The following is a 461373-nucleotide window of genomic DNA, read 5'->3' on the forward strand; positions in this document are numbered from 1 at the left end:
CGTGTGCCTGGTCGACATTGGTGCCGGCACCACGGACATCTCCATCTATACGCAGGGTGCGATCCGTTACACCAAGTCGTTGCCGGTCGGCGGCGACCAGGTGACCAACGACATCGCCTATGGCGTGCATACGCCGACCGCGCATGCCGAGGAGATCAAGATCAAGTACGCCTGTGCCCTCGCGCAGCTGGCGCACGCGGAAGAGACCATCCAGGTGCCGAGCGTGGGCGATCGCCCGCCGCGTCGCCTGGCGCGTCAGTCGCTGGCCCAGTCGGTGCAGGCGCGCTACGAGGAAATCTTCGAGATGGTGCAGGACGAACTGCGCCGTTCGGGTTACGAAAGCCTGGTCGCGGCGGGCGTGGTGCTCACCGGTGGTGCCTCGCGCATGGAAGGTGCGCTGGAGCTGGCCGAGGAAATCTTCCACAAGATGGTGCGCATCGGCGTGCCTCAGCACGTGTCGGGCCTGGGCGAAGTGGTCGCCAATCCGCTGCATTCCACCGGCGTGGGCCTGCTGTTGCATGGCTCGCGTTCCAGTGGCATGCGCGTGAGCGGCCCCAGCGGCGGCAGCGTGGGCGGCCTGATCGACAAGTTGCGCGGCTGGGTGACCAAGAATTTCTGATTTTCGGGTGGGGCAGGAGGCCCCGCCCAGGACGAATGGAACTTCGTCCACCACCAAGGGGCGACTGGAACGTCGGCACCTGCGGTTACAACGACAACGATGCTCTACGGAGGACGGGAAATGTTTGAACTGATCGAAAAACTCGCACCAAATGCAGTCATCAAGGTCATCGGCGTGGGCGGCGGCGGCGGTAATGCCGTGGCACACATGCTCAATGCAAACATCGAAGGCGTCGATTTCGTCGTCGCCAACACCGACTCGCAGGCCATGAAGACCTGTGGTTCGCGTACGCACCTGCAGCTGGGTGCCAACGTGACCAAGGGCCTGGGTGCCGGCGCCAACCCTGAAGTGGGCCGTCAGGCCGCACTGGAAGACCGCGAGCGCATCGAAGAGATGCTCGAAGGCGCGGACATGGTGTTCATCACCGCCGGCATGGGTGGCGGTACCGGCACGGGCGCCGCCCCGGTGGTGGCCCAGCTCGCCAAGGAGAAGGGCATCCTCACGGTGGCCGTGGTCACCAAGCCGTTCCCGTTTGAAGGCCGTCGCCGCATGCAGGTGGCGATGAAGGGTATCGAAGACCTCTCGCAGCACGTCGATTCGCTGATCACCGTGCCCAACGAGAAGTTGCTGTCGGTGCTCGGTCGCGAAGTGACGCTTCTCAATGCGTTCAAGGCTGCCAACGACGTGCTGCTCGGCGCCGTGCAGGGTATTGCCGATCTGATCACCGCCCCGGGCCTGATCAACGTCGACTTTGCCGACGTGCGTACCGTGATGTCCGAAATGGGCATGGCGATGATGGGTTCGGGTACCGCCCGTGGCGATGATCGCGCCCAGGCTGCCGCCGAAGCCGCCATCAACAACCCGCTGCTGGAAGACGTCAACCTCAACGGTGCCTGCGGCATCCTGGTGAACGTCACCGCCGGTCCGAACCTGACCATGCGCGAATTCGACGAGATCGGTCGCGTGATCCATGACTTCGCCAGCGAAGATGCCACCGTGGTCATGGGTACCTCGCTCGACCCGGAAATGCAGGACGACGTGCGCGTCACCGTGGTGGCCACCGGTCTCAACCGTGCCGTTGCCCGCCAGCAGCAGGCTCGCCCGGTCGTGACCCAGCAGGTGGAAATGCGCCAGCGTCCCCGTCCGGTGGTGCTGCGTACCGGTACCGGCAACGAAGTGGTCGATTACGCCCAGCCCGAAGCCACCACGACCAGCCGCGTCGAGGCCAGCAGCCAGGCCAAGAGCGCCGATCCGAGCTTCGATTACCTGGACATCCCGGCCTTCCTGCGCCGTCAGGCCGACTGACAAGACCGATTGGGCAAATAATTTGAAGAAAAATTGAACAAATGCCCGGTTTCACTTGTCAGTAACGAATCGTGCATGGGATCCGCCCCGGCGGAACCCTTGCGCTAGCCCGTTTTACCGCCTTTCGGGGCGGTGGGCGGCTTGACTGACGCTGTGCCGGCGCTTGTTCTTGAGATGTAGGGCCATGCTTCACGGATGAGCATGACTGGCCAGGAAGTGAATCCAGGCCGGTCGAACGCCCCGAGACCGGATCCCGTCCCGGTCCGGGGCGTTGCGCTTCAGTCAAGTTATTGAAAATGCTGGGAAACTGCTGATCGCCCCACGAATGGATACCGTTCGTGAATGAAAGGAGCATGAAAGGGTGAACAGTGTGTGTGGCGCGGATCGCCTTTTCACAGGTTAAGACTGTGTTAGCATCCGTTCCCTAATTTGGCTGCTGCCCCTTACAGGTACCAAAAAAATGATCAAGCAGCGTACGCTCAAGAACATCATTCGCGCCACAGGCGTCGGTCTGCATACCGGCGACAAGGTGTACATGACGCTTCGCCCCGCTGCCCCGAATACGGGCATCGTGTTTCGTCGTACCGATCTGAATCCGCCGGTCGAAATCCATGCGCGCCCCGATAACGTCGGTGACACGCGCCTGTCGACCACCCTTGTCAATGGCGACGTGCGCGTTTCGACGGTGGAGCATTTGCTCTCCGCGATGGCCGGCCTCGGCATCGACAATGCCTATGTCGACCTGTCCGCGCCGGAAGTGCCGATCATGGACGGCAGCGCCGGTCCCTTCGTGTTCCTGCTGCAGTCCGCGGGCATCGAAGAGCAGAACGTCGCCAAGCGCTTCATCCGCATCAAGAAGCCGATCAAGGTGCAGGATGGCGACAAGTGGGCCAGCTTCGAGCCGTTCGAGGGCTTCAAGGTGGGCTTCTCGATCGAGTTCAACCACCCGATCATCAGCAAGCGCACGTCGCGCGCCGAGATCGACTTCTCCACGACCTCGTTCGTGAAGGAAGTGAGCCGCGCCCGTACCTTCGGTTTCATGCGTGACATCGAAATGCTGCGCGAACACAACCTGGCGCTGGGCGGTTCGATGGACAACGCCGTGGTGCTCGACGACTACCGCGTGCTCAACGAAGACGGCCTCCGCTACGAGGACGAGTTCGTGAAGCACAAGATCCTCGACGCCATCGGTGACCTCTACCTGCTGGGCCACAGCCTGGTCGGTGCGTACTACGCCCACAAGTCGGGCCATGAGCTCAACAACAAGCTCCTGCGCACCCTGATGGCCGACGCCTCGGCCTGGGAAGAAGTCAGCTTTGCGGACGATCCGGCGACCTCGCCGATCTCCTACGCCCACCCGGCGCAGGCGATCTGATCGCCCTGGCGATCGGCTAAGTCCTTCACAAAACTGAATAAACGGAACGGCCGCGTCCAAAAGACGCGGCCGTTTGTTTTGTGATATACCTCGCGCTCTCTTCTGGCAGCTGTTCACGTACTGATGACATCAGGGTCTATCAGGTCCGTGGGGGCGTGGTATAAACCCATGCACGCCGATCGAAAGGTCGGTGTCAGGGATGTATCGCCATGGAGGCAGTCGGAACCCAGGGTCAACGGGTTTCGTCGGATCCGGAATCAGAAACTTCGGCGATGGACGCCAGCTCGAGGAACAGTTCCCGCAATTCGGGGTCTGTGGTTGAGGCTGCGGCGACTCTCAGGTGAGAGGCTGCGGCTGGCGAAAGCGGTTTTGACCGATCCGGCACGATTTCTGTCGGTGGTTGGGGGGCCACTTTCACGGTGACTGAACTGGCGTACGTGCCTACGGCGCGTGCGGTCGAGAGGATTTGCGCCTGGAGAAGGCGCAGCCTGGCGGCCAGAGCCGACGAGGGAGCCAAAAAAACGAGGCGGCCGTCTTGCAGGTTGGCGAAACGAACCTGCTCGCGGAGTGGTGACGGTAACGTCTGGCGCAGTGCGCGATCCAATGCATCCAGCTGGCGGGCCTTGCGGGCCAGCGCGGCAATGGGGCCATACGCGGTGATGGGCTTGAGTCCAGAACCGGTGCGGCGAGAGGGTTTTGGATCATCGCGCTGCATGGATGCCGACATCTTCTGACGTAAGAACAACATGCAAATCATACTTGTGTCCCGCACCAAAAAGGTGCCGAAAACCTGGAATCTCGCGGACCGGCGATTGCGCTGGCGCCTTATGGGTGCTGCAGCAGCGGCGATCCTGGGATGCGCGGGCCTGGGCGGCGCGGTGGCCATGGTCGTGGCCAACCCGCACGACCGGGCGCTGGCCGAGATCCGCCGCCTGCGCCAGCAGGTGCAGCAGCAGAACGAACAGCTGGTCGGCGTGCGCAAGGATGCCCAGCGCGACGTGGATGCGCTGGCCGTGAAGCTGGGTCAGCTGCAGGCGCAGTCCACCCGTCTCAACGCGCTCGGTGACCGCCTGACCCGGGTCGGCAAGCTCGACGATGGCGAGTTCAACTTTGATGAACAGCCGGCCGTCGGCGGCGTGGAAGATGCCACCGACAGCGGCTATTCGCTGCCGCAGAACCTGGATACCAGCATCAACCAGCTGGCCGATCAGTTCGACAGCCAGCAGGCCCAGCTCCAGGCGCTGCAGAGTCTGCTGCTGGACGCCAAGATCGAATCCAATCTCAAGCCCACCGGGATGCCGGTTGACGGCTATATCTCCTCCTATTTCGGTGGCCGCCCGGACCCGTTCAGTGGTCACAGCGCCTACCACACCGGTCTGGACATCTCGACGCCCAAGGGCACGCCGGTCCACGCCGTGGCCGAAGGCATGGTCACCTATGCGGGCGATCGCACCGGCTACGGTGAGGTCATCGAGATCGACCATGGCAACGGCTACATGACCCGCTACGCCCACAACAGCAAGCTGGAGGTCCGTCCGGGCCAGCGCGTGCACGTGGGCGACGTGGTCTCCGAGGCCGGCTCCACGGGGCGCTCCACCGGCTCGCACGTCCATTTCGAGGTCTGGTACAAGGGCCGCGTGGTCAATCCGCTGGCTTTTGTGAAAAACCACCGCTGAGCGGGGCTTCGGGGCGGCTGGCGGCGCCCTTGAAAGCGTTTGGATACGCCGCCACTCCATGATCGGGACGATGATCGGGGGAGTCCGGGGTATGCGCCCCGGCACGGCGCGGAAGTCGCGGCGGCAGTCGAAGACTGCGACGGCGCGGCGTTTGGGATAGCCCGCCGACCCTAGTATCATCAATCCTTTCGTCCTGCCCGGGTCCGCCGGGGCAGGCGGTTCACGAATCCTGATCCGGAAGATCGATGCTCAACCGTGCCCTGACGAGCCTTTTCGGTAGCCGCAATGAACGCGTGCTGCGCCAGCTCTCCAAGAATGTCGCGCGCATCAACGCGCTTGAACCCGAATTCGAGAAGCTGAGCGACGACGCGCTGCGCGCCAAGACCGACGAGTTCAAGCAGCGTGTCGCTGCTGGCGAATCGCTGGACAAGATCCTGCCGGAAGCCTTTGCCGTGGTGCGCGAAGGCGCCAAGCGCGTGCTGGGCATGCGCCATTACGACGTGCAGATGATCGGCGGCATGGTGCTGCATTCCGGCCGCATCGCCGAAATGCGCACGGGCGAAGGCAAGACCCTGGTCGGTACGCTGCCGGTGTACCTCAATGCCCTGGAAGACAAGGGCGTGCACGTGGTCACCGTGAACGACTACCTGGCTCGCCGCGACTCGGCGCAGATGGGCAAGCTGTACAGCTTCCTCGGACTGACCACGGGCGTGGTGTGGCCGGGCATGGACCATGCCGACAAGCATGCCGCCTATGCCGCCGACATTACCTACGGCACCAACAACGAATTCGGTTTCGACTACCTGCGCGACAACATGGCGCTCAGCAAGGACCAGCGCTACCAGCGCGGCCTGCACTACGCCATCGTCGACGAAGTCGACTCCATCCTGATCGACGAAGCGCGCACGCCGCTGATCATTTCCGGCCCGGCGGAAGATTCCCCGCAGCTGTACATCGCGGTGAACAAGATCGTCCCGAAGATGATCCGCCAGGAGAAGGAAGACGGCAGCGGCGACTACTGGGTCGACGAGAAGCAGAAGCAGGTGCACCTGTCCGAAGAGGGCATGTCGCACGCTGACGAACTGCTGCGCCAGGCAGGTGTCATCGACGCAGACAGTGGCCTGTACGACTCCAAGAACCTGGCCGTGGTGCATCACCTCAATGCCGCGCTGCGCGCCAACGCCATCTACCATCGCGACGTCGACTACATCGTGCGCGACGGCGAAGTGGTGATCGTGGACGAATTCACCGGCCGTACGCTGCCGGGTCGTCGCTGGTCCGATGGCCTGCACCAGGCGGTGGAAGCGAAGGAAGGCGTGCCGATCCAGCGCGAGAACCAGACGCTGGCCACCGTTACCTTCCAGAACCTCTTCCGCATGTACAAGAAGCTGGCCGGCATGACCGGTACGGCTGATACGGAAGCCTACGAATTCCAGCAGATCTATGGCCTGGAAGTGGTGGTGATCCCCACCCACAAGCCGATGGTCCGCCAGGACAACCCCGACATGGTTTTCCTTGGCCAGCAAGCCAAGTACCGCGCTGTGATCGACGACATCAAGGACTGCAACAAGCGCGGCCAGCCGGTGCTGGTGGGCACCACGTCCATCGAAGTGTCCGAGCTGCTGTCGGACCTGCTGCGCAAGGACAAGATTCCGCACGAAGTGCTGAACGCCAAGCAGCACGAGCGCGAAGCGCAGATCGTGGCGCAGGCCGGTGCGCCGGGCTCGGTGACCATCGCCACCAACATGGCTGGTCGCGGTACCGACATCGTGCTGGGCGGCAGCCTGGAAGCGGCACTCGCCGCGTTGCCGGAAACGGCCACCGACGCTGATCGCGCCAAGGCCAAGGCCGAGTGGAAGAAGCTGCACGAAACCGTGCTGGCATCGGGTGGCCTGCACATCGTGGGCACCGAGCGCCATGAGTCGCGTCGTATCGACAACCAGCTGCGTGGTCGTTCGGGCCGCCAGGGCGACCCGGGTTCCTCGCGCTTCTACCTGTCGCTGGAAGACAACCTGCTGCGCATCTTCGCGGGCGACTGGGTCGGTCGCTGGATGCGCATGTTCGGCATGAAGGAAGAGGACGCGCTGGAAGACCGCATGGTCAGCCGCCAGATCGAAAAGGCGCAGCGCAAGGTCGAACAGCACAACTTCGACATCCGCAAGCACCTGCTCGAATTCGACGACGTGGCCAACGATCAGCGCAAGGTGATCTACGCCCAGCGCGACGAGCTGCTGGTGGTGGATGACGTATCCGACACCATTGCCGACATCCGCGACGATGTGGTCACCCAGCTGGTGCACCGCTACGTGCCGGCCGACAGCATCGACGAGCAGTGGGATCTTGCTGGACTCGACCGCGAGCTGGAAGGCGAGTTCGGCCTGTCGCTCAGCCTCAAGGCCTGGGTCGAGCAGCAGCACGAGATCGACGACAAGATGGTGCTCGAGCACGTGCGCGAGGCGGTGGATCAACTGTTCAAGACCAAGGAACAGCAGATCGGCACCGAAACCATGCGTCAGCTCGAGAAGCACATCATGCTGAGCGTGGTGGACAACGCGTGGAAGGAACACCTGGCGAGCATGGATTACCTGCGCCAGGGTATCTATCTGCGCGGTTACGCGCAGAAGCAGCCGAAGCAGGAGTTCAAGCGCGAGTCGTTCGAACTGTTCTCCAGCATGCTTGATCGCATCAAGGCCGAAGTGGTGCAGATGCTGGCACGCGTGCGCATTCGCAGCGAGGAAGAAGTCGCCGCGATGGAAGCCGAACAGCAGCGCCTTGCCGAGCGACTGCAGCGCCAGATGCTCGCCAGCGGTGGCGGTGCACCGGTGGCGGCACTGGGCGCCGATGCCGAGGCGGTGGCCGCCGGCAGCATGGCCGCGCCGGTGGGTTCACCGGAGCAGGATGGTCCTCGCGTGGGGCGCAATGATCCTTGTCCGTGTGGTTCGGGCAAGAAGTACAAGCATTGCCACGGTCAGTTGACCTGACGGTTAGGAGAAACCCCGCTTCGGCGGGGTTTTTTTTGGGGCGCATTTTGGTGCGTGGCTGGCGGCGAGCGGATGGCCATGGTTGTGCTCCTTCTTGCCTTCGGGGAGATGGCGAGAGGGGAGAGGGGCAATCTAGCCTCATCGTTTCATCGGCGCCGTCATTCAGGCGCAGGCCGGACAAGCGCGAAGCGCGCCCCACGGGACTAGCTTGGCGTCGCGGAACGCCCGGAGGGCGACCCCGTAGGGGCGAGCGCAGCGAGTCATCCAGTGCCTTGGTGGTCGGTTATCGCCCCACCGCTTCATTCTTTTGATCGTCATTCCTGCGAAGGCAGGAGGCGCCTTTCAACCGCCGAAGGGCGGGTCATCCAGTGACTTTGCTCTGGCCTTCGGTGTGTGGCGATTCCGCCAGGTTGCCGCTTACGCCGCGGAGGCGTTTCGACCTCCTGCCGGAGGCCGAGTCACTTTTCTTTGCTGGCCCAAAGAAAAGTAACCCAAAGAAATGGCCTTAAAGGCTGGCAGCATGCCGATGGGATAAGCCCGAACGGCTGAGGAACGTTGCTGCGTGGCAACCTCCGCCTCTACACAACGGGTACAACAAAGCGCCTCGCAACGCGCCAATGCGCTGAGGACTTAGCGCGGAGCGTCGTGCCGCCGCGCGGCACATCCTTCTGTGCCACTAGGGTGTTCACATTGAACATCCCCTGTCGCTCGTCCTCTCCCGTTCGGGAGAGGACTGGGGTGAGCACTGAGGTCAGAGAGAAACAGACTTCACACGGTGCGAGACACCCCTGTAGGAGCGCACCTTGTGCGCGACCGCAGCGCCATGTCGATACCGCTCCGTCAGGTGGTCGCGCACAGGGTGCGCTCCTACAGAAAAGCCCGTGCCGGATACGGCGTCGCGGCGAGCGACTCCACGTGCAGTGCAGTGGCACGAGTCGCGAACAGGGTTCGCTCCCACCGACAAGGCCAGCCTCCACGCAATACGCCACCGCGTCATGCGGCGCGATGTGCAGCGCAGCTGCACGAGCCTTCGGCTCTGGCTCTGGCTTTTGACCTACCCGACCCCTTGAGCGGCGGTGAGGGGCGGACGACAGGCCCGCAGGGGGATCGGCAGGGATGCCGATCCCTTTTCGACAGGACAGGGATGTCCTGTCGAAAAGCCCGGCCGACCCTCACGGACTGGCCGGCTCTATCGGCCAGCGCCGAGATGGGGGTGCCTTTCTCTTTGGTTACTTTCTCTTGGGCAAGCAAGAGAAAGTGACCCGGCCTCCGGCAGGAGGTCGGAACGCCCGCTGCGTAAGCGGCTAGGTCGCGGGAACGCCTGATGCGAGGACCCAACGCAAAGTCACTGGACCCCTGCCTACGCAGGGGTGACGCCGAAAGAATGAACCAGTACGGCAAGGTTCGCCCTTCTCCTCCAAAAGGAGCGGGAGACGAAGCCATCGCTGGAAGGGGCTCAGTCCCCTCCCGGTACCTTCTTCCGGTACGGCTCCGCATCCACCGTCACATACTGGGGCTCTTCCGTATCCAGTCGCAGCGCCGTGAGCTGCCCGCCCCACACGCAACCCGTATCGATCGCATGAACGCCGATACCCGCGAAACGCCCCAGCGCGGACCAATGACCGCACACGATGCGCGCGCCGCGTTGGCGCATGCCCGGCACTTCGAACCACGGGTACATGCCGGGCTTCTGCGTGCCGGGGACACCCTTGCTCTCGAAGTCGATGCGCCCCTGCACGTCGCAGTAGCGCATGCGCGTGAGCGTGTTGATCGAGGCGCGCAGGCGTTCGACGCCTTGCAGGCGGCTGCTCCATGCCGCGGGACGGTTGCCAAACAGGTTCTTCAGCAGGCGTGGATGGCGCGGGCTGCTGAGTTCGCGTTCGATTTCCTGCGCGGAGCGTTGCGCCTGGCGCAGCGTCCACATGGGGGCCAGGCCAGCGTGCACCATGGTCCAGTTGAGCTGTTCGTCGTGGTGCAGCAGTTTCTGCGAGCGCAGCCACTCCATCAGCACCGGTGCATCGTCGGCGAACAACACTTCACGCAGCTCGGGGTTCACCTTGGACTGGGCTTCGGGGCGTCGCTGCGCGATGGCCAGCAGGCTCAGGTCGTGGTTGCCGAGTGTGACGATGGATTGCTCGCGCAGGCTGTGGATCAGGCGCAGCGTCTGCAGGGACTGTCCACCACGATTGACCAGGTCGCCGCAGAACCACAGGCGATCGGCCGCGGGGTCGAAGCGGATCTTGTCGAGGAGGCGTTGGAGTTCGGGAAGGCAGCCCTGCACATCACCGATTGCGTACGTAGCCATCAGTGCAGGGTGCGCGGAATCGAAAGCGTGAACGGCGGGATCAGCGCCTCGAAATGGGTGCCGTCGTCAGCCACCATCTGATAGCTGCCCTGCATGACGCCCACCGATGTCTCCAGCACGGCGCCGGAGGTGTACTCGTATTCGTCGCCGGGACGGATCCACGGCTGCTCGCCGACGACGCCGTCGCCGTTGACCTCTTCGACCTTGCCATTGGAGTCGGTGATGATCCAGTGGCGGGTCAGCAGGCGCGCGGCGACATCGCCTGCGTTGTGCAGTGTGATCGTGTAGGCGAAAACGTAGCGGTTGTCGCCGGGACGGGATTGGTCGGGGACAAAGCGAGGTTCGACCTGCACGTCGATCGTGTAGGAAGATCGTTCATTCATGCCCTGATTGTAAGGGTTGTCGCGCCGCATGGGTGAAGCTTGCGGGCGACTCGCTGAATCGGGGAAGTCCACCGAACGGACCCGCCCGACTCAGGCGGCCGGAACGCGTGCGAGGCGGACGTAGTCCTGGGGGGAAAGCGTCTCGGCACGGGCCTTGGGGTCCACGTCCGCGCTCATGATGGCCTCGCTGTCCATGACATTCTTGAGCGCGTTGCCCAGCGTCTTGCGGCGCTGTGCGAAAGCCGCTTTCACGATGGCGTGGATGCGCTCCGGGTCGGCATCGGGCAGTTGGTCGGCGGCGAGCGGCACCAGTCGCACCACGGCCGAGTCCACCTTCGGCGGCGGCCGGAAGGCCCCCGGCGGCACGACAAAAAGCGGCTCGACGCGGCAGGCCAGCTGCAGCATCACCGACAGGCGTCCATAGACCTTGCTGCCGGGCTCGGCGGCCATGCGGTCCACCACTTCCTTCTGCAGCATGAAGCACATGTCCTGGATGGCCTGCGCGTGCTCCACGCAATGGAACAGGATGGGGCTGGAGATGTAATACGGCAGGTTACCGGCGATGCGCAGGCGTTCCACACCATGGCGATGGGCGAGCGCGGTGAAATCCACTTTCAGCACGTCGGAGTGGATGATGCTCAGCTCGCCCACGCTGGCGGCGCGCGCTTGCAGACCGGGAATCAGGTCGGTGTCGAGCTCGATGGCGGTGAGCTTGCCGGCGGCGGCCAGCAGCGGCAGCGTCAGCGCGCCTTCGCCGGGGCCGATCTCCACGACGAAATCGTCCGCGCGCGGCGAGATCGCACTGACGATGCGCTCGATATAGCGCTTCTCGTGCAGGAAGTGCTGGCCGAAGCTTTTCTTGGGGCGGGCGTTCATGGGTGTCCTTGCGAATGCGTGCGGCGTCGCGCCACGAGCTCGAGCGCCATGTTCGCGGCGGCGATCAGGCTGGCGGGGTCACCGCGACCCGTACCGGCAAGGTCAAGCGCGGTGCCGTGGTCGACGGAAGTGCGGATGAAAGGCAGGCCCAGCGTGAGATTCACCGTGCGGTCGAACGCTTCGCTCTTGAGCACCGGCAGCGCCTGGTCGTGATACATGGCCAGCACCGCGTCGTAGCGGTCGCGCTGCGATGGCACAAACGCGGTGTCGGCGGGCAGCGGGCCCAGCAGATGCATGCCTTCGGCGCGCAGCGTTTCCAGCGTGGGAATGATGGTGTCCAGTTCCTCGCGCCCGAGGTGGCCGCCTTCGCCTGCGTGCGGGTTGAGACCAAGCACAGCGACGCGCGGTTCGGGCAAGCCAAACTTCGCCTTCAGTTCGCGATGGACGATGCGCAGCACGCGCGTGAGTGTGTCGGCGGTAATCGCGGCAGGCACGGCGGCGAGAGGCAGGTGCGTGGTGGCCAGCGTCACACGCAGTTCGGGGCTCGCCAGCATCATCACCACGTCGGCACGGGCGCGTTCGGCGAAGAATTCGGTGTGGCCGCTGAAGCGGATGCCGGCTTCATTGATCGACGACTTCTGCAGCGGCGCCGTGACGATGGCGGCATAGCGGCCTTGCATGCAGCCGTCCGCTGCCTCGGCGAGGGTGGCGAGCACATGCTGGGCATTGGCCGGGTCGGGCGTGCCGGGTTGTTCGGGCGCACCGAGCGGAACGTGATGCACGCGCAGCTGGCCTGGCGGACGCTGGCTGATGTCGCCGCCGTCATCGTCGACGAGTTCGACGGTTAGCCCACAGCGTTCCGCGGCGCGCCGGAGCAGGTTGCGATCGGTGACTGCAACGAAATTGGCCGCCAGCGGAGTGGCGGCCAATCGGATTAGCAGCTCGGGACCGATCCCCGCCGGCTCACCTGCGGTGATGGCCAGACGGGGCAGGGTCTGCATGTTCAAAGCGGCCTCAGGACGACTTGTTGCCCTGCTGCTCGTTCGGATCGCGCAGCTCGGGAACCAGGATGTTCACGTAGGCACTGGAGCGCATTTCGCGCAGGTAGTCCTCGTACGCCTGCTCCGCCTTGCGGTTGCCGATGGCTTGGCGCGCCTGGTTGCGCGACAGCTCGTCCGTGCGGTCGCTCTGGCGGGTGCCGAGGCGCTGGATGATGTGCCAGCCCGCTTCGCTCTGGAACGGCTGGGAAACCTGGTCGTCCTTCAACTCACCCAGCTGCTGGGCAACGGTCGTGCCCCAGTCGTTCTGCATGAACCAGCCCATGTCGCCGCCGTTGTTGGCGGTGGTGTCGTCCTTGGAGTTTTCTTTCGCCAGCTTGCCGAAGTCTTCGTGCTTGGTGACGATGCGGTTGTACAGGTCCACTGCCTTCTGATGGGCCTGTTCCGGGGTCATCAGCTCGCTCGGACGGATCAGGATCTGGCGGGCGTGGAATTCCTGCACCACCTGGCGGCTGGGCTGGCGCTGTTCGATCAGCTTCAGGATATGGAAGCCGGTCGGGCCGCGCATGGCCGGCGAGACGTCGCCGGGCTTCATGGTGCCCACCGCGTCGGCAAAGGCCGGCGGAATTTCGTCCATGCGGCGCCAGCCGAGGTCGCCGCCTTCCAGCGCGTCCTGGGCATCCGAGTAACGGATGGCGGCGGCGTGGAAGTCCATGCCACCCTTGATGGCGTCCATGGCCTGGGTGGCCTTGTCCTGGGCGGTCTTGATGTCGGCGGCGGTGGCGCCGGCCGGCAGGCTGACCTGGATGTGGGCCAGGTGGATTTCGCCCGCCTTGTAAGAGGGGCTGGCCAGCATGTTGTTGATTTCGCTGTCGGTGATGGTCACCTGGTCGCGAACCACGCTGTCATGCAGGCGCTGGGCCACGAGCTGGTCGGACAACTGGCGACGGAACGCGGCGAAGCTGTTGCCGTCATGTTCCACGGCGGCGCGCAATTGTTCGGCCGTCATGTGGTTCTGCTGGGCCACGGCATTCACGGCCTGGTCCACGTCGGCATCGGACACGCGGATGCCCTGGTCGTCGGCGCGCTGCACCTGCAGCTTCATCAGGATCAGGCGATCCAGCACCTGGCGCTGCAGCACGTCCATCGGGGGCAGCTGACCGGGATTGCTGGCGTACTGCTGCTGGACCGAACGCACGGCCTCGTTGAGCTCGCTCTGCAGGATCACCCCTTCGTCCACCACCGCCACGATACGGTCAAGCGGCTGCTTGCCCTGCGCTGCCTGGGGCAGCAGCTGGGCATGGGCGGGCAGGGCGGTCGCGGTAGCGATCGCGAGCAGGAACAACGCGAGAGGTTGCTTCATCAGTCCGGGGCCTTCAATCGCCGTGGGCGACAGGGAAGTTATTGATAACCAAGAATACCATTGCGCAGGGCGTTTTCCGACTGACCGGTGAAGTTGCCCATGCCCTTGAACTCCACTTCCAGCATCACCGCGGTGTTCGCGGAACCCAGCTGGGTGGTGTAGTCGTAGGTATTCACGTAGTGGCGTCCCACCAGCCGCAGCGCCACGCAGCAGCTGTCGTACTCCACGCCGGCAAGGGCCTCCACGGTCTTCTTGTCGAGCACCGAGTAGGTCCAGTGGCCGATGAGGCGCCAGCGGTCGGAGACGGGGTAGACCACGGAAGCGTCATATTGTTCCAGCCACGGCAATTCGGTGCCCGGCTGGCGGCGGTAGCGGTACGAGAAATTCAGGATGCCATCGGTCTTGATGCGCATCTGCAGGCCGATGGCTCCGAGGTCGGTGAGACTGGTGTTCGGATTCCACTGGTACTGCGAGGTCAGCTTCCAGCGGTCATTGAGCTGGGTGGTGAGGTCGATGACATAGTCGGAGCCGGACCAGTTGGTCGGCGGCGTCACCGTGTTCACGCTGTTGGGCAATTGCACCCGCTGCTGGGTGAAGTAGCGGATCTGGCCGAAGTCGACCGACACGCGCTCCACGCCGTTGTCGTCCAGCAGTCGCGAAGTCAGCAGGGCGCTGAGGTTGTTTGCGTTGATCTGGCGATCTGCGCCCGAATAGGTGTTGGGCGTGAACAGCTCCCACGTGTCGAACGACATCAGCGTGGTGTCGAACAGCGGAATGTTGTCCTGATTGCGGTACGGCACGTACAGGTAATACAGGCGCGGTTCCAGCGTCTGCGTATAGCTGGTGCCAAACAGCGACATGCTGCGGTCGAATATCAGGCCGCTGTCCAAGCTCACGACGGGCAGTGAACGCGAGGGCGAGCCGCTGGTATAGGGTGACGTCGTGCCGGTCGGCAGCAATTCGGTGAGGCCGTTGCTGTAACCGTACTGCTGGTAGTTGCCGATCAGGTCGTACGCGGTATACCGATAGGCGATGCGCGGCTTCACGAACCAGGCCGCACCCTGGAAGTTGGCCTGGACATACGGGTAGAGGTCCAGTCGATTGCCTTCGACGAAATCATCCTTGCGGAACGCCACGGCCTCGGTATTGGCGCCGACGTCCAGCCAGCGGTTGATGGGGTAGTCGACATTGAACGTCGCGCGGGGCCAACGCTTGTACTGTACGGTGGCATCGGGAAGCGAGTAGTCGACGTTCTGGTAGTAGTCGGCGCCGAGGCTCGCGTTCCAGTAGGCCGGTCCCCATTTGCCGCCGCCATTGATGTACGTCGACGACGTCAGCTGGCCAATCGATGCGGTATACAGGTCGTTACCGAAGTCGCGCATGTAATTGCGGTCGGACGCGCGGTTGACGCTGACGTTGAGCGACCAGGGACCGTAAAGCTGCGTGTGGTCGTAGTACTTCAGCAGCCAGCGGTCCCTGCCCTCGGTATTGGCCGTGCCATCGGGGTCGCTTTCGCCACCGTCGTGCGGCATGTATTCGAAGTTCACCTGGCCCAGGCTGCCGGGCACCAGGTAGCGGAACTCGGTGGCCAGCATGGCGCCACGATCGGCATAGATGCGCGGATCGAGCGTGGCGTCGTAGTTCGGCGCCAGGTTGAGGTAGTACGGCGCACTGACCGTGAAGCCCGAACGGCTGGAGCTGCCGACGGAGGGCGTAAGGAAGCCCGACTTGCGCTCATCGTTGATCGGGAACGAGAAGCTCGGCAGCCAGAAGAACGGCACGTTGTAGAGATACATGGTGGCGTCTTTCGCCACGCCCTCGCCGGTTTCCTTGTCCATGCGGATGTCCTTCGCATGAATCTCCCACACGTGGTTGCCCACATCGCAGGTGGAATAGGTAGCGCCCAGGTAGCGGCTGCGCTGGTCGTCCAGCATCTGGCCCTGGGTCGCCACGCCGTTGCCGCGGTTGGTGAGCATCTGGTACGCGACGTTGTCCGCGATGGACGTGCTCGCGTCCTGGTTGCCGCGCATGTGGTCCGACGACACCAGCTGCGCCGATTCCTGGTAGCGCACGTTGCCGCGCGCATCGAAGTCGGTGGTGTCCTGGTTGTAGTCGGCGGTGTCGGCCTGGATGCGCTGGTCGGCGCGATCCAGCTTCACGTCACCCTCGAGGTGGTAGATGGTCTGGTTCGAGCCATCCACGCGCTGCGCCGTGACATAGGTGTTCGACGTATCGCGTACCGAACTGTCCTTGCTCATCGTCGGGTCGTAGAACGAGAGCATGGCGTTGGGACGGCACATGCTGTAGTTCAGCGGGCGCGGCGGGCAGCGGAAGGCGCCCAGCGGGCAGTTGGACACGGCCGGCGGCGGATTGTTGCTGGGTGGCGGCGTCGGACTGGGCTGGTCCGGCGTGACGGGCTGATCCGGCGCAGACTGGGCCTCGACCGGGCTGCCGAACAGGGCAAGGGCGGCGGCAACCGCCAGCAGGCGGCGCGGGGGCAGGTGGCGCGGAGGGAGCTTGGGCGTCACGTTGGCAGTCTGTCGGCTGGGAGGCTCGTAAAACTAGCAGAAAGGCCCCATCGGCGGCAGTTGGCCGAGGCCTCTCCGGCCGCCGGGTTCAGTGTGGCTGATCAGAAAATCAGCAGTTCAGCCTTCGAGCAGTTCGCCCACATGGGCAGCCACGCTGGTGGAAAGCGCCAGCAGGTTGTAGCCGCCTTCCAGGGTGGAGACCACGCGCCCCTGGGCATGGGCGTTGGCCACGTCCACCAGTCGCTGGGTGATCCATGCGTAGTCTTCGCTGCCCAGTCGCAGGTCGGCCAGCGGATCGTTGCGGTGGGCGTCGAAGCCGGCGGAGATCAACACCAGCTGCGGCCGGAAGGCATGCAGCCGGGGAATCAGTGCGCCCTCCCACAATTCCCTGAATTCGTAGGAACCATCGCCGGGCGACAGGGGGGCGTTGACGATGTTGCCCACGCCGTGTTCGTCCGCGCTGCCCGTGTCCGGGTACAGCGGCATCTGATGGCTGGAGATGAACAGCACGCGCGGTTCGCGGGCAAAGATGTCCTGCGTGCCGTTGCCGTGGTGCACGTCGAAATCGGCGATGGCCACGCGCTTGAGGCCATGCCCGGCCATGGCATGGGCAGCACCCACGGCCACGTTGTTGAACAGGCAGAAGCCCATCGCGCGGTCGGGGGTGGCGTGGTGCCCTGGCGGGCGCACCGCGCAGAACGCCTTGCCGCCCTGCGCGCCCATGACGGCATCCACCGCGGCAACCACCGCGCCGGCAGCCCGCAGGGCCGCCTCGGCCGAGCCGGGCGACATCAGGGTGTCTTCGTCCAGGCGAACGGTGCCTTCCTGCGGCATGGTGCCCAGGATGCGATCCACGTGTTCCGGCGTGTGCACGCGCAGCAACTGCTCACGCGTGGCACGCGGTGCCTCCACGCGATCGAGCGCGGCGAAGCGGTCATGGTCCAGCGCCTGCAGCGCAGCGCGCAGGCGGGCGGGGGATTCGGGCTGGTCCGGGCCGGGATCGTGCTGCAGGCAACTGGTATGGGTATAGAGCCGCAGCATCGATCGTCAGGCCTGGGGCTTGCGGCGGCGCTCGTGGTTCCAGAGCACTTCGCCGTGGCCGCTGGCGCGGGCCAGTACGCGGCAGAGGACGAACAGCAGGTCCGACAGGCGGTTGAGGTAACGCTGCGCCTGCGGCCGCACGTCCTCGACGCGGCCCAGCCCGATCACTTCGCGCTCGGCACGGCGGCATACGGTGCGGGCCAGGTGGCAGCAGGACGCGGCCATGCCACCGCCGGGAAGGATGAAATCCTTGAGCGGCGGAAGCGGGTCGTTGAACGCATCGAGCACCTTTTCAAGGCGCTCGATGTCCTCGTCATGGACCATCGCCATGCCCGGAATGCACAGCTCGCCACCGAGATCGAACAGGTCGTGCTGCACCTGCGTCAGCGCCTCGCGCACGTCATCGGCGACGCCGTCGGAGGCGAGCACCATGCCGATGGTGCTGTTGAGTTCGTCCACCGTGCCGTAGGCGCCTACACGCAGCGAATCCTTGGCGACGCGCGAGCCGTCGCCCAGTCCCGTGCTGCCGTCGTCGCCGGTGCGGGTGTAGATCTTCGAAAGACGATTGCCCATCGTGATCAGTGCGACAGCTTCGACGAATCGGCATGGCCCAGCAACTGCGACAGCTGCACCACCAGGCCGTGCACCATCAGGCCCAGCGCCACGTACAGCGCGGTGGTCTGCAGGAAGAAGCCGTACCAGTCGAGCATGTTGGAAACCCACGCGCCGATGCTGCGCGGCTGCGGCACCGTGTTGCTCAGCCAGTAGTAGCTGCCGTTGGAGATCACGTAGCAGGCCAGCCAGCTCACCAGCAGGGCGCCGGCGGCAAAGCCGAGGCTGCGTGCATTGAGGCCGGGCTTGCGGGCGGCCAGCCAGCTGCCACCCAGCCACAGGCTGAAATAGGAGGGGATCAGGAACCAGTAGCCCGCCGAGACGCAGTAGTGGTCCCAGAAACTGATGCCCTGGTTGCTGATGACCAGGTAGTCGACCAGCACGGCCTCGGCCATCAGCAGCGGGAAGGCCCAGCGCGCCGAACCGCGCAGCCAGAAACCGGCCAGGAAGAAGATGCCCCACGAGGCGTCCCAGATATCGTGCTGGAACAGCGAAAGATGAATGCGGGTGGCGGCCATCACCACGGCCAGGGCCATGAAAATGCCGAGGCGCTGGGTCTGCGTCTTAGCCATGTGCTGCTCCAGAAAAGGTTGCGTCGAATGCAAGCGCCAAGTCTATCCCAATTGAGCTGCCCCAACGGCGGCCCGGGGACGGTGTGGGGCTCGAACCGCTGCATAGCGCGTATCATCCGGCGTCATGACGAACCCACCCTCCCAGGCCGCCGCCCGGCAGCCGGTACTTATTGTTGGCGGCGGACTGGTCGGCGCCAGTCTGGCCATTGCCCTGGATGCCGCGGGCATCGATGCCGTGATGGTCGAAGCCGCCGCGCCGCGCATCGGCGAGCAGCCCAGCTATGACGAGCGCAACCTGGCGCTGGCCCGCGCCACGGTGAACGGCCTCACGGCCATTGGCGTGTGGAAGCACGCCCATGCGCAGGCCACGCCGATCCGGCATATCCATGTCACGCGCGCCGGTGAATTCGGCAGCGTGCAGATGGATGCCCAACGCCATGGCGTCGACGCCATGGGCTGGACCTTGCCTGCGCGGGAACTGGGTGCGGCCCTGTTGCGCCGGCTGGATGAATGCACCCGGCTGCGCCGCCTGGCACCTGCCCGCGTGGAGTCGCTCGAACCGACAGCCGATGGCTGGCGCGCCCGCGTCCACACCGGCGATGGCGTCGTGGAGATCGACACGCCCCTGCTGGTGGGCGCGGACGGCACGGCGTCCTTCGTGCGCGAGCGCCTGGGCATCGAGGTGGAGCGGCTGGACTATCGCCAGACCTTGTTTGTCTGCACGGTGACGCCGGAGCGTGACCACGCGCAGCGGGCGTACGAGCGCTTCGCCGACAACGGCCCAATCGCCCTGCTGCCGTTGGCGGCCCGTCGCTGCGGGCTGGTGCTCACCGTTCCGCAGCACGAGGCCAAGACGGTAGAGGCCATGGATGACGATGCGTTCATTGCGCTGGCGCAGGAGCGGTTCGGTTGGCGCCTGGGGCGCCTGAGCCGGCCGGGCAAGCGACACCCTTATGCCATCCAGCGCGTGGCGGCGCGTTCGCTGATATCGACTCGCGCCGTGCTGGTCGGCAATGCGGCGCAGACGGTGCATCCCATTGGCGCGCAGGGTTTCAACCTGGGCTTGCGCGATGCGCTGACGCTGGCCGAACTGCTGGCGGACGCGAACGATCCCGGTGCCGAAGAACTGCTGCTGGGTTATGCACAGCGACGCGCACCGGATCGCGAGGGCACCATGGCGATGAGTCACGGCCTGGTCCAGCTGGCCTGCCTGCCGCAACCGCTGCTGGCGCCGCTGCGTTCACTGGCCATGCTGGCGTTCGATCGCCTGCCACCATTGCAGCGCCTGATGGCGCGTCGCGGTATGGGTTTCCGTGGCGAACCGCCCAAGGCCGTGCTGGAGCGACTGCCATGAGCATGATGTCCTCTTCGCGCAGCGAATCGGCGCGCCGCCGTGGTCCGGCCCTCGATGTGGCCGTGGTCGGTGGCGGCATGGTCGGCGCCGCCGGTGCACTGGCGCTGGCGCGTGCCGGCTTTGCCACGGCGCTGGTCGAAGCGCGCGCACCGGCACCCTGGTCGCCGGGCGATGACGTGGACCTGCGCGTCGTGGGCCTGGCTCCTTCATCGGTTGGACTGCTGGATGAGCTGGGCGTGTGGCCGTCCATCCGTGCTTTGCGCGCAAGCCCTTACGCACATATGCATGTGTGGGATGCGGCCACCGGCGCGGCCATCCATTTTGACGCGGCCAGCGAAGGTCGTGACCTGCTCGGCTACATCGTCGAGAACAACCTGGTGCAGTGGCAGCTCTGGCAGGCGCTGGATGCGGCCGGTGTTCGTCGCATCTGCCCCGCGCAGGTCACCGGTTACGAGGTGCTCGATGATCGCGTGCAGCTGGCGTTGAACGGTGCCGATACGGACGCCGTGCCGGCGCGCCTGCTGGTGGCCGCCGACGGCGCCGCATCGCCGCTGCGAGCCATGGCCGGCATCGAAACCAAGGGTCGTGATTACGCCCAGCGCGGCATCGTCGCCCACGTGCAGACCGAGCGTCCGCACGAAGGCACGGCATGGCAGCGCTTCTTGCCTACCGGTCCGCTCGCCTTGCTGCCGCTGGCGGACGGACGCAGCTCCATCGTCTGGTCGCTGCCCGAGGATGAAGCCCAGCGCGTGCTGGCACTGGACGACGAAGCGTTCTTGCAGGAGCTCGGCGTGGCCAGCGATTTCCGCCTGGGTCGCATCGTCGGCGCCACGGCGCGGGCCGCGTTCCCGTTGCGCCTGCAACTGGCGGAAACCTATCAGGCCGATCGCTTCGTGCTGCTGGGCGACGCGGCGCATGCCGTGCATCCGCTGGCGGGGCAGGGCGTAAACCTTGGGTTGCGCGACGTGGCCGAACTACGCGACACCCTGGTCGGTGCGCGCGACGCCGGCAGCGACATCGCTGCAGCCCACGTGTTGCGCCGTTACGCGCGGCGCCGTCGCAGCGCCGACACGCTTGATGCGCTGGGCTTCGATGCGCTGGCGCGCATCTATGCCTGGCAGGCGTCGCCGCTGTTGGCGGCGCGCGGCCTGGGCGTGCGGCTGATCGACAAACTGTCACCCGTCAAACGCAGACTCGCGGAACACGCCGCCGGCCTGTAACCGGTTCTGAAAAGCGCAACAAGGAGAGCACGTCATGGGCATCGCCCGTCTTTGCAGTTTTCTGTTGTTGGCAGGGTTCGCCGTCACCGCACAGGCGAAGATGGTGGAAAAGCCGGTCGAGTGGACGCAGGACGGCACCACCTTCCACAGCGTGCTGGTGTACGACGATGCGGTGACCACCAAGCGCCCCGGCCTGGTGATGGTGCCCAACTGGTACGGCGTGAACGACCTGGCCATCAAGAAGGCGGAAATGGTTGCCGGCAAGGATTACGTGATCCTGCTGACCGACATGTACGGCGCCAAGATCCGCCCCACCAACGACGACGAAGCCAGGGCCGCCATCAAGCCGCTGTACGGCGACCGCGTGCTGATGCGCAAGCGCGCCAACATGGCACTCGAACAGCTCAAGGCACAGGCCAGGAACGCACCCATCGATCTGGGCAAGCTCGCGGCCATCGGCTTCTGCTTCGGCGGCACCGCCGTGCTTGACCTGGCCCGAAGCGGCGCGGACGTCGCCGCCGTGGTGTCGTTCCATGGCGGCCTGCAGACCGACGACGTGTCGCTGGCGAAGAACATCAAGGCGCGCGTGCTGGTGATGAACGGTGCCGACGACAAGGGCACCATGCCCGACGCCGACAAGTTCATGGACGAAATGCGCGCCACCAAGGCCGACTGGCAGTTCGTGGTGCTGGGCAATGCCGTGCATTGCTTCACCGAAACCGACCAGCACAGCGCCGGTTGCGCTTACGATGAGCGCGCCGCCAAGCGCAGCTACCGGATGATGCAGGACTGGCTGCATGGAGCGTTCACGGGCACGCCGTGACGCAGGTGCAGGCGGGGTGCGTCATGCGCCCCGCCGCTGGCCGGTCAGTCGAGTTCGCGCCAGTGCCTGCAGGCGCGCAGGCATGAGAACAGAAACATCAGCGCGGTGACGGTAAACAGCGTCAAGGACAGGTAGCTCGTCCAGAAGAACAGTGGATCAAACGTCATGGAGACGTGCCCGCCATTGTCGATGTAGCGATGCCCGGCAACGTCGGTAAAGTCCCCGACGGGGCAGCGTTTCATCATGCAGTGCATGGCGCCGGTCGACAGTGCACGGTACGAGACCCACGCCAGCGGGCCGAGGGTGACGACCGAGACGAGCAGGCCCATCAGCACACCGGCGCGGAATCCCGGGTACGGTTTTTTCCAGCCCTTGTGGACGCGCGATTCGAAGACCAGTCCGGCGATCACGGTGAGCACCGCGATGGCGATCATGTTCCAGGGCTCCAGCGCGTCGCCCTTCAGCGCGATGCGCCACGGGTGAAACGCGTCCACCATCCACTGCGGGTCGGGCCTGGGCATCGTGTCGTCCTTGAACACCGATCGGTCGTGAGGACGAGTATTGCCGGAGCCGGGCGCGCAGGCCATCCCGTCGGCAGATGCCGGGCAAGCGGGGGCTGGACAGCCCGGCCGTGAGCCGGGCGTCAACGATCAGAAGCTGCGCTGCACCGAATAATCCGCCAGCGTTGCCATGGCATCACGCCACGGCGAATCGGGCAGCACGTTCAGGGCGTCGCGCGCCGCATCGGCATGCATCACGGCACGCTCGTGGGTGCGCTCCAGCGCGCCCGAATCGCGGATGGCCGCAATGATGCGGTCCAGCGAATCCAGGCCGCCGTGTTCGATGGCATGGCGCAGCGACTGCTTCTGTTCGGCATCGGCGCGCTGCAGGGCGTAAATCAGTGGCAGCGTGGGCTTGCCCTCGGCCAGGTCGTCGCCGATGTTCTTGCCCAGCGTGCCCGCGTCGGACACGTAATCGAGCAGGTCATCGGCGATCTGGAACGCGTAACCCAGCTGCATGCCGTAACGGCGCAGCGCGGCGCACTGGTCCGCGGGCAAGCCGCCCAGCAGTCCGCCCAGTTCCGTGGCGGCGGCGAACAGCACCGCCGTCTTGCGCTCGATGACGTTGAGGTAGGACGCCTCGTCCACATCCGCGTTGCCGATGTTGAGCAACTGCAGCACCTCGCCCTCGGCGATGGTGTTGGTGGTGTTGGCCAGGATGCGCATGACGCGCATGTCGTCGAGCTCCACCATCATCTGGAACGAACGCGAGTACAGGAAGTCACCCACCAGCACGCTGGCTGCGTTGCCCCACAGCGCGTTGGCCGTCTTGCGGCCACGGCGCAGGTCCGACTCGTCCACCACGTCGTCGTGCAGCAGGGTGGAGGTGTGGATGAACTCGATGACGGCCGCCAGCTTGATGTGGTGCTCGCCACGGTAGCCGGCGGCGTTGGCTGCCAGCACGTGCAGCATCGGACGCAGCCGCTTGCCGCCACCCGCGATGATGTGGTCGGCGATCTGGTTGATCAGCACCACGTCGGACGACAGGCGTTGGCGGATCAGGGAGTCGACCCGGTGCATGTCTGCGGCGGCAAGCCCTCGGACGGCGGCGAAGTCGGCAGAGCGGCGGGTGTCGGCTTGGGTCGTGGTCATGAGGCGGTCGTAGCGTCGTATCGTGGGCATTATAGGGAGAGAACGCCGCAAGAAACCGCCGCGACACGGCACCACGGTTGGATTTTGGGGCTGAAACGTATAATTACTGACTACTGCGACCCTTTTAAGAAGCCCCGGTGAGCAAACTCTCCCCACTCGAGCGACGCAGCGCGCTGACCCTGGCCTGTGTGATCAGCCTGCGGTTGTTCGGCCTGTTCCTGATCATGCCGGTGTTTTCGCTGTATGCGCAGCGCATGCCCGATGCGACGCCCTGGCTGATCGGCATGGCGCTGGGCGTGTATGGGCTGGGGCAGGTGCTGCTGCAGATCCCGCTGGGCCTGTTGTCCGACCGCATCGGTCGCAAGCCCGCGATTACGCTGGGCTTGCTGGTATTTGCCGTGGGCGGACTGGTGGCGGCGATGGCGCACGACCTGACCGGCATCGTGATCGGGCGCGCCCTGCAGGGCATGGGTGCCGTAGCCGGTGCCGGCACCGCGCTGGCCGCCGACCTGACCCGCCAGGAAAACCGCGGCAAGGTCATGGGCATCATCGGCGTCTCGATCGGCATGGCCTTCCTGCTGGCGCTGATCCTGGGGCCGCCGCTGGAGGCCATCGGCGGGCTGTCGGGCTTGTTCGCCACCACCTCGGTGCTGGCCCTGGCCGCACTGGTGTTGCTGTGGCTGATCGTACCCACGCCCGAGCGCGCCACGGCGCCCGCATCGGCGACGTTCGCCGGCGTACTATCGATGTTGCGTGACGGCCGCCTGCTCGTGCTCAACGGCTCGGTGTTCTTTCTGCACCTGCTGTTGACGGCCAGTTTCGTGGGCCTGCCCCTGCTGCTGGCCGACCGGCTACACCTGCCTGCCAACCGCCACTGGGAGCTGTACCTGCCGGTGATGGTGATCGCGGCCTTCGTGATGGGCGGCAGCCTGCATCGCATGCGCGACCTGGCACAGAGCCTGCGCCTGATCGCCGTGTGTGTGGTGGCGACTGGGCTGGGCCTGCTGGGCCTGGGTTTGTCCGGCAACCACGTGGCCGCGTTGGGCGTGTCGGCGGCGGTGTTCTTTTCGGCCTTCAACCTGTTGGAGGCCGCCTTGCCCAGCCTGGTCACCCAGCTGGCGCCTGGCGCATTGCGGGGCGCGGCCATGGGTGCCTATTCCACCAGCCAGTTTCTGGGCGCCTTCGTGGGCGGTGCGGTGGGTGGCATTGCGCTTGGCCGGGTCGGTACGGAGGGCGTTTTCCTCTGCGCGGCGGCGCTGACCTTGCTGTGGCTGCCGCTGGTCCTGCTGGGCAGTCGGCGGATCGCCTTGCGCGCGGGTTCTACCGTCGCGCCGGCCGGGGCATCGAGCGGCGCCTGAGGGGCGAAAATGGTTGCGGGAACGCATTGCGTTTAAGCCCGGCAGCCCCAATGATCGTGCCGCTGGGCGGCATGTCGCCGCCCGCTCGGGCGGCGAGGCCGGCGTCCATGGCTCATCACATCATCGAACTCATCGCGCAGTACGGGTTGCTGCTCGTTTTCCTCAACGTGCTCGTCGAGCAGGCGGGTGTTCCCGTGCCTGCCGTACCGACCATGATCGTCGCCGGGGCGCTGGCGTCCATGGAGCGGCTGCCGTTGACCGGGGTGATCGCGGTGGCCTTGCTGGCCTGCCTGATGGCCGACTACGCCTGGTATGCGGCGGGCCGCTACTTCGGTGGTGGCGTCATGCGCACGTTGTGCCGCATTTCCCTTTCTCCCGACTCCTGCGTGAAGCAATCGGAGCTGCGCTTCCAGCGCTGGCGCGGTGGCGTGCTGTTGCTGGCGAAGTTCGTGCCCGGCCTGTCCACCGTGGCGCCGCCGCTGGTCGGCGCGATGGGCCTGCGCACCGCGCCCTTCATCCTGTTCGACGGCCTGGGCTCGCTCATGTGGGTGGGCATGGCGGTAAGCCTGGGCTACGTGTTCGCCAACCAGATCGATGCCGTACTGCTCGCGCTGGCCAACGCGGGCAGCGTGGCCCTCATGCTGATCGGCAGCCTGCTGGCGCTCTACATCTTGGTCAAATGGTGGCAGCGCCATCGCCTGCTGCGTGCGTTGCGCATGGCGCGCATCACCGTGCAGGAACTCAACGACGCCGTGACCCAAGGGCATAACCCGGCCATTGTCGACGTGCGTTCGGAAGCGGCCCGGCTGATGGACGCACGCATCATCCCGGGCGCGCTGCTGGCCGACGTGAACAGCGTGGACCGCATCGTTGAAGTCGTCCCGCTGGATACGGAACTGGTGGTGTACTGCACTTGCCCGAACGAAGCCTCCGCCGCAGTGGTGGCCAAGGCGCTGATGTCGCGCGGCTACAAGCGCGTGCGGCCGCTGCTGGGTGGCCTGGATGCATGGGATGCGGCGGGTTATCCCGTGCATCGCACGCCGGGGACGGAAGAGGACGTCGTTCCGCACGCAGCCTGATTGCCGGCATGTCCTTGTAGGGGCGCACTTGTGCGCGACCGCGGCGGTGCAGCCTGCGGCTCTCGGCCGGCTGTGGCGCACAAGTGCGTTCCTGCAGGGGTTCTGGCAAATCTTTACGGCTTCTATACGCGGTGGCGGGAATTCGCTACCCCTTTCTTATGCGCCGGTTCCGACAATTTCCACCGTTAACTGACACGGTGAGTCGGGTTTCCATGGACGTCATTTACCTCGTTTTTTCCATCGTTCTGTTCGCTGCGGCGCTCGGCTTTCTGCTGATCTGCGACCGCCTGGGCCGCCGTCCCTGACGAACGCCTGACGCCCTTGCGGGCGTTCCGGTCCCCGTCTTTCCTCCGGGAGATTCCACCCATGAACGCGTTGTATTTCGTGGCTGCCGTGATCGCGGTGGCCCTGACGGGCTACCTGTGCGTAGCGCTGCTGAAACCGGAGTGGTTCGAATGACCAGCTTCGACTTTTTCCAGGTTGTGCTCTTCCTCGCCGTGCTGCTGTTGCTGATCAAGCCCGTGGGCGCTTACATGGCGCTCGCCTTCGCTGATACGCCCAATGGCGTGAACCGCATCGGCGGCAGGCTGGAGCATCTGCTCTATCGCCTCGCCGGCGTGCGCACCGATGACCAGATGGGCTGGAAGCGCTACGCCGTCGCCATGCTGGTGTTCAACATGGCCGGCCTGTTCCTGCTGTATGCCTTGCAGCGCGTGCAACAGTGGCTGCCGCTGAACCCGCAGCACTTCGACGCGCTGTCGCCGGACCTGGCCATGAACACGGCCATCAGCTTCGTGAGCAACACCAACTGGCAGGCCTACGGTGGCGAAAGCACCATGAGCTACCTGACCCAGATGGTGGGCCTGGCCGTGCAGAACTTCCTTTCGGCGGCCACCGGCATCGCCGTGCTGCTGGCGGTGATTCGCGGCTTCACGCGCCGCAGCGCCAACAGCGTGGGCAACTTCTGGGTGGACATGACGCGCAGCACGCTTTACGTGCTGGTGCCGTTCTCCCTGGTGATCGCCTTGCTGCTTTCCTCGCAGGGCGTGGTGCAGAACTTCAAGGCTTACGTCGATGTGCCGCTGGTGCAGCACACCACCGCGGTGGAGACGATGAAGGATGCGGCCGGCAACACCGTGAAGGATGCCGCTGGCAAGGACGTCACCAGGACCAGCGTGGTCACCACGCAGACCCTGCCGATGGGCCCGGCCGCGTCGCAGATCGCGATCAAGCAGCTGGGCACCAACGGTGGCGGCTTCTTCAACGCGAACTCGGCACATCCGTACGAGAATCCCACGCCGCTCAGCAACTTCATCGAGATGCTGGCGATCTTCCTGATCCCCGGCGGCCTCTGCTACACGTTCGGCAGCATGGTGGGCGACCGGCGTCAGGGCTGGGCGATCCTCGCCACCATGCTGTTGATCTTCGTGCCGCTCGCCTTGGGCGCCATCGCCGCCGAGCAGGCGGGCAACCCGGCGCTGCATGGACTGGCGGTGGATCAGCAGGCATCCGCGCTGCAGGCCGGCGGCAACATGGAAGGCAAGGAAACGCGCTTCGGCATCGCTGCCAGCGGCCTGTTCACCACCATCACCACTGCCGCGTCGTGTGGTGCCGTCAACAACATGCACGACTCGCTCACGCCGCTGGGTGGCCTGGTGCCGATGTGGCTGATGCAGCTGGGCGAAGTGGTGTTCGGCGGCGTCGGTTGCGGCCTGTACGGCATGCTTGCGTTTGCCGTGGTCGCGGTGTTCATCGCGGGCCTGATGGTGGGCCGCACACCGGAGTACCTGGGCAAGAAGATCGAAGCGCACGAAATGAAGATGGCCAGTCTCGCCGTGCTGGTGCCGTGTGCGCTGGTGGTGATCTGTACCGCCATCGCCGTGATGACGCCTGCCGGTGCGGCAAGCGTGGGCAATCCCGGTGCGCACAGCTTCAGCGAGATCCTGTACGCGGTGTCGTCGGCGTCGAACAACAACGGCAGCGCTTTCGGTGGTCTCTCGGCCAACACGCCATTCTGGAACGTGCTGCTGGGCGTGTGCATGTACCTGTCTCGCTTCCTGCTGGCCATCGCCATGCTCGCCATGGCCGGTTCGCTGGCGGCCAAGCGCCAGGTGCCGCCGTCGGCCGGCACGCTGCCCACGCATACGCCGCTGTTCGTCACTTTGCTTGCCTGCGTGGTGATCGTGGTGGGTGCGCTTACCTTCCTGCCCGCGCTGGCACTTGGTCCGATCGCCGAATTCCTGATGTCGGTGCGCTGAGGAATACAGATCCATGACAACGACTCATACCCCTGTCCACGGCGTTCGCAGCTTCGACCGCGACCTGATCGTGAAGGCCGTCGCGGACTCGTTCCGCAAGCTCTCGCCGAAGCAGCAGTTCCGCAATCCCGTGATGTTCGTGGTGTTCGTGTGCAGCCTGCTCACCACGCTGCTGTGGGTGCAGGCGCTGGCCGGCCATGGCGAAGCGCCCACCGCTTTCATCTTCTGGGTGACGGTGTGGCTGTGGTTCACCCTGTTGTTCGCCAACTTCGCCGAAGCGCTGGCGGAAGGCCGTGGCAAGGCGCAGGCCGCTGCGCTGCGCAGTTCGCGCAAGGATGTCGTCGCCAAACGCCTGTCCGCACCTTACAAAGACGCCGACGTGACCTTCACGCCGTCGTCCGAGCTGCGCGTGGGTCACCACGTGCTGGTGGAGGCGGGCGAGCAGATGCCGGGCGACGGCGAAGTGGTGGTCGGTGCGGCCAGCGTGGATGAAAGCGCCATCACCGGTGAATCCGCGCCGGTGATCCGCGAATCCGGTGGCGATCGAAGCGCAGTGACCGGCGGTACGCGCGTGCTGTCCGACTGGCTGGTGGTACGCATCACGGCCAACCCGGGCGAAAGCTTCCTGGACCGCATGATCGCCATGGTGGAAGGCGCCGCGCGCCGCAAGACGCCGAACGAGATTGCGCTGACCATCCTGCTGGCCAAGTTCACCCTGATCTTCCTGCTGGCCTGCGCCACGCTGCTGCCGTACTCCATCTACAGCGTGCAGGTGGCCGGTTCGGGCAACCCGATCACACTCACCGTACTGATCGCGCTGCTGGTGTGCCTGATTCCCACCACCATCGGTGCACTGCTGTCGGCTATCGGTATTGCCGGCATGGATCGCATGATCCGCGCCAACGTCATTGCCACCTCCGGTCGTGCGGTGGAAGCGGCCGGTGACGTGGATGTGCTGCTGCTGGACAAGACCGGCACCATCACGCTGGGCAATCGCCAGGCGGTGGCCTTCGTGCCGGCGCCGGGCGTGGAAGAGGCACGCCTTGCCGATGCCGCGCAGCTCGCCTCGCTGGCTGACGAAACGCCAGAAGGCCGCAGCGTGGTCGTGCTGGCCAAGGAGCGCTTCGGCCTGCGCGAGCGCCAGTTGGAGGATGGCCACGCCGACTTCGTGCCCTTCACCGCACAGACCCGCATGAGCGGCGTGAACATCGGTGAACGCCAGATCCGCAAGGGCGCGCTGGATGCCGTGGAGCGCTATCTGGAATCCTGCGGCAGTCACCTGCCGCCGCTGGTGAAGCGCATGGCCGAGGACATCGCGCGTCGCGGCGCCACCCCGCTGATCGTTACCGAAGGCGCCACGGCGCTGGGCGTGATCGAGCTGAAGGACATCGTGAAGGGCGGCATCCGCGAACGCTTTGCCGAAATGCGCCGCATGGGCATCAAGACCATCATGATCACCGGCGACAACCCGCTGACCGCTGCAACCATTGCGGCAGAAGCGGGCGTCGATGACTTCCTCGCCGAAGCCACGCCGGAAGCCAAGCTCAAGCTGATCCGCAAGATCCAGGCCGAAAACCGCCTGGTGGCCATGTGCGGTGATGGCACCAACGACGCACCGGCGCTGGCCCAGGCGGACGTCGCGGTGGCGATGAACACCGGTACGCAGGCGGCCAAGGAAGCGGGCAACATGGTGGACCTCGATTCCAACCCCACCAAGCTCATCGAAGTGGTGGAGATCGGCAAGCAGATGCTGATCACGCGCGGTTCGCTCACGACCTTTTCCATCGCCAACGACGTCGCCAAGTACTTCGCCATCATCCCGGCGGCCTTCGCGACGACGTACCCGGCGTTGAACACGCTGAACGTGATGAAGCTGGCGACGCCGCAGAGCGCGATCCTGTCGGCCGTCATCTTCAACGCGCTGATCATCATCTTCCTTATTCCATTGGCGCTGAAGGGCGTGAAGTACCGCGCACTCGGTGCCGGCGCGCTGCTCCGTCGCAACCTGCTCGTCTACGGCCTTGGCGGCATGGTGGTGCCGTTCCTGGGCATCAAGCTGATCGACATGTTGCTGGTCCTGCTCGGGCTTGCCTGACGCTCATGCTCGTCATTCCTGCTTTTGCAGGGATGACGGATAGGAAGGGCACCGCTTTGTCATTCATCCCTGGAGTCTTTGCCATGCAAGTACTCAAGCTTTCCGTTTCGCTGCCCGACGACACCCATCCGGGCATGGAACTTCGACTCTCCTCGAACGATTCCGCTTGCGACGTGGTGATCGCGCTGCCGGTGCACGGTCCTGCGCGGGTACAGCCCCGCGACACCGATGCCCCGCACAGCGAACAGGACGACTACGTGCTCGGCGGCTACGCCGGCATCTGACAAGAGGCCGCAAGACAGCGGCCCATCACCCCTACCTCCCCAAGAAAAGGACGGCCCGCCCCGGGCCGGTTTCAGGAACACGCAATGATGTCCAAGAAGGTTCTTTCGTTTGCACTGTTGTTGGCGCTGGCCCCGGCGGGAGAAGCCGCGGCATCGGTCGCCCCGGTCGCCAGTTCGGACGTGGCGCCGGCCGCCAGCCTGGATGATGGCGTGGCAGCTGCGCCGACGGCTGCCAATGACGACTGCTCGCAGGGCTTCTTTTCCCGCCTCGGCTCGGCCTACCGTGAGGATGCGCAGCCAGCTGACCCCAATGCACCCGCCATGCCGCGCCGTGCCATGGATGCGCCGTTGGATTCCCCGCCGTTCCCCAATGGCGAATGGCAGATGGGTGGCGTGGCCGCTCCCATCGGCGTGCCGGTGGCGTATGGCCAGTACCCGCTGCAGAAGGCGCTTTCATGCACCAAGCTCGGTAACTGGATGAAGCGTAACCGCATCGAGGTCAATGGCTGGATCAACCCCTCGGCCAACGTCAGCTCGTCCAGCTTCTCCAACTATCCGCTGTCGTACGCCACGCGTCCCAACCGCGTGGAATTCGACCAGTTGGTGCTCAACATCACCCGCGTCGAAGACACGGTGCAAACCGATCATGTGGACTGGGGTTTCAACATCTCCACGCTGTACGGTTACGACTATCACTACACCGTGACCAAGGGCGTTTTCAGCAATCAGCTGTTGAATAACCCCAAATCGAACAGCGCCTTGAACGGCAAGATCTACGGCGTTGACCCGATGCTGTTCTACTACGACCTGTACCTTCCGTCGGTGGCGGAGGGCATGGTCATCCGCATCGGTCGCTATTTGTCGCTGCCCGACATTGAGGCCCAGTTCTCGCCGCAGAATTACCTGGTGACGCATTCGATCCTGTACACGGTCGATCCTTATACCCAGACCGGCGTCATGACCACGACGCGCCTCAGCCAGCAGTGGACGCTGCAGCTTGGCATCAACGCAAGCAACGACACCGCGCCGTGGAACCACTCGGCGCGTCCCACGCTGCAGGGCTGCGTGCGCTGGGTGTCCAAAGACAACAACGACATGCTTTACCCCTGCATCAACAGCTGGAACACCTCCGACTACAACTACAACAACGTGCAGATGTACGTGATGACCTGGGGCCACCGCTTCAGCTCGAAGGTACACATGCAGACTGAGGCCTACTACATGTATGGCCGCAACATTCCCGGATTCGGATCGGATGGCGAGCCGGGTGTGGTGGCATCGTCACCGTACCCGGGCAAGGCCGGTGAGTACGGCGTGGTCAATTACTTCAACGTCGAACTGAACTCGAACAACATGATTTCGTTCCGCAACGAGTTCTACAACGACCAGAAGGGCCAGCGCACCGGCTTCGCCACCAAGTACAGCAGCCACACGCTGGGCCTCACGCATTGGGTGTCGCCGGATCTGGAGATCCGTCCGGAGCTTCGCTACGAGCACTCGTACGACGTGAACGCTTACGACAGCGGCAAGAAGAACTACCAGGCCGTCGCCATCGTCGACGCCATTCTTCACTACTGAGGTAATGACCATGGGCAAGCTGATTCGCAGCGCCATCGTGATGCTGCTCCTGATGACCGTGATTACCGGCGTGGCCTACCCGCTGGCCGTCACGGGCGTGGCCCAGGTGCTGTTCCCGTCGCAGGCGAACGGCAGCCTGATCGTGAGGGATGGCCAGCCCATCGGATCGACCTTGATTGGCCAGTCGTTCGACGACCCCAAATATTTCTGGGGTCGTCCTTCGGCCACGACGCCGCAGGCGAACAACAGCGCGTCGTCGAATGGTTCGAACCAGGGGCCAACCAACCCGGCACTGACGGATGCCGTGAAGCAGCGCATCGATGCGTTGCGGGCGGCTGACCCAGGTAATACGGCGACGGTGCCGGTGGATCTGGTGACAGCGTCGGCCAGCGGACTGGATCCGGAAATTTCGCCAGCGGCGGCGGATTACCAGGTAGCCAGGGTGGCGAAGGCACGGGGTATGAGTGCGTCGCAAGTGAAGGCGATGGTGGCGATGGCGACCACCGGTCGGCAGTTCGGGATGCTGGGCGAGCCCCGCGTGAACGTGCTCAAGCTCAATCTGGCGCTGGATGGCCGGTGAGGTTGGGTGCTCCCTCTCCCTTTTGAGGAGAGGGTTGGGGTGAGGGGCGGGTGCTCGCGATAACGTAGCTACCGATTGATTTCACTTCCTGTCCCTCATTCCACGTCCTAACCTAACTCCACCCACCATCAAACACCTGCCCATGTCCGAACCTTCCCGCGAAGCACGTGCCGATGCCTTGCTCGATTCCGTGCAGGAGGAGCGCACGCGTCGCCTGAAGATCTTCCTGGGTGCTGCGCCGGGCGTGGGCAAGACCTACGCCATGCTCTCCGCCGCGCGAGAGCTGAAACGGCAGGGCGTGGATGTGGTGATCGGCCTGGTGGAGACGCATGGCCGGCAGGAAACCGCCGCGTTGCTGGACGGGCTGGAGCAGTTGCCTCGCCGCAAGGTGAATTACAAGGGCCGTGATTTCACCGAGTTCGACCTCGACGCAGCACTGGCGCGTCGGCCGGACACCATCCTGGTCGATGAGCTTGCCCATACCAACCTGCCGGGTGGACGTCACGAGCGGCGCTGGCAGGATATTGCCGAACTGCTGGAAGCGGGCATCGAGGTCTATACCGCGCTGAACGTGCAGCATCTGGAAAGTCTCAACGACCAGGTGCGTCGCATCACCAACGTTACCGTGCGCGAAACCGTGCCGGACGCGTTCCTGGATCGCGCACGCGATATCGTGCTGGTGGATCTGCCGCCGCGTGAACTGATCCAGCGCCTGAAACAGGGCAAGGTGTACGTACCCGAGACGGCGGCGGCGGCGCTCGATGCGTTCTTCTCGCCCACCAATCTTGTCGCCCTGCGCGAACTGGCCGTGGATACCGTTGCCGGCCACGTGGATAGTGACCTGCGCGAGCACATGCTGGCGCGCGGTGGGGCGATGCCGGTGCGTCGCCGGGTGCTCGCCGCCATCGATGGCCATTCGCAGAGCGAATACCTGGTGCGCATCGCTCGCCGCATCGCCGAGCGTCGTGGTGCACCGTGGAGCGTGGCCTATGTCGATACCGGTACGCCGCTGGACAAGTCCCGACGTGAACAGCTCGACGCCGCCATGCGGCTCGCGCGACGGCTGGGCGGCGATACCGTGGTGTTGCGCGGCCATGCCATTGCCGACGAACTGATCGCGCACGCGGATCGCGAAGGCATTGGCCAGATCATCCTTGGGCGCACGCGCGAACGCCCGCTCGCGCGCATGCTGGGTCGCTCGCTGACACAGTTGTTGCTGCGTCGTGGCGCGCACCTGGAACTCACCATCATCGCCACGCCGGCCGAGCAGGCGAAGTCGCGCCTGCGCCTGCGCATGCCCGGTGGCCCGGGGCGTCGTGGCGAATACATCTATGCGACGCTCGCCACGCTGGTGGCGTTCGGGCTGTCGTTCGTCGCGGATCGCTATCTGTCGGTGGCGAACCTCTCGCTGATATTCCTTACGGCCGTGCTGGTGGTGGCGGTGCGCACGCGCATGGCGGTGGCGGTGTACACGGCGGTGCTGTGTTTCCTCGGCTACAACTTCTTCTTCGCGCCACCGCGTTACACGCTGATGATCGCCAACTTCGACGATGTCCTGGCGGTGTGCCTGTTCCTTGTCGCGGCGCTGGTGGCGAGCCGGCTGGCCACCAAGCTGGCCAGTCAGGTGGAATCCCTGCGCATGGCGCATGCGCAGGCGCGTGCGCTGCTGGCACTGGGACAACGTTTGTCCACCAGCACAGATGCCGAAGGAATCCGGCGCGTGGGCGCGTCCGCACTGGCGGACGTCCTGCGCTGCGACGTGGCCGTGCTCGCCCGCGATGCCAGCCAGGTATTGCGCGTGGTGGCCTCGTCACCGCGCGATTTCGACCTGACCACGCAGGACATGGGTGCGGCGGCGTGGTGTGAACAGCATGCGGAACAGGCCGGTCGTTTCACCGATACGCTCAACGCCGCGCCATGCTGGGTGCTGCCGCTGGGCAGCGACGACAACCATCTGGGTGTTGCCGCGCTGCGTTTTCCGGCGGGGCAGGGCGAGCCTTCCACCGACGAGCGCAGCCTGGCGTTAACCATGGTGCAGGACATCGGCCAGGCCTTGCAGCGCGCCCGCCTGGCCGAAGAGCTGGAAGGTGCGCGCGTGCAGGGCGAAACCGAGCGCTTGCGCAACGCGTTGTTATCGTCGGTGTCGCACGACCTGCGTTCGCCGCTGGCCTCGATGATCGGTTCCGCCGGCACGCTGTCCAGTTACGGGGACCAGTTGCCTCCGCAGGAGCGGCAGGAACTGCTCGATGCCATTCTTGGCGAAGGGCAGCGACTGGATCGCTACATCCAGAACCTGCTGGACATGACCCGGCTGGGCCACGGCACGCTGAAGCTCAACCGCGACTGGACTGACGTGGCCGAGATCGTCGCTGCTGCCACCACGCGCCTGCGCAAGCTGTTTCCCGACCTGCGCGTGGATACGGTGCTGCCGGAGCAGACGCTGCTGCTCTACGTGCATCCGGCGCTGATCGAGCAGGCCTTGTTCAACATCCTGGAGAACGCCGCGCGTTTTTCCCCGCCGGGCGAGCCGGTGCGCGTAGTGGTACGGCCCAGGGGCGAGCAGGTGCAGATGGACGTGGTGGATCGTGGCCCGGGCATTCCCGAGGACGAGCGAGCACGCATCTTCGACATGTTCTATTCCGTCTCGCGTGGCGACCGTGCGCCGCAGGGCACCGGCCTGGGCCTGGCCATCTGCCGCGGCATGATCGGTGCGCATGGGGGCAGTGTGGAGGCCTTGCCGGGCGACGGCGTTGGCACCACCATTCGCATCACCCTGCCGTTGCCGGCGCAGCCCGCGAACCACGCATGACCTCAGCTCCGCGTGTCCTGGTCATCGATGACGAGGCGCAGATCCGCAAGTTTCTCGATATCGGCCTGCGCGCCGAGGGCTACGAGGTATTGCTGGCGCCGAACGCGGCCGAAGGTCTCGCACTGGCGGCCACGCGCTCGCCGGATCTGGTGATCCTGGACATTGGCCTGCCCGACAGGGAAGGCCACGACGTGCTGGCCGAGCTGCGCCAGTGGAGCCATGTGCCCGTGGTGATGCTGTCCGTGCGCGATGCGGAGAGCGAGAAGGTGAAGGCGCTGGACGCGGGCGCCAACGATTACGTCACCAAGCCCTTCGGCATCCAGGAACTGATGGCCCGCCTGCGTGCCCTGCTGCGCAACCGGCAGGGCGAGCCGGAGGCCACCCAGCGTTATGACGACGGCCACCTCGCCATCGATCTTTCCCGCCGCGAGGTCACCCTGGACGGCACGCTGCTGTCGCTGACCCGCAAGGAGTACGCCGTGTTGGCCCTGCTGCTGCGCCACGTCGGTCGCGTGGTGACCCAGCAGCAGCTGCTGCGCGACATCTGGGGCGCCACCCACACCCAGGACAGCCATTACCTGCGCATCGTGGTGGGCAAGCTGCGCCAGAAGCTGGGCGACGACCCGGCCGCCCCCCGCTGGCTCAAGACCGAGCCGGGCGTGGGCTACCGTTTCCTTGGGGGCGGCTGACCCGGCCGTTCGTGTCGCAGCCGGTGAGAGCCGGTAGTGGTCTGATTCCCGGACTTTTTTCGCCCGACCCGGACAGCGGGGCGGGGCGAGGGCTGGCCAGATTCACGGTTTCCCGGCACAGGTCAATCCTGTTTTCCTGCGCCGGGCCACAGGTATGATGGCCGCCGGATCAACCATCCCGGTGCTGACTGCCCCAGAACGCAGCGCCGGCTCACAGAGGACACCCATCCATGGCACGCGGTATCAACAAAGTCATCATCGTCGGCAATCTCGGCGCAGATCCGGAAACCCGTTACACCGGCAACGGCACGGCCATCACCAGCATCCGCATCGCGACGTCCGAAAACTGGACCGACAAGCAGAGCGGCGAAAAGCAGGAGCGCACCGAGTGGCACCGCGTGAAGCTGTTCGGTCGCCTGGCTGAAATCGCCGGCGAATACCTGAAGAAGGGTCGCCAGGTTTACATCGAAGGCTCGCTGCGCACCGACAAGTACACCGACAAGGACGGCATCGAGCGCTTCAGCACCGATATCATCGCGGCCGAAATGCAGATGCTCGGCGGCAACGAAGGTGGCGGCGGTGGTGGCGGTGGTGGCAACTTCCAGCGCGCGCAGAGCGGTGGTGGCGGTGGTCAGCGCCAGGGCGGTTACGGCGGCGGTGGCAACCAGTCCCGTGGCGGCGGCGACAACTACGGCGGCGGCAATGCGCGCGGCGGCGACAACTACGGTGGCCAGCAGCAGCAGCGTCAGTCCGCACCGCCGGTGCAGAACAACAGCTTCGACGACGACGATATTCCGTTCTGATCGTTGTCGGCGACGACATCATTGCGTGTGAAGAAGGCCATGGATTCCATGGCCTTTTTCATGTGTGGCGTTGCAGGCATCCGTGATGCGGGTTGAGGGCTGGGCTTCAGAGGCGCAGCGTTGCCGACAGCATCGCGACATCGCCGTGGAAGTGGTACACCGCGCCGAACTCGCGGTAGTAGCGCACACCGACGGTAATGGCGTGCGTGCCCAGGCGGGTGCCGTAGTTCACGGCAGGGCCTGCGCCGAACACGCGGCCCTGCAGGCCACCAAGGCGGTCGCCGGATCCATCGTCCGGACTGACCTGGCGATAGCCGTAGCCGGCGAGCCCCACCACCCAGTGCGGCGACAGCCGCTTGCCCACGGCAAGCTCGACATGGGCTTCGTTGCCGCTGCGATAGTGCGTGACGGGATTCACCCCGTTGACGCCGTATCCGATCGCGCCGGACAGTTCGAGGTGGGATGTGGGTGACACATAGGTCATCGACCACAGCAGGTCGAAGGCCCATCGGTTGTGCCCGATGGATGCGTTGAAGCCCTTGGTGTACTCGCCGGTCGGGGCCCAGGCGATGACAGCGACGGCGTGCGAGAACGAGTCGCTGAGTTTCCAGCCGAGACGGCCGGAGAAAGCGGTGTCGCCGACGTCGGTGTTGCTCACCGAATGCACGCCTTCGATCCTTCCGGTGGTTTCGCCGGTAAGGCGCAGATACGCGTAGGGCACGGTGACGGAGAATGCCGCCTGGGCGCCGAAGATACGCGTCTGTGGTGCATAGAGCAGATTGACGCCCATGCTGTCCACGCGCTTCTTCAGGTAGAGCAGGGTGACGCCACCGACGGAGGCCGAGCCGACCTTGCCGCTGTACTGGGCCATGGCGGTGGAGAGGTACCAGCCGGGCGGCGGTGCGTTGCCCGCGCCAAGCGCCTGGCTGCCCAGCAGATACATGCCGCCGGCGCCTTCGGTGGCGTGCACGCTGCTCATCGCGAAGGCGGCCATGCATGCCAGCAGGAAGTTGGTCAGCATGGCAAGGCGATGCATGGGCCCCTCAGGCAGTCCGGATGCTTGACTGCCGCCGCACGCCGCTTTCGTCACGCAAGTGTGCGACGCATGTCGTCGCGCGTGCCGTGCAGGGTGTGCCGCTGGGTCTGGCGGTGATGTTGGACTGGCGCATGTTGCCCCGGTGCTTATTCGGGGAACAGCAGGGTGAAGCCCATGCGCACAGCCCAGCCATGCGGGCCGCTGTCCGTGGCGTGATCCCAGTAACGTGCACCGAGCGAGAACTGTACGGGTTGCTTGCCGAACCGGACGAGCTTGGCCGCCAGCACGTTGATGGGAATCGACCACTGCGAGTGCTTCCAGTCGTAGGTCGATTCCGTTTGCAGCGTGAAGGTCCAGGCGGTGGGCGTGTTGTACGAGAAGAACGGCTGCACGAAGGTGGAACTGACACCCGTGCGGTTGCTCTGACCACCCACGGACCAGATATGGTTGGCCAGCATGCCGTAGGTCCACGCGCCTTGCTGGCGCAGCACGATGGCGGTGGGGCCTGCACCCCACTTGCCGCTGCCCAGCAACTTGTCCGTGGCGGTGGGCACAAGCACGGCCGGGCCGATGCCCCAGATCCACCCGCCCGATGTCGGCGCCTTCGGCGAAAAGAACAGGCTGGCGGTGACATCGCCAAGCCCGGTCTGGCTTCCCGCGCCGGGGGCAATGTCGTGCTGGCTGGCGATGGGCACGATGGTGCGGGAGATCATGTTCCAGTCGTCACTGATCGACACCGGAATCACCGGCTGGAAGTTGAGCAGGTACTTGTCGCCTTCGCGTTCGCTGCCGATGTTCTGGTCGTAATTGAACTGGAACGGCACGCTGATGAGCGACGCGACCGGGTTGGACAGTTTCTTGGCGAGTTCCTGGTTGTCGCCTGCGCTCTGGGCCTGCGACGGCGTGGCCATCGTCAGCGCGACGGCGGCGCCGGCGATCAGTGTGAGTAGCCTGTTCACGTCTTCTCCGTGTCGCCGCCATCCGTGGCGATGGGGCATGCGCTCTGATTGAGATCTATCCTATGGGCGGCCTCGATCAATAAGTAGCGTAGAACTACTTATGTGGCGGACCTTTCAGGGGTGTGGCAAGAGCAGCGGCGAACACTGCGTAAACGGCGGCCATTCAGGGAATGGAGCGCGGCAACGCCGCCTCAGTGATGCAAGGCGAGCTGTTCCCTGCCCAGCGCATTCAAGGCGGCGGCAGCATCGACCTGCTGCGCACCGCCGACCGCCTTGCCGTTGCCCAGCAACAGCTGTCGGAGGCTGTCTGCATCAAGCTCAGGCGACAGCGATAGCAGCAACGCCACGATGCCGCTGACATGCGCCGCGGCCATGGACGAACCGGAAGCGAAGTCGTATCCCCCGCCCGGCTGGGTCGTGAGGATGTCGCGGCCTGGTGCGCTCAGTACACCCGGTGGTGCGGGTGTGGTGTTGCCCGTGCGCACCACGAGTACGCCGGCGGCATCGTCGGGAAATCCGCTGCGGTTTCCGTCGGGCGGCAGCGCGGCAATCACGATGCGCTGTTGTGCGAGCAGTTGCTGCAGCAGCTTGTCCAGCAGCGGATCGGATGGACCCCCGAGGCTCAGGTTGATGATGCGCGCATCGGTATCGAGGATGGCTGCCATCGCCTTGGCCAGCGTGAACGAGTTGCAGCGCGCGCCCTGCTGGACCTCCGCGGGATACCAGCAAGCCTTGTAGACGCTGATGATCGCGCCCGGGGCCATGCCGACGATGCCGATATGGTTGTCGCCGGTGGCGCCGATGATGCCCGCCACTTCGGTGCCATGCGGGTCATGGTTGAAACGTTGTGCGTTGTCGTCGACCTCATTGACGCTGTCGTGGATGCGTCCCTGCAGATCCGGGTGCGTGAGGTCGACGCCAGTATCGACGATGGCGATGTGCACGCGATCGCCCCGGCTGATGCCATGGGCCAGCGCCGCATCGGTTTCGACAAAGCCACGCTGCAGATTGGCATAGGGGTCGTTGTACTGGTGCGGCCGGGCCGGTTTGCCTGAATACACCGCGTAATCCTGCAACGGCTGCGCCAGGGCGATGCGGACGTCCTTCGATAGCATCGCGAGCAGCGCATCGCGCGTCATGCCTGCCGGCGGTTCAAGCACGATGCAATAGAGCTTCAGGGACTTGATGGGCCAGCCCGTCACTTCGCGCCATCCGTACTGCTTGCGCAACGTCTCCAGTTCGGACAATGCACGCTGTCCTGCATCGTAGTTCGCCGCGGGCACATAGCCGAGCATGGTCGAGCCGGCGTGTGTGGAGGGGGCATCCTGCGGGTTGGCCACGGCCAGCACGATGTCGCGCGTGCCATCCATGGCTGCGGCGACACCGGGACGCGCCGCAGCCTCCATGGTCGGTGTGTTCCGGGGTGAATCAGGACGCAGCGGTGCGCATGCACCCAGCAGTGCAGCGACGAACAAGGTCAGCCATGCAGACTGCTTCATGGGGGCACGTTGACGGGCTCGGCAAGGCGTATGCCGTGCGTGGCGCGCAGCTGGCGCAAGGCCTCGGGTGAGGTCGATGTATCGGCCGGCACTACCGTGTAGGCGCCGACGGCATTGGGTCCATCCACCACGTCCAGATGCAGGGAGCGCAGCAGCGCGTTCCAGTCAGCCAGGTCCATGCTGGTGTCGGGAACCACGCGGATGGCACCGGGCAGCATGCGCTGCGAGGGATCGCCGAGGGTGCGGTAAGGCGCTGGCGTGGCATCCGGCCACCAGCGCCCTGCGCCAAGCATGCCGATGGCCATGGCCTGTATCAGCACCACGGCCACCAGTGCACGGGTGATCCAGCCGCCGCCGCGCGCGCGTGCCATCACTTCGCCGGCCTGCTCTGTGTCGATACGTGTCATCAATCGCCGGAGACCCGCTTCCGGGTCCAGCATCACGTTGGCAGGCATGGCCAGGGCGCGCTGCAGCTTTTGTTGCTGCGCAAACTCGTCGCGACAGGCCGGGCAATGCGCAAGGTGCTCGGCCAGCCAGCGGCGCTGATCCTGCGGGGCGTTGTCCTGCAAAACCCATGGCATCGCTTCCCATGCCCGGGTGCAGTCCTTGCCGGTGTCTCGGGTCGCTGTCATGGCACGCGCTTCTCCTGCTGCGTGAGCGGTTCGCCCGCAAGCACGGGCATCACGTTGCGCAACTTCACCCTGGCGTGGAACAGCCGCGCCTTCACCGTGCCGACCGGGCATTGCAGGATGGCCGCCACATCATCCAGCGTGTACCCCACGCCATAGACCAGCTCCACCACCACGCGCTGGTCGGCGGTGAGGTGCTGCATGGCCTTGCCCAGCCAGTCGTGCAGTTCGCGATCCTCACCCGGGTCAAAGGCGGGAACGCGGTCGTCGGGGAGGCTTTCGTCGTCCACCGGTTCGTCGCCGCGCTGGCGCAACGCTTTCAGTCCGCAACGGTAAGCAATGCCGATGATCCAGGTGGATACACGCGAATCGCCATGGAACGAACCGGCCTTCTGCCAGACGATCCAGAAGCAGTCGTTGATGACCTCCTCGATCAGGTCGGCCCGCTGCGTCAGGCGCGACAGGAACCGGCACAGGCGGCCGTGATAGTTGCGGTACAGCGTGGCCAGCGCCGCACGGTCGCCCGTCGCAACCTGCCGGAGCAGCAGGCGATCGCTTCCGTCAGCGGCGATATCGGCATCTTTCATGGCTGGGACAAGGACACGGTGTTACCCCGTGAGTGCCTGATACGACGGAAAAGGTTGCCATGGCTCAGAAGGACCAGGCTGCCGTCGCCACCCACGGCGATGCGGCCAGTCCGTCCTGGCGCAGGGTCGCGTCGACAAAGACGCGATCCACTTCCACCCGCCACGGTCCCTGGCGCCAGACCAGGCCCAGGTGCCCGTACCCGTAGGAGTCTACGCGTGTGCCGTCGCGATAGCGGTGGCTGCCGTATTCATCCGTGTCGGTGTAGTAGTCGGGCATCTGGTTGCGCGCATAGCCCGCGCCGGCGGCAAGCGACAGGTGCAAGGGCAGCGGCCAGCGGAAGTCCAGGTCGACGGCGCCAAGCAGCGGATGCGCGGCGCCGCTGGTGGGCGTCATGGCGGCCACGCCCAGCGTGAGCACGTCGCGATAGATCCAGCTGGCGCTGGCTTCCATGTGGTTGAAGGCGCTGCTTGCCGGCCCCGGGTAGTCCTCATAGGCGAGGGCTGCCACGAACTGCCAGTCCGGCGCGACGCGCCAGGTTCGCGAGGCCTGCGCCAGCACCTCGGCCAGCGGCGTCGCCTGCCGAACCTGTGTCCCGGCGGCAACACCGAACGCCCAGCCGGAGGGTAGCGTCCACGACGCCGTACCCTGCAGTATCGCCGTGGCAGGGGTGATCGCCAGCCCGCGATCGACCAGTTGCGAGCTCAGGGCGACGGTGCCGTTCACCGCGCCGGATTGCGCCATGACCGCGCCGGGCAGCGCGATGTCGGCAAGCAGGCCAGCCAGCGCCGCATGCAGCCACTATGTTCGATGCATCGCGGCGCACGCGTTTGCTCGTCGCGGGTCGCCTGACACCGCGGGTGGGTATCCCCGGTTACCGCTGGCGGGAGCTACGCCGTGCAACGTCGTTCCGTGGAGTGAGCTGCGTCGGTGGGGGCCAAGGGTAGTCGGCAGGGCCACCGCTGTACACGCGGGCGGCCTCAAGGCCGGATTTCACCGGTCGATAACGTCGTGTTGGCTTTCGCATGCGGGTGGCACGCATTGAAGTCGCAGGCCTGGCCCATCCACCGATCTCCGGGACAACCATGGAAGGCACCGTTTCGAGTTTCCTGCCCGGCAAGGGCTATGGCTTCATCCAGGGCGACGACGGCCGCAGCTATTTCCTGCATGGCGCTGACGTGCTGGACGGCGCGGCGAAGATCACGGATGGGCAACGCCTGTCGTTCGATGCATCGGCGACACCCAAGGGCTACCGCGCGCGCCGCGTCCGCCTGGCCGACGCGTCCGGTCACGCGACATTCCAGGTGCCCACCCAGGTGCTCCATTCCCGGGACCCGCAGGTGCGTGGCTGGGAAACCGTCGAAGCGACGTTATGGACGGTGATCGGCAGTTCGCGCCAGTCGCCGGACGATGCGCGTGCTGACATGCTGGCCAAGGCACGGCGACTCGGCGCCAACGGCGTGGTGCTGGTGCAGTACTTCAAGACGCGCGGTTCCGAACCCGGCACGGGCAAGGGCACGCACTACTTCACCATCCATCATCATCGCGGACAGGTGGTCATGCTGGGGCGCAGGAGCGCAACGGGCACCATGACCACCGATCAGATGCAGGGGCTGGCCAATCGCGCGGCGCAGCTCAAGCGGGAACTGGAGCAGGCAACAGCCCGCAGTCGCAAAAGCGCCGGCATGGCGGCGGCCATCGTGGTGCTGATCAGCCTGGCGGCCGCGGCCGGCCTGCAGAACTTCCCGGGCCTGATCGGCGTGGTATTTGGCTTGGTTTTGGCGGCAATTCTCTACAACACCATCGCCACGGATCACGACGGCTGGCTCGTTCGCCCCTGATCACGCGGGCCGGTCGTTGATCCGACGTCAGCGCATCGTTTCCGGTGAGCGCCACCACGCCTCGATGCGATCGACGATCACCGGCAGCGCCTCGGTGGCATCCACCGTCAGCACGAGGGCCTCGTCCAGCGGTGGCTCCAGATCGCGAAACTGGCTGTCCACCAGCGATGCCGGCATGAAGTGGCCGGCGCGATCGGCGACGCGCACCGTGGCGGCGGCTGGCGACAGCTGCAGGAACACAAAGGCCAGCCCCGGTGATGCCGCGCGCAGCGTGTCGCGATAACGCCGCTTGAGCGCCGAGCACGTCAGCACCGCGATATCGCCGGTAGCCGCGGTGCCGGCCAGCTCGTGTCGCAGCGTTTCCAGCCAGCCCTGACGATCGGCATCCGTCAGTGGGATACCGGCCTTCATCTTCTGGATGTTCGCGACAGGGTGGAATGCATCGCCTTCGATCATGCGTGCATGCATGCGTTCGCTAAGTGCCATCGCGACGCTGGTCTTGCCGCACCCGGTCACACCCATCACCACGATGGCAGGCATGGCGTCTTCCCGGCGGCCATCCTTGCCGGATGCGCCCCGCGCAATCACCCGCTCAGCCACCGGTGTAACTCACGCGCCAGATCACGTTGCCGCCATCGTCGCTGACCAGCAGCGAGCCGTCGCTGGCCGTGGTGATGCCGACGGGTCGTCCCCAGGCTTGCCCGCTGGGCAGCACGAAACCGGTGAGGAAATCCTCGTACTCGCCGCTGGCACGCGCGGTGCCGTGGCGCGGCACGCGGATCACTTCGTAACCCACGCGCGCCGAGCGGTTCCACGAGCCGTGCTCGGAAGCAAAGATGTCGCCGCGATAAGCCTCGGGGAACTGCGTGCCGTTGTAGAAGGTGAGCTGCAGGGATGCGTTGTGCGGATGGAGCAGCACGTCCGGCACGATCACGCGGTTCGCCAGTTCCGGATGCTTGCCGGCATGGCGTGGATCCTGATGGTTGCCCATGTACCACCACGGCCAGCCATAGAAGCCACCTTCCTGCACATGGGTGATGTAATCGGGCACCAGGTTGTCGCCGAGCCCATCGCGCTCGTTTACCGAGCACCACAGTTCGCCGCTGGCCGGATCGACCGCCAGGCCGACCGCATTGCGGATGCCGCTGGCAAAGATGTGCATGTCCGAGCCATCGGGCTTGAGCACCAGGATATCCGCGCGGTTCTTCTCCGCGGGCGTGGTGTCGGGATCGTCCACGTTGGATTTCGAACCGACGGAAACGTACATGCGCGTGCCATCCGGCGAGAACGCCACGTCGCGCGTGGAATGCCCGCCGTCGCTATGCGGCAGGTCGGCGATGTGTTCGGGCTTGCCGGAGGCCTGCAGATCGCCGTCCTTATAGGCGAAACGGACCACCGCATCCGTGTTGCCCACGTAGACCCATTGCGGATGTGCGGCCGGGTAGAACGCGATGCCGAACGGTTTGTTCAGGCCGGTGGCGAAGACGTGGGTTTCCTTCGGATGGCCATCCGCGGTGATGCCGCGCATGACGGTGATGCGCCCGGCCTTGGTCTCTGCCACGAACACGTCGCCATTGGGCGCGGTACGCAGCAGGCGCGGGTTGTTGAGATCCGTGGCGAACAGCTCCACCTTGAAACCCTTCGGCGCCTTGGGCCATGCATCCGCCGGTCGTGCGACCAGCTGCGGCCCGTTGCCGGCGGATTGGGTGGCATACGGCTTGGGCAGGTCGGCCACGGTGATCTTGCGACTGGTGCCGGGCGACTCGTAGCGGAAGTCGGTGAACGGCGGCGTGGGCGCCGGCCAGTTGCCGGGTGTCTTCGAGGCAATCGCGGTGGGCGCACCAGGCAAGGACTTGGCGGGCTCGAGCGAGTCCAGGTACGTCACGATGTTCCACCGCTGCTCGTCGCTCAGCGAACTCCATGCCGGCATGCCATTGGGCACGTCACCATGGGTGATGAACCAGAACAGCTCGCCGGGTGGCGCGTTCTTCACGACCTCGCTGGCGAGTGCCGGCACATTGCCGTTGCCTTGTGCCGCGGCGCCGTGGCAGGCCGCGCAGTTGCTGCCATACAAGGTCTTGCCTTCGTTGATGGCACCGGCGTTGCCCGCATGGGGATTGCGCACATCGGCTGCCGATGCAGGAGCCTGGTGGAAGCGCGCGTTGTCCTGCTGCGCCAGGGCATGCAGCGGCAACAGGCCGGCCAGCGAGACAAACGCAGCCAGACCGGCGGCGCGACAGAACGTGGGGACGGGCCAGGAGCGTTTCATGTCGTTCCTCAGGGCAACAGGGCAGGGCAGGCGAGCTGGTGTGCAGCGAGGACACCATGAATGGACGTCCAGCCGGCATGCAACATCCTAAGCATGACCCATCGTGCGTGCATGTGGCGGATGTCGTGGATGACAGTTTTGTCACTTGCGCACCACGGCACACTCTCGGGATGATGGCCCGCTGCGGACGGGGGCAACAAAGAAGGTGTGGATGCATCTGCGACGTATCTCCCTGATGGCCGGCGCAGCGTGGCTGGCGGGCGGTTCATGCATGCTCCGCGCGCAGGACGCGACCTTGCCTGCCGTGCAGGTCAATGCAAGCCGCCTTGGCGTACCGCCGCTGGATGTTCCCGCCGCCCTGAGTGTCGTCAAGGTGGCGCCCGAAGACGTGGGAAACCCCGGCGTCAATCTTTCGGAAACGCTGGTGGGCGTGCCCGGCATCCTGGCGCGCGATCGCCAGAACTACGCGCAGGACGAGCAGATCTCCATCCGCGGCTTCGGTTCGCGCAGTACCTTTGGTGTGCGCGGCATCCGGCTTTATATGGATGGCATTCCCGCGACGCTGCCGGATGGGCAAGGCCAGGTGTCGCATTTTGATCTTGATGCAGCCGATCGCGTGGAAGTGCTGCGTGGACCGTTCTCCGTGCTTTACGGCAACGCGGCAGGCGGGGTCGTGCAGCTGTGGAGCGCGCCCGGAACCGCCACCCCACAGACCACCCTCGGCGTCTACGGCGGCAGCAACGACAGCTTCCGTTATCTGGCCGACACGCGCGGCATGGTGGGCGCGATGGATTACAACGTCGCGGCTTCCCAGTTCCTCTCAGGGGGCTATCGCCAGCACAGCCGGGTGAACCGGCAGACCGCGCATGCGCGACTGGGTTTCGACCTGGGGCAGGGGCAGAGCCTCACGCTGGTGTTGAATCATCTCGATCAGCCGGTAGCCCAGGACCCGATGGGTCTGACCAGGGCGCAGCTGCAGGCCGACCCGCAGCAGGCATCGCCGGCTGCACTGCAGTTCGATACGCGCAAGAGCACGCGACAGGATCAGCTTGGGCTCGTCTATGAGCGTCCGTCCGGCGACGATGGACAGTGGCGGGCCATGGTCTATTACGGCCAGCGCGACATCACCCAGTACCAGTCGATCCCGGTGGCGACACAGGCCAATCCATTGCAGCCCGGTGGCGTGGTGCAGCCTGACACGCACTATGGCGGCACGGACGTGCGCTGGACGCATCATGGTCAGCTGCTGGATGGCGACTACGAGGTCGTTGCCGGTGTGGGCGGTGACTACCAGCGCCAGCATCGCCTGGGCTATGAGAATTTCGCGGGCGGCAACCTGGGCGTCACGGGTGCATTGCGTCGCGACGAAGACGACAACGTCAACAGCGTCGACGCCTATGCACAGTGGTATTGGCACTTCGCGCCATCCTGGGCGCTGATGCTGGGTGCCCGCCACGACGATGTGCGCTTCAGCGCGCACGACTACTACATCACGCCGTCCAACCCCGACGACAGCGGCAACGTGAACTACGCGGCCACGACGCCCGTGCTTGCCCTGCAGTTTCGTCCCGGCGAGGACCTGCGCGTATACGCCAGCTATGGCGAGCGCTTCGAAACGCCCAGCTATAACGAGCTGGGTTACCGCAGCGATGGACTGCCTGGCCTCGCCTTCAACCTGCGGCCGGCACGCAGCCGGGAGTACGAGCTGGGTGCGAAGTGGCAGGCGACGCGGGCGCTGGCGTTCGATGCGGCATGGTTCCGCGCCGATACACGTGACGAACTGGCGATCGATACCAGCGTCAACGGACGTACCACCTATCGCAACGTGCCCGATGCGCGGCGGCAAGGCATCGAGCTGTCGATGAACGGCGAGATCACGCCATCGTGGCAACTGAGCGTGGCCTATACGCATCTGCAGGCGCAGTTCCGCAGCAGCTTCCTCACCTGCGTGGGCACGCCGTGCGCTGCACCCACCGTACCCGTCAGCGGGGGCAGCCGCATGCCGGGCGTGCCCGAAGACTATGGTTCGTTGCTGCTTCGCCACGGTGGCGTCGAAGGGTGGAGTCAAGGCCTGACCATCACGGGTGCCGGTGCGACGACAGCGAATGACATCGGCACGGCACGCGCGGCCGGTTATGTCGTGGCTGACCTTGATGCTACCTATGCCATGTCATGGGCTGCGCATGTGGGCCTTCAGCTGAGTGCGCGCGTGGACAATGTCGCTAACCACCGATATGTCGGTTCGGTGATCGTGAATGATGGCAACGGCCGCTACTACGAGCCTTCGCCTGGGCGAACGTGGATGCTTGGCGCACGGTTGACGTTCAAGTAAGCGGAAGGGTCGGCGCGCGCATCCTTCTGTGGTCGTCAGCAAGGGGTGGCGTTGGAGCGTGCCGGAACCCCTCACCTACAACGCAGGTTGTAGCCGCGAGGTGGTTTCTGTAGTCCATGCCTTCGCGTAGCTTGCCGCCGACCACAAGCCGTGTTGATTTCTTTGTGAACATCACAGGGACGATCATTCTTGTGTGATGCGCAACCGGTTTTTCTGTAGGGCCATGTAAGGGCGCCTACACACTTGAGTTGTAGGGTGCTGGCCGTTGGTGGGATGGGTATGGACATGCCGTTCGGATGATTCCTAGAATCGCCGCCAACGCCAGTCAAGCCAAATGGACGTCCAAATGAAGTGGCGTCATTTGGGTGGAAGAATGCGGATCGTCAGCTACACGATGTTGGTGTCACCACTCCGGTGATGCGAGGGCAGCGAGGCCCTGGGTTCCTGGTGTTCCGCGCGCGGGGCGTCCGCCTGTCAGGAGCCACGTTCATGTCATCCGTCTCTCGTCGCGGGATACGTTCCGCGCTGGTCTTCGCCATGTCTGCCTCATTGACGGCATGCGGCGGCGGCACGCGGTCATCGTCACCATCGCCCGTGACCGTGACACCATCGCCTGCGCCTGCGCCTGCGCCTGCGCCTGCGCCTGCACCCGCACCCGCACCACCGCCGGTGTCGCCACCGCCTGCGCCGAGCTTTGATCCGAGCTATGACCACCTGATTCCCACCGGTGTCATCCAGGCCTGGACGGATGGGTCCCCCGATGGCGGCGTCACCTTGCTGCAGGGGCAGGGCGTCAAGGTCGGCATCGTGGATTCAGGCGCGCAATCGACACTGCCGGCGTTGGCAGGGCGGATTACCTGGTACCAGAACTACGTCGGCACCGATACGTCGACGCAGGATGCCTACGGCCATGGCACGTTGGTCACTGCCGAGATCGGTGGCGTGCCCGTTGCGCAGGGCGCGTATGGCTTGCCCTTCCGTGGCGGCGTAGCGCCGGCGGCGTCCTTGTACGTGGCGCGTGCACTGTCCGACCAAGGCAACGGTTCTGACCCTGACTTCGTGCAGGCCATCAACGACATGGCTGCGCTTGGGGTGAGGCTCTTCAACGTGTCGGCGGGGTCTTCCACCTCGATCACGCAGGCGGTCACCCGGCAGACCACCGAAGGCAATACGTCTCTCGTGTGGGAAGCACGGGCTTATCACACCCTCATCGACAAGGACGCGCTCATCGTGTGGGCGGCCGGCAATTTCGGCGATGCGGATGTCTCGCAGAACGCGGGGCTGCCCTACGTCGCGCCGCAGTACGCGCATCACTGGCTTGCCGTGGTGAATGTAGCGCTCAACAGCAGCGGGCAGCCCAATGGCCTGGATACAGGCGTTTCCTCGACTGCCTGCGGCGTTGCCGCATCGTGGTGCCTGGCCGCGCCGGGCCTGTTCTATGGCGTGCCGGTGCCAGGCACGTCGTTCCCGGATGGCGTATCGGAAGGCACGTCCAATGCCGCGCCCATCGTTACCGGCGTGGCAGCGTTGGTGTGGCAGAAGTTTCCGTGGATGTCGGCGTCCAATGTGCAGGAGGTGCTGCTGGGCACGGCTACGTCGCTTGGGGATCCTGCGTTGTACGGCTACGGCATGGTCAACGCGGACAAGGCGGTGAAGGGGCCGGCCTTGCTGGACTGGGGCACGTTCGAAGTCAACGTGCCGGCGGGTACCAGCGCAATATTCGCCAACGACCTGTCTGGCGCGGGTAGTTTGCTCGTCGCCAATGCGGGTACGGGCGCGTTGGTGCTTTCCGGGCAGGACCGCTACACGGGGGGAACCGTAGTCCAGTCGGGCCTGCTGCAGGTCAATGGAACGCTGGCCTCGGCGGTGACGGTGGGCAGCGGTGGCGTGCTCGGTGGCAGCGGTGTGGTGAGTGGCAGCGTGAGTTCCGCAGCCCATGGTGCGGTTTCCACGCAGTACGGCGCGCTGAGGATCCAGGGGAACTACCTTGCTTCGGCTTCGGCGCTGACCATCGTGCGTGCCGGCACGCCGTTGACGGTGACGGGTTCGGCCACCGTCGCAGGTTCGACGCTCAGCGTGGATGTGCCGTCCGGCTACGTCGCGAAGTCCGTCGAGCCCATGATCCAGGCCAATGGCGGGCTCAATGGCACGTTCGGCGCGCTGACTGTGCTTGGCGGCGTCTATGTCAGCGGCACGCTTTCCTATACGTCCACGGAAGCAGAGGTGAGCCTGAGTCGCACGCCCGCGGTGGCGATAGCGGCGGCAGCAGCGCCGGTGACGGCGGTGGCCATCCATCAGGCAGCGGCCCATATCGACCATGCCCTGACCGTCGCCGATGGCTGGGCGTCGAATGCCACGCCAGGACACGAGGGCTTTCTCGCCGCGGCCGTTCAGTTCCAGCAGGCACCGACGCTGGCCGCTGCTGCCGCATCGATCGACAGCCTTTCAGGACAGATCCATGCATCGACCCAGGCGCTGACGCTGGAACAGGGACAGATCATCAACCGGAGCTTTGCCGATCGATTCGCCCAAGGCATGGACGAAGCCGGCGCATGGATGCAGCTGATCGGCAGCAACGGGGAGATCGGTCGCAGCGGATTCGCCAGCGGCAAGTTCGATGGCGGCGGCGCCGTGCTTGGGGCGGATCTTCTCTTGAGCGAGCGCTTCACCGCAGGCGCGGCGTTCGACTGGGACACGATGCACGCCAGCTACGGCGGCATGACCGGCAGTGGCAAGTCGAACACTATCGGTGCGTCGTTGTATGGACGCTACGACGTGGGAGCTTTGTACGTGGCCGGCCGACTGGGGCAGGACTGGGTGAGTTCGCACGTGAACCGCTACGCCTTGCTGGGTGAGAGCAGCCAGACGATAGCCAGCGACCGGGACGACAGACTCGGCGTGGCTTATCTGGAATCGGGCTATCGCGTGGTGCTTGGTGGTGGCACGTTGACGCCTTTCATGGCGACGTCCTACGACCATCTCCGCAGCGGTGCATTTGCGGAATCGGGCGCAGGTGGCTGGGGCCTGATGGTGACCGCGCAATCGCATGATCAGCTTGATGGCCAACTTGGCCTGCGCTTTTCGATGGAATGGGACGGGCGTGCCGGGCACTCGGGCCTGACTGCCTACGCGCTGTGGCAGTCGGTGCTGTCGGGACTGGACACGAGCCTGCGCGCGTCCTTCGTTGGCGTGCCGGCGGCGACGTTCGCTGTCAGCGGCGTGCAGGTGCCGCGCAACGCCGGCTGGTTCGGCATCGGCTGGAGCACGCGGGCCGACCATGGCTGGTCGTGGTTCCTCAACGCGGACGGACAGGTAAGTGGCGGACCTACCCGCTCGCTTAGCCTGACCGCTGGCGTGCGCAGAGCCTGGTGAACTGCCTGCATGCTCTTCCGCAAAAAAAAACGGGAGCTCTGGGCTCCCGTTTCTCTTTGTGGAGTGACTCCGGTCAGGCCTGTTCGGTCGCTGCCTTGCCGAAGCTCGGCGGACGATCCGCCGGCGATGAACCGAACGAGGTGTTCGGCTTGTCACCCATCACGAACGCCAGCGTACCGCCCTGGGTGAGTTCGGCGTGGGTGATCCAGCTCTTGGTCCACGGCTTGCCGTTCCAGGTCACCGACTGGATGTACGGACGGCCCTTGCCGTTGCCCGTGGTCTGCACCACGAGCTTCTTGCCGCCGGCCAGCTGCACTTCCGCGTGGTCGAGCAGCGGGCTGCCGAACACGTAGTGGGTGCTTACCGGGTCGACCGCGTACAGGCCCAGCGAGCTCATCACGTACCACGCGCTCATCTGGCCGCAGTCTTCATTGCCAGGCAGGCCATCCGGCTCGGCCCGGTACATGGTTTCCAGCAGCATGCGCACGCGTGCCTGCGTCTTGTGGTGCGAGCCGCTGTAGGCATAGAGGTAGGGCACGTGGTGCGCCGGCTCGTTGCCGAAGGCGAACTGGCCGACCATGCCTGCGATATCCGGCGGCGCATCGGCCGGCAACTGCGAGTCGGTGTTGAACAGTTCGTCCAGCTTCGCTTCGAAGGCGGCTTCGCTGCCGAACAGCTTCATGTACGCGTACACGTCATGCTGGTTGAGGAAGGTCGCCTGCCAGGCGTTCGACTCTGTGAAGTCGCGCCACTTGCTGGAATGGCCGATGGCACGCGGATTGAACGGCTCCAGCCACTTGCCGTCGCTGCCGCGCGGACGCACGAAGGTGGTGGCCTTGTCGAACACGTTGCGGTAGTTCTGCGAGCGGGCCTTGAGTGCGGCGGCGTCCTCGGCGTGGCCAAGCTTGTCGGCGTAATGCGACATCACCCAGTCGTCGTATGCGTATTCCAGCGTCTTGCTGACTGCTTCGCCTTCGACGTCGCTGGGGATGTAGCCGCGCTTGCGGTATTCCGGCAGGCCGAAGTAATCGTCTTCCATCGCGCGCTTGCGGAACACCGGCCACGCGGCGGCGTAGTCGATACCGGTGAAGCCCTTGGCCTGCGCCTCGGCGACGACCACGGCGGAGTGGTAGCCGATCATGCACACCGTCTCGATGCCCTGCAGCGGCCACACCGGCGGACCGGCCGGGCTTTCCTGCGCCATGCGCACCAGGCCGTTGACCAGGTCGGGGACGCGCTCGCTCTGGTACAGCGTGAACAGCGGATGCTCGGCGCGGTAGGTGTCCCACAGCGAGTAGGTGCTGTAGTTGTGCTGGCCCTTGGGCAGCTGGTGCACCTTCATGTCCATGCCGCGGTAGCGGCCGTCCACGTCGCTGAACAGCGTGGGTGCGAGCATGGTGTGGTACAGCGCGCTATAGAAGGTGCGCATCACGTTGTCGTCGGACGACTGCACGCGGATACGGCTGAGCTCCTTCTCCCATGCGGCTTCGGCGGCGGACTGCACACCGTCGAAATCCCAGGCGGGAATTTCGGTGCTGAGGTTGCGCAGCGCGCCTTCGATGTCCACGCCGGAAATGCCGACCTTCACCAGCAGCGGCGCGTCGTCGAGCTTGTCGTAGTGCAGCGCGGCCTTCAGGTTGATGCCCTTGGCTTCGGTGCTGCCGGCAGCGAGCGCTGCGTCGTTGTTGTAGAGCACACCGCTCTTGAACGGGCGCGAGACCTTGAGCGCGAAGTAGATGTGGCGGCCATTGGCCCACTGGTGCACCACGCGGCTGCCGACCAGGGTGTCGTTGCCGACCAGCTTCAGTTCCGCGTCGGTGATCTTGGTGGGCGTCTTCGGGTCGTCGTGGAAGCCGTGCGCGAAGTCCACCAGCAGGTGCGCATCGCCGGACTGCTGGAAGGTGTAGCGGTGGATGCCGGCGCGCTCGGTGGCGGTAAGTTCGGCCAGCACGTGGCTGTCGGTGAGCTGCACGCGGTAGTAGCCGGGGCGCGCCTGTTCGCCGGTGTAGTGCGAGCGGTAGCCCTTCACGCCGGTCTTGTAGCCCTTGGGCCTGGGGCCATTGCCGGCATGCACGCCGTCATAGCGCGAGGTGTAGTTCACGCCGTCATAGTCGCGGTCGCCCGGCTGCAGCAGCACCGGGCCCATCGCCGGCACCACCAGCACGTCCAGCATGTCGCTGGCGCCGGTGCCGGACAGGTGGGTATGCGAGAAGCCCATGATGGAGCCGTCGCCCTGGTGGTAACCGGAGCTGGCGTCCCACTGCCAATTGTTCGTGTCGGGACCGAGCTGCATCATGCCGAAGGGCATGGTGGGGCCGGGGAAGGTATGGCCGTGGCCGCCGGTGCCGACGAACACGTCGACGTGGCGGGAAACGCCCTCGGCCAGTGCGGTCTTCTTGCCGGCAGCCGCGAAGCTGGGCAGCGAGCTGACGGTGCTGCCCAGGACGGAGATGGCGGCCATGCCTTGCAGGAAGCGGCGGCGCGTAACCATGGTCTGACTCCTTTGAAACAAAAAACGGGGCCGCACAAGCGGCGAGAAAAGGGGTGACGCTACGCCTTGCGCAGCACGTCCGGATGACGATCGGCGAGCTCCACGATCAGCTCGCCGAACAAGGTGTTGGCCCACGCGAACCAGGTGCGCGTGAATTTCTTCGGATCGTCCTGGTCGAAGGACTCGTGCATGAAACCGGTGCCCGCGTGCGTGCTCTTGAGCCACGACACACTTTGCGCGATCTCGCTGGCGTTGTTGCTGGTGAAGGCGCGCATCATGAGCGACATCGGCCAGATCATGCGCAGGCCTTCGTGCGGGCCGCCGATGCCTTCGGCCGCCGTGCCCTTGAAGAAGTACGGGTTGTGCGTGCTCCACACCTGGGCGCGCGTGCGCTGGTAGCGCGCATCGTCCTGCGTGCACGCGCCGAGGTAGGGCAGGGCGAGCAGGCTGGGCACGTTGGCGTCGTCCATGAACAGCTGGTTGCCGTAGCCGTCCACTTCGTAGGCCCAGTAGTCGCCCTGTTCGCCACGGATCACGCCGTAGGTTTCGGCCGCATGCTGGATCTCGTCGGCCAGCGCAGCGCAATCGGCGGCGGTGGCCTCGTCATGGCGGATCGTGCGCAGCATCTCGGCGAGCTGGCGCAGGCTGGTTACGGCGAACAGGTTGCCGGGGATGTTGAACGGATAGACCGTGGCATCGTCCGACGGACGGAACATGGCGTGGATCATGCCCACCGGCTTGGTGGGATTGCCGTAGCCTTCGAGGAACTGCGATTCGGTCGGGCGGGGCGAGGGGCGCTGGAACTGATAGGGGCCGTGGCCTTCCTTGCGCTGCTGCTCGCGGAAGGTCTTGAGCACGATGCGCATGGACGCATGCCAGTCGTCATCGAAGGCGCTGGTATCACCGGTGGCCTTCCAGTAGCCATGCGCCAGGCGGATCGGGTAGCACAGCGAATCGATTTCCCACTTGCGCTCGGCCACGCCGGGCTTCATGTCGGTGATGTCGTGCTGTGCCCAGTCCATGTTCGACTTCGACGCCGGGTCGGGCATGAAGGCGTTGGCGTACGGATCGATGCTGATGCACAGCGCGTGGCGATGGATCAGGCCCCGGAACAGCTGCTGCAGCGCCTTGTCCTGCTTGGCCAGGTGCACATACGGCCACACCTGCGCGGAGGAATCGCGCATCCACATCGCATCGATGTCGCCGGTGACGATGAAGGTATCGGGCTTGCCGCGCAGCGTGCCGACGTTGACGGTGGTATCGAGCGTGTTCGGGAAGCAGTTCTCGAACATCCACGCAAGCTCGGGATCGCCGATGCGCGCCTTGGTCTGCGCGATCAGCTTTTCCACCGCGGCGCTGGTGAACTTGCGCTTGCCCACCGGCGGACGCTGGCTGACGAATCGACCCGTGCCCGCGGCGGCGAACGCGTTGCCGGAAAGCAGGCTGTTGGAGAAGAGGGTGGCGGCTGGCGCCATGGCCATCCATTTGAGCAGGGTGCGGCGCGACGTCATCATGGGGTGGCCTCCGGCTTCACGGCATCGACCAGCGAGGTCAGTTTGAGGGCGGACTTCAGTGCGGCCAGGTCGGCCTTGCTGTCCACGGCGATGTCCACGTGCTCACCCGGCAGCAAGTCAAATGCATTGTTGGACAAGGTGGCATCGAGCTTGCCGAAGTCGATCCATACGCCCCGGGCGAGCTGCTTTGCGGAGACACGCAGCACGGTCTTGTCACCGTCGCTCACCCAGTCGGCATGCAGGCCAGGCTGTTTGGGCAGGTCCAGCGTCTTGGCGAGGCCGAAGTAGAGCAGGTGATGCGCCACGACGTCGCCGTCCTCGATCACGTCGAACGAGGCGACACTGCGCGTGGGCTTGGCCTTGCGCAGCAGCTCCGCATCGGTGAACTCGCCCAGCGGCGTGCTGGCGAGCGCGGCGGCATCGACCGGCTTGCTGGTCTCGCTGAGCTGCTTGCCCGACATGTCGACGATGCGCGTGCGCAAGGTGGCCTTGAACGGCGTGGTGCGGTCGGACACCAGGTGCAGCGTGGTCTTGCCGTCACGACGGATCGGCACCACGTCCACCGGCGCATAGAAGCGCTTGGCGTGGAACTGCAGCGCTTTCCAGCGGCCGTCGTAATCGATGCTGGACCAGGACGGGCCCGGCCACACGTCATTGAGCTGCCAGTACAGCGAGCCCATGCTCTGCGGGCGCGCGCTGCGCAGGTGTTCGGCGGCCAGTTCGATGCCCTCGGCCTGCATCAGCTGGCTGAGGTAGACGAACGACGCGAAGTCCTTCGGCTCGCCGTAGTTGCCGCGGATGTAGAGCAGCAGGCGATCGTTGCCGTCGCCATTGGCGAACTTCTGGTGTGCGCGCATCACTGGCGAGTTCGGCGACATGTCGGCCGGCGCGGCGAAGGTTTCGATAGTCGCCATCACCGGGAACGACTGCAGGCCGTACTCGGACTGGAAGCGCGGGGTGACATCCAGGTAATGCTCGATGGGTTCGGAGCCGGACCACACCTTCCAGTAGTGGTAGTCGCCGTTGTCCAGCACGTTGGCTTCACCCTCGTAGTCCGTGCTGGGCGAGCTGGCCCAGTACGGCACGTCGGGGTCGTTGTTCTTCACCACGTCGCGCAGCGTGTGGCCGAACAGTTCGCGCATGCCATTCTCGACACGCTGCGTCTCTTCGGGGCCCACCGCCTTCTTGAACTCGATGCGGTCCGGCCAGGATTCCCAGCCGGTCTGCACTTCGTTGTTGCCACACCACAACACGATGCTGGGGTGGTTGCGCAGGCGGCGCACCTGCTCTTCGGCCTCCACGCGCGAGTTGCCGAGGAACTCGTGGTCGTAGGGCGTGATCGCGCCGCCGAACATGAAGTCCTGCCAGATCATGATGCCGAGCTGGTCGGCCAGGTCGTAGAACGCGTCGCTCTGGTAATAGCCGCCACCCCACATGCGCAACATGTTCATGTTGGCATCGCGGGTAGACGTGAGCAGCTGCTTGAGCTGTTCGGGCGTGGTGCGCTCGGGGAAGCTGTCGGTCGGGATGAGGTCCGCGCCCTTGGCGAAGATCGGCACGCCGTTGACCACGAAGGCGAAGCCGCGGCCCCACTGGTCGTGGTCACGGCGCAGCTCGATGCTGCGCAGGCCGGTGCTGCGATCGGCCACGCCCAGCGTGTCGTTGCCGCGCTTCACCTCCACATGGAAGCGATACAGGTTCTGCAAACCGTAGCCGGCGGGCCACCAGCGTTCCGGGTGGGCAATGGCGAAGGGGACGCTCAGCGTGTTGTCGCCGGCCTTGAGCGTCACGTCCTGCGCGGTCTGGCCCTGGCTGCCGTCCGGTGCGGTCCAGCTCACCGTGACATGGGCTGCGCCCGCCTTGCCGGCCTGAAGGGAAACCTCCGCGGCGAGCTGGGCGTTGTCGGCATCCACGTGCGGCTGGGCAATGTGGAAATCGTCCAGGCGCGCGTCGGTCCAGCTTTCCAGTCGCACCGGCTGCCAGATGCCCAGGGTGACGAAGCGCGGGCCCCAGTCCCAGCCGTACTGGTAGTTGGCCTTGCGCACGTAGTTGGACGTCTGTTTGCCCTTGGGCTCGTCGCCGAAGGCCGAGTCGAACTCGCCGGGCAGGGCATGCGGCTGCATCAGCAGCCACGGCTGCAGCTTGGCGATGGGAGAGTGCAGGTGCACGGTCAGCGTGTTGTTGCCCGCGTGCAGCACTTTCTTCACCGGGATGCGCCAGCGACGGAACATGTTGCCGGTCTTCAGCAGCGGCTTGTCGTTGACGACGATGTCGGCGAACGTGTCCACGCCGTCCAGTACCAGGTCCACGTGATCCTGCTTGAGCGTGGCGGCATCCACGTTGAAGCTCAGCTGGTAGTCCCAGTCGGACAGGCCGATCCACTGCTGCTGTGCTTCGTTGTCACGGTAGAACGGATCGCCGATGTTCCCCGTGGTGAGCAGATCGGTCTGCACGCTGCCGGGCACGCGGCCGGGGGTCCAGTTCACCAAGTCCGGGTGGCGCGCCGTTTCGGCGCTGTCCGGTGCAAGTCGGAATTGCCAACCCTCGTTGAGCGGAACCACCGTGGCCGCGGCCAGTGCGGCGGCGGGTGCGAGGGCAAGGGCCGTCAGCAGGCCCAGGGAAAGCTTCGTCAGGGTTGGCAAGGCAAGGCTCCGTTACTTGCTGAAAGGCTTCTTATCGCACAAGGCGGCACGAGGCGCGCGTCCGTTCCCAAAAAAAATGGGCGCTCAGAGAGCGCCCAAAGTGGGGGGCTTACAATTTGAAACCCAGGTTGAGCGTGTAGGTCCGTCCGTTCTTGTACGCGTTGAGCGGCTGGGCGGGTGTGTTGTCGTAGACGAAGTAGGTCGAGTCGAGCAGGTTGGTGCCGTCCAGCGAGACGCGCAGGTTCTCGTTGATCTGGTAACCCACCGACGCATCCAGTTCGCGGAAGATGCCGGTGATCTGCGAGGACTGCAGCTGGGCGATCTGCGTGAAGTAATGCGAGCGCCAGCTGTAAGTCACGCGCGCGCTCCACGGGCCGTTCTCGAAGTAAGGCGTGAGGTTGAACGCGTTCTTCGAGTTGTACGGCAGCGGGAAGCCGTTGCTGGTGTCGGCATCGGACAGGGTGTAGTTCGCCAGCAGGCCGAAGCCATAGGCGTAGTTGCCCTGGTAGGTCAGCGACAGGCCCTTCACCTTGGCCACGCCCGCGTTCACCGGGATTTCCATCTGGTAGACGGAATCCTGCTGCTCGGTGACGTTGTAGTGCGTCTGCGCCACGTTGGTGTTGAGGATGTAGCCGGAGATGCGACGGAAGAAGAAGTCTGCCGACAGCAGGCTGTTTTCCGCGAAGTACCACTCCGCCGTGGCGTCGTAGTTGGTCGACTTGTACGGCTTGAGGTCGGTGTTGCCGCCCGAGCCGGTGAGGGTGCGGTCATCCAGTGCCACGTACGGCGTCATTTCCTGGTAGCGCGGGCGAGCCATGGTCTTGGCGGCCGCGAAACGCAGGGTGACGTCTTCGATCGGGTCATACGCGATGTTGAACGAGGGCAGCCAGTCGCCGTAGCTGCTGTGCTGGTCCACCGGTGCGTACTGGTTGTTGCCGATGAAGTTATAGCCGTCCACCGTGTCGCGCGTGTGGTAGTAGCGCACGCCGAAGTTGCCGCGGTAGTTGGTGCCGCCGAAGTCAGCCTGCAGGTAGAACGCGCGGTTCTGCTCCTGGATGCTGTAGGTCGCCTTGGGGTCCATCGGCGCGTCGGTGTACAGCGACTGGACGTAGCTCTTCAGGCCGCCGCGGCTGATCTGCGTCCAGTTGGCCATGCTGGCCGTCGGGTCAAGACCGTCGAGGTAACCGCTGGGCGTATTGCCGCCCGCCAGGTCGGCCAGCGAAACGCCCGAGCCATCCAGCGATGCGATGTTGGCCTGGTAGCCGGTCTGGCCGTTGTAGTGGTTGCTGGCCTTGATGCCTACTTCGATCTCGTTCAACGGACCCCAGTTGAGGTCGTGGTTGAAGTCGGCCTGGAAGTAGCGCTCCTTGTCGTAGCTGGGCGCATAGCTGAAGCCGGCACCGTGCGCGAGCATCTCGCTCGGGTCGTTGGACGCGTTGTAGTTGATCTGCGGGTTCTGGCCGTTGAGGTTCCAGTTGTAGCCGCCGTAACCACGGAACTGCACGTTGTAGATGCCCTGCGAACCACCGGTGGAACTGGTGTAGCCGAGCTGGCTGGATGCGTTCCAGCCGTCACCGTGCCAGTCGGCGCGCAGCTGCGCGGTACCGGTGTTGACCTTGGAGAAGCGCTCGTAGCCGTCCAGATAGGTCGGCGCACCCGCGCCGTAGCTGCCGCTGGTGGCCACGCCGTTGTTGAAGTTGAGCGCGGTGGCTTCCGGCGCACTGCCCGACCAGTCGCCGTACCGGCTCTGGTTGAAGTTGTCGAACTTCTCGGTGACGTACAGGCCGGTGAAGTTCAGCTCGAACGACTGGTTCGGCTTCCACTGGATGCCGGTGGACACGCCATCACGCTTGCGCTCCTGCTTGAACAGGGCGGTATTGATGGCGGTGGGGTACACGCCCGTCTGGCCCGGCGGTACCACGCCCGGTGCGAACTGGTGATTCGGGTCCGTGTCGGTCGGATCATTCGCGCGCTGGTAACCGAAGATCTCGGTGCCTTCGCGCTGGATGACGCGGTCCGAATGCATCACCGAACCGAGGATGCCGAAGGTGCTGTCGTTGTTCTTCCAGCTGTACAGCAGAGAGCCTTGCGGCTCGCCCTTGTCGGCGCGGTCGTTGTACTGGTAACCGAGGTTGCCGGTAAGCGTGTTGGCCTTGAGGTCCAGCGGGCGACGCGTGTTGACGATCACGGTGCCGCCGATGGAGCCTTCATCGATGCGCGCCTGTGGGGTCTTGTAGACCTCCGCCGTGCCGATGATTTCCGAGGTCAGCAGGCTGTAGTCGAACGAGCGGCTGTCGGGGTTGTTCGGGTCGGACGTCCAGTTGGTGGACGCCAGCGTCTGGCCGTTGAGCAGCAGGCGGTTCAGTGCCGGGTCGGTACCAAGGATGCTGACCTTGTCGCCTTCGCCGAAGTTGCGGTCCACGCTGATGCCGGGGAGGTGCGACAGCGATTCGGCCACGTTCGTATCGGGGAACTTGCCCACGTCTTCAGCCGAGATGGCGTCGACGACGGAATCGGAATTGCGCTTGATGTCCAGCGACTTCTGCAGGCTGGCGCGGATACCGGTAACGGTGACGCCTTCGAGCTGGGTGGCCTTCTTCGCATCAGGCGCGGTGGCCTGGTTGCCTGCGGGCTGCTGGGTGGTGTTCTGCGCCGGGCGGTTGTCGTTGCTGCCGGCATCCTGGGCCATGGCCGATGCGCTGGCGAACAGCGCTGTTGCCATGCCGATCCAAAGTGCGTTCTTGCGATAAGTCACGCCTTACCTCTCTGCAACGTCGGTGCCGGTCGGGCAAACGCGCGTCCCCCGGGGTGGGGATGGGGACGCGCTCGCCCGCACAGCCTCGCGGCCGTGGTCCGGGTCTTTCGGTGAATGGGGAGTGGGGCCGGCGAGAGGACGGGTCGTTCATCGTTGCCGATCACCAGTACCGGTGGGACGGACTGGCAGTTTTGGGCGGCGCCCCGCCCATGCGGTGTGTCGAACGCCCCCGAACCTCTCGCCGCATCGTCGGCAACGTGTGGAGGTGACCGACGATAAGGCCATTCTTGGAGTGCCGTGATAATGTTGTCAACAGAAAATTTCACTCGATCTAAAGATTGGGTGAAATATGTAACTACTTGATTTTTATAAATGAAAATCACGGGCGGGATATTGCGCTGCAATATCCCGCAGGCGGATTTTGGATCGATCCAAGCAGCAGCCTTCACGACGCCGCGATGCCGAGGGGCCGGGGAGTCCGTTGGCAGCTGGATTTCGCCAGCCTGACCCCCGATCGCGTCAGCCTTGACGCGTCGCCGGTAGGTTTTGCTGCACTGCGTCGAAATAGTCCAACGCATCAGGCCCCGAAACCCCCGGAAAAGGGTCGCCCGTGGCCCCGTAGAGGGGTCGATAAGCGGTCAAGGCCGGGGGCGGCGGCCGCGGCTTTCACACATCCGTCATCACTGGCCCCTAGGCTCCCGGGCGTCTTGGAGCCGTAGCCTTCCTCGGCGAACACGGTCGGAGGAGGCGGGGTGCGCGAAAAGCATGGGGCATGGTCGGCGTTGTTCGCGGAGAAGGGGGCGACGCTGAGCAAGTATTTCCTGCGCCGCGTGTCCCATCGCTGGGATGCGCAGGACCTCGTGCAGGAGGTCTACCTCCGCCTGTTGCGCATCGGGCCCGACGACGCGGCCAACATCCGCAGTCCCGAGGCCTACCTGTTCACCGTGGCGGCCAACCTGGTGAAAGAGCATGCCGTGCTCCGCCAGCAGCAGCCGCTGGGCAGCGACGAGCTGGAGCAGGTGGTGGAGCAACTCGTGGCGCCGACCAACCTCGAAGCGGACATGGACAGCGAGCTGCGCCAGGAGCGCCTGGGCGTGCTGATCGAGCATCTGTCGCCCAAGTGCAAGGCCGTGCTCATCATGCATTACCGCGATGACCTGTCGTATCGGGAGATTGCCGAGCGCATGTCCATCTCGACCAACATGGTGAAGAAGTACATTGTGAAAGGCTTGGCGGCATGCAGGCAAAGGATGGCCGACTATGAGTGATTCCTCGCAGTTCGATGCCGCGCGGCAGGCACGGCGCATCACCGAGCAGGCGGTGGCCTGGTACATCGAGCAGCAGGAGCCGCTGAGCGATCGCCAGCGCGTGGCGTTCCTCAAGTGGCTGCGCACGTCGCCGCGGCATGTCGCCGAATACTTCGCCGTGGTGCAGATGCATGGCGACGTCAAGGCGGCCGCCGCGCTGAAGACCATCACGGCGGAGGAACTGGTCGAACAGGCCAGCAGCGACAACCCGGTGGTGATGTTTCCCACAATGGCCAGCGCCATGCCGGAACCGCGGGCGCCACGTACCCGCCGGGCGCGGCGCACGATGGCTGGCGTGGCTGCCCTGGCTGCGGCCGTGGTGCTGGCGTGGCTGGTGGTGGGGCCGTGGCGCTCCGCCAACGGCTATGTCGAACGGAGCTATGCAGCCGACGGCGCTTCCGTGCGTTCGGTGACGCTTCCCGATGGCACGCTGGTGCAGCTGGACCATGGCAGCCTTATCGACGTGCATTTCGACGGACACTTCCGCCGCATCGATGTGCTGCGCGGCAATGCCCTGTTCGACGTGGGCAAGGACGCGGCGCGCCCCATGCTGGTCAACGTGGGTGGCCATGTGCTGCAGGATATCGGCACCGTGTTCGACGTGAAGCGCGCCGCGGGCGGCGACATGCTTACCGTCATCAGCGGGCGCGTGCGCGTGCTCAATGCGCCGGTCACCGAGCAGGCGGGTTTCGACGCGTCGCTGCTGGGTGGTGTCGCGGTGGCTGATCTCACCGCGGGGCAGCGGATCGCGCTGACGAGCGCGGGCGTGGGGCCGAAGGAACCGGCGCAGGTGGCCAGGACTACGGCATGGCTGCCGGCGGATATCCGCTTCCAGCATGAAACCATCGGCCATGTGGCACGCCGCTTCAACGCGTACACCACGCGGCCACTGGTAATCGAGAACGATCGCATTGCGGAAGAACGCATCAGCGGCATCTTCCATGCGGACAACCCGCAGGCGTTTGCGGCTTACCTGGCAACGCTTCCCGATGTGCGCGTGATCGACGAGAAGGACCGCGTGCGCATCGTGGCCTCCAACACCACTGACACGAAAGCTGGCCGCCTGTAAGAAAAGATTCACGCAATCGGGGGTACCCGGTTCCGTGAAAGAGGACTCTTGAAAGGTATGGGCCGGCGAAAACGCCACGCGCGTTGCACGCCGGCCATCGATTACCTCACTCAAGGTTGCCCATCACATGCGACATCGTTTGGCCTTCCATATTGCTCTGGCGCTCGGCGCCGGACTGCCGCTGGGCGCGTTTGCCCAGGCCGGCAACACCGCCCACACCACCGCCATCGCCGCCATGCCCCTGTCCAGGGCACTGGAGAGCTTCTCGCACGAAGCAGGCATGCAGGTGGTCTACGGTTCGGATATTCCCGACTCCATCCGCAGCCCCGGCGCGGAAGCCGGGCTCGCGCCGGAGCAGCAGCTGCGCCAGCTGCTGGCGGGTACGGGACTGACCTACCGTCTCGTCACGCCGAACACGGTGTCGATCATCCCGGGAAACGGGGCAGCCAATGCGGGCAATCCGGCCTCCGCTGCGGTGACGACGGCCGGTAGCGCAGGCGATGGGCTGGTCAACCAAGCCACGGCAACCCCCGGCAACGGCAAGACGGCCAAGGACCTCGATCAGGTCGTGGTGACGGCGCGTTCCGGCGTGGATGAGCGCACCAAGGCACAGACCAGCTACTCGATCACCACCATCGATGAAGACCGCCTGCGCATGCAGAACCCCACCAGCGTCACCGAGGCCATGAAGTCGGTGCCCGGTTTCTGGGTGGAGGCATCCGGTGGCGAAGCCAGCGGCAACATCCGTGCACGCGGCATTCCGGTGGACGGTTATGGCTCGGTGAACCTGCTGGAAGACGGCATTCCCGTGCAGCACGATCCGGCGCTGGGTTATCTCAATGCCGACCAGTCGTTCCGCCTGGACGAAACCATCGACCGCATCGAAGTGGTGCGTGGTGGTCCGTCGTCGATCTTCTATTCCAATGCGCCGGCCGGTGCCATCAACTTCATTCCTCGTCAGGTGGGTGATACCGCCGAGGGGCTGGTCAAGTACACCGTGGGCAACTACAGCCTCAATCGCCTGGATTTCTGGTACGGCACGCCCATCGGTGACGGCTGGAAGCTGAGCGCGGGTGGCTTCTGGCGCCAGGACAACGGCATCCGCAGCCCGGGGTTCACCAATGACCAGGGTGGCCAGCTGCGCGCCACGCTCTCCAGGCAGTTCGAGCAAGGCAGTATCAGTTTCGACATCAAGCGCCTGGACGACAAGGTTGCGCTGGACCTGGGTATTCCGATGTACCGCAACGGCAGTGGCGATCTGGTCGCGGTGCCCGGTTTCAACGGCAACTACGGCACCCTGGCCGGCCCGGAAACCGAACATGTCCAGATGATCCAGGGCAACGGCAGCCTGTACAACTTCGACAACAGCCTGGGCACCCAGGTGAAGCGCACGCAGTTCACCACCAAGTTCGACTACAACCTCGGCGGCGGCTGGAAGATCGCCGAAGACCTGCGCTACAGCGACACGGACACCCAGCGCAACGGCGTGTATCCGAATGCCGTGGAGACCACCGGGGCGTTCTTCACCACCGCGCAGACGCAGCTGGCCAAGTACTACCCCAATGCTGCCGGCATGCAGCTGCGCTACGTGGACAACGGCCAGGCGTTCAATGGAAGCCCGAACAACGGCCTGGTGGTGCTTGGCGGCCTGCGTGGCATCACCATGCCGGTGAACGAATTCACCAGCAACACGCGCCTGCTGCGGAAGTTCGAGTTCGGCGACCAGACGCATGACGTGACGCTGGGCTACTACTACGCGCACTTCAACCAGAGCTTCGATCGCTATTCGTCCACGGCCATCCTCACCGCCACCAACAATGCGCGCCTGCTGGACGTGGTCGCGGTGGATGCCAACGGCAATGCGCTGGGCAAGCTGACCAATGGCGGCATCTACGGCTACGGCTACGAGTGGGCGCACGCCAGCGGCACATCCAATACCCATGCCTTCTACGTTTCCGACGAGTGGCAAGTCAACGACACGTTGCGCATCGACGGTGGCGTGCGCTGGGAACGCGTGAACACGACGGGCTGGACCGAGCTGTCGCAGAACGTGAACCTGGGCACGCCACCCACCAGCAACATCCTCACCGGCAACGGCCAGTACGTGGACTATGACCACAGCTTCAACAAGCTGGGTTGGACGCTGGGTGCGAATTACCAGTTCAGCGACCATCAGGGCGTATTCGCGCGCTACACGTCCACCTTCCGCCTGCCCAACCTGAGCTCGTACATCACCACGCCGACGGCGACGCCGATCACGCAGACGATGATCCTGCCGGAGATGGGCTACAAGTTCAGCAATCGCTGGATGGATGCCTACGCCACGCTGTTCTACACCAAGTACAACAACGTGAGCTTCAGCAACTACGTGTTCAATCCGAACACCGGCGTATCCACGCCGCAGACGGGTTATGCGGACACGGAAACCTACGGCCTGGAGCTGGAAGGCACCTTCTACCCGACGAAATGGTTTGACGTGCAGTACACGGCGACCATCCAGGATCCCAAGTACAAGGGCCTGAGCTACACCACGGTGACCAACAATGCCCCGGTGTTGCTCGATTACGACGACAACCAGCTGATCCGCGTGCCGAAGAACAGCTTCCGCGTGGTGCCGGGGTTCAACCTGCTGAACGACAGGCTGCGGCTGCAGATGACGTACGAGTACGAAGGCCGTCGCTACGTGGATACCGCCAATTCCGTGGTGTTGCCGCAGTACCACACCATTGGCTTCAGCGCCCGGTACCAGATGACGCCGGAGCTGTCGTTCTTCTTCTACGCCGATAACCTGAACAACTCGCTGGGCCTTACCGAAGGCAATCCGCGTGCCGGCGAACTGGCCAGCAGCGACGCGACCAAGAGCGTGTTCATCGCCCGACCCTTGCTGGGCCGCTCGTTCCGTGCTTCGGTGATGTATAGGTTCTGACGACGTCTGGCGTCCTGCGCGCCGCACCGCATGGCGGCGTGCAGGACGATGTCTGCTGCTTCAGGAAGCAAGTCATGAATGAACATTCCCGCTGTCCGTACCGGTTCCTCGGGCTGGTGGCGCTGTGGTTGGCCGTCCTTGGCGTCGCCTGCGCCACCGATACGGCGCCCGACCTGGTGCTGCACGGCCAGTTGACCGGCAGCGATATTCACACCTATCGCGAAGTGCCTTTCGATGTGCCGGTGGGCGTCAACCGCATCACCGTGCAGTTTGAATACAGCGGTCGCGAGGAACATACGGCCATCGACCTTGGACTGGAAGATCCGCAGGGCTTCCATGGGCCACAAGGCCTGCGTGGCTGGACAGGGGGCAGCAAACGGCTCTTCACCGTGGGCACGGTGGATGCCACGCCGTCGTTTTCGCCCGGACCGATCGAGCCGGGCCGCTGGCATCTTCTGCTGGGCATTCCCAATATCCGTCCGGCATCCACGTCGGACTACACCGCGAAGATCTGGTTCGGCCATCCGGGTGATCCGGCCTGGTTGCCGGCGGTGCTCAATCCGCCACTGCGCGCAGGGGCCGGTTGGTATCGCGGTGACCTGCACATGCACGGTGCGCACAGCGACGGCAGCTGCAAATCGATGAGCGGCGATGCGCGCGTGCCGTGTCCGCTGTCCTTGACGGTGGAAGATGCCGCGCGACGCGGGCTGGACTTCATCGCGCTGAGCGACCACAACGCCGTGTCGCAGGCCAATGACATCCGCGAACTGCAGCCGTACTACGACCGCCTGCTGCTTATACCCTCGCGCGAGGTCACTACCTTCCAGGGGCATGGCAACCTGCTTGGCAGCAGCGAGCCGTTGGATTTCCGCCTTGGCAGCAAGGGCGTGCCGGACTGGAATGCGTTGCTCACGCAGGCGGAAACCCTGCATGGCGTGTTCTCCATCAACCATCCCATCCGCCCCAACGACGAGCGTTGCATGGGCTGTGGCTGGACGCCGACGCAACCGGTGGACATGCATCGGGTGCAGGCCATCGAGGCGGTGAACGGCATGGACTCCCTGAGCCCGATCTTCAGCGGCATCGCGTTCTGGCAGGAGCAGCTCAACAAGGGCTTCCACCTGACCGGCATCGGCGGCAGCGACAGTCACGACGCGAGGCTGCCGTTGCCGACGCCGGGTGGAAGCACTCCCATCGGCATTCCCACGACGGTGGTGCATGCGAGTGAGTTGTCGATGCAGGCAATAGTCGAGGCGATACGCGCGGGCCATGTCTATATCGATACGCAGGGCAAGCCGGATCGCAGCTTCGATTTCGTTGCCGCGGTTGACGGCCACGTTGCGGAGATGGGCGATGTGCTTCGGGCGCCACGGGGAAGCACCGTGCAGGTGACCATGCATGCAAAGGGCATGGCTGGTGCGCACGCGGAAATCATTGTCGACGGCAAGGTGGTGCAGCCGAAGGGCGACCTGGCGATCCACGGCGCGGATCAGGCACTTTCCTTCGCGTGGTCGGGCGACGGCAAGCGGCACTGGTTGCGCGCCAACGTGCGCGCGGCGGACGGGACGCTGTTGATCGTGGGCAATCCGGTTTATCTGAACGACTGAGCCGGGCGGGGAGGGGAGCGATACCGCACCTCCCCGTCGCGAAAATTGTCACGTTACCTATAATGCAGCGCCGCCTTTGCATGAAAGGCGGCCCGTGATGGATTCCCCGGAAAAAGCCCTTCCAGGATCAGGTCGACATGAAGCTCTTGGCCATCTCTGGCAGCGCGCGCCAGGATTCCACCAACACTGCCCTGCTGCACGCGATGAAGCACCTCGCGCCGGATGGCGTGGAGCTGTCGATTTTCCATCGCCTGGACACCTTGCCCGTGTTCTCGCCGGATGCCGAAGGCGAGAAGACGCCCGTGGCGGTGCTTCGCTTGCTTGAGCAGATCGGCAAGGCCGACGGCATCATCATTGCCAGCCCCGAATACGTGCGTTCCATTCCCGGTGGCATGAAGAACGCCATCGACTGGATGGTTTCCCGCTTCGAGATCATCGGCAAGCCTATCGCGTTGGCCCATGCCTCCCATCGCGGCGACGAGATGCTGGCATCGCTGCGCACCGTGCTGGCCACCGTCAGCGATGGTTTCCTTCCCCACGTGTTCCTGCGCATGCCGCTGGTCGGCAAGCACCCCGAGGATATCGCCGCCCTGATCGCCGAGCCCACGCAGGCATCACAGGTGGCTCGCTTCCTGACCGACCTGACGACGGCGATCCGTTCGCGACAAGGCGGATGACCGAGGCTCCCACGCTATGCGGATGGCGGCCAGTGACGGTCGCGCTCAGCACGGCGCTGAATGGATTGTCTTCATCTCATCGTCACGCTGCGGTGACGCGCGAATGCCTGACGACGCGCTCCGCAAAACCGTAATTTTTCGTAGCACCCCTACGTAGTCTCCCGAATTGTCAGTGTTCTCCAAATCCGCGACCGTGCGTACTGGCCGGCACTGTCAGTGCTTGCCTACGCAGGACGCATGATCGTGGGCTGCGTCCATTACGAATCGTGGCAGTCAGCGTTGAGGGGCCATTGCCAGTCGTCGCGATGGAATCGAGTGGGAGAGGTACTGATGTTTTTAGCAAGGCGATCTGGTAACGCGGGAACGAAGGCACACAGAAACGGGAAGAGCCGCTGGTTTGGCTTATTCATGCTGGGCGCACTGGCATGGGCGCAGGCCTGCCTGGCCGCGCAGGATCCCCTCCCGTCCTGGAATGACGGCCCGTCGAAGCAGCACATCGAGGAGTTCGTCAAGAAGGTCACCACCCAGGGATCGCCCGATTTCGTCGAGCCGGCCGAACGCATTGCCGTGTTCGACAACGACGGCACCTTGTGGACGGAGCAGCCGGTCTACTCTGAAGTGTTCTTCGCGCTGGACCAGGTGAGGGCGCTGTCGCCGCAGCATCCGGAGTGGAAAACCACCGAGCCGTTCAAATCTGCGCTGGCGGGCGACATGAAGGGCGTGGCTGCCACGGGCGAGAAGGGTGCGCTTGAACTGGTCGCCGCGACCCATGCCGGCATGACCACCGACGAATTCGCAAGACGGGTGAAGCAGTGGGTATCCACCGCGCGTCATCCCAAGACGAAGCGCGTGTACACCGAGATGGTGTACCAGCCCATGCTGGAGCTGTTGCATTACCTGCGCGACAACGGGTTCAAGACGTACATCGTGTCCGGTGGCGGGCAGGATTTCATGCGCGCCTGGACGGAGTCGGTCTATGGCATTCCCCCGGAACAGGTGATCGGCAGCGAAAGCGAGCTCACGTTCGAGTTGCAGGACGGCAAGCCGGTCTTGATGAAGCAGCCCAAGGTGGTGCTGGTGGATGACCACGCCGGCAAGCCGGTGGGCATCGAACGTTTCATTGGCCGAAAACCCATCTTTGCTTTCGGCAATTCCGACGGCGATCAACAGATGCTTGAGTGGACGACGTCAGGCGATGGCGCCCGCTTCGCTGGCCTGGTCCACCACACCGATGCCGACCGCGAGTACGCCTACGACCGTCAGTCCAAGGTGGGCACGCTGGACAAGGCGCTGGACGAAGCCGGCGCCAAAGGCTGGACCGTGGTGGACATGAAGAACGAATGGAAAACCATCTACCCGGCAGACAAGCAGTAGCTCGACACGACGGCGCCGACGCTGACGCCTTGAGGAAGGAATGACGTGATCACTGGTGGCTGCCCCGCGCAGTCGTAAACAGAAGGAGGAACCCCCCATGTTTCGCCCGTGGCAGCGCAGTACCTTGTTGAAATCACTGACTACCGTAGTCACGACGGCTCTGCTCGTCGTGGCGGCGGTGACCATCCAACCCCCCACCGTAAGGGCCCAGCCGGCGCAGGATGCGCAGGAACAGGGCTCGGACAACGGCAAGCCAAACATCCTGGTGATCTTTGGCGATGACGTCGGCCAGTCCAATATCAGCGCCTATTCGATGGGCCTGGTGGGCTATCGCACGCCCAACATCGACAGCATTGCCCGCGGCGGTATGATCTTCACCGACTACTACGCCGAGAACAGCTGTACGGCGGGTCGTTCCACCTTCATCACCGGCCAGAACGTGCTGCGCACGGGTCTGTCCAAGGTGGGCGTTCCCGGCGCGCCGGTGGGCCTGCAGGACCGTGACGTGACCATCGCCCAGGCGCTGAAGGGCATGGGTTACTCCACCGCGCAGTTCGGCAAGAACCACCTGGGTGACCAGGACAAGTTCCTGCCGACCAAGCATGGCTTCGACGAATACTTCGGTAACCTGTACCACCTCAACGCCGAAGAAGAACCCGAGCGTCCGTACTGGCCGAAGGACCCGGACTTCCTCAAGAGCTACAACCCGCGCGGCGTGATTCATTCCTTCGCGGACGGCAAGATCGAGGATACCGGCCCGCTCAACAAGAAGCGCATGGAGACCATCGACGACGAGACCACCGGTGCGGCGATCTCGTACATCAAGAAGCAGGCGGATGCCAAGTCGCCGTTCTTCGTGTGGATGAACTTCACCCGCATGCACATGTTCACCCACGTCCGTGCGGAGAACACCGGCAAGGCCGGCCTCGGCGAAGGCCACGAATACGCCGACGGCATGTGGGAAATGGACCAGAATGTCGGCAAGCTGCTCAAGACCCTCGATGACGCCGGCATCACCAAGAACACCATCGTCATCTTCACCACCGACAACGGCCCGAACTTCTTCAGTTGGCCGGATGCCGCCAACTCGCCGTTCCGCAGCGAGAAGGACTCCAACTGGGAAGGCGCGTTCCGTGTGCCGGCCATGATCCGCTGGCCGGGTCACATCAAGCCCAACACGGTCAGCAATGCGCTGATCTCGGGTCTTGACTGGTTCCCGACCCTGGTGGCTGCCGCCGGCGATCCGGACATCACCAGCAAGCTGCTCAAGGGCGACAGCATTGGCGGCAAGTCGTTCAAGGTGCATCTGGACGGCTACAACTTCCTGCCCTATCTCACGGGCAAGACCAACGAGTCGCCTCGACACGAGTTCTTCTACTTCAACGACGACGCGGAAATCGTGGCCGTTCGCTGGGATGCGGTCGGCAAGGGTGGCCAGCGACCGGATGCGTGGAAGGCCGTGTTCTGCGAGCAGAAGGCCCAGGGTAGCCTGGATATCTGGCAGGAGCCGTTCACCTGCCTGCGTACGCCGCGCCTGTTCAATCTGCGCATGGACCCGTACGAGCGCGCCAACATCGGCCAGACCAACGGCTACAACCAGTGGGTGACGGAGAACGTCTACCTGCTCTTCGAGGCCAGCCGTCGCGTAGGTTTGCTGCTGCAGACCTACAAGGACTACCCGCCGAGCCAGGTCCCGGCCTCGTTCACGATCGACCAGGCGGTCGAAGCGATGAAGATGCAGCTGAAGAAAGAAGGCAAGTAAGCGCGGGAACAAAGGCAACAGGGATGTTGCCGTCCCGTGGTGTGTTGCAACTGCCCGCCCTGTGCGGGCAGTTTGCGTTGCTGGGCGGCATTTTTTGCTCGCCTTGGCCCCGGCCTCGTATGCGCCGACCGGTGCGGGGTTCCTCGTGGCGACCCATGTCCAGGCTTGCGCGCGCGGCTGCGCTGGATGGTGCGCTGGCATATAGGCGGTGTCTTGCCATGCGTTGCACGGCATTCCGAGAATCCGGGGCATTTATCAGAATGCACTGATAGAGCGACATGGGCGGGATTCATAGCATGGCCGCCGGCCCGCAAGGGGCTTGATTGATTTCCGTGCATTCGGTGCCGCTTATGTCGCAACAACAATGGGCCTCGGTCACGCTTGGCATGATGGTGGGCCTTGGCGTGGCCCGCGTCCTTACCAGTGTCGCAGCCAGCGTCAGGTCGCGGGATCTTGGGCGGCCCGACTGGATTCCTCTGGTCTGGGCGGCTTGCATCTTTCTGTTGGAACTACAGCAATGGTGGGATCTACAGAATGCCTTGCAGGCGGTCGATCCCTGGTCGTTTACTGTTTTCCTGATGCTCCTGGTGCCGCCGTTGCTGTTGTATTCGGCCGCCGTCATGATCCTGCCGATCAACGAATTGCGTAACGGGGAGGACTCGCGCGAGCTCTTTGAACGCCATGGCCACTGGGCCTTGTTGGTCATTAGTGTTTATTACTTGGAAATGGTCTGCGAGAACGCCTTGTACTGGAAAGCCAATCCGCTTTCCTTCTGGACAGGCGTTCAGTTCACCCTGGCAGCGCTTCCGCTCATCGCTTTCTTCAGCCCGAGGAAGCTCCATGGCGCCATCGCCATCCTTTTCCTTGTCACTGTCCTGATTCTTGTCTTCTTCTTCTGACTCCGGGTAAACCGGTTGCCGTGAATGACCGTGAAAGCCCGACAACCCCGAAGGATCGCCGCAATCATCGGCCGGTGCCTGTTTTCTGCCGTTGGCACCCCGGCGGCCGGCATATGGTGGAAAAGGTTCAGTCCCGCGGCGCCACCTTCCGCGGGGGAGGGCGTTCCGGGAACGGTCTACTCCTATGAATGCGCGCCTCCGCACGATCCCACGCTCAAGCAGGTATACGCCTTGGTGCGCGAGATGGACGTGTTTCAGAACCTGGTGGAGGTAAGAGCCACCGACGGACGCTTCGTGCTACCCCGGCCGCTTCACTTCGTCACCGCGGAGTGTCAGCAGGAGAAGGCCTTCTTATTGCAGCCGAAGGCAGAGCTCGTGCTGTGTTACGAGATCATCAAGGACATTCTTGCCAAGGGAGAGACGATCGCGCGCGAAGAAAAGTTGGGCAGGGCGTTTATCAGTCGTTATCTGTCAGGGGCTCTGCGCTTCATCATGTTGCACGAGCTTGGCCATGCGCTGATCCGCGAACTCGATCTGCCCATTACGGGGCAGAGAGGAGACATCCGCCGATGAACTGGCGGTTGCGATCATGCTCGAGTATCTCGATCACGATGAAGCGCGCGGCGCCGTGGAGGAAAGTATCGGCTACGTCGGTGACTACGTCTGACTCACCCGTGCCCGCGTGGTCCATCCCGGGCGTTTCGCGCTGCCCGTGGAGCCATGGGCGTTGTCTGGTTCCATAGAAGGCGTCGTTGCGCGACAGGCCATGATGGGTTTTTCAAGCGAGTTCATGCGCAATCGGAAGATGCCGCATGCGGTGACCGCTCCTGAGTACGGATGGGGTTTTCCGTTTTCTTAGGGAGGTTTCTCGCGCAGAAGTGGCAGCGGGAGGTTTGCCTACACACCGTGTAGCTCATGCGTGATGTAGCGAACGAACAATCTTGGGCAGCCTACTCACCCCACGTTCAAACGCGCTCCAGAGGCAGGCATCCGCCGGTGACCGGCAAGTAGCCGCGATGGGTGCTCACTCGCCCGCGACAGCGGTTTTGGCCGGTTGATGGTGGGTGGTCATCGACGTCGTCTGCATCGCGCAGTCAAGCAACCCAGGAGTACCTCATGTTTCAATCATGGAAACGAAGCGCCTTGATAAGGTCGCTCGCATCGGTGATGGCAACAGCCGTTATCGCTGCGGCCGCGTTCACCATGCAGCCCGCGTCCGTCAACGCGCAGGCCGCCCCGTCCGAATCGACGTCCAGCAGCGAGAAGCCGAATATCCTCGTCATCTTCGGTGACGATATCGGTATCGCCAATATCAGCGCCTACACGATGGGCGTGTCGGGCTACCGCACGCCCAACATCGACCGCATCGCCCGCGAAGGCATGATCTTCACCGATTACTACGGCGAGAACAGCTGTACCGCGGGTCGCTCCACCTTTATCACTGGCCAGAACGTGCTGCGTACGGGCCTCTCCAAGGTGGGCACACCGGGTTCGCCCATCGGCCTCCAGCCGCGTGACGTCACCATCGCTCAGGTACTGAAGTCCATGGGCTATGCCACGGGCCAGTTTGGCAAGAACCATCTGGGCGACCGCAATGAGTTCCTGCCGACCAATCATGGTTTCGACGAGTTCTTCGGCAATCTTTATCACCTGAATGCGGAAGAAGAGCCTGAGCGCCCCTATTGGCCGGGCAACGATCCGGAGTTCCTCAAGGTCTACAACCCGCGTGGCGTGATCCACTCCTACGCGGACGGCAAGATCGAGGATACCGGCCCGCTGACCCGCAAGCGCATGGAGACCTTCGATGATGAAACGACCGGCGCCGCCATGTCGTTCATCAAAAAGCAGGCCGACGGCAAGCAGCCGTTCTTCGTGTGGATGAACTTCACGCGCATGCACATGTTCACGCATATCCGTCCTGACTATCACGGCAAGGCGGGCCTCGGTGCAGGCCAGGATTACGCCGACGGCATGTGGGAAATGGACCAGAACGTCGGCAAGCTCCTGCAGACGCTGGAAGAGGCGGGCGTCTCCAAGAACACCATCGTGGTGTTCACCACGGACAACGGCCCGAACTTCTTTACCTGGCCGGATGCCGCCAATTCGCCGTACCGCAGCGAAAAGGACTCCACCTGGGAAGGTGCTTTCCGCGTGCCCGGCATCGTGCGCTGGCCTGGTCATATCCGCCCCAACACTGTCAGCAATACGCTGATGTCGGGTCTTGACTGGTTCCCCACGCTGGTGGCGGCCGCAGGCGATGCGGACATCACCAACAAGCTGCTGAAGGGCACCAGTATCGGTGGCAAGACCTTCAAAGTGCATCTGGACGGCTATAACTTCCTGCCGTACCTCACTGGCAAGACCAACGTGGCTCCGCGTACCGAGTTCTTCTATTTCAACGACGACGCGCAGCTCATGGCGGTCCGATTCGATACCTTGTCGAAGGATGCCACCACGCCCACGGCCTGGAAGGTGCAGTTCTGTGAGCAGCGCGCTCCCGGCGGCCTGCAGATCTGGATCGATCAGTTCAGCTGCGGGCGCATTCCGAAGATCTTCAATCTGCGCATGGATCCCTACGAGCGTGCGGATATCGGCCCCACCAACGGGTACTACAAGTGGATGACCGACAATATTTACCTCGCGGTCGATGGCAATCTGCGTGCCTTCAAGATGATGGATACCTTCAAGGCGTATCCGCCGAGCCAGATCCCGGCATCGTTCACGATTGACCAGGCCACCGAGGCACTGAAGCGCCAGATGCTCGAGAAGCAGGGCAAGTAAACCAGCAAGCCGGAAACGGGCGGCGTCTGCGTCGCCCGTTTCCGTAGTTCTACGTAATTCAATCTTACTTAAGTAGCGTGTCACGCGCTGATTCCTCCCTATACTCGGGACGTCCCTGGTCTCGCGCGAGTTGCATGCCTGCGATGAAGTCTCCTCCTGCTGGACAGAAAGCCTTTGTGGCTGTGCCTACCTTCTCCTCGACCGGAGTCTGGTCCGCCTTGCTCCTGTTCGGTTCTGGCGCCGCATCGCTGGTTTACCAGTTGCTATGGATCAAGCAGCTCTCGCTGGTGGTGGGTGTCGAGGTTTATGCGGTCACCATCGCAGTGAGCGCGTTCTTCGCGGGACTCGCCGTCGGCGGCGCTTGGTTTGGTCGACGTGCGGATCAACTTGACCGCCCCTTGCGTCTTTATGCGTGGCTGGAAGGTGGCATCGCCTTGCTGGCCGTTGGGTCCACCTTGTTGCTTGCGCACAGCGCGGCGCTGTTTGCCACCTTGCAGGCGCATACGGGATGGCTGGCGTGGCTGCTGCCGTTCGTGCTCGTGGGTGTGCCCGCCGTTGCCATGGGTGGCACGCTGCCCGTGCTGGTGCGCGCCAGCGCTCGAGAAAGCGTGGCGGGTACCGGCGGCCGTCTGTACGCGGCGAACACGGCGGGTGCGATCGCCGGTGTGCTGCTGGCGCCGTTTGTGCTGCTGCCTGCGCTGGGCGTGCAGGGAGCGGCAATGGCGGCGGCCGCCATCAATGTGCTGGCGGCAATGGTTGCGCTGATGCTGGATAGCCGTCGCTCACCGCTGCAGCCTCCCGCCGCTGTGGCGGTGATGGCCGCCTCGTCATCCGCGCGTCTCGCGCTGGTGCTCTACGCCATTGCCGGCGGCATTGCGCTGGGTTACGAGGTGATCTGGTCGCAGACCGTGGTGCAGTTCATGAGCACCCGCGCCTTCGCCTTCGCCATGATGCTGACGGTGTACCTGCTCGGCCTGATGATCGGCAGCGCCATCTATTCGCGCTACGCGGACCGGGTTCGTGATGGCTGGTTCGCCTTTGGTGCATTGATTGCCCTGGCCGGCCTGGTGGCATTGCTGCAGGTCAGCCTGCTCGGCGGGTGGCTGCCCATGCTGCAAAGCCAGACGGCGAGCCTGGTGACCTCGTTGACGGGCAGCCGTCTGGCCGCCATGTGTGCGCGATTCGCGGTGGCTGCTATGGCGGTGGTGCTGTTGCCGACGCTGTTGCTGGGTGCGGCGTTTCCCGCTGCGCTACGTCTGTCCGCACGAACGGAGCAGAGCGGGCGCGGCGTGGGTATGGCGGTGGCACTCAACACGCTCGGTGGCATCGCGGGCACCGCCCTGACCGGGTTTGTGCTCGTGCCGACGTTCGGGCTTGTGCGTTCGCTGGCCATGCTTGCCATCGTGGCTGCCATGGTCGGCATGGTTGCGGTATTCCGGGGTTCCACGGCGCCGGGGCGCTCGCGCTGGCTGGTCGTGACCATCGGCGCCTGCGCCCTGGTCACTGCCGTACTGACGCCCTCCCAGAAGCTGGCGCAGCTGCTTGCCCAGGTGCGTGGCGGCGACCTGACCTTCTACGAAGAAAGTCGCGGCGGTACGGTCGCGGTGCTGGCGCAGGGACAGGGCGACAACCGTTTCCACCGGCTGTACATCCAGGGCGTGTCCAACTCCGGCGACACGCTGCCGTCGCAGCGCTACATGCGCCTGCAGGCGCTGCTGCCGCTGATCATCCACCGCGGCGAACCCCGTTCCGCCCTGGTGATCGGCTTTGGCACCGGCATCACCGCGGGAGCGTTGTCGCAGTATCCCGGGCTCACCACGCGCGTATGTGCCGAGTTGTTGCCTGCGGTGGTGCGCGCCGCGTCGCAGTTCCAGGGCAACTATGGCGCGGGCCGTGATCCGGGGCTGGACGTGCGGCTGCGCGATGGCCGACGCGAGTTGCTGGCCAGTGAACAGACCTACGACATGATCACGCTGGAACCGCCGCCGCCTTCGGCTGCGGGCGTGGTCAATCTGTATTCGCGCGATTTCTACCAACTCGCGGCGAAGCGCCTGGCACCGGGTGGCGTGCTCGCGCAATGGTGGCCGCTGCCGACACAGAACGACGAGGATTCGCGTGCCATGGTGCGTGCCTTCCTCGATGCCTTCCCGCACGCCACGCTGTGGACCACGGAACTGCACGAAATGCTGCTGGTCGGTTCGAACGACCCGATCGAGCTCGATGCGGCACAGATCGAACAGCGCTTCAACCAGCCTTCGGTGGCGAAGTCGCTAGGCGAAGTGGGCGTCGCCACGCCGGCCGCGCTGTTGGCAACGTGGGTGACCGACCGGCAGGGCCTTGAGCGTTACGCGGGCAACACGCCGCCGGTGACGGACAACCGGCCCAGCATCGAATACGCCACCTGGGTGCGACACAACGAGCTGGTCCGCGTGCTTCCCGAACTGGTGACCTTGCGCACGGAACCCGTCGTGCGTGGCGCGACTCCGGAGCTCACGGAGGCGATGCATCGCCAGCGCGACGTGCTGTTCACCTTCTATGCGTCAGGTTTGGCCGCGTACCAGGGTGATCGTGACCAATGGTCCGAGGCACTCGGCCTGGTCATGCAGGCCGACGGCGACAACCCCTATTACCGCTGGATTGCCGGTGGCGGTCCGTGATCCACACCCGGCAAGGGAAATGCGAGGACGCATGAACGCGAAAGAAGCAGTGGCTACCCTGCAGACGCAGATGGAAAGCTCCATCATCGGCCAGCGTGACCTGATCCGTCAGATGATCGTCGGCCTGTTGGCCAACGGTCACCTGTTGTTGGAAAGCCTGCCGGGCCTGGCCAAGACGCGTGCCGTGAAGAGCATGGCGAAAAACCTCGATACCGAGATGCGCCGCATCCAGTTCACGCCTGACCTGCTGCCGTCCGACATCACCGGCACCGAAGTGCTGCACCAGCAGGGCGGCCAGAACGTCTTCCAGTTCCAGCCGGGCCCGATTTTCGGCAACGTCATTCTCGCTGACGAGATCAATCGTGCGCCGGCCAAGGTACAGGCGGCGCTGCTCGAGGCTATGGAGGAACGGCAGATCACGGTGGCGGGCACCACCCACAAGATGCCCGACCTGTTCATCGTGATGGCCACGCAGAATCCCATCGAACAGGAGGGCACGTATCCGCTGCCCGAAGCCCAGCTCGATCGCTTCCTGATGAAGGTGCTGGTGGATTACCCGGACAAGGACAGCGAGATCGGCGTGCTGGAACTGGTGCGCAGCGAAGAAGTGGGCGCCTCTTCGTCGAACCCTGCCGGCGCGCAGGCTACACGCATCGAGCCGGCGAGCATCTTCGAGGCCCGCGGCGAAATCCATGGCATGCACGTTGCGCCGGCCATCGAGCAGTACATCATGGCGCTGGTCGATGCCACGCGGCACCCGGCCAACTACGACAAGACACTGGCAAGCTGGATCCAGATCGGCTCCAGTCCGCGTGGCGGCATTGCGCTGGAGCGCACGTCGCGCGTCCACGCGTGGCTGGAAGGCCGCGACCACGTGACGCCGGATGACGTTCGCGCCATGGCCCACCCGGTGCTTCGCCATCGCCTCATCCTCACTTACGACGCCAGCGCCGAAGGCATTTCCGCCGATCAGGTGCTGGACAAGATCCTGGAGCTGGTGGCGGTGCCCGCCTGAGGGTCGCAGTCATGGCGGATATAGCAGCCAGCGATGTGGGAACGGTTTACGTGACGCCTGCGCATCTGGCGCGTATGGAATATGACGCGCGGCGACTTCGCGCCACGCCGCACCGCCCGCACCACAGCATTCTTGCCGGGCGTCATGCCTCGCGCCTGCGCGGCCGCGGCCTCAATTTCGACGAGATCCGCGCCTATGTGCCCGGCGACGACATCCGTCATCTGGACTGGAAGGTCTCCTTGCGTGTCGGGCACGCGATGGTGCGCTCGTATACCGAAGAGCGCGACCGCCCCACGCTGTACGTGGTGGACCAGCGCATGTCCATGTTCTACGGCACGCGCCGCGCGATGAAGTCGGTGGTGGCGGCGGAAGTCGCCGCGCTGGGCGCGTGGATGGCGTTTCAGGCGGGCGACCGCGCCGGCGCGGTGATCTTCGACGATACGGACATCCACAGCATTCGGGCCCATCGCAGCCGTTCGCGCGTGCAGGCGGTGCTGGGCGCACTCGCGCAAAGCAATCAGGCCTTGCGGGCCGACAGCCCGGCGCGCATCAACCCGGGGCAGCTGGATGCCGCCCTGCGCGCGGCGCTCCATCTGGCGACGCACGATTATCTGGTCTGCATTGTCAGCGACTTTCTTGGCGCGGACGAACAGACGCTCAAGCTCATCCGCGAACTGGCAACCCACAACGACGTCATCGCTGCGCTGGTATTTGATCCCTCGGCGCGGGCCATACCCGATCGCGGCACGATCGTCGTCACCGAGGGCGAGCTGCAGGTCGAACTGGATTTCGATCGCAAGGGCATCCGCGAGCCTCTCAGCGCCATGTTCAACGATCGCCTGGAGCAGACGGTGGACCTGGTGCAGCGCTGTGGCGTGCCCACGCTGGCCATCGATACCGAACAGCCCACGCTGCTGCAGGTGGCGCGCATGCTTGGCCATTTCGCGCTGATGCGAGGATGACTGGCATGTACTGGCTCGCCGACAAGCCCCCGATGGCCTCCATTGCCGACCTGAAAGAGATTGCGGCGCCGGCGCCCGTGTCCTACATGCCGCAGACCACGGGTTGGTGGGTGCTTGGCGGGATCCTCCTGCTGGGCGTGCTGGTGGTTGCGTTCTTCAAATGGCGAAAATGGTGGCGCAATCGCTACCGTCGCGAAGCACAGGCCGAACTGGTCGCCATCGAGCGTGCGGCGGCCGATCCTTCCACCCGGGAGGACGCATTGGCGGCGATTCCCGTGCTGGTGAAGCGCACGGTGCTTGCCTGGGCGCCGCGACAGGAGGTGGGGCCGATGAGCGGCGACGCCTGGCTGCGCTACCTCGACGGTACCTATCCGGCCGGCGGCTTCCTGCAGGGACCGGGGCGCCAGCTCGATACCCTTGCTTACGGGCAGGGCAAAATCGGCAACGACGAGCTTGCGGCGCTGATGTCGCTTCTTCATCAATGGGTCGACGGTCATGTTGCAGCTTGAGTATCCCTGGCTGCTGACACTGCTTCCGCTGCCCCTGCTGGTGTGGTGGCTGCTTCCGCCGTATGGCGAGCGGACCCGGGCCATCCGCGTTCCGTTCTTCGAGGACCTGACCAAGGCCACGGGGCTGAAGCCGGCACATGGCGCCGTGGTGCTGCGGGGCAACTGGCTGCGTCGCGTGCTGGCGCCGTTGTGCTGGGTGCTGGTGGTGCTGGCGCTGGCAGGTCCGGAGCGACTGGAGCCGCCGATCGAACGCACGCAGTCTGCGCGCGACCTTCTGCTCGCGATCGATCTGTCCGGCTCCATGGCCACGCCGGATTTCCTCGACCCGCAAGGGCAGCGCATTTCCCGCCTCGATGCGGTGAAAGGCGTGGTGGACGACTTCATCCGCCGCCGCACCACCGATCGTATCGGGCTCATCGTGTTCGGCACCAACGCCTTCCCGCAGGCGCCGCTCACGCTGGATCACGTAGCGGTGCGCGAGTTGCTCGATGAGTTGCGCGTGGGCATGGCGGGCCAGCAGACGGCGATCGGTGATGCGATAGGCATTGCCGTGAAGATGACCGAGCATTCGCAACAACGCGAGCGCGTGCTGATCCTGCTCACCGACGGCAACGACACCGCAGGCCGCCTTCCGGCAGAGAAGGCCGCCGAGATCGCCAAGGCCAACCATATCGTCATCCATACCATCGGTATCGGCGACCCGGAGGCCAAGGGCGAAAACAAGGTGGACCTGGCGGCGCTTCAGCGCATCTCCGCCGCCACTGGTGGGCGGAGTTTCCGCGGTGAAAACCGCGAGCAGCTTGCCGACATCTATGGCCTGCTCGATCGCATGACGCCAAGCAAGGTGAAGCACTCGGTCTATCGTCCCAAGCTCAAGCTGTACTACGTGCCGCTGGGCGCGGCCTTGTTGCTGATGGTGGCCTATCACCTGCTGATGCTTGGACTGTTTGCCCCGTTGGCGCGCCACCGCACAACGCCCGGGCCCGCCGCTGAAACGCAGGGAGGCGGGTGATGGATCAGGGCTTTCATTTCATCCGTCCGCTGTGGCTGCTGTTGCTGCCGCTTGGTCCCTTGTTGTTGTGGTGGTGGCGGCGGCGCAATGACCCGCTGCAGCGCTGGAAGGGCATGATCGCGCCGCATCTTCTGGCGCACCTGGTGGTGGGCGATAGCGAACGTTGGCGGCCGCGCCCCATTCACCTGCTCTGCGCCGCCCTCATGCTCGGCAGCATTGCCTGCGCAGGACCGACCTGGGAGCTGGAGTCGCCGCCGTTCGCGGAGGATCGCGCGCCGATGATGGTCGCCTTGGACCTTTCGCCGGCGATGAACGCCATGGATGTCTCGCCGACGCGGCTGGAGCGCGCCAAGCAGAAAGTGCGCGACCTGATGGCGCTGCGCGTCGGTGGCCGCACCGGGCTTATTGTTTATACCAACACGGCACACATGGTGTTGCCCCCCACGGATGACGCGGCGCTGATGGAGATGTTCCTGTCCGCGCTGAGCACCGACCTGCTGCCGGGCAAGGGCATGAATGCCGGCGCAGCGCTGGCGCTGGCTGATCGCCTGCTCGATGCCGAGTCTGATCCGGGCACCATCGTGTTCTTCACCAGTGGTTTCGACGATGCGCAGATCCCGGCTTTCCTGACGCACCACCAGCATTCGCGGCAGCAGGTATTGATGCTGGCCGTAGGCACCACGGAGGGAGGCGCATTGCGCGCCGCCAACGGGAGCATCCAGACCGGACCGGACGGTGCACCCATCATCGCCAAGCTCGACGACAACGCACTGCAACGCCTCTCGTCGCAGGCGCACGTGCCCCTGGCAAGCATCACCTCGGGCAATCAGGACATGCAGTGGGTGCAGCGCGAGGCCGTGCACCACCTGCAGCTCGTCAACGACAAGACCACCCAGCACTGGAAGGAATATGGCTATTACCTGAGCTATCCCCTCGTGCTGTTGGCCCTGTTCTGGTTCCGTCGGGGCTGGGTGGTGCGTTGGGTATTCGTGTTCGGCTGCCTGGGGCTGGGTGCCGTGCCATCGCCGGCCGCCGCGGCCGACTGGCACGTGGCGGACTGGTTCTTTACGCCCGACCAGCAAGGGCGGTGGTACTACGAGCACCGGGATTTCGGACGGGCGTCGGAACACTTCCAGAACCCGTACTGGAAGGGCTGGGCGTTGTATCAGCATGGTCGCTACGACGAGGCGCAGAAGATCTTCGAAACCTTGCCCGGTGCGGACGCCAGGTTCATGTCCGGCAACAGCTATGCGCGCCAGTTCGAGTATCAGGAAGCCATCGACGATTACAACGAAGCCCTGCGCATGCGTCATCCGTTTCCCGCGGCCGAGGCCAACTTGCGCCTGATGAAACAGCTGATGAAACAGCGTGAGCAGGTGCCTCCGGAAGATGAGGATGATGACTCCAAGCCGGACAAGATCAAGGAGGACAAGGAAGGCAAGAAGGGCAAGGCGACCACCCAGGTTGAAGCCAAGCGCCCGGCCCAGCTGCCCGCCAACGTCTGGATGCGCAACCTCGATGTGTCGCCGGCTGAGTTCCTGCGCACCAAGTTCAGCATCGAGAACAGTCCGCTCCCTCCCGCCACGCCTGCACCGGCGTCGGCTTCGAGCGTGCCATGAGCGTGATCATGAAGACCTGGTTGCTGAGCCTGCTGTACGTGATCGCCGTGGCGGCGCACGCCGATGAGCCGCCGCCGGCCCAGCTCCCTGCACAGCCACCGATGCGGGTGCTGGTGCATCAGGAGCCCGCCGGTACGCTGATGCAGGGGGAAACCACGCGCATCGTGGTGGACATCCTCACGCCGGATTTCTTCGCCGACGCGCCGCTCCTGCCCGAGCTGCACGTGGATGGCGCGTACCTGTCGCTGTCCGACGAAACGCCGGGGCATCTGGTGAAGACGATCGATGGGCAAACGTGGTCCGGCGTGTCGCGCACCTACCTGATCACGCCGCTGATGTCCGGTGCGATGGAGATTCCTTCGTTCGAGATCACGGCTCATCTTGGGGCCGACAAGACCCCGGTGTCCGTGCAGACCACGCCGCTCGCGTTGCAGGTGCGCGCGCTGGTGCTGCCGGCGGGCGTCACCGAAGCGCTGATTGCCGGCTCGTTGAAGGTGACGCAGACCGTGACGCCTTCGGGCGAAGGGCTGCATGTTGGCGATACCGTAACGCGTCGCGTGGAGATCTCCGCGGAAGGCGCACCGGCGATGATGTTGCCGCCTACCGAATTTCCAGCCATTGGCGGGCTCACGCTCTACGGCGCATCGCCGATCACCCGCGATGCGGTCGACAATCACGGTGGTTTCGTTGGCGGTAGCCGCGTGGACACCGCCAGCTATGTCATCGACCGCCGGGGGCGCTACACCCTTCCGGCGATCACCCTGCGCTGGATGGACAGCCAGACGCGGGAGTGGCGCGAGAGTACCGTTCCCGCCGTGCATTTCCATGCCTGGTGGGGCGCCCCGGCCAAGCCGCGTTTTGCATTGCCGCAGCGCGGCTTCATGCCCCGGATGATCGAATGGTTTTCCAGCGACACGGGGATTGCGGTCGTGCTGCTGTGCGTGCTGGCCGGCCTGGCCTGGTACTTCCGCGAGGCTTGCCAGCGGCAGTGGGCACGGTGGAAAGCATGGCGATACCGCCGGCGCCATTCCGAAGCGGCGGCATTCCGCGCGCTCTCCCGGCAACGCCATGCCAGTTCAGCGGCGATCTTTGCGGCGGCCGTCGATACCTGGGTCCGCCGGGCAGCCGACGATGGCGCACCCGCCAGCGTTACCGCCTGGGCCGATCAGTACGGCGATGCAGCGCTGGGTGGCCAGTGGAATGCCTTGCAGGACGCCCTGTACGGGCAAGGCGTGCAGGCATGGTCCGCCCCGGCGATGGTCGACGGGCTCGCCGCGGCACGGCGTCGCTGGAAGCACGGCTTGCGACGCTGGCAGCATCGACCTGCCTTGCCACCGCTGAACCCGACAGGGTGAGCGGCACGTCCGGCCTGTTCGCGGCTTCATCACACGCGCCCGCTAACATGCCCGCGCGCACCAATAAAAAGCAGCGTCCCGGAAAGGGAAGCAAGACGTTCTTAGTGTAGGTAGCGGGGAGAGACGGATGGGGCGTTCCAGGAAGAGCCACGGCAAGCGCTCTGGCAAGGCAGTGGCTGCGACGTCGAAACCGCCGGTGACGACCCCGGCGGCGGAAGCGGGCCAGCATCGCCTGTGGTGGTTGCCGCTGGGCGTGGCTTTGCTGGTGATCGTGGTGCTGGGGGTGTGGTGGTTGCGCACACCGGCACCGGGTGCCGTGCCCACGCCTGCCGCACCGGTCGCTGCCGCGTCGTCGACCCCCACGCCCACTGGCCCTGCCTTGCCGCCTGCGCACTATGTGGGCGCGCAGGCCTGTTCCTCCTGCCACGTGAAGGAAACCCAGGCCTGGCAGCAGTCCCATCATGCGCTGGCCATGCAGGTGGCCGACGACAAGACCGTGCTGGGCAATTTCAGCGGCACGCTGAAGCAGGACGGTTCCACGGCCAGCTTCTTCAAGCGCGACCATGCCTTCTTCGTGAAGACCGACGGGCCGGACGGCAAGCCCGGCGAGTTCGAGGTGAAGTACACCTTCGGCGTCTATCCGCTGCAGCAGTATCTGGTGGCCTTCCCGGACGGTCGCCTGCAGACCCTGCGTGCCTCGTGGGATGCACGGCCTGCCGCCGAAGGTGGGCAACGCTGGTTCAACATGTACCCCGGCGAACACATCGATGTGCACGACACGCTGCACTGGACGCGCCTGAACCAGAACTGGAACTACATGTGCGCGGACTGCCATTCGACGAATGTGCAGCGCAATTACGACGTGGCCAGCAATACCTTCAAGACCCGCTGGAACGAGATCAACGTAGCCTGCGAAGCCTGCCACGGCCCGGGATCGCGCCACGTCGAATGGTCCAACGCCGGTGAGGACAAGAAAAAGGCCGATCCGTCGATGGGCCTGACCATCGCACTCAACGAACGCAAGGGCATGCACTGGATCCCCAATCCGGCCAGCGGCAACCCGGTGCGCAGCACGCCGTTGACCACGCGCCGCGAAGTGGAGACCTGCGCGGTCTGCCATTCCCGCCGCGGCATCATCGCCAAGGACACCGCACCCACCGGTCGGCTGATGGATACACACGATCCTTCGTTGCTTGCGGAGGGCCGCTATCACGCCGATGGCCAGCAGCTGGACGAGGTTTACGTCTACGCCTCGTTCCTGCAGAGCCGCATGTACGCCAAGGGCGTGACCTGCAGCGATTGCCACGATCCGCACACCGGCAAGACGCGCGCGCAGGGCAATGCGTTGTGCGAAAGCTGCCACACGCCGGCGGTGTACGACACCGCCCAGCACACCATGCACAAGGAGGGCACCGCCGGATCGCAATGCGTGGCCTGCCACATGCCTTCGAAGAACTACATGGTGATCAACGCGCGCCCGGATCACTCCATCCGCGTGCCGCGCCCGGATCTCACCGTGCAGTACGGCGTGCCCAACGCCTGCGCCAACTGCCATGCGGACAAGGGCGCGCAGTGGGCAGCCGATGCCATTACCAAGGCCCATGGCCCGGAACGCAAGGGCTATCAGCATTTCGTCGAGGCACTGGATGCTGCGCGCCATGGCAAGCCCGGTGCGGCGAGCTTGCTGACCACCCTGGCAGGGGATGCCACGTCACCGATGATCGCCCGCGCCACCGCCGTCAACGAACTGCGCCACTACGCAAGCCCGGACACATTGCCAGCGATCCAGTCGGCGTTGGGCGATGCCGATCCACTGATGCGCGCCGCGGCACTCGACGCGTTGCTGGCTTTTCCGCCTGAGGTACGCGGTCCGCTCGCGGCCCCGCTGGCAGACGATGCGGTGCTGGATGTGCGCGTGAAGGCCGGCCGCGCGCTGGCCGGCGTGCCGGATGCAGCGCTGGATGCCACGCAGCGTGCGGCGCGCGACCGCGGCTTCGCGACCTACAAGGAAGCACAGCTTGCCATTGCCGATCGCCCCGAATCGCACTTCGACCTTGGCCTGGTCTACGTCGAGCGCGGCGATGCGGCGGCGGCGGAACAGGCCTTCCGCCAGGCGCTGAAGCTGCAGAGCGATTTCGTGCCGGCCTATGTGAACCTGTCGGACATGTACCGCGGGCTGGGGCGCGAAGACGAAGCTGAAAAAGTCATCGATGATGGCCTGAAGGCCGTGCCCGGCAATGCCAACCTGCTCCACGCCAAGGGCCTGGCCCTGGTGCGCCAGAACCAGTCCGGCGAAGCACTGACCTGGCTGGAGCGTGCGCACCGCGCCGAGCCGGCCAATGCGCGCTTTGCGTACGTGTATGGCGTGGCTCTCCATTCGGCCGGGCAGGGCGCGCAGGCGCTCAAAGTCTGGGAGGAAAGCCTGAAGACCGCGCCTTACGATCCCTCGCTGCTGTTTGCCCTCGCCGGTGCGGAACGCGACGCCGGCGACAAGGACAAGGCGCGCGGTTATGCCGAACGGCTGGTGGCGGTAGCGCCGAGTTCGCGAGAGGCCCACGAACTGCTGCAGAGCCTGGGTGGCGACAGCATGCCGGCGTTTCGCTGACGGCCGGGCCGGAGGGTCGCCCCGACCTTCCGGCCGCTGAATCACGGTGGGCCGGAGGCCCGGCCATGTCAGCCGGGGGCCACGTCGCTCGTTGTTGCCCTCTGTGGCCAGGCACGCTTCCCGGTGTTTGCCGGCCACTCCCCACCGGCACGAAACGAGGGTGCGAGCATGGCGATCTGGCGCGGTGTCTTTGCCATGGTGTTGGCGTTGGGCTGCCTCACGACAGCGCGCGCCGCGGACGTACGGCGTGACCTGGCCTACGGAAACTCCCCCGGACAGCGACTGGACGTCTATCTGCCAGCGTCGCCGCACGCATCGCCCATCATCTTGATGGTGCATGGCGGCGCGTGGATGTTTGGCGACAAGGCGAGTCGCGGCGTGGTGGAGCCCAAGGCAACGCATTGGACACAGGCCGGCTATGTCTTCGTCTCCGTCGACTACCGCCTCTGGCCGAAGGCCGGGCCGCTCCAGCAGGCCGGCGATGTTGCCGATGCGCTCGCCTATGTCCAGAAGCATGCGGGGGAGTGGGGCGCTGACTCGTCGCGAGTGGTGTTGATGGGGCACTCGGCCGGCGCCCATCTGGTGGCCTTGCTGTCGTCGTCACCGCCACTTGCGACGGCACACGGAGCAACGCGCTGGCTGGGTACGGTATCGCTCGACAGCGGCGCCATCGACGTGGCGGGCATCATGGGAGGGCCGCATGCGGGTTTCTATGATCGCGTGTTCGGTGAGGATCCCGCGCGATGGAGCGAGGCATCGCCCATCGACCGACTTGGCCGCGACGCGTTGCCCATTCTGTTGGTGTGTTCCAGTCAGCGTAAGGAATCGTGTCCCCACAACCAGGCCTATGCCGCGAAGGCGCGGCAACTTGGTGTGCAGGTGAGTGTGTTGCCCGAGCCGCTGACGCACGGGGATATCAATGCGACGCTAGGAGAGCCCGGCGGCTATACCGCCGCCGTGGATGCGTTCCTGCATACGCTGGGCCTGCCCTGACGCGATATCGGGTCGCGTCAGGAGCTGGGAGCGTGGACTAACGTCGGTCCAGTGAATACTTGCCGGGTCCGGCGATGCACAGCAGGAGCAGGCCGCCGGCGATGCTCACGTTCTTGTAGAAATTGATCATCGCGCCGATGCGTTCGGGATCCACCATGTTCCAGAACTGGTGGCCGATGACCGCCGCCGCCAGCGTGTAAAACCCCAGCAGGATGGCCAACGGGCGCGTGTAGAAGCCAATGGCAATGGCGATGCCCACGAAAAACTCCATGATCACGGCGATGCCCGCCGTCACCGCGGGCATGGGTACGCCCATCGAACTCATGTAGGCGGTCGATTCGGAGAAGCTCATGAGCTTGCTCCAGCCGAAGATGACGAACAGGACCATCAGCAGAAGGCGGGCCAGTAGCAGCATGCCGTCTTTGCTGCCTGCCAGTAACGTGTATCGCATGGTCGTTCTCCCTTGACTCGACGCAAGGCACGCGGGGCATGACCCGCGAGGACGGCCCCGTCCACGCGGTGCCGACGGCCACACTATATGCCTGCGCGCGCCTCGTGGCGCGACCGGGTTCGCCCGGTCACGCGTCTTCGGGAATATCGCTCTTGTAACGGTCGGCGGCCACGTAGCGTGACAGCTCCGGCAGCAGGCGGCGGCGTGTTTCGTCGAGGCTTCGCCACTCCTCGATATCCGGCAGCGAAGGGATGGTGATCAACTCGCCCTGGTCGTAGCCGGCGAGCGCCGCGTCGACCATCTCGGCCACCTCCATGATCATGCGTTCCGGAATGTCGGCGAGGGCGCCCGAGGCATTCCAGATGGCCGTGCGCGTCACGCCCGGCAACACACACTGTACGCGGATGCCCTGATCGGAGACTTCCTTGTGCAGCGTCTGCGAGTAGGTCAGCAGGTAGCTCTTGCTGGCGGCGTAGGCACCGTCGAACAGCTCCGGTGCCAGTGCGAGTATCGAGCCGATATTGATGATGCTGCCGTGGCCGCGCGCCAACAGTCGGGGCAGCATCGCGGCAATCAGTCGCGAGGGGGCGGTGACGTTGAGTTCGAGTATCGCTTCCACGGCATCGGGTGATGTTTGTGTCAGCGGGGCGCCATCCTCGACGCCGGCGTTGTTCACCAGGATGCCAATGCTCTCATCGGCGGCCAGGCGTTGTTCAATGCGTGCGCGTTCGGTCGGCAAGGTGAGGTCGGCTGGCAATACTTCGGTTTTCACGTGGTATTCACGGGAAAACCGTTCAGCCAGCGCTTCCAGTCGGGCGTGATGGCGTGCCACCAGGATCACCGGGTGGCCACGCCGCGCAAAGCGGTCAGCGTAAGCCGCGCCGATGCCAGCGGATGCACCGGTGATCAGAACGGTATCGGGCTGTTCCATGACGACCATGGCGTATCTCTCCGGACGCTGGGTAGGGAATAGCGAACTGTCCCCAAGCTTGCACGTGCGCTGGCGTCATGTCACGCCTCCTCGCTCAGGCATTTCTTCGGTAGATCTACGTATCGTCTTTGCGTGGTTTTTCGCTCGTGGCGTCGCGCGTCCTGATCGAACATGGCCGGGTGAGGGATACGCCTGGGGCGGATCGCGTGCGCCCTCCAACAGCAACCCGGCTTCGGGCGAAAGATACCTACAGGAGACACACCATGAAGAAGTTCCCTCATTCCACCCGCTACCTGCTCGGCGCGGCGATCGCCCTCTCGGTGCCGATGTTCGCGTGGGCCCAGCAAGCCGCCACGGAATCGGCGGTCAACTCCACCGTGCACGAGCTTGACCGCGAAGACCAGACCATCACCGCGACCGTGGTGTCGGTGGACCATGAGCAGCGCTTCGTCACGCTCAAGGGTCCCAAGGGCAAGGAAGTCACCATCCAGGCTGGTCCCGAGGTGCAGAACTTCGATCAGCTGAAGGCGGGTGATCAGGTGACGGCGCACTACCAGGCCGCCGTGGCGGTGCAGGTGATGCCGGCCGGCAGCGCGACAGCCGGCGTTGAAACGGAGTCTGGTCAGACGTCCGCCCCCAAGGGCAGCACGCCGGGCGCGAAGGCCGGCCAGTCGGTAACGGTGACGAGCAAGCTCAGCGCCATCGACATGAAGAACCACACCGTGACGCTGACCGGCCCGGACGGCCATTCGCGCACGATTGAAGTGAAGAACCCGGAGCGTCAGGCCGCCATGAGCAAGCTGAAGGTGGGCGACATGGTGGTTGCCACCTACGTCGAGGCACTGGCGGTGACGGTGACGCCGAAAGCTGCGCCGGCGAAATCTAAGTAAGCGCCGGGAAGCAAGTGCACAGAGAGGGCCGCGATGCGGCCCTCTTTCTTTGGTATTCGGGGACTTTCCCAGTTGGCATTGCAGCGGCCTCTGGAAAGGAGCAAGCCCAGGAGATGCGTTTCAACGGCTGCAGGGGCGATCATTCTGGCGTTGTCGTTTCATTCTTTAGCCGTCACCCCTGCGTAGGCAGGGGGCCAGTGACTTTGCTCTTGGCCTTCGGGTTCTAGCGCTACGGTGACCGGGCCGCCTACGCAGCGGGCGTTCCGACCTCCTGCCGGAGGCCGGGTTACTTTTCTTTGCTTGCCCAAAGTCCCACGGGGATTAGCTGCGCGTCAAAAGTAACCAAAAGAAAAGGCACCCCCATCGCGGCGCTGGCCGGTAGAGCCGGCCAGTCCGTGAGGGTCGGCCGGGCTTTTCGACAGGACCTCCCTGTCCTGTCGAAAAGGGATCGGCATCCTTGCCGATCCCCCTGCGGACCTGTCGTCCGCCCCTCACCGCCGCTCAAGGGGGCGGGTAGGTCAAGAGCCAGAGCCGAAGGCTCGTGCAGCTGCGCTGCACATCGCGTCGCATTGTGCGACGGCGTATGGCGTACCGATTTAGCTTGTCTGTAGGAGCGCACCCTGTGCGCGACCACCTGACGGAGCGGAATCGACATGGCGCTGCGGTCGCGCACAAGGTGCGCTCCTACAGGGGTGTCTCGCACCGTGTGAAGCCGGTTTCTTTCTCGCCTCAGTGTTCACCCCAGTCCTCTCCCGAACGGGAGAGGACGAGCGACAGGTGATGTTCAACGTGAACACCCTAGGGGCAAGGAAGGATGTGCCTCGTAGAGGCACGACGCTCCGCGTTAAGTCCTCTTCGCATCGGCGCGTTGCGAAGCGCTTGGAAGTACCCGCTGTGTAGAGGCGGAGGTTGCCAAGCAACAGCGTTCCTCAGCCGCTCGGGCTTTTCCCATCGGCATGCTGCCAGCCCTTAAGGCCATTTTCTTTGGGTTACTTTTCTTTTGGGCCAGCAAAAGAAAAGTGACTCGGCCTCCGGCAGGAGGTCGAAACGCCTCCGCTGCGTAAGCGGCAACCTGGCGCCTGCGTGACTACCGAAGGCAGTGAGCAAAGACACTGGATGACCCGCCCTTCGGCGGTTGAGCAGCGCCTCGCTGGGATGATGGTTCAGATGGACCGGTGAGGCGAGCACCCACCCCTCACCCCAACCCTCTCCCCGAAGGGGAGAGGGAGCAAAAGCGCGTCGCTCTCCCCATTCCTGGCGAAAACAGCGATCAACCAGCGCGCAGCATCGCCGCGCGCCGGCACATCGGTTACTTACGGAACCCCGCCATCCCGAATCAGCGCCAGCACCTCATAGCACGCGCCCATGGTGTGATAGTCGGTCTTGCCGGCCGGGCTTTTCTCGTCATCGTACTTGCGATTGTCACGCGTGAGGATGCGGAACCACGCGCCGTACTTGTGATCGACGAAGTGCTCCCACGAGTAGGCCCACAGCTTTTCGTACCACTGGTCGTATTCGGCCAGGCCCGTGCGTGCGTGCAGCAGGGCAGCGGCCGCCAGTGATTCGGCCTGCACCCAGAAATACTTGTCGTCGTCGCACACGCTGCCGTCTGGTGCGAAGCCGTAGGCCATGCCACCGAACTCGTTGTCCCATGAACGGGCCAGCGCGGTGTCGAACAGGTGCTTGGCGGTGGGCACCAGCCAGTTCTCTTCGCGGCCACGTTCGAGCAGCAGCGGTTCCATGATCAGCAACAGCTTGGCCCACTCGGTCTGGTGACCGGGCTGGAAACCCCACGGGCGGAAAAGGTGCTTGGGATTGTCGAGGTTGTACTTCCAGTCGATGTTCCAGTTCACATCGTAGTGTTCCCACACCAGGCCTTCGGCTTTGGCGGCCTGGCGGCGCGTCATGTTGTCGGCCAGCTGCAGCGCGCGCTCGAGGTAGCGCGGCTCGTCACTTGCCTGATAGGCGGCGAGCATCGCTTCGCACATGTGCATGTTGGCGTTCTGGCCGCGATAGTCGGTGAACTGCCACTGGTCGTTCGCCTCGTCGCGATACAGACCGGCATCGGCATCCCAGTAGTGCTTCTCCAGCAGTGCCCAGGTTTCGTCCATCCATGCGGCGGCTTCGCGCACGCCGGCCTTCAGGGCGGTGGAGTAGGCCAGCAGCACGAAGGCCACGCCGTAGGCGTGGTACATGGTGTCTTCCGGCTTGCCGTCGCGAATGGTCCAGGCATAGCCGCCGGTAGCCGGGTTGCGATGCACGTCGCGCAGGTAGCGCAGGCCGTGATGCACGGCATCGAGGTACTCGGCGTTGCCGAACTCGTTGTACGCCATGGCGTAGTTGAAGATGAAGCGCGTGCTGCTCACCAGGTGACGGTGGCTGCGGTCGTAGATCGCGCCGTCGTCCTTGTAGTAATGGAAAAAGCCGCCGGCATGGTCAATGGCATGCGGGTGGTAGAACGCCATCGTTTTCGCGATGTGTTCGCGCAGGAAGGCTTCACTGCGGAAGTCGGGCGCGGTGGTCATGCGTAGGTCTCCATGAAGCTGAGCACTTCGGCTTCGTCGGGAATGGCCGAGAACGAACCCTGGCGCGTCACGGTGAGCGCGCCGCAGGCCGAGGCGAAGCGCAGGGCTGCATGCAGGCGGGGCAGTTCGGTGATGAGGTGATCGATGCGGTCGTCGCTGTGTTCGAGCTTGGCCAGCTGGTAGAGCAGGCCGCCCACGAAGGCGTCGCCGGCGGCCGTGGTATCCACGGCAGGCACGGAGTACACCGGCAGCTCGCCTTCCACATCCGGATGGAACCAGCGCAGCGCCTTGGCGCCGTCCGTGATGATGACCAGGCGCGCGCGGCCTTCCCACAGTTTGGCCAGCGTGGCTTCTTCGCCGTCGACGGCCAGCCAAGCAAACTCTTCAGCGCTCAGCTTGACCACGTCGGCCAGCTGCAGTGCCGGCCAGATCAGGGCGCGCGGTTCCACGTCGCGCGGCCACAGGGCCGGACGCAGGTTGAGGTCGAAGCTCACCAGTGCGCCGGCGTCATGCGCGCGTCGCATGCCTTCGCGCGTGGTTTCGGCCAGCGCGGTATCGGTCATGCTGTTGGAGCACACGTGGAATACGGCGGTGCCCGTGAAGCCTTCCGGATGGAAATGCATGGGGCGGAACAGCAGGTCGGCCGACGGCGGGCGATAGAAGCTGAAGCTTCGCTCGCCGCTGGCGTCAAGCGACACGAAGGCAAGCGCGGTGTTCGCCTGGTCGGTACGCGCGACGCCGTCGGTATTTACGCCGGCGCGACGCAGGCTGTCCAGCAGGTAATCGCCGAACATGTCCTTGCCGAGCATGCCGGCAAACGCGGCGTCGCCGCCGAGGCGTGCGACCGCCACGGCCACGTTGGCCGGTGCGCCGCCGGCATAGGGAACGAAGCTGCGCGGAAACCCGTTTTCATCGCCGCCTTCGCTGTGGAAGTCGATCAGGGCTTCGCCGAAACAGAGGATGGTGCGTGACATCAATTAGTGCCTGTTCAATGTCTTTGCGTGACCCGCGCCGGCATCACCGGCGCGGGCATGCGGGATTCAGGAATGGGAAACGGGCGTCACGGGATCGCGTACAAGCGAGCCACGCAGCCCGTAGAAAACGATGTAGCCGTAACAGAGCAACGGGAGGATGAAGGCATGCTGGATGCCCATGTGGTCCGCCAGCACGCCCTGCGCCAGCGGCACCAGCGCACCGCCCACGATGGCCATGATCAGCAGGCTGGATGCCTTGCCGGTCAGCGGGCCCATGCGCTCGATGCCCAGCGCGAAGATGGTCGGGAACATGATGGAGTTGAACAGGCCGATGGCGATGATGCTGACCATGGCCACGTTGCCCTGCGTGAGCATCGTGGTAAGCACCAGCAGTCCGGCGATGGCGGCGAACGCCGCCAGCAGCTTGCGCGGGTTGATGTAGATGAGCAGGGCCGAGCCGGCAAGGCGTCCCACCATGGCGCCGCCCCAGTAGTACACCACGTGATTGGCGGCGGCCTGTTCGCTCATGTGGCCGATTTCCGGCAGCGAGAGGTAGTTGACCAGGAAGCTGCCGATGGACACTTCCGCGCCCACGTAGAAGAAGATGGCCAGCACGCCGAACAGCACGTGGCTGTGGCGCAGTGCGTCCATCAGCGTGTGATGCGAGGTATCAGCCGCTTCGGTGGATTCGGTCAGCGGCGGCAGGCGGAACAGCCACACGCCGATGGCGAGCACGATAAGCGCGAGGCCCAGCCCGAGATAGGGCACCTGCACCAGCTCGGCCTGCTTCTGGCGATACCCGGCCAGCTGCTGCTGGGTTTCCGGCGTCAGGCTGGCGCGCACCTTGGCGAACTGCGCCGCGTCATCGGTGTTCAGATGCGAGGAGGTCAGCTTGTCCAGCGCCGGTGCCAGCGTGGCGGCAGGCAAGGCGGCCAGCTGCTGCGGCGACAGTGCCGAAAGCGTGGCGAGCAGCGGTGCGCCGGAAAGGCTGTCCACCACCTGCGCCATCGACGCTGCCGGCAGGTGCACGAAGGCATCGGCCAGGTCCTTGGCCGGCAGGCGGTCCAGTGCCGATGCGGAGGCATCGTTCAGCGCGGCCACGAGGCGGTCCGGCGGTGCCTGGCGAACCGCGTCGATGGTCTGGGCCACCGGCGCGTCATTGAGCGTCTGCACCAGCTGCACGGTTTCCGGTGCGCTGCGCAGGGCGGCGGGAATCACCGCGGTAGCGGCCGAGAGGATCAGCAAGCCGCCGAACTTCGGGCCGATGGTGGTGCCCAGCGAATTCATCGCCTGCGCCAGCGTGAGGCGGCTGGAGCTGGTGCGCTCCGGGCCGAGCAGCGCGACATAGGCATTGGCTGCCACCTGCAGCACGGTGATGCCGGTAGCCAGCACGAACAGTGCCGCCAGGAACGCTGCATACGAGTGCAGCTGCGCCGCCGGCCAGAAGCCGAAAGCACCAAGGGCGGCAATCGACAGGCCCGCGACGATGCCCTTCTTGTAACCGAGCGCCGCCACCACGCGACCGGCGGGCAGCGACATCAGGAAGTACGCGCCGAAGAAGGTGAACTGCACAAGCATGGCCTGCGCGTAGTTCAGCTCGAACACCGACTTGAGGTGCGGGATCAGGATGTCGTTGAGGACGGTCAGGAAACCCCACATGAAGAAGATCGTGGTGGTGACCGCCATCGCCATGGGGTAATCGGTGTAACGCGTCTTTCCGGTGGCCGGCGACGATGTCGTCGACTGGATAGGTGGAGCTGCGAAGGCCATGCGTAATCCGAAAGGTCAGGAGAGAGGACAGCTGCTTTCGCGCACCACCAGTTCCACTGGCGCGACGATGGTGCCCGAGGGCGCCTGCGGGTTGCGCAGACGGGCGAGGAGCATCTCGGCTGCCTGTTTTCCCCGGGCGCGCGGCGCGGTGGACAACGTGGTCAGCGAAGGCATGCTCATGGAAGCTTCGGCGATGTCGTCGAAGCCGGTAACCGCGAAATCGCGTCCTGCCTGGCGGCCGTGCTGGTGCAGGCCGAGGATCAGGCCCAGCGCCACGGCATCGTTGTAGCAGACCGCTGCCGTCGGATGCCCGCCACGACCTTCGAACAACGCACCCGAGGCGCGTGCGGCATCGGTGCGCGTGGGCGTGCTCTGCACGCGCCACTGCGGCTTGATGGCGAGTCCGGCCGCCTGCATGGCCTGCTCATAGCCGGCGTGGCGCTCACGGGTGGAGCTGGCGTGGTCGTGGCCACCGAAGAAGGCGATATTGCGATGACCCTGCGCGATCAGGTGCTCGGTGGCCCGGCGTGCGCCGCGCTCGTTGTCCAGCATCAGGCGGTCCCAGTGCGCGTATTCGGGCAGCTCGCCACCCAGTTCGCGGTTGAACAGCACCACCGGCGTGTGCGAACCCACGGCAGCCAGCACCTTGCGGGCCTCGCTGTCCTCGGCCGGGGACAGGATGATGCCGCCCGGGCCGTGCTCGATCAGCGAGCCCAGCACGGCATGCTCGCGCTCGGCGGAGTCGCCGGTGCTGCCCAGCAGGGTCACGAAGCCGGCCGCGCCCAGGGTTTCATCGACCCCGGCGGCAAATTCGGCGAAGAACGGGTTGGCCAGTTCGTTGATGACCAGCGCCACACTGGAGGACGTACGCCGGCGCAGGTTGGCAGCCGCCCGGTTGTAGACGTAGCCTTGGCGGCGCAGTTCCTCCTCAACCCTGGCCCGGGTGACCTTGTTCACCAGGGGGCTGCCGCGCAAAACCAGCGACACGGTGGCGCGGGACACGCCGCAGCCCGCTGCGATGTCGTTGAGGGTGATCTTTCTTCCGACCGGGGTCTGGCTTTCCATCGCAGGCCTGGGTTAATTGGAACGATCTAAAGGTAACCTGCCTCCGCGGTCGAACGGAACCGATTTCGATGCCGCGACGCAGCATGCAACGATGCCCGCATGGGTGTTAGCGTCAAGCGAAATTAGAACGATTCAAATCTACTACTTTGGGGAATTCTATGCGTTGTGCATCCGTCCGTGCGCTGGGGCCCGGTCTGCTGGCCCTTGCGGTCGCCCTGGGCCTGGCCTCGCCGCTTTCCGCGCATGCCGCGGAGGGCCATGCGGCGGATGTGGACCCCCGCATCGGCACGGGCGGCGACGGGCACACCTTCCCGGGCGCCACGGTGCCCTTCGGCATGATCCAGCTGTCGCCGGATACGGCCATGCCGGACTTCAAGCACTCCTACAAGTACGCCGCCGGCTACCAGTACGGCGACACCAGCCTGCTGGGCTTTTCCCACACCCACTTTTCGGGCTCGGGCCACTCGGACATGGGTGACGTGCTGGTCATGCCCATCGCGGGCGACGTGCGCCTGGAGCCGGGCGACGTGGCCAAGCCGGGCAGCGGCTACCGTTCGCGCTTCAGCCACGACACCGAGGTGGAGCAGGCGGGCTATTACGCGGTAACCCTGAGCGATTACGACGTCCGCGCCGAGCTCACCGCTGGCCGCCGAATCGGCTGGCACCGCTATACCTTCCCGGCGGGCAAGCCGGCGCACCTGCTGCTGGACCTGCGCCCGAGCATCTATGACTACGACGGCAAGGTGCTGTGGTCCAGCCTGCGCGTGCATGACGACGGCACCGTCACCGGCTGCCGCACCACCCGCGGCTGGGCGCCCGGCCGCGAGCTCTGCTTCGCCATGCGCTTCTCCCAGCCGATGGTTTCGCGCACGCTCTACAACCGCGAAACCAACGTGGTCTACAAGGGCTTCAAGGGCCCGGGCAACCAGCCGGAAGACCGCGACGGCCAGAGTGGCCGCGCCCTGGAAGGCGTGTTCGACTTCGGCACGCTCAAGCAGCCGCTGGGCGTGAAAGTGGCGATTTCCTCGGTGAGCGAAGCCGGTGCGGTCGCCAACCTCGACGCCGAAGGCCAGGGCTGGGACTTCGACGCCCGCCGTGCCGAAGCACGCGCGAGCTGGGACAAGGCACTGGCATCCATCGACGTGGAAGGCAGCAAGGACCAGCGCGTCGGCTTCTACACCTCGCTGTATCACGCCCTGCTGTCGCCCACGCTGAGCATGGACGTGAACGGCCAGTTCCGCGGTCCGGACGGCGCCGTGCACGAGGCCGTCGACAAGAACGGCAAGTTCGAATTCCACTCCACCTGGTCGCTGTGGGATGTCTACCGCGCCCAGCAGCCGCTGATGGCGCTGCTGATGCCTGAGCGCAGCACGGATTTCATCCGCTCGCTGATCGCCTCGCGCGAAACCAGCCCGTTCGGCATCCTGCCGGTGTGGGCGTACCAGGGCATGGAAACGTGGTGCATGATCGGCTACCACGCGGTGCCGGTGATCGCCGACGCCTACATCAAGGGCGTGCGTGGCTTTGACGCCGACGCGGCGCTGAAGGCCATGGTGGCCAGTGCGACGTATGCACCGTACGGTGGCCTGGGCGAATACATGAAGCTCGGCTACGTGCCGATCGACAAGGAGCCGGAAGCCGCTTCCAAGACGCTTGAATACGCCTACGACGACTGGTCGCTGGCGCAGATGGCGAAGGCCATGGGCCGCAAGGACATCGCCGCCACCTTCGACAAGCGTGCAGGCAACTGGCGTAACGCGTACGACCCCAAGACCGGCTTCATGCGCGCGCGCAAGAGCGACGGCAGCTTCCGCGAACCGTTCAACCCGGATACGGCCGGTTACGGCAGCGACTACACCGAAGGCAACGCGTGGCAGTACTCCTGGTACGTGCCGCAGGACGTGGCGGCGCTGATCAAGGCCATGGGTGGTGACCAGCACTTCGTCACCAAGCTCGACAGCGTGTTCGATGCCAAGGTCGACAAGTCGCATTTCGCCAACGTCGAGGACATCACCGGCCTCATCGGCTGGTATGCGCACGGCAACGAACCCAGCCATCACCTGGCCTATCTGTACGACTACGCGGGCGCGCCCTGGCAGACCCAGAAGCGCCTGAAGCAGATCATGGACAGCCAGTACGCCACGCGGCCGGACGGCCTGGCGGGCAATGACGACCTGGGCCAGATGTCGGCCTGGTACATCTTCTCGGCGCTGGGTTTCTATCCGGTGACGCCGGCCAGCGACGAGTACGCCATCGGTCGTCCGTTCGTGGCGCGCGCCACGCTGCACCTGGCAGGCGGCAAGACGTTCACGGTCACGGCCGATCCGCTGGACGACGCGCACCCCTATGTCGGCTCGGTGACGCTCAACGGCAAGCCGCTGGACCGGGTGTTCCTGCGCCATGGCGAGATCATCGCCGGCGGCGAGCTGCACTTCACCATGCAGGCCGAGCCCAACCGGGCCTGGGGACAGGCCGCGGGCGACCGTCCTTCGTCGATGAGCGTGTCTACGACCAAGGTCGCGGGGGCTTCCGGCAAAGCTGACGCCAAAACACCTCGCTGAGAGGTGGCAATCGCCGGGGTGATTCTGCAACCATGCCGGACATGTTGCGCTCATCCTGGAAACTGGCGTCGACACAACGACCGTCCATGAAGGACCGGGTCGCCCTGCGCTGGCGGCTGGGCGGTCTGCTGGCCGCGGTGCTGGTTATCGTGGCCCTGCCGTACGTGGTCACGCGCTCCGGCGCGAGCGAAGCCATCCGGGCGAGCGAGCTGGTCACCCATTCCAGCGAGGTGAAGTCGCTCACCTACCGCATCGCCTATGTCACCCGGGACAGCGAGGCGGCGATCTACCGTCTTATCAACGGTGACGCCGACGCGCAGGTGCGCCTGCGCGCCGAGCGGGCCGCGCACGAAACGCCCGGCCTGCTGGAGCAGCTGCGCGAGATGACCCGCGACAGCCCGGATCAGCAGGCGTTGATCGGCTCGCTCAGTTCCGTGGTCAGTGGGCGCCTCGCGCTCAGCGGGCAGGCCATCCTGCGACACGACCACGGCGATGAACAAGGCGCGGCCAGTGCCATGCGCGATTCCGGTGCGTTGTTCAAAATGGACAACCTGATCGACGGGATCGTGCACAACGAAGACAACACCCTGCTCAGTCGCCGTGATGCCGCCAGCCGCGAATCGTTCAACAGCGAGCTGGCCCTGACCATCACGGCGATCGCGCAGGTGCTGCTGCTGGCCATCGTGGTGATCGTGTCCGAACGCCAGATCAGTCGCCGCCTGCGTGCCGAAGTGCGCGAAGGGCAGGCGGTGCAGCGCTCGCAACTCATCGTGCAGGCCGTGCGCGAACCCATTGCGCTGCTGGATGCCACCCTGGGTACCTTGCTGGTCAATGCCGCGTTCGGCGAGCTTTACGGCTTGCCACCGGATTTCCGCCAGTCGCTGCCGCTCACCGAGATCGGCGACGGCGCGTGGAGCGACAGCGCACTGCTGCAGCGCCTCAACGACGTGCTGCTGCTGGATCGCGAACTGTGGGATTACGAACTGATCCAGCGCACGGTGGATGGCGTGGACCGCCACGTGGTGATCAACGCCCGCCGACTGGAGCAGGATGGCGGTGGTGATCCGGTGCTGCTGCTGACCCTGAGCGACGTGACCGCGCGTGCGCTGGTCGAGCAACAGGTCAAGGAGCTCAATCGCCAGCTTGAAGGCAAGATCGAACAGGTGTCGGACGTGAACCGCGAGCTGGAAGCCTTCAGCTACTCGGTGTCGCACGACCTGCGCGCGCCGCTGCGTCACATCAGCGGCTTCGCGGGCAAGCTGCAGCAGCACCTGGGCGAGCACGCGGACGAACGTTCGCGTCACTACATCGAAGTGATCAACGATGCCGCCAAGCGCATGGCATTGCTGATCGAAGACTTGCTGGTGTTCTCGCGCCTGGGCCGTGGCGCGCTGCGCCTGCAGCCGGTGGACATGCAGTCGCTGGCGGACGAGGCGCGCGCACTGGCGGAAACCGATGCCCATGGCCGCCACATCGTGTGGTCCATCGCGCCGCTGCCCATCGTCATCGGCGACGAGAACATGCTGCGCACCGTCTGGCAGAACCTGATGGGCAATGCGGTGAAGTACACCGGCAAGTGCGAAGTGGCGCGCATCGACGTGGATGTGCAGCGCCATCGCGACGGCAGCTACGAGTTCGTGGTGAGCGACAACGGCGCCGGCTTCGACATGCAGTATGCGGGTAAACTGTTCGGCGTGTTCCAGCGACTGCACCGGGCCTCGGAATTCCCGGGCAACGGCATTGGCCTTGCCAACGTGCGTCGCATCGTGACGCGACATGGAGGACGCGTCTGGGCCGACGCCCAGCCGGGACTGGGCGCGCACTTCCACTTCACCCTGCCGTCCTCGGACCTCGCAGAAAGCTTTGCGCAGAGGCGCCAATGAACAATCGAGACCTCCGTACCATCCTGCTCGTCGAGGACAGCCTCGCCGATGCCGAAATGGCGCTGGACGCACTGGCGGGCGCCCATCTTGCCAATCCTGTGGTGCACGTCGAAGACGGCGTGGATTGCCTGGATTACCTTTACTGCCGTGGCGAATGGGCTGGCCGTGAGCCGGTCGATCCCGCGGTGGTATTGCTGGACATCAAGATGCCGCGCATGAGCGGCCTTGAAGTGCTGACGCAGCTGCGCGAGGACGACAGGTTCCGCCGAGTGCCGGTGGTGATCCTCTCCTCGTCGCGGGAGGAAAGCGATCTTGCGCGCAGCTGGGACATCGGCGCCAATGCGTACGTGATCAAGCCGGTGGACGTGGACCAGTTTTTTGAAGCGGTGCGAACCTTGGGCCAGTTCTGGGCCGTGCTCAACCAGGCACCGGACGCGACCTGAAGGCAACAGAACGGGACACGAAGCTCCACAACGGGGTGGCTGAAAGTGGACAGGCAGCAGTGGGCGTTGCCCCGAATCCGTGTACTGCAGATCGAGGACAGCCAGCTCGACGCCGAACTGGTGTTGTCCGAGCTGGACGCCGATCACATCGAGTACGACGTGACGCTGGTGGACGCCGAGCGCGAGTATCTTTCCGCGCTGGACGAATTCCAGCCGGACATCGTGCTGTCGGACCTGAGCATGCCGGGCTTCTCCGGCCAGCGTGCGCTGGACATCCTGCGCGAACGCGACCAGGACCTGCCCTTCATCTTCGTCTCGGCGACGCTGGGTGAAGAGGCCGCCATCGAAGCGCTGCGTAACGGCGCTACCGATTACATCCTCAAGCAGAACCCGGCGCGACTGGCATCGGCCGTGCGTCGTGCCATGCGCGAAGCCGAAGCACAGCGCGCGCGGCGCCGCGCGGAAACCGAGCTGATCCGCGCCCAGCGCTTCGAAAGCCTGGCGATGCTCGCCGGCGGCCTCAGCCACGACCTGCGCAACCTGCTGCAGCCTCTGCTGCTGGCCGGCGACAGTCTGCAGGACTACCAGGACGATCCGCGCCTGGCCCGGCTCGGGCGTCTCGTGCGCGACTGCGGCAAGCGCGGGCTGGACATGGTGCAGTCCATGCTTTCGTTCGCGCGTGGTGCGCGTCGTGCCGAACAGGTGCGCGTGGGCGCGCTGCTCGACGCCCTCGGGCTGCTCCTGCAGGGCAGCGTGCCGCGCAACGTGACGCTGGAGCTGGAAGCCTTCGATCCCGACCTGAGCTTCGACGGCAACCACACCGAGCTGCAGCAGTGCCTGCTCAACCTCAGCCTCAACGCCCTGCAGGCCATGCCCGAAGGCGGCCAGCTGCGCATCATCGCCTCGCGCGCCTCGCTGCCGGAGAGCTTCTTCCTTCCTGGCGAAGAAGCCCGCGAAGGCAACTACGTTTGCCTCACGGTCAGTGACACCGGTACCGGCATGGACAAGGCGGCGTTGCAGCACCTGTTCGAGCCGTTCTACACCACCAAGGAAAGCGGCACCGGCCTGGGCCTGGTGTCGTGCAAGCGCATCATCACCGCGCATGGCGGCGTGGTGCGCGTGGAGAGCGTGCCCGGCGAAGGCACGCGCTTCCACATGCATATCCCGCTTATCCGGCAGCCGGTCGACGTGCTCGATGAACCCGAGACCGTCAACCTGCAGGGCGAAGCCGAGCGCCTGCTGGTGGTGGTGGAAGAAGCCGGCCAGTTGTCGCTGCTGGTGGATACGCTCGACTCGTGGGGCTACCAGGCCCACGCCAGCCAGAGCGGCACGGCCGCCCTGCAGTGGCTGGAAGCGCAGGGCGTGCCGGATCTGGTGGTGCTTGACGCCGACATGAACCTGTTCACCGGCGTGCGCACGCTGGCGGCGCTGTTCGACCACGGTTACCGCGGCGCGGTGATTCTGCTGGCGCGGCCCGATGCGCCGCCGGACATGGACGAGCTGCCGGTGATGGAGCATCTCTACACGGTCGACAAGCCGGTCTCGACGATGAAGCTGTTGAGGACGGTGAGGGAGGCGTTGGAGGAGAGTGCGACGGGGGCGGGGCCGGTGGGGCCGATGTAAGTGGGGGCTTGGGTTTTCTCGCTCTCGTTTCCGGGGGGGATTAGGGGTGGGTGCTCGCCTCACGGTTTCATTAAGAACCGTCATTCCTGCGAAAGCGGGAGGCGCTGTTCAACCGCCGAAGGGCGGGTCATTCAGTGTCTTTGCTCTGGCCTTCGGTAGTCATGCCGGCGCCAGGTTGCCGCTTACGCCGCGGAGGCGTTTCGACCTCCTGCCGGAGGCCGAGTCACTTTTCTTTTGCTGGCCCAAAAGAAAAGTAACCCAAAGAAAATGGCCTTAAAGGCATGGCAGCATGCCGATGGGATAAGCCCGAACGGCTGAGGAACGTTGTTGCTTGGCAACCTCCGCCTCTACACAGCGGGTACATCAAAGCGCTTTGCAACGCGCCGATGCGCTGAGGACTTAACGCGGAGCGTCGTGCCGCTGCGCGGCACATCCTTCCTTGCCACTAGGGTGTTCACGTTGAACATCACCTCTCGCTCGTCCTCTCCCGTTCGGGAGAGGACTGGGGTGAGCACTGAGGCGAGAGCGGTTCGGGCCTGATACCAGCGCGAGAGACCCACTGTAGGAGCGCACCTTGTGCGCGACCGCAGCGCCCTGTCGATACCGCTCCGTCAGGTGGTCGCGCACAGGGTGCGCTCCTACAGACAGGCTAAGCCAGCGCTCAACAGGCCGTCGCCTTGCGACGCGATGTGCAGCGCAGCTGCACGAGCCGTTTGCTCTTGACCTACCCTCCCCGTTGAGCGGCGGTGAGGGGCGGACGACAGGCCCGCAGGGGGATCGGCAAGGATGCCGATCCCTTTTCGACAGGACAGGGAGGTCCTGTCGAAAAGCCCGGCCGACCCTCACGCACTGGCCGGCTCTATCGGCCAGCGCCGCGATGGGGTGCCCCTTTCTTTTGGTTACTTTTCTTTGGGCAAGCAAAGAAAAGTAACCCGGCCTCCGGCAGGAGGTCGGAACGCCCGCTGCGTAAGCGGCCCGGTCGCGGAAACGCTAAACCCCAAATACCAAATACCAAATGCCGAGCGCCGAGCGCCGAGTGTAAAGTCACTGGACCTCTGCCCTGCAGGGTTGACGGCTAAAGATCGAAGCGGCGAGGCAACGGCGTTTTCCTCACCCCAGCTTTCCCCCTGCCTCCGACAACCCATCGTCATCCATGACCGCCTCTCCACACGCTCCAACGGCGGAAGGGGCTGTGTCTCGCTCCATATCGCCCTTCAAAAACAAAAAAAGGCCGGACTAAGTCCGGCCTTCTCATCCGATATCGACGCAACCCTCAGTCGATCCCCAGCTTCTTCAATTTGTACCGCAACGCCCGGAAGGTAATCCCCAGCTTCTTGGCCGCCGCGGTCTTGTTGTACCGGGACTCTTCCAGCGCCTTGATGATCGCCGTGCGTTCGAGGTTGCTGATGTAGTCGTCCAGACCGCCGCTGGCCGACGGGGCGGCCGTGGGTGCCGGTTCGGCGGCCTGTGCGCCGACCGGGGCCGGCGGGGCGGCTTCGGTGGGGGCGCGGGGCGTGCGCTGGGGCAGCATGAGGTCGCTGACGTCGATCTGGTCGCCGTCGCACATCGCCATGGCGCGTTCGAGGATGTTCTCCAGCTCGCGCACGTTGCCGGGGAAGTCGTAACCCTCAAGCGCCTGTTGCGCGGCGGGCAACAGGTTGCCCGGGGTGCCGCCGCTCTTGGTGGCCAGCTGGCGCAGCACGAAGCTGGCCAGCAGGGGCACGTCGCCGCGACGTTCGCGCAGGGGCGGCACGCGCAGTTCGATCACGTTGATGCGATAGAACAAGTCCTGGCGGAACTGGCCCTGCTCGACCAGCGCGGCAAGATTCTTGTGGGTGGCCGAGAGAATGCGTACATCCACCGGCACCTCTTCGCGGGCGCCGATCGGGCGCACGGCCTTCTCCTGGATGGCGCGCAGCAGTTTCACCTGCATGTGCAGTGGCAGTTCGGCCACTTCGTCCAGGAACAGCGTGCCGCCGTGAGCGGCCTGGAACAGGCCTTCCTTGTCGCCGACCGCGCCGGTGAAGCTGCCCTTGCGATGGCCGAAGAACTCGCTTTCCATCAGCTCGGACGGGATGGCGCCGCAGTTCACCGGCACGAACGGGCCGGTGGCACGCGGGCCCTGTTCGTGGATCAGGCGCGCGACCAGCTCCTTGCCCACGCCCGATTCGCCGGCGATGTACACCGGGGCCTGGTTGCGGGCGAGCTTGCCGATGGTGGCGCGTACCTGCTGCATGGCCGGCGAGTCGCCGATCAGGCGCTCGTTGCCGTCGGGCTTGGCGGCGGCGTGGCCGCTGCGCTTTTCCTCGGCCAGGCGCAGGGCCGTGCGCACCAGGCGGCGCAGCATCTGGATGTCGACCGGCTTGGAGACAAAGTCGAAGGCACCCGCCTTCAGCGCGCTGACGGCGGCATCGACATTGCCGTAGGCCGTGATCATGGCCACCGGCGTGTCCGGGTGTTCGGCAGAAATCAGCTCCACCACTTCATGGCCGGTGCCATCTGGCAGGCGCATGTCGGTGAAGCAGAGGTCGTAATGCCGCTCGGCTAGGGCTCGTCGTGCTTCCGTCACGGTGCCCACTGCATCGACCAGCAAATCCATGCGGCCGAGAGTGATGGTGAGAAGCTCGCGAATATCGCGTTCGTCGTCGATGACCAGAACGGTCTGTTGGCTCATGTCGTCAGTGTGCGCTGTGGACGCACCTAGGATAACCGCCACTCAGCTGGGGGGCAAAGGCTGACGTGAGATTTAGCGCCCGGTGGCCGTCAGATGGCGATCGAAGAATCTCACGATGGTGTCGTAAGCCGCGCGTGACTCAGGCATTTCCGGGTCCGAGAAAAATGAATGCCACATGCCCTCCCACACGTGCAGCTCCGTGGCCACACCGGCCTGGCTGAGCAGGGTCTGGCTGCGGATGACCGAACTCATGGCCATGTCACGTGTGCCGGTGATCAGCAATGTCGGGGGAAACCGGGCGAGCAGCGTGGGCGAAAGCCCCGGGAACACCAGGGGATCGGTGGCGCTGGCGCCCTTGAAGTAGGGCAGGTCACCCAGCCGCAAAGGATGATCCGGCACGGGCGCGCCATTCAGCAGAGGGCCCACGTAGGCCGAGTCGCCGTCCATGTCCACCAGCGAGCCGCAGAAAGTGCCGATGGCACCGGGCACGGGAAGCTTGTCGTCGATCAGTCGGGCAACGGCTTCGCCGGTGAGCACACCACCGGCCGAACATCCGTAGATGCCGATGCTGGCGGGCTCGTACTGCTTCAGCAGCTCGCGATAAACCGCCTCGACATCCTCGCTGGCTGCGGGAAAGACGTGCTCGGGACCTTGGCGGTAGTCGACGCTGATCACCTTGATGCGGCCCAGGCTGGCAATCGGCACCGATTCCACCAGCCCGCCGCTGTGGGCACCCCACAGGAACGCGCCGCCATGCAGGTTGATCAGCACGCGGTGCGCGTTCCGGGGGGCGATGCCCTGCGCCGGCTCCACCACATCGGTCACCACGCCGGCGATGGTCTCGCGATGCGTCTTCACGGGGTACATCGCCATCATGCGATGCGCCCGGTCGGTGTTCATGTGGTCGTAGAAGGCGCGGCTTTGTTCAATGGGGGCGGTGATCGGTGGCGCCTTGCTGCCGGCGGCAAGCATCTTCGGGAAGAAAGCGCGCGCTTCAGGCGAGGCGGCCGACGAGTAGGGCAGGGTGACGTTGCCGGCATGGATGCTGCCGTCGCCAGCTACCGCGGGACTGACCTCCTGCGCGAACACAGGGCCCAAGGCCAGCGACGCGGCCATTGCCATGCACACAAACACGCGCCGCCTCATCGTGTGGTTTCCGGTGTGGTGGCCGGCGCGGTCTTCTTCGCGGGCTGGTCAAGGAGCTGGTGCAGCTTCAGGTAGACGCCGTTGGTCCAGCCGAACCCCACCACGTTGTCGCTATAGCCTGCGCTGACTTTCACGTCGGCATTGCCAAGCGCCATGTTGTATTTCTCGCGGATAGTGCCGTCGTCGGCCAGTCCCTGATCCACGCTGGCGGCGAATTTGGTGGCGATGCGGCGCGCATCGTCGTGGAAGCCGTAATCATCCAGTCCCTTCACCGCGAGCCAGTTGGTGGGTGCCCAGCCGAACGGATCGCCCCACTGCAGGCCCACCGGCCGGTCGTCCATGCTCAGGCCGCCCTTTCGCTCGAAGATGGTGAGCTTGCCGCTCACCGCCTTGGCCTGCTGCGGCGAAGCGGCGCCGGCCCATAGCGGGTAGTACGTGGTGACGTACGGGAACGGCGAGGGCTTGCCGGCCACGAAGTCGTAGTCGCGATACATGCCGTCCTTTGCGTTCCACAGGTATTTGTTCATCGCCGCCTTGCGGGCGTCTGCCGCCTTGGCCCAACGCCCGGCGTCGCCGGCCCTGCCCAGTTGCAGTGCGAAGTCGTGCAGGTCGCGTTCGTAGCGATAGAGCAGGCTGTTGAGGCTGGCGTCGGCGTAATGGTGGGTGGAGCCGCCGAACGGGCCGAAATGGGAGTTGGTGTCGAAACCCGATTCGCGCATGGCGCGATCACCATGGAAGTAATCGGCCGTGAGTCGATAACCGTTGACCCATGCGCCCTCGCACACCTTCGATGCGCGCACGTCGCAGCTGGCTTCCTTCAGTCGCGCGGCTTCCGCATCGTCGGGATGTTGTGCGCCCTTGATCAGGTAGCCGGGGTCTTCCTTGGGATGGGCAATCAGCCAGCGGATCACACCCTGATAGAACTCGCTGTCTTTCGCTTCGAGCACCGGGCCGCTGCCAAAGTCGTAGTAACGCGCCAGCCCCGTGTCGCCCGCGCGGTGCTCGGTGCGCGTCCAGATCTCGTAGTTGCGCACCGCCAGCGGGTACGCCTTCGCCAGCCAGGCGTGGCGCGCATCGGCACTGGAGAAGCTGGCCGGATCATCCAGCAGCGCCGTCATCATGGCGGTGAGGAAGGGGGGCTGTGAGCGGCTGAGGTAGTACGTGCGGTTGGCGTTGAGCACCCCGCCGTAATGCGCCACCTCGAACAGCGCGTTGTCGACCATGTCTTTCGCCAGGTCCAGCTTGTGGTCGGCGACCAGCCCCAGCAGGATGAAATAGCTGTCCCAGCCGTACATTTCGTTGAAGAAGCCACCGGGCACCACGTACGGGCGGGGCAGGTAGAGCAGGCCTTGCTGCGTCAGCGTGGTCGCGTCGATGTCGCCCAATTGGCCGATCTTGCGCGGCAGCGGCTTCACGTCGATGCCGCAGCGCTTGCCGATGGCCGTCACGCTGGCGGGTACAGGCATGTCGGCCGGTACGTAGAGCACCGGGTGGCCGACGACCTTGGTGTCGGTCAATGCGGCGCAGTCATCCTGCGAACGTGTCAGCGTGGTCCAGGCCTGGTCGATGTAAGCGCGGGTCTTGGCCGGATCGGGCGCGGCAGCCATGGCGGAACCAGCCATCGCGCCGGTGAGCGCAACGGTCAGCAGGCGAACGCGGATGGACGAAGTGGCATGGCGGGTCATGTCTGCTCCCGGGTCGTTGCGTGATCGTTGGATGTCGATACCGCGGTGTCTCTCGGTGCGCTGCGTGCGGTTCTACTCCGCGGGAAGTCCGGCCACGGCGGGCTCGGCGAGGCCGGCGCGATCGGTTTCGCGCTTGAAGTAGAACAGCGTCACCAGCACCAGCGACATTGGCACCAGCGAGAAGTAGAACGCATGGATACCGCCGAAGCTGGAGAACACGATGGCGGTAATGCGCGAACCCAGCGTGCCGCCCAGCGCGGAGAAGATCACGATGAGCCCGGTCATGGCGGCATGCGAGGGCTTGGGCAGCGAGCTCAGCGCCACCGAATTGATCACCGGATAGATCGGCGCCATCAGCAGGCCGATCAGCGGAATGAGGTAAGCCGCGAGCGGTGCGTTGAACCATCCGGTGTCGGGCGACACGGTGGCCTCGCGTGCGAGCGGCAGCACCAGCACGATCAGTGCCGCCATGCCGACCACGCACAGGTTGAGAAGGACGTGCCAAGGCATGCGGCGCAGCAGCTGCCCGGCCAGGATGCGACCCAGCGCGGTGGCACCGGCGAGGATGCTCGCCATCTGGATGCTCATCGCATTGGGCAGCTTGAGGATCTCGTTGTTGAACGTCGGCAGCCAGGTGCTGAAGCTCTGCTCGATCAGCACGTAGAGGAAGGCCGACAGCAGGAACACGTAGACCAGCGTGCGCATCAGCAGGCGATACATCTGCCGCAAAGCCTGGCCCATCGACGAGGCGGTGCCGCCATGGGCCGCCGATTCGTCGAGATCCGCGCCCCACAAAAGGGTCACGGTGCCGAAGCACATGGCCGACAGCACCCAGTACACATTGAACCACGACGGATTTTCAGGATTGGCGTGGTCGATGAAGGCGCTGAACAGCCAGCCGCTGGCCAGCACGCCCAGCATGAACAAGCCTTCGATGGTGTTGGTCAGTCGACCGTGCTCTGCCTTGTTGCTCGTGAGTAGGCCGATCGAGGAATACACGGAGACCTTCGCCAGCGCGAACGACACGCCAACGCAGGTGAACAGCAATTCGGTGGTATGGAAACTGGGATAGAGCGGCATCAATGCGCACGCGCAGCCCACGATCACCAGCGCGAGGATCATGGCGCGGCGATAGCCCAGCTTGGGCAAAAAGGACGCCACCAGGAACGAGGTCACCGCAATCGGCAGGTCCTTGAACAGTTCCAGCAGGCTCGCCTGCGGCTTGTCGATGCCGAAGGTGTGGATGGATTGCAGGATGACCGTGCCCACGCTGTTGAGCAGGATCGCAAAGACCATGTAAATCGCCGCCAGCGCGGCAATCATGCGGTACCGGTTCATCCCCACCTCGTTACGCCAGACTCAAAAAGGTTCCGGGCCGCCGCGGTGTCGGCGGCCCGGAACAGTCGAGGGAAGTGCTCTCTTAGAACTTGTACTTCACGGACACATTCACCTCACGACCTTCCAGCGGTCGGGCCAGGATCACGCCATCGGAGCCTGCCGCCGAACCGAAGATACGCGAGTTGCTCTCGGTAAGGCCCAGCTGGTTGGTCATGTTGGTGCCCTGCAGGCGCAGCTCCCAGTTCTGCTGGATGTTGGCCACGATACCGAAGTCGAGCGTGTAGTACGTGCCCAGCTGCTGCAGGCCGGACTGATCCTGCGTATGCGGACCCACGTAGGTGTACGTCACGAAGGCCAGCACGTCACCCCACGAGAACGGCATGTCGTAGCTCGGGGTGAACATGTAGCGGTGCTTGGGCTGGCGCTGCAGCTGCACGCCGTCGATATACGCGCAACCGTTGCCGGACACCTGGTTCACGTACGGGATACAGGCCGAGTAATGCGAGTAATGGCCGTCGAGGTAGTTGGCCACCAGCTGCAGCTTCAGGTGGTCGATCGGCGTGACCGCACCCACCAGGTTCACGCCCTTCGAATCCGAACCGTACAGCAGTGGCTGGCCCACCGGCACGCCTTCGCCATTCGTCGGCTGGTAAGGCAGGCCGTTGAACTGGCGATGGTAGGCGCTGATGTCCGCGTAGACGTACTTGTTCTGGAACTTGAAGCCGCCTTCGAAGTTCTGCACCTTCTGCAGCGGCGGCGTGTTGCCGGTGGTGTTGCCGCGCAGCGCGTTGTCGAAGTCACCGAAGTGAGCACCCTTGTTGGCGCGGACATACACCGACATCTGGTCAGTGATCTCGTAGTTCACGCCGAACGTCCACGAGGTGTGGGTCTTGTCGTATTTCGTGGTGGCGAACGTGCCGTCGCAGGTGGATACGGCGTTGTCGTAATCCGTGAGCGGATTGCCGTCCAGGTCCTTGTTGACCAGGTTGCACACGTGCAGGGTGGAGTTCTGGTTTTCCACGCGCGCACCCACGTCGATCAACCACTTGTCGATGCGCCAGGAATCGGTCAGGTAGAACGCCTTGTTGGTCGACTGGCCGTGCTCGGTGATGTTGTAGGAGCCGTAGTCGAGCAGGCCCTGGTAATCGGTGAGCTGGTGGGTCAGGCCGTCCTTGCCGACGTAGCTGACCTGGATGGGCCGCGCGTTCGGCGTGTTGGTCATCAGCATCTGGTTGCCCAGGTTCCACTCATCGTTGTCGGTGTAGTGGGCCAGGTACAGGCCGGCGGTAAGCGTGTTGCCGTCAAAGATTTCCTTGCTGATGTGGAAATCGTTGTTGACGTTCTTCAGGTGCTTGTGGATGAACCACCAGCCCTGGTGGATCACGCTCTGGTTCGGATCGACTGCGCCGCCGCCGTTGACATACGTGGCCTTGGCCGAGCCTGCCGGCAACGCAAAGCCGCCGAAGTCGGTGCTGAGGTTGTACAGCTCGTCATTGAGGCTGGCCGGGTTGGTGCCGGAGAACAAGGCATTGGTGTCGACATTGCCGCCATCGATCAGGAACTTGTCCGAGATGTTCCAGCCGTCGCCCAGGTCGTAGTCGAAGTTCATCCCGAAGAAGCTGAACTTCGCGCCGCGGCCGTTGGCCAGGTTGGCGCTGGTGCCGCCGCCGGGATAGCCCGGCAGGTTCACATGCTGGATGTACTTGCTGTTGTACGTGTCGGTGAGCGGATCAAAGCCCGGATAGGCGCTGAAGTTGTCGGTGCCGGTCTGGATCAGCGGAATCGGCGTGATGAACTGGTTGCGGTCGTTGAGCTGGCGGGCATAGAACACCAGCGAGCCGTTGTCCATGTCGTGCGAAATCGTGGCGGTGAACTGGCCACCCTTGTCGGCCGGATAGCCCGGGCTGCGCACGCCGTCCGAATCGCGGTAGAAGCCGCCGATGCTGCCGTACCATTTGTTGCCCAGCGGGAAGCCGAGGAAAGCATCCGTGCGCCACAGGCCTTCGTTGCCGTAGGTCATGCCGACGCTGCCGCTGGGTACGTCGGTACCCTGCTTGAGGATGAAGTTGGCGGTGGCGCCCATCTGGCCGTCGCCGTACATCACCGACGGACCACCCTGCAGGATTTCCGCGCGCTCGACCGTGTCATCGAGGCGGAAAATCGAGGTGGTTTCGAAGAACGACAGCGTGGGCATGCCGTACAGCGGCGAACCCATCATCTGCGTGGTGAAGAACGGGGCATCGCCGCCGCCCGGGAAGCCGGCGATCTCGATGTTCGCGCCGGTCTGGCCGCCGGTGGATTCGGGCCACATGCCCGGCGACACCTTCAGCAGGTCAGCCGTGCTCTTGGGATTGGCCTGCTTGATCTGCTCCGCGCTGACGCTCACCACCGAGTAGCTGGCGTCGATCTTCTTCAGGCCGCCTGCGGCAGACGTACCCGTGACGACCACCTGGTCGAGCGTCTTGGCCGACTTCTGGTCGCCCTTCGCCGGTACGGCCGGGGCAGCCTGCGGTGCCGCCGGGGCGGGTGTCGCTGCCGGTCCCGGCGTGTTCTGTGCGGCATCTTGCGCATGGGTTGCGCCTATCGCCAGCGCGCTGACGATGGCTGCAGCCAACAACTGTCGAGTGATGCTTTGCGTGTTCTTCATGTCGAGCCTCCCCGCCCGAATGTGGGCCACTTACGCGTTGATATTCGTGGCTTCGGCAATCGTCGCCGTTGCGCCGTTCTTGTTGTCTACGTAGTCCGCCATACGAAACGCGATCAGGCCCGGCAGCACGATGTCCGCCTCCCCAAGGTCTTCGCGTTGACCAATGCCGATGGCGACCATGCCCGCGGCGTGGATGCTGCTGATGCCCGCGGCGGCGTCTTCGACGCCCAGGCAGGCCTCCGGTGGCACGCCAAGCGCTGCGGCGGCCGCCAGGAAAATTTCCGGATCAGGTTTGGAGCGCGCGATGCGTGCGGCATCCACGATCACGTCGAACAGGGGGGCGATGCCCATGCGTTCCAGCAGCAGCGGTGCGTTGCGGCTGGCGGACGCCAGGCCCACGCGCAGGCCGGCCCTGCGGACGGCTTCGACGGCTTCGCGTGCGCCGGGCAGAAGCTGCTCCGGGCCGAACTGCCCGATGCGCTCCACGTAATAGGCATTCTTGCGTTCTTCCAGCGCGCGCTTCTCATGTTCGAGGAAACTGCGCGGGGCACGTTCCAGCAGGATTTCCAGCGAACCGCGCCGGTCGACGCCCTTCATGCGCGCGGCGATGCCTTCGTCGAAGGGCGCGTCGATTTCAGCCGCCAGCTGCTCCCATGCCGCGCGATGGACCACGGCCGTGTCGGCGATGACACCGTCGAGGTCGAAGATCACTGCCTGCAGTGGCAACGTCGGTGCGAGCTGGCGCTGCGGCATCGATACCGGCTCGCCGCCACGCAGGTGCGTGAGTTTGCCCGCATGGTGGAACGCGATGTCGTCACCGCGGGTGAGGGTGTAGCGCACGTTGTGTGCGTCCACGTCCACGCGAAGATGCGCGCCGCGCCAGCTGATGCCGAAGCGGTAGCTGCGCCATGCGTGCGGCAACTGCGGACGCAGGTGCAGTTCGCCGTCGATCACGCGCATGCCGCCGTAGCCCCAGGCCAGCGACAGCCAGCTGCCGGCCATCGCGGCCATGTGCAGGCCGTGTGCGGCATTGCCATGCAAGTCGTCCAGATCCACGCGCAAGGTGTCCTGGAAATAAGCCCAGGCCTTGTCATGGGCACCCACTTCAGCAGCGAGCACGCCGAAGGTGGAGGCCGAGAGGGTGGAGTCGTGCACGGTGACGCCTTCGTAGTAATCGAAGTTGCGGCGCTTGGCCGCCAGCGACACGTCATCGCCGGCGAGCATCAGCGACAGCAGGGTGTCGGCCTGTTTGCACACCTGGTGGCGATAGATGGTGAGCGGGTGGAGTTCCAGCAGCAGCGGTCGCTTGCCTTCGCCACCGTTGCGCGCAGGCATGCGCGGCTTGTCGAGGAAGGTGTCGTCCTGCGGGAAAACGCCGAGCCTTTCGTCCTCGGCGAGATACATCAGCTCTGCGGCGCGCTGCCATTGCATGATCTCGAACGATTCCAGGCCGATGCGGCGGGCGAGTTCCGCGTAGGCCTCCGGCGCGGTCGCCTGCAGCCATTGCGCGACGGTGGCGGCATCGCGCAGGTGTCGCTGCGCCATGCGGTTGGTGTAGTGGTTGTTGTCGACCAGTGCGGTGTATTCGTCCGGACCGGTCACGTCGTGGATGCAGAAGGCGCCGCCCCGTCGCGGGTTGAAGTGGCCGATGTCCAGCCACACGCGCGCCGTCTCGAACAGCATCTCGGCACCGGCATCGCGCAGGAAGGCTTCATCGCCCGTGCCGTCCACGTAGTGGCGGATCGCCCAGGCCACGGCCGCGTTGATGTGGTACTGCGCCGAGCCACTGGGGAAGTAGGCCGAGCATTCGTCGCCGCTGATGGTGCGCCAGGCGTACAGCGCGCCGCGCGCATGGTTGAGTTCGCGGGCGTGCGCACGTGCGCGCTCCAGCGTGCCGTGACGGTACATCAGCATGCTGCGCGCGACATGCGGCGCCACGGCCACCATTGCCGGCAGCATGAACACCTCGGCATCCCAGAAGTAATGCCCTTCGTAGCCTTCGCCGGTAAGGCCCTTGGCGGCGGTGCTGCCGAGCCCGTCGCGGCTGCTGGACTGGAACACGTGGAAGAGGTTGAAGCGCAGCGCCTGTTCGGTGGCGTCGTCGCCATCGATGGCCAGGTCGGCGTTGTGCCACAGCTGCGCAAGCATGCTGCTCTGTCGGGCGAGCAACTCGCCATGGCCCAGCGCATGTGCACCTGCCAGCTCGCCGGTGGCCGCGCTGAGCAGCTCGGCATCGGTATCGCTGCCGCCGGGCGGCGTCCACGTGTAAGCGACGTACTTTTCCAGGGTGACCGATTGGCCCGGGGACAGCTCGCCTTCGAATACCTGCATCACGCCGTGCGGCGCGAGGTTGGCCAGGCGGAAGCGCAGGCTGTCGTCGATGATGGCGTGCTGCTGCATGCAGGCGACGCGGATGTCGCTGTGCGCCGTGCGCTGCAGCACGTGGGCGAAGGTTTCGTCGGCTGCCGCGTCGATAGTGGCGAGGCCGCCATCCACGCGGGTGCCGATGCGCGGGTCGTCACCCTGCTCGGTGGCGTTGCGCGCCGTGCTGATGGACGACTCCAGCGTCACCGGGCCGGTGTAATCGACCGATTGCACGCGATAGCGGATCGCCAGCAAGGCGGGGCGATCGAGGCTGACGATGCGCTCGGCGTCGATCAGCAGGGTGGGGCCTTCCGGCGAGCGCCAGCGCAGCTGGCGGCGGTAGCAGCCAGAGCGCAGGTCCAGGGCTCGCTCGAACTGCAGCCATTCGCCCTCGCCCAGGCGCACCGGCGTGTCACCCAGGCGCAGGTGGATGCGGGTGCCGTCGGCGACGGGGATGCGGGTGTCGGTGTGGGCGGCGAAGCCGGGAAAGCGCTCGTGGTACTCGATGGGGGTGCGTTCCCAGGCGCCGGCCAGGAAGCAGCCCTGGCTCGGGCTGTTGTCTTCCTCCAGGCCGCCACGCACGCCCAGTGCGCCATTGGACAGGGCAAACAGGCTCTCGTCCTGGGCGAAGCAGGCGGGATCGGCGTGGTGGCTGGCAACGACCCAGGGATCGCGGCACGCGCGACCAGAAGGCGACAAGACCTGCGCCGTTTCTCGATGATCCAACGTCCTCTCCCCGCTGCGTTGTTTCTTCTGTCGCGCCCCGGAATTCGGTAAGCGGACCGTAGGTTCTTATGTGGGGGCGGAGCTTCGCAGCAATTGTTATCGATATCAAGATATCGATAACAATTGCTGCAGCACAACATGGTTGCGTATGATATCGATATCATGCACGGACATTGCTTGACCGCAGATAAAGGCGCGCAACGCCAGCGCGTTCGCCGGAGCAGTCATCGGGCTTCGGTGATTCCCTGCGGCGTTGGACGTATGGAATGCAAACCGCGACACTGTCCCGGTTTGCCAGGGTTGGCCGGCGCACGGGAGCCGCGCGACCGCTCACAGGACATCGGGGCCAGGTCTTGAGTCGTCAGCAAAAGTACCGCCAGGGAGTCGTACCGTCCGCCAGTCTCACCATGGCTGATCTGGCGGAAGTGGCCGGCGTATCCAAGATCACGGTCTCGCGGGCATTGAGCGATAGCCCGCTGGTGAATCGCGAGACGCGCGAGCGTTTGCAGTCGCTCGCCCAGGAGCTCGGCTACAAGCTCAACGTCAGTGCGCGCAACCTGCGCCTGCGCCGCAGCCACACGGTGGCGGTGATCGTGGAAATGAAACCCTCGCACGATCGCACCATGCTCGATCCGTATCCGCTGGTGCTGCTGGGCGGTATTTCCCAGGAGCTGACCGCGCATGGCTACAGCGTGCTGCTCACCACGCGGCAGGGCGCCACGGCGGCGGCCGTGCAGGCGGCCGACGGGCTGATCCTGCTGGGCCAGGGTTCACGGCAGGATGCGGTGCGTCGTTTCGACAAGCTGGGCTTGCCGATGGTGGTGTGGGGTGCGCCGGGCGACGAACACGTGGTGGTGGGCAGCGACAACCGCCTTGGTGGCACCGTCGTGGCACAGCATTTCATCGATTTGGGGCGCCGCAACCCGGTGTTCGTGGGCAACCCGAACCACCCGGAAATCTTCGAGCGTCTTACCGGCTTCGTGGATGCGCTGGCTGCGCACGGCATCAAGCCGTTGTTGATCCGTCGCGATGAATTCACCCTGGCCTCGGGCATGGACGCCATGCATTCGCTGGTGGATCGCGGCGTGCCGTTCGATGCCGTGTTCGCCTGCAGCGACCTGTTGGCCATGGGCGCCATCCGCGCACTCAACACGCTGGGCCGCAGCGTGCCCGGCGATGTGTCGGTGGTGGGTTACGACGACATGCCCCTGGCGGCGAGCTTCCTGCCGCCGCTGACCTCCGTGCGGCAGGACTGGCAGGAGGGCGGCACCCTGCTGGCGCGCAAGGTGCTTGCGATGATCAACGACCAGCCCGAACAGTCGGAAACGCTGCCGGTGGAGCTGGTGGTCCGCGAAACCTGATTCCGCCGCAGTGGGCTTGCTTGTAGGAGCGCACCCTGTGCGCGACCACCGCGCGACAAGGCAAGGTCGACGCGCCGCGGTCGCGCACAGGGTGCGCTCCTACATCTGGAGGTCGGCGCGTGTCGGTGCTCAGCCGGCTGCCGCCGCGTCACCCGTGGCCCGGCCCATGCGGGCTGGCGTCAGCACCAGTCGGAAGCAGCTGCCGCCACCGGCCACGCGCACGTACTCCAGCGACGCCTGGTTGGCTTCGCTCATCTGGCGGGCGAGGTAGAGGCCGAGGCCCGTGCCGTATTCGTGGGTGGTGTAGAAGGGCTCGAAAATCTGCGCGGCCACCTTCGGCGCGATGCCCGGGCCGCGGTCGATCACTTCCAGGATGGGCACGCCATGTTCGCCGTGTCGCGCCACCACCATCACGCGGGCGGGCTCGCCCGGCATGCGGCCGTAGCGCAGGGCGTTCTGCACCAGGTTCCACACCACCTGCTGCAGCTGCTGCGGATCGGCCACGGCCGCCACCGGCGTGCTGGCCTGGATCACGCGCAGCGAGTCTTCGCCCAGGTCGTTGCCCTGGCGGTATTCGTCCACGAACTGGTTGGCCCAGCTACCCAGATCCAGCGTTTCCGGTCGCGAGCGCTCGCGACGGGAGAGCTGCAGGATGTTCTCGATGATCTCGTTCAGTCGCACGCAGTGGTTGTTGATGATCTCCACCATGCGCTGGTCAGTCGGCGGCAGGTCTTCCGATTCGGCCAGCAGCTGGGCCGAGTAGCGGATGGCGGCCAGCGGGTTGCGGATCTCGTGCGCGATCGAGGCGGACAGGCGGCCCAGCGAGCTGAGCGTCAGTTCCTCTGCGCGACGGGAAACCAGCGAGGTGTCGTCCAGGAAGATCAGCACGTGCGAGTCGTCGTTCGGCGCCAGTCGGCTGAAGCGCGGCACCACTTCGGGCACGCCGTCGGCCAGCTGGGTGGCCGATTCGTCCAGCTTGCCGGAGGTCATCCAGTGGTACAGCCGGCGTGACAGCTCCGGCGCCACGCGGCCCAGGTCGCGCTGGTCGGCGGTGGGGTTGCCCAGCAGCATCCAGGCCGATTCGTTCATCTGGTGGACGCGGTTGGCGTCGTCCACCAGCAGCACGCCGGTCTTCATGCGGCGGATGATCAGTTCATTGACCTGGGCCAGATTGGCCAGGTCCACGCCGCGCTGCTCGGCCAGCGCCTCGCTGGCGCGGATCTGCCGGCTCAGCACGTAACAGAGCATGGTGATGGCGAAGTAGGCCAGGCCGAACAGGCTCGATTCGAGCAGCTCCCGGTCCATGCCGTTCTGGCCGTGCTGCACCTCGATCACCGAGTGGCCGATGATGCCCAGGGTGGCCAGTGCCGCAAAAAAACACGACAGGCGCAGCGGCAGGATCAGTGCCCCGGCGGCCAGGTTCACCGCCAGCATCATGGCGATGCCGATGCGGGCGTCGTGCATGGTGATGATGGCCAGCACGGCCGCAATGATGTCCACCACCAGGGAGCCCGACACGGCCCAGCGGATCCACGGGGTGGAGCGACGGGTCAGCGACAGCATGCCCAGCGCGAACAGCAGGAACAGTACCGCCACGCCGCGGGCCAGCCCCACGTCCGCCAGCTTGGGCCAGCCCAGGGTGTTCGGGCTCAGGGCCAGGCCGGTGTAGACCAGGGCCTGGGCCAGGCGGAAGCAGTTCAGGAACAGCAGTTCGTGGCGGGCGGCCTCGGGAGCCGGGCGCGCGTTGGGATAGGCAGACTGCACCGTGCTGGACACGTGGCGGGCTCTCTCGGCGGGTCGGAGGGCGGTTCCAACCAGTATAGACGGGGCTTTCACGCTCTGGGCGAATGGCCTGCCGACGATGGTCGATGGGCCCCTTGGCCGTCCCGCCCCTTTCCATCGGGGGCCTCTGCTGCGAAAATAGGCGGCCGTATTGCGCGGTTTTCGTCATGTCACAAGGCCTGACGGCGGCGCACTGCAACTCCGGCAGCGCTCGTACCGCCGTCGTTCCCCTGACCGTCCGGGTTTCCCACAGCCCGGCGGCCGCCATGTTTCCCCGTACTCTCGAGGTATCCATGAATTTCCACGAGTACCAGGCCAAAGAATTGTTCGCGAAGTACGGCATTGCCGTGCCCCCGGGCAAGGTCGCCAACTCTCCCGATGCCGCTGTCGACGCCGCCAAGCACCTTGGTGGTTCGCAGTGGATGGTCAAGGCACAGATCCACGCAGGCGGCCGCGGCAAGGCCGGCGGCGTCAAGTTCTGCAAGAGCCTCGATGACGTGCGCGCAGCTGCCAAGGGCATGCTGGGCACCAACATGGAAACGTACCAGTCCGCCGGCCGTGCGCTGCCGGTGAACCTGGTGCTCGTCACCGACGCCACCAACATCGCCAAGGAACTCTACCTGTCGATCCTGACGGACCGTGATTCCAAGTCGATCTCGTTCATCGCCTCCAAGCACGGCGGCGTGGACATCGAGCAGGTCGCCAAGGACACCCCGGAAGACATCCACACCATCGTGGTGGACTTCGTGGAAGGCCTGCAGCCGTACCAGTGCCGCCAGCTCGGCTTCGCCATGGACCTCAACGCGAAGCAGGTCGGCCAGCTGACCAAGATCATGCTGGGCCTGTACAAGCTGTTCAACGAGAAGGACCTGTCCCTGGTCGAGCTGAACCCGCTCGCCATCCTCGAAGACGGCAACCTTGCCGCCCTCGACGGCAAGGTCAACTCCGACGACAACGCCGAGTTCCGCCACCCGGATCTGGCCGCCATGCGCGACCTGAGCCAGGAAGACCAGGCTGAAGCGGCTGCCGTGCAGCACAACCTGAACTACGTGACCATGGACGGCTCCATCGGCTGCATGGTCAACGGCGCAGGCCTGGCCATGGCCACCATGGACGTGATCCAGCTGGCAGGCGGCGAGCCGGCCAACTTCCTCGACGTCGGTGGCGGCGCCACCAAGGAACGCGTCACCGAGGCGTTCAAGCTCATCCTCTCCTCCGACAAGGTGAAGGCCATCCTGGTCAACATCTTCGGCGGCATCGTGCGTTGCGACCTGATCGCCGAAGGCATCATCGCGGCCGTGAAGGAAGTGGGTCTGAAGATCCCCGTCGTGGTTCGCCTGCAGGGCACCAACGTGGAGCTGGGCCGCGAACTGCTGGCCAACTCCGGCCTGGCGATCACGCCGGCCGACGATCTCAACGATGCGGCGCAGAAAGCCGTGGCTGCGGCCAAGGCCTGAGGAGCAACTGAACCATGAGCGTTCTCGTCAACAAGAACACCAAGGTCCTCGTGCAGGGCTTCACCGGCCAGCAGGGCACCTTCCACGCGCAGCAGGCGCTGGACTACGGCACCAAGGTCGTCGGCGGCGTGACCCCGGGCAAGGGTGGCACGCAGCACATCGGCCTGCCGGTCTTCAACTCGGTGGCCGAAGCCGTCGATGAAACCGGCGCCGATGCGTCCGTCATCTTCGTGCCGCCGCCGTTCGCGGCCGACTCGATCCTCGAAGCCATCGATGCCGGCATCAAGGTCATCGTGGCCATCACCGAGGGCATCCCGGTGCTGGACATGCTGCGCGTGAAGAACGTGCTGGCACAGCATCCGGAAACCGTGCTGATCGGGCCGAACTGCCCCGGCATCATCACCCCGGGCGAGTGCAAGATCGGCATCATGCCGGGTCACATCCACATGCCAGGCAAGGTCGGCATCGTGTCCCGTTCGGGCACGCTGACGTACGAATCGGTGTTCCAGACCACCAACGAAGGCCTGGGCCAGTCCACGGTCATCGGTATCGGCGGCGACCCGATCAACGGCCTGAGCTTCATCGACTGCCTGAAGATGTTCCAGGACGATCCGCAGACCGAAGGCATCATCATGGTCGGCGAAATCGGCGGTTCGGCTGAAGAAGACGCCGCCGAGTTCATCGGCGAATACGTCACCAAGCCGGTCGTGTCGTTCATCGCCGGTGCGTCGGCCCCTCCGGGCAAGCGCATGGGCCATGCCGGCGCCATCATCTCGGGCGGCAAGGGCACGGCGGCTGCGAAGTTCGCGGCGCTGGAGAAGGCAGGCGTCACCACGGTGAAGTCCCCGGCCGACCTCGGCAAGACCCTCGCCGGTCTGATGAAGAAGTAAGTATTCGGGTCGTTTCGACCGAAGCAAAAAGGGCCGCAGCGATGCGGCCCTTTTTATTTGTTCGTGTTCACGCCCGATGCGTCATGCGTGGCGAGCGGGGCAAGCAGCAACGTCCGTTCACGCGGGGGCCATTCGCGTACGCAGTGCGACGGCCACTTCGGCGTTGTCCCCCAGCAGGTGGATATGTCCATCCTGGATCAGGCACTGCAGGCGCAGGCTGCGTTCGATCATGTTGCCCAGTGCGGCGACGCTTTCCGCAGGCACGTCGAGCACGGTGAGGTTGCGATGGCGAGCCAGGGCGCCGGCATTCTTGTCCCACCAGATATCCGCCGCACGGCCGCCGTAGTTGATCACCATGACCTGCTGCGCGCGTCCGCAGGCTTTGCGGATGCGTGCCTCGTCCGGTTGGCCCAGTTCGATCCATTGCTCGATCTCGCCGCCGTAGTCCTTGCGCCAGAGGTCGGGTTCGTCGTCGCTGCTCAGGCCTTTGCCGAACTCCAGCTTGTCGTGGGCGTACAAGCCAAACGCCAGCAGGCGGACCATGAGTCGCTGTTCGGTTTCGGAGGGATGGCGAGCCAGGGTCAGGGCATGGGTGGCGTAGTAGTGCCGGTCCATGTCGCTGACTTGCAGCTCAGCCTTGTGGATGGTGGCCTGGAGCGCCATCGCGGGATTATCCAAGGGGAAAGTCGCACATTGTAAGCGATGCCCCGTCGGCTGCCGTTCGCCAGGGGGCGTGTCAGGTCTGCTTGCTCCAGCCAAAACCGGGCCTGCATGCTGTCTGGGCGCAGCGAAGGGTATGGAAAGCCGCGGATCGCCGCGCCATGACTTTCCCGCGCCAGGCGCCCGCGCCGTCTGAAACGAGGGGCGGCGTGCGTGCTCTTTGCGCGGATCGAGGCGCAGCCACGCCACGGTGGGGACACACGCAGTGCGCGAAAGCGACATGCCGTTGTCGGGTCGCTGGCTGGTCGCCCGCAACCGGTCTTGCGGTGTGGTCGTTGTCAGCGCTGCTGGCGAAGGCCTTTGTTTGCTGCCTTGACCAGCACCTCCGTCACCATCGCCAGCGTGCTTGAGCGGATCGACCAGCATTGCCAGTAGAGCGGCACGTCGAGCCACCGATTCGGTGCAATCACTTTCAGCGTGCCCGCGGCGACGTTCTTTGCCAGCATCGACTCCGGTGCCATCGCCCAGCCCAGCCCCAGCTCGGCACCTTCCACGAAGGCGGTGGAGGAGGGCACGTAGTGCGTGGGCGGTGCGAGCTTCGCGCGGGTGATGCCGTGCATGAAGCGCCGTTGCAGCGCGTCCTTGCGGTTGAACACCAGCATGGGTGCTTTGCCCAGTGTTGCTGCATTGACGCCGTCGGCGAAGTAGCGGGCAACGAAAGCGGGCGAGGCGACCGGCAGATAGCGCATCACGCCGAGCTTCTTCACGCTGCAACCTTGCACGGGTTTCGCCTCGGCCGTGATGGCGCCGAGCACGGAACCGTCGCGCAGCAGGTTGCTGGAGTGATCCTGGTCTTCCACGCGCACGTCAAACAGTACTTGATGCCTGTCGTGCAGTTCGGCGAGCGCGGCGAGAAACCATGTGGCCAGAGAATCGGCGTTCACGCCGATGGCGACGGTGGTCGGTCCGCTGCTGCCCGCATCGACGTGAAAGTCGTCCAGGGTTTCCGCCTCGAGCAGGCGCATCTGCTGCACGCTGCGCAACAGGCGCTGCCCGGCTTCGGTCGCTTCGCAGGGGGTGCGGCGCAGGATCAGGATCTGGCTGAGCCTGTCCTCCAGCGCCTTGATGCGCTGGGATATCGCCGAAGGCGTCAGCGAGAGGCGCTGCGCTGCGCCGTCGAAACTTCCTTCGTCCAGCACGGCGGCAAAGGCGGCGAGTTGAGGGTTGAGCAGGCTCATTGGCATCTTCCTCCGCGCGGGCGCGCGGTTACATTAGCCAGATTGATTCAACTTAAGAATATTTAGTTTTACTGAAGCAGACGTCTAAGCGAGAGTAGCTGCCTTTTCCGAGGGCATTCCATGGATTTCGCGCCTTACCTGGCTGGCCTTGCGGCTGGCGCAGGCCTGATCATCGCCATCGGCGCGCAGAACGCCTTCGTATTGCGACAGGGCCTGCAACGTCACTACATCGGCTCGGTGGTGGCCGTGTGCATCGTGGCCGACGTCAGCCTGATCCTGCTGGGCGTGGCCGGCATGGGGCTGGCGGTGCAGCAGCATCCGGGTTTGCTGCAATGGCTGCGTTATGCCGGCGCGGCGTTCCTGACAGCGTATGGCGTGATGGCCCTGCGTCGCGCCTGGCAGGGCGAGAGTGGTTTGCAGCCGGCCGGTGATGGTGCGCTGAGCCGCGGCCGCGTGGTAGCGGCATGCCTCGCCTTCACCTTGCTCAATCCCCATGTCTATCTGGACACGGTCGTGCTGCTTGGCAGTCTATCCACCCATTACGCGGGGCCGGAGCGCTGGGCCTTTGCCGCCGGTGCGTCCAGCGCGAGCGTCGTGTGGTTCCTCTCCCTGGGATACGGCGCGCGCCTGCTGCTGCCCGTGTTCCGCAGCCCTGTGGCATGGCGCGTGTTCGATGTGGCGGTGGCCTTGTTCATGCTGACGCTGGCGGCGGTGCTGGTGTACCAGCCCGTGGGTTAAGCCGCCCGGCACATCGACAACCTCCCGTCATCATGCGAGCGTAGCGTCTTGCTCATCGCTTCCGGGGGGAATTCGCATGGCAGCACCGTCGCATCCGCCGTTCCTGTATCCACCAGGTTCACCCTTGATGCACCCGCCGCTGGCCTTGACCCAGGCCCGCATGTACGGATTCTGGGTGCCGGGCGACGCGAAGGCCTTGCAGGCCAGTGTGGACGCCACGCTTAACGCCGGCGCCGGCGGCAACATGGCCTTCACGGTGGTGTCGCCCTATGTGCTGATGACGTTCACCGACATTGCCCGCGCTTACAGCCAGTGGCCGGACGACCGCGCCAAGGGCTGGGGTCGTGAAGTCGACATCGTTGCGTGGGTACTCGTCGCAGGACTGGCCAAGGGCGAGTGGCTGCCCTCGTTCTACGCCTACCCGCTGCATATCTGGGTGGACGACTGCATGGCGTTGATCGTGGGGCGCGAGGTTTTCGGTTATCCGAAATACCTGTGCAGCCATTTCATGCCCGGTCCCGATGAACCGCCCGTTGCCTTCACGCTTGCGGCCAAGGGCTTCCAGCCATTTTCGCCGGACAGCGAGCTTTGCGTGCATCCCTTGCTGGAAGTGACGGGTGCGCCGTTGCTGGGCACGGGGCGTCCGATCGGCGACGTGCAGGTGTGGCGCAATGACCTGCTGGGCGGGCTGGATGAAAGGCCGGACTTCTGGAGTGCCGATCCATCGTGGCGATCGGCGTTCGATCAGTGGTTCCTGACGTTTCCCGCCATGCCGCAGATCTTCCTGAAGCAGTTTCCCGATGCCACCGGACAGCAGGCGGTGTACCAGGCCATCGTCGCCGCCAATGCGCAGGTGCAGGCGATCCATGGCGTGTGGATGCTGGGTCAGGAGTACAGCCTCAACCTGCACGAGTTCGCCAGCTTTCCGCTCGCGCGCACACTGGGTTGGTCGCTGGGCGAACAGAAGGCGTGGTTCGGTTACCGCATCGACTTCGATTTCCACGTGGAAGCTGGCGTGGAGCTGGTGAACAACACCCTGGGCACGGAGGCTCGCTGATGTCCACGCAACCACGTCGTATCGCCATTCTCGGTGGTGGCGTCGGCGCCATGACGGCGGCGTTCTGGCTGACGAATCGCGAAGGCTGGCAGAACGACTACCAGATCGATGTCTACCAGATGGGCTGGCGGCTCGGCGGTAAAGGCGCCAGTGGGCGCAATGCGGAACGGGCCGAGCGCATCGAGGAACATGGGCTGCACATCTGGTTCGGCTTCTACGACAACGCGTTCCAGTTGATGCAGCAAGCGTACGGTGAACTCGGTCGGCCGCCGGGCAGCCCGCTGGCGACCTGGGATGAGGCATTCAAGAAGCACCGTCTGGTCTGCCTCACCGAAGCCATCGACGATGCCTGGCGCGTGTGGTCGATCCTGACACCGCTGTTGCCGGGCGAACCTGGCGCACCCCGCGATGTGGCAAGCATCGGGGCGGCCCATGCCGGGCTGCTCGAACGCGTGAGTGGCTGGGTGGACGAATGGGCACTGGTCGCCGGCCGGCCGATGGGCGGCGTGAACGCGTCGACGGTGATGGCCGGCGATGTCGCGCTGAGTGATCCTTCCGTCATCGCCGCCACCGCGAGCGACCTGGCCGCACTCGACGCCGACGCCTCGGCGCCGATCTACGCGGATACCATCCTGGCGTTGCTGAAGTGGCTGCAGGAAAAACTGCATGAAGCAGGCGCATGGCTGCAGGCGTTCGGCCTGTGGTTCGACGATGTGCGCCGGCTGTACCTCTGTCTGGATCTTGCGCTGGCGGTAGGCATCGGCATGCTGGCCGATGACGTGCTGGGCAAGGGCTTCGAAGCCATCAACCACGTTGACTTCTGCGATTGGCTCGCCTCACATGGCGCGCAGCCTGCCAGCGTCCGGAGTGCGCCGGTGATGGGCTTCTACGATCTGGTGTTTGCCTATCGCGATGGCGACGCAGAACGGCCGGAGATCGAGGCGGGCACCATGCTGCGCGGCATGTTGAAGGTGGGGCTCGGTTACCGTGGCGCCATCATGTACAAGATGCAGGCCGGCATGGGCGACGTGGTGTTCGCACCGCTGCACGAGTTGCTCGAACGCCGTGGCGTGCGCTTCCACTACTTCCACAAGCTGCTCGCGCTGCAGCCGGATGCCGACGGCAAGCTGGTGCAGCAGGTGGCACTGCAGGAGCAGGTGTCACTGCGCGACGGCATCGCAAGCTATCAGCCGCTCAAGGATGTGAAAGGCCTGCCATGCTGGCCATCGGCGCCGCTGTACGAGCAACTGGAACCGGCACAGGCCGATCTGCTGAAACGCTCTGATGCCAACCTGGAATGCCACTGGTCCGACTGGCCGCAGTGCTACGAGCAGGCGTTCCAGCGTCCGTTGCCGTTGAAGGTCCTGCAGCGTGGCGTGGATTTCGATGACATCGTGTTCGGTCTTTCGGTGGGCAGCCTGCCGGTGGTGGCGCCGGCCCTGCTGGAACGCAGCCCGGCGCTGCGCGATTGCAGCGATCACGTGAAAGCCGTCGCCACGCAGGCCTATCAGGTGTGGACGCGACGCGACCTGACGGGGCTCGGCTGGCAGTGCGCGGTGGCCGACGGCGAGGAGCCGGTGCTGTCCGGCTTCACCGAACCGTTCGACACCTGGGCATCGATGAACCAGCTGCTGTGCCGGGAAACCTGGCCGCCGGGCGACGAGCCGCTGGGCGTCTCCTATTTCTGCAACGCTTTCGCCGTGCGCGATTATCCGGACAGCGACCATCATGATTTTCCCGAGCGCTGTGCCGAGCAGGTGAAGGCCTCGGCGATCCACCAGCTCGATCACGATATTCGCGCACTATGGACCCACGTGGGTGCCGGCGGTTTCGACTGGAACTGGCTGGTCGATCCGGAGAACGGCGAAGGCGTGGCGCGATTCAACCGGCAGTACTGGCGCGCCAATGTCGACCCGTCCGAGCGCTACGTGCAGTCGCTGGTGAATACGTCGAACTATCGCCTGCGCGCGGACCAGAGCGGCTTCGCCAACCTGTTCCTTGCCGGTGACTGGTTGAAGACCGGGCTGGACGCGGGCTGCGTGGAAGCGGCCGTGATGGGTGGCATGCAGGCGAGCCGTGCGATCAGTGGTTTTCCCGCCACCATCCAGGGCGAGTCGGGCTGGTGACGCGGGTGCCCGCGTCAGCGCTCGATTTCCGCCTGCGCTTCGCGACCACCGGCCGAGGGTGAGCGGCGACGCGATTTGTGTTCGTACATCATGCGATCCGCTTCGCGCGCCATCGCGGCGACGTCGCTGCTGTCGAGGTCCTCGCCCGGCTTGGAGCCGCAGATGCCGAAGCTCAGCCCCGACGCAAGGAAACCGTACTCGCGCAACTGGTGATCCAGTTGCGACAGCGCGTAGGTAAGGCGGTGCTGGCTCAGTTCGTCGCCAAAGGCGATCACCGCGAACTCGTCCCCGCCAAGGCGATAGGCGTGGCCCTGGCAAGGTAGCCGTGCCAGTTCGCGGGCGGCAGCCTGCAGCAGCGCATCGCCACGTTCGTGGCCTTCGTTGTCGTTGATCTGCTTGAGGCCGTCCAGATCGATCATGGCGATCTGCCACGCCCCGCCCACCAGGGGCGATGGCGTGGAGCTCCGCCGGGTGATTTCCTCGATGCGCATATTGAAGGCAAGGCGATTGCCCAGCCCCGTCAGCGGGTCGGTGGATGCGCGAGCGATGGCATCCTGCATGCCCTGGCGAAAACGTTCGCGCGCCGCCTGCACCAGTTTCATGTGGTCGGCCAGTGCGAAGGCCAGCAGCATGGCCTCGCCACTGTTGCCCATCAGCGTGAGCAGATCGGCGTTGTCCACCGGGCTGTGCATCAGCCCGAAATTCACCGGCAGGATGATGGCGCCGGGTACCAGCACGCAGACGTAGGCCAGCACGAAGAAACGTGCCTGGCGGATGCCGCTGAGCAACGCCCAGATGCTGACGCTGGCGGAATAGAACACCACGGACGTGACGGCGATGGTCGCTATCAGAAAGGCCATTGATGGCAGCAGCATGGCCACCGGCACAGCCAGCGCGCTGACGATGGCAATGCCGTAGCCGATGCGCGTGGCTCGTGGCGCGTGGCGTTTGAGCTCGAGGAAGCGCACGGTGAACGGCGCGTGCACCACCGGCACCAGGATGAACCACAGTGTGAAGTTCACCACGCTGTCGCCCATGCCGAACCAGTCGGCGGGCAGGCCGAAGAAGGATGCCCACCCCGCCATCAGGATCAGCGACTGGCAGCCATACAGGGTGTAGCTGAGCACGCGCGTCCACAGGCCGACGAACAGGATGAACACGCCCAGCCCACCGAGCACGCCCAGCGAGGTCAGCATCAGTGCCGACTCGTTGGTAAGCCGTCGGCGATAGGCTTCACGCGTCTGCAGGTCGATGCGGGGCAAGGCGGTGAAGAACGGCGAGGTCACCTGGATGACGACGGCATAGCGGTGTCCGGATCGCAGCGTGGTCGGCACCGTGCCGCGCAGCATCACGTTGGTGTCGATGCCGCGCCCGGCTTCCAGTCGCTGGCGTGAGCCGTCATCACCCAGGATCACCAGGTTGGCGCGACGGTAGTAGGTGTTGTCGAACGTCACCACCCATTCGGCATCGTCGTCCGGCGTCTGCAGCGGCGCCACCAGCCAGTAGTTGCCGCCGAGCATGTTGATCGAGGGCAGGCGCTGGCGTGCGGCCAGCCACGCGGGCAGTTCAGCGTAGGCCTGCGGTGGCAGGTCGCCGGAAGTGGCACGGTACGTGGCGACCGGCGGTTCCAGTGGCGGCTGGCCGAACAGGGACCACGTGGCGGCGTGGGCGGCGGGCGCCAGCAAGGTCGCCAACACGAGCAACAGCGCCCACGGCCAGGCGTTCGTCAGGGAACGTCCGGCAACAGGTGTCCATGTGGTCCCGCGACAACGCAACGCTGTCCCCTGTCAGTTTGCGTCCGGAAATCCTAGCACCGGGCTGGATGGGCGAAGTGAAGGCGGCCCCTGGCCCTTCGGCGAACGTACCTGCGTGACGCTCGGGTACAATTTCAGGCCCCCAAGAACGACGGATTCCGACGGTATGGCTTCCCTACGCTTCGCGCTTGCACAGTTCGATTTCCCGGTAGGCGCGGTGGCGGCCAATGCGGCCAAGGTGGGCGACCTGCTGGCGCAGGCGCGCGAAGGTGGCGCTTCGCTGGTGGCTTTCCCCGAGCTGGCCCTGAGCGGCTATCCGCCGGAAGATCTGCTGCTGCGCCCGAGCTTCCTGGTGGCTTGCCAGTGCGAGCTCAATGCGCTGGCAGGCGCCACCAACGGCATCGCCGCGCTGGTGGGCCACCCGCATAGCGAGGGCGAGGTGTACAACGCCGCCAGCCTGCTGCGCCACGGCATCATCGAGCTGACCACGCACAAGCAGGCGCTGCCCAATTACGGCGTGTTCGACGACAAGCGCTATTTCCGCCCCGGCAGCGACAGCGCCGTGGCGCTGATCGACGGCGTTCGCGTGGGCATGATCATCTGCGAAGACATCTGGGAGCCCGAGCCGGCAGCCAAGGCCGCTGCGGCCGGTGCCGAGCTGATCGTGGTGATCAACGCCTCGCCGTGGGACGACGCCAAGCAGACCGGCCGCGAGGACGTGCTGACCGCCCGCGCGCTGGAAACCGGCTGTGCCATCGCCTACGTGAACATGGTCGGTGGACAGGACGAAGTGGTGTACGACGGCGCTTCGATCCTGGTGAATGGCGACGGCAGCATTGCCGCGCGTGCGCCCAGCTTCGTCGACGCCATGTTGTGGGCCGAGTTCGACAGCGAAACGCGCACGCTGCGCGCGGACAACTGGCCCACCGTGCCGGATGCCTCGTATGAGGCAACGTTGTACGCGGCGCTGGTGCGCGGCATCCGCGACTACATCGAGAAGAACGGCTTTCCGGGCGTGTTGCTTGGCCTTTCGGGCGGCATCGATTCCGCGCTGACGCTGGCGCTGGCAGTGGACGCGCTGGGCGCGGACCGCGTCACCGCCGTGATGATGCCCACGCGTTACACCTCGCAGTTGTCGCTGGATGGCGCGCGCGCACAGGCCGAGCAGGTGGGCGTGGATTACCACATCATCAACATCGAGCCGATGGTCGATGCCTTCATCGGCGCGCTCACCCCGGCCTTTGCAGGCAAGACGGCGGACACCACCGAGGAGAACCTGCAGTCGCGCACGCGCGGCGTGACGCTGATGGCGCTGTCCAACAAGCATGGCCGCCTGCTGCTGGCCACCGGCAACAAGAGCGAGATGGCGGTGGGCTATGCCACGCTCTACGGTGACATGTGCGGCGCCTATGCGCCGCTGAAGGACGTCTACAAGACGGTCGTGTATCGCCTGTCCCGCTGGCGCAACGCGCACGCGGCCCGCCTGGGCGAACCGGAGGCCATTCCCTCGGCGGTGATCGACCGCCCGCCGTCGGCGGAGCTGCGCGACAACCAGACCGATCAGGATTCGCTGCCGCCGTACGACGAACTGGACGCCATCCTCGCGCGCTTCATCGAAGGCGAGGAATCGCAGGCGGAAATCACCGCGCAGGGCTACCACGCCGACACCGTGCGACGTGTGGTGCGGCTGGTGCTGCTCAACGAATTCAAGCGTCGCCAGTCCGCACCTGGGCCGCGCGTGACCACGCGCGCATTCGGGCGCGAGCGTCGCTACCCGATCACGTCAGGCTGGAAGTAACCCATAGTCACCTAACGGCCTGTAGGAGCGCACCCTGTGCGCGACCACGGGCTGCGCAGTGCCTCGCAAGGTGTGCTGCTGCCAGGGCTGGAGGCAAGAAGCGGGTGTTGCGGTGGCTATGCGGGCTGCGGTCGCGCACAGGGTGCGCTCCTACAAGGGGCATTGACGTCCGCAGGTGACCCAATAAAAAAGCCGGTGCAATGCACCGGCTTTTCATGCGACCCGGAGTCCCGGGCTGCGATCAGTGGTGACCCGAGAACGGGATCGCCTTGCGCAGCAGCGACGGCGAATGCGGCCACTTCGGATCCTTCAGGTACGGATGATCCGGGTAGTTCAGGGCCAGCACCTGGCGCGTCTGGTCGGCAAGGTTCTTCTGGTCCATGCCGAGGTAGCTGCGGGTGAGGATGGCCAGCGCGTCGCCGGTCTGCGGTGCCTGCTGGTAGTGCTCGATCACGTACTGGGCGCGATTGGCCGAGGCCACGTAGGCGTTGTTGCGCAGGTAGTACTCGGCCACGTTGATCTCGAACTGGGCCAGCACGTCGCGCAGGTAGATCATGCGCTGGCGCGCATCGGCGGTGTAGGCGCTGTCCGGGAAGCGGCGCGAGAGCTCCGAGAAGTCGTCGAACGACTTCAGGTTGAAGCCCTGGTCGCGACGCGTCTGTGCCTCGTTACGCTGCAGCAGGCGCTCCATGGCGCCGCCAGTGCGGTCAAAATTGATCAGGCCGCGCAAGTAATAGGCATAATCCACATGCTTGTGGGTCGGATACGTCTTGATGAAGCGGTTGATCGTGGAATAAGCGTCGTCCGGCTGATTGTCCTTGTACTGCGAGTAGGCCAGATCAAGCTGGGCCTGCTCGTTGTAGTCGCCGGACGGGAAGCGCGCGATCAGTCGCTGGTACGCTTTAGAGGCCGCCGAATAGTCGGCGTGTTCCATCGAGTCGTGAGCCTTGGCGTAAAGCTTATCTACCGGCAGCGTATCGTTGGTGTCCCTCTTGTGGTGGAACATCGAGCATGCGCTCATCGAAAAGGCGATGGCGAGCACGACAAAAACTTTGAAAGCCGGCAGCTTGGTTACGCGCATGAGAAAGGTTCAGATGTTTGAGCGAAAAGGGATGATAGCCGAAACCACCGGGTGCCCGGGGAGCTGGTCATGACAACGATTCGTCACGAAGCCACGGTCCCCCTGTCCGCGGCAGGTCGGAGATTCGACCAGGCATTGGCCGAGATGTTCCCCGACTACTCCCGATCGCGCCTCACGGCGTGGATCAAGGCCGGGGCCGTGACCCTGGACGGCGCCGTGGCGCCACCCCGCCAATTGCTGCGCGGCGGGGAAAAAGTCCAGCTGGAAGCGGTACTTGAGACGGAAGTGGAGCTGGCCCCGGAGGCCATGGACCTGCATATCGTCCACGAGGACGAGCACGTGCTGGTGCTGAACAAGCCGGCCGGCCTGGTGGTGCATCCGGGCGCAGGAAATAGCGCCGGTACCCTGCTGAACGCCTTGCTGCATCACGATCCGGCGCTGGCCCAGCTGCCGCGCGGCGGCATCGTGCACCGGCTGGACAAGGACACCTCGGGCCTGATGGTGGTGGCCAAGAGCCTGCCGGCCCATACCGCGCTGGTGGACATGCTTTCCCGCCACGACGTGGAACGCCAGTACGAGGCCGTGGTGCTGGGCACCCTGGTGGCCGGCGGCACGGTGGACGCACCCATCGGCCGCCACATGGGCGACCGCTTGCGCCAGGCCGTGCGCGACGAGGAGGATGGCAAGCACGCCGTCACCCATTACCGCCTGCGCGAGCGTTTCCGGGCACACAGCCTGCTCCAGTGCAGCCTGGAAACCGGGCGCACGCACCAGATCCGCGTACACATGGCGCACATCAATCACCCGCTGGTGGGCGATCCGCTTTACGGCGGCGGGCTGAAGCTGCCCAAGGGCGCTTCGCCGGAACTGGTGGCGGCCCTGCGCGGCTTCCGCCGTCAGGCCCTGCACGCCGAGCGGCTGGCCTTCGAGCATCCGGTGACCCACGAGCCGCTCTCCTTCAGTGCCGAGCGCCCGGCCGACCAGCAGGCACTGATCGACGCCCTGCGCGCCGACACCGCCCTGGCCGGCCCGGACGACTGGCAGTGAGCATGGACGGTAGCTGGCTGACCCCCGCGTGGCCGGCCCCGCCCGGCGTGCGGGCGGTGGTCAGCACCCGCCAGGGGCCGGGTATCTCCACCGGTGCGTGGGGCCGCTTCAACCTGGGCGCGCGCTGCGGCGATGAGCCGTCGGCGGTGGCCGCCAACCGGGCGGCCGTGCGGTCCGCGCTGGGGCTGTCGCGCGCGGCCCACTGGCTGCAGCAGGTTCACGGCGTGGATGTGGTGGATGTGGACCAGTTGACCGATGCCCAGGAGCCCCGTGCCGATGCCTCGGTAACCCATCAGGTTGGCCAGCCACTGGCCATCCTCACCGCCGATTGCCTGCCGGTGCTGTTCTGCACCACCGATGGCCGTGCCGTGGCGGCGGCCCATGCCGGCTGGCGCGGGCTGCAGGCCGGTGTGCTGGAAGCGACGTTGGATTCACTGCAGTCGCTGCCGGCACAAGTCATGGCGTGGCTGGGGCCGTGTATTGGCCCGGCCAGTTATGAGGTGGGCGGGGAAGTGCGCGATGCCTTCATGGCGTCTGACGCCGGCGCCGCCGGCGGCTTCGAGGCCACGCGCCCCGGGCACTGGCTGTGCGATCTGGCCTGGCTGGCGCGGCGTCGCCTGCAGGCCGCCGGCGTGGCCAGCCTGCATGGCGGTGGTTTCGACACGCGCACGGATGACCGCTTCTATTCCTACCGTCGCGATGGCGCGCAGAGCGGGCGGTTTGCCAGCCTGATCTGGCGGGAAGGCTGATCTGCCTAAATCCCCCCTGTAGGAGCGCCCTTGGGCGCGACCGTCACGCAGGGTGACTCGAAAACGCGAAGGGTTATCGTTGATGCGACCACTGGCAACTGGCGGACGCCGTCAATCTGCGGTCGCGCCCAAGGGCGCTCCTACAGGCGTGGCTTGATGGTGGTCAGCTGGCCAGTCGCCGCAGGAACGCATTCCGCCACGCGGTGACGTCCTGCTTCTCCAGCACGTCCATCATCTGGCGCCAGCGTCGTCGTCGTTCATGCAGCGGCATTTCCAGCGCCACGCCCAGCGCCTCGGCCACTTCCTCCGTGTCGGCCGGATTCACCAGCAGCGCGCCGGCCAGTTCCTGCGCGGCGCCGGCAAAGCGTGACAGCACCAGCACGCCGGGGTCATCCGGGTCCTGGCTGGCCACGTATTCCTTGGCCACCAGGTTCATGCCGTCGCGCAGCGGCGTCACCAGGCCCACGCGCGCACTGCGGTAGTAGCCGCTGAGCAGGCTGTGCGGGAAAGAATTGTTGACGTAGCGAATCGGCACCCAGTCAGGCGCGGCATACATGCCGTTGATGTGGCCGGCCATGCGCTCCAGGTCGCGGCGGATCTGGCGGTACTCCGGCACGCCGCCGCGCGAGGGCGGGGCGATCTGCAGGAAGCTCACCTTGCGGTGCAGCTGCGGTGAGCGTTCCAGCAGTCGCGCATAGGCCTGGAAGCGCTCGGGCAAGCCCTTGGAATAGTCCAGCCGGTCAACGCCGATGATCAGCGCCCGGCCTTCCAGGCTCTGCTTCAGGTCGTGGATCTCCTTGTGTTCGTTGGCGTGGCTGGCCGACGCGACCACTTCCGGGGTGTCGATGCCGATGGGAAACGCTTCGGCGCGGAAGCTGCGGCCTTCCGGCGTGCGGATGCGCCCGTCGCGCCGCATGGTGGCGCCCACTTCGTGCAGGAAATACTCCTCCAGCGCGCGGCGGTCGCGCGCCGTGTGCAGCCCGACCAGGTCGTAGCTGGCCAGGGTTTCCAGCAGCTCCATGTGGCGCGGCAGCGCAATCAGCAGGCTCGCCGGTGGCAGCGGCGTATGCAGGAAGAAGCCGATGCGATTACGCACGCCGCGTTCGCGCAGCATCGCCGCCAGGGGAATCAGGTGATAGTCGTTCACCCAGACCAGGTCGCTGGGGTGGATCAGCGACATCAGCTGCTCGGCAAACAGGTTGTTCACGCGCAGGTAGCCGGCCAGATGCTTGCGGTCGTAGTCGACCAGGTCCGGGCGGAAGTGCAGCAGCGGCCACAGCGTGCGGTTGGCGAAGCCGTCGTAGAAGTCGTCGTGGTCGCTGCGCGAAAGGTCGATGGTGGTGTATTGCACCGGGCCGTCGGTCAATCGATGGACGTCGTCGCCGGTCTGCCGGGCCATCTTGCCGCTCCAGCCAAACCACAGTCCTCCCCGCTCCTGCAGGGCGGCCCGCATGGCCGAGGCGAGCCCGCCGGTGGCGGTCTGGTCGGGAAGCGCCACGCGATTGGAAACCACGATCAATCGTCCCTGACCGTTGTTTCTTCCCACCATCATCACAGTGCATCCTCCCAGCGCCGCGACAGGCGCATGGCCGCCTGGATCAGGCCGACCATCGAATAGGTTTGCGGGAAATTCCCCCAGTGTTCGCCGTTGGCTGGCGCGATGTCTTCCGACAGCAGGCCCAGCGGGTTCCGCTGCGTGAGCATGTGCTCAAACATGGCGCGGGCCCGCTGCTTGCGGCCGGTGGCGGCAAGCGCCTCGATGTACCAGAACGTGCAGATGTTGAAGCTCGTTTCGGGGGCGCCGAAGTCGTCCGGCGCGATGTAGCGGAACAGGTAGTCGCCACGCCCCAGCGCCTCGCCGATGGCATCCACCGTGGCGATGAAGCGCGGGTCCATGGCATCGATGAAGCCGATGTCGGCAAGCAGCAGCAGGCTGGCATCCAGGTGTTCGCCGTCGTAGGCATCGACGAAGGTGCCGAGCTCGGCATTCCATGCGTGCGCCACGATCCGCTCGTGCAGGGCCACGGCTTCGTTGTGCCAGTAGCGCGCGCGGTCGTCCAGGCCCAGCTCGGTGGCGATATGCGCCAGGCGGTCGCACGCTGCCCAGCACATGGCCGCGGAATAGGTGTGTACCGCGCTGCGGCCGCGGTATTCCCACAGGCCCGCGTCGGGCGTCTCGGCCACGCGCAGCGCGATCTCGCCCATGCGTTCCAGGCGGCGGAACGTCAGTTCGTCACCGGGGTGCTCCAGCCGGCGATCGAAGAAAACCTGCGCCGCGGCCAGCACCACCGAGCCATAGACGTCGTTCTGGCGTTGCCGCCAGGCGTCGTTGCCCACCCGCACCGGCCCCATGCCGCGGTAGCCGGTGAGGCTTTCCACCTGGGTCTCGGTCAGCTCGTGCTCGAAAGTGATGCCGAACACCGGGCCAATCTCGTTGTCGCCGTCGGCAGCGACCAGGTTGAACACGTAGCGTATGTACTCCTCCATGCTGCGTGTCGCGCCCAGCCGGTTGAGCGCCCGCACCGTGAAGGCGGCGTCACGGAGCCAGCAATAGCGGTAGTCCCAGTTGCGCTCGGAGTGAGGCGACTCCGGGATGGAGGTGGTGAGCGCTGCCACGATGGCGCCGGTGGCTTCGTACTGGCACAGCTTCAGCGTGATGGCGGCGCGGATGATCGGCTCCTGCCACTCGTACGGCACGGACAGGTAGCGCACCCAGTTGCGCCAGTAGCCCAGCGTGCGTTCAAGCGTGTGGTGGATGAAATCCGCCGGGCTGTGCGTCAGCGTTTCGTCAGGACCCAGCACGAAATGCGCGGGTTTCTCCAGGAAAAACGGCAGGCCGCGCTCGAGCATCACCGAGGCCACGTCGCTGGTCAGTCGCGCCACCACGCCATCAAGCAGGAAGCGGATGTGGTTGCTGCCCGACGTGGTCTGCGGCGTTTCGGCGCCATAGCGGCACAATGGACGGAGCAGCACGCGGATGCGTGGCGTGCCGCCGATGGGGCGCACGCGCCGGGCGATCAGTACAGGATGGTAAAAGCGCCCGCGCGAACGGAAGCGGGGCATGTAGTCGACAATCTCCACGCCCGCGCCGGTTCGGTCGTAAAGGCGGGTGACCAGCACGGCCGTGTTCGGCATGTAGTGCTGTTCGGAGCGCTCGAAGTCTTCGAGCTCGATCGTCCAGTCGCCCCCTTCACGCTGGGGCGACAACAGCGCGCAGAAAGTCGCGTCGCCGTCGAAACGCGGCAGGCAACACCAGACGATGCGGCCGCGTCCGTCGATCAGTGCGGCAACGCTGCCGTTGCCGATGACGCCCAGTTCCAGGCTGGACTGGGTGTCAGGCGTTTCCTCCTGAGGCTGAGGAGTGGGCATGCGAGAGGGCTCCATGCTTGAGTGCGTGCAACACGCGGAACAGCCAGGCGCGCGCGGCGGCGGGCTCCGGCAAGGTGTAGCGGGCGAGGCTTGGTTCGCGGGAACCCACGCGAATGCTCAACCCGCTTTCGAGATTCGCCGTGGCAAAGCCGTGCTCGTCAGTGAGGTCGTCACCCACGTACACCGGCTGGCGCCCACGGAACGGCCAGGCAGACATCAGGGCGGCCACGGCCGAGCCCTTGTCCATGCCTTCGGGTTTCAGTTCGATCACCATGTTGCCCGGCTGCATTTCGTAGCCGGCCAGCGATGGCAGCACGCTTTGCACCTGTTCGCGCAAACGTTCGAACTGCTGCGGCGAGGTGCGGCAATGCAGGGCGACGGCCATGCCCTTGTCTTCCATCAGCACGCCGGGCAGGCCAGCGGCGACGGTGTTGGCAATGTCACGTACCAGCGATCGCCGGCTGGCGCCGATATGCACGCCGCGGTAGCGGCCGTCGGCGCCGCGCAGCTCCAGGCCGTGCAGCCCGGCCATGGCCCATGGCGGATGGCCAAACAGGTCGTCGAGGTCGTCCAGGCTGCGCCCGCTTACCAGGGCCAGCGCGCCATCCAGGGCACCGTAAAGGTCTTCCACCAGTTCGCGCAGGCGCGAATCGACGCAGACCTGGTCGGGATGATCGGTGAAATCCAGCAACGTGCCGTCGACGTCGAGAAACAACGCCCAACGGTCGTCCACGCCAGGCAGTGGCGGAGCCGGTAGAGGCAAGGGGGCGGGCATGGCAGCTTGGGGCACGGGGGATTGCACGGAAGCCAGACTATCAAGGCGAATGTGAAGGCGAGCTATGGACTGGCCGGCGGAAGACCGGAAAAAAGGCCTACACCTGACGTTGACGCGGCTTGAATCATCAGCGGGTGAGCCGCATGTCCTTGGGCAGTGGCGGCACGGCTGCCAAATCCTATTGATCGAGGGGACAACCCATGAGAATGGACAAACTCACCTCGCGTTTTCAGCAGGCGTTGGCGGATGCCCAGTCGCTTGCCGTGGGACGCGACAACAACATGCTTGAACCGGCGCATGTCATGGCCGCGCTGCTGGATCAGCAGGGCGGTTCGACTGCGCCGCTGCTGACGCAGGCGCACGTGAACGTGCCCACCCTGCGCCAGCGGGTGAACGAACTGGTGGATCGCCTGCCGCGCGTCAGCGGGCAGGAAGGCAACATCCACGTCGGCAACGAACTGACCCGTCTGCTCAACCTGACCGACAAGCTGGCTCAGCAGCGCGGTGACCAGTTCATCGCCAGCGAACTGTTCGTGCTGGCGGCGCTGGAAGACAAGGGCGAACTCGGCGCGGCGCTGAAGACTGCCGGCGCCACCAAAGCCAATGTCGAGGCCGCCATCGAGAAGATGCGCGGCGGTGAAAAAGTGCAGAGCGAAAACGCTGAGGACCAGCGCCAGGCGCTGGAGAAATATTGCATCGATCTCACCGCGCGCGCCGAGTCGGGCAAGCTCGATCCGGTGATCGGTCGCGACGAAGAAATCCGCCGCACCATCCAGGTGCTGCAGCGTCGCACCAAGAACAACCCGGTACTGATCGGCGAGCCGGGCGTCGGCAAGACGGCCATCGTCGAGGGGCTGGCGCAGCGTATCGTGAAGGGCGAAGTGCCCGAAGGCCTGCGCGACCGCCGCGTGCTCGCGCTGGACATGGGTGCGCTGATCGCCGGCGCCAAGTTCCGCGGTGAATTCGAAGAGCGCCTGAAGGCAGTGCTCAACGACCTGTCCAAGAACGAAGGCCAGATCATCCTGTTCATCGATGAACTGCACACCATGGTCGGCGCCGGCAAGGCCGATGGCGCCATGGACGCGGGCAACATGCTCAAGCCCGCGCTGGCTCGCGGCGAACTGCACTGCATCGGCGCCACCACGCTGGACGAATACCGCAAGTACATCGAGAAGGACGCCGCGCTGGAGCGCCGCTTCCAGAAGGTCTACGTGGGCGAGCCCAGCGTGGAAGACACCATCGCCATCCTGCGCGGCCTGAAGGAACGCTACGCAGTGCACCACGGCGTGGAGATCACCGACCCGGCCATCGTGGCCGCCGCCACGTTGTCCAATCGCTACATCCCGGATCGGCAGCTGCCGGACAAGGCCATCGACCTGATGGACGAGGCCGCCTCGCGCATCCGCATGGAGATCGACTCCAAGCCGGAAGAGCTGGACCGTCTGGAGCGTCGACTGATCCAGCTGAAGATCCAGCGCGAGATGCTGAAGAAGGAAACCGACGACGCGTCGAAGAAGCGCCTCGCCGACCTGGAAGCAGATATCGAGAAACTCGAGCGCGAGTTCTCCGATCTCAATGAAATCTGGAAATCCGAAAAGGCCGCGCTGCAGGGTGCGACCAAGGTGAAAGAGCAGATCGAGGCCGCCCGCGTGGAGCTGGAAACCGCGCAGCGTCACCAGGACTACGCCAAGATGAGCGAGATCCAGTACGGCAAGCTGCCGGAACTGGAGAAGCAGCTTGCCGCCGCACAGGCCGCCGAAAAGCAGGACTTCAAGCTGGTGCAGGATCGCGTCACCGAGGAAGAAATCGCCGAGGTGGTGTCGCGCTGGACGGGCATTCCCGTCAACAAGATGCTGGAAGGCGAGCGCGACAAGTTGCTGCACATGGAAGAAGCGCTGCACAAGCGCGTGGTGGGCCAGGACGAGGCCGTGCGTGCCGTATCCGACGCAATCCGTCGAGCCCGTGCCGGCCTGTCCGACCCCAATCGTCCGAATGGTTCGTTCCTGTTCCTTGGCCCCACCGGTGTCGGCAAGACCGAGCTGTGCAAGGCCCTGGCCGAATTCATGTTCGATACCACGGATGCGATGGTGCGCATCGACATGAGCGAGTTCATGGAGAAGCACTCCGTGAGCCGCCTGATCGGCGCACCCCCGGGTTACGTGGGCTATGAGGAAGGCGGTTACCTCACCGAAGCCGTGCGTCGTCGCCCGTACAGCGTCATCCTGCTGGACGAGGTGGAGAAGGCGCATCCGGATGTGTTCAACATCCTGCTGCAGGTGCTCGATGACGGACGCCTCACCGACGGCCAGGGCCGCACGGTGGACTTCCGCAACACGGTCATCGTGATGACCTCCAACCTGGGTTCGCAGATGATCCAGGAGCACGCAGGCGATTCCGAAGCCGATTACGTGCAGATGAAGGCCGCCGTGCTGGGCGTGGTGCAGGCGCACTTCCGCCCTGAGTTCATCAACCGACTCGACGAACTGGTGGTGTTCCGTCCGCTGGAGAAGAAGCAGATCCGCAAGATCGCCCTGATCCAGCTGACCTACCTGGAGAAGCGACTGGCCGAACGCCAGCTGCGCATGGAGATCAGCGACAAGGCGCTGGACCTGCTGGGCAATGTCGGCTTCGATCCGGTGTATGGCGCGCGGCCGCTGAAGCGGGCGATCCAGCAGCAGCTGGAGAATCCGTTGGCGCGCGAGATCCTGGAAGGGAAGTTTGCGGCGGGCGAGACCATTGTGGTGGATGCGGCGCAGGGGCACCTGACGTTCCACAAGCAGTGATGTTTTTGCCGCGGTGAGTTTTGGGTGTTTGGAGCGCCCGTCCTGCGAGAGTGGGGCGGGCGTTTTCTTTTTTGGGGCTCGGGTGGGGGTTGGTTTTTGTTGCTCGCGCCCGGCGGGAGCTTGTCGGTACTGATGGGGGCTTTGGCTTTGCGCGATGAGGTGGGCTGAGGTGAGGGCCAGTCTCGCCTCACAGCTTCCTTCTTTAGCCGTCACCCCTGCGTAGGCAGGGGTCCAGTGACTTTGCTTTGGGCCTTCGGGTTCTAGCGCTACCGCGACCTGGCCGCTTACGCAGCGGGCGTTCCGACCTCCTGCCGGAGGCCGGGTCACTTTTCTTTGCTTGCCCAAAGAAAAGTAACCAAAAGAAAAGGCCCCCCCATCGCGGCGCTGGCCGGTGAAGCCGGCCAGTCCGTGAGGGTCGGCCGGGCTTTTCGACAGGACTTCCATGTCCTGTCGAAAAGGGATCGGCATCCTTGCCGATCCCCCTGCGGGCCTGTCGTCCGCCCCTCACCGCCGCTCAAGGGGGCGGGTAGGTCAAAAGCCAGAGCCAGAGCCGAAGGCTCGTGCAGCTGCGCTGCACATCGCGTCGCAGGGTGCGACGGCACATGGCGTGCCGGCTTAGCTTGTCTGTAGGAGCGCACCCTGTGCGCGACCACCTGACGGAGCGGTATCGACACGACGCTGCGGTCGCGCACAAGGTGCGCTCCTACAGGGAGTATCTCGCACCGTGTGAAGTCTGTTTCTCTCTCACCTCAGTGCTCACCCCAGTCCTCTCCCGAACGGGAGAGGACGAGCGACAGGTGATGTTCAACGTGAACCCCCTAGGGGCAAGGAAGGAGGTGCCGCAAAGCGGCACGACGCTCCGCGTTAAGTCCTCAGAGCCATGGCGCGTTGCGAAGCGCTTGGAAGTACCCGCTGTGTAGAGGCGGAGGTTGTCCCGCAACCCGGCTTCCTCACCCGTTCGGGCTTATCCCATCGGTATGCTGCCAGCCTTTAAGGCCATTTTCTTTGGGTTACTTTTCTTTTGGGCCAGCAAAAGAAAAGTGACTCGGCCTCCGGCAGGAGGTCGAAACGCCTCCGCTGCGTAAGCGGCAACCTGGCGCCGGCATTACTACCGAAGGCACAGAGCAAAGGCACTGGATGACCCGCCCTCCGGCGGTTAAAAAGCGCCTCCTGCCTTCGCAGGAATGACGGTGAGGTGAGAACCGATCACTGAGGGCATGGAGGGCCAGCCGTGCGGCTGACCAAAAGCGCCTGGCCACATCCCCAGACACCCCACCCCAGACACCCCACCCCAAACGTTCACATTTCGTTGTCTGCTACCATGCCGCCACCTGAGGTGACCAACGGCCAACCGGCCGAAGGTTGAAACGGGAATCCGGTGCGGCGCGCAAGCGCCTATTCCGGAGCTGCCCCCGCAACGGTAGGCGAGTGCGATCCATAGGGGATCGACAGAACGACATCAAGCCACTGTGCCGCGCGCACGGGAAGGCGTCGATCTGGAAGACATCAGTCTTCGCCCGCGAGCCCGGAGACCGGCCTCAAGGTACGACCAGACAGGCGGTGGGCCATGTTGGGGATGCCGTGTTTCGCGCGGCCGCCAAACCCTCGCCACCTGTCCTTTTTTCATGCGATCCGCGCGGGCAGGCGCGGTTGAGGAGCATTGTTTTGGCCATCCGAATTTCCACGGTCCGTCGTTCCGTACTGGCGACGGCACTTTTGTCTGTCATTTTTCCGGCCTTCGCCGATGACACGACCAACCTCAACGGCGTCGTGGTCACCGCCACGCGCACCGAGCAGACCCAGGAGCAGACGCTGTCGGCGGTCACGGTGATCGACCGGGCTGACATCGAGCGCCTGCAGCCGGCTTCGCTGGGCGACCTGCTGCGCGGCACGCCGGGTATGCAGATTGTCAACAACGGCGGCCCCGGCAAGTCGACCAGCGCGTTCCTGCGCGGTACCGAGTCTGACCACGTGCTGGTGCTGATCGATGGCGTGAAGGTGGGCTCGGCCACGCTGGGCACGGCGTCGTTGCAGGACATTCCGGTGGACCAGATCGAGCGCATCGAAATCGTGCGCGGTCCGTTCTCCAGCCTGTACGGCTCGGAAGCCATTGGTGGCGTGATCCAGATTTTCACGCGACGCCCGGAAGGCGCCTTCGTGCCGTCCTTCAGCCTGGGCGTGGGGAGTTATAGCCATCTGAACGGTTCGGCCGGGTTTGCCGGCAAGAGCGGCAATGGCTGGTACTCGGTGGAGGTGTCGCACGACCAGACGCACGGCATCAATTCGTGCCGGATCGGCGCGGCGGAAGTGGGTGCGGCTTGCTATGCCGACCAGCCGGACAAGGACGGCTACCGCAACACCGCCGCTACGGTGCAGGGTGGTTACACGTTCGATGAGCAGTGGGACGCGGATGTTCGCCTGTTCCGTGCCGAGGGCCACAATTACTACGACGGTACCTACACGGACTCCGACAAAAGCGCCACGCAGGTCGTGGGTGGCAGCGTCCATTATCGTCCTGCCAGCAACGTCAAGCTGACGCTCAGCGCCGGCACCAGTGGCGATTTCGAGAAGGATTTCTACCAGGGCGATTACGTCAGCCGCTACGACACGCACCGCGATGTCGGTTCGCTGCAGGCCGACGTCGGCTTCTGGGGTGGCCTGCTCACCACCGGTTTCGACTGGCAGCGCGACCACGTGGACAGCACCGCGGGTTACATCAACCCGTACACGCAGGTTCCGGTCGACAGCCGTATCAATCGCGGCCTGTTCGCGCAGTGGCAGCAGACTTTCGGCAGCCAGTCGATCCAGGCCAGCGTGCGCCATGACGACAATAGCCAGTTCGGCAGCAAGAACACCGGCAGCCTGCTGTGGGGCTGGGACTTTACCCAGACGCTGCGCCTGACGGCCAGCTACGGCACGGCGTTCAAGGCGCCGACCTTCAACGACCTGTACTACCCGTACTACGGCAACCCGGACCTCAAGCCCGAAACCTCGCACAACATCGAGCTGGGACTGCGCGGCAGCTATGGCTGGGGTTACTGGTCGTTGAATGCCTTCCGCAACAACGTGAACAACCTGATCACGTATGACGCCACCACGCAGGCAGCCGCCAATGTGGACAAGGCGCGCATCCGCGGGGCGGAAGGCGTGGTGAGCGGTAACCTGGCGGGCTGGCTGGTGACAGGTACGGCCACCTGGCTCGACCCGCGTGACGAGTCCACCGCTTACGAGGGCAACCTGCTGCCGCGCCGTGCGCGCCAGACGGGCAATGTCGACATCGATCGCAGCTTCGGCGACTTCAGCGTCGGCGGTACCTGGTTCGTGTCGGGCCGCCGTTACGACGATCTGGCCAACCGTCACCCGCTGGGCGGCTACGCCATCACCAACCTGCGCGTGGCCTACGCCATTTCGCGGGACTTCAAGCTGCAGCTGGCCTTGAACAACGCGTTTGCCAAGGACTACGAAACCGCCTGGTACTTCAACCAGCCCGGCCGCAACTATATGTTGACACTGCGTTATCAGCCCGCGCAGTAATCCATGAGGCCGGGCCCTGCAAAGGGACCCGGCGTCGTTCCACGATGCATCGATCAGGAGAGCTCCCGTGAAAGCACTGTCGGTTTCCCGATTCAACGCGTTATGGCTGGTGCTGATGGCGGTGATGATGGCCACCCGCTTCAAGCACTTCGGCGACATGCTGCACTTGCCCGATGCATCCATGGCGATCTTCTTTCTCGGCGGCTTGTACCTGCGTCACCACTGGACCTTCGTGGTCATGGTGCTGCTTGCGGTGGCGCTGGACTGGGTGTCCATCAGCTATGCGGGCGTCAGTGACTTCTGCATCACGCTGGCGTATTCGTTCCTGCCGCTGGCGTACGCGGTGCTGTGGTACGCGGGCCGCTGGTATGCGCCGCGCATGACCGGGCGTGCGATGTCCTACCTCGCTGCGTTCATCGTGGCGCTGCTGGCGGCGATCGGTTCGTTCGCCATTTCCAATGGCTCGTTCTACTGGCTGGGCGGTCGCTACGCCAATCCGCACATGAGCGAATATGTGGCGCGCCTGTGGCAGTGGGGCCCGCTGTTCGTGCGCACCACCATCAGTTACGTCGCGGTGGCGCTGGTGCTACAGGCCGTGGTGTCACGTGTCGTAGCCTCCACCAACGGCCACGAAAAGGCACGCGCATGAGCGAGCGCGATGACAGCCTGAGTCCGGAGGAGCGTCATCGCGAGCGCATGCAGCGCAAGAAGGAGCTGGTCGATCGCAAGATCGCCCGGGCCACCATCGAGCGCGGCGTGCTGGTGGTCAATACCGGTAACGGCAAGGGCAAGAGCTCGTCCGGCTTCGGCATGCTGGCGCGTTCGCTGGGGCATGGGTTCCACTGCGGCGTGGTGCAGTTCATCAAGGGCAGTTTTTCCACGGGTGAAGAAGCGTTCTTCCGCCGCTTTCCCGATGAACTCGATTATCACGTGATGGGCGAAGGCTATACGTGGGAAACGCAGGACAAGGCGCGCGACATCCAGGCGGCTGATGCCGCGTGGCAGATTGCAGCGCGGATGCTGGCTGACCCGTCATACGACTTCGTGCTGCTCGACGAGCTGAACATTGCCCTGGTGAAGGGCTACATCGACGTGGCAAAGGTGTGCGATGCCCTGCGCGCGCGTCCGCCGGAGCAGCATGTGGTGATCACCGGGCGCGGTGCACCGGATACGCTGGTGGAGCTGGCCGATACGGTAACGGAAATGCGCGTGGTGAAGCACGCCTTCCAGGCGGGCATCAAGGCACAGAAAGGCATTGAACTCTGACGCGCCAGCGGACGTGTCGGGTGGAAGAACAAACAGGAGTCGTCGATGACCGACCATAACGCCGCATGTCCTGCACTGCTGGTTTCCGCGCCGGCATCGGGGCAGGGCAAGACGTCGGTAACGGCGGCACTCGCGCGCTGGCATGCACGGCAGGGCAAGCGGGTGCGCGTGTTCAAGACCGGCCCGGATTTTCTCGATCCCATGGTGCTGGAGCGCGCGAGCGGCGCGCCTGTCTATCAGCTCGACCTGTGGATGAACGGCGAGGATGATGTACGGGCGCGGCTGCACGAAGCGGCTGCCGATGCCGACCTGATCCTTGTCGAAGGCGTGATGGGGCTGTTCGATGGCGGCACGTCCAGCGCGGATCTGGCGCTGCGCTTTGGCCTGCCCGTGCTTGCCGTGATCGACGGCTCTGCCATGGCGCAGACGTTCGGCGCACTGGCGCTGGGCCTGGCGCGTTATCGCGACGGTTTGCGGGTGCATGGCGTGGCCGCCAATCGGGTGGGCAGCGCCTATCACGCGCAATTGCTGGCCGGCAGCTTGCCGGACGACCTGCACTGGCTGGGCGCACTGCCGCGCGACGTCGCTCTCGCCTTGCCCGAGCGGCATCTTGGCCTGGTAGCCGCAGCCGAACTTGGGGATATCGATGCGCGGCTCGATGCTCTCGCGGACGCATGGGCTACCCATGCATCGGCTGACTTGCCTGCGCCGGTGACGTTTCCTTCGGCATCGCGTGCGGCAGTGCCGGCGACCCTGCGCGGTGTCCGCATTGCCATCGCGCGCGACGCGGCGTTCTGCTTCGTCTATCCGGCCAACCTCGATCTGTTGCGCGAGGCCGGGGCGCAGCTGTGCTTCTTCTCGCCGCTGGCCGGCGAGACGTTGCCGGCCTGCGATGCGGCGTGGTTGCCCGGCGGTTATCCGGAACTGCACTTGTTGACGCTTTCGCAGAACAACACATTGCGTGAAGCACTGCACGCGCATGTGGAGGCAGGACGTCCCCTGCTCGCCGAATGCGGCGGCATGTTGTATGCGCTCGATTCACTGGCCGACGTGGAAGGCGCGAGCTTTCCGATGGCGGGCCTGTTGCGTGGCAAGGCCGCCATGCAGAAACGGCTGGGCGGGCTCGGGATGCAGGCAGTCGCCCTGCCGGAAGGCGCATTGCGGGGGCATACCTTTCATTACGCGCTGGCCGAGATCGACGAGGATCCCATCGCCATGGCCAGCAATCCCGATGGCGGGCCGAGCAAGGAGGGCGTGTACCGCCGCGGACGTTTCACCGCGAGCTTCATGCATCTTTACTTTCCGTCGAATCCGGTGGCGGCTGTGGCGTTGTTCCTGCCATGAGCACGGCGTTGGCGATGGTGCTGGCCGTGATGATGGATGCCTGGCTGGGCGAGCCGCGACGGTGGCATCCGCTGGTTTTGTTCGGGCGCCTGGCGCGCTTCATCGAGTCGCATGGCCACGCCGATCGTCGCGTGGCGGGCGTCCTTGCATGGGGGCTGGCCGTGCTGCCGCTGGTGGCGGTGACGGGGTTGCTGGAGGTGTGGTGGCGACGAGCCGCGCCCTGGCTGTGGTTCGCGTTGGAGGTGGTCGTGCTCTATCTGGTGATCGGGCTGCGCAGCCTGGCTGACCATGCGTTGCCCGTGGCGCGCGCGCTGACAGAGGGCGACCTGGCGGGTGCACGCACGGCGGTGGGGCGCATGGTGAGCCGCGACACGTTTGCGCTGGACGACACCCGGGTGGCTGCCGCGGCGACGGAGTCGGTGCTGGAGAACGGCAATGATGCCGTGTTCGGTGCGTTGTTCTGGTTTGCACTGCTGGGTGCGCCGGGTGCGGTGCTCTACCGTCTGGCCAATACGCTGGACGCCATGTGGGGCTACCGCACGGAACGCTACGAGTGTTACGGCTGGGCCGCGGCGCGCATCGATGACGTGCTCAACTTTCTTCCGGCACGGTTGACCGCGCTCAGCTATGTGCTGCTGGGTGATGCGCCGCGCGCCTGGCGTTGCTGGCGCGTGCAGGCAACGCGATGGGATAGCCCCAATGCCGGCCCGGTGATGGCCTCCGGCGCGGGCGCACTGGGCGTGCAGCTCGGTGGTGCCGCGCCTTACGACGGTGTGTGGGAATCGCGGCCTGAGCTGGGTGAGGGTGCCCGGCCCGATGCGCATGCCATTGTGCGTGCCCTGCAACTGGTCCGGCGCAGCGTCGTGCTGTGGCTGGTGGTGGCTGTCACGCTTGGTCTTGCCCAATGGAGTGCCAGCCATGCTTGAACACGGTGGACGCCTGCTGCGCGCCGCGCGCGACTACGGCATTCCGCCGGAACACTGGCTGGATCTCTCCACCGGCATCAGTCCATTTGCATGGCCGGTGCCTGCCGTGCCAGCGTCCGTGTGGCAGCGACTTCCGGACGACGACGACGGACTGGCGGAGGCTGCTTGCGCTTACTACGGCGCGCCACAGCTGTTGCCGGTGGCCGGTTCGCAAGCCGCCATCCAGGCCTTGCCCTTGTTGAGGTCGTCATCACGCGTGGGCGTGATCTGGCCGGGATACAACGAGCACGCGCACGCCTGGCGTCGCGCTGGGCATGCGGTGGAAACCTTGCCTGCTGCCACGTTGCTGGCCGAGGCGGCGAGGTTCGACGTGATCGTGCTGATCCATCCGAACAATCCCGGCGCCGAGCGCTTCGAGCGCGCGAGCCTGCTCGCCTGTCACGAAACTCTGGCGGCACGCGGTGGCTGGCTGGTGGTGGACGAAGCCTTCATGGACGCTACGCCCGGCGACAGCCTGTGCGGCGATGCGGGGCGTGAGGGTCTGGTGGTGCTGCGTTCAAGCGGCAAGTTTTTCGGCATGGCGGGAGCACGCGCAGGATTCGTTGCTGCGCATCCGGCCTTGCTCGACGCGCTGCGCGAACAGCTGGGGCCGTGGACGCTGAGCGGGCCGACGCGTTACGCGATGAGGCTGGCGCTGTCCGATCACGCATGGCACGTCGAGGCGCGTGCATGGCTGCATCGGGCCAGCGCGCGCCTGGCAGCCGTGCTGTCGCGTCATGACATGACGCCGACGGCCGGCAGTGCATTCTTCCAGTGGTGGCAGGACGCACGGGCCGAAGCCGTGCACGTGGCGCTGGCGCGGCAAGGCATTTTTACGCGACTTTTCACGGCGCCGGCCAGCCTGCGCTTCGGCCTGCCGGCCGACGACGCAGGATTTTGCCGGCTCGACGACGCGCTTCAAACGCTGGACTAGACGAGGTAACAAACCATGACCGCCCGCGTGTTGATGGTGCAGGGCTGTACGTCCGATGCGGGCAAGAGCACGCTGGTGGCGGGCCTGTGCCGGTGGTTGCATCGGCGAGGCGTATCGGTGGCGCCGTTCAAGCCACAGAATATGGCGCTCAATTCCGCCGTGACGGTGGACGGCGGGGAGATCGGCCGCGCACAGGCCGTGCAGGCGCAGGCGGCCGGCCTGTTGCCGCATACGGATTTCAATCCCGTGCTGCTCAAGCCCAACAGCGACATCGGTGCACAGGTGATCGTGCATGGACACGCGGTGGCCAACATGGATGCGCGCGACTATCACCACTACAAGCGCGTGGCGATGGACGCCGTGCTGGCCTCGCATCATCGACTGGTCGAACGCTACGACGCAGTCCTCGTCGAGGGCGCGGGCAGCCCCGCCGAGATCAACCTTCGTGATCGTGACATCGCCAACATGGGCTACGCCGAAGCGGTGGATTGCCCGGTGCTGCTGGTCGCCGATATCGACCGTGGCGGCGTGTTTGCCCATCTGGTCGGCACGCTGGCCTTGCTCTCGGCCAGCGAACGCGAGCGCGTCGCTGGCTTCGTCATCAATCGTTTCCGCGGCGACATCGCCTTGCTGCAACCCGGGCTGGATTGGCTGGAGCGGGAAACGGGCAAGCCGGTGCTTGGCGTGTTGCCTTACCTGCACGGCCTGCAGCTGGAAGCGGAGGACGCCCTGCCGCAGGAGATCACCCGCAAGCCGGGCGCGCGGCTGCGCGTAGTCGTGCCGGTGCTGCAGCGCATCAGCAACCACACGGACTTCGACGCCTTGCGTGCGCACCCCGACGTCGACTTCCGTTTTGTCCGTGCCGACGAAGCGCATCCGCCCGCCGACCTGATCGTGTTGCCCGGTTCGAAATCCACGCGCGACGACCTGGCCTGGCTGCGCGCGCAGGGATGGGAGGAAACGATCTCACGACACTTGCGTTACGGCGGCAAGCTCATCGGCATCTGTGGTGGCTTCCAGATGCTGGGGCGATTCGTGCATGATCCGCAGGGTATTGAGAGCGCGCCGGGTTCGAGCCAGGGATTGGGTTGGTTGCGGATGGAGACCACGCTGGAAGCACGCAAGCAATTGCGGCGCGTGGAAGGAACACTGGCCCTTGGGGGTGTGCGGGTGAGCGGCTATGAAATCCACTGCGGCATCAGTCGTGGTGAAGCGCTGGACAAGCCCGCGAGCATGCTCGATACGGGCGAGCCTGACGGCGCGCTGTCGGCTGATGGTCAGATTCTCGGAAGCTATCTTCATGGACTGTTCGACCAGCCGCAGGCACTGACGGCGCTGCTGGCGTGGGCGGGTGTGCGTCACGCTGCACCGCTCGACATGCATGCGTTGCGCGAGGCCAGCATCGACCGTGTCGCCGATGCGGTGGAAGCACATCTGGATACCACGACCCTGTCACGACTGCTGTCCTTGCCGACGGAGGTTGCGCCGTGCGCACCTTGATCCTGGGTGGTGCCCGCTCCGGCAAGAGTGCGCTGGCCGAGCGACTGGCGGCCGAGTCCGGCCACGAGGTGGTCTACATCGCCACAGCGCAGGCGCATGACGAGGAAATGGCCACGCGCATCGCGCACCATCGCGCGCAGCGCCCCGCGCATTGGCTGAGTGTTGAAGAACCCCTGGCGCTTGCCGCCGCACTGCAGGCGCATGCGCGCCCCGGGCGTTGCGTGCTGGTCGATTGCCTCACGCTGTGGCTCAGCAACCTGCTGGGCGATAGCGATGGCAAACGTTTCAAACAAGAGCGCGCTGCGCTGCTGCACCTGTTGCCCTCGTTGAAGGGACAGGTGCTCATGGTCAGCAACGAAGTGGGGCTCGGCGTGGTCCCCATGGGCGAGCTGACACGACGTTTCGTGGATGAAGCCGGTCGGCTGCACCAGGCGCTTGCCGCACAGTGCGAGCGGGTGCTGTTTGTCGCCGCCGGATTGCCAATGCCCCTCAAAGGAAGCCTTGCATGAGCCAAGACTGGCTGACCGAACCCTGCTTCGCCATCGATGAAGCAAGCCGCGAACGTGCGCTGCAGCACCAGTCGCAGCTGACCAAGCCGCCGGGTTCGCTGGGCACGCTGGAAGCCATGGCCGTGCGACTGGCCGGCATGCAGCATGTGGTCACCCCGTCGGTGCAGTCGGTGTGGATCAGCGTGTTCGCGGCTGATCATGGCGTGGCCGCCGAAGGCGTGTCTGCGTTTCCGCAGGTGGTCACCGGCGAGATGATCCGCAACTTCGCCAGCGGCGGCGCGGCCATCAGCGTGCTTGCGCGCAGCCTGGGCGCCATGCTCGAAGTGGTGAACCTGGGTACGGTGAATGATCCGGGTGAACTGCCGCATGTGCGTCGCGCCATCATCGCGCCGCAGACCAGCAATTTCTGCGAGCGTCCCGCCATGAGCGCGGTGCAGCTCGAACTGGCCCTGCGCGCCGGCGCCGACAGCGCGCAGGCTGCGCAGGATGCCGGCGCGAAACTGTTCATCGGTGGCGAAATGGGCATCGCCAACACCACCTCCGCTGCAGCGCTTGCCTGCGGCCTGCTGGGCGACACCCCGGGAGCGCTGGCTGGCGCAGGCACCGGCCTGGATGCCAAGGGCATCCAGCACAAGGCCGCGGTGATCGAGCGTGCGCTCGCGCTTTACCCGTCCGATGATGACGACGCACTGGCCTGGCTGGCGCGCGTGGGTGGTTTCGAAATTGCGGCGTTGTGTGGCGCGTACATCAGTGCAGCGCAGCGCGGCATTCCGGTGCTGGTGGATGGCTTCATCACCACGGCCGCGGCGTTGGCTGCCGTGCGCATCAATCCGTCGAGCCGCGACTGGATGTTCTTCGCGCATCGTTCGCGCGAACGCGGTCATGCGCGCCTGCTATCCGTGCTGGAAGCCGATCCGCTGCTTGATCTGGGCCTGCGTCTGGGCGAAGGCAGCGGCGCCGCGATGGCGGTGCCGATGATGCGCCTGGCTTGCGACCTGCACTCCCGCATGGCGACCTTCGCGCAGGCGGGGGTGAGCGGCGCATGATCGGAAAACACATCGGCATCGATTTGTTGCGCCATGGCGACACCGGACAGCGCAGCTATCGCGGCCAGCTGGATGACAGCCTCAGCGCGCTCGGCTGGAGCCAGTTGCGCGCGGCAATCTTCGGGCGCAGCTGGGATGCCATCGTAAGCTCGCCACTGCGCCGTTGCGCGGAATTTGCACAGGATCTGTCCGGCGCAAGGCGGGTGCCGCTGCGCATCGATGCGCGCCTGGCCGAATACCATTTCGGCGACTGGCAGGGTGTGCCCATCGAGACGCTGGCAGAGGAACAGGGCGAGGCGTTGAAGCATTTCTGGATGGATCCGGTGGCGCACCCGCCGCCGGGTGGTGAGCCGTTTGCCGCGTTCCGCGAGCGTTTGTGCGCCGCGTTGAACGACGTGGCCGAGGAAGCGCAGACGCAGCGCGTGCTGGTGGTGACGCACGGCGGCGCGATCCGGCTGCTGCGCTGTGAGGCGGAAGGGCGCGACTTCGGCGAGATGGCGAACCTCGAGGTGCCGCATGCCTCACTGCATTCGTTGCACTGGAACACGCCGGCCGTGACCCAGGCTGGCAGCTGATGCGCGGACTGTTCGCCGCCATCGGGTTTCTCACGCGCTTGCCGGTGCCGGCACGCGTGTTCGATGGCGCACGCTCGCCCTCGGCGCAGCTGGCCTGGTACCCGGCGGTGGGGCTGTTGATCGGCGGCCTGCTCTGGTGCCTGGGATGGCTGTTGTCCGGTGCGCCGCCCTTGCTGGCGGCGGCGCTGTTGCTGGCCGGGTGGGTGGTGCTTACCGGCGCGCTGCATCTGGATGGCCTGGCCGACAGTGCGGATGCGTGGGTGGGCGGCATGGGTGATCGCGAGCGCACGCTGGCGATCATGAAGGATCCTCGCAGCGGCCCGATCGGGGTGACGGCGGTGGTGCTGGTGCTGCTGCTGAAGTTCGCGGCGCTGGCGAGCCTGCCGCACCCGTCTGCCGTACTCGTGGTGGCTCCGTTGCTGGGCCGTGCCGCCCTGACGTTCGCCTTCATGACCACGCCCTACGTGCGCAGCGCCGGGATAGGCAGCGGGCTGGTCGGGGAATCGCCGCTGGCCTGCACCGCGGCGTTGCTGTTGGCAGTTGTGCTCAGCGTGCTGACCGGCTGGCATGGCGTGCGTGCCCTGGTCGCGGCGCTGCTGGTCTTCGCCTGGTGGCGCTGGGCGTGCCGGCGTCGCCTGGGCGGCATGACCGGCGATACCTGCGGTGCGCTCACCGAGCTGACCGAGATGGCCGTGCTGGTCGCCTGGGCCCTCTGATCGCGCCTTATCGTTGAAATCGGGCGGTTCGGCTCGATAATGGAGCGTTGTCGCCAGGCGATGCCGGTGGTTGATCCCGGCGCGGCGGCGAGCGATTTCCCGGAGTATCCATGCCTATCTACGAATTCGAATGCAGCAGCTGCGGTCATCGTTTTGACCGCCTGCAGAAGATGTCCGATCCCGATCCGTCGGTCTGTCCCGCCTGTGACGTGGCCGAAGTGAAGCGCCGCGTGAGCGCGCCGGGCTTCCGCCTGGCCGGCAGCGGCTGGTACGAGACCGACTTCAAGAAGGACGGCGACAAGAAGCGCAACCTGGCCGGCGACGGCGGTGCTTCGTCGTCGGGTTCGTCCAGTTCGTCGGGCTCATCCGGATCGTCCGGCGACAGCTGATCGCGCGACCTGCCTGAATGCCGGATAGCCGGTCGGCAGGTTTTTGCGGGAAGTCGCAAGTTATTCAATTCCGGTTGAAGATGTCCCCACTAGCGTGACGCCCCGTCACAGTGAAGGAGTGGGTGGATGTTACGGACAAGAACGGGCTTGATGGGCGTGGCCGCGGGCCTGTTGGCGGGCCTGATGTGGGTTTCGGCCCCGGTCGCCCATGCTCAGGGGCGGGATTCGGTGCGTTGCGGCAGCGACGATGGCCGCTTCCAGCGTTGCCAGGTGCCCTGGCGCGACGCGGAGATGATCCGTCAGGAATCGAACAGCCCGTGCGTGCGCGGCGACACCTGGGGCGTCGATCGCGGCGGCCTGTGGGTGGATCGTGGATGCCGTGGCCAGTTCGTGGAGATGGGCCGTGGCGGCTACCGTCCGCCGAACAACGGCTATTACCCGCCGCCGGGCTATCGCCCGCCGGACAATGGATGGCGCCCGGGCCCCGACTGGGACCGCGAGATCCGTTTCCAGTGCGAAAGCAACGATCACCAGTACCACTTCTGCCAGGTGGACGTGGGTGGTCGCGGCGACGTGAGCCTGGTGCGCCAGCTGTCCGGCACCGGTTGCCAGGAGGGCTACAACTGGGGCTGGAACCGCGCCGGCGTATGGGTTTCCAAGGGTTGCCGCGGCCTGTTCTCGGTCAATCGCCGCTGGTAAATGGTTGAAACCGGGGCCCCGGGGCGGTTGCCATGCCGCCCCGGGCGCCCGTCCCGGGGCAGGCCGGTGTTAACATTCCGGGTCTTCTTGTCCACGCATCACGCCGCCCTGCGGCCCGGAGTTCCAAGCGCATGCGCACGCATTACTGCGGCCTCATCGATGAGGCACTGGTCGGCCAGACCGTCACCCTTTGCGGCTGGGTCAACACCCTCCGCCTGCAGAGCCACGTGGCTTTCGTCGACCTGCGCGACCACGAGGGTCTCGCCCAGGTAGTGATCGAGCGTGAGAACGCCGACGCGTTCGCCGTGGCCAACGAGATCGGTAACGAATACTGCCTGCGCGTCACCGGCACCATCCGCAAGCGCCTGTCGGTGAACGACAAGCTGCGCACCGGCACGGTGGAACTGGTCGCCGACAAGGTGGAGATCCTCAACGCCGCGAAGGACCTGCCGTTCGCGCTGCACGAGAATCCCAACGAGGACATGCGGATGACCTACCGCTACCTCGACCTGCGCCGGCCCGAAATGCAGAAGATGATGCGCCGTCGCATCAAGCTGGTGCAGTCGCTGCGCCGCTACCTGGACGCCGCCGGTTTCCAGGACATCGAAACGCCCATCCTCACCAAGGCCACGCCGGAAGGTGCGCGCGACTACCTGGTGCCCAGCCGCGTGCACCCGGGTCAGTTCTACGCGCTGCCGCAGTCGCCGCAGCTGTTCAAGCAGATCCTGATGATGGCCGGTTTCGATCGCTACTATCAGATCGCCCGCTGCTTCCGCGACGAGGACCTGCGCGCCGACCGCCAGCCGGAATTCACCCAGCTCGACCTTGAGTTCGCCTTCGTCGAAGAGAAGGACGTGCAGGACTTCGTGGAGGAACTGATCCGCCACGTGTTCAAGGAAGTGGTGAACGTCGAGCTCGACGAGGTGTTCCCGCGCATGACCTGGGCCGAGGCCATGCGCCGTTTCGGTTCGGACAAGCCTGACCTGCGCAATGCGCTGGAGCTGGTCGACATCGCCGACGCCGTGAAGCACGTGGAATTCAAGGTGTTCGCCGAGCCGGCCAATGCCGCAAACGGCCGTGTGGCCGCGCTGCGCGTACCGGGCGGCGCCACCTTCACCCGCAAGGACATCGACGGGCTCACCGAATACGTCGCCAAGTACGGCGCGAAGGGCCTGGCGTGGCTGCGCGTGGATGATTTGGCGAAGGGCCGCGAGGGCATCAATTCGCCGGTCGCCAAGTTCCTCGACGACAACGCGCTGCAAGGCGTGCTCAAGCTCACCGGCGCCCAGAGCGGCGACATGGTGTTCTTCGGCGCCGGCACGTGGAAGGCCGTCACCGACTTCATGGGTGCGCTGCGCCTGAAGGTGGGCAAGGATCGCGGCCTGGTGGAAAACACCTGGAAGCCGCTGTGGGTCACCGACTTCCCGATGTTCGAATACGACGAGGAAGAGCAGCGCTTCGTCGCCCTGCATCACCCATTCACCGCGCCCAAGGTGGACGACATCGCCGACCTCCGCGCCAACGCGGCAACGGCAGTGAGCCGCGGCTACGACATGGTGCTCAACGGCGCCGAGATCGGCGGCGGTTCCATCCGTATCCATCGCCCGGACATGCAGAGTGCCGTGTTCGAGATGCTGGGCATCGGCGCGGAAGAGGCCGAAGCCAAGTTCGGCTTCCTGCTCAAGGCGCTGAAGTTCGGCGCACCGCCGCACGGTGGCCTGGCCTTCGGCATCGACCGCATCGCGGCCCTGATGGCCGGCACGGAGTCGATCCGCGACGTGATCGCCTTCCCCAAGACCACCAGCGCGCAGGATCTGATGACCGACGCGCCGTCGGCGGTCAGCGACGCGCAGCTCAAGGAGCTGCACGTGAAGGTGGCGGCGGAAGCCAAGCCGGCCTGACGGGGCCTGGCACGATTGCCCGTCATTCCGGCCCGTGCCGGAATGACACACGAAGCGGGGCGAGCCCGGACTTCGCGTCAGTCGTGTTCGGCTTCGCGCTCCCGTCTCAACTTTTTGAGCACAATGCACGCTTCAGACGGATCGGGTCTTGCAGGCCCGATCAGTCGCTCCGCCCCAGATGGATGTAGCGCTCGCCCCATGACCGACCACGTCATTCTCCTGCACGGCCTGTGGATGCGCGGATTCGCGCTACTCATGCTGCACCGGCGGATGATGGAGGCGGGGTTTCGCGTCCATCGTTTCGACTACATGAGCGTGGCGGCATCGCAGACGCGCATCCTCGGCAGCCTGCAGTCGCGCATCGAGGAATTGGGGCAGGATTCGCATACCGTCCATCTGGTCGGCCACAGCCTGGGCGGCCTGCTGGCGCTGCGCGCGTGTGCGGCCGAGTCGTTGCCGCCAGGGCGCGTGGTCTGCCTGGGCTCCCCGCTCAAGGGCAGCGCGGCGGCACGGCGCTTCGCCGGCATGGGGCGGGGCGGCGAAGTGCTGCTCGGCAACAACCGCGAACTGCTGGAGAACGGCTTTGATCGCTGGAGCGGCGAGCGCGAGGTCGGCGTGATCGCGGGCCGGGTGTCGCTGGGGCTGGGGGCCATGATCGGCCAGTTCGACGGTGACAATGACGGCTGCGTGACGGTCGACGAGACCTGGCTGCCTGGCATTGCCGATCACTGCGCCATCGAGACCAACCACACGGGCCTGCTGTTCTCGCAGGAGGCGGCCCGGCAGGTCACGCGCTTCCTCCAGCAGGGGCGATTCGAGCGCTCCGACGCCTGACAAGGCCCGCTGCAGCCTCGTTTTGGGGTGGAGCTTGCCCGCCTGACACCCTGAAGCGATAGAATTCGCGGCTTGTCCGTTCACCAGATTTGCAGGAAGTGCCATGGGTAGAGGCCCGTCCATCGAAGGTCGCAAGAACGCCGAAGACGCCAAGCGCGCCAAGGTGTTCACCAAGCTGATCCGCGAAATCACCGTCGCCACCCGCGCCGGTGTGCCCGACCCGTCGCTCAATCCGCGCCTGCGTTCGGCCGTGGACAAGGCGCTGTCGGCCAACATGCCCAAGGACACCATCGAGCGCGCCATCAAGCGCGGCTCGGGTGCCGACGGCGGCGCGGCGATGGAAGAGCTGCGCTACGAAGGCTATGGCCCGGGTGGCGTGGCGCTGATCATCGACTGCTTCACCGACAACCCGACCCGCACCGTGGCCGAAGTGCGCCACGCGCTGACCAAGCACGGCGGCAACCTGGGTACCTCCGGTTCGGTGGCGTTCCAGTTTGCCCGCCTGGGCGAGCTGGTGTTCCCCACCGGCGGTGACGAAGCCGCCGAGGAAAAGGTGCTTGAAGCCGCGCTCGACGCCGGCGCCGACGACGTGGTGAACGAAAACGGCGAAAGCACCGTGTTGTGCGCGCCGGAGAATTTCGAAGCCGTGCAGCAGGCGCTTGCCGCAGCCGGCCTCACCGCGCAGCACGCCGGCGTCGGCATGCGTCCCAGCAACCGTGTGCCGGTGCCCGAAGAAGCACTGGAGCCGCTGCTCGACCTGCTGGAGAAGCTCGACGGTCTGGACGACGTGAGCGATGTCTCGCACAACGCACTGCTGCCGGCCGAGGCCGCCAGCTGATCCGCTGAGCCGCAAGGCCCGGCGTACCCGCCATGACACGCATCATCGGCATTGACCCGGGCAGTCTGCGCACCGGTGTCGGCATCATCGATGTCGACACCAGCGGCAAGCTGTCCCACGTTTTTCATGGCGCGCTGGCGGTGGCTGGCGAAGCCACCTTTCCGCTGCGCCTGAAACGCATATTTGACGAGCTGTGTGACATCATCGCCGCCCATCGGCCAGACGAGTGTGGCGTGGAGCGCGTGTTCATGGCGCGCAACGCGGACTCGGCATTGAAGCTGGGGCAGGCGAGGGGCGCCGCGATCTGCGCGGTGGTCAGCCAGGGGATCGCGGTGCACGAGTACGCAGCGACGGAAGTCAAACAGGCGGTGGTCGGCAGTGGCCGCGGCGACAAGACCCAGGTGCAGCACATGATTGGCGTCCTGCTCGGACTCAAGGGGCCCTTGCAGGCCGACGCAGCGGATGCGCTCGCCATCGCGGTGACGCACGCCCACACTCGGGCGAGCCTTGCGCGTGTCGGCATTCCCCGTACCGCCTGGAGGCGTCGATGATCGGTCGTTTGCGCGGCATCCTGGTGTCCAAGCAGCCGCCCTGGCTGATGGTGGAAGTGGGCGGCGTGGGCTACGAGCTCGAGGCCCCCATGTCCACCATCTACGACCTGCCGCCCACCGGCAAGGAAGTCACCCTGCTCACGCACTATGCGGTGAAGGAAGACAGCGTCGCGCTGTACGGCTTCATGCATGAGGCCGAGCGCGCGTTGTTCCGCAACCTGCAGAAAGTCAGCGGCATCGGCGCCAAGATCGCGCTGGCCGTGCTGTCGGGTGTTTCCACCAACGATTTCGCGCGCCTGGTACAGGCTGGCGACGTGGTGGCGCTGACCAAGATCCCGGGCATCGGCAAGAAGACGGCCGAGCGCATGGTGGTGGAGCTGCGCGATCGCGTCGACGGACTCGCCACTACGTTGCCCGGCGCGCATCCCGCGACGAACGGTGCGCCACTCGATCCGGCCGGCGAAGCCACCGTGGCGCTGCAGCAGCTCGGCTACAAGCCGGCGGAAGTCACCCGCCTGGTGCAGAAGGTCGCCGCCGAAGGCGACACCGCCGAAGCCATCATCCGCAAGGCGCTGCGCGCCGCATTAGGGAACTGACACGTGACCCCGGATTCCACTCACGGCATGACCGACGCTGATACCAAACGTCGCCTGGCCGCACTCGCGCTGGGCGCGATCGGCGTGGTGTACGGCGATATCGGTACCAGCCCGCTGTACACCCTGCAGACCACGCTCAGCCACGACGGCATGAAGCCGACGCCGGAAAGCATTTACGGCGTGCTCTCGCTGATCTTCTGGGCGCAGATTATCGTGGTCTCGCTCAAGTACGTCGTGTTCATCATGCGTGCGGACAACAAGGGCGAGGGCGGCATCATGGCGCTGCTCGCGCTGGCCCTGCGCAGCGTGCGCGGCGATGCGCGCCAGCGCTGGCTGCTCGCCATCATCGGCATCTTCGGCGCCGCGCTGTTCTACGGTGACGGCGTGATCACGCCGGCCATCTCGGTGTTGTCCGCGGTGGAAGGCGTCAAGGTCGCCGCGCCCAACCTGGGTCACTGGGTGGTGCCCATCACTGCCGTCATCCTGTTCTTCCTGTTTGCGCTGCAGCGCCATGGCACGGAGCGCGTGGGCAAGTTGTTCGGCCCGGTGATGGTGGTGTGGTTCATCGTGATCGCGCTGCTTGGCCTGCGCATGGTGGTCGGCAACCCGCATGTGCTGTGGGCGCTCAATCCCTATTACGGCGTGAGGTTCTTCTTCACCCATGGCATGCAGGCCTTCATTGCACTGGGTGGCGTGGTGCTGGCGCTCACTGGCGCGGAAGCGCTGTATGCGGACATGGGCCACTTCGGCAAGCGTCCCATCCGCCTTGCCTGGTTCAGCTTCGTGCTGCCGGCGCTGGTGCTCAACTACTTCGGCCAGGGCGCGCTGTTGCTGCAGCACCCGGAAGCCATCGACAGCCCGTTCTTCAAGCTGACCCCTGCGCCGCTGCTGTATCCGATGATCGGCCTGGCCACCATCGCCACCGTGATTGCATCGCAGGCCGTGATCTCCGGTGCCTTCTCGATGACCCGCGAGGCCATGTCGCTGGGCTACTCCATGCGCATGCCGGTGGTGCATACCTCGCGTGAGATGTCCGGCCAGATCTTCGTGCCGTGGGTGAACAACTTCCTGCTGATCATGGTGCTGGCGGCGGTGCTTGGCTTCCGCAGTTCGGACAACCTCAGTGCCGCTTACGGCATCGCGGTGACGGGCACCATGACCATCACCACCATCCTTGCCCTGATCGTGGCGCGTCGCCAGTGGCACTGGAATCGCCTGTCGGTGATCGCCGCCGGCGTGCTGCTGCTGACCATCGACCTGTCGTTCCTCGGCGCCAACCTGATCAAGATCGAATACGGCGGCTGGTTCCCGCTGGTGCTGGGCGTGGCGGTGTTCATCGTGATGACCACCTGGCGTCGCGGCCGCGAGCTGGTGGTGCGCGAGATCAAGCAGTCGGGCCTGGCGCTGGATCCGTTCATTGCCAATATCGCCGAGCATCCGCCGCTGCGGGTGCCGGGCACGGCGGTGTTCCTCACCGCCAACCAGAGTGCCGTTCCGCACGCGCTGCTGCATAACCTCAAGCACAACAAGGTGCTGCACGAGCGCAACGTGCTGCTCACGGTGGAAATGCTCGAAACGCCCACGGCCGATCCGGGCGAGCGCATCGAGATCACCGAGCTGGGCGGCGATTTTTACGGCCTCGCGCTGCGCTTCGGCTTCGCGGAAGACCCGAATATTCCGCGCACGCTGTCCAAGTGCTCCAAGATGGGCCTGCCGTTCGACATGATGGACACCACCTTCTTCCTGTCGCGCGAAACCATCATTGCCGATGCCAAGCGTCCGGGCATGGCCCTGTGGCGTGACAAGCTGTTCGCCTTCATGGCCCGCAACGCCCTGCCGGCCACGGCGTTCTTCCAGATTCCGGGCAATCGCCTGATCGAACTGGGTGCCCAGGTCGAAATCTGATCAAAAGGGCGTCGGAAGACGCCCTTTTTTGTGATGGGAACGTGGCGGAAGGGGCGATTTTTCAAGCCTGCGTCATCCGGCTCTGCCATAATTTCGCCCCATGACCGAACACCGCATCGTGACCGCCGCCGCCCAGATGGACGACGAGGCCCTGGAGGCCTCCATTCGTCCCAAGCGGCTGACCGAATACCTGGGCCAGCAGGCGGTGCGCGAACAGCTGTCGATCTATATCGAGGCGGCCAAGAAGCGTGGCGGCGCGTTGGATCACGTGCTGATCTTCGGGCCGCCCGGCCTCGGCAAGACCACCCTCAGCCACGTGATCGCCAACGAACTGGGCGTCAACGTGCGCTCCACCTCCGGCCCCGTGCTGGAGCGGGCAGGGGACCTGGCGGCGCTGCTGACCAACCTCGAGCCGCATGACGTGCTGTTCGTGGACGAAATCCACCGCCTTTCGCCCGTGGTGGAGGAAGTGCTCTACCCGGCGATGGAAGACTTCCAGATCGACATCATGATCGGCGAAGGCCCCGCGGCCCGTTCGATCAAGCTGGATCTGCCGCCCTTCACGCTGATCGGCGCGACCACGCGCGCAGGCCTGCTCACGGCGCCGCTGCGCGACCGTTTCGGCATCGTGCAGCGTTTGGAGTTCTATACGCCCGACGAGCTCACCGCCATCGTGCGTCGCTCGGCCCGCATCATGGGCATTCCCTGCGAGCCGGAGGGTGCGCAGGAAATCGCGCGCCGCTCGCGTGGCACGCCGCGTATCGCCAACCGCCTGCTGCGGCGCGTGCGCGATTACGCCGAGGTGCGTGCGGGAGGGGAGATCACCCGTGAGGCGGCCCGCGCCGCCACGGACATGCTCAAGGTGGATGCCGAGGGTTTCGACGAACTCGATCGCCGCCTGCTGTCCACCATCATCGAGAGCTTCGACGGCGGCCCGGTGGGCGTGGAGTCACTCGCTGCCGCGCTCAGCGAAGACCGCGGCACCCTCGAGGACGTGGTGGAGCCTTACCTGATCCAGCAGGGTTACCTGGTGCGCACCGCGCGCGGCCGCATGGCCAGCGCCAAGGCCTGGCGCCACCTGGGCCTGACCCCGCCGCCGCGGCAGCAGGTGGCCGCAGACCTTTTCACTGCCGGCAACGCCGATGTCTGACGCCAGGCAAGCCACCGCGGCCGACCCGTTCCACTGGCCGGTCCGCGTCTACTGGGAAGACACCGACGCGGGCGGGGTGGTGTACCACGCCAGCTACCTGCGTTTCATGGAGCGCGCCCGCAGCGAATGGCTGCGCGCCCTGGGCATCAACCAGTCCCTGGTCAAGGAAAACACCGGGTTGGCCTTCCTGGTCCGCGAGATGCAGATCGACTTCCTCCGCGCGGCCCTGCTGGATGATGAACTGTCGGTAAGCGTGGAAGTCAAAGAGCGGCGGGCAGCCAGTATCCTTTTCGCCCAGACGATCCGCCGGGCGGACGGCGCGGAGCTGATCCGTGCGACGGTGCGCGTGGCGTGCGTCGACGTTCGCCGCATGCGCCCGGTGCAGATTCCGGCCGACCTCATCCCCGGCCTTCCCCCTCAATAAAAGTACGTGCGCTGGAGAACCTTCAAGCAATGAACGGTGGACTCAATATTTTCAAGCTGATCGCGGAAGCGAGCATCCTCGTCCAGTTCGTCATGCTGGTGCTGCTGGTGCTCTCGTTCCTGTCCTGGGTCATCATCATCCGCAAGGTCGGGCAGTTGAAGGCCGCCATGGAAGAAGCCGAGAAGTTCGAGGAGCGCTTCTGGTCCGGCGCCGACCTCGCCCAGCTGTTCCGCGAAGTCAGCAACCGCGGCGCCAGCAACGGCGGCATGGAAAACGTGTTCGAGTCGGGCTTCCGCGAGTTCGTGCGCCAGCGCCAGCGCCGCGTGCATGACATGCGCATCGTCATCGAGGGTTCCGAGCGCGCCATGCGCGTGGCCGGCACCCGCGAAATCGGCCGCCTGGAGCGCAATCTCGAATTCCTCGCCAACGTGGGCTCGATCAGCCCGTACGTCGGCCTGTTCGGCACCGTCATCGGCATCATGGGCGCCTTCCAGGGCCTGGGCGAAATGAAGGACGTCACCATCGCCGTGGTGGCCCCGCACATTTCCGAGGCGCTGATCGCCACCGCCATGGGTCTGTTCGCTGCCATCCCGGCGGTGTGGGCGTACAACCGCTTCGCCAACAAGGTGGAGCGCGTCGCCTCCCGTTACGAGGTGTTCCAGGAAGAGTTCTCGTCGGTGCTGCAGCGTCAGATCCAGACTGACGAAGCGGCCTGAGCGGAGGAGCTTCAGCCATGCGTAGCTCCGCGCGCCACAAGCGCCTCAAGCTGAAATCCGAGATCAACGTCGTTCCCTACATCGACGTGATGCTGGTGCTGTTGATCATCTTCATGGTCACCGCACCCATGATCAACAAGAACGTCGACGTGAACCTGCCGCAGGCCAATGCCAAGTCGCTGCAGGACAAGAAGGACCCGGTGATCGTCGTGGTCGACCAGGACGGCAAGCTGTACCTGACCCTGGGTACGGACAAGCGCCAGCCGGTCGACGTCGCCACCATGCAGACCAAGGTCGGTGCCTTCGTGAAGGCCAACCCGGAGGTCAGCGTGCTGGTGGCTGGCGACCGTGACGGCAAATACGAGGGCGTGTACCAGGTGCTGGCCCAGTTGCAGCAGGCCGGCGTGGCCAAGGTCGGTCTGATGAGCGCGCCGGAGTCGGGCACCAAGAAATGAGGGCCGACTCCCCCAAGGGCACGTCCAAGGCGGTTGTCCTTTCCGCCATTCTCCATCTGGGCATCGTGGGCTTCCTGGCCCTCGCGGTGGTGCCGTGCTCGTTCTACGAGCAGGTGTTCGAAACACTGCACCTGCCGGCGGACTGGAACCCCATCACCTGTACCAAGCCGGTGGCCCTGCAGGGCGAGATCATCGAGGCCGAACTGGTAGGCATCACCGGCGCGCCGCCGCCGAAGCACACGCAGACCAAGCCGGTACCGAACACCGTTCCGCCGCCGCCCAGCATTCCACCGCCGCCCTCGGTGGAAACGCCCAAGATCAAGACCCTGCCGCCGCCGCCCGAGCATCCGGATACCAAGGATCAGGAGAAGGTGGTGGCCGAAGGCATCCAGAAGGCCGAGGACGCCAAGAAGGAACAGGAAGAGAAGCAGCGCCAGCGCGCCGCTGAGCTGGACGCCCAGGCGGCCAAGCACAAGCAGGAAGAGCAGAAGAAGATCGACGAGCTGTTTGCCAAGATGGACGCTGCCGACCAGCAGACCAAGAAGGCCGACAGCAAGGCCAAGCAGGCCAAGCAGCAGATGGAAGACCTGAAGAACGCCCAGGACAATGGCCTGGACAACGTGCCTTATGCCGCGCAGCGGCAGACTGGCGCGAATGGTCCGGATGCCGGCCTGCGCGCCCAATATCTTGCTGCGATTCAGAATACGCTCAAACAGAACTGGGTCGGCCCGGATAACATGCCGACCAATCAGCAATGCCTGCTGCATATCGTGCAGCTGCAGGGCGGCCAGGTGGTCAGCGCCAAGGTCGACTCGAGCTGTCCATTCGATGAGGCGGGCCGCAAGTCCGTCGAAGACGCGGCCATGAGGGCCAACCAGCTGCCTTACAAGGGATTTGAAAGTGTCTTTAGTCGTAACGTTGACATGTTCTTCAAGCCATAGGTGATGACCTGATGAAAAAGACTTCCCGGTATCTGGTCCTATTGCTTGGCATCCTTGGCCTGCTGTTCGCAGGCCTGGCCTCTGCACAGACCTCCACGCTCACCGGTACGGTGGAAGGCGTGACCAAGTCGGCCACGCCGATCGTGGTCGTGCCGTTCGCACAGGCCGGTGGTGCCCCGCTGCCCACCGACATCGCCGATGTCATGCGCAACGACTTCAACCGCTCCGGCAAATTCCGCTCGCTCGCCAAGAGCGAAATCGTGGAAACGCCGTCGAAGGGCGCCGACATCAACTTCGCCACGTGGCGCCTGCTCAAGCAGGACTACATCACCGTGGGTCGCATCAGCGATGCCGGTGGCGGCATGCTGCGTGTCGAATACGAGCTGTGGGACGCCAATCGCCAGCAGAACCTGCTTGCCCAGGCGTATACCGCCCCCGCGGGTGACCTGCGCGGCGTGGCCCACCAGATCGCCGACGCCATCTACGAGAAGATCACCGGCGTGCGTGGTGCCTTCTGGACCCGCATCGCGTACATCACCGCCGTGGGCCTGGGCAACAACACCACCTACTCGCTGATCGTGGCCGATTCGGACGGTTACAACCCGCAGGTCGTGGCCCGTTCGCGTGAGTCGCTGCTGTCGCCGTCGTGGTCGCCGGATGGCCGCAAGATCGCCTACGTCTCGTTCGAGAGCGGCAACTCGGCCATCTACGTGCAGGACATCACGACCGGTTCGCGTCAGCTGGTGTCGGCGCGCGCCAAGGGCATCAACGGCGCGCCGAACTTCTCGCCGGATGGCAGCAAGCTAGCGCTGGCCCTTTCCTATCAGGGCAACCCCGAGATCTACGTGATGGATATCGGCTCGCGCAGCGAGACCCGCCTCACCAACAACCTCGCCATCGACACCGAGCCGCGCTGGACCCCGGACGGCCAGAGCATCATCTTCACCTCCGACCGTGGCGGCAGGCCGCAGCTCTATCAGATGTCGGCCAGTGGCGGCGGGGCAGAGCGCATCACCTTCCAGGGCCAGTTCAACGCCAACGCCTCGATCAGCTACGACGGCAAGCAGATCGCGATGGTGCAGGGCAACGGGAACGTGTATCGTATTGCTATCATGGACCGCAGTCTGGGTGGGCAGGTGCGCTTCATCTCGCCGGGTCCGATCGACGAAACACCGAGTTTTGCGCCGAACGCGAGCATGCTGCTGTACGCCGCCTCCGAAGGAAGGCGCGGTGTGCTGTATGCCGTGTCCGCCGATGGTCTCGTCCGCCAGCGCCTGGTGCTGGCCGATGGTGACGTCCGCGAACCGGCTTGGGGTCCCTATCGTCAGCGATAAGCAGTTCATGCCGGGGCGCGTAAGCGTCACGGCCATGTGATCCGGGCGTGAAGGCGCAGGCAGTACACCGGATCTAACAGCTTGCCGGCCGCGGCAATCCGTCGCGGCTGGCGGGCCAGGCGGTTGCGAGACAGCGCGCCGCCGGCAGCAAAATGTCAAAATAACAGCCGGTACACCGGCGAAAACTGTCCCGAAACCGCAATCATTATTGACTGTCGGAACTCAAACCTGTTTGAAGGAACGTCCACCATGAATAAGACCGTTCGCGTCGCCCTGGTCGCCCTGCTCTGCGTTGGCGCGGCCGCATGCTCGAAGAAGCAGGAAGTCAAGCCGCAGCCGGCTCCGGAAGCGCCGATGACCACCCCGGCTCCGTCGACCGCTGGCAAGTACACCCCGGCTGACCTCGACACCGACGCCTGCCTGCGTCAGCGCGTTGTCTACTTCGATTTCGACAAGGAAGAAATCAAGCCGGAGTTCCAGCAGATCATGGCGTGCCACGCCAAGTACCTGCAGGACCGCCCGATGGCCCAGATCCGTCTGGAAGGCAATGCTGACGAGCGCGGCACCCGCGAGTACAACCTCGGCCTCGGCGAGCGTCGCGGCAACGCCGTGTCCAGCGCCCTGCAGTCGAACGGCGGCTCGGCCAGCCAGATCAACGTGATCTCGTACGGCAAGGAAAAGCCGGTGTGCCGTGAGCACAACGAAGACTGCTGGAGCAAGAACCGTCGCGTCGAGATCGTCTACACGGCGAAGTAATGAAGAAGCGACTGGCTATCAGCTTCACGGCCAGGATGGGCATGGCGGGCGCATTCGCGTCCGCCATGCTTTTTGGCATGTCGGCCCATGCCCAGGATTCCCGCCTCAGCCTCGCCGACCGTGTGTCGCGGCTTGAGCAGCAGGCGCAGAACCAGAATCAGGGCGGAACCACGCTGGTCAATCAGGTGCAGGCGCTGCAGTCGCAGGTAGCGCAGATGCAGGGCCAGATCGAGGAGCTGCAGCACCAGCTGCAGGAAGCCAACGACAAGAACAAGGTGCAGGCCACGGATTTCGATTCGCGCCTGAGTCACCTCGAAAGCGGCGCCGGTGCGGCGACCGCCAACCAGGGCAACACCCCGAACAATGCGCCGCCGACGGCCAACGCCGCGCCGACGACGCCGCCTGCTGCGCCCACGCCGCCGCCGGCAGCCGCGGGCAAGGCCGGCGCAGCGCCCGCAGCCGGCAAGGCTGGCGCGGCCGCCAACAACGCTACGGCGCAGGCGGCCTACGACGATGCCTTCAAGTCGCTGCGTGCCGGCGACTACGTGAAGTCCTCGCGTGATTTCCGCAACTTCATCCAGCAGTATCCGGACAGCTCCTTGCTGCCCAATGCGTTCTACTGGCTGGGTGAGTCCTACTACGCCACCAGCAACTATCAGGTGGCGATGGAAGCGTTCCAGCATCTGGTCAGCCAGTTCCCGCAGAGCGAGAAGGTGCCCGATGCGATGCTCAAGGTGGGCTACAGCCAGATCGAGCTGAAGCAGCTGGATGCAGGCAAGACCACACTGAAGAACGTGTCCGCCAAGTACCCCGGCACCAAGGCGGCCAGCCTTGCCCAGGAGCGCCTGCGCCGCCTGCAGGCCCAGTCGGCCAACTGAGGTTGTGGTCGTGACCGGTAGTAACCAGGACGTGGCACCCACCACGTCGACGCAGATGCCCGCCGAGCGCCTGCGCATCACCGAGATTTTCCATTCGATCCAGGGCGAGGCCGATGCCATCGGCTGGCGCACGGTGTTTGTCCGATTGACCGGATGCCCGCTGCGTTGCGTCTGGTGCGATACCGAGTATTCCTTCTACGGTGGCGACTGGCGTGCCATCGACGACATCGTGGCCGAGGTGGCCTCGCATGGCGCGAAGCATGTCTGCGTCACCGGTGGCGAGCCCCTGGCGCAGAAGCGCTGCCTGATCCTGCTGACGCGCCTGTGCGATGCCGGCCACGACGTGTCGCTGGAAACTTCCGGCGCGCTCGATGTGGCCCAGGTCGATCCCCGCGTGCGCAAGGTGATGGACCTGAAGGCCCCGGATTCCGGCGAGGCCAAGCGCAACCTGTGGTCGAACCTGGAGCACTTGCTGCCGCACGACCAGGTCAAGATCGTCATCGCCAGCCGCGCCGATTACGAATGGGCGCGCGACGTTGTTGCCGAACACCGGATCACAGAGCGCTGCATGGTGCTGTTCTCGCCCGTGCATGGCGCCATCGAGCCGCGAGAGCTGGCCGAGTGGATCATCGAGGACAAGCTGGACGTGCGTTTCCAACTGCAGCTGCACAAGCTGCTGTGGAACGACGCCGCCGGACACTGAACACCAGGAGTGAGTGACGAGGAGTGAGAAGTGAGAGCGCGACCACCAGGCTCTTCTCTGACGCCTCACTCCTCTTCACTCACTTCTCGCTTCACGCGTGCCAGCCTGTCTTGCTGGTGGCGCTTTTCGGCCGGATCACCGGCCTGAACCCCAGAGTGGAAGTCACCCCATGTCTCAAACCTCTCCCCGCAAGGCCGTCGTACTCGTCTCCGGCGGCATGGACTCGGCTGTCACCATCGCCATTGCCCGCGAACAGGGCTACCAGGTGCACGCGCTGAGCGTGGCCTACGGCCAGCGCCACAGTGCCGAGCTGGCCGCCTCCGAGCGGGTCTCGCGCCTGCTGGGCGCCGTCGAGCACAAGACCGTGCACGTGGACCTACGCACCATCGGTGGCTCGGCGCTCACCGCCGACATCGACGTGCCGGTCGACCAGGACGACGGGCAGGGCATTCCGGTGACCTACGTGCCGGCACGCAACACCATCATGCTGTCCATCGCGCTGGGCTGGGCCGAGGTGCTTGGCTCTACCGACATCTGGTGCGGCGTGAACGCGGTGGATTACTCGGGTTATCCCGACTGCCGCCCGGCCTTCATCGAGGCATTCGAGCAGCTGGCGAACGTGGCCACCAAGGCCGGCGTGGAAGGAGCGGGCATCCGCATTCATGCGCCACTGATGCGCATGAGCAAGGCAGACATCGCCCGTGAGGGCCAGCGCCTGGCGGTGGACTTCTCCGAGACCGTGAGCTGCTACCAGGCCGATGCCGAGGGGCGTGCCTGCGGCCATTGCGACGCCTGCCGCCTGCGCGCCCAGGGCTTCAGTGCCGCCGGCCTGCCGGACCCGACCCGCTACGTCTGAACGGGTTTGCTTGTGCCATCGGCCTTGAGCCCATAAAATGTCGGGCTTGCTTTTGAAGCTTGGGTCGTTAGCTCAGTCGGTAGAGCAGTAGACTTTTAATCTATTGGTCCCGAGTTCGAATCTCGGACGACCCACCAAAAAGCCAGAGACCCGCGGAAACGCGGGTCTTTTTTTGTGCCAAGAGCAGTGGTTCAAGGCGGGCAGGTTGAGCTGCGTTGGACCGTTTCAGCTGGCCTGGCGCCAGGCGGCGGCCGGCTTCTGCGGGCTGCTGGAGTGGCGCTCCATCACCGGCATGCGCGGCAGGTCGAACCAGAAGGTGCTGCCGCGGCCAGGTTCCGAGCGCAGCCCGATGCGCGTGCCGAGCAGTCGCGCCAGGCGTTCGGCAATGGCCAGGCCCAGGCCGTAGCCGCCGCGCCGGTCGCTTTCGCCGCTCTGCAACTGCACGAATTCCTCGAAGATGCGCTGCTGGTGGATCACGGCGATGCCGGGGCCGTTGTCGCGCACTTCAATGCGGATGGCCTGGCCGCGGCGACGTGCAGCGATGAGTACGCGTCCTTCTGGCGCATTGGCAATCGCATTGCTCGCCAGCTGGTAAAGCAGGCTGGCGGCCACGTCGGCATCGCCGTGCAGCTGGTGCTGGCTGCCGTGCCAGGTCAGTGCAACATGATGTCGCGCCGCCTCGTGGTTGAGCGAGGTGCGATCGCGCATGAACAGCTCGGCGGCGGAGAAGCCGATGGGCTTCACCGCGATCACGCCGGCATCCAGCCGGGAAATTTCCAGCAGCGCATCCAGCAGGCGCGTCATCGATCCGATGCTGTGGCGCATCTGCAGGAACAACGATTGCTGCTCCTGGCTGGCGTTCTGGTCGAGACCGGCGGCGAACAGCTCCAGCGCCTGCAATGGTTGCCTGAAGTGATGGCTCACCAGTGCGATGAACTGCGACTTGCTGCGCGTGGCGGCCTGGCTCTGGCGCAGGCGATCCAGCGCTTCCACCGCGTTGTCGCGCTGCATGGCGCTCCAGTCACGGCGTTGCTCTTCCTGCACTTCGCACAAGCGTTGCAGGGATTTGCGCAGTTCGACGAACTCGGCACTGGCGGGCGTGTCATCGAGCTGCGGGTGACGCGCATTGACCAGCTCGTGCACGGCGTAGCGTACCTGCGACAACGGCTCGAGCACGCGGTGCCGGATGGAGACGCGGGCGAGCCAGGCCAGCAGCAGGATACCGGTGGCACACAGGGCGCCCAGCAGCCAGACCATGGCCTGCGCCTGGCGCAACGGCTTGGTGTCCACCTGCATGCTGAGCCACGCGCTGGTACCCGCCTGCGGGCGGACTTCACTGCGATAGGTGCTGCTGCCGATAGTCGACGTGGCGCCGCTGCTCCAGAAGCTGCCGTCGGCACCATGCCATTCCACGCGCAGCACCTTGTCGCTGCTGCCTTCCTGCAGGGAGCGATCCAGGGCGGCCTGCGGCGAGGTATTGCCGGGAACCACCAATTCACCCGCCAGTCGCGCCAGGCGCAGGTTGGCTGCTGCGTCCACGCGTTCAGCCAGGCTGTGGGTCTGCTGTACGCACAGGGCGAGGATCAATGCCAGGGCGGCGATGGTGCTGGGCAAAACCACATCGATGAACAGGCGGGGCAGCAGGTGCGTGCGCGACTCCATGCGTCATGCCTCCCGGGCGCGGCCGTGCGCCGCCGACTGGCAGGGTAGTCGTCGTTGGTGCCTTGGGTGCTGGTGGACGCGGTGGGACGACATGGCGAGAATCCAGGCGCAGGGTACGAAACGGCCCAGGGCTGCACCGCGCTGCGGATGCACCCTGGTTAGCACTCTAAAAGAATCGACCCGGCCCCTTCGATACCCAGTTCGATCTAGCGCGAGGCGCCATAGTGCTAACGGTCTATGGGGGATCCGGCCATGGGGATGGGCGCCGCACGATGTTGCGATGCAGAACCCGTCGCATGACGCGGGACCGGTTTGGCGCTACCTTGCCAGCCGCACGCCCACCCCGGGCGGATTGGAGAACCCCATGTCCTCACGTTGTCGCTGGTTGATCGCTGTTTCCCTGCTGGGCCTGGCCAGTGCGGCCCTGGCGCAGGACATTCCCGCCAACATGCCCAAGCGCAAGCCGGGCCTGTGGGAAATGCAGGCCACGGGCATGGGCGGCCAGCCGCAGAGCACCAAGTTCTGCCTCGATGCCGACACCGACACCGCGATGTACAAGATGGGCTCGCACATGAATGGTCAGGCCTGCAGCAAGCTGAAGATCGACGTGCAGGGCGCCAACAAGGTGGTGACGGACGCCGTCTGCAAGATCAACACGCCCAACGGCGCCGTGAACATGACCAGTCACAGCGAAACCACCTATCAGGGCGACACCGCTTACTCGACCCAGGGTCACATCACGTATGACCCGGCCATCATGGGCCATGCCGAGATGAGCATTGTCAGCAGCGGCCGCTGGGTGGGGCAGTGTGCGGCGGGCCAGAAGCCGGGCGACATGATCATGCCCAACGGCCAGACCATGAACATCAAGGACATGCAGGGCCACTGACAGCCCTGGGTCTCAGGGGGCGCTGGGTGCCATCAGCTGACGCACCAGCGCCTCATGTTCGGCGTCGATCTTTTTCAGTCGCGCCTGCATGGCGGCGTCGCTCACCCATTGCGCGCTGTAGGCGCGTCGTCGGTCCAGGGTGAATTCGATGTCGGCGAAGGGCACCAGCGCTTCGTTGCCGGCGGGTGCGAAGCCGCTGATGTCGTGGATCAGGTGCAGCTTGGCCAGTTCGGCCGGGGCGTTCTTGCCCTTCGCGTACGAGGTCAGTGCCGCGGCTACGCGCTGGCGCAGATCCGCCGGCAGGTCCGTACGGATCACCACGACGGCATGGGGAATCAGGCTGGACGTCCATAGCACGCGCAAACGCGCGTACTGGTCGGGAAAGCGCACCGCGAAACGTTCCATGTCGGCGGTGTTGTTGGTGGCGATGTCCACCTCGCCGTTGGCCACGGCCAGTGCATTGTTCTGGTGGTTGTCGACGCTGACGCTGGAAAAGAAGGTGTCCGAATCCAGCCGGCGGTTGGCGAACACCTGGGTCTCGGGCACCAGATAGCCGGACACCGATAGCACCTCGCCGCGCGCATAGCGCAGCTTGCCCGGCTCCTTGAACAGATCGTCCAGATGCCGCAGCGGCGAGTCTTTCGCCACGATCAGCAACGAGTAGTAGCCACGTGAGCCGTTGGTGCGGGTGAGCTGTGCAATCACCTGCATGCGGTCGTGGACCACTGCGTCCAGCGCGAGTCGGCCGGATACGAAGGCGAAATCGACGCGCTCCTCGGCCATCGCCTGGCCCAGCCCTTCATACGTGCTTACCGACAGGCTCCGGATGGGCAGGTGCAGCGTATGGCCCAGGTCATCCAGCATCGGCCGCCAGGCCGCCAGCGACTCGGACGGCCCGCCAATAGGCAGGATGCCGAAGGTCAGCGCGTTGATGTGCCCGCTGTCCTGCGCCGTTTCTGCCCGAGCCACGAAGGGGCAGAGCCCGATTACCAGCAGCACCGTGATCAGCGCGCCGGCAAACCCTCCCGGGTTGATCGTGCTGCGATGGCTTGCAATTCCCTTTTTCGGCACGGCGTGATCCCCGAACAGATCAGAGCATCCCGGCGAAACACAGCGACTGGCGAGGTGCCTGCCAGCTGAAGCTTACGGCCCTCAGAGGCCGCTGATACGTCGCGACGCCACCACGGCCTCGACCCGGTTGCGTACGTTGAGCGCGCGGAAAATGGCCGCCAGGTGAATCTTTACCGTGCCCTCGCTGATGCCCAGGTCGCGGGCGATCAGCTTGTTGGGCTTGCCTTGCGAGAGCAGTCGCAGCACATCGATCTGGCGCTCGGTGAGCAGCTTGCGCAGGCGTTCTTCCAGTGTATCGGCCGCATTGGCGGGCGCTGGCGCGGCGGCGGGCGCCGCCGTGGTGCTGGCGCCATCCGTGCGTTCCTGCAGCAGCAGCGGCGGTACGTAGATGCCGCCGGACAACACCAGGCGTACGGCCGACAGCATGACATCGGGCGAATAGGCCTTGGGGATGAAGCCCTGCACGCCCATCGACAGCAGGTTCTTCATGAGTGCGGCGTCTTCCGAGCCGGACAGCACCATCACCGGAACCTGCGGCAGGTGCGCGATGACTTCGGCCAGATGCTCGTGGCCGTGCACGCCCGGCATGGCCAGGTCGATCAGCGCCAGGGACAACGACGACGACTCGGGCGCCTGGATCGCCTCGCGAAGTTCCGCCATGTCCATGGCAGTTACAAAATCCGTATTGGGCCCAAGCTCGGTGAGCTTGAGCTTGACACCTTCGACGATGAGTCGATGGTCGTCCGCGATCAATATGCGCATGTCGTTCCCCATGGCGGCATGCGGCTATCCAATTGCCGCGCGTCCGCTTGCGAAACATAGCCCCAGCAGGTGTGCGCGGCAACCTTGGGGCGCGTACGAACGGCATAGCCTCAACGAGGTATGGCCGCACCGGCGAGTGCCCGCGAAAATTTCCCTACAGCAACAGGGGCGTCGCTCAGGTGCCTCGCTTCGACGGAAGCGACGGCGACACGGGTAGGGCAAACCTTCGGCAAGGCCCACACCGCTCAATGAACCCCGTACCTGCATGAAAGCCACACGTTGCTCCTTTTGCCGGCCAGATCACCAGGCATGCGCTGTCCTCGTGCGTGGCCGCATCGGTCATGGGGCCCCTTACGCGCGCGTGATGATGGCGTCGACGGCTGGGCCTGTACGCCCTGACGGCGGCCGCCAGGCTTTCGTTTTTCCGCACCCGGTCTCATCCCGGGCATGCGATGGTCGGCGCGAGGGTGCGTATCGTCGTAGACTGCGGAGCGCGTTCCCTGCAGGTACCGCTGGTTCCGGCAAGGGCAATGGAGCGTCATGCAACGGGCTCTGACGGCTATCGACCCCATGCGGCTGCTGGAATGTTTTGCACCTTTGTTCGCCTATGGCCTGCTCGTCGATGAGCAGGCGGCAAGCAAGAATCTCCCTGACGCCGAATGGCCGTCCGTCCACGCTCGCGCGCTCGCGCTGGTAGAGCAGGGACGCGGCGCCGCGTTCGCGCGCGGCAAGCCGTTGGCGGAGGTGGAGTTGGCCGCCTTCGCAGCCGCTGCCTGGCTGGATGAAGTGGCCACGCGGCGTGGCGGCTGGGGCGGCCAGACCGGCTCGCTGCAGCAGACGCTATTCCGCACCGGCAGTGCGGCCACGGAGTTCTTCGACCAGCTCGGTCGACTGGGCAGCGGCGAGGACGAAGTCCGCGAAGTGTTCAGCATGGCGCTGCTGCTGGGCTTCTCCGGCCAGTACTACTACGAGCAAGGCGAGGGCGGCGAACTGGGGCGCATCAAGGCGCTCTACTGCCCGGCCAGTGCCAGCGCCGCCTCGACGCTGCAGCTGCTGCAGCGGGAATCGGTGACGCCCCAGCCGTACATGACGCCTGGCTCGCCGGTGCTGCGGTTGCCCGGAACCTGGGTGGGGCGCCGGCTGGCACAGCTGGTCGCCGCACTGGTGGTGGTGCTGGTTTTTGTCGCCTTCGTGGCGCCCGTCTTCAGCCGAAGCATTTCCGAGCGTGCCTGGTTCGTCGGCGGCCTCGTCGTCGCCGTGCTGGGCGTGGTCGGCTGGATGGGCATGCTGGCCTGGCAGTCGCTGGTGATGGTGCGCGCGCATACGCGCGTGGCCGACAGTACTGCGGCCGGTTACGGCATGGGCAGCTTCATGGCGGCTGTGAAAGACGCCGGGCGACGCGTGCGCGGCGCCATCCTTCACCCGTTCCGCCGTCGCGGCGAATGGCGACAGCTCGCCCGTCATCCCTGGCTGCTGTTCGTGGGCGACAGTGCGGCCGACGTCCGCTCACTGCTGCAGGCCGCCGCGGCCTCGCCGCATGCGCGTGAATTGTCGCGCGCCAGCGATGCAAGCCCGTGGCACTGGTGGGTGTATCGCTCGCTAGTGGCCATCGAGCCGGGGCCGCGCCTGTCGCACCCACACGCCACCATCGGCGATGGCGACGCGCCCTGGACGAAGGCCTTGTCCCTGCTGGCGCGGGAGCGCCGCAAGCTGCCGCTGGACGGCCTGGTGATCTGCATTGCGGCGCAGAGCCTGCGCGAACCGGAAAGCGCCGTTGCCACCCATGCCGATCGCCTGTACCGACTGGCGGACGAAGCTACCCGTCGCCTGCAGCTGCAGTTGCCGGTGTACGTGGTGGTGACCGGCCTTGAAGCGCTGCCGGGACACCCGGCGTTCCGTTCCGCGCTGCCTGTTTCCTTGTTCCGCCGCGTGGTGGGCTGGCGGCATGCGGATCCGGTGCGCGATGCCGTGGTCGATGGACGTATGGACGTCCAGGCCGAAACGGTCAGCGGGCGCCTGATTTCCACGGCGCTCGCCGTGTTGGCCGCCGAGCGCGATGCGCACCGGCGTCGCGAAGCGTTTGCCTTCCTGCAGTCGTTGCAGGGTTGGCAGCGCGGTCTGCGTACGTTCGTGGGGCGGCTCCAGGCCAACGAAGCCCATGGTGAGCACCGGCTGCACTGGCGGGGCTTGTACGTCACGGGTGGCTCGCGCGGCGAGGCGCCGAACGGGGATTTCGTGGACGATCTGTTCAGCCGCTTCCTGCCCGCGGACCGGATGCTGGCGCGTCGCGTGGCTCCGCGCGACTAGCGCTCAGGCTTCGGCGCGCGAGGCGTTCCATGCCGCCATCAAGGCTTCCCGCAATTGCTCCGGCGACACCGGCTTGTAGAGCACCGGTATGCGTGCCGCCATGATTTCACGCAGTCGGTCGCTGCGCGTTTCGCCGGTGATGAGCAGGCGCGAGAACGGCGGGTGGCCGTCGATCTGGTAATGCGCGTCCAGGGCGGCCAGCACGTCCAGGCCGCTTTCGCCGTCGCGCAGGCGCAGATCGGAAATCACGATGTCCGGCGGAAGGTTCCATGCCTCGGTGGCTTGCAGCGCCTGCACGCGGTCTTCCGCGACAGCCACTTCGCAGCCCCAGCTGGTCAACAGGTAGCGGATGCCCGAAAGGATGGCCGGTTCGTCGTCGATCACGAGCACGCGCATGCCGGAGACGTCGAGCGAGGACTCCGGGCCATGGTGTGCCGGCAGTTGCTGCGGCGGTATTTCCGGCAGGTGGAAACTGAAGACGCTGCCGTGTCCCGGCTTGGATTTCAGCAGCACACGCGTGTCGAGCAGTTCGGCCAGGCGCTGCACGGTGGCCAGGCCAAGACCCAGGCCTCGACGGCGACCGACATCGTGTTCGTTACTATGACATTCCACGCGATAGAACTCGTCGAACACGCGCACCTGGTGCTCCGCCGCGATGCCGCTGCCGGTATCCCATACATCCACGCGCACGGTGCCGTCACCCCTTCGGCGCGCCACCACCAATACGCCGCCGTGACTGGTATAGCGCAGGGCATTGCTCACCAGGTTGTTGAGGATGCGCGACAGCATCGTGCGGTCGCTGCGCACCCACAGGTTGGTGGCCCGCATGATCAGGCGCAGGCCATGCTGCTCGGCGATCATGCGGAAGTTGCGGCTGACTTCCTGGAACACGTGGTCGAGCGGGAACTCGGCGATCTCGATCTGCATGGCGCCGGTTTCCAGGCGCGACAGGTCGAGCAGTTCGCTGAACAGGTGATCCAGCGCCTCGACGCACTCCTGGATGTGCGCGATACGGTCCAGCCGGACCGGGTCGCGTTCGTCCTCCGCCAGGGCCGACGAAAACAGCGTGAGGGCGTAGAGCGGCTGGCGCAGGTCGTGCGATGCGGCAGCCAGGAAGCGAGCCTTGGCGACGCTGGCGGCCTCGAGCGCGGCGTTCTTGCGGGCCAGTTCCACGGTGGCGTGTTCGATCTCGCGTTCCATGCCGCGCTGCACGTCGAACAAGGCCATGGCGGCGCTGTTGAAGCCGCGCTGCAGTTCGCCGATCTCGGTCTGGTCGGTGACTTCCACCTCGACGTGGCGATCGCCGCGACCGAGCTGGTGCACCGCGTTCACCAAGCGGCGTAACGGCGCGCTGATCCAGCGGGCCGCCTGCCACGCGATGATGGCGGCAAGGACAAGGCTGAGCGCCAGCGCGACCAGCGCGTGGCGCAGGCTGGCCTGCTGCATCGCGATGGCATCGCGCAGGCTCACGTCGACCACCACCGAACCCAGCACCGGCTGGCCCGGGCGTTCGGTGTCCACCACGTCACGCACCACGGTCAGGCTTTCGCTGTGGTCACTGCCGCTGCGACCCAGGCTGTCCGCCAGGATTTCGCCGTCGGCGGCGCGGATCTGTACGCGGGCCACGTGGGGCAGGTCACCGATGGATTCGGCGATGCGCACCAGTTCGCGACGCTGCATGTCGCGCAACGGCACCGCGGTGACCGAGGCGGCCTGGGTGGCAATGGCTTCGGCGGTGTTCTGCGCCATGCCACGAAGCGTCATCAGCTGCTGGGGCGCGAGCATGGCGACCAGCAGGGTGGCGGTCACCAGGGTAGGAATCAGGGTCACCAACGCGAGCCGCTGCATCAGCGACGTACGACGCCACCATTGCACCGTTCGGGAATTGGCCCCTGTACCCATTGGATCCCCTTGCACGCGGCTAGCGTCAGGCGAGGCCAGCCTAGCGCGATTTACCAGGTGTGGCAGCAGGCCGACTGGAGTAGCCGCGTTGGCTGAGGTGACCCGGGGTTTCAATCCTGGCCAGGGCCCGGCTGGCGCCGGCGGACAAACCGCTCGACCAGCAGGGGCAGCAGGGCGAGCACGGCGATGGCGGCCAGCGGCATCCACACGCCGCGCTGCATCAGCAGCTCCGGGCCGAAGTGGCCGTTGCTCTGGGCGAGGGCATCGCCAAGACCGGCGCCAATGGATGTCTCGAAAATCAGCGAGACGGTGCCGCCCAGCCAGCTGGCACCCAGGAACAGCCACATGGGGCAGCGCAGCCACGCCAGCGCCACGGTGATCAGGCCGAACGGAGCCACCGGCACGAAGCGCAGGAACAGGGTGTAGGCCACCGGGTGGCGCTCAAAGCCGTGATGGAGCTTGTCCACCAGCGCCGGTGGATGCTTGCTGCCGGCGCCAAAGGCGTAGCGGCTGGCCAGAAACAGGATCAGCGTGCCCAGGGTCAGCCCGATGGATGAATAGATGGTGCCCTCCAGCGCGCCGAAGGCGAAGCCGCCGGCCATGATGATGATCACCGTGCCCGGGATGCCGGTGGACATCGCCAGGGTCAGCAGGCCGATGAAGGTGATCCGGCTAAGCCAGGGGGCGGCGGCGATATCGGCGCGCATCTGCGCCTGGTGCTGCACCAGCTGTTCCGGGTGCAGCCGGTCCATCAGGCCCGAGCTGAACAACGCGATGCCGGCGATGACCAGCAGGATCAGCGGCAACGCGGCGCGCAGGCGGCTCAATAGTGCTGTCCGCTCTGGCCGTACGCTGCCAGCACGCTGCGCGCCTGCTCGCGCAGGATGTCGCGGCGCACCGCGATGCCGCGGCGCTCGAGTTCGCCGATCCAGTCGGCCGGCAGCGGGCCTTCATCGAACTCGGTAAGTTCTTCCACGTCTTCGGCACGCGCGCCGATCAGCAGTTCGTCCACGCCGGCCCACACGGTGGCGCCATAGCACTGGCAGCACGGCTGCGCGCTGGTGGCGAGCGTGTAGCGGGTGCCGTCGGCATTGAGGCGGAACGCGGCCAGGCGCTGCTGCGCAGCCATGTAGGCCATCATTTCGGCGTGCGCGACGGAACAGGTCTGCGGCACCACACGATTGACGCCTACCGACACCACGCGGCCATGTTCGTCGAACACGGCCGCGCCGAACGGGCCGCCATGGCTGCGCTCGACGTTCAGGCGTGAAAGTTCGATGGCGAGGGCCACGCGTTCCTCGTCGGTGGTGTATCGCTTGTTGGTGTCGACCACGTCGCCGATCCACGGCGGCAGGGTCAGGTGAATCTGTTGCGGCAGCATGAAGCCTTCCTTGTGACGCTGGTGTTAGCCCTGTTTCGTCGACCACGCGTCACGCAGCGTGACCGTGCGGTTGAACACCGGCTTGTTCACCGTGTGGTCGATACGGTCGGCCACGAAATAACCCAGGCGCTCGAACTGGAAGCGCTGCTCCGCATCCACGTTCGCCGCGGCCGGCTCCAGCCATGCCGTGACCACGCGCTTGGCGTCCGGGTTGATGTGCTCGATCCAGGTCTTGCCGTCGGTTTCGTCGTCCGGATCGGCCACGTTGAACAGGCGGTCGTACACGCGCACTTCGGTAGCCACGCCGTGCTTCGCACTCACCCAGTGGATGGTGCCCTTCACCTTGCGGTCGGCGCCCGGCATGCCCTGGCGCGATTCCAGATCCAGCGAGCAGCGCACTTCCACCACGTTGCCGTCGGTGTCCTTCACCATCTCCTCGCACTTCACGATGCCCACGCCGCGCAGGCGCACTTCGCCTTCGGGCTTCAGGCGATGGAAGCCCTTCGGCGGTACTTCGGCAAAGTCGTCGCGTTCGATCCACAGCTCGCGCGAGAACGGCACATCACGCGTGCCGAAGCTCTCGTCCTTCGGATGGTTCGAGAACGTCAGCGTTTCTTCGTGGCCGTCCGGCAGGTTGGTGATGACCAGCTTGAGCGGGTCAAGCACCGCCATGCGACGCGCCGCGATGGCGTCCAGGTCCTCGCGCACGCAGTTCTCGAGGATCGAGTAATCGATGATGCTGTTCTGCTTGCTCACGCCCAGGCGTTCGATCAGCAGGCGCAGGCCGCCCGGCGTAAAGCCGCGGCGACGCAGGCCGCGCAGCGTGTTCATGCGCGGATCGTCCCAGCCATCCACCAGGTTCTCGTTCACCAGCTGGGCGAGCTTGCGCTTGCTGGTGATGGAGTAGGACAGGTTCAGGCGCGAGAACTCGATCTGTCGCGGCTTGGCCGGCTCGGTGCGGAATCCGCCTTCGCGCAGGTGCTGCCACAGCTCCGGGTGATTGACCAGGTCGACCTTGTCGACGAACCAGTCGTACAGCGGGCGGTGGTCTTCGAACTCCAGCGTGCACAGCGAATGCGTGATGCCTTCCAGCGCATCGGAAAGGCAATGCGCGTAGTCGTACATCGGGTAGATCGGCCACGCGTCGCCGGTGTTCTGGTGGGTGACCTTGCGGATGCGGTAGATCGCCGGGTCGCGCATGTTCATGTTGCCCGACGTCATGTCGATCTTCGCGCGCAGCGTCTTGGCGCCATCGGCGAACTCGCCCGCGCGCATGCGCTGGAACAGGTCCAGGTTTTCTTCCACGCTGCGGTCGCGGAACGGCGAGTTGCGGCCGGGCTCGGTCAGCGTGCCGCGATAGGCGCGCATGTCTTCCGGGCTGAGATCGTCCACATAGGCCACGCCGTCCTTGATCAGCTTGACGGCCGAGTCATAGAACACCTCGAAGTAGTCCGAGGCATGGCGCAGGTCGTGCCACTCGTAGCCCAGCCAGCGCACGTCGTCCTTGATGCCCTCGACGAACTCCGGGTCTTCCTTGCCGGGGTTGGTGTCGTCCAGACGCAGGTTGCACCAGCCGGTGAACTCGCGGGCGATGCCGAAGTTCAGGCAGATCGCCTTGGCGTGGCCGATGTGCAGGTAGCCGTTGGGCTCGGGCGGGAAGCGCGTGCGGATCGCGTGATGCTTACCGGTGGCCAGGTCATCGCGGATGATCTGGCGGATGAAGTCCCGCTGTTGTCCCTCGGCCTGCGGCGTGGCGGGCGAGGTGGTGGGGTCAACGGCGGCATTTTCGGTGGACATCGGTGCGAAGCTCGTACGCGGTGGCTGAAACGGAGGAGTTTACCTTGTCCTAGGGTGGGGATGGTTTGCCGGCTTTTCAGCCATCGCGCCGGTCGCCAAAGGGCGGCAAATGGCCGCTAACAGTCGTCTTCACCCCGGCAACACGCCAGAGACAAGAACTTGCCCTCCACCTGTCCCGGCGTTAGCGTGGCCCCATGCGCATCGCATACCGAGCCGAAAGCCTGATCGACGCCCATCTGATGAAGGACGCGCTGGAGCGCGCCGACATCCCCGCGTTCGTTTCCGGCGAATACCTGACCGGGGCCGTGGGCCAGCTGCCCGCCCTGGATTACGTGGCCGTACTGGTTCCCGAGGCCAGCCTGGCCGCCGCCGAACAGGTGGTACGGGAGGTCGAACGGGACCTTCAGGAAGCCCGCCTGGTCCTGAACGACCCGGACGAAGACCCGGACGCCCCGCAGCCGGCCTTCTGCTGAATTCATCCCCTGGCGCGCAGCAGGCTCCCCGCCGGTGGCTGCGGAGCGGCGCGCTATCCTGCCGGGCGGACGTTCCGCCCTTCGGAGTGACAGACCTTGGATACCTCGCTGCAACAGATCGCGTCGCTGATCCGCGACGTGCCGGATTTCCCCAAGCCCGGCGTCATGTTCCGCGACATCACCCCGCTGCTGGCCGACGCGGGCGGTTTCGCGCGCTGCATCGATGCACTGGCCGAGCCGTGGCAGGGCAGTAGCGTGCAGGCGGTGTGCGGCATTGAATCGCGCGGCTTCATCTTCGGGGCGGCACTCGCGCAGAAGCTGCACGCGGGCTTTGTACCGTTGCGCAAGCCCAACAAGCTCCCGCCGCCGGTGGTGTCGGTGGACTACCAGCTCGAATACGGCGTGGACAGGCTCGAAGCGCGCAACGACGCGCTGCGTCCCGGCGAACGGGTGATCATCGTCGACGACGTGCTGGCCACCGGGGGCACGCTGGCTGCTGCCCGTGAGCTGGTGCTCAAGCTCGGTGCCCAGCTGGTGGGCGCGGGCGTAGTGATCGAGCTGGCGGCCTTGCAAGGGCGCTCGCGCTGGGAGCATGAAGGCGCGCCGCTGCACGCCTTGCTGCGTTATTGAATCCTGGGAGGCGTTGCTGCGGACGGTGCCGTGAAGGGCCGTCGCGCACAGGGTGCGCTCCTACGGGGCTTCGTCGGCTTTTGTAGGAGCGCACCCTGTGCGCGACAGAGCCGGCCTCGTCGCTGCTGCATCATTGCGCCGGCAGCACGCTCTCTACGTAGACCAGTTCGCACGCACCCGCGCCGGTGTCGTCGCGCGTCATCGAGGTGCGCCAGCGCCAGCCGTCCGCCTTGCTCGCATCAACCAGAAAACCTTCCAGGTGAATCACCTCGCCGGGCCTGACGCGTTCCAGTTCGCGTCGCGCCGTGTCGTCGGCGGGAATCATGTGCATGTTGCTGCTGGACTGTTCGATCTCGCGACGCGGAATCGGGAAGCGTTCCACGTGCCAGTGGTAGAAGCGGTTCTCCTGGCTGATCTGCACCTGCGCCAGCACCGCGCTGTCGGACATGCGTCCCCAGCCCAGCGCCAGGTCCATCGGGGCAAGCGACGCACCGGCGTCGAAGCGATAATCCTCGCGTGACAGCACGCGCGCGGTGAGTTCGAAGCGTGCGCGCGTCACCAGCGTCACGTCGCCGCGGCTCAGCGTGGTGCCCTGATCCAGATCGATCTGGGTGGGCGCATCCGGCGCGAGCACGCCGGGTGCCTGTGTCAGTGGGCGCTGGTGCCACCAGTGCACGCCGCCCAGCAAGGCGATCAGCAACAGTCCGATCAGGATGAATCGCTGCATCCGCGATCAGCGCGCTGGCTGGCGCGCCGGTTTGGCGTCGATGATGCCCGGTTGCAGCAGGTCGGCCGGCAGATCGCGGATCACTTGCGCGAAGCGCTGCAGGAAGGTGCCCATCGACGAGCTCTTGCGCCACACCAGCGCAATGCGCCGGCTCGGCGGGTGGCCGGCGAATTCCAGCAGGTGCACGTTGTCCGTGCGCGCCACCGGCGGCTTGATGGCCAGCGTGGGAAGGAGCGTGATGCCTACGTTCGCCGCCACCATCTGGCGCAGCGTCTCCAGGCTGGTGGCGCGGAAGCCGGAGCGTTCGCCGGCGCCGGCCAGCTGGCACACCTCCAGCGCCTGGTCGCGCATGCAGTGGCCGTCTTCCAGCAGGAGCAGGCTCTCGTCTTCCAGATCGTCGAGTTTCAGCCGCTTCTGCTTGTGCGCCAGCGGATGGTCTTCCGGCACGGCCAGCACGAACGGTTCCTCGAACAGGAACTCCGTGTGCAGGCTTTCCTCGTGCAGGGGCAGGGCAAGGATGCCCACGTCCAGCGAACCTTCGCGCAGCATGCGGATGACCTGCTCGGTCTTCTCCTCCACCAGCAGCAGTTCCAGTCGCGGGAAATGCTTGCGTACCTGCGGCACCAGATGGGGTAGCAGGTACGGGCCCAGCGTGGGGAAGATGCCCAGCCGCAACGTGCCCGATTCCGGGTCGCGCGTGCGTTGTGCGATGGCCTTGATCTCTTCGATTTCCGACAGCACGCCACGTGCACGGCGGGCGATCTCGCGCCCGGTTTCGGTCAGCAGCACCTTGCGCGGCGTGCGCTCCACCAGCGCGACGCCCAGCTCATCCTCCAGCTTCTTGATCTGGGTGGACAGCGTGGGTTGGCTGACGAAGCTCGCCTCCGCGGCGCGGCCAAAATGCCGGTGTTCGGCGAGGGCGACGAGGTAGTGCAGGTCACGCAGATTCATGGACACACCCGGGCATAGTCATAGCTCATACCTATGATAATGGTGTTTTCCATGGCTCCAGGCAATGGCTTGACGCCTCCGCTCCGGGCCAGGGAAGGCCCCGGCGTTGGCCGGGCAGGTTCAGGCGACAATCGCTTGATTCAGAACACCAGACCGATGCGGATGCCCACCGTGCGGCGGGTTTATTGCCGCTGCAGCGCTGGCCGTCGGAATGTCCCGGTATCGCCTCGTGTGCAGCGCCGGCGGCGCATTCCGCGCGGCCGCACTCCTGCCGCAAGCAACGCGAAGGGTATGCCTTCTGGCACTGGGTCATTCGTCATGGCTCCACCTAGCGTGGGGGTTTGTCTGTCCCAAGGGGAGCTCCCTCGCATGCGTCGTCTTGTTCGTCCGTTTGTCCTTACTGCGCTCGCCGCCTGCTGCGGCATGGCCCTGGCCGCTCCCGCCACCGATGACCAGCCGCATGGCCGGCTGCCGGGCTGGGCGCAGCCGGAGTCCTACCAGCTCGACTTCAAGGTGGATCCGCGCCAGCAGGATTTCTCGGGCACCACCGTCATCAAGGTGAAGCTCACGCAGGCCTCCGATCACCTGTGGCTGCACGGCCGTGAGCTGAAGGTGGGCAAGATCACCGTGACCGACGCGGCCGGCAAGGCACACGCGGCGAAGTACGTGGAAGTGGCGCCGCAGGAAGGCGTGGTGCGCATCGATTTCGGCGGCACGCTGAAGCCGCAGGAGCTGACGCTGGCGTTTGAATACACCGCGCCGCTCAACCAGCAGCTGCAGGGCCTGTACAAGGTCAGCCACGAAGGCCAGCCGTACGCGATGACGCAGATGGAACCCATCAGCGCGCGCTTCGCGTTCCCCGGCTTTGACGAACCGGGCTTCAAGACGCCGTTCGACATCCGCCTGACCATTCCCGACGACGAAGTGGGTGTGGCCAACACCAAGCAGGTGAAGGAAGAAGCCGCCGGCAAGGGCTGGAAGAAACTCACCTTCTCCACCACCAAGCCGCTGCCGACCTATCTGGTGGCGTTCGGTGTCGGCCCGTGGGACGTGGTGAAGGGCCCGGACATCTCGCCGACCGCGTACCGTGCGGACGCGCTGGAGCTGCGCGGCATTGCCGCCAAGGGCGAGGGTCACCGCATGCAGCACGTGCTGGGCGAAACGCCGAGCATCATTCACACGCTGGAGACTTACTACGGCTTCGGTTATCCGTGGGACAAGCTCGACCTGCTCGCCGCGCCGGATTTCTCCGCCGGTGCGATGGAAAACCCGGGCCTGGTCACCTTCCGCGACTGGCTGCTGCTGATCGATCCGGATTCCTCGGCCAATTACGTGCGCGGTTCGTTCAACGTCACCGCGCATGAACTGGCGCACCAGTGGACCGGCGACACCGTGACGCTGGCCTGGTGGGACGACCTGTGGCTCAACGAAGCCTTCGCCACCTGGATGCAGCAGAAGGTGACGCAGACGGTGCACCCGGAATACCGCGCCGACCTGGACCGCGTGCGCGGCGCGCAGGGTGCGATGAACGGCGACAGCCTGGTCACCACGCGCAAGATTCGCCAGCCGATCACCGGCAACGGCGACATCGAAACCGCATTCGATGGCATCACCTACCAGAAGGGTGCGGCGGTGCTGGGCATGTTCGAAGGCTACGTGGGTGAGGCCACGTTCCAGAAGGGCATGCGCAACTACATCCAGGATCACAAGTTCGGCAACGCCACCGCCGACGACCTGATCAATGCCATCGCCAAGGCCGCCGACAAGGGCGACGATTTCAAGCAGGCTTTCAAGAGCTTCCTCAACCAGCCGGGCGTGCCCTATGTGCAGACCGAGCTAAGCCAGGAAGGTGGCAAGACCGTGCTCAAGCTCAGCCAGAGCCGTTACCTGCCGGTAGGCAGCAAGGGCGACACGCAGCAGGTGTGGGGCGTGCCGATGTGCGTGCGCTACGGCACGGCCAATGGCAGCAAGGTGAGCTGCGAACTGCTCAGCCAGGCCACCGGTTCCATGGTGCTCGAAGGCGCCAGCAAGGACACCTGGGTGCTGCCCAATGCGAACGCCACCGGTTACTACCGCTTCGCCATGGCGAAGAACGACCTGACCAGCCTCGGCAAGCAGATCGGCAAGCTCGACGATGCCGAACAGCTCGCCTATGCCGATGCGGTGTACGCCAGCTTCAAGCACGGTGATCTCGATGCCGGCGACGTGCTCGCCGCACTCAAGCCGCTGACCGCGTCCAAGACGCGCGAAGTGGCCGTTGCGCCGCTGACCAGCTTCAACTGGATCTATCGCAACCTGGCCCAGACCGATGCACAGCGCGCCAAGCTTGCCGCATGGGCGAAGGCCGCCTACCTGCCGCGCCTGACCCAGCTGGGTTATCACCGCAAGGACAAGGAAGCGGACAGCGATTCGCTGCTGCGCAATACCCTTGCCGACGAACTCGCGCTGGTGGTCAAGCTGCCAGAAGTCCGCGCCGAACTGCTCAAGCAGGGTGATGCTGCACTCAAGCGCAAGGCCGATGGTCGCCTCGACCTGGCGGCTGCGGATCCTGACCTGATCGGCAGCGCACTGGCCGTGGCCGTGCAGGAGCGTGGCAAGCCGGCGGTGGACGCACTCATCGCCGAGTTGCCGCAGACCAGCGACCCGGCACTGCGCAACGCCATGCTGGACGGCCTCGCCGATGCAAACGATCCGGCGCTGACCCTTGAGGTGCGCAACTTCTCCCTCGACAAGAAGGTGAAGGTGGGCGAGATGGGCATGCTGCTGCGCGGCGGACGTGACACCCGCACGCAGCGTGATGCTTCGTGGCAGTGGGCCACCGGCAACTACGACAAGATCGTCGAGCGCACCGGCAGCTTCGCTGGCGGCAAGCTCCCTGACCTGGTCGGTGGTGGCGGCTGCTCACAGGAAGAAGCCGATCGACTGCAGACGTTCTTCAAGGACCGCGCCAAGCAGGTGAGTGGTGCCGAGCGTGGGCTTGCCCAGGCCAGCGAATCCACCGTGCTGTGCCACGCCCTTGTGCAGAAGCAGGACGCCAAGTCGATCCTGCGCTAAGTAACGGGCTCCAGGCAGTGGACCCAGGCCGGGCGACGCAAGTCGCCCGGTTTTTTTTGCGCAGGCTCAACCCCTTTTCCGTTCCGGCGCCGTTGTATCAGGACAAGGCCGTCTTTTCGCGGCCTTCCGCCGGCACCTACACTGGGCCGGCCCACCCGGGTCGTCAGGGAGAAAGACATGCGTCGTCCGTGGGGATGGTTGTGCCTGCTCGTGTTGCTCGCCGCGCCGGTCATGGCGCAGGACGTGCCGCCGGCGTTGAAGGATTGGCAGGACTGGGTGCTGCACGAGGCACCGCTGCATGCCTGCCCGGTGCTGGTGACGAATGGCAAGACCATGGGCGCGAAGGAATGCACGTGGCCCGGCCGGCTGGCGCTCGACGCAGGCAAGGATGGTGCCCGCTTCGCGATGGACGTGCACGTGGATGCGCGCAGCTGGGTCAGCCTGCCCGGCGACAGCCGGAACTGGCCGCAGCAGGTCACGGCGGGCGGCAAGCCGCTGGTCGTGCTCGATCACTTCGGGGCGCCCGCGCTGCAGCTGGAACCGGGTGACTACAGCGTGCATGGCGTGCTGCCATGGGACAGCCGACCGGCGCGCCTGCGCGTGCCCGGCACCATCGGGCTGGTGACGCTCACCCTCGACGGCAACGCCGTGGCGCGCATCGAACGCGACGGAGACCAGCTCACCCTGGGCGAAGCCGCCGCCGCGCAACGCGCCGCCGATGCGCTGTCGCTGCGCGTGTTCCGCAAGCTCACCGACGGCATGCCCGCCATGCTGGAAACGCAGCTGCAGGTCAATGTGACCGGCAGTGCACGCGAACAGTTGATCGGGCCGGTGCTGCCCAAGGGTTTCACTGCCACGTCCCTGCAGGGCGGCCTGCCCGCGCGGCTGGAGAACGATGGACGGCTGCGCGTGCAGCTGCGCCCGGGCCATTGGATGATCTCGCTGGGTGCGCGCAGCAGCGATGTGCTCGGGCACCTGGCCGTGAACCTGCCCGGCGATCCCTGGCCAAAGCAGGAAATCTGGAGCTATGCCGACGACACGTCGCTGCGCACCACGCGCGTGGAAGGGCAGGCGGTGGATGCCGGGCAGGCCGACGTGCCATCGGATTGGAACAGCTTGCCCGCGTACGCGCTCGACAACGCGAACGGTCTTGCCATCGAACAGGGCACGCGGGGTGGCGAAGGTGGCAAGGGCGACCAGCTCGCGTTGACCCGTGACCTGTGGCTGGATTTCGACGGTCGCGGCTTCAGTGCCAATGACCGGCTCGTCGGCACGCTCGCGCGCAGCCAGCGGCTGGACGTTGCTGCGCCCTGGCAATTGCTCAATGCATCGCAGGGTGAGTCGCCGATGCTGATCACCGTGGGCGACAAGCACACCAGTGGTCTTGAGGTGCGCGATACCAACCTTGAGCTGTCCGCGGGCCTGCGCATGCCCCGTTCCGGCGACATGCCAAGTGGCGGCTGGCAGCTGCCGCTGGAGCATATCGAGGCGACGCTGCATCTCCCTTACGGTTACCGGCTGATTGGCGCGTCGGGTGCGGATCTGTCGCCTGATTCGTGGATCGCACAATGGAGTCTGCTTGATCTGTTTGTGGTGGCTTTGATCGCCTTGCTCGCCGGTCGTTTCCTTGGCTGGCCCTGGGCTTTGGCTGCCGTGGTGTTTCTTGCGTTGTCCCTGCATGAAGGTGGTGCCCCGCGCTGGACGCTGGCGGTGGCACTGGCATTGGCCTTGTTAATGCGTGCCCTGCCGGAAGGGCGCCTGCGGCTCGTTTCGCGCCTCGCTGCAGGGGCGTTGCTGCTGCTGGCGATCCTGTGGTCGCTGCCGTTCGCTGCGACGCAGATGAGCTACGCGCTGCATCCGCAACTGGAAGGCAAGGTGGAACTGCCGGTGGAATCGGAGAGTTCAGAGTCAAGGGCCGTGTCGATGAAGCAGGAGGTCAAGCCGCAGCCAGCACCCGCGCCTGCGGTGGAAGAGGCATCGACGAATGCCGTGCCGATGTCTGCACCGGCGCCACCGCCGCCACCGGCACCACCCGCGCCGCCGGCGGACATCCTTGCCGGGCAAGAAGCGCCCGCGGGATATTCGGAACCGAAGCACAAGGCGCTGTCGAGCGTGACAGTGACGGGCACACCCCTGACTGCCTCCCAGACCATCGGCCAGGAAATGGACGCCCATCGCCCGCTGCAGGCGGGGCGCGGCACGCCCCACTGGGATGTTGGCAACAACTACCACCTCGAATGGTCGGGACCGTGACGGCGGAGCAGAGCACGCGGCTGGTGATTGCACCGGCCTGGCTGGTACGCGTCCTGCGCGTGCTCATGCTGGTGGTGTTGGTGGGTCTGCTGGCACGGCTGGCGCTGATGCTGCTGGGTTCGGCACAGGCACAACGGCATGGCTGGAGCAGCCGTGGCGGTGCGGCCGCTTTGCTTGCACTCGCGTTGTTGCCGCACGGTGCGCATGCGCAGGACACGCCCAGCGAGCAGATGCTCAATCACCTGCGTGCGCGACTCACTGAAGCACCGACCTGCACACCCGATTGCGCGGCGGTTGCGCTGGCGCAGTTCCAGGTGGGCGGGGACAACGTAGCCGTGGATCTGGAAGTCCATGCCGGTACGCCGGTGGCCGTGCCGCTGCCGCAGGGCGACGACGCGCTGCAACTGCTGGACGTGTCGCTGGATGGCCATGATGCCGCGCTCTCACGCAAGCCGGATCTCACCCTGGTCAAGGTCGATCGCGGCGTGCATCACCTCACCCTGCGTTATCGCGTGTCGGCGGTGGATACCACCAGCCTGCACTTTGCGCTGGTTCCGCAGCGAGTGGTATTCCATGGCGATGGCTGGGCGCCGAACGGCCTGGACGACGGTCACCTGCTGGGCGACAGCCTGGCGCTCAACCGTGTGCGCAGTGCCGGCGATGGCAGTGCACCGACGGCAGCCGAGCAGGCCTTCCCGCCCTACGTAAAATTGACTCGCACGCTGCAGCTCGGCAACGAGTGGACCGTGAGCAACACGGTCGAGCGCATCGCGCCGCTCGACGGCGGCTTCAGTCTGGATCTTCCGCTGTTGCCGGGCGAGCATCCGCTGGGAGACAACGCCCGCGTGCACGACGGGCGCATCGGCGTCACCTTCAGCGGTGGCCAGAACACCGTGCGCTGGACCAGCCGGCTCGACCACAGCGACAAGCTCGTGCTCAACGCACCGGCACTCGGCGAACGCGCGGAACAATGGGTGGTGCAGTCGGCACCGATCTGGCACGTCGATGCCAAGGGCGTTCCGGCCACGCTCAGCGACAACGGCCTGACCTACCAGCCACTGCCCGGCGAAAGCCTGACGGTCGACATCCACAAGCCCAAGGCCGTGGCGGGCGACAGCCTCGCGTTCGACAGCGTCTCCGTACATGGCAACGTGGGTGAGCGCGCAACGGAAACCGAGCTGGAACTCGAGCTGCGCAGCACGCGTGGCGGTGAGCATCCGATTGGCGTGCCGGCCGGCACGGAACTGCTGGAGGCTTCCCGCGACGGTGCACCCATCAGCGTGGCCATCCGCGACGACAAGATCAGCCTGCCCGTGCTGCCGGGCGTGCACGCCTATGCGCTGCGCGTGCGCGAACCGCGTGGCGTGTCGCTGTTCATGCGTACGCCAACCTTCACGCTCAACGCACCGGTGGCGAACATCGACATCAACCAATCCGTGCCGGAAAGCCGCTGGGTGCTGTGGACCTGGGGGCCGGTGGACGGACCTGCCGTGATGTACTGGTCGCAACTCATCGTGTTGCTGCTCGCTGCATGGCTGCTGGCGCGCTACGCGCCGACGCCACTGAAGTGGCACCAGTGGTTGCTGCTCGGCCTGGGCTTCTCCGCCTTTGCCTGGGGCGCTTATGCGATGGTGGTGGCGTGGCTGATCCTGATCGGGTTGCGGGCGCGTCACAGCCTGCCGGCGCGGTACGGTGCGCTGTTCAACGCATCGCAGGTAGCGCTGGTGCTGGTCACCGTCATCGCCATCGCCGTACTCGTTTCCGCCGTTCCCAAGGGCTTGCTGGGCCTGCCCGACATGCATGTGGCCGGCAACCCCTTCGATGCATGGAATCTCCACTGGTTCGCCGACCAGGCGGACAGCGTACTGCCGCAGGGCGGCGTGCTCAGCGTGTCGCTGTGGGTCTGCAAGATCGCCATGCTGCTGTGGGCGCTATGGCTGGCCAACGCGTTGATCGGCTGGCTGCGCTGGGGCTTCGAGGCATGGAGCCAGGGCGGCTACTGGCGCAAGGGACAAGCCAAGGCTGCCGAGCCGCCGCCGGTGCCCGAGGTATCGGAGTAAACAGAAAAAGGCGCCGCGATGGCGCCTTTTTTCTTCATGTGAGATGGCAAGGTTACGGAGACACTTCCTTGCCGGACGCCACGCCGCCACCGATATGCCGATCAAGGAACTGCACCATGCGCTGCATCATCTCGGCGATGTTGGCTTCGTCGTAGAAGCCATGCCCTTCATTCGGCTTGTAGATCCATTCATGGGCGATGTTGCGCTTGAGCAGGGCGTCATGCAGCGACTGCCCCTGGATCGGGGGTACGCGTTCGTCCTTGCCGCCGACGATGAGCATCACGGCTGCTTTCAGGCTATCGAGCTGATTGACGGGTGAGTGTGCGGCCAGCGCCGTCATGTCGGTACCCATGGTGGCGCGCAGGTAGTCGCCGCCCAGACTCATTTTTGAGGTGTCGCCTTGCTTGAAGTGCAGCGGTAGGTCGTAGATAGCCGGGTTGCGGGTCAGCGCGGTGACGCCGCCGCCTTTGTAGCTGGTCTCCTGGGGACCACCGGAGAAGCGAATGACTGAACCGTCCGGGCGATGCAGGGTGGTTGACTTGCACACACCGCTGTCGGGCGGGTTGTCGGTGCAGTTGGTGTCCAGGCTGTAGGCCAGGTTGTTGCTCCAGCTGCCGCCGTTGTAATACAGCGCGAAACGCAGGCCCATGTCGCCCGGCAAGGCGAACAATGGGTAGGTTTCCACCTTGGTGCCGCTGAAGGTGATGATGGGGTCGGCATCGGTGTTGGGGTTGCCGCCACCTTCGCAACAGTCGGTGGTGCAGCTGTTGGGGATGTTTGACACCACCGCCGACGGCTCTCGATTGGCGGTGGCATAGAGGCGGCCCGTTGAGCCGTTACCGGTCGGCGTGAAAATGATGCCGGGAGGCGGCATTTTCTTCGGAATGTTGGCCGTGACGTTCATTTCCGGAAGATCTTTTGCCGTGTTCTCATTCGCCTGTTTGGCAGTAATTGGCTTATCAATGGCGGCTTCAACCCCTCCGCTGAACCAGGTCAACAGCGCCCACGTCACGACGGACAGGCGTTGCTTCCATCCCATGGACATCATGTGTTTCTCCCCGTTTGTATCGACGCGGACGTATGGACGTCCTTCGGCCAAAGTCCCTGTGCGATAGGTTCAACGAACGGGTGGGGAATTGAAGGCGTCCGGGGCGGACGGTGTGTGTAGTTCCACGCCTTGTGTTGATGCCTTCCTCCATCAGTCGATGCCGACGTATTTCAGTACTCGGCGAACGTGTTGGAGGACATCTGTGGGGCGAAGGTGGCTCGCGACGTGGTTCGCGGAAACACGACTGGGCCAAGCAAGCGAATGCATGCATGGCACCTTGCATGCGGTTGCGGCTTGTCGGGATTTTCTTTCGCAACCGGGATTCCGCTGTACCGCGCCGGGTAGCATGTCGTGGCGCCCATCGTCATGTTCCCCAAATCGATCGACATGTTTTCGCCGTTGCTCCGTCATTGCCGGCAACGGGGGATGAAGTGACTCCGGGCGGCTAACAAGACCTCATGGCAACCGTTCTCCCTCGGCGTCATCCCCGCGGACCCCAAAAAGGGGGCGAGACCGGGGATCCAGCGTCTTTCACTCGCTGACAGAAGCGCATGGTCACGGGATGAACAGCCCTTCGGCTATTGAAAAGCGCCTCCCTCTTTATTGGGGATGGCGCTGAGAAGCCCTGCGATGCTGCAGTGAGCTCCTGCCACGAGGTTTCGTTAGCTTCTCTCAGGTGGAATGCACGCCCAGCCCACCCGGCATGCTCTCGCGCCGGAACTTTTCAAGGTCATGGCGGGCTTGCAGCATCAGCCAGTAGAGCGGGCTGGTATGGAGCGCGGCGGCAAGGCGAAAGGCTTCTTCCGCATAGAGGGGTTGCCCGGTGAGCAGGCGGTGCAGATGCCACGCCGGGATGCCGCTGCGTCGCGCCAGCTGGGCCACCGTCAGCGCTTCGGGGATCATGTGGTCAAGCTGCAGCACCGTGGCAGGGGCGCGCAGGGGCACGTCGTCATCGATCCGCAGTTGCGGATGAATCGAGAGGAGCATCATGAGGGGCTTCCTTTGGGGCGCACGACACCGACGGAATCCGGCGAAGGGATCCGTGTAGGAAAACGGCTGGTTGGAGCGCGAGTGTTGTCCCGGGTGTGACGTGCCGGCAGAACGCCCGACACGCCACAGGGCCGATCACATCGTGCGCGCTACGCGTTCAGCGCCTGCCCGCGGTGGAGCTGCCGGGCGTACTGCAACAGGCACTGCCCTGCCACGACGATGCCTTGCCGAAACAGTGGCGGCAACGGCAGTAGCACCACCGCATCTGGGGGCGAGCGGGGTGTTGATGCCGTTCGTCTTCCAGACTCAGCTGCGCCAGCGCGTAGAGCGCGAGCGCCACGTCATCCAACGTGGAAAGCCGTAGCGAGGGTGGCATGGTGCAGGAGGCCGGTGGCCCGGCGGAGGGCGAGGCGCTGCGGGCGTTGCCTATCGGAACGGATGGGCACGCGCGTGCCGTATGATCGCTGATAGCCATGATCAACTCGAGTCGGTTGGTGATGGTTAGCGGGTCGTCGGTGTTGTCGCACCGGCGGCCCGCGACTCACGGCATGGCTGCCGTGACTGCTTGCAGCCCCGTCCGAAGACGCCCGCGAGCAGCAACCTCACCCTACTTGAGTTGGCTATGCCGTGTGATCAGGCGATGCACATGGCGATGCGTAGGGTTTCGCTATCAGCAACATGTGGGTTGCGATGTTGCGCAGTCGCTGGCGCAGCGTTGGGTTTGGATGGCATCGGCCGGCGTCACGCATCCCCGCGCTGAACGAAGGGTGCGTGACACATCGGCACCATGCTTACACGTCCTCGGCGACCTTCAACACCAGCTTGCCGGTGTGGCTGCCGTCGAACAGGCGGTTGAGTACCGTTGGTGCGTTTTCCAGGCCTTCGGCCACGGTTTCGCCGGCCTTGATCTTGCCGCCCAGCACCCAACCCACCAGCTCCTGCACGGCTTCGGGCTGGTGCTTGTAGTCGAAGGCGAGAAAGCCGCGCACGGTGAGGCGTTTGACGATGATCACGCTGTAATCGTCCGAGGGCTTGCCGCCGCCGGCATAGTTGGCGATGAGGCCGCACAACGCGACGCGTCCGCCGTTGACCATGCGCGACATCACGGCACGCATCACCGGGCCGCCGACGTTTTCGAAGTTGACATGCACGCCATCAGGCGTGGCATCGGCCAGCTTTTGTTTGAAATCGTCGGCCTTGTAGTCGACGGCGGCATCGAAGCCGAGATCCTCGACGAGGTGCCGGCATTTCTCCGCGCCACCGGCAATGCCCACCACGCGTGCGCCACGCAGTTTGCCGATCTGTCCGGCGATGGAGCCCACCGACCCGGCAGCGGCCGACACCACGAGCGTTTCGCCGGCCTGCACGGGGGCGATTTCGGTAAGCCCGTAATGCGCGGTGATGCCGCTGAAACCGCAGGCGCCCAGCAGCGTGGGCAGGGCTACCGGCGGACGCGGCGGCAGCTTCACCCAGTAACCGGTCTTGCTCTCGTCGATGAGTGCATAGTCCTGCCAGCCCACCAGGCCCTGCACCAGATCGCCGACGGCATAGTTCTTCGCGTTGGAAGCCACCACGCGGCCAATGCCGATGCCCCGCATTACTTCGCCGATGGCAACGGGCGGCATGTACTGCGGCACGTCGCTCATCCACACGCGGTTGGTCGGGTCCATCGAGATATACAGCACGCGCACCAGCGCCTGGCCGTCGGCCAGTTCCGGCGTTGGCGTTTCGCGCAGGTCGAAGTTGTCCAGGCTCACCAGCCCTTCCGGACGGGACTTCAGCAGCAGTTGGCGGTTCGTGTAGCTCATGGAGTTCTCCGGGTCAGACGGCGCGCGCGCCGCCATCGATGACGAGTTCGGCGGCAGTGACGTAACGGCTTTCATCGGAAGCAAGATAAAGCACGGCGTAGGCCACGTCGTCCGGTTCGCCCAGGCGATGCATGGGGATGCCGCGGGTCAGTTTCTTCGTCGCTTCTTCTTCGCCCAGCTTGTCAAAGAATGGCTTGACGATGCCGGTGCGGATGAACGCCGGGTGGATCGAGTTGCAGCGCACGTCGATCTTCTGTCGCGTGCAGTCCATTGCCACCGACTTGGTCAGCACGGCAACGGCAGCCTTGGAGGTGTTGTAGGCGGTGTAATCCGGGTCGATCTTGAATGCGGCCAGCGAGGAGATGTTCACGATGGAGGCGGGTTGCGCGTCGCGCAGGTATGGCAGCGCGTATTTGCAGCCCAGCATCACGCTGTCCACGTTCACCGCCATCACGCGATGCCACTCTTTCAGTGCGATGTTCTCCACGCCGCCGAGCGAGCCGATACCGGCGTTGTTGACCAGCACGGACAGGCCACCCATGGCCTTCGCGGCGTCGGCCAGCGTGCGTTCCCATGCGGCTTCGTCGCTGACGTCCTGCACTGCGGACCACGCTACCGTGGCGCCGGCCTCATGGTTGATCTCCGCGGCGACAGCGGCCGCACCCTCGCCATTGACGTCGGTGAGAAATACGCGCGCACCGTGACGCGCCAGCATGCGCGCCGAGGCGGCGCCCAGGCCGCTGGCCGCGCCGGTGACAAAGGCCCGCTTGCCGGCAGCGCGCGGTGGAAGTGCAGAAGTCATATCGGGTTCCCTGAGTCAGACGCTGAGGTAACCGCCATCCACGTTCAACACCGCACCGGTGGTGTACGAGGCAGCGTCGGAGGCGAGGTAAAGCGCGGCACCGGCCATTTCCGATGGCTGCGCCACGCGGCGCATGGGCACGTGTGCCAGCGCCTGCTTGAGGATGGCCGGGGTGTTCACCAGCACGGAGGCGAACTTGGTGTCGGTCAGGCCGGGCAGCAGCGCGTTGCAGCGCACGCCCTGTTCGGCGCACTCCACCGCGAAGGCCTTGGTCATGGAAATCACCGCCGCCTTGGTGATCGAGTAGATGCCCTGCTGGAAACCCGGCACCACGCCGTTCACCGACGCCACGTTGACGATGGAACCGCCGCCGTTCTTCGCCATGAGCCGGGCGCCGTGGGTGGACATGTAGAAGTAGCCGCGGATGTTCACGTCCACGGTTTTCTGGAAGACCGACGGATCGGTGTCGATGATGTGGCCGAAGTACGGGTTGGTCGCCGCGTTGTTGATCAGGATATCCAGCCGGCCGTGTGTCTTTTCCACTTGCGCGTGCAGGGCTTCGATCTGCTCCATCTCGCCGATGTGGCAGGCGATGGCTTCGGCGGAACCGCCGTCGGCGATGATGCCGTCCACTACGGCCTGACAATCGGCCTGCTTGCGGCTGGAGACGATGACGTGAGCACCGTGTGCGGCGAGCAGCTTCGCGATCTCCGCGCCGATGCCACGGCTGGCGCCGGTGACGATGGCGATCTTGCCGGTGAGGTTGAACGTAACGGGTGTGGTCATGGTCAACAATGTCCGAATGGGGTTGGTATTCCTCACCGTCATTCCCGCGAAGGCGGGAGGCGCTTCACCAACAGCCGAATGGCTGGTCATCCAGCGACTTCGCTCTGGCTCAACAGGGAGTCAGCGTGTGGCAAAGGCACTGGATTTCCGCTTTCGCGGGAATGACGTGACGTAAATGGTTGAGAAAGTCGAGCCATCACCGCAGCGTCACCAGCTGTTCGTCGCGTGCCCGCTCCAGATGCGGCCACGCGTTGTACGTCACCAGTGTTGCGCCGCGCGAGCCTAGCCGAAGCTTTGTCACGCCCGTGTTGACCAGCGGCCAGCTGAGTTCGAAGGCGCTCGATGCCGGTGCCTGCAGCAGGGCACCGGCAATGACGGATATCGGGCCGCCGGATGTGAATGCCCAGAGTGTGCGGGCCTCCATGCGGGCCAGCTGGTCCAGCGCATCCAGGACACCCTGGCGGAACGCCGGCCAGCTCTGGGTGTAATCCGCGTCGTGCTTGCCGCCGGTCCAGCGGGCCAGTGCATCGACGAATAGTTGCTGGAACGTGCGATGTGGATCGGACGCCTGCTTCATGGCCGCGCGGAAGTCAGCCGGCGTCGCAAGATCCGGGCGCAGGCGTGCGAGCAGTTCGACGTGGTCGACTTCGTCGAGCCCGGGCATGACGAACGGCTGCACTTCGGCACCCGCAGCGCGCAGGCAGGGCAGGGCCGTGTCGCGATGGCGTACGCGCGGTCCCATCGCCACGGCATCGGGACGCGCCCCGCATTCGGCGAGCCATGCACCCAGCAGGCTCGACTGCTGTTCGCCGAGGGGTGAGAGCTGGTCGTAATCGTCCGCGTGAAAACTCGCCTGGCCGTGCCGTATCAGCAGCAGTTCGCGCATGACTCAGCCTTTGCTTGCCATCAGGCGGCGACAGCGCATGCCCATGTACTTCGCCGCGTCGCCGAAGCCGGCAAATTGAGGGTTGGTGGTCTGGCCCAGCGCGTAACGACGGTAGATCTGCTGGATGATCACCATCAGGCGGAACAGGCCGAAGATTTCGTAGAACGCCCAGTGCGAGATGTCCATGCCGGTGCGTTCGCCGTAATAGGCCACCACCTCGCGTCGCGTGAGCATGCCCGCTTCATGCGTGGGCTGGCGGCGGAACGACTGGAATACCGGATCGTCGTCTGCCTGCACCCAGTAGGCGAGGGAACTGCCCAGATCCATCAGCGGATCGCCCACCGTGGCCAGTTCCCAGTCCAGCACGCCGATGATGTCCAGCGGGTTGTCCGTCGCGAGCACCACGTTGTCAAAGCGGAAATCATTGTGGATGACGCAGCTGGCGTTATCGCGCGCCGGCTGGTTTGCATCGAGCCAGGCCATCACGTCGTCGCACGGATCTGAGCCATCGGTGGCGGCCTGTCGCCAGCGTTCGCGCCAGCCGGCAATTTGCCGCGCGATATAACCCTCGCCCTTGCCAAGTTCCCTCAGTTCCCCTTGAGTAGCGTCCACCTGGTGCAGCTCGATCAGGCGGTCGATGAAGGCCACGCACAGGCGTCGTACGCCATCGCGATCCAGCCCAAGCTCGGCGGGAAGGTCGCGTCGCAGGATGGTGCCGCTCAGGCGTTCCATCACATAGAAGTCCTGCCCGATCACCTGCGCGTCGTCGCAGCGCGCGAGGATGGCCGGCACGTACGGGTAGCTGGCCTTCAGCGCACCCATCACGCGCGACTCGCGCATCATGTCGTGCGCGGATTTCGCCTTGGCACCGCGCGGCGGGCGGCGCAGCACCAGGTCGCGGTTCGCGTAGTGCAGCAGATAGGTGAGGTTGGAGGCGCCGCCGGGAAACTGCTTCACGGTGGGCGTGCCTTCAAGCCCGCCGATGTGCTGCCTGAGGAAGGCATCGACGCGCGCGATGTCGAAGGCGTCTTCGTCGCGCACGGCGCGAGCCTGGTCCGGGGCGGCGGTCATGCGTGGTTCTCCGTGGCGAGCTGGGCTTTGGCTTCGAGCTTGGCGACCACGCCGCGGTGCACTTCATCCGGGCCATCGGCCAGTCGCAGCACGCGTGCATAGGCATACAGGTGGGCGAGCGGGAAATCGTCGGTGAGGCCGGCGCCGCCGTGGATCTGGATGGCCGCATCGGCCGCCTGTTGCGCCACCGAGGGCACCACCACCTTGATCTGCGAGATCAGGCTGAGCGCCGCCTTGGGGCCTTGCGTATCCAGCGTCCACGCGGTTTTCAGCGTAAGCAGGCGGGCCTGCTCGATGGCCATGCGCATGTTGGCGATGACGTCGCCGTTGCCACCGAGCTTGATCAGCGGCTGGCCGAACGCCACGCGCGATTGCGCACGCCGGCACAGCAGGGATAGCGCACGCTCCGCAGCGCCAAGTGCGCGCATGCAGTGATGCACGCGGCCCGGGCCCAGCCGGCCCTGTGCAATCTCGAAGCCGCGCCCGGGTCCGAGGATCACGGTCGCAGCGGGGAGGCGCACGTTGTCGAAATGCAGTTCGCCGTGTCCGGAGGGTTCGTCGTGGTCATGGAACACCGGCAGCATGCGTTCGATGTGCACACCCGGCGCATCGAGCGGGCAGATCACCATGCTGTGGCGGCGGTGCGGGTCGGCTTCCGCATCGCTCAGGCCCATGAAGATCACGAAGCGGCAATGCGGATGGCCAAGGCCGGTGGTCCACCACTTGCGACCGTTCAGCACCACCTCGTCGCCGTCCATTGTGGCAGTGGCGCGCATGTTGGTCGCGTCGGAGGAGGCCACGTCCGGTTCGGTCATGGCAAAGCCGGAGCGGATCTCGCCACGCAGCAACGGTTCCAGCCACTGCTCGCGTTGCGTGGCAGAGCCATAGCGGTGCAGCACTTCCATGTTGCCGGTGTCCGGCGCGCTGCAGTTGAACACTTCGGGCGCGATGAAGGAGTGGCCCATGATTTCCGCGAGCGGCGCGTACTCCACGTTGCTCAGGCCGGGGCCGCCTTCCAGGTCGGGCAGGAACAGGTTCCACAGGCCGGCCTCACGGGCTTTCACCTTCAGCTGCTCCATCACCGTCGGCTGGCGCCACTGTCGATGGTCGGCGCCGCCAGCCAGTTGCGAGGCATACACCGGCTCGGCGGGAAACACCTCGTCGCGCATGAAACGTTTGAGGCGTTCGGCGAGCGCCTGGGTGCGTTCGGAATGGGCGAAATCCATGGCAGTGCTCCTCGATTCCTCTGGAGCGTACGCCTCATGCAGCAGATAATTGAAATGAATATGCCTTATGGGTATGCATTAGCCACATGAATGGGTGTGAGCCATGGAACGCGACAGCCGGATCGACCTGAACCTGTTCCGCGTCCTCGACGCGATCTACACGCACGGCGGCGTGAGTGCGGCCGCCCGCGTATTGCACCTGACCCAGCCCGCGGTGACCCACGCGCTGGGTCGCCTGCGCGACCAGCTGGGTGATCCCCTGTTCGTGCGGCAGGGCAACCGCCTGCTGCCGACCGACAAGGTGCGCGCGATGATGCCGTCGGTGCAGGCCCACCTGAAGGGCTTGCTGGCCAGCACCCATGCGCAGCCGACCTTCGATCCGGCACAGCTGCAGATGGAATTCGTCATCGGCTTTCGCGACATCCTTGAATCCATCGTGCTACCCGGTCTGATGGCCGGCATTGGCCGCGAAGCGCCGGGCGTGCGCGTGGTCAGCCGGCGTGTGGCCGCCGATGAGGTGGAACGCGAACTGGGCACCGGCGCGCTGGATCTGGTGGTGGATCGCCCGCTGCGGGTAAGCGATCGCATCTCGCATCGGCGCCTGCTGGATGAGACGCTGGCGGTGGTGATGCGGCGCGACCATCCGCTGGCCCGGCAACTGCGTCGCAGCGACTACTTCGCCGCACGGCACGTCACCGTGTCGCCGCTGGGGGAGGCGAGCGCGCTGGATACGTTGCTGGGGCAGAACGGCCTGTTCCGCGAGGTACGCATGGTGGCGCAGCACTATTTTTCCGCCTGCGAGATCGCCGCCGCCAGCGACCTGCTGCTGACCGTGCCCAAGGCGTACGCGGACCATCTGGGGCGGCTGCTGCCCATGGCCTCGCAGCCCTTGCCGATCCGCCTCAAGGCCATTCCCATCCTTGCCTACTGGCACGATTCCAAGGGCGGCGACCAGGCCCATCGCTGGTTTCGTGAACGTCTCGTCAAGTCCATTACCGCTGCCATGCGGGCGTCGTCGCCATGACTTGCGAGCGACACGGTGACGGGCGCACGATGCGTGGTACAGCGCCGCGCGCTCCCCGCTGCACGCGCTGACCTGACCCAAGGACGTGCCTGGCGGCGATTCGCCGGGCCGTCTCCCTGACGAGGTGTCTTGCATGTCCGAGCAGTCGCCAGCCCCCGAGGTCGTATACGACCCGACGGACCCGATGAACCGTAAAGAGCAGATGTTCCCGCGCCTGGATCCGTCCATGGTCCGGCGCATCGCCGCCTATGGGCAGGAGGAATTCGTCCAGGCCGGCACCAACTTGTTCGAGCGCGGGCAGCGCGGGGTGGATTTCTTCCTCGTGCTTGATGGCCTGGTCGAAGTGTTCACGCCGGACAAGCACGGCCAGATCCATATCTTCACCATGTACTCGGCGCGCCAGTTCAGCGGCGAGATGAACATGTTCAACAAGCGCGCGGTGATGGCTTCGGCGCGCACCGCGATGGACAGCCATGTGCTGCGCGTGCGCTCGGACGATTTCCGCCGCATGGTGGCCGCCGAGGCCGACATCAGCGAAATCATCATGCGCGCCTTCATCCTGCGCCGCGTGGGCCTGATCCGCATGGGCTATGGCGGCGTGGTGCTGGTGGGGCCGGGGCACAGTGCGGATACACTGCGGCTGGAGCGCTTCCTGGTGCGCAACGGCTATCCGCATCGCACGATCGACACCGAGACCGATCCCGAAGCCGGCGGCTTCATCGAGTGCTTCCAGCTCACGCACCAGCAGTTGCCGGTGGTGATCTGTCCGGAGCACTGCTTCCTGCAGAACCCGACCTCGGCGGAACTGGCGGACGAGCTGGGCCTCACCGAAACCATCGACCCCGATCACGTGTACGACGTGGTGGTGGCCGGCGCCGGCCCGGCGGGTCTGGCCGCTGCCGTGTACGCCGCTTCGGAAGGGCTGTCGACCATCGTGGTGGAAGGCATTGCACCGGGCGGCCAGGCCGGCACGTCATCGAAGATCGAAAATTATCTGGGTTTTCCCACCGGAATTTCCGGGCAGGCGCTGGCGGGGCGCGCGCAGGCGCAGGCGCAGAAGTTCGGTGCGCGACTGGCGATTTCGCGGCAGGCCGCCGGCATCGACTGCTCGGTGCAGCCGTATCGCGTGTTCCTGGATGACGGTCAGAGCGTGCAGGCACGCGCGGTGATCGTTGCCACCGGCGCGCGCTATCGCAAGCTGGACGTGCCGGGCTATACGCAGTTCGAAGGCGCAGGCATCCACTACGCCTGTACCGCCATGGAAGGCCAGCTGTGCAAGGACGGCGAAGTGGTGGTGGTGGGTGGTGGCAATTCGGCGGGGCAGGCGGCGGTGTTCCTGTCGCGCATCGCCTCGCATGTGCACGTGCTGGTGCGTTCCTCCGGGCTGGCCGCCACCATGTCCGACTATCTGGTGCAGCGCATCCTGCTGTCGTCGTCGATCACCCTGCATACGCACAGCGAGATTGTTGGACTCGAGGGCGAAGGACGCCTGAGCCAGGTGACCTGGCAGCAGCGCGACACCGGCGAGCTGACCACGCGCCCGATCAGCAACGTGTTCGTGATGATCGGCGCCGAGCCCAATACCGACTGGCTGAAGGACTGCCTGTCGCTGGACGACAAGGGCTTCGTGCTCACCGGGCGCTGCGCGCAGGGCCATATCCTGGAATCGCCTTATGGCACGACCAAGCCGGGCATCTTCGCCGTGGGCGACGTGCGTTCCGGATCGGTCAAGCGCGTGGCCTCCAGCGTGGGCGAGGGTTCGGTGGTGGTCCAGGCGGTGCACCACTATCTGGCGCCGTCGCCGGTCTGATCGGCCGGGCATTGGCTCTACACTGTGGCTTCTATTCACCGGAAGCCACGATGCCTTGCTGCCCGCTTCAATCCGCCTTGTTTTCCAGCCCCAGGCGTCACGCGCATGGCTGAGGTACGCGCGCACATCGCGGAGGCGACGAAGTCACTGGGCGATCGGCTTGAGGCGGAGCTGCTGCTGGTCCACGTACTGGACAAGCCGCGCAGCTGGCTGATCGCGCACGCCGACGACGAGCTCGACGAGGCCGCAGGTTCCGCGTATGCGGCACTGGTGCAGCGTCGTCACGACGGCGAGCCGGTGGCGTACATCACCGGTCGCCGGGGCTTCTGGACGCTGGAGCTGGACGTCACACCGGCCACGCTGATTCCGCGTCCGGAAACCGAGTTGCTGGTGGAACTCGCGCTCGCGCGCATGACGGCGATGTCGCGCGTGGTCGATCTTGGCACCGGCAGCGGCGCCATTGCGCTGGCCATCGCTCGCGAATGTCCCACGGCGAGCATCGTGGCGACCGATGCCAGTGTCGACGCGCTGGCCGTAGCTGAGCGCAACGCGGTTCGCCACGGCATCCGCAATGTGCGCTTCACGCACGGCGACTGGCTGGCTCCGCTGGCCGGCGAGCACTTTGATCTGATCGTCTCCAATCCGCCCTATATCGAAGCCGATGATCCGCATCTGGGGCAGGGTGATCTGCGTTTCGAGCCGGCGTCGGCGCTGGCCTCGGGCGCTGATGGGCTGGTCGATATTCGCCGCATCGTCGCGCAGGCACGCGACCACCTGGCGCCCGGCGGTTGGTTGCTGATGGAACACGGCTGGAACCAGGGGGCGGCGGTGCGTGAGGTACTGGCGGCGGCCGGTTATCGCGAGGTGTTTACCGAACAGGATCTGGAGCAGCGGGACCGGATCAGTGGTGGTGTCTGGGGTGGCGAGTAAGCATCGCTCGTCACGCCGGGAAACCCCATGCTCGTCATTCCGGTCTGCGCCGAAATGACGTGCGCAAGGCGCTACGGTGTCTGGCCGTTCGTCGCGGCAGTCTCAACAAAAAAAGCCGCGCAATGCGCGGCTTTTTTGATACCTGCCTCTGGCCTTCAACTGATCACGCCGTCACCTGACTGCGCGTTCCCACTTGCGGAAAACGTGCGCGGATCGCATGGCGGATGCTCGGCAGGTCCAGGCCGGCCATGGTGAGCACTTCCTCGCGGCTGCCGTGCTCGAGATACACGTCGGGCAAGCCCAGGTGCAGGATCGGCTTGACGATGCCGTGCGCCGCCAGGCATTCGGCCACGCCGCTGCCGGCGCCGCCGGCCACGGCGTTGTCTTCCAGCGTCACGAAGGCATCGTGCGTGCGCGCCAGTTCGAGGATCATCGCCTCATCCAGCGGCTTCACGAAACGCATGTTCACCAGGGTGGTGTCCATTTCCGCGGCAATTTCCGCCGCGGGAGCCAGCATGGCGCCAAAGCTCAGCAGGGCGAGGCCATGGCCGCGGCGACGCAGTTCGGCCTTGCCGATGGGCAGGGTTTCCAGCTCCTGCTGCAGCGGTACGCCGGGGCCCGTACCACGCGGATAACGGATGGCGGCCGGGCCGTGATGCGCGAAGCCGGTGGTCAGCATCATGCGGCATTCGTTTTCGTCGGACGGCGCCATGATCACCAGGTTCGGCAGGCAGCGCAGGTAGGTCAGGTCGAAGCTGCCCGAATGGGTGGCACCGTCCGGACCGACCACGCCGGCGCGGTCAATGGCGAAGGTTACATCCAGGTTCTGGATCGACACGTCGTGGATGGCCTGGTCGAACGCGCGCTGCAGGAAGGTGGAGTAGATCGCCACCACCGGCTTGGCGCCTTCGCAGGCCATGCCGGCGGCCAGCGTCACGGCGTGCTGTTCGGCAATGGCTACGTCGAAGTAGCGCTGCGGGTATTCCTTGGAGAAGCGCACCAGGCCCGAGCCTTCGCGCATGGCGGGCGTGATGCCGAGCAGGCGTTCGTCGGCGGCGGCCATGTCGCACAGCCAGTCGCTGAAGATGTCGGTGTAGGTGGGCTTGGACGGGCCGGACTTCTTGATCAGGCCAGCCTGCGGATCGAACGGACCCACCGCGTGGTATTCGATCTGCGCCTGCTCGGCGGGCGCATAGCCCTTGCCCTTGGTGGTGATCACGTGCAGCAGCTGCGGGCCCGGCAGGTTCTTCACCGTGCGCAGCGCGGCCAGCAGCTGCGGAATGTTGTGGCCGTCGATGGGGCCGGTGTAGTGGAAGCCCAGCTCCTCGAACAGCGTGCTGGGCACGATCATGCCCTTGGCGTGTTCTTCCCAGCGCTTGAAGAAGCGGCCGTAGATCGACTGCTTGGGAATGGCGCGCTTGGCGCGCTCGCGCAGCGCGTTGAGGCGCCGGCTGGACATGGCGCGCGCAGCCATCTTGGTCAGTGCGCCGACGTTCTCGCTGATCGACATGCCGTTGTCGTTGAACACGACGAGCATGTTGGGTTCCACGTCACCGCCGTGGTTGAGCGCTTCGAACGCCATGCCCGCGGTCATCGCGCCATCGCCGATCACGGCGACCACCTTGCGGTTGTCACCCTTGCGCTGGGCGGCAATGGCCATGCCCAGGGCGGCCGAGATCGACGTGGACGAGTGGCCCACGCCGAACGTGTCGTACTCGCTTTCCTCGCGACGCGGGAAGGGGGCAAGGCCGTCCTTCTTCTTGATCGTGGTGATGCGGTCGCGGCGGCCGGTGAGAATCTTGTGCGGATAGCACTGGTGGCCGACGTCCCACACCAGGCGGTCATGGGGCGTGTCGAACACGTGGTGCAGGGCAACCGTCAGTTCCACCACCCCCAGGCCGGCGCCGAAATGGCCGCCAGAGCTGGCGACGGCTTCGATCAGGTACTGGCGCAGCTCATCGGCGACGGCGGGCAGGTCGTCATCGGACACCTTGCGCAGGTCGGCCGGCGTCTCGATGGGGGCCAGATGGGGGTAACGGGACAGGTCATTCATCGGCATATTGTTGGCCCAGCGAGGGGGCGGGGCAAGGGCAAGTCGCTGAATTCTTGCGGGCCGGGCGTCTACGTGGCGCAGACATCGGGGAGGCGAGGCTCACCTGAGTTCATTCAGGTAGGGCCGCCCCATGAGCACCCGCAAGGCTTTCCAGCGCTTCGCCGAACGTGTCGCCCGTTATTCGGGCCGCCCCGCGGCCTTCATCCTGGCCATGCTGGTGGTGGTGGGCTGGGCCATCACCGGGCCGATCTTCCACTTCGGTGATACCTGGCAACTGGTGATCAATACCGGCACCACCATCATCACGTTCCTGATGGTCTTCCTGATCCAGAACACGCAGAACCGCGACTCGGCGGCCGTGCACATCAAGCTGGACGAGTTGATCCGCAGTTCTCGCGCCCACAATGCCCTGCTGGACCTGGAGGAGCTGGACGACGCCATCCTCGAGCGCCTGCGCGGGCGCTATTGCCAGCTGGCGGAGGCCGCGCGCGGCGACCTGGAGCGGATCGAGGACGGGAATGACCCCTTCGGCGATGAGCCGGAGACGCCCTGAGCCGCTCAGGCCATGTGTTCTCGGCGGTCGCGGGGCAGGTGGTTGACCAGGAATTCCATCTGGTCGACCAGGATGTTGCGGTTGGACAGGATCAGATGCTCCACCCAGCTGGGCCGGTAGGGCACCGCCAGCAGCGGCATATTGGCCTGCTGGGGCGTGCGGTTGCTCTTGCGGAGATTGCAGTGCAGGCAGGCGCTGACCACGTTTTCCCAGGTGTCCTTGCCGTGCTTGGAGATCGGCAGTACGTGGTCGCGGGTCAGCTCGCAGCGGCTGAAGCGCTCGCCGCAGTACATGCACAGGTAACGGTCGCGGGCGAACAGGGCGCTGTTGGTGAGTGCTGGCGAAGGATCGACCGCGTGGTCCCGGCAGTGGCCGGTGCTGGCGATGATGGGGTGCAGGGACAGCGTGCTCTGCAAGCCGCTGAGACGGTTGTGCCCGCCGTGGACGGTGATGCAGGGATCGCCCAGGGTCCAGGCCACCGCATCGCGGACGTAGAGGCAAACCGCTTCCTGCCAGCTGATCCAGTCAAGAATTCGGCCGGCGGCATCCAGCGACAGCACGCGGGTCGAGTGGAGGTCGACGACGCGGCCAGGTACTTCCATCAGCATGCAAAACCGTCCTTCAACCCAGGGGAATGAACGTTCGGTGCAGCAAAAGGCGTGTAGCTTGGGCCGAGGATAGACCAAATCCATGACAGAACACACGCAAATGGTTGTCAGGGCTGGGGATAGCCCGGGACTTCTGGGTGTTCTCGCGCCGGCGGAAGCGCTGATATAGTGTCCGTTCATCTGTAGACCCGAGGCCGGGTTTGGGAGGGGGAGCCTGGGTGGCGACCCCGGCGCGGCTGGGGAGAGGTAGTCAACGTGGCTGAAGTTCTTTTCTACGAGCGTCCTGTTCCGCTCAATCGCACCGCTCACAAGGATCTGCGCATCAAGCCGATCCCGAACCTGAAGTTCGCGAGCGCGGTGCACTCGGTGCCGCTCACCGGCGTGGAATTTCCGGCCGCTGCGCGCGACCTGCCGATCCTGTTCGGCGGCGTGACCGTCGAAGCAGCAGGCCCCATGGCGCTGCTCGGCCTGCGCGAGAACGAGAACCTGTACATCGACGCCGATGGCCAGTGGGAAGCCAACAGCTACATCCCGGCCTTCGTCCGTCGCTATCCGTTCGTGCTGGCCGAGAAGCCGGCCGGTGCCGAGGGCGACGATTTCACCGTGTTCCTCGATGAAGCCTACGAAGGCTTCAACACCGCCGAAGGCGAGTCGCTGTTCAAGGACGACGGCAGCGAGACCGAAGTGCTGAACAACGCCGTGCGTTTCCTCGGCGAATACCAGCAGCATGTGTCGCGCACGCAGTGGTTCATGGAACAGCTGAAGAAGCACAACCTGCTCGAGCCGCGCAACATCCGTCTGGAGAAGGATGGCAAGGCCATCAATCTCAACGGCCTGTTCGTGGTCAGCGAAGAGCGCCTGCGCCAGCTCGACGAGAAGACCACGCACGAATTCCTGCGCGAAGGCGTGCTCGGCTGGATCTACGCGCACCTGCTGTCGCTGAGCAACATCGACCGCGTGTCGCAGCGCCTCAGCCAGCGCGAAGCTTCTGAAGAAGCGGCTACTGCGCTGAAGAACTGATGATCCCGTGTCACGGCACCTGCGGGTGCCGTGACACTGCCCGCCGTTGCACGGCGGTGCGTCGCTTCCGGGCTGTTTCCTGCGGCCGTCCTCACGCCGTCCACGCATGGACGCGCGATATCCTTGGCCCGGGCACCGGGTGCGCACCGCGGTAGGTGCGATCCCCCATACCGGGGCAAGCATGTCCGAGCAGAACAAACGCGTGGTGATGTCCTACGTCGATGCGTTCAATCGCGCCGATCTCGATGGCGTGTGCGATCTGTTCGCGGCCGATGCGTTGATCCATGGCCCACTCGGCTGGGGCGGCCTGGAGCGTGCCCGGCCGCAGTGGGAACAGCTGATGCGCTGTTTCCAGGTGAGCCTGGAAGTGGATGGCGTGGCAGCCGAAGGCGACACCGTGGCGGTGCGCTACACCGAGCGCGGCCGTTCGGTGCAATCGTTCCACGGTGGACCGGTCACCGGCAGGCACTATGAAGTGTTGGCGATGGAATGGTTCGTGGTGAAGGAAGGCCACATCGAGCGGCGATGGGGTGTGCACGACACCACCGCGATGTTCCGCCAGATGGAGCTGCCGCCCTCCTGACGTCGCGTGCTCAGGGCTCGTACGCGAGGCGCGGGCGCCAGTCCGAGCCGCGGCCTTCCGGCAGGTAGTCCAGCACATTCCACAGCGGCCAGATCGGGTCGACGTGTCGCGGATCCTGGCCCGGCTCCGGTGGTACGAACATCAGCTCGCTGCCCCAGGTGTGGTGGATCGTTCCGCCCTGGCGCAGGAATACGTTGAGTGCGGGCATCTGGCGACCGTCGGCGGTCTCGCCGTGATAATCCGCGTTGTAGGTGTTGTGTGCGGATGACAGCAGATGCAGGTGGCGCCAGCCACGTTCGCGCGCGAAATGACGGATGCGCTGGATGGGTGAGCGGGCGACCACGGCCACGTTCACGCGCTGGCGCAGATGCGGCATCTCGCCATCCAGCGCATCGAGGATCGACGTGCACGACGGGCAGGGTGCCGCCATCGCGGGACCGAACATGAAGCTGTAGACGACCAGCGTGTCGTTGCCTTCGACGAACAGGTCGGACATGCGTGTCTGCCGCTCGATGTCGGTATCGAGCGGTGTGTCGCCTTCGTCGTCGAACTGGTAATCGACGGGAATCGCGCCGCCCAGAGGCAATGCACGGCGTAGCGCGGCGGTGGCTTCGGTCTGCCGTCGCAAATCCATCTCCGCCTGCAGCAGGCGATCGCGCGCGATGCGGTAGGCCGGGCTTTCACCGGGGAATCGAACACCGTGCAGTGGATGGCTCATGACAGTCTCCGGTCATGCGGTGGCCGCGCGTGTCGCGGCCGGCATCGGCTCAGCGCACGGGCTTGGCCAGCCGCAACAGGTCCGCGGCGAAACCCGCGTTCTCGTAGATGGCCCGCGCACGTTCGTTGCCGGGAAATACGGCCAGCGTCACCAGCTGGCAACGATGTTCGCGCGCCCAGCTCTCCGCGTGATCGAGCAACGCACGCCCCACGCCACGGCGTTCATGCGCCTGCGCCACGGCGAGGTCCGAGATATGGCAATTGTTGCGCCCCGTGAAGTAATCCAGCGTCTTCTGCAGATGCACGAAGCCGACCGGTTCGCCATCGTCATCCTCGGCCACGAACAGGAAGCTGTTCGCCGGCTGTTCGTCGAGATGGCGGCGCAGGTCGTTGCGAATGCCCTCGATGCACTCATGGCGTCGTCGCCACGGTGGCAGGGTGAAATCCACGAAACGGGGCACCAGGCCGAGAATGAAATCGTCGTCGTCTTCGGCCAGACGGATCAGATACGTGGCGTCGCTCATGCGGGAACAACCGGATTCGCGAGGAAGGTTCGCCGTTTCTACACCCAGCCGGGTGGCCGCGGTAGTCCCGGAGGCCGGGGCGGGCATTCCGTGTGGGAGCGCACGCTGTGCGCGACGGGCGGTCAGGATCCCCCAACCCCGTCGCGCACAGGGTGCGCTCCCACCAGGAAATGCAGGCGCAAAAAAAGGCCCCTCCGTGAGGAGGGGCCCTTGGGTGCATCACATCAGGCGATGGCGGGGAGGGTGTCCACGCCCGCCTCGATGGCGGCCTTGTGGGTCAGGCAACGCGGCAGCAGGCGGGCGAAGTAGAACGCCGCCGAGTCGCGCTTGGCCTGCTTGAAGGCTTCCTGCTGGGTGCCGTTGGCCAGCGCGGCCACGCTGCGTGCCCACATGTAGGCCAGCGTGACGTAGCCGGAGTAGTACAGGTAGTCCATGGCGGCGGCGCCCAGTTCTTCCGGGTTGCCCTGCACGCGCTGGGCAAGGGCGAGGGTGAGGTCGGCCCATTCCTTGGTGTACTTGGCGAGCGGGCCGATCAGGCTGGCCAGCGAGGCATCCTGCGCGTGCTGCTGGCAGAACGCCTGGATCTCCTTCAGGAACACCTTGAAGCCGGCGCCCTGCAGCTGGAGGATCTTGCGACCCAGCAGGTCGGCGGCCTGGATGCCGGTGGTGCCTTCGTACAGCGTGATGATGCGGGCGTCGCGCACGAACTGCTCCACGCCGTTCTCGGCGATGTAGCCGTGGCCGCCGTACACCTGCAGCGCTTCCTTGGTGCATTCCTGCGCCAGTTCAGTGACCACGCCCTTGGCGATCGGGATCAGGAACGCCACCAGGTCGCTGGCCTGCTTGCGGGTGGCTTCATCGGCGCCGCGTGCTTCCACGTCGGTCTGCAGCGAGGTGTACAGCAGCAGCGTGCGGCAGGCTTCCACGAAGGCGCGCTGGGTGAGCAGCATGCGGCGCACGTCCGGCTGCACCAGCAGGTTGTCGGCCACCTTCTCCGGGAACTTCGGGCCACTCAGCGAACGACCCTGCAGGCGCTCGCGCGCGTAGTTCAGGCTGTTCTGCAGCGCGCGCTCGGCAAGCGCCAGGCCCTGCACGCCCACGCCCAGGCGTGCGGCATTCATCATGGTGAACATGGCGGCCAGGCCCTTGTTCGGCGCGCCGATCAGGTAGCCCTCCGCGGCGTCGAAGTTCATCACGCAGGTGGCCGAGCCACGCAGGCCCATCTTGTGCTCGATGGCGCCGGCGGCAGCGGCATTGCGCTCGCCCAGCGAACCATCGGCATTCACCTTGAACTTCGGCACGATGAACATCGAGATGCCGCGGCTGCCGGCCGGTGCGTCGGGCAGGCGGGCCAGCACGAGGTGGATGATGTTCTCGGCCAGGTCATGCTCGCCGGCGCTGATGAAGATCTTGGTGCCGGTGATCTTGTAGCTGCCGTTCTCGCCGGGTTCGGCGCGGGTCTTCAGCAGGCCCAGGTCCGAACCGGCCTGCGGCTCGGTCAGGCACATGGTGCCGGTCCAGCGGCCTTCCACGATGGGCTTGAGGTAGGTGTTCTGCTGCTCCTCGGTGCCGTGCAGTTCCATCGCATGGCATGCGCCTTCGGACAGCAGCGGGTACAGGCTCCACGACAGGTTGCCGGACTGGAAGATCTCGGTGGTGGCCGTGCCCATCACGTTCGGCAGTGCCTGGCCGCCGAAGTGCTCCGGCTGGGTCAGGCCGGTCCAGCCGCCCTCGGCGAACGCCTTGAAGGCCTCCTTGAAACCCTTGGGCGTGGTCACCGTCTGGGTGGCCTTGTCGAAGTGGCAGCCTTCCTCGTCGCCGCTGGCGTTAAACGGGGCCAGCACGGCTTCGCTCAGGCGACCGGCTTCCTCGAGCACGGCGTCCAGCAGGTCGCGCGTGTGGCCATCGCCACCCTGCAGCTGGGTGAGCACGGCTTCCGCACCGAGCACGTCGAAAAGGGCGAAACGCTGGTCGTCGAGGGGGGCCTTGTAGATCGTCATGGCGAATTTCCTTCGTGGGTCAGGCAAGCGCTGCTGGTCAGCGCCAGGTATTGGGAATCCCCGGCACTGGCGACAGCCAGTCGTTGCCGTGGAAGTTGAAATCGCGGGCTTCCTTTTCCTGCTCCGGCTTGGCGTTGGTGTTGCCGGCGACGCTGTAGGGGACGCTGCCGGCACTGCCCTTCACCGCGGCGGCCTTGAGGGCCGCCGTCATCTCCGGCGTGGGGAGCACGTCGATCTGGGTCACGTCCGCGGCAAAGGCGGGAATGTCCAGGTCGAAGCGGGTGTGCAGGCGCACCGGCACGCTGTCGCCAACCTTCAGTTCGCCATCGAGCGAGCGGAAATCCATGGAGCCGTAGCTGTTGTTCTGGATGCGCATCGTCAGGCGCCACTGCCCATCCGGGCGGGTGGTCATCTCCTGCACGCTCACGGTGGGCGGGAACACGCTCTTCTTCGGCGGCCCACAGGCCACCAGGCCAGCCACCAGTACAAGGAGCGCGATACCGCGGAGCAGTCGTTTCATGGATGCACCTCAAACGATTGTTTGAATCTTAGCAGGAGCCCCGTGGCTGCTGTCCATGGGGGTCCCTCCCTGGGCTATCTCAGCGTGTATGCGATCACGCCTGCGTGACAGATTCGCGGTTGGCCGAGAGGTTCCCATTGCGCAACGCAGCAGGCATCATCGCGGACTCATTCCTTACAGCCAGTTGCCCATGACCCGACGTATCGTTGCCCGCCGTTCTCCCATTCACGGCAATGGCGTGTTCGCCGTTACCCCGATCAAGAAGGGTGAGGAAGTCATCGAGTACAAGGGCACGCTCATGACCCATGCCGAGGCCGACGTGCTGTACGGCGACGGTGGCGAAACGGGTCATACGTTCCTGTTCACGCTCAACGACGAGTTCCTGATCGACGCCAACCGCAAGGGCAACACGGCGCGCTGGATCAATCACAGCTGTGAGCCGAACTGCCAGGCGGTGATCGAAGAGAACGCCGATGGCAACCCGCGCAAGGACCGCGTGCTGATCGAGGCGATCCGCAACATCAAGCCGGGCGAAGAGCTGACCTACGACTACGGCATCGTGCTGGACATGCCGCATACCGCACGCCTGAAGAAGCTCTGGAAGTGCCTGTGTGGTTCCAAGAGCTGCACGGGTACGCTGCTCAAGCCCAAGCGCTGAGAAAACGCCTCCTCCTCATCTCTGTAGGAGCGCACTTGTGCGCGACCGCAGGGATGGGGGACTCGGCCTTTGGCTGCCCTCACGGCATCGATCTGGCTGCACGGGGGCGGCGGCTGCCGGGTTTGACGGTAGCCAGCCAGGTGGAGGTCGCGCACAAGCGCGCTCCTGCAGTGGGATCATCGGTCCGTGTCGTGTGCTTCATGCGTCGTCGGGATACTCGATCCGGATCACCTCGATGCTCAGGTCCCCCGCCGGCCGTTGCCATACCACTTCCTCGCCCACGCGCGCGCCGAGCAAAGCGATGGCCAGCGGCGAAACATAGCTGACCAGCCCGTGCTCCACGTCCGCCTCGTCTTCGCCGACGAGGCGATAGCTCGCTTCGCCCTCGTCGCTGTCGACAGTGACGCGAGCACCGAACGCCACCCGGTCACGCGGCTGCTGCGCCAGGTCCACCTCGATGGCGCTGCCGACGCGGGCGTTGAGCCAGCGCAGCTCGCGCTCGACCTCGGCCAGTTCACGTTGCTGGGGCAGGGTATCGGTGGACAGGCGCAAGGCATCGCGTCGTTCGCGCAATGCCACCAGGCGCGTGCGCAACTGCGCAAGGCCGCGCGGCGTGACGTAGTTGGGGTGTTCGCTCAGCGGGATATCCGGCAGCCGTTCGCCGACGGACTCGTCCGCATCCTTCACGAAGGAGCGGCTCATCGCATGCCTCCAGCGCCGCGGTTTTCCGGCGCGCATCGGTTATCTACATGGCGGCGTGGGGCTGCACCTCAAGCGTGGTGAGGCGCACGGGCGCGACGCCGGTCGCGCCCGTTCAGGCGAGGGTCGCTCAGTCGTCGTCCACGTGGGGCTTCCACGCTTCGGCCAGCTGCTTCTGCACCGGCGGCGGCACGGGCTCGTAGTGGCTCAGGTCCAGGCTGTAGCGGCCACGGCCACCCGTCATCGCCTTCAGTTCGGTGGGGTAATCCGTGAGTTCCGCCAGCGGTGCCTGTGCCTTGATGACGATCTCGCCGCCACGCAGTGCGTCAGTGCCCATGATGCGTGCGCGCTTGCCGGCCAGCCCGCCGGTCACGTCGCCAACGTTGGCCTCGGGAATGGCCACTTCCACATCGACGATGGGCTCCAGCACGATCGGTCGCGCCTTGCCCACGGCGTCGAGGAAGGCTTTTTTCCCTGCGCTGATGAAGGCGACTTCCTTGGAATCCACCGGATGGTATTTGCCGTCATAGACCGTGACGCGCACATCCTGGATCGGATAGCCGGCAATGGCGCCGGCTTCCAGGGCTTGCCGCACACCTTTCTCGATGGCGGGCAGGAACTGGCCGGGGATGACGCCGCCCTTGACGGCATCGACAAATTCGAAGCCCGCGCCGCGATCCAGCGGCTCGACGCGCAGGAACACTTCGCCGAACTGTCCGGCGCCGCCGGTCTGCTTCTTGTGGCGATGATGGCCTTCCGCATGGCCCGCGATGGTTTCGCGATACGCGATGCGCGGCGGGTGCGTGTTCACCTCCACGCTGTAACGATCCCGCATGCGTTCGAGCATGATCTTCAGGTGCAGGTCGGAAAGGCCGCGCACCACGGTTTCGTTGAGTTCCTTGTGGTGCTCCACGCGGAAGCAGGGATCTTCCTCGGCCAGTCGGCCGATGGCCTGCGAGAGTTTCTGCTCCTGTCCCTTGTGCCGGGGCTCCAGTGCCAGCCCGAACATGGGTTGTGGAAAACGCACCGGCGCCAGATGGATGCGGTCCTCGTCGCGGGAGTCGTGCAGCACGGCATCGAAGTGGATCTCTTCCACCTTGGCCACCGCCGCAATGTCGCCGGGAACGGCCTGTTCGATTTCCTCGTGCGTCTTGCCACGCAGGCGGAACAGATGACCTACCTTGAACGGCTTCTTGTTGTCGTCGATGTACAGCTGCGAGTCGCGCCGGATGGTGCCCTGCCAGACGCGGAAAATGCCGAGCTTGCCGACGAAGGGATCGTTGACGATCTTGAACACGTCGGCGATCACGTGCTGCGCCGGGTCGGCGTTGACGGTGATTTCCTCGTCATCGCCATTGAGGAACGGCGGTGGATTGCCCTCGGCCGGATTGGGCAACAGCCGGTCCGCCAGCTCCAGGAATTCCTTGACGCCCACGCCGGTGCGGGCGCTGACGAAGCAGATGGGCACCAGGTGTCCTTCGCGCAGGCATTGTTCAAAGGCGTTGTGCAGCTCCTGCGGGTTCAGTTCCTCTTCGCCCGAATCCAGGTAATGGCCCATCACGGTTTCATTGATTTCCACCACCTGGTCCAGGATGCGCTGATGCGCTTCGCCCAGCGAGGAGAAATCGGTGGCGCCCTCGCTGTGGAAGAAGCAGTCGAGCACGCGCTTGCCGCCGTCCGCAGGTAGATTCACGGGCAGGCATTGGGTACCGAACTCCTCGCGTAGTGCGTCCACCAGCGCGCCGAGCTGCAGGCCATCGGTGTCGATCTTGTTGACCACCAGCACGCGTGCCAGCCGACGTTCGGAGGCGCGCTCCATGATGCGGCGCGTGCCGTATTCGATGCCGTTGCCGGCGTTCACCACGATGGCTGCCGTTTCCACCGCGGCAAAGGCGGAAAGGGTCGGGCCCCGGAAATCCGCGTAGCCCGCAGTGTCGATCAGATGGATGTGGCTGCTGCCGAACGGCACGCTGGCGATGGCCGTATCGATGGAATGGCCGCGCGCCTTTTCCTGTTCATCGGTATCCGATTGAGTGGTGCCGCGCTCGACCGAACCCTGGTTCTGGATGACGCCACCGGCGTGCAGCAAAGCTTCGAACAACGTGGTCTTGCCGGCGCCGGCATGTCCGGCGAGCGCGATGTTGCGGATGTTTTCCGTGGTGTACGACACGATGCGACCCTCCTCTAGCGAGGCGCGGGATCGTGCCGACGTTGACCTGCGGCGCCGCACGAAGCCGCGCTGGCGGCTGACGATGGCGGGCCGTCATGGTCGTCCAGGCGTGCAGGACGCGGGGGCGGTCATGGCGGGTACGGCCGGGGTGGCCGTCTGCTTAGGTTTTCGCCAACCGCCGCCGGGGTCAAGTTGCAGTGCGGGGTAAGGGGAACCCCAGCGCCTCGCGCTTGTCAGCAGAAGTCCCCCCTGAAGACCGGCAAGCGCCCGGGCCGACGCTTTCCCCGAGCTGGAACGAGAACCCCATCGAGCACACCGAGCAGGTCGAACACCATCGCTGGACGCCTCCGGGCCCGGACTCACGCGGGCTGGCGCCTCTGGATGGACCCATACGCGCGATGCTGCACCAGATGCGCTGGCGAACCACTCCGCCCCAACCCGGGCGTCGCTGGCTGGCCCTGGGCATCGTGCTGGCGTTGCACGTCTTGTTCGGCTGGTTTACCTGGCATGAAATGCAGGTGCAGAAGGCAAGGGAACGGGAGCGCGACGACCGCCAGGGTGCCTTGCAAGTCCGCCTGATTCAGCCAGCCACGACCCCGGCGGGGCCGGCCGCTCCGCCGGAGCTGGTGCCGCCACCGCCACCTGAAGCCGCGGCGCCGCGCCCGGCGAGCCGCCCCGTGGTGCACGAGCCGCCGGCGAAGAACGCGATGACGGTGAACCTGCCGCCGGAACCTCCGGCGCCCGCCACGTCGACCCCGTCTGCCGCACCGCCAAAGCTTTACGACCCGGCGGGGCAGGCGGTGCTGCCGGCCACGGCCAGCACGACACCGACAGCGCCCGGGCCGGACTATGTGCAACGGACGCCACAGGGTGACGCGAAGATCATGCAGCACTCGACGCCGGTGCCGTACAACGCCACGCGGTTCGACAAGGATTGGGAAAAGAGCAGCGGCAACGTTGTGCAGGACGCGCTGAAGAAGGCCAAGGACGACACCACGGTGAAGCACACCTTTCATGTTGCACCGGGTGTGCGCATCCACTGCGCGATCTCGTTTGCGGCGCTGGCGGGCGGCTGCGGCGGTGACCCCCCGCCGGCACCTTCCTATAAGGATCGCGACATGCGCCTGAACATGGCGCCGGCCAATCAGCTGGCACCGGGCTCGCCCGAACCGGCGACCATCAGCGTGGATGAGTGCATCGCCCTTTACCGCGCGGACAAGCCTTTGCCCCATGGCTGTCCGGTGGATACGCCCACGCGTTCGGTCGATGCGGAGATGCAAGAGCGCGCGGCGCACCCGGCAGGTCAGGACGGCCATTGAGCATGTAGGCGGGGGACTTCTCAGAAAGTCATCGTCGCCCGCTACACTGCCGCCATGGAGAGGGAATCCGCAGACCGGCTGACAGTGACGCTTCCATCGCCCAAGTCGGCGGCGGAGGGCGCGTTCGTCTATCGACGACGCCGCGCCGAACGCCCGCGTGATCGCTGGCTGCGTATCATCGCGCTGTCGTGCGCGCTGCTTGTCCATCTGGTGTTCCTCTTCGGCGCCATCCTTGGGCCTGCGTACGAACTGGAAGAATCCAGCGACGAGACGCCGCCGCTGGTCGTGCGCCTGATCGAAAAGCCCAAGGAAGAACCACCGCCGCCGCCGCCGGTGCGTGGCACGCCGCCCAAGCAGGTGGGTCCGGTGCACAAGGGCAATGCGAGCAACGCGCCGCACACCGCGCGACAGAGCAGTTCGTCCACGCACACCAACAGCGAGCTCTCGCCGGTGCCGGTGCCTGCCTTGCAGACGCCCGTGGTGACCGACGTACCCAAGTCGGAGGCACCCAAGCCGGAGATCACCGCCGCGCCGCTGCCACCGGTGACCGTGCCCAAGCCAGCGCCCGCCGAGCAGACCGAGCCCGTGCCGGCCGCACCGGAGCCGCCGCAGGTTGCCATCGAGGCGCCCGCCGTGGAGAAGCCGGTGCCGCCGAAATTCCAGCCCGAGCCGGTGCGCAAGCCCCAGGTGGAAGGCACGCAGGCGATGCCGCCGCCGGCATCGATGGCGATTACCGAGGTGCCACCGCAATCGGCACCGGTGGTGACGCCGCCGACCATTGCCATGGAGCAGGCTGTGCCGGCGCAGACACGCCCGAGCATTGCGCCCGTACCGCGGCCGGAAGCCCCCGCGTCACCACCCGAGCCCGAGCTGCAGGCCGTGCCGTTGCCGGCACAGGCCGCACCGACGGTAAACCTGCAACCGCAGCCCACCACGGTTGCGCCGGTGGTGCCGCAGGAGCAGCCGAAGATCGAGTCGCCGGCCATCCGTGTGGCCGAAGAGCCGCAGCTGGAAGCCGTGCCATTGCCGCCCAATCCCCAGCCTTCGCTGGAGCATCCGCAGGCCCCGCGCCTGGATGTGGTGGCGCCCAAGGCGATTGCGCTGGACAACAAGCCATCCATCGAACGCCCGCAACTGTCCGAAACGCCGGCCGAAGCCAACCCGACCAAGAGTGCGGCCAGCGCGTCGGCAGCCAACGCGTCCTCGCAGAACGCGTCCACTGCCCAGGCCAATACGGCCAGCAACGAATCGAATGCCTCCTCGAGTGAGGCAGGCCAGAGCAGCGCGCCCAATGCCACGCCGCAGGGCAGCAGCAGTGGCACGCCCGGCCAGCCCAATGGCGTGGCCCAGTCGCCGGGAGCCACCGGCGGCAAGGGACTCAATCTTTCCCTGCCGCCCGGCAAGGGCAATGGCACAACCCCGGGCGGCAGCGCCCAGGGCGATCAGCAGGGCGCCGTGGGTACCTACGTGCAGGTCAGGCCGCACGGCAACACCGAGATCATGTCGCACGGCACGCCCAGCATCGGCTACCAGGCAACGCGCTTCGAAAAGGACTGGACGCCCGAAGGCGAAAGCTCCATCGACACCGCGCTACGTCACGCAGTGGAGAAGACCACGATGCGACACACCTTCAATCTGCCACGCGGCGTGCGGGTGGAATGCGTGGTGATGCCGTTGTTCCCGATGGCCTTGTTCGGCTGCGGCGATGGCAATCCGCCGCCCAAGCCGGTGGACGACGTGGTCTACGACAAGATGAAGCTTGCGCCAACCAACCCGCTGGTGCCGACGTCTGGGCCTGTAGGCGCATCACCTGTCATGGCGACCGTGAAGCTCGATAACGCGGCCCAGTGTGCGGCGGCTCATGTTGCCGGCGGTCCGCTACCGCCGGGTTGTTCCGCCGATGTCACCACGGTCCCCACCGGGCCGGCGCGCAGCGGTACGACGTGGGTTCCAGCGAGCGACCAGTTCCACTGACTGATCGGGACACGCGCCCAGCTCAGGTAAATCATCGCGCCAGGGCCTCGGCAAGAGGTATCGGTGCGATGAGTCCGCGCACCTGCAAGCTAGGCACCTTCGATTGCCTCGGTGCCGCTCATGAAACGTCTTCTGCTTGCCTCCCTGTGGCTCGCCTGCGTCGTGGCCATGCCCGCCGCGCATGCCGCCGATGAACTGGACTGCAAGCTGCATTTCGAGTTGAGCAGCTGGTCGCTGATCTACAAGCACGTCAGCGGCAAAGGCACCGTTACCTGCAACAACGGTCAGTCCATGAAGGTGAAGCTGGACGCCAACGGCGGTGGCCTTTCCGTAGGCAGTTCGCGCATCGACGATGGCACGGGCGAGTTCACCTCGCTGCATTCGATTTCCGAGATACCGGGCACGTATGCCGACGTGAATGCCAACACGGCGATCAAGGCCGGCAACGCACAAGTGCTGACCAAGGGCGTGGTGTCGCTGGCGATTGCCGGCGTGGGTCATGGCTTCGAGATGGGCGTCACACTGGGCGAGCTCACCATCACCCAGGACAACTAGTTCGCCATGCGAGGCGCGGGTGCTGGCTAGGTATATGTACCTAGTCACCCTTCGAAGATTTGCGCTACCGGCCTGGTCTGGCGCGCTGCATGCTCGCACGCGTCACTGCGGCAGCAGCAGGTGGCGTCTCCTGTGGCGCCAAAGATGTTCTTTCTCCGTGAGGTTTCTATGCGTGTAGTTGGCTGGTCCTGTCTGGTGCTCGCTCTTGGCCTGGTGATGAATGATCCCGGCCGCGCCCAGCAACATGATGTCCCTACCGCAGCTGCATCGACGCAAGGCACCATGGACTCCCGTGCGTGGCCTCACAGCTTCGATGTCGATGGCACCCACCTGGTGCTCCATCATCCCCAACTGGAAAGCTGGAGCGGCAACCAGCTCAAGGGTCGGCTCGCCGTTGCCGTGAAGACCGGCACGCAGACCGGCAGTGACGGCAAGTCGCACGATGTGCTGGCTTATGGCGTGGCCTGGTTCTCGGCCCGCACCGTCACCGAAAAGGCCTTGCGCCAGGTGTCGCTGTCCAACATCACCATCGAGCGCGTGTCGTTTCCGACGGCCACGGCAGACCAGGCGAGGTACCAGTCGCTGCTGCAGAAGGTCGCAGGCCGCGGTACGCAGCTGGCCGACCTGGACACCATGGAAGCCTCACTGGCGATCCATCAGGCCCAGAGCGAAGTGAAAAGCGTGGCGGTGCGCAACGATCCGCCAGAGATCATCTTCTCGTTCAAGCCGGCGCTGCTGGTGTTGATCGATGGCACGCCGGCGGTGCGCCCCACCGGCAAGGGAAGCGTGGGACGCATCGTCAACACGCGCTCGTTGCTGCTGCAGGACGGCGGCCAGTACTACATGCTGCTTGCCAGCCACTGGGTGAAGGCGCCGTCCCTCGACGGTCCCTGGGCGGCCTTGAAGTCACCGCCCTCATCCGTGCTGCAGGCGGCGGAGGCGGCGGAGAAGGCCGGGCAGGTCGACACGCTCGACAATCCGTCCGACACGCTCAAGCAGATCCTTGCCTCGGGCCAGCTGCCGGGCATCGTGGTGCGCACGCAGCCGTCCGAGCTGATCGTGATCAACGGCGACCCGCAATTCGAGGCCATTCCCGGTTCGCAGCTGGCCTACGTGGTCAACACGCCGTCTGATGTCTTCATCGATCAGTCGCAGGATTCGATGTGGTACGTGCTGATTTCGGGGCGCTGGTTCACCGCCGCTTCCACGAATGGCCCGTGGCGTTATGTGCCGGGCAAGGATCTGCCGGCCGACTTCGCCAGGATTCCGTCCGACAGCCCCAAGAGTGCCGTGCTCGCTTCCATTCCGGGAACGCCGGAAGCACGGGAATCGCTGATCGCCAACAGCGTCCCGCAGACCGCGACTGTCAACGCGCAAACCACCCAGTTGCACCTGACCTATGACGGTCCGCCGCAGTTCAAGCCGATCGACGGCACCTCGCTGTCGTACGCCTGGAACACGCCGGTGCCGGTGATCCGCGTCGGCCCCGATGCCTACTACGCCGTGCAGAACGGCGTGTGGTTCACCGCGGCCAACGCCAACGGGCCCTGGTCCGTGGCGGTTGAAGTGCCGGCGGTGATCTATTCGATTCCGCCGAGTTCATCGCTGCATTACGTCACCTACGTCTACGTCTACGGTCACTCCGATGACCAGGTCTACGTGGGTTACTCGCCGGGTTACTACGGAACGGTGAGCAGCGACGGCGTGGTGGTCTACGGCACCGGCTATGCCTGCAGTCCCTGGGTGGGCGACGTGTGGTACGGCTGCCCGGCAACCTATGGTTTCGACGTGTCTTTCGGCTGGACGCCATGGGCGGGCTGGGCGTTCGGTTTTGCCTGGGGTGCCGCGTGGTCGTCGGCATGGTACGGGCCCTGGTGGGGCCCCTGGGGTTACTGGAACGGTGGCTACTATCCGGGCTATTGGGGTGGCGCCATCTCGGCGGCGAATGTTTACGGACGCTGGGGCAACAGTGTGGTGGCAGGACGTGGCGTGGCATGGTCCAACCCGTGGACAGGCAATTACGGCAGGGCGGGTCGCGGCGCTTACTACAACACCGCCACGGGTGGGCATGGCCGCGGTTACGCGGGCTGGAACACCAATGCCTACACCGGAGTGACCTCCGGCCACGCGGGCGGCATCCGCTACAACCCGCAGACCGGGCGCGCCGTTGCCGGTCATGGTGGCGCGGCGGTCAATCCGTACACGGGCAACGCCGTGGCGGGTGGCGAGCACACCGTGGTGAACACCAACACCGGACGCGTCACGCAGGCTGGCGGCGTGGCCGGTCGTACCAACGAAGGCGCCGGTGCGGCCGGGGCATTCAATACGCAGGGAGCGGGTGGCGATGCACGCGGCGCAGGCTACGTGAACTACAACCGCGATACCGGTGAGGTGAACCACGGAGGCGTGGTCCAAGTGAACGACCACGTGTATGCCGGCCACGATGGCAACGTCTATCAGTACACCGATGGGCAGGGATGGCAGAAGGCCGACACCAGCGGCAACTTCAATCGCGTGTCCGGCCCGGACAGCGAAGCAACAGAGCAGGACCGCATGGCCCGCGACCGTAGTGCCTCCGGTGCGTCATTCAACGGTGCGGACCGTCCCGAGCAACGGCCGCAGTTCGATCGCAGCAACTACGACAACCGGTTCCACGGAAACATGGGTGGCTTCCGGCCCTCGTTCGGCGGCGGTCGCTTCGGTGGCGGTGGTGGCTTCCGTGGGGGCGGCGGGTTCCGGCGCTAGGCCGGAACCCACTGGCGGCATCCTGTGATCAGCGCAGGATGCCGTCGGCCTTCAGCTTGGGAATCAGCGTCTGCGCCAGTTCCGTGGTGGCCTTGGGAACGTTGTTGCGGCCGATGCCCTGCGTGGTGACTGTCCACACCAGCTTCTCTGAACGCGCATCCCATACGCTGGTTTCCAGCGTGATCACGTCGTACTGCTGCACATCGGGCGTGGCTGCCCATGCGCCGCCGTACCAGCCGTAGAAGCCGCCGTACATGGGGCCGCTCGGCGTGACGCTGACCTTCTGCTCGACGCGCTGCACGCGCGTGACCAGTACCGCCTGGGCGCCGCTGGATTTCACCAGGTCACGCAGTCGCACCGCGCCGGTGGTGCCGGCAGGGATCTGCGTATAGCTCGGTGACGCCTGCACACCTGCAGCCTGCAGCTGCTGCGAGAACGTGTCTTCGAAGATATGGCGCATGGTGTCGCTGCGCGAAATACCCACTACCACGACGTTGGACGCCGGCGGTCCCGGCCAGGACGGATCGCGCCATTGGTTGGTGACACTGACGTTGGAACACGCGCACAGCACGAGACCGGCTGCGAGGGCGAACAGACGCAACGCTTTCATGGCGATGGCTCCCTGGGGTTGGCCCACCCGAAGGGTGGGCGGCAACCCGATTGTGCGGTGGCGATCGTGCAGAGTTCGCGATAACCGCCGGCCGTCACCCCTCAGGGCGACGGCCGCAGCAGCGAGCCGAAGGTCAGGTAGACCGAGTTGTGGCCGCCCTCGGCGTAGCCGTAGCCAAGGAACAGCGGCCCCAGCGGCGTCTGCACGCCCAGGAACAGGCTGCCCGCATAGATCAGCGAATCGAATCGCACCTGGCTCTTGCTCTGCCAGGTGTTGCCCGCTTCCAGGCTGGCACCGATGAAAATGGGCGTGGAGAAGACCGCATCCATCTTGCCGGTGCGCCGGTACACCACCGCCCGGCCCAGGAAGGACTGATCGCCATGCAGGGAACGCTCCGGGTACCCCGACAGGTTGAGGAACCCGCCCAGGAAGCTCTGCGCCTCGAAGAACTGGTCCATCTGCTTGTCGTGGCTCAGCGCGCTGCTGGCCCACATGCCCAGCAGCAGGTGGTAGCGCGTCTGGGCCAGTCCGAAGTCGGGTACCCAGTCGGCTTTCAGCTGCGCCACGTCGCCGGTCTGGTTGGCGCCCAGCCAGGGGCGGTACATGTTGTAGGTCAGGCTGGCACGCGCGCCCTTGGAGGGAAACTGCGCATCGTCCAGGGTGTCCCAGTCCACGCCAAACTTGAGCTGGCTGTAGTTCTGCGTCTCGTTGAAGAAATCTTCCGGATTGCCGATGCGCAGATCGCCCTTGTCGCTTCCGCGCGTATAGCTGGTCAGCACGCGCCAGTACGGCAGCGGCGACCAGCCGCCTTCGAGCCCCAGGTAGCTGCGTTTGACCCGGTACTCGGCCAGCTGTTTGTCGCCGTCTTCCGTGAAGACCGGGAAGTCTTCGTTGCGCAGCAGGCCAAACGGCATGATGTAGGTGGATGCGCCTTGTCCCCACGGCTGATAGAACTCCGTGGCGAGGCCGCCGATACGGCCTGCCCATGCGGTGCTGCGCCACTCTGCGCCGAGCCGGTTGATGTTGGTGGCGGTGACTTCGCCAGAGATCAGGTATTCGCTGCGGCCGGCAAAATCGTCGTCCAACTGGAAGCCCAGCTTGCCGTACACCGGCCCCCAGGGCTTGTCGCGCGGGATGATCAGCAGGCCCCGCTGGTTCTCCTGCTGTTGCAGCCGGTAGTCGATCTGCTGGTAGTTGCCCTGGCCGTAGATGCTGCCGATCTGCGACTCGAGCTTGGTGGCGTCGAAGGTCTTGCCTACATCCTTGGCGAGTCGCTCTTCCACGTAAGGCGCGGTTTGCGTATGGCTGGCGTCGACCTTGAGGAAGGCCACCAGCGCCGGATCGAACGTGCGTTGCCGGTGTTGGGCGACAAAGGCGTTCCATTCGTCCGGTCCCACGGCCAGGGCGCGCAGGCGCGGCAGTGCGGCTTCCGCCGCGGCCTTGCCGATGGCGATGGCCTCGGCGCCGCGATTGAACTCGGAAGCACTCATGTCGCCCAGTGCCGGCGTGATGAGGATGTCGTTCGGCCCCAGCGTGCTGAGCTGGCGCTGGGTTTTCTCCTCCATCAGCGCGCTCACCATCTGGTTGAGCACGGCCACGGGGTTGCTCAGCTCTTCGCGGTGGGCCAGGGGAGAGCCCACGTTCACCACGATCAGCTGCGTCGCGCCCATGTTGCGCGCGACGTCCATGGGCACGTTGTCCATCAGGCCGCCGTCGACCAGCAGCAGGTCGTCGACATTGGTGGGTGCGAACGCGCCGGGCACGGACATGCTGGAGCGGATCGACAGCGCCAGGTCCCCCGAACCGAATACCACCGGCTTGCCGGCCACGATGTCGGTGGCGACGGCGCGGAATGGAATCGGCAACTGGTCGAAATCGTGCACATCCCAGGTGGAAATCAGCAGGCGGCGCAACAGCAGCAGAAGCTTCTGGCCCTGCACCACGCCGGCAGGCGTGATGATGCGGCCGTTCTTGTAGCCCACTTCGAAATTGAGCAGGTAGCGATAGTCCGCATCCTTGCGGCGCATCGGCAGTTCGATGCGTGCCGGGTTGTCCGAGAACAGGTCGCTCCAGTCCAGCGTGCTGATGATCTTGTCCATCTCCTGCGATGAGTAACCCGCCGCGTACATGCCGCCGACGATGGAACCCATGCTGGTACCCGATACGCGGCAGATGGGAATGTGCTCACGCTCGAGCACTTCGAGCACGCCGATGTGTGCCGCGCCACGCGCGCCACCGCCGCCAAGCACGAGGCCGATGCATCGACCGGATGAAGGAGTGGGCGCCGATTGCCCGAAGGAAGGCATCGCCGCAAACAGGCACAGCATGGCGATCACTGCTAGCCGACAGCGCATTACCACCCCTCGAAGATAGAAAAACGGTATTGCCCGGATGACACCGGGTTCAGAGCATCGTAAGGCAGGATACTGATCTGCGCGTCCGTGAAATTACTCAAGTGGGGCAGGCTTTTTACGCAGCTCGCCCGTACACGGTTTTGTCACAAAGCTGTCTGTCGGATGGATGTCCGCAATGCGCGCGCGAGGTGCGTGCGTTTCAGAATGGCATGCGTTTCAAATGAAACGGGGCCGTTGCGGCCCCGTTTGTTACAGCATGCGCAGCATTTCTTTCAGCAGTGGCAGACGTCGCACGCGCACTGCGCTGACACGAAAAACGGCGTTGGCCAGTGCCGGTGCGGCACTCGGCATGCCGAGGAAGCTCGCGCCCGTTGGTTCACGATCGCCCGGCACGATGATCACTTCGGTGGTGTCGGGCAGCAGCGCCATGCTGGCCAGCGGATAGTCCTTCCAGTTGCGCTGCTGGACCTGGCTGTCCTTGTAGGTCACGGACAGATTGAGTGCGGAGGAAAGCGCGTCCAGCGTGGCACCGGCCACCTGGCCTTCCAGCCCGGCCGGGTTGATCACGCGGCCCACATCCACCGCACACACCACGCGCTCGATGTTGAGCTTGTCGCCCTGCAGCGAGGCTTCCACCGCATGCGCCACGTAGGCGCCATTGATGTGCCAGCAGGCGATGCCCAGGCCGTTGACGGTGCGCAGCCAGTTCTTCCACTCGATGCGGTCGGCGACCAACTTGAGCACATTGAGCAGGCGGCCGGTGTCCAGCGCGTGGCCTTCGCCCAGGTCGATCATGCGCGGTTCGCCGATCAGGCGCAGGCGCGTGACCAGCGGATCTTCCTTGAGCGAATAGGCGATTTCGTCAATGAAGCTTTCGACGGCGAAGGCGTTGTTCACGTGCGGCATGCCACGGGCCGGGCCACGCAACATGGCCGAGGGCAGGGAATACCAGTCGCTGCGCAGGTTGGGCACCAGGCCGGCAGGCAACTGGCGTGCGTCGACTTCGGACGTCCAAAGCTGATTGTCCGGCTGGCCGCGCTGGGCCAGCGACGAGGCACTCGCCAGGCGCTGGTTCCAGGTGACCACCTGGCGTTTGGCATCCAGTGTGGCGCTCAGCTTGTGCACGGTGGCGGAGCGATAGTAGTCCTGCGTGAGGTCTTCATCGCGCGTCCACATCAGCTTGACCGGCTTCTCGACCGCCTTGGCCAGCATCACCGCTTCGGCGACGTAGTCGTGGTCGAGGCGGCGGCCGTAACCGCCACCCACGCGTGGCACGCGGATCTCGATCTGGGCCGGTGACAGGCCGGTGAGTCGCTGCACGACTTTCCACGCCTGCTGTGGCGCCTGCGTGGGCGCGACCACCACGGCCTGATCCTTGTCGATCCTGACCAGGCAGTTCATGGGCTCGGCCGTGGCATGGGCAAGCCACGGTTGCACGTAGGTGGCCTCGACGCGGCGTGCAGCCTTCTTCGAGGCGGCATCCACGTCGCCGTCATTGCGCGCGCGAGTGGTGGGCTGGGCATCCTTGGCGTTGACCAGGTCGGCGGCCTGCTGTTCGAACCACGCGCTGCTCTCACTCTGCGCGCCGGCCTTCCACTGCAGCTTGAGCTTGGCGCGACCCTGCAGCGCAGCCCAGGTGTTCTCGGCGAGCACCGCCACGGCGGGCGAGCGCACGGTCTGGCCGAGCGGCACGCCGGCTTCCGGCTTCACCTGCACCACCTTGACCACGCCCTTCACGGCGAGTGCTTCGGTGGTGTCCAGGCTCTCCACGCTGCCATCGGGCCAGGGGCAATGCGACAGCACGGCGACCAGTGCATCCGCCATGTAGGTGTCGAGTGCGTGGGCTGTCTGGCCGGTCACGATGGCGCGCGCATCGATGTCGCCCGCGGGTTGGCCGATCAGCGTGTAGCGGTCCGGCGTCTTGAGCTGCACCGGCGCGTCCGGCGGCGCGATCTTCGCGGCCGCTTCGGCGAGCGAGCCGTAACCAAACCGGCGGCCATCGGGGGCGACCACGTTGCCTTCGTCGCAACGCAGGCGATCGGCCGGCACGCCGAGACGACGCGCCGCCGCCTGCAGCAACAGCCATCGCGCCAGCGCACCGGCGCCGCGCAGATCGGCCCAGGCGGCCGGAATGGAGTTGCCCAGGCCGCTGGTCTGGTGACCATAGATCCAGCGCGGCTTGCCGTTGTCGTCTTCCACGCCCAGGCCGAGCGGCACCACGCTGACGCGGGTCCAGTCGGCATCGAGTTCGTCGGCGATGATGCGGGCCAGCGAGGTGGACGTGCCGGTGCCGGTATCCGGATCACGGATGCCGATGACGACGTTGCCGTCCGCATCGATGCGCACGTAGGCACCCAGCCCAAAGAGCGTATCGCCCAGCATGGCGGGAGGAACCGGCAGGTCGGCGGCTTCCGCCAGCGGAATGCCTACGATCAACGCGCCGGCCGTGCCGGCGAGTACCTTGAGAAAGCGGCGGCGCGACAGCGGCAGCATGGTGTCGTTGGCGTGGCTCATGCGCGGGCCCCCTTGGCGGCGCGCTTGATGGCGCTGCGCACACGGGTCTGGCAGCCGCAGCGGCAGAGGTTGGGCAGCTGGTCGATGTCGCTGTCTCCGGGCTGCGGGTGGCGATTGAGCAGATCCAGCGAAGCCATCAGCCAGCCGGGCGTGCAATAGCCGCAGCCGATGGCGTTCTCGTCGATGAAGGCCTGCTGGAGCGGGTGGAGCTTGCCGTCAGCGGCAGCGAGGCCCTCCACCGTGGTGACCTGCTTGCCCGCCAGCTTGGCCACCGGCAGCTGGGTGGCCGAGGCAAGCTTGCCGTCGACCAGCACCAGGTCGTAGCCACCCTCGCCGTGCTCACCGCTGTACTTGGTGCCGGTCAGGCGCAGCACGTCGCGCAGATACCAGAGCAACGGCATCTGGTCATCGCCGGTGTGGCGATAGCTCTTGCCGTTGATCTCCAGGTCGACTCCCTCGCGCACCTTCTCGGGCACGATGGTGTTGCTTGTTCCAGGTGTCGGCAGCTGGTCTTGCGCGTTCGCCATCGGGTCGGAGCTCCTTCGGAATCCACTCATTGTGGCATTGCAGCCCGGTTCTTAGGAGGTAACCCGGCTGAACAGGCGTCGCCACACCAGGTAAACCGGCACGCCGGCGGCCATGATGAGCAAGCCGATGCCGGTGTTTTTGGGGCTGGCCTGCAGGCTCTGCACCACCACCAGGCCCACCGTGCCGATGAAGATCAGTGGCAGCACAGGGTAGCCCGGCACGCGGAAGCTGGCCTCCGCGCCTTCCCGGCGGCGATACCAGAACAGCGTCGCCACGCCCACGGCGCAGGCCAGCCAGTCGCCGAAGGTGGCGTAGTCGAGCAGCTGGCCATAGCTGCCGGACAGCACCAGCACGATGGCCCAGCCCGAGAGCAGCAACAGGGCGACGTTGGGCGTGCGGTGCACGGGGTGCAGGCGCGCCACGCTGCGGAAGAACAGGCCGTCGTCGCCCATCACCTGCAGCACGCGGGCGCCGGAGACCAGGGTGATGTTGCAGAAGCCCAGCGTGGAGATGGCAATGCCGATGGCCATCACCTTGGCGCCGGTGCTGCCGAACACCCGCTGCATCACGTCGGCCGCCGGCGTATGGCTGGCCGCCAGGCCGGCGTGCCCGAGCACGGCCAGGTAGGCCAGGTTCACCAGAGCGTAGGCCGCGATGACCAGCACCATGCCGATGAACAGGGCGCGCGGCAGGGTGCGCTGGGGCTCGGTGACTTCACCGGCCAGATTGTTGAGATAAGTGAAACCCGAGTACGCGAAGAGCACCGGCAGGGCCGCGCCCATGAAACCCACGTCGGGGTAAGTCGGATCGGCGGCCAGCACACCCTTGCCACCCGCGCCCGCAAGGAACAGGCCGCACACCACCAGCACCGCCACCGCCAGCAGCTTCAGCAGGGTGAACAGGTTGTGCACCTGCGCGCCCAGGCGCAGGCCGAACAGGTTGATCAGCGCCACGAAGGCCAGCGCGCCTGCGGCCAGCGGCGTGATCATGGTGGTTGGCAGTCCGAACACCGCGGTGGCGTAACTGGCGAAGATGGTGGCCACCGCTGCGCTGGAGCCGGAATAGATCACCAGCAGCATGGTCCAGCCGAACAGGAAGCCCGCCAGGGGGCCAAAGGCGTCGCGCAGATAGACGTAGCTGCCGCCGGCATGGGGGCGGCGTGCACCCAGCTCGGCATAGCACAGGGCGCCGATGAGGGTGAGGATGCCCGCGCCTATCCACACCAGCAGCAGTGCCAGACCGGATTCCGTGCGACCCGCGGCGATGTACGGATTCAGGAAAATGCCGCCGCCGATCAGTCCACCGACCACGATCAGGGCCGCATCCCATGGGCGGAGACGACGGACGTAGCCGCCGGGCGTCGAGGTATCGCTCATGAAAGCTTCGCTGCGGGAAATTGCGGCGAGCATGGCGGCAGGGGGCGGGTGTAGGCAAGCCCTTGGCGGAGGCCGTGTTCGCATCAACAGAAGGGCCGGCGCGGGGCCGGCCCTTCCTTCGGCAGCGTGATCTGCGCAATCAGAACACGGAGAAGAACAGCGCCAGGTTGGTCACGTTGAGCGTGCCAATGCCTGCGCCTGGCTCATAGCCCGGCACACCCTTGTAGAACCAGTTGTCGCCGGCACGGATGTCGTTGAACGGCGAGAACGGCCCGTAGCTGAAGATGTTCTGCATGGCGTAGATCTGCGGATTCCACAGGCCTACGCGGCCATACGTGGCCTGTGTCAGCAGGGCGTTGATGCCGTTGAGCTGCGGCGCCACGAAGCTGGTGCCGCCTTCAAACGTCAGCAGGCCCGGGCCGTCCAGCGAGGACACGAAGCTGTAGCCGGTTTCCGGATCCGCATTCAGCGAGACGTCCGGCACGTTGCGGCCCTTGTAGTTGCCCGGCAGCGTGTAGTTGATGTCATAGGCCGGCGCGAGCAGGGTCTGCTTCTTCTCGCTGCGGCGAATGCCCGAGGTAAAGGCCTGGTAGCGCGGCAACGGCCAGAACACGCTGACGCCACCGCCACCGCCCACCGAATACACCTCCGGCAAAAGGTCGACACCGAAGTTGCTCTGGAAGTAGCTGGCGATGTAATCCCAGCCCCAGATGCTTTCCTTGTCGAGCGTGGCCTTCGGGCCGCCGCTGAAGCTGTAGGTGAAGGGCACCGTGGTGCCGCCGGCAGTGGTGATGAGCGGATCCGAGCCCGGTGCGTCCGCGGTCAGCGGCGGCGGTACCGGATCGGACGGCAAGCCGCCAAGGCTGCGTACCGTGTCGTAAGCACCGGAGTCGCCCGCCGTGGCGAACATGGAAATACCCTGTGCTGCGGCTTCCAGGAAAACCTGGTGGAACGCGCGCAGCTCGTCGGTGAGGTCCACGCCGCCGTTCAACTGCGGGAAGTAGAAGATTTCCGGCGAGCCCCAGCTGACCGACAGGCTGTCGACCTTGTTGTCGGACACGGCCTGGTTGAACACGTCGAAGAAGCCGGCATCGGTGTTTGGCGCGTCATACACAATGATGTTCGCCCACGGTGCCACGCCGCCGGACTGCTCCACGTCGAGCGAGGTTTCGCCCGAACCCGCGGCGCTGCCCAGCGGTCCGCCGCCGTCCACGTGCACCTGGCTGATGCGGTTGGGTTTGACGTTGAGCCCGATGGTGCTCCAGTACGTATACGCATCCGCAGGAAGGAAATTCGCCAGCGTGGCAATGCCGATGGTGACGCCCCTGCCGTTCACGCCGGCGGCGTACAGCGGGTTGATGTTGTAGCGATTGGCCACGTCGCCCACGGTGAACGAGCCCGGGGTGCAGGTCGCCGTTGCATTGCCGGTGCAGCCGGCAGCCTTGGCGGGCGCGGCTGCCGCGCTCTTGGCCAGCGGGCTCATGGTGGCGGCGGAGGTGGTGGAGGCGGTCGGGGTAGAGGGCTGGAAGGCCGATACGCGGCGCGAGCGATAGCGGGCTTCGGTGCTCAGGCCCGAAGCGACCACCAGTGTGCCGGACAAGGAGGAGGGCAGCGTCGGGGTGGCATTGGGACGATGGAACGTCGTGCCATCGGCATTGCGGTAGTCATGAATGGACGTCTGGAAGGCCTTGTTGAACTGGCCGATGGTGCCGCTCACCTTGATCGCCAGGTGGTTCGGCAGCAGTTCGACCTGCTGCAGCCCTTGCTGTTTGACAAAGGCCTGCACCTTGGCGATGTCGTCGGTAGACGCGCCGAAACGGTCGGCAAACTGCGCCGTCGTCAGGAATCGATGGTAGGAGGGATTGCCTTGCGTAACCGTGCTGTAGACGAAGTTCTCCAGCGCATCCTGATTGCGAAGGCCCAGCACGAGCGTGACGTTTACCGTCTGGTTCGTGTTGCTGGCACCGAGATCGGCCGGTGACGAAGTGCCAGCTGCCATGGCCGCCGAAGTGGCGCCGCCAAAGAACAGAAGGCCGAGGGAGACTGCGAGCGACTTGCGATGCAACGTCGAGAGCATGTGGTTTCTCCAGGGTGGATACGACTCCTGCCGTGCCATGACGCGCACCTGTGCGCTGTCACGCCTCCCGGCATGGTCATAAGACGGACGTCATGGCATTCCCCAACCCGGCATGCCCCCTGAAGATGACTCCATACCGGCCCGGTGAAACTAACGCTGCCGGAGGAATACCGGAAGTGGCTGATTGATCGAAAGAAATTACGCAAATGGCATCACTGCTTGCATGTCTTGCGCAATATGTTGCGCCTACAACCAATGGCAGGTCGGATCGCGGGCCGCGCCGGAGCGTTTCCACGGGAAAAAGAACGGCTTGGCGGCGCTTTTCAGGCTCCGGGCCGGTTTGCGGCACAATAAGAGGGTTGTGCGTCGTAGACATTCCGGTTTTCGACGCCCGCCATCCCCCGGAGTCGAAGCCACCGCCATGACCACCATCAAGCAAGACGATCTGATCCAGTCCGTCGCCGACGCCCTGCAGTACATCAGCTACTACCACCCCGTCGACTACATCACCAATCTCGCCGCCGCCTACGAGCGCGAGGAGTCGCCGGCCGCGAAGGACGCGATGGCGCAGATCCTGATCAATTCGCGCATGGCCGCCGAAGGCCATCGCCCGCTGTGCCAGGACACCGGCATCGTCACCGTGTTCCTCAAGGTGGGCATGAACGTCCGCTGGGACGCCACGATGTCGCTGGACGACATGGTCAACGAAGGCGTGCGTCGTGCCTACAACGACCCGGACAACAAGCTGCGCGCCAGCGTGCTGGCCGACCCGGCCGGCAAGCGCAGCAACACCAAGGACAACACGCCGGCGGTGATCAACGTCTCCATCGTTCCGGGCGACACCGTCGAGGTGATCGTTGCGGCCAAGGGTGGCGGTTCGGAAGCGAAGTCCAAGTTCGCCATGCTCAACCCGTCCGACTCCATCGTGGACTGGGTGCTCAAGACCGTGCCGACCATGGGCGCCGGCTGGTGCCCGCCGGGCATGCTGGGCATCGGCATCGGCGGTACCGCCGAGAAGGCGATGCTGCTGGCCAAGGAGTCGTTGATGGAGCACATCGACATCCAGGAGCTGATCGCCCGCGGCCCGCAGAATCGCGCCGAAGAACTGCGCATCGAGCTGTACGAAAAGGTCAACGCGCTGGGCATCGGCGCGCAGGGCCTGGGTGGCCTCACCACCGTGCTCGACATCAAGGTCAAGGATTACCCGACCCACGCGGCCAATCTGCCGGTGGCGCTGATCCCCAACTGCGCCGCCACGCGCCATGCGCACTTCACGCTGGATGGTTCCGGCCCGGTCGCGCTCGATCCGCCGTCGCTGGAGCACTGGCCCAAGCTCACGTATGACTCCAGCAAGGGTCGTCGCGTGAACCTGGATACGGTCACTCGCGAAGACGTGGCGAGCTGGAAGCCGGGCGAAGTGCTGTTGCTCAACGGCAAGCTGCTCACCGGCCGCGACGCCGCGCACAAGCGCATGGTGGACATGCTCAACAAGGGCGAGCCGCTGCCGGTCGATTTCAAGAACCGCTTCATCTACTACGTGGGCCCGGTCGATCCGGTGCGTGACGAAGTGGTGGGCCCGGCCGGCCCGACCACCGCCACCCGCATGGACAAGTTCACCGAGCAGGTGCTGGCGCAGACCGGCCTGCTGGGCATGGTCGGCAAGGCCGAGCGCGGCCCGGCCGCCATCGAGGCGATCAAGAAGCACCAGTCGGTGTACCTGATGGCCGTGGGCGGCGCCGCTTACCTCGTGTCCAAGGCGATCAAGGCCAGCCGCGTGGTGGGCTTTGCCGACCTGGGCATGGAAGCGATCTACGAGTTCGAAGTGAAGGACATGCCGGTGACCGTGGCCGTGGATTCGGCCGGCACCTCCGTGCACCAGACGGGCCCGAAAGAATGGCAGGCGCGTATTGGCAAAATCCCCGTGGTGGTGGCCTGACGCCACACGGCTCTTTCCCTCTCCCCTTTGGGGAGAGGGCAGAGTGAGGGGCGGGTGGGGGTTTACGGTTGCGTCCGTTTTCCCTCACCGTCATTCCCGCGAACCCCGAAAAGGGGGCAAGAGCGGGAATCCAGCGACTTTTCGCTCCTGCATCACAACGCCAGGCCGTAAAGGCACTGGGTGAACCGCCATCCGGCGGTTGAAGGACGCCTCCCGCTTTCGCGGGAATGACGTTTCAAATGTAACGGTGAGGAAGGGTGCACTTCCCATACTCCACCGCATTTAGCCATCCAAACACTGTCTGCGCCCGCGGGTTGCATTCCGCCTGCTGCGGCGCAACACTCACAAGATTGTCTTCTCCAACCACCAACGAAGGTACTCGTGAACCCGCAAAGCCCCGCGTCGCTTCCTGCTGACGCATCCTGGATCGTGATGAAGTTTGGCGGCACCAGTGTCGCTACCCTGCCGCGCTGGCAGAACATCCGTGAGCTCGTTGCCAGCCGCCGCGCCGAAGGCGCCCGCGTGCTGGTGGTCGTGTCCGCGCTCACCGGCATCACCGACGCACTCAAACAGATGTGCGCGCAGGAAGACAAGGGCAAACGCATCGAGGCTGCCAAGGCGATCGCACAGCGTCATTACGACCTGCTCGATCACATGCAGCTGGCGGTTCCGGACACCCTCGACGCCCGACTCACCGAACTGGCGCAACTGGCGGACGATGGTCCGTCGGTGCTGGGTGAACTCGCGTGGGCGGCATTGGTGCAGGCGCATGGCGAGCTGATGTCCAGCGCGCTGGGCGCGGCCTTCCTTACCCACAGCGGTTTGCACACGCAGTGGGTGGATGCCCGCGATTGCCTTTCGGCCATCGCGCTGCCCAACCAGAACGAGCGCACCAAGCTGCTCTCCGCCATGGTCGAGACGAAGCCGGATCCGGCGCTCAATGCGCGCCTCGCGGAGCAGGGCGACGTGTTCATCACGCAGGGCTTCATCGCACGTGAGGCGCAGGGGCGCACCGTGCTGCTGGGTCGTGGTGGTTCGGATACCTCGGCGTCGTACTTCGGTGCGTTGCTGAAGGCGCAGCGCGTGGAAATCTGGACGGACGTGGCGGGCATGTTCACCGCCAACCCGCGCCAGGTGCCCAGCGCACGCCTGCTGCAGCGACTGGATTACGAGGAAGCCCAGGAAATCGCCTCCACCGGTGCCAAGGTGCTGCATCCGCGCTGCCTTTCGCCGCTGCGCGAGCCGCGCGTGCCGCTGCTGATCAAGGACACCAACCGGCCCGAGCTGGAAGGCACCCTGATCGGCCCGGAAGTGCGCGAGCATGCGCCCAGCGTGAAAGCCATCAGTGCACGCAAGGGCATCACCCTGGTGTCGATGGAATCGGTGGGCATGTGGCAGCAGGTCGGCTTCCTCGCCGACGTGTTTGCCCAGTTCAAGCAGCATGGCCTGTCGGTGGACATGATCGGTTCGGCCGAGACCAACGTGACGGTGTCGCTGGATCCCACCGAAAACCTGCTCGATTCGGACGCGCTCGCCGCGCTCGCCAGCGACCTGGCCAAGGTGTGCCGCGTCAAGGTGATAGCGCCGTGCGCGGCGATTACCCTGGTCGGTCGTGGCATGCGCTCCATGCTGCACACGCTGTCCACCGTGCTCGCCGAGTTCGGCCAGCTGCGCGTGCACATGATTTCGCAGTCGTCCAACAACCTCAATCTCACCTTCGTGGTGGATGAGAACGTGGTCGACGACCTGTTGCCGCACCTGCATGAGCTGCTGATCACCGCTGGCGCGCTGCGTACCGACGACAGCGCGCTGTTCGGCCCGAGCTGGCAGGCGCTGTACGGCACGGGCGAGGTGCTGCCGCCGGCAGCATCGTGGTGGCGCGAGGAGCGCCGCGCGGATCTGCTGAAGATCGGCGCCGGTGCCACGCCGCGCTACGTCTACCACCTGCCCACCGTGCGCCAGCAGGCGCGCGAGCTGAAATCGCTGGCAGCGGTGGATCGCCTGCATTACGCGGTGAAGGCCAATACGCATCCGGCCATCCTCAAGGCGCTGGCAGACGAAGGCTTCGGCTTCGAATGCGTGTCGCCGGGCGAACTGAAGGCCGTGATGGCGGTGGTGCCGGAATCGGCACCCCTGCTGTTCACGCCCAACTTCGCGCCGCGCGAGGATTACGCATGGGGTCTGAGCACGCGCGCCACGCTCTCGCTGGATTCGCTGTACCAGCTTGAAAGCTGGGGCGAGCTGTTCCGCGGCAAGGAAGTGGTGTTGCGGCTGGATCTCGGTCGCGGCCTGGGTCATCACGAAAAGGTGCGCACGGGCGGCAGCGGCAGCAAGTTCGGTTTGCCGGTGGAACAGCTTGATGCCTTCCTGCGCCTTGCCGACACCCACGGCGTGACCGTGCGTGGCCTGCACGCGCACCTGGGCTCGGGCATCCTGGACGATAGCCACTGGGGCGAGGTCTACGGCCAGCTGGCCAGTCTTGCCGAGCGCATCGGCAGCGTGACCTTCCTGGATATCGGTGGCGGCCTCGGCGTGCCGTCGCATCCGGGCGAGGCGCGGCTGGATATCGCCGCACTCGACAAGGTGCTTCGCGAAGTGAAGGCGGCCTATCCGCACTACAAGCTGTGGATGGAGCCGGGCCGTTACCTCGTGGCCGAAGCCGGCGTGCTGCTCACCAAGGTCACCCAGACCAAGGGCAAGGGCAACGGCCAGATCCGCTACCTGGGCGTGGATACCGGCATGAACAGCCTGATCCGCCCGGCGCTGTACGAGGCCTGGCACGAAATCGTCAACCTCTCGCGCCTGGATGAGCCGGTCACGGCGCTGTTCCAGGTGGTGGGCCCGATCTGCGAAAGCGGTGACGTGCTGGGCACGGATCGTCGTCTGCCGGAGCCGGTGGAAGGTGACGTGATGCTGGTGGCGCAGGCGGGTGCGTACGGCAAGGTAATGTCCTCGCCTTACAACCTGCGGGATGAGGCGGAAGAGGTCATCCTGGACGCCTGACGGTACGCTTGCTTCCTCCCTCTCCCCTCTGGGGAGAGGGTTGGGGTGAGGGGCGGGTGCTCGCCCGAACGTATCAATCAAGGACGCTCAGGATGAGACGCTTGCATGTAGATCGCTCTCGCCAGCTGCGCGCAGGTCAAACAGACGCGGAACAATGGCTGTGGTACCACCTGCGCGGCCGCCGACTCCAGGGCTGGAAGTTCCGTCGCCAGCACCAGATCGGCCGCTATATCGTCGATTTGGTCTGTCCAGATGCTGGCCTGATCGTGGAGCTGGACGGTGGTCAACATGGCGATCAGCTGATTTACGACGAATACCGGACGTTGGAGCTGGAAGCGCTGGGCTACAAGGTCCTGCGTTTCTGGAACAATGACGTACTGAAGAATGTGGAAGGCGTGCTTGAGGTGATCCTGGAGGCTTTGGCCAGCCCGGCCCCTCACCCCAACCCTCTCCCCGAAGGGGAGAGGGAGTAGCGTCGACGGAGACTTGAGAGTGACGACCAACATCAACCCCCGCCTGACCCAGGTATTCCGCTTCGTGCGCTGCAGCTACGCCGACGGCGTGGCCGAGCTGGTGTACGGCTTTGACCATGGTGAAGAACTCGTCGAGCGCGTGCGCTTTCCGAATGCACCGGCGCTGCCGGCCAGCCATCAGGCCGCGTTCGAGCAGGCGCTGAAAATCCTGCATCTGATTGCCGGCGTCAGCTACTACAAGGCCGGCGTGCCGCCGCGCATCGACGTGGCGGATGGCCCGCTGGACGACGCCACCGCCGACCTGCTCGATGCGCTTTACCTGCATGGTCTGGCCGAGTTCGCCTATCGCAACGGGCTGGACCTGCGCGGCCGCATTAACTTCCCGCGTGGTGGCGCGAAGGAGCCTGAAGCGAAGGCGCTGGGCCTGCCGCACCGCACGTTGGTGCCCATTGGTGGCGGCAAGGATTCGCTGGTGGCGGTGGAGGCCATCAAGTCCATCGGTGGCGACGCCACGGCCGTGTGGGTCGGCAATTCGCCGCTGATCGCCACCTGCGCCGAGCGCACCGGCCTGCCCATGCTCAACATCCAGCGCGAGCTGGCACCGGGCCTGTTCGAACTCAACCGCCTTGGCGCGTGGAACGGCCACATTCCCGTTACGGCGGTGAATTCGGCCATCCTGGCCGTGGCTGCGATTCTCTACGGGTTCGACAGCATCGCCTTCGCCAACGAGCGCTCTGCTTCGGCTGCCACGCTGGAGTACGAAGGCCAGCAGGTGAACCACCAGTGGAGCAAGGGCTACGCGTTCGAGCAACTGCTCAGCAACTGGCTGCACCAGCACGTGGCAGTGGATCTGAATTACTGCTCGCTGTTGCGCCCGTTCTCGGAGCTGGCGGTGACGCGTGCGTTCTCGAAGCTCACGCCGTATTTCGACGTGTTCTCCAGCTGCAACCGCAATTTCAAGATCCTCGGCCCCAAGCCGGCGGACCGATGGTGCGGGCAGTGCCCGAAGTGCCATTTCGTATTCCTCGCGCTGGCACCGTTCCTGGCCAAGCCGCGCCTGCTGTCGATCTTCGGGCGCAATCTGCTGGATGACGAGAATCTCGCGCCCGGTTTCGATGCGTTGCTGGAATACCAGGACCACAAACCGTTCGAGTGCGTGGGCGAGGGCGCGGAAGCACGCGCTGCGATGTACGCCCTGAGCCAGCGCTCGGAATGGCAGGAAGACACCCTGGTGTCTCGCTTCATCAGCGAGATCCTGCCGCAGCTCGACGTGAATGAACTGGCGCTCGAGCCGTGGCTGCAGCCCTCGGGCGAACAGCACATTCCTGCGCGCCTGCTGCCGGCGCTGGCGTTCTTCGAGTGAGCCTGACCTCGCCTTTGCGCATCGCCGATCTCGCCGGCAAGCGGGTGGCGATATGGGGTTTCGGGCGCGAAGGCAAGGCAGCCATCGCGGCGATTCGCGCGCGTCTGCCTGCGTTGCCGCTGACGCTTTTCTGCAGCCCGGCGGAAGTCACGGCGGCAAACGCGTTCGATGCGGCACTGGTGGTTCGCGGCGAAGAGCCCGACGCCGCCGCGCTGGCCATGTTCGACGTGGTGGTGAAGTCGCCCGGCATCTCGGCCTACAAGCCGGCACTGCTCGCCGCCCGCGAAGCGGGCATCCGTGTGACCTCGGGCACGGCACTGTGGTTTGCCGAAAAGCCGGAGGCACGTGTCGTTGCGGTGACCGGCACCAAGGGCAAGAGCACCACTACGGCCATTCTCGCGCATCTGGCGCGCGGCCTCGGCGTGCGCACGGTGCTGGCGGGCAACATCGGCATGCCGTTGCTGGAGCTGCTCGACGATGCGGCCGAGCTGTGGGCCATCGAGTTGTCGAGCTTCCAGACCGGTGAGGCCGGACCGGTCGAGCTGGGCGTGATCACCAGCCTGTACGAGGAGCATCTCGACTGGCACGGCTCGCGCGAGCGCTATATCGACGACAAGCTCAAGCTGACCGGCGTGTCGAAGCAGCTGCTGGTGAATGCCACGCAGCCGTTCTTGCTGGATCACACGTCGGCACACCCGCGTCGGCTGGTGTTTGGCGATGCGAAGGGATGGCACGTAGCCGGTGGAACCATCTGTCGCGGTGCGCAGGCGGTGTTCGAGATCGCGAACCTGCGCGCCCCGGGTGAGCACAATGCGCTCAACGCATGCGCCGCGCTGGCCGCGCTGGAAGCCATGGAATTCGATGCGCTGAAGGCGGCGCCGTCGCTGGCCACGTTCCGTCCCTTGCCGCATCGCCTGCAACCGCTGGGCGAGCACGACGGGTTCCATTGGGTGAACGATTCCATCAGCACCACGCCGCTGGCCACGCTGGCGGCACTGGGCAGCCTGCAGGGGCGCGCCGTGACCGTCATCGTCGGTGGGCATGATCGCGGGCTGGACTGGAGCGAGTTCGTCGCGGAGATGAAGGCGCATGCGCCACACGCCATCATTGCGCAGGGTGCCAATGGTCCGCGCATCGCACGGGTACTGCGCGAGGGCGGCGTAGCCGTGGAGGAGACCGGCGATCTCGCTGCCGCCGTGGCGCGGGCACGTACGCTGACGCCGGCTGGCGGCACCATCCTGCTGTCGCCGGGTGCGCCCAGTTTCGACCAGTTCCACGACTACGCCGATCGCGGTCGGCATTTCGCCGAGATGGCCGGTTTCGACGTGCACGAGATCGTCGGCATCGAGGGACTGGGCGTCGGCTGATCAGCACCATGCCCCTTGTAGGAGCGCACTTGTGCGCGACCGCAGTGCTTCGCCATGACCGCATTGCCTGGTTGTCGCGCGCACGTGCGCTCCTACAACACACTGCTCCATCGCTTAGACTGATGCCTCAAGCGGACGGAGAGCCCCATGCCCCACGCCACGCCATTCCTCATGTTTCAGGGCGGCAACGCACAGGCCGCACTCGACTTGTACTTCGCCACCTTTCCTGACTCAGGCCTGCTCAGCGTAGATCGCTACGGCAAGGGCGAACTGGGAACCGAGGGTTCCATCAAGACAGCGCGCTTCACCGTGTGCGGCAGCGAGTTCATGTGTTCGGACAGCCCCATCGAGCATGCGTTTTCGTTCACGCCGTCCAGCTCCATCTTCGTGGAGTTCGAAGCAGCGGATGCGCTGGACAGCACCTTTGGTGTGCTTTCAAAAGGTGGCGAGGTGCTCATGCCACTGGACGATTACGGCTTCAGTCGCCGCTTTGGCTGGTTGACCGATCGATTCGGCGTGTCCTGGCAGTTATCGTTGCCACTGGCGCGTTGACCCAGGGGGTATGACGAATGGATATCCGTATGGACGATCTGCACGGCGTCGAGATTGCGGCGCTGCTGCAGGAACATCTCGACGACATGGCACTGCATTCGCCGCCGGAGAGTATTCACGCGCTCGATCTCGACCGGCTTCGCCGGCCGGAGATCACCTTCTGGACGGTATGGGAGAACGGTGAGCTGCTGGGATGCGGTGCAATCAAGCAGCTGGACGCCACGCATGGCGAGATTAAATCCATGCGTACGTCGAAGCACCATCGGCGCAAGGGCGCGGCGGCCTTCATGCTTCAGCACATACTGGATGAGGCGACGCAACGCGGCTACCGGCGGCTGAGCCTGGAAACGGGATCGCCCGTGGCGTTCGAACCGGCGCGTCAACTCTATGAACGGTTCGGCTTCGAGTACTGCGGGCCGTTTGCGGACTATGTCCAAGACCCGTACAGCGTATTCATGACGCGTACGTTCGGGATGGATTAAAGCGACTTCCGTTTCGCTTTCCGCGCGGCAAGCCTTCGGGTTGGTTGGTTCGCGGAAGGCATGAAAAAAGCCACGCCCCGTGAGAGGCGTGGCTTTTCGTTTCATCGCAGGCCTTGCGTGTTACCAGATCTTCACGCGGTCCGCCGGTGCGAGGTAAAGCGTCTCGCCCGGCTTGGGCTGGAATGCGTCGTACCAGCCGTCGAGGTTGCGCACAGTCTGTGCGCGGAAGCGGCCCGGCGAATGCTCGTTGCCGATCACGCGCTGGCGCATGGCGGCATCACGGATCTTCTCGCGCCAGCTCTGGCCGAAGGCGAGGAAGAAGCGCTGGTCGCCGGTCAGGCCGTCGATCACCGGTGCCGGCTTGCCATCGAGCGACTTGTGATAGGCGATGTACGCAATGGTCAGGCCGGACACGTCGGCGATGTTCTCGCCCAGCGTCTGCTGGCCGTTCACGTGCAGGCCGGGCAGGGCTTCGTACGCGTTGTACTGCTCCACCAGCTTCTGGCCCGCCGCCTTGAAGTGGGCCTGGTCTTCCGGCGTCCACCAGTTGGCGAGGTTGCCCTGGGCATCGAATTCCGCGCCGAGGTTGTCGAAGCTGTGGCTGATTTCGTGGCCGATCACGGCGCCGATCGAGCCGTAGTTGGCGGCGGCATCGGCCTTGGGGTCGAAGAACGGCGCTTCCAGGATGGCGGCGGGGAAGTTCAGCGCGTTCTGCAACGGCAGGTTCACCGCGTTCACCGTCTGCGGCGTCATCCACCACTCGCCGCGATCCACCGGCTGGCCGAGCTTGGCGAGCTGGTGTTCGTACTCGTACTTGGTGGCGCGCTGCTGGTTGCCCAGTGCGTCATCGGCACGAATGTCCAGCTTGCCGTAGTCGCGCCAGGTTTCCGGGTAGCCCACGCTTACATGGACGCTGGCGATCTTGGCCTTGGCCTTCTGGCGCGTGGCGGGCGTCATCCAGTCGATGCGGTCCACGCGTTCGTCGAACGCGGCGAGGATGTTCTTCACCATCTGCTCGACCTGCTGCTTGGACGAGGCGGGGAAGTACTTCTTCACGTAGATCTGGCCCACCGCATCGCCGAGGGCGATGTTGGTGCTGGCCACGCCACGCTTCCAGCGATCGCGCTGCTTGGGCGTGCCCGACAGCGTCTGGCCGTAGAAACCGAAATTGAGGTCGGCATAGGCCTTGGGCAGCAGCGACGCGTTCTCGTTGAGAGTGTGAAAGGTGAGGTAGTCCTTCCACGCCTGCAGCGGTTCGCTGGCGGTCAGCGCGGAGAGCGCCTTGATGGCCGGCACCTGCCACACGTCGACGATCTTCTGCTGGTCCAGGCCGGCCGCCTTGAAGTAGGCGTTCCAGTCCAGGCCCGGTGCATTCTTGGCGAACGCGTCCATCGCCCAGGGGTTGTTGGCCTTGTGGATGTCCTGGCTGTCGACGATGTCGACCTGGGCCTTGGCGATCTTGGTTTCCAGCGCGAGGATGGATTTGGCCTTCGCATCCGCATCGGCCACGCCGGCCTGCTTGAGCAGCGCGGCAATGTAGGTCTGGTACTTGCCGCGCGTCTCCACCATCGCCTTGTCGTCGGACAGGTAATAGTCGCGCGTGGGCATGCCCAGGCCGCCCTGCAACAGGTAGGGAATATTGCGCGAGGCGTCCTGCAGGCCGTGCGAAACGAACAGGCCGAACAGGTGCTCGGTGTGGAAGTTGGTGGCATTCACCGGATCCACGTCGGCACGCAGGCCTTCGCCGAGCACGCGGGCGAGATCGGCCTGGCTGTTGATGGAGCCGATGTTCTTCAGATCGGGCTGCAGCGGTTCGAGGCCGCGCTTCTCGATGGTGGCCTCGTCCATGAACGCGGCGTAGTAATCGGCGATCTTGCGCTCGTTGCTGCCCGCCGCCGGCTTGGCCTTGCCCGCCGCCTGGATCAGCTCGGCATTGCGCTTCTCGGCCTTCTGGAACACTTCCAGGAACACGCCGGTGCTGGACCGGTCCGCCGGGATCTCGGCGGTCTTCTTCCAGTTGCCGTTGGCGTAGTTGTCGAAATCATTGCCGGGCAGTACGGCATGGTCGATGCCGGCCAGATCGATGCCGCTGGCGCTGCGCGCAGAGGTGTGGTGCGGAGCGGGCTGGGTGGCCGTCGCCGACATGGCGCAGGTGGTGGTCATGGCCGCCGCCGTGAGAATCCAACGAAGTTGCCGCATGGGGCGGTCTCCTGATCTGGGGAAAAACCAAACGATAGTCCCTCATGCCCCTGTCGGGTGCATGACTTTTGGACTATGCATGCCGGTGTCGCCGATGGGATGGGGTCTTGCGCGGCGCCGGGTTGTGGTTTCCGGTTGCCGGCCATGGGTCAGCGCTCGATGCGGTAGTTGAGCGATGCGCGGTTGAAGTCCGTTGCGCTCTGCGCTTCGAAATTCCAGCGCGCGTTGAAGTGGTAGCGCAGGGTGATGACCTGGCCCGGATCGAACAGACCCACGCCGTAACTGATGTACAGGCGTGGCGAAAGATATTTGCCCACCGTAAACGCCGAGCCGCCATTCAGGGCATCGCTGCTGCTGACGCCGATGTCGTCCACGCCCAGGCGGGCGCCGATGCTCTTGGCCAGCAGGTTGCCGGTGGCCGAACCCAGGGCCTGCGCCGCGGCGCCGACCATGTTGCCTTCGCCGCCCTTCACCTGCGACAACGGCTTGCCGGTGATCAGGTAGGAGAGGGCGTCGGACTGTTCCATCGGTGGCTGCGAGAACACGGTGAGCACCGGGCGCTGCGCCGTGCCCGCGATGTTCAGGCCAACCTGTTGGCCATCGTCGATGGTGGCGTTGGGATTGAGCTTGCGGATCGCGCGGATGTTCAGGCCCGGATTGTCGATCGGCGTGCTCGCGAACAGCAGCTGGCCGCGGTCGATCTGCAGGTTCTGGCCATAGGCCTTGTAGGTGCCGCTGACATCGATCTGGCCTTGGCCGGTGGTGGCGCGGCCGGGCCGTTCGCTGACCACCAGCTGGCCACGCAGGCGACCGTCCAGGCCCATGCCGACCAGATGCGTCTTGTCGCCGAGGTTCACCGTGACCGTCGCGGAGATCGGCATCTGGCTGGCGGCTTCCTGCGGCTGCTTGTCGTCCACGACCACCACGTCGGACGAGGCCTTGGTGGCGCCGGCACCGGGCAGCTTGTCGAGGTTCACGTCGGCGCTGTCGAGTGCGACGGTGCCGGTGATGTTCAGGCCCTTGTCGTCGTGCTTCACGGCAAGGTCGGGGGAGATGGCGACCTTGGCCGCCGGAATGTCCACGGCGCGGAAGTTGCTGCCCTTCACCGTCAGCGTGCTCTGCGCATCCGCGCCCAGCGCCACGGCACCGGCCAGCGCGATGCGGCCGTCGCCCGAACTCAGCGTGCCGTCGACGTTGAAATGCTGCGCATCCGTGGTGCCGATGGTCACGCGACCCTGGTTGAGCTTGAGCCCCATCGCGGGGATTTCCGCGGAGAAATCGGTGAGGTTGGCCTGGCCACTGATGGCCGGTTGCGACACGGTGCCGGCGAGGTTGAACTCGCCGTTCATGGCGCCCTTGGGATTGACCACTTCCGTGGTGAAGATCTCCAGCAGCTTGAGGTTGCTCACGTGCAGACCGACATGGCCACCCAGCGATTGCTGCGCACCGGTGATGGTGACCAGTCCATCCAGCCGCCCGCTGTTGGTCAGCCCGGCATGCAGCTCAACTTGCTGGCTGGACGGGCTCAGCTGTGCGGTGAGCGCGAGATTGTCGTAGGTGACCAGCGGCTGGTCGGCACGGTCGGCGTAGGCGACCGAACCGTGGGGCGATGTGATGGATGCATTGCCGGTCAGTGCACCGGCTGTATTGCGGCGGATGCTGCCGCTGCCATCCAGGGAGCCTTCCACGCGCATGGGCACCTTGCTGGTGCTCACGGCGCTCATGATCAGCGCGATGGGCAGGCTGTGCAGGCGGTAGCTCGCATCGAGATTGCCGGCCTTGTCCTGTTTCGCCGCGGCGCAGAGTAGCGGCTCACCCGCAGTGAGGCAGAGTTCGGCAAGGTTGAGTGCGCCGTCGTTGTACGACAGCGACGGCGACTGCTGCAGGCGCCAGCGTGGCAGGCCGGCGAGATCGACGTTGAGCGTGGAAAGTACGCCATTCCACGTCGAGCCCTTGAGCGCACCACTCAGGGCGAGATCGGTGGACAGCGGCGAGCCGTGTGCGCTGAGCGTGAGGTTGTGATGTTCGGCCGTGCCATCGCCGCGCACGTTCACGGCCGTGAAGGCGAGGCCACCGGCGTTGACGCCACCGGCCTGCAGGTCCAGCTTGCCGCCGGGATGGCTGATGTCCGGCACATCGGCCACCAGGCGCAGCGACTCCACGTGCTGCCCGACATAACTCAGAGCATTGCCTTGCAGGTTGGCATCCACGGCAAGCTTCGGATACTTGCCGCGCACCTGGATGGTGCCCTGCAGCCGCCCTGCGGCATCCGGCAGCCAGTCGCCCAGCGAGGCAACCGCGAGCTTGATGCCGATGTCGTTGGTGTTGCCGGGGCGCGCGTCGATCTGCGCATCGCTGCCGCCGGAGACCAGGTGCAGCTTGCCGTCCACCACGCCTTCGGGCGGCAGGTGGAGCTTGCCGTCGCCGTGCACGTTGCGGTCGCGCAGATGGCCATCGAACTTGCGGATCTCCAGCGTGACGTCGGGGCCATCCTTGGGCAGCGAACCCTCCGAGGCGATGTCGAAATCCAGCGAACCATTCCACTTGGCCAGCAGGTGACCCGGGTCGAAGGTGTGTGCAACCGCTTCAAGTTGCCAACCCAGTGCAGGCTGCAGGGTCAGCGAACCCTTGGCCTGCAGATCGCCCTTGGGCTGCTTGACGGTGAGCGCATGCAGGTCGATGAGTTTCTGCGTGCCGTCCAGGTTGAGGGTGACGTCGGCAAGCTTGCCCTCGGGGCCGATGGCGAGCGCACTCTCGGCGTGGAACTTTTCGACGCTGCCGCTGGCGGTGAGGCTGCCGTGGCTCTGCAGCGCCTGCCCGGCCACTTCTTCGGGCAATACCACGTCCTTCCACTCGACGGTGAGGTCGGCACTCAGTGGTTTGGCGGATAGCTGTACGACGCCATGCGCATGGACGCTGCCCTTGTACTGCGGCGACGCGATGCCCAGCTGCTCCAGTGTCAGCGTATCGAGGTTGTCACTGAAACGCGCCGTCAACGGCTGCAGTTGCACCTGGTAGTCGTTGAGTCCCAGCTGGCCAGTAACGGTGCCGCTGCGTCGGTCACCCTTGCCGGTCAGCGCCACGGCAAGGCCGGTGAGCGAACTCTCGCCGATGAACGGCTTGGGATCGAAACGGGGTGCGTCGAGCGTGCCGCTCCAGGCATAGTCGCCACTTTGCGCCATGTCCAGCTGCAGTCGTACGGCGGTGGGCTGGGTCAGCTGCAGGTCGACATGGGCCTGCTTGCCATCGCCGCGTGCTGCCAGTTCACCCGCGTACTCGGTGCCGTTGAGTGTCCAGCTGAAGTTGGCCTTGCTGTCGCCCTGGTACTTGCTGCCGACCACGACGTGGCCGCTAAGATCGGCATGACCATCGGGAGCGCGCAGCGCAAGCTGGTGCAGTTCGATGCCGCGACGGCGGGTCCAGTTGCCGGCGACGTCCAGCGAGTCGGAGGCGAATACCGGTTTTCCCGCCTGGGTGATCTTCACCGTGCCCACGTGGGCGCGGTCGAGCACCATGTCCAGCGGCGGCTGCAGCAGCGAGAAACTGCTCGCGCTTTCCGGCTGGTCGTGTTCACTGGGTGGCAGGGCCACGTCGACGCCGTCGACGTTGAGGTCGAGCACGTGCAGTCGCTTGCGCAGCAGGGACGGCACGCGCAGGTCCAGGTGGGCCTTGGCAATCTTCGCGTCCAGCCCCTTGCCATCGGCATAGCGCAGGCCGGTGAGATCGAGCGGGCCGATCAGGCGGCCGTCCGCCGACTGCACGGTGAGCTGGCCTTGGGTGAAACCCTCGGCGCGTGCCAGCGCAAAGCGCAGGCCCGAAGGCGTACCCAGCAGCCATGCGAGAAAGCCGAGTAGCAACAGCAGCAGCGCGAGCAGGGTCAGCAGCGTCCAGCGCAGCCAGCGGCGGCGTGGGCGAGGTGCGGGCGTGGTGGCGGTGTCAGTCATCAGGCTGCTCACAGATCCGGACCGATCACGACATGCAGTTCCACGCCGTGCTCATCCGGGTTGTGTACCGGTGTGCCCAGGTCCACACGGATCATACCCACCGGCGAGAGCCAGCGAACGCCCAGGCCCGCGCCGATCTTGGGGCGGTAATCGGTGCCGTCGAACGCGTTGCCTGCATCCACGAAGGCCGCCATGCCCCATTGACGGGTGAAGTAGTGCTCCACCTCCGTGCTGCCGACCAGCAGGTTCTTGCCGCCGATCACGCGGCCGTAGGAGTTCTTGGGCCCGATGCTCTGGTAGCCGTAGCCGCGCACCGACCGGTCGCCACCCGCGAAGAAGCGCAGCTGTGGCGGCAGGTCGCTGAAGTCGTTGGTCCAGGTGGCGCCCGCCGAACCGCGCAGGATCAGGCGGTTGTTGCCCCAGAACGAGTTGATCCATTTGCCGTCCGCGGTGACCTGGCTGAAGCTGGCATCGGACAGCAGCGAACCCACCGTGCTGCGTGCGGTGAATACCAGCGACCAGCCGCTGCGCACGAAGATGGGGTTGTCGCCGGATTTGCGTGACAGCGTGGCCTCGGGATAGAGCAGGTTGCTGCGGCCGTGCTCAAGCCCCGGCACGTTGTCCGATTCGCCGGGCTTCTGGCCAACAGTGAAGGTGCCATCCAGCGCATGCAAGCCGATGGTGCGCACCCAGCCGTGCCACTCGCGTGTTTCGTTGGCTACCAGTTCCAGCGTCTTGGAATGCGATGTATCGGTGTTGGAGTCGCGGTACGTGGCGCCGTAATTGAAGCTGCGCTGGTTGGGGCCGGGCATCGGCACGGTGTACAGCGTGGCCACGGTCTTGAGCTTCTGGGCGAGGATGATCTCGTTCTTCCACTTGTGGCCGCTGCGGTTCACCCAGCGTCGCTCCATGCTGCCGCGCACGCCCACACCGGTGTCGGTGCCGATGAACGGGCCGCCGGTGTAGATGGTGCGCTTGGCCGGCGCAAGCTCCACTTTCACGTCGACCACGCCGTTCTTCTTCTCGTCGACATCGGGCAGCACGTTGACGACCGAGAAATAATCAGCGCCGTTCAGTGCCTGCTGGAGTTGCAGCAGTTTGTCCTGGGCGAAATAGTCGCCCGACTTGAACGGCACGTAGCGGTCGAGGAAGCCGTCCTTGAATTGCGAGCCGTCGAAATGCACGTCGCCGAACTTGTAGCGGGGGCCAGCATCCCAGGCGAGATGGATCGCCGCGCTGCGCTCGCCGCGATTCACATCGACGCGATGCGTGACCAGCCTGGCGTCGAGGAAGCCATTGGCGGTGAGTGCACCGCTGAGTGCGTCGCGCGCCGAGTCGTAAGCGCCGTGATCGAGCGTCTGGCCCTTGAGGTTTTCGATGGCGCGCCGGGCCCGACGGATGGCGCCGATTTTCGCGGCCGCTTCATCGAGCTTGATGTCCACGGCATTGACCGTCACCGGCGCGCCTGGCGTGACATGCAGCGTGACGCGCCAGTTCTCGCCCACGGGGTCGAGCTGGCCCTGCACCTTGGCTTCGTAGTAGCCGTAGGGTTCCAGCGAGGTTTTGGCCTGGTCCAGCGACTGCTCGTAGAGGCGACGCACCTGCGCCTCGGTCACGTCGCGATTGGCGTACTGCGACAGGTCCACGCCCGAGCTCACGGCGAGCTTGAGCGGATCGTCCACGCCATCCACCACCAGCTGCACGCCTGCATGCGCCAGCCACGGGGCCAGCAGCAACGGCAACAGCATGAGGCGTCGGAGTCGGCGCATGCGTCCTGGGTTCCATCCTGGAAAAGGCGGCGTGCGCGTGCAGTGAGCACGCGCAACCCAAGCTTAGCCGATCAGTTGCCGCGAACTGATGAATGCGGCGTGGAAATCGTCTGGTTTTTCAGCCCGCTTTGTCGCCGGCCCGGTGTGCGATCCATGCGCCGACCACGGCGGACACGTAGGGAATGGACTGGGCGCCAAGGATGAACATCCACAGCGTGCCTTCCACGTAGTACGTGCCGAAGCGCAGGCCCATGCCGATGATGCAGCACACCAGTGCGATCGCCATGAGCAGCTCCTCGCGCACCGGAGCGAACGCGGCGAAATTGCTGCCACCCAGGCGCCGGCTCTTGGCCGTGACCACGAACGAAGTCTTCTCGCGCGTGAGGCCGTGCAGGATGCCGCGTGCAATGGCGTGCGACAGGCTCATGCTGGCCAGCGATGCCATCAGCGTGTCGTACCAGCCGCAGGGAACACGGGCGCGATACAGCACGATGCCGAAGATGGCCTTGGCGAAGAAGAAGCCGATCACCGGGATCAGGAACAGCTGCATCGGCAGGTTGAACACCGACGGGAAGGCCACCATGCCCGCGGTCCAGAAGATCGCCATCATGGTGAAGATCAGGTGCAGCGCATCGGCGAACCAGCTGAACCAGCCGGTGAGGAAGTGGAAGCGCTGGCCGCCGCTGAGCGGCCCCTTGCGGGTCATCCAGTCCCAGCGGCCCTTGAGGATCTGCATGGCGCCAAAGGCCCAGCGATAACGCTGGCTCTTGTATGCCTTGAAGTCGGCCGGGGTCAGGCCCACGCCCATCAGTTCATCGACATAGACCAGCTCGTAACCGGCGTGCATCAGGCGCAGGCCGAGCTCGGCGTCTTCGCAGATGGTCCACTCGGACCAGCCGCCCGTGCCTTCCAGCGCCGAGCGCCGCACCATGGTCATGGTGCCGTGCTGGATGATGGCGTTGCGCTCGTTGCGATGGTGCATGCCGATGCGGAAGAAGCCGTCGTACTCCCACGCGGTCATGCGGCGGAAGCGGTTGTGCTCGAAGTCGCGATGCGCCTGCGGGCACTGCACCACGGCCACCTTCGGGTCGTGGAAGTAACCGGTGAGGGAGGACAGCCAGTCCTCGCGCACCACATAGTCGGCGTCGATCACCGCCACCACGTCGGCGCGCGGGTCGGTTTCCTTCAGGCCGAAGTTCAGTGCACCCGCCTTGAAGCCGGGCCACGGTTCCAGGTGGAAGAAGCGGAACTTGCTGCCCAGCTTCTCGCAGTATTCCTGCACCGGCTGCCAGATGGCCGGATCCTTGGTGTTGTTGTCGATCACCAGGACTTCGAAGTTTTCGTACTGGAGCGCGGCCAGCGAGTCGAGCGTGATGAACACCATCTCCGGCGGCTCGTTGTAGCAGGCCAGGTGGATCGACACGAACGGCTGCTTCTCCACCGGATCGGGCTTGCGCAGGCCCGCGTGGCGCACCCAGCTGCGACGCCACAGCACTTCGGTGAACTCGAAGCCGTTGATCAGCAGGATGGCGAGAATGGCGATCTGTGCCGGGAACAGCAGCACCAGCATCGTCCAGTCGACCCAGCTCAGGTAGTAGTTGAAGGGCAAGGTGGCCGACCACACCACCAGGCCACAGGCCAGCTGGATCAGGGCGCAGAAGAAGAAGCGGCCCATCAGCTTGAAGCGGCTGTAGCGGCTGGCGAACCAGATCATCGGCAGCAGCGCGAGCAGGCTCGCGGCCAGTGCCTTCCACGGCCATTTGACGTCCTCGGTCACCGGGCCGGTGAACGGGAACTTCAACTGGCGATCAGCGTTGAACATGCCCCAGTACGCTTCGGTGCGGCCTGACAGCGCTTCCTTCCACGGCTGGTCGAACGCTTCCATCACGTAGTAGTCGATGTTGCGTTTCTTGGCTTCGTTGAACCAGGTGCGAAGGAAGATCGCCTCGTTGGAGACCGACGGATCGGCGTACATGTAGCGGTCGCCATTGGATGGCCAGCCGATTTCTCCGATCACGATGGGCTTGTTCGGATAGAGGCGACGAAGTGCCTCGTAGCTTTCCAGGGCATCGCGCACGGCCGGGAAGCGCGCCAGCGGGTCGGTGCTGGTGTTGCTGTTGCTGACGGCGGCAATACCGTTCCAGTAGGGGAACAGATGCACCGTGATGAAGTCGACGTGCTCGGCCAGCTCGGGATACTTGGCCCAGATATGCCAGGGCTCGGCGATGGTCACCGGCTGGTGAATCGCCGCGCGAACGCGGTCGGCGTAGGCCATCAACTGTTCCGGCGGAATATCGTTGCGGAACAGCACTTCGTTGCCCACCACCACGCGGTTGATCGAGTTGGGGTAACGACGCGCCTGCGCGATCAGCGTCTCGATTTCCTTCTCGTTGTTGTCCAGTCGACGGTCGATCCACGCACCGGCCATCACTTCCAGGCCGTTCTTCTCGGCGAGGCGGTAGACCTGAGGGTTCTGCAGCGTCGAATAAGTACGGATGCGCGACGTGTAGTGCCTGAGCAGCTTCAGGTCGCCGTCGATCTCGTCGTCGGAGGGGAAATCGTTCTTCAGCGGGTTCTGGTAGCGCTGGAAGGCAGACAGGGCGAAGCCGCCGATGGGGCCTTTCCAGTCTTCCGGGCCATTGGGCAGATTGCTCCACCACCAGAGGCCAATGTTCATGGCCGCCACGATCAGGGCGAGCAGGACGGCAACGAGCAGCGGGTGCCGGCTGTCCGGCTTGGTGGTGAATGTGGTGCTCAAAACGATCCCCGTGGCTGCCTCACACGAGGCCGAAAAGCCCGCTGAGCTTAACCATGGAGCGCATTTCGCTCAATAAAGCAGGTGGCAGGTGGTCAGCGCGAGGTCAGGCCTTGCGCTGACTACAGGGCGGAACAGTGAAGTTGTTCATTTGCCGTGATGACGACAGCCGCCCCAACGCGCCCGCCCGGCTCCCCTCGAAGACGGCGCAGGGCCGCCATGTGGTACTGGGGGCGGGGCGCGGCTGGTGATTATTTGAGCAGCGAGCGCAGCATCCAGGCGGTCTTCTCATGCTCCTTCAGGCGGCCGGTGACCATGTCCACGGTACCCTCGTCACCCGCACCGTCGGCGATCCGGATGACCTGGCGGGCGGTGTGGGCGGCCATCTCGTGGCCTTCCACCAGCTGGCCCACCATGTCCTTCCAGTCGGGGACGCCCGGCTCTTCCCGGATGGCGGTGAGCTGGCCGAACTGGCTGTAGGAGCCCGGCGCAAACACGTCCAGCGCGCGGATGCGCTCGGCTACCTCGTCGGCGGCCAGCCACAGTTCGTTGTACTGGGTCTCGAACATGGTGTGCAGGCTGTTGAAGTGCGGCCCGGTGATGTTCCAGTGGAAGCTGTGGGTCTTCAGGTACAGCGAGTACGTATCCGCGAGCAGCCGGGACAGGTGCTCGCCGATCTGTTCGCGGTCGCTGCTGGCGATGCCGATGGAAACGGCCATGGGTTGCTCCTTGGAAGCGTGGGCACGGAACTGGCATCGAGGTTAGTCAGCGTGTCCTGCGTGGTGAAATGAATCCTTCCGATGCCGGCGATAGCCGGTGGCTATCGGCCCGCCGGCCCGGGTGCAGGGCCGGCAGGGAGGCGCCCGCGCCCGCAACGCCTGTCACCGGCTATCATGTGCGGTCCGATGACCCCGACTGCATCCAACGCCGCCTCCACCGACGCGCGACTGCGTCCGTTGCGCCAGGCCCTCGACGACGTCTCCAGCCGCGATTACGGCCGCCTGCTTGGCCGGTGGCGCGAACTGTCGCGCCGCTTTGACGAGAAGAAGCTGACCGCGCTGCTTGCCGATGTCGATGCCTCCACGGCGCGGCGCAAGGCGCGCGCGGCAGCGAAACCAGCTATCCGGCTGGATGAATCGCTGCCCATCACGGCACGGGCCGACGAGATCGTCGAGCTGATCCGCAAGCACCAGGTCGTAGTGATCGCCGGCGAGACCGGTTCGGGCAAAACCACCCAGCTGCCCAAGCTGTGCCTGGCCGCCGGCCGTGGCGAAGCGGGCATGATCGGCTGTACCCAGCCGCGCCGGCTGGCCGCGCGTTCCGTCGCGCGCCGCGTGGCGGAAGAACTGGCCACGCCGCTGGGCGACCAGGTGGGTTTCCAGGTGCGCTTCAACGATCAGGTCTCCGATCGCACGCTGGTCAAGTTCATGACCGACGGCATCCTGCTGGCCGAGACGCAGGGCGATCCGTGGTTGAGCGCCTACGACACCATCATCATCGACGAGGCGCACGAGCGCAGCCTCAACATCGACTTCCTGCTGGGCTATCTCAAGCGCCTGGCGGTGAAGCGTCCATCGCTGAAGATCATCGTGACGTCGGCCACCATCGATACGGAGCGATTCGCCGAACATTTCGATGGCGCGCCCATCGTGTCGGTGGAGGGGCGCACGTATCCGGTGGAAGTGCGCTGGCGTTCCGTGGACGAAGTGGCCGCACGGCGCGGCCAGCGTGCGGGTGACCTGCAGCAGGGCGGTGCGGACCATGTGGCGGCCGTGCTGGATGAAATCACCCACGACGACCCACGCGGCGACGTGCTGATCTTCCTGCCGGGCGAGCGTGAAATCCGCGATGCACACCTGCTGCTGTCGCGCCGCCAGTACCGCGAAACCGAAGTGCTGCCGCTGTACGCGCGCCTCTCGGCCGGTGACCAGGATCGCGTGTTCAAGCCGGGCACCAAGCGGCGCGTGGTGCTTGCCACCAACGTGGCGGAAACCTCGCTCACCGTGCCACGCATCCGCTACGTGATCGACTCGGGCCAGGCGCGCGTCAAGCGCTACAGCCAGCGCAGCCAGCTGGAACGCCTGCATGTCGAGCCGGTCTCGAAGGCTGCCGCGGACCAGCGCAAGGGCCGCTGCGGCCGCGTGGGCCCGGGCACCTGTTATCGCCTGTATGACGAGGCCGATTACGAAAGCCGTGCCGCCTATACCGACCCGGAACTGCTGCGCTCGTCGCTGGCCAACGTCATCCTGCGCATGCTTTCGCTGCAGCTGGGCGAGGTGGATGAGTTCCCGTTCCTCGAAGCACCCGATCCGCGCGTGGTGGCTGATGGTTATCGCCGTCTCGCCGAAATCTCCGCGATTGACGATGCGCGGCGCCTGACGCCGATCGGTCGCACCGTCGCGCGCCTGCCCATCGACGTACAGCTGGCGCGCATGCTGGTGGAGGCGCAGCAGCTGCACAGCCTGCGCGAGCTGCTGGCCATCGTGTCGTTCCTGAGCATCCAGGATCCGCGCGAACGTCCGGCGGACGCGCGACAGCAGGCTGACGCGGCGCACGCGGCGTTTGCCGATCCCAAGTCCGATTTCGTCGGCGTGCTCAACCTGTGGCGTGACTACGGCAAGGCGCACGAAGACCTGACGCAGTCGAAGCTGCGCGACTGGTGCTCGCGTCACTTCCTGAGCTTCATGCGCATGCGTGAGTGGCGCGAATTGCATCGCCAGTTGCTGTTGGTGATACAGGAGCTGGGTTGGAAACTCGATGCGGCCACGCCTGCTCCCTCTCCCCTTGCGGGAGAGAGGGCAACCTCGCGTCGGGCTGTAACGGCGAAGGCGGTTGTTGCGCAGAAAAAGCGCAGTGGGAGCGGTGATCGCGAGCACCCGCCCCTCACCCCAGCCCTCTCCTCGCTCCCCAAAGACGGGGCCATCCATGGCCCCTCTCCGCGTGCCCCCGAGGGGAGAGGGAGCACGAGCACGCCTGGCGCCAACAAGGACGACGAAGCTGCACGCCAGTACGAAGCCATCCATCGCAGCCTGCTCACCGGCCTGCCGACGCAGGTTGGCCACAAGGACGAGAAGGGCGTCTACCGCAGCACGCGCGAGCGCCGCTTCCAGGTGTTCCCGGGTTCGTCGCTGTCGAAGGTGCCGCCCAACTGGGTGTTCGCCGCGCAGATCCTCGATGTCGGCGGGCGCGTGTGGGGCATGATGTGCGCCCGCGTGGAGCCGGTGTGGATAGAGCAGCAGGCCGCGCACTTGCTGCGTTCGTCCTGTCGCGATGCACACTGGTCGCGCAAGCGCGGCCACGTGGTCGCTTACGAGCAGGTGAGCCTGTTCGGCCTCACGCTGGTGGAACGCCGGCCTGTCACGTTCCAGAAGCAGGATCCGGCACTCGCGCACGAGATCTTCCTGCGCGAGGCACTCGCACGCGGCGACATCGATGCCCGCGCCGATTTCGTGCGCGCCAACCAGCGCGTGCTGGAAGACGCGCGCGGCATCGAGGCCAAGCAGCGTCGCGAAGGCCTGCTGCGCAGTGAAGACGAGTTGGTCGGCTTCTTCGAAGGCAAGCTGCCACAGGACATTGCGGACAGCCGCGCGCTCGATGCGTGGTATCGCAAGGCGCGTCCCGCCGAACAGGCGGCGCTGCGCTGGTCGCTGGACGATGTGATGAGCGGCGGCGCAGGGCTGGATCCGAAGGCCTTCCCGGCGTCGCTTGACGTTCAGCCCCAGAAATACCGACTCGAATACCGCTTTGTGCCTGGCGATGACGCCGACGGTGTCACCCTGCATCTGCCGCTCGCCATGCTCAATGCGCTGCCATCGGCGCGCTGCGAATGGCTGGTGCCGGGCTTGCTGGCGGAGAAGGTGGCGGAGCTGATCCGTGGTTTGCCCAAGGCGCTGCGTCGCAACTTCGTGCCCGCGCCGGATTTCGCACGGGCTTTCGTCGAGGCCGAGGCACCGCGCGACGAGTCGCTGACGAAGGCGCTGGCCGCTTTCCTCAAGCGCGCCACCGGCGTGGATGTGTCGGCCACCGAGTTCGATGCCGTCGAATTGCCTGCGCACTTCCGCATGCGCTTTCGCCTGCACGACGAGAACGGCAAGACGCTGGCCACCGGCCGCGATCTGGCCGCTATCCGCGCGCAATGGGAAGGACAGGCGCGCGAGGCGTTTTCGCGCAAGACCGACATCGAGCTGACTCGCGAGAACGTGGCCAGCTGGGACTTCGAGGAGATTCCCGCACAGGTGCGTTCAAGCGGTGGCCTGCTCGCATTCCCTGCGCTGGTCGACCTCGGCGATGCGGTGGCGCTGCGTGTGTTCGAGCGCAGCGACGAAGCGCGTGAGGCGCACGAGCAGGGCGTGGTCCGCCTGTTGCGCAACGCGCTGGCCAGCGACATGAAGCAGGCTCGCCGCCGCTTGCCGGTTGGCAATCCGCTGGCCCTGAAATACGCGCCGCTGGGTGGCGTGGATGGCCTGCGCGAGGATCTGGTGGAAGGCGGCTTCCAGGATCTGCTGGCGCGGTATGCGCTGGATGTGCGCACGGCCGGTGCGTTCGAGGCATTGCATGCCAAGGCGGCACGCGAACTGTTCGGCGCGGCGGTGGAACGTTTGAAACTGGCCGAGCCCATTATCGAGGCGCAGGCTGACCTCAAGCCATGGTTGCAGCCGCCCTTGATGGGTTTTGCGCGGGCAAGCTACGACGACCTGCGCGAGCAACTCGATGCGCTGCTCACGTCCGGCTTCTTGCGTGAACTGCCCACGTCCCGGCTGGCGCATTACCCGCGCTATCTGAAAGCGATGCGCCTGCGTGCAGAACGATTGCGGCAGGATCCGGCCAAAGATCAGCAACGGTTGTTGCAGGTGCTGCCGTTCTGGCGCGATTACCTGAAGCATCGCGCTGCCGGTACGGAAGGGCTGGATGAGCTGCGCTGGCTGATCGAAGAGTGGCGCGTGTCGCTGTTCGCACAGGAACTGAAGACACCGGAGCCGGTGTCGGCCAAACGTCTGACGCGGGCGCTGGAAAGTCTTTCCTGACGGACATTCTGTGGGAGCGCGCTTGCGCGCGACCGGAAGCCCGAGGCAGGTCGCGCGCAAGCGCGCTCCTACATAAGTGGCGGGGCGATTACTTGACGCGCCTGACCGACGTCTGGTCGTTGCAGCCGTCCACCGCCATGATCCAGTTGCCCATCAGCGAGCGACGGATGGTCACCTTGGGGTTGTCGCTGGACAGGCAGGCGATTTGCGTGGCGTCTGCCTGCTGCCACACCTGGCCATTGTCCAGCGTGAACTGGCCGTGGCCGTTGAAACCGCTGAAGTGGCCCTGCACGCGCCCCTGCACCGGGCCGGCCTTCTCGCTGCTCGGGTAGAACACCGGCTTGCCGCTCTGGTCGACCATCTTGGTGACCGTCTTGCCGTGGCCGCTGAGCCAGGCATCGAGATTCTTGAGTTCATCCGGGGACAGCTTGTCCAGGCCGGCAGCCTTGAACTCCTCCGCACTCATGCGCTGCTGCAGCGGCACGTACTGGTCGGCGGCGAAAGCGGCCGCGGGGAGGACAAGGGCGGCACTCATCAACAACGGCAGCAGGCGAACCAGGCGCATGGGGCAATCCTCTCGGGGCATAGGGGATGAAACGTCGCCGCCGCAGCATACACGGCATGAACCGCCGGTTCATGCGGCGGCGGAAAGGCCCGGCAGGTGCCCCGTCGGCTAGAATGGCGCCATGGTTCAAGCCGCCCTCAACGCAAGCTCGGGTCTCGCCGAGTGGCGCGAACGCGCCGGCAGCGTGCCGCCCGTGCTGGGCGAGGCGCTGGATGCGTGCGCCCTGCTGCCCATGAACCAGAGCGAATGCGTGGACGTGCTCGACCTGCTGGCCATGCTCGGCTGCGATGCGCAGACCCAGGCGGCGGCGTTGTGGTTCGAGGTGTCGCGCATCGATCCGGCCGCGTGGGCATTGCGTGAACCCCATCTTCCCCAGGAGTTGCAGCGACTCGTCGGCGGGCAAGTGGCGGCGGAGCGTGTCTGGGCGCTGCATGCACAGCACGGTGCGGACCACGGGGCGGAAGGCCTGCGGCGACTGTTGCTGGCGATCATCCGCGACCTGCGCGTGGTGTTCATCCTGCTGGCGCGACAACTCGCGCGCATGCGCGCGGCGAGCACGCTGCCCGACGGCGAGCGACAGCCGCTGGCGCGCCTCACGCGGGACATCCACGCACCGCTCGCCAATCGCCTGGGCATCTGGCAGCTGAAGTGGGAGCTGGAAGACCTGAGTTTCCGCTACCTGCAGCCCGATACCTACAAGCGCATCGCACGCCTGCTCGACGAACGGCGCGTGGATCGCGAGGATTTCATCCGCGAATCGCTGGCTCTGCTGCAGGAATCGCTGCAGGCGGCGGGCGTGCGCGCCGATCTCGCCGGACGTCCCAAGCACATCTATTCGATCTGGAAGAAGATGCAGCGCAAGGAGGTGGAATTCTCTGACCTCTACGACATCCGCGCCGTGCGCGTGCTGGTCGACTCCATCGGCGACTGCTATGCCGCGCTGGGCGTGGTGCACACGTTGTGGCCGCACCTTCCGGGCGAATTCGACGATTACATCGCGCGGCCCAAGGGCAACGACTACCGCTCGCTGCACACGGCGGTGATCGGTCCGCGAGGCAAGACGCTGGAAGTGCAGATCCGCACGCACGAGATGCACCGCATCAACGAGCTTGGCGTGGCCGCGCACTGGCGTTACAAGGAAGGCGGCGCGGGCGACAGCGAGTTCGAAGCGAAGATCGCCTGGATGCGTCGGCTGCTGGAACCGCGTCCGGACAGCGAGGGCGATCTTGCCGCGGAGCTGCAGACTGAGCTGCTCGAAGATCGCGTGTACGTGCTCACGCCCAAGGGCGAGGTGGTGGATTTGCCGCACGGCGCCACCGTGCTGGATTTCGCCTATCACGTGCATACCGAGGTGGGCCATCGTTGCCGCGGCGCCAAGGTCAACGGACGCATCGTGCCGCTGACCTTCCAGCCGGCCAGCGGCGACCGCGTGGAAGTGCTCACCGGCAAGGTGGCCGAGCCCAGCCGCGACTGGCTGTCGCCACATCACGGCTATCTGCACACCTCGCGCGCGAAGGAAAAGGTGCGCACGTGGTTCCGTCGCATTGCGCACGACGCCAACCTGGCTGCAGGCCGCGCCATTTTCGAGAAGGAGATCAAGCGGCTGGCCCTGCCGGCGGCTGACATCGGCAAGCTGCCCGCACATTTCCACCTGAAGACGCACGACGAACTGCTCGTCGCGCTGGCGCTGGGCGAAGTGGCGCCCGGCCAGATCGCCCGCGTGCTGCAGGAATCGATGGCGCCGGCCACGGCACCGCCGCCGCCCCCGGCCGGTGCGCAGGGTCGGCAGGCCGTGCTGGACCATAGCGCGCTCAGTATCGAGGGCATCGGCAACCTGCTCACCACGCTGGCACGCTGCTGCCAGCCGTTGCCCGGCGATCCGGTGCGAGGCTTTGTCACGCGAGGCCGCGGCGTGTCCGTGCATCGCGCCGACTGCGCCAGCCTGGCCCGGCTGGCCCGCCGCGATCCGGACCGTGTGATTGACGTGGCCTGGGGCAAGGCGGCCGCGCGGGCTTACGAAGTGGACATCGAACTGCGCGGCTACGATCGCAAGGGCTTGCAGAAGGACGTGACCAGCCTGATCAGCAACATGGGCACGCACATCATCGCGTCGTCCAGCCGCATGTTCGCCCACACCGGCGAGGTGGAAATGCGCTTCACCCTGCGGGTGCGCGACTTCGAACAACTCTCCAGCCTGCTCAGCCGCCTGGTGGCGCTACCCAACGTGGTTGACGCGCGACGCGTCAGCGGTGGCTGAACACGGTGCATGGCCGGCCGGGTGACAGGGCGGCGCGATGTTAAGCTGGTGGCGATTCATCCCACCTTCGTGAACCCATGAACGGACGCAAAGACCACAACCACCACGGGTCGGGCGGTCGCACCGAGCCTACCCTTGGGAACCTCGACAACCTGGATGGCAAGCAGCCGCCCAAGGCCAGGGAGGACGACGGTCTGCCGAAATTCACCTTCGACCCGGATATGGTGCGACCGGCGCCGCCGCAGCCGCCGGAGCGCCGCTTCCGGCGTCGTGGCTGGCTGATACCGGTGCTGCTGCTGGTGGTCATCGGCGTGGGCACATCGCTGTGGATTGGCCAGGACAGGCTGCGCGGCCTGGTGCCGAACACCGAACTGGACGGCATTCTGGGCCGTGCGGAAACGGCACTTCAGCAGGGCCATCTGGATGGCACCGACGGCAGCAGCGCACGCGAGTTGTTCGAAGCCGCCCGCGCGCTGCAGCCGGACAACGACCGCGCCCGCGATGGCCTGCGCAACGTGGGGCAGGCGGAAATCGCCCGCGCCGATGCCGCGCTGCAGGCCGGCAAGGTCGACGAAGCCGATCAGGCACTCACGTCTGCACGTGAACTGCTCGGCGGCGGCAGCGATGTCGATCGCCTGACCCAGGCGGTGGCGGCGGCGCGCAACGGCACCGTGCACACCGATCGCCTCATCGAGCAGGCACAGCAGGCATTGGATGCCGGCAAGATCGATGGCGACGACGGTGCCGGTGAACTGTATCGCCGCGTGCTCGCGGCCGATCCCAACAATGCCGTCGCCAAACACGGCATGGACAAGGTGGGTGATGCGCTTGCCGCCCAGGTGCACAAGGCGCTGGACGCCAACGACCGCACCACGGCGTCGACGCTGGTCGATCGCCTGGCTGTGCTGCTGCCGAGCTATGCCGAACTGCCCGCCCTGCGTGCGGCACTGGTACAGGTGAACGAGCAGGGCAGCACCGCCCTTGCCGATGCGATCAAGCAAGGTCAGGACGCGCTGCGTGATGGACGCATCGTCGGTTCGGGCGACGACACGGCCGAGGCTCGTTTCAAGGCCGCGCTGGCGCTCGATCCGGACAATGCCGATGCGAAGGCGGGCATGGGGCAGGTGGCGCAGGCCTTGATCGTGCAGGCCAATGCCGCGCTGGATCATGGCGATAGCGCGCACGCACGCGATTTGCTTGCACAGGCTGCCGAGTTGGCGCCGCATTCGGCCGATCTCGCGGCGGCGCGCGCGCGATTGGGCGAAGGACACAAGTCGAATGCCTCGCAAGTGGCCAAGGACGTCGCCAGCGATGCAGCGGCGGATAACGCCGACAACGGCGATGACCTGCAACATCCGCCGCTGACGCCGCAACAGGGCGCCGAGCTGGGCCGCATCATCCAGCGTGCCGACACGGCCGCGCGCCAGGGCAACCTGATGCTGCCGCCGGGCGAGAGTGCGTACGATCTCTACCGTCAGGCGCTGGCCATGGACGGCAACAACCCGGTCGCTCGACAGGGCCTGGAGTCACTACCCGGCCTGGCCATCACCCAGTTCAACCAGGCACTGGCTGGCGGCAACCTGCAGGCGGCGGGCAATCGCCTTGCCGATCTGGCCGACCTTTCGCCCGGCAATACCAACCAGGGTGTGTTGCGCCAGCGGTTGGCCGGTGCGTGGATGGATCAGGCCGAGCAGCAGCTGCAGAACGGCGATCGCGCCAATGCCGCGCAGTCGCTGGACAGCGCGCGCAAGCTCGCGCCGGGCAATCCGAGGCTGGCTACCCTGATGGCCCGCCTGCAGTCGGGCGGTTGAGGACACCTGCATGACGGTGGTGGTGTTCGGCGCCAGTACGCAGATTGGCCATTTCCTGTTGCCCCGGCTGCGCGAGCGCGGCGTGCCGGTGCTGGCGCTTAGTCGCAAGCCGCGGCCCGCGCAGGCCGGCGTGCAGTGGTTGCAGGGCAAGCTGCCCGGTGGTGTGCCCGAGCTGGGAACGCCGACGGCGGTGATCAGCTTCGGCCCGCTCAAATCCTTCGCCGAATGGCTCGACTCTGCCGGGCTGCCGGCCTCAACGCGGGTCATCGCGACCAGTTCGATGAGTGCCGAATCCAAGCAGGCGTCGGATGTGCCCGCCGAGCGCGAGATTTCGCAGACGCTGCGCGAGGGCGAAGCCGCACTGGCGGCAACCTGCGACCGGCAAGGCCAGCCGTGGACCATCTTCCGGCCCACCATCATCTACGGTGCCGGCATCGACAAGAGCCTGACACCGATTGCGCAACGGGCCAGCCGCCTGCACGTGTTCCCGCTGCCGGCCGGGCGTGGTTTGCGCCAGCCCGTGCACGCGGACGACATTGCCGCCGCCGTGGTGGCGGCGCTGGATCACCCCGCGTCGGCAGGCCACATCCTGCCGCTCGGTGGCGGCGAACGGCTCACGGCGGGTGAGATGTTTGCCCGCGTTCGCCGCAGCCTGGCCACGCCCACGCTGCCCCTGCCCATTCCCGCCGCCTTGTTGCGGCTGGGGCGTCACGCGGTGCCGCGCCTGCGCGGGCCGCTGACCCGCCTGGAAGCCAACCTGATTGCCGACAACAGCGAGCTGCAGCGGTTGTTGGGCATCTCGCCGCGCCCGTTTCGCCCCGACGCCGCGTGCTGGACCCCGCAGCCGCCCCTGTAGCGGGATCGCAGCCTCCGGGATGCCCGGGTGCTGCCCGTTCCGCGCCATAACCCGCGCCCCGCGTTCAGATGCCCGCCGGGAAGCAGGCCCTATGATCCCGGAGCCCCTTTCCTGTTCAGGATTGCCCCTACTTGGACTTCTTGACCCGTCTCCGCTCGATCTTCAGCGCCGTCTGGCCCTGGATCCGCATTCCGTTCTGGGTCTGCATGGGACTGCTGTTTGGCTTCGTGCTGCCGTACACGCTGGTGCTGAACAAGCGTGTGCAGGACCGCTTCAACGATCTGGTGTTCGCCGTGCCCACGCGCGTCTACGCGCGACCCCTGCCGCTTGCGGCGGGCACGCCGATGACGCCCGGCACGCTGGAGCTGGAGCTGACCTTCTCCGGTTACAGCAACGATGGCCGCGCAGAAGTGGCGGGCACCTGGACCAAGGAAGGCAGCACCTACACCATCTCCTCGCGCGGCTACGCCGGCCCGGATGGCGGTGAGCTGCCCAAGCGCATCCGCGTTGCGCTGGGCAAGGGGCAGGTGGCCAGCGTGAAAGACCTGGGCACCGGCAAGCCGATGGAGCTGACCCATCTGGATCCGGCGCGCATTGCCACGGTGTACGGCTCGCAGCAGGAGGAGCGCCGCATCGTGCGCCTGGCCGACGTGCCGCCGCTGCTGCTGTCTGGCCTGCAGGCGGTAGAGGACCGCGACTTCAAGCATCACTTCGGCATCGACCTCACGGCGATTCTCCGCGCCTCGTTTGCCAACCTGCGTGCGGGCCACACCGTGCAAGGCGGCTCCACGCTCACCCAGCAGCTGGTGCGCAACCTGTTCCTGGATCGCGAGCAGAACTATTCGCGCAAGTTCAACGAAGCGCTGATGTCCATCCTCATCGAGGCGCATTACGACAAGAGCCGCATCCTCGAGGCCTACGTCAACGAAGTGTTCCTCGGCCAGCAGGGCGGGCAGGCGGTGCACGGCTTTGCCGCCGCGTCGGAGTTCTACTTCGGTCGCCGCGTGGAAGACCTCAAGCCGCAGGAAATGGCCTTGCTGATCGGCATGGTGAAGGGGCCGAGCTATTACGACCCGCGCCGTTATCCGGACCGTGCGCTGTCGCGCCGCAACCTGGTGATCGACCAGTTCGCGGAAACCGGCCTGATCACGCCCGAGCAGGCCACCGCTTTCAAGACCACGCCGCTGGGCATCGTCACCAACGGCCAGCTGCCGCACAACCGTTTCCCGGCCTTCATGGACCTGGTGCGTGTGCAGATCACCAATGACTTCGACGATGAAACCCTGTCCAAGGGCAACCTGAGCATTTTCACCACGCTCGACCCGGCCGCGCAGATCTATGCCGAGCAGGCGATCACCACGACCACGGGCAGCCTTGGCAAGCGTGGCGAGGCGGCGCAGGCGGCAGCGGTGGTGACCGAAGCGCAGACCGGCGCCGTGCTCGCCATCGTCGGCAGCAAGGTGCCGGGCGACCAGGGCTTCAACCGCGCACTCGATGCCCGTCGCCAGATCGGCTCGCTGGTGAAGCCGTTGGTGTACCTGGTGGCACTGACCAATCCGGGGCGCTGGAACCTGGCCAGCCCGGTGGAGGATTCGCCGATCAGCCTGCGTCAGCCCGACGGCAGCTACTGGACCCCGAAGAACGACGAAGGCGACGTGCATGGTTCCGTGCCGATGGTGGATGCGCTGGTGCACTCGTGGAACCTCGCCACGATCAATCTGGGCATGAACATCGGCGTGTCGCGCATCAAGGCCTTCCTCGAATCGTTCGGCCTCACCGACGTGAACGCCAGTCCGTCGCTGCTGATCGGCGCGGTGGACATGGCGCCGCTGCAGGCCGCCCAGCTGTACCAGTACATCGCCGCCGATGGCCACGCACTGCCGCTGCTCGCCGTGCGCGGCGTGGTGGATGCCCGCGGGCAGACGGTGAAGCGCTACGAAGTGAAGACCGGCCCCGGCGAATACCAGCCGGCGGTGCGCCTGGTGACCTGGGCCATGCAGCAGGTGGCACGTTCCGGCACGGCGGCCTCGATCGGCAACTCGGGCCTGGCCTACCTCAATGCGGCGGGCAAGACCGGCACCAGCAACGACATGCGCGACAGCTGGTTCGCCGGCTTCACCGGCGACCACCTTGCGGTGTTCTGGATGGGCCGCGACGACAACAAGCCCAGCGGCCTGTATGGCGCCACCGGCAGCCTGCGCGCCTGGCAGGAGCTGTTCAAGAAGCTGCCCACGCGCCCGCTGCCGGCGGCACCGGGCGACGGGCTGGAAATGGCGTGGGTCAACACGGCGGACGGCAAGCGTTCGGAAGCCGGTTGCGAGGGTGCGCGGCAAGTGCCCGTCGTGGCCGGTACACTGTCGTCCGACGCCGAGGGCTGTTTCTGGCAGCACGTCGGCAATTTCTTCAGCGGTGATGCGTCGCCTGCGCCGGCATCCACCGCCCCCATCCGGTAACGACCATGCTCCGTCACACGCTTCGCCTGTCCGCCCTTCCTGCCTCACTGGCCGTGTTGTTGCTCGCCGCGTGCAGCCAGCCCACGGCGCCGTCGCAGGCGACGCGTCCCACGGTGTCCGACGACCAGATGCTGACGGCCATCCATGCCGCGGGCGACAAGGAGAAGTCGGTGATCGACGTGAACCCGCTGCGCGATCCCGGCGTGGCAGCGCTGCAGGATGCCGCCGAAGGCGACCTGCGCGTGGGCAAGTACAGCGACGCGGCCGGCAAGCTCGACCAGGCGCTGAAGATCAGCCCGGATTCCCCGGATCTGCTGCAGGATCGCGCCGAACTGGCGATCCGCCTGAAGGACTACGCCGGCGCCGAGAAGTTTGCGCATCGCTCGTGGGAACTGGGCCCGAAGCTTGGGCCGCTGTGCGCGCGCAACTGGCAGACCATCGCCGAACTGCGCCAGCGCGCCGGTGATTCGGCGGCTGCAGCAGCGGCGAGCAAGAGCGTGACGGAGTGCCACAAGGAAGGCATGCAGCGTTACTGACTCTTGACCGGCCTCTTGTAGGAGCGCACTTGTGCGCGACCAGGCCGCACGGTCAAACAGTGGCGGTGCGGTCGCGCACAAGTGCGCTCCTACATTGAACGGAGCGCCCTTACCGCCGCCGCTCTTCCATCAACCCCACCAGGTTCCCATCCGGATCGCGCAGGAACGCCAGCCACAAGGTGTGGTCGGGCAGTTCCGCCGAAGCCCGTGGCTCATGCTCGCCCACGGCGCCGCGATCCAGCAGCGACAGGAACTGCTGCTCGATATCCGTAACCTTGAAGTAGAGGATGGAATTGCCACCCACCGCACCGGCACCCTGCGGCGTGGACAACATCAGGCGCACGCCACCGGCATCGAGAAACGCCAGGTTGGTCGCGGGGCGAAACAGGAAGGGCAACTCGAGAATGTCGCGGTAGAACGCCAGCGCGGCATCGACGTCGCTGACGGTGACGGCAATCTGGCCGATACCGGTGATCCGTGAGGACATGGCGAGGCTCCGCGGCAGGTGCAACGCAAGCATACGCGGCAGTTTAGTCCGGCGCGACATTCCGTTGCATCATGAACTCCCAGGTGTTGTTTGGCCGCAACGGAAAGCCGAACCACGGAACCTCCGGCGTTCTTGCCAGCGATCCAGGGCTCGTAGCTGCACAGCTCTGGTGTTCGCCATAGCCGACCAGCTCAGTGACCAGGTCGCTGGCGGTTCTGAGGATATCGTCGCGTTGGGAATAGTTGGCAAAGGCCGCGGTGGTTTGTGTGTAGGCGCGCAATACGCCGCGCCCCACCGATGGGGCGTACCACAGTATTTCCTTGCTGACACCTTCGACAGAACACGATTCGCTGGCGCAGCGTTGGTCATGCAGAATCGGGTCGGACGAGCGAGGATTGCTCTTGGTCCAGGTGGTGTAACGCTCGATGACGATGGTGTCGAACGTGCCGGCACCCACCTGTCGCTTTTCCGTGCCCGTCACTTCACTGGTGACGACAGCGTGGTAGTGGTACTGCCAAGAAGCTGTCGACCCGAGAGGAGCGGTGACGGTTTCGTCCACGGTATCGGTCCACTGTTTTCCCTTGATGAGGGGAAACACAAGCTTTCTCGATTGTTCTGTGGAATTGGAGCGAATCGGCGTGTAGGTGTCGATGCGTTCTTTCATCAGTACGGTGGTTGGACCACCGTTACCCATCTCGTAAGTCGCAACGCCGGAGTCCACGCTCTTGAGAGTCAATTGCAGCGGTTGGTCACCGCCATTGCTGTAACACCAGGTCGTGCCGATGGCGGGAAGCGTTCGAGTCTGTGCCTGCGACGGAGCGGCAAGCGTTTTTTTGCTGTTGACGTAGGGCAGATGACCGCGGCTGCCAGAAGCCAGCTTGCGGCCAAGGCGAATCGGTGGAGGCGTGGAGAGAACATGGGGCGCTACAGTGTTCGAGTCCCCCTCATTGTTGGCCACGAGCCATCCGGAGTCAGTGGGGACATTTCTGAGTTTCCAGACAGTTCTCGGAGGCGCCCATGTCGGCGATACTTGCCGGATGACCGATCACGAGGACGTCGCCGCGCTGCTGGGCACGGAAGGCCCGTTTGCCCGCGAGCTGCCCAATTTCGCTCCCCGCGCCGCGCAGCAAAGCATGGCGCGCGCGGTGCAGCACGCCATTGCCGAGCGCGAGACGCTGATTGCCGAGGCGGGCACGGGTACCGGCAAGACCTTTGCGTACCTGGTGCCGGCCCTGTTGTCGGGTGAGCGCGTGATCGTGTCCACCGGCACCAAGGCGCTGCAGGACCAGCTGTATTTCCGCGACCTGCCGCGCGTGAAGTCGGTGCTCGATGCGCGCCTCAAGATGGCGCTGCTCAAGGGGCGTTCCAACTACCTGTGCCTGTACCGGCTGGACCAGACCGTGCGGGAAGGATCGACGTTCGATCGCACGCAGGCCTCGCAGCTGGCGGCGATCCGCACCTGGTCCGCGCGCACGCGTCGTGGCGACCGCGCGGAGCTGGCCGAGGTGCCGGAGGAGTCGCCGCTGTGGCCGCGCGTCACCTCCACGCCGGAGAACTGCCTGGGCGTGGAGTGTCCTTTCTACGACGACTGCCACGTGGTCAAGGCGAGGCGCGACGCGCAGGAAGCCGACCTGGTGGTGGTGAACCATCACCTGCTGTTCGCCGACCTGGCGCTCAAGCAGGAGGGCTTTGGCGAGATCCTGCCGGGTGCCAGCGCCTTCATCCTCGATGAGGCTCATCAGGTTCCCGAACTGGCCGGACAGTTCTTCTCGCAGAGCATCAGCGCGCGCCAGCTTTCCGACCTGGCGCAGGACAGCCTGACCGAATGCAACGGCGTCACCGGCGCCATCGGCCTGGTGCTGGAGCCGGCCGAGGCCGTGCAGGACGCCGTGCGCCGGTTGCGCCTGGCGATGGATGCCTTGCCCGAGCGTGGTCCGTTCCATCAGCTGGAAGCCAGGCGCGAAATCGGCGATGCGCTGCACGATCTGCGCGAAGTGCTGGCCGCATTGACGGACGTACTGGCGTCGCAGGCCGAGCGTTCGCGGGGATTTGCCAACGCGCACGAGCGCGCGGCACTGATCAGCGAACGGCTCGACCGCATCGCCGAACGCGACAGCGAGCGCGACGTGCGCTGGTACGAGCTGTTCCCGCGCGGCTTCGCTTTGCATGCCACGCCGCTCGACCTCGCCGCGCCATTGCGCGCGATGCGCGAACAGACGCAGGCCGCGTGGATCTATACCTCGGCCACGTTGTCGGTGTCGTCGAGCTTCGATCACTTCGCCCGTCAGCTCGGGCTGGACGATCCGCAGACGCTGCAGGTGGAAAGCCCCTTCGATTACGCGAAGCAGGCGCTGTGTTACCTGCCTGCCGGATTGCCGGACCCTTCTGCGCGCGACTACACCGATCGCGTGATCGAAGCGGTGCTGCCGGTGCTGCACGCATCGCACGGTCGTGCCTTCCTGCTGTTCACCTCGCATCGCGCGCTGCGTCGCGCCGCTGAATTGCTGCAGGATCGCGTGCCGTGGCCGTTGTTCGTACAGGGCAGCGCGCCGCGCCACCGCCTGCTGGAGGAGTTCCGTCAAAGCGGCCACGGCGTGCTGCTGGGCGCCGCCAGTTTCTGGGAAGGCGTGGACGTGGCAGGCGAAGCGCTCAGCGTCGTGGTGATCGATAAACTGCCGTTCGCTTCGCCCGATGATCCGGTACTGCAGGCCCGGCTGGAAGCGCTGGAGCAGGCGGGCATCAATCCCTTCATGGGCTGGCAGGTGCCCAGCGCGGTGATCGCGCTCAAGCAGGGTGCAGGGCGACTGATCCGCGACGTGCATGACCGCGGCGTGCTGATGCTGTGCGATCCGCGTCTCACCACCAAGGGCTACGGTCGCCTGTTCCTCAACAGCCTGCCTGCCATGCCACGCACCAAGGACCTGGAGCAAGTGAGGGCCTTCTTCTCGGACGAGGTCTCCACGCCTGCCTGAACGCGGCGCGTCGCGAATAGGCATCCGTGCGTCCCCCGACCGTTGCAGGAATGCAACACGTACGCGCTGGCACTGGCATCTGGCGTACCGCCGGAATGATGATGGCCGGCACCAACTCCGGGAGAGGGCACGAACATGGCCAAGGTCACGGGTCTCGGTGGCATCTTCTTCAAGGCGCGCGATCCAGCCGCGCTGGCTGACTGGTATGCGCAACACCTGGGATTGCAGGTGGAGGGCTGGGGTGGCGTGCGCTTCGACGAAGATCCGGCGCGTCCGGGCTACACGCTGTGGTCGCCATTCGCGGCAGACACCACGTACTTCGCGCCCAGCACACAGCCCTACATGCTCAATTTCCGCGTGGACGATCTCGACGGCATGTTCGCGCAGCTGCAGGCAGCGGGCGTGGCCACCGATGGCGACATCGAAGACAGCGAATACGGCCGCTTCCTGCGCATCATGGATCCGGAAGGTACGCGCCTGGAATTGTGGCAGCCACCTGCCTGAGATTATCCGTGCGCGCCGTCGGTGCTGGCGGCCATGTCGCGCAGCGCCCGCACGGTCGCTTCATCGGCGGGTACGAAGGCTTCGAGCGCCAGTTCGGCGAGCGTGACGTCCATCGGCGTGCCGAACACCGTTGTCGTGCTCAGCATCGACAGCACCCGGTCGCCCAGCGCGAGTTCCATCGGAATGGCGACTTCGCCCGCGACGAAGTCGTGGGTCGACGGATCGTCACCGGGATAGCTGCGCAGTTCCTGGTATAGCGACACCAGTTCCTGATCATGGGTGGCATCGATCTGCCGGCGCAAGCGATCGAGCAGATGCGCGCGCCATACCGGCAGGTTGCGGATATGGGGCGCGAGCCCCTCGGGATGCAGGCTGACGCGCAGCACATTGATGGGTGGCGTCAGCCATCGGGGTGCCAGTCCGGCAAGCAGGCGCTGCGTAGCCTGGTTGCTTTCAACCAGATTCCAGTGCCGGTCGACGGCCAGCGCAGGGTAGGGCTCCAATCCCTTCAGCAGCAGCCGTATCGAGCCCAGCACCGTGCTAAGGGCCGGATCGGCCATCGTGCGCTCGCGGTAGACCGCGGCGAACCCCGCGGCAACCAGCAGTTGGTTGCGTTCGCGCAAGGGAATATCCAGGTACTCACACAGGCGCAGGATCATGTCGCGGCTGGGCTGCGCGCGGCCCGACTCCATGAAACTCAGGTGGCGCGTGGAAATTTCCGCGCCGCTGGCAAGGTCGAGCTGGCTCAGGCGTCGATGGCGACGCCATTCGCGCAGAAGGTCACCCACGGGGCGTTGCTGGACAGCCACAGCATTCATGCACTGGCTCCTGGTGAGGATGACCGGATCCCGCTCGATCCGCCGCGCCGATGATCCCACGGCGCGACGGCCTTGCCCTGCGTCGTGAGTCATGCATTGGCAAGGGATTCGATGAACGACTGCATGTCCCGCAGCAGACGGCGTTGGTGCGTGTGGTACATGCCGTGGGGTGCATCCGCGTACTCCAGATACCGGCAGTCGGGAAGCATCTCTGCGATGCCGCGGCCGACGGCGACAGGTTCGCTGACATCGCGCTGGCCATGAATGAGCATCGCGGGTATGGAGATGCGACTCGGATCGTCACGCAGGTCGGCGCCCACGCGCGTACGGAAACATTCCGTCGCGGCATGCAGTGACGTGTTCAACATGGTGTCGATGGTGCGTCGTATCACGCCCTCGCTGGTGCCTGTTTCCTGTGGCAGATAGAAGCCGTCGGCACCGTCGGCAAGCCATTGCGGGAAGTCCGCCCGGATCGCGTCGAGCGCGGGTTCGAACATTGATGCCGGCAATGGCAAGCCCTTGTCGTCGACATAGTGCAGAGACACCGGTGACAACAAGATCACCCGGGCGATGCGTTCGCTGCCATGGCGAGCCAACAAGCGGATGCATTCGACGCTGCCCATGGAATGGCCGACCAGCGTGAGGTCGCGCAGGTCGAGGTGTTCGATCAGTGCGGCAAGGTCATCGGCGAGGCGGTCATAGCCGTAACCGTGGCCAGGGCGATCGGAGCGGCCGTGGCCGCGGCGATCCATCGCGATGGTGCGCATGCCGTGTGCGTTGAAGTGCAGCATGTGCGGGGCCCACATCTGGCTATCCAGTGCCCACGAGTGAACGAACAGCATGGGCTTGCCGCGGCCCCAGTCTTCATAAGCCAGCGTGACGCCATCGTTGGTGGTGAAACTTGGCATGGTGATATCTCCGGTGGGCGCGGACGGCGACGACCGTCCGCGCGTTGGATTCAGATGACCTGGGGAACCTTGTCGAGGAAGCCGAACACCTGGCGGATGCGTCCGTTCTCCAGTGAGGCGACGTCGAAGCCGATCACCAGGGGCTCGTCGGCGTCCGGCGCGGCGAGATGCCACTGGAAGCGGAGCGTGTCGTGGTGCGCGTCGACCTCGCCGGCCAGCGCAAAGCGATGGCCCGGGAACATGTTCTGCACCGCGACGACGGTGGCGTCGATGGCCTGCCAGCCCTTCGCATCCACCATCGGATCGGTGTAGCGCGCGTGTTCGGCGTAGGTGTCTTCGATGAGGCTGCGACGGCGCAGGGCGTCGGTTTCGTTTCAGCTGGCGATGTAGCGTGCGGCGAGATCGTGGGCGTGGGTGGTCATGGCGATGTGCTCCGGTGGTTGGTGTGGGCACAGCTTGCGGCGCGCGGCGCAGCCAGGCGATTACCTCAGGGGTAACGACTTGCGTCCCGGTTCTGCCATAACTCGCTGGTCCGCCGCCTCTCGACGGGCCGCCGGTTCACCCGCAAGGCGGTTCTCATGCAGATTCCGATACAAGGGAATCTGTCATGGGACACTGGATGAAAGGCTGGACTGCCAAGGTGCTGGGCGTGGGCCTGCTGGCGCTGCTTATGCTGTTGCCGTTGTGGAAAGTGCAGTCGCTGGTGCAAGAGCGACAAGGCATGCGGCAAGCAGCGATCGATCAGATTGCACAGGGCTGGGGCAGTGAGCAGGTACTGGGCGGGCTCGTGCTCGCCGTGCCGTCGCAAGTGGCGACGCCCCAGCCTTCCGGTGACATGCGCGGGGTGGTGGATACGACCTATGTGCTGCCGGATACCGCGACGGCAGTGGTGGACATGACGGTGGACAAGCGTCGTTACGGCATCTACGAAGCGCCAGTGTTCGCCTCGACGGTGCAGTTGCAGGGACGCTTTACGCCCGAGGACATTGCCCTCGCGCGACAGGCGGACGGTGCGAGCTGGGTGGACGGCAAGGCAGAGCTTCGCCTCGTGCTGGGTGACCTGCGCGGCCTGCAGGAAGTGACGGAACTGAAGATCAATGGCATGGCGCAGCGTTTCGAATCGTCGGCGGTGACGTTCGGCGGATCGTCGTCGACCATCGTGGTGCCGCTGGATCTGGCATCGCTGCAGGATCAACCAGTGGAGTTCTCGGTGAAGTTGCGCGTGGCAGGGACGCAATCGTTGCAGGTGCTTCCACTGGCGCGGACGACCGACGTGACGATGCACGCCCCTTGGCCTGATCCGAGTTTCATCGGTGCGGCGCTGCCGCTCGAGCGCACGGTGAACCCCGAAGGATTCTCGGCGCGCTGGCATCTGCTGGATCTCAATCGCAAATTCGGCCAGTCATGGCACGCCAGCGACGCGCGCGTAGACGCCGCGGTGCATGATGCTGCATTCGGCGTCGCCCTGTTCCAGCCGGTGGACGTCTATCAGCGCAATGTCCGCGCGGGCAAATACGGCCTGCTGTTTGTCACCATGACGTTCGTCGCGTTCTTCCTGTTCGAAGTACTGAGGCGCCTGCGCGTGCATCCCGTGCAGTACCTGTTGGTGGGGGCGGCGCTGACTTCGTTCTATGTCCTGCTGCTGGCCTTGTCTGAGCAGATCGGTTTCGGGCCGGCCTACGCGATAGCCGCGGCTTCGGTGGTATCGATCATCGGTGGCTACGCGATGGCGGTGCTTGGGGCACGCCGGGCGGGGCTGCTGCTGGGTGGCGCGCTGGCCCTGGTCTACGCCATGCTCTACGTGGTTCTCGCGGCCGAAGCGTATGCCTTGCTGATCGGCGCCGTGGTGCTGGTGCTTACCGTGGCCCTGCTGATGTACCTGACCCGCCGCATCGACTGGTACGCCAGCATGCCTGCGGCCGCCCAGCCCGCTATCATGGAGCAGCCATGAATCTGCTTGCCATTGAAACCTCCACCGAAGCCTGCTCCGTCGCGTTGATCCACGGCGACGAAGTGGTCGCCCGCAGCGAAATCGCGCCGCGCCGTCACGCCGAACTGGTCCTGCCCATGGCGGACGCCCTGTTGGCCGAAGCCGGCCTGGGTCGCCACGCCCTTGATGCAATCGCGGTGGGTCGTGGCCCGGGTGCGTTTACCGGCGTGCGTCTGGGTATTTCGCTGGCGCAGGGCATGGCACTGGCGCTGGATATTCCGGTGGTGACGGTGTCGTCGCTCGCGGCGCTGGCGCTGGAAGCCCCCGAGGATGACGCCAGTGTTCTTGCAGTGATCGATGCCCGCATGGGCGAGATCTACGCCGCCAGTTATCGGCGGGACGACAACGGCGGTCTTATCGAGCTCGATGAGGAACGCGTGTGCTTGCCCGATGCACTCACGCTGTCGCCGTCATCTGGCTGGCATGTGGTTGGCACCGGCTGGACCACCTATGCGGACATACTCCGGCCCCGGCTCACCGGCGAGCTGCTTTCCGCCGAAGGTGCGCGCTATCCGCAGGCGCGCCATGTGGCCGAGCTTGCGGCGCGCGAGTTTGCCGCCGGGCGTGCCCATGCGCCGGAACATGCGTTGCCGGTGTATCTACGCGACAAGGTCGCCCTGACGCTGGTGGAGCAGGGCAAGGCCTGAGGCTTCAAGTCCCCTGAGGAGTTCGTCACGGATGACCGTTGCCGGTGGTCCGTGGCGATGGCGTGCGCGGCCGGCGCATGACCGGCGTGCTTCCCGGACGTCCGGACGGGCTTAACCGCCGCGTGCAGCCTTGTTGGCCACGCCTGCGGATTCGATGTCCTGCCTGCGCGCGGCCCACTGCACGGCCTGCGCGTTCTTGATCGCCGGCAGCAGGCCGGGGAAGCGCTGTTCGATCTCCGCACAGCGCGTGGTGTTGAGCATTTCCACGCCACGACGCTCGCTGCGGATCAGCCCGGCCTCGCGCAGGGCACGGAAGTGCTGCGACAGCGTGGACTTGGGGATGCAGCGGTCTTCCATCTTCAGGAAGGCCGAGCAGGTGTTGGCGCTGTCCGCGCAGGACAGCTGCCAGTAGATGGCCGAGCGAACGGGGTCGGAAAGGGCATGCAGGATGCCTTCCACGGTCACGTCGTCGATGGAGGGGTGGGTCAGAGGCCTCATGTGCTGATTTTAGCAGCACTTGAAAACTAGTTCATAAGTTCGTATGTTGCGAACTATTGAAGTTTAGCGTTGTCCCTGATTCCTCTCCCCCATCACTGAACAGGTCCCGTCATGAGCAAGCTCAAAGATAAAGTGGCTGTGGTTACCGGCGCATCCAAGGGCATTGGCGCCGCCATTGCCAAGGCGCTGGCCGCGGAAGGTGCGGCGGTCGTGGTCAATTACGCGTCCAGCAAGGCCGGCGCGGACGCCGTGGTTGCCGAAATCACCAAGGCGGGCGGCAAGGCCGTGGCCGTCGGTGGCGATGTTTCCAGGGCTGCCGATGCACAGGCTCTCGCCGATGCCGCCGTGTTGAACTTCGGGCGCCTCGACATTCTGGTGAACAATTCGGGCGTGTACGAGTTCGGCGCGCTCGACGCCATCACCGAGGAGCACTTCCACAAGCAGTTCAACGTCAACGTGCTTGGCCTGCTGCTGACCACGCAGGCGGCGGCTCGCCACATGAAGGATGGCGGCAGCGTCATCAACATCGGTTCGCTGGTCACGCGCATCGTGCCGGCCGAAAGCGCCGTCTACACGGGCACCAAGGGTGCGGTCGATGCCATCACCGGCGTGCTGGCGCGCGAGCTTGGCCCGCGCCAGATCCGCGTCAACACGGTGAACCCTGGCATGGTCGAAACCGAAGGCACGCATGCGGCGGGCTTCATCGGTTCGGACTTCCATCAGGGCGCCATCGCACAGACGCCGCTGGGCCGTATCGGCCAGCCGCAGGACATTGCGTCCATCGTGACCTTCCTCGCCTCCAACGATGCGTACTGGCTGACCGGCGAGCAGCTTTTCGCCGGCGGCGGCATGCGCTGATCCATCGACCATAGAGCGTTGCCGCGTGCATCCCGGTGTGGGCCGGGATGCACGTTCTTGCGCATGCACGGGGTTGACGAATTCTGGTGGAATATCGGACGTCCATTTCCCTGCAGCGAGGCGCCCGGATGTCCAGTCAGGCTGATCACGGCATTGTGCAGTTCCGTTCGTCGTTCGACGTGGCCACCACCATCGAGCGATTGCGGCAGGCGCTGGAGTCCCACGGCATCATGGTGTTTGCGCACATCGACTTCAGTGGCGACGCAGCGCGTGCGGGCCTGACCATGCAGGCCGAGCAGATGCTGATCTTCGGCAACCCCAAGGCAGGTACGCCGCTGATGCAGCAGGTGCCGCTATCCGGGCTGGATCTGCCGCTCAAGGCACTGGTGTGGGACGACGGTCAGGGTTCCACCTGGGTGGCCTGCAATGCGCCTGAATACATCGTGGCGCGCCATGGGCTTCCCGACTCGCTGTCGGCCAATCTGGCCGGCCCGCTGCCGCTGCTGAAACAGGCGGCGGGTGCCTGAGCACGGGCTAAGGCTGCTTGCCTTCGATGATGGATACGTGGGCAATCCAGTTGCTCTGGCGCCGCGCGAGTTTCGATGCCACGCCCTCCTCGCTGAAGCTGGCGGGGCGGTGCTGCAGCATGGCGGGGTCGATGCCATCGAGCGTGTTCACGTTGACCACGGCATAGAGCCGTTCTTCCACGGTGCAGGTCACCAGCGGTACCACGCCACAACGCACGCAGATGTGGAAATCCGCGGTTTCCGTGCCGAAGGCGTAGTGATTGACCAGCGCCGGTTCGAGCACGGTAACGGCCAGCGAGCCATCCGGTTTGGACGTCCAAGCCGCACCGTGTCGCGTGCAGAACGAGCAATCGCAGGCGCGCGCGGGAATCTCGATGGGATCGGGCTCCCATGCGAGCGTGTAGGCGATGTTTCCGCAGTGGCAATGGCCATGGAGTTGCATGGAGCGTCCTCTATCCGACGGCAGGGCGGCACCGTCGATCATGCCCGTTCCGGACAAGAAAAACCCCGCGCAAGGCGGGGCTTTGTTGCTGCAGGTCGAGCGAAGCTCAGAGCTGCCCGATCACCAGCTGCACCAGCAGGCTGCTTACCGAGACCGCTGCCCACACACCCAGGCCGAGCAGGATGGGGCGCGCACCGGTGGAAGCCATCTTGCGCAGGTTGGCGGACAGGCCGATGGCGGTCAGCGCCACGATGATCAGGAACTCGGCGGCCATGTGCAGCACCGGCTGCAGGGCAACAGGCACCAGACCGGCCGTACGCACACCCGAGGCCACCAGGAACCACAGGATGAACCACGGGAAGATCTTGGCCAGGCTGAAATCGGCGGCGCCCTGCTTCTTCTGCTTCCATGCGGTGGCGAAGGCGATGATCAGGCAGATCGGGATGATCAGCGTGGCGCGGGTCAGCTTGACGATGGTGGCGTAGTCACCGGCCTGCTTGCTGAAGCTGTAGCCCGCGGCCACCACCGACGAGGTGTCGTTGATCGCCGTGCCGGCCCACAGGCCGAAACCGAGGTCTGACAGGTGCAGCAGATGTCCAAGCAGCGGGAACAGCAGCACCGCGACCAGGTTGAACAGGAAGATGGTGGAGATGGCGAAGGCGGTGTCGTGCTCGTCCGGCTTGATGATGGGCGTCACTGCGGCAATGGCCGATCCGCCGCAGATGGCCGTACCCACGCCGATCAGGATCTTCAGCTTGTCGTGCACCTTCAGCCAGCGGCCGAGCAGCCAGGCCGTGAGGAAGGCCACGGTGATGGTTACCAGCGTCACCGACAGGGATTCCAGGCCCGTCTTGGCCACCTGATCCAGGCTCAGGCCGAAGCCCAGGGCAATGATCGACCACTGCAGCACCTGTTTGCCGGCGAACTGGATGCCCGGGGTGAATGTGCCGCCGGGGGACATCGTGTTGCGCACCAGGATGCCCAGCACGATGCCGAACACCGGGCCGCCGATCAACGGAGCCAGCTTGCCAAGGCCCAGCGCCAACAGGGCGATCGCCACGGACAGCCCTATACCGGGAAGGCGCTGGGACAGGCTGGGGGCGGTGGTGGTGCTGGCGGTAACGGCGCTCATGGGGTCTCTCCTGCAATGGGCGCATTGTCCGCTTCGTAACTCATCAAGAAAATTTTGAATTATTGATGATTTGTATAAAATAAGCTGATGATAAATATCAGCCCTCGCCAGCTCGAGGTGTTCGTGCAGATCGCACGCCTCGGCAGCGTGCGTGCGGCGGCCGAGGCACTCCATCTCACCCAGCCTGCCGCCAGCATGGCGCTGGCTGAGATGGAGCGGTTGCTGGACGCCGCGGTGTTCGCTCGCGAACGAGGGCGCCTGCGGCTCAATACGCGGGGGCGCGAACTGCTGCCGCTGGCGCAGGAGCTGCTTGAGCGTTATGCCGAGTTCGGCCGCGTGGGCAGTGGCGGTGGCGACGAGCTGGGTGGCGAGCTGCGCATCGGTGCCAGCAACACGGTCGGCAACTATCGGGTGGGCGAGCTGCTGGGCGCTTTCGTGCGGGAGCACCCGCATGTGTCCGTTCGCCTGCGCGTATCGAACACGGCCGAAATCGTTGCTGCCATGCTCGACCACGCGCTGGAGCTGGGCTGCGTCGAAGGGCCCGTGGCGCATCCGTCACTGGAGGTTCGTCCATGGCGCGACGATGCCTTGGTGGTCTGCACCTCGCCGGACCATCCGCTGGCGCGCAAGCGGCGCCTGGAGCCGGATGATTTCGCGGGCGCGCGATGGGTGCTGCGTGAGCCGGGTTCCGCCACGCGCAGCCTCAGCGAGCGCGCCCTGACCTCGTTGCCTGCCGGTGAAACGGTGCTGGAGCTGGACCAGGCCGAAGCGATCAAGCAGGCCGTGATCGCCGGGCTCGGCATTGCCTGCGTACCCGAAGTGTCGGTGATCGATGCCGTGGCCGCGGGCCGGCTGAAAGTGCTGCACACGCCGTTCCTGGATCTGCATCGCAAGCTGTCGCTGCTGCTGCATCGACAGCGTTATCGCGGCGCGCTGATCGAGGCGTTTCTGGCCAGCGCGGGTTGATCCGGCAACATCCACTGTAGGAGCGCACCCGTGCGCGACCGCAGTCTACCGGCCTCACCGTTCCGTCAGCTGATCGCGCACAAGTGCGCTCCTACAAAGAGGCCAAGGTACTCAGCCGGTAATGCTGGCCAGCAACGCCTCGGCCTCTTCATGCGTGCGTGAGCGCAGGATGCGCGGCGCGTGTGCACGCAGAATGGCGTGGTCGAGCGATGTCAGGCGATCACGCACGTGCAGCAGCTGGCTGGGGTGCATGCTGAATTCGCACAGGCCAAGCGCAAGCAACAGGGCGGTGAAGTTGGTATCGCCGCCGATTTCGCCGCAAAGGCTCACCGGCTTCTTCGCGCGCCGGCCTTCCGTGATCACGTAGGCGAGCAGGCGCAGCAGCGCCGGCTGCAGCGGGTTGTAGATGTTGTCCAGCGCATCGTTGCCACGGTCGGCGGCCAGAACGTACTGCGCCAGGTCATTGGTGCCGATGGCGAGGAAGTCCGCGTGCTCCAGCAGTGCGCGCACGTTGATGGCCGCGGCGGGCACTTCGATCATCGCGCCGAGCTGGAGTTTCTCCGGCAGGTCGATGTTCTCGCGCTTCAGTTCCTGGCGCGCCAGCTTGAACAGCGTGCGCACGGCGATGAGTTCGTCCGGCTGGGTCACCATCGGCACCAGCACGCGCACGGGGCCGTAGCAGGCGGCGCGCAGGATGGCGCGGATCTGGGTGCTGAACACGGCGGGGTAGCGCAGCGACAGGCGCACGCCACGCACGCCCAGCGCGGGGTTGTCTTCGCCGCGGATCACCAGGCCGGCCGCGTCGGCCTTGTCGGCGCCGAGGTCCAGCGTGCGAATGGTCACCGGCAGGCCGCCCATGCCGAGCACCAGGTCGCGATAGGCGATGAACTGCTCGTCTTCGGTGGGCAGGCCCTTCTGGCGCAGGAACAGGAATTCGGTGCGGTACAGGCCCACGCCGTCCGCGCCGCGCGCACGCGCCATGGCGATATCGGGCGGCATCTCGGCGTTGGCATACAGGCGCACATCCACGCCGTCACGCGTGCGCGTGGGTGCGTTCGCCAGCGTGGCCAGGCGGCGGCCTTCCGCCGCGGCCTCGCGCTGCCAGGCGCGGTAGCGGGCAAGGTCTTGCGCGGTGGGATGCACCACGGCTTCGCCGCGCTCGGCGTCCAGCAAGATCAGGTCGTCGTCGTGGATGGTGGACAACGCATCGCGCGCGCCGACCAGCATGGGCAGGTCAAGGCTGCGCGCCAGGATGGCGCTGTGCGAATAAGGGCTGCCCGAACTGGCGACGACACCGAGCAGACCGGCGCCGGCAAGATGAGCCATGTCGGCGGGCGCGATGGTGTCGGCAATGAGGATCTCGCCCACGCGCGCGGCCAGCTTGCGTTCCTCGCGGCTGGTCTGGCGCTGCAGGGCCGAGATGACGCGGCTGATGACCTGGTCGACGTCTTCCTTGCGCGAGCGCAGGTAAGGGTCGTCCATGGCCTCGAACACCGCGGCCAGGCGGTCACGCTGCTTCTTCAGCGCCGCGCCGGGGCGGTAGTGGCCGATGCGCACCAGGTCGTCCAGCCCGCGCAACAGTTCCGGGTCGTCCAGCAGCAGGCTGTGGGCGTCGATGAATTCGTTGACTTCGCGGGCCAGTGCGCCATGCAGCTTCCCCCGCAGCTCGCGCAGTTCCTGGCGGGCGGTGTCGAGTGCGTGATGCAGGCGTTCCAGCTCGACGTCGACTTCGTCTTCGTTGAGCGGGCGGGTATCGACCAGATAGCGGCTGGGCTGCACCAGGCGGGCACGGCCGAGGGCCATGCCTTTCGCTGCGGTGGTGCCTGCCAGTATCTGTCTCATGTGTGCCTTCCGTGGTGGAGCGACCCGTCCGGTCGCGCGTCGCGTCGGCATCCAGCCAACGCGTGGATTCCTGAGTGTGAACGATGGCACGACGCAGCCCACCGGGCCGTGAATACGGCCTCAGGCTGAAGCGTGCATGTCATCGTTCTACCCACTCAGGCTCCTTCGTCGAACTTGCGATCAAACAGGGCGACCACGGCGTCGATGGCGGAGGCCTCGTCCGGGCCATCCGCGCGAACGGTCAGCGGCGTGCCGATGCCTGCCGCCAGCATCATGACGCCCATGATGCTTTGCGCGTTGACTTCACGTCCCTTGCTGACCAGCCACACGGTGGATTTGAAACCCTGCACCAGCTGCACGAGCTTGGCCGAAGCGCGGGCGTGCAGCCCCAGTTTGTTCGAAACGACAATTTCTTTTTCAAGCATGGTCTATGAAAATTCCCCCGCGGCCCCCGCTGGCGGCAATCTCCGCCAGTTCGTCCAACGGTTTTTCTGCGTAATTGAGTACGCGCAGCAGCATCGGAAGATTCAGTCCCGACACGCAGCGCAACCGGACACCGATCGAGCCGAGTGACAGCCCGATGTTGCAAGGCGTCGCGCCATACAGGTCGGCGAGCACCAGCACGCCGTCGCCTTCGTCGAGCTCCCGCGCGTGCCTGGCCGTGAGCGTGCGCATCACGTCCGGGTCCTCGTGCGGGGGAACCTCGACCGCATCCACCCGCAGGGGCAGCTTGGGCAGCACATGGTGGGCGGCAGAAATCAGCGCCTGGCCGACCGCTTCGTGCGTCATCAACAGCACACCGACACTCATGACGGCGAGCCGGTCCGCTTGGTCTGGATGGACAGCATGGCTATCACTCGAGTTCGCGATGGAAGGTAAGCACGCCGCTTCGCAGCGCGCGGGAATGGGCAGCCAGTTTCTCCACCAGGTACACCGAGCGGTGGCGACCGCCGGTGCAGCCGATGGCAATGGTCACGTAGCTGCGATCGTCCGCTTCGAAGCGAGGCAGCCAGGTGTCCAGCCAGCGAGCGGTGTCGGCAAAGTATTCGGCAACCAGCGGCTGCGCATCCAGGTAGTCGCGCACGCCCGCGTCCTTGCCGGAGAGCGGGCGCAGCGTCGGATCCCAGTGCGGGTTCGGCAGGCAGCGAGCGTCGAATACGAAATCCGCATCCAGCGGCAGGCCGCGGCGGAATGCGAACGACTGGAACATCAGCGTCAGCCCGTCGGTGGCCTCGGCGTAGCCGGTGGCGATCACGCGGCGCAGCTGGTGCACGTTCAGATCGCTGGAATCGATCACCTTGTCGGCAATGGCCGATAGCGGGCGCAGCAGGCGGCGTTCTTCGGCAATGGCATCGGCAAGCGACAGGCCGCGCCAGGACAACGGGTGGCGCCGGCGCGTTTCCGAATACCGCTTGATCAGCACGTCGTCGCGGCAGTCCAGGAAAATCAGGTGCGTGTGCACGCCCACGGCGGCCAGCTCCGACAGCATGGCGGGCATGCGCTGCAGGTCTTCACCGGGATTGCGCACATCCACACCCACCGCCACGTTGCGGCGCTTGCCTTCCACATTGCGGCTCACTGCCGCCACCAGCTGCGGCAGCAGGGCGGTGGGCAGGTTGTCCACGCAGTAGAAGTCCAGGTCTTCCAATGCGCGCAGGGCAACGGTCTTGCCGCCACCGGACAAGCCGGTAAGCACGATCAGGTGGATCGCGTCAGGGCGTCGGATGGCGTTGGCGACGGTCGTTTCGCTCATGGGTCACCACGGAGGCAGCCGGCGCATCTGGTGCGCCTGGCGGTCGATGAAGGTCTGGGCCGGGTCGATGCCCTTGCTCTTGAGCACGTGGTTGCGCACGGCCGCCTCGACCAGCACGGCCAGGTTACGGCCGGGTGCCACAGGAATGGTGATCATCGGCACCGGTACCTCGAAGATCTCGCGGTGGCCGATGTCGCCGGTAAGGCGCGTGAGCCCATCGGTGTCTTCGCCTTCGCGCAACGGCTTCAGATGGATGACCAGGCGAAGGTACTTGGAGGGTTTGACCGCCGTGTGGCCGAACATCTCGCGCACGTTCAGCACGCCAAGACCGCGTACTTCCAGCAGGTCCTGCAGCAGCTCGGGGCAGGTGCCGTCGATCACGTCGGGGGCGATCAGCGTGAATTCGGTAGCGTCATCGGCCACCAGTCGGTGCCCGCGGCTGATCAGTTCCAGCGCAAGTTCGCTCTTGCCGGAGCCGGACTCGCCGGTGATCAGCACGCCAATGGAGAACACTTCGAGGAACACGCCATGCAGCGTCACCTTGGGCGCCAGCATGCGCGCCAGGTGGTACTGCATCCAGGTCAGCAGCTCGTGGCCGCGCTTGGAGCTGATCCACAGCGGCGTGTTGGTTTCTTCCGCCACCTCGCGCAGGTCGGTGGGGATGGGCTGATCCTTGGTCACGATCATCGCTACCGGCTGATAGGCGGCGATCTTGTTGATCGCTTCCCAGCGTTGGCGCGATTCCAGGCTGTCGAGGTAGTTGAGCTCCTCGGTGCCGATGATCTGGATCTTGTTCGGGTAGATGACGTTGAGATAGCCGATCAGCGACGGGCGGCGCGTGGTGGTCGCGGCCTGTTCGAGCACACGCGATTCACCGCGCATGCCGGAAACCCAGCGCAGCGCCATGCGCTCGTGAACGCTGTCATAGAGTTGTCGGGCGGTCAGCCTGTCCAAGCCATGTCCTTTGCGCCGCGGATTCAGGGCGGCCACATGCGCATTGTGCCAGTTCACACCGGCGGATGCCTTGGACAGGGGGATCGGGAGGGAACGGCCCGCCCGGGAAACGGGCGGGCCGGGGCGGGGGTCAGCCGTACAGGCGCTCGTCGCGCACGGCGCGCTGGTGCTTGTCGCAGACCTTCTCGCGGTGCTTGCGCAGCTGGGTGACCAGCTTGTCGAACAGGACATCGATGGAGACGTACATGTCGTTCTCAAGCGCTTCGGCGTGCAGGGTGCTGCCCGTGACCGATAGTGTTCCTTCGGCGCGCTGCTGCAGTTTGTTCACGGAAAGAACGATGCTCAGACTGAGGAGTCGTTCGTCGAGGCGGGTGAGGCGGTCAAGTCGACTGTTCACGTGATCCCGCAGGGCCGGGGTGACTTCAATCTGTTGACCGCTGAGCTGAACTTGCATGTTGCGCCTCCTCTGGTACTTGCCGCAGACGCGGCTGGGGTCGATGTACCGGTCGCTTATGTCGTGGCCGACACACCTTCAAAAACCCGGGAATGTCTCGATCCTCTGTTCCGGCCTCCTCACCAAGTCGGGATAGTCACTATGCGCTTTCGGTGTTCTCTTCGCGTTATGAAGACCTTCACGCGTCAGACATGACAGCTACCCGTGGGATCGTCTTACCCATGATTATGGGGACGCCTTTTTTGCCGCCAAGTTCCCCGGGGCGCTTTGCCACAGTGGCCGGATGACGTGTTCAGCCGGCGCGCTGACGTTCGCTGGAGCTGGGAATGCGCATGGCCTCGCGGTATTTGGCCACGGTGCGACGGGCAACCTGAATGCCCTTGCGGTGCAGTTCCTCCGCGATGGCCTGGTCGGACAGCGGCTTGCGCGGATCCTCGGCATCGACCAGCTTGCGCAGCATGGCCTGGATGGCGGTGGCCGACGCGCTGCCACCGTCTTCGGTGGATACGCCGCTGGAAAAGAAGTGCTTGAGTTCGAACGTGCCCCGCGGCGTGTGGATGTACTTGCGGGTAGTTACACGTGAAATGGTTGATTCGTGCATGCCCACTTCCTCGGCCACTTCGCGCAGCACCAGCGGGTGCATGGCTTCGGGGCCGTAGTCGAGGAAGGCGCTTTGCCGGCGCACGATGGCCTCGGCCACCTTGAGCAGGGTTTCCGCGCGCGATTCCAGGCTCTTGATGAGCCAGCGCGCTTCCTGCAGCTGACCACGCATCCAGCTGGCATCGGTGCCGCGTGCCTGGGCAATGAGGCCGCAGTAATGCTGGTTGAGTCCGAGCCGTGGCTGGCAGTCCGGGTTCAGGCTGACGCGCCAGCGGCCGAGGTCCTTGCGCGCGTAGACGTCGGGGGCCACGTATTCCACGGGCGTGACGTCCAGCGCGGCGCCGGGGCGCGGATCGAGGCTGCGGATCAGCACGGCGGCCGCGGCGGTGTCGTCTTCGTTCGCGCGCAGCTTGCGGGCCAGGCGCGCGATGTCGTTGCGTGCCAGCAGTTCCAGTTCGGTGTCCACGATGCGCAGGGCGAGATCGCGGTGCGGCGTATCCGGATCGAACTGTTGCAGCTGCACGCTCAGGCAGTCGCGCAGGTCCACGCTGGCCACACCGGTAGGATCGAAACGTTGCAGCGTGTGCCGCACGTATTCCACTTCCGCCGTGGTCGCCTTCAGGTCGGCCGGCAGGGCCGCGATGAGCGACTCCATGCTCTCGGTAAGGTAGCCGTCCGGATTGAGCGCATCGATGAGCACCGCCGCGATGGTGCGGTCGCGTACGCTCATGTGCGTCAGGTTGAGCTGCCAGAGCAGGTGTTCCTGCAGGGTTTCCGCCGCGGCGTTCTGCGGTTCGAAGCCGTCTTCGTCCGGGTTGCTGCTGCGCGAGGCGGCGCCGCTGCCGTTGGAGAAGTCCACCGGGTCGTCGCTGCCGCCGTCGGAGTCGGCCTCGCCCCATTCGGGGGCCTCGGCATCGTCCACGGTGTCGCTGCTGCTGGAGCTGGACGAGCTCGCGGGAATGGATTCCAGCGGTTCGCGCTCGTCACTGTCGAGGTTGTCCGGGTTGTCCTCGGAGAACTCGAGCAAGGGGTTGCTTTCGGCTATCTGGCGAAGTTCCGCCTCCAGCTCAAGCTGTGACAGCTGCAAGAGGCGAATGGCCTGTTGCAGCTGTGGGGTCAGCGTGAGCTGCTGATTGAGGCGAAACTGCAGTCCGGGTTTCATGCCAGGCGGTCGGGATGAACGTGAAGATCATCCTAACTCGTGACCCCGGGGTCGGCCATAGGTCTGAGAGCCAGTGAGCTGGTTCAGCAGCCGAATCGCGTACTACCTCAGGTTTATTCCTGAGGTAAGCCCCCGGGGTGCCAGGGGTTACAGGCGGAATTCGCGGCCAAGGTAAACCTCGCGGACCTTTTCGTCGGCAAGGATGTGTGCCGGCGTGCCGCGTGAGAGCACTTCACCATCGTTGAGGATGTACGCGCGGTCGCAGATGCCCAGCGTTTCGCGCACGTTGTGGTCGGTGATGAGCACGCCGATACCGCGCTCTTTCAGGTGCCGCACGATGCGCTGGATTTCGCCCACCGAAATGGGGTCCACGCCCGCGAACGGCTCGTCCAGCAGCATGTAGCGCGGATGCGCGGCCAGCGCTCGCGCAATCTCCACGCGACGACGCTCGCCGCCGGAAAGGCTGATGCCCTTCTGGTCGGCGATGTGCGCGATCTTCAGCTCGTCCAGCAGGCTTTCCAGCTCGTTGGCACGGCGTTTTTCGTCCCAGCCTTCGCGCAGCTCCAGCACCGCCATGATGTTGTCGGCGACGGTAAGGCGACGGAACACCGAAGCCTCCTGCGGCAGGTAGCCGATGCCGAGCTTGGCGCGCTGGTGCATGGGCAGGCCGGTGATGTCCTGCTTGTCCAGCTTGATCACGCCGGCGTCGGCTTCGATCAGGCCCACCACCATGTAAAAGCAGGTGGTTTTGCCGGCGCCGTTGGGGCCGAGCAGGCCGACCACTTCGCCTTCGCGGATGGAGAAGGCGAAGTCGCGCACGACCTGGCGTGCCTTGAAGCTTTTTTGCAGACCTTCAGCGGAAAGCATCGATCAATGACCCTCGGCCGGCTTGGGCGCAGGTTGCTGCCCGGCGGGTGGCGTGGCGGGCTTGGGCGGCGTGCCAGCGGGGGCCGGAGCGCCGGGCTTCGGCTTGGGCAGGATGATGCCGTGGACCAGCCCGTCGCCACCGGCCTCGCCCGTGATCAGGCTGGTGTTGGTGTCGTAGGTGAGCTTGTCGCCGTGGAATTCGCCACGACCCTGCTGGCGCACCACGGCGTTGGTGGTCAGCACCGCGATGCCGTTGATGTTGTCGTAGTCGAGCGTCTGGGCGTCGCCCTGCATCAGGTTGTTGTTCTCGTCCAACTGCTGGATGTGCGCGGGGTTGCCGGTGACGACAATGCGCGCGAGCTGCTGGTCGCCGTCCATGTAGAGCTTGGCGAGATCGCCCGTGAGCACCATGGTGCCCTGTACCGCCCTCACACTGCCCTTGAGCGTGCTGACGGTGTTGGGGGCATTGAACGCCTCGGTGTACTTGGCGTCATAACTCATGGGCTGGTCGCGATCAGACTTCTTGGCGAGCGCCAGACCCGGCAGCAGCATGAGCAGGCTCAGCGCAAGCAGGCTTGGCGCCAACTTGAGACTTGTTTTTGCGCGGCGGAAACGTGCCGTGGCTTTCATCGAGCAGCTCCAGATGGTTGGTGTTGAGATTGGCACGCATGCCGACCCCGCTAAGTTTACTGTCGCCCTGCACCATCTGTGCGGGGGCGTCCGTCACCATACGGTTTTCCTTGGGCCATGCGGTGACGTCCGAGGTGTGGATTTCCGCGGCGGCGGTCACGCAGTAGGCCGCGCGGTGCATGTACACCGGGCCCTGCAGCTTCAGCAGGGTGCCGCTCTTGTCCACCCAGGCGTACAGGGAATTGCCCAGCCACGGCGGCACCCCGGCCTGGTTGGACGGCAGCGTGAAGTCGGGCGTGTTGATGTACAGGGAATCGTCGTTTTCACGCCGTTCCAGGTGCGGGGCCACCATCTGGAAGCTGGGCAGACCGTCCACGTCATACGACCACAGCTGGAAGTTGGTCAGCGTATAGCCCGAACGCGGCGGCCCCACGAACTCGTTGACCTTCGGCGCCGGGGCCAGCCACCAGTACAGCATCTGGGCCGAGCCCATGGCGATGGCCATCACGACGATCGCCACCGGGAGTCCCCGGTCGCGCAGGTACGATCGCAAACTCACTGCCAGCGCTCCCGTTCTGCGGCCGCCTTGCCCTGGGCCTGCAGGAGCATGTCGCACACCTCGCGGGCGGCGCCGTGGCCGCCGGCCAGGCGCGTCTGCCAGTGGGCCTGCTCGGCGACCCAGGGGTGGGCATTGGCTACCGCCACCGCCAGGCCGGCGATGCGCATGGCTGGCAGGTCAGGCAGGTCGTCGCCCACGAAGGCCACTTCGTCAGGGGCCAGCGTCAGCGCTTCCATCAGCTGCTGGAGGCTGGCGCGCTTGTCGCCCTGGCCCTGGTAGACGTGTGCGATGTCCAGCTCTTCGGCACGCAGGGCAACCGGGTGGCTGATGCGCGCGGACATGATGGCCACCTGCACGCCATTGGCCATCACGCGCTTCAGGCCCAGGCCGTCATGCACGTGGAAGACCTTCGTTTCATGACCGTCTTCGGCGTACCACAGGCGGCCGTCGGTCAGGGTGCCGTCCACGTCGAACACGACGAGGCGGATCTTGGCGGCACGGGCGAGGACGTCTGCGGGGATATCAGCCAGGTACATGGAGGAGGTCGGCCATCAGGCGGGAGGAGGGCGATACGCTCAAACGCCGGAGAGCCCGGACGGTGGACGCAGTGAAGGAGAGCAGCCGAACCTTTCGATCAGACCACACGGGCGCGAAGCAGATCGTGAATGTTAAGGGCACCCACCACCTGCTGCTGGTCGTTGACCACCAGCAGCGCGTGAATCTGGTGCTTTTCCATGAGCTGGGCGGCCTCGATGGCGAGCTTGTCGGCGCCGATGGTCTTGGGCCCGCGCGTCATCAGCTCGGCCACGGTGGCACCGCGCAGGTCGAGGTCGTCGTCGTCCAGGGCGCGGCGAAGGTCACCGTCGGTGAATACGCCGAGCAGGCGTTGATCGGCGTCCACCACGGCGGTCATGCCCAGGTGCTTGCGGGTCATTTCCATCAGCGCCCGGGTGAGCGAGGCATTGGGCGGCACGGCCGGGATGCCTTCGCCGGTGTGCATCACGTCGCTGATGTGCAGCAGCAGGCGACGACCCAGGCTGCCGGCCGGGTGCGAGCGGGCGAAGTCTTCCGAAGTGAAGCCGCGCGCCTCGAGCAGCGCAATGGCGAGCGCATCACCCATCACCAGGGCTGCCGTGGTGCTGGCGGTGGGTGCCAGGCCCAGCGGGCAGGCTTCGGCGGCGATGCTGGCGTCCAGATGCACGTTGGCCTGATCGGCCAGCGAGGAATGGGCATTGCCCGTGATGGCGATCAGGGGAATGCCCTGGCGCTTGATCACCGGCAGGATGAACAGCACTTCGTCCGTTTCGCCCGAGTTGGAAAGGGCCAGCACCACGTCCTGCGGCAGGATCATGCCCAGGTCGCCATGGCTGGCCTCGCCCGGATGGACGAAGAACGCCGGCGTGCCGGTGGAAGCCAGGGTGGCGGCGATCTTGCGGGCGACATGGCCCGACTTGCCCATGCCGGTGACCACGACGCGGCCGGCGCAGCCCATGATCAGGCGGCAGGCTTCGACGAACTCGGGGCCGATGCGCGGCTCCAGGGCGCGGATGGCCGCGGCTTCGGTGGCGATCACGGTGCGTGCGCTCTGCACGATGGCATCGGCGTTGATCGCATGCGGGTTAGCTGGGGCGACGTGGGCGTTCATGCGTCCTCGGGGGTCTGCCGGATTTTCGTCATCACCCTGAACGGGTGTGTGCAGGTCGAAAAGTCCGTTGAATCATTATGTTATGAGAATTTTCGCGCCCGGGATTGGCGGGCCTCGGTAACACGTGTCGTTTCTGCGACAGAGGTTTTCCATTAACATGGCATATTCGCATTTTAACGTCATAGTCGGTGACATTGGGTCCGGTTCCTGTCCGGATCGATGGCACTGACCCAACCTTGCAAGTGGAAAAACCATGGACGCTGCCACCATCCAGGCAATGATCGAACAAGGCCTGCCCGGTGCGCAGGCAAACGTCAGCGGCGACGACGGCGTGCACTTCGAAGCAGAAGTGGTGGCGGAACAGTTCGCTGGCAAGCTGCCGTTGGCACGGCATCGCCTGGTTTACGCCACGTTGGGGGATCTCATGGGTGGTGCGATCCACGCGCTGGCCCTGAAGACGCTGACTCCTGCGGAGGTCGCGGCGCGCCGTTGAGGCAGCGCAGCGCCCCGTGCAATCGATTCCAAGGACTTTCTAGATGGCCAAGATCCTGATCAGTGGCGGCGAGCCGCTCCACGGTGAGGTGGGTATTTCCGGCGCCAAGAACGCCGTGCTGCCGATCCTCGCTTCCTGCCTGCTGGCCGACGAGCCGGTGGCGATCAGCAACGTGCCCCACCTGCACGATGTGACCACCTTCATCGAGCTGCTGGGCCAGATGGGCACGCAGCTGGTGCTGGACGACCGCATGAAGATGCACGTCGACCCGCGCACCACCGACCGTCATTTCGCCCCGTACGACCTGGTGCGCACCATGCGTGCGTCCATCCTCGTGCTCGGCCCGCTGGTGGCCCGCTTCGGTGAGGCGGAAGTGTCGCTGCCGGGCGGTTGCGCCATCGGCTCGCGTCCGGTGGACCAGCACATCCGCGGCCTGCAGGCGCTGGGCGCCGACGTGGTCGTGGAGAACGGCTACATCAAGGCCAAGGCCAAGCGCCTGAAGAGCGCCCGCATCTCCATGGACATGGTCACGGTGACGGGTACCGAGAACATCATGATGGCCGCCGCGCTCGCGCAGGGCACCACCATCATCGAGAACGCCGCGCAGGAACCGGAAGTGGTCGACCTGGCGCATTGCCTGATCGCCATGGGTGCGCAGATCGAAGGCGCCGGCACCTCCACGCTGACCATCCACGGCGTTGAACGCCTGCATGGCGCCGAATACGAAGTGCTGCCGGACCGCATCGAGACCGGCACCTTCCTGGTCGGCGCCGCGATGACCGGCGGCAAGGTGCGCGCGCGCAACGCGCGTGCCGATACGCTGGATGCCGTGCTCGCCAAGCTGGAAGAAGCCGGTGCGCACATCTCCACCGGCGCCGACTGGATCGAGCTGGACATGCGCGGCCGCCGCCCCAAGGCAGTGAACATCACCACGGCGCCGTACCCGGCGTTCCCGACCGACATGCAGGCGCAGTTCACCGCGCTCAACTGCGTGGCCGAAGGCGTGGGCGTGATCACCGAGACGGTGTTCGAGAACCGCTTCATGCACGCACTGGAACTGCAGCGCCTGGGCGCCGACATCCGCCTGGAAGGCAACACCGCCATCATCAAGGGCGTGGAAAAGATGAGCGGCGCACCGATCATGGCGACCGACCTGCGTGCTTCCGCGTGCCTCGTGCTCGCCGGCCTGGTGGCCGAAGGCGACACCACGGTGGACCGCGTGTATCACATCGATCGCGGCTACGAGAACATCGAAGAAAAGCTGGGCGTGCTCGGCGCGAAGATCCGCCGTTTGCCGTCCTGATCTCAGGCGAAACCAGGGAGGGGTGAATGGCTTACTGGCGCATAGCGGATATCCCCGAACTGCGTGGACTGGATCCGCGCAGTCGCCGGGTTCGTTGGTCCGAAGCGGTCTCGCGCAGCCACACAGTCAGGACCAGCTTCTTGCTGCTTGGGGTGATCGTTGCGGCTGCCGTGGTGGTGGCCGCCGTCGTCAATTTCCTGCCCGGCTTCGGAGCTGGCTGGAAGCACTATCTGATGTTGGTCGTAACGTGGGCGCTGGTCTTCGGCGGCAACGACCTGCTGTTGACGCAGCCGCGCGCACGTCGCTGGCTGCGTGAGCATCCGACGGTGATGCCGACCTGATCCCGCGCTCCCATAGCTCATGAAAAAGGCCGCGCAAGCGGCCTTTTTCTTTGAAGCTCGAAGCGCCTCATTTCCCTGACCGTCATCCCCGCGAAAGCGGGGATCCAGTGCCTTCCGGTCTGGCGGCACGTTTGAAAGTCACGGGATTCCCACGTTCGCGGGAATGACAGTCAGGTTTGACTGGGGCGTCAGTGCCCAACCAGGCGCCTGCGCTCAGTTACCGGCCTTGAAACTCACCAGCTGCAATTCCAGGTTGCCGCCATCGCTCTGCGTCAGCTTCACCGGCACCGGATACTTCTGCGGGGCGTACCACGCGCTGAAAGCATTCTCGTCGCCGCCGCGAACCACGCGTTCCGTCGGGAAGCTGCCGGCCGGAACCTTCACGGTGTCCTTGCCCGTGACCTTGAATTCCTGCGTTTCCACGTTGCGTTTCACAGCCACGGGCAGCGACACGGACTGCTTGCCCTCGCGCAGCGCCAGGCCGACCGCGAATGCCGTCGTATTGCGATCGACCAGGCCGGGTGCGCCCGGATAGGAAGCCGGGCCCTTGCCCTCGTCCACCGTCACCTGGGCGCTGGTCCAGTTGACCTCGGTATGGCGCTGCTTCTTCTTGAAGCCGGCGTCCATGTTGTAGTCGTAGCTGATGGTTTCCGGCGCGTTGTTGTTCCAGCGGAACGTGGTGGTTTCCGAGGAATTGGCGCCCAGCGCGGCGGCGATGCCTGCGGTGCCCTTGGTCTGGTTGCTGTAGACCCACTGACCGTTGCCGGCGGATTTGAGCGTGATCACCGCTTCGCCGATCACCTGTCCGCCCTGCGACACCTGGTAGGTCGCGGTGAATGGCGTCGGTGCAGGTGTGGCGGCGAAGGCTGCCGTGGTGGAGACGGCCAGCACAAGGCCGGCGGCGAACGTGCGAAGGGAGTTGGGAGCGGTCATGGGGACCGCAGTCTACGCGTTCATCCTGAACGGGTTGTAGAGACGCGTCAGGCGCTCAGTCAACCAGTTGGCCGTTGCGCAGTTGCAGCGGCGCGTCGATCGCTTTTCCGTTGAAGGCCACGCGGTCGGGGGCGATCAGGGTCAGGCGCTGTTCGGCCATCAGGGTCAGCACGGCGGGTAGCAGCTGGTGCTCGAAGCCGAGCAGGCGCTGGGCAAGCTGCGCCTCGTCGTCGCCCGGTTGGATCACGATGCGCGCCTGCGCAATCACCGGGCCACCATCGAGTTCGGCGGTGACGTAGTGGACGCTGGCGCCATGTTCGGCGTCGCCGGCTTCGAGTGCGCGACGATGCGTATGCAGGCCGCGGTACTTGGGCAGCAGGGACGGGTGAATGTTGATCATCCGGCCCACCCAGGGCGCCAGCGCCTCGCCATCGATGATGCGCATGAAGCCGGCCAGCACCAGCATCTGCGCGCCGGTGGCATCGAGCTGGCGGAACAGCTCGACGTCGAAGTCGCGACGCGTGGCGAAGTCTTTCGGGTTCAGCGTGAACGTCGGGATGCCCGCGTCTTTCGCCAGTTGCAGGGCGCCCGCATCTTTCTTGTCGCTGCCGACGGCCACGAAGTCCACGGGCAATCCGCCCGCGTCACGGGCGGCGATCAGGGCTTGCAGGTTGCTGCCGCGCCCGGAGGCGAGCACGGCGACGCGAAGACGCTGGGTTGTCACGGAGAGCAGGCTCTTAGCCGATGTGGACGCGCTCGTCGCCCTGGGCGGGCACGATTTCGCCGATCACCGAGCTCTTCAGGCCATGGCTGGCCAGCAGCTCGCTGGCGGCGCCGACCGCGTCACGCGGCAGGATCACGGTGAAGCCCACGCCGCAGTTGAAGGTGCGCCACATTTCCTCGCGCGCCACGTTGCCTTCGCGCATCAGCCACTCGAACACCGGCGGCAGCACGATGGCGGCGGCGTCAATGTGGATGCCGAGGTTCTCGGGCACCACGCGGATGATGTTTTCCTTCAGGCCGCCACCGGTGATGTGCGCCATGCCGTGCACCGGCTGGCTCTTCATCAGCGCCAGCATCGGCTTGACGTAGATGGTGGTGGGGGCCATCAGGGCGTCGGCCAGCGTCACGCCGCCGAGGTCCAGGTCCAGCGGGTTGCCGGCGCGCTCGAGGATCTTGCGGATCAGCGAGTAGCCGTTGGAGTGCGGGCCGGAAGAGGCCACGCCCAGGATCACGTCGCCGGCCACGATCTTCTCGCCGCTGAGCAGCTGCGATTTTTCGACCGCGCCGACGGTGAAGCCGCCCAGGTCGTATTCACCCGGCGGGTACATGTCCGGCATTTCGGCCGTCTCGCCGCCGATCAGCGCGCAACCGGCCAGCTCGCAGCCCTTGGCGATGCCGCCGACCACGGCCACGGTGGTATCCACGTCCAGCTTGCCGGTGGCGAAGTAGTCCAGGAAAAACAGCGGCTCGGCGCCCTGCACCAGCACGTCGTTGACGCACATGCCCACCAGATCGATGCCGATGGTGTCGTGGCGACCCAGCTGCTGGGCGAGCTTGAGCTTGGTGCCCACGCCGTCGGTACCCGAGACCAGCACCGGCTCCTTGTACTTGCCGGACAGGTCAAACAGGCCGCCGAAGCCGCCCAGGCCGCCCATCACTTCGGGACGGGAGGTGCGCTTGACCAGCGGCTTGATGCGTTCGACCACGGCATTGCCTGCGTCGATATCGACGCCAGCGGCGCGGTAGGTGAGGGCGTCGGACATGGGGGCAACCCGGCGTTGGGAAACGCCGGATTGTAGCAGCGTGGGGCCGCAGTTTCCTGAGCGAAGACGGGAATCGGGACCGCTTCGATGGACGCTCAGGGCCGGATTGGGCAGACTTTCCGTGTTCCCCACCCGGATATCGCTCCCCATGCGCCTGTCCCGCCTGCTTTTCGTCTGTTTCATGCTGGGCCTGGCCCCGCTGCTGTCCGTGCACGCACAGGGACAGGTATCCCCGTACACGGTGGTCGTTTCCGTGGCCGATACCAGTGACACCGCCCGGGATGCCGCCTTCAGCGATGCGCTGGCGCAGGTGCTGGCGCGTACCTCGGGCGGCCAGGACGTGGCCAGCAAGCCCGGCTACGCCGACGTGCTCAAGGGGGCCTCGGGCATCGTCCAGCAGTTCCAGTACCAGCGCGCCGCCACCGGCATGGCGCTGCAGGTCACCTTTGACCAGGCCGCCGTGCAGCGCGCCGTAGGCCAGATGGGCGTATCCGGTGGCGGCTCCCGTCCGCCGGTGTTGCTCGTCATCCGCGACGATGACGGCAGCGTGCTTACCAAGGACGCGCTGGCCACGCTTACCCAGGCGGTCGCCGCCAAGGGTTTCAGCACGGTGCTGGCCGACCCCGCGAAGACGGGCGACACGCCGAACCTCAGCAGCGCCGAGCCCGACCAGGTGGCCGGGCTGGCACGGCAGTACAAGACAGGCCTGATCCTGCTGGGCCAGATGCACGGCAACGCCGCTGACTGGGTGCTGCTCTCCGGCGGCCCGCAGCAGAAGTGGACCACGCAGGGCGCCAATGCAGCCGCCGTGCTGACCGACGCCGCCAACGGCCTGGCCGATCGGCTTGGCAAGCAGCTCAACGTGATCGGCTCGGCCAGCGTCGACGGCAAGCTGTGGGTATCGCAGGTGAACTCCGCCATGGATTACGCCAACCTGGTGGCAGTGCTGCGCAACGATCCGAACGTGCGGCAGGTGACGACGCTGAGTTCACAGGGCGATGGCATGCTGTTCGCGGTCAAGGCCAGCCTGCCGATGGACGCGCTGGCCAACAGCCTGGCCGCCACGGGCCGGCTCCTGCGCGGCGACTCGCACAGTGATTCCGACGCCAGCCTGCGCTGGGTCCACTGAATTTCCGGGTGCGGTGAACGCCGCACCCCCGCGCATCGTCCGGGATTCGACGCGCGGCCCTGATTTCCGACCTCATGGGATGAGCCATGTCGATGACGCCTGACAGCTCCCGCCGCTGGCAATTGCTCGCCATCACCGGGGCCATCTTCTACGTGTTCTGGCTGCTGGCGCCGGTGCTGATGCCGTTCGCCTTCGCGGCGATGCTCGCCTACCTGGGCGATCCGCTGGCGGACCGCCTGCAGCGCCTGGGCATGGGCCGCACGCTGGCGGTGACCATCGTGTTCATCGTGCTGCTGCTCGCGGCCGTGGGCGCGTTGCTTCTGCTGATTCCGCTGATTTCGCGCCAGATCGAAAATCTGGTGCAGAACATCCCCCACTACGTGGACTGGGCCCGCAATACCGCGCTGCCATGGCTGCAGGCCAAGCTGCACCTGGACCCGAATGCGTTCGACACCGACCGCCTGACCCAGCAGCTCAAGGAACACCTGGGTTCGATCGGCAATGCCGCCTCGGTGTTGCTGGGGCAGATCTCCCGCTCCAGCGTCGGCGTGGTCATGTGGCTGACCAACATGGTGCTGATCCCGGTGGTGGCGTTTTATCTGCTGCGCGACTGGGACCGCCTGGTGGCCTGGATCGACCGCATGTTGCCGCGCTCCGTCGAGCCCACCGTGGCCCACCTGGCACGCGAGTCCGACAGCGTGCTGGGTGCCTTCGTGCGCGGCCAGCTGCTGGTGATGCTGGCGCTGGGCCTGTTCTACGGCGTGGCGCTGACCTTGATGGGGCTGTCGGTTGGCCCGTTGATCGGTATGATCGCCGGCCTGCTCAGCTTCGTGCCTTACCTGGGTTTCATCGTGGGCTTCGGCTCCGCGCTGATTGCCGCCCTGGTGCAGTACGGCGACTGGAACCACGTGTTGATCGTGGTTGGCATTTTCACCGCCGGCCAGTTGCTGGAAGGGTACGTGCTGGTGCCCCAGCTGGTCGGCGACAAGATCGGCCTGCACCCGGTGGCAGTGATTTTTGCCGTGCTGGCAGGCGGTTACCTGTTTGGCTTCCTCGGCGTGCTGCTGGCGCTGCCGGCGGCCTCGGTGATCCTGGTGGTGCTGCGCTACCTGGCCGAGCGCTACCGGCAAAGTGATCTGTATACCGAGGAGGGCGCGGGAGATCCCGTGCTCACTGAAGTGGATGTGATTGTCGACACCCCGCACGGTAAGGTGGAATCCCGCACGACCGTCGACGAACAAGGCACCAAGAAGGACGCAGTACCACCCCGATGATTCCGCAGATGCCGCTCGTATTGCGCTGGCCCCGACGCCAGCGTTTCGAACATTTCCATCCCGGCAGCAACGTCGTGACGCTCTCTGCCGTGGAGCAGGTGGCTTACGTGCCCGGCACGCCGTGGCTGTATCTGGCCGGGCCTTCGGGCAGCGGCAAGAGCCACCTGCTGGTGGCAGCCTGCCAGGCGGCCATCCAGGGAGGGCGCACGGTGCAGTACCTGCCGCTGGCCAGCATGGGCGACAAGGCTGCCGCCATCCGCGGCGTGGCGGGAAGCGAATTCCTCGCGCTGGACGACCTGGGTGCCATCGCCGGTGACCGCGAGGCCGAGCACGCGCTGTTTGACGTCTACAACCGGGCCAAGGCGGAGGGTGCCACGCTGTTGTTCGCTGCCGAAGCCCTGCCGACCCAGCTGGGGCTGGGGCTGCCTGACCTTCGTTCGCGCCTGGGCGCCTGCCAGCAGGCACTGCTGAAGCCGCTGGATGATGCCGAGCGTCGCGCCGTACTCCGCAAGGAGGCCGCAACGCGCGGCATCGAGCTGGATGACACGGTGCTCGACTGGCTGTTCGCCCGTTACGCCCGTGATTTGGGCGCCCTGCTGGACCTGCTCGATCGCATCGACCAGGCCTCGCTGGCGGCCAAGCGGAAGATCACCGTGCCGTTCCTGCGTGGATTCCTGCGCGAGAGCGAGCCTGGCGCCTGAGAAGATCGTCTGTGGGAGCGCACCCTGTGCGCGACAACCAGATCAAACAAGACCACAAAAAAAGGCGCCCAACGGGCGCCTTTTTTCCGGGAGGTGGATCACCTCAGGCCATCAATAACCGCGGCGTGGCGTTCGCGCCGATGGCATCCACCATCGCCTGCGCCACGTTGAGGTTGCCGGCGACGATGTTGCCGCTCTCCGGAATGCCGTCGCGACCGGCGAAGTCGCAGTAGCGGCCGCCTGCCTCGCGCACCAGCAGCACGCCGGCGGCCATGTCCCACGGCTTCAGGCCGATCTCGAAGAAGCCGTCGTAGCGGCCGGCGGCCACATAGGCCAGGTCGAGCGCGGCGGAGCCGGAGCGGCGGATGTCCTCGGCCTGGCCAAGCAGGGCGCGGGTCATGTCGAGCTGGGCGTCCAGGTGCGAACGCTGGCGGTACGGGAAACCGGTGGCGATCATCGCGCCGCCCAGGTTCTCACGCTTGGCCACGCGGATGCGGCGGTCATTGAGGTAGGCACCGTCGCCCTTGCTGGCGGTGAACAGCTCGTCGCGCAGCGGATCGAACACCACCGCGTACACCGGCTCGCCCTTGTCGAGCAGCGCGATGGAAACGCAGAAGTGCGGGATGCCGCGCAGGTAGTTATGCGTGCCGTCGAGCGGGTCGATCACCCAGGTCAGCGGGCCCTTGCCGATCGCGCCGCTTTCCTCGGCAAGGAAGCCATGCGTCGGGTAGGCGCGCTTGAGTTCCTTGATGATCTCGGCTTCGGCCAGGCGGTCGACTTCCGAGGCGAAGTCCATGCGTTGCTTTTCGACGACATTGAGGCCGTCGATGCGATTCATGTAACGCAGGATGATGTTTCCTGCGGAGCGCGCGGCGCGCACCGCGACGTTGACGGCGGGTCTGGGCATGGCTTCGGCTTTCAAAAGAGCGGGGTTTCGGCGGCAAAGTCTAGCAGACAGACGGCCTCCGGGTCAGGCCGACCCAAGGGCCGTCGGGCGGCCGGGTTTGACAGGAGGGCCAGACATTTCCAAGCTTTGCGCCCGTTTGCACGAGTTTCCCCGCCCCCATGAGCGCTGAATCCGACCTCGCCGCCCGCATCCGCTACGTGCTGGTGCGCACCTCGCACCCCGGCAATATCGGCAGTGCCGCCCGCGCCATCCGCACCATGGGCTTCGACCGGATGGCCCTGGTGGCACCGCACCGGTTCCCCGACAGGGAGGCTTCCGCGCTGGCCGCGGGGGCGGACGACGTGCTGGAGAACGCCACCGTCAGCGAAGGCCTGGTGGACGCCCTGGCGGGAACCAGTCTGGCGCTGGGCCTTTCAGCCCGCCGCCGTGGCGTGGACCTGGAGGAGATCACCCCGCGCGAAGCGGCGGCCCGTGCGCTTGCCGCCGCGGCTCGTGGTGAACAGGTGGCGCTGGTCTTCGGCAACGAGCGCACCGGGCTGGAGAACGAGGAACTGGCGCGCTGCCATGCCATGGTGCGCATTCCCAGCGTGGACGACTTCAGCTCGCTCAACCTTTCGCAGGCCGTGCAGGTGATGGCCTATGAGCTTCGCGTGGCGTCGCTGGGCGAGGTGGCCGTGCCTGTTCGCGCGGATGCCGAACCGCCCGCCGATGCGGCGCAGATGGAGCGCTTTTTCGAGCACCTGACCCAGATGCTCGACGACATCGATTTCCACAAGGGCCGCGCGCCGACCACCATCATGTTGCGCCTGCGCAAGCTGTTCCAGCGCGCCCAGCCGGACGAGCGCGAGCTGCGCGTGATGCACGGCATTTTCGCCGATGCGCAGCGCATGGCGCAGATTGCCACGGACAAGATCAAGGCGCCCAAGGGCGGTTGATCAAGGGACAACTGTAGGAGCGCGCTTGCGCGCGACCGTTCTTGGCGCTGCGGTCGCGCACAAGTGCGCTCCTACAGAGAGCCACGGGCGCGGTTGCTCAAAATCCGTCTTCTTCCACGTCGATGTTCGCCAGCCGCGTGATGATGAGCTTGTCGATGCGTGCGCCGTCCAGGTCCACCACTTCCACGCGATAACCGTGCCACTCGAAGGTTTCGCCGGTCTGCGGGATATGGCCCAGCACCGCCATCACCATGCCGGCGGCCGTGCGGTATTCGTGCTCCGCCTCGCCGGGCAGGGCGTCGACCTTCAGCAGTTCGCGCAGGTCGTCGGTGGAGAGCGAGCCGTCGACCAGCCAGCTGTCGTCGCCGCGGGGCGTGATCAGCGGGCTTTCCTTGGGATCGTTGTTGCCCAGCTGCGTGGCACCCACGATGGCCGCCAGCAGGTTGTCCAGGGTGATCAGGCCCACGATGTCGCCGTACTCGTCCACCACCAGTGCCAGCTGGGTTTCCGCGTCGCGGAATTCCTCCAGCAGATCCAGCGCGCGGGCCGTGGCAGGCACGTAGAGCGGCTTGGAAAGTTGCCCGAAAATATCGGGCTTGCCCTGGGCAAAGCCGCGCAGCAGGCGCTTCACCTCTGCCACGCCAAGGACGTCGCTTTCGTCTTCGCGGTACACCGGATAGCGCGAATACGGCGTGGTGCGCAGGATCTCCGCGTTCTCCTGGTAACTCGCCGCGGCGTTGAGCCACACGATGCGCGTGCGCGGGGTCATCATGCTGTCCACCGTGCGGTCGCCCAGGCGCAGCACGCGGTTGACCATGTTGTGCTCGTCGCGATCCAGCACGCCGTGCTCGGCGCTTTCGGCCACCAGCAGGCGGATTTCCTCTTCCGAGGCAAAGTCGCTGCCGCGCCCCTTCACGCCCAGCAGGCGCAGCAACAGGCCGCTGCAGAAATTGAGCAGCCATACGAACGGTGCCGCCATGCGTGACAGCACCATCATCGGCATGGACACGTAACCGGAGATCAGTTCCGGCGCCGACAGGGCGAGCCGCTTGGGCACCAGTTCCCCGATCACGATCTGGATAAAGGAGATCAAGGTGAAACCCAGCAACAGGCCGATGACCTTGGCATAGGGCTCCATCCAGGCGGCCCGACCGCCGTGGATGGCGTCGGCGATGTGGTCGCCCAGAGCGTCGCCGGCCAGGGCACCGGTGATCAGGATCACCAGGGTCATGCCCACCTGCACCGTGGACAGGAAGCGCTCGGGCGCCTCGGCATTGCGCAGGGCCACCCGGGCCCGGCGGCTGTCGCGGGCCATCTGCTTCAGGCGCGTCTTGCGCGAGGCCACCAGGGCCATCTCGGACAAGGCGAAGAAGCCGTTGAAGAAGGACAGCAGTACGACGGTAAGGATTTCGGTCAGCATCGGGGCGGCCGGCCGTGGAGGTCGCGGGAGGACATGAGACGGAGTGTAAGGCCTAAGCGCCTGTTTACGACCTCCGCGGAGATCGCGGACAGGCGCTGACCCCGGCCCGGCATGTGGCAAACCGCCCCAGGGGCAAAACCGGCCCCCTTGGACCGGGCAAGGGCTTGATGCGGTGCGGCAGGGGGCTCCTGTAACATAGCCGACATTTTCCGCCCCGCACCCCAGGCAATAACCGCATGTTTTCATTGCAAACGATTTTCGGCAAAGGCGACAAGTTCTATGGCTTGCTCGAGCAGAGCGCCGAGGCTGCCCACGAAAGCGCACGGGCCCTTCACGAGCTGGTGACCCGCAAGGACCACGCGCCGGTGATGGCCGCCTTCGCCGCGGCACGTGCACGCGAGAAGGCGCTGGCGGGGCAGATCAGCGAGGAGCTGGTGAACACCTTTGTCACCGCGCTGGATCGCGAAGACATCGAGGCGCTCAACTCCGCGCTCTACAAGATTCCCAAGACCATCGAGAAATTCGCCGAGCGCTACGAGATCGTGTCCGCCCGCATGGGCGACGTGGATTTCGGTGCCCGTGCACTCGTGCTGGAACGCGCCACCACGGTGGTGTCGGAGATGATCGGCGAGCTGCGCCGCGGCCTGCGCATCGACCCGGTGAAGAAGCTGCAGGATCGCCTGCAGACGCTGGAGTCCGAAGGCGACCGCATGCTGCTCTCGCCGTATCGCACCCTGTACGTGGAAGGCAATGACGCCATGCGTGCGATGCTGGCGAAGGATCTGTTCGAGCTGATCGAAAAGGCGATCGACAAGTGCCGCGATGTCGGCAACATCGTTTACTCGATTGTCCTGAAGAACTCCTGAGGCCGGCACGATGACCTCCTTCCTTTGGTGCCGCCCGGTGTCGATCCGGGCCGTCGGCGGGGTGCGTGCATGAGCATTGGCCTTGCCATTGCCGTGGTGCTGATCGCGCTGGCATTCACCTACATCAACGGCTTTCACGACACCGCCAACTCCATCGCCACCGTGGTCGCCACCAAGGTGCTGACGCCGGGCCAGGCGGTGATGCTGGCGGCGATCACCAACCTGATCGGCGCACTGTGGGGCACGGCGGTGGCCAAGACCATCGCGGCGGGGCTGCTCAACTCGCACGTGATCGATGCCGGCCCGAAACTCCTGATCTGTGCGTTGTTGGCGGCCACGGTGTGGAACCTCATCACCTGGTGGCGCGGTTTGCCTTCCAGCTCCAGCCACGCGCTGATCGGCGCGCTGGTCGGCGCGGCCATTGCCGCTTCCGGCGACAACTTCGCCGCGGTGATCTGGTCGCAGGGCGGCGACCATTGGTGGAACGGTAGCGGTGTGATCCCCAAGGTCATCGTGCCGATGGTGGTCTCGCCCCTGGGCGGTTTCATCATCGGTTTCACCGTGATGGGCCTGCTGTACGCGCTGCTCAGCTGGTTCGCCAGCAGCACCGGGTTCCTGCGCCGCTTCGGCCGCACGCCCTTCGTCAACAGCTTTTTCGGCAAGGCGCAGATCCTGTCCGCTGGCGCCATGGGCCTGGCCCATGGCTCCAACGACGGCCAGAAGAGCATGGGCATCATCGCCTTGGCGCTGGCCGGGGCGACGGCGGCAGGCCAGTTCGATGGCTTGCCGGGCTGGTTGGGTTTCCTGCGCATCCAGGGTGCTGCCGGTGGCGGCTTCGACGTGCCGATGTGGGTGGCGGTGGTCTGCGCGCTGACCATGGCGATGGGCACGGCAAGCGGCGGCTGGCGCATCATCAAGACGCTCGGCCACAACATGGTGAAGCTGCATCCGATCAACGGTTTTGCAGCGGAAACCAGTTCAGCCAGCGTGATCCTGCTCGCCACCCATTTCGGCATTCCCGTGTCGACCACGCACAACGTATCGGCCTCGATCATGGGCGTGGGTGCGGCCAAGCGCTGGAACGCCATCCGCTGGTCGGTGGTGGAGCGCATGGTATGGGCATGGATCCTCACGCTGCCCATCACGGCCTTGCTGGCCTACGGCATGGTGCGCCTGTCCGCCATGTTCTGAGTTTGTACCTGTAGGAGCGCACTTGTGCGCGACTGCCGACCGCCGAGGTCGGCTTCAATGTCGCAGTCGCGCACAAGTGCGCTCTTACAGTAAGGACCTAAAGATCGTCGCCACCCGCTGCCACGATCCGCTCCAGCTGATCCCCCAGCTCGCCCAGCTCCTCGATCAGCCGTTTGAGCTCGGCGGCATCCAGCAGCTCGTAGGGACGGTTCTCGCACAGGTGCAGGTAGGGCGAGCCGTCCAGGTCCGCCACGGCCAGAAACCCCTTGCGCTGTTCCCAGTTGAAACGCAGGCAGCGCCGGGGATCCGCCCCCGCCAGGGGGCCGACCGGCGTGGAAATGCGCAGGTAGCGCCGCCCGGCCTCGTCTTCCAGCTCGGCGAGATAGATCCCCTGGTGCCGGTCGTGCGGCAGGCTCAGGTCGAAACTGATCAGGTAGGGGTCGTTGTGCCGCAACGAATGCAGGCTGCCTATATGGGAACGCACGGCTTCGAAATGGCGCATGGTGCGATCTCCTTGGCAGGCGAATCTGGCCTCGCTAATGTGCCACGACCCGGTGTAAAGAGCCTGTTGAAGATCATGGACAAACCCATGAACGAAGCCCATGTCCGCATTTTTGCTGCCATCGCAGCTATTCCGCCAGGGCGCGTCGCGAGCTATGGCGCCATCGCAGCGCGGGCCGGATTGCCCGGTCGGGCAAGGCTGGTGGGCAGGGCGCTGGGCGAAGTGCCCGATGGCATGGAGCTCCCTTGGTTTCGCGTGCTTCGGTCCAGTGGGCAGATTGCGTTTTCGCCGGGAAGCCGTGGCTTCCGCGAGCAGAGCAAACGCCTGAAGGCGGAAGGTGTGGAAGTGCGCAACGGCCGAGTGCCGATGTCGGCGTTCGGGCTGGATGCTGATCTTGATCGGGCCCTGTGGGGTATGCCGGGGTAAAAAAAGGGCGATCCAGATGGCTCGCCCTTTCATTTTCTGGTTTCTGACAGCTTAGAACTTCTGGTTGTACGACACGTACCAGAAGCGGTCGATATCGAAGTTCGGGTTATATGGCGGGCTGCCGGTACCCGAGGTCGGCACGCTGTAGTAATACGAGCCCTTCTTGTTGAAGATGTTATTCACGCCAACGGTGAACACACCTTTCCATGGGGCCGTGTAGCGGAACTGCGCATCGTTGAATGCCACCGAGCCCTTTTGGCTCATGCCGGGCGTAGGCCACCAAGGGTTTGTGTAACTGGGGGAGCTGCAGTCATAGACGGCACCGCTTTGGGCCGTGTAGCACTGATCCTTCAGGCCCGAGTAGTAACGAATCGTCCAGCTGGCACCAAACTGCTTGAGATCCCAGTCCACCTGAAGGTTGGAGCGCACACGGTAGATGGCGTCTTCACCATCGAAGAAGCCCACCAGTTCCTTTGGCGTTGCGCCGGGGCCACTGACCGTCTCGTACTTGGTGAGGTAGGTACTGTCCGAGGCGATACGGAAGCGGCCAAACGACGTGTCCGGCAATTTGTAGTGAATGCCAAGGTCGTAGCCCGCGGTCTTCAGCGAGCCTAGATTGGCGAGACTTTCGTTGAGCTGATTGACTGAGCCTTGAACCAGGCCAGTGTTGGGGTCCGCCGCCGACGCACGGGTAAAACGCCCGCAATAGTTGGGGTCATTCTGGACGTAGCACAGATCGAGGATCTGATCGGCGTATACGGTTGAAATGATGTTCTTCACGTAGATGTCGTAGTAATCCAGCGTGAAGTCGAGACCGGGGGCGTAGTGCGGGCTATAAACGAAACCCGCCGTGCGTGTGATGGAGGTTTCCGGTTTCAGGTTGGGATTGGAGCCGGAGGTGAACGGGACCGGCGTCTGTGATCCATAGCCATTGGCTTGTGTGTAACCCGCAGGTACACCTGTGGCCGCGCAATGTGCCTTGATGGTGGCATTCGTAGCGGCCGCACCGGACACCGAGTCGCACGGATCCTGGAATGTCTCGAAACTCTGGCCTGGGCCGCCGTAGAGGTTATCGATGGTCGGTGCGCGGAAGCCCTGCGCCCAGGTTCCTCGTATCAGCAAGTCTTCGATGGGGCGATACCGCAGGCTGTACTTGTTGTTGGTCGTGCTCCCGAAGTTGCTGTAGTGCGAGTAGCGACTGGCAACGTTCAGGCCAAGTTCCTGTGCACCCGGCAGATCGCGTAGCAGTGGTACATCCAGTTCGGCGTAGACCTCGTTGGTGTTGTATGCACCGCTGGTGGCATTGGCTGCCAGATCGGTGGTGTTGCCGTCGGCCACGTACTGATCGGGTCGATAGGCACCCTTTATGCCACGGTGTTCGATACCCAACGCAAGGTTCACTGTGCCTGCATTGCCCGGCATCTCGAACAGGCCGCCGGAAACGTTGGCGGTGTAGTCATCGGTCGAGCTGATCTGACGGGCTGACTCGTGGTAGTTCACATAGTTCCACACGGACTGGGGCGTGCCGCCTGGGCCTGCAAGGATGTTCCAAGGCACGCAGCCATCAGCGCGATCTGAAGCATTGGCGCACGCCAGCTGGCCATTGATCATGGTCGTGGGCCCCAGGGCGGCCTGTGCACGGTTCAGATCAAGATTGCCCGTGGTGCTGATGTGGATCTTGTTCTGTGAGTAGGTGTAGTCGGCGTCCCACGACCAATCGTGGTCAAAGAGTTTGAAATAGCCTTGTGCGCCAAGATTGATGTTGTAGATCTTGGAGTGGTTTTCCGTGATGCGCGGGATTTCCACCGTCCGACGATAGAAGGCGAGATCCTGACCGGGGAATGGGTTGTAGGCGTTGGCGCCATCAATCGTTACGCCCGTGGTGCCCGTGCTGAATGGATAACCTGCGAGCTGGGATGAGGTGTCACGGACAGAAGCAGAACCCATGCCGTGCAGGCTGATGTTGTCGGTGAGTTGGTATTTGTCCTGTACGAACAGGTTTTTCAACTTGGTGCCCGCGCGGAACGTCATGTCCTGGGTGCTGTTGTACCTGTCGGAGAGTGCGCCGGTGAACGGGTGGTAATTGGCAGGGTTGCTGGCGTCGCTTCCTTGATTGATGGAGTAACGTTTCTTGTTGTACGGATTGATGATGCTTCCGTATGCGCCGGTCGTGCTCCAGAAATCATCCGGATGTTCCGCTCCCTGTGGATAACGGGTCTCCGGCCGTTTGTTGTCCCGCATCGGGTCGGTTTGCTGCCAAGCCGCGCCGATGATGATGGAGTTTTTCTGGCCGGTGTGACCCCAGGTGAAGTCGTAGTTCTGCGTCTGTCCGTCACCCTTGCCATTCTGGCCGTAATAGACGTTGGCGTCGGCGCCGTCGAACTTCTCCTTGGTGACGATGTTCACCACGCCACCGATGGCGTCGGATCCGTAGATGGAGGAGGCGCCGTCCTTGAGGATGTCGATGTGGTCGATCATCGATACCGGAATGGTCGAAACGTCAGTCAGGCCATTCAGGCTCGAACTCCAACGACGACCGTTGACCAGTACCAGGGTGCGTTGCGAACCCAGGTTGCGGATGTTGACGTAGCGGCCGCCAACATCAGCACCATTCGATAGCGTGTCCTGAGGGGTGATGTCAGGCGTGCCCATGGACGGCATGCGGGCAATGATGTCGTTCACATTGGTCAGGCCCGTCGCCTGGATGGCAGCCTTGTCCATGGTGAACACCGGTTGCGACGTTTCCACGTCCACGCTGCGGATGCGTGAGCCGGTCACGGTGACGGTTTCGAGGCTCTTGGCCGATGACGCGTCGGCCTTCGCGGGAGCGGAGTCCTGCGCAAAGGCCAGGCCCGAGGCGACGAGCGTGCCGGCGGCGAGTGCGAGACGGATGGACGTTGCCAGTCCGCCACGATTGAACGATTTCATGTGTGTTCCCCAACATCCTGGTTATCAAACGGGGGCCTGTCCTGCTGCATTCGATGGGGCACGCGCGGCGTCGTTGCCAACGCTGGTGTGCGGTTCGACCATCGAGGGATACGCGGCATGGGCGACCCATGGCCCGGCGGTGGCCGGGCTTCTGAATAATGTTTTCTTTACCTTGGGGAGGCCCACTCTCGGCGGGCTATGCGGCATGTAGGGTCGAGACCGACGACATGGTCGGGATAATCAGAGTTGGTGTCAGTGGATGTGCTAGGAGGTTTCTGGGGCGATGGCTAAAGCCCCATTTTTGCTAGCATTCGCCGATGCCTTCTTCCCCCCAAGACATTCTCCACAGCGTTTTCGGCTACACCGAGTTCCGCGGTCAGCAGCAGGCCATCGTCGAGCAGTTGATCGAGGGCGGGGACGCGCTGGTGCTCATGCCTACCGGCGGCGGCAAATCGCTGTGCTATCAGATTCCCGCCCTGGTGCGGCAGGGCACCGGCATCGTGGTGTCGCCGCTGATTGCCTTGATGCAGGATCAGGTGGATGCGTTGCGCGAAGCGGGTGTGGCCGCGGCCTATCTGAACTCCAGCCTCAGCGCGGAGGACCAGCGCGATGTGGAGCGTGGCCTGCTCGAGGGCGAGCTGAACCTGCTTTACGTGGCGCCCGAACGCCTGCTGACGCCACGTTTCCTGAGCCTGCTCGAGCGCACCGAAGTGGCGCTGTTCGCCATCGATGAAGCGCACTGCGTATCGCAATGGGGCCACGATTTTCGCCCTGAGTATCGCGAGCTGGCGCTGTTGCACCAGCGCTTTCCGCAGGTGCCACGCATTGCGCTCACGGCCACGGCCGATGAGCGCACGCGCGATGAAATCGTCGAACGCCTTGCCTTGCAGCAGGCGCAGCAGTTCGTTTCCAGTTTCGATCGCCCGAACATCCGGTATCAGGTTGGGCAGCGTCACAACGCGCGGCGCCAGTTGATGGAGTTCCTGGAGCGACGTCGTGGCGAGACGGGCATCGTCTATGCGCTGAGTCGCCGCAAGGTGGACGAGACGGCCACGTGGTTGGCCGAGGCCGGTATCGAAGCACTGCCTTATCACGCCGGTCTCGATGCGGCCACGCGCAATGCCAACCAGCGGCGCTTTCTTCGCGAGGACGGCGTGGTGATGGTGGCCACCGTGGCGTTCGGCATGGGCATCGACAAGCCGGACGTGCGCTTCGTGGCGCATCTGGATCTGCCGCGCAGCATGGAAGGCTATTACCAGGAAACCGGACGTGCCGGCCGCGATGGCCTGCCAGCGGATGCGTGGATGATCTACGGGCTGTCGGACGTGGTGACGATGAGCCAGATGATCGCCCAATCCGAATCCGCGGACGATCGCAAACGCGTCGAGCGGCAGAAGCTGGAGGCCTTGCTGGCCTACGCGGAAACCACCCAGTGCCGGCGTGAACTGCTGCTGGCGGCGTTTGGCGAAACCTTCCACGGCCCCTGCGGGCGCTGCGACAACTGCATCGAGCCTCCCAAGACCTGGGATGCCACGGTGCCTGCGCAGAAGGCGCTGTCGGCGGTGTACCGCAGCGGCCAGCGCTTCGGGTCAGGACATGTCATCAGCATCCTGCGCGGGGAGGACAGCGCGCGCATGGGCGAACTGGGACATGATCGCCTGTCGACGTTCGGCATTGGTGCCGACATGGACGAGAAACAGTGGCGTTCGGTCTTCCGTCAGCTGCTGGCCATGGGTTTGCTGGAAGCGGATGCGGAAGGTTTCGGCACGCTGCGGCTCACCAAGACAAGTCGCGATGTGCTGGTGGGCAATCGTTCCGTCAGCCTGCGTGAGGACGCCAGGCCCGTGCGCGCATCGCGCAAGCGGCGTGACAGCCAGCTGGTCACCGGTGGCAGCCTGGGCGTGGAAGCCTACGAGCAGCCGCTGTGGGAAGAGTTGCGCAAGCTGCGTATCCAGCTGGCGCGACAGCATGGCGTGCCGCCGTACGTGATCTTCCACGATGCAACGCTGTTGGCGATGTTGCGTGCGCTGCCTTCGAACGAAGCGGAGATGGCATCGATCAGCGGCGTGGGCGAGGCCAAGCTGAAGCGTTATGGGCGCGACTTCCTGGCCGTGATCAACGCGCAGGAATAGGCCGGGGCGGGTTCCGCCAGGGGTGTGAGAGAAACCTCAGCCTGCGAGGCTCCAGCGGGTGCCTTCGCTCGATACGCGTGAGTGCGCAAGGGCCAGCTCGGGAATATAGCGCCACTGGTCGAGCTCGCCCGGCAGGCGTGCTTGCGGGTAGGCCATGCGGGTGGCGATCAGGGCGGCTTCGGCCGTGTCGTGGCGGCCGATCTCCTGTTCTTCGTGCAACACGCGCCATTGGCGACCGTGGCGGATGATGCGGAACAGGCCGAATTTCGACGGGTAGACGTATTGGGCCAGCATAGGATTCAACTTTTTTGGGTACGGCGGATGGTGCGCAGCTTGCCAACGGACGATGACTTCCCTGTGATTGCTGTCTGGCGTGTCCGTGACTGTCATGTTGCCGTTCTGTTTTGCCGTCATGTGAATCAGCAATTCGTGAAAAAGCTGTTTCCAGGTGTTGTATCCATAAAGAAAAGGCCCGCATTGCTGCGGGCCTTTCTGTATGCAGGCTGACAATCGCAGGCGTTACTTGCGATCGGCGGCCGTCGCGTCGCGAGCGGCGCGGAACTCCGAATCCTTGCTCCAGTCGGGCCAGGTATCGGAATTGGCCAGGTCGCTGCCGAGCTTGTAGAGCACCTGCAGGTCGCGCGCCATGCCGGTGAACGTCCAGCTGGCCTGCCACTCGTCCGACGGCTGGTGATAGTGCTTGGACACGTATTCGTCGGCCGCGGCCTTGCCTGCTGCCACGCCGCCATCTACCCAGTCGTCGCCTGACTCGAACGACACCGCCGGCACACCGCGCTTGGCGAAGGAGAAGTGATCAGAGCGGAAGAAGTGGCCCGCTTCCGGCTTCGGATCAGCCGTGTAGGTCATGTTCCACTTCTTGGCGGTATCGGTCAGCTCATCCAGCAGGTCGAGCTTGGCGTTGCCCGAGATGCTGAAGTTGCGCGAGGGACCGTGCGGATCGAGCGCGTCCATGTTGATGTCGGCCACCGTGGTAGCCAGCGGGTAGAGCGGCTTGGAGGAGTAGTACTCCGAACCGAGCAGGCCCTTCTCCTCGGCGGTGACGTTGAGGAACACCACCGAACGCTCCGGCTTGGGCTGGCTGGCGAAGGCGCGGGCCAGTTCGATCAGCGCGGCGGTGCCCGTGGCGTTGTCCACGGCGCCGTTGTAGATCTTGTCGCCCTTGGCATCCGGTGCACCGATGCCCAGGTGGTCCCAGTGCGCGCTGTAGATCACCGTTTCGTTAGGACGCTTGCTGCCTTCGATGCGGCCCACGATGTTGTGCGAGGTGATCACCTTGGAGTCGACCTTGTAATTGGCCGAGAAGGTTTCACCCTTCAGCACCACGGGCTTGAACTCGCGCGTCTGTGCCTGCTTCTTCAGCGCTTCGAAATCGAGGCCGGCAGACTTGAACAGGTCCACCGCCACGTCGCGCTGGATCCACGCTTCCACCGGCGTGTGCACGCTGGAGGGGTGGTCGCGAACCACGTCGAACTGGGTGTTCGTGTTGGAGTTGGCCACGGTGGCCCAGCCGTAGGAGGCCGGTGCGGTCTCGTGGATGATCAGCATGCCGGCGGCGCCCTGTCGGGCAGCCTCTTCATACTTGTAGGTCCAGCGACCGTAATAGGTCATGGCCTTGCCGCCGAAGTCACCCACGCCGGTTTCGAAGTCGGGATCGTTGATCAGCACCACGGCGATCTTGCCGTGCAGGTCCACGCCCTTGAAGTCGTCCCAGTTGCGCTCCGGCGCCTTCACGCCGTAGCCGACGAACACCAGCGGGGCGTCCTTGATCGACACCGCCTTGGAGCCGTCCAGCGCAGAGCGCACGGCAATTTCCTTGCCCTGAGTCAGCGCTTCGCTCTTGCCGTTGACAGTAAACGACAGGGACGGCTTGCCTGCGATATCTGACTGCAGCAGCGGCACGGCCTGGGTCCATTCGCGCTTGCCGTTCTTGAGATCGCCACCGGGCTGCACGCCCGCAGCCTTGAGCTGCGCAACGACGTAATCGATGGTCTTGGTTTCGGCCGGCGTGGCCGGGCCGCGGCCTTCAAAGGCGTCGGACGAAAGCGTCTTTACGTCTTCCGACAGGCGGTGCGGGTCGATGGTGGGAGTGGTCGGCGCATCGGCGGCGAACAGCGCCGACGTCACGGACAGGGCAAGCAGGGATAAGGCCAATCGCTTCATGGACAGCACCTAGCGTGGAAACGAGCGTCGATAGTAGAGACGGCTGGCGCCGCCGGTCCATAGGGGTCAGTGCCACGCAAGCGGCGGACGGCTCGGCGAGCGGGCGAAAACCCCTGAAAAACAGGCTTGCGGAGGGCCCGATAGTGACTTTCTTCACCCTCGCGAGGCCGAAAATGAAAAAAAACCGCATTTTTTCCGTCCTGCAGCTTGGCGTGATGGGCTGGCATGCCATACATTCCGCATGCCGAGAGGCATCAAACACCACCTCATATCGATTACCACGGGGAAATGTATGGCGAAGGCGCAGAAAGCAGCAGCAAAGAAGAAGGCCGCTCCGAAGGCAGCTCCGAAGGCCGCCAAGGCGGTCGTTCAGAAGCCGATCAAGGAAGCACTGGGCAAGTCCGGCCTGGTCGCCCACATCGCTGAAGCCAGCGGCGTGGTCGCCAAGGACGTGCGCGCGGTGCTGGCCTCCCTCGAGGCTGCCGTGACCGGTTCGGTGCACAAGAAGGGTGCCGGCCACTTCACGATGCCGGGTCTGCTGAAGATCACCGCCGTCAGCGTTCCGGCCAAGCCGAAGCGCAAGGGCATCAATCCGTTCACCAAGGAAGAGCAGTGGTTCGCTGCCAAGCCCGCCACGGTGAAGCTGAAGATCCGCGCACTGAAGAAGCTCAAGGACGCCGCTCTCTGAGCGTGACGTTGCACTAGAGCTTGCTGCCAGGTGCGACCTTCGAGTCGCACCTGGCGTTTCTGGGGGCAGGAAATCCAGGGAAGCGCGGAGCCGTGGTTCAACCGGCCGCTTCCAGTACAGGCATCCAGGCCGGTTGGTGCCGATGCCCCGATCTGTCATCGGATCCCGTTGCAGGGCCGCGCCAATGCTTGCCGCGTCATCGGCCTTGGCTATCCACACGCCTTTCTTGAAGTGCACGTCGCGCACGTGGGTATAGCCTCGCGTGTATAGCTGTGTGCGAACATCGGTTCCGCTCAGGTGGAGCACCTGTCTGTCGGGAAATATCTCGCCCGTGCGTGGATCGATGCGGACCGTCACCCTGCGGTCGTCAGCGTTGGGGCCTTGGTCGTCCGCATGCCGTTCCGGAGTGACAAGTCGCGCACCCTCTTGTAATCCTGCTGCGCGAATGGCCCCCGCACCTCGTGCCGGGTCAGTGCCTCGTGCGCCAGGGCGATGCCGGGAACACCCACGGCCATCACTGATGGTCGTCGGAGCGCGTTTCTTCATGGGCATGTCTTGTCGATGGGGATTCCGGGTGTTGTTCCCCTCTAAAAGAACTTGCGGAGAACGCTTCCGAATCCTGGGCTGATCCACCGGGCGCAGCACGGCGCACGTGCCGGGCAGGGAGCGGACACACGTTTCGTTGAGGCAGACGGGTTCATGCTTTGGTCGTGCGGCCAGTTCATAGTGGCCGTCGGCGCCGTGGTGGCGCCTGAGCGAGGCCGTGTCCGGAGGATGCGGTGGCGCGATCGACAAGATCACCCAACGAGGGCACGACATGGCAACCCCGAGCGATCTCCCGCTGAGTCTCTACAAGGCCAACACCGAGTTTCAGCTACGCGTGAACAAGCTGGTGATGGAGAACTGGAAGAAGTGGCTGGAACTGTCCACCCGTGCGATGGACGACGGCATTGCCGAGCAGCAGGCGAGGGTGGAGCAGCTGATCAAGGCCCAGGACTGGGCGGCGCTGGCCACCATGCCGGCCGATGCCTTCTGGCGCCAGTTGCAGCAGCGCATGGGCGACGCCAACGTCACCAACCAGATCGCTGCCAACGTGCAGGCACATTTCGCCCAGGCGCTGCAGGATGCCGTGCAGACCTGGCAGAAGGACACGGCCAATGCCCTGGGCACGGTCGGCGATGTCGGTTTGTCGGAACCGTGGAAAGACATCCTGTCCCCGTGGGGCAAGTTCCACCCCACCATCTGATCCCCGCCAGCGGCGCCCGGTGACTGTTCCCGGGCGCCGTTCTCCGGGGCGCTGGCGGAACACCATCGCCAACCCCGCGCGCACGGTGGACCAGCGTTTCTTTCTGCACACTCCATCGCGTCATCGCCGATGGCACCCATGGTCAACTGCTCCGCTGCGTTGACGGTGGCATTTTCGGCGACAGCCGGGCGGTGCGCAGTGACTTGGGAAAGATGTCGCGCATTCCCCGTCTTGTCACACAGGTTTAGTTAGCTAGGGGACTCCGCCTGCCGGCAGCGGCGCATGCCGAACGGCGGCGGGAATCGTGGACGGGTGAAGTGAGGACTGGGCATGGCTCAGTGGGGGCAGGCCGGCGAAGTGCCGGCTGATCACAGGAAGCGGGGTCAGGTGGCGCACGGCGATGGCCGTGCGCGCCGTCGTGCGCCCTTTCCGGGCCGGGCGGCGCTGGGGCTGGCGGTGCCCATCGCCACCCGACCGTCAGCGGAACGGATAACGGCCTGCCACTGATGCGTTACGCGATCTACTTCTGTCCTGCGCCAGCGAGCGCGCTGGCCGCCTTGGGGCGTGACTGGGTCAGTCGGGAGCTGACTGCCCAGGGCATCCCCGGCATTGGGCTCAGTCGGTGGAACGCGTTGGTGGCGGACGTGCGTCGTTACGGCTGGCACGCGACGCTGCGCTCGCCGTTCACGCTGTCGCCCGATGTCGACCTCAACGACCTGCGCCGGGCCCTGGAACTCGTGGCGCGATCGCATGCTCCCATCAACCTCACGCTGCGCTACGCCCGGCTCGCCGGGTTTCCGGCGCTGCGTCCGCTGGGCGAATGCAAGGCGGCGAATGCCCTTGCCGCGGCCTGCGTCGACGCGGTGGAGCCGCTGCGACTGCCGCTGGCGGAGAACGATTTCCAGCGCCGGGCGTCGGGGCTGGATGCCATCGAAACCCATTACCTTGGTCGTTACGGATACCCCTACGTGTTTGAACGCTACCGTTTCCACATGACGCTATCGGCGCCCGCTTCCGTGGAGGAAGAGCGTGCCCTGCAGCGCTGGCTGTCGCTCCGGGCCTCAATGCTGCCCACCGCCCGCCTCGATGCGCTGACCCTATGCGTCGAGCCGTCGCCCGGGGCTGCCTTCGAGCCGCTCGAACGCATTGCCCTGCACAAGGTGTCTGCCGCCTGATCGGTGCCCCTGCATGTGCCGCTGATGCGGGGTGACTGACGCTTTTGCAGCCAGCGAAAGGCCGCTGCATCGGCTCACGCCTGCTTGACGGGCAGGCGAGGAATCTCGTTTGGAGGGCGGTGTTCGCAGGTATTCCACCGCCAGGCAGATTCAGTCGACGGCATGCCGGGTGAGACATCCGGGGAGCGCGCCATGAAAAAGACCGTGTGGATCGTGGTTGCCAACCGCGGCGTGGCCCGCTTGTTCCAGGCGACTCAGGCCACTGGCCCGCTGGAGGAACTGGAAGCCTTCATCCACCCGGAGGCGAGGCTGCGCGACCGGGACCTGGTGTCCGATCGCCCGGGGCGTGGCTTTGAACGGGCCGGGCCCGGAAGCCATGCCGAAGAGCCCGATTCCTCGGTTGCCGAGGTGGAGGCTGGCCAGTTTGCCCTCGAACTCTCCCGGTTCCTGCTCAAGGGGCATGGTGACGGCCGCTTCGACATGCTGGTCCTCATGGCCGCCCCTGCCTTCCTGGGGGCTCTGCGGGATCGCCTTGGCGGGGCGATGAAGAACCACATCCTGCTGGAATTGGCCAAGAACCTGCCCCACGCCGATGCCGCCACCGTCAGGAGCTATCTGCCGGAACGGCTGTATTCGACGGTCGGCGGGTGAGGGCGCCCGTCACCCAGGCGGCGTTCGGATAAACCGCCTCCGTCCTTCTGCCTGGGCCGGTCCACCCCGAGCCTGTCATATCGCCGAAGCGATCCCGAAATGTTTGACGTGGTGCACATTTGCGGCGACTGGGTGCGCTACGATAGTCAAGCTTGCCGACAGGGTCGCTTCTTCACGCTCCAGCGTCCCGCCCGATGTCATTGGCCGCCAACGCCAGGTGCCCGGCGCAGGCGAGGGGAATACCGCACAGGGGAAAGCCATGCTGGACGCACCGTGGACTAATCCGTGGTTCCGCCGTATCGGCATTGCAGTCTCGTACGGGCTGTTCATCCTGTTTGCCCGTCAGATCACCATCTCGCATTTCGCGCTGCTCACGGGCGTCCATCTCGCTGCCCTGTTGCTGACCCGCTACCGCGACTGGCCGTGGCTGGTTGCCGGTGAAGCGGCGGTGCTGGTCCCGATCAGCATCCAGTGCATTCCGCAGCTGGGCGTGCCCTGGGCGCTGATGAATGTCGTTCCTGGCATCGTGATCATGGCGCCCGTGGTGTGGGTAGTCCGGGAGCGCTGGCCCGTGCTTGGTTCTCGCAACGTGATCAACATGGGCTCGCTGCTCGGCTGCTCGCTGCTGCTGTCCTTCCTGATGACGGCGTACAACATCGCTGCCGTGTTCGTCACCAAGTTGCCTGCCGGCTACGAAGTCCACTTCGACAAGCTGGCCGTGGAATGGGTGCTGGGCAATTACCTGGGGATTCTTGCGATCGTCCCGACCACGCTGTTTGCGCACCAGTTGCTCAAGGGTGCCCGCTGGTCTGAGCTGGGGTCGCGCCTGCTCGACAATCGGGCTGTGCTGGACAGCCTCTTCCTGGTGGTGCCGGCGTTGCTCCTGCTGGTCTGGATTGGCCTTGAGGCCCAGCACGTCCGGCAGATTGCCCAGGTCGCCATGTTCCTGCCCATCGTCTGGCTGGCGATGCGGCATGGCTGGCAGGGTGCGGCCATCGGTGGCACCGCATCGAGCCTGGCGGTGATGGCGCTGATGCCCGCCACCTACGACCAGCAGACCATCCAGGCCGAGGCCATCGTGGCTTTTGCCATTTCCTCCATGCTCTTGCTGGGCGCCCGTATCGGGGTGCTGAACCACCATGCCGAGCAGGAGCGGATGGATGTGCGGATGGCGCTTGCGCTTGCCCAACGCAACGTGCACATCGGCGAAATGCAGTTGCGCACGACGTCGCTGGCGCTGGAGCAGATCCGCGAAACCGTCCAGGCAAGTTTTGCGATGATGATGTCGCGCCTGCGCCATCTGCAGCCGACCATCGAAGACCGCAGTTATCACCGTCAGGCGCTGGTGGCGCAGGATCAGTTGTTCCGCCTCGCCGATAGCCTCTACCCGGTGACCTGGCGTGAACGCGGCTTGCCGGCGGCGCTGCGCGAAGGTGCCATCCCCCGTGCGCTCGACGAAACCGGCGTGGGCTACTGGTGCGATCTGCGTGGGCCGCTGAGCCGGCTGTCGCAGACGCTGCACCTGGCAATCTACCGCTTGGTCGTTGAAGTCGTGGCGGATGCGTGCAATCAACGAAACCTCAGCGAGGTCATCGTGCGCGTCCGTTGTGGCGAAAAGGCCGGCCGGCACTGGGCGCTGGTCAGCATCATTTTCCGCGATCAGGCCCAGACCGCTTCGCGCGTTCGCTGGGATGAACTCTTGCCGCGCGTGATGCGTTCCACCAGTGGCATGGGGTGGTCCGGCATTCGTGATCGCGCGATGACGTTCGAGGGCGACGCACGCGAGCATCAGCTCGCTGATGGCCGGCGCGTGAGCCTGTTGCTGCTCGATCCCATCACGATCAGCGACGTCTGACGTCGCTGATCGCTATCTGGCGCCTGGCTGCTTACTGGATGTGCGTATTGCACTGAATCGGGTCGCAAGACGCTGCCGCGGCCTTCAGCTGCATCGTACCGTCGCTGAGCGGCGTGGCCGTCACGGTGGTGGCCGTGTCCTGGTACACCGTGGTCGGCGCAGCAGCCGGCGCTGCTGGTGCTACGGCGGGCGCCTGCTGCGGCGTGCTCACCAACTGCGAAAAACGACCTACCGGCAGGGTGATGAACTGGCCATTCGCGGAACCGACCGCGCCCAGAACGTTGCCGTTCACGTCGTTGATCTGCACGAACTGAATGCCGCCAAGCGTAAAGACGTAAGCGTGGAAATTCGGGCTGCTGCTCACGTCGGACGCATTAGGCCAGGATTGGCCTAGACCGGAAGCGGGCGGCTGGTCGGCGAAGGCGGCCCCCGAAAAAGCGAGAGCCAGCACACCAAAAAGGCATGCGCGGGACGAGAGGGCTTTCAACATGACGGACCCCTTTACTGGTGATGTGCTCAGGTATTGAGCATCAGCCCGAATGTATCACCAACTCAGCGTCATACCTTGTGACTATTGGCTATTTACGCGCGACATCTGCCGGAAAAGCGCACACACAAATTCTGCGTAATAGCGGTCGCTGGACATGGCATAAGCTGCTAATGAAGAAAATGCCTTGTTATTGAATAAGCCGCTGTACCGGGTGTTTCATCTTTTCGTGGCGGCGCGTTCGGTGGGCAAGGGCGGGGCGAACATTAAAATGTGATGGAAGTCACGTCATTCGGCCCGATAAAAGGCCGGCGCTTTCGGCGCTTGCAGGCATTGGGTTGGTGGCAGGTAATGAGGCGAATCGCACCGTGGGGTAATACCTCGCGCTTATTGCCCGGTAACCGCCCATGCGTGTTGCGTGGATTTACTGGGTCGAGATACGGAGGGAGTGGAAGTCCCTGGCTCGCAATGACCTTGGTAAATGTACCGAGGCCCGGAGGTACTCTGCCTGATGCAATTTTTATGCAGCGTAGTGGACTTCATGTCGACAGTGACATGGCCCCACGTACCTCGTGCGTGATGCGCCCGAGCACGGTCATCGGTTCCACGGAATGGATCGGCGTATGTGCGAATTCCGGAACGAAAAAAACCCGCTTCTTGCGAAGCGGGTTTTCCGAATCATGGTGGCCGGGGACGGAATCGAACCGCCGACACGGGGATTTTCAATCCCCTGCTCTACCAACTGAGCTACCCGGCCAGAATGCCTGCAGGCATCAACGATGCTGCGTGGAGCCGTGCATTAAATCGGAAGCGGGCCGGTTCGTCAAGACTCCGTGTTCGGATCCACGTAGCCCTCGGGCTGTTTCACGTCCCCGCCGAACAGGAATTTCTCCATTTCCGCGCTCAGGAACTGGCGCGACTTGGGGTCCAGTGGGTTGAGGCGATATTCGTTGAGCAGCATGGTCTGGTGGGCCAGCCACTGCTGCCATGCTTCCTTGGAAATCTCGGCATAGATGCGCTGGCCCAACGGGCCGGGCCAGGGGGCGAAGTCCAGGCCTTCGGCATCGTGGCCAAGCTTGGCGCAGTGAACGGTACGACTCATGAGTTGCGGCCCATCGTGGGTGGTTCAGAGGTTCTGCAGCAGCGTGCGCACCGGGGCGGGCAGGCCGAGTGCGGCTCGTTCGTCCGGAGCGCACCAGCGCAGGTTTGAATTATCGGCGATGCGCGGGCGCGCTGTCGCCTCATCGAACAGCAAGGGTTCGACCTTCAGCCGATAGTGGCTGAAAACGTGGACGAACGACGGCAACGCCTGCGCGTCGTCGATGGTCGCCATGGACTGAGCGGCGCGCCATGCCTGATCGTGGTCGCCGGCTTCCGGCAGGCTCCACAGGCCCGACCAGACGCCCTGCGGGCCACGTCGCTCCAGCAGTACGCGTCCTTCTGCATCGCGCAGGATCAGCATGACGGTGTCACGTGTCGGTACGGCTTTGGTCGGTTTGGCGCTGGGCAGTTGCGTGGTTAGGTCGTCGCGTTTGGCGACACAGTCGCTGGCCATGGGGCACGCATCGCATCGCGGCTTGGCGCGCACGCATAGCGTTGCGCCCAGATCCATGATGGCTTGCGTGTAATCAGCGGTTCGTTGCGCAGGCGTCAGCGCCTCGGCGTGTTGCCACAGCACTTTTTCCACGGGGCTTTGCCCGGGGTGCCCATGAATGCCGAGGTGGCGGGTCAGTACGCGTTTGACGTTGCCATCGAGGATGGGAAAACGCAGGCCGTAAGCCTGGGCCAGGATGGCCCCGGCGGTGGAGCGGCCAATACCGGGGAGCTCAGCCAGCGCAGCGAAATCACGCGGCAACTCGCCGTCGTGCTTATCCACGCAGATCTGTGCGGCGCGTTGCAGGAAGCGTGCACGGCGGTAATAGCCCAGGCCCGACCACAGCGCGAGTACGGTGTCCTCTTCGGCGCTGGCCAGATCGCGCAGCGTCGGCAAGGTGGCGACAAAGCGCAGGAAATACGGGATGACCGTGACCACCTGCGTCTGCTGCAGCATCACTTCGGACAGCCACACGCGATACGCATCGCGCGGGTGCTGCCAGGGCAGGTCCTTGCGGCCGTGTTCGTCGAACCAGGCCAGGAGGGCGGACGCAAAGGGATTCATGGCGATTTGCGCGCAGGCGCAGGCTTGGTGGCAGGCGACGGTTTCGCGGCAGCGGGCGGCGGTGCCGTGCTCGTCGACGAAGCCGGCACGTTGTCACCGGCTTCAATGGTCAGGCCTTCGACGCTGATGTCGCCGGCATGGATGGTCGCGATATCGGCGTGACCGCTGCCCGGCGGCACGGCGAGTCGCGGGCCGTCGTCGTGGTCCAACTGCGACCACCACGAGGCCAACGCCAGCGGCGGGATGTGCAGGTCGGCGTGATTGTCCGGGCCATCCAGTTTCAGGGCGAGCATCAGCGGATTGCTCTGGTCGGCAGGCGTCAGTTCGATGGCCACGTCGTACACGCCGGTGTTGGCGTGGTCGAGCTTGCCGGACAGCTGTGCCGAAGCATCCGCCGCGCCGCGCCAGCGCGCATTGCCCGCCAGGTGCAGGTTCAGCGTGGTGCTGTGGGCAAGATGCAGGCCGATGTTCTGCAGCACCAGCGTGCCGCCCTTGATGTCCGGCGTGACCGAGAGGCGCAGTTGCGTGGGGATGCCCTGCGCATCCTTGGCCGTGATGGTGAGCGGGAACGGATGACGCGCGGCGAGTCGTCCCGCGTCGAGTTCGACATCGCCCAGCAACATCTGGTTGCCGCGCACCAGGCTGCCGCGCGTGATGTGCACGCCGGCATCGATGCTGGGAATGCTGGACGGAACGCTGGCCTGGCCGGAAGGCAGGTCGTCCAGCCACGACTGCAGTGCATCCAGATCCACGCGCGGTGAGTCGATGCGCATCTGCGAGATCACCGTGTCGCCGTGCACCAGGGTGCGCCAGGGCAGGGCAAGCGTGCCGCGTGCGGCGAGCAGGATCGGCATGTTCGCGTTCTGCGCGCTCAGCGTGATGCCTTCCAGTTCCAGCGCGGGGCGCGGGAACAGGGCCGGCGTTGCCGGGCTGGAAAGGCTCAGTTCAAGGCCCGCATCGCGGGCCTGTTTCTGCAGCATGGCGGTGATGCGCTCCGGCTGGAGCAGCACGTGCACCGCGATCAATGCAACCGCCACCAGCAGCAGCGTGGCGCTGCTGAGCACGATGAGCGTGAGGCGGAGCCAGCGCGGCACCCGTCAGGTCCCCTCAGCCCTGGCCCAGATTGGCCGGGAGCAGGCCATCGACGTAGGCGTCGGCATCGAACACCCGCAGGTCGGTCGCGGTTTCGCCCAGGCCCACGTAGCGGATCGGCAGGCCGAATTCGCGCGCCAGCGCGAACACCACGCCGCCCTTGGCGGTACCGTCAAGTTTGGTCACCACCAGGCCGGTCACGCCCACGATCTGGCGGAACTGGCGCACCTGGCTCACGGCGTTCTGGCCGGTCGTGCCGTCGATCACCATCAGCACCTCGTGCGGCGAGTCGGCGTCGATTTTCTTGAGCACCCGGGCGATCTTGCCCAGCTCGTCCATCAGGCCGCCCTGGGTGTGCAGGCGGCCCGCGGTATCGGCGATAAGCACGTCGGCGTTGCGTGATCGTGCCGCCTGCAGCGCGTCGAAGATCACGCTGGCGGAATCGGCGTCCTGGCCCTGCGAAATCACGGGCACCTCGTTGCGTGCGCCCCAGGTCTTGAGCTGTTCCACGGCGGCGGCGCGGAAGGTGTCACCGGCGGCGAGCAGAACCTGCCGCCCCTCGTCGCGATAGCGGCGGGCGAGCTTGCCGATGGTGGTGGTCTTGCCTACGCCGTTGATGCCCACGGTGAGGATCACGAAGGGCTTGATGCCGCCCACGTTCAAGGGCTTTTCCACCGGGCGCAGCATGGTCACCAGCGACTGGCGCAGGGCGGCCAGCAGCGCGCCCGCATCGGCGAACTCGCGCTTGTGCATGCGCTTGCGCAGGTCTTCCACCAGCGCCGTGCTGGCTTCGACGCCCACGTCGGCAGTGATGAGGGTGGTCTCCAGCTCGTCCAGCAGGTCGTCGTCGAGCTTGGGGTGACGCGTGAAAAGCGACGACAGGCCGCGCGCAAACGCGCTGCCGGAAAGGCGCTCGCGCCAGCTGCGCTTGGCCGGCACGGCCGACTCGACCACGGCGGCGAGCTCGGTGGCTTCGTCTTCGGCGGGTGCTTCGGGGGCGGGCGGGGTCTCGGCCAGTGCCTCGTCCAGGGCCGGGCTGGCGTGATCGAGGGAAGTGGCGTCCGTGTCGTGGGCGAAACCTGCGGCCGGGCGGTCTTCGACCGCGGGTGCGGTCGCCTGGCCCGGTGCGGCGTCAGCGGGTTTCTTCTTCCAGAACTTGAGCATTGCGGCAGCGATTCAAAGACAATGGCGGGCATGCTACCACCCCCACCCATACTCACCGCTGAGTCCGGCTGCCCATGAAGGGGGCGTCCGGGCGTATCCGCATCATCGGCGGGCAATTGCGCAATTCGCGACTTGATGTTCCTGACCTGCCGGGCCTGCGGCCCACGCCCGAGCGGGTGCGCGAGACGCTGTTCAACTGGCTGGCCCCGGTCATTTCCGGCGCCCAATGCCTGGATCTGTGCGCAGGCACCGGTGCGCTGGGCATCGAGGCCCTGTCGAGGGGCGCGGCCGGCGTGCAGTTCGTGGAGCGTGACGCCCGGGCTGCGCAGGCCCTGCGCGAGAACCTCAAGCGCCTGAAGACCGAAGGTGGGCAGGTGGCCGCCGCCGATGCGCAGGCTTACCTGCTGGCTGCCGCCCGGCCGTTTGGGCTGGTGTTCCTGGATCCGCCGTTTGCCCAGGAGCTATGGACGCCGCTGGCGAACCGGCTGGAGGAGGGTGGCTGGCTCACGCCATCGGCATGGATTTATATAGAGGCTCCACGGCAGTCGGCCCCGGTGCTTCCGGCCAGCTGGGCGCCGCATCGCGAGGGCGCGGCAGGCGACGTGCGTTTCGCGCTCTATCGACGCTCTTCCTGACGGCGGCGTATGGACAGAAGCGGGCTAGGCGGCTGCTTCGAACGGGCCTAAGCTAGCCGCCCCTCCCCGCTGACAGTGATTCGTCACGTGAACAAGCCGCCGGTCAACCAGCGTCTCGCCGTCTATCCCGGTACGTTCGACCCGATCACCAATGGTCATGCCGACCTGGTGGCGCGTGCCGCGCCGCTGTTCGAACGCATCATCGTCGCGGTGGCCGAGAGCCCGAACAAGGGCAAGGGCCCGGGTTTCAGCCTCAACGAGCGCATCACGCTGGCGCGCCTTGCACTGGCCGACCTGAAGAATGTCGAAGTGCGCGGTTTCGACGGCCTGCTGGCGCACTTCGTCGAGGAATGCGGTGCCGGCGTGATCATCCGTGGCCTGCGCGCCGTTTCGGATTTCGAATACGAATTCCAGCTGGCCAGCATGAATCGCCACCTGATTCCGCAGGCCGAAACGCTGTTCCTCACCCCGGCCGAGCAGTACAGCTTCATCTCCTCCACGCTCGTGCGGGAGATCGGACGTCTGGGTGGCGATATCACCGGCTTCGTGCACCCGGCCGTGCAGCAGGCCATGCGCCAGCGCTGGCGCTGAGGCCGTTTTGCCGGGGCTCGTTGCCCCGCAGCGCAGCACGCGGGCCAGTGTCGGGGCGGGGCGGGCTCGTGTATCCTCGCTCGCATCCTGCGGACAGGACAGTCGCACGCCGCGGGTCAGGGGTACACGTTCACATGGTTGCCTGGCTGCCATGAGACAGGTGGACACTCCCGGCCCAGACCATGCTCTGTCGCATGACGGCCGAGAGGTTGGTCATCCAACGGATCCCGATATCAGATTCCACCATTCCAAGGTGACCACCATGTACAAGTACGCCCTCCTTGCCGCCCTCGCGATCACCGGCCTGGCCGCCTGCAGCCAGCAGGAAGAAGCCCAGCAGCAGCCGACCGAACAGGCCGCCGCCGTGACCAAGCCGACCGATCCGAACGACTCCAAGGCGTGGAACGCCTACCTCGGCCAGATCGTCCAGAAGAACATGCAGGGCATGACGGCCGACCGTCCGTTCCCGTACCTGGTGCCGGCGGGTGACAGCGACGACGCCAATGCCCTGCGCCAGCGCCAGCTCGAGCAGGTGCAGGACACCGTGGCCCGTGGCGTGCTGCCGGGCAACATGCTGGTGTTCGCCGGCCCGGATTCGGCCAAGACCGCCGACTTCGTGACCGAGGCCTTCAAGGATGCCAAGCCGGGCGCGTTCAAGGACGTGATCGTGCTGGTGATCGGCGACGCGGCCGACAAGGACAAGGTGAGCGGCGTGCTGCAGCCGACCGGCGCCACCGTCCGTTACGTCAACTGGTAAGTACCGGTTCGCGCAGTTGTTCCCGAGCCCGCGGCGCGCAAGTGCCGCGGGCTTTTGTTTTCCCGGTGGTGCATCCATGTGATGGAAAGATCCTGCGCCGCACCACCCGCGCCCAGCATGTAAACTCAGCAAATGTCTCTGAAAATCCTCGATACCTGCGTCAATTGCGACGTCTGTGAACCGGTTTGCCCGAACAAGGCCATCTCGCTGGGCGAGGAGTACTACGTGATCGATCCGTCGTTGTGCACCGAGTGCATCGGTCACTATGACGAACCGCAGTGCATCGATGTCTGCCCGGTCGAGTGCATCATCATCGATCCCGAGCACACCGAGACGCACGATCAGCTCGAACTCAAGTATCGGCACCTGATGGCCCTGGACGGTGACGCTGCGTCGTCGTCGACCGGTGCATCCACAAAGGACGACGCATGAAGCACCCGTTGAACTGGCGCGTGACGCTGCTGGCCCTGCTGGTTTCCTCCAGCGCTGCTTTCGCCGACAGCCGTCCCGCCACGGCACCTGCTGCCGCCACCGCTCCGCACGTCATCACGCAGCGCCCCGGCCATGCCGGTATTGCCAGCGCGAACTTCCATGCAACGGATGCCGGCCTCGAAGTGCTGGCCAAGGGTGGCAACGCGTTCGACGCGGCCATTGCCGTGGCGTCCACGCTCTCCATCGTGGAGCCGGAAAGCTCGGGTATCGGCGGTGGCTTCATGGCCGTGCTGCATCGCGCGTCCGATGGGAAGGACGTGTTCATCGATGCGCGCGAAACCGCGCCGGCCGCGGTGAACACCAAGGATTACCTCAACAAGGACGGTACGCCCAACCGCGACACCGCCCTCAATGGCCCGCTCTCCGCCGGTATTCCCGGTGAGCCCGCCGGCCTGGCGTGGCTGTCGAAGCACTACGGCAAGCTGCCGCTGAAAGATGCGCTGACGCCGGCCATCCGCCTGGCGCGCGAGGGCTTCCAGCCGGATGGTCGCCTGATCAATGCCATCACCGAGCGCCAGGACGACATCAAGCGCTGGCCGGCTTCCACGGCCAAGTACCTGCCGGAGGGCAAGCCGCCGGTGGCGGGGCAGGTGTGGCGCGATCCGGACCAGGCACGCACGCTGGAAATCCTGGGCGAGCAGGGTGCCGACGGTTTCTACCGCGGCGAGGTCGGCAAGAAGCTGGTGGACGCGGTGCGTGCCGCCGGCGGCAACTGGACCGCGAAGGACCTGGAGAGTTACCAGATCAAGGAGCGCACGCCGATCACGGTGGACTACCGCGGCTACCGCGTGGTCACCGCGCCGCCGGCCTCGTCGGGCGGCGTGGCCGTGGCCGAGATCCTCAATATCCTCTCCGGCTACGACCTGACCAAGCTTGACGATGCCCATCGCACGCATCTGGTCATCGAAGCCATGCGTCGCGCGTTCCGTGATCACAACGACTACCTCGGCGATCCGGACTTCGTGAAGATGCCGCTGGACATGCTGCTGTCGCCTTACTACGCGGCCGGCCTGCGCATGACCATCCTGGCCGACAAGGCCACGCCTTCGTCGATGCTGCCCGCCAGCATTGCGGTGGATCCGGGCATGCACACCACGCATTTCTCGGTGATCGACAAGGGCGGCAATATCGCCTCCATCACGCTGACCGTGAACTACACGATGGGCTCCACCTTCGTGGCCGCCGGCACCGGCGTGCTGCTGAACGACGAGATGGATGACTTCGCGCTGGTGCCGAACAAGCCCAACGTCTACGGCCTGCTGGGCAGCGCGGCGAACGCGCCGGAGCCGGGCAAGCGCATGTTGTCGTCGATGACGCCGAGCATCGTGTTCGGTGCAGACCGGGTGGGCGTGATCGGTTCGCCGGGTGGCTCCACCATCATCACCCAGGTGCTGGAAGGCATCCTTGCGTTCATGGATGGCAAGGACGCGCAGGGCGTTGCCGCGCAGAAACGTTTCCATCACCAGTACATGCCCGATCGCGTGGACGTGGAGCCGGGTGCCTTCGATCCGGCCACCGCCGATGCGCTGACCCGCATGGGCCACACGCTGAAGGAACGCAGCCCGTGGGGCTACATGAACGTGGTCACGTGGGATCTGAAGACCAACAAGCTCGATGCAGCGAGTGATCCGCGCCGCGAGTCGGGCCTGGGCAAGGTGCAGTAACCATGGAGATGTGGTCGCTGATCGGCAACTCGCAGAAACTCGACGGCGGCGCGATGTTCGGCAACGCACCGAGGGCCCTGTGGTCACGCTGGATCACACCTGATGCGGAGAACCGCATTCCTCTGGCCTGTCGCTGCCTGCTGGTGAAGGGTCTGGACGGCAAGAACGTGCTGTTCGAAACCGGGATCGGTGCGTTTTTCGAGCCGGCGCTGCGCGAACGCTATGGCGTGGTGGAAGACCGCCACGTGCTGCTCGATTCGCTGGCGCAGGCCGGGCTGACCCACGAAGACATCGACGCGGTGGTGTTGTCGCACCTGCACTTCGATCACGCGGGTGGCCTGCTCGCGGCATGGGTTGAAGGGCAGCCGCCCAGCCTGTTGTTCCCCAAGGCCACTTATCTGGTGGGTGCCGGACACTGGCGCCGGGCGCTCAAGCCGCATCCGCGCGACCGCGCCTCGTTCGTGCCCGAGCTGCAGCCGCTGCTCGAGGCGAGCGGGCGGCTGGAGCTGGTCGACGGCGAGCATTCGAAAGCCTTGGGTGATGCCGTGCGCTTCAGCTATTCGGACGGCCATACGCCCGGCCTGATGCTGGCGGAAGTGGGCGGTGTGGTGTTCTGCGCCGATCTCATTCCCGGTCGCTTCTGGGTGCACCTGCCCATCACGATGGGCTATGACCGTTATCCGGAAAAGTTGATCGAAGAGAAGCAGGTCTTCCTGGACGACAAGCTGGCCCGTGGCGTACGTCTGTTCTTCACGCATGATCACGATTGCGCGGTCGCGCGCGTGGTGCGCGACGAGCGCGGTCGTTATGGCACCGCTGACGAAAAACAAGAGATGCACGGACTGGCGGCCTGAGCGGTCGCCAACAGGGGAGAGGGATAAACATGCAGCCGTGGTTGCGACGCGTACTGGGTGTGATTCTGCTGGTGGTGGGCGCGGCACTGGCGATGCTGACCGAGCAGGGGGTGCTCGAGAACCGTCATGCGTCCGATCGCCATGGCGGCCCGATTGTGGATGTGGGTAGCGGTGCCCCATCGGATCGCATGGAGCGCGGCAACCTCGTGCGTGTCTCCGGGCCGGTCCGTGTGGTGGAGCAACCCTATGATCCCGAGTTCGGCCAGCGTGCGAACGCGCCTGTGCTGATTCGTCACGTCGAGATGTTCCAGTGGCGGGAAATCCGCGTGGGTAGCGACGTGCATTACGAGCAGGATTGGGTGGATCGTCCGGTGGATTCGCGTCGCTTCGTGCAGCCGTCAGGTCATGCGAACCCGGAGCGCTTCCCCATTGAAGGCAAGCAGTTCGATGCCGGTGAGGCACGCGTTGGCCGCTATGCCTTGTCTCCGCCGCTGTTGCATGCGCTGCCGGGCAGTGAGCTGATCACTCCCGAAGGCAAGACGCTGCCGGTCAATCTGGCGGCAGCCTTCTCGCTCAGTGGCAATTACTTCACCACCAGCGTGCACGCGGACCGCCCGATTCTTGGTGATCTGCGCGTGAGCTGGGAGGTGGTGCCCTCGCAGGTGGTTACGGTGTTGGCCCAGGTCAGTGGCGATCAGCTGGTGCCGGCGGCGAGTGCCATCGACGGCAAGGGCTTTGACGTGCAGAGCGGTGAACGCTCGCTGGTGGACGTGGTGCCTGACGTGCCGGCGCCGCCCTCACTCGCCTGGCTGCGTCGCCTTGCTGCCATCTTCATTGCCGTCTTTGGCGCATGGTTGTTGCTGCCCGAGCGTCCGCGCACGCATCATGACTTCCTGCTCGCCGTGGGTAGCGGCACCCTGCTGGTATCGGCGATGGCCTGCGTGATGTGGCTGGGCACGGATATCGTGATGGGCGGACTCTGGTTCGGAGCGGCACTGGCGGGCATGGCCCTCGCCGTGTGGCGGCTGCGCGTCACCGCGGAGCCGGCACTGTCCTGATGACGGCGCCCTCTCCCCCGAAAGGAAGAGGGGCCGGGAAGCGGATTACCAGATCTTCACGCGCTGGTTTTCCGGACGCCACATCGGCTGGCCCTGCTTCACCCCGAAGGCCTCGTAGAAATCCGGCACGTTGGACAGCGGGCCGTTGACGCGCCACTTGGCGGGTGCGTGCACGTCCGCCAGCAGGCCAGTGCGCAGCTTCTCTTCGCGCTCCTGCGACAGCCATCCCAGCGCGTAGCCGAGGAAGAAACGCTGCAGCGGCGTATAGCCTGCAATCTTCTCGCCCTTCTGGTACTGCGCGGTCTGCTTGAAGGCATCCAGGCCAATCATGATGCCGCCGAAGTCGGCGATGTTTTCGCCCAGGCTGGCCTGGCCATTGATGTGCAGGCCGGGCAGCGGTTCATAGGCGTTGAACTGCTTCACCATGACGTCAGCGCGCTGCTTGAAGCGCGTGGCGTCGTCCTTGCTCCACCAGTCCTTCAGATTGCCCTTGGCGTCGTACTGGCGGCCCTCGTCGTCGAAGCCGTGGGTGATCTCGTGCCCGATGGTGGAGGCGGCCACGTAGCCGTACACCACGGCATCATCGATCTGGTTGTCGGCGAAGCCGGGGATCATGAACTGCGCCGCAGGAAGCACGATCTCGTTGTTCGACGGGTTGTAGTAGGCGTTGTACGTCTGCGGCGTCATTTCCCATTCGTTGCGGTCCACCGGCTTGCCGAACTTGGACACCGCGTCGTCGAACTCCCAGTGCATCGCGCTCATCATGTTCTGTGCGTACGACGCGCGCCCGATGGTCAGCGCGGAATAGTCCTTCCACTTGTCCGGATAGCCGACTTTCTTGGTGATCGCTGCCAGCTTTTCATGCGCCTTGGCCTTGGTGGCCGGACTCATCCAGTCCAGTTTGTCGATGCGCGCGCCGTAGGCGGTACGCACCGCTTCCACCATGGTGTTGTAGCGCTGCTTGGCGGCCTCGGAGAAATAATCCTTCACATAGATGCGACCCAGGATCATGCCCAGCGCCTGGTTCTCCGCGCGCAGCGCGCGCTTCCAGCGCGGCTTCTGCTCCGCCTGCCCGTTGAGCGTGCGGCCGTAGAAGTCGAAGTGTTCGTTGTCGAAGTCCTGGCTCAGGTAGCTCGCATAGGTATCCACCAGCTGGGCGCGCATGTAGTCGCGCAGCACGGCCACCGGCGTCTTGGCCAGCTCCGCCTGCAGGCTCTTGTAGAACTCCGGCTGGCCCACGATGACCGTGCTGGCGGGCAGCTTCCAGCCGGCGAGGCGGGTGTTCCAGGCGATGGAGGGGGTATAGCCGGCGGTGAGCTCCGTCGGCGCCATCTTGTGATAGTTCTTTTCCGGATCGCGCAGTTCGGCGAGTGGACGCGACGCCTTGGCCAAGGCGGTTTCCAGCGCCATCACCTGCTTGGCGCTGGTGGCGGCCTCGGCATCGGATTTGCCCAGCAGGTGGAACACGCGCTGGAGATGCACGACATAGGCGGCGCGGACCTTGGCTACGCCCTTCTCCGGGTTGAAGTAGTAGTCGCGTTCCGGCAGGCCCAGGCCGCCCTGCCACAGGTGCACGGCCATCACGTCGCTCTGCTTTTCATCCTGCGTTATGCCGACGTCGAAGAACGGGCCGACGCCGATCTGATGCAACGCGAAGGCTTCGTCCAGCGCGGAGTTCACGTCGTGCACGGCATCGATGCGGGCCAGCTCGTCCTTCAGCGGCGTGGCCCCCAGGCGATCGGCCAGGGGTTGGTCCATCGCCACCGTCCAGAAATCGCCGACCTTCTGCTCGTCGCTGCCGGGCTTGGCGCCCTTGTCGGCGGCGGCATCCTCGCTGATCTTGCGCAGCTTGGCGTAGAGCTCGTTCTGCACGACCTGGCCGATGCCCCACTGCGATTCCTCGGCGGGAATGGGGTTGTTCTTCAGCCAGCCGCCATTGGCGAACGCGAAGAAGTCATCGCCGGGGTTCACCGAGGTATCGATGTGATCGGCCACCACGTCGGGCTTTGCCTTGGCGGGTGCATCGGCCGGCGTCGCGGCATACACACTGCCGACGGATGCCGCGGCAAGGGCCAGCGCGAGCAGGCGCCGGCGCAGAAGGGGCGAAGTCGCTTTCATGCGGTTGATACTCCTGACGGGAGGATGGAATCGTTGGCGTGATACGCACGAAGCGCAACCGGGCCGCAGCGGCCCGGTGCATGCGCCCCCTGCGCATGGAAGGGGTTCAGAGGCCCATGGCCAGTCGCGCGCCCAGGTCGGTCAGCGGCGACACCAGCAGCAGGCGGGCAAGGATCAGCACGATCATCACCGCCCATGGCGCGAAATCCAGGCCGCCGGCGGTGAGCTTGCCGCGCAGCGGGCGCATCAGTGGCTCCACCAGGCTGCCGGCAAGCCGGTAGACCGGGTGGTAGGTCTCCACCTGGAAAAGGCTCATCAGCGACCAGATGAAGATCAGCACCACGTAGAACATGGCGATGAAATCCAGCGTATCGGCGACGGACAGCACCAGCAGCCCGAGCACATGCGGGAACAGGCCGAGCAGGGCGAACAGCACGATGCGCTTGACCAGCATCAACAGCCACACCAGCAGCAGGGCGGCGATGTTGATGCGTCGCCAGTTGGGCAGCAGGCGGCGCAGCGGCGCCAGCACCGGGTTGGTGCTGCGGTAGATGAACTGGCTGAGCGGGTTGTGGAAATCCGCGCGGCTGGCTTCGGCAAGCAGGCGCAGCACGAACAGCGTGGCGGCCGCGCCGAAAGCCAGTTCAACCAGGAACGAAAGGGCGTTGACTAAGTAACTCACTTGGCATCGTCCAGGGCAGCGGCCAGTTCGCCGCCGCGTCGCGTGGCGGCAGCCACGGCGCGGGCGATGACCTGGGCGAAGTGGTCGGCGGAAAAACTTTCCAGTGCGGCCTGCGTGGTGCCGTTGGGCGATGTCACCCGCTGGCGCAGCACGCCCGGGTCTTCGCCGGTCTCCATCAGCATGCGGCCGGCGCCCAGGCAGGTCTGGGCGGCCAGGGCGCGGGCCGTTTCGCGCGACATGCCCTGGGCGAAGGCGGCGTCTTCCAGTGCCTCCACCATGGCAAAGAAGTAGGCCGGGCCGGAGCCGGAGACGCCGGTGACGGTGTCGATCAGTGCCTCGTCGTCGACCCAGCGGGTGATGCCCACGGCATCCATGATGTGTTGGGCCAGGGCGCGCTGTTCCGGGCTCACCCGGCGGTTGGCGAACAGGCCGGTGGCACCGGCGCCGATCAGGGCGGGGGTGTTGGGCATGCAGCGCACGATGGCCAGCGCGTGGCCAAACCAGCGTTCCAGCTGGTCGATGCGCACGCCGGCCGCGATGGAGATCAACATGGGGCGCTGGCGGGCCAGCGTGTCACGCAGTTCGGCATGGATGGCCGGCATGATCTGCGGCTTCACCGCCAGTACCAGCACGTCGGCCTCGGCAGCGGCCAGCCGGTTTTCGCCGTAGCAGGCGATGCCGAAGTCGCGCCCCAGTTCCTGGCGGGCCTCGGCCCGGGGCTCGGCCACGGTGATCGAGGAGGCGGCCACGCCGGTCTTCAGCAGCCCTCCGATCAGGCTGCGCGCCATGTTGCCGCCACCGATGAAAGCGATACGTGTCATGAAAGAGCCTGTCCTGGTAGTTCAGAAGCGCCGCTGGCCTTGCCGTGGGCCACGCCGATGCCGGCCTACCTTACCGGACCCGGGCGCACGCGTCCCGTGGCTAAAGTGCCGGACAGCGCCGTGTCAGGCGGGCATTCTTCCAACCTGGTCCGCAGTTTGCGGCTTACGGCCAAAGGAAAGACTGGTGGCCCGGCCCGCGCCGCGAGTAGTATCGGCCCGCTGCTTTGGGAACGGGGAACGGACCGGTCGGACGGCTTGGCGCCCGTGCGCCGCGTTGTCGCGTCCAGAGGAACACCCCGATCCCCGGGCATGCATCGACCAGATGATCGGGTTCAAGGGGAAACCAGATGGATATCGCCGAACTGCTCGCCTTCTCGGTGAAGAACAAGGCTTCGGACTTGCATTTGTCCGCCGGCCTGCCGCCGATGATCCGCGTTGACGGCGACGTGCGCCGCATCAACATTCCTGCGCTGGACCACAAGCAGGTCCACTCGCTGATCTACGACATCATGTCGGACAAGCAGCGCCGCGACTACGAGGAATTCCTCGAGGTGGACTTCTCGTTCGAGATTCCCGGCCTCGCGCGCTTCCGCGTCAATTCGTTCAACCAGAACCGTGGCGCGGGCGCGGTGTTCCGTACCATTCCCTCCGAAGTGCTCACGCTGGAGGATCTCGCCGCGCCGCCGATCTTCCGCGAGCTGATCGAGCAGCCGCAGGGACTGATCCTGGTGACCGGGCCGACCGGTTCGGGCAAGTCGACCACGCTGGCGGCGATGGTGGACCACATCAACAAGAACGAATACGGCCATATCCTCACCATCGAGGATCCGATCGAATTCGTGCACACCTCGCAGAAGTGCCTGATCAACCAGCGTGAAGTGCATCGCGATACGCACGGCTTCAACGAAGCACTGCGTTCAGCGCTTCGCGAAGATCCGGACTACGTGCTGGTGGGCGAGTTGCGCGACCTGGAGACCATCCGCCTGGCGCTGACCGCCGCGGAAACCGGCCACCTGGTGTTCGGCACGCTGCATACCAGCTCGGCCGCCAAGACCATTGACCGCATCATCGACGTGTTCCCCTCCGGCGAAAAGCCGATGGTGCGCTCGATGCTGTCCGAATCGCTGCGTGCCGTGATTTCGCAGTCGCTGCTGAAAAAGGTGGGCGGCGGCCGTATTGCGGCGCACGAGATCATGGTGGGCATTCCGGCCATCCGCAACCTGATCCGCGAGGACAAGGTGGCGCAGATGTACTCGTCCATCCAGACCGGCCAGCAGTACGGCATGCAGACGCTCGACCAGAACCTGCAGGACCTGGTGAAGCGTGGCCTGGTGACGCGCCAGCAGGCGATGGGCTACGCGCGCAACAAGGATATCTTCAAGGGTTAAGCTGCACGGGAGCGGCGCAATCGCCGCCCTGTCTGCCTCGGCCTGACACTCCGTTTCCCTCCGGGAGGGACTTATGAGCGACTTCGATTTCACCTCCTTCCTCAAGTTGATGGTGCACAAGAAGGCGTCCGACCTTTTCATCACGGCAGGCGTGCCGCCGTCGATGAAGGTGCAGGGCCGCGTTGTGCCGATCACGCAGAGCCCGCTGTCGGTGCAGCAATCGCGCGACATGGTGCTCAACGTCATGACGCCCTCGCAGCGCGAGGAGTTCGAAAAGACCCACGAGTGCCAGTTCGCCATCTCGGCGCAGGGCGTGGGCCGCTTCCGCGTGTCGTGCTTCTACCAGCGCAACTGCGTCGGCATGGTGCTGCGCCGGATCGAGTCGAAGATCCCGACCATTGAAGAGCTGAGCCTGCCGCCGGTCATCAAGCAATTGGCGATGACCAAGCGCGGCATCATCATCTTCGTCGGCGGTACCGGCACGGGTAAGTCCACCTCGCTGGCCTCGATGATCGGTTACCGCAACGCCAACTCCACCGGCCACATCATCACCATCGAAGACCCCATCGAATACGTGCACAAGCACGAGGGCTGCATCATCACGCAGCGCGAGCTGGGCATCGATACCGATAGCTGGGAAAACGCGCTGAAGAACACGCTGCGTCAGGCACCCGACGTCATCATGATCGGCGAAGTGCGTACGCGTGAAACGATGGAACACGCGATCAACTTCTCCGAAACGGGCCACCTGTGCCTGTGCACGCTGCACGCCAACAACGCCAACCAGGCAATGGACCGCATCCTGCACTTCTTCCCGGAAGATCGCCGCTCGCAGCTGTTCATGGACCTGTCGCTGAACCTGAAGGGCGTGGTGGCGCAGCAGCTGATCCCCACGCCCGATGGCAAGGCGCGTCGCGTGGCGGTGGAAGTGCTGCTGGGCACGCCGCTGGTGCAGGACTACATTCGCCAGGGCGAGATCCACAAGCTCAAGGAAGTGATGAAGGAATCCACCAACCTCGGCATGAAGACCTTCGACCAGAGCCTGGTCGAGCTCTACCACGCGGGCGAGATCTCCTACGAGGATGCCCTGCGTCACGCCGACAGCTCCAACGAAGTGCGCTTGCGCATCAAGCTCGCCCAGGGCGGTGATGCGCATACGCTCTCGCAGGGCCTGGATGGCGTGGAGCTGGAGGAAACGAAGGACTCCAATACCTTCGGCGGCGGCATGCTGCACCGCTGAGCTGGCAACACGGTAATGGAAAAAAAGAAGGAGCCCTTGGGCTCCTTCTTCGTTTCAGCGGCTCCCTGCGATGCAGGGCTTACTTCGCGGTATCGCTGACCGTCAGGCCGCTGGCGTCGACGCTTTTCACGCCTTTCACTTTCTTGGCGATCTGTTCGACCTTGGTCTTTTCCTTGGTGCTGCCGGCGGTGCCCGTCAGGCTGACCACGCCGTCCGTGGTCGACACGGTAATGTCATTGCTCTTGATGCCGTTGGTGGTGGCAAGCTCTGACTTCACCTTGGTGGTGATCCACGTGTCGTCGGTCTTGCCCGCAACGGTCCGGTTGCTCTTGTCATGCATGGCGGAATCCTGCGCCTGTTGCTGCTGCTGCATGGCGGCGTCCTGGGCCTGGCGTTGCGCTGCTGCATCCTGAGCCTGTTGTTGTGCGGGTGCACTCTGGGCGGCGACCTGGGCGAATGGCAGGGCCGAGAGGGCAGTCACCAGCCCAGCGGCGATCAACGCCTTGCGAAGAAGGTTGTTCGTACGCATGGGGACATCTCCTGTAGTTGGTGAGCATGTAGTTGGTGAGCATGTAGTGGGGCGCTGTCCAGGGGACAGGCGAGCGCAGCAAGTGATGGCGTTCGCGGGGCCATACCAACAGCCCCGGCATGAATTGAAGATGGCTGGCCGATATTCTGTTCAGCGCGTCATTACGCTTGCCAACGTCGCGTCGCAATGATGTTGGCAGAATGTTTTGATCGCCAAGGTGGTGGCAGCCGTGATGTGCATCGCCATGAGCGGCGGGGAGGCGTGAGCCTTCGTTCCATGACTGTGGTGGTCGTGGACGATGTCGATGCGGGTGCGCGATCAGAATGCCGTGCGTGGCGACCCGTTATCGCGCGTCTTTTGGAATGGACGGCTATAGGACGTTTGGTTGGCAAGGCGTTTTTGTGCCGACCTGATTTCGTGTCGTGGTCGATCGTGAGATCCGGGTCTTGTCGGAGCGCCCGCCGTTGCCGCCGTATCCCACTGAGTTGCCGGTCACGCAGCACAAAAAAGGGGCGCCATTGGCGCCCCTTTTCGTTCCTTCGGCGATGAAGGATTACTTCAGCTCGGTCTGGCTGGTGATCACCAGGCCGTCCTTCGCCATGCGCATGTCGCCATTGAGCGACTTGATGCGTGCCGCCTGGGCCTCCATCGACTCGAACTGCGCCTTCGAGCGCTCGGCGGTGAGCTTGGCGCTGGCCTGGGCTTCCGCATCGTCGGACTGGCCGGTGGTGAGCTCGGCGATGTGCTCGGCCTTCTGTGCCATGGCCTTGACCCATGCCTGGTACATCTCGCCGCTCAGGCTGAGGCGACCGAAGCGACCGGCGTCGCCGCCGGCGGCATTGAGCAGTTCGCCCAGTTTCACGTCCTCGCCCTGGCCCACGGCCAGCGCCAGCGACTTCGGACCCATGGCGGCCCACACGGGTGCGCCGAGCGGCGCGGTGAGCTCGGGCGGCAGCGGCACAGGCTTGCCATCCTGCGTGAGCTTGAGCTGCTGCAGGCCCGAAGCGGCCATCTGCGCCATGGCGAGCAGGCCGGCGGGGTTGGAGGTACCGATCAGGATGCGACCGCTGAACTTCGGCATGCTGTCGCTGCTGCCGGGGTCGAAGCTGTCCAGCGCCACGCGCAGGCCCAGCAGGTCACCCACCGGCGGCACTGCGGCCTGCTGCGACAGCAGGCCGATCTTGGCGAAGCCTTCGTTGAGCTCGGCCAGCGAGGGGCAGGCGAACGGCTTGGCGGCCACGGCATCGGCCTGCGCGCTCAGGAACGGACGCAGCTGGGCGACCGGCAGGGCGAAGGTGATATCGAACGGCGCGGTGCCGGCGGCGCCGAGGCCGGGCAGCTCCACCTTCATGCCGCTGAAAGTCTTGGTGATGTCGTCAGCCAGCGCCACATCCCAACGGATGTCCTGATGCTTCTCGTCGAGCTTGGTGTAACCGAAGCTCACCGCGGGCACGCGCGAGGCGATGCGCACGGCGTCGGCTTCGCAGGCCGGCGACACTTGCTGCTGGTTGGCCACCGGTTCGCCGGTCTTGGCCGATTCGGCCTGGGCGCGGGCCTTGATCAGGGCGTTGAACAGCGGGTCCTTGCCACTGGCAGCCAGCGGCAGCAGGCGGGTCAGGTCGACCTGTCCGATGGCCCACGGCTGGTAATCCTTGGCCTTGGCCAGTTTGTCCAGGCGGCCGTCGTCCTGCAGGTTCTTTTCCGGACGATCGAGGCCGAAGGCCAGGCGCAGGGTGGCTTCCGAGGCGTCGGCGGGCAGCATGGCGGCCACCGCCTGCTTGCCCACTTCGGCCATCACGATCTGCACGCCGCTGTCGGCAGCGACATGCTTGCGGTAGCTCTGGCCGCCGAGAGTCGCCGTTTCGAACGGTTTGCCGTATGCGGCTTCCAGGCGGCCGATGAAGGCGTTGAAAGCCTGCGGGTCGGTCAGCTCGAAGCGGGCTACCGGCGACAGGCCCAGGCCGTAAAAGGCCGAGCGACCCCTGATATTGAGGCCGGCGTTCTGGGCGAACTGTTCGATGGTCTTGCCGTCGAGCTCGGCGATGATCGCCTTGAGCAGGCGCGACAGGTCGGGATCTTTCTCGGCCATGTCATCGGCGGTCGAGCGCAGCTGGGTCAGCTCCGACGGCAGCTGGGCGTCAGCCTGCACCAGCAGCGCCTTGCGCGTGTCGTCGCCCAGCACGTCCAGGTTGGCCACCACGTACGGCGTGTCCGCCGGTACGAAGGCCAGGGGGGCATCCTTGTCCTTGTGGTGGCATGCAGCCAGCAGCACGCCGGCGAAGCCCAGCGCGGCTATGCGCGTCGTCGATCGCATGTCTAATCCCTTGAGTGTGGTGATGTTGCGCTGCGCATTATGCCTGTGTTTGTGACATCCCGCGGAAAACCCTGCGATGGCGGGCTGCCACCGCGCCACGCGGAAGGACAGGGCCGGGCGGCAGCGTTTTGGCGCGATGCCCAGCCCGCCGGCCGAATGCCTGGGGGAGGGCACGTGATGCCAGCCCGGGTACCTCTTGTCCGGGAAAAGTCGAGACGCGAAGGGGCGTCTTGTGGGGATGTTTCGCAGCCGGGCCCACGGCATGACCTCTTGTCATCCCGGCAGGTCGGGCCCGGGCTGGTCATGCGCGCTATCGGGCCTGTGAGTTTTGTACGTCAGAGAAAGACGACTTACGCCTTCATCTAAACGCAGGCCGGCGCGATTTCTTTCGAAGTCGCGCTGACTCAAAGTCCCATCGCCAACGAACGCCGCGAAAGGGCGCTGTCCGACCGATCCGCCTTGCCTGGATGACACGGGCAGTCGCGCGCCATGGACTTGATGTTCGTTCTTCAGGGCAGCGGCTGGCCGGATGACACATCACCGCCAGGCACCTCTTTGGCACCTCCACGTTGATCGCCCATTACAAGCTGAGCCTTACCTCATGACCAAAAATAAATCGTCTCGCGGCGTGCATGCCTGCACCCGCGATCGTCTGCTGCGCTCGTTGCTGTCCGTTGCCATCGTCAGCAGTCTTGCTGTGGCGCGTGGTGTCATTGCGGCGCCATCCGGATTCACTTCACCTGATCTTTCGTTATCGGCATCGACCGGCGCGCCGACGTCGATCATGGGCCAGGTCGGCGATCCCGCCAGTTGGCGCAGCCCGGAATTTCTGGCGGATTGGGGCTTGTCGGCCATCGGTGCGGACCATGCCTATGCGCGCGGTTTGACGGGTGCGGGCGTGGTCGTTGGTGTCTTCGATTCGGGAACGTTCGCCGGACACCCTGAGTTTGCCGGCGACGGCAAGGTGTCCGTATTGACACTCGGCAACCCATCCTGCGCGACGTATCCGCGTGTTGTATTGGGCGGTTGCTTCTATTCCATTGGCGATCAACTGTTGACCAAGGTCACGGTAGAAGCAGGGGGCGATGCCTCCACCTCAACGCTGACGTACGACACCCACGGGACGCATGTGGCCGGCACCGTGGCGGCCAATCGCAACGGCCAGGGGATGCAGGGTGTGGCGTTTGCATCCAGGCTCGTCATCGGCACGGCCTTGGCCGATAAATATGAAGAGTTGTCCGTGGATGCGGAAGGTGAGGCAGTCGTAAAGCTGAAAGGGGCGAGCCCCGAGCCCGATCGCCAGGACATCATCGACTACTACAACCAGCTGAGCCAGCAGCATGTCCGCGTTACCAATCACTCATTTGGTGTACCCACCAAAAAGACGGATACGCTGGATGACATGCGCAAGATCTATCTTGCAAACCAGGCGTTCTTGGACGCCTATGCGGATGGCTCGATTAAGCACGGCATTCTCACGATCTTCGCAGCGGGCAACGATTCGGGGGCCATTGCCGACATTTACGCGGGACTTCCGGCCTTCCGTCCGGATGCAGAGCCCTATTGGCTGAGCGTGGTCAATGTGCGGCAGGACGGGAGCGGTTCGTACAGCATCGATCCCTCGTCCAGCATCTGTGCCTACACCCAGCGCTGGTGTGTATCGGCGCCGGGTGCGGAGATCTATTCCACGGTGGACACCAACGCCAAAGAATCGCCCGCTCCAGAAGTTGAAGGCAGCGGCACGGCGGCCGATCCCTACAGCTACACATTGCCGGACCATACGGGCGTTGCTGGTTATGCGAACGAAACCGGAACATCCATGGCGGCCCCTCACGTCACGGGTGCCCTGGCTCTGCTGTTCGAACGCTACCCCTATCTGACGGCGCCACAGGTACGCGATGTCCTGCTGACCACCGCCACGCCACTTGGGCCTGCCGACATTTATGGCTGGGGCCTGATCAACCTGGCCAAGGCCATCGATGGCCCCGGTCAGTTCCTCGATGACACCGTGGTCACCATGAATCAGCCTGCCGGTGGCGCCAAGGTATGGCAGGGCGATGCCTGGGACGACTGGTCCAACGACATCGCCGGCCCAGGCCGGCTGACCAAGGCCGGCATCGGCTGGTTGCGGCTGAGCGGCGACAACACCTTCGGTGGGGCAACCGTCGCCGATGGCATCCTGGAACTCAATGGCGCAAACCAGTTGGCGGGCGCGTTGGATGTCGATGGCGGCGAACTGCTGCTCAACGGCAGCCTTCATGACATGCAATGGCAGATCAACGATGGCCTGGGCGTGGTCAGTGCGACGGGCGCGTTGGACAACACCACCGTCAATGTCCAGGGTGGCGCCATGTCATTCAACGGCACCCAGCTGGGTGGCTCGACGTTGGTAGGTGCCGGTGGCTTCTTGAACGGTACCGGCTATCTCTCCGACACGCGCGTGGAAGGCACGTTTGCGCCAGGCAACCCGGGCGGAACATTGACCGTGAACGGTGATTACGCGCAGACCGGCAGCGCCACGTTCATCGCCTTGCTTGCACCCGGCGGTATCAGCAACCGGCTGTCCGTCACCGGTACGGCGGCGCTGGATGGCGGGCTGCAGGTGGCTTACGCGCAGGGACGCTATCTGCTGGGTGACCGGTTCAACATCATCGAAGCGAAGAGCGGCGTGCAGGGGCAGTTCGCGAGCGTCGAGGGTGGCGAGCTTTCCACGTTCCTGAAATTTGTCGCGGACTACCGCGCGTCGGGTGTGGATATCGCAGTGGCGCGCGCCGCGGGGTTGATCACGGCGGCCGCGACGCCCAACCAGCGTGCTGTGGCAGCAAGCGCTGATGCCTTGCCGTTCTGGCAGGGCTTGCCCCGTCCGTTGACGCAACTGCTTCCGGAGCAGGTGCCGGAGGCACTCGATGCGTTGAGCGGGGATCTCTATGCCAGTCTGCCGATGGTGCTGATCGAGAACAGTCGTTGGGTGCGCGACGCGGCGCTGAATCGTGCAAAGGATGCGCTGGTGCCGCTGGACGCCCATGCCACGACGGGCTTCTGGGTGCAGGCGTCGAGCGGCAACAGCTTGTTGCGAGGCAACGCGAATGCAGCGCTCGCGCAAACCAGTGGTGATGGCTGGCTGGTGGGCTTTGATCACGCCTTCGAGCAGGACTGGTTGCTGGGTATCGTGGGCGGCGTGGGGCATGCGCGCACCAATCAGGGTAACGAGCGCGATGCGAAGGCCACTATGCGGAATCGCTCCCTGAGTGCGTACATGGGCAAGGGGTGGGGTTCATGGAGCCTGCGCGCCGGCCTCGGCTATGCGCATAACCGCATCGAAAGCGAGCGGGGCGTGAGCTCTCCAGGGTTCAGCGATCGACTTTCCGCGCGTTACCACGCATCCACTCGCCAGGGTTTTGTCGAGGGCGCCTATGCCTTTCGGGGCAATCAATGGTCGCTGGAGCCTTACCTGCAATATGCCCGTGTCGGTGTGAGCACGGACGGTATCCAGGAGTCTGGTGGCCCGGCAGCGTTGCATGGAAACGTGGGGGCTGCATGGAGCAACTTCGCCACGCTGGGCATGCGCTATGACCTGGGAACGATGCCCGCCCAGCGGGACTGGATGCACCTGCGTGCGGGTCTTGGTTACCGCTACGCATCAGGCGATCTCAGCAAGCGCGCCTATATGGCCTGGAATGGCGGGGACATCTTTGGCGTGTCGGGAGCACCCATTGCCAGAAACGCGATGGTTGCGGAACTGGGCGTGATGTTTCAGCTCACGCCACATCAGCAGCTGGAGCTTGGCGGCAGCGGACAGTACGGCGGTTCCGCCCAGGACTACGGTGCGAATGCGCGCTGGACGCTGCAGTTCTGACCCGGTCTGCACCCTTGGGTGAAACGACACCTGAGGCCGGCGTCAGCCGGCCTCAGGTCAACCTGCATGACTCTTTGGTGTTGGGTTGCAGCCTTAGCGGCCCAGCACTTCCGCCAGCACCGCCATGCGCACGAACACGCCGTTGCCAACCTGTTCCAGGATGCGCGACTGCGGGCCGTCGGCCACTTCCGGAGCAATCTCGATGCCGCGGTTGAGCGGGCCCGGATGCATGACCAGTGCGCCCTTGGCCGCGCGGGCCAACCGCGTGTTGTCCAGGCCGTAGCGGGCGAAATAGGCCGCTTCGTCGGGCAGGTCCGTGGCCGCCATGCGCTCCTTCTGCAGGCGCAGCGTAATCACCACGTCGGCACCTTCCACGGCGGCATCGAAATCGTCGGTAAGCACGCAACCCGGAAATTCCGAGGGATCGGGCATCAGTGCCTGCGGCGAGCAGAGGCGGATTTCCTTTACGCCCATCGCCTTCAACGCGTGCACGTCGGAGCGGGCCACGCGCGAATGCTTCACGTCGCCGCAGATCACCACGATGAGCTTGCTGAAGTCGGGACGGTGCTGGCGGATGGTCAGCACGTCCAGCAGGCCCTGGGTGGGATGCGCGCGGTTGCCGTCGCCGGCGTTGATCACGGAAACGCCGCTCATGGCGTGGCGCACCAGTTCCTCGGGCGTGCCCGACACCTTGTGGCGCACCACGATGGCGTCCAGGTGCATGGCCTCCAGCGTGTGCAGCGTGTCGAACAGCGCCTCGCCCTTGCTGGTGGACGAGAACCCGATGTCGAAGTTGATGACATCCGCGCCAAGGCGGCGCGCGGCCAGTTCGAACGACGTGCGCGTGCGCGTGGACGGTTCGAAGAACAGGTTGAGGATGGTGCGGCCGTTGAGCAGGTCCAGCTTGCGCGTGCCGTGGGCGCAACCGTCGCGCATGGTTTCGGCGCGGTCGAGCAGGCGCTCGATGGTCTCGCGCGGCAGGTGTTCCAGGGTGGTGAGGTGGCGCAGGCGAGAGCTCATGGCAGGCGGGAATCCGTGCGAGGTGTCAGTGTCCGGCGGGTGCGGAAGCGAGCCAGCGTTCCAGAATCACGGCGGCGGCTTCGGCGTCGATGGTGGCGGCGTCGCTTTTCTTCTTCAGCCCCGCCGCGCGTGCGCTGGCGAAGCGTTGTGCGGCTTCCTGCGAGCTGTAGCGCTCGTCGGTCAGTGCAATGGGCAGATCGTAGCGCTGGCGCACCGTCTCGGCGAAGCGGCGCGCGCGCTTGCTGGCGGGTTGCTCTTCGCCGTCCAGTGTCAGGGGCAGGCCGATCACGAGCGTGTCGGGCAGCCATTCCTTGCGCAGCGCGTCGAGCCGGGACCAGTCCGGTTCGCCGTCACGCACGGCGATGGCGGCAAGGCCACGCGCGCTGCCCGTGAAACGGTTGCCGACAGCCACGCCAATCAGGCGGCTGCCGACATCGAAACCGAACACACAGCTCATGCGTGCCCTGCGTAGCCGGGCAGCTGCAGCGGATCGACGCCCACCAGTCCGGCGGCGGCGCTCCAGCGCTCCTCGAGCGGCGTGTGGAACACCACGCGCTCGCTGGCTTCGGCGGTGAGCCAGGTGTTGTCCTTCAGCTCCTGCTCGAGCTGACCGGCGCTCCAGCCGGCGTAGCCCAGCGCCATCATCGCCAGGCGCGGGCCTTCGCCATGGGCCATGGCGATGAGGATGTCGCGCGAGGTCGTGACTGACCATTCGTCGTTGATGCGGTAACTCGATTCCCAGTGGCCGGGCTCGCGGTGAAGCACGAAGCCGCGCTCCTGCGCGACGGGGCCACCGATGAGCACCGGCGCATCGGCCAGGTCCAGGTCGTTGCATTCCAGCTTCATCTGGGCAAGCACGTCGCCAAGGCGGTATTCGGAGAGCTGGTTCACCAGCAAACCGACGGCACCATCTTCATCGTGCTGGCAGATGAAGGCCACGCCGCGCGAAAACGGCGGCTCGGCCAGACTGGGCATGGCGATCAGGAACTGACCGGCCAGGGACGACGGTTGGGGATGGGGATTGGCCATGGGGGCATTGTAAGCCCTGAGGGGCCGCTCTGCCCGGGAGAAGCGGGTGCTGAGTTAAGCGAAGTGAGGAAACAGAGAAGGCGCAGCTGCTCTCACTTCTCACTCCTCTTCACTCGCTCCTCACCTGCTGTGCAGCGTGTCGTTGGGCATGAACTGCCAGGTGCGCGTGATGTTCAGCTCGTCGATCCGCTCCTTGTCCGCCGGCAGTGCGGGGAAGGGCGCGGCAAGGCGCACGATGCGTTGCGCGGCGGCATCCAGCAGCGGCTGTCCCGAACTCTGCACCACTTCGATGGCTTTCACCGAGCCGTCGCGGTTCAGCGTGACGGTGAGCAGCACGTCGCCGTGCAGGCCGCGGCGGCGGGCCTCGTTGGGATAGTTGAGGTTGCCTACGCGTTCCACGCGGTCCACCCAGCCACGCATATAGGCCGCGTAGACGTATTCCTTGGTATTGGACGAAATGAATTTCTTCTTCGGACGCTTGGCGTACTGCTGGCTCTGGTTGCGCACCTCGGCCGCCAGCTGCGCCATCTCCTGCTTGCGCTTCACTTCATCCGGCGAATCGGGGAGATCCTGCGGCGTCTGCTCCAGCTTCGCGCTGTCGGTGCTGACGCTGTAGTGGCTGTTGCCGGTGGTGGTGAGCAGCTTGTCCGGAGTGGCCTCCTGCGGCCGTGGGGCGCTGGCCTCGACCGGCTTGGGCGCCACGCCGTTGGAGGGGCGGGGCAGGTCGCCCGAGACAAGCTGGGAGGGGCGAGCGGCCTTGTCGCTTTCGCCGCCGCCGCTGTTGTTGGCCTGCGCCAGGAAGTCCGCCTTGTCCGGTGCCTCGCGGTTGGCCACGTCCACCAGGGTCACGTCGAGCGTGGGCAGGCTGGGCTTGGCCTTCACGTAGGTGAAGGTAATGCCCAGGATCACCACCCCGTGCAGCAACAGCGAGAAAAGCATCGTGGCGCCGAACATGTCGGCGCCGGTGCGGACAGCGGGTTGGCTCACGCGGCTCGGGTTCCGGTTCGTTGCTGCTCGATGACGTCGAACAGTTGACCCGCAATATTAAGCCCGAATTGAGCGTCCAGTTCGCGGACACACGTCGGCGATGTGACGTTGATCTCGGTGAGGTAGTCACCGATCACGTCCAGGCCTACGAAAAGCAGGCCGCGGCGGCGCAGTTCCGGCGCCACCTGAGACACGATCCAGCGGTCGCGGTCGCTCAGCGGCACGCCCACGCCACGGCCGCCGGCGGCCAGGTTGCCGCGGAAATCGCTGCCCTGCGGGATGCGGGCCAGCGCGTAAGGCACCGGCTCGCCGTCGACCACCAGGATGCGCTTGTCGCCGGAGGTGATCTCCGGGATGAACTTCTGGGCCATGGTGAACTGCTTGTGCTCGCCCTTGGGGCCGGCCGCGATCAGGGTTTCCAGCATCGAGTTCAGGTTGTTGTCCCCGGCCTTCACCCGGAAGATGCCGCGCCCGCCCATGCCATCGAGCGGCTTGAGCACCACCTCGCCGTGTTCCGCCACGAAGGCGCGCAGCTCGGAGGCGTCCCGGCTCACCAGGGTGGGGGCCATGCACTGCGGGAAGTGCAGGGCGAACAGCTTCTCGTTGCAGTCGCGCAGGGCCTGGGGGCGGTTGACCACGGTCACCCCGGCGCGCTCGGCCAGCTCGGCCACCATGGTGTCGTAGATGAACTGGGAGTCGACCGGCGGATCCTTGCGCATCAGCACCACGTCCATCTGGCGCAGGTCGGTCCACTGGGGCTCGCCCAGCACGAACCAGCCGGAGGGGTCGTCCCGGACGGAGAGGGGCGCCAGGCGGGCCCAGGGCTCGCCACGGCGGGCGGACAGGTCGCCCTGCTCCATGTAGAACAGGCTGTGGCCGCGGCGCTGGGCCTCCAGCAACATGGCGAAGGTGGTGTCCTTGGCGATCTTGATCGAGCCGATCGGGTCCATCAGTACGGCGACCTTGAGGGCCATCGTCATTCTCCGGTAGTAGAGCGTGTTCACTATGCGGCGCCCGGGAACGGGAGGGCGGCCGCATCGCAGCGTCGCAGTGTATGTCGTCCGGAGGTGGTAGATTGCGTTGATCCGTACAGCGATCAAGTAGTCTGCTGTCGGGGTTGGACCGTCCGGATTGTCGCCGCAGGGAAACGTTGCCGACCGCGCCCACGGTCGGCCGCCGGTGGCGGCAAACCGTTCGATTCAATGACGTAGAGCGCTATACCTGAGATTTCAACTTGACGTCACGTCGGGCAGGCGGTAAACAGCAACGCACGAGTGCCTGCCGGCTGAACGATAGCCGTACGACGTCACTGACGTGCGGTTTTTGTATTTTCACGATGTGACTGCCAGCCCATCGGTTGGCGGTCGCACGGTTTACCTGGAGCCAGGGGCGGGTCGCAGGGGGGTGTTGTGAACTTGAATATAAGTGGAAATGGCTTGGCCGGCCTTAAGGTCATGGTTATCGACGACTCGAAAACCATCCGTCGTACCGCCGAAACCTTGCTGAAGAAGGAAGGTTGCGACGTGCTCACGGCGGTGGACGGTTTCGAGGCGCTCGCCAAGATCTCCGACCAGAAGCCCGCGATCATCTTCGTCGACATCATGATGCCGCGCCTCGACGGCTATCAGACGTGCGCGCTGATCAAGAACAACCCGCAGTTCCGCGGGACGCCCGTGATCATGCTGAGCTCGAAGGACGGCCTGTTCGACAAGGCACGCGGGCGCATCGTGGGCGCAGAACAATACTTGACCAAGCCGTTCACGCGAGATGAACTGCTGGGTGCAATCCATCGACATGTCGTTACGGTTTAAGTCCGGCGACTACAGGGTCTGAGGGGGGCCTGTGGCCAATATTCTCATCATCGACGACTCGCCGACGGACGTGCGCGTGTTCACCACGCTGCTCGAACGCGCGGGTTACCAGGTTGACTCCATCGGCAACGCGGAAGACGGCATTGAGCGCGTGCGCGAACGGAAGCCTGATCTGGTCATCATGGACGTCATCATGCCGGGCATGAATGGCTTCCAGGCCACGCGCACGCTGACGCGCGACCCGGTTACGTCAGGCATTCCGATCGTCATGATCACCACCAAGTCCATGGAGACCGACCGCGTGTGGGGCCTGCGCCAGGGTGCGCGTGCCTTCATCACCAAGCCGGTCAACGAAAAGGACCTGCTGGCCTGCATCAACGATCTTCTGCCCAGCGCGGCGTGAGGCCAGCATGAGCCAGACTGCCTCGCTCCTGCCTTTTGAAATCCTTGCCCATTACGAGCGCCTTTCGCTGGCGCACGCATCGGGCACGCCGGAAACGCTGGAGGCCCCGGGCCTCTGGCGTGGCATTGGTTTCCGTGCCGGCAGCCGCCTGTTCGTCAGCGGCATCGACGAGATCAGCGAACTGCTGGCCGTGCCCTCGCTGACCCAGGTGCCGGGCACCCAGGCCTGGCTGCTGGGCGTGGCGAACGTGCGCGGCAACCTGGTGCCGGTCATCGACCTGGCACGATTCCTGTTTGGCGAACGCACGCAGTCGACCGAGCGCACGCGACTCCTCGTGGTGCGCCAGGGTGGCGGCAGCGTGGCTTTGATGGTGGACGAGGTCTTCGGACAGCGTACGGTCGATGCGGAACAGCGCCGTCACGCCGAAGAGGAAAACGATCCGCGCCTTACCCGTTTTGTGGACGATCGCGTAGGCGAGCCGAGGCTGGCGGTGTTCAGCATGGGCAAGCTGGTGCGCGCTCCGGATTTCCGTCAGGCCGCGGCCTGACGCGCAAGCGTTTGGACAACTAAGTAGGACCGGCGCTGCTCAAGGCCGGAATCAGGGCGATGATCCGACGCTTTCGCGGCCAGGGGTTGCGAAGCGTAGAAGGGCGAGGTGAACGAAATGAGCACTACAGGGGGCATGGGCAAGGAGCGAGGTTATACAGGCCTCATCATTGCGCTGGTCATTGCGTTCGGTTTCACGGGTGTCGACTTCGCCATGCTCACGTTGCGTGGCCGCGAGGACGCGCAGGCGACGGGTCTTACCACCCAGATCCAGGTGTTGTCGCAGCAGACCGCGAAGCTCGCACTGGAAGCCGCGGACGGTAACGTCGACTCCTTCAAGGAGCTCGAAACCAACCGCAACACCATCGATGCGGCCGTTCAGCGCCTGAACAAGGGCGATGAAAAGAGCGGCATGAAGCCGTACGCCGACAACAACGCCACCCCGGCGGGCCGCGCGGTCAGCGCGCTCAGCAACGCCTGGGGCCAGCTCGATGCGGACATCGGCAAGATCCTCTCGAACAAGACGCTGGTGGTGGACTCCTCCCAGCGCGCCGCCACCCTGGGTCGCGACCTGCCACTGCTGAACTCCAGCATGGAGCAGGTGGTGAACATCCTGCAGCAGCGCGGCGGCAGTGCGGAGCAGACCTATACCTCCGCCCGCCAGATGCTGCTGGCCGACCGTATGATCCGCCGAGTGCAGGAAGTGCTGCAGGGTGGTGACGCCTCGCAGCCGGCCGCCGACGGCCTGGCCCGCGACGGCCAGCTGTACGGCTCGGTGCTCAAGGGCCTGCTGGAAGGCAATACCGAAGTGGGCGTGCGCTCGATGGGCGACGCCAACGCACGCAAGATCCTCACCGACATGCAGGCCCAGTGGGACAACCTGCAGGACCCGGTGGGCAAGCTGGTCAGCGCGGCCGGCAACCTCAGCGAAGTGAAGCGCTCGGGCAACCAGGCCTCGCTCGACTCGCAGAACGTGCTGCTGCGCGCGAACGAACTGGCCGACCAGATCGGCAAGCTGCCGACCCGCCGCCTGTTCCCGAACCTGTGGTGGGGCGTGCTCGGTGCGATCGGCGCGGCCTCGTTCCTGGCCGTCCTTATCGTGCAGCTGATCGCCGACCAACGCCGCCGCTTCCAGGAATCGACCGAACTCAACCAGCGTAACCAGGAGGCCATCATGCGCCTGCTGGACGAAATGGGTTCGCTCGCCGAAGGTGACCTGACCGTCAAGACCACGGTGACCGAAGACATCACCGGCGCCATCGCCGACTCGGTGAACTACGCCATCGACGAGCTGCGCACCCTGGTGACGACGATCAACGAGACGTCCGAGCAGGTGTCGTCCTCGGCCCAGGAAACGCAGACCACCGCGCGCCACCTGGCCGAATCGGCCCAGAACCAGGCGCAGCGCATCAGCACCGCGACCACTGCGATCAACCAGATCGCGAGCCTGATGGATACGGTGTCCAAGGACTCCGCCGAGTCGGCCGACGTGGCCGAACGCTCGGTGAAAATCGCATCGCGCGGCGCCGAAGTGGTGCGCGAGACGATTTCGGGCATGGACTCGATCCGCGACCAGATCCAGGAAACGTCCAAGCGAATCAAGCGACTGGGCGAATCCTCGCAGGAGATCGGCTCCATCGTGGAACTGATCAACGACATTGCCGAGCAGACCAACATCCTCGCCTTGAACGCCGCCATCCAGGCAGCGTCGGCGGGTGAAGCGGGTCGCGGTTTCGCAGTGGTGGCAGACGAAGTGCAGCGCCTCGCAGAACGTTCCGCGAGCGCGACGAAGCGAATCGAAACGCTGGTTCAGACCATTCAGTCCGATACCAACGAAGCGGTGAACTCGATGGAACAGACCACCGCGGAAGTGGTGGCCGGTGCCCGACTCGCGGAGGACGCGGGTAGCGCGCTGGGTGACATCGAGCGCGTGTCGCACGACTTGTCGGCGCTGATTCAGAACATCTCGACCCAGGCGCGCCAGCAGTCCACCGCGGCCACCGATATTTCGGTGTCGATGAATGCGATCCAGGAAATCACCTCGCAGACCTCGCAGGGCGCGAGCCAGACGGCCGACTCCATCGGTTACCTGGCCCAGCTGGCGAGTGACCTGCGTCGTTCGGTGGCTCACTTCAAGCTGCCGGGTTGAGTGGTTAGTTGGCTGATAACGATTTTCACAGGGGGCAACCTCGCCGGTTGCGTGACAAACCGTTACGTGGCCGTTGAGAGGGGCGCATGAGACTTCAAGACCATATCGATTTCACCACCCTGCAGTGGGTCAAGCCCGAGCTCGACGAGACGCTCGCCCTTGCCCGCGAGGCGCTGGAGTCCTACGTCGACAACCCGGGCAACCGGGATGCGATGCGTTCCTGTGCGGACAGCCTGCATCAGGTGCACGGCACGCTGCGCATGGTCGAGCTGTATGGCGCGGCCATGGTCACCGAGGAGATGGAAACGCTTGCCATCGCCCTGCTGGAAGACCACGTCGCCCAACGCGAGGAAGCCTATGCCGCGCTGATGCGCGGCCTGATGCAGCTGCCTGATTACCTGGAACGCCTGTCCGGTGGTCATCGCGACGTGCCGGTAGTGCTGTTGCCGCTGCTGAACGACCTGCGCTCCAGTCGTGGCCAGCAGGCACTGCATGAATCGGCACTGTTCACGCCGAATCTTGAAATGGCGTTGCCGGCCCAGGCGCCGGCGTCGATGCCGGACATCAGCGTCGAACGCCAGCGCAACGAAGTGACCACGCTGCGCCTGCGCTTCCAGCAGCAGCTGCTGTCGTGGTTCCGTGGCCAGGGTGGCGACCAGCAGCTCGGTGGCATGATCCAGACGCTGGACGCGATTACCGCGCGCTGCCATTCCGTGCCTGGCCGTCGCCTGTGGTGGATCGCCGCCGGCGTGCTGGAAGGCGTGCAGCAGGGTGCGCTCAAGGCGCAGGCGGGCGAAGTGCGCCAGCTGATCGGCAAGGTGGATCGCAGCATCCGCCAGCTGGTCGAACACGGCGAAGCCAGCCTGCGTGGCGGCGATGCCGACGAACTCGCGCGCAAGCTGCTCTACGTGGTGGGCCAGGTCCGTCAGGGCAGCCCCCGCATGGAGCAACTGCGCCAGACCTATGCGCTCGACGCGCTGCTGCCCGAGCAGAGCGAAGTCGAGCACGCACGTGGCTCCATGGCCGGTCACAACCGTGCCCTGCTCGATTCCGTCGCCAAGGCGTTGAAGGACGACCTGCTACGCGTCAAGGAATCGCTCGATCTGTTCCTGCGCCAGACCGATGCCGATCCGGCCCAGCTCTCCGGCCAGACCGAGATCCTCGAGCGCGTGGGCGACACCCTGGGCATGCTCGCCCTGGGCGTGCCGCGTCGCGTGGTGAACGAACAGCGTCGTGTGCTGGAGGAAATTGCCAGCCGCGTGCGCAAGCCCGACGAAGAGCTGCTGCTCGACGTGGCCGGCGCGCTGCTCTACGTCGAAGCCTCGCTGGACGACCACATCGAGAGCCTGGGCGCCGAGGGTGAGGTGACCTACGAGTCGCCGACCACCATGCTGCCGCGCAGCGAAGCGCGCCATATCCTGGCGACGCTGATGCACGAGGCAACCGCCAACACCAGCAAGGTGAAGGACGCCATCGTTGCCTACGTCGAGTCCGGCTGGCAGTCCAGCCAGCTCGCCGATGTCGGCGCGCTGATGGAGGAAGTCGCCGGCGCCATGCGCATGTTGTCCGCACCGCGCCCGGCCGAACTGGCCGAAGGCATCGGCCGCTTCGTCGGCAACGAACTCCTGGCCGACCGCCGCGTGCCCAGCACTGCGCAGATGGATCATCTCGCCGACGCGCTGGCCGCACTCGAGTACTACCTGGAAGCCGCCCGCGAACATCGCGGTGGGCTGGAACACATTCTGGACGTTGCCGAGCACAGCCTCAGCAGCCTGGGTTACTGGCCGCCGCCGGCCGCCCGCGTGCCGTCGGACGACGACATGGACGAGGCGCCGGAACACATTGCCCGCGCCGCCGATGCCGCGCTGGCCGCGGCACTGTCCAACCAGCCTGAGCTGTCCGAGAGCGTCAGCCTTGGCCATGGCGACGATCTTGCCGGCCTCATCGTTGGCCACAGCGACACGCCGCTGCCGGAACCGCACGAGATCACCGGGCTGCGCCTGGCCGACACGGTGCACATCACGCCGCAGGAGCCCGTGCACAGCGGCGAGGACGACTGGGTCGAGATCGAAGAAGAAGTGGTCGAGGAAGTGCCGGTTGCCGGCGCGGGTGCGATCGACGCGGGTTTCCAGTCGAGCACCGCCGGTATCGACGACGACATCCGCGACATCTTCCTGGAAGAAATGCAGGAAGAGATCGACAACCTGCACGCTGCCCGCAAGACCTGGTTGGCCAACGCCGAGCAGATCGATGCGCTCACCTCGATCCGTCGTTCCTTCCACACGCTCAAGGGTTCCGGTCGCCTGGTCGGCGCCACCCTGCTGGGCGAGTTCTCGTGGAAGGTCGAGAACATGCTCAACCGCGTGCTGGATCAGTCGATCCCGCCGAACGAGGGCGTGCAGGAAACCGTCTCTGCCGCCATTGATGCCTTGCCGCAGCTGCGCGCCGCCCTGATGGGCGAGGGCGCCGTGAACGCGCCGGTCGTGGCCATCATGGAGATCGCCGAACGCCTGTCCGCCGGTCAGGTGGATGCGCGCCTCGCCGACATTCCGACCAGTGGCGCCACCGAGACCGTTCGCCGCATCGTCCGCCGTCGCGTGCCGCGTGTGAACGTGGATGCAGAAGCCGTTCCCGCCGCCAGCCTCGCCGACATCGAGGCCGCGCATGCCGAGCCGGCTGAGCCGGTACACCTGCACGACGTGATCGAAGCACCGGTGATGCCGCCGATCGATCCGGTGCTGCTGGAAATCCTGCGCAGCGAAGTGGCGCAGTACCTGGCCACCATCCGCACGGCGATCAACCGTGTCGATGGCGAGCTGCGCGTGGAGGACAGCCTGCTGCGCGCCGTGCACACGCTGCATGGCGCCATCGCCATGGTCGACATCCCGTTGCTGACGCAGCTGCTGTCGCCGCTGGAAAGCCTGCTCAAGCGCCTGCGCGCCGCGGGCTTGCCGCTGTCGCCCGAAGGCGTGCTGCTGCTGAGCCAGAGCGCCGATGCCGTCGACCACGTCATGAGCCAGTTCGACGTGCCGTCGCCGCAGCTGCCGGACCTTACGAGCCTGATCCATCGCCTGACCGAACTGCGCGACAGCCAGCCCGAGCCGAAGGTTGCTCACGTGCTGTTCGAGACGCCGGCCGACCAGGCGGACGAGACCTCGGCGCACGCTGCCGATATCGCCCACGAGGCGTCGCTTGCCGCGTCGCTGGATGAGGCGCTGTCGGATACGGCGCAGCCGATCGAACACATCGACCTGGCCACGCCCGCTTCCGACGAGTACGCGGATGAACTGCTTGCCGCGTTGGGCGAATACGACCTGGATGCGCACCTGCCGGTGTCGGAGCACTCGCCGGAGTCGGCGGAGCATGCCCCCGTGCACGCAGGCGTGGAAGAAGACGAGTTCACTAAGGCCTACGCCGACCTCCTCGGCGAGGCGGAAACGCTGGAAGTCGGCCCGGTGGTCGACGACGTCCATGCGCCGGTCGAACCCGTCCACCTGCACGAACTGAACCTCGACGAGGCGGAATCTGTCGCCGACGCCGCTGGTGCCGAGCACCCTGTGGTCGAAGAGACCGCGATGCCGGATGTCGTGGACGCAAACGAAGAGGCATCGGACGAACTGCCGGCCGTCATCGTCGACCTGCCGATCGAAGAGATCGAGCTGGAAGCGCCGACGATCGACGTGCCGGACGAAGAGATCGTGCTGGAAGCCCCGGTGTTCGACGAACCGGAGCCGGTGGCCGAAGTCTCCGAGCCGGTGGTGGAAGCCGCCGAGCCGGTGATCGAAGCTGCCGAGCCGGTGATCGAAGCCGTCGAACCGGTGGCTGCAGAGCCCGTTGCCGAAGAACCGGAAGTGGAAGCGCCTGTCGCGCACGCCACGCCGGAAGAGGTCGTCGACGAAAGCGCGCTGCTGCCGCACCAGATCGATCCCGACCTGCTGGAAATCTTCATCGAGGAAGCGCGCGAGATCCTGGATCACTCCGACAGCGTGCTGGCCCAGTGGCGCGCGGAGCCCACGGCCATCGAGCATCTGGCCGAGATCCAGCGCGATCTGCATACGCTCAAGGGCGGTGCGCGCATTGCCGGCATGGTGCCGGTGGGCGACCTGACCCACGCCATCGAAACGGCGCTGGAAAAGCCGCTGCACGCGGAATCCGCGCACATCGGCGAGCTGATCGCCGCGCTGGAAACGGGCTTCGACAAGTTGCACGGCCTGGTGCAGATGGTGTCGCAGGGCCGCGCGGTGCCGTACCCGCAGGCCCTCATCGATCGCTTCCTGGCCATGGCCGGTGGCAGCCACGACGCGACGCCTGTCGCGGCGGACATTGCCAACGTCGTGCCGTTCCCCGCACGTACCGCGCCACTGCCGGAACTGCTGCCGGAAGAGCGCGACGAGGCCCCGGCAACGCAGCAGGAGCAGATCCGCGTTCGCGCCGAACTGCTCGACACGCTGGTGAACCATGCCGGCGAGGTGGCGATCTACCGTTCGCGCCTCGAGCAGCAGGTGGCCGGTTACCGCTTCAACCTGGTCGAACTCGACCAGACCGTGCAGCGTCTGCGCGGTCAGCTGCGCATGATGGAAATCGAAACGGAAGCGCAGATCATCGCGCGCTTCCAGCGCGAGCATCGCGAAGCGGGCATCTCGGTGTTCGACCCGCTCGAGCTCGACCGTTTCTCGCAGCTGCAGCAGTACTCGCGTGCGCTGGCCGAGTCGGTATCCGACCTTGTGTCCATCCAGGGCATGCTGGACGAACTGACCCGCCAGGCCGAAACGCTGCTGATCCAGCAGTCGCGCGTGAGCTCCGAACTGCAGGACGGCCTGCTGCGCACGCGCATGCTGCCGTTCGACACCATGGTGCCGAACCTGCGTCGCACGCTGCGCCAGGCTGCCCAGGAAGAAGGCAAGGGCGCCCAGCTGTACGTCGAAGGCGCCCACGGCGAAATGGACCGCAACCTGCTCGACCGCATCAAGGCGCCGTTCGAGCACATGCTGCGCAACGCCGTGGCACACGGTATCGAGTCGCCGGCCGATCGCCGCAAGGCGGGCAAGCCGGAAGAAGGCGCCGTGCGCATCCGCGTGGCACGTGAAGCCACCGAAGTGGTGGTGCGCGTCACCGACGACGGCCGTGGCCTGGACCGCGACGCCATCCGTAAGCGCGGCGTGGACCGTGGTCTGATCCGTGCCGACGCACGCATCAGCGACGATCAGGTGCTTGCGCTCATCACACAGCCGGGCTTCTCCACTGCCAGCACCGTGACCCAGCTTGCTGGCCGCGGCGTGGGCATGGACGTGGTGGCGAACGAAATCAAGCAGCTCGGCGGTGCACTGTCGATCGAGTCGAGGGAAGGCCAGGGCACCACGTTCGTGCTGCGCCTGCCGTTCACCCTCGCGGTGACCCAGGCCATCCTGGTGCGCATCGGCGAATCCACCTTTGCCATTCCGATGACCTCGGTGCAGGGCGTGGCCCGCATCAGCCCGGCCGAACTGGCCGAGCGCATGGCCGACGCGGAGCCCACGTTCCCGTACGGTGGCGAGAGCTTCGATATCCATGAACTGTCCAGCTTGCTGGGCATCGCACCCAACCACATCGCCGACGAAGAGCAGATTCCGCTGCTGCTGACCCGTTCCGGTGACGTGCGCGCCGCCATCCGCATCGATGCGGTGATCGGTTCGCGCGAAATCGTGGTGAAGTCGGTTGGCCCGCAGATCAGTTCGGTGCCGGGCATCCTCGGCGCGACGATCATGGGTGACGGCTCGGTGCTGATCATTCTTGACCTGGCTCCGCTGGTGCGTCACGGCATCGCCCGTCGCCAGGCGCGACTGGACGAAGGCCTCAGTGCCGTGGCCACGCCGGTGGTGGATGAGCCGCGCGTGCGTCCGCTGGTGATGGTGGTCGACGACTCCATCACCATGCGCAAGGTCACCGGCCGCGTGCTGGAACGCCACGAGTACGAAGTCGCCACCGCGAAGGACGGCGTCGACGCACTCGAGAAGCTGCACGAACGCGTGCCCGACCTGATGCTGCTCGACATCGAGATGCCGCGCATGGACGGCTACGAGCTGGCCACGCACATGAAGGCTGATCCGCGACTGCGCGATGTGCCCATCATCATGATCACCTCGCGTACCGGCGATAAGCATCGCCAGCGTGCGTTCGACATTGGCGTGGATCGCTATCTCGGCAAGCCGTACCAGGAAGCCGAATTGCTCGCGCAGATTGGCGAAGTGCTCGAACAGCGCATCACGGAGTCGTTCAATGGCTGAAGCAGCGACTGCCGTAGCGCTGTTGTTCGATGACCTGGAGCTGGGCGGACAACTGCGCGAGGCGCTGCGGGAACGCGGTGCGCGGATCGTGCACGAAGGCGCGCTGTCCACCCTGAGCAGGCAGATGATCGACACTACCGGCGCGGAAGTGCTGGTGGTGAACTTGGACGAGGATGCCGAAGACGACATCGATCGCCTCTACGACGTGATCGATGGCGACCGCCCGCGCGTGGTGTTCAACGATGCCGCGGCGAGCCGGTCCCTGGACGGCTGGGACCGCGCCCGCTGGGCGCGCCACCTGGCCGTGAAGGTGATGGCGCAGGGCGACCTGGACCCGCCGCGTCCGCACGACGCGCCGGCCGTTCCCGAGGCAGTCGCCACGCCGCTGGAAAGCATCGAGGTTGAGCCGCCAGTGCAGTTCGATGAACCGGCAACTGACTTCGTCGAGCCGGTGGCGGTGGTCGAGCCGCAGGTCGTGCACGCCACGGAAGAGCAATCGGAATCGCTGGCCGCCGAACTCGAAGCCCTGCTCGCCGCCGATGAACCGGTGGCCGATGCCGAGCACGCGTCGCCGGTGCAGGCCGCGCACCACGACGGCCTGGATATCGACGATTTCGAGGCGCTGAAGGATGTACCCCTGGAAGCCGAGGACGATTTCGGCTCGGGCCTGAAATTCAGCGCCGAAGACGAACTGCCTGCGCTGCATGACGGCGACTTCGGTGCGTTCGCCGAGGAAGCTGCCAAGGCAAGCGAGGATGTCGGCTCGGGCCTGAAATTCGGCGCTGGCGCCGAATTGCCGCCGCTGCATGACGGCACGTTTGGCCTCGATACGCTTGCCACACAGGGGCCTGCTCCCCTCGAGGAGGGCGCTGCGAAACCGGTGCCTTCTTTCCAGCTCGATCACCTGGAGCTGGCGCCGCTCGACGAATCGCTCATGCCGGTGGCCGCGACGGCGAAGGAAGGCTCTTCGTCGCTGATGGACCTGGCGTTGGGTTGGTCGCTGGTGGACGAAGACGAAACGCCCCCACCGATTCCCGAGCTTGCGTCGGCCCCGGCGCATCCGAAGGAATTCGGCGTCGAAAAGCTGAGTGCCCAGGATTTCCTGGCGCCGGAAGGCGGCGAGGAAGAAGCTTCCATCATCGAGCCGGGCATGAAGCTGGAACTGGTCTCCATGGAAGAAGCGCTGGCGCCCAGGGAATACGAAGGCGGCAACGAAATGCTGCTGGGTGAACTGGACGGTGCCATCGGCCGCCTGCTCGTGCTTGGAGCGGCGTCGGACAGTCTGGAAGCCGTGTGCTCGTTCCTGTCGATGCTGCCGACCGACCTGCGTGCGGCGGTGCTGCACGTCCAGCATCTGGGCGGCAAGAGCGTCGAGGCGTTGTCCGATACCCTGACCCGTCACAGCGAGCTGCCGGTGCGGGTAGCTGCGCCGGGCGTGCGTGCCCGCGTAGGCGAAGTGCTGGTGGTTCCCGCTGGCCAGCAGGCGAGGGTGCACCGCGACGGTCGCGTGGACCTGCAGCCGCTGGAGAACAACGACATGCGCAGCTCGCCGATCGACGCCAGCTTCACCATGGCGGCGAACGTGTTCGGCCGCCATGCGCAGGCCATCGTGTTTGCCGGCCAGGCCAATGATGCGCTGGGTGGCTGTCAGGCCATCCACGACCGTGGCGGCCAGGTATGGATCGAGTCGTCGGACGGCCACTACGTGGACATGGTCCACGGCATCGAGGCCGAGCGACTGCATAGTTATTCAGGCACGCCTGCCGAACTGGCGGCGCGCCTTGTAGAAGAGATGTCGATGGAGGGCCGGCGATGAGCGAGCTGCCACTACCGCGTGAAATCCGTTGCGTACTGGTGCCGGTGGGCAACCTGCGCCTGCTGCTGCCCAATGCCACCGTGGCCGAAGTGATCACCATGCCGGCTCCCGAGCCGGTGGAAGCATCGCCACCGTGGCTGCTGGGTCGAATCGCCTGGCGTGGCTGGCGGGTGCCGCTGGTGTCGTTCAACACGCTGGCAGGTGCTGGCGAGGGAGACAGTGAGCAGGCCGTGCGTGTGGCGGTGCTGAAGGCACTGGGTGGCCACGCGGATCTGCCGTTCATTGCGGTGGTGACGCAGGGTTTCCCGCGCCTGACCACGCTCAACGCGGAACTGATCATTCCCACGCATGACGGCGCGCCGTTGCCGCCGGGCGTGCGCGCGCAGGTGCTGGTGCGCGATGACATTGCCGTGATTCCGGATCTGGAAGGGATCGAGGCGGAGTTGATCGGCTTGCTTGATCTGGCGAGCTGAGCTCGCCCTCGCGATACGCCCCAGCTCCCTCTCCCCGCCGGGGAGAGGGTTGGGGTGAGGGGCGGGTGCTCGCCTCACCGTTTCTCTCTTGAGCCGTCGTTCCAGCGAGAGCTGGAGGCGCTTTTCAGTCGCCGCAGGGCGGGTCATCCAATGCCTTTGCTCTTGGCCTTTGGTCTCGCGCGGCGCCGCCAGGCGGCCGCTTACGCAGCGGGTGTTTCGACCTTCTGCCGGAGGCCGAGTCACTTTTCTTTGCTGGCCCAAAGACAAGTAACCCAAAGAAATGGCCTTCAAAGCTCCCTCGGCTCGTGTTGAATACGAGCCTTGACGGCTGCGGTGTTCGATGCCCTCCGCCGCTACACAGCGGGTACTTCCACACGCATCGCAACGCGCCGTTGCCAAGACGGCTTAAGGCGGCAGGCCCCTGTACGCCACGCCGTCCAACAGGTGAGCCACGAAAAGAAGCACGGGGTCTTCGCGGTAACGTTCAACCGCGCTCAAACATCCCCATGCAGTGCCTGCAGCGCCGCGAGCGCTGCCAAGCCCGCCGTCTCCGTCCGTAGGATGCGCGGCCCCAGGCGCAGGCCGATAAAGCCGGCGTCGGTGAGGGCAGCGACATCGCGCTGGCCGAGGCCACCTTCGGGGCCCACGACGAGCACGCCGCCGGAAGCCGGGAAGGTCAGCTGGCCGGGGCGATGCGTGCCTTCCGGCAGCAGCGCCAGGCGCAGGGCGTCGTCCTGCGGGAGCTGGCGCAGCCATTGTTCCAGCGGCACGGCAGGCAACACTTCGGGCACGCGGGCGCGACCGCTTTGCTCGCAGGCGCTGGCCACCACGGCCTGCCAGTGGGCCAGGCGCTTCTCGGCGCGGCCGGCATCCAGTTTCACTTCGGAGCGTTCGGTCAGCAGCGGCACGATGCGCGCCACGCCAAGCTCGGTGGCCTTCTGCACGATCAGGTCCATTTTCTCGCCGCGTGCCACGCCCTGCGCCAGGGTCAGCGGCAGGGGTGACTCGTTGCTGACGAGGTCGGCGGCCTCGACGCGCACGCTCACATCGCGCTTGCCCACGGTCTGGATCACGGCCGGGTAATCGTGGCCGTCACCGTTGAACAGGGTGATGGGGGCGCCCGCGGCAAGCCGCAGCACGCGCGCAACGTGTTCGCCGGCCTGGGCAGGCAGAACCAGTTCCTGGCCAACGGCGAGCGGCTGTTCGACGTGTATGCGAATGGTGCGCATGAAGCGTTCTTGCTGGGTGGGAAGAAAAAGCATAGCGGACCGGCGGGGCACCGTCCCATGCGGCCTGTAGCCGGTTAGCTGAACAAGGGAGCGGCGCAGGCCACCAGGCATTTGCCAGTCAGGCGATGCGGGCGCAGCATGTCACTTGTCCCCACGTTTCCCGGAGGTGGGTCATGATCACCAAAACACTCCTAGTCCTCACCATCGCCCTCGGCATCGTGCCGGTCGCCATGGCGCAGCAAAACCCCGCCGCAGGTACCACGGACCCGGCCAGCCAGCCGCAGGTCTCGGCGCAGAAGGACCCGTCGCAGAGTCCGCTGAAACCCGGTGACCGCAATTGCCTGCAGACCACCGGCAGCCTGATCCCGGCCAAGCAGGGCACCTGCCTGTCGGTCATGGGTCGCAGCTACAGCCAGCAGGACATCAAGAACACCGGCTCGCCGACGCTGGGGCCGGCCCTGGAGCAGCTCGACCCGAGCATCACGGTCCGCGGCCACTAGGCCACGGCGCGCTCGATGCCCGCGATGGCGGTATCGACCAGATGGTCGATCTCGCCGGTGCTCACCACGTAGGGCGGCATGAAGTAGATGATGTCGCCCAGCGGGCGCAGCAGCGCTTCGTGTTCCAGTCCGTGCAGGTACACGCGCAGCCCGCGGCGGTCCGCCGAAGGGAAGGGCGTGCGCGACGCTTTGTCCGCGACCAGTTCCACGGCGGCGATCATGCCGGTCTGGCGCACGTCCGCCACGTGGGGATGGTCGCGTAGCGGCGCGAGCCGCCGGTTCAGGTGCGCTGCCAGCGTGCGATTGCGTTCCAGCACGGGTTCGTCGCGGAAGATCCTCAACGTTTCCAGCGCCACGCGGCAGGCAAGCGGATTGCCCGTGTAGCTGTGCGAGTGCAGGAAGGCGCGCCCCGCGCTGTATTCAGCGTAGAACGCCTCGTAGACCGTGGTGGTGGTGAGCACCGCCGACAGCGGCAGGAAGCCGCCGGTGAGCCCCTTGGACAGGCACATGAAGTCGGGCGTGACCTGCGCCTGCTCACACGCGAACAACGTGCCCGTGCGGCCAAAGCCCACGGCAATTTCATCAGCGATGAAGTGCACGTTGTAGCTGTCGCACAGGCGGCGCAGGCCAGCCAGGTAATCGGGGTGGTACATGCGCATGCCGCCGGCGCACTGCACCAGTGGCTCCACGATCACCGCGCACACTTCGTGCGCATGCGCTTCCAGTAATTGCCGCAGCTCTTCGAGCCGGCGTTGCGCGACCTCGGCCGGGCCTTCACCGGGCAGTGCGTCATAGGTATCTGCCGAGGGTGCCAGGATCGGCGTGAGCAACAGGGGCGCATACGTCTTGCGATAAAGCGCCACGTCGCTGACCGAGAGCGCACCCAGCGTTTCGCCGTGGTAACTGCCGGTCAGCGCGATGAAACGCGTCTTTTCGCCGTGCCCCTGGTTCAGCCAGTAGTGGAAGCTCATTTTCAGCGCCACTTCAATGGCCGCCGAGCCGTTGTCTGCATAGAACACACGGTCGAGCCCCGGCGGCGTCACGCGCACCAGCTCTTCGGCCAGCGCCACCGCAGGCTCGTGCGTGAAGCCGGCGAAGATCACGTGTTCCAACGTCTGAGCCTGTTCGGCCAGCGCCCCGGCCAGGCGTGGATTGGCGTGGCCGAACAGGTTGGTCCACCAGGAGCTGATGCCGTCGAGATAACGGCGGCCGCTGGTATCGATCAGCCACGCGCCTTCGCCCCGGGCGATCGGGATCATGGGCACGGTGCGGTGATCGTGCATCTGCGTGCAGGGATGCCACAGCAGGCTCAGGTCGCGACGCACCAGTGCGTCGCCAGCAGGAAGGGTGTTCATCGGGCTATGATCGGCGTTTCACCTATGCGCGCTCAAGTCTCGCATTCCGTCAGGGAGTCGATTTGAAGGTCTGGCGTACTGCCCTCATCAGCCTTGTGATCGTGCTGCTGGCTGCGCTTGCGCTGCTGTGGTTCCTGCCGGCGCGCTGCGCGCTGCCGTGGATGCAGGCGCGCCTGAGCGGCGTGCAGTTGCAGGAGGTCAGCGGCCTCCTCTGGGACGGCCAGGCCGGGCGCGTGGTCACTACCAAAGGCGAAAACCTGGGCGTGCTGCAATGGCGGTTGTCCCGCCTGGCCGTGCTGGGCGACAACCGGTTACATGTGGAACTGCATGGCCCGCGCGTCGATTTCGTGGGCAGCATGACGGGCAAGCAGGCTGCCGAGGCCACCTGGACGGACGTCCAAATGCGTCTTGACCTCGACGTACTTGGCACCGGTCCGCTTGTGCTCGGCACGTGGCCACGCGGCACGCTGCAGGTGTCCGCAGGCAGGATCGAACTGCGTGGCGGCTGGCCCTGGTCGCTCGATACACGCGTGCAATGGCGCAATGCCGTGCTGCGGGCGCCCCGTCAGGCGGATCTGCCGCTGGGTAACCTGCACGCTGACCTGCACGCCGTGAATGGCGTGATCGAGGGGCATCTGCAGGACGATGGTGACGGACCGCTGCGCGTGGATGGCCGGCTGCAGCTCAGTCCGCTGGCGCGCCGTTTCACCGCGGTGGCAGGTGCCAGGGGGCACCATCCGGAGCTGCAGCGCTGGCTGGCCAGCTTCGGCACCACCGATGCCGACGGCACCACGCACATCAACTACAGTGGCGGTCTTGCCGCTGCCATCCATGGGGAGAAACGATGAGCGAACTGGATTTGTCCAAGGCACTGGACGCCGCTCGCGAGGCCGCCGAGGCCGCCGGTGTGGTGCTCCGGCACTACTGGCGCAAGGGCGTGGCGGTAGAACTCAAGAGTGACGATACGCCGGTAACCGCAGCCGATCGCGAAGCCGAACTCACCATCCGGGAAATCCTGCAGAAGGCCCTGCCGCAGGCATCGATCTACGGCGAGGAGTTCGGTCGCGACGACAACAATCACGATCTGTTGTGGCTGGTGGATCCGCTGGACGGCACCAAGAGTTTCGTGCGTCGCACGCCGTTCTTCTCCACGCAGATCGCACTCATGCATCGCGGCGAACTGGTGCTGGGTGTATCGAGCGCGCCCGTCTACGGCGAAACCATGTGGGCCAGCCAGGGCGGCGGCGCGTGGTTCGACGGCGACCCCGCCCGCGTGGCCGATACGCGCGAGATGGCCAAGGCCTCCCTTTCCACCGGCAACGTGAAGACGCTGACGCGCGATGCGCGCTGGAATGCACTGGGCGCGATGATCCGCGACAGCAACCGCATCCGTGGCTACGGCGATTTCTGCCATTACCACCTGCTCGCGCGCGGCAGCCTGGATCTGGTCATCGAGTCTGACGTGAACATCCTGGACGTGGCCGCGCTGGCGGTGATCGTGCGCGAGGCGGGCGGCGTCTTCACCGATCTGGACGGCCAAGCACCCACGCTCGACACCACCAGCGTGCTCGCGGGAACGCCCGCCATCCATGCGTTGGCGCTTGAACGATTCGCCACCGCCCGCTGAGGAACCGTCATGGACGACCTGATCCCCATTTATTCGGTGCTTCTCGGGACCGCGCCGATGTTCGTCGCCTGCATCGTCGGCATGGCGATGGCCGGCGTGTACTGGTCCCGGGCGCGCAAGCCAGCTGTGCTGGTGCTGGTGGCGTGCACGCTGCAGATCCTGCTCATCATTGCGCAGTCGGTGATGAGCGGCTGGTGCCTGCCGCATCTGATGCATGAGGGGACCTTTTCCACCACCCAGGTGTTCATCACGGCCTGGGCCGTGGTCAGTAGCCTGCTCCATGCCATCGCCCTCGGACTGATGATCTGGGCGGCGTTCAGTGGCCGGCGCCAGGCCGCGCCGACGCTCCGCTGACCCGCGCGCTACAATCGAACGATGCCAAAGCCACCGATCATCCATGCCACCCGGGACGTGCACGACAGTAGCTTCCTGCGCGTCGAGCAACTCGACCTCGAATTCTCCAATGGAGAACGCCGCACGTACGAGCGCCTGAAGGGCAGCGGATTGGGCGCCGTGATCATCGTGCCGATGATCGATGACGAGACCGTGCTGCTGGTGCGCGAATACGGTGCCGGCGTGGGTCGCTACGAGCTGAGCCTGCCCAAGGGGCGCCTGGATCGCGACGAGACGGTGGAGCAGGGCGCCGACCGCGAGCTCAAGGAAGAGGTCGGCTACGGCGCGCGCAAGCTCAAGATCCTGCACAACCTGTCGTTGTCGCCCTCGTACATGACGCACATGGCGCATGTCGTGCTAGCGCAGGACCTGTATCCGGAACGCCTGGAAGGCGACGAGCCCGAGGAACTTGAAGTCGTTCCCTGGAAGCTGGCTGACCTGCACACGCTGGTGGCCCGCGATGATGTCACCGAAGGCCGTTCCATCGCCGCCCTTTTCATGGCACGCGAATATCTCGCCGGCCGCTTTTTCCCGACATGACCAACGCACCTTTTTCCCCGTTGCTGCAACACGTCGCCGCTATTGCCCGCGACGCCGGCGATGCCATCCTGGTGGTGTACGCCGAAGATTTCGAAGTGGAGCGCAAGCAGGATCACTCGCCGGTCACCGCGGCCGATCTTGCCGCGCAGCGCGTGATCACTGCCGGGCTCGCCGCGCTGGACGAGGTGCTTCCCGTCATTTCCGAAGAAGCGCGCGCCGCACCGTGGTCGCAGCGCCAACAGTGGCAGCGCTACTGGCTGGTCGATCCGCTGGACGGCACGCGCGAGTTCATCAAGCGCAATGGCGAGTTCACCGTCAATATCGCCTTGATCGAGAACCACCAGCCCGTGCTTGGCGTGGTGCTGGCTCCGGTGACGGGCGAGCTCTATGTGGCGGCGCGCGGCGAGGGCGCGTGGCTGCAGCGAGGTGTGGGCGCTGCATGGGAGCGTATCTCCACGCGTGGGCTGGCTGAGCCGGCCACCGTGGCGGGCAGTCGCTCGCATGGCGGATCGGGCACGGCCCTGCTGCAGCAGCTGATCGGCGACGACTACGCATCGATGCCGCTGGGCTCGTCGCTCAAGTTCTGCCTGGTGGCGCGTGGCGATGCGGACGTCTATCTGCGTCGCGGCGCCACCAGCGAGTGGGATACCGCCGCTGCCCAGAGCGTGCTGGAAGAAGCCGGCGGCGCCGTGCTCGACCTCGCTGGCATACCCTTGCACTACAACCGTGGCGACTCGCTGCTCAATCCGGAGTTCCTCGCCGTGGGCGACGTGTCCATCGACTGGAAGGCCCGCCTGCAGGCGGCCGACCTGGACGCTTCATGAGCGATTCCCCGCGGCACGGCATGGATGAGCTGCTTGCCATCATGGCGCGCCTGCGCGACCCGCAGCATGGCTGTCCCTGGGACGTGCAGCAGGATTTCTCCACCATCGCCCCGTACACCATCGAAGAGGCGTACGAGGTGGCCGATGCCATCGATCGCAAGGACTGGCACGACCTGCGCGATGAGCTGGGCGACCTGCTGCTGCAGGTGGTGTTCCACGCGCAGATGGCCAGGGAAGCCGGGCTGTTCGAATTTGCCGACGTAGCGCACGCCATCAGCGACAAGATGCTGCGCCGCCATCCGCACGTGTTTGGTGAAGAGCGCTACGACGATCTCGATGCGCAGAAACAGGGCTGGGAAGACATCAAGGCCGCCGAACGGGCAGCGAAGGGCGAGCAGCACGATGACAGTGCGCTGGCCGGCGTGTCGCGCGGTCTGCCCGAATGGAAGCGTGCGCTGAAGCTGCAGGAACGTGCCGCCAAGGTGGGGTTTGACTGGCCGGACGAGCAGCCTGTGCTGGACAAGCTGCTGGAAGAAGCCGCTGAAGTGCGCGCCGAGTTTGCCCATGGCCGCGACAAGCAGCGCTTGCAGGACGAGATTGGCGACGTGCTGTTTGTGGTGGTCAATCTGGCGCGCCATGCCGGCGTGGATTTCTCGCAGGCGCTACGCCATGCGAATGCCAAGTTCGAACGTCGTTTCCGCGCCATGGAAACGATGGCGCGGGCCGATGGCACGCCACTGGCCGAGCGCGATCTCGCCGCGCAGGAAGCCCTGTGGCAACAGGCCAAGCAGCTGGATGATCCGGCTGCCTGAGGCTTCATCGCCCTGGAAAAAAAGGAGGCACGGGCTCTGGGGTTCCCGTGCCTCAGGGCAAGGCGCTGCCGGGCGGCAGTGCCGTTGTTGTTGTTATCCGTTATGACTGGGGCGACGGCTTGCCCTGATTGCGGCGCTGTTCCCAGTCGGCGCGCATCTTCTCGAACTCTGCGCGCTTCTTTGCTTCGTTGGTGAGGTTCTCGTCGAGGCTCTTGCGCAGGGTGGCGATGGCCTGGTCGGTATTGGCCGGCGCGGACTGCACGCGTGCCAGCTGGTGATACACGTAGGTACGCACGCGCGGATCCTGCGACTTGGACAGCACGTCGTTGTAGAGCGCTGTCAAATCCTTGGTGCGGCCGCTGTCGCGATACAGGCGTTCGAGCGCGTTGAGGTCGCCGATGACCGGGGACCCCGGGCCGTCACCGCCAGGGCGGCCAAAGCCGGGACGACCGAAACCCGGGCCAGGGCCGAAACCCGGGCCACGGCCAGGGCCCGGGCCTGCGAAATCGGGGCCGCCTACCATGTCATCAGGCATGTCATCGCGGGCCATCGGACCGGGCTTGCCGGGAGCAGGCTTGGCAGTAGCGGCCTTGGCCGGCGGTGCCGGCGGCGCGGCGTTCTGCGCGACGACCATCGAGGCTGCGCCGGCGATCACCAAGGTGAATACGGAGGCGAGCAGTGTCTTGCGTTGCATGGCAGTGGTTCTCCACGTCGGTTCGTGAATTCTCAAACGCTGTTTGCGGGCATGCGTTGACGCGGGGAGCGTATAAACCTTTTCGCGTGCGGCGCCATCCAAGCCTTGTCCCGTTCACTGAGGAGCTATCCATGCGTCGTCTAATCCTTGCCGTTCTGCTGCTTGCCCCGCTTGCTTCCCAGGCCGACGAGTGTCCGTTCCAGGCCCCGCGCAATCTCACGCTGGATCTCAATGGCGTGCGCGAGGTGCAGGTGGACCTGCACAGCCACGACCTGCATATCACCGGCAGCGATGGCGCCACGGGCGGCACGGTCACGGGGCGCGCGTGCGCTTCCGATGCCAAGTTGCTGGACGACCTCACCGTCACCCAGCGCCGCGAAGGGGATCGACTGATCGTGGAGGCGGGCGGCCACGCACGCATCAATATCTCGCTGTTTGGCCACACATCCACCAGCCTGAAGCTGGACATGAAGGTTCCCTCGCAGATTCCGGTGGTGCTCAACGTCGGTTCGGGTGATGCCTGGGTGTCCGGGCTGAAGACGCTGAGCACGCAGGTCGGCTCCGGCGACGTGCATGTGAGCAAGATCGCCGGCGAGCTTGCGCTCAGCATGGGTTCGGGCGATATCGACGCGAACGATGTGGGCAGCCTCAACGTGGGCTCGGTCGGCTCCGGCGACGTCAAGATCGACGGTGTCCGCGGCGAAGCACGCGTTGGTTCGATCGGCTCAGGCGACGTCGCCATCCACACCGTGGGCGGCAGCGTGCGCGTGGATACCATTGGCTCGGGCGACCTGGTCATCCGCGACGTGCAGGGCGACCTCACCGTGGGTGCCAAGGGCAGCGGCGACGTCAGGCACTCCGGCGTGAAGGGCAAGGTGAACGTGCCGCACGAGCACGACGACTGAAGCGGCTTGCTTCAGTCCAGCCAGCGCCACACCAGATACACCAGCGGTGCACAGACCAGCAGGAAGGGTATGGACACCTCATGCAGCAGCCGCGCACCGCGCGGCTGCTTCGCAAGGCGCAGCGCAATCAGGTTGGCCAGCGAGCCGATGGCCACGCCGAAGCCGCCGACATTCACCGCAACGGCCAGCGCCATCGGATCCGGCGCATGGCGCAACAGCAGCACCGTGGCGGGAACATTGCTGATCAGTTGCGAGGCAACAATGCCGCTGGCGTAAAGCGTGAGCGGGTTGTCGAGATTGAGGCTCTCCAGCCCGTGCTGCACCCATGCCAGTTCGGCAAAGTGGCCCAGTCCCAGAAAGATGGCGGCGAACGTCGCCAGCAGCAGCCAGTCCACGCGCTGCAGCGTGCTTCGTTCCAGCAACGCGAATGGCACGAACAGCAGCATGGCGCCGAGCACGGCGTGGTTGTGCTCCATCATTACCACCATGCTCACCAGCGCGGCTACCGAGAGGATGGCCTGTGGGATCGACACCGGGTGACCATCAATGTCCTGTGCATGCAGGATTACGCGCTCACGCGGCATCCACACCACGGTCAGCAACAGCACCAACACGAACATGGTGCCGAACGCTGGCAGCATCTTCAGCACGAACTCAAGGAAGGGCAGGTGGGTGTACTGCCACAGCAGCAGGTTTTGCGGATTGCCGATGGGGCTGAGCGTGGAGCCAGCGTTCACGGCCAGCGCCTCCAGCACCACCATACGCATCACCGGCAGGTTGGAAATGCTGCCGATGGCCAGCGTCAGCGGCACCAGCAGGAACAGGCTTACGTCGTTGGTCAGCACCATCGACAGTAACGCCGTGACGCTCACCAGCAGCGCGCCAAGCCCACGCAGCGAGTGCACACGCTCGACCAGCGCCGCCGCGGCGTGCTGCACCAGTCCACTGTCGCGGATGCCCTGGATGCAGATCATCAGGCCGAGCAGGCCGGCGAGGGTCGGCAACTGCAGCCAGCGCTGGTACGTGCCCAGCGGTTGCGGGTCGGCCAGCGCAAGCACGACGGCCAGCAGGCCGAAGCCGATCAGCAGCTTTTCGTGTGCCAGGCGTTTGATCAGCGTCTGCACTCAGCCTTCCCTGAGCAGTCGCATGGGCGAGGTGCGACTAACCCGCGCCGTACCCGCCAGCCCGAGCAACATCACCACGATGGCCGCCATCAGCGCAGCGAGCAGCAGCGCACCCAGTGGCGGCACGAAATGCTCGATGTGGAAAATCGCATGACCCAGCCACAGACCGGTGCCCGCGGCACCGAATGCGGCGGTGAGCCCGGCCACCAGTCCGAGCAGGGCGAACTCGCAGGCGGCCGCCATGCGCAGCTGCGTGCGACGAGCACCCAGCGTACGCAGCAGCGCTGCTTCATGGCGACGTTCCTGCGCGCTGGAAGCGAGCGCGGCGGCAAGCACCAGGGCACCGGCCAGCAGGCTGAAGCCGAGCACCCAGCGCACGGCACCGCTCACCTGGTTGACGATCTCGCGCACGCGGTCGAGCATGGCGTCGACGTCGATCAGGCTGAGGTTGCTGTAATCGCGCGACAGCTGTGCCAGCGATTCGGTGTGGCCACGCGGCAGGTAAAAGCTGGCGATCCACGTATGCGGCAGCGACGCGGCATGCGCAGGGTCGAATACCAGGAAGAAGTTCACGCGGAAGGACGTCCAGTCCACCTTGCGGATGCTGCCCACGCGGGCTTCGATGCTGCCTTCGCCCACGTTGAAGCGCATCATGTCACCTACTTTCAGGCCATACATGTCACGCCACATGGTGTCGATGGAAACTTCGGCCTGCGCCGGATGCTCGCCATGCCACTGCCCTGCGATCACCTCGTTGCTGGGCGGCAGGTCACCGGCCCACGACAGGCGCAGCTGGCGATCGGACCAGTCTTTCGCGCGTTCGTCCTTGAAGTGCATCTGATCGATGGGCTGGCCGTTGATGGCGGTGAGTTTGCCCACCGCCAGCGGCAGCATGTTGAGCTTGTTGCCGCCGATGCGTGCAAGCGCCTGTTCGAAACCTTCGCGCTGGTCGTCCTGCAGGTTAAGCACGAACCAGTTGGGCGTGTCAGCCGGCAGTTCGCTGCGCCAGCCTTCGAGCAAGGCGGGTGCCACGATGGCCAACAGCAACAGCGCGACCAGCCCCAGGCTGAGCGCGGTAGCCTGCAGCAGGCTCATGCCGCGTCGCCGGGCCAGTGCCGCCAGGCCAAGCCGCAGGGCAGGGTGCGCGCCGGGCGCCACGCGCCGCGCGATCCACAGCATCAGCGCGGAAAGCAGTGCAGCCACCACGGCCACGCCCACCAGGCTCACCGCCAGGATGCCCGCCAGCTTGGCTGAGCCGCTCTGGCTCCAGATCAGCAGCAGGGCCACCAGTGCCGGCACCAGATACAACGCATCGAAGCGTCGCACGCGCCGCGCCGCGCTCTCGCGGAACACGGCGACGGGCGGTACTTCCGCCAGGCGTGCCAGCGGCGGCAGGGCGAAACCGGCCAGCACGGCCAGCCCCATCACGGCGGCCGCGATCGCCGGGCCGAGTGGCAGGGTGGTGGGAATGGCGGAGAACAACTGGCTGGCGAAGCTCCAGGTGACCTGCGCCAGACCCAGCGCCACCAGGCCACCCACGAGCACCGACGGTACGGCCAGCAAGCCCAGCGTGCCGACCAGCAAACCCAGCACCTGCCGGCGCGGCGTGCCCAGTGCACGCAGCAGGGCCACCTCGTTGGTCTTGCGGCGGGCATAACGCTGGGCGGCCAGCGCAATCGCGACGCCGGCCAGCAGGGCAGACAGCAGCGCGGTGAGGCGCAGGAAGGCGCTGGCACGGTCGAACGCGCTGCGCATGCGTTCCTGCGTCTGTTCGGGCGTGATCAGCTCCGCGCCCTGCGGCAGGGCCTGCGCTTCCACCCAGGTCCGCCAGTCCTGCACGGACGACGGCTGTCCGGCGACCAGCAGGCGGTGGCGCGCGCGGCTGCCCACGCCCAGCAGGCCGGCCCGTTCCGCATCACCGATGTTCATCAGCGCGCGCGGCGCCATGGCGACCAGCTCACCACCATCAGGCAGGCGCACCAGCTCGGCGGCAATGCGCAGGTCGCGCCCACCAAGCTGGACGCTGTCGCCCACCTTCATGTTCAGCGCGACCAGCGCGCGATGGTCCAGGTACACCGTGCCGGCCGCGGGCCCATGCCCCGCCGAGGTGCTGGCAGTTCCGCCCGACAGCTCCATGGTGCCGCGCAAAGGGTACGTACTGTCGGTGGCGAGCACATCAAGCAACTGGCTCTGCTCGTGCGCGAAGGCCACGCTGGGAAAGCTGGCGCCACGGGTCACCTGCAGGCCACGGGCGCGGGCCTCGTCGGCATAGGTCGCGGGCAGTGATTGCGGCGCGCTGATGCCGATGTCACCACCGATCAGCTCCGCCGCGCTGGCCAGCACACCGCGCTCCATGCGCGCGGCCAGCGTGGCAACCACGCCGAGCGCCACCACGGCGAGTACCAGCGAGGCGCCCAGTGTGCGCAGTTCAGGCAGATGCCATTCACGGCGCAGGCTGCGCAGGGAAAGGGTGAGCAGTCTCATGCCTGCCTCCGTTTCCGTTGGCCGGCCTTCATGGCGCCACCGCTGCGGAAGCGCGCGGTGCGATGAGCACGCGGCCATTGTCCAGCGTGACCTGGCGGGCGCAACGCGCGGCCAGGCGTGGATCGTGCGTGACCAGCACCAGCGTGGTGCGATGGTTCTGGTTGAGCGAGAACAGCAGGTCGCTCACGTGTTGACCGGTGCGCTGGTCGAGGTTGCCGGTGGGTTCGTCCGCGAACAACAGGCGCGGACTGTGCACGAACGCTCGGGCAATCGCCACGCGTTGTTGTTCACCGCCGGAAAGCTGGGCCGGATAGTGTCGTCGGCGCGCACTGAGCTCCACCGCTTCCAGCGCTTCGCGGGCGCGGGTACGCGCATCGTCGCGGCCTTCCAGCTCAAGCGGCAGCATCACGTTTTCTTCTGCCGTCAGTGCGGGCAGCAGGTGGAACGACTGGAACACGAAGCCGACCAGGCGCCGACGCAGATCCGCGCGGGCTTCTTCGTCGAGACGCTCAAGTGCATGGCCATCCAGCGCGATATGGCCGCTGCTGGGCGTATCGAGCCCGGCCAACAGGCCGAGCAGGGTGGTCTTGCCCGAACCGGATGCACCGACGATGGCGAAACTTTCTCCTTCGCGCACCTGCAGCGATACGCCGGTGAGAATGTCCAGCCGGCCCTCGGGCCCCTGCACCGACTTGCTAACATCGACCGCGTCCAGAAGAACCCCTGGGGATCCGGACGGCGGATTCCCGGCCATTGCGGAGGCATTGCCACTCATGCGTCGTTTCCTTTGCTGCCTGGTCGTACTGTGGGGCGCCATCGCCGCTGCCGCGCAGGCGGCTCCGGCGAAAACCGTGCTGGTGCTGGGCGATTCGCTGTCCGCCGCGCACAACATTCCGGTCGAGGCCGGCTGGGTCCATCTGCTCGGTGACCGTCTTGCCAAGATGGAGCCGGGTTGGACGGTGGTCAATGCCAGCATCAGCGGCGAGACCTCGCTGAGCGGCCGCAACCGCCTGCCCGGGTTGCTGGAGAAGACCAAACCCGACGTGCTGGTGATCGAGCTGGGTGCCAACGACGGCCTGCGTGGCCTGCCGCTGGCGCCGCTGAAGGAGAACCTGGCGGCCATGATCGATGCCGCCCAGAAGGCGCATGCACGCGTGCTGCTGCTGGGCATCGAGCTGCCGGTCAACTACGGCCCGCAGTACCGCGATGGCCTGAGGGCGGTCTACATTGACCTGGCCAAAGCGAAGCATGTGGCCCTGGTGCCCTTTCTGCTGGACGGCGTCGCCCTGAAGCCTGAGCTGATGCAGCAGGACGGGCTGCACCCGGTGACTGCCGGCGAGCCCATGGTGCTGGACAACGTGTGGAAGGGCCTGGCGCCGCTGTTGCATTGAAGCAAGGCAAAACGGCGGTAGGGTGCGGGTATTGCTTCAATCGTGACGAAAATCACAACCGGCTGTGAACCGGGTGTCGAGGCCTTCACGTGACCCTCACGATGCCAGTCGTTAGCTGTTCACCTTTGTGAAGTCAGCTTCAGGAGGTACGGATGAGCTCGCGCGACGAACAAGCAGGACTGATCCTTCTGGTCGAGGACAATCGCCAGATCGCAGAAATGGTCGGCGAATTTCTGGAGCGCAGGGGATATTCGGTGGATTACGCCGCCGATGGGGTGAGCGGCCTGCACCTGGCCGTCTCCAACAGTTATGACGTGGTCGTGCTCGACCTGATGCTGCCGGGCATGGATGGCCTGGACGTCTGCCGCAAGCTGCGTCGCGACGCCAAGAAATCCACGCCGGTGCTCATGTTGACCGCCCGCGACACGCTGGAAGACAAGCTCGTTGGCCTTGAGGCTGGCGCCGACGATTATCTGGTGAAGCCCTTTGAAGTGCGCGAGCTGGAAGCCCGCCTGCGCGCGCTGATCCGCCGCGACCGGCGGCAGGTCTCCACCGAAATCCTCACAGTGGGCGACATGACGCTCGACACGGCCACGCTGCGACTGGTGCGTAGCGGGCAGGAGCTCACCGTGTCGCCAATTGGCCTGAAGTTGTTGGCCATCCTGATGCGCGAGTCGCCTCGCGTGGTCAGCCGCCGCGACATCGAGCGCGAGATCTGGGGCGATACGCTGCCGGACTCCGATAGGCTGCGGTCACACCTTTACAACCTTCGCCGGGTGATCGACAAACCGTTCGATCGACCGCTTCTCCACACCATCCATTCCGCCGGATATCGCCTTGCCGATCTTGAATCGGAGGTGGCCTCTGCCTCGCAGCCAGCATGATCGCGTTGGCGTGAATTGATTATGGCCAGCAGGGGTAGTGCGCAGCCCGCACGGGTGTTCCCGCGCGGGTTGTACCAACGACGCTTGGCGATCATCTTCGGCCTGCAGTTGCTGGCCATCGTGGTCGCGTGCCTGATGGGTTTCTACGGCGTGCTCCCCATCGGCGTGGCACTGGTGCTTATCGTCATCACCAGTGGACTGTCATGGCTTGCGGCGCGTCGCCTGTGGGTGCAGGTCAGCCGGCTCGCCCGGGCCGTCAGCGACTGGGACGAACAGCCCACCGGCCTGGACGGCTGGCGACCCGATCAACTGCCTCGCCGTACCGATGCGGACGTGGCCACGCTGGCTGCCAGCCTCTACGCCTTTGCCAACCGCATCGCCGGCTACAACCAGCGCGAGCGCAACTTCACGCGTGATGCCAGCCATGAGCTGCGCAGTCCGCTCACCGTCATCAAGATGTCCGCCGACATGCTGGCGGACGATCCGTCGCTCGGTGAGTTCGGTCAGCGCTCCGTACAGCGCATCAAGCGTTCCACGCGCGAGATGGAAGCGCTGGTGGAGGCTTTGCTGATCCTGGCGCGCGAATCGGACAACGGACTCACCGAAGAAGATTTCATCGTCAACGACGTGATCCGCCATGAATTGCCGGACGTGATGGAAATGCTGGAAGGGCGACCCATTACCCTGGAACTGGATGAGCCCGCGCGCTTTGCGTTGCACGGTTCGCCGCGCGTGTTCGCGGTGCTGTGCTGGCAGTTGATTCGCAATGCCTGCCAGCAGGCCGATGGCGGTACGGTGGCGGTCACCGTGATGCCGGGCATGGTCACGGTGACGCATCGCTGCGATGACTCACCCGGCCGCGCGAATCGACACGGTTTCGAGCTGGCCATCGCGCAGCGCATCAGCGAGCGTTTCCATTGGCCGCTGGAGCTGCAGACGCACGATGGGCACCGCCACATCGCGCGTATCCGTTTCCCGGAGTCGGTGCTCGTGCGGGCTTGACGCCCCTCGATGCACGGCCCTCCGGCACATGCCGGAAGGCCGCCCTACGACTTACTGCTTGAGCGACGGGCTCACGGTGAAGGCGCAGCCGGTCTTGGTTTTCACGTCGTCCAGCGTCACGCCGTCGTGCAGTTCGATCAGCGTCAGGCCCTTGCCCTTCTCCACCGAGAACACGCACAGGTCGGTGATGATCAGGTCCACGCATTCCTTGCCGGTGATGGGCAGGTCGCATGCGTTCTTGATCTTGGGCGAGCCGTCCTTCGCGGTGTGCTCCATCAGCACCACCACGCGCTTCACGCCGCTGACCAGGTCCATCGCGCCGCCGGGGCCCTTGACCATCTTGCCCGGCACCATCCAGTTGGCGATATCGCCGGTGCAGGACACTTCCAGGCCCCCGAGAATGGACAGGTCCACATGGCCGCCGCGGATCATCGCGAACGACTCCGCGCTGGAGAAGAAACTCGAGCCTGGCTGCTCGGTGATGGTCTGCTTGCCGGCGTTGATCAGGTCCGGATCAACGTGCGCATCGTCCGGGAACGGGCCGATGCCGAGCAGGCCGTTTTCCGACTGCAGGGTGACGTCCATGCCGGGCGGGATGAAGTTGGCCACCAGCGTCGGGATGCCGATGCCAAGGTTCACGTAGAAACCGTCCTGCAGTTCCTTGGCGGCGCGCTGGGCCATGGCCGAGCGGATCGGGCTTTCCTTGCCGGTGTTGGCGCCGGCCACGGTGCGGAACTCGATGCGCTTTTCGTACGACGGGCCCTGGATCACGCGGTCGACGTAGATGCCGGGCACGTGGATGCCATCGGGATCCAGCGCGCCCACCTCCACCAGTTCTTCCACCTCGGCCACGCAGACCTTGCCGCAGGTGGCGATCATCGGGTTGAAGTTGCGCGCGGTCTTGCGGAACACCAGGTTGCCCAGGCGATCACCCTTCCAGGCCTTCACGATGGAAACGTCCGCGTGGATGGCTTCCTCCAGCACATATTCCTTGCCGTTGAAGACCTTGGTTTCCTTGCCTTCGGCCAGCTTGGTGCCGAAGGCAGTGCGGGTATAGAAGCCCGGGATGCCCGCGCCGCCGGCGCGCAGCTTCTCGGCCAGCGTGCCCTGCGGCACCAGGTGCAGCTCCAGCTCGCCCGCGAGCACCTGGCGCTCGAATTCCTTGTTCTCGCCCACGTAGGAGGCGTAGACGCGCTTGACCTGGCGGGTCTTGAGCAGCGGACCCATGCCGAAGTCGTCCACGCCGGCGTTGTTGCCCACGATGGTGAGGCCCTTGGTGCCGGCGGCGAGCAGCGCCGCGATCAGGTTCTCGGGAATGCCGCAGAGGCCGAAGCCGCCGGCGGCGATGGTCATGTCGTCGAACAGCAGGCCGTCGAGAGCTTGCGCCGCGCTTGCATAAACCTTGTCCATGGGAATGCCTTATTGCTGGAGAGAGCCAGCTGCCAAGGATACGACGGATTGGTGGCTGCCCACGCGGTACGAAGGTCGGGGTGGCAGGGCGTGGCCCTGCGTCGAGGGGCTCCAGGTCGCTGGAGGGCGGTCAACGGCCAGGTTTCACGGCCCGTGCGGACACCATCCGGGTGAGCATGTAAGAACGGCTGGCTATACTCCCCGCCAATGTTGAGGGGAGTACCGTCCGTGAAGTCCAGCCGTCTTGTCGCCGCCATTGCGGCGCTGGGGATTGCGTCCATGAGCCACGCCGCTTCGCCGGTGCTGGTGATCCATGGCGGTGCCGGCGTCATCAAGCGGGAGATGAGCCCGGCCAGGGAAAAGGCGGTGCGCGCGGCGCTCACGCAGGCCCTGCAGAACGGCTATGCGCAGCTCAAGGCCGGCAAGACGGCGGTGGATGCGGTGTCAGCCGCCATCACCGTGCTGGAGGACGATCCCAACTTCAACGCCGGCAAGGGGTCGGTGTTCACGCATGACGGCAAGAACGAAATGGATGCCGCCATCATGAACGGTTTCACGCTGGAGGCCGGTTCCGTTGCCGGTGTGCATCGCGTGAAGAATCCCATCGTGCTGGCACGCGCGGTGATGGAGAAATCGCAGCACGTCATGCTGGTGGGCGAGGGTGCCGAAGAATTTGCGAAGCAGGCGGGCATCACCCTGGTCGATCCGTCGTACTTCCGGACCGAAGAGCGCTGGCAACAGCTGCAGAAGGCGTTGAAGGAAGACGAGAACAACGAAAAGCATTCCGATGTCGAAACCGCCAAGCACTTCGGCACCGTGGGTGCGGTGGCGCTCGACGCGCAAGGGCATCTGGCGGCGGGCACCTCGACCGGTGGCATGACCGACAAGCGCTGGGGCCGGGTGGGCGACTCTCCCATCATCGGTGCGGGGACTTACGCGGACTCCGGTTGCGCGGTGTCCGGCACGGGGTGGGGTGAGTTCTACATGCGTACGGTGGCCGCCCATGCGATCTGCATGCGCGTGACCCAGATGCGCGTGCCGCTGCGTCGCGCGGCGGCCGAAGTGATCAACCAGGAAATCCCGTCGATGGGAGGCAATGGCGGGGCCATTGCACTGGATGCAAACGGCACGGTGGCCATGCCCTTCAACACGGACGGCATGTACCGTGGCTGGATCGGTGCCGACGGCGTGCCGCACGTGGCACTCTATGGCGACGAGGATGACGGCACCGCCGATCCCTTGCCGCAGGGCGGCGAACCCGGCCAGTCCTGAGCTGACGCGCCGCGCCAGGTTTGGACCCGCGGGGGCCGCAGGTCATCAACCAGGTTTTGACAATCCTGGGCACATCATCGGCCCAACGGCGACTGTTCGGCCGCCCAGGCGCCTTTTCGGCAGGGATAGGCACGCTTTCGGCAGGAAGGTGGCGCGCTAAGCTGCCTGAAAGAAAGCCCGTCGCAGGCTTCGACGCACGTTCTGAATCAGGCATCGCAGATCGCGGATGGCACGATGAATGCGTGAATTTCGTGAGCCTCGCGAAGGGAAGTCTTTGTATCGTGTTTCGCAGGTGGATGACTGACGTTGTCTTGGGCCGTGGGCTCCAGGTAAATCCCACGGTCTATGTCCAACTGCCAGCCGACAGCTCATGTGGGATCGGATACGTTCAAGGCGCGAAGTAGCGCCAGGGAGATCAGGGAAGATCGTCAGCTAAATGTAATTTCAGGAGTCCTAGGGGGAGGGCGAATGAATAGCGACGGTTTCCGCTTCAGGGGCGTGTCCCGCCCGCGGTCTTCGACGGCATCGCCGCTGGCGGTGCATGCTGCATCTGCGCGCGGTTTCACGCTGATCGAACTCATGGTCGTGGTGGCGGTGATCGCCATCCTGGCCTCGCTGGCGCTGGCCAGTTATCGCAGGCATGTGCTGCACGCCAATCGCAATGCCGCCGAGAGCGTCATGCTTGGCATCGCGTCGGCCGAGGAACGTTACCTTGTCGACAACCGGGCTTATGTGGCCACCGCGTCATCGGTGGGCTATGCCGCCGGCACGCTGCCGTCCAACTACAACTTCGGGATCACGGTGGGTACCACCCCCCCGACATACACCATTACCGCGACGGCGGTCTCGACCAGTGGCCAGGCTAATGACACGGGCTGCACCACGCTGACAGTGGACAACACCGGTGCCAAGACGCCAAGTCCCACGACTTCCCCATGCTGGCAGTGAGTGCCACACCATGCGCTCTCAACGCGGATACACCCTGGTCGAACTGAGCATCACCGCGGCGGTGCTGGTCACGCTGCTGGTGATCGCCGTGCCGAACTTTTCCAGCATGCTGCGTGGCCAGCAGATCAGGAACGCCGCGCTGGACGTGGCGTCCACCATTACGTATGCGCGCAGCGAGGCGGTCAAGCGCAACACGCTGGTGAACGTAACGGCCGCCACGGCGGGATGGAAAGGAGGCTGGGCGGTTGCGCCGGCGTCCGCGTCAACCATTCGCAGCCATGACGCTTTCAGCGGCATCGCCATTACGGAAGCAAACGGCAACACCCAGTTCCAGTTTGGCGGCAACGGTCGGATGCAGCAGCCGTTGAACCTGAAGTTCACCGTTGCGCCGGCGACATCCACCGCGCACGTGCAATCGCTGTGCATCAGCGTCGGGACCACGGGCCGGGCGTTGACCACGACGGGAGCCTGCTCATGAAGGATCAACGGGGCATCATGCTGATCGAGGTGCTGGTGTCGATGTTCATCGCGGCGATTGCCCTGCTGGGCACGATCGCGCTGTCCATGAATTCGTCGCGCAGCCAGATGGAGTCCTATCAGCGTGTGCAGGCGCTGACGTTGGTGCAGGACATGGTGTCGCGCATCAATGCGAATCGACAGGTGGCGGCCTGTTATTCCAATGGAGCCACCGGCACGGTGACCAATACCACGCTGCCGACGTGTTCCACCTCGATTGTGTCGGGCAGCACCACGCAGCAACAGTCGACGGCCAACGCCGATCTCACCGCATGGCAGAGCGAGTTGCAGGGTGCGGCCGAGGTCAACGGTGGCGTGAAGGCCGGCGCCATGATCGGCGCCATCGGGTGCATCACCCAGACGGATGCCGTCAACAATGTGTACAGCGTTACGGTGGCCTGGCAGGGGCTGTCGTCCACCGTGGTGAACAGCTACCTCACCTGCGGCTCGGGGAGCTTTGGCGCCAGCGATGCGCTCAGGCGCGCCGTCACGGTCCAGGTGCGCATCGGGAACCTCAGCTCATGACCCGCAGGCCTGACATCTTCCGTCCATCGCGCCGGGTATGCGGTACGACGCCGCTGTCGCAGCGAGGCCTGTCGCTGATCGAGTTGATGGTCGCCATGGCCATCGGCCTGGTCATGCTGGCGACGCTGGCATCCTTGTATGCATCCAACAGCAAGACGCACAACGAGTTCAGCAAGACCTCCGCGCAGGTGGAGAACGGTCGCTTCGCGATCCAGTCCATCGAGCAGGATGTCGCCCAGTCCGGCTTCTACGGGCGTGCAAGCCTGGTCGCGTCATCGCCAAGCTATATCGACCCGGACCCTTGCGCCACCGCGAAGACCTTGTTGGGATTCAGCGCGTCGCCCACGCTGACCTTGCCCAATGGCGTGGTGGGCATGGTCTACGGAGCGGCGGTGCCCTCGTGCCTCAGCAGCTACAACGTGGCGCCGAATTCCGAAATCCTCATCGTGCGTTATGCATCGGGGGATGCGTCGGCAAGTGTCGATACCACCAATTATTTTCTGCAGCTGTCGCAGTGCAGCCAGGACCTGGCGCCGCTGGCGTTCGACACGGCAGCCAGTGCCTTCACGCTGCAGACGCTGGCCTGCAACGGCACCAAGGCCGAGATCCGCAAGTACGTGGAACGCATCTACTTCCTTTCTACCTGCGATACCTGCACACCCAACAGCGACAACATCCCCACGTTGAAGGTGGCCGAACTGAGCAATGGGGCGCTGGTCGTGTCATCGCTGGTGCAGGGCATCCAGGATATCCATTACAGCTACGGCATCGATCGTGACCAGAACGGTTCGCCCGATTGCTACGTGGACGATCCGACGATCGACAACACGGCGAACTGCGGCACGATCTCCCCGACGTACAGCTGGGTCAACCCGGTCACCAACTGGTACAACGTGACCGCCGTGCGCGTGAGCGTGCTGGCCCGGAACGTGGATCCCACGGTGGGGTGGACCGATACGCGCAGCTACAGCATCGGCCGTACCGTGGTCGATGGCGGCGCGGTGGCCGACGGCCCGTACAACGATACCTACAAGCGTCATGTCTACACCACGCTTGCGCGCGTGTGGAACACCGGTGGCCTGCGGGAGATGCAGTGATGAAACGATCAACCTCCGCGCGACGCGGTCAGCGCGGCTTTACGCTGATCACCACGCTGATCTTCCTGCTGATCTTCATGGTGTCGGCTGTTTCGATGGTTGGCGTCAGCATGGTCGACGTCAAGGTGGCCAGTAATCAGCAGTTCCAGCTTGAAGCGCATACCGCGGCCCAGCAGGGCATCGAGTATGTAGTGAGCCAGCCCTTCACGCAGACCCTGATCACGACCACCACCAGTGTGCCTGTGCCGCTGTACAGCAGTAGCGCAACCTATACCGCGCAGGTGTTGGCGCCCGTCTGCGAGGCGGTGACGCCGGCGATCATTCCGTCGCCGCCCACCACGCCCCAGGACCAGGCATGCGCGGGTAGCAGCGGGTATTCCACCAGTGGGCTCATCAACTCAGGCCCCACCACCAGTGCCACGTGCTCGGACACGCAGTGGGACGTGCAGTCCACCGTGAATGACGCCACCTTCTCGGCAACCTCCGTTGTGCTTCATCAGGGCATTTCGGCGCGCATGTACACCATACCCGCCAGAGCCGTATGCAAATGAACCCCTCGTCTTCATTCCGGGATCGTGCCATGCGCCTGAATCGCCACCTGCTTCGTTTCATGCCCGTTGCCTTGCTTGCCGCAGCGGCAGGCGTGCTGTCGCCTTCGGCAGTTGCGGAAGACATCGACATCTACGCGCCTGCGCTCAATCAGCAGCCGGGTGGTGCGCCGAATGTGGTCATTTCGCTGGATACGTCGGACGCGTGGAACGGTGGCGTGTCCTTCACGTGTCCGCTGGTCAACGGAGTGAACCCCAACGCCACCAACAAGAAGGCGGCGTCGGTCTCGGGTTTCGTCCAGTGCGCGCTGTATCAGGCGGTTTACAGCCTTGGCCAGAATCCTTCGCTGGCGGGCAACATCGATATCGGCATGATGCGTTACAACATCGCGCCCAATGATGGCCTTGCCAATACGGGAGCGAAATTCTCCGGCTCGGGCGGTTCGTTCAAGTTTCCTTCCACGATTGGCTCGAAGAACACGCAGGGCCCCGCACCGCAGCCCTTGCCGGTGATCGGTGGGGCGACCGGATCGGCCGGCGCCACCAATCTGACCAATCTGCTGGGCACCATCCAGGGGCTGGATTCCACCGCTGACGGCGCCAACAACCAGAACGCCGGCACGGCCTTCCAGGAAGTGTGGGCTTACTACGCGGCCAAGGTGGGTCTTTCCAACGAGAACTACTCGTCGCTCACCAACTCGAACTATTGCCGCAGGAATTACCAGATCTTCGTTGCCGGTGCCTTCACCAACACCAAGGCGGGCGCCAACGTTGACTGGGCCACCCCGCTGCAGGCGGCGGGCGCCACGACGGCGCAGCAGCAGATCGTCACCATTCCCCCGCCGTACAACAAGTATCAGGGGCAAGGCGGCGACCCGGAGTGGGCACGCTTCATGTACCAGACGGACCTGTCCAACGGACTGGATCCCAGCGGCATCGAGAACATCATCACCTACACCATCGTGGTGACGGACGGCAGCAACCCGGATCTCGTCCAGTACCTCACGACGACGGCGGCCAATGGCGGGGGCAAGGCGTTTGTTGTCAACGTGAATGACGTCAGCGCGGTGAATGAACTGGTCACCGCGTTCTCCACCATCTTCAACGAAGTGGAAGCCGTGAATAGCGTGTTTTCATCGGTGAGCTTGCCGCTGAGCGCGAACAACGAAGGCACGTACAACAACCAGTTCTTCTACGGCATGTTTCGCCCGGAGAGCAGTTTCCTGCCGCGGTGGTGGGGCAACCTCAAGCAATACCAGGCCGGTTATGTCAGCGGCACGCTGGTGCTTACCGATGCCAATGGCCAGTCGGCGGTGAACTCAACCACCGGCTTCATCACGCCCGGGGCCGTGAGCTTCTGGACCACGACGACGAACAAGGTCGGAACGGCGCAATGGCCCGCGACGGGGTATTGGTACAACACCTATCTCACCAAGAACAAAAATTTTGGTTCGGGCGCCACGACCGACGCCTTCGACTCGCCCGATGGCTCGCTGGTGGAGAAGGGCGCCGCGGCGGAAGTGCTGCGCGGCGTGAACCTGGCCAGTGACGTGCGCACGGTTTACACCTGTGCCAACAGTGGTGGCGGATGCACGGCCAACATGGGTCCGGATCTTTTCGCCACAACCAACAGCACGCTGGCGGCGAGTGCGACGTTCACCACGAGCACCAGCACGGTGCCCACCACCACCACGCTGATCAACTGGGTGCGCGGACAAGACCTGGCCGGCAATGAAACCGAGCCGGGTCCGTACGGACTCAATCCCATGACGGCGCCATCTCCCGCGTTGCCAATCGGTGCCACATCCACGGCCCGCCCGTCCATTCACGGCGACGTGCTGCATTCGCAGCCGGCGGTGATCAACTATGGGGGCAACGTTGTCGTGTTCTATGGCTCCAATGACGGCATGTTCCATGCGGTCAACGGCAACCAGACCGGCAATATCACCAGTGGCACGACCACGGTGCCGCCGGGCGGCGAGTTGTGGTCGTTCGTGGCGCCGGAGTTTTTCCCCAAGCTGGTGCGTCTGTACAACAACAGCCCGGTGGCCAAGTTCGGCGCCAATCCTCCGACCGGTTCCATCGCGAAGGATTACTTCATGGACGGTTCCCCGGCAACGTTCCAGGACAACCGCCCGGCCAGCACCACCTATGGCAAGAAGTACATCTATCTGACGCCGAGGCGCGGCGGTTCGTTCATCTATGCCTTTGACGTCACCGACCCGGTCAATCCCACGTTCCTCTGGGAAAAGACCCTGGCCACTCTGCCTGAACTGGGCCAGGCCTGGTCGCGGCCCGTGGTGGCAATGGCGGCCGGCCTGAAGATCAGCGGCACGGCAACCGATCACCCGGTGCTGGTCATGGGCGGTGGTTATGACCCTGCTGAAGATATCGACCCCTATGTGGGGCCAGATACCCATGGACGTAGCATCTTCGTGCTTGACGCCGTTACGGGGGATACCGTCTGGGTGGCGCAGCCGTCGTGCGCTAACGCACCAACGAATGCCTCGGGCAGAGCGGTGACCTGCGTGGCGGTATCGGGCATGCAGTACGCCATTCCGTCGCAGCTGACCTTGCTGGATCGCAATGGCGATGGTTACATCGACCGCATTTACGCCCCGGACCAGGGGGGCAACATCTGGCGTGTGGATCTACCCACCAGCGGTGTATCCGCCTGGTCGGTGTCGAAGCTGGCCAGCCTCGGTGGCACCGGTAACAACGCGCGCAAGTTCTTCTATCCGGTCGATGTGGTGACCACCTCGTCGTATGACGTGGTGACCGCATCGTCGGGCGATCGCGAGCACCCGCTCTACTCGGCGGCCACGGGCTCGGCCACGCAGGTGCAGAACGCGTTCTTCTCCATTTATGACCCGAACGTCGGTACGTCCGTACCTTCAGGCTGGACGCCGATCACGGAGAACAACCTCACCCTGACGTTTACCAGCGGCAGTGCACCGGTCGCGTATAACCAGTCCACGGCCAAATCCACGTCGGGTGGTGTCAGCCAGGGCTTCTTCGTCAACTACCAGCCGGGCGAGAAGGGCGTGAACGCGCCGACCATCGTGGCCGGTTACGCGTACTTCGGTACCAACACGCCGACCAACCCCAGCTCCGCACCGGTATGCACGGCCAACCTTGGCATCGCCCGCGGTTATGCCATCAACGTATTCACCGGCCTGGGCATGAACGGCAACGGCTTCGTGACCTTCGGCGGTGGCGGCATGCCGCCCACGCCGGTGTTCGGCTTTGTGCAGATCGGCTCGGGCGTGGTCGCGGTGTTGACGGGTGGCGGCAACCAGCAGGGATCAGGCGGCGGTGCGGCGGGCGCGTCCTCGGACATCGACGTAACCCAGGTGTCGCCGCCGGCCCTGCACACCCGCAAGCGAACCTACTGGTACAAGGAAGGCGTGAAGTAATCGCGGCCTGATCCTTGCGATGTCCTGAAACAGAAAAGGCCCGCCGTGATGGCGGGCCTTTTCGTTCGAGGGGGCGTGCATGCCGCGCGGAGGCAGCGGGCGAGCCTCACTCCTCGTGATCGGGACGCTCGCGCACCGGATGCTTGCTCAGCTTGCGCTGCAGCGTGCGGCGGTGCATGCCCAGGCGACGCGCGGTTTCCGAAATATTGCCGTCGCACTCGGTGAGCACGCGCTGGATGTGTTCCCACTCCAGCCGGCGCAGGGCGAGCGGGGCTTCCGGCGCGTCGATCACGTCGTCTTCGCCCACGGCGGTGTCGCCGTCGAGCAGGGCGCGCACCACGGCATCGGCGTCGACGGGCTTGGCCAGATAATCGTGGGCGCCACGCTTGATGGCTTCCACGGCGGTGGCGATGGAGGCATAGCCGGTCAACAGCAGCACGCGGATTTCGGGCACCAGAGCCTGCAGTTCCGGAATCAGGCGCAGGCCGTTCTCTTCGCCCAGCTTCAGGTCGAGCACGCAGTAGCGGGGCTGGTGGCGGCGCGTAAGCGCACGGGCTTCGTCCGCATTGCTGGCGGTGATGACGTCGAAACCGCGCGAACTCATGGCGCGTGCCAGCACGCGGGCAAAAGTGGCGTCGTCATCGATAATGAGTAGTTGCTGGTCGCTCATGGTGTTCTCCTCGGCGTCGTGCCGATGTAGGCATTTTCGCCGCTGCGACAACGCATGCCCATGTGGCCATGCGCCGCAGTGATTATGACGCGGCGATCACGGCCAGCGGCAAGCGCAGCCGCATCTGGGCACCGTGACCGGTGTTGAGTGCGATCAGCTCGCCGGCCAGCCGCTCTGCCGTGGCCTCGGCAAGGGCCAGCCCGATACCCAGGCCGGTCTGCTTGTGGGAGCGGCCAAGTTCAGACAGTTCCCCGGTGGGGTCGGCAAAGCCGGGGCCGTGATCGGCGACGATCAGCTCCAGCCAGCCGCCGTCCCGCCGTACGGTCAGGGCTACCGCCTGGGACTGGTTCAGCGCCGAGGCGTCGGCCGCGTTGTTCAGCAGGTTGAGCAGGGCATGGCGCAGGCCTGGTGGCGTACGCAGCACGGTACGGGCGGCTTCCTGGTCGAGCGCGAGTGCCAGGTCGGCTTCCGGACGCAGCAGCTGGAAGCGCTCAAGACACCCGTGGATGAAGCTGTCCACGGTGAGTTGTTCGGGCTCCTGCGACAGCTGCGCCTTGCCGAACGCCACCATCTCGCGAAGGATGGTGCGGCAGCGGTCGACCTGGCCCTCGAGCAGTTCCAGATCCTCGGCGAGTGCGGTGTCGCCGGCATGTTCGCGGCGCAGCTCAGGCAGCAGGGTGCGCATGGTGGACAGTGGCGTGTTCAGCTCATGGGCGGCGCCGGCGGCCTGCGTGGCAATGGCCAGAATGCCTTCATCGCGCAAGGCGCGTTCGCGAACACGCTGCATCTCCATCTGCTGCAGGCGCACGGCACGCGCCAGCCGGTTGATGAAGAAGCCCAGCAGCACCGCCATGATCACGAAGTTCACGCCCATGCCGAGCACGTGCAGCGAGAACTCCGCGGTGGAATGCATCGGCACCGGCAGCGGCACGTACCAGAACAGCAGCACCATGTAGGCCGCACCCACTAGCGCCGCCACGGCGAGCACGGCGTTGACGGTCAGGGCCGCCGCGCTCAGTGCGATGGGGATCAGCAGCAGCGTGATGAACGGGTTGCTGGCACCGCCAGTGAAATGCAGCAGGTAGCCGAGCACCAGCGTATCCACGCCGACGTGCAGGATGGTTTCCCACTGACGGATGGGCCAGGGCTGGGTGAGGCGCCAGGCCGCAAACACGGCAAACACCGCGAGCAGGCCGATGCCCACCATCAGCGGCAGCAGCGGGATGTCCATGTGCATCCACAGCGCACACACGAGCACGGCGGTGCTCTGGCCGGCGATGGCGCAGATGCGCAGCCAGGCAAGGCTGCGGAACAGGGTGCGGGGGCCGATGCGTTGCTGGGTGGAAGGGCGTTTCATGACGGGGATACTAGCCGGTTTGCGCCATGGCCCTGCCTGCAGGGCAGGGCGGTGCGTCACTTTGCACCGGGCCGTTGGCCCTTAAAAACTCGCCCCGACGAGCGGGGCGAGTGGAGGATCAGACTTCTTCGCTGTGCACGGCCGGCAGCGGCGTGTGCGCTTCGGAATGACTGCGCGACAGCTTGTTCATCAGCGGCAGCATGACCACGGCAACCAGCGTGCAGGCGATGCCGACGAAGCCGAGCTTGTTGAACAGGCTGACGTAGATGTTCAGCGACTCGACCGGGCTGCTGATGTTTTCCGGCATGGCGGCCAGGTTGGCGACCACGCTGCCCAGGTACTGCGAGATGCCCACGGCCACGTAGTACGCACCCATCATGAAGCCGCCCATGCGGGCCGGCACGTAGCGGGCGATCATGGCCAGGCCCAGGCCGCTCACCAGCAGCTCGCCCAGCGAGTAAAGCCCATAGCCCCAGATCATGGTCCAGGAGGACACCTGGCCATCCACCGCGCTCATGGCGCCGAAGCCGTACATGAAGAAGCCCAGTGCCACGGCGGCGAAGCCGAAGGCGAACTTGGCAGCCACCGACGGATCCTTGCCGGCGCGGCCGAGCGTGTTGTAGATCGCCACCAGCACCGGGCTGAGCACCACGATCCAGATCGCATTGAGGTTCTGGTACTGCTCCGGGATCCAGTTGAACAGGTGGATGCCAAACACGTCGAACGAGAGGTTGACGTTCTTCTGCGCGAACAGGTTCAGCGAGGTCGCCATCTGCGCGTAGAAGATGAAGAAGAAGATGGTCTGCACGGTGAGCACCAGCGCGGAGATGAGGCCGGCGCGCTCGCTCTTTCCGGCGGTGCGGATCAGGTGCACGAAAATGCCCAGGATCACCACGCCGGCAAGGTACACGCAGATCTTCGCGGCCAGCAGGCTCTGCAGGATGAAGGCAGCGATGGCGACGATGGCCAGCGAAGCCACCACCAGCGCAAGCGCGCGCTTGGCCTGCACCGGCTGCTCATCCGGCTGCGAACCGATGTGCGCCAGGGTGCGGTGCATCAGCGAGTAGTTGATCAGGCCCAGTGCCAGGCCCACGGCGCAGGAGCCGAAGGCGGTGTGCCAGCCCATGGCATCGCCGTAGTGCGCGGCAACGTAGTCACGGATCCACGGCGTGGCCGTCATCGAGACCATCGAGCCGACGTTCACCGCCATGTAGTAGATGGTGAATGCGCTGTCGATGCGGACGTCGTCGCCCTCATAGATCTTGCGCACCAGGTTGCCGGCGTTGGGCTTGAAGAAGCCGTTGCCGACGATGATCACGCCCAGCGCGGTGTACAGCAGCGTGGGATTGTCCGAAGGAATCCACAGCATCGCGTAGCCCAGTGCCAGCACGACGGCGCCGGTGACCATGGTGCGACGGGTGCCGATGAGCTTGTCGCCGACCCAGCCGCCAATGGCGGGCGTGGCGTAGATCAGGGCGGCGGCGGCGCCCCATACGAGGTTGGCCTTGCTGTCGACGAAGCCGAGCTTCTTCATCATGTAGGTGACCATGAGCACCTGCATGCCGTAGAAGCCGAAGCGCTCCCACATCTCGATCAGGAACACGGTGCTGAACGAGCGGGTCTGCGAGACCGGTGGATTCTGGATTGCCATTCAATTGTCCGTACTGCGGTTCATACAACGGCGGCCCGTGATGGGGCGGCCGGCTCGCGCGACCGGAAAACCGGTCACAAAGTGGCCAAGCGTAACCGATCCGTCATTCAGGTAACGTTGCGGTGCGGCACGCAGGAAGCTGCGAATTCCCCGGGCATCAGTGGGATATGGCAGAATTCACCGCTTATGCCCGCCGCCCGCGGGGTGCGGCCAGGCCGCCTGCTCGAGAGGACACATCATGGCTGCCAGCGGTTTCCGAGGGCCCCGGCAAATCTGGAATGCCTTCAAGTGGTCCATGAAAGGGCTGCAGGCGGGCTGGCGCCACGAGGCGTCGTTCCGGCTGGAGGTCTGCCTCGCCGTGGTGCTGGTGCCGTTGGGCCTGTGGCTGGGCAATGGTCCGCTGGAAAAAATCGCCCTGGTGCTGCCGCCCGTGCTGGTGCTGTCCGCCGAACTGCTCAACTCGGCCGTGGAGGCCGTGGTCGACAAGGTAAGCCCGGAGTTCCATGAACTGGCCGGTCGCGCCAAGGACATGGGCTCGGCCGCGGTGTTCCTGCTGCTGGCCATGACCGCGCTGACCTGGGGCCTTATCCTGTGGCCGCGCTGGGCCTGAGCCCCGCCTTACCCCTGTAGGAGCGCACCCTGTGCGCGACCCGGGCTGACCCTACGCACATCAATGCGGCGGGCTGCAGGCTGAAAAGGCCACCGCAAGATTGCGCCCTTCACAACGGAATGCTGCAATGGTGGCTCCACCGGATTGGAGCACCCCCATGAAACTTCTTCGTACCCTTGCTTTGCTGCTGGTCATCGCCGGCCTGTCGGGCTGCGGTTACAACGCCATCCAGCGCCAGGACGAGGCAGTCAAGGGCTCCTGGTCCGAGGTGCTCAACCAGTACCAGCGTCGCGCCGACCTGGTACCCAACCTGGTCAATACGGTGAAGGGCTACGCGCAGCACGAAGAGCGCGTGCTCACCGAAGTCACCAATGCGCGCGCCAAGGTGGGCAGCACGCAGCTGACCACCGATGACCTGAACAACCCCGAGAAGCTCAAGCAGTTCCAGGCCGCGCAGGGCGAGCTGTCCAGCGCGTTGTCGCGGCTGATGGTGGTCAGCGAGAACTACCCGCAGCTCAAGGCCGATGGCCTGTTCCAGAACCTGCAGGCGCAGCTGGAAGGCACCGAAAACCGCATCACCGTGGCGCGCAACCGCTACGTGAAAGAGGTGCAGGAATACAACTCGATGATCCGCACCTTCCCGAACAACCTCACGGCGAAGATGTTCGGTTACCAGGTGAAGCCGAACTTCTCGGTCGAGAACGAGAAGGCCATCTCCACGGCACCGACGGTTGACTTCGGCAGCCCGGCACCGGCACCCGCCGCTTCGGCGCACTGACGTGATCCGGCGCGGTGCGCGCCTGTTGCTCCTGCTGGCGGTGGCCTTGTTGCCGCCAGCGTGGCTGCATGCCGATGAAGCGGTTCCCACCCTCACGCGCCACGTCACCGACCTCACCGGCACGCTGACGGCGCAACAGGTCGACCAGCTCGACGCCCAGCTGGTGTCGCTGGAAAAGACCAAGGGTGCGCAGCTGGTGGTGCTGATGGTGCCGACCACCCAGCCGCAGGACATCGCCGAGTACTCGCTGGCCGTGGCGGAAGCCAACAAGATCGGCCGCAAGGGCACCGATGACGGCCTGCTGCTGCTGGTGGCAAAGAACGACCGGCGGGTACGTATCGAAGTGGGCTATGGCCTGGAAGGCGCTGTGCCCGACGCAGCCACGGCGCGCATCAATCGCGAATACATCGCGCCCAAGTTTCGCACCAACGACTACTTCGGCGGCATCAACGACGCCGTTGGCGCGCTGACCCAGCTGGTCAATGGCGAGGCGCTACCGCCGCCGGTGGAAAGCAGCAATCACGAGCGTCGCCGCGGCTTTCCTTTTGGACAGATCCTGCTGATCGGCGTGTTCGCCGGATTCTTCCTGCGCAGCCTGTTCGGCAGCACCACGGTATGGCTGCGCACGCCGCTGGGCGCGGTGATCACCGGCGGCCTGGTCGGCCTGCTGGCGGCATCGGCGGGCGCAGCGATTTTCGGCGCGATCATCGGTGGCGTGCTGATGCTGTTGCCCGGTGGCGGCGGTCGCTCCATTGGTGGCGGCGGCTGGGGTGGCGGCGGCTTCGGCGGTTGGGGCGGCGGTGGTTTCGGCGGTGGTGGTGGCGGCTTCGGCGGAGGCGGAGGCGGCGGCTTCAGTGGCGGCGGTGGCAGTTTCGGCGGTGGCGGTTCATCGGGGAGCTGGTGACATGGCGCGCACGCAACGTCTGCTGATGAATCTGTTCGACGGCTGGTTCCAGCTGCGTCGACGTTTTCCCAAGAGCCTGCTCGACCAGATGACCACGACCATCCGCCAGGGCGAGCAGGCGCATCGTGGCGAGGTGTGCTTCGCGATCGAATCGCGCCTCACGCCCGGCGCCGTGCTCAGTGGGCTCGACGCGGACCACCGCGCGCGCCAGGTCTTCGCACAGCTGCACGTGTGGGACACGCAACACAACAATGGCGTGCTGTTCTACATCCTGATGGCTGAGCATCGCGTGGTGATCCTGGCCGATCGCGGCGTGGCTGCCATGGTCACGCAGTCAGAGTGGGATGGCATCCGTGACCGGATGCTGGCCAGCTTTGCGCGTGGCGACTGGCGCAAGGGATGCCTCGAAGGCATTGGTGAAGCACATGCCTTGCTCGAACATCATTTTCCCGGTCACGGTGATGAACCCCGCGACGAATTGCCGGATCGCCCGGTCATTCTCTGAGTTGATGCTCTGCCGAACGTGAGCGGTGCGCGTGCAGTCACGCGCCTAGGCCCGTGTGCAGACGAAGCCGAAGTCACACGATCATTCGCGCGAGGAAGTCGTATCCCCCGGCTTGGGGACTTCGTGAAACGCCTTTCAGGCTCCGGCGCAGTGTGGGGCTAGGACCTCCCGGCATATCGTTCTTTCTGAGTGTTCAGCGGTCGGTGCGCTGACTTTCATCCTTTGATCGGGCGACTAATCTAACGAGCGATCGTGGCGCTGCGGACGTTTGGCATGAATGCCGCCGTTCCTGCATGAGATCAGCCCGTTTTCGAGAGTCGCGCTGGCCTGTTTCAGGGCGCATACGTGTCGCATATCGAGCGGTCTGCAGCGTGGTCATCACCCATGCATACGAGCTGCAATTACCTTTATATGGAACAAGTGATGGATATGAACTGGGTGGAACGCAGCGGTGTCTTGCAAGCGTGCGGCGCGCGGAATGCCGTACCGGCTGAGCGGGCGCGTGACGAAGTGGCCCCATCAGTCATGAGCGAATCTTCATCGGAGACACCCTTGCGCTGCAGCGCGCGCACGCGTGGAGCCCGACGATTTGTTCGCCTGATGCTGTTGTGCGCATCGGTCCTGCTCGGTCAGCAGGCATGGGCCGCGGGCTGCAAGACCATGAACGGCTATCCCAAGGTGTACAACCTGACATTACCGGGCTCGAGCACCATGATCCCACGCGACGCGCCGGTGGGCACCACGCTTGCTGTCGTCAATGGCCCCATGCTGACGGCTGGATCATCCAGCAACACGGCGACCTGGTTTGCGGAATGCAATACGCCGACTGGGAGCCTGAATCTGGTACTCACCAGTACGCCGTGGCCACTGGCCAGTCCCGGTATTTACAGTACCAATGTGGCTGGCGTCGGCGTGAAGATGGTTCGCGCCTCTGTTCCGGTGCCAGGTAGCGTGGCCTATACGCCTTCGAGCTTTCCTGGGAACATCGGGGCGCCGTATGGCTGGTATTGGTACGCGAACCCAGTCTTTGTCTACACCTTTGTTAAGACCGGGCCCATATCGGGCGGAACGGTCACTTCGGCTGATATCCCCACGATGGCATTCAATCTGGATGGTACCGCCACGGTGTTCACGTCGACGAACAGCGGGAAGATCACGTTCACGGCAGGTGCCTGCGTGACGCCCGACGTTCAGGTGCCTCTCGATGCTGCGTCGGTCAAGGCATTTACCGGCGTAGGAAGTACGACCGGCGCGAAGTCGTTCAATATCGCCGTGAACAGCTGTCCGCCCGGTTTGACCTCGGTGTCTTACCAGTTGGATGCCGCCTCGGGCATTACCGTGGTGAATGCCTCGCAGGGCGTCATCGGTCTGGGAAATAGCGCCACGGCGAAAGGCATTGGCCTTCAGATCAAGGACAACAGCAACAACCCCGTGTCCTTTGGCAGCATGCACGCCACTACGGGCTACAACCGTACCAACGGTGGCAATTTCACCATCCCTCTGAAGGCGTTCTACTACCAGACGGCCTCTACCTTGTCCGCTGGCTCGGTCGTGTCCCAGGCGGTTTTCACCATGAGCTATCAGTAGCGTCGCTAGTAGAGGCGGTGTGGTGTAGGCGCACGTATGGTTGGGTGCTTGTGGGCATTGACGTAAATGCGTGGCTCTGCGGGGTCGCATGGCTGCCAAGCGTCAAAACGCTCCGCGCGATGTCCCTATGGGGGCAAGCGATGCGTCTGCTGTATGCGTGCTATCCCAGACATCAACCTAACGTGGTCCTTGTGGCTATGCGGCTCTCCACTGCATGGCCTTTTTTTGCGCCCATCACCAAGGCCACAGGAACAGCCCTGTTCCGCAAGTGGTCATTGGTAACCCAGGGGTTTGTGTATCCATGGCGTGTGCGATGGGTCGCCACGAGGGCAGTCGTGCGCGGCCATCTCCTTACTGCGCAGACCGTGCCGATGCTGCGGGAGAACTGCCGATATCCCTCGCTCCATCATTTGCGGGTTACTCAAGGATGGCCTGTGACATTGAGCGGAGAGAGTGAATGGCGAGCATGCATCATCGGAGCGTAGGTCATGGATGACTTTGGCTATCAGTGAGTGCCGCTTCAGCAACAAATTGAGGAGACGGTGTATTGCGGTTGTTGGTTCTCGGCATGAGCATCCACATTGCCGACACGGCCCGTCCTGCTGACCCACTTTACGATGGCGTTCCGTCCGCTGGATCGTTTCATCCTGACGTGAACCGTCATTTCGACATGTCTGTCAGACGAATTCATCGAGGCAGTTGGCCATGGTGGCTGGCATCGTCGGCAATTCCACTCATACGATTTGGAGATAACTCATGAAGAAGATCGAAAAGGCCGATCTGGTCAAGGCCAACGTCGCTGGCGGTTGCTGCAAGTGCCCGTGCACCGGCAACTCTGGCAAGGGCGGCAACGGTTTCTAAATCGCCCTGGTAGTACCTACAGGTTACCGGCCGCGGGTATTCGCCCGTGGCCGGTTCTTTCCTGGCACGCACAAGTTACATGGATGTTGGGCGTGGTATGCGCTGGCGCGTGGCGGGCCAGCTCGACGATTGCAGACGGAGCAGCACGTTGGATATTCGTCACATTCCGAGCTATCACGACGTCGGCTGGCGATGGGTCGCCTACGCCGCGTCGGCGATCCTGCTGGTGGCAATGGCACTAGCGTTTCGTATACCGGTCGAACTGAAGCGTGACGTCGACTGCGAAGTGCTTTCATCCTTGACGCTGCGCGTTCGTACCGATGGTGGCCGTGTTGGCCACGTCTACGTTCAGCCTGGTCAGTTCGTGAGGCAGGGTGAGCGCCTGTTTACGTGGATGGCCGATGCCCTCGACCCGTCGGACGCAGCACCAGGCAGGGACGGCGTGATTGCACCGCAGGACGGCACGGTCGCATTCGTCAATGTCTGGAAAGGCCGATCCTTGGAAAAGGGTGATGTGGCCGTGGTACTCGAGGCGGTGTCGACGGAGCCCTTGCGGATCGTATTGCGAATCCCTTCGGAGCAGCGCGGGTTCGTGCAGTCTGGACAATCCCTTGCCATCAAGCTGGATGCATTTCCCTACGCACGCTTTGGCGCGCGCCCAGCCAGAATCGACGCCATCTCCCAGGCAACGATAGGTGACGCCGGCGCCGCGGGTTCCTTTGGTACCGTGGAGATCCTCAAGGATGCGGCTGGCGACTACCTTGCCTGGGCAACGCTTGGTGAACGAACTTTTCAGTACGGCACACAGAAACTGCAAGTACTCCCGGGCATGCGTGGCAAGGCTGCCATCGTCGTTGAGCGTCTGACCTTGGTGGAATGGGTGTTTGCACCGCTATTTCGCATCGTCCGTGGGTGACGCATGCGCGTGATATTCCAGAACGAAGTGGCCGAGTGTGGCTACGCCTGCCTCGCCATGGTGCTTACCCACTTGGGCCGCGCTACGGAGGTCAGGGAGATCTCCGCCTTCCGCCCAGTGTCTTCCAACGGGTTGACGTTGCTCGACCTGTACGACGTCGCCACCGAATTCGGTCTGGAAGTCGAGGCTTACCAGTTCGGTCCCGAGCATGTGGGCGAGCTGCCGCACGGTGCCATCCTGCATTTTGGTGGCGCGCACTTTGTGGTCTTTGAAAGCGCGCGGCGCGGCTACGTCCGCGTGATCGACCCGGCCGCGGGACGCCGCCGGATTGCCATGGATGTGTTTGTCGCTGCGGTTTCAGGATATCTGCTCCAGTGCTCACCGGCACCCGACATGCCCAGGGTCAGCGCGCCGTCCAAGGTTCGTGCTGCCCTTGAGCGCGTCCGCAAGCTCAATCCCCGGTTGACTTCGCGCATCCGCAAGATTCTTTTCGTCGCCATGGGTGCGCAGTTCGCCATTCTCGCGATGCCGTTCTTCGGCGGACTGGCGCTCGATTACGTGGTGGCATCGGACAATATCGATCTGCTCGGCATGCTGGTGCTTACCTTCGCCAGCATCTTCGCCGTGGGCGCGCTTGGTCATTTCGTACAGGGTTACCTCACGGAGGTCGTATTCGGCGAGGTGCGCATGAACATGACCGAGGGTCTTGTCGGTCATCTGTTGAAGAATCCGATCCCGTTTTTCGAGAAACGCAACGTTGGTGATCTCTTTGCAAAGGTCCGCATGCAGGAAGAGATTGACGACTTCGCCACGCGAACGTCCGTATCCATGCGCATCGATATCGTCGTGGCGCTGCTCGGCACGGTGCTGATGGTCCTGGCCAGCGGTACGTTGGCCGCCGTTACGCTCGGCCTGTTCTTCGTCTATGTCGCCGTGGCGTCGATCATCTTTGTGCGAATGCGCGACGTGCAGGCGCTGATCATGGAAGAGTCCGGGCGGTGTGACGATGCGCTGATCGAAACGATTCGCTCCGCATCGCTGATCAAACTCTGTGGGGGCGAACTGCGCAGGACGGGCCAGTTCATGTCCCGATTCCGTGGCTACGTGGCAGCAGTGCTGGAACGGTCCCGTCTGGTGATCTTTCGGGAATCCATTCAGAAGCTGCTGGCGTACGCGGACGTGCTGGTCGTGACCTGGCTTGCCTGCCGGCTGATGCTCTCGGGCACCATGTCCATGGGCGTGTTCTATTCGTTCATGATTTACAAGTCGCTGGTCACGGATCGATTGACGCGCGTGGTCAATGGGCTGATCGCCTATGGCATGTTGTCTGCGCCGATGGATCGCGTGTCCGATATCGTCGATACCGAGGGCGAACGGTACAGCCCGCCGGACGCATTGCAGCGCGCTCCGGAAACACGGGCTTTCCATTCGCTGGAGATGCGCAATGTCAGTTTCCGCTATGGCGTGTCGGATCCATGGATACTCAAGGACGCCAGTCTTTCGATCGCCAAGGGTGACAAGGTGGCGATTATCGGGCCGTCCGGGAGCGGCAAGTCGACGATCTTCAAGTTGCTGGCGGCTTCCGAGCCACTAAACGATGGCGAGATCCTGTTGAATGGCATCCGCTGGCCCAACCTGACAGTCGATGAGATTCGCCGGCACGTGGCGCATATGCGTCAGGGCGACATCATTCTGTACGGCTCCATCGCCGAAAATATTTCGATGTTTACCGGACAGACGGACGAAGATCGTGTGCGTCGCGTGTTGGAGGACGTCGGCCTGATGGATGACGTCATGCGCTTGCCGATGCGCGCCCGAACTGTCGTCAGCGACACCATTGCCAACATTTCGGCTGGCCAGCGACAGCGGCTGCTGTTGGCCCGCGCGCTCTATATGGATCGCGAAGTGCTGATGCTGGATGAGCCAACGTCCAACCTGGACCCGGTGTCGGTGGAGCGTGTCGCGCGGCTTCTGGCCGGTATCGACCGGACCATCGTGGTCATCACGCATGATCATTCGCTGGCGGCGCATTTCGCTCGACGCTTTGCACTGATCGATGGTCAGTTGGTGCCGGTTGGAGCGGATGACAGTTCGAGCCTCAAGGATGACGTGCTTACGGCCAATGTCGCGGTCAGCGATCGTTCTACAGCCCGCAGGGCTGCGGAGCATGCAGCGCTGGCCGATTCAACGCTCGGGGCGGACCGTGACGGTGCCGCTCTGGATGGCGCCCAGTCGGCGGGTGTGGTGCACGTCGCCGCTGCCGAAGTCATCGCAAAGTCCACCGGTCTAGCGGGTAATCCGGCGAGTCGTCGTGCGCCGTTGCCCGGTGCTGCGGCCGCGCGCGTGACGGCAGGGTTTCCGCGTGAAGCACGGTGAATTCGTCCGTCAGTGTTGCCAACGTGTAGCGGCCTTGGGGCAGGGGATGCGAAGCGCGCGCGTACGCCTTGGGCGGAGTTATCGGCGACGCCTGCATACCGTGCAGGACGGGCTGCTGATGCACGTATCGTTTCTCACCATGGCACGAATCGCGAAGCTGGGCTGGCTGTGGCGCAGTCTCTTTGACGTGCGTTGGCGGTGGAACGGCATCACCCGCTATGAAACCGGGCGGGACCTTTTTTCTCTGGATCGCGACAAATGGCTGACGGCCATGGCCGGAGGCGTACAAGAGCGCCTGATCGATCGGCGCATCCATGTGGGGCAGCAACGGTCCGAAGGCGTGGAGCACCTGCCGGACATGGTCGCGATTGGGCAGCGGATCGCCGATGTGATCGCGGGGATTTGGGCCCAGATGCCGAAGCGCCTGGTGATCCTGTCGCCACTGCATTACGTGTCGCAGTACGCCAACGTACTGGCGGTGCACGAAGTGCAGCGCGCGCTTGGCCTTGCCAACGTCGCCATCGTGTCCGGCGTCCCGCGCGATCAGTACGGCAGCGACGAGAGCGTGACGCCAGGCATCGAGATCTTGCACACGCATGGCGATGGCATGCGTAACAGTCTTGGCATCCGACTCGCGCGGTCGCTGAGGCGCGACCGGGTTGCGGTGCTGTTTGCCGACGCGGCGCCCTATTCGATGCAGAAGTACCCGATGGATACGGTGGAAGTAAGCATGCTCGGGCGGCCGTCGCGCATCCACGGGGGCATATTCCGCATGGGGCAGATCATGGACGTACTGTTGTTGCCGTACTACCTCACCTTCGAGCGTGGCCGGTTCGACGTGGTGCTGTTCGATCCGGTCGAGTTGGCCGACGCCACCGCACCGCAGCGCGTGGCCGATTGCATCGGTCGCGCCTTGACGCAGCATTACGAGAACAACCTGTTCGCGGGTTACCCCACGCTATACGGGTTTGCCCCCGTGCGCTGAGAGGCGCCCGGCTGATCGCTCCAGGACGACCGCAGGGTAGATCCGGCTCAAAAAAAAGCGGGCCCGAAGGCCCGCCTTTTCGAAGTACTCCACTCTTTCGAGCTTAGAACTTCTGGTTGTACGACACGTACCAGTAACGGTCGATGTCGAACGCCGGATTGTACGGCGAGCTGCCGGTACCCGAGGTGGTCACCGAGTAGTAGTACGGACCCTTCTTGTTGAAGATGTTGTTCACACCGACAGAGAAGGTGCCCTTCCACGGAGCCGTGTAACGGAATTGCGCGTCGTTGAACGCCACCGAACCCTTCTGGCTCATGCCATAGGTGCCCCACCACGGATTGGTGTACTCCGGCGAGGAGCACTCGATGGTGGCGGTGTAGCAGCTGTCCTTCAGGCCCGAGTAGTAACGCACGGTCCAGCTGGCGCCGAACTGCTTGTAATCCCAGTCCAGCTGCAGGTTCGAACGCAGACGGTACAGGCCGTCTTCGCCGTCCATGAAGCCGACCGGCGTCTTGGCGACGGCGCCCGGACCCGACACGGTTTCGTACTTGGTCAGGTAGGTGCTGTCCGAAGCAATGCGGAAGCGGCCGAACGAGGTTTCCGGCAGACGGTAGTGGATACCGACGTCGTAGCCTTCGGTCTTCAGCGTGCCGAGGTTCGAGAGACCCTCGTTGAGCGAGTTGATCGAGCCTGCGACCAGGTTCGAGGTCGCCGTCGCGGTGCGGCTGAAGTTGTTGCAGAAGTTCTGGTCGTTGTTGATGTAGCAGTAGTTGACGATGTCCTGCGCCAACACCGACGAGACGATGTTCTTCACGTAGATGTTGTAGTAGTCAACCGTGAAGTCCAGGCCTTCCACGTAGTGCGGGCTGTAGACCAGGCCCAGCGTACGGGTGATCGACGTTTCCGGCTTCAGGTTCGGGTTCGAACCGGAGAGGAACGCCACCGGCGTCTGGCCACCGTTGGTGCTGGTGATCTGCTGGCCGGTCTGGTCGACCTGGCGGTAGTTCGCCGGCACGCCTGCGGCGGTACAACGAGCCTTGACGCTGGCATTGGTAGCTGCGGCGCCGTACTTGGAATCGCACGGATCCAGGAACGTCTCGAAGCTCTGGCCGGTGCCACCGTACAGGTCGCTGATGGTCGGAGCGCGGAAGCCCTGCGCCCAGGTGCCACGGACCAGCAGGTCTGCGAACGGACGGTAGCGGAAGCTGTACTTGTTGTTGGTGGTGCTGCCGAAGTTGCTGTAGTGCGAGTAACGGCTGGCGATGTTGATGCCCAGTTCCTGGGCGCCCGGCAGGTCACGCAGAAGCGGCACGTCGAGCTCGGCGTAGGCTTCGTTGGTGTTGTACGCACCGGAGGTCGGGGCGCTGGCCAGGTTGGTGGTCAGGCCGGCCGAGTCGGCGGCGTCCGGACGGAAGTTGCCCTTCTCGCCGCGGTGCTCCACGCCCACTGCCAGGTTGACCGTACCGGCCGGCAGGTCGAACAGGCCGCCGGACACGTTGGCCGACCAGTCGGAGGTGTAGCTGTGCTGGCGGTCGGTGCTGCGGTAGTTCAGGTAGTTCCACAGCTGCTGCGAGGTGGCACCCGGACCGGCAAGGATGTTCCAGGGGATGCAACCCTGGGCACGGTCAGCGGCGCTGGCGCAGGCGACCTGGCCGTCGATGGTGGTCGTCGGGCCCAGGGCCGCGCGAGCGTGCGGCAGGTAGATGTTGCCGGTGCCCTGGATGCGGATCTTGTTGGCGTCGTAGGTGAAGCCAGCGTCCCACGACCAGTCGTGGTTCAGGAACTGGAAGTAGCCTTCGGCGCCCAGGTCGATGTGAGCCAGGTTCGACTGCGTGTCGGTGATGCGGGGCATTTCCACCGTGCGGCGGAAGAATTCAACGTCCTGGCCCGGGTACGGGTTGTAGGCGTTCTGGCCGCTGATCAGCACCGGATCGTCAGCGACGCCCGACTGGAACGGGTAGCCGGCAAGCTGGCTGGAGGTGTCGCGCGAGCTGTAGCTGGCGGCGGCGCGCAGCGTGATGTTGTCGGTGAGCTTGTAGCGATCCTGCAGGTACAGGTTCTTCAGCTTCGTGCCGGCGCGGAAGGTCATGTCCTTCTGCGTGTTGTACTTGTCGGCGGTGCTGCTGGAGTCGTACGCGTGGTAGCCAGCCGGTGCGCCAGGCGTGGTCGTCTGCGAACCGTGGTTGTAGACGTACTGGTCACCCGTGGTCGGGTCGACCACGCGGCCGTACGGGCCAAGGCCCAGGCCAGCGGTCGGGTGACGCGGACCCTGTGCGTACGAGGTTTCCGGACGCTCGCTGTTCCACATCGGGTCGGTGTTCTGGTACGACGCTCCGAGGATGATGGAGTTCTTTTCGGTCGAGTGACCCCAGGTGAAGTCGTAGTTCTGCGTCTCGCCGTCACCCTTGCCGTTCTGGCCGTAGTAGACGTTGGCTTCAGCGCCGTCGAACTTCTCGCGGGTGATGATGTTGACCACGCCGCCGATGGCGTCGGAGCCGTAGATGGACGAGGCGCCATCCTTGAGGATGTCGATGCGCTCGATCATGGCGACCGGGATGGTCGACAGGTCGGTCAGGCCCGAGAGGCTGGTGCTCCAGCGACGGCCGTTGACCAGCACCAGGGTACGCTGCGAACCCAGGTTGCGGATGTTGACGTAGCGGCCGCCGACGTCAGCGCCCGAGGACAGCGTGTCCTGCGGGGTGATGTCCGGCGTACCGGCGGAAGGCATGCGGGCCAGGATGTCGTTGACGTTGGTCAGACCGGTCGCCTGGATGGCGGCCTTGTCCATGGTGAAGACCGGCTGCGAGGTTTCCACGTCCACGCTGCGGATGCGCGAACCGGTCACGGTGACGGTTTCGAGGCTCTTGGCCGAACCCTGGTCAGCCTGGGCGGGGGCAGCATCCTGTGCAGCCACCGACCACGTCTGCAGCACGAGCGCTGCGGCGATGGCAGTAGCCAGCAGTGTCTTTTGCTTCATTGTTGGAACTCCGAACAAAAAATAGCCATCAGCCAGCACGCGAGGGCTGGACATCAGGGTATGGGGATGGCGCGTCCAGCCTTGGGGAAGGGGTCCGTGCCGTGGCATCGCCGGGCTTGGGGGACAGGCGATGTAATCCCGAAGTTAAAACAAAGTGACGTGTAGGTGCAAGCCTGGTGCAACAGTCAGGTGATAGTAGGTTTTGCCGTGGGAACACCATGATTTCAGTGCCAGCAACGCTCTTGAGCGTTCTGCGCTGGTTGACATCCGGGTTGTTCCGGGGGCTGTGTTCGCACCCCATGCCTTCACGGTGTTCGCCCGCTACACTGGCGCTTTGCCGCCATCCGCTTGCCCATGACGCAGCCCTTCACCGTTGCCTTCGACCCCGTAGCCCTCAAGCTGGGGCCGCTACAGATCCACTGGTATGGCCTGATGTATCTGGGGGGCTTTCTCGGCGCCTGGCTGGTGGCCGAGTACCGCCGGCAGCGCGGTCGCCTGCCGGTGTCGCGCGATGCGCTGGGCGACCTGGCGTTCTACGTGATGATGGGTGTGATCATCGGTGGACGCATCTGGTACATGCTGTTCTACGCCGACATCCACTGGATCTGGCAGGACCCGCTGGCCCTGTTCCGCGTGTGGGATGGCGGCATGAGTTTCCATGGCGGCCTGCTCGGCGTGCTCGCCGCCGGCCTTTGGTGGTCGCGCCGCAACAACATGCATTTCTTCGACACGGTGGATTTCGTCGCGCCGCTGGTGCCGATCGGACTTGGCCTGGGGCGACTGGGCAATTTCATCAACGGCGAGCTGTGGGGCAAGCCCGGCACGGTGCCGTGGGCCATGATCTTCCCGAATGCACGCTCGGCCGATGTGGACTGGGCCGCGGCGCATCCGCAGTGGCAGGCGACACTGGCCCAGTTTGGCGGGCTGCCGCGCCATCCTTCGCAGCTCTATGAAATGCTGCTCGAGGGCGTGGTGATGTTCACCGTGCTCTTCCTGGTGTCGCTCAAGCCGCGTCCGCGTTACCTCATCTCGGGGCTGTTCGCGCTGCTGTATGGCTGCTTCCGCTTCGGCGTGGAGTTTGTGCGCGTGCCCGACCCGCAGCTGGGTTATCTGGCATGGGGCTGGCTCACCATGGGGCAGATCCAGTCGCTGCCGCTGGTCGCCATTGGCCTGGTGCTGCTGGCGATGGCCCGCAAGGCGCCGACCATGCGTCTGTACAACGTGTCGATGCCCAACGAGGGCAAGGAGTAAGCCGTGCGCGCCTATCTGGACCTGCTTCAACACGTGCTGGATCACGGCGCCGAGAAAGCGGACCGCACGGGCACGGGTACGCGCAGTGTGTTCGGCTGGCAGATGCGCTTTGACCTGTCGGAAGGGTTTCCGCTGGTCACCACCAAGAAGCTGCACCTGAAGTCGATCATCCATGAGCTGATCTGGTTCCTGCAGGGCGATACCAACATTGCCTATCTGAAGGAAAACGGCGTCAGCATCTGGGACGAATGGGCCGACGAGCATGGCGAGCTTGGCCCCGTATACGGTCAACAATGGCGCGCCTGGCCCACGGCCGATGGCGGCGTAGTGGACCAGATCCGCTGGGTGGTGGACGAGATCCGGCGCAACCCGGATTCCCGCCGACTGGTGGTGAGTGCGTGGAACGTCGGCGAGCTGCCGAAAATGGCGCTGATGCCGTGCCACGCCCTGTTCCAGTTCTATGTGGCGGACGGCAAGCTCAGCTGCCAGCTTTACCAGCGCTCGGCGGACATTTTCCTCGGCGTGCCGTTCAATATCGCCAGTTACGCGCTGCTGACCCAGATGATTGCGCAGGTATGCGGCCTGGGCGTGGGCGATTTCGTCCATACGCTGGGTGATGCCCACCTGTACAACAACCACGTGGAGCAGGCCCGCCTGCAGCTGACCCGGGAACCCCGGCCGCTGCCGCAGCTGCAGCTCAATCCGGAGGTCAGTTCGGTGTTCGACTTCCGTTTCGAGGACGTCGCCATCGTCGGTTACGAGCCGTACAGCGCCATCAAGGCCCCGGTGGCGGTATAACAGGCTGCTGCCAGGGCCCTTGCTGACGCGAAGACCCGGCACGGGCTGTCATTGGGCGGGGATAAGGGGCGGCATCCTGCTAAGATCGGCGCCGCGCGACGCCCCTGGCCGGCGGCGCGGGTGGTCAACATTGTCGATGATTCAAGGATTTCCATGGCTATTTCGCTGATTGCCGCGCTGGATGAGAACTTCGCCATTGGCCGCAAGGGCCAGTTGCCGTGGCACCTGCCGGATGACCTGCGCTGGTTCAAGGAGCTCACCCTCGGCAAGTACGTGCTGATGGGCTACAACACGGCCGTCGCCATCGGCCGCCCCCTGCCGGACCGCACCAACCTGGTGTTGAGCCGCAAGCACGAGGCGCCGTTCCCGGGCCAGATCACGGTGCGGTCGCTGGCCGAGGGCCATGCCCGCGCCGGCGGCACCGGCCTGATGGTGATCGGCGGCGGTGAGGTCTATGCCGAAGCCCTGCCCAGCGCGCGTCGCCTTTACCTCACCTGGGTGAATGCCGCCGTGGACGGTGCCGACACGTTCTTCCCAGGCGTGCATTTCAGCGACTGGACGGAAGTCTCCCGCGTGCATCACAAGAAGGATGCCAACCACGCGTACGACTTCGACATGGTCGAGTACATCCGCGCCGACTGAGCGGCGCTGCACCGTGCCCACTCCGAGGGCCGATGCCATGCATGTCATGGCCGGCGTCCTGATCGACTCCCAAGGGCGCGTGCTGCTGGCACAGCGCCCCCCTGGCAAGCACCTGGCGGGGCTGTGGGAATTTCCCGGTGGAAAGCTCGAGGCGGGCGAAGCGCCTGCCGACGGGCTCGTGCGCGAGTTGCACGAGGAGCTGGGGGTTGAGGCGACGGTAAGCGAGCCGCTGATCCGGGTGCCCTGGCATTACGGCGAACGTAGCCTCCTGCTCGACGCACGCATGGTGCGGGCGTGGCAGGGCGAGCCCGCCTCGCTGGACGGGCAGGCGCTGCAGTGGCGTTTTCCGGACGCCGTTGACCTGGGCATGCTGGCACCCGCCGACCAGCACATTCTTCGCGCGCTGCAATTGCCAGTGCGCTACGCCATCACGGCCGACGCGCCGACGTCGGCACAGGACGAATGGCAGAACTGCCTGCGCCGTGCCATCGCGGCAGGTGAACAGATGATCCTGCTCCGTTTTCCACAGTGGCCGCCGGCCCGGATTCGCGCGCTGGCCGCCACCCTGCTGCCCGAGGCGCGTGCGCGCGGGGCACGCCTGCTGCTCAGCGGTGATGTCGACGGCGCGCTGGCGCTGGGCGAGGGCGTGGGCGTGCAGCTGAAAGCGGCACAGATCGGCCAGTGGCAGGAGCGTCCCTTGCCGTCGACACAGTGGATCGGGGCGAGCTGCCACGACGCCGACGATCTCGGGCGGGCGCTGGGTATTGCCGATTTCGCCACCTTGTCGCCGGTGGCTGTCACGGCGACGCATCCCGATGCGTCGCCGCTGGGGTGGAGCGCATTCACGCAGCTGGTCGATGCATCACCCTTGCCGGTCTATGCGCTGGGTGGCATGACCATGGAGCAGCTTGAACCGGCGCGACAGGCGGGCGGGCAGGGCGTGGCAGGTATCCGCGGATTCTGGTGAGCCTCGCCGGACGGCGTGGCTTCAGTGCCTGGCCTGGGCCAGCGACAGGTAACGTGCGTGCAGTTCGGCCACGGCGTGGTCGAGGGTCGCTTCGTCGCCCTGATTCTCGATGACATCATGGGCCAGCGACAGGCGATGCTCGCGCCGTGCCTGGCGTTCGATCATCCGTCGCGCGAGCGCCTCGTCGATGCCGTCGCGCAGCATCAATCGCTGCAGTTGCACGGATTCGGGGGCATCCACCACAAGGACGCGATCCACCCAGCGATAGTGATCGTGATTCTCGGCAAATAGCGGAATGGCCAGCAGACAGTAAGGGCCGCGGTCGGCCATCACGTGCTCGCGCAGCCACGTGCGCACGCGCGGATGCGTGATGGCTTCCAGCGCGCGTCGTTCCGCGTCGTTGCCGAACACGCGCTGGCGCATGGCGGCGCGGTCGAGTTCACCGCGTGCATCAAGCACGTCGGCGCCGAAGTGGGCCACGATCTCGCCCAGCCCCGCCGAACCCGGTGCGATGACCTCACGCGCCGCGATATCGGCGTCGTAGACATGGATGCCAAGCGCCTCGAAACGCCGCGACACGGCGCTCTTGCCCGCGGCGATGCCGCCGGTAAGGGCGACAACGAAGCGCGGGTGCGTGGAGGTCACTTCAGCCCCATCATTTGCATGTACTGGTGCAACAACCATTCACCGGCCACGAACCAGACCCAGCCGGCCGCGGCGATGAAGGGGCCGAACGGCATGGGGATATCCCGGCCGTGCTTGCGCAGCGCGATCAGGCCACCACCCACGATGGCACCGATCAGCGACGAAAGCAGGATGATCGGCAGCAAGGCCGTGGGGCCCATCCATGCGCCCAGTGCGGCGAGTAGCTTGAAGTCGCCGTAACCCATGCCTTCCTTGCCGGTGAGCAGCTTGAACAGCCAGTACACGCTCCACAGGCTCAGGTAGCCGATAGCGGCACCCACGATCGCCGTGCCGGGCAGCACGAACATCGGCAGCAGGCTGAGCAGCAGGCCCAACCACAGCAAGGGGTAATTGAGTTGGTCGGGCAGGTACTGCGTGCGGAAATCGATGCCGGCCAGCGCGATGAGCATCCAGGTGAACACCAGGCCGGCCAGTGCGACCGGATTGAGGCCGAACTTCCACACGATCACCGCGCTGGCCAGTCCGCTCAGCAATTCCACCAGCGGATACTGGATGGAGATCGGCGCCTTGCAGTAGCGACAACGCCCGCCCAGCAGCAGCCAGCCGAACAACGGGATGTTGTCGCGTGCCGTCAGCGGATGCTTGCAGTGAGGACAGTGGGACGGCTCGCGCACGATGCCGGGGGGCAACGCCGTGGCGTCGGGCTCCATGGCCAGCGTATCGAACGCATCCATGCGCCACTGCGCCATCAGGCGCGCCGGCAGGCGCAGGATCACCACATTCAGGAAGCTGCCGACCAGCAGGCCAAGGACGCCGGCGGCCGTGATCCAGCCCCAGGGGGGGAGTGCAAGCATGAGGACTTCCGAAGGCTATAAAAAAAGCCCCCCTCCCGGCGGGAGAGGGGCCTGGATGACGGGAGCTTACACGGTGCTCGCGAGCTTGAAGATCGGCAGGTACAGCGAGACGACCATGCCGCCGACGAGTACGCCCAGGATCACCATGATCAGCGGTTCGAGCAGGGTGGAGAGCGTATCGACCGCGTTGTTGACCTCTTCCTCGTAGAACTCGGCCACCTTGAACAGCATGTGGTCGAGGGCACCGGATTCTTCGCCGATGGCGGTCATCTGCACGACCATGTTCGGGAACAGGCCGGTCTGTCGCATCGACAGCTGCAGCTGGTGGCCCACGGCCACGTCTTCGCGCATCTGCTTCACGGCGTCGCCATAGACCACGCTGCCGGTGGCACCCGCCACGGCATCCATGGCCTCGACCAGCGGCACACCAGCTCGGAAGGTCACGCCGAGCGTGCGCGCAAAGCGAGCGATGGCGGACTGCCGGAGGATATTGCCGATCACCGGCACCTTCAGCATGACGCGATCAAGGAAGTGCGCGAACTTGACCGACCTTTGCTTGGCCATCACCAGGGCGACGATGCCGCCCACAATGGAGCCAACGACCAGCCACCAGTAGGATTTCATGAACTCCGACGCGCTGATCACGACCTGCGTCGGTGCAGGAAGCTCGGCGCCAGCGTCCTTGAACGTCTGCGCAAACACCGGCACCACGAAGAGCAGCATGATCATGCTGACCAGCAGGGCCACGGCCAGCACCATCACCGGATAGAACAGGGCTTTCTTGATCTTGGCCTTGATCGCCTCGGTGCGTTCCTTGTACGTCGCCACCGTGTCCAGCACCGAGTCGAGCACACCCGAGGCTTCGCCCGCGTGGACCAGGTTGCGATAGAGCTCGTCGAACTGCACGGGGTACTTGCCCAGTGCTTCGTGAAGCGCGGAACCACCTTCGATGGTCTGCTTCACGTCGGTGAGCATGTTCTTGAAGCGGATGTTCTTCTGGCCGTCGGCAATGATCTCGAAGGCCTGCACCATCGGCACACCGGAGGCCATCATGGTGGCGATCTGGCGGCTGAAGATGGCCACGTCGCGCGGCTTGACGGTGCTGCCGGAGGCGCCGAACAGTGGCTTGCCCCGTTCCTTCACCGTCTGCGGGTTCATGCCCTGGCGGCGCAGCTCGGCCTTGACGAGCGAGGCGTTCTTGGCCGCCATGTCGCCCTTCATGCGCTTGCCGCGCTTGTCCAGCGCCACCCAGTCGTAGGTGGTCAGCTTGCTGATCTCGGCGCGCTGGGCGCCGATCGACTTCACGTTCTTAGCGGTGGCCGCAGCCATGGCATTTCCCCCTGCTGGTACGGTCGGGCCGCTTCAGGATGCGGCCGTCTGATCGGATGCAGCTTAAGTCATTCCCCCGGCCTAATTCGTGGCACCTGACGCATCTTCGGTGCGACGGAGGTCGGCTCCCGGGGCGGCCGGGCCGCCCCCGAGGGTGTTCAGTCCTTGGTGACGCGGTCGATTTCGGCCAGGCTGGTCACGCCCTTCTTGACCTTGAGCAAGGCCGAGGCACGCAGGTCGTTTACGCCGGCCCGGGTCGCCGCTTCGGCGATCTGCAAGGTGTTGCCACCCTGGAGGATGATCTTCTGGATCTCCTCCAGCATCGGCATGACCTGATAGATGCCCACGCGGCCCTTGTAGCCTTCATTGCAGTTGTCGCAACCTACGGCCTCGTAGAGGGTCAGGCCGGCGTCGATGTCTTCCTGGGTGAAGCCTGCTTCCAGCAGCGTCTGCGGCGGCAGGTTCATGGGACGCTTGCAGTCGTGCAGGCGACGCGCCAGACGCTGGGCGATGATCAGGGTGACCGACGAGGTGATGTTGTAGGGCGCGATGCCCATGTTCATCAGTCGCGAGATCGTCTGCGAAGCATCGTTGGTATGCAGGGTGGACAGCACCATGTGACCGGTCTGCGCGGCCTTCACGGCGATTTCCGCGGTTTCCAGGTCGCGGATTTCGCCCACCATGATCACGTCCGGATCCTGGCGCAGGAAGGAGCGCAGGGCCGCCGCGAAGGTCATGCCGCGCTTGACGTTCTGCTGCACCTGGTTGATGCCTTCGACGCGGATTTCCACCGGGTCTTCCACCGTCGAGATGTTGCGTTCGGCGGTGTTGAGGATGTTGAGCCCCGTGTACAGCGACACCGTCTTGCCCGAGCCGGTGGGGCCGGTGACCAAGACCATGCCGTACGGCTTGTGGATGGCTTCGAGGTAGAGCTGTTTTTGCACGTCCTCGTAGCCCAGCGCATCGATGCCGAGCTTGGCGGCCGAGCCATCGAGGATACGCAGCACGATCTTCTCGCCGAACAGCGTGGGCAGCGTGCTCACGCGGAAGTCGACCGAGCGGCTCTTGGACAGGTTGAGCTTGATGCGGCCGTCCTGCGGCACACGTCGTTCGGCGATGTCCAGGCCAGACATGACCTTGATGCGCGAGGAAATGCGCGAGGCGAGCTTCATCGGCGGGTAGGCCACGGCGCGCAGCATGCCGTCCATGCGCAGGCGCACGCGGTACTGGGATTCGAAGGGCTCGAAATGGATATCGGAGGCGCCGCGCTTGATCGCGTCGACCAGGATCTTGTTGACGAACTTGACCACCGGGGCATCGTCGTTGCCGGTGGCGTCGTAGCCGGTGGATTCGGCCTCGTCGTCGCCGCTTTCCAGCGAGAGCTCGTCGAAATCGCCGCCACCCATGTCGGGTACGGCGTTGCTCATCGCGTTGAGCGCGGTTTCGATGATGCGCATCAACTGGCTGCGCTCGACCAGGATCGGCTCCACCATGCAGTTGGAGTGGAACTTGATCTCGTCCAGCGCGTGTGACTGCATGGGGTCGGCGATGCCGACGAACAGTCGCTTGCCGCGCTTGAACAGCGGCAGCGCGTGGTGCTTGTTGATCAGCGCTTCGCTGATCAGGTTCACCGGCATGTTGGCGGCCACCAACGCGGTGACATCCATCATCGGCATGCCGAACTCGTCGGACGCGATGCGGGTGAGCCTGGCGCTTTCCACCTGGTTGTTGTCCAGCAGCCAGGCAGTGAGCGACGTTTTGCTCTGCGTGGACTCGGCCACCGCCCGGCGGACATCCGCCTCGGGCAGTACACCTTCCGATACCAGCCTGCGCGCAAGGCCGGTAAGGCCCGCGAGCGAGGGTTGCATTAGCGTTGACATGGCGATACGGGTCCAGCCCCCTGATTGAAAGGGAATTTACCCCAGTTGACGGGGCAGGTCATCCGCCAGGCTCAGAGGAGGGTGCCCGGGGGTGATGGGGCGCACAGATCACCGGGCGCTCCCATGCCTGATCGTCAACCATGCAACAGCCATGCCTTGGCGCTTCGTGGCATGGACGCCGTTGCGGGCTTGGGATAGAAAGATCCGCCCGCCTGACGAACCGGACCCTCCGTGACACAGCCTGACCCTTCTCAGCCCTTTCTGGTCTTTGGCGCTCCTCGTATCGAAGAGGATGAGATCGCCGAGGTCGAGGCCTGCCTGCGCTCAGGCTGGTTGGGTACGGGGCCGCGTGTGGCCCGGTTTGAGGCGGACTTCGCCCGGTGGCGTGGCGTGCAGGTTTCGCAGGTGGCGGCGGTGAACTCGTGCACGGCTGCTCTCCATGTGAGCATGGTGGCGGCGGGCCTCGAGCCTGGCAGCGAAGTCATCACCACCCCGCTGACCTTCTGCGCCACGGTCAACGCCATTCTCCACGCCGGCCTGACGCCGGTGTTGGCGGACGTGGACCCCGTTACCCAGAACATTGACCCCGAGGCCATTGAGGCCGCCATCACCCCCCGTACGCGAGCCATCCTCCCGGTGCATTTCGCCGGACGTCCCTGCGCCATGGACCGGATCATGGCGATCGCCGAAAAGCACGGCCTGATGGTGATCGAGGACTGCGCCCACGCCATCGAAACCGAATTCCACGGCCAGCCGGCAGGTACCTTCGGGGACTTCGGCTGCTTCAGCTTCTACGTCACCAAGAACGTGGTGACCGGCGAGGGCGGCATGATCCTGGGGCGCGACGAGGAGCACATCGCCCGCGCCAAGGTGCTGGCCCTGCACGGCATGAGCAAGGACGCCTGGCACCGCTTCGGCGACGAAGGTTACCGCCATTACCAGGTGGTCGAGTGCGGCTTCAAATACAACATGATGGACCTGCAGGCGGCGCTCGGTATCCACCAGCTGGCCCGCGTGGAGCGCAACTGGGAGCGCCGGCGCCAGATCTGGCAGCGCTATGACGAATCCCTTGCCGCCCTGCCGATCGGCTTGCCGGCGGCGCCGGAGCCGGGCACGCGCCACGGCTACCACCTCTACACCGTGATGATCGATGCGGGGCGTGCCGGACTGGGCCGCGATGACTTCCTCGACGCCATGAATGCTCGCCGGATCGGCACGGGCGTGCACTACCTGTCGGTCCCCGAGCACCCTTATTACCAGCAGCGTTTCGGCTGGCGTCCCGAGCAGTGGCCGCAGGCGATGCGTCTGGGGCGCCAGACCGTCAGCCTGCCGCTGTCGCCCGCCATGTCCGATGGCGATGTCGAGCGGGTCATTGGGGCCGTCCATGCGGTGATCCGGGGCTGACGCCGGCGCTGCCAGGCCACACTCTGTGATCCAGTACCCGCAATTTCGCGCGGGTCGCCGTCCCCCGCGGATCGCTGTGGCGCTCAGGTTATGATGCGACTTCATCACCGGGGACACACTCTTGAATCGTCTAAGCATCATCCTGCCCGCGAAAAACGAGGGGCCGGCGCTGAAGGATTTGCTGCCACGCCTGCGCCAGGCTCAGCCAGAGGCGGAGATCATCGTGGTGGACGACGGTTCAACGGACGATACGCGCGACATCTGTGCGGCCGCAGGCGTGAAGTGCCTTTCCTCGCCGTACTCCATGGGCAACGGCGCTGCCATCAAGCGTGGCGCGCGCGCCGCTGGCGGTGACCTGCTGGTTTTCATGGACGGTGACGGCCAGCACGACCCGGCCGACATCACACGACTGCTGGCCAAGCTCGACGAGGGTTACGACATGGTGGTGGGCGCGCGCGACTGGAGCAGTCAGGCGGGCGTGGGTCGTGGCGTTGCCAACACGATCTACAACTGGCTCGCCACGCGCATGACAGGGCATGCCGTGGAAGATCTCACCTCCGGTTATCGCGCCGTGCGCGCCGACCGGTTCCGCGAATTCCTGCACCTACTTCCCAATGGTTTCTCGTATCCCACCACGAGCACCATGGCGTTCTTCCGCAGTGCCTATCCGGTGGCCTACGTGCCGATCAAGGCCGCGCAGCGCATTGGCAAAAGCCATATCAAGCCACTCAAAGATGGCATCCGCTTCCTGCTCATCATCTTCAAGATCGCTACGCTTTATTCGCCGTTGAAGTTGTTCGCGCCGGCAAGCGTGGTCTTCTTTGTCCTAGGCTGGGCGAACTATCTGCGCACGTTCTTCGCCTATGGGCGCCTCACCAACGGTAGTGCCCTCATGTGGAGTGCCGCCGTCATTGTGTTCCTCATAGGTCTGGTTTCCGAGCAGATTACCGCGTTGACGTATCGCAAAGATGGTTGAGCACGTAGATACCCGTTCGCGAGCGATGCTTGTGACGAGAAATTTTCCTCCATTGCTTGGTGGAATGGAGCGGCTCAACCAACACCTTCTGGAAAGTTTGGCGAAGGTATGGCGCACGTCCATGTGCGGACCAGCGGGTTCGGCGCGTTTTGCCAGCACTGCGGAAGAAGTCCGGGAAGTGGCGATAAGTCCGCTTTCAGCTTTTCTCGTCAAGTCCTTGTGGTTCTCATGGCGAATGGCTATTCGCCAACGGCCAGAATGGATTGTGGCCGGAAGTGGTCTGATGGCACCCATCGCATGGCTGTCGGCTCGGCGCAGTCGCGCGAAAGTGGCGGTGTACCTTCATGGTCTGGACATCATTGCGCCGAGCGTCATCTATCGTTGGCTGTGGCTACCTTTCATCCGGCGGTGTGACGTGGCGTTGGTCAATAGTCGGGCCACCATGGCTTTGGCGCTTGAGAAGGGCGTGCCCTCGGAGAGGATCAGCGTAGTCAACCCCGGCGCGGAGATTCCCGAGTTTGATCCTCAACGTGCAGCGCGATTTCGCGCGGCTTACGATCTTGGCGACGCTCCCTTGATGTTGTCCGTGGGAAGGCTGACTCGCCGCAAGGGCCTGGCCGAGTTCGTGGCCAAGGCACTTCCCGTCATTGTCGCAGCGAAGCCAGATGCAGTGTTGCTGATAGTTGGTGATGAGGCTCGCAATGCCTTGCATGGCGGACGGGGTGGTGAGAAGGACCACATACTTCGCGTTGCCAATGAGGTTGGCGTCAAAAACCATATCCTTTTCCTTGGCCACTGCAGTGAAGAAGATCTCCATGCAGCCTATGAGGCTTCTGATGTGCACGTGTTCCCGGTGCTTTCGCTCCCCGGCGATGTAGAGGGGTTCGGAATGGTGGCCTTGGAAGCAGCGGCCCACGGCCTGCCTAGCGTGGCATTTGATGCTGGCGGGGTGTCGGATGCTATTGAGCCGGGTATCACGGGCGATTTGGTGACACAGGGAGCGTATGACGAACTGGCCTCTCGAGTTCTGATCTACATGAATCGAACGGGAGGCGGTAAGCGCATGCCTGAAGGCTGCTTGGCATTCGCCAGGAGCAAGGCCTGGACGGTGTTTGCCCAAAAGTCGTTGGCTGCACTTGGGCGGTGACGGGTCTACTGAGTCCAGTCGCAGGGCGTACGGACCATGTAATCGATTTGCCAGGGTGTTGAGATCGAGCCATGTTGTTGGGTCGCTGTCTTATGTGAGCGGCCAAAGGGCTTCAAGTTGCTGGCTGGTGAAATTGGATGTTGTTTCGGCGTGTATGTTTCTTCGGAATATGGGCACGCTGTCGCTTGATGGTTTTATCAGGGAGTTGCGTTGATGGGGTCTTGTAGCCGAGAGCCATCTTTGCCTGGCTTGACAACGAGGGGGCGCGTGAGATCTGGCTTGTGGTGGGAGCCTTTATGGAAGGACGGGTCTTGGTGCCAGGTGCGAGCGGGATGACGAAGCAGCCGATTCGCGTCTGGCTGCCGACGCTTCGCGCGGGAAGTGGGTCGGACGTTTTCGCGCAGCGGCTAGCTGATGGGCTTGCCAGAGCTGGACACGATCCTCGCCTACAGTGGTTTGATCACGATCGCGAATGGCGTCCCTGGACGCTGCGCTCTGAGGCTGCTCCATCGGGAGTCGATGTAGTCCATGCGGGTAGTTGGCAAGGGTTCGCGTTCAAACGCGCAGGAGTTCCCTTGGTGATTACAGAACACCAGTACATCCAACACCCAGAATTCACGCCGCATAGAGGGCGACTGCAGTCGCTTTATCACCATTTTTTTGTTCGTAGATGCGTGCTGCAATCCTATCGTGCTGCGGACGCCCTCGTTGCCGTGAGTGCTCATACTGCAGGCGCAATGCGCCCGAATGCAGGACGCCCTGTTCAGATGATTCATAACTGGGTGGACACCGAGCGATTTGCCCCCCAAGAGCGGATGTCGGCGAGTTCCGATGGAGTGTTTCGGCTACTTTTTGTGGGAAATCCGTCGCGCTGGAAAGGGGCGGATGTCTTGCCTGAGCTTATGGGGCGCTTGGGGCCAAACTTCGAAATCCAATGTTTGGGTGGCTTGCGCCGTTCTTTCAAGTCCAATCAGTTGGTGCCCGGGATGGTCTTGCGTGATCCGGTGAAGGCGGAGGAAATGCCGAGTGTCTATCACTCAGTGGATGCGGTGCTGGTGCCGACACGTTATGAGGCGTTTGGATACGTTGCGGTTGAGGCGATGGCCTGCGGGCTCCCTGTGCTTGGGTTCGCCAGTACTGGTACCGCAGAAGTATGTGTGCATGGAGAAACCGCATTGTTGGCACCTATGGATGATGTGGAAATGTTGGCGCGCTATGCCCGCCAGCTTTCAAATGATGCGGCGCTCCGTGGTCGGCTCGGTGCGGCGGGGCGACAGCGTGCGTTGGCCTATTTCTCTGAGCACAAAGCTATAAACGCATATACGTCTCTTTACGAGGAGCTCATTGAGCAAAGGAGGGCACATGGGTGAGCTTGATCCGACTCCGTATTGGTTGCCCGATGAGCTGGAAAGTGTCGACCAGTGTCCGGTTTGCCAGTCGTCGCGCAGTGCTATTGCTTATGAAGGCCTGCGGGATGAATTGGAGGGGGTTCCCGGCGAATGGAGCATGCGTAGATGCTTAAGTTGCGGGAGCTTCTACTTGGGTCTGCGTCCCAAGGCGCTTGCTATCGGCAAAGCCTATGCCTCCTACTACACCCATGTAAGCGGTTTGGAGCGCATGGCTGCAGACAACGGGACGTCGTTTCTGTGGCGCTTGTCCAATGGCTATATGAACGCGCGGTTTGGATCGGCGAGGGCGCCGGCGTCTTTTGTCGGGCGAATTGTGCTGCCATGGCTCCTGCCTTTGCGTCAGCAGTTGGACTTCTTTTATCGCCACTTGCCAGGTCGGCCGGGTAAGCTGTTGGACGTAGGGTGTGGTAATGGAATCTTTCTGTTGCGCGCAAAAGATGCCGGTTGGGATGTTCAGGGCATTGAGCCAGATCCAATGGCAGTGGCCGCAGCACGCAGGGCTGGGCTAGACGTGATTGAGGGCACGCTGGATGCCTACGGTGGAGACGGTGATTTCGATGTTGTGACGACGTCTCACGTCATAGAGCATGTGCATGACCCTCGCCGATTTGTAGAGCAGATGTTCGCTTTGCTCAGGCCCGGAGGTCGGTTATGGATAGCCACGCCCAATGCACAGAGCCTTGGGCACCGTCACTTTGGACATGCGTGGCGAGGACTCGAGCCGCCGCGCCACATTACGGTATTGACACAGCGAGCGCTGAGGGAGTTGCTTGAAAGTACGGGGTTTCGGCAAATCCGTAACCATCGGCGCGGCCGCGGCTCTGGCTATATTCTACGGGCCTCAATGAAGCTGGCTGAGCGCTACGGTTCGCCTGCCACTCCGCTCTCAAATCGATGGGTAGATCTTTTGGCGACATGTAGTGCCGCCTTAGGAGAGGAGTGCGTGGTGTCTGCCGTCAAAGGGTGGTGTGATGAATGATGACGGGCTGATTGGGTTATTGCTCAACTTCAGAGATGCTACACGCAGTGCCCGCTGTGTGCGATCCCTGCTCGATGAGGGAGTCCCTCGCGTGCTGGTTTGGGACAACTCGGCTGACGAAGGTGTTTCCGCCTCACAATTGCGCGACATCTTTTCTTCCGATCCACGCGTGATTATTGAGGTAAGTGCGAATAATCTCGGTTTCGCCATGGGCGTCAATCGAAGTATTCGTTTGGCCACGGAGCGCCTCGGCGCGAGCACTGTGCTGATCATCAATAACGATGCAACGCTTATGGTCGGGGCGTTGAGGGCCTTGCGTGGGGAGGCTGCAGCACGCCCCCAGGCGGCAGTCATCAGTATGGATATCGATCACGCCGGAACGCGTGGCGGTGTGCAGTTCTATCAGCGCTTGAGTGGTTTGCTGTTTGCTCGACCTGTGGCCGGCACCTTTTCCTATGCGAGTGGTTGCTGCCTCTGGATCGACATGAGGAGAGTGCCGCTGCCTTTATTTGATGAAGCATTCTTCATGTACGGGGAGGACTGGGAACTCGGATGGCGGCTCCGGCAAATGCCCGGAATGTGGATCCATCTGCCTTCTTTGCTGGTCAGTCACGAGGGCTCTGCCAGCAGCAAGCTCGGGTCCACGTTCTATGAGACTCATATGGTCGCTGCCCATCTTTTGCTTGCGCGGCGGCTTGGACGTAGTGCGACGGAAGCAGTATTCCTGTCCGCGACTAGACTTCCCGTGCTTTTGGCTCGTGCAGTCTTGCGTAGCATGCGTTATCGATCGTTGAGACCTTTGCGCGCACTTGGGTCTGGGGCACGCCTAGCCTGGCGGCGCCTGGGGTAACGCTGGTTGGGTGGGTCGAATGCAGCGCGCGACGAGCACCAGGCCGGTCATTGCCATGACCAGATCCGAGAGAATGACGGCAGCGACCAGGCCCATGACTCCCCACCATGGGGTAAGGGTTAGTATGGCGATCAACATCAGGATAATGCCCAGAGTCTCAAAGCCCATGCGCTCCAGAGGGTGCCCAAGCGCGACGAGCACGCTGCCAGTGGCCAACCTCAGCGAAGTAAATGGTGTCGCCAATGCCATCCATCTCACTAGTTGAGCTGTGCGACTGAATTCAGCTCCGAGGATCCATGGGAGCAGTGGTGCAATGAGCAATAGCAGGATTCCGCTGAGAATGCCCCACCCGGCGGCAAGGGCAAACATCGTCCGGATCAGTGTGCGCGCGTTACGATCTTGCTCTCGTGCGTGCCGGAACAAGCGCGGCTGAGCGGTAAGGAGCATTGCCAGCACGGGCAACACGACGGCTCCCATTATTCTCGATCCGGCAACATAGATGCCTGCATCGGTGGCTCCTACTTGCCGCACAGCGGCAATCTTGTCGATCTCGGTAGGGTTGGTGGCTACCAGCAGCATTGCTGCATAGGTACCGCCTTCCTTGAGTTCGTCTCGTGTGGCAAGACGGGGGCGCCAATCAAGTGAAACGTATCCTCTGGCTATCCACCAGCCTGTTGCCGCGCCCATAAGGGACGCAAGGAACTGGAGTCCCACATATGTTTCGAGTCGGTCTGGCCCATGCAACATGTAGCACGGAGGTACAGCGAGCACTCGAAGTCCAAGTGGGAACCATTGGATCCACTGGCTTAGTGGCACCTTTTCTGCTGCTTGCAAAGCGAAGCTGGCAAGAGTTGTGAGTGGCGTGAGCAGAAGCTCCGTTGCGCCGATGATTGCCCACAGTTGCCATGTGAGCTCGCCCCCGATCAGTCCACGCCCAACAGTGACGTAAAAGACAAACAACAAGCTGCCGACAATGCAAGTCAATGGCCAGGCGTAGCGCCATATATCCACAGCAGCATCGAGATGGCCACTGGCATGCTTGAGCAGCACATAGCCACTGCCGAAAGTCGAAAGCGTGCCAAGCACGATGGCGCATGAAGCCGCTGACGCAAACTGTCCGTAGACCGCGGGACCGAGCAAACGCGTAAGCATGACTAGCGTTGCTGCTAGCGTGATTAGGCGCAGCACCAGTATGGTTGCGGTTTGCAGGCTCTTGCGTGCCAGAGTGCCTTTCATGATCGGAGATTTTGATGACAGAGGCCATGAAGCCCACTGTCGGCATGCGGGATTTGCCGAGTGTGTGGCGCGGACGACAATTTGCCAAACATCACTTGACCGCTCCGGCTCCTGAATGCGCAGCAGCAGGTTTTTCTTTTGCAGCGATTCGTGCACTCAAGATGGCCATGCCTGCATCCAGATGTCCGCCGAAGTTGAGCTGTTGAAGGTCGTTCAGACTCTGTCGCGCTTCGTCCAGGCGATCCATGTCGGTGAGCATGCGAATCAGCGTCACTCGGTACGCTGGTTCTTTGGGGTTGGCGGCAACGGCCTCTCGCAGCATCTTTACCCCTAGGGCATGATCGTTGAGTGCTTCCCAAGCGTACACGCCGTACATATTAAGCAGCCTGGCACCCGGCTTCGGGTGGGACAAGGCTGCAAGATATGCCTCTAGCATGCGTTCCTTCGGAAGGTCGCACTCTCCCATAATTTGACATGAGCTCAGTTCCTCCAGTGAACTTTCATCTTGCACCGTGGATTTTCGCGCCTTGAGCTTGGTGATCATGCTGTCCCACCAACGGCCTTCCAGTGGAAGATGCATGCGGGCGTTCATGAAAATCAGCGCCTGCTGCGGAAGGATTGACGATTCAGGCAGCGCTGCGGCTTTCTCTAGGGCGTCATAAGCCAAATTCCGATATGGTGAGGTCGGGTCGTATTTTGAGTAGATGATGTAGGTTCGGCCAAGCTCATACATGGCGCGGGGGGAGTCGGGTGCGCGTGATGCAAAGTCAATCGCTTGGCGCAGCGGATTCCCCCAGGCATAGGCCGTGACCATGGTGAGCACGCCCCAAGAGACTATCAGTCCGCCGAACAGGATGTGGCGGGGCATTGCAAGCGGTATGGCTTTCTCTGCGTCATGTTTGCTGGCATCAGAATCTTTCCTCCAGGTGCCTGGAGCAGTCAGTAGCGGAATAATGGCCAGCATGACACCAAGGCTGGCGAAGTAGTTCCGGTGCTCGTAGACCAGCTCCAGCGGAAGAATGGTGCCTGCCAGAAGGTGACAAGCCAAAAAAAACAAAGTCCCCAGAGCGACCAAGGGAAAGCGCTGGCGGATACGAACGGCAAGCACGACCAATCCCAGCAGCGCCAACATGCTCGCGAGGGTGGTCCATGGTGTAAGCACACCTGTCGAGACGCGGTACTGGTCGTGATAGAACGACAGCGCCTGTGGCGTGGGAAATACGGTCCATACTAGATACGAGGTGACGACGCGGGTCTCCGTCAAAAGACGGGTGCCGAGCGTGAAGTCGCGCGCCGCCCAAGTTTCAGGGTTGAGCACACCAGGCAGCAGCCAAGCGAGGCCGATGACCATGGGGACCAGCAGCGCTGCGACAAATAGGGCGCCAATGCGCCAGTCGAAACGACGTCCTTCATGTTGCTGGTCCGATCGCATTGCTGGTGCGAAAAGTACCCACTCCGTGCATAGCGCATACAGGGGGAGCATTACGGCCGTTTCCTTGGCCAGTGCACCGACAACGGTCGGAAGCGTAATGCTCAGGCAGCAAAGGGTGAAACCTTTCCATGATCGAGTACTTTTGATCATGGATGCGCGGCCAGCGACGTAGCCGATCAGGCCAAGGAGAACGAACAGGTTCGCCAGGCTCTCCTCGCGCTGGACAATATAGAGAACGGCAGTGAGGTTGATGGGAAGAATCATCCACGCGCCAGCAATGCATGCCGCGGTGACGTTGGCTCCTTGGTATGCGGCGCAATCCCTGTACCTTGTCGCCAGTTGCACCAGCATGCGAGCGAGCATGAACACCAATACGCCATTCAACAGGTGGATGGCGAGATTGGTGATCTTCCAGCCCCAAGGGTTCATGCCGCTGGCGGCAAAATTGGAGACGAAACTGAGCGAGGCCAGTGGTCGCTTGAAATCACTGGCGGGCGATGACAGCGCCGCGCGAATCAATGATGCGACATCGAATCTGGCAGGCTGCACACCGGGATTGTTGACGATGTTCGTATAGTCATCAAACAGCCATCCACCTGAGAGGCCGGGCCAGTAAATGACGATGGTGAGCAAAGTGGCTAGTGCAAAGATCACATAGCCGTGCCGACGGTATCGGTTGGAGAATGACATTGCCTGATTGACCACGGACTCGTTTGTTGGCGGGGCAGGGCGCCCTCGCGGTGTTTTGATTATGGACGAGAGGAGGGGCGATTACCTTGCATCCTCGTCCCCAGCATTGGGTTTTCTCTTGCAGCCGCGGAGCGTCCGGCTTTTCATTTCATGTGCGCAATGGCGGCAATGGCTTCTTGGTTGATGGCCTTGTCGTCCACCAGCAAGCGCCTCAGCAGCGGCAGGCGGCTAGTGTCGGTGTCGCGCAGTACGTCGATAGCCTGCGTGCGCAGCCCTGCGCTGACCAGATACTTCGCCTGTATTCTGGGGATATTGGCATCCGGGTCGGCTTGATAGGTGGCGTCCAGTTCACTCATGGCCATACCAAGGTCGCCGCGCTGCACCGCCCAAAAATGTTTCTGGTAGTGGAGAAAGCCGGAGGACACTGGGTTGTCACCGTAGGCCGCATTACCCAGCAGGATGTCAACGCTATCTCTCCAGCGGGAATCATTCAGCGCCGGGCATTGCTTGCTGGCGGCCAGCTTGCGCAAGAGCTCCATATTCTCGAAAGCTGCGCGATCGAAGGGGGCTGTGCGTAGCAACTGGTCAAGTTCATCCATGTCCTTGGGGGCTAGCGTGCCCATCCGGCAACGCAGGTAGATCCGGTTTTCAGCCAATCCCGGGTTGTCCGGGTGATGCACTTGAGCGGCCTCGATGGTGTGTAGTGACTGATCCAGGTGACCGCTTTTTACCAGACGCTCTGCCAGGTAGGTTTGTGCACGAATGGAGTCTGGCTGCGCCTGGGCCCACGCGGTGGCCAGCAGGTTCTCCGAGGCGTAGACGCGAGCACTCAGTGCCGTGGCAAGGCAGCAGGCGACCAGCCAGGTGCCGTAGGTGAGTTGTGCAAGCTTGCGCTGGGCAGGGGCCTGAAGCCGCACCATGCCCATACTTATCGCCACCATGACGCCGATAAGGGGTACGTAATTGCGATGCTCGAAATACAGTTCCAGCATCACTGTGGAACTTTCGATCAACTGCCCCGCCAGATACCACAGGATGCCCATGGCCAGCAGCGGCCTACGCTTGATGGAGGCCAGACCCGCCACCAGGGCTACCACCAGTGCAATGACGCAAAGCGCGGTGCTGGCTGGTGACATCAGATCATGGGAGACGGTGAAGTTATCGTGGTAAAGCCCGTAGACCCCAAATTGTGGGAGCAGGGTGTTGCCGAGGTAGCTGGCAAGCACACGCGGTTCGGTCAGCAGTCGCTCGCCCAGCGTGAAATTCCGGCTGTAGTGCTGGCCCCATGCTGCAAAGCCAGCGTTGATCAGATAGGCCAGCACAAAAAGGATGGCTGGCCAGATCAGCAGGCGTCGTAACCATTGAAGCGTACGAGGGAGCTGGGCCACCTGCGTTCGCAGTACGGTGGCATCCAGCACCAGTGCGTAAAGTGGCAACAGAATGCCGTTTTCCTTGCACAGAAAGCTCAGCGCGGTGCAAAGGCCGAGGCCAGTGAACATCCAGACTGCGCGGCGGTGCGCCGGTAAGTTCTTTCCCAGGACACAGTGCAGATAGGCGAGCAGGCCTAGCAGCACAAACAACGCCATCAGTAGCGTCATGCGCTGTATCACCAGCACCACGCCGGAAAGCGCCATGGGGTTGAGTAGCCAAGCGGCGGTGGCGAGTAGGGCCGCCAGATCATGTTGGCTGATGCTTTCTACAGGGCGGTTGTTCTGTCTCAGTGCTTGGGACAGTCGGCGAGTCAATAGAAAGACCAGGCAGCCACAGGCGAGGTGAATCCCAAGATTCACCAGCTTGAAGGGGAGAGGGGATTGGGGCCAGTCACTTCGCTGCAGCAGAAAGCTCAGCATCGAAAGCGGCCGGCCGGGAAAGTCGCGTGCCTGGGAGAGATAAATGCCCAGGTCGCGCCAGCTCGACAAGTGTTCGATGCTGGTCAGTGCGGAGAGGTTGGGAGAGTCGTCAAAAAGAAACGGGCCGCGCAGTGAGGGCCAGTAAATCAAGGTGCAGATGGTCAGTACAACAGCCAGCCAGGGCCAGGTGTGTCTGAATCGGATTTGAGGTGCTGGACGCATGAGGCCCTATGGAAGATGGTTGGGCGCGATTTGTCCCATAGGGGAGGTTTGGTCCGCTGCAAGCGTGTTGGTGGGGAATGCAAAAAGACCCCTCCCGAGGGAGGGGTCTTCCAGGGTACGTCTTGAACTAAAACGCCCTGACCTTACTTGGTGCCAGCGCAAACCTGCGGCAGGTATTTCTGCGGGATACCTGCGCTGGCGCAGGACCAGGTGACGGCGCCGCCGTTGCTCAGATCACCGGTGACAGTGACAGTCTCGGCACCCAGCGGCTTGGACACCGAGCCCGCAGCCTTGAACGTCACGGTGATACCGCAGCTGCTGGCGCCGGAGGCGGCCACTTCCGCTTGGGCCACGTACTTGCCCGAGTAGCTGCCGACCGGGAGGAATCCAGTGGTCGAGTTGGTCGGGCAGGAACCGGTCTGGTTGAAGTACTCGACGATCGGGGTCTTCAGGCCGTCAGCGATGGTCTGCGACTCGGAGAACTGCGACTTGGTGATGTAGTTCTGGTACTGCGGGATCGCGATAGCGGCCAGGATCGCGATGATCGCCACGACGATCATCAGTTCGATCAGGGTAAAGCCCTTCTGCACGTTCTTCATGGTGGTTCCTCTGTTTTGGTTAGCTAACCGGTAATGCCCCCTGAGCCCCGGTCCCGTTTCCCCCTAGGCGGGAACGGACCCCTTCACTGCGGTCTGGAACGACCAGGAAGCTCCTGACACCCGCAGCATGTTCTATGCCACGATCGCCATTTGGTGGTTACCCGCTGTTGGCGGGTACGTGGATTGTGCATAGGGTCACGGGCCCCGACAAGCTGAGACAGCCGACGTTCTTGCAGGATTGTCGAGCATGTCTCGGTGCGCCGGGGCTGGCTGCTCGTGCAGGGCAAAAAGTGACGCTCTGCGTCAGCGGGTTTATGAGACGCCCGTCTCGAAGTGCTCTTGAGGGTCACTCGGCCGTTGGCGATGAGGGGCCATCCGCGTGCTTTGCCTGCGGCTGGTCCACCACAGAATCGCTTGCCTCACTGCCTCGGCTGCCACCAGCAGCTCCATGCCCCGGAACGGAATGGAGTAGCGCGGCTCCGCCTGCAGAAGGGAATAGACCAGCGTCACGTAGGCGACAAGGGTGGTCACCGCCAATGGCAGTGCCGGGGACTGGCGTCCCTTCATCCACACCGACACCATGCCCGCCAGTGCAAGGAGCATGATCAAGGGATTGAGCGCCCGGCACAGGGAGACCGTCGCCCTGAGGGCAGGTTGGTCATCGAGCAGAGAATGGGCTGTTGGGTACACGTAGATGTTTCCCTGTCCGATGCGAATGCTCCAGCCCCATAGCAGGGCCGGTTTGCCCGCATACCAGGCCACGTAGCGCAGCGGGTCCTGCTTCACTCGAATGGATACAAGTTGCAGGCCCGCCGAGGTGGACGCCTTCAGCGTGTCGTATTCGTGCTGGATCTCGCCCTGGGTGCGCAGCCCATCCGGATCGCCCATAGCGCTGGCGATGTAGCTTGAGTGATATTCCGGCCATGAGCCCTGCACAGCATTGAGCAACGCGCGGCCCGACGAGCTTTCGCCCTCGTGAAGCCCGGCATTGCGAACCCCCCAGCCCAGGGGTAGCAACAGTGATGACAACGCCAGTACCAGAACCAGTGAGCGGGAACTGCGGCTGCGCCAGCCAAGGGCGGCGGCCAGGAGCAGGCCAAACGGAATCATGATGGCGTTGGTCAGTGCAGCGATGCCGATTGCCATGCCGCTCGCGGCCATAGTGAGTCGGCTGTTTCGTTCCGCCGCCCGCTGAAGGAGGAAGAGTGCAAGCGCCACCCAGAACGCCGTCGCGGTTTCGGACAACAGGTAGCCGCTCATCGTGATGCTGTGAGGCCAGATGGCCATAACAAGGCCCGCTAGCACGCTGCCCTTCGTCCCCAGCCAGGGGTGCGCAGCGCCCATCAGCAAGGCGACCGTCAGAGCGCCCAGCAGGCCCTGGAGCATTAGTACGGCGTGGTACCAAGGCACGAAATCATTCTGCAGAAGCATGACGCCGGCCAGAAGACTCGGGTATCCAGGATCACGAAAACTGTCGGGCACCACGTTGGCGCCGCCGGGCGTGCTCTTGGAGAACACGCCGTGGTGCGCCAGATTCCAGGCATACGAGACATACTGTCCAGCGTCACCGCGCAAGGGGTAGTCGACAGTCATCTGGGTCAGGTACGCCCAGCGCAACCCAAGGGCCAGCAGGCTCACGGCCACCCACAGAAACCGCCAGTAGCGCCGCTCGTTGGCGTGCGTAGTCGTGCTCATCGAATCCCCTCGATCTCGTGTGACCTCGCAGCCAACCCGAACCGGCTGGCTGAGGTCTTGGATGCTAACATCTCGAATTTCGCAGGCCGCCGCGTGGTTAGCGCGGCCCCGTCACAGATTTCAGGATCGCCTGTTCTACGCCGGGTCCGGGGTTGGGGCGCCCGGGTCGCCTTGACGGGTCCTGTCCGGCGAGCTTGCGCTGCCGAGAGCCGGCTCTTACCGTGATGGCCTTCGTAGCACCCAGGAACCAACCCATGAAACCCTTGTTTGTCGCGCTGGCGCTCGCGCTGGCCGGTACCTCTGCCGTGGCTGCCGAGGTTGAAAACCACGGCGTCCATCCGTTCAACATCCGCGATCTGGTGATGATGGATCGCGTCGGTGATCCGCAGCTGTCGCCGGACGGCAAGCAGGCGCTCTATACCGTGCGCGCCACGGATTACGCCGCCAACAAGGGCATCACCTCGATCTACCTGCTCGATCTGGCCAAGGGAAGTGCGCCGGTGAAGCTGGTGGAGAAGGCCTCGTCGCCGCGCTGGGCACCCGATGGCTCGGCCATTTACTACGTTGCCGACAAGGATGGCGTGTCGCAGCTGTGGCGTCGCCCGCTGGGCGCGTCGTCGGCAGCCGTGCAGGTCACGCATGCGCCGATCGACGTGGATGGCTACAAGCTTTCGCCGGACGGCAAGAAGGCGCTGCTCACCTTTGGCGTGTTTACCGATTGCGCCGACCTGGCCTGCACCAAGGAGCGCCTGGATGGCCGCGCCAAGGACAAGGCCTCGGGCACGGTTTACAACAAGTTGTTCGTGCGCCATTGGGATACGTGGGCCGACGGCCGTCGTGCGCAGCTCTACATCACCGATCTCGACAATGCGTCCGAACAGCCGGTGCTGCTCACGCGGGGCATCGACGGCGACGTGCCGAGCAAGCCGTTCGGTGACGAGGGCGAATTCAGCTTCTCGCCCGATGGCAAGACCGTGTACTTCGACGTGCGTATCGCCGGCAACAGCGAGCCGTGGTCCACCAACTTCGACGTCTACAGCGTGCCCGCCGATGCGTCGTCCGCGCCGCGCAACCTCACAGCCGACAATCCGGCATGGGATGCCTTCCCGGTGCCGTCGCCCGATGGCAAGACGCTGTACTACCTCGCCATGAAGGTGCCGGTGTCCGAGGCGGATCGTTTCCGCATCATTGCGCTGGATCTGGCCAGCGGCCAGAAGCGCGAAGTGGCGCCGAACTGGGATCGTTCCGCCGGCGGCATGCAGGTGTCGGCGGATGGCAAGACGCTCTTCGTCACCGCCGACGACAACGGCCAGCGTCCTCTGTTCGCCATCGACGTGGCCAGCGGCAAGGCCACCCCGCTCGTCGGCAATGGCGAAGTGGGTGGTTACTCGCTGGGCAAGTCGTCGCTGCTGGTGCAGCGCGATGACCTGAAGCGTTCGGCGGATCTCTACACCGTCGACCTGAAGGGCAAGGGCCTCAAGCAGGTCACCCACTACAACGCCGAGCGCCTGAAGAAGGTGCAGATGGGCGAGCCGGAGTTCTTCACCTTCAAGGGTTGGAACAACGAAACGGTGCAGGGTTACGTGGTGAAGCCGGTGGGCTATAAATCCGGCAAGAAGTATCCGGTGGCTTTCATCATCCATGGCGGCCCGCAGGGTGCGATGAACAATGCGTGGAGCTACCGCTGGAACCCGCAGACGTATGCGGGTCAGGGCTTCGCCGTGGTCACCATCAACTTCCACGGTTCCACCGGTTACGGCCAGGCCTTCACCGATTCGATCTCGGGTGACTGGGGTGGCAAGCCGCTGGAAGACCTCAAGGCCGGCTGGAGTGCCGCGCTGGCCAAGTACAGCTTCCTTGATGGCGACCGCGCCTGTGCGCTTGGCGCCAGCTACGGCGGCTACATGACCTACTGGATCGCCGGCGTGTGGAACCAGCCGTGGAAGTGCCTGGTGGACCACGACGGTGTGTTCGACGCGCGTGCCATGTACTACGACACCGAAGAACTTTGGTTCGAGGAACGCGAGAACGGTGGCACGCAGTACGAGCACCCGGAGAACTACGAGAAGTTCAACCCGATCAATCACGTCAAGGATTGGCGCGTGCCGATGCTGGTGATCCACTCGGCCAAGGACTTCCGCATTCCCGATACCCAGGGCCTGGGAGCCTTCACTGCCCTGCAGCGTCGCGGTATTCCCAGTCAGCTGTTGCACTTCCCGGACGAAAACCACTGGGTGCTCAAGCCGCAGAACAGCGTGCAGTGGCATGAAACGGTCAACGCGTGGCTGAAGCAGTGGACGGCGGAAGGCTCGCCAACGGCTCATTGAATCAAACTGGTCATCCCGCGCTGTAATGAGAAAGTGGCGGCCGTCGGTCGCCACTTTTTTATTGATTCGCCCGAGTGGTCTGGCCGCGCAGTGACTGGACAAGGCGCAGTGCGTGCGTTGTTTCCACATCCTGCGGGGCTAGTGCCGATGCTGCCTGCAGAACCTCCTCGGCATCCTTCAGCTTGCCTTGCTGGGCAAGCATACGGCCTGTCAGTAGGTAGTACTCATGAAGCATGGCCTTATTCTTCGCCATCATGGGCGACTGGCGGGCACGTTCGAGCGCGGCTGCAGCCCTGGAGGGGGCGTGCTGGAGGATGGCCAGCTCCGCGATCCTGAGCATGCATTTGTCGCAAGAGGCGGGGTCGGCAACAATCTTGTCGCCCAGCTTGAGGGCTGCCTGATCGTCCCTGATCCTTGCATAGGCGGTCAGCAGGTTGAGCTTGGCGAAAGCTTCGTGTGGGTGCGATGCGAGTGCCCATTCCCACAACGCCGGATCGCTCCTCCAGTTGGGGAGCAAGCCACGAATGGCCAGGACCGAAAAGGTCAACCAGAAGAACGTAAGGATGACGGCCATCGACCGCACCACTGTTTGACGGCCTGCCGCCTTCAACCAGTCGGGTTGGCGGATGAGCGGGAGCATGGTGCACAGAATGGCTAGTGACAGCGAGACGTAGCGTTCGTGGTAAAGACTCAGGTCGAATGCTACCGGTATGATGCGGAGCACAGGCAACAGCGCCACCGTGGCGCCGACAATCATCGCGCCGGCCACCGATTTGTCGCGGATCGTAAGGTAGAGCCCGCTTCCGGCGATGATGAAGGTGATGGCGATGCCAAACAGGCTGCCGGGGGGGGCGGCACCCTGAAACATTTCCGGATCGTAAGGGTGAATGGGGCCCATTTCGGAGACTGGCCAGACGAGCATTTTCACATAGTGGAGATAAACTGTGCTGACCTCCCACAGATGGCCCATGGGGCTGCTGGATGCCGACAGAAAGTGACTGGTGACCGAGCCAAGAGCCCAGTGTCGGAAGGCCAGGTACCCGATGCCCGCTAGAACCATTCCCAAATAGGTTGGCCAGTTGCGCCGAAGTACGCCTGTGATGCTGGCGACAAAGGGTTGTTCCGCTCCTCCGGAGAACAGGGTCCAGTCGAAAAGTGCCAATAGCAGCGGAAATGACAGAGCCGCTTCTTTCGCGCATGCAGCCAGAAAGAAGATCGGCGTGATCGAAGCTGCGCGTAACCAAGGGTTCCGGATACTAACGTTTGCGATCAGGCCAACAAGGGTAAGCAGTATCAGGATCAGCTCGAACTGGCAGCCGACCCATGCGACGGTTTCGATAAGGACGGGATGCAGGCCATAGATGGCCATGCTGAGTGGAACAAGCCAGGCCCTGCGTGTGGTCTCCATTCCGGATGCCCGGATGCAACGCCACGCGAGGGCGCCGACCAGTGAGACGTCGATCAAATGCAGGGCGAGCGAAGTGGCATGCATGGGGCCGGGAAGGCCATCGAACAGTCTAACCTGCAGGGCAAAAAAGCCCACCACCAGCGGCCTGAAGTAGAACTGCCAGTTATTGAAGCCGCGCAGCATGTAATGCCTCCACTGATCGCCCTGGGTCAGCCAGGGCGTGTCGTGAAAGCTCAGCCAGTCATCCCATACGAAATTGAAGTGGATGGTCGGCCAATAGATAAGGCAGGTCGCCAGCAGGGCGATAGCACTCAGCGCATAGATCCACTGGCGCTGCATGCTCGACAGACTCATAGCCACTTGGACCTCTTGAGAACAAAATAAATGCTACCTACCAGCACGCTGACCACGCCGATGATCACGGGGTAAGCCCACGGCTTCGCCAGCTCAGGCATGTGCGTAAAGTTCATGCCATACCAGCTTGTGATCAGGGTGGGAGCGGCGAGCATGGCAGCGTAACCGGCCAGGCGCTTCATTACTTCGTTCTGGCCGAACGTGACCAGCGACAGATTCACATTGATGGCGGCGGCGAGCATCTCGCGCATGGCACTGATCGATTCGTTGACGCGAAACACATGGTCGTACACATCGCGGTAGTAAGCGCGCAGCTCATCGGGAATCAGTTGCGGATGCTGGCGCACCAACTGGCTGACGACATCCTGCATCGGAGCCACGGCCAGTCGAAGTGTCATCAGGTCGCGCTGCATGTCGTACAGACGCCGAATGGTGCTGCGCTTGAACGTATCGGAGAAGATGTCCTTCTCTAGCTCCTGCAGCTCTTCCCGGAAATCCCGCACGATGGGGAGCAGGTTGTCGACGATGTAGTCGAGCACGCCGTACAGGCCGTAAGCAGGGCCCAGGGCCAGCAGTTCCGGCGTGTGCTCGCAGTTGCGTCTAGCGGGTGCGTATGAAAGCGATGCGCCGTGGCGCACGGTCACCAGATAGCGTGGCCCAAGGAATACATGGGTTTCGCCGAAGGCGAGGTGCCCACTGACCAGCTGCGCGGTCTGCACGACGATGAACAGGGAGTCGCCGTAGGCTTCGATCTTGGTGCGCTGGTGCGCGGCCTGGGCGTCCTCGATCGCAAGGTCGTGCAGGTCGAACTCTTCCTGCAGCTTCGACAGCAAGGTTTCATCGGGCTCGTGCAGGCCCACCCACACGAAGGTGTCAGGCTGTTTCAGTACTTCGCTGATGTCATCGAGGCTGATGTCACCGATGCGTTGCCCATCGAAGCGATAGGCAACGCAGTTGATGACCATGGGTGCCGTGGTGCTGGTGGCATCGGGTTTGGCGGCGGTCATATGCATGGGCAGATGATGCGCCGCCGTTGAAGTCAGGGCAACGACACCGACTCAGTTGGCTGATGCTTTCAATAGCCGGGAGCGACGAAGCGTGGCTGCCATCACAAGCCACACCGGCAACGCGAACAACAGCCACGGCTGATTCTGCTGCACGACGCCAGGAAGCAAGTGCAGCATGCAGGCCACGAGGACGGCGGCAAGCTGCATGATGATCAGGCCATTAGCGAAGCGTGAGGCGGCGATGCGCTTGCGTGCGCGCCAAAGTGCAGGCAGCAGCAGGTAGGCGAGGGGGTTGAACAGCAGCAGGTTCGCGTTGGCCCATGCCGAGTGGTGCGTGGTGAGCGTCCACAGGATCAGCAGCGCGATGCCGACGAAGCCGGCCAGCACCAGGTAGATCGAACCCAGTACGGCGTAGAGCGTCGGTGCGAAGCGATAGGTAGTCACCAGCAGCGCAGCGAAGATCAGCCCGGCCAGGGCAAGCGGCAGGCGCAGATCGGGCGCGGTGGTCGGCGGAGGCTCGAGGCGGTTGGGCGAGAGCACGTTCTGGTCGATCACCAGTGGCCGCGCGGTGCCGTCGCCACCGTTCACGGTGACGTGATTGATTTCCTGCTGCAGCACTTCCGGCAGAAAGGCTTCCTGCCAGGCGTTGAGCGGCTGATCTGCATAGGGGCCAAGGCCCACGTCGAGGATCAGCATCAGCCAGGCCTGCTGGCTCATCAGTCGCGCGGTCTGCTGACGGAAGGTCATGCCGCCGGCGCGGGCTTCCAACTGCGGTTTGAGCGTGCCGCCAAGGGCCTTGTCCAGTGCATCGCGTACGCGCGTGGCGCAGTTCCGGATGTAGTAGTCGTACTCGTAGCGCACGTTCTCCGGCTGCAGGTTCCACAGCAGGTAGTCGCGCAGATCCGCTGCCTGCGCCGGCGTGAAGGCGAGATGCTGGCGAGTGACCGAGCGGCCGACTTCGGCGTAGTAGCGCTGGTCCACGTCCGATGGCGCGGCGTCCATCAGGTAATGCATCTGGCCGCGCGCGAAGTTGAGCAGGAAACCGCTCTCGTCGAAGTCGAACACGCCGTAGTTGAACGTCACGGCTTCGCCGCTCACGGTGTCGCGCAGCTCGATGGCGTCGTGGCCAAACCGTTCCCAGTAGGTGTCGCCGGGGCCGTAGGTGATCAAAGACACTTCGAGGTTGCTGCCGGGCGCGTTGGCCACGCCGGCACGTGCAGGCGCTGGTGCGAGCAGCAGGCAGCACAGCAGGAGGCTGGCGATGCCTGCGATAAGACGACCCAGCCGCCGTGTTGCCGGCGTCCTGCCAAGTGAGGGCACGATCAACCTTCCTGCAGTCGGGTCACGCGGAATGCCTGGACGCGGCGGTCATCCGCTTCGGTGACATGGAACAGATAGTCGCCGATGGCGATTTCCTCGCCCACTTCCGGCAGGTGGCCGAACTCCGAGGTGCACATGCCGCCGACGGTGTCGAACTCCTCGTCGGAGAAGCTGGCGCCGGTCTGCTCGTTGAAGTCCGCGATGGGGGTGAGCGCGCTGACCACCCAGCCGCCGCCCGATTGCTCGTGCATCAGCGTGGGTTCTTCCTCGTCGTCGTGCTCGTCGTCGATCTCGCCGACGATCTGCTCGAGCACGTCCTCGATGGTGATCAGGCCGGCGACGCCGCCGTATTCGTCCACCACCAGGGCCATGTGATTGCGCGTGTGGCGGAACTCCGCCAGCAGCACGTTCAGGCGCATGGATTCGGGAATAAGCACCGCCGGGCGCAGCACGCTGGCGATGTCGAAATGATCGCCGTTGCCCACGAAGCGCAGCAGGTCCTTGGCGAGCAGGATGCCAAGGATGTCGTCCTTGTCCTCGCCATGCACGGGGAAGCGGGAGTGGCCGGATTCGACCACGGTGCCGAGGATCTCGGACACGGGCGCGTCGGCAGAGATCATCACGATCTGGGCGCGCGGGATCATGACATCGTCCACGCTCAGCTCGGTGACCTTGATCGCACCCTCGACCATGGTCAAGGTGTCGATCGACATCAGGCCGTTGGCCTGGGCGGTGCGCAGCTCGTCAATGAGCTCCTTGCGGTTGCGCGGCTCGCCGGAAAACAGGTGGCCCAGTCGATCCCACCAACTGCGGTGGGCCGGGCCGCTGGTACTGCCAGGGTCCTCGTTCATTACTCGTGTGGATGCTGCCCAATGCCGGGCGGAATGCTCAGTCTAGCGGAAAATTCGTGACGATTCAGGAACAAGGCGCGGGCGGCCCGCCGGATGGGGCGCTGGCCTGGCCGCCAGGGCCGGCAGGAAAACCCCTGCCGCCGCGGCGGGGTGGCCGTGGCGGGCGCCGCCACATCGTCCAGGCGCAGGTCGTGCGTGGACGGGAAGGGGCGAGGTGCCCTTACGGCGCCTGGTGTGCTGGGGTGACCGATTGTCCCGTAAACGGATTCCAGGCCTTGGCCGCAAGCGCCGCCCAGGCTGTCGCGCCCAGATGAGGCAGGTGGTAGTAGAAGAAATCCGCTTCGGTGGACGTCGGGCCGATCGCAAAATCGGTGGCGATGCGTTCCTGCGGCGTGGCGTACAGCATGCCTGCGGTGCTGCGTTGGGATACCAGCAGGCGCCACAGTGCGTCCGGCACGGGTTTGCCCGAGGCCTGCATGGCCGTCGCTACCTGTGCCGTGCCCTCGGTCCACACGCCGTCGGGCTGGCGGCGGTAGCCGTAGCCATCGCCGCTGCGGTGCTGCGACTCCACCCAGGCCCACACGTGGTCCCATTCGGCTGGGTGCGGGTTGAAGGCAAGCAGGGGCCAGACCTGTGCGTCGATGCCCGATTTGTCGCGCGAGAGCGTCTTGCCGTCATCCAGCGTGCCCACGAGGAAACGGTGCTGCGAAGCGTCCCACATGGACGTCACGAAGCCCTTGGCGATCGCGGCCTGCCTGACGAGTGCGGCGTCGCCGGATTCCCGGCCGGCCCAGGTGGCGGCCGCATAGACGTCCAGGTTGTGTTCCGTAGCCTTCCAGTGCTGCTGACGCTGGGCATTGTCGTAGCCGAAGACGCCGCCTTCGTAAGCCGGCGGTGCGCTGCCCAGGGTGTGCGCCTGGATCCAGTGCAGCTGGGCGGTGGCACCGTCGAGGTAGCGGCGGTCGTGCGTGTGGTCGTACACCGTAAGCAGCAACAGCGCCGCCCACGCCGAGTTACCGGTGGCCGTGCCCGTTTGGTAGGGATCCTGACTCCAGTAGTTGCCGGCGCTTTGCCAATAGCCCGGCAAGGCAGCCTTGTCGCCGGTCATGGGGCCCCCGCGATAGGCATTGCGCAGGCGGCCGTCATGGAAGCTGGGATCGTGGGTGGCGGCAAACAGCAGTGCGTCGGCGATGCGCTGGGCGTGCGCCGGGTCACCGCAGGCCGTGAGCGCGATGCCAGCCAGGGCGTTGTCGTAGACAAACGCGACGTTCTCCAAAGCGGGCACCTTGCCAGGCGGCAGGTCCGGGTAGCTTGGCAACAGCATCGGGCCCTGGCCGGGAACGGACGCCGCTGCAGTACGCAACGCCGCGCAGGTGTCCTTCGCCAGTAGCTGCTGGGCATCGGCGGCGGGCGCACGCTCGCTGGCGATCATGCCCAGAAGCAATGCAGCGATCGGAAGCAGAAGGTGCCGCTTGGCCATGCAAATCTCCTTGCAGTGCTCAGGGCGCGGCGCGGCCACGCATCCCGGCAATCATCGGTTTGCACGAACTCTTCTGCATGAACGGCCGCCTAGGCATGGCCGCTGCCAGCAGGGCTGTGGATCAAGGCGAGGGTTTCAATCCTCGGGCACGGTGTACGGGTCGTCGATACCCAGGCCTGCCAGGATGTGCGTTTCCAGCGCTTCCATGGCCTCCGCCTCGTCGTCTTCGATGTGGTCGTAGCCAAGCAGGTGCAGCACGCCGTGCACGGTCATGTGCGCCCAATGGTTGCGGGCCAGCTTGCCTTGCTCGGCGGCTTCGCGCGCCACTACCGGCGCGCAGATGACCAGGTCGCCGATCAGCGGAAGCTTCAGCTCCGGTGGCAGGTCGGCCGGAAAGGAGAGCACGTTGGTGGCGTAGTCCTTGCCGCGGTAGTCGCGATTGAGTTGGCGACCTTCCTCGGCATCCACGATGCGGATGGACAGCTCGGTGGCCTTGCGGCGCTTCGCACCGCGCAGTGCCGCCTCCACCCACTCACGGAAGCTGGCAGACGTCGGTACGCCCTTGCGCGGGGCGGCGTAACCGACGTTGACGGTCAGTGCTGCGCTCACCGGGGCTGCTCCTCGGACGCCTGCTCGAAGGCCTCGTAGGCACGCACGATCTTGGCGACCAGCGGGTGGCGCACCACGTCTCGCGAGGTGAAGAAGGTGAAGCTGATGCCGTCCACGCCGCGCAGCACTTCCACGGCGTGGCGCAGGCCCGAGCGCACGTTGCGCGGCAGGTCGACCTGGCTGACGTCGCCGGTGATCACCGCCACCGAGCCGAAGCCGATGCGCGTCAGGAACATCTTCATCTGCTCGACGGTGGTGTTCTGCGCTTCGTCGAGGATCACATACGAGTCGTTGAGCGTGCGGCCGCGCATATAGGCCAGCGGGGCGATCTCGATCACATTGCGTTCGATCAGCTTGGCCACCTTCTCGAAGCCCAGCATTTCGTACAGCGCGTCATACAAGGGGCGCAGGTACGGATCCACCTTCTGCGAGAGGTCGCCGGGCAGGAAGCCCAGCTTCTCGCCCGCTTCAACGGCAGGGCGCACCAGCAGCAGGCGCTGCACGCGGTTCGCTTCCAGTGCTTCCACCGCGCTAGCCACGGCAAGATAGGTCTTGCCGGTACCGGCCGGGCCCACGCCGAAGCTGATGTCGTGCGTGGTGATGGCGTGCAGGTAGCGAGCCTGGTTGGGGCCACGTCCCTTGATCACGCCGCGCTTCACCTTGATGGTGACTTCCTGCGCGCTTTCGGCCACATCGTTGACGATGGCGTCGATGCCCGATTCGGCCAGCTGCAGGTTGATCTTCGCGCCGTTGAGCGATTCGTTCTCGGTGACGAGGTAGAGCGCCCGCAGCACTTTCTCGGCGGCGCGCGAGGCGCCTTCTTCACCGATCACCTGGAACAGGCTGCCGCGGTGATTGATCTCCACGCCGAGGCGCAGTTCGATCTGGCGCAGGTGTTCGTCAAAGGGGCCGCAGAGGTTGGACAGCCGGGCGTTGTCTTCCGGCTCGAGGGAGAAGTCGCGTTGATTCAGGCCGTTGTTCATGGTGTTTGTCAAAGATGACGATGCATCACGTAGACATCGGTGGGGCCGTGTGCCGCGTGGCGGAACGCTCCCGGTACCTGCCCGACGATGCGGAAACCGAGGCGCTGCCACAGGCGCACCGCGGTGGTATTGGTCGAGACCACAAAGTTGAACTGCATGGCGGTGAAGCCCGCGTCGCGGGCACGTGCCATCGAATGCTCGCACATGGCCGAGGCCACGCCTTGCCCGCGCGCCGCCGCCGAAACCATGTAGCCGGCGTTGGCGACGTGGTCGCCCAGCCCCGGCTGGTTGGGGCGCAGCATGTAACAGCCGAGCACCAGCTTCTGGCGTTCGGCGACGAAGCAGCGCGTGGGGGCGGAGGTCCACCAGTCGCGTGCCTGCTCGAAGCTGAGATCGGGCGGGTAGCTGTAGGTGTCGCCGGCGGCCACCACGCTGTGGAACATCGGCCAGACGAGGGTGAATTCGTCGGCGCCGATTTCGCGGATCGAAAGGGCTGCCGTCACGAGGCCAGGGCGACGTCGTCGTCGGCCAGCTTCAGGCGGCCACGCAGCGAGTTGCTCATCGCCTCGGTGATCACCACGTCGACGAACTGCCCGATCATGCGCGTGTTCCCCGGGAAGTTCACGAAGCGCATGTTCTCGGTGCGGCCGGTGAGTTCGTTCGCGTTCTTCTTGCTGACCTTTTCCACCAGCACGCGTTGCACGGTGCCGACCATCGCCTCGTTGATCTTGCGGGCGTTGTCGTTGAGCTTGGCCTGCAGGCGCGACAGGCGCGCGTGCTTCACTTCGGACGAGGTGTCGTCGGCGATGTTGGCGGCCGGCGTGCCGGGGCGGGCGGAAAAGATGAAGGAGAAGCTCTGGTCGAAGCCCACGTCCTCGATCAGCTTCATGGTCTTCTCGAAGTCGTCATCCGTCTCGCCGGGGAAACCCACGATGAAGTCGGAGGACAGGCAGATATCCGGGCGCACCGCGCGCAGCTTGCGGATCTTCTGCTTGAATTCCAGCGCCGTGTAGCCGCGCTTCATCGCGGTAAGGATGCGGTCCGAGCCTGCCTGCACCGGCAGGTGCAGGAAGTTGCACAGCTGCGGCACGTTGGCGTACGCCTCGATCAGCGAGTCGGAGAACTCCAGCGGATGCGAGGTGGTGAAGCGGATGCGGCCGATGCCTTCGATCTGCGCGATGGCGTGGATCAGTACGGCCAGGTCGGCAATGCCGCCGTCGTGCGTGGGGCCGCGATAGGCGTTGACGTTCTGGCCGAGCAGGGTGACCTCACGCACGCCCTGTTCGGCGAGCTGGGCGATCTCCACGATCACGTCGTCGAACGGGCGGCTGATCTCTTCGCCACGGGTGTAGGGCACCACGCAGTAGGAGCAATACTTGGAGCAGCCTTCCATGATCGACACGAAAGCAGTCGGGCCCTCGGCACGCGGTTCGGGCAGGCGGTCGAACTTCTCGATCTCCGGGAAACTGATGTCCACCTGCGGCTTGCCGGTGGCGCGCTTGGCCTCGATCAGCTCGGGCAGGCGGTGCAGCGTCTGCGGACCGAACACCAGATCCACGTACGGCGCGCGCTTGATGATGTCCTGGCCTTCCTGCGAGGCCACGCAGCCGCCCACGCCGATCAGCACCGGCTTGCCGCCCTGCTTGTGTTCCTTCCAGCGGCCGAGCTGACTGAAGACCTTTTCCTGGGCCTTTTCGCGGATGGAGCAGGTGTTGATCAGGATGACGTCCGCCTCGGACTCGTCCTGGGTCAGCTCCAGACCGTGCGAGGCCTTGAGCACGTCCGCCATCTTGGCCGAGTCGTACTCGTTCATCTGGCAGCCGTGGGTCTTGATGAAAAGCTTGCCGGTCATGGGCGTGGGTACCGTGTTTCTTAAAGGAGCGGCAGAAAGGTCGCCGAACCGTACAGTTTACGCGCCCAGTGGCCTGTCTGCCACTGGAACGGGTGAGGCGGATCAATCACTTGCGTGCCTTTCTGGGGTGCTGCAAGCCTGGAAAACGGGTGCTGCCGCACGAATCGGCCTTGTCCTGCTTGGCGGGCGGCCGGGCCGGGAGCACACTTTGGCCCGAACCTCGCATGGCCAGTATCGTGCCAGGGGAAGATCGACCGAGGGGGATGGATGTTTGTGCTCGACCGCGATGAGGCCGCCGCCATGGTTGGGCGGCCCGAGGGGAGTCCATGACCGGGCTGCCTCGCGGCCGGCTGCGCGCGCAGGCATGGCGCCGGCTGGCGGGTGCCTGCCTGGTCCTCGTCGGCATCCTGGTGTTTCCCGACACGGTGCACGCCGGCGCCCTCTATAAGTGCACGGGTACCTCCGGCGAGGTGGTCTTCAGCAGCAGTGCCGCGGGTTATCAGGGCTGCACCCGCATAGCCGGCGCCCCCGACCCGGTGCGCAAGAAGGCGCCGGCGGCGACCGCCACGCCTTCGCTGACCGCCGTCACGGGGTCGGCTGATACCACGGCGGGCAAGGCCGTCACGGCCAGTGCGCCTCAACCGGCGTCGATCGCCTGGGTGCAGGATTCCGTGGAGACCACCGCGCGGGTCGTTCCTCCCGGGCAGTCATCCCCGGTCGCCGCGTCTGCCGGCAAGCCGGAGCAGGGCGGTTACAGGGAGGTCAGTCCCGGGGATCCGGTACCGGCACCCGACAAACCGGTCGCCAACCCTGGCACCCGTGTCCTCAGTGGCACGGTGTACCGGGTGAAGAGCAAGGACGGCACGGTCGAGTACACCAACGTCAAACCGGCGGGGGAAAAGACGGGCAACGTCGCCGCGCTTTTCGGTTACTACGAGGTGATCAAGACCTGTACGGCCTGCGATCTGCATTCGAATGTCCGCTGGGATGCGGTTGCTTTGCATCTGGGCGAGTACGGTGACGTGATCCAGCTGGCCAGCCAGGAATCGGGCGTCGACGAGGCCTTCCTGCGCGCCATCATTCATGCGGAGAGCGCGTTCAACCCGCGGGCGCTGTCGGTCAAGGGTGCGCAGGGACTGATGCAGCTGATGCCTGGCACGGCGATGGACATGGGCGTGCGCGACGCGTTCGACACGGCCCAGAACATCCGCGGCGGTGCGCGCTACCTCGGCTTGCTGATGCGCACCTTCAACGGCAACGAACGCCTGGCGGCCGCCGCGTACAACTCCGGCCCGGCGAACGTGCAGAAGTACAACGGCGTGCCGCCGTTTGCCGAAACGCAGGTCTATGTCGAGCGCGTGGGCACGTTGCGCAAGCGCTATGGATTGGCCATCCATCCGGGCGGCGGGCGCTCGCCCGTTGCCGCTGCCGGTGTGTCAGCCATCCAGTGATGCGGTCGGCGTCATGGGTGGGCGCTGGGCCAGGATCACTTCCGTGTGGAATGGCGCACCGTTGCGCAGCCCGGATACCTCCACCTTGCTGCCGGGCTTGAGCGCGGCTTCGTGGCGGCGCAGGTCCGCCGGATCCACGATGTCTTCCGAGCCGATGCGCAACAGGATGTCATGCGGCTGGATGCCGGCCTGCGCGGCCGGGCCACCGGGATAGATGTCGGTGACCTGTGCGCCGCGCGCTGCCGCCGGCAGGCCGCTGTCGGCGGCGACGGGGACGAAGGTGTAGTCGGCGCCCATCCAGCCGCGCACCACGTGGCCGGTGTCGATGATCTGGTCGAGCACGCGCTTGGCGCTGGCCACGGGAATGGCGAAGCTGATGCCCTCGGCGTTGGCGGCCTTGCCGATCAGCAGGGTATTGATGCCGACCAGTTCGCCGGCGGTGTTGACCAGCGCGCCACCGGAATTGCCCAGGTTGATGGCCGCATCCGTCTGGATGAAGTCCTCGGGGCTGGACGTGTTCAGCTGGCGGCCGATGGCGCTGATGATGCCCATGGTCACCGTCTGGTTCAGGCCCAGCGGGTTGCCGATGGCCAGCACCACGTCACCGGTGCGGGCCGGGCGATGGTCGGCGATATGGATCACCGGCAGGTTGCCGGCGTCGATCCGCAGCACGGCCAGGTCGGTTTCCTGGTCGGCGCCCACCACCGTGGCCTTGGCCACGCGGCCGTCGTACAGCAGCACCTGGATGTCGTCCGCGTTGGCGATCACGTGGTTGTTGGTGAGCACGTAGCCCTGCTGCACGATCACGCCCGAACCCAGGCTCTGTTCTCGCCGCTTGTAGGCCGGACCGGCGGGGCGGCCGCCGAACAGGCGCTGCAGCACCGGGTCGGTGTACATCTGCACCGCCTGCTCGGTCACCATCTTGTTGGCGTAGATGTTCACCACCGAGGGAGCCGCCTTGGCGACCGCATCGGCATAGGAGATCGGGCCGCTCTCGTGCGTCGGTGCCGGCGTGCTGACCTGCTCGCTGGTGGCGTGCGAAACCCCGAAGCGCTCCCTCAGTCGGTTGCCCACATTCGGCCACATGAGGCTGATGACGAAGGCAACCGCCAACCCGAGCACGACGAATCGGGCGATGAATGCGAGCGTGCCGGCGGCATGTTTCATGTCGTTAAAGCGTTTCGCAGCAAGGTGTTAGAGAGCGGTGCGTACATGTGTCGCAGGCGTGGCGCTTTTATTGTACGAGCCATGCCCTGTCGCTACACTAACCCGATTTGCGGGAGCCAGACTCTGCTGGCGCTTGCGAAGCGGGTTGTCCCGGGGTTGCCCCGGTGCGCTAGGAGCCAGACAACGGAAGCCTGCAGCTCTCACTGCAGGCTCATCGTGCCGGTGCCGCGCGTGCCTGCTGTTCTCTAAGGGGGAGACTTAGGGGGATTTTCCGGTCACAGCATGTAATCTCATGCTGTCGGACTTGATCGACGCGCTTGGCAAGCACCTGTGGAACTCTTTAAGTTCCGCGTCTCAATGGCATAAGTACCGGAGAGCCTGATGGCGAACGAAGTCGTCGATCACGGCCGCCGCCGCTTCCTCACAGCGACCACGGCCGTGGTCGGTGGTGTGGGAGTCGTTACGGCAGTCGTGCCCTTCATCAAGTCGTGGGAACCCAGTGCGCGGGCCAAGTCCGCGGGCGCCCCCGTCACCGTCGACATCAGCAAGATCGAAGAGGGCCAGCGGGTAACCTACCCGTGGCGCGGTCTGCCGGTATTCGTGGTCAACCGCACCAAGGCGCAGCTCGATGCGCTGCCCAGCCAGGACGCCCGCCTGGTCGATGCCAAGTCTGACTCCGGCTCGGCCGAACAGCAGCCCAAGTACGCGCAGAACGAAACGCGCTCCATCAAGCCCGAGTGGCTGGTGCTGGTGGGTCTTTGCACCCACCTGGGTTGCGTGCCCGACTTCGTCCCGGTGATGAAGCCCGAGCCGTTCGATCCGGACTGGAAGGGCGGCTTCTACTGCCCCTGCCACAAGTCGCGCTACGACATGTCCGGCCGCGTCTATCAGGGCGTGCCCGCACCGAAGAACCTGTTGGTGCCTCCCTACCATTTCGTTGACGACACGCACATCCAGGTTGGCGTGGATCCGAAGGAGGCAGGCTGATGGCCAACGTGATCACGCGAATCGGCGACTGGGTCAACGAGCGGGCTCCGGGCCTCATGCCCATGTACCGCAAGCACATGACCGAGTACTACGCGCCGAAGAACTTCAATCTTTGGTACTACTTTGGTTCGCTGGCGCTGGTGGTGCTGATCAATCAGATCGTCACCGGCATCTTCCTCACCATGAACTACAAGACGAGTGCGGCGGAAGCCTTCAACTCGGTCGAGTACATCATGCGTGACGTGGAGTGGGGCTGGCTGATCCGCTACATGCACTCCACCGGTGCCTCGCTGTTCTTCGTGGTGGTGTTCCTGCACATGTTCCGCGGCCTGATGTACGGCTCGTACCAGAAGCCGCGCGAGCTGGTGTGGCTGCTGGGCATGCTGATCTTCCTCGCGCTGATGGCCGAGGCCTTCATGGGCTACGTGCTGCCGTGGGGCAACATGTCGTTCTGGGGCGCCAAGGTGATCATCTCGCTGTTCGGCACCATCCCGGTGATCGGCGGCAGCCTGGTCGAGTGGATCATGGGCGATTACCTGCCCGCCGATGCCACGCTCAACCGCTTCTTCGCGCTGCACGTGATCGCACTGCCGATCGTGCTGCTGCTGCTGGTGGTGCTGCACCTTGCCGCGCTGCACGAAGTGGGTTCGAACAACCCCGATGGCGTGGACACCAAGCATGGCCCGAAGGGCAATCGCTGGGATCCGAAGGCACCGGCGGACGGTATTCCCTTCCACCCGTACTATTCGGTGAAGGACACCTTCGGCGTTGGCTTCTTCCTGATCATCGCGGCGTTCATCATCTTCTTCGCGCCCACCTTTGGCGGTTGGTTCCTGGAGCACGACAACTTCGTGCCGGCGAACAACCTGGTGACGCCGACGCACATCAAGCCGTCGTGGTACTTCACCCCGTTCTACGCGATCCTGCGCATGATCCCGTCGTTCTTCGGCACGGCCTTCTGGGGTGTGCTGGGCATGTTCGGCGCCATCGCGCTGCTGTTCCTGCTGCCGTGGATCGATGGTGGCAAGGTGCGCTCCATCCGTTACCGCGGCACCGGCTTCAAGGTGGCGCTGATGACCTTTGCGGCGTCCTTCATCGGCCTGGCCCTGGTGGGTGCGGGCGTGATCGGGGAGTGGGCGCTGGAGTGGTTCCCTGCCGACGCAACGGCCGCGGAGAACGCCTTCGGTCGCGTGATGACCTTCCTTTACTTCGGGTACTTCGTGTTCCTGTGGTTGTACACACACCGTGGTTGGGAAAAGACCAAGCCGGTCCCGGAGCGGGTGGTGTTCGACCATGACTAAGCGACTGTTGCCGATGAAGAAGATCTTTATCTCGTTCGCGCTGGCTGTTGGACTGTTTGCCGGCGCTGCCACCACGGTGGCAGCGGAAGAGGGTGGCTTCCAGTCTGCGGGCAACAACATCCGCGACCAGGCTTCCCTGCAGCGCGGTGCCAAGCTGTTCTTCAACTACTGCGTGGGTTGCCACTCGCTGAAGTACGTGCGCTATTCGCGCATGGCCGAAGACCTGGGCCTGTCCGAAGACGAGGTGATGAAGAACCTCAACTTCACCGGCGCCAAGTTCGGCGACCCGGTGATCGCGCACATGCCCGACGACTCGGCCCAGCAGTTCTTCGGCAAGGCGCCGCCGGACCTGTCGCTGGAAGTGCGTGCCAAGGAGCAGGGCGCCGACTGGGTCTACTCCTACCTCAACTCGTTCTATGTCGACCCGACCCGTCCGGTGGGCTGGAACAACACGGTGTTCCCGAATGCCTCCATGCCGTTCCCGCTGTGGGAGCTGCAGGGCATCCAGACCGCCGTGAAGAAGGAAGGCAGTGACGACGTCGAGAAGCTGGAGCTGTCGCAGCCGGGCACGCTCACGCCGGCCCAGTACCAGCAGGCCACCCGTGACCTGAGCAACTTCCTGGAGTACGCCGCCGAGCCGGCCGCCCTCCAGCGCCAGCGTTACGGCATCTGGGTGCTGCTGTTCCTGGCAGGCTTCACTTTCCTGGCATATCTGCTAAAGAAGGAGTACTGGAAGGACGTCCACTAAGACGTCACTTTCCGGAGCCTACGGTACGGCGGCCTCAGATGGGTTCTGTTGCCGCCGTATCGCGTCATGTCGATGGGGAGATCGCGCATGGTTCAAAGCGCTCGTTCGCGTACCGCACTCGCCCTGTACACCACCGCAGATGGCATCCAATGCCACCGGACGCGCCTCGTGCTTGCCGCCAAGGGCGTCAGTTACGACCGGGTGATGGTTGATCCCGCCAAGCCGCCGGAAGACCTGCTGGACCTCAACCCGTACGGCTCCACGCCTACCCTGGTTGATCGCGACCTGACCCTCTACAACACCGCGGTTGTCTGCGAATACCTCGACGAACGCTATCCCCATCCTCCGCTGATGCCCATCGACCCGCTGTCCAGGGCGCGGCTGCGCCTGGCCACCGTGCGGATCGAGCTGGACTGGTTGCCCGAGATCGACACGATCAGGGCGGGTGGTCGCCCGGCAGACGCCGCACGCAAGCGGCTCCGTGAGCACCTGCTGGCCGCCTTGCCGTTGTTCAAGGCCTCACGCTTCTTCCTGAATCCCGAAATGAGCCTGACCGATTGCCTGGTCGCCCCGGTGGTCTGGCGCCTGCCCTGGCTGGGCGTGGATCTGGGACGGGAGGGCAAGCCCATCCTGGATTACGGCGAGCGCCTGTTCGCCAGCCAGGGTTACGTCCGCAGCATGACGCCGGAAGAGAAGGCCATGCGCGCCTGAGGCGGCGCGGCCCCGGCTGCTTGCCGGGGCGGGAAGGGCGCCTCATGGCGCCACTGCGACACCTTGCCTCGCCTTGGCATTACACTGCCATGATCCATCTGGCCCGCTTCCGGTCCGTTCCGGCAGGCGGCGCTCTCCATAGGCTTTGGAATGACCGACGACAAGCTCCCGCCGATGTCCTCGAATCGCCCGTATCTGCTCAGGGCGATTTACGACTGGATCACCGACAACAACCTGACCCCCTACGTCCTCGTGGACGCCACCAGGGAGGGTGTGCGGGTGCCGCCGCAGGTCATCAAGAACGGGCAGGTCGTACTGAACCTGGCCATGCGTGCCGTTGCCAATCTTGATCTGGGCAACGACTGGATCAGCTTCCAGGCGCGGTTTTCCGGCGTCAGCCACAACATCCATATCCCGGTGACCGCCGTGCTGGCGCTGTACGCGCAGGAAAACGGCCAGGGCATGATGTTTCCTGCGGAAGAAGGGGGCGACCAGCCGCCGCCGTCTTCGCCCGATCCGGACGATACGCCGCCGCCGCCCGAGGGCGACCAGGCCGGTGAAAAGCCCAAGCGCAGCGCGCCGTTCCTGCGGGTAGTGAAGTAATCACGCGCGTCGCGCCGGCTGTGTGCCGGTGCCGCCTGGTCGAGTGACTGTGATTCAGTGAAGCGTGTTGTCCTTGCGCAGGCGAGGACGCAGCGGGATCACATTGTCGGTCGCCGGCGGTGGCACGTGCTCGGTGAGCAAGCCGGGCAGGTGGCTCTGGATGGTCGGCAGGCTGATGCCGCTGAGCGTATGACCAATGAGCCACAGCTTTCCCGGCTCGCGGTCGTTGCCGTCGATGCTTACCTCGAAGGTGTAGCAGCGCTCCAGCAGCAGCTGCCCATGCTGGCGAAGCAGGTGGACGCCGCGCAAACCCACGCTTTCATCGAGCAGCTGCAGGCCGTGCTGGCGACATTGCATGCGTGCCTCGTGGGTAGCCTGCTCGCGCCCGCGGGCAAGCTTGAGCCACAGGCCGATGATCGCCAGCAGCACCAGGAGCAGGAACAGGTCGGAAAGCTCACTCATGCCGCGAGAGTGTAGGCGTTGCGTCCGGCTTGCAAGGGGCGCGATGTGAACGCGGCCCCCGTGATCCGGGCATCCGGGTGGGCTGGATGCCTGCTCAGTCGAGCTGCAGGCGAAGCGACAGGTCCACCGCTCGCACGTGCTTGGTGAGCGCGCCCACCGAGATGTAATCCACGCCCGTGCCGGCGTATCCACCGATGGTGGAAAGGTCCACGTTACCGGAGATCTCCAGCTCCGCGCGCCCCTTGGCGATGGCCACGGCCTCGCGCATCAGCGGCAGCGTGAAATTGTCCAGCATGATGCGGTCGGCGCCGGCGTCGAGCGCCTGCTGCAGCTCGTCGAGGTTCTCCACCTCGATCTCCAGTAGCAGTGTCGGGTGCAGGCGACGTGCAGCCTCGGCCGCGGCCTTGATGCCGCCGGCGGCGATGATGTGGTTTTCCTTGACCAGGATGGCGTCGTACAGGCCGACGCGGTGGTTATGACCACCACCGCAGCGCACGGCGTACTTCTGTGCAAGGCGCAGGCCGGGCACGGTCTTGCGCGTGTCGAGCACGCGCACGCCGGTGCCGGCAACGGCGGCGACATGGGCAGCCGTGGTCGTTGCCGTGCCGGAAAGCAGCTGCAGGAAATTGAGTGCCGAGCGTTCGGCGCTTACCAGTGCCCGGGCATTGCCGTGCAGGCGGCAGATCACGGACCCGGCGGGAACGCGATCGCCGTCGCGCACGGCCCAGTCGATCTGTACCTGAGGATCCAGCTGGCGGAAGCAGGCGTTGAACCAGTCGATGCCCGCCATGACCGCGTCTTCGCGGCAGGTCAGCGTGGCACTGGCCGACGCGCTGGCAGGCAGCAGGTCGGCGGTAGCGTCGCCGCTGCCGATATCTTCGGCAAAAGCGCGCGCCACGTCCGCCTGGATAAGCTCGGACGCCGGGGAAACAAGTTGTACTGAAGTCATTCGATGGGGGCTTGTGCGGTGGCCGGTTGGCTGAGGCGACCGACGATGGCATCCAGCGCACGGTCGAACAGCGCGCTGGATTCAAGCACGCGCGCCGTGTCGCTGGCGAGTGCCTGGGCCAGTTCGTGCGGCGCGTAGTCGGCCACCTTCAGGCCGCGACGGTTCACGAACAGGTAGCGGCCACTCATCGGGCTGATCCACGAAAGCTTGGCGCGCTCGACGGTTTCCGGGCCCGTCACGAACTCCAGCCAGGTACCGGGCTTGAGCTCGGCCACCAGTCGCATCTCCGGCGTGTCGGCCGGCGGCTCGGGCGCGGGTTCGGAACGGGCAAGCTCCGCTTCCGACTCGGCGATCGGCTGGATGCTTTCAGGAATGGGCAGGGTGGTGGACTCTTCCACCGCCTGTACTTCGGCCTCCGGCACGGCTTCGCCGAGCTGGTGGCGGTAATACGTATGCAGCTGGGCCAGCAGGCGATCGATGTCGCTTTCCTGGAAAGCCACATTGGCCAGGCCGCGGCGCAGGGCGCGTTCGATGCCCGGCAGCATCTGGCGCAGTGCGCGACGCTCGTCGAGCGTACGTGCCGGCTTGGTGCTGTCGATGAAGTCGTTGGCAAACCGCAGCGCGTCGCGGAACTCGCTGGATTCCTCGCCCTGGCGCAGGATGGTCAGCACCAGGTAATTGGCCCATGCGCGCGACAGGATGCCGTGAATCAACGGCGGCAGGTGCTGCCCTTCGATGCGGCTGAGGATCTCGCGTGCGGCGCGGCGGCGCGCCTGCTCGAGCTTCTCGCGTCCGCGGGTGGACTCGGCCACGCGCTGTTCGGCCAGTTCCGCGCGGCGGCGGCTGATGTCCTGGAATTCCTGCAGCTCGGTGCACAGGCGTTCGAAGATGGTCATGTCATCGTCGAAGTCCTGCAGCAGGCGATCGACGATGGATTTGATCTTGTCGTGCAGGCGATGGTCGCGATCGGACTCCGCCGACCAGCCCTTGGCGGCATCGGCGAGCGCGTCCAGCAGGCGGCGGGCCGGATGCTGACGATGGGCGAACAGCTTGCGGTCGAGGATGGCGGCCTTGAGATACGGAATCTGCAGGCGAGCCAGCAGCACCTGCATTTCGGTCGGCAGGTTGCGGTCTTCGAGAATGAACTCGAACAGCATGCCGACGAGGTCGATGGTGTCCTCGTCGATGGTCGACACCTGGCTGGGCTTTTCGCCGCGCAGGGAGCCGATCTGGGCCAGCAGATGTTCCTTCAGCTGCTGCACTTCACCGGCGAGTTCGAGCGCATTGGCGCTGCCCACCGGCATCTGCTGATTGATGGCAGCCTGGCTCTGCAGCACGCTCAGCGCACCGATCAGTTCGTTGGCGCTGGGTAGCTGCATGGCGCCGGCCGGTATCCGCGTCTGCGCGGCGGGCACCGAGCGGCGCGCGCTGAACAGGGTGCGCAGGGTCTGGATGAGCTCGCTGGACGCGCCGGCTTCATCTTCGGCCAGGAACGTGCCTTCGCCCTGTTCCATGCCGGCCACGTCGCCTGCATCGGCCGCTGCACCCGTCGGTCGCGGAGCGCTGCCGCCGCGACCCACCACCTCGTGGCGCAGTTGCGGCAGTACGCCGGCGCGCACCAGTTCGGCGTTGATTTCCTGGTAGAGCTCGTCGAGCGAGGCCAGCACGTAGCGGTCGAACAGCTTGTAGATGATCAGCTTGACGCGCATTTCCGCGTTGAGCTCGCGCATCGCCTGGCGGAAGGCCTGCGACAGCGCCGCCGGGCCGACCGGATTGCTGCCGTCGTCGATCTTGATGCCGCCGTAGATCACCGACAGGCGCTGGTTCACGGCGAACAAGTCGCGCGTGAGGCGCGTTTCGTTCTTGCCGATCATGCTGGTGATGGCCAGCGATTCTTCCAGCTCGTTGTCGGCTACCAGCGACAATTCCACCGTGCCCGGCGGCAGGGAGATGCCGTTGCCGTTGCTGGTGTTGTTGTTGCGGTAGCTGGAGGCGAAATCACTCAGCTCGCGGGAAATCTGCGAGAGGAAGCTGCGTTCCACGATCGGACGACGCTTGCGTACTTCGCGCATGCCGTCGAAGTAGTGCATCTGGGCGGCGTTGTTCTCCGCCTTTTCCGCCAGATCGAAGAGGGCATCGTCGACATGCTCGAACATGCCGTTGACCAGAATCTGCAGGCGGCGACCGGCGATGTCCCGAACGGTGTTCAAAAGGGCGCCTCCGCGCTCGCTGGACGGGTCCAGGCGCTGGGTCAGGCTGACGATGTTGGATGATTCTGTGGCGTCTTTCATCGCCTCACCCCCTGAAAGTGATGCCGATGCGCATTAAGCCGCATACGACAATACGCCAGCCTACAATAAGCGATGGCAAGGGCCGCTGTCATTCAGCGTGTCGATATATGTCGACACGTTCACAAGACGCGAATTATTGCGGCCTTTCGGGCGTCAGGCCGCGGCCGGAAAGTCAGTGAGCTGCAAGGTTCCGATGCCTTCCTCGGGCAGCATCACGGGAATGCCGTCCTCGACCCGGTAAATGACCTTGCGGTCGGTGGTGACCAGACCTTCTGACACAGGGGCGCCCACGGCGACCCCGGCCACGGTCTGCACCTGGCCGGCCGCGATGGCCTTATTCAGGGCATCCAGCTCCTGGCGCTGGAGGGGGCGGACGGGAACCTTGCTGACTGGGCAGCAGAGGATGTCGAGCAGGCGTTTGTCCATGGGGAGCGGGATCGTGCTGAGACGCGGAAAGTCCGTACAATAACCCTTTTGGATGGCTTGGGTCATGACCGCGACTTCCCTCCCGCCGCGCGTGGGTGTTGTGATGGGCTCCCGTTCGGACTGGGAAACCATGGAGCACGCGTCCAGCGTGCTGGCCGAACTGGGCGTGGCGCACGAGGTGCGGGTGGTTTCCGCCCATCGCACGCCTGACCTGCTGTTCCAGTATGCCGATGAGGCCGTGGGTCGCGGAATCCAGGTCATCATTGCCGGTGCCGGTGGCGCAGCCCATCTGCCGGGCATGCTGGCGGCCAAGACCCGACTTCCCGTGTTGGGCGTGCCGGTGCAGTCCAAGGCACTGAACGGCATGGATTCGCTGCTTTCCATCGCGCAGATGCCGGCGGGCATTCCCGTGGGCACCCTGGCCATCGGCCGCGCTGGCGCCGTGAACGCCGGCATCATGGCCGCCTCGGTGCTGGCCCTGCATGACCCGGCTATTGCTGCCGCGCTGGATGCCTATCGCCATCGCCAGACGCAGACCGTGCTGGATAACCCGGACCCGCGCTCGTGACCGCCCGTCGCCAGCCGGTACTGGGCATTCTTGGTGGTGGCCAGCTCGCGCGCATGCTGGCGCTCGCCGCCGCTCCGCTGGGCGTGAAGACGCTGGTGGTGGACAGTGCCGCCGACGCCTGTGCCGGCCAGGTCGCCCCGCTGGTGGTGGCGGACTGGAGCGATTACGAGGCGCTGGAGCATTTCGCGCGCGAAGTCGACGTGGTCACCTTCGATTTCGAGAACGTCCCCGCCGAGACCGCCCACAGGCTGGCCAAGCGCGTGGCCGTGTTCCCGGCACCGCGTGCGCTCGCCGTGGCGCAGGATCGCCTGGCCGAGAAGACGCTGTTCCGCGAATGCGGCCTGATGACGCCTGAATTCCAGGCGGTCGATACCCGCGAGGACCTGGACCGTGCGCTGGCCACCGTAGGCGCCCCGGCCATCCTCAAGACCCGCCGCCTCGGCTACGACGGCAAGGGTCAGTTCCGCATCAAGACGCTGGCCGATGCCGATGCGGCATGGGCGGCGCTGGGCGGGCAGGCCCAGGCGCACGGCCTGATCCTCGAGGCGTTCGTGCCGTTCGATCGCGAGCTGTCGGTGATTGCGGTGCGCAGCCGCGATGGCGACTTCCGCACCTGGCCGCTCACCCAGAACTGGCATACCGATGGCGTGCTGTCGCTGAGCCTGGCGCCGGCGTCCGACATCGAGGCCCTGCAGGTGCGCGCCACCGGCCTGGCTCGCACGCTGGCGGAGAAGCTCGAATACGTCGGCGTCTTCGCGCTGGAGCTGTTCGTGAAGAACGGCGAACTGCTCGGCAACGAAATGGCGCCGCGCGTGCACAACTCCGGTCACTGGACCATCGAGGGTGCGCTGACCAGCCAGTTCGAGAACCACGTGCGGGCCGTGCTCGGCCTGCCGCTGGGCGATACCTCGGCGCGTGGCTTGTCCGCCATGTTCAACTGGATCGGCGAGCTACCTGACATGGCGCCCGTGCTGGAAGCCGTCGACGCGCACTGGCACGACTACGGCAAGCAGCCGCGAGTCGGCCGCAAGGTGGGGCATGCCACGGTGTGCGCGCCCGATGCGCGCGTGCTGGTGGAGCGTCTTTCCGGCATTGCCCATGCACTGGGCCGCGACCATCAGGCGGAGCCGGCGGTGGGCAAGCTGACGGAGAACGAGTGATCACACAACCCTTGTAGGAGCGCGCTTGCGCGCGACCGCAGGGTGCGGGGTTTCCGTTTCGTGGGTCGCGCGCAAGCGCTCCTACAAAAAAATACCTGCAGGCAAAAAAACGGGGCCCCATGGCCCCGTTTTTCATGGCAATCCCGGGAGGGATCAGGCCAGGTTCTTGGCCGCGAATTCCCAGTTCACCAAGTTCCAGAACGCCTCGACGTACTTCGGACGGGCGTTGCGGTAATCAATGTAGTACGCGTGTTCCCACACGTCGCAGGTCAGCAGCGGCTTGTCGCTGCCGGTGATCGGCGTGGCGGCGTTGGAGGTGTTCACGATGCCCAGCGAGCCATCCGGACGCTGCACCAGCCAGGTCCAGCCCGAGCCGAAGTTGCCCACGGCCGACTTGGTGAACTCTTCCTTGAACTTCTCGAACGAGCCGAAGGCCTTGTTGATGGCATCGGCCAGCTTGCCGGTCGGCTCGTTGCCGCCCTTGGGGCTGAGCGAGTGCCAGTAGAAGGTGTGGTTCCAGATCTGGGCGGCATTGTTGAACACGCCACCGGACGACTTCTTGATGATGTCTTCCAGCGAGGCGTTCTCGAACTCGGTGCCCTTGACCAGGTTGTTGAGGTTGGTCACATAGGCCTGGTGGTGCTTGCCGTAGTGATACTCAAGCGTCTCGGCCGAGATGTGCGGTTCGAGCGCGTTCTTTTCGTAGGGCAGGGCGGGGAGTTCGAAGGCCATGTTGTGGCTCCTGGGCGTTGGCTAAGGAAAGAGGCCGGGCTGGAATGGCCGGGAAGACGGCGACCCGTGCACGACTGATACACTACCGATCTGCATGCATTGTAGCGATGAAACAACCGACTTATGGACGTTAACGAGCGAATCAAGGCTGTACTGGCCGAACACGCCATCGTGCTCTTCATGAAGGGTACGCCGCAGTTCCCCATGTGCGGCTTCTCCAGTCGTGCCGCGCAGGCGCTGACGGAGGCCGGTGCGGCATTCCACGACGTCAATGTGCTGGCCGACCCGGAAATCCGTTCGGCATTGCCGCATTACGCGAACTGGCCGACCTTTCCGCAGCTCTTCATCCAGGGCGAGCTGATCGGCGGCTGCGACATCATCGAAGACCTCAAGGTCTCCGGTGAACTCGCGCGCATGGCGGCCGACGTGGCAGGGGCTGATTCCTGATGACGCTTCCCCTGGTTCGTTTGCCCGAAGGCTGGGCCCCGGCGCCCGCTTCGCTGGAAGGCCGCGTCGTGCTGGTCACCGGTGCCTGCGGTGGGCTCGGCTCCGCCGTGGCTCGCGCCGCGTCGCGAGCCGGCGCCACGGTGGTTATCACGGGGCGTCGCAAGCGTCAGCTCGAACAGCTCTATGACGCCATGGTCGGCGAGGGACTGCCCGAGCCCATCATCCATCCACTGGATCTGGAAGCGGCCACGCCCACCGATTACGAAGCGCTGGCCGATGGCCTGGAGCGCGACTTCGGCCGGCTCGATGGCATCGTGCACGCGGCGGCCAGCTTCAAGGAGCTGACCCCGCTGTCCGTGCACAAGCCGGACGACTGGCTGCGCGTCATGCACGTGAATGTGTCCGCGCCGTTCGCGCTGACACAGGCCTGCATGCCGCTGCTGACGCGTGCACCCGACAGCGCCGCGGTGTTCGTGATCGACAACCCCGAGCTCGTGCAGCGCGCACACTGGGGCGCTTACGGCGTGTCGAAGGCTGCGCTGGAGCGACTGGTCGAGATCCTGCATCAGGAAACCGAAGCCACGCCGCTGCGCGCGCACGCCCTGCTGCCCGCGCCGATGCGCACCACCCTGCGCCGGGCGGCCTACTTCGGCGAGGACACCACGATCCAGCCGCTACCGGATGCCACGGCGGACGTCGTGGTGCATCTGCTCGGCGAACAGGGCAAGGCCGCGCGTGGCGCGGCACTCGACCTGCGCGTGCAGGCATGACCATGACGCGAGAGGTTGGCTGACTTGGACGTGCAGATGACCACGCTGTCGGCGGCGATCCTGTTGTTCCTCATCATGGATCCGCTCGGCAACATCCCGATCTTCCTGAGCCTGCTCAAGGATGTCCCGCCCAAGCGCCGTCGCAAAGTGATGATCCGGGAGCTGCTGATCGCATTGGGCGTTCTGCTCGGCTTCCTCATCGGCGGCCAGCACATCCTCAAGCTGCTGCAGCTGCGACAGGAATCCATCAGTATTGCCGGTGGCATCGTGCTGTTCCTGATCGGCATCCGCATGGTGTTTCCGCCGGCCGATGGCGGCGGCATCTTCGGCAAGCCGGGCGAGGGCGAGCCCTTCATCGTGCCCATGGCCATTCCCGGCGTGGCCGGCCCCTCGGCCATGGCGGCGTTGCTGCTGCTCACCAATACGCAGCCCGGGCGCACCGCCGACTGGGCCATTGCCCTGCTCGGTGCCTGGCTGGCCACCGCGGTGATCCTGCTGTGCTCCACCTACCTGTTCCGCTGGCTGGGCGAGAGTGTGCTCACCGCGCTGGAGCGCGTCATGGGCATGCTGCTGATCGCATTGTCAGTGCAGATGTTCCTGGGCGGCGTGGCCGCGTATCTGCATCTGGCAGTTTGAAACGCGACGTTAGGTCGCTACGGGATGCCCCTATGCGATCTTTCGTCCTTTCCGCATAACCTTGCTGTCATAATCCGCTACCAGCATTTAGGGAAATCCTAGGAGGCGGTCATGCTCAGTGTTGAACAGACCCTCACCGAACGGCTGCCATGGTTGGCGCAGCATCCTCTGATCCGTCGCCCGGTAGCCGGCATGCTGGGCCGGTTGGCGGATCAGGACGGCTTCAACCGCGTGCTGACGACCCTTGGTGAGGCCGAAGGCTTCGACTTCGTCGAGCGCGCGCTCGATCTGCTTGGCGTCAGTTACTACGTCAATCCCCGCGAACGCGAGAACATCCCGGTCGAAGGCGGGGTGATGATCGTGGCCAATCATCCGCTGGGCATGATGGACGCGCTGACCCTGCTGCAGCTGGTCGGCTCCGTGCGCAGCGATGTGCGCATTCTTGCCAACGACTGGCTGATGTCGATCGAGCAGCTGCACAAGCTGCTGCTGCCGGTAGACGTGTTCGGCAAAGGCGCGGCCTCCAAGATGCGCGACATCTACCGCGCGCTGGACAACGGCGAAGCCCTGATCGTGTTCCCGGCGGGCGAAGTCTCGCGCGTGGGGCCCTCGGGCGTGAGCGACAGTCGCTGGTCCGATGGCTTCGTGCGGCTGGCGCAGCGCAGCCGCACGCCGGTGCTGCCCATCCATATTTCCGCGCGCAACTCGGCCATGTTCTATGGCCTGTCCATGCTGGCCAAGCCGCTGAGCACCGCCATGTTGCCGCGCGAGGCGATCTCGCCGACCAGCCGTCGCGTCGGCTTCAGCGTGGGTGCGCTGGTGTCGGCCGACGAGCTTGAGGAGCACAGCGGCGGTTCGACCAAGCGCGCTGCCAAGCTGATGCGCCGCCATGTGTATCGCGTGGGTCGCCATCGCGGCCTGATCTTTGGCGGCCAGGCGCCGCTGGCGCATCCCGAGCCCACCGAGCGCGTGGTGGCGGAACTGCAGTCGCAGGCCGAAAAACTGGCCGATCTCAACGACGGCAAGCAGATCCTGTTGTTCAAGGGCGCCTCGGACAGCGCGGTACTGCGTGAAATCGGTCGCCTGCGCGAACTCACCTTCCGCAAGGTGGGCGAGGGCACGGGTGCGCGTCGCGACCTCGATGTCTACGACCCGCTCTACGAACATCTGGTGCTGTGGGATCCGAAGGCGCTGCGCATCGTCGGCTCCTATCGTTTTGGCCATGGCGGTCGCCTGATCGCCGAGCGCGGCATGAGCGCGCTCTACACCTCCAGCCTGTTCAATTACTCGCCGGCGCTGGAATCGCGCCTGGCGCAGGGCCTGGAACTGGGCCGCAGCTTCATTGCACCGGCCTACTGGCGTTCGCGTGCACTGGACCAGCTGTGGCAGGGCATTGGCCTGTACCTGCAGCGCCACCCGGAACTGCGTTACCTGTTCGGCCCGGTGAGCATGTCCGTCAGCCTGCCGCTGGAGGCGCGCGAGTGGATCGCCGCCGCTCACCAGCATTACTTCGGTGCGCCAGGCCTGGCCTCCGCACGCCAGCCGTTTGTGGTGTCGCCAGCCGTGATCGATCTGGTCCGCGATGCGCTCGTCGGCCTGGACCCGGCAGCGGGCCTGGGCAAACTGAAGCATCACCTGGATGCGTTGGGCGTGACGCTGCCGGTGCTCTATCGTCAGTACGTCGATCTGGTGGAGCCCGAGGGCGTGCAGTTCCTCGACTTCGGCGAAGACCCGGGTTTCTCCGGCTGCGTCGATGGTTTGGTCATGCTGGACCTGGCCTCGCTGAAACCGGCCAAGCGCGCGCGTTATCTCGGTAAGTAACGCCCCCTGATTCGCAACCTTGCCGGCATGCCGCAAGGTTGCGATGGGGCAGGGCGTGTTCTTTCGCCGCCCGTTTTCCGGTTAGATCGTGGTGGCCATGTGATCTAACGGTAAACTTCTTGTAAAATACTTAGGTCAACCTTACAGCGTTGGTCAGGACACAAGGGGCTTTTGCCGTTCTGACTGACGGTCTCAACTGATTTCGTAATTTCGCCCGATTTTAAACCGATCGGGCTTTTTTACGCCCGGAGGAAACGTTTAAAATTACGTTAAATGGCATGAAATTGCGTTTATAGCCAATAGCTTGCGCAATATCTTTCGGCGACTCGAAAGATCTTTCTGCCTTAACAGCCTGCACGTTTCTCAAGCAAACGCTGGCGGCCTCCGGGACGGCAGCAGACCACCCTTTTTGTCAATTCTGGAATGACGATAATGAAGCGAAACCACCTCTCCATGGCGATTGCCGCCATGCTCAGCCTGACTGCCGGCCTTGCCTTTGCACAGGACACCAGCAGCCAGGCAGCACAGCCGACCAATACCAAGGAAGCGGCCAGCCAGCGTGCCGGTGCATCCACCACCTCCAACACCACCACCTCCAACGACACCAAGCGCGCCCAGCAGCTGGACACCGTGACGGTGCAGGCGCAGAGCCTGTCGCTGGGTGGCGGCCTGATGTCGGTGCAGACGGCGCCGAAGGCGGTTTCGACCATTTCGCGCGACGCCATCGTCAAGGCGGCCCCGGGTGGCACCTTCGTGCAGATGATCGACTCCATCCCGGGCGTGAACGCCTCGACGGATGACGTCAGTGGCCTGGCCAACGGCAACTACCAGATCCGTGGCTTCACCAGCGACGAAATCGGCACCACCGTGAACGGCGCGCCGATCAACGACAGCGGCAACTACAAGGTCTACTCGACCGAGTACGGCGACACCGAGAACATGGGTGACATCACCGTGCTGCAGGGCTACCCGGACGTCGACACGCCGATCTCCGGTGCTGCCGGCGGCGCCATCTCCTGGGTCACCATCGACCCGTCGCACAAGGCCGGCGTGGACTTCGCGCAGAGCCTGGGTGACCACGACTACCGCCGTACCTTCGTCCGCCTGCAGACCGGCGATCTCGGCCCGGTGCGCAGCTGGCTGTCGTACTCCAACAACACCTCCAACCAGTGGCGCGGCCCGGGTGACATGAACGTCACCAAGGTCGACGGCAAGGCGCTGTGGACGATCGACGACAACAACTACATCTCGGCCTCGTTCCAGTACAACCGCGAGCGCAACTACAGCTACAACAGCCTGACCAAGGCGGCCGTGCGTACGGGCGGCTATTTCCAGAGCTACAACGAGAACTACAGCCCGACCGACACCAACTACTGGAAGCTCCACACCAACCCGTTCACCAGCTGGCTGGCCAGCATGGACGGCGAGTTCAAGCTCGCTGACAGCCTGCGCCTGTCGGTGGTGCCGTACTTCTGGTACGGCAACGGCGGTGGCGGCGGCGGTTACAAGTTCACCGAATCGACCGTCAACCAGAACACCATCGGCTACGCCAACCAGGATCTGAACGGCGACGGCAAGATCGGCGGCAGCGCCGTGGCTTACGACGTCAGCCAGACCTTCACCTACCGTCCGGGTGTCATCGCCAAGTTGAACCAGGACTTCGGCATGGACGACAGCCTGGAATACGGCTTCTGGTACGAGCGCGCTCGCCAGCAGCAGCAGGAAGTCTTCACCCCCGCCGTCGGCGGCAATCCGGCCGATTTCTGGGGCGACACGGACTCCGCACTGATCAAGTACTCCAACGGCGTGATCCAGCGTCTGTACCGCGAGTACACCACCTCCGAGATCAAGAAGTTCTTCGCGACCAACACCTGGACGCCGAACGACAAGTGGACGATCACGGTGGGCGCGGCGTACTTCTGGGAGTCGCGTGACGGTTACGACTACGAAAACTGGGGCAGCCAGAGCACGAATCCGAAGTACGCCCAGTACGGCGGCGAGGGCAGCGCGACCTATCACAAGGTCAGCCCGACCGCGGGCGTGAAGTACCAGCTGAACGACCAGAACCAGTTCTACATCGGTGCTGGCCGTACCTACCGTGCCCCGATCAACGGCGCGCTGCTGCAGAACGTGGCCGTGGCCGACAACCCGAAGAACGCTGCCAACGCCGCTGCCGGTACCTACGGCAACAAGCCGGAGCAGGCCACCACGATCGACCTGGGCTGGCGCTTCTACGCCGACCAGTTCTCGGCCAACGTTGATGCGTACACCTCGCACCTGGTCAACAAGCAGATCTCCGGTTACGACAACACCACCGGCCAGACGGTGTACCTGAACCTGCCGAAGATGCACATGCGCGGCCTCACCGCGGAAGCCAGCTACAACTTCCTGCCGGACTGGACCCTGTACGGCAACTACTCGTACCAGAAGGCCATTCTCGACGGCAACGTGAATACGTTCGGCGACGGCGTGTTCCCGACCGAAGGCAAGACCTTCCTCAACACGCCGAAGAACTCCGGCTACGTGCGCCTGGGCTACGACCACGGTCCGTTCTGGGCCACCCTGGACGCCAAGTACCGCGGTCCGGTGTGGGGTGACTGGATGAACACCGAGCAGATCGGTGGCTACACCACCTTCAACCTCAATGCGGGTTGGAAGTTCGACGACTTCGCCACCTGGCTGCGCAACCCGTACATCAAGCTCAACGTGTTCAACCTGACCAACAAGCGTGCGTTGACCAACGCCAACAACATCGGCGCGTTCCTGGCCAGCAACCCGGGTGGCGTGTACAAGGATCCGACCAACGGCACTGCGCTGTACGCCTCGGCTCCGTACTACTCGCTGCTGGAAGACCGCACCTACATGGTCACCTTCGGCATCTCGTTCTTCTAAGCGAACCGAACAGCACCAAAAGCAAGTGGTTCACCCACCGCCTCCCTTCGGGGAGGCGGTTTTTTTGTGCCCGCAAAAGCCCCGGGATGCCCTGTGAAAGCTTACGAATGACGTAAGAAACAGGCGCAAGAACTGTGAGCATTTCGTCAATAAGTTACGAAATTGTAATATACTGCGGATACATTCGTCGTGATGAGCCCCGGTCGGCGATCCTCGCCGGGCACCCCGGGCGCATCTGAAAATATTAGGGAATCAGTCACTTAAGACGGTGGCGGAGGGGCATGGGACTCCTCTGGTCTGGTCCCATGCCTTTTTTTGCGAATCTCTTAAGGGGTTGAATCTCGATGAACCATTCTTTGCGCACAAAATTGCTGCCGGTAGCAATTGCGACGCTGCTGGCCACCGCGCCGGTGCTTGCCCAGGACACCTCCTCCTCGATCAGCGGTCGCATCGTCGACGGCGCTGGCCAGCCGGTTGCCGGCGCCACCGTGCAGATCGTCCATGAGCCGACGGGCACCACCAAGACCACCACCACCGACGCGGCCGGCCGTTACTCGGCGCAGGGCCTGCGCGTGGGCGGTCCGTTCGACGTGAAGGTCAACAAGGACGGTACGCAGAGCGAACAGGACAACGTCTACCTGCAGCTGGCCCAGGACACCGCCGTCAACCTGACCGTGGGCGTGACGGCAGCCACCGCCAATGCGCAGAACCTCAGCGGCGTGACCGTGTCGGCGAACTCGCTGTCGCAGACCTTCACCGCCGAGAACAAGGGCATCAGCACCAACATCTCGCGCCGTGAACTCGACGCCGCCCCGACGCCGGGCCGCTCCATCCAGAACATCGTGCGCATGGATCCCCGCGTGGTCATCACCGACCGCGCCCGTGGCGAAATCTCGGCCGTCGGCCAGAACAGCCGCTACAACAACATCACCGTGGACTCGGTCAGCGCGAACGATCCGTTCGGCCTGAACGCCAACGGCCTGCCGACCCTCGGCACGCCGATCTCGCAGGACACCATCGAGGAATACAACATCTCGACGGCGAACTACGACGTGGGCAACCGTCGTGGCCTGGGCGCGAACGTCAACGCCGTGACCAAGAGCGGTACCAACGACTTCCACGGCTCGGTCTACTACGCGTTCCAGAACACCGACATGATCGGTGACAACGAGAACGACAAGCCGTACGCCGGCTTCAAGCGCCAGTGGACGGGCGGCGCCACCGTCGGCGGCCCGATCATCAAGGGCAAGCTGTTCTTCTTCGCCTCGCTGGAAAAGAGCGAGCAGATCGGTTCGGGCAGCCCCTACGGTCCGGAAGACTCCGGCGCGGCCACGCCCATCAAGGGCCTGACCAACGCGCAGGTGCAGGCGGTGCGCGACATCGCCGCCAAGTACGGCCTGAACGACATCGGCTCGGTGGGTGGCGGTAACTCCAACCTGACCGACAAGCGCTATCTCGCCAAGATCGACTGGAACATCGCCGACAACCATCGTGCGAGCTTCACGTACAGCGAGACCAAGGAAAACAAGCCGATCATCACCGGCAGCCAGACCAAGCTGGTGCTGTCCAGCGGCTGGTACAAGACCAACGTCGACAACAAGAGCTACGCGCTGCACTTCTACGACGACTGGTCGGACATCTTCTCCACCGACACCACCGTGTCGTACGCCAACTTCAACCAGAACCGCGGCCCGTACAACGGCGTGGCCATGCCTGACATCACCGTGTACCCGGTGGCGTACGGCGGCCCGGCGGTCGAGTTCGGCACCGAGTACTCCAGCCAGGCCAACGTGCTGAAGGTGAAGACCTTCAACGCCGCCTGGGCCGGCACCCTGTACCTCGGCGACCACACCCTGAAGGGTGGCTTCGACTACGAGAAGGACAAGGCTTACAACCTGTTCCTGCAGAACTACTACGGCAGCTACGTGTTCGAAGAAGTGCCGGGCGCCAAGGGCACCACGGGCCTGAGCAACTTCGCCAATGGCGCGTACTACCAGTACCGCTACAACCGCCCGGCCAACGGCCTGGGCCTGGATGATGTGGCGGCGAGCTACAACCTCAACCAGTGGGGCATCTTCCTGCAGGATACCTGGCAGGTCACCAACAACCTGTCGCTGCAGTACGGCGTGCGCGTCGACGTGCCGCTGATGAGCGACAAGCCGCTCTACAACTCGACCTATGCCGCCGCTTACGGCCAGACGAACCAGTACACCATCAACGGTCATCGCGTGGTGCAGCCGCGCATGTCGTTCAACTACTCGTTCAACACCGAGCGCATGACGCAGCTGCGTGGTGGCGCCGGCCTGTTCGTGACCAACCAGCCGTCCGTGTGGCTGGGCAACATCTTCTCCAACTCGGGCGTGACGCAGACGCAGTACAACTGCGGTCCGACGCAGAGCGGATGCAACACCAACCTGCCGGCCTTCAGCCCGGATCCGTTCCACCAGAACAATGGCCCGTCGGGTGCTGGCCAGATGACGGTCAACACCATCTCCAAGGACTGGAACATCCCGACCGCGTGGAAGATCAGCCTGGGTGTGGATCACGAGCTGCCCTGGTACGGCCTGATCGCCACGGCTGACTGGGAGCACATCGAACAGCGCGACGCCATCTGGTTCCAGAACACCAACCTGGGCGCCCCGACCTTCGTGCTGCCGGACGGCCGCAACTCGTACTACAAGCTGTCCGGCCTCGATCCGCAGGGCAAGGGCCAGTCGGTCCGTGCCAATGCGAACTCGAAGTTCTCCGGTCAGATGATCAACCTGGCCAACACCGACAAGGGCAGCGCCGACAGCATCGCCCTGTCGCTGAAGAAGCCGTTCTCGGAAGACTGGTCGGGCATGGTCGGCTTCACCTGGAGCCGTTCGACCGAAGTGAACCCGGGCACGTCGTCGGTTGCCAACTCGAACTACGGCAACAACTACGTCTACAACTCCAACGAGAACGTGGCCAGCACCTCGAACTACTCCGTGCCGCGTCGCGTGATCGCCTCGCTGAACTGGCAGCATCGCTTCTGGGGTGACTACACCACCAGCGCGAGCATCTTCTACGACGGTCACTCCGCGTCCCCGTATAGCTGGACCTTCGGCAACGATGCCAACGGCGACGGCTACACCAACGACCTGGTCTACATCCCGCGTCCGGGTGAAGTCGAGTTCCGTCCGGGTACCGATCCGAAGCTGATCCAGCAGTTCTGGGATTACATCCAGAAGAACGACTACCTGAAGGATCACCAGGGCCAGGTGGCCAAGCGCAATGACGACCGCGCCGGCTGGATCAACCAGATCGACCTGAGCTTCAGCCAGGAAATCCCGGGCATCTTCAAGGGCAACAAGGGCGTGATCCGCCTGGACGTCTACAACTTCACGAACCTGCTTAACAAGCACTGGGGTATCGAGAAGCGCGTGAACTTCCCGGGTGGCCGTGCGCTGGCCGACTACTACGGCGTCGATGCCAAGACGGGCAAGTACATCTACAACATCGATTGCGGCGGCAAGGCTTCGTGCACCACGTACAACCAGGGCAGTGGCTACCAGCCGTTGCCGGTGCCGACCTACATCAACAACAACGACGACCTCGCCCAGCGCTGGTCGGTCCTGTTGACGCTGAAGTACACCTTCTAAGCGCATAAGCTTGCGGAGGGTTTGAAGACTGGCCGGCGTCCTCAGGGGCGCCGGCTTTTTTTGTGGGGACCCGGCCCTCCCTCACCGTCATTCCCGCTCACCCCGAAAAGGGGGCAAGAGCGGGAATCCAGTGCCTTTATTGCTTGCCGATGAGGCTCGAAAGTCGCTGGATTACTCGCTGCGCTCGCCCCTCCCGGGGCCGCCCTGCGGGCGTTCTGCGCTGCGCTTGTCCCGCTTTCGCGGGAATGACGGTGAGGTGGCAGGGAGGGTCATAAGAAAACGTGAACGGCGCGCCCCCAAAAACTTGACCCTGCCATGCCCGGCGCGGGAAGCTACGCGGTCCGCCGCGTTTTGCACGGACGAACGAGCCGCGAGGGCGCGGCGAGGAGAATGGTTGAATGAATGACACGCAAGCCGGCAAGGCCGGCCGACCCGCCACCGTGAGCGCGCGCATTTCGCCCGCCGGTGGCCTGGATATCCTGTCCCGCAACGAAGTGGCGCGCCTGCGCGACGCCAGCGGTTCGGGCCTGCACGCCTTGCTGCGCCGCTGCGCGCTGGCGGTGCTGACCTCGGGCAACATGAGCGACGATCCGCGCTCCATCCTCGAGCAGTTCCCCGATTTCGACATCCAGGTGCTGCAGCAGGATCGCGGCATCAAGATCGAGCTGACCCATGCACCGGCCCAGGCGTTCGTGGACGGCCAGATCATCCGCGGTATCAACGAGCTGCTCGTGGCCGTGGTGCGCGACATCGTCTACGTGTCCACGCAGATGGAGCAGGGCAACTTCGATCTGGACGACAGCGTGGGCCTGACCCATGCCGTGTTCGAGATCCTGCGCAACGCGCGCATCCTCAAGGCACAGATCGACCCGAACCTGGTGGTGTGCTGGGGCGGCCACTCGATCTCGCGCGACGAGTACGAATACACCAAGCAGGTGGGCTACCAGCTCGGCCTGCGCGGCATGGACATCTGCACGGGCTGCGGCCCGGGCGCGATGAAGGGCCCGATGAAGGGCGCCACCATCGCCCACGCCAAGCAGCGCCACCGCAACAACCGCTACATCGGCATCACCGAGCCGGGCATCATCGCGGCCGAATCACCGAACCCGATCGTGAACCACCTGGTGATCATGCCGGACATCGAGAAGCGCCTCGAAGCTTTCGTGCGCATGGGCCACGGCATCATCGTGTTCCCGGGTGGCGTGGGCACGGCCGAGGAAATCCTCTACATGCTCGGCATTCTGCTGAACCCGGAAAATGCCGGCGTGCCGTTCCCGCTGATCTTCACCGGCCCCAAGCAGTCGGCGGCCTATTTCGAGCAGATCGACCGCTTCCTGCGCCTGACCCTGGGCGAAAGCGTGACCCAGCACTACCAGATCATCGTGGACGATCCGGCGGCCGTGGCGCGCGCCATGGTTCGCGGCATCGACAAGGTGCGCAACTACCGCCTGGACAACAAGGACGCGTTCTTCTTCAACTGGGCGCTCAACATCCCGTACGCGTTCCAGCTGCCGTTCCGTCCCACGCACGAGGCCATGGGCGCCCTGGCGATCCACCGTGATCGTCCGCGCCACGAGCTGGCGGCCGACCTGCGTCGCGCGTTCTCCGGCATCGTGGCCGGCAACGTGAAGGAAGAGGGCATGCGCGCCATCGAGACCAAGGGCCCGTTCCTGATCGACGGCGACGCCGACATCATGGCGTCGCTGGACGACCTGCTGAAGGCCTTCGTGGCCCAGGACCGCATGAAGCTGCCCGGCGGCACGGCCTATGTGCCCTGCTATCGGGTGCTGACGGGCAAGGCGGCTTGAAACTCGTCTGAATTCGTTAAAACGTCTTGACAGCCCGGGGCTGGATATTCAAACTACCCAGCTCACCCCGCCCGAATAGCTCAGCCGGTTAGAGCACTTGACTGTTAATCAGGGGGTCGTTGGTTCGAGTCCAACTTCGGGCGCCATATTCAGGAAAAACCCCGCCTTCCGGCGGGGTTTTTTTATGTCTTAACGCCGGCCATGCGGCGTGTTCATGTTTGGCTGAAGAGTGATTTATTCGCCAAACGGCGCGGTTCTTTCCCTGATCCTGCGCGCAACGCAGCGAAACAGGCTTGCGGGACTCGTCCGTGTGTAGACATCGCATACACCGGACGCTGCCGAAGATCGTCCCACGCCGGTGCCCTCGGGCACCCGGGCGGGAGCGGGGTTACCTGTTTGCCATGCGCCAGACCTGACTGTTGGATCGAAGAGGGCCCCATGAAACGTGCCGGGTCGGTTGCCGTGGCGGTGGTTCTGCTTGCCGGCTGTGCGAGCACCGGTGATATCACCCACAACAAGCCCACGTTCCAGGCCAGCACCACGAAGCTGGATTCCGTTTACGCCGCCTGCGTCCATACGCGTTGGGTGGCGATCTCGCCCACGGCACGCATCCTCGAAACGCCGACCTCGCTGCAGGTGGTGGTGAGCAACGCGACCATGCATGTCGAGGAATTGCTGGTGATCCACAGCAAGGCCGTGGGCGCCGACGTGGTGCTGTACGAGCACCTGCAGGTGTTGGCGTTGCGCGGGTATCGGGATGCCGCGAAGGCGTGCCTCTAGCCGCCGGAGGCGCATTGCATGGCCTCGTCCTGACTGGGCTTGGCGCCAGCGATACGGCCATAGTTGGAAACCTTGATGGCAAGGGCCTCTTGCGCGTAGCCGCGCTGGCAGAGCGTAAAAGTCACCGTGCTGCCACCGCTGAAACTGGTTGGCTGGAAGCGGATGCGTGTGCGTCCGCCCGTGCTGGTGATGATGAGCTGAGGGTAGCCGCCATGAATGCGCGTGGGTGGCCCGTCCAACTGGCTGGCCTTGTCGCTGCGATAGCTTCCGACCAACCAGCCCTTCTCCCAGTGCGTGTCGTTGCTGCATTGCTGGCCATTGGCCGCGGGGCAGAGCAGGGCGCGGCGCCCGCTGGTGATCGCCAGTGCCCGCGCGTCTTGAAGTGAGGCCAGGAGATCCATCTGCGCCGTGGCGACCCGGTGACGCACCATCATGTGGCGCAAGGACGGCACAGCAACGCACAGCAGCGTGCTCGCCACCACCAGCACCACGATGCTCTCGATCAGGGTGAAACCCGCCGCCCGACAGGGCTGGATCGTCCGCTGGATGCCCACACCGCCCCCTGCGTCGCTGGAGACCATGAGCCTAGCGAGGGCCGGCGAGCCCCTCAGTCATCGTGCGCCCGGGGTGGGTGTCGTAGCCTGCTGACAGGCCCTGTCAGTAGGGCGATTTAAAATGCTCTCACGTGACCGCATGTGGAAGGCCATGACTGACCGCTTCGAACTCGTCTCCCCCTACAAGCCCTCTGGCGACCAGCCAGATGCCATCCGCGTACTCAGTGAGGGCTTCGAGTCCGGCCTGGCCGCGCAGACGCTGCTGGGCGTCACTGGCTCGGGCAAGACCTTCACCATCGCCAACGTGATCGAGAAGGTGCAGCGGCCGACCATCGTGCTGGCGCCCAACAAGACGCTGGCGGCGCAGCTCTACGGCGAGTTCAAGGAGTTCTTCCCCCACAACGCGGTGGAGTACTTCGTCAGCTACTACGACTACTACCAGCCGGAAGCCTACGTCGCCGCGTCCGATACGTTCATCGAGAAAGACGCCTCGATCAACGATCACATCGAACAGATGCGACTGGCCGCCACCAAGGCGCTGCTGTCGCGCAAGGATTCGCTGATCGTCGCCACCGTGTCCGCGATCTACGGCCTCGGTGACCCGGAAGACTATCTGTCGCTGCGCCTTATCCTTGCCAAGGGCGAACACATCGACCAGCGCCAGCTGATTCGCCAGCTGACCGAGCTGCAGTACACCCGCAACGAGATGGAGCTGCGTCGCGGCACCTATCGCGTGCGCGGTGAAGTCATCGACGTGTTCCCGGCGGAGTCGGAGACCGAAGCGCTGCGCATCGAGCTGTTCGATGGCGAGATCGAGAACATGGCGCTGTTCGATCCGCTCACCGGTGACACCCTGCGCAAGGTGCCGCGCTACACCATCTATCCGCGCACGCACTACGCCAGTACGCGCGAAAGCGTGTTGAACGCCATCGAGACCATCAAGGTCGAGCTGAAGGAGCGTCTCGAGCAGCTCTACAAGGACAACAAGCTCGTCGAAGCGCAGCGCCTGGATCAGCGCACGCGTTTCGACCTGGAGATGATGGCCGAAGTGGGCTACTGCCAGGGCATCGAGAACTACTCGCGCCACCTCACCCGGCGTGGTGCCGGCGAGCCGCCGCCGACCCTGTTCGATTACCTGCCGCCGGACGCGCTGCTGGTCGTCGACGAATCGCACGTCACCATTCCGCAGCTGGGCGCCATGTACAAGGGCGACCGCTCGCGCAAGGAAACGCTGGTGGAGTTTGGTTTCCGCCTGCCGTCGGCGATGGACAACCGCCCGCTGCGTTTCGAGGAATGGGAGGCCCGTGCACCGCGTTCCATCTACGTGTCCGCCACGCCGCGCGACTACGAGCTGCAGAAGTCCGGCGACCAGATCGTGGAACTGGTGGTGCGTCCCACCGGCCTGATCGATCCGGAAGTGGAAGTACGCCCCGTGCGTACCCAGGTGGATGACCTGCTCGGCGAAGTGCACAAGCGCGTGGCGATGGGCGATCGCGTGCTGGTGACCACGCTCACCAAGCGCATGGCCGAGAACCTCACCGAATACCTCGGCGAGCACGGCGTGAAAGTGCGCTACCTGCACTCGGACATCGAGACGGTCGAGCGCGTGGAGATCATCCGCGACCTGCGCCTGGGCGAGTTCGACGTGCTGGTGGGCATCAACCTGCTGCGCGAAGGCCTGGACATGCCCGAGGTCTCGCTGGTGGCGATCCTGGATGCGGACAAGGAAGGCTTCCTGCGTTCCACCGGCTCGCTGATCCAGACCATTGGCCGCGCCGCGCGTAACGTGCGCGGCAAGGCCATCCTCTACGCCGACAACATCACGCGATCCATGCAGGCGGCGATGGACGAAACCGCGCGCCGCCGCGAGAAGCAGCAGGCCTATAACGAAGCCCACGGCATCACGCCCAAGTCCGTCGTGCGCCGCATCGCCGACATCATGGAAGGCGCGCGCAGCGAAGCCCCGGGCCGTGGCCGCGGCAGGCGCGGCGAACGCCAGGGTTCGGCCGTGGCGGAGAAGGGGGGCGACTACGCCGCCCTGAGCGCCGACCAGGCCTCCGCCATGATCAAGAAACTCGAAGCGCAGATGTACAAGCACGCCGAGAACCTGGAGTTCGAAGAGGCCGCCCGCCTGCGCGACCAGATCCACAAACTGCGCGAAAAGGCCGGCTGAGACAGGGCCCGGGGCGGGGTGGTTGTCCAAGCTCCCGGGACCACGTATACTGCGCGGCTCGCACGGTACGCCGGGCGAGAACCGGGCGGTTAGCTCAGCGGTAGAGCACTACCTTGACATGGTAGGGGTCACAAGTTCGATCCTTGTACCGCCCACCAATTCGGTTTCCATGCCTCGCATGGGACAAAAAGA

Annotated in this window: 371 protein-coding genes, 4 tRNA genes and 1 riboswitch (1 of these 376 only partly in view); of the genes, 213 read left to right on the top strand and 162 right to left on the bottom strand. The window is 65.0% G+C overall.

Going from position 1 to position 461373, the window contains the following annotated elements:
- From ftsA to lpxC, 3 genes are all read left to right on the top strand, one after another.
- A protein-coding gene (ftsA, locus tag H8F01_RS13155; protein ID WP_187055557.1) for a cell division protein FtsA crosses the window boundary here: on the top strand, window positions 1–619 show its 3' portion. Its footprint begins 614 nt before the window's first position; 619 of the gene's 1233 nt are visible here — the last part of the coding sequence; its start codon lies beyond the left edge, outside the window; the stop codon is at window positions 617–619.
- Between the two features lie 120 nt (window positions 620–739).
- Window positions 740–1924, top strand: coding sequence for a cell division protein FtsZ (gene ftsZ / locus H8F01_RS13160; RefSeq protein WP_187055558.1), 1185 nt, complete (start codon window positions 740–742; stop codon window positions 1922–1924).
- 460 nt (window positions 1925–2384) lie between these two features.
- The gene (gene lpxC, locus H8F01_RS13165) at window positions 2385–3299 is read left to right on the top strand and encodes a UDP-3-O-acyl-N-acetylglucosamine deacetylase (protein ID WP_102302917.1); all 915 of its coding nucleotides are present in this window, start codon (window positions 2385–2387) and stop codon (window positions 3297–3299) included.
- A 232-nt stretch (window positions 3300–3531) separates the two neighbouring features.
- Here lpxC and H8F01_RS13170 read toward each other — a convergent pair whose 3' ends face one another.
- Window positions 3532–4014, bottom strand: a complete 483-nt coding sequence (locus H8F01_RS13170) for a DciA family protein (RefSeq protein ID WP_187059284.1) — start codon at window positions 4012–4014, stop codon at window positions 3532–3534.
- A gap of 31 nt (window positions 4015–4045) precedes the next feature.
- Between H8F01_RS13170 and H8F01_RS13175 the strand changes: the two genes are divergently transcribed.
- Window positions 4046–4975, top strand: a complete 930-nt coding sequence (locus H8F01_RS13175; RefSeq protein ID WP_187055559.1) for a M23 family metallopeptidase — start codon at window positions 4046–4048, stop codon at window positions 4973–4975.
- Between the two features lie 245 nt (window positions 4976–5220).
- Window positions 5221–7956, top strand: a complete 2736-nt coding sequence (gene secA / locus H8F01_RS13180) for a preprotein translocase subunit SecA (protein WP_187055560.1) — start codon at window positions 5221–5223, stop codon at window positions 7954–7956.
- A gap of 1456 nt (window positions 7957–9412) precedes the next feature.
- On the opposite strand, the gene H8F01_RS13185 is transcribed toward secA, so the two are convergent.
- From H8F01_RS13185 to H8F01_RS13225, 9 genes are all read right to left on the bottom strand, one after another.
- Complete coding sequence (locus tag H8F01_RS13185; protein ID WP_187055561.1) at window positions 9413–10261, bottom strand: symmetrical bis(5'-nucleosyl)-tetraphosphatase; 849 nt, start codon at window positions 10259–10261, stop codon at window positions 9413–9415.
- Window positions 10261–10644: a Co2+/Mg2+ efflux protein ApaG gene (gene apaG, locus H8F01_RS13190; protein ID WP_187059285.1), complete on the bottom strand. Its 384-nt coding sequence runs from the start codon at window positions 10642–10644 to the stop codon at window positions 10261–10263. The genes H8F01_RS13185 and apaG overlap by 1 nt, the downstream gene beginning before the upstream one ends.
- Before the next feature lie 90 nt (window positions 10645–10734).
- The gene (rsmA, locus tag H8F01_RS13195) at window positions 10735–11520 is read right to left on the bottom strand and encodes a 16S rRNA (adenine(1518)-N(6)/adenine(1519)-N(6))-dimethyltransferase RsmA (RefSeq protein ID WP_187055562.1); all 786 of its coding nucleotides are present in this window, start codon (window positions 11518–11520) and stop codon (window positions 10735–10737) included.
- Window positions 11517–12521 carry a 4-hydroxythreonine-4-phosphate dehydrogenase PdxA gene (pdxA, locus tag H8F01_RS13200; RefSeq protein ID WP_187055563.1) on the bottom strand — a complete coding sequence of 335 codons (1005 nt, stop codon included), beginning with the start codon at window positions 12519–12521 and terminating at the stop codon, window positions 11517–11519. Before pdxA ends, rsmA begins: the two co-directional genes overlap by 4 nt.
- Before the next feature lie 13 nt (window positions 12522–12534).
- Window positions 12535–13881 carry a peptidylprolyl isomerase gene (locus H8F01_RS13205; RefSeq protein ID WP_187055564.1) on the bottom strand — a complete coding sequence of 449 codons (1347 nt, stop codon included), beginning with the start codon at window positions 13879–13881 and terminating at the stop codon, window positions 12535–12537.
- 38 nt (window positions 13882–13919) lie between these two features.
- Entirely contained in the window at window positions 13920–16409 is a 2490-nt protein-coding gene (locus H8F01_RS13210) for an LPS-assembly protein LptD (protein WP_187055565.1), read from the bottom strand.
- A 117-nt stretch (window positions 16410–16526) separates the two neighbouring features.
- Complete coding sequence (locus tag H8F01_RS13215; protein WP_187055566.1) at window positions 16527–17450, bottom strand: histone deacetylase family protein; 924 nt, start codon at window positions 17448–17450, stop codon at window positions 16527–16529.
- Window positions 17451–17456: 6 nt separating this feature from the next.
- Entirely contained in the window at window positions 17457–18023 is a 567-nt protein-coding gene (locus H8F01_RS13220) for a cob(I)yrinic acid a,c-diamide adenosyltransferase (RefSeq protein WP_187055567.1), read from the bottom strand.
- A 5-nt stretch (window positions 18024–18028) separates the two neighbouring features.
- Window positions 18029–18634: a hypothetical protein gene (locus H8F01_RS13225; RefSeq protein WP_187055568.1), complete on the bottom strand. Its 606-nt coding sequence runs from the start codon at window positions 18632–18634 to the stop codon at window positions 18029–18031.
- Window positions 18635–18758: 124 nt separating this feature from the next.
- On the opposite strand from H8F01_RS13225, the gene ubiH reads away from it, so the two are divergent.
- From ubiH to H8F01_RS13240, 3 genes are read left to right on the top strand one after another with little or no spacing between them, the layout of a single operon-like run.
- Window positions 18759–19988 (top strand): 2-octaprenyl-6-methoxyphenyl hydroxylase, encoded by a 1230-nt coding sequence (ubiH, locus tag H8F01_RS13230; RefSeq protein ID WP_187055569.1) that lies wholly within the window; start codon window positions 18759–18761, stop codon window positions 19986–19988.
- Window positions 19985–21208, top strand: coding sequence for a UbiH/UbiF/VisC/COQ6 family ubiquinone biosynthesis hydroxylase (locus H8F01_RS13235; RefSeq protein WP_187055570.1), 1224 nt, complete (start codon window positions 19985–19987; stop codon window positions 21206–21208). Before ubiH ends, H8F01_RS13235 begins: the two co-directional genes overlap by 4 nt.
- Before the next feature lie 34 nt (window positions 21209–21242).
- Window positions 21243–22031 carry a dienelactone hydrolase family protein gene (locus H8F01_RS13240; protein WP_187055571.1) on the top strand — a complete coding sequence of 263 codons (789 nt, stop codon included), beginning with the start codon at window positions 21243–21245 and terminating at the stop codon, window positions 22029–22031.
- Window positions 22032–22075: 44 nt separating this feature from the next.
- On the opposite strand, the gene H8F01_RS13245 is transcribed toward H8F01_RS13240, so the two are convergent.
- Together H8F01_RS13245 and H8F01_RS13250 are read right to left on the bottom strand one after the other, a co-directional pair.
- Window positions 22076–22570 carry a hypothetical protein gene (locus tag H8F01_RS13245; RefSeq protein ID WP_187055572.1) on the bottom strand — a complete coding sequence of 165 codons (495 nt, stop codon included), beginning with the start codon at window positions 22568–22570 and terminating at the stop codon, window positions 22076–22078.
- A 111-nt stretch (window positions 22571–22681) separates the two neighbouring features.
- Complete coding sequence (locus H8F01_RS13250) at window positions 22682–23683, bottom strand: polyprenyl synthetase family protein (RefSeq protein WP_187055573.1); 1002 nt, start codon at window positions 23681–23683, stop codon at window positions 22682–22684.
- A 137-nt stretch (window positions 23684–23820) separates the two neighbouring features.
- Here H8F01_RS13250 and H8F01_RS13255 point away from each other — a divergent pair, with 137 nt between their 5' ends.
- The 11 genes from H8F01_RS13255 (at window position 23821) to ssb (ending at window position 37216) form a co-directional block, all read left to right on the top strand.
- Complete coding sequence (locus tag H8F01_RS13255) at window positions 23821–25041, top strand: MFS transporter (RefSeq protein ID WP_187055574.1); 1221 nt, start codon at window positions 23821–23823, stop codon at window positions 25039–25041.
- A gap of 107 nt (window positions 25042–25148) precedes the next feature.
- The gene (locus tag H8F01_RS13260; RefSeq protein ID WP_187055575.1) at window positions 25149–26120 is read left to right on the top strand and encodes a DedA family protein/thiosulfate sulfurtransferase GlpE; all 972 of its coding nucleotides are present in this window, start codon (window positions 25149–25151) and stop codon (window positions 26118–26120) included.
- A gap of 366 nt (window positions 26121–26486) precedes the next feature.
- Window positions 26487–26579 carry a K(+)-transporting ATPase subunit F gene (kdpF, locus tag H8F01_RS13265; protein ID WP_074545624.1) on the top strand — a complete coding sequence of 31 codons (93 nt, stop codon included), beginning with the start codon at window positions 26487–26489 and terminating at the stop codon, window positions 26577–26579.
- A complete protein-coding gene (gene kdpA, locus H8F01_RS13270; RefSeq protein ID WP_187055576.1) occupies window positions 26576–28378 on the top strand; it encodes a potassium-transporting ATPase subunit KdpA in 1803 nt (600 codons plus the stop codon). The genes kdpF and kdpA overlap by 4 nt, the downstream gene beginning before the upstream one ends.
- A 13-nt stretch (window positions 28379–28391) precedes the next feature.
- Window positions 28392–30473, top strand: a complete 2082-nt coding sequence (gene kdpB, locus H8F01_RS13275; RefSeq protein ID WP_187055577.1) for a potassium-transporting ATPase subunit KdpB — start codon at window positions 28392–28394, stop codon at window positions 30471–30473.
- Between the two features lie 83 nt (window positions 30474–30556).
- Window positions 30557–30757: a hypothetical protein gene (locus tag H8F01_RS13280; RefSeq protein WP_187055578.1), complete on the top strand. Its 201-nt coding sequence runs from the start codon at window positions 30557–30559 to the stop codon at window positions 30755–30757.
- Between the two features lie 84 nt (window positions 30758–30841).
- Complete coding sequence (locus H8F01_RS13285) at window positions 30842–32335, top strand: outer membrane beta-barrel protein (RefSeq protein WP_187055579.1); 1494 nt, start codon at window positions 30842–30844, stop codon at window positions 32333–32335.
- 10 nt (window positions 32336–32345) lie between these two features.
- Entirely contained in the window at window positions 32346–32915 is a 570-nt protein-coding gene (gene kdpC / locus H8F01_RS13290) for a potassium-transporting ATPase subunit KdpC (RefSeq protein ID WP_187055580.1), read from the top strand.
- A gap of 142 nt (window positions 32916–33057) precedes the next feature.
- Window positions 33058–35724, top strand: a complete 2667-nt coding sequence (locus H8F01_RS13295) for a sensor histidine kinase (RefSeq protein ID WP_187055581.1) — start codon at window positions 33058–33060, stop codon at window positions 35722–35724.
- Window positions 35721–36413 (top strand): response regulator, encoded by a 693-nt coding sequence (locus H8F01_RS13300; protein WP_187055582.1) that lies wholly within the window; start codon window positions 35721–35723, stop codon window positions 36411–36413. Before H8F01_RS13295 ends, H8F01_RS13300 begins: the two co-directional genes overlap by 4 nt.
- 230 nt (window positions 36414–36643) lie before the next feature.
- The gene (gene ssb, locus H8F01_RS13305; protein ID WP_187055583.1) at window positions 36644–37216 is read left to right on the top strand and encodes a single-stranded DNA-binding protein; all 573 of its coding nucleotides are present in this window, start codon (window positions 36644–36646) and stop codon (window positions 37214–37216) included.
- Window positions 37217–37322: 106 nt separating this feature from the next.
- On the opposite strand, the gene H8F01_RS13310 is transcribed toward ssb, so the two are convergent.
- The 6 genes from H8F01_RS13310 to H8F01_RS13335 all read right to left on the bottom strand — a co-directional run bounded on the left by H8F01_RS13310 (window position 37323) and on the right by H8F01_RS13335 (window position 42668).
- Complete coding sequence (locus H8F01_RS13310; protein WP_187055584.1) at window positions 37323–38252, bottom strand: SphA family protein; 930 nt, start codon at window positions 38250–38252, stop codon at window positions 37323–37325.
- Window positions 38253–38398: 146 nt separating this feature from the next.
- A complete protein-coding gene (locus tag H8F01_RS13315) occupies window positions 38399–39211 on the bottom strand; it encodes a transporter (protein WP_187055585.1) in 813 nt (270 codons plus the stop codon).
- A gap of 191 nt (window positions 39212–39402) precedes the next feature.
- Window positions 39403–40710 carry a S8 family serine peptidase gene (locus H8F01_RS13320; RefSeq protein ID WP_187055586.1) on the bottom strand — a complete coding sequence of 436 codons (1308 nt, stop codon included), beginning with the start codon at window positions 40708–40710 and terminating at the stop codon, window positions 39403–39405.
- The gene (locus H8F01_RS13325) at window positions 40707–41342 is read right to left on the bottom strand and encodes an anti-sigma factor family protein (protein ID WP_187055587.1); all 636 of its coding nucleotides are present in this window, start codon (window positions 41340–41342) and stop codon (window positions 40707–40709) included. Before H8F01_RS13325 ends, H8F01_RS13320 begins: the two co-directional genes overlap by 4 nt.
- Window positions 41339–41926 carry an RNA polymerase sigma factor gene (locus tag H8F01_RS13330; protein ID WP_187055588.1) on the bottom strand — a complete coding sequence of 196 codons (588 nt, stop codon included), beginning with the start codon at window positions 41924–41926 and terminating at the stop codon, window positions 41339–41341. The genes H8F01_RS13325 and H8F01_RS13330 overlap by 4 nt, the downstream gene beginning before the upstream one ends.
- Window positions 41927–41990: 64 nt before the next feature.
- Window positions 41991–42668 carry a TorF family putative porin gene (locus H8F01_RS13335; RefSeq protein ID WP_187055589.1) on the bottom strand — a complete coding sequence of 226 codons (678 nt, stop codon included), beginning with the start codon at window positions 42666–42668 and terminating at the stop codon, window positions 41991–41993.
- Between the two features lie 341 nt (window positions 42669–43009).
- On the opposite strand from H8F01_RS13335, the gene H8F01_RS13340 reads away from it, so the two are divergent.
- Window positions 43010–43765, top strand: a complete 756-nt coding sequence (locus H8F01_RS13340) for a cold-shock protein (RefSeq protein WP_187055590.1) — start codon at window positions 43010–43012, stop codon at window positions 43763–43765.
- A gap of 27 nt (window positions 43766–43792) precedes the next feature.
- Here H8F01_RS13340 and H8F01_RS13345 read toward each other — a convergent pair whose 3' ends face one another.
- The gene (locus H8F01_RS13345; RefSeq protein ID WP_187055591.1) at window positions 43793–44305 is read right to left on the bottom strand and encodes a gluconokinase; all 513 of its coding nucleotides are present in this window, start codon (window positions 44303–44305) and stop codon (window positions 43793–43795) included.
- Window positions 44306–44357: 52 nt separating this feature from the next.
- Window positions 44358–46034: a PQQ-dependent sugar dehydrogenase gene (locus H8F01_RS13350; RefSeq protein WP_187055592.1), complete on the bottom strand. Its 1677-nt coding sequence runs from the start codon at window positions 46032–46034 to the stop codon at window positions 44358–44360.
- 217 nt (window positions 46035–46251) lie between these two features.
- Here H8F01_RS13350 and H8F01_RS13355 point away from each other — a divergent pair, with 217 nt between their 5' ends.
- Both H8F01_RS13355 and H8F01_RS13360 read left to right on the top strand, forming a co-directional pair.
- Window positions 46252–48366, top strand: coding sequence for a TonB-dependent receptor family protein (locus H8F01_RS13355; RefSeq protein ID WP_425490117.1), 2115 nt, complete (start codon window positions 46252–46254; stop codon window positions 48364–48366).
- A 669-nt stretch (window positions 48367–49035) separates the two neighbouring features.
- Complete coding sequence (locus tag H8F01_RS13360) at window positions 49036–51738, top strand: autotransporter domain-containing protein (RefSeq protein ID WP_187055594.1); 2703 nt, start codon at window positions 49036–49038, stop codon at window positions 51736–51738.
- A 73-nt stretch (window positions 51739–51811) separates the two neighbouring features.
- Here the strand turns inward: H8F01_RS13360 and H8F01_RS13365 are convergent, their stop codons facing one another.
- The 4 genes from H8F01_RS13365 to H8F01_RS13380 form a co-directional block, all read right to left on the bottom strand.
- Window positions 51812–54229 (bottom strand): GH92 family glycosyl hydrolase, encoded by a 2418-nt coding sequence (locus H8F01_RS13365; protein ID WP_187055595.1) that lies wholly within the window; start codon window positions 54227–54229, stop codon window positions 51812–51814.
- Window positions 54230–54288: 59 nt separating this feature from the next.
- Window positions 54289–55740, bottom strand: coding sequence for a glycoside hydrolase family 125 protein (locus tag H8F01_RS13370; protein ID WP_187059286.1), 1452 nt, complete (start codon window positions 55738–55740; stop codon window positions 54289–54291).
- Window positions 55740–58385, bottom strand: coding sequence for a beta-mannosidase (locus H8F01_RS13375; RefSeq protein ID WP_187055596.1), 2646 nt, complete (start codon window positions 58383–58385; stop codon window positions 55740–55742). Before H8F01_RS13375 ends, H8F01_RS13370 begins: the two co-directional genes overlap by 1 nt.
- 109 nt (window positions 58386–58494) lie before the next feature.
- Window positions 58495–61074 (bottom strand): TonB-dependent receptor, encoded by a 2580-nt coding sequence (locus H8F01_RS13380; RefSeq protein WP_425490118.1) that lies wholly within the window; start codon window positions 61072–61074, stop codon window positions 58495–58497.
- A gap of 818 nt (window positions 61075–61892) precedes the next feature.
- Between H8F01_RS13380 and H8F01_RS13385 the strand changes: the two genes are divergently transcribed.
- The 19 genes from H8F01_RS13385 to H8F01_RS13475 all read left to right on the top strand — a co-directional run bounded on the left by H8F01_RS13385 (window position 61893) and on the right by H8F01_RS13475 (window position 88269).
- Window positions 61893–62408, top strand: coding sequence for an RNA polymerase sigma factor (locus tag H8F01_RS13385; RefSeq protein WP_187055597.1), 516 nt, complete (start codon window positions 61893–61895; stop codon window positions 62406–62408).
- The gene (locus H8F01_RS13390) at window positions 62401–63516 is read left to right on the top strand and encodes a FecR family protein (protein ID WP_187055598.1); all 1116 of its coding nucleotides are present in this window, start codon (window positions 62401–62403) and stop codon (window positions 63514–63516) included. Before H8F01_RS13385 ends, H8F01_RS13390 begins: the two co-directional genes overlap by 8 nt.
- 127 nt (window positions 63517–63643) lie before the next feature.
- Complete coding sequence (locus H8F01_RS13395) at window positions 63644–66442, top strand: TonB-dependent receptor (protein ID WP_238480978.1); 2799 nt, start codon at window positions 63644–63646, stop codon at window positions 66440–66442.
- A gap of 74 nt (window positions 66443–66516) precedes the next feature.
- Complete coding sequence (locus H8F01_RS13400) at window positions 66517–68049, top strand: CehA/McbA family metallohydrolase (protein WP_187055599.1); 1533 nt, start codon at window positions 66517–66519, stop codon at window positions 68047–68049.
- Window positions 68050–68186: 137 nt separating this feature from the next.
- The gene (locus H8F01_RS13405) at window positions 68187–68726 is read left to right on the top strand and encodes an NADPH-dependent FMN reductase (RefSeq protein ID WP_187055600.1); all 540 of its coding nucleotides are present in this window, start codon (window positions 68187–68189) and stop codon (window positions 68724–68726) included.
- Window positions 68727–69134: 408 nt separating this feature from the next.
- The gene (locus H8F01_RS13410; protein WP_187055601.1) at window positions 69135–70100 is read left to right on the top strand and encodes an HAD family hydrolase; all 966 of its coding nucleotides are present in this window, start codon (window positions 69135–69137) and stop codon (window positions 70098–70100) included.
- 97 nt (window positions 70101–70197) lie between these two features.
- On the top strand, window positions 70198–71862 hold the full coding sequence (locus H8F01_RS13415; protein ID WP_187055602.1) for an arylsulfatase: 1665 nt from the start codon (window positions 70198–70200) through the stop codon (window positions 71860–71862).
- 350 nt (window positions 71863–72212) lie between these two features.
- Window positions 72213–72761, top strand: a complete 549-nt coding sequence (locus H8F01_RS13420) for a hypothetical protein (protein ID WP_187055603.1) — start codon at window positions 72213–72215, stop codon at window positions 72759–72761.
- A 24-nt stretch (window positions 72762–72785) separates the two neighbouring features.
- Window positions 72786–73334, top strand: coding sequence for a DUF4344 domain-containing metallopeptidase (locus H8F01_RS13425; protein WP_187055604.1), 549 nt, complete (start codon window positions 72786–72788; stop codon window positions 73332–73334).
- Between the two features lie 594 nt (window positions 73335–73928).
- On the top strand, window positions 73929–75542 hold the full coding sequence (locus H8F01_RS13430; RefSeq protein WP_238480979.1) for an arylsulfatase: 1614 nt from the start codon (window positions 73929–73931) through the stop codon (window positions 75540–75542).
- Window positions 75543–75718: 176 nt separating this feature from the next.
- Window positions 75719–78199, top strand: coding sequence for a fused MFS/spermidine synthase (locus tag H8F01_RS13435; protein ID WP_238480980.1), 2481 nt, complete (start codon window positions 75719–75721; stop codon window positions 78197–78199).
- 31 nt (window positions 78200–78230) lie between these two features.
- Window positions 78231–79214, top strand: a complete 984-nt coding sequence (locus tag H8F01_RS13440) for an AAA family ATPase (RefSeq protein WP_187055607.1) — start codon at window positions 78231–78233, stop codon at window positions 79212–79214.
- Window positions 79215–79225: 11 nt separating this feature from the next.
- Window positions 79226–80176 (top strand): DUF58 domain-containing protein, encoded by a 951-nt coding sequence (locus H8F01_RS13445; protein ID WP_187055608.1) that lies wholly within the window; start codon window positions 79226–79228, stop codon window positions 80174–80176.
- A 5-nt stretch (window positions 80177–80181) separates the two neighbouring features.
- The gene (locus H8F01_RS13450; RefSeq protein ID WP_187055609.1) at window positions 80182–80685 is read left to right on the top strand and encodes a DUF4381 domain-containing protein; all 504 of its coding nucleotides are present in this window, start codon (window positions 80182–80184) and stop codon (window positions 80683–80685) included.
- Entirely contained in the window at window positions 80672–81697 is a 1026-nt protein-coding gene (locus H8F01_RS13455) for a VWA domain-containing protein (protein ID WP_187055610.1), read from the top strand. Before H8F01_RS13450 ends, H8F01_RS13455 begins: the two co-directional genes overlap by 14 nt.
- On the top strand, window positions 81697–83316 hold the full coding sequence (locus H8F01_RS13460) for a VWA domain-containing protein (RefSeq protein ID WP_187055611.1): 1620 nt from the start codon (window positions 81697–81699) through the stop codon (window positions 83314–83316). Before H8F01_RS13455 ends, H8F01_RS13460 begins: the two co-directional genes overlap by 1 nt.
- Complete coding sequence (locus tag H8F01_RS13465) at window positions 83313–84671, top strand: BatD family protein (protein ID WP_187055612.1); 1359 nt, start codon at window positions 83313–83315, stop codon at window positions 84669–84671. Before H8F01_RS13460 ends, H8F01_RS13465 begins: the two co-directional genes overlap by 4 nt.
- 127 nt (window positions 84672–84798) lie before the next feature.
- Window positions 84799–87276, top strand: coding sequence for a tetratricopeptide repeat protein (locus H8F01_RS13470; protein WP_187055613.1), 2478 nt, complete (start codon window positions 84799–84801; stop codon window positions 87274–87276).
- A 168-nt stretch (window positions 87277–87444) separates the two neighbouring features.
- Window positions 87445–88269: an alpha/beta hydrolase gene (locus H8F01_RS13475; protein ID WP_187055614.1), complete on the top strand. Its 825-nt coding sequence runs from the start codon at window positions 87445–87447 to the stop codon at window positions 88267–88269.
- A gap of 37 nt (window positions 88270–88306) precedes the next feature.
- Here H8F01_RS13475 and H8F01_RS13480 read toward each other — a convergent pair whose 3' ends face one another.
- Both H8F01_RS13480 and H8F01_RS13485 read right to left on the bottom strand, forming a co-directional pair.
- Entirely contained in the window at window positions 88307–88720 is a 414-nt protein-coding gene (locus H8F01_RS13480; RefSeq protein ID WP_187055615.1) for a DoxX family protein, read from the bottom strand.
- 127 nt (window positions 88721–88847) lie between these two features.
- Entirely contained in the window at window positions 88848–89660 is an 813-nt protein-coding gene (locus H8F01_RS13485) for an SDR family NAD(P)-dependent oxidoreductase (RefSeq protein WP_187055616.1), read from the bottom strand.
- Window positions 89661–89914: 254 nt separating this feature from the next.
- Between H8F01_RS13485 and H8F01_RS13490 the strand changes: the two genes are divergently transcribed.
- Window positions 89915–90541, top strand: coding sequence for a hypothetical protein (locus H8F01_RS13490; protein ID WP_187055617.1), 627 nt, complete (start codon window positions 89915–89917; stop codon window positions 90539–90541).
- A gap of 1313 nt (window positions 90542–91854) precedes the next feature.
- On the opposite strand, the gene H8F01_RS13495 is transcribed toward H8F01_RS13490, so the two are convergent.
- The 4 genes from H8F01_RS13495 to H8F01_RS13510 all read right to left on the bottom strand — a co-directional run bounded on the left by H8F01_RS13495 (window position 91855) and on the right by H8F01_RS13510 (window position 96875).
- Window positions 91855–93066 (bottom strand): AGE family epimerase/isomerase, encoded by a 1212-nt coding sequence (locus H8F01_RS13495; protein ID WP_187055618.1) that lies wholly within the window; start codon window positions 93064–93066, stop codon window positions 91855–91857.
- Complete coding sequence (locus H8F01_RS13500; protein ID WP_187055619.1) at window positions 93063–94040, bottom strand: carbohydrate kinase family protein; 978 nt, start codon at window positions 94038–94040, stop codon at window positions 93063–93065. The genes H8F01_RS13495 and H8F01_RS13500 overlap by 4 nt, the downstream gene beginning before the upstream one ends.
- A gap of 66 nt (window positions 94041–94106) precedes the next feature.
- The gene (locus H8F01_RS13505) at window positions 94107–95810 is read right to left on the bottom strand and encodes a sugar MFS transporter (RefSeq protein ID WP_222615664.1); all 1704 of its coding nucleotides are present in this window, start codon (window positions 95808–95810) and stop codon (window positions 94107–94109) included.
- 15 nt (window positions 95811–95825) lie between these two features.
- A complete protein-coding gene (locus H8F01_RS13510) occupies window positions 95826–96875 on the bottom strand; it encodes a LacI family DNA-binding transcriptional regulator (protein WP_187055620.1) in 1050 nt (349 codons plus the stop codon).
- Window positions 96876–97033: 158 nt separating this feature from the next.
- On the opposite strand from H8F01_RS13510, the gene H8F01_RS13515 reads away from it, so the two are divergent.
- The 4 genes from H8F01_RS13515 to H8F01_RS13530 all read left to right on the top strand — a co-directional run bounded on the left by H8F01_RS13515 (window position 97034) and on the right by H8F01_RS13530 (window position 103385).
- Window positions 97034–99436, top strand: coding sequence for a GH92 family glycosyl hydrolase (locus tag H8F01_RS13515; RefSeq protein WP_187055621.1), 2403 nt, complete (start codon window positions 97034–97036; stop codon window positions 99434–99436).
- Between the two features lie 86 nt (window positions 99437–99522).
- On the top strand, window positions 99523–101319 hold the full coding sequence (locus tag H8F01_RS13520; protein WP_187055622.1) for a sensor histidine kinase: 1797 nt from the start codon (window positions 99523–99525) through the stop codon (window positions 101317–101319).
- Entirely contained in the window at window positions 101316–101762 is a 447-nt protein-coding gene (locus H8F01_RS13525) for a response regulator (RefSeq protein ID WP_187055623.1), read from the top strand. The genes H8F01_RS13520 and H8F01_RS13525 overlap by 4 nt, the downstream gene beginning before the upstream one ends.
- Before the next feature lie 66 nt (window positions 101763–101828).
- Entirely contained in the window at window positions 101829–103385 is a 1557-nt protein-coding gene (locus H8F01_RS13530) for an ATP-binding response regulator (RefSeq protein WP_187055624.1), read from the top strand.
- Window positions 103386–104658: 1273 nt separating this feature from the next.
- On the opposite strand, the gene H8F01_RS13535 is transcribed toward H8F01_RS13530, so the two are convergent.
- The 6 genes from H8F01_RS13535 to pgmB all read right to left on the bottom strand — a co-directional run bounded on the left by H8F01_RS13535 (window position 104659) and on the right by pgmB (window position 115965).
- Window positions 104659–106059 (bottom strand): sigma-54-dependent transcriptional regulator, encoded by a 1401-nt coding sequence (locus tag H8F01_RS13535; RefSeq protein WP_187055625.1) that lies wholly within the window; start codon window positions 106057–106059, stop codon window positions 104659–104661.
- A 72-nt stretch (window positions 106060–106131) separates the two neighbouring features.
- On the bottom strand, window positions 106132–107181 hold the full coding sequence (locus tag H8F01_RS13540) for an alpha/beta hydrolase (RefSeq protein WP_238480981.1): 1050 nt from the start codon (window positions 107179–107181) through the stop codon (window positions 106132–106134).
- A 20-nt stretch (window positions 107182–107201) separates the two neighbouring features.
- Window positions 107202–108890 (bottom strand): trehalase family glycosidase, encoded by a 1689-nt coding sequence (locus H8F01_RS13545; protein WP_187055627.1) that lies wholly within the window; start codon window positions 108888–108890, stop codon window positions 107202–107204.
- Between the two features lie 72 nt (window positions 108891–108962).
- Complete coding sequence (locus H8F01_RS13550) at window positions 108963–110228, bottom strand: MFS transporter (protein ID WP_238480982.1); 1266 nt, start codon at window positions 110226–110228, stop codon at window positions 108963–108965.
- Window positions 110229–110310: 82 nt separating this feature from the next.
- Window positions 110311–112875: a TonB-dependent receptor gene (locus H8F01_RS13555; RefSeq protein ID WP_187055628.1), complete on the bottom strand. Its 2565-nt coding sequence runs from the start codon at window positions 112873–112875 to the stop codon at window positions 110311–110313.
- Between the two features lie 30 nt (window positions 112876–112905).
- Window positions 112906–115965, bottom strand: a complete 3060-nt coding sequence (pgmB, locus tag H8F01_RS13560) for a beta-phosphoglucomutase (protein ID WP_187055629.1) — start codon at window positions 115963–115965, stop codon at window positions 112906–112908.
- 407 nt (window positions 115966–116372) lie between these two features.
- Between pgmB and H8F01_RS13565 the strand changes: the two genes are divergently transcribed.
- A complete protein-coding gene (locus H8F01_RS13565; protein WP_187055630.1) occupies window positions 116373–117326 on the top strand; it encodes a LacI family DNA-binding transcriptional regulator in 954 nt (317 codons plus the stop codon).
- Window positions 117327–117455: 129 nt separating this feature from the next.
- Here H8F01_RS13565 and H8F01_RS13570 read toward each other — a convergent pair whose 3' ends face one another.
- Window positions 117456–119102 (bottom strand): sensor histidine kinase, encoded by a 1647-nt coding sequence (locus H8F01_RS13570; protein ID WP_187055631.1) that lies wholly within the window; start codon window positions 119100–119102, stop codon window positions 117456–117458.
- A 299-nt stretch (window positions 119103–119401) separates the two neighbouring features.
- On the opposite strand from H8F01_RS13570, the gene sucC reads away from it, so the two are divergent.
- Window positions 119402–120565: an ADP-forming succinate--CoA ligase subunit beta gene (gene sucC, locus H8F01_RS13575; protein WP_111984137.1), complete on the top strand. Its 1164-nt coding sequence runs from the start codon at window positions 119402–119404 to the stop codon at window positions 120563–120565.
- Between the two features lie 14 nt (window positions 120566–120579).
- A complete protein-coding gene (gene sucD / locus H8F01_RS13580) occupies window positions 120580–121455 on the top strand; it encodes a succinate--CoA ligase subunit alpha (RefSeq protein ID WP_187055632.1) in 876 nt (291 codons plus the stop codon).
- 117 nt (window positions 121456–121572) lie between these two features.
- Here the strand turns inward: sucD and H8F01_RS13585 are convergent, their stop codons facing one another.
- Both H8F01_RS13585 and H8F01_RS13590 read right to left on the bottom strand, forming a co-directional pair.
- The gene (locus H8F01_RS13585) at window positions 121573–122118 is read right to left on the bottom strand and encodes a YaeQ family protein (protein WP_187055633.1); all 546 of its coding nucleotides are present in this window, start codon (window positions 122116–122118) and stop codon (window positions 121573–121575) included.
- A gap of 335 nt (window positions 122119–122453) precedes the next feature.
- A complete protein-coding gene (locus H8F01_RS13590; protein WP_187055634.1) occupies window positions 122454–123353 on the bottom strand; it encodes a LysR family transcriptional regulator ArgP in 900 nt (299 codons plus the stop codon).
- A 120-nt stretch (window positions 123354–123473) separates the two neighbouring features.
- On the opposite strand from H8F01_RS13590, the gene H8F01_RS13595 reads away from it, so the two are divergent.
- The 3 genes from H8F01_RS13595 (at window position 123474) to H8F01_RS13600 (ending at window position 127274) form a co-directional block, all read left to right on the top strand.
- Window positions 123474–124091 (top strand): LysE/ArgO family amino acid transporter, encoded by a 618-nt coding sequence (locus tag H8F01_RS13595; RefSeq protein ID WP_187055635.1) that lies wholly within the window; start codon window positions 123474–123476, stop codon window positions 124089–124091.
- A 76-nt stretch (window positions 124092–124167) separates the two neighbouring features.
- Window positions 124168–125148: an acetoacetate decarboxylase family protein gene (locus tag H8F01_RS21740; protein WP_222615665.1), complete on the top strand. Its 981-nt coding sequence runs from the start codon at window positions 124168–124170 to the stop codon at window positions 125146–125148.
- Window positions 125148–127274, top strand: a complete 2127-nt coding sequence (locus H8F01_RS13600; RefSeq protein WP_222615666.1) for an NAD(P)-binding protein — start codon at window positions 125148–125150, stop codon at window positions 127272–127274. Before H8F01_RS21740 ends, H8F01_RS13600 begins: the two co-directional genes overlap by 1 nt.
- A gap of 14 nt (window positions 127275–127288) precedes the next feature.
- On the opposite strand, the gene H8F01_RS13605 is transcribed toward H8F01_RS13600, so the two are convergent.
- Window positions 127289–128971, bottom strand: coding sequence for a sensor domain-containing diguanylate cyclase (locus H8F01_RS13605; protein WP_187055636.1), 1683 nt, complete (start codon window positions 128969–128971; stop codon window positions 127289–127291).
- Between the two features lie 223 nt (window positions 128972–129194).
- Here H8F01_RS13605 and H8F01_RS13610 point away from each other — a divergent pair, with 223 nt between their 5' ends.
- Complete coding sequence (locus tag H8F01_RS13610) at window positions 129195–130826, top strand: NAD+ synthase (RefSeq protein WP_187055637.1); 1632 nt, start codon at window positions 129195–129197, stop codon at window positions 130824–130826.
- A gap of 241 nt (window positions 130827–131067) precedes the next feature.
- Here the strand turns inward: H8F01_RS13610 and H8F01_RS13615 are convergent, their stop codons facing one another.
- A complete protein-coding gene (locus tag H8F01_RS13615; RefSeq protein ID WP_187055638.1) occupies window positions 131068–131907 on the bottom strand; it encodes an outer membrane protein assembly factor BamD in 840 nt (279 codons plus the stop codon).
- A gap of 69 nt (window positions 131908–131976) precedes the next feature.
- On the opposite strand from H8F01_RS13615, the gene rluD reads away from it, so the two are divergent.
- Both rluD and pgeF read left to right on the top strand, forming a co-directional pair.
- Window positions 131977–132954: a 23S rRNA pseudouridine(1911/1915/1917) synthase RluD gene (rluD, locus tag H8F01_RS13620; RefSeq protein ID WP_187055639.1), complete on the top strand. Its 978-nt coding sequence runs from the start codon at window positions 131977–131979 to the stop codon at window positions 132952–132954.
- A 2-nt stretch (window positions 132955–132956) separates the two neighbouring features.
- Window positions 132957–133703 carry a peptidoglycan editing factor PgeF gene (gene pgeF, locus H8F01_RS13625; protein ID WP_187055640.1) on the top strand — a complete coding sequence of 249 codons (747 nt, stop codon included), beginning with the start codon at window positions 132957–132959 and terminating at the stop codon, window positions 133701–133703.
- A gap of 163 nt (window positions 133704–133866) precedes the next feature.
- Here the strand turns inward: pgeF and otsA are convergent, their stop codons facing one another.
- The 3 genes from otsA to otsB are packed head-to-tail and all read right to left on the bottom strand — an operon-like array spanning window position 133867 to window position 137805.
- A complete protein-coding gene (gene otsA, locus H8F01_RS13630) occupies window positions 133867–135255 on the bottom strand; it encodes an alpha,alpha-trehalose-phosphate synthase (UDP-forming) (protein WP_187055641.1) in 1389 nt (462 codons plus the stop codon).
- Complete coding sequence (locus H8F01_RS13635; protein ID WP_187055642.1) at window positions 135255–137072, bottom strand: glycoside hydrolase family 15 protein; 1818 nt, start codon at window positions 137070–137072, stop codon at window positions 135255–135257. Before H8F01_RS13635 ends, otsA begins: the two co-directional genes overlap by 1 nt.
- Entirely contained in the window at window positions 137038–137805 is a 768-nt protein-coding gene (gene otsB, locus H8F01_RS13640) for a trehalose-phosphatase (RefSeq protein WP_338017280.1), read from the bottom strand. Before otsB ends, H8F01_RS13635 begins: the two co-directional genes overlap by 35 nt.
- Window positions 137806–138047: 242 nt before the next feature.
- Between otsB and clpB the strand changes: the two genes are divergently transcribed.
- From clpB to H8F01_RS13795, 31 genes are all read left to right on the top strand, one after another.
- Window positions 138048–140630 carry an ATP-dependent chaperone ClpB gene (clpB, locus tag H8F01_RS13645; RefSeq protein ID WP_187055644.1) on the top strand — a complete coding sequence of 861 codons (2583 nt, stop codon included), beginning with the start codon at window positions 138048–138050 and terminating at the stop codon, window positions 140628–140630.
- 1317 nt (window positions 140631–141947) lie between these two features.
- A riboswitch (cobalamin riboswitch) is annotated at window positions 141948–142185 on the top strand.
- A gap of 110 nt (window positions 142186–142295) precedes the next feature.
- Window positions 142296–144164 (top strand): TonB-dependent vitamin B12 receptor, encoded by a 1869-nt coding sequence (gene btuB, locus H8F01_RS13650; protein ID WP_187055645.1) that lies wholly within the window; start codon window positions 142296–142298, stop codon window positions 144162–144164.
- Between the two features lie 67 nt (window positions 144165–144231).
- Entirely contained in the window at window positions 144232–144813 is a 582-nt protein-coding gene (locus H8F01_RS13655; protein ID WP_187055646.1) for a hypothetical protein, read from the top strand.
- Window positions 144810–145430 carry a cob(I)yrinic acid a,c-diamide adenosyltransferase gene (gene cobO, locus H8F01_RS13660; RefSeq protein ID WP_187055647.1) on the top strand — a complete coding sequence of 207 codons (621 nt, stop codon included), beginning with the start codon at window positions 144810–144812 and terminating at the stop codon, window positions 145428–145430. Before H8F01_RS13655 ends, cobO begins: the two co-directional genes overlap by 4 nt.
- A gap of 45 nt (window positions 145431–145475) precedes the next feature.
- Window positions 145476–146774, top strand: a complete 1299-nt coding sequence (locus H8F01_RS13665; RefSeq protein WP_187055648.1) for a cobyrinic acid a,c-diamide synthase CobB — start codon at window positions 145476–145478, stop codon at window positions 146772–146774.
- The gene (gene cbiB / locus H8F01_RS13670) at window positions 146771–147700 is read left to right on the top strand and encodes an adenosylcobinamide-phosphate synthase CbiB (protein WP_187055649.1); all 930 of its coding nucleotides are present in this window, start codon (window positions 146771–146773) and stop codon (window positions 147698–147700) included. Before H8F01_RS13665 ends, cbiB begins: the two co-directional genes overlap by 4 nt.
- Entirely contained in the window at window positions 147693–148673 is a 981-nt protein-coding gene (cobD, locus tag H8F01_RS13675; RefSeq protein WP_187055650.1) for a threonine-phosphate decarboxylase CobD, read from the top strand. Before cbiB ends, cobD begins: the two co-directional genes overlap by 8 nt.
- A 15-nt stretch (window positions 148674–148688) precedes the next feature.
- Window positions 148689–150173, top strand: a complete 1485-nt coding sequence (locus H8F01_RS13680; RefSeq protein WP_187055651.1) for a cobyric acid synthase — start codon at window positions 148689–148691, stop codon at window positions 150171–150173.
- A complete protein-coding gene (gene cobU / locus H8F01_RS13685) occupies window positions 150161–150682 on the top strand; it encodes a bifunctional adenosylcobinamide kinase/adenosylcobinamide-phosphate guanylyltransferase (RefSeq protein WP_187055652.1) in 522 nt (173 codons plus the stop codon). The genes H8F01_RS13680 and cobU overlap by 13 nt, the downstream gene beginning before the upstream one ends.
- Window positions 150679–151728 carry a nicotinate-nucleotide--dimethylbenzimidazole phosphoribosyltransferase gene (gene cobT, locus H8F01_RS13690; protein ID WP_187055653.1) on the top strand — a complete coding sequence of 350 codons (1050 nt, stop codon included), beginning with the start codon at window positions 150679–150681 and terminating at the stop codon, window positions 151726–151728. Before cobU ends, cobT begins: the two co-directional genes overlap by 4 nt.
- The gene (locus H8F01_RS13695; RefSeq protein WP_187055654.1) at window positions 151725–152303 is read left to right on the top strand and encodes a histidine phosphatase family protein; all 579 of its coding nucleotides are present in this window, start codon (window positions 151725–151727) and stop codon (window positions 152301–152303) included. Before cobT ends, H8F01_RS13695 begins: the two co-directional genes overlap by 4 nt.
- Window positions 152300–153019 (top strand): adenosylcobinamide-GDP ribazoletransferase, encoded by a 720-nt coding sequence (locus H8F01_RS13700; protein ID WP_187059291.1) that lies wholly within the window; start codon window positions 152300–152302, stop codon window positions 153017–153019. The genes H8F01_RS13695 and H8F01_RS13700 overlap by 4 nt, the downstream gene beginning before the upstream one ends.
- 110 nt (window positions 153020–153129) lie before the next feature.
- Window positions 153130–153408, top strand: a complete 279-nt coding sequence (locus tag H8F01_RS13705) for an FmdB family zinc ribbon protein (RefSeq protein ID WP_187055655.1) — start codon at window positions 153130–153132, stop codon at window positions 153406–153408.
- A 150-nt stretch (window positions 153409–153558) separates the two neighbouring features.
- Window positions 153559–154107, top strand: a complete 549-nt coding sequence (locus tag H8F01_RS13710) for a DUF3011 domain-containing protein (RefSeq protein WP_187055656.1) — start codon at window positions 153559–153561, stop codon at window positions 154105–154107.
- Between the two features lie 131 nt (window positions 154108–154238).
- On the top strand, window positions 154239–156008 hold the full coding sequence (gene aspS, locus H8F01_RS13715; protein WP_187055657.1) for an aspartate--tRNA ligase: 1770 nt from the start codon (window positions 154239–154241) through the stop codon (window positions 156006–156008).
- A gap of 198 nt (window positions 156009–156206) precedes the next feature.
- Window positions 156207–156842 carry an esterase/lipase family protein gene (locus H8F01_RS13720; RefSeq protein ID WP_187055658.1) on the top strand — a complete coding sequence of 212 codons (636 nt, stop codon included), beginning with the start codon at window positions 156207–156209 and terminating at the stop codon, window positions 156840–156842.
- Between the two features lie 103 nt (window positions 156843–156945).
- Window positions 156946–157680, top strand: coding sequence for a YebC/PmpR family DNA-binding transcriptional regulator (locus H8F01_RS13725; RefSeq protein ID WP_187055659.1), 735 nt, complete (start codon window positions 156946–156948; stop codon window positions 157678–157680).
- 32 nt (window positions 157681–157712) lie between these two features.
- Window positions 157713–158231 (top strand): crossover junction endodeoxyribonuclease RuvC, encoded by a 519-nt coding sequence (gene ruvC, locus H8F01_RS13730; RefSeq protein WP_187055660.1) that lies wholly within the window; start codon window positions 157713–157715, stop codon window positions 158229–158231.
- The gene (gene ruvA / locus H8F01_RS13735; protein WP_187055661.1) at window positions 158228–158827 is read left to right on the top strand and encodes a Holliday junction branch migration protein RuvA; all 600 of its coding nucleotides are present in this window, start codon (window positions 158228–158230) and stop codon (window positions 158825–158827) included. The genes ruvC and ruvA overlap by 4 nt, the downstream gene beginning before the upstream one ends.
- Window positions 158828–158854: 27 nt before the next feature.
- Window positions 158855–160732, top strand: a complete 1878-nt coding sequence (locus tag H8F01_RS13740) for a potassium transporter Kup (RefSeq protein ID WP_187059292.1) — start codon at window positions 158855–158857, stop codon at window positions 160730–160732.
- Between the two features lie 100 nt (window positions 160733–160832).
- Complete coding sequence (gene ruvB, locus H8F01_RS13745) at window positions 160833–161882, top strand: Holliday junction branch migration DNA helicase RuvB (RefSeq protein WP_187055662.1); 1050 nt, start codon at window positions 160833–160835, stop codon at window positions 161880–161882.
- Window positions 161875–162306 carry a tol-pal system-associated acyl-CoA thioesterase gene (gene ybgC, locus H8F01_RS13750; RefSeq protein WP_187055663.1) on the top strand — a complete coding sequence of 144 codons (432 nt, stop codon included), beginning with the start codon at window positions 161875–161877 and terminating at the stop codon, window positions 162304–162306. Before ruvB ends, ybgC begins: the two co-directional genes overlap by 8 nt.
- A gap of 29 nt (window positions 162307–162335) precedes the next feature.
- Window positions 162336–163022 carry a protein TolQ gene (tolQ, locus tag H8F01_RS13755; RefSeq protein ID WP_187055664.1) on the top strand — a complete coding sequence of 229 codons (687 nt, stop codon included), beginning with the start codon at window positions 162336–162338 and terminating at the stop codon, window positions 163020–163022.
- Between the two features lie 17 nt (window positions 163023–163039).
- Window positions 163040–163477 carry a protein TolR gene (tolR, locus tag H8F01_RS13760; protein WP_187055665.1) on the top strand — a complete coding sequence of 146 codons (438 nt, stop codon included), beginning with the start codon at window positions 163040–163042 and terminating at the stop codon, window positions 163475–163477.
- Window positions 163474–164418, top strand: coding sequence for a cell envelope integrity TolA family protein (locus H8F01_RS13765; protein WP_187055666.1), 945 nt, complete (start codon window positions 163474–163476; stop codon window positions 164416–164418). Before tolR ends, H8F01_RS13765 begins: the two co-directional genes overlap by 4 nt.
- 11 nt (window positions 164419–164429) lie before the next feature.
- Complete coding sequence (gene tolB / locus H8F01_RS13770; protein WP_187055667.1) at window positions 164430–165752, top strand: Tol-Pal system beta propeller repeat protein TolB; 1323 nt, start codon at window positions 164430–164432, stop codon at window positions 165750–165752.
- A 249-nt stretch (window positions 165753–166001) separates the two neighbouring features.
- Complete coding sequence (pal, locus tag H8F01_RS13775) at window positions 166002–166508, top strand: peptidoglycan-associated lipoprotein Pal (RefSeq protein WP_187055668.1); 507 nt, start codon at window positions 166002–166004, stop codon at window positions 166506–166508.
- Window positions 166508–167386 (top strand): tol-pal system protein YbgF, encoded by an 879-nt coding sequence (ybgF, locus tag H8F01_RS13780; protein WP_187055669.1) that lies wholly within the window; start codon window positions 166508–166510, stop codon window positions 167384–167386. Before pal ends, ybgF begins: the two co-directional genes overlap by 1 nt.
- Window positions 167387–167441: 55 nt before the next feature.
- Window positions 167442–168089, top strand: a complete 648-nt coding sequence (gene queE, locus H8F01_RS13785; RefSeq protein ID WP_187059293.1) for a 7-carboxy-7-deazaguanine synthase QueE — start codon at window positions 167442–167444, stop codon at window positions 168087–168089.
- 169 nt (window positions 168090–168258) lie between these two features.
- A complete protein-coding gene (queC, locus tag H8F01_RS13790; RefSeq protein WP_187055670.1) occupies window positions 168259–168945 on the top strand; it encodes a 7-cyano-7-deazaguanine synthase QueC in 687 nt (228 codons plus the stop codon).
- 61 nt (window positions 168946–169006) lie between these two features.
- A tRNA-Lys gene (locus H8F01_RS13795) sits at window positions 169007–169082 on the top strand.
- An 88-nt stretch (window positions 169083–169170) separates the two neighbouring features.
- Here H8F01_RS13795 and H8F01_RS13800 read toward each other — a convergent pair.
- Complete coding sequence (locus H8F01_RS13800) at window positions 169171–170607, bottom strand: sensor histidine kinase (protein WP_187055671.1); 1437 nt, start codon at window positions 170605–170607, stop codon at window positions 169171–169173.
- 364 nt (window positions 170608–170971) lie between these two features.
- On the opposite strand from H8F01_RS13800, the gene H8F01_RS13805 reads away from it, so the two are divergent.
- Window positions 170972–171496, top strand: a complete 525-nt coding sequence (locus H8F01_RS13805) for a DUF3617 domain-containing protein (RefSeq protein ID WP_187055672.1) — start codon at window positions 170972–170974, stop codon at window positions 171494–171496.
- A gap of 12 nt (window positions 171497–171508) precedes the next feature.
- Here H8F01_RS13805 and phnD read toward each other — a convergent pair whose 3' ends face one another.
- Both phnD and H8F01_RS13815 read right to left on the bottom strand, forming a co-directional pair.
- Window positions 171509–172567, bottom strand: coding sequence for a phosphate/phosphite/phosphonate ABC transporter substrate-binding protein (gene phnD, locus H8F01_RS13810; protein ID WP_238480983.1), 1059 nt, complete (start codon window positions 172565–172567; stop codon window positions 171509–171511).
- 81 nt (window positions 172568–172648) lie between these two features.
- Window positions 172649–173329, bottom strand: coding sequence for a LuxR C-terminal-related transcriptional regulator (locus H8F01_RS13815; protein ID WP_187055673.1), 681 nt, complete (start codon window positions 173327–173329; stop codon window positions 172649–172651).
- A gap of 540 nt (window positions 173330–173869) precedes the next feature.
- On the opposite strand from H8F01_RS13815, the gene H8F01_RS13820 reads away from it, so the two are divergent.
- Window positions 173870–175636 (top strand): type VI secretion protein IcmF/TssM N-terminal domain-containing protein, encoded by a 1767-nt coding sequence (locus H8F01_RS13820; protein WP_187055674.1) that lies wholly within the window; start codon window positions 173870–173872, stop codon window positions 175634–175636.
- A gap of 3 nt (window positions 175637–175639) precedes the next feature.
- Here H8F01_RS13820 and H8F01_RS13825 read toward each other — a convergent pair whose 3' ends face one another.
- From H8F01_RS13825 to H8F01_RS13840, 4 genes are all read right to left on the bottom strand, one after another.
- Window positions 175640–177466 carry an ATP-binding response regulator gene (locus H8F01_RS13825; RefSeq protein ID WP_238480984.1) on the bottom strand — a complete coding sequence of 609 codons (1827 nt, stop codon included), beginning with the start codon at window positions 177464–177466 and terminating at the stop codon, window positions 175640–175642.
- 182 nt (window positions 177467–177648) lie between these two features.
- Window positions 177649–178365: a TVP38/TMEM64 family protein gene (locus tag H8F01_RS13830; RefSeq protein WP_187055675.1), complete on the bottom strand. Its 717-nt coding sequence runs from the start codon at window positions 178363–178365 to the stop codon at window positions 177649–177651.
- The gene (locus H8F01_RS13835; protein ID WP_187055676.1) at window positions 178362–178919 is read right to left on the bottom strand and encodes a deaminase; all 558 of its coding nucleotides are present in this window, start codon (window positions 178917–178919) and stop codon (window positions 178362–178364) included. Before H8F01_RS13835 ends, H8F01_RS13830 begins: the two co-directional genes overlap by 4 nt.
- Window positions 178920–178943: 24 nt before the next feature.
- Window positions 178944–180716 (bottom strand): glutamine--tRNA ligase/YqeY domain fusion protein, encoded by a 1773-nt coding sequence (locus tag H8F01_RS13840; protein ID WP_187055677.1) that lies wholly within the window; start codon window positions 180714–180716, stop codon window positions 178944–178946.
- A gap of 194 nt (window positions 180717–180910) precedes the next feature.
- On the opposite strand from H8F01_RS13840, the gene H8F01_RS13845 reads away from it, so the two are divergent.
- Complete coding sequence (locus H8F01_RS13845; RefSeq protein WP_187055678.1) at window positions 180911–181189, top strand: putative signal transducing protein; 279 nt, start codon at window positions 180911–180913, stop codon at window positions 181187–181189.
- 108 nt (window positions 181190–181297) lie between these two features.
- Entirely contained in the window at window positions 181298–181819 is a 522-nt protein-coding gene (locus tag H8F01_RS13850; RefSeq protein ID WP_187059296.1) for an adenine phosphoribosyltransferase, read from the top strand.
- 130 nt (window positions 181820–181949) lie between these two features.
- Here H8F01_RS13850 and H8F01_RS13855 read toward each other — a convergent pair whose 3' ends face one another.
- Both H8F01_RS13855 and oxyR read right to left on the bottom strand, forming a co-directional pair.
- On the bottom strand, window positions 181950–182546 hold the full coding sequence (locus H8F01_RS13855) for a hypothetical protein (protein ID WP_187055679.1): 597 nt from the start codon (window positions 182544–182546) through the stop codon (window positions 181950–181952).
- A 6-nt stretch (window positions 182547–182552) separates the two neighbouring features.
- Window positions 182553–183497, bottom strand: a complete 945-nt coding sequence (gene oxyR / locus H8F01_RS13860) for a DNA-binding transcriptional regulator OxyR (protein WP_187055680.1) — start codon at window positions 183495–183497, stop codon at window positions 182553–182555.
- 369 nt (window positions 183498–183866) lie between these two features.
- Here oxyR and H8F01_RS13865 point away from each other — a divergent pair, with 369 nt between their 5' ends.
- The 3 genes from H8F01_RS13865 (at window position 183867) to H8F01_RS21875 (ending at window position 190864) form a co-directional block, all read left to right on the top strand.
- Window positions 183867–186551 carry a M1 family metallopeptidase gene (locus H8F01_RS13865; protein ID WP_187055681.1) on the top strand — a complete coding sequence of 895 codons (2685 nt, stop codon included), beginning with the start codon at window positions 183867–183869 and terminating at the stop codon, window positions 186549–186551.
- A gap of 177 nt (window positions 186552–186728) precedes the next feature.
- Window positions 186729–188804, top strand: a complete 2076-nt coding sequence (locus H8F01_RS21870; protein WP_238480985.1) for a hypothetical protein — start codon at window positions 186729–186731, stop codon at window positions 188802–188804.
- A complete protein-coding gene (locus tag H8F01_RS21875) occupies window positions 188801–190864 on the top strand; it encodes a hypothetical protein (protein ID WP_238480986.1) in 2064 nt (687 codons plus the stop codon). Before H8F01_RS21870 ends, H8F01_RS21875 begins: the two co-directional genes overlap by 4 nt.
- Window positions 190865–190916: 52 nt before the next feature.
- Here H8F01_RS21875 and H8F01_RS13875 read toward each other — a convergent pair whose 3' ends face one another.
- From H8F01_RS13875 to H8F01_RS13910, 8 genes are all read right to left on the bottom strand, one after another.
- The gene (locus tag H8F01_RS13875) at window positions 190917–191963 is read right to left on the bottom strand and encodes a prolyl oligopeptidase family serine peptidase (protein WP_238480987.1); all 1047 of its coding nucleotides are present in this window, start codon (window positions 191961–191963) and stop codon (window positions 190917–190919) included.
- 621 nt (window positions 191964–192584) lie between these two features.
- A complete protein-coding gene (locus H8F01_RS13880) occupies window positions 192585–192902 on the bottom strand; it encodes a helix-turn-helix transcriptional regulator (protein ID WP_187055682.1) in 318 nt (105 codons plus the stop codon).
- A gap of 791 nt (window positions 192903–193693) precedes the next feature.
- Entirely contained in the window at window positions 193694–194710 is a 1017-nt protein-coding gene (locus H8F01_RS13885) for an NADP-dependent oxidoreductase (RefSeq protein WP_187055683.1), read from the bottom strand.
- 13 nt (window positions 194711–194723) lie between these two features.
- Complete coding sequence (locus tag H8F01_RS13890) at window positions 194724–195512, bottom strand: SDR family oxidoreductase (protein ID WP_187055684.1); 789 nt, start codon at window positions 195510–195512, stop codon at window positions 194724–194726.
- Between the two features lie 15 nt (window positions 195513–195527).
- The gene (locus H8F01_RS13895) at window positions 195528–196298 is read right to left on the bottom strand and encodes an SDR family oxidoreductase (RefSeq protein WP_187055685.1); all 771 of its coding nucleotides are present in this window, start codon (window positions 196296–196298) and stop codon (window positions 195528–195530) included.
- A 196-nt stretch (window positions 196299–196494) separates the two neighbouring features.
- Window positions 196495–197184, bottom strand: coding sequence for a histidine phosphatase family protein (locus H8F01_RS13900; RefSeq protein WP_187055686.1), 690 nt, complete (start codon window positions 197182–197184; stop codon window positions 196495–196497).
- Window positions 197185–197187: 3 nt separating this feature from the next.
- The gene (locus H8F01_RS13905) at window positions 197188–198255 is read right to left on the bottom strand and encodes a phosphotransferase family protein (protein WP_187055687.1); all 1068 of its coding nucleotides are present in this window, start codon (window positions 198253–198255) and stop codon (window positions 197188–197190) included.
- A complete protein-coding gene (locus H8F01_RS13910) occupies window positions 198252–199481 on the bottom strand; it encodes an acyl-CoA dehydrogenase family protein (protein ID WP_187055688.1) in 1230 nt (409 codons plus the stop codon). Before H8F01_RS13910 ends, H8F01_RS13905 begins: the two co-directional genes overlap by 4 nt.
- A 103-nt stretch (window positions 199482–199584) precedes the next feature.
- On the opposite strand from H8F01_RS13910, the gene H8F01_RS13915 reads away from it, so the two are divergent.
- The 3 genes from H8F01_RS13915 to prmC all read left to right on the top strand — a co-directional run bounded on the left by H8F01_RS13915 (window position 199585) and on the right by prmC (window position 203245).
- Complete coding sequence (locus H8F01_RS13915; protein ID WP_187055689.1) at window positions 199585–200505, top strand: LysR family transcriptional regulator; 921 nt, start codon at window positions 199585–199587, stop codon at window positions 200503–200505.
- 133 nt (window positions 200506–200638) lie between these two features.
- On the top strand, window positions 200639–202315 hold the full coding sequence (locus tag H8F01_RS13920) for an FAD-dependent oxidoreductase (protein WP_187055690.1): 1677 nt from the start codon (window positions 200639–200641) through the stop codon (window positions 202313–202315).
- Between the two features lie 105 nt (window positions 202316–202420).
- Window positions 202421–203245: a peptide chain release factor N(5)-glutamine methyltransferase gene (gene prmC / locus H8F01_RS13925; protein WP_187055691.1), complete on the top strand. Its 825-nt coding sequence runs from the start codon at window positions 202421–202423 to the stop codon at window positions 203243–203245.
- Window positions 203246–203408: 163 nt separating this feature from the next.
- Here the strand turns inward: prmC and dxs are convergent, their stop codons facing one another.
- Window positions 203409–205298: a 1-deoxy-D-xylulose-5-phosphate synthase gene (gene dxs / locus H8F01_RS13930; RefSeq protein ID WP_187055692.1), complete on the bottom strand. Its 1890-nt coding sequence runs from the start codon at window positions 205296–205298 to the stop codon at window positions 203409–203411.
- Window positions 205299–205428: 130 nt separating this feature from the next.
- Here dxs and H8F01_RS13935 point away from each other — a divergent pair, with 130 nt between their 5' ends.
- Entirely contained in the window at window positions 205429–205851 is a 423-nt protein-coding gene (locus H8F01_RS13935) for a low affinity iron permease family protein (protein WP_187055693.1), read from the top strand.
- A gap of 5 nt (window positions 205852–205856) precedes the next feature.
- Here the strand turns inward: H8F01_RS13935 and H8F01_RS13940 are convergent, their stop codons facing one another.
- A complete protein-coding gene (locus H8F01_RS13940; RefSeq protein ID WP_187055694.1) occupies window positions 205857–206459 on the bottom strand; it encodes an HNH endonuclease in 603 nt (200 codons plus the stop codon).
- A gap of 255 nt (window positions 206460–206714) precedes the next feature.
- Between H8F01_RS13940 and H8F01_RS13945 the strand changes: the two genes are divergently transcribed.
- Complete coding sequence (locus H8F01_RS13945; protein ID WP_187055695.1) at window positions 206715–207479, top strand: SapC family protein; 765 nt, start codon at window positions 206715–206717, stop codon at window positions 207477–207479.
- A 181-nt stretch (window positions 207480–207660) separates the two neighbouring features.
- Window positions 207661–208062, top strand: a complete 402-nt coding sequence (locus H8F01_RS13950; protein WP_187055696.1) for an ester cyclase — start codon at window positions 207661–207663, stop codon at window positions 208060–208062.
- 10 nt (window positions 208063–208072) lie between these two features.
- On the opposite strand, the gene H8F01_RS13955 is transcribed toward H8F01_RS13950, so the two are convergent.
- From H8F01_RS13955 to H8F01_RS13970, 4 genes are all read right to left on the bottom strand, one after another.
- Window positions 208073–208780 carry a DUF899 family protein gene (locus H8F01_RS13955; protein WP_187055697.1) on the bottom strand — a complete coding sequence of 236 codons (708 nt, stop codon included), beginning with the start codon at window positions 208778–208780 and terminating at the stop codon, window positions 208073–208075.
- Window positions 208781–208829: 49 nt separating this feature from the next.
- Window positions 208830–209303: a GNAT family N-acetyltransferase gene (locus H8F01_RS13960; protein WP_187055698.1), complete on the bottom strand. Its 474-nt coding sequence runs from the start codon at window positions 209301–209303 to the stop codon at window positions 208830–208832.
- Window positions 209304–209527: 224 nt separating this feature from the next.
- Complete coding sequence (locus H8F01_RS13965; protein ID WP_187055699.1) at window positions 209528–211303, bottom strand: acyl-CoA dehydrogenase C-terminal domain-containing protein; 1776 nt, start codon at window positions 211301–211303, stop codon at window positions 209528–209530.
- 37 nt (window positions 211304–211340) lie between these two features.
- A complete protein-coding gene (locus tag H8F01_RS13970) occupies window positions 211341–211823 on the bottom strand; it encodes a lipoprotein (RefSeq protein WP_187055700.1) in 483 nt (160 codons plus the stop codon).
- A gap of 190 nt (window positions 211824–212013) precedes the next feature.
- Between H8F01_RS13970 and H8F01_RS13975 the strand changes: the two genes are divergently transcribed.
- Window positions 212014–212481, top strand: coding sequence for an SET domain-containing protein (locus H8F01_RS13975; RefSeq protein ID WP_187055701.1), 468 nt, complete (start codon window positions 212014–212016; stop codon window positions 212479–212481).
- A gap of 198 nt (window positions 212482–212679) precedes the next feature.
- Here H8F01_RS13975 and H8F01_RS13980 read toward each other — a convergent pair whose 3' ends face one another.
- Both H8F01_RS13980 and fusA read right to left on the bottom strand, forming a co-directional pair.
- Window positions 212680–213183: a GreA/GreB family elongation factor gene (locus H8F01_RS13980; RefSeq protein ID WP_187055702.1), complete on the bottom strand. Its 504-nt coding sequence runs from the start codon at window positions 213181–213183 to the stop codon at window positions 212680–212682.
- 127 nt (window positions 213184–213310) lie between these two features.
- The gene (gene fusA / locus H8F01_RS13985) at window positions 213311–215350 is read right to left on the bottom strand and encodes an elongation factor G (protein WP_187055703.1); all 2040 of its coding nucleotides are present in this window, start codon (window positions 215348–215350) and stop codon (window positions 213311–213313) included.
- Between the two features lie 398 nt (window positions 215351–215748).
- Here fusA and H8F01_RS13990 point away from each other — a divergent pair, with 398 nt between their 5' ends.
- The 4 genes from H8F01_RS13990 (at window position 215749) to H8F01_RS14005 (ending at window position 221943) form a co-directional block, all read left to right on the top strand.
- Entirely contained in the window at window positions 215749–216669 is a 921-nt protein-coding gene (locus H8F01_RS13990) for a hypothetical protein (protein ID WP_238480988.1), read from the top strand.
- Window positions 216670–216753: 84 nt separating this feature from the next.
- The gene (locus H8F01_RS13995) at window positions 216754–218643 is read left to right on the top strand and encodes a hypothetical protein (protein WP_238480989.1); all 1890 of its coding nucleotides are present in this window, start codon (window positions 216754–216756) and stop codon (window positions 218641–218643) included.
- Window positions 218644–218763: 120 nt separating this feature from the next.
- On the top strand, window positions 218764–219198 hold the full coding sequence (locus tag H8F01_RS14000; RefSeq protein ID WP_187055705.1) for a hypothetical protein: 435 nt from the start codon (window positions 218764–218766) through the stop codon (window positions 219196–219198).
- 282 nt (window positions 219199–219480) lie between these two features.
- Complete coding sequence (locus tag H8F01_RS14005; RefSeq protein ID WP_238480990.1) at window positions 219481–221943, top strand: hypothetical protein; 2463 nt, start codon at window positions 219481–219483, stop codon at window positions 221941–221943.
- 28 nt (window positions 221944–221971) lie between these two features.
- On the opposite strand, the gene H8F01_RS14010 is transcribed toward H8F01_RS14005, so the two are convergent.
- From H8F01_RS14010 to H8F01_RS14035, 6 genes are all read right to left on the bottom strand, one after another.
- The gene (locus tag H8F01_RS14010; protein WP_187055707.1) at window positions 221972–222553 is read right to left on the bottom strand and encodes a DUF4136 domain-containing protein; all 582 of its coding nucleotides are present in this window, start codon (window positions 222551–222553) and stop codon (window positions 221972–221974) included.
- Window positions 222554–222654: 101 nt separating this feature from the next.
- Window positions 222655–224907 carry a patatin-like phospholipase family protein gene (locus H8F01_RS14015; protein WP_187055708.1) on the bottom strand — a complete coding sequence of 751 codons (2253 nt, stop codon included), beginning with the start codon at window positions 224905–224907 and terminating at the stop codon, window positions 222655–222657.
- A gap of 249 nt (window positions 224908–225156) precedes the next feature.
- Window positions 225157–227421, bottom strand: coding sequence for a xanthine dehydrogenase family protein molybdopterin-binding subunit (locus tag H8F01_RS14020; protein WP_187055709.1), 2265 nt, complete (start codon window positions 227419–227421; stop codon window positions 225157–225159).
- The gene (locus tag H8F01_RS14025; protein WP_187055710.1) at window positions 227418–227948 is read right to left on the bottom strand and encodes a (2Fe-2S)-binding protein; all 531 of its coding nucleotides are present in this window, start codon (window positions 227946–227948) and stop codon (window positions 227418–227420) included. Before H8F01_RS14025 ends, H8F01_RS14020 begins: the two co-directional genes overlap by 4 nt.
- A gap of 51 nt (window positions 227949–227999) precedes the next feature.
- Window positions 228000–229325: an APC family permease gene (locus H8F01_RS14030; RefSeq protein WP_187055711.1), complete on the bottom strand. Its 1326-nt coding sequence runs from the start codon at window positions 229323–229325 to the stop codon at window positions 228000–228002.
- 139 nt (window positions 229326–229464) lie between these two features.
- A complete protein-coding gene (locus H8F01_RS14035) occupies window positions 229465–231402 on the bottom strand; it encodes a S53 family peptidase (RefSeq protein WP_187055712.1) in 1938 nt (645 codons plus the stop codon).
- Window positions 231403–231823: 421 nt separating this feature from the next.
- Between H8F01_RS14035 and H8F01_RS14040 the strand changes: the two genes are divergently transcribed.
- The 7 genes from H8F01_RS14040 to H8F01_RS14070 all read left to right on the top strand — a co-directional run bounded on the left by H8F01_RS14040 (window position 231824) and on the right by H8F01_RS14070 (window position 240578).
- Entirely contained in the window at window positions 231824–233338 is a 1515-nt protein-coding gene (locus H8F01_RS14040; RefSeq protein WP_187055713.1) for a fumarate hydratase, read from the top strand.
- A 381-nt stretch (window positions 233339–233719) separates the two neighbouring features.
- Window positions 233720–236341: a bifunctional aspartate kinase/diaminopimelate decarboxylase gene (locus H8F01_RS14045; RefSeq protein WP_274380547.1), complete on the top strand. Its 2622-nt coding sequence runs from the start codon at window positions 233720–233722 to the stop codon at window positions 236339–236341.
- Window positions 236342–236433: 92 nt separating this feature from the next.
- Window positions 236434–236814: an endonuclease domain-containing protein gene (locus tag H8F01_RS14050; protein ID WP_187055714.1), complete on the top strand. Its 381-nt coding sequence runs from the start codon at window positions 236434–236436 to the stop codon at window positions 236812–236814.
- Between the two features lie 19 nt (window positions 236815–236833).
- Entirely contained in the window at window positions 236834–238177 is a 1344-nt protein-coding gene (gene murL / locus H8F01_RS14055; protein WP_187055715.1) for a UDP-N-acetyl-alpha-D-muramoyl-L-alanyl-L-glutamate epimerase, read from the top strand.
- Between the two features lie 14 nt (window positions 238178–238191).
- On the top strand, window positions 238192–239544 hold the full coding sequence (gene murD / locus H8F01_RS14060) for a UDP-N-acetylmuramoyl-L-alanine--D-glutamate ligase (RefSeq protein WP_187059300.1): 1353 nt from the start codon (window positions 238192–238194) through the stop codon (window positions 239542–239544).
- 147 nt (window positions 239545–239691) lie between these two features.
- A complete protein-coding gene (locus H8F01_RS14065) occupies window positions 239692–240096 on the top strand; it encodes a VOC family protein (protein WP_187055716.1) in 405 nt (134 codons plus the stop codon).
- A 29-nt stretch (window positions 240097–240125) separates the two neighbouring features.
- Complete coding sequence (locus H8F01_RS14070; RefSeq protein WP_238480991.1) at window positions 240126–240578, top strand: GNAT family N-acetyltransferase; 453 nt, start codon at window positions 240126–240128, stop codon at window positions 240576–240578.
- Between the two features lie 120 nt (window positions 240579–240698).
- On the opposite strand, the gene H8F01_RS14075 is transcribed toward H8F01_RS14070, so the two are convergent.
- The 5 genes from H8F01_RS14075 to H8F01_RS14095 all read right to left on the bottom strand — a co-directional run bounded on the left by H8F01_RS14075 (window position 240699) and on the right by H8F01_RS14095 (window position 251964).
- On the bottom strand, window positions 240699–242777 hold the full coding sequence (locus H8F01_RS14075; protein ID WP_187055718.1) for a M13 family metallopeptidase: 2079 nt from the start codon (window positions 242775–242777) through the stop codon (window positions 240699–240701).
- Window positions 242778–242926: 149 nt separating this feature from the next.
- Window positions 242927–246721, bottom strand: a complete 3795-nt coding sequence (locus tag H8F01_RS14080) for a translocation/assembly module TamB domain-containing protein (RefSeq protein ID WP_187055719.1) — start codon at window positions 246719–246721, stop codon at window positions 242927–242929.
- Window positions 246722–246729: 8 nt separating this feature from the next.
- Complete coding sequence (locus H8F01_RS14085) at window positions 246730–248490, bottom strand: autotransporter assembly complex protein TamA (protein ID WP_187055720.1); 1761 nt, start codon at window positions 248488–248490, stop codon at window positions 246730–246732.
- Window positions 248491–248608: 118 nt separating this feature from the next.
- On the bottom strand, window positions 248609–251167 hold the full coding sequence (locus H8F01_RS14090) for a glycosyltransferase (protein WP_238481258.1): 2559 nt from the start codon (window positions 251165–251167) through the stop codon (window positions 248609–248611).
- A 329-nt stretch (window positions 251168–251496) separates the two neighbouring features.
- Complete coding sequence (locus H8F01_RS14095) at window positions 251497–251964, bottom strand: Dps family protein (RefSeq protein ID WP_187055721.1); 468 nt, start codon at window positions 251962–251964, stop codon at window positions 251497–251499.
- Window positions 251965–252150: 186 nt separating this feature from the next.
- Between H8F01_RS14095 and hrpA the strand changes: the two genes are divergently transcribed.
- On the top strand, window positions 252151–256269 hold the full coding sequence (gene hrpA / locus H8F01_RS14100; protein WP_187055722.1) for an ATP-dependent RNA helicase HrpA: 4119 nt from the start codon (window positions 252151–252153) through the stop codon (window positions 256267–256269).
- Between the two features lie 88 nt (window positions 256270–256357).
- Here hrpA and H8F01_RS14105 read toward each other — a convergent pair whose 3' ends face one another.
- Window positions 256358–256834, bottom strand: a complete 477-nt coding sequence (locus H8F01_RS14105; protein WP_187055723.1) for a hypothetical protein — start codon at window positions 256832–256834, stop codon at window positions 256358–256360.
- Window positions 256835–256955: 121 nt separating this feature from the next.
- On the opposite strand from H8F01_RS14105, the gene H8F01_RS14110 reads away from it, so the two are divergent.
- The 5 genes from H8F01_RS14110 (at window position 256956) to H8F01_RS14130 (ending at window position 264747) form a co-directional block, all read left to right on the top strand.
- A complete protein-coding gene (locus H8F01_RS14110; protein ID WP_187055724.1) occupies window positions 256956–259091 on the top strand; it encodes a RelA/SpoT family protein in 2136 nt (711 codons plus the stop codon).
- Between the two features lie 77 nt (window positions 259092–259168).
- On the top strand, window positions 259169–260902 hold the full coding sequence (locus H8F01_RS14115) for a hypothetical protein (RefSeq protein WP_187055725.1): 1734 nt from the start codon (window positions 259169–259171) through the stop codon (window positions 260900–260902).
- 10 nt (window positions 260903–260912) lie between these two features.
- Entirely contained in the window at window positions 260913–261758 is an 846-nt protein-coding gene (locus tag H8F01_RS14120; RefSeq protein ID WP_187055726.1) for an SDR family oxidoreductase, read from the top strand.
- A 131-nt stretch (window positions 261759–261889) separates the two neighbouring features.
- The gene (gene mrcB, locus H8F01_RS14125) at window positions 261890–264211 is read left to right on the top strand and encodes a penicillin-binding protein 1B (RefSeq protein ID WP_187055727.1); all 2322 of its coding nucleotides are present in this window, start codon (window positions 261890–261892) and stop codon (window positions 264209–264211) included.
- 5 nt (window positions 264212–264216) lie between these two features.
- Window positions 264217–264747 (top strand): tetratricopeptide repeat protein, encoded by a 531-nt coding sequence (locus tag H8F01_RS14130; protein ID WP_187055728.1) that lies wholly within the window; start codon window positions 264217–264219, stop codon window positions 264745–264747.
- A gap of 109 nt (window positions 264748–264856) precedes the next feature.
- On the opposite strand, the gene H8F01_RS14135 is transcribed toward H8F01_RS14130, so the two are convergent.
- Window positions 264857–265234, bottom strand: a complete 378-nt coding sequence (locus H8F01_RS14135) for a VOC family protein (protein WP_187055729.1) — start codon at window positions 265232–265234, stop codon at window positions 264857–264859.
- 43 nt (window positions 265235–265277) lie between these two features.
- Complete coding sequence (locus tag H8F01_RS14140; RefSeq protein ID WP_187055730.1) at window positions 265278–266192, bottom strand: hypothetical protein; 915 nt, start codon at window positions 266190–266192, stop codon at window positions 265278–265280.
- Window positions 266193–266271: 79 nt separating this feature from the next.
- On the opposite strand from H8F01_RS14140, the gene yoaA reads away from it, so the two are divergent.
- Window positions 266272–268206, top strand: coding sequence for a DNA repair helicase YoaA (yoaA, locus tag H8F01_RS14145; RefSeq protein WP_187055731.1), 1935 nt, complete (start codon window positions 266272–266274; stop codon window positions 268204–268206).
- A gap of 135 nt (window positions 268207–268341) precedes the next feature.
- Window positions 268342–268710, top strand: a complete 369-nt coding sequence (locus H8F01_RS14150; protein ID WP_187055732.1) for a VOC family protein — start codon at window positions 268342–268344, stop codon at window positions 268708–268710.
- A gap of 2 nt (window positions 268711–268712) precedes the next feature.
- Here H8F01_RS14150 and H8F01_RS14155 read toward each other — a convergent pair whose 3' ends face one another.
- From H8F01_RS14155 to H8F01_RS14165, 3 genes are all read right to left on the bottom strand, one after another.
- The gene (locus H8F01_RS14155; protein WP_187055733.1) at window positions 268713–269528 is read right to left on the bottom strand and encodes a helix-turn-helix domain-containing protein; all 816 of its coding nucleotides are present in this window, start codon (window positions 269526–269528) and stop codon (window positions 268713–268715) included.
- A gap of 89 nt (window positions 269529–269617) precedes the next feature.
- Window positions 269618–270436 (bottom strand): alpha/beta fold hydrolase, encoded by an 819-nt coding sequence (locus tag H8F01_RS14160; RefSeq protein ID WP_187055734.1) that lies wholly within the window; start codon window positions 270434–270436, stop codon window positions 269618–269620.
- Window positions 270437–270486: 50 nt separating this feature from the next.
- Window positions 270487–270735 carry a hypothetical protein gene (locus H8F01_RS14165; protein WP_238480992.1) on the bottom strand — a complete coding sequence of 83 codons (249 nt, stop codon included), beginning with the start codon at window positions 270733–270735 and terminating at the stop codon, window positions 270487–270489.
- A 308-nt stretch (window positions 270736–271043) separates the two neighbouring features.
- Between H8F01_RS14165 and creD the strand changes: the two genes are divergently transcribed.
- Together creD and tsaB are read left to right on the top strand one after the other, a co-directional pair.
- On the top strand, window positions 271044–272387 hold the full coding sequence (gene creD, locus H8F01_RS14170; protein ID WP_187055735.1) for a cell envelope integrity protein CreD: 1344 nt from the start codon (window positions 271044–271046) through the stop codon (window positions 272385–272387).
- The gene (tsaB, locus tag H8F01_RS14175) at window positions 272384–273073 is read left to right on the top strand and encodes a tRNA (adenosine(37)-N6)-threonylcarbamoyltransferase complex dimerization subunit type 1 TsaB (protein ID WP_187055736.1); all 690 of its coding nucleotides are present in this window, start codon (window positions 272384–272386) and stop codon (window positions 273071–273073) included. Before creD ends, tsaB begins: the two co-directional genes overlap by 4 nt.
- Before the next feature lie 111 nt (window positions 273074–273184).
- Here the strand turns inward: tsaB and H8F01_RS14180 are convergent, their stop codons facing one another.
- Complete coding sequence (locus tag H8F01_RS14180; protein ID WP_187055737.1) at window positions 273185–273571, bottom strand: ArsR/SmtB family transcription factor; 387 nt, start codon at window positions 273569–273571, stop codon at window positions 273185–273187.
- Window positions 273572–273682: 111 nt separating this feature from the next.
- Here H8F01_RS14180 and H8F01_RS14185 point away from each other — a divergent pair, with 111 nt between their 5' ends.
- Window positions 273683–274429 carry a glucose 1-dehydrogenase gene (locus H8F01_RS14185; RefSeq protein WP_187055738.1) on the top strand — a complete coding sequence of 249 codons (747 nt, stop codon included), beginning with the start codon at window positions 273683–273685 and terminating at the stop codon, window positions 274427–274429.
- A 128-nt stretch (window positions 274430–274557) separates the two neighbouring features.
- Window positions 274558–274956, top strand: a complete 399-nt coding sequence (locus H8F01_RS14190) for a DUF302 domain-containing protein (RefSeq protein ID WP_187055739.1) — start codon at window positions 274558–274560, stop codon at window positions 274954–274956.
- A gap of 7 nt (window positions 274957–274963) precedes the next feature.
- Here H8F01_RS14190 and H8F01_RS14195 read toward each other — a convergent pair whose 3' ends face one another.
- The gene (locus H8F01_RS14195; RefSeq protein WP_222615668.1) at window positions 274964–275440 is read right to left on the bottom strand and encodes a GFA family protein; all 477 of its coding nucleotides are present in this window, start codon (window positions 275438–275440) and stop codon (window positions 274964–274966) included.
- Window positions 275441–275504: 64 nt separating this feature from the next.
- Window positions 275505–276530, bottom strand: coding sequence for a YeiH family protein (locus tag H8F01_RS14200; protein WP_187055740.1), 1026 nt, complete (start codon window positions 276528–276530; stop codon window positions 275505–275507).
- An 87-nt stretch (window positions 276531–276617) separates the two neighbouring features.
- Here H8F01_RS14200 and H8F01_RS14205 point away from each other — a divergent pair, with 87 nt between their 5' ends.
- The gene (locus H8F01_RS14205; protein ID WP_187055741.1) at window positions 276618–277496 is read left to right on the top strand and encodes a LysR family transcriptional regulator; all 879 of its coding nucleotides are present in this window, start codon (window positions 276618–276620) and stop codon (window positions 277494–277496) included.
- A 111-nt stretch (window positions 277497–277607) separates the two neighbouring features.
- On the opposite strand, the gene ptsP is transcribed toward H8F01_RS14205, so the two are convergent.
- The 12 genes from ptsP to H8F01_RS14265 all read right to left on the bottom strand — a co-directional run bounded on the left by ptsP (window position 277608) and on the right by H8F01_RS14265 (window position 287962).
- A complete protein-coding gene (ptsP, locus tag H8F01_RS14210) occupies window positions 277608–279338 on the bottom strand; it encodes a phosphoenolpyruvate--protein phosphotransferase (protein WP_187055742.1) in 1731 nt (576 codons plus the stop codon).
- A 155-nt stretch (window positions 279339–279493) separates the two neighbouring features.
- Window positions 279494–279763, bottom strand: coding sequence for an HPr family phosphocarrier protein (locus H8F01_RS14215; protein WP_187055743.1), 270 nt, complete (start codon window positions 279761–279763; stop codon window positions 279494–279496).
- Window positions 279756–280148, bottom strand: a complete 393-nt coding sequence (locus H8F01_RS14220; protein WP_187055744.1) for a PTS sugar transporter subunit IIA — start codon at window positions 280146–280148, stop codon at window positions 279756–279758. Before H8F01_RS14220 ends, H8F01_RS14215 begins: the two co-directional genes overlap by 8 nt.
- A gap of 43 nt (window positions 280149–280191) precedes the next feature.
- Window positions 280192–281091: an RNase adapter RapZ gene (gene rapZ, locus H8F01_RS14225; RefSeq protein ID WP_187055745.1), complete on the bottom strand. Its 900-nt coding sequence runs from the start codon at window positions 281089–281091 to the stop codon at window positions 280192–280194.
- 3 nt (window positions 281092–281094) lie between these two features.
- Window positions 281095–282045, bottom strand: coding sequence for an HPr(Ser) kinase/phosphatase (hprK, locus tag H8F01_RS14230; RefSeq protein WP_187055746.1), 951 nt, complete (start codon window positions 282043–282045; stop codon window positions 281095–281097).
- 130 nt (window positions 282046–282175) lie between these two features.
- A complete protein-coding gene (hpf, locus tag H8F01_RS14235; protein WP_187055747.1) occupies window positions 282176–282499 on the bottom strand; it encodes a ribosome hibernation-promoting factor, HPF/YfiA family in 324 nt (107 codons plus the stop codon).
- A gap of 292 nt (window positions 282500–282791) precedes the next feature.
- The gene (locus tag H8F01_RS14240) at window positions 282792–284261 is read right to left on the bottom strand and encodes an RNA polymerase factor sigma-54 (RefSeq protein WP_187055748.1); all 1470 of its coding nucleotides are present in this window, start codon (window positions 284259–284261) and stop codon (window positions 282792–282794) included.
- Window positions 284262–284408: 147 nt separating this feature from the next.
- Window positions 284409–285128: an LPS export ABC transporter ATP-binding protein gene (lptB, locus tag H8F01_RS14245; protein WP_187055749.1), complete on the bottom strand. Its 720-nt coding sequence runs from the start codon at window positions 285126–285128 to the stop codon at window positions 284409–284411.
- A gap of 3 nt (window positions 285129–285131) precedes the next feature.
- Window positions 285132–285680 (bottom strand): lipopolysaccharide transport periplasmic protein LptA, encoded by a 549-nt coding sequence (lptA, locus tag H8F01_RS14250; protein WP_238480993.1) that lies wholly within the window; start codon window positions 285678–285680, stop codon window positions 285132–285134.
- Window positions 285643–286317 carry an LPS export ABC transporter periplasmic protein LptC gene (gene lptC / locus H8F01_RS14255; RefSeq protein ID WP_187055751.1) on the bottom strand — a complete coding sequence of 225 codons (675 nt, stop codon included), beginning with the start codon at window positions 286315–286317 and terminating at the stop codon, window positions 285643–285645. Before lptC ends, lptA begins: the two co-directional genes overlap by 38 nt.
- The gene (locus H8F01_RS14260) at window positions 286314–286853 is read right to left on the bottom strand and encodes a KdsC family phosphatase (protein ID WP_187055752.1); all 540 of its coding nucleotides are present in this window, start codon (window positions 286851–286853) and stop codon (window positions 286314–286316) included. The genes lptC and H8F01_RS14260 overlap by 4 nt, the downstream gene beginning before the upstream one ends.
- Window positions 286854–286951: 98 nt before the next feature.
- A complete protein-coding gene (locus H8F01_RS14265) occupies window positions 286952–287962 on the bottom strand; it encodes a KpsF/GutQ family sugar-phosphate isomerase (RefSeq protein ID WP_187055753.1) in 1011 nt (336 codons plus the stop codon).
- Between the two features lie 253 nt (window positions 287963–288215).
- Between H8F01_RS14265 and H8F01_RS14270 the strand changes: the two genes are divergently transcribed.
- From H8F01_RS14270 to H8F01_RS14280, 3 genes are read left to right on the top strand one after another with little or no spacing between them, the layout of a single operon-like run.
- Window positions 288216–288455: a BolA family protein gene (locus H8F01_RS14270; RefSeq protein ID WP_187055754.1), complete on the top strand. Its 240-nt coding sequence runs from the start codon at window positions 288216–288218 to the stop codon at window positions 288453–288455.
- Window positions 288456–288498: 43 nt separating this feature from the next.
- A complete protein-coding gene (murA, locus tag H8F01_RS14275; protein WP_187055755.1) occupies window positions 288499–289758 on the top strand; it encodes a UDP-N-acetylglucosamine 1-carboxyvinyltransferase in 1260 nt (419 codons plus the stop codon).
- A gap of 26 nt (window positions 289759–289784) precedes the next feature.
- A complete protein-coding gene (locus tag H8F01_RS14280; protein ID WP_187055756.1) occupies window positions 289785–290099 on the top strand; it encodes a hypothetical protein in 315 nt (104 codons plus the stop codon).
- 213 nt (window positions 290100–290312) lie between these two features.
- Here the strand turns inward: H8F01_RS14280 and H8F01_RS14285 are convergent, their stop codons facing one another.
- From H8F01_RS14285 to purM, 3 genes are read right to left on the bottom strand one after another with little or no spacing between them, the layout of a single operon-like run.
- A complete protein-coding gene (locus tag H8F01_RS14285) occupies window positions 290313–291032 on the bottom strand; it encodes a DUF3108 domain-containing protein (protein WP_187055757.1) in 720 nt (239 codons plus the stop codon).
- A gap of 55 nt (window positions 291033–291087) precedes the next feature.
- Window positions 291088–291756, bottom strand: coding sequence for a phosphoribosylglycinamide formyltransferase (purN, locus tag H8F01_RS14290; protein ID WP_187055758.1), 669 nt, complete (start codon window positions 291754–291756; stop codon window positions 291088–291090).
- A 13-nt stretch (window positions 291757–291769) separates the two neighbouring features.
- Complete coding sequence (gene purM / locus H8F01_RS14295) at window positions 291770–292798, bottom strand: phosphoribosylformylglycinamidine cyclo-ligase (protein WP_187055759.1); 1029 nt, start codon at window positions 292796–292798, stop codon at window positions 291770–291772.
- A gap of 148 nt (window positions 292799–292946) precedes the next feature.
- On the opposite strand from purM, the gene H8F01_RS14300 reads away from it, so the two are divergent.
- The 3 genes from H8F01_RS14300 to hda all read left to right on the top strand — a co-directional run bounded on the left by H8F01_RS14300 (window position 292947) and on the right by hda (window position 295902).
- A complete protein-coding gene (locus H8F01_RS14300) occupies window positions 292947–293927 on the top strand; it encodes a DUF2066 domain-containing protein (protein WP_187055760.1) in 981 nt (326 codons plus the stop codon).
- 86 nt (window positions 293928–294013) lie between these two features.
- Window positions 294014–295201 (top strand): AI-2E family transporter, encoded by a 1188-nt coding sequence (locus tag H8F01_RS14305; protein ID WP_187055761.1) that lies wholly within the window; start codon window positions 294014–294016, stop codon window positions 295199–295201.
- Entirely contained in the window at window positions 295198–295902 is a 705-nt protein-coding gene (hda, locus tag H8F01_RS14310) for a DnaA regulatory inactivator Hda (RefSeq protein WP_187055762.1), read from the top strand. Before H8F01_RS14305 ends, hda begins: the two co-directional genes overlap by 4 nt.
- Window positions 295903–296005: 103 nt before the next feature.
- On the opposite strand, the gene H8F01_RS14315 is transcribed toward hda, so the two are convergent.
- A complete protein-coding gene (locus H8F01_RS14315) occupies window positions 296006–296809 on the bottom strand; it encodes an inositol monophosphatase family protein (protein ID WP_187055763.1) in 804 nt (267 codons plus the stop codon).
- A 158-nt stretch (window positions 296810–296967) separates the two neighbouring features.
- On the opposite strand from H8F01_RS14315, the gene H8F01_RS14320 reads away from it, so the two are divergent.
- The gene (locus H8F01_RS14320; protein ID WP_187055764.1) at window positions 296968–297744 is read left to right on the top strand and encodes an RNA methyltransferase; all 777 of its coding nucleotides are present in this window, start codon (window positions 296968–296970) and stop codon (window positions 297742–297744) included.
- Between the two features lie 97 nt (window positions 297745–297841).
- On the opposite strand, the gene H8F01_RS14325 is transcribed toward H8F01_RS14320, so the two are convergent.
- The gene (locus H8F01_RS14325) at window positions 297842–299164 is read right to left on the bottom strand and encodes a hemolysin family protein (RefSeq protein ID WP_187055765.1); all 1323 of its coding nucleotides are present in this window, start codon (window positions 299162–299164) and stop codon (window positions 297842–297844) included.
- A 236-nt stretch (window positions 299165–299400) separates the two neighbouring features.
- Between H8F01_RS14325 and H8F01_RS14330 the strand changes: the two genes are divergently transcribed.
- Both H8F01_RS14330 and H8F01_RS14335 read left to right on the top strand, forming a co-directional pair.
- A complete protein-coding gene (locus tag H8F01_RS14330; protein ID WP_187055766.1) occupies window positions 299401–300030 on the top strand; it encodes a DUF47 domain-containing protein in 630 nt (209 codons plus the stop codon).
- A 69-nt stretch (window positions 300031–300099) separates the two neighbouring features.
- Window positions 300100–301221, top strand: coding sequence for an inorganic phosphate transporter (locus tag H8F01_RS14335; RefSeq protein WP_187055767.1), 1122 nt, complete (start codon window positions 300100–300102; stop codon window positions 301219–301221).
- A 97-nt stretch (window positions 301222–301318) separates the two neighbouring features.
- Here the strand turns inward: H8F01_RS14335 and H8F01_RS14340 are convergent, their stop codons facing one another.
- Window positions 301319–301723: a hypothetical protein gene (locus H8F01_RS14340; RefSeq protein WP_187055768.1), complete on the bottom strand. Its 405-nt coding sequence runs from the start codon at window positions 301721–301723 to the stop codon at window positions 301319–301321.
- Window positions 301724–301810: 87 nt separating this feature from the next.
- On the opposite strand from H8F01_RS14340, the gene H8F01_RS14345 reads away from it, so the two are divergent.
- A complete protein-coding gene (locus H8F01_RS14345) occupies window positions 301811–302149 on the top strand; it encodes an MGMT family protein (RefSeq protein WP_187055769.1) in 339 nt (112 codons plus the stop codon).
- Window positions 302150–302200: 51 nt separating this feature from the next.
- Here H8F01_RS14345 and H8F01_RS14350 read toward each other — a convergent pair whose 3' ends face one another.
- Window positions 302201–305077 carry a TonB-dependent receptor plug domain-containing protein gene (locus tag H8F01_RS14350; RefSeq protein ID WP_187055770.1) on the bottom strand — a complete coding sequence of 959 codons (2877 nt, stop codon included), beginning with the start codon at window positions 305075–305077 and terminating at the stop codon, window positions 302201–302203.
- A gap of 317 nt (window positions 305078–305394) precedes the next feature.
- On the opposite strand from H8F01_RS14350, the gene recQ reads away from it, so the two are divergent.
- On the top strand, window positions 305395–307209 hold the full coding sequence (gene recQ, locus H8F01_RS14355) for a DNA helicase RecQ (protein ID WP_187055771.1): 1815 nt from the start codon (window positions 305395–305397) through the stop codon (window positions 307207–307209).
- Between the two features lie 36 nt (window positions 307210–307245).
- Here recQ and H8F01_RS14360 read toward each other — a convergent pair whose 3' ends face one another.
- Both H8F01_RS14360 and H8F01_RS14365 read right to left on the bottom strand, forming a co-directional pair.
- On the bottom strand, window positions 307246–307503 hold the full coding sequence (locus tag H8F01_RS14360) for a hypothetical protein (RefSeq protein ID WP_187055772.1): 258 nt from the start codon (window positions 307501–307503) through the stop codon (window positions 307246–307248).
- A gap of 225 nt (window positions 307504–307728) precedes the next feature.
- Window positions 307729–309390, bottom strand: coding sequence for a M28 family metallopeptidase (locus H8F01_RS14365; protein ID WP_187055773.1), 1662 nt, complete (start codon window positions 309388–309390; stop codon window positions 307729–307731).
- A gap of 292 nt (window positions 309391–309682) precedes the next feature.
- Here H8F01_RS14365 and H8F01_RS14370 point away from each other — a divergent pair, with 292 nt between their 5' ends.
- The 5 genes from H8F01_RS14370 (at window position 309683) to H8F01_RS14390 (ending at window position 315005) form a co-directional block, all read left to right on the top strand.
- On the top strand, window positions 309683–310078 hold the full coding sequence (locus H8F01_RS14370) for an HU family DNA-binding protein (RefSeq protein ID WP_187055774.1): 396 nt from the start codon (window positions 309683–309685) through the stop codon (window positions 310076–310078).
- A gap of 817 nt (window positions 310079–310895) precedes the next feature.
- The gene (locus H8F01_RS14375; protein ID WP_187055775.1) at window positions 310896–311324 is read left to right on the top strand and encodes a phasin family protein; all 429 of its coding nucleotides are present in this window, start codon (window positions 310896–310898) and stop codon (window positions 311322–311324) included.
- 506 nt (window positions 311325–311830) lie between these two features.
- Complete coding sequence (locus H8F01_RS14380; RefSeq protein WP_187055776.1) at window positions 311831–312499, top strand: DUF1045 domain-containing protein; 669 nt, start codon at window positions 311831–311833, stop codon at window positions 312497–312499.
- 192 nt (window positions 312500–312691) lie between these two features.
- Window positions 312692–313150, top strand: coding sequence for a host attachment protein (locus H8F01_RS14385; RefSeq protein ID WP_187055777.1), 459 nt, complete (start codon window positions 312692–312694; stop codon window positions 313148–313150).
- 259 nt (window positions 313151–313409) lie between these two features.
- The gene (locus H8F01_RS14390; RefSeq protein WP_187055778.1) at window positions 313410–315005 is read left to right on the top strand and encodes an MASE1 domain-containing protein; all 1596 of its coding nucleotides are present in this window, start codon (window positions 313410–313412) and stop codon (window positions 315003–315005) included.
- A gap of 31 nt (window positions 315006–315036) precedes the next feature.
- Here H8F01_RS14390 and H8F01_RS14395 read toward each other — a convergent pair whose 3' ends face one another.
- The 6 genes from H8F01_RS14395 to ftsY form a co-directional block, all read right to left on the bottom strand.
- Complete coding sequence (locus tag H8F01_RS14395) at window positions 315037–315495, bottom strand: hypothetical protein (RefSeq protein ID WP_238480994.1); 459 nt, start codon at window positions 315493–315495, stop codon at window positions 315037–315039.
- A 678-nt stretch (window positions 315496–316173) separates the two neighbouring features.
- Window positions 316174–316249: transfer RNA gene (locus H8F01_RS14400), tRNA-Phe, on the bottom strand.
- A 66-nt stretch (window positions 316250–316315) separates the two neighbouring features.
- The gene (locus H8F01_RS14405) at window positions 316316–316594 is read right to left on the bottom strand and encodes an oxidative damage protection protein (protein WP_187055779.1); all 279 of its coding nucleotides are present in this window, start codon (window positions 316592–316594) and stop codon (window positions 316316–316318) included.
- 24 nt (window positions 316595–316618) lie between these two features.
- Window positions 316619–317650 (bottom strand): A/G-specific adenine glycosylase, encoded by a 1032-nt coding sequence (gene mutY / locus H8F01_RS14410; RefSeq protein WP_187055780.1) that lies wholly within the window; start codon window positions 317648–317650, stop codon window positions 316619–316621.
- The gene (locus H8F01_RS14415; RefSeq protein WP_187055781.1) at window positions 317647–318744 is read right to left on the bottom strand and encodes an AsmA family protein; all 1098 of its coding nucleotides are present in this window, start codon (window positions 318742–318744) and stop codon (window positions 317647–317649) included. Before H8F01_RS14415 ends, mutY begins: the two co-directional genes overlap by 4 nt.
- A gap of 13 nt (window positions 318745–318757) precedes the next feature.
- Window positions 318758–319906, bottom strand: coding sequence for a signal recognition particle-docking protein FtsY (ftsY, locus tag H8F01_RS14420; RefSeq protein WP_187055782.1), 1149 nt, complete (start codon window positions 319904–319906; stop codon window positions 318758–318760).
- Window positions 319907–319980: 74 nt separating this feature from the next.
- On the opposite strand from ftsY, the gene rsmD reads away from it, so the two are divergent.
- The 7 genes from rsmD (at window position 319981) to H8F01_RS14455 (ending at window position 325957) form a co-directional block, all read left to right on the top strand.
- Window positions 319981–320541: a 16S rRNA (guanine(966)-N(2))-methyltransferase RsmD gene (gene rsmD / locus H8F01_RS14425; RefSeq protein WP_187055783.1), complete on the top strand. Its 561-nt coding sequence runs from the start codon at window positions 319981–319983 to the stop codon at window positions 320539–320541.
- Window positions 320542–320628: 87 nt separating this feature from the next.
- Complete coding sequence (gene coaD / locus H8F01_RS14430) at window positions 320629–321132, top strand: pantetheine-phosphate adenylyltransferase (protein WP_187055784.1); 504 nt, start codon at window positions 320629–320631, stop codon at window positions 321130–321132.
- Between the two features lie 262 nt (window positions 321133–321394).
- A complete protein-coding gene (locus H8F01_RS14435; RefSeq protein WP_187055785.1) occupies window positions 321395–321889 on the top strand; it encodes a hypothetical protein in 495 nt (164 codons plus the stop codon).
- A gap of 132 nt (window positions 321890–322021) precedes the next feature.
- The gene (locus tag H8F01_RS14440; RefSeq protein WP_187055786.1) at window positions 322022–322321 is read left to right on the top strand and encodes a YfhL family 4Fe-4S dicluster ferredoxin; all 300 of its coding nucleotides are present in this window, start codon (window positions 322022–322024) and stop codon (window positions 322319–322321) included.
- Window positions 322318–324045, top strand: a complete 1728-nt coding sequence (gene ggt / locus H8F01_RS14445; RefSeq protein WP_187055787.1) for a gamma-glutamyltransferase — start codon at window positions 322318–322320, stop codon at window positions 324043–324045. Before H8F01_RS14440 ends, ggt begins: the two co-directional genes overlap by 4 nt.
- Window positions 324046–324047: 2 nt before the next feature.
- Window positions 324048–324899, top strand: coding sequence for an MBL fold metallo-hydrolase (locus H8F01_RS14450; protein ID WP_187055788.1), 852 nt, complete (start codon window positions 324048–324050; stop codon window positions 324897–324899).
- 29 nt (window positions 324900–324928) lie between these two features.
- On the top strand, window positions 324929–325957 hold the full coding sequence (locus tag H8F01_RS14455) for a TMEM43 family protein (RefSeq protein ID WP_187055789.1): 1029 nt from the start codon (window positions 324929–324931) through the stop codon (window positions 325955–325957).
- 45 nt (window positions 325958–326002) lie between these two features.
- Here H8F01_RS14455 and H8F01_RS14460 read toward each other — a convergent pair whose 3' ends face one another.
- The 3 genes from H8F01_RS14460 to proC form a co-directional block, all read right to left on the bottom strand.
- On the bottom strand, window positions 326003–328075 hold the full coding sequence (locus tag H8F01_RS14460; RefSeq protein ID WP_187055790.1) for a M13 family metallopeptidase: 2073 nt from the start codon (window positions 328073–328075) through the stop codon (window positions 326003–326005).
- 106 nt (window positions 328076–328181) lie between these two features.
- On the bottom strand, window positions 328182–328757 hold the full coding sequence (locus H8F01_RS14465) for a YggT family protein (protein WP_187055791.1): 576 nt from the start codon (window positions 328755–328757) through the stop codon (window positions 328182–328184).
- On the bottom strand, window positions 328754–329578 hold the full coding sequence (gene proC / locus H8F01_RS14470; RefSeq protein ID WP_187055792.1) for a pyrroline-5-carboxylate reductase: 825 nt from the start codon (window positions 329576–329578) through the stop codon (window positions 328754–328756). The genes H8F01_RS14465 and proC overlap by 4 nt, the downstream gene beginning before the upstream one ends.
- Before the next feature lie 347 nt (window positions 329579–329925).
- Between proC and H8F01_RS14475 the strand changes: the two genes are divergently transcribed.
- Together H8F01_RS14475 and H8F01_RS14480 are read left to right on the top strand one after the other, a co-directional pair.
- A complete protein-coding gene (locus H8F01_RS14475) occupies window positions 329926–330966 on the top strand; it encodes a type IV pilus twitching motility protein PilT (protein ID WP_187055793.1) in 1041 nt (346 codons plus the stop codon).
- A gap of 73 nt (window positions 330967–331039) precedes the next feature.
- Window positions 331040–332206, top strand: a complete 1167-nt coding sequence (locus H8F01_RS14480; protein ID WP_187055794.1) for a PilT/PilU family type 4a pilus ATPase — start codon at window positions 331040–331042, stop codon at window positions 332204–332206.
- Window positions 332207–332285: 79 nt separating this feature from the next.
- Here the strand turns inward: H8F01_RS14480 and H8F01_RS14485 are convergent, their stop codons facing one another.
- Window positions 332286–332735: a BON domain-containing protein gene (locus H8F01_RS14485; protein WP_187055795.1), complete on the bottom strand. Its 450-nt coding sequence runs from the start codon at window positions 332733–332735 to the stop codon at window positions 332286–332288.
- Between the two features lie 553 nt (window positions 332736–333288).
- Window positions 333289–335049, bottom strand: a complete 1761-nt coding sequence (locus H8F01_RS14490; protein ID WP_187055796.1) for a hypothetical protein — start codon at window positions 335047–335049, stop codon at window positions 333289–333291.
- 529 nt (window positions 335050–335578) lie between these two features.
- Between H8F01_RS14490 and H8F01_RS14495 the strand changes: the two genes are divergently transcribed.
- Entirely contained in the window at window positions 335579–338905 is a 3327-nt protein-coding gene (locus H8F01_RS14495; RefSeq protein WP_187055797.1) for a S8 family serine peptidase, read from the top strand.
- Window positions 338906–338998: 93 nt separating this feature from the next.
- Here H8F01_RS14495 and H8F01_RS14500 read toward each other — a convergent pair whose 3' ends face one another.
- The 5 genes from H8F01_RS14500 to gshB all read right to left on the bottom strand — a co-directional run bounded on the left by H8F01_RS14500 (window position 338999) and on the right by gshB (window position 342915).
- Window positions 338999–339925, bottom strand: a complete 927-nt coding sequence (locus H8F01_RS14500; RefSeq protein ID WP_187055798.1) for an aspartate carbamoyltransferase catalytic subunit — start codon at window positions 339923–339925, stop codon at window positions 338999–339001.
- Between the two features lie 25 nt (window positions 339926–339950).
- Window positions 339951–340382, bottom strand: a complete 432-nt coding sequence (ruvX, locus tag H8F01_RS14505) for a Holliday junction resolvase RuvX (protein ID WP_187055799.1) — start codon at window positions 340380–340382, stop codon at window positions 339951–339953.
- Window positions 340379–340954, bottom strand: a complete 576-nt coding sequence (locus H8F01_RS14510) for a YqgE/AlgH family protein (RefSeq protein WP_187055800.1) — start codon at window positions 340952–340954, stop codon at window positions 340379–340381. Before H8F01_RS14510 ends, ruvX begins: the two co-directional genes overlap by 4 nt.
- Window positions 340955–341074: 120 nt before the next feature.
- Complete coding sequence (locus H8F01_RS14515; RefSeq protein WP_238480995.1) at window positions 341075–341941, bottom strand: energy transducer TonB; 867 nt, start codon at window positions 341939–341941, stop codon at window positions 341075–341077.
- Complete coding sequence (gene gshB, locus H8F01_RS14520; RefSeq protein ID WP_187055801.1) at window positions 341938–342915, bottom strand: glutathione synthase; 978 nt, start codon at window positions 342913–342915, stop codon at window positions 341938–341940. The genes H8F01_RS14515 and gshB overlap by 4 nt, the downstream gene beginning before the upstream one ends.
- 480 nt (window positions 342916–343395) lie before the next feature.
- Here gshB and H8F01_RS14525 point away from each other — a divergent pair, with 480 nt between their 5' ends.
- The 7 genes from H8F01_RS14525 to H8F01_RS14555 all read left to right on the top strand — a co-directional run bounded on the left by H8F01_RS14525 (window position 343396) and on the right by H8F01_RS14555 (window position 355402).
- On the top strand, window positions 343396–343752 hold the full coding sequence (locus H8F01_RS14525; protein ID WP_019464684.1) for a response regulator: 357 nt from the start codon (window positions 343396–343398) through the stop codon (window positions 343750–343752).
- Between the two features lie 31 nt (window positions 343753–343783).
- Entirely contained in the window at window positions 343784–344155 is a 372-nt protein-coding gene (locus H8F01_RS14530; RefSeq protein ID WP_187055802.1) for a response regulator, read from the top strand.
- A 7-nt stretch (window positions 344156–344162) separates the two neighbouring features.
- The gene (locus H8F01_RS14535) at window positions 344163–344702 is read left to right on the top strand and encodes a chemotaxis protein CheW (RefSeq protein ID WP_187055803.1); all 540 of its coding nucleotides are present in this window, start codon (window positions 344163–344165) and stop codon (window positions 344700–344702) included.
- Window positions 344703–344819: 117 nt separating this feature from the next.
- Entirely contained in the window at window positions 344820–346850 is a 2031-nt protein-coding gene (locus tag H8F01_RS14540; RefSeq protein ID WP_187055804.1) for a methyl-accepting chemotaxis protein, read from the top strand.
- An 86-nt stretch (window positions 346851–346936) separates the two neighbouring features.
- Complete coding sequence (locus H8F01_RS14545) at window positions 346937–353113, top strand: Hpt domain-containing protein (protein WP_187055805.1); 6177 nt, start codon at window positions 346937–346939, stop codon at window positions 353111–353113.
- A complete protein-coding gene (locus H8F01_RS14550; protein WP_187055806.1) occupies window positions 353106–354929 on the top strand; it encodes a chemotaxis protein CheB in 1824 nt (607 codons plus the stop codon). The genes H8F01_RS14545 and H8F01_RS14550 overlap by 8 nt, the downstream gene beginning before the upstream one ends.
- Window positions 354926–355402: a chemotaxis protein CheW gene (locus H8F01_RS14555; protein ID WP_187055807.1), complete on the top strand. Its 477-nt coding sequence runs from the start codon at window positions 354926–354928 to the stop codon at window positions 355400–355402. The genes H8F01_RS14550 and H8F01_RS14555 overlap by 4 nt, the downstream gene beginning before the upstream one ends.
- 494 nt (window positions 355403–355896) lie before the next feature.
- Here the strand turns inward: H8F01_RS14555 and H8F01_RS14560 are convergent, their stop codons facing one another.
- Window positions 355897–356631 (bottom strand): 16S rRNA (uracil(1498)-N(3))-methyltransferase, encoded by a 735-nt coding sequence (locus H8F01_RS14560; protein WP_187055808.1) that lies wholly within the window; start codon window positions 356629–356631, stop codon window positions 355897–355899.
- Between the two features lie 173 nt (window positions 356632–356804).
- Here H8F01_RS14560 and H8F01_RS14565 point away from each other — a divergent pair, with 173 nt between their 5' ends.
- Window positions 356805–357131, top strand: coding sequence for a hypothetical protein (locus tag H8F01_RS14565; RefSeq protein ID WP_187055809.1), 327 nt, complete (start codon window positions 356805–356807; stop codon window positions 357129–357131).
- Here the strand turns inward: H8F01_RS14565 and H8F01_RS14570 are convergent.
- The gene (locus tag H8F01_RS14570) at window positions 357128–358486 is read right to left on the bottom strand and encodes an adenosylmethionine--8-amino-7-oxononanoate transaminase (protein WP_187055810.1); all 1359 of its coding nucleotides are present in this window, start codon (window positions 358484–358486) and stop codon (window positions 357128–357130) included. The two genes, H8F01_RS14565 and H8F01_RS14570, sit on opposite strands and share 4 nt — an antisense overlap.
- Before the next feature lie 62 nt (window positions 358487–358548).
- Here H8F01_RS14570 and gspN point away from each other — a divergent pair, with 62 nt between their 5' ends.
- From gspN to mazG, 6 genes are read left to right on the top strand one after another with little or no spacing between them, the layout of a single operon-like run.
- On the top strand, window positions 358549–359334 hold the full coding sequence (gene gspN / locus H8F01_RS14575) for a type II secretion system protein N (RefSeq protein ID WP_187055811.1): 786 nt from the start codon (window positions 358549–358551) through the stop codon (window positions 359332–359334).
- Window positions 359331–360113: an inositol monophosphatase family protein gene (locus tag H8F01_RS14580; protein ID WP_187055812.1), complete on the top strand. Its 783-nt coding sequence runs from the start codon at window positions 359331–359333 to the stop codon at window positions 360111–360113. The genes gspN and H8F01_RS14580 overlap by 4 nt, the downstream gene beginning before the upstream one ends.
- A 9-nt stretch (window positions 360114–360122) precedes the next feature.
- A complete protein-coding gene (locus H8F01_RS14585; protein ID WP_187055813.1) occupies window positions 360123–360467 on the top strand; it encodes a hypothetical protein in 345 nt (114 codons plus the stop codon).
- 21 nt (window positions 360468–360488) lie between these two features.
- Window positions 360489–361046 (top strand): ADP compounds hydrolase NudE, encoded by a 558-nt coding sequence (gene nudE / locus H8F01_RS14590; protein ID WP_187055814.1) that lies wholly within the window; start codon window positions 360489–360491, stop codon window positions 361044–361046.
- Window positions 361043–361870, top strand: a complete 828-nt coding sequence (gene cysQ / locus H8F01_RS14595) for a 3'(2'),5'-bisphosphate nucleotidase CysQ (protein ID WP_187055815.1) — start codon at window positions 361043–361045, stop codon at window positions 361868–361870. Before nudE ends, cysQ begins: the two co-directional genes overlap by 4 nt.
- Window positions 361867–362682 (top strand): nucleoside triphosphate pyrophosphohydrolase, encoded by an 816-nt coding sequence (gene mazG, locus H8F01_RS14600; protein ID WP_187055816.1) that lies wholly within the window; start codon window positions 361867–361869, stop codon window positions 362680–362682. Before cysQ ends, mazG begins: the two co-directional genes overlap by 4 nt.
- 100 nt (window positions 362683–362782) lie before the next feature.
- Here the strand turns inward: mazG and H8F01_RS14605 are convergent, their stop codons facing one another.
- On the bottom strand, window positions 362783–363376 hold the full coding sequence (locus tag H8F01_RS14605) for a hypothetical protein (RefSeq protein ID WP_187055817.1): 594 nt from the start codon (window positions 363374–363376) through the stop codon (window positions 362783–362785).
- 131 nt (window positions 363377–363507) lie between these two features.
- On the opposite strand from H8F01_RS14605, the gene H8F01_RS14610 reads away from it, so the two are divergent.
- On the top strand, window positions 363508–364281 hold the full coding sequence (locus tag H8F01_RS14610) for a DUF4097 family beta strand repeat-containing protein (protein ID WP_187055818.1): 774 nt from the start codon (window positions 363508–363510) through the stop codon (window positions 364279–364281).
- 11 nt (window positions 364282–364292) lie between these two features.
- On the opposite strand, the gene H8F01_RS14615 is transcribed toward H8F01_RS14610, so the two are convergent.
- From H8F01_RS14615 to H8F01_RS14625, 3 genes are read right to left on the bottom strand one after another with little or no spacing between them, the layout of a single operon-like run.
- Entirely contained in the window at window positions 364293–365405 is a 1113-nt protein-coding gene (locus tag H8F01_RS14615; RefSeq protein ID WP_187055819.1) for an SLC13 family permease, read from the bottom strand.
- Complete coding sequence (locus H8F01_RS14620; RefSeq protein ID WP_187055820.1) at window positions 365406–367889, bottom strand: ABC transporter permease; 2484 nt, start codon at window positions 367887–367889, stop codon at window positions 365406–365408.
- Between the two features lie 28 nt (window positions 367890–367917).
- Window positions 367918–368664 carry an ABC transporter ATP-binding protein gene (locus tag H8F01_RS14625; RefSeq protein ID WP_238480996.1) on the bottom strand — a complete coding sequence of 249 codons (747 nt, stop codon included), beginning with the start codon at window positions 368662–368664 and terminating at the stop codon, window positions 367918–367920.
- Here H8F01_RS14625 and H8F01_RS14630 point away from each other — a divergent pair.
- The 3 genes from H8F01_RS14630 to H8F01_RS14640 all read left to right on the top strand — a co-directional run bounded on the left by H8F01_RS14630 (window position 368663) and on the right by H8F01_RS14640 (window position 371166).
- Window positions 368663–369280 carry an arylesterase gene (locus tag H8F01_RS14630; RefSeq protein WP_187055821.1) on the top strand — a complete coding sequence of 206 codons (618 nt, stop codon included), beginning with the start codon at window positions 368663–368665 and terminating at the stop codon, window positions 369278–369280. The two genes, H8F01_RS14625 and H8F01_RS14630, sit on opposite strands and share 2 nt — an antisense overlap.
- Before the next feature lie 152 nt (window positions 369281–369432).
- The gene (locus H8F01_RS14635) at window positions 369433–370164 is read left to right on the top strand and encodes a response regulator transcription factor (protein ID WP_187055822.1); all 732 of its coding nucleotides are present in this window, start codon (window positions 369433–369435) and stop codon (window positions 370162–370164) included.
- A gap of 21 nt (window positions 370165–370185) precedes the next feature.
- Complete coding sequence (locus H8F01_RS14640; RefSeq protein WP_187055823.1) at window positions 370186–371166, top strand: sensor histidine kinase; 981 nt, start codon at window positions 370186–370188, stop codon at window positions 371164–371166.
- Between the two features lie 51 nt (window positions 371167–371217).
- On the opposite strand, the gene H8F01_RS14645 is transcribed toward H8F01_RS14640, so the two are convergent.
- Complete coding sequence (locus H8F01_RS14645) at window positions 371218–372576, bottom strand: 3-oxoacid CoA-transferase (protein ID WP_187055824.1); 1359 nt, start codon at window positions 372574–372576, stop codon at window positions 371218–371220.
- 279 nt (window positions 372577–372855) lie between these two features.
- Here H8F01_RS14645 and H8F01_RS14650 point away from each other — a divergent pair, with 279 nt between their 5' ends.
- The 7 genes from H8F01_RS14650 to H8F01_RS14680 all read left to right on the top strand — a co-directional run bounded on the left by H8F01_RS14650 (window position 372856) and on the right by H8F01_RS14680 (window position 380898).
- Entirely contained in the window at window positions 372856–373848 is a 993-nt protein-coding gene (locus H8F01_RS14650) for an isoaspartyl peptidase/L-asparaginase family protein (protein WP_187059306.1), read from the top strand.
- A gap of 468 nt (window positions 373849–374316) precedes the next feature.
- Window positions 374317–374796, top strand: coding sequence for a type IV pilin protein (locus H8F01_RS21965; RefSeq protein WP_187055825.1), 480 nt, complete (start codon window positions 374317–374319; stop codon window positions 374794–374796).
- A 10-nt stretch (window positions 374797–374806) separates the two neighbouring features.
- Window positions 374807–375274, top strand: coding sequence for a GspH/FimT family pseudopilin (locus tag H8F01_RS14660; RefSeq protein WP_187055826.1), 468 nt, complete (start codon window positions 374807–374809; stop codon window positions 375272–375274).
- Window positions 375271–375837, top strand: coding sequence for a type IV pilus modification protein PilV (gene pilV / locus H8F01_RS14665; RefSeq protein WP_187055827.1), 567 nt, complete (start codon window positions 375271–375273; stop codon window positions 375835–375837). Before H8F01_RS14660 ends, pilV begins: the two co-directional genes overlap by 4 nt.
- Entirely contained in the window at window positions 375834–376934 is a 1101-nt protein-coding gene (locus tag H8F01_RS14670) for a PilW family protein (protein ID WP_187055828.1), read from the top strand. Before pilV ends, H8F01_RS14670 begins: the two co-directional genes overlap by 4 nt.
- Entirely contained in the window at window positions 376934–377485 is a 552-nt protein-coding gene (locus tag H8F01_RS14675) for a pilus assembly PilX family protein (RefSeq protein WP_187055829.1), read from the top strand. The genes H8F01_RS14670 and H8F01_RS14675 overlap by 1 nt, the downstream gene beginning before the upstream one ends.
- Before the next feature lie 29 nt (window positions 377486–377514).
- Window positions 377515–380898, top strand: coding sequence for a pilus assembly protein (locus tag H8F01_RS14680; RefSeq protein WP_222615669.1), 3384 nt, complete (start codon window positions 377515–377517; stop codon window positions 380896–380898).
- A gap of 106 nt (window positions 380899–381004) precedes the next feature.
- On the opposite strand, the gene H8F01_RS14685 is transcribed toward H8F01_RS14680, so the two are convergent.
- The 3 genes from H8F01_RS14685 to H8F01_RS14695 all read right to left on the bottom strand — a co-directional run bounded on the left by H8F01_RS14685 (window position 381005) and on the right by H8F01_RS14695 (window position 384576).
- Window positions 381005–381568 carry a response regulator transcription factor gene (locus tag H8F01_RS14685; RefSeq protein ID WP_187055830.1) on the bottom strand — a complete coding sequence of 188 codons (564 nt, stop codon included), beginning with the start codon at window positions 381566–381568 and terminating at the stop codon, window positions 381005–381007.
- Between the two features lie 82 nt (window positions 381569–381650).
- Window positions 381651–382925 (bottom strand): ATP-binding protein, encoded by a 1275-nt coding sequence (locus tag H8F01_RS14690; RefSeq protein ID WP_187055831.1) that lies wholly within the window; start codon window positions 382923–382925, stop codon window positions 381651–381653.
- Between the two features lie 118 nt (window positions 382926–383043).
- Complete coding sequence (locus H8F01_RS14695) at window positions 383044–384576, bottom strand: peptide MFS transporter (protein ID WP_187055832.1); 1533 nt, start codon at window positions 384574–384576, stop codon at window positions 383044–383046.
- 238 nt (window positions 384577–384814) lie between these two features.
- Between H8F01_RS14695 and H8F01_RS14700 the strand changes: the two genes are divergently transcribed.
- The 8 genes from H8F01_RS14700 to H8F01_RS14735 all read left to right on the top strand — a co-directional run bounded on the left by H8F01_RS14700 (window position 384815) and on the right by H8F01_RS14735 (window position 394098).
- Window positions 384815–385186 carry a diacylglycerol kinase gene (locus tag H8F01_RS14700; RefSeq protein ID WP_187055833.1) on the top strand — a complete coding sequence of 124 codons (372 nt, stop codon included), beginning with the start codon at window positions 384815–384817 and terminating at the stop codon, window positions 385184–385186.
- A gap of 157 nt (window positions 385187–385343) precedes the next feature.
- A complete protein-coding gene (locus H8F01_RS14705; RefSeq protein ID WP_187055834.1) occupies window positions 385344–385964 on the top strand; it encodes a LemA family protein in 621 nt (206 codons plus the stop codon).
- A gap of 4 nt (window positions 385965–385968) precedes the next feature.
- Window positions 385969–386868 carry a TPM domain-containing protein gene (locus H8F01_RS14710; RefSeq protein ID WP_187059308.1) on the top strand — a complete coding sequence of 300 codons (900 nt, stop codon included), beginning with the start codon at window positions 385969–385971 and terminating at the stop codon, window positions 386866–386868.
- 1 nt (window position 386869) lies between these two features.
- Window positions 386870–387373: a TPM domain-containing protein gene (locus H8F01_RS14715; protein ID WP_187055835.1), complete on the top strand. Its 504-nt coding sequence runs from the start codon at window positions 386870–386872 to the stop codon at window positions 387371–387373.
- Window positions 387374–387796: 423 nt separating this feature from the next.
- Window positions 387797–388960 (top strand): fimbrial protein, encoded by a 1164-nt coding sequence (locus H8F01_RS14720; RefSeq protein ID WP_187055836.1) that lies wholly within the window; start codon window positions 387797–387799, stop codon window positions 388958–388960.
- 1009 nt (window positions 388961–389969) lie between these two features.
- Complete coding sequence (locus H8F01_RS14725) at window positions 389970–390737, top strand: HlyD family efflux transporter periplasmic adaptor subunit (protein ID WP_187055837.1); 768 nt, start codon at window positions 389970–389972, stop codon at window positions 390735–390737.
- A gap of 3 nt (window positions 390738–390740) precedes the next feature.
- Window positions 390741–393113, top strand: coding sequence for a peptidase domain-containing ABC transporter (locus H8F01_RS14730; protein ID WP_187055838.1), 2373 nt, complete (start codon window positions 390741–390743; stop codon window positions 393111–393113).
- Between the two features lie 139 nt (window positions 393114–393252).
- Window positions 393253–394098 carry a lysophospholipid acyltransferase family protein gene (locus H8F01_RS14735; RefSeq protein WP_238480997.1) on the top strand — a complete coding sequence of 282 codons (846 nt, stop codon included), beginning with the start codon at window positions 393253–393255 and terminating at the stop codon, window positions 394096–394098.
- Between the two features lie 103 nt (window positions 394099–394201).
- On the opposite strand, the gene H8F01_RS14740 is transcribed toward H8F01_RS14735, so the two are convergent.
- A complete protein-coding gene (locus H8F01_RS14740) occupies window positions 394202–397075 on the bottom strand; it encodes a TonB-dependent receptor plug domain-containing protein (protein WP_187055840.1) in 2874 nt (957 codons plus the stop codon).
- A 354-nt stretch (window positions 397076–397429) separates the two neighbouring features.
- Between H8F01_RS14740 and lgt the strand changes: the two genes are divergently transcribed.
- The 4 genes from lgt to H8F01_RS14760 all read left to right on the top strand — a co-directional run bounded on the left by lgt (window position 397430) and on the right by H8F01_RS14760 (window position 400733).
- On the top strand, window positions 397430–398326 hold the full coding sequence (lgt, locus tag H8F01_RS14745; protein WP_187055841.1) for a prolipoprotein diacylglyceryl transferase: 897 nt from the start codon (window positions 397430–397432) through the stop codon (window positions 398324–398326).
- Between the two features lie 3 nt (window positions 398327–398329).
- Window positions 398330–399124, top strand: a complete 795-nt coding sequence (locus H8F01_RS14750) for a thymidylate synthase (protein WP_187055842.1) — start codon at window positions 398330–398332, stop codon at window positions 399122–399124.
- A gap of 153 nt (window positions 399125–399277) precedes the next feature.
- Window positions 399278–399766, top strand: a complete 489-nt coding sequence (locus tag H8F01_RS14755; RefSeq protein WP_187055843.1) for a dihydrofolate reductase — start codon at window positions 399278–399280, stop codon at window positions 399764–399766.
- A gap of 37 nt (window positions 399767–399803) precedes the next feature.
- Window positions 399804–400733, top strand: a complete 930-nt coding sequence (locus tag H8F01_RS14760) for a Nudix family hydrolase (protein ID WP_187055844.1) — start codon at window positions 399804–399806, stop codon at window positions 400731–400733.
- Between the two features lie 21 nt (window positions 400734–400754).
- Here the strand turns inward: H8F01_RS14760 and coaE are convergent, their stop codons facing one another.
- The 4 genes from coaE to pilB form a co-directional block, all read right to left on the bottom strand.
- Entirely contained in the window at window positions 400755–401378 is a 624-nt protein-coding gene (coaE, locus tag H8F01_RS14765) for a dephospho-CoA kinase (RefSeq protein WP_238480998.1), read from the bottom strand.
- Window positions 401375–402232: a prepilin peptidase gene (locus H8F01_RS14770; protein WP_187055846.1), complete on the bottom strand. Its 858-nt coding sequence runs from the start codon at window positions 402230–402232 to the stop codon at window positions 401375–401377. The genes coaE and H8F01_RS14770 overlap by 4 nt, the downstream gene beginning before the upstream one ends.
- A gap of 66 nt (window positions 402233–402298) precedes the next feature.
- Complete coding sequence (locus H8F01_RS14775; RefSeq protein ID WP_187055847.1) at window positions 402299–403561, bottom strand: type II secretion system F family protein; 1263 nt, start codon at window positions 403559–403561, stop codon at window positions 402299–402301.
- A 158-nt stretch (window positions 403562–403719) separates the two neighbouring features.
- Window positions 403720–405441, bottom strand: a complete 1722-nt coding sequence (pilB, locus tag H8F01_RS14780) for a type IV-A pilus assembly ATPase PilB (RefSeq protein ID WP_187055848.1) — start codon at window positions 405439–405441, stop codon at window positions 403720–403722.
- Window positions 405442–405672: 231 nt separating this feature from the next.
- Here pilB and H8F01_RS14785 point away from each other — a divergent pair, with 231 nt between their 5' ends.
- The 6 genes from H8F01_RS14785 (at window position 405673) to H8F01_RS14810 (ending at window position 412206) form a co-directional block, all read left to right on the top strand.
- On the top strand, window positions 405673–406845 hold the full coding sequence (locus H8F01_RS14785) for a DegT/DnrJ/EryC1/StrS family aminotransferase (RefSeq protein ID WP_187055849.1): 1173 nt from the start codon (window positions 405673–405675) through the stop codon (window positions 406843–406845).
- 121 nt (window positions 406846–406966) lie between these two features.
- Window positions 406967–407821 (top strand): glycosyltransferase family 2 protein, encoded by an 855-nt coding sequence (locus H8F01_RS14790; protein WP_187055850.1) that lies wholly within the window; start codon window positions 406967–406969, stop codon window positions 407819–407821.
- Window positions 407814–408968, top strand: a complete 1155-nt coding sequence (locus H8F01_RS14795) for a glycosyltransferase family 4 protein (RefSeq protein WP_187055851.1) — start codon at window positions 407814–407816, stop codon at window positions 408966–408968. Before H8F01_RS14790 ends, H8F01_RS14795 begins: the two co-directional genes overlap by 8 nt.
- Before the next feature lie 332 nt (window positions 408969–409300).
- Window positions 409301–410338: a glycosyltransferase family 4 protein gene (locus H8F01_RS14800; RefSeq protein ID WP_187055852.1), complete on the top strand. Its 1038-nt coding sequence runs from the start codon at window positions 409301–409303 to the stop codon at window positions 410336–410338.
- Window positions 410331–411356, top strand: coding sequence for a class I SAM-dependent methyltransferase (locus tag H8F01_RS14805; protein ID WP_187055853.1), 1026 nt, complete (start codon window positions 410331–410333; stop codon window positions 411354–411356). Before H8F01_RS14800 ends, H8F01_RS14805 begins: the two co-directional genes overlap by 8 nt.
- Window positions 411349–412206 carry a glycosyltransferase family protein gene (locus H8F01_RS14810; RefSeq protein WP_187055854.1) on the top strand — a complete coding sequence of 286 codons (858 nt, stop codon included), beginning with the start codon at window positions 411349–411351 and terminating at the stop codon, window positions 412204–412206. Before H8F01_RS14805 ends, H8F01_RS14810 begins: the two co-directional genes overlap by 8 nt.
- Here H8F01_RS14810 and H8F01_RS14815 read toward each other — a convergent pair.
- The 5 genes from H8F01_RS14815 to H8F01_RS14835 all read right to left on the bottom strand — a co-directional run bounded on the left by H8F01_RS14815 (window position 412183) and on the right by H8F01_RS14835 (window position 419930).
- Complete coding sequence (locus H8F01_RS14815; RefSeq protein WP_187055855.1) at window positions 412183–413442, bottom strand: lipopolysaccharide biosynthesis protein; 1260 nt, start codon at window positions 413440–413442, stop codon at window positions 412183–412185. The genes H8F01_RS14810 and H8F01_RS14815 overlap by 24 nt on opposite strands.
- Window positions 413443–413533: 91 nt before the next feature.
- Complete coding sequence (locus H8F01_RS14820) at window positions 413534–415579, bottom strand: tetratricopeptide repeat protein (RefSeq protein ID WP_338017281.1); 2046 nt, start codon at window positions 415577–415579, stop codon at window positions 413534–413536.
- 128 nt (window positions 415580–415707) lie between these two features.
- Window positions 415708–417636 carry a hypothetical protein gene (locus H8F01_RS14825; protein WP_187055856.1) on the bottom strand — a complete coding sequence of 643 codons (1929 nt, stop codon included), beginning with the start codon at window positions 417634–417636 and terminating at the stop codon, window positions 415708–415710.
- 143 nt (window positions 417637–417779) lie between these two features.
- Window positions 417780–418235 carry a pilin gene (locus H8F01_RS14830; RefSeq protein WP_187055857.1) on the bottom strand — a complete coding sequence of 152 codons (456 nt, stop codon included), beginning with the start codon at window positions 418233–418235 and terminating at the stop codon, window positions 417780–417782.
- Between the two features lie 312 nt (window positions 418236–418547).
- Entirely contained in the window at window positions 418548–419930 is a 1383-nt protein-coding gene (locus H8F01_RS14835; RefSeq protein ID WP_187055858.1) for an ArnT family glycosyltransferase, read from the bottom strand.
- A 254-nt stretch (window positions 419931–420184) separates the two neighbouring features.
- Here H8F01_RS14835 and H8F01_RS14840 point away from each other — a divergent pair, with 254 nt between their 5' ends.
- Window positions 420185–422257 carry a S9 family peptidase gene (locus H8F01_RS14840; RefSeq protein WP_187055859.1) on the top strand — a complete coding sequence of 691 codons (2073 nt, stop codon included), beginning with the start codon at window positions 420185–420187 and terminating at the stop codon, window positions 422255–422257.
- A 58-nt stretch (window positions 422258–422315) separates the two neighbouring features.
- On the opposite strand, the gene H8F01_RS14845 is transcribed toward H8F01_RS14840, so the two are convergent.
- The 9 genes from H8F01_RS14845 to miaB form a co-directional block, all read right to left on the bottom strand.
- Window positions 422316–424025, bottom strand: coding sequence for a tetratricopeptide repeat protein (locus tag H8F01_RS14845; RefSeq protein WP_187055860.1), 1710 nt, complete (start codon window positions 424023–424025; stop codon window positions 422316–422318).
- Complete coding sequence (corA, locus tag H8F01_RS14850; RefSeq protein WP_238480999.1) at window positions 424016–425032, bottom strand: magnesium/cobalt transporter CorA; 1017 nt, start codon at window positions 425030–425032, stop codon at window positions 424016–424018. Before corA ends, H8F01_RS14845 begins: the two co-directional genes overlap by 10 nt.
- 45 nt (window positions 425033–425077) lie before the next feature.
- The gene (locus H8F01_RS14855; protein ID WP_187055861.1) at window positions 425078–426346 is read right to left on the bottom strand and encodes a lipoprotein N-acyltransferase Lnb domain-containing protein; all 1269 of its coding nucleotides are present in this window, start codon (window positions 426344–426346) and stop codon (window positions 425078–425080) included.
- A 2-nt stretch (window positions 426347–426348) separates the two neighbouring features.
- Window positions 426349–427197, bottom strand: a complete 849-nt coding sequence (locus H8F01_RS14860) for a CorC family transporter (protein ID WP_187055862.1) — start codon at window positions 427195–427197, stop codon at window positions 426349–426351.
- Window positions 427198–427417: 220 nt separating this feature from the next.
- Complete coding sequence (locus H8F01_RS14865; protein ID WP_187055863.1) at window positions 427418–428677, bottom strand: glycoside hydrolase family protein; 1260 nt, start codon at window positions 428675–428677, stop codon at window positions 427418–427420.
- Between the two features lie 135 nt (window positions 428678–428812).
- Entirely contained in the window at window positions 428813–429286 is a 474-nt protein-coding gene (gene ybeY, locus H8F01_RS14870) for an rRNA maturation RNase YbeY (RefSeq protein ID WP_187055864.1), read from the bottom strand.
- Complete coding sequence (locus tag H8F01_RS14875; protein WP_187055865.1) at window positions 429283–430269, bottom strand: PhoH family protein; 987 nt, start codon at window positions 430267–430269, stop codon at window positions 429283–429285. Before H8F01_RS14875 ends, ybeY begins: the two co-directional genes overlap by 4 nt.
- Before the next feature lie 8 nt (window positions 430270–430277).
- A complete protein-coding gene (locus H8F01_RS14880; RefSeq protein ID WP_187055866.1) occupies window positions 430278–430772 on the bottom strand; it encodes a GNAT family N-acetyltransferase in 495 nt (164 codons plus the stop codon).
- On the bottom strand, window positions 430769–432121 hold the full coding sequence (gene miaB, locus H8F01_RS14885) for a tRNA (N6-isopentenyl adenosine(37)-C2)-methylthiotransferase MiaB (RefSeq protein WP_187055867.1): 1353 nt from the start codon (window positions 432119–432121) through the stop codon (window positions 430769–430771). Before miaB ends, H8F01_RS14880 begins: the two co-directional genes overlap by 4 nt.
- 326 nt (window positions 432122–432447) lie before the next feature.
- Here miaB and H8F01_RS14890 point away from each other — a divergent pair, with 326 nt between their 5' ends.
- Window positions 432448–433572 (top strand): lytic transglycosylase domain-containing protein, encoded by a 1125-nt coding sequence (locus H8F01_RS14890; protein ID WP_187055868.1) that lies wholly within the window; start codon window positions 432448–432450, stop codon window positions 433570–433572.
- On the opposite strand, the gene H8F01_RS14895 is transcribed toward H8F01_RS14890, so the two are convergent.
- The gene (locus H8F01_RS14895) at window positions 433558–434739 is read right to left on the bottom strand and encodes a S1C family serine protease (protein ID WP_187055869.1); all 1182 of its coding nucleotides are present in this window, start codon (window positions 434737–434739) and stop codon (window positions 433558–433560) included. The two genes, H8F01_RS14890 and H8F01_RS14895, sit on opposite strands and share 15 nt — an antisense overlap.
- 381 nt (window positions 434740–435120) lie before the next feature.
- Here H8F01_RS14895 and petA point away from each other — a divergent pair, with 381 nt between their 5' ends.
- The 5 genes from petA (at window position 435121) to H8F01_RS14920 (ending at window position 439089) form a co-directional block, all read left to right on the top strand.
- A complete protein-coding gene (petA, locus tag H8F01_RS14900; RefSeq protein WP_019467345.1) occupies window positions 435121–435726 on the top strand; it encodes a ubiquinol-cytochrome c reductase iron-sulfur subunit in 606 nt (201 codons plus the stop codon).
- Window positions 435726–437027: a cytochrome b gene (locus tag H8F01_RS14905; protein WP_187055870.1), complete on the top strand. Its 1302-nt coding sequence runs from the start codon at window positions 435726–435728 to the stop codon at window positions 437025–437027. The genes petA and H8F01_RS14905 overlap by 1 nt, the downstream gene beginning before the upstream one ends.
- The gene (locus tag H8F01_RS14910; RefSeq protein ID WP_238481000.1) at window positions 437020–437775 is read left to right on the top strand and encodes a cytochrome c1; all 756 of its coding nucleotides are present in this window, start codon (window positions 437020–437022) and stop codon (window positions 437773–437775) included. Before H8F01_RS14905 ends, H8F01_RS14910 begins: the two co-directional genes overlap by 8 nt.
- 87 nt (window positions 437776–437862) lie before the next feature.
- Window positions 437863–438486 carry a glutathione S-transferase N-terminal domain-containing protein gene (locus H8F01_RS14915; protein WP_187055871.1) on the top strand — a complete coding sequence of 208 codons (624 nt, stop codon included), beginning with the start codon at window positions 437863–437865 and terminating at the stop codon, window positions 438484–438486.
- A gap of 150 nt (window positions 438487–438636) precedes the next feature.
- The gene (locus tag H8F01_RS14920; protein WP_238481001.1) at window positions 438637–439089 is read left to right on the top strand and encodes a ClpXP protease specificity-enhancing factor; all 453 of its coding nucleotides are present in this window, start codon (window positions 438637–438639) and stop codon (window positions 439087–439089) included.
- A gap of 54 nt (window positions 439090–439143) precedes the next feature.
- Here the strand turns inward: H8F01_RS14920 and H8F01_RS14925 are convergent, their stop codons facing one another.
- From H8F01_RS14925 to H8F01_RS14940, 4 genes are all read right to left on the bottom strand, one after another.
- A complete protein-coding gene (locus tag H8F01_RS14925) occupies window positions 439144–439551 on the bottom strand; it encodes a DUF3301 domain-containing protein (protein ID WP_187055872.1) in 408 nt (135 codons plus the stop codon).
- A gap of 94 nt (window positions 439552–439645) precedes the next feature.
- Window positions 439646–440500, bottom strand: coding sequence for a carboxylating nicotinate-nucleotide diphosphorylase (gene nadC / locus H8F01_RS14930; protein ID WP_187055873.1), 855 nt, complete (start codon window positions 440498–440500; stop codon window positions 439646–439648).
- A complete protein-coding gene (locus H8F01_RS14935; RefSeq protein ID WP_187055874.1) occupies window positions 440497–442791 on the bottom strand; it encodes a DUF1631 domain-containing protein in 2295 nt (764 codons plus the stop codon). The genes nadC and H8F01_RS14935 overlap by 4 nt, the downstream gene beginning before the upstream one ends.
- Before the next feature lie 153 nt (window positions 442792–442944).
- Window positions 442945–443217 (bottom strand): Trm112 family protein, encoded by a 273-nt coding sequence (locus H8F01_RS14940; protein WP_187059313.1) that lies wholly within the window; start codon window positions 443215–443217, stop codon window positions 442945–442947.
- Between the two features lie 64 nt (window positions 443218–443281).
- Here H8F01_RS14940 and purE point away from each other — a divergent pair, with 64 nt between their 5' ends.
- Complete coding sequence (gene purE, locus H8F01_RS14945; protein ID WP_187055875.1) at window positions 443282–443785, top strand: 5-(carboxyamino)imidazole ribonucleotide mutase; 504 nt, start codon at window positions 443282–443284, stop codon at window positions 443783–443785.
- Entirely contained in the window at window positions 443782–444945 is a 1164-nt protein-coding gene (locus tag H8F01_RS14950; protein WP_187055876.1) for a 5-(carboxyamino)imidazole ribonucleotide synthase, read from the top strand. The genes purE and H8F01_RS14950 overlap by 4 nt, the downstream gene beginning before the upstream one ends.
- A 153-nt stretch (window positions 444946–445098) precedes the next feature.
- Here H8F01_RS14950 and sodB read toward each other — a convergent pair whose 3' ends face one another.
- Window positions 445099–445677 (bottom strand): superoxide dismutase [Fe], encoded by a 579-nt coding sequence (gene sodB / locus H8F01_RS14955; RefSeq protein WP_187055877.1) that lies wholly within the window; start codon window positions 445675–445677, stop codon window positions 445099–445101.
- A 123-nt stretch (window positions 445678–445800) separates the two neighbouring features.
- Between sodB and grxD the strand changes: the two genes are divergently transcribed.
- From grxD to H8F01_RS15000, 9 genes are all read left to right on the top strand, one after another.
- The gene (gene grxD / locus H8F01_RS14960) at window positions 445801–446124 is read left to right on the top strand and encodes a Grx4 family monothiol glutaredoxin (RefSeq protein WP_187055878.1); all 324 of its coding nucleotides are present in this window, start codon (window positions 445801–445803) and stop codon (window positions 446122–446124) included.
- Window positions 446124–446894, top strand: a complete 771-nt coding sequence (locus tag H8F01_RS14965; RefSeq protein WP_187055879.1) for an SDR family NAD(P)-dependent oxidoreductase — start codon at window positions 446124–446126, stop codon at window positions 446892–446894. Before grxD ends, H8F01_RS14965 begins: the two co-directional genes overlap by 1 nt.
- 36 nt (window positions 446895–446930) lie before the next feature.
- A complete protein-coding gene (locus tag H8F01_RS14970) occupies window positions 446931–447530 on the top strand; it encodes a YhgN family NAAT transporter (RefSeq protein ID WP_187059314.1) in 600 nt (199 codons plus the stop codon).
- Window positions 447531–447641: 111 nt separating this feature from the next.
- A complete protein-coding gene (gene olsF, locus H8F01_RS14975) occupies window positions 447642–449351 on the top strand; it encodes a bifunctional ornithine lipid synthase OlsF (RefSeq protein WP_187055880.1) in 1710 nt (569 codons plus the stop codon).
- A 432-nt stretch (window positions 449352–449783) separates the two neighbouring features.
- The gene (locus H8F01_RS14980) at window positions 449784–452243 is read left to right on the top strand and encodes a TonB-dependent receptor (protein ID WP_187055881.1); all 2460 of its coding nucleotides are present in this window, start codon (window positions 449784–449786) and stop codon (window positions 452241–452243) included.
- Window positions 452244–452587: 344 nt separating this feature from the next.
- A complete protein-coding gene (locus H8F01_RS14985) occupies window positions 452588–455866 on the top strand; it encodes a TonB-dependent receptor (protein WP_187055882.1) in 3279 nt (1092 codons plus the stop codon).
- A gap of 398 nt (window positions 455867–456264) precedes the next feature.
- Window positions 456265–457674, top strand: coding sequence for a nucleotide 5'-monophosphate nucleosidase PpnN (gene ppnN, locus H8F01_RS14990; protein WP_187055883.1), 1410 nt, complete (start codon window positions 456265–456267; stop codon window positions 457672–457674).
- Between the two features lie 69 nt (window positions 457675–457743).
- Window positions 457744–457820 (top strand) — tRNA-Asn (locus H8F01_RS14995).
- A 292-nt stretch (window positions 457821–458112) separates the two neighbouring features.
- Window positions 458113–458454, top strand: coding sequence for a hypothetical protein (locus H8F01_RS15000; protein ID WP_187055884.1), 342 nt, complete (start codon window positions 458113–458115; stop codon window positions 458452–458454).
- Here the strand turns inward: H8F01_RS15000 and H8F01_RS15005 are convergent.
- Complete coding sequence (locus H8F01_RS15005; RefSeq protein WP_187055885.1) at window positions 458451–459035, bottom strand: GspH/FimT family pseudopilin; 585 nt, start codon at window positions 459033–459035, stop codon at window positions 458451–458453. The genes H8F01_RS15000 and H8F01_RS15005 overlap by 4 nt on opposite strands.
- Before the next feature lie 124 nt (window positions 459036–459159).
- Between H8F01_RS15005 and uvrB the strand changes: the two genes are divergently transcribed.
- Window positions 459160–461181 (top strand): excinuclease ABC subunit UvrB, encoded by a 2022-nt coding sequence (gene uvrB, locus H8F01_RS15010; protein WP_187055886.1) that lies wholly within the window; start codon window positions 459160–459162, stop codon window positions 461179–461181.
- 83 nt (window positions 461182–461264) lie between these two features.
- A tRNA-Val gene (locus H8F01_RS15015) sits at window positions 461265–461339 on the top strand.
- The last annotated feature ends 34 nt before the right edge of the window (window positions 461340–461373 follow it).

It is taken from the genome of Dyella telluris (assembly GCF_014297575.1).
Taxonomy (GTDB): Bacteria; Pseudomonadota; Gammaproteobacteria; order Xanthomonadales; family Rhodanobacteraceae; genus Dyella; species Dyella telluris.

What these genes read in the sequence shown, in the direction of transcription:
- ftsZ (WP_187055558.1), top strand. Translation starts at nt 740, where the DNA reads ATGTTTGAACTGATCGAAAAACTCGCACCAAATGCAGTCATCAAGGTC.
- lpxC (WP_102302917.1), top strand. Translation starts at nt 2,385, where the DNA reads ATGATCAAGCAGCGTACGCTCAAGAACATCATTCGCGCCACAGGCGTC.
- H8F01_RS13170 (WP_187059284.1), bottom strand. Translation starts at nt 4,014, where the DNA reads ATGCAGCGCGATGATCCAAAACCCTCTCGCCGCACCGGTTCTGGACTC.
- H8F01_RS13175 (WP_187055559.1), top strand. Translation starts at nt 4,046, where the DNA reads ATGCAAATCATACTTGTGTCCCGCACCAAAAAGGTGCCGAAAACCTGG.
- secA (WP_187055560.1), top strand. Translation starts at nt 5,221, where the DNA reads ATGCTCAACCGTGCCCTGACGAGCCTTTTCGGTAGCCGCAATGAACGC.
- H8F01_RS13185 (WP_187055561.1), bottom strand. Translation starts at nt 10,261, where the DNA reads ATGGCTACGTACGCAATCGGTGATGTGCAGGGCTGCCTTCCCGAACTC.
- apaG (WP_187059285.1), bottom strand. Translation starts at nt 10,644, where the DNA reads ATGAATGAACGATCTTCCTACACGATCGACGTGCAGGTCGAACCTCGC.
- rsmA (WP_187055562.1), bottom strand. Translation starts at nt 11,520, where the DNA reads ATGAACGCCCGCCCCAAGAAAAGCTTCGGCCAGCACTTCCTGCACGAG.
- pdxA (WP_187055563.1), bottom strand. Translation starts at nt 12,521, where the DNA reads ATGCAGACCCTGCCCCGTCTGGCCATCACCGCAGGTGAGCCGGCGGGG.
- H8F01_RS13205 (WP_187055564.1), bottom strand. Translation starts at nt 13,881, where the DNA reads ATGAAGCAACCTCTCGCGTTGTTCCTGCTCGCGATCGCTACCGCGACC.
- H8F01_RS13215 (WP_187055566.1), bottom strand. Translation starts at nt 17,450, where the DNA reads ATGCTGCGGCTCTATACCCATACCAGTTGCCTGCAGCACGATCCCGGC.
- H8F01_RS13220 (WP_187055567.1), bottom strand. Translation starts at nt 18,023, where the DNA reads ATGGGCAATCGTCTTTCGAAGATCTACACCCGCACCGGCGACGACGGC.
- H8F01_RS13225 (WP_187055568.1), bottom strand. Translation starts at nt 18,634, where the DNA reads ATGGCTAAGACGCAGACCCAGCGCCTCGGCATTTTCATGGCCCTGGCC.
- ubiH (WP_187055569.1), top strand. Translation starts at nt 18,759, where the DNA reads ATGACGAACCCACCCTCCCAGGCCGCCGCCCGGCAGCCGGTACTTATT.
- H8F01_RS13235 (WP_187055570.1), top strand. Translation starts at nt 19,985, where the DNA reads ATGAGCATGATGTCCTCTTCGCGCAGCGAATCGGCGCGCCGCCGTGGT.
- H8F01_RS13240 (WP_187055571.1), top strand. Translation starts at nt 21,243, where the DNA reads ATGGGCATCGCCCGTCTTTGCAGTTTTCTGTTGTTGGCAGGGTTCGCC.
- H8F01_RS13250 (WP_187055573.1), bottom strand. Translation starts at nt 23,683, where the DNA reads ATGACCACGACCCAAGCCGACACCCGCCGCTCTGCCGACTTCGCCGCC.
- H8F01_RS13260 (WP_187055575.1), top strand. Translation starts at nt 25,149, where the DNA reads ATGGCTCATCACATCATCGAACTCATCGCGCAGTACGGGTTGCTGCTC.
- kdpF (WP_074545624.1), top strand. Translation starts at nt 26,487, where the DNA reads ATGAACGCGTTGTATTTCGTGGCTGCCGTGATCGCGGTGGCCCTGACG.
- kdpA (WP_187055576.1), top strand. Translation starts at nt 26,576, where the DNA reads ATGACCAGCTTCGACTTTTTCCAGGTTGTGCTCTTCCTCGCCGTGCTG.
- kdpB (WP_187055577.1), top strand. Translation starts at nt 28,392, where the DNA reads ATGACAACGACTCATACCCCTGTCCACGGCGTTCGCAGCTTCGACCGC.
- H8F01_RS13280 (WP_187055578.1), top strand. Translation starts at nt 30,557, where the DNA reads ATGCAAGTACTCAAGCTTTCCGTTTCGCTGCCCGACGACACCCATCCG.
- H8F01_RS13285 (WP_187055579.1), top strand. Translation starts at nt 30,842, where the DNA reads ATGATGTCCAAGAAGGTTCTTTCGTTTGCACTGTTGTTGGCGCTGGCC.
- kdpC (WP_187055580.1), top strand. Translation starts at nt 32,346, where the DNA reads ATGGGCAAGCTGATTCGCAGCGCCATCGTGATGCTGCTCCTGATGACC.
- H8F01_RS13295 (WP_187055581.1), top strand. Translation starts at nt 33,058, where the DNA reads ATGTCCGAACCTTCCCGCGAAGCACGTGCCGATGCCTTGCTCGATTCC.
- H8F01_RS13300 (WP_187055582.1), top strand. Translation starts at nt 35,721, where the DNA reads ATGACCTCAGCTCCGCGTGTCCTGGTCATCGATGACGAGGCGCAGATC.
- ssb (WP_187055583.1), top strand. Translation starts at nt 36,644, where the DNA reads ATGGCACGCGGTATCAACAAAGTCATCATCGTCGGCAATCTCGGCGCA.
- H8F01_RS13310 (WP_187055584.1), bottom strand. Translation starts at nt 38,252, where the DNA reads ATGCATCGCCTTGCCATGCTGACCAACTTCCTGCTGGCATGCATGGCC.
- H8F01_RS13320 (WP_187055586.1), bottom strand. Translation starts at nt 40,710, where the DNA reads ATGAAGCAGTCTGCATGGCTGACCTTGTTCGTCGCTGCACTGCTGGGT.
- H8F01_RS13325 (WP_187055587.1), bottom strand. Translation starts at nt 41,342, where the DNA reads ATGACAGCGACCCGAGACACCGGCAAGGACTGCACCCGGGCATGGGAA.
- H8F01_RS13330 (WP_187055588.1), bottom strand. Translation starts at nt 41,926, where the DNA reads ATGAAAGATGCCGATATCGCCGCTGACGGAAGCGATCGCCTGCTGCTC.
- H8F01_RS13335 (WP_187055589.1), bottom strand. Translation starts at nt 42,668, where the DNA reads ATGGCGCAATCCGGCGCGGTGAACGGCACCGTCGCCCTGAGCTCGCAA.
- H8F01_RS13340 (WP_187055590.1), top strand. Translation starts at nt 43,010, where the DNA reads ATGGAAGGCACCGTTTCGAGTTTCCTGCCCGGCAAGGGCTATGGCTTC.
- H8F01_RS13345 (WP_187055591.1), bottom strand. Translation starts at nt 44,305, where the DNA reads ATGCCTGCCATCGTGGTGATGGGTGTGACCGGGTGCGGCAAGACCAGC.
- H8F01_RS13350 (WP_187055592.1), bottom strand. Translation starts at nt 46,034, where the DNA reads ATGAAACGCTCCTGGCCCGTCCCCACGTTCTGTCGCGCCGCCGGTCTG.
- H8F01_RS13365 (WP_187055595.1), bottom strand. Translation starts at nt 54,229, where the DNA reads ATGGTTACGCGCCGCCGCTTCCTGCAAGGCATGGCCGCCATCTCCGTC.
- H8F01_RS13370 (WP_187059286.1), bottom strand. Translation starts at nt 55,740, where the DNA reads ATGACGTCGCGCCGCACCCTGCTCAAATGGATGGCCATGGCGCCAGCC.
- H8F01_RS13380 (WP_425490118.1), bottom strand. Translation starts at nt 61,074, where the DNA reads ATGGCCCAGGATGCCGGCAGCAACGACAACCGCCCGGCGCAGAACACC.
- H8F01_RS13390 (WP_187055598.1), top strand. Translation starts at nt 62,401, where the DNA reads ATGAGTGATTCCTCGCAGTTCGATGCCGCGCGGCAGGCACGGCGCATC.
- H8F01_RS13395 (WP_238480978.1), top strand. Translation starts at nt 63,644, where the DNA reads ATGCGACATCGTTTGGCCTTCCATATTGCTCTGGCGCTCGGCGCCGGA.
- H8F01_RS13400 (WP_187055599.1), top strand. Translation starts at nt 66,517, where the DNA reads ATGAATGAACATTCCCGCTGTCCGTACCGGTTCCTCGGGCTGGTGGCG.
- H8F01_RS13405 (WP_187055600.1), top strand. Translation starts at nt 68,187, where the DNA reads ATGAAGCTCTTGGCCATCTCTGGCAGCGCGCGCCAGGATTCCACCAAC.
- H8F01_RS13410 (WP_187055601.1), top strand. Translation starts at nt 69,135, where the DNA reads ATGCTGGGCGCACTGGCATGGGCGCAGGCCTGCCTGGCCGCGCAGGAT.
- H8F01_RS13415 (WP_187055602.1), top strand. Translation starts at nt 70,198, where the DNA reads ATGTTTCGCCCGTGGCAGCGCAGTACCTTGTTGAAATCACTGACTACC.
- H8F01_RS13420 (WP_187055603.1), top strand. Translation starts at nt 72,213, where the DNA reads ATGTCGCAACAACAATGGGCCTCGGTCACGCTTGGCATGATGGTGGGC.
- H8F01_RS13425 (WP_187055604.1), top strand. Translation starts at nt 72,786, where the DNA reads ATGACCGTGAAAGCCCGACAACCCCGAAGGATCGCCGCAATCATCGGC.
- H8F01_RS13430 (WP_238480979.1), top strand. Translation starts at nt 73,929, where the DNA reads ATGGCAACAGCCGTTATCGCTGCGGCCGCGTTCACCATGCAGCCCGCG.
- H8F01_RS13440 (WP_187055607.1), top strand. Translation starts at nt 78,231, where the DNA reads ATGAACGCGAAAGAAGCAGTGGCTACCCTGCAGACGCAGATGGAAAGC.
- H8F01_RS13445 (WP_187055608.1), top strand. Translation starts at nt 79,226, where the DNA reads ATGGCGGATATAGCAGCCAGCGATGTGGGAACGGTTTACGTGACGCCT.
- H8F01_RS13450 (WP_187055609.1), top strand. Translation starts at nt 80,182, where the DNA reads ATGTACTGGCTCGCCGACAAGCCCCCGATGGCCTCCATTGCCGACCTG.
- H8F01_RS13455 (WP_187055610.1), top strand. Translation starts at nt 80,672, where the DNA reads ATGTTGCAGCTTGAGTATCCCTGGCTGCTGACACTGCTTCCGCTGCCC.
- H8F01_RS13460 (WP_187055611.1), top strand. Translation starts at nt 81,697, where the DNA reads ATGGATCAGGGCTTTCATTTCATCCGTCCGCTGTGGCTGCTGTTGCTG.
- H8F01_RS13465 (WP_187055612.1), top strand. Translation starts at nt 83,313, where the DNA reads ATGAGCGTGATCATGAAGACCTGGTTGCTGAGCCTGCTGTACGTGATC.
- H8F01_RS13470 (WP_187055613.1), top strand. Translation starts at nt 84,799, where the DNA reads ATGGGGCGTTCCAGGAAGAGCCACGGCAAGCGCTCTGGCAAGGCAGTG.
- H8F01_RS13475 (WP_187055614.1), top strand. Translation starts at nt 87,445, where the DNA reads ATGGCGATCTGGCGCGGTGTCTTTGCCATGGTGTTGGCGTTGGGCTGC.
- H8F01_RS13480 (WP_187055615.1), bottom strand. Translation starts at nt 88,720, where the DNA reads ATGCGATACACGTTACTGGCAGGCAGCAAAGACGGCATGCTGCTACTG.
- H8F01_RS13485 (WP_187055616.1), bottom strand. Translation starts at nt 89,660, where the DNA reads ATGGTCGTCATGGAACAGCCCGATACCGTTCTGATCACCGGTGCATCC.
- H8F01_RS13490 (WP_187055617.1), top strand. Translation starts at nt 89,915, where the DNA reads ATGAAGAAGTTCCCTCATTCCACCCGCTACCTGCTCGGCGCGGCGATC.
- H8F01_RS13495 (WP_187055618.1), bottom strand. Translation starts at nt 93,066, where the DNA reads ATGACCACCGCGCCCGACTTCCGCAGTGAAGCCTTCCTGCGCGAACAC.
- H8F01_RS13500 (WP_187055619.1), bottom strand. Translation starts at nt 94,040, where the DNA reads ATGTCACGCACCATCCTCTGTTTCGGCGAAGCCCTGATCGACTTCCAC.
- H8F01_RS13505 (WP_222615664.1), bottom strand. Translation starts at nt 95,810, where the DNA reads ATGGCCTTCGCAGCTCCACCTATCCAGTCGACGACATCGTCGCCGGCC.
- H8F01_RS13510 (WP_187055620.1), bottom strand. Translation starts at nt 96,875, where the DNA reads ATGGAAAGCCAGACCCCGGTCGGAAGAAAGATCACCCTCAACGACATC.
- H8F01_RS13515 (WP_187055621.1), top strand. Translation starts at nt 97,034, where the DNA reads ATGCGTTGTGCATCCGTCCGTGCGCTGGGGCCCGGTCTGCTGGCCCTT.
- H8F01_RS13520 (WP_187055622.1), top strand. Translation starts at nt 99,523, where the DNA reads ATGAAGGACCGGGTCGCCCTGCGCTGGCGGCTGGGCGGTCTGCTGGCC.
- H8F01_RS13525 (WP_187055623.1), top strand. Translation starts at nt 101,316, where the DNA reads ATGAACAATCGAGACCTCCGTACCATCCTGCTCGTCGAGGACAGCCTC.
- H8F01_RS13535 (WP_187055625.1), bottom strand. Translation starts at nt 106,059, where the DNA reads ATGAGCCAACAGACCGTTCTGGTCATCGACGACGAACGCGATATTCGC.
- H8F01_RS13540 (WP_238480981.1), bottom strand. Translation starts at nt 107,181, where the DNA reads ATGGCAATGGCCGCGTCGCTGGCCTTGGGCCCTGTGTTCGCGCAGGAG.
- H8F01_RS13545 (WP_187055627.1), bottom strand. Translation starts at nt 108,890, where the DNA reads ATGACCCGCCATGCCACTTCGTCCATCCGCGTTCGCCTGCTGACCGTT.
- H8F01_RS13550 (WP_238480982.1), bottom strand. Translation starts at nt 110,228, where the DNA reads ATGAACCGGTACCGCATGATTGCCGCGCTGGCGGCGATTTACATGGTC.
- H8F01_RS13555 (WP_187055628.1), bottom strand. Translation starts at nt 112,875, where the DNA reads ATGAAGAACACGCAAAGCATCACTCGACAGTTGTTGGCTGCAGCCATC.
- H8F01_RS13565 (WP_187055630.1), top strand. Translation starts at nt 116,373, where the DNA reads ATGGCTGATCTGGCGGAAGTGGCCGGCGTATCCAAGATCACGGTCTCG.
- sucC (WP_111984137.1), top strand. Translation starts at nt 119,402, where the DNA reads ATGAATTTCCACGAGTACCAGGCCAAAGAATTGTTCGCGAAGTACGGC.
- sucD (WP_187055632.1), top strand. Translation starts at nt 120,580, where the DNA reads ATGAGCGTTCTCGTCAACAAGAACACCAAGGTCCTCGTGCAGGGCTTC.
- H8F01_RS13585 (WP_187055633.1), bottom strand. Translation starts at nt 122,118, where the DNA reads ATGGCGCTCCAGGCCACCATCCACAAGGCTGAGCTGCAAGTCAGCGAC.
- H8F01_RS13590 (WP_187055634.1), bottom strand. Translation starts at nt 123,353, where the DNA reads ATGAGCCTGCTCAACCCTCAACTCGCCGCCTTTGCCGCCGTGCTGGAC.
- H8F01_RS13595 (WP_187055635.1), top strand. Translation starts at nt 123,474, where the DNA reads ATGGATTTCGCGCCTTACCTGGCTGGCCTTGCGGCTGGCGCAGGCCTG.
- H8F01_RS21740 (WP_222615665.1), top strand. Translation starts at nt 124,168, where the DNA reads ATGGCAGCACCGTCGCATCCGCCGTTCCTGTATCCACCAGGTTCACCC.
- H8F01_RS13600 (WP_222615666.1), top strand. Translation starts at nt 125,148, where the DNA reads ATGTCCACGCAACCACGTCGTATCGCCATTCTCGGTGGTGGCGTCGGC.
- H8F01_RS13610 (WP_187055637.1), top strand. Translation starts at nt 129,195, where the DNA reads ATGGCTTCCCTACGCTTCGCGCTTGCACAGTTCGATTTCCCGGTAGGC.
- H8F01_RS13615 (WP_187055638.1), bottom strand. Translation starts at nt 131,907, where the DNA reads ATGCGCGTAACCAAGCTGCCGGCTTTCAAAGTTTTTGTCGTGCTCGCC.
- rluD (WP_187055639.1), top strand. Translation starts at nt 131,977, where the DNA reads ATGACAACGATTCGTCACGAAGCCACGGTCCCCCTGTCCGCGGCAGGT.
- pgeF (WP_187055640.1), top strand. Translation starts at nt 132,957, where the DNA reads ATGGACGGTAGCTGGCTGACCCCCGCGTGGCCGGCCCCGCCCGGCGTG.
- otsA (WP_187055641.1), bottom strand. Translation starts at nt 135,255, where the DNA reads ATGATGGTGGGAAGAAACAACGGTCAGGGACGATTGATCGTGGTTTCC.
- H8F01_RS13635 (WP_187055642.1), bottom strand. Translation starts at nt 137,072, where the DNA reads ATGCCCACTCCTCAGCCTCAGGAGGAAACGCCTGACACCCAGTCCAGC.
- clpB (WP_187055644.1), top strand. Translation starts at nt 138,048, where the DNA reads ATGAGAATGGACAAACTCACCTCGCGTTTTCAGCAGGCGTTGGCGGAT.
- cobO (WP_187055647.1), top strand. Translation starts at nt 144,810, where the DNA reads ATGAGCGAGCGCGATGACAGCCTGAGTCCGGAGGAGCGTCATCGCGAG.
- H8F01_RS13665 (WP_187055648.1), top strand. Translation starts at nt 145,476, where the DNA reads ATGACCGACCATAACGCCGCATGTCCTGCACTGCTGGTTTCCGCGCCG.
- cbiB (WP_187055649.1), top strand. Translation starts at nt 146,771, where the DNA reads ATGAGCACGGCGTTGGCGATGGTGCTGGCCGTGATGATGGATGCCTGG.
- cobD (WP_187055650.1), top strand. Translation starts at nt 147,693, where the DNA reads ATGCTTGAACACGGTGGACGCCTGCTGCGCGCCGCGCGCGACTACGGC.
- H8F01_RS13680 (WP_187055651.1), top strand. Translation starts at nt 148,689, where the DNA reads ATGACCGCCCGCGTGTTGATGGTGCAGGGCTGTACGTCCGATGCGGGC.
- cobT (WP_187055653.1), top strand. Translation starts at nt 150,679, where the DNA reads ATGAGCCAAGACTGGCTGACCGAACCCTGCTTCGCCATCGATGAAGCA.
- H8F01_RS13695 (WP_187055654.1), top strand. Translation starts at nt 151,725, where the DNA reads ATGATCGGAAAACACATCGGCATCGATTTGTTGCGCCATGGCGACACC.
- H8F01_RS13705 (WP_187055655.1), top strand. Translation starts at nt 153,130, where the DNA reads ATGCCTATCTACGAATTCGAATGCAGCAGCTGCGGTCATCGTTTTGAC.
- H8F01_RS13710 (WP_187055656.1), top strand. Translation starts at nt 153,559, where the DNA reads ATGGGCGTGGCCGCGGGCCTGTTGGCGGGCCTGATGTGGGTTTCGGCC.
- aspS (WP_187055657.1), top strand. Translation starts at nt 154,239, where the DNA reads ATGCGCACGCATTACTGCGGCCTCATCGATGAGGCACTGGTCGGCCAG.
- H8F01_RS13720 (WP_187055658.1), top strand. Translation starts at nt 156,207, where the DNA reads ATGACCGACCACGTCATTCTCCTGCACGGCCTGTGGATGCGCGGATTC.
- H8F01_RS13725 (WP_187055659.1), top strand. Translation starts at nt 156,946, where the DNA reads ATGGGTAGAGGCCCGTCCATCGAAGGTCGCAAGAACGCCGAAGACGCC.
- ruvC (WP_187055660.1), top strand. Translation starts at nt 157,713, where the DNA reads ATGACACGCATCATCGGCATTGACCCGGGCAGTCTGCGCACCGGTGTC.
- ruvA (WP_187055661.1), top strand. Translation starts at nt 158,228, where the DNA reads ATGATCGGTCGTTTGCGCGGCATCCTGGTGTCCAAGCAGCCGCCCTGG.
- H8F01_RS13740 (WP_187059292.1), top strand. Translation starts at nt 158,855, where the DNA reads ATGACCGACGCTGATACCAAACGTCGCCTGGCCGCACTCGCGCTGGGC.
- ruvB (WP_187055662.1), top strand. Translation starts at nt 160,833, where the DNA reads ATGACCGAACACCGCATCGTGACCGCCGCCGCCCAGATGGACGACGAG.
- ybgC (WP_187055663.1), top strand. Translation starts at nt 161,875, where the DNA reads ATGTCTGACGCCAGGCAAGCCACCGCGGCCGACCCGTTCCACTGGCCG.
- tolQ (WP_187055664.1), top strand. Translation starts at nt 162,336, where the DNA reads ATGAACGGTGGACTCAATATTTTCAAGCTGATCGCGGAAGCGAGCATC.
- tolR (WP_187055665.1), top strand. Translation starts at nt 163,040, where the DNA reads ATGCGTAGCTCCGCGCGCCACAAGCGCCTCAAGCTGAAATCCGAGATC.
- H8F01_RS13765 (WP_187055666.1), top strand. Translation starts at nt 163,474, where the DNA reads ATGAGGGCCGACTCCCCCAAGGGCACGTCCAAGGCGGTTGTCCTTTCC.
- tolB (WP_187055667.1), top strand. Translation starts at nt 164,430, where the DNA reads ATGAAAAAGACTTCCCGGTATCTGGTCCTATTGCTTGGCATCCTTGGC.
- pal (WP_187055668.1), top strand. Translation starts at nt 166,002, where the DNA reads ATGAATAAGACCGTTCGCGTCGCCCTGGTCGCCCTGCTCTGCGTTGGC.
- ybgF (WP_187055669.1), top strand. Translation starts at nt 166,508, where the DNA reads ATGAAGAAGCGACTGGCTATCAGCTTCACGGCCAGGATGGGCATGGCG.
- queE (WP_187059293.1), top strand. Translation starts at nt 167,442, where the DNA reads ATGCCCGCCGAGCGCCTGCGCATCACCGAGATTTTCCATTCGATCCAG.
- queC (WP_187055670.1), top strand. Translation starts at nt 168,259, where the DNA reads ATGTCTCAAACCTCTCCCCGCAAGGCCGTCGTACTCGTCTCCGGCGGC.
- H8F01_RS13800 (WP_187055671.1), bottom strand. Translation starts at nt 170,607, where the DNA reads ATGGAGTCGCGCACGCACCTGCTGCCCCGCCTGTTCATCGATGTGGTT.
- H8F01_RS13805 (WP_187055672.1), top strand. Translation starts at nt 170,972, where the DNA reads ATGTCCTCACGTTGTCGCTGGTTGATCGCTGTTTCCCTGCTGGGCCTG.
- H8F01_RS13815 (WP_187055673.1), bottom strand. Translation starts at nt 173,329, where the DNA reads ATGCGCATATTGATCGCGGACGACCATCGACTCATCGTCGAAGGTGTC.
- H8F01_RS13820 (WP_187055674.1), top strand. Translation starts at nt 173,870, where the DNA reads ATGCAACGGGCTCTGACGGCTATCGACCCCATGCGGCTGCTGGAATGT.
- H8F01_RS13835 (WP_187055676.1), bottom strand. Translation starts at nt 178,919, where the DNA reads ATGCTGCCGCAACAGATTCACCTGACCCTGCCGCCGTGGATCGGCGAC.
- H8F01_RS13840 (WP_187055677.1), bottom strand. Translation starts at nt 180,716, where the DNA reads ATGTCCACCGAAAATGCCGCCGTTGACCCCACCACCTCGCCCGCCACG.
- H8F01_RS13845 (WP_187055678.1), top strand. Translation starts at nt 180,911, where the DNA reads ATGCGCATCGCATACCGAGCCGAAAGCCTGATCGACGCCCATCTGATG.
- H8F01_RS13855 (WP_187055679.1), bottom strand. Translation starts at nt 182,546, where the DNA reads ATGCAGCGATTCATCCTGATCGGACTGTTGCTGATCGCCTTGCTGGGC.
- oxyR (WP_187055680.1), bottom strand. Translation starts at nt 183,497, where the DNA reads ATGAATCTGCGTGACCTGCACTACCTCGTCGCCCTCGCCGAACACCGG.
- H8F01_RS13865 (WP_187055681.1), top strand. Translation starts at nt 183,867, where the DNA reads ATGCGTCGTCTTGTTCGTCCGTTTGTCCTTACTGCGCTCGCCGCCTGC.
- H8F01_RS21870 (WP_238480985.1), top strand. Translation starts at nt 186,729, where the DNA reads ATGCGTCGTCCGTGGGGATGGTTGTGCCTGCTCGTGTTGCTCGCCGCG.
- H8F01_RS13880 (WP_187055682.1), bottom strand. Translation starts at nt 192,902, where the DNA reads ATGATGCTCCTCTCGATTCATCCGCAACTGCGGATCGATGACGACGTG.
- H8F01_RS13885 (WP_187055683.1), bottom strand. Translation starts at nt 194,710, where the DNA reads ATGAGCTACACGAACCGCCAACTGCTGCTGAAGTCCCGTCCGGAAGGG.
- H8F01_RS13890 (WP_187055684.1), bottom strand. Translation starts at nt 195,512, where the DNA reads ATGACTTCTGCACTTCCACCGCGCGCTGCCGGCAAGCGGGCCTTTGTC.
- H8F01_RS13895 (WP_187055685.1), bottom strand. Translation starts at nt 196,298, where the DNA reads ATGACCACACCCGTTACGTTCAACCTCACCGGCAAGATCGCCATCGTC.
- H8F01_RS13900 (WP_187055686.1), bottom strand. Translation starts at nt 197,184, where the DNA reads ATGCGCGAACTGCTGCTGATACGGCACGGCCAGGCGAGTTTTCACGCG.
- H8F01_RS13905 (WP_187055687.1), bottom strand. Translation starts at nt 198,255, where the DNA reads ATGACCGCCGCCCCGGACCAGGCTCGCGCCGTGCGCGACGAAGACGCC.
- H8F01_RS13910 (WP_187055688.1), bottom strand. Translation starts at nt 199,481, where the DNA reads ATGGATTTCGCCCATTCCGAACGCACCCAGGCGCTCGCCGAACGCCTC.
- H8F01_RS13915 (WP_187055689.1), top strand. Translation starts at nt 199,585, where the DNA reads ATGGAACGCGACAGCCGGATCGACCTGAACCTGTTCCGCGTCCTCGAC.
- H8F01_RS13920 (WP_187055690.1), top strand. Translation starts at nt 200,639, where the DNA reads ATGTCCGAGCAGTCGCCAGCCCCCGAGGTCGTATACGACCCGACGGAC.
- prmC (WP_187055691.1), top strand. Translation starts at nt 202,421, where the DNA reads ATGGCTGAGGTACGCGCGCACATCGCGGAGGCGACGAAGTCACTGGGC.
- dxs (WP_187055692.1), bottom strand. Translation starts at nt 205,298, where the DNA reads ATGAATGACCTGTCCCGTTACCCCCATCTGGCCCCCATCGAGACGCCG.
- H8F01_RS13935 (WP_187055693.1), top strand. Translation starts at nt 205,429, where the DNA reads ATGAGCACCCGCAAGGCTTTCCAGCGCTTCGCCGAACGTGTCGCCCGT.
- H8F01_RS13940 (WP_187055694.1), bottom strand. Translation starts at nt 206,459, where the DNA reads ATGCTGATGGAAGTACCTGGCCGCGTCGTCGACCTCCACTCGACCCGC.
- H8F01_RS13950 (WP_187055696.1), top strand. Translation starts at nt 207,661, where the DNA reads ATGTCCGAGCAGAACAAACGCGTGGTGATGTCCTACGTCGATGCGTTC.
- H8F01_RS13955 (WP_187055697.1), bottom strand. Translation starts at nt 208,780, where the DNA reads ATGAGCCATCCACTGCACGGTGTTCGATTCCCCGGTGAAAGCCCGGCC.
- H8F01_RS13960 (WP_187055698.1), bottom strand. Translation starts at nt 209,303, where the DNA reads ATGAGCGACGCCACGTATCTGATCCGTCTGGCCGAAGACGACGACGAT.
- H8F01_RS13965 (WP_187055699.1), bottom strand. Translation starts at nt 211,303, where the DNA reads ATGACGATCTACAAGGCCCCCCTCGACGACCAGCGTTTCGCCCTTTTC.
- H8F01_RS13970 (WP_187055700.1), bottom strand. Translation starts at nt 211,823, where the DNA reads ATGAAACGACTGCTCCGCGGTATCGCGCTCCTTGTACTGGTGGCTGGC.
- H8F01_RS13975 (WP_187055701.1), top strand. Translation starts at nt 212,014, where the DNA reads ATGACCCGACGTATCGTTGCCCGCCGTTCTCCCATTCACGGCAATGGC.
- H8F01_RS13980 (WP_187055702.1), bottom strand. Translation starts at nt 213,183, where the DNA reads ATGAGCCGCTCCTTCGTGAAGGATGCGGACGAGTCCGTCGGCGAACGG.
- H8F01_RS13990 (WP_238480988.1), top strand. Translation starts at nt 215,749, where the DNA reads ATGCTGCACCAGATGCGCTGGCGAACCACTCCGCCCCAACCCGGGCGT.
- H8F01_RS14000 (WP_187055705.1), top strand. Translation starts at nt 218,764, where the DNA reads ATGAAACGTCTTCTGCTTGCCTCCCTGTGGCTCGCCTGCGTCGTGGCC.
- H8F01_RS14005 (WP_238480990.1), top strand. Translation starts at nt 219,481, where the DNA reads ATGGACTCCCGTGCGTGGCCTCACAGCTTCGATGTCGATGGCACCCAC.
- H8F01_RS14010 (WP_187055707.1), bottom strand. Translation starts at nt 222,553, where the DNA reads ATGAAAGCGTTGCGTCTGTTCGCCCTCGCAGCCGGTCTCGTGCTGTGC.
- H8F01_RS14015 (WP_187055708.1), bottom strand. Translation starts at nt 224,907, where the DNA reads ATGCGCTGTCGGCTAGCAGTGATCGCCATGCTGTGCCTGTTTGCGGCG.
- H8F01_RS14020 (WP_187055709.1), bottom strand. Translation starts at nt 227,421, where the DNA reads ATGAGCCACGCCAACGACACCATGCTGCCGCTGTCGCGCCGCCGCTTT.
- H8F01_RS14025 (WP_187055710.1), bottom strand. Translation starts at nt 227,948, where the DNA reads ATGGCGAACGCGCAAGACCAGCTGCCGACACCTGGAACAAGCAACACC.
- H8F01_RS14030 (WP_187055711.1), bottom strand. Translation starts at nt 229,325, where the DNA reads ATGAGCGATACCTCGACGCCCGGCGGCTACGTCCGTCGTCTCCGCCCA.
- H8F01_RS14035 (WP_187055712.1), bottom strand. Translation starts at nt 231,402, where the DNA reads ATGCTCTCGACGTTGCATCGCAAGTCGCTCGCAGTCTCCCTCGGCCTT.
- H8F01_RS14040 (WP_187055713.1), top strand. Translation starts at nt 231,824, where the DNA reads ATGACCACCATCAAGCAAGACGATCTGATCCAGTCCGTCGCCGACGCC.
- H8F01_RS14050 (WP_187055714.1), top strand. Translation starts at nt 236,434, where the DNA reads ATGAGACGCTTGCATGTAGATCGCTCTCGCCAGCTGCGCGCAGGTCAA.
- H8F01_RS14065 (WP_187055716.1), top strand. Translation starts at nt 239,692, where the DNA reads ATGCCCCACGCCACGCCATTCCTCATGTTTCAGGGCGGCAACGCACAG.
- H8F01_RS14070 (WP_238480991.1), top strand. Translation starts at nt 240,126, where the DNA reads ATGGACGATCTGCACGGCGTCGAGATTGCGGCGCTGCTGCAGGAACAT.
- H8F01_RS14075 (WP_187055718.1), bottom strand. Translation starts at nt 242,777, where the DNA reads ATGCGGCAACTTCGTTGGATTCTCACGGCGGCGGCCATGACCACCACC.
- H8F01_RS14080 (WP_187055719.1), bottom strand. Translation starts at nt 246,721, where the DNA reads ATGACTGACACCGCCACCACGCCCGCACCTCGCCCACGCCGCCGCTGG.
- H8F01_RS14085 (WP_187055720.1), bottom strand. Translation starts at nt 248,490, where the DNA reads ATGCGCCGACTCCGACGCCTCATGCTGTTGCCGTTGCTGCTGGCCCCG.
- H8F01_RS14090 (WP_238481258.1), bottom strand. Translation starts at nt 251,167, where the DNA reads ATGAACATTGGCCTCTGGTGGTGGAGCAATCTGCCCAATGGCCCGGAA.
- H8F01_RS14095 (WP_187055721.1), bottom strand. Translation starts at nt 251,964, where the DNA reads ATGGCCGTTTCCATCGGCATCGCCAGCAGCGACCGCGAACAGATCGGC.
- hrpA (WP_187055722.1), top strand. Translation starts at nt 252,151, where the DNA reads ATGACCCCGACTGCATCCAACGCCGCCTCCACCGACGCGCGACTGCGT.
- H8F01_RS14105 (WP_187055723.1), bottom strand. Translation starts at nt 256,834, where the DNA reads ATGCGCCTGGTTCGCCTGCTGCCGTTGTTGATGAGTGCCGCCCTTGTC.
- H8F01_RS14110 (WP_187055724.1), top strand. Translation starts at nt 256,956, where the DNA reads ATGGTTCAAGCCGCCCTCAACGCAAGCTCGGGTCTCGCCGAGTGGCGC.
- H8F01_RS14115 (WP_187055725.1), top strand. Translation starts at nt 259,169, where the DNA reads ATGAACGGACGCAAAGACCACAACCACCACGGGTCGGGCGGTCGCACC.
- H8F01_RS14120 (WP_187055726.1), top strand. Translation starts at nt 260,913, where the DNA reads ATGACGGTGGTGGTGTTCGGCGCCAGTACGCAGATTGGCCATTTCCTG.
- H8F01_RS14130 (WP_187055728.1), top strand. Translation starts at nt 264,217, where the DNA reads ATGCTCCGTCACACGCTTCGCCTGTCCGCCCTTCCTGCCTCACTGGCC.
- H8F01_RS14135 (WP_187055729.1), bottom strand. Translation starts at nt 265,234, where the DNA reads ATGTCCTCACGGATCACCGGTATCGGCCAGATTGCCGTCACCGTCAGC.
- yoaA (WP_187055731.1), top strand. Translation starts at nt 266,272, where the DNA reads ATGACCGATCACGAGGACGTCGCCGCGCTGCTGGGCACGGAAGGCCCG.
- H8F01_RS14150 (WP_187055732.1), top strand. Translation starts at nt 268,342, where the DNA reads ATGGCCAAGGTCACGGGTCTCGGTGGCATCTTCTTCAAGGCGCGCGAT.
- H8F01_RS14155 (WP_187055733.1), bottom strand. Translation starts at nt 269,528, where the DNA reads ATGAATGCTGTGGCTGTCCAGCAACGCCCCGTGGGTGACCTTCTGCGC.
- H8F01_RS14160 (WP_187055734.1), bottom strand. Translation starts at nt 270,436, where the DNA reads ATGCCAAGTTTCACCACCAACGATGGCGTCACGCTGGCTTATGAAGAC.
- H8F01_RS14165 (WP_238480992.1), bottom strand. Translation starts at nt 270,735, where the DNA reads ATGGTGGATGCGAAGGGCTGGCAGGCCATCGACGCCACCGTCGTCGCG.
- creD (WP_187055735.1), top strand. Translation starts at nt 271,044, where the DNA reads ATGGGACACTGGATGAAAGGCTGGACTGCCAAGGTGCTGGGCGTGGGC.
- tsaB (WP_187055736.1), top strand. Translation starts at nt 272,384, where the DNA reads ATGAATCTGCTTGCCATTGAAACCTCCACCGAAGCCTGCTCCGTCGCG.
- H8F01_RS14180 (WP_187055737.1), bottom strand. Translation starts at nt 273,571, where the DNA reads ATGAGGCCTCTGACCCACCCCTCCATCGACGACGTGACCGTGGAAGGC.
- H8F01_RS14185 (WP_187055738.1), top strand. Translation starts at nt 273,683, where the DNA reads ATGAGCAAGCTCAAAGATAAAGTGGCTGTGGTTACCGGCGCATCCAAG.
- H8F01_RS14190 (WP_187055739.1), top strand. Translation starts at nt 274,558, where the DNA reads ATGTCCAGTCAGGCTGATCACGGCATTGTGCAGTTCCGTTCGTCGTTC.
- H8F01_RS14195 (WP_222615668.1), bottom strand. Translation starts at nt 275,440, where the DNA reads ATGATCGACGGTGCCGCCCTGCCGTCGGATAGAGGACGCTCCATGCAA.
- H8F01_RS14200 (WP_187055740.1), bottom strand. Translation starts at nt 276,530, where the DNA reads ATGAGCGCCGTTACCGCCAGCACCACCACCGCCCCCAGCCTGTCCCAG.
- H8F01_RS14205 (WP_187055741.1), top strand. Translation starts at nt 276,618, where the DNA reads ATGATAAATATCAGCCCTCGCCAGCTCGAGGTGTTCGTGCAGATCGCA.
- ptsP (WP_187055742.1), bottom strand. Translation starts at nt 279,338, where the DNA reads ATGAGACAGATACTGGCAGGCACCACCGCAGCGAAAGGCATGGCCCTC.
- H8F01_RS14215 (WP_187055743.1), bottom strand. Translation starts at nt 279,763, where the DNA reads ATGCTTGAAAAAGAAATTGTCGTTTCGAACAAACTGGGGCTGCACGCC.
- H8F01_RS14220 (WP_187055744.1), bottom strand. Translation starts at nt 280,148, where the DNA reads ATGAGTGTCGGTGTGCTGTTGATGACGCACGAAGCGGTCGGCCAGGCG.
- rapZ (WP_187055745.1), bottom strand. Translation starts at nt 281,091, where the DNA reads ATGAGCGAAACGACCGTCGCCAACGCCATCCGACGCCCTGACGCGATC.
- hpf (WP_187055747.1), bottom strand. Translation starts at nt 282,499, where the DNA reads ATGCAAGTTCAGCTCAGCGGTCAACAGATTGAAGTCACCCCGGCCCTG.
- H8F01_RS14240 (WP_187055748.1), bottom strand. Translation starts at nt 284,261, where the DNA reads ATGAAACCCGGACTGCAGTTTCGCCTCAATCAGCAGCTCACGCTGACC.
- lptB (WP_187055749.1), bottom strand. Translation starts at nt 285,128, where the DNA reads ATGCTTTCCGCTGAAGGTCTGCAAAAAAGCTTCAAGGCACGCCAGGTC.
- lptA (WP_238480993.1), bottom strand. Translation starts at nt 285,680, where the DNA reads ATGCTGCTGCCGGGTCTGGCGCTCGCCAAGAAGTCTGATCGCGACCAG.
- H8F01_RS14260 (WP_187055752.1), bottom strand. Translation starts at nt 286,853, where the DNA reads ATGTACCTGGCTGATATCCCCGCAGACGTCCTCGCCCGTGCCGCCAAG.
- H8F01_RS14265 (WP_187055753.1), bottom strand. Translation starts at nt 287,962, where the DNA reads ATGAACGCCCACGTCGCCCCAGCTAACCCGCATGCGATCAACGCCGAT.
- H8F01_RS14270 (WP_187055754.1), top strand. Translation starts at nt 288,216, where the DNA reads ATGGACGCTGCCACCATCCAGGCAATGATCGAACAAGGCCTGCCCGGT.
- murA (WP_187055755.1), top strand. Translation starts at nt 288,499, where the DNA reads ATGGCCAAGATCCTGATCAGTGGCGGCGAGCCGCTCCACGGTGAGGTG.
- H8F01_RS14280 (WP_187055756.1), top strand. Translation starts at nt 289,785, where the DNA reads ATGGCTTACTGGCGCATAGCGGATATCCCCGAACTGCGTGGACTGGAT.
- H8F01_RS14285 (WP_187055757.1), bottom strand. Translation starts at nt 291,032, where the DNA reads ATGACCGCTCCCAACTCCCTTCGCACGTTCGCCGCCGGCCTTGTGCTG.
- purM (WP_187055759.1), bottom strand. Translation starts at nt 292,798, where the DNA reads ATGTCCGACGCCCTCACCTACCGCGCCGCTGGCGTCGATATCGACGCA.
- H8F01_RS14300 (WP_187055760.1), top strand. Translation starts at nt 292,947, where the DNA reads ATGCGCCTGTCCCGCCTGCTTTTCGTCTGTTTCATGCTGGGCCTGGCC.
- H8F01_RS14305 (WP_187055761.1), top strand. Translation starts at nt 294,014, where the DNA reads ATGTCGATGACGCCTGACAGCTCCCGCCGCTGGCAATTGCTCGCCATC.
- hda (WP_187055762.1), top strand. Translation starts at nt 295,198, where the DNA reads ATGATTCCGCAGATGCCGCTCGTATTGCGCTGGCCCCGACGCCAGCGT.
- H8F01_RS14315 (WP_187055763.1), bottom strand. Translation starts at nt 296,809, where the DNA reads ATGCCCAGACCCGCCGTCAACGTCGCGGTGCGCGCCGCGCGCTCCGCA.
- H8F01_RS14320 (WP_187055764.1), top strand. Translation starts at nt 296,968, where the DNA reads ATGAGCGCTGAATCCGACCTCGCCGCCCGCATCCGCTACGTGCTGGTG.
- H8F01_RS14325 (WP_187055765.1), bottom strand. Translation starts at nt 299,164, where the DNA reads ATGCTGACCGAAATCCTTACCGTCGTACTGCTGTCCTTCTTCAACGGC.
- H8F01_RS14330 (WP_187055766.1), top strand. Translation starts at nt 299,401, where the DNA reads ATGTTTTCATTGCAAACGATTTTCGGCAAAGGCGACAAGTTCTATGGC.
- H8F01_RS14335 (WP_187055767.1), top strand. Translation starts at nt 300,100, where the DNA reads ATGAGCATTGGCCTTGCCATTGCCGTGGTGCTGATCGCGCTGGCATTC.
- H8F01_RS14340 (WP_187055768.1), bottom strand. Translation starts at nt 301,723, where the DNA reads ATGCGCCATTTCGAAGCCGTGCGTTCCCATATAGGCAGCCTGCATTCG.
- H8F01_RS14345 (WP_187055769.1), top strand. Translation starts at nt 301,811, where the DNA reads ATGAACGAAGCCCATGTCCGCATTTTTGCTGCCATCGCAGCTATTCCG.
- H8F01_RS14350 (WP_187055770.1), bottom strand. Translation starts at nt 305,077, where the DNA reads ATGAAATCGTTCAATCGTGGCGGACTGGCAACGTCCATCCGTCTCGCA.
- recQ (WP_187055771.1), top strand. Translation starts at nt 305,395, where the DNA reads ATGCCTTCTTCCCCCCAAGACATTCTCCACAGCGTTTTCGGCTACACC.
- H8F01_RS14360 (WP_187055772.1), bottom strand. Translation starts at nt 307,503, where the DNA reads ATGCTGGCCCAATACGTCTACCCGTCGAAATTCGGCCTGTTCCGCATC.
- H8F01_RS14365 (WP_187055773.1), bottom strand. Translation starts at nt 309,390, where the DNA reads ATGAAGCGATTGGCCTTATCCCTGCTTGCCCTGTCCGTGACGTCGGCG.
- H8F01_RS14370 (WP_187055774.1), top strand. Translation starts at nt 309,683, where the DNA reads ATGGCGAAGGCGCAGAAAGCAGCAGCAAAGAAGAAGGCCGCTCCGAAG.
- H8F01_RS14375 (WP_187055775.1), top strand. Translation starts at nt 310,896, where the DNA reads ATGGCAACCCCGAGCGATCTCCCGCTGAGTCTCTACAAGGCCAACACC.
- H8F01_RS14380 (WP_187055776.1), top strand. Translation starts at nt 311,831, where the DNA reads ATGCGTTACGCGATCTACTTCTGTCCTGCGCCAGCGAGCGCGCTGGCC.
- H8F01_RS14385 (WP_187055777.1), top strand. Translation starts at nt 312,692, where the DNA reads ATGAAAAAGACCGTGTGGATCGTGGTTGCCAACCGCGGCGTGGCCCGC.
- H8F01_RS14390 (WP_187055778.1), top strand. Translation starts at nt 313,410, where the DNA reads ATGCTGGACGCACCGTGGACTAATCCGTGGTTCCGCCGTATCGGCATT.
- H8F01_RS14395 (WP_238480994.1), bottom strand. Translation starts at nt 315,495, where the DNA reads ATGTTGAAAGCCCTCTCGTCCCGCGCATGCCTTTTTGGTGTGCTGGCT.
- H8F01_RS14405 (WP_187055779.1), bottom strand. Translation starts at nt 316,594, where the DNA reads ATGAGTCGTACCGTTCACTGCGCCAAGCTTGGCCACGATGCCGAAGGC.
- mutY (WP_187055780.1), bottom strand. Translation starts at nt 317,650, where the DNA reads ATGAATCCCTTTGCGTCCGCCCTCCTGGCCTGGTTCGACGAACACGGC.
- ftsY (WP_187055782.1), bottom strand. Translation starts at nt 319,906, where the DNA reads ATGCTCAAGTTCTGGAAGAAGAAACCCGCTGACGCCGCACCGGGCCAG.
- rsmD (WP_187055783.1), top strand. Translation starts at nt 319,981, where the DNA reads ATGAAGGGGGCGTCCGGGCGTATCCGCATCATCGGCGGGCAATTGCGC.
- H8F01_RS14435 (WP_187055785.1), top strand. Translation starts at nt 321,395, where the DNA reads ATGTACAAGTACGCCCTCCTTGCCGCCCTCGCGATCACCGGCCTGGCC.
- H8F01_RS14440 (WP_187055786.1), top strand. Translation starts at nt 322,022, where the DNA reads ATGTCTCTGAAAATCCTCGATACCTGCGTCAATTGCGACGTCTGTGAA.
- ggt (WP_187055787.1), top strand. Translation starts at nt 322,318, where the DNA reads ATGAAGCACCCGTTGAACTGGCGCGTGACGCTGCTGGCCCTGCTGGTT.
- H8F01_RS14450 (WP_187055788.1), top strand. Translation starts at nt 324,048, where the DNA reads ATGGAGATGTGGTCGCTGATCGGCAACTCGCAGAAACTCGACGGCGGC.
- H8F01_RS14455 (WP_187055789.1), top strand. Translation starts at nt 324,929, where the DNA reads ATGCAGCCGTGGTTGCGACGCGTACTGGGTGTGATTCTGCTGGTGGTG.
- H8F01_RS14460 (WP_187055790.1), bottom strand. Translation starts at nt 328,075, where the DNA reads ATGAAAGCGACTTCGCCCCTTCTGCGCCGGCGCCTGCTCGCGCTGGCC.
- proC (WP_187055792.1), bottom strand. Translation starts at nt 329,578, where the DNA reads ATGACACGTATCGCTTTCATCGGTGGCGGCAACATGGCGCGCAGCCTG.
- H8F01_RS14475 (WP_187055793.1), top strand. Translation starts at nt 329,926, where the DNA reads ATGGATATCGCCGAACTGCTCGCCTTCTCGGTGAAGAACAAGGCTTCG.
- H8F01_RS14480 (WP_187055794.1), top strand. Translation starts at nt 331,040, where the DNA reads ATGAGCGACTTCGATTTCACCTCCTTCCTCAAGTTGATGGTGCACAAG.
- H8F01_RS14485 (WP_187055795.1), bottom strand. Translation starts at nt 332,735, where the DNA reads ATGCGTACGAACAACCTTCTTCGCAAGGCGTTGATCGCCGCTGGGCTG.
- H8F01_RS14490 (WP_187055796.1), bottom strand. Translation starts at nt 335,049, where the DNA reads ATGCGATCGACGACGCGCATAGCCGCGCTGGGCTTCGCCGGCGTGCTG.
- H8F01_RS14495 (WP_187055797.1), top strand. Translation starts at nt 335,579, where the DNA reads ATGACACATCACCGCCAGGCACCTCTTTGGCACCTCCACGTTGATCGC.
- H8F01_RS14500 (WP_187055798.1), bottom strand. Translation starts at nt 339,925, where the DNA reads ATGAGCTCTCGCCTGCGCCACCTCACCACCCTGGAACACCTGCCGCGC.
- ruvX (WP_187055799.1), bottom strand. Translation starts at nt 340,382, where the DNA reads ATGAGCTGTGTGTTCGGTTTCGATGTCGGCAGCCGCCTGATTGGCGTG.
- H8F01_RS14510 (WP_187055800.1), bottom strand. Translation starts at nt 340,954, where the DNA reads ATGGCCAATCCCCATCCCCAACCGTCGTCCCTGGCCGGTCAGTTCCTG.
- gshB (WP_187055801.1), bottom strand. Translation starts at nt 342,915, where the DNA reads ATGGCCCTCAAGGTCGCCGTACTGATGGACCCGATCGGCTCGATCAAG.
- H8F01_RS14525 (WP_019464684.1), top strand. Translation starts at nt 343,396, where the DNA reads ATGGTTATCGACGACTCGAAAACCATCCGTCGTACCGCCGAAACCTTG.
- H8F01_RS14535 (WP_187055803.1), top strand. Translation starts at nt 344,163, where the DNA reads ATGAGCCAGACTGCCTCGCTCCTGCCTTTTGAAATCCTTGCCCATTAC.
- H8F01_RS14540 (WP_187055804.1), top strand. Translation starts at nt 344,820, where the DNA reads ATGAGCACTACAGGGGGCATGGGCAAGGAGCGAGGTTATACAGGCCTC.
- H8F01_RS14545 (WP_187055805.1), top strand. Translation starts at nt 346,937, where the DNA reads ATGAGACTTCAAGACCATATCGATTTCACCACCCTGCAGTGGGTCAAG.
- H8F01_RS14550 (WP_187055806.1), top strand. Translation starts at nt 353,106, where the DNA reads ATGGCTGAAGCAGCGACTGCCGTAGCGCTGTTGTTCGATGACCTGGAG.
- H8F01_RS14555 (WP_187055807.1), top strand. Translation starts at nt 354,926, where the DNA reads ATGAGCGAGCTGCCACTACCGCGTGAAATCCGTTGCGTACTGGTGCCG.
- H8F01_RS14560 (WP_187055808.1), bottom strand. Translation starts at nt 356,631, where the DNA reads ATGCGCACCATTCGCATACACGTCGAACAGCCGCTCGCCGTTGGCCAG.
- H8F01_RS14565 (WP_187055809.1), top strand. Translation starts at nt 356,805, where the DNA reads ATGATCACCAAAACACTCCTAGTCCTCACCATCGCCCTCGGCATCGTG.
- H8F01_RS14570 (WP_187055810.1), bottom strand. Translation starts at nt 358,486, where the DNA reads ATGAACACCCTTCCTGCTGGCGACGCACTGGTGCGTCGCGACCTGAGC.
- H8F01_RS14580 (WP_187055812.1), top strand. Translation starts at nt 359,331, where the DNA reads ATGAGCGAACTGGATTTGTCCAAGGCACTGGACGCCGCTCGCGAGGCC.
- H8F01_RS14585 (WP_187055813.1), top strand. Translation starts at nt 360,123, where the DNA reads ATGGACGACCTGATCCCCATTTATTCGGTGCTTCTCGGGACCGCGCCG.
- nudE (WP_187055814.1), top strand. Translation starts at nt 360,489, where the DNA reads ATGCCAAAGCCACCGATCATCCATGCCACCCGGGACGTGCACGACAGT.
- cysQ (WP_187055815.1), top strand. Translation starts at nt 361,043, where the DNA reads ATGACCAACGCACCTTTTTCCCCGTTGCTGCAACACGTCGCCGCTATT.
- mazG (WP_187055816.1), top strand. Translation starts at nt 361,867, where the DNA reads ATGAGCGATTCCCCGCGGCACGGCATGGATGAGCTGCTTGCCATCATG.
- H8F01_RS14605 (WP_187055817.1), bottom strand. Translation starts at nt 363,376, where the DNA reads ATGCAACGCAAGACACTGCTCGCCTCCGTATTCACCTTGGTGATCGCC.
- H8F01_RS14610 (WP_187055818.1), top strand. Translation starts at nt 363,508, where the DNA reads ATGCGTCGTCTAATCCTTGCCGTTCTGCTGCTTGCCCCGCTTGCTTCC.
- H8F01_RS14620 (WP_187055820.1), bottom strand. Translation starts at nt 367,889, where the DNA reads ATGAGACTGCTCACCCTTTCCCTGCGCAGCCTGCGCCGTGAATGGCAT.
- H8F01_RS14630 (WP_187055821.1), top strand. Translation starts at nt 368,663, where the DNA reads ATGCGTCGTTTCCTTTGCTGCCTGGTCGTACTGTGGGGCGCCATCGCC.
- H8F01_RS14625 (WP_238480996.1), bottom strand. Translation starts at nt 368,664, where the DNA reads ATGAGTGGCAATGCCTCCGCAATGGCCGGGAATCCGCCGTCCGGATCC.
- H8F01_RS14635 (WP_187055822.1), top strand. Translation starts at nt 369,433, where the DNA reads ATGAGCTCGCGCGACGAACAAGCAGGACTGATCCTTCTGGTCGAGGAC.
- H8F01_RS14640 (WP_187055823.1), top strand. Translation starts at nt 370,186, where the DNA reads ATGGCCAGCAGGGGTAGTGCGCAGCCCGCACGGGTGTTCCCGCGCGGG.
- H8F01_RS14645 (WP_187055824.1), bottom strand. Translation starts at nt 372,576, where the DNA reads ATGGACAAGGTTTATGCAAGCGCGGCGCAAGCTCTCGACGGCCTGCTG.
- H8F01_RS14650 (WP_187059306.1), top strand. Translation starts at nt 372,856, where the DNA reads ATGAGCCACGCCGCTTCGCCGGTGCTGGTGATCCATGGCGGTGCCGGC.
- H8F01_RS21965 (WP_187055825.1), top strand. Translation starts at nt 374,317, where the DNA reads ATGAATAGCGACGGTTTCCGCTTCAGGGGCGTGTCCCGCCCGCGGTCT.
- H8F01_RS14660 (WP_187055826.1), top strand. Translation starts at nt 374,807, where the DNA reads ATGCGCTCTCAACGCGGATACACCCTGGTCGAACTGAGCATCACCGCG.
- pilV (WP_187055827.1), top strand. Translation starts at nt 375,271, where the DNA reads ATGAAGGATCAACGGGGCATCATGCTGATCGAGGTGCTGGTGTCGATG.
- H8F01_RS14670 (WP_187055828.1), top strand. Translation starts at nt 375,834, where the DNA reads ATGACCCGCAGGCCTGACATCTTCCGTCCATCGCGCCGGGTATGCGGT.
- H8F01_RS14675 (WP_187055829.1), top strand. Translation starts at nt 376,934, where the DNA reads ATGAAACGATCAACCTCCGCGCGACGCGGTCAGCGCGGCTTTACGCTG.
- H8F01_RS14680 (WP_222615669.1), top strand. Translation starts at nt 377,515, where the DNA reads ATGCGCCTGAATCGCCACCTGCTTCGTTTCATGCCCGTTGCCTTGCTT.
- H8F01_RS14685 (WP_187055830.1), bottom strand. Translation starts at nt 381,568, where the DNA reads ATGAGCGACCAGCAACTACTCATTATCGATGACGACGCCACTTTTGCC.
- H8F01_RS14690 (WP_187055831.1), bottom strand. Translation starts at nt 382,925, where the DNA reads ATGAAACGCCCTTCCACCCAGCAACGCATCGGCCCCCGCACCCTGTTC.
- H8F01_RS14695 (WP_187055832.1), bottom strand. Translation starts at nt 384,576, where the DNA reads ATGGCAATCCAGAATCCACCGGTCTCGCAGACCCGCTCGTTCAGCACC.
- H8F01_RS14700 (WP_187055833.1), top strand. Translation starts at nt 384,815, where the DNA reads ATGGCTGCCAGCGGTTTCCGAGGGCCCCGGCAAATCTGGAATGCCTTC.
- H8F01_RS14705 (WP_187055834.1), top strand. Translation starts at nt 385,344, where the DNA reads ATGAAACTTCTTCGTACCCTTGCTTTGCTGCTGGTCATCGCCGGCCTG.
- H8F01_RS14715 (WP_187055835.1), top strand. Translation starts at nt 386,870, where the DNA reads ATGGCGCGCACGCAACGTCTGCTGATGAATCTGTTCGACGGCTGGTTC.
- H8F01_RS14720 (WP_187055836.1), top strand. Translation starts at nt 387,797, where the DNA reads ATGGATATGAACTGGGTGGAACGCAGCGGTGTCTTGCAAGCGTGCGGC.
- H8F01_RS14730 (WP_187055838.1), top strand. Translation starts at nt 390,741, where the DNA reads ATGCGCGTGATATTCCAGAACGAAGTGGCCGAGTGTGGCTACGCCTGC.
- H8F01_RS14735 (WP_238480997.1), top strand. Translation starts at nt 393,253, where the DNA reads ATGGCACGAATCGCGAAGCTGGGCTGGCTGTGGCGCAGTCTCTTTGAC.
- H8F01_RS14740 (WP_187055840.1), bottom strand. Translation starts at nt 397,075, where the DNA reads ATGAAGCAAAAGACACTGCTGGCTACTGCCATCGCCGCAGCGCTCGTG.
- lgt (WP_187055841.1), top strand. Translation starts at nt 397,430, where the DNA reads ATGACGCAGCCCTTCACCGTTGCCTTCGACCCCGTAGCCCTCAAGCTG.
- H8F01_RS14755 (WP_187055843.1), top strand. Translation starts at nt 399,278, where the DNA reads ATGGCTATTTCGCTGATTGCCGCGCTGGATGAGAACTTCGCCATTGGC.
- H8F01_RS14760 (WP_187055844.1), top strand. Translation starts at nt 399,804, where the DNA reads ATGCATGTCATGGCCGGCGTCCTGATCGACTCCCAAGGGCGCGTGCTG.
- H8F01_RS14770 (WP_187055846.1), bottom strand. Translation starts at nt 402,232, where the DNA reads ATGCTTGCACTCCCCCCCTGGGGCTGGATCACGGCCGCCGGCGTCCTT.
- H8F01_RS14775 (WP_187055847.1), bottom strand. Translation starts at nt 403,561, where the DNA reads ATGGCTGCGGCCACCGCTAAGAACGTGAAGTCGATCGGCGCCCAGCGC.
- pilB (WP_187055848.1), bottom strand. Translation starts at nt 405,441, where the DNA reads ATGTCAACGCTAATGCAACCCTCGCTCGCGGGCCTTACCGGCCTTGCG.
- H8F01_RS14795 (WP_187055851.1), top strand. Translation starts at nt 407,814, where the DNA reads ATGGTTGAGCACGTAGATACCCGTTCGCGAGCGATGCTTGTGACGAGA.
- H8F01_RS14800 (WP_187055852.1), top strand. Translation starts at nt 409,301, where the DNA reads ATGACGAAGCAGCCGATTCGCGTCTGGCTGCCGACGCTTCGCGCGGGA.
- H8F01_RS14805 (WP_187055853.1), top strand. Translation starts at nt 410,331, where the DNA reads ATGGGTGAGCTTGATCCGACTCCGTATTGGTTGCCCGATGAGCTGGAA.
- H8F01_RS14810 (WP_187055854.1), top strand. Translation starts at nt 411,349, where the DNA reads ATGAATGATGACGGGCTGATTGGGTTATTGCTCAACTTCAGAGATGCT.
- H8F01_RS14815 (WP_187055855.1), bottom strand. Translation starts at nt 413,442, where the DNA reads ATGAAAGGCACTCTGGCACGCAAGAGCCTGCAAACCGCAACCATACTG.
- H8F01_RS14825 (WP_187055856.1), bottom strand. Translation starts at nt 417,636, where the DNA reads ATGCGTCCAGCACCTCAAATCCGATTCAGACACACCTGGCCCTGGCTG.
- H8F01_RS14830 (WP_187055857.1), bottom strand. Translation starts at nt 418,235, where the DNA reads ATGAAGAACGTGCAGAAGGGCTTTACCCTGATCGAACTGATGATCGTC.
- H8F01_RS14835 (WP_187055858.1), bottom strand. Translation starts at nt 419,930, where the DNA reads ATGAGCACGACTACGCACGCCAACGAGCGGCGCTACTGGCGGTTTCTG.
- H8F01_RS14840 (WP_187055859.1), top strand. Translation starts at nt 420,185, where the DNA reads ATGAAACCCTTGTTTGTCGCGCTGGCGCTCGCGCTGGCCGGTACCTCT.
- corA (WP_238480999.1), bottom strand. Translation starts at nt 425,032, where the DNA reads ATGCATATGACCGCCGCCAAACCCGATGCCACCAGCACCACGGCACCC.
- H8F01_RS14860 (WP_187055862.1), bottom strand. Translation starts at nt 427,197, where the DNA reads ATGAACGAGGACCCTGGCAGTACCAGCGGCCCGGCCCACCGCAGTTGG.
- H8F01_RS14865 (WP_187055863.1), bottom strand. Translation starts at nt 428,677, where the DNA reads ATGGCCAAGCGGCACCTTCTGCTTCCGATCGCTGCATTGCTTCTGGGC.
- H8F01_RS14875 (WP_187055865.1), bottom strand. Translation starts at nt 430,269, where the DNA reads ATGAACAACGGCCTGAATCAACGCGACTTCTCCCTCGAGCCGGAAGAC.
- miaB (WP_187055867.1), bottom strand. Translation starts at nt 432,121, where the DNA reads ATGACCGGCAAGCTTTTCATCAAGACCCACGGCTGCCAGATGAACGAG.
- H8F01_RS14890 (WP_187055868.1), top strand. Translation starts at nt 432,448, where the DNA reads ATGACCGGGCTGCCTCGCGGCCGGCTGCGCGCGCAGGCATGGCGCCGG.
- H8F01_RS14895 (WP_187055869.1), bottom strand. Translation starts at nt 434,739, where the DNA reads ATGAAACATGCCGCCGGCACGCTCGCATTCATCGCCCGATTCGTCGTG.
- petA (WP_019467345.1), top strand. Translation starts at nt 435,121, where the DNA reads ATGGCGAACGAAGTCGTCGATCACGGCCGCCGCCGCTTCCTCACAGCG.
- H8F01_RS14905 (WP_187055870.1), top strand. Translation starts at nt 435,726, where the DNA reads ATGGCCAACGTGATCACGCGAATCGGCGACTGGGTCAACGAGCGGGCT.
- H8F01_RS14910 (WP_238481000.1), top strand. Translation starts at nt 437,020, where the DNA reads ATGACTAAGCGACTGTTGCCGATGAAGAAGATCTTTATCTCGTTCGCG.
- H8F01_RS14915 (WP_187055871.1), top strand. Translation starts at nt 437,863, where the DNA reads ATGGTTCAAAGCGCTCGTTCGCGTACCGCACTCGCCCTGTACACCACC.
- H8F01_RS14920 (WP_238481001.1), top strand. Translation starts at nt 438,637, where the DNA reads ATGACCGACGACAAGCTCCCGCCGATGTCCTCGAATCGCCCGTATCTG.
- H8F01_RS14925 (WP_187055872.1), bottom strand. Translation starts at nt 439,551, where the DNA reads ATGAGTGAGCTTTCCGACCTGTTCCTGCTCCTGGTGCTGCTGGCGATC.
- nadC (WP_187055873.1), bottom strand. Translation starts at nt 440,500, where the DNA reads ATGACTTCAGTACAACTTGTTTCCCCGGCGTCCGAGCTTATCCAGGCG.
- H8F01_RS14935 (WP_187055874.1), bottom strand. Translation starts at nt 442,791, where the DNA reads ATGAAAGACGCCACAGAATCATCCAACATCGTCAGCCTGACCCAGCGC.
- H8F01_RS14940 (WP_187059313.1), bottom strand. Translation starts at nt 443,217, where the DNA reads ATGGACAAACGCCTGCTCGACATCCTCTGCTGCCCAGTCAGCAAGGTT.
- purE (WP_187055875.1), top strand. Translation starts at nt 443,282, where the DNA reads ATGACCGCGACTTCCCTCCCGCCGCGCGTGGGTGTTGTGATGGGCTCC.
- sodB (WP_187055877.1), bottom strand. Translation starts at nt 445,677, where the DNA reads ATGGCCTTCGAACTCCCCGCCCTGCCCTACGAAAAGAACGCGCTCGAA.
- grxD (WP_187055878.1), top strand. Translation starts at nt 445,801, where the DNA reads ATGGACGTTAACGAGCGAATCAAGGCTGTACTGGCCGAACACGCCATC.
- H8F01_RS14965 (WP_187055879.1), top strand. Translation starts at nt 446,124, where the DNA reads ATGACGCTTCCCCTGGTTCGTTTGCCCGAAGGCTGGGCCCCGGCGCCC.
- H8F01_RS14970 (WP_187059314.1), top strand. Translation starts at nt 446,931, where the DNA reads ATGACCACGCTGTCGGCGGCGATCCTGTTGTTCCTCATCATGGATCCG.
- olsF (WP_187055880.1), top strand. Translation starts at nt 447,642, where the DNA reads ATGCTCAGTGTTGAACAGACCCTCACCGAACGGCTGCCATGGTTGGCG.
- H8F01_RS14980 (WP_187055881.1), top strand. Translation starts at nt 449,784, where the DNA reads ATGAAGCGAAACCACCTCTCCATGGCGATTGCCGCCATGCTCAGCCTG.
- H8F01_RS14985 (WP_187055882.1), top strand. Translation starts at nt 452,588, where the DNA reads ATGAACCATTCTTTGCGCACAAAATTGCTGCCGGTAGCAATTGCGACG.
- ppnN (WP_187055883.1), top strand. Translation starts at nt 456,265, where the DNA reads ATGAATGACACGCAAGCCGGCAAGGCCGGCCGACCCGCCACCGTGAGC.
- H8F01_RS15000 (WP_187055884.1), top strand. Translation starts at nt 458,113, where the DNA reads ATGAAACGTGCCGGGTCGGTTGCCGTGGCGGTGGTTCTGCTTGCCGGC.
- H8F01_RS15005 (WP_187055885.1), bottom strand. Translation starts at nt 459,035, where the DNA reads ATGGTCTCCAGCGACGCAGGGGGCGGTGTGGGCATCCAGCGGACGATC.
- uvrB (WP_187055886.1), top strand. Translation starts at nt 459,160, where the DNA reads ATGACTGACCGCTTCGAACTCGTCTCCCCCTACAAGCCCTCTGGCGAC.